Consider the following 437,145-nt stretch of genomic DNA (forward strand, 5'->3'; position numbering starts at 1 on the left):
ACCGATACCGCAATGCTGCTTGCCGTCGACGCCGACGACATCGTTCTCGGGGCAACGCGCGCTGCCAGGAAGGCCTTTGGGCTTGGTGCAAGCGGCCCTCTGAAGCCCCTGCCCGCTTCCGATCTGCTTGGCCGCGAGGATGGCCCCAGCGGCTTTGAGAAGGCAGAAAGGGCTGCCGTCATTCGTGCACTGGCGCGGGCCGGCGGCAACGTTTCCGAAGCCGCGCGCGCGCTCGGCATCGGCCGGGCAACCCTTTACCGGCGAATGAAACGGCTGAACATAGACTGATATCCCGGCTGACCTGTCTCAGAACTGAGACACATGCCGGACACAGGCATCTGCCCCCTCCTACCACTGCGCAAGTTCCTCCGGCACAGTCCACCCATTCCCGGTGGAGGACCGGGACCTTCGGCCCGTCGCAGCTTCGGTTGCCTGACCGCCGATCTTGTGGAGGAACCCAGATGAATCAGATGCCCAGTTTTTCCGTCGACACGACGTCTCCGTTCAAGTCCCGCTATGACAACTATATCGGCGGCAAATTCGTTGCGCCTGTGAACGGACGGTATTTCAACAACATCACGCCGATTTCCGGCGCCACCGTTTGCGAAGTCGCCCGTTCCGATGCCGCTGACGTTGACCTGGCGCTTGATGCGGCCCATGCGGCCAAGGAAGCCTGGGGCCGGACCCCGGCAGCAGAGCGTGCCAATATTCTGCTGAAAATCGCCGATGTCATGGAGCAGAATCTCGACATTCTGGCCAAGGCAGAAACCTGGGACAACGGCAAGCCGATCCGAGAAACCACGGCAGCCGATATTCCGCTTTCCGTCGACCACTTCCGCTATTTCGCAGGCGTTCTGCGCGGCCAGGAAGGCTCCATGTCGGAGATCGATGCCGACACCATTGCTTACCACTTCCATGAGCCGCTCGGCGTTGTCGGGCAGATCATTCCCTGGAACTTCTCCATCCTGATGGCTGCCTGGAAACTGGCTCCGGCGCTCGCCGCCGGCAACTGCGTCGTTCTGAAACCGGCCGAGCAGACCCCGGCGGCAATCATGGTGCTGGCGGAGCTCATCGGCGGCCTGTTGCCGGATGGCGTTCTCAACATCGTCAATGGCTTTGGTGCAGAGGTTGGCGCCCCGCTCGCCAAGTCAAATCGCATCGCCAAGATCGCCTTTACCGGGTCGACCGAAACCGGCCGGATGATCATGCAGTACGCAACCGAGAACCTCATTCCGGTGACGCTGGAACTGGGCGGCAAGTCGCCGAACATCTTCTTTTCCGACGTCATGAGCGAAGACGATGCGTTCCTCGACAAGGCCATCGAGGGCTTTGTTTTGTTCGCCTTCAACCAGGGTGAAGTCTGCACCTGTCCGAGCCGGGCCCTGATCCAGGAAGACATCTACGAAGCCTTCATCGAACGGGCGATCGCCCGTGTGAAAGCCATCAAGCAGGGTGACCCGCGCGCCATCGAGACCATGGTCGGTGCCCAGGCCAGCCGCGAGCAGCAGGACAAGATCCTGTCCTATCTGACCATCGGGGTCGAGGAAGGTGCACAAGTGCTGTGCGGCGGCGCGGAAGCGAAGTTCGACGGCGACCTTTCCGGCGGCTTCTACGTTCAGCCGACCATCCTGAAAGGCCACAACAAGATGCGGGTCTTCCAGGAGGAAATCTTCGGCCCGGTGGTGTCCGTCACCACGTTCAAGACCGAAGAAGAAGCCCTGGCGATTGCAAACGACACCATGTACGGCCTCGGCGCCGGCGTGTGGTCGCGTGATGCCAACCGCTGCTACCGGTTCGGCCGCGCCATCGAGGCAGGCCGCGTATGGGTGAACAACTATCACGCCTACCCGGCCCATGCGGCCTTTGGTGGCTACAAGCAGTCCGGCATCGGCCGTGAGACCCACAAGATGATGCTGGATCACTATCAGCAGACCAAGAACATGCTGGTCAGCTACAACCCGAACAAACTCGGGTTCTTCTAAAGACTGCCGGCGTTACCCGATCTTGTCCTGGCAGTGATGCGGGGCAGTCTTCGAAAGAAGGCTGCCCCGTTTTCCGTTGAAGCTCCGGGAACGGCAGCCTGTTCATCGTCAAAGTTCTTCTGCAATCTCTTCCAGCAGATCCGCAAGCGCCTCAGGCTCGCTCACCATGGCATCGTGGCCTGTCGCGATCCGTGAGACCGGCCATCCCTTGGCCTGTGCCCGGGCCAGTGCGACTTTTGCCGGCGGATATGGCGGGTCAGTGCATTCGATGTAATGGGCTGGAAGACCGTTTCCGACCGGGTGCTTCAGGTCCAGTGCCGTGGTGAAGGTTCGGAACGGGTGCGGTGTCAGGCGCGGTTTCAAAAAGGCAACGTCGTCCGGCTTCGTGATGCCAAAACTTTCCGGCGGGGCTGGCGGCAGCGACAGGCCGCCGCTGCTGATTTCCGCCAGCTTCCTGCGGTCTTCGGCAAGATCTTGCGGCAGAAGATCGAACCAGGTCTCTCCGCTTTCCAGCATGATCGCGTCGAGATAGATCAGACCGGCAATCCGCTCCGGCACGAGGTCTGCAACCCCGGTGATCGGAATGCCGCCAAAGCTGTGGCCGACTAGAACGACGTCCGCCAGGTCCTCGAACTGAAGATGGCGCACGATATCTTCCACGAACGTCCGGATCGTGATGTCCGGTGAAAGCAGATGCGAGCGCTCGCCAAGGCCCGTCTGCGTTGGTGCGGTCACGCGATGCCCACGTGCCCGCAGGATGTTTGCCAGACGCGACCAGCACCAGCCGCCATGCCAGACACCATGGACGCAAACGAAAGTCTGCTGTTTCAAGAGCCCCTCCCCGCTTCACCACCTATTCGGCGGCTTCGGCCGCCATCTGGAAATCGCGCCGCACCTTCAACTTGTGCCCGACTTCGACAATGGCTTCCAGTGCCGGAATCAGATCCTGACCCAGATCCGTCAGCTCGTATTCAACGGAAGGTGGCGAGGTCGGGCGGACATGGCGCAACAGCACGCCGCGGCCTTCCAACTCTGAAAGGCGCTGTGACAGTACCTTGCCGGACACAGGGGGAATATCCGCCTTCAGCTCGTTGAAGCGGCGGGGACCTGCCCGCAGGCTCCAGATGACGTTGGGTGCCCAGGCTCCGGAAATCACCTGCATGCACTGGGTCAGACTGCAAGGAGTCGGCGGTTTCGGGCTCAGATTCTTGCGCATTTTCAAGGCCATGGGCACCACACGATCTTCAAGGGTCCAAGGTCACGCGGGAACCATCAGGTTTCTGCCCGGTAACTCGATAATGCAAGTTACCAATAGAAACCTACTTGTCAATGGTGACTTCAAAAGACACCTTCCGGGCATCGATACGAACCAAGGAGCCAATCGATGAAACTGTTCTACAAACCCGGTGCCTGTTCCATGGCTGCTCATCTCCTGCTCAACGAAGCCGGTGCCACCTACAGTCTCGAAAAAGTCGATACGACCGCGGGTCTGACGGAGACCGGCGCAGCATACGCGCAGACCAATCCGCGCGGCTACGTGCCGGCACTTCGGTTTGAGAACGGTGACGTTCTGACGGAAAACGTTGCCATCCTGCATTGGCTTGGCGAGCAGTACCCGGACTTTGCGACGGATACAGCAGGCAAGCCGCTCGACCGGTTCCGCGTGCTGGAATTGCTCAGCTTCCTGTCCTCAGAGCTTCACAAGGGGTTCAGCCCGTTCTTTTCCGGCAAGGAATTTTCTGAAGCAGAAGCAGCTGAAAACCAGACAAAGCTGAATACCAAGCTCGGCCAGTTCGACGCCTTGCTGGCAAAGGGCGGCGACTATCTTTTGGGAGATACCTTCTCCGTTGCCGACGCCTATGCCTTTGTCATCTTGAACTGGACAAACTTCATCGGCGTGTCTCTTGGCCACTGGCCGAAGACGGCAGCCTATGTCGAGCGCATCCGCACTCGCCCGGCTACCCTGAAGACCCTTCAGGAAGAAGGCCTGGCGGCATGAGCAGTGCCTTGGCTGCGCTGGAAAAGGTCATATCCGACTATTTCGACGCGCTTTATCACTGCGATACCGACCTGCTGCAGCAGGTGTTTCACGAGAAGGCAATCTACGCCACGGCGGACGAGACGCCCCTGCTCTATCGCACGATGGCCGAATATGTACCGGTCGTCGCCGCCCGCCAGTCGCCGGCGTCCCGGGGTGAGGAGCGCCGCGATGTCATCGACGAGATCCAGTTCGCCGGTGAGAACACGGCCTTTGCCAGAGTTCGCTGTTCGATCGGCAACAACGATTTCACCGATTTCCTGACCTTCGTGCGGGACGAAGGCCGCTGGCAAATCATGGCGAAGATCTTCGAAATTCGACCACGCAACGAAGGAGTGGCCTGACATGCCTTACGTGAATATCCAGGTGACCCGTGAAGGGGTGACGGCGGAGCAGAAAGCCAGGCTTATCAAAGGCGCGACGGACCTACTGGTTGACGTTCTCGACAAGAACCCGGCAACCACCTTCGTGGTGATCGAGGAAGTGGACCTTGAGAACTGGGGCGTCGGCGGCCTGCCGGTGGAAGAATACCGGGCAAGGCAGCTGGAAAAACAGAGCTGAACGGTCAAATGGAAGCCGGGGAAATCCCGGCTTCTTTCTTTGCCGCGTTGCGCTTCCCTCTTTCAGTTCCTCTCCACAGTCCGGGAAACCCAGGATTCGTTCGTCCCAAACATTCGTCATCGCAGGGCTCAACCCTGCAATCCATGCCGTGACCGCGCCTCAGCCAGAAGCCTCAATTGGCGGATGGGGAACGGCATGGATGCCATGGCCAGGCCATGGCATGACGGAGGAAGTGGAGAGGGATGATGGGAAGGCTGAATGGTGCTCCTCTGGAGGTCACCAAACAAGTGCAAAGAGTTTTTGCTGTTGTCCAATCAACGCGAGAATGGTCTGTCTGAGAAGACACTTCGACATCAAAGCAGATCTCACATGCCCCGCACGCTTTATCAAACCATCCTCGGCCCCGAGTTCGACAAGGTACCGGCAGAAATCCGGCGGATGCACAGCTTCGCGCGGGTGGCGCGGGGCACCGCGGATGTCAGCCGGGGAAGCTCGTGGGGCGCAAAGCTGATTTGCCGGCTGGCGAAGTTGCCGGAAGCACGGATGGGTGTTCCGGTCGAGACCAGCTTTGAACCTATCGTGGGTGGAGAGCGCTGGACCCGGCGGTTTGACGGGCAGCCGTTCCAGACCGACATGATGGCCGGTACTGGCGAAGCGTATCCCTGCATGCTCGAGCGCCTTGGACCTTTCCTGTTCAAGATGCGGGTAACGGCAAGTGACAAGGGCATCGACATCACCCCGGCAGAGGTTTCGCTTGGACCGCTTCCGCTGTCGCTGCGCCTTGCTCCGAGAGCGGTCGGGCGCGAGCGTGTTGTCGATGGAAGGTACAGTTTCACCGTAGAGGTGACCTTCCCGCTGATCGGGAAGGTCTTCGGCTACAACGGCCGGCTGGAGCCGGCCGTTCTGATCGATGATGCAAAAGCCATCTGACCGGCCTCACTCGAAGCCGACCAGGGCCTTGCGGCGTTTGCCGACAGAAATCGACAAACGGTCGTTGGCCTGAAGATCGCCTGTGGCAATGCGGCGGCGCGCGTCGTCGACGATCTGGTTGTTGAGGCGAACGCCTCCACCTTCCACGAGCCGCCGTGCTTCGCCGTTGGATGCTGCGAAGCCAACCGCGACCACAAGCTCCAGAAGGCCGAGACCGTCTGCCAGAATTTTCAGCGGCAGACTGTGGGTCGGTTCCAGGATCTCGCCTTCGCCCGAAAACAGGGCATCGCCTTGCTGCAAGGCGCCGCGCGCTTCTTCCGGGCCATGAACGATTGCCGTCACCTGGGTTGCCAGGATCTTCTTGGCTTCGTTCAGCTCCGCCCCTTCCAGCGCCGCAAGTCGTTCGATTTCGCTCATCGGCAGCTCGGTAAAAAGGCGCAGGCACTTGGCGACATCTGCATCGGCGGTGTTGCGCCAGAACTGCCAGAAGCCGAAGGGCGACAGGTGTTCGGGGTGCAGCCACACGGCACCAGCGGCCGTCTTGCCCATCTTCGCACCGCTGGCGGTGGTCAGCAGGGGAACAGTGAGGCCGTGCAACTTGCGGCCATCACGGCGGCCGAGTTCCACACCATTGACGATGTTGCCCCATTGATCGGATCCACCGACCTGAAGCGCACAGTCATGACGCTTTGCCAACTCCAGAAAATCAACGGCCTGCAGCATCATGTAGCAGAACTCCAGAACCGTCAGCGGCATCTGAGCATCGAGGCGCGACTTGACGCTGTCGAAGGTCATCATGCGGTTGACGGTGAACTGGGAGCCATAGTCGCGGAGGAATTCCAGGAAGCGGAATTCATTGAGCCATTCCGCATTGTCGACCAGCAAAGCCCCATCTTCGCCGTTCATATCCACGAGACGCTCAACGGATCGTCGTATGCTCGCGATGTTGGCTGCGATCTGGCGTTCCTCCAGCATCGGCCGGGCATCCTTGCGGAAACTCGGATCGCCGATCTGACTTGTGCCACCGCCAAGCACGACGATGGGACGATGGCCGAGCTTCTGCAGCCAACGCATGGTCATCAACGGCATCAGGTGGCCGACATGAAGACTTGCCGCCGTGGCATCGAACCCGGCGTATGCGGTGATCGGCCCTTGTGACAGCGTCTGGTCGAGCGCCTCGATATCCGTGCATTGGTGCACAAGACCACGTTCCAGAAGCACGGCAAGTGCCTCCGATTTGAGTTTTGTCGCCGGTTTGCCGGCTTCGATCATATGTCTGGTCATTTTTCGCTTCCTGGTTCCCCCGCCAGGAAGCTCGGGTCTCTAGAAACCAAAAAGCCGCCTGACGCGGCGGCTTTTGAGGTGTCTATGGGGTGAACAAGATCCTACGCAGCCGCCGGTATGTCGGTGACGTAATAAAAATACACGAAGGATGCGCTCATCTTGGTCATGCCAGCTTAAATGCGTTAGGGCGGGAAAAGAGTCAAGCCTGTTGTGTTCGTGACGTTCCAGACCCCGGCAAGTGTAACCGGAATGCCTCAAGGCTGCGCGCGGTCAAGAAATCCCACCTAACCCAGGGCGACAGGCGTGCGCTTCCGCACATCTGGCCGCGTTACGACAACCCGAGTTTCCGTTCGCCGCGATCCAGGATAACCGGAACGATCAGGTCTTCCTCGTCATCCAGATGGCGCATCAGGCCGGAGATCAGGGTGTCGCTGACACCGGCGAAACTGTCGGCCGCGCGGCGGATGGCATCGCGGTCTTTCGTCTGCAATTGCCCGAACAGCTTGTTGGCGCTCTTGATCACCGCCTCAATGCGATGGTGGATCAGTTCGTGGTCGCCCTCCAGTAGCTCAAAGCCATCCACCAGGCGCTTTTCGGCTTCCATGAATACAGGGAAATAGTGCTCATCCTCGATCATGTGGTGGTGATGCAGCTCACTGAGAAACTGTTGCAGACGCGGGGCAAAGAGGTTGCCGAAACGGTTTACCGGGAGCCGTTGTTCGCGGAAGTCGGTCAGGATCGTATCCAGGTCAGCACCGAGCTGACGGAAGCCGTTATGCCGTGCGAGCCAGAATTCGGTCAGTGGGCCGAGGTTCTGGTGACCCGGCCAGTCTTCGCGCGGATGTTCTTTCAGAAGGAACAGCCACTCCTGCGGAAGTCCGGTCCGTTCATCCAGATTGGTGGTGTTGGTCATGGGTTTCAGGTCCGGTCAGAGAGAAGGTCTGCCGACCTTATACGCATGTTTTGGCCTGTCATGCGGAAACAGTGTGTTCACTCCCCGGGAACAGACGTCACTGCACCAGTTTGCCCAGCACCTTCCAGAGCGCTTCGGTGTCCCCCGGCTCCAGATGCCTTGTGAATTCGGTTTCCACCGCTGCCCGGTAACACGGCCACATGGCCTTCAAGAGCGTCTCCCCTTCCTGGGTCAGACGCACCGAGACACCTCTGCCGTCTTCCGGGCTCTTCAGCTTTTCGATGTAGCCCGCAGCGGCCAGCCGGTCGAGCAGGCGCGAAACATTGTACTGGGCCAGCAGCATCCGCTTTTCGATTTCGACCGGTCGCAAAGTTTTGTCCTCTGCCCGGCTTAATTCCAGCAGCACATCGTACCAACCAAGAGGTGGGAATCCGGCCGCCTTCAGGCGTGCCTCGACCCGTGCCAGCACGTTGCCGCTTGCACGCTGCAGACGGGCCCAGGCGTCGATGGCCTGGGGGACGGTTTCGGCGGAATTGCTCATGGCCAAGAAATAGAAAATTTATGCAATTGCATCAATCTTGATTTTTCATGCATATGCATCCATCTTAATGCAGATGCATGAAAAGGAGTTTCCAGATGCCCGACACACTCACGCTGATCAGCCATGCGCTTTGCCCTTACGTGCAGCGCTCGGCGATCGTCCTTCATGAAAAGAATGTTCCGTTTGACCGGGTTACCATCGACCTTGCCGACAAACCGGACTGGTTCCGCGCGGCCTCACCACTCGGCAAGGTGCCGCTGCTGAAACTGGGTGGTGATCGCTATCTCTTCGAATCCGCCCCGATCGTCGAATTCCTGGACGAGACAGAAGGGAGCCGGCTGCACCCGGAAGACCCTTCCGAACGCGCGCGGCACCGGGCCTATATCGAATTCGCCTCGCAGATCCTGAACGGCATCGGCGCGCTCTACAACGCCAGGGACGACACCGGGTTTTATGCTGCGGGTGAAGCACTTCGTGCAAAGTTCCGTCATCTGGAAGGTGAACTTGATCCGGACGGTCCCTTCTTCGCCGGAAGAACCTTTTCGCTCGTCGATGCGGCTTTCGCCCCGGTGTTCCGATATTTCGATGTCTTTGAGACGTTCTTGACGCTTGAAATGTTTGACGACCTCGACCGGGTTCTTGCGTGGCGTAGCAAGCTTGCGGCCCGCACATCGGTTCAAGAAGCAGTTACTGCGGACTATCCAGCGCTTTTGACCGCCTTTCTGCAAAACCGAAATAGCTGGATCTCCCAACTTCTCGACTTGCGCAGCCGGGAGCGATCACTCCTGGTCGCACACTGAGGCCTTCAAGCGCAGCCGGACATGGCGCCGACTGCGCCCGTTTCAGGCGAAGGCTGCGCCGAGTTTGCCCAACTCGCCTTTGAGGTCCGTCCATCTGTCCGGCGTCGTGGTTAGTGTCGCCGGATCCCTGATTTCGACGTCATACCCCCGGTTCAACGCCCCCTTTGCGGTCAGCTGAACGCAGTGACAGGCATCAAGACCAACCAGGACCAGCCGCCCGATCCGCTTTTCCTCAAGCCAGGCTTCAAATTGCGGACTGGAGAAACTGTCACCGATCGATTTCTCAAAGACCGGAGCATTGCCGACAGCAAGTGTTCGGTCGAGCTTCAAACCGTCTCGCCCCGGTGTACCGATACCGCCCGCCGACATCTTCATGGCCGCGATCACCGGCCAGTCGCGGAAGACATTCTTGACGAAAGCGACCTGGTGGCCTGCTATCCGATGCGCTTCCACCTGACGCCCTATTTCGGCAAGCACAGCGTCTCTCTGGCCTGGGTCAAAAGCGTGTTTGCCGGTGTTCCTGGTGAAGTCCTCCTGCACGTCGATCACCACCAGAGCTGTGCCCGGCCGCATTGACCTGTCGATACTTGCGCCCTTTGTCGGCGTTCCCAGCCGCCGCAGGCAATAAACGATATAGGCGACAACGCCTGCGGCACAGAGCCCGGCCGCAATCCAGATACCGGTCATGTGACCTCTCCTGTTCGTGAAATTATTCCAGTGCCTTGGGCCGATCCGGGTCGTCCTCGAACGCGGCAAAGTGATCAAGCATGGTGCAGAGCACCCGCTGCGTGGAACGCAGGTCGTCGTCCGAGAAGAGCTCGCAGACTGTCTCGATTTCGTCAGTCTCCCGTGCCCGGATTTCACCGAACCGGTCTTGCCCCGCTTCGTTCAAGGCAAACAGCGGTGATCGCTTGTGCGCCGGATTCGCCCGTCGCTCGACCAGTCCCTGCTCTTCCAGAGCGTTCATCAGGAGCTGAATCTGCTGGCGGGCAAGAAACAGCGCCCGGCCGATCTCGGGTACCGCCATCGGCCCGGCCTCCTCCAGCACTTCCATGACCGCTCGCATACCGACGGTCACGCCGGTTCCCTCCAGCTTGGCCTCCACCGCCCGCGCAAGCCGGCGGTGCACGGGGCGTATCAGGCGAATGATTTCATAAAGCTCGACAGACTTCTTCATGGGCACCTCAGTTGACAACTTATATGTCATTTTGACATTTATATTGTCAATAATATTTTTGAACACCCCTGTGTGTCATCACCCTGGAACCGAAGGCCCCAAGTCAGAAGGTTCGATCCCGGTGAAAACCAGGTTCCGTGCCTCGGCGAGGGTTTGGAGCTATACTGCCGGTCCCGTTCGTAGTCTGGAGCGAACCATGAGCAATCAGGAAGGCGTCCCCCGAAACTGAACATTCGCCGAGCGATACGACAGTGTCATGGTGCCGGTGATCTTTCAGCCTTGGGCACAAGAGCTGCTCCAACGGCAACCACCCCAACAGGGAGACCGGGTCCTGGACCTTGCGTGCGGCACCGGTGCGGTAATCCGTGAAGTCGCGAGCCTTGGGAACGGATTTGCGAGGCTGACCGGCGTGGACATGAGTGCGGGAATGCTGGCCGTTGCGGCCGAAAAGGCCAGCGTAAACGGGATAGACGCAGAATGGTTCGAGGCAACCGCAGGCGATCTGCCATTCCCTGATGGCGGCTTTGACCTGGCGTAATGTCAGCAGGCTTTGCAGTTCTTCCCCGATCGTGTCGGAGCCTTGCGCGAACTTCACCGCGTTCTGGCAAGCGGGGGCCGCGTCGCCTTCTGCGTTTCCCGCGGTCTGTCAGAAAATCCTCTGCTGATGGCGCAGGCAACCGCATTGGAAAAACACGTCGGCGCAGAGGCGGGGGCAGCCGTTCGTGCGATCTGCCAACTCTCCGACCCTGAAGAAATACGATCGAACTTTGAAGAAGCCGGGTTTCAGGATATCCAACTGGAGACAGTTTCACTGACGCTTCATCACCCGGATGGCCGTGCGTATGCCGCCGGAGCCATGGGCGGCATGCATACCGGAGACAAGCTCTCCCGGCTATCCGAAGACGACAGGAACGCCTGCTTCAATGATTTCCTGAAAGAACTGGGCTCCTGTTTTGACGGCAAGGCAATCCGGTTTCCTCACGTCTCCAACGTGGTGACAGCGCACACCTGAGCGACAGGAAACAAAAAACCCCGGCCGAAGCCGGGGTTTTCATCCTTGAAAATTCGTCCACGTGTTACTCGGCAGCAGCCGGGGTCACTTCGGCCGGAGCCGGCTCGGTCCATTTCAGGACCGGCTTGCGAGCTGCACCCGTTTCGTCCAGACGGCGTCGCGGGGCAAGATACGGTGCACCGGAGAAGCGTTCCGTTTCGCCGCGCTTTGCGCTCATCACGAGATCGCGCATGGTGGCGACAAAAAGATCGAGCGCAGCCCGGCTTTCCGATTCCGTCGGCTCGATCAGCATCGCGCCATGGACAACCAGCGGGAAGTACATGGTCATCGGATGATAGCCTTCGTCGATCATCGCCTTGGCGAAGTCGAGCGTGGTCACGCCGGTGTCCTTCAGGAAGCTGTCGTCGAACAGCACTTCGTGCATGCACGGACGCTCGCCAAAGGGCAGGCTCATCAGGTCCTGCAGGCCGACGCGAATATAGTTCGCATTCAGCACCGCATCTTCAGACGCCTGCCGCAGACCGTCGGAGCCGTGGCTCATCATGTAGGACAGAGCCCGCACGTACATGCCCATCTGGCCGTGGAACGCGGTCATGCGGCCGAATGGCTGCTCGCCGTCCTTGGTGGCAGCTTCGGTTTCGACCAGTTCGACACCTTTTTCCGTCTTGCGAATGAACGGCAGCGGCGCGAAAGGCGCCAGTCTCTGGGACAGGACGACCGGACCGGAACCCGGGCCACCGCCGCCGTGAGGCGTCGAGAAGGTCTTGTGCAGGTTGATATGCATGGCGTCGACGCCAAGATCCCCCGGGCGAGCCTTGCCGACGATGGCGTTGAAGTTGGCGCCATCGCAGTAGAAATAGGCATCCGCCTTGTGAATCAGATCGGCGATCTGCTTCACTTCCCGTTCGAACAGCCCACAGGTGTTCGGGTTGGTCAGCATGATGCCGGCAATATTGCCCTCGTGTTCGGCAATGGTCTTCTTCAGGGCCTCCAGATCGACGGTGCCGTCATCCTTGGCATCGATATTGACCACCTTGTAGCCCAGGAGCGCTGCCGTTGCCGGGTTGGTGCCATGGGCACTTTCCGGCACCAGCACGATCTTCGGATCGCGGCCGGCTGCCGTGTGGGCCGCCTTGATCGCCATCATGCCGCAGAGTTCGCCGTGGGCACCGGCTTTCGGGCTCATCGCGACAGCGGAGGTGTTGGTGGACACCATCAGCCAGTGGGCAAGCGCATCGATCAGTTCCAGTGCGCCGGGCACCGAGGAGACCGGCTGAAGCGGATGGATGTCCGCGAAGCCCGGCAGGCGGGCCATCTTCTCGTTGAGGCGCGGATTGTGCTTCATGGTGCACGAGCCAAGCGGATAAAGGCCGCTGTCGATGGCGTAGTTGTTCCGCGACAGACGCACGTAGTGGCGCATGGCTTCCGGTTCGGCGAGACCCGGCAGACCGATCTCGGCAGTGCGCTTGAAGCTGCCAAGCTCGAACTCGGCGCTTTCGTCCTCGTCGAGATCGACACCGGTTGTTTCCAGCGAGCCGAATTCGAAAATCAGCGGCTCTTCCATATCGAGACCACGGTTGCCGGTGAAGGTCTTCGGGCGGAAAGCATCCCCGGCATCACCTGCTGCGGTCGGGCGGCCTTGCGTGTTCATGCTCATGCCAGCACCTCCTTCAGCGCGTCCGCAAAGGCCGCGCGGTCTTCATCCGTATTGACTTCGGTCGACGCGACGACCAACAGGTTCGCGAGATCCTTGTTGCCCGGCTCCAGGCGTGAGACCGGCAGGCCTGCGAGAACGCCCCGTTCGGCCAGTTGCTCGACCACGTCCTCGGCCACCTTCGGCAGCGCAATCGTGAACTCGTTGAAATAGGCCGAGTTCAGAACCTCGACACCAGGCACGCCGGCAAGAAGCTTCTTCAGCTTCACCGCATTGCCATGGTTGATGCGGGCGAGTTTGGTCAACCCGGCCTGCCCCAGCAGCGACATGTGAATGGTGAAGGCAAGGCAGCAGAGACCGGAGTTGGTGCAGATGTTCGACGTTGCCTTGTCGCGGCGGATATGCTGCTCGCGGGTCGACAGCGTCAGCACGAAACCGCGCTTGCCTTCCGCGTCCACCGTCTCACCGCAGAGCCGGCCCGGCATCTGGCGGACATATTGCTGGCGGGTGGCGAAGAGACCGACATAAGGACCACCGAAATTGAGGCCGTTGCCGATGGACTGGCCTTCACCGACCACGATATCCGCGCCTTGTGTTCCCGGCGGTTCGATCAGGCCGAGCGACACCACTTCGGTGAAGACCGCGATCAGCAGTGCCTTGTGCTGGTGCGCCTTTTCGGCAATCGGCTTCAGGTCGATCAGCTGGCCGTAGAACGACGGCGACTGGACGACAACGCAAGACGTCTCGTCATCGATCTGTGACAGGATGTCTTCGGTGCCCGTCGGGTCTGCCGGCAGGCTGACGACCCGATCGCCGGCCATGTTGGACAGGCCTTCGACGACTTCCCGGTACTGCGGATGCAGCCCGCCGGAAAGCACGGCCTTGTTGCGCTTGGTCACCCGGTGCGCCATCAGCACGGCTTCACCGGTGCCGGTGGAGCCGTCATACATGGACGCGTTGGCGACATCCATTGCGGTAAGGCGCGCTACCTGGGTCTGGAACTCGAACAGGTACTGAAGCGTACCTTGCGTGATTTCCGGCTGATAGGGCGTATAGGAGGTCAGGAACTCCGACCGCTGGATCAGATGGTCGACCGTTGCCGGCACATGGTGCTTGTAGGCACCTGCACCGACGAAGAACGGTACGGAGCCGGCCGCAGTGTTCTTCGATGCCATGGCCGAGAGCTTGCGCTCCACTTCCATTTCGCTGGCTCGTTTGGGAAGGTCGAGCAGACCCTTCATGCGAACGTCTTCAGGGATATCCGCAAAGAGTTCATCGACGGATTTGACGCCGACCCGCGCGAGCATGTCGCTGCGGTCGGTATCGTTCAAAGGCAGGTAGCGCATCAGGCAGCTCCCAAGGGTTTGATCAAAAATCGGACCGGCGAAAACCACGCTCTCGCTTCATCAGCCCGGACCCGGAAAACTGACAAGCTTCCGGATACGGGCTCCCCGTTTCCTGCTCGGCGCGGTGGCGCCGTGCAGACGCACAGAGAAGAGAACTGGTCACCATCCAGAACAGGGAACCGGCTGCGACTTCGTGCGGCCGGTTCCGGAAAGTCACGGTGCGACGAGGCGGAGCGGTTCGGGCTCCACAACGATCTCGCACTTCACGGAGTTGGCTATGAAACAGACGTCATGCGCCTTTTCATGCAGATCGGTCAGCCAGGTCGGATCCGGGTCCTCGGCCGCAACCAGCGTGATAACCGGCCGCAACACCACTTTCGTGATTGCCATCTTGCCCCGCGCCACCCGGCTCATTTCGCCCTGGGCACGGTCGCTGTAACTGGCGACAACGAAATTCGCCCGCCGGGCAAGATCCAGGAAGGACATCATGTGGCAGGACGAGATAGCGGCGACGAAAGCCTCTTCCGGATCGACGGCGGCCTCAATGGAATATGGCAGGGGTACCACCGTGGGCGAAGCGCTTGCCGGGATCTCCAGACCACCGTCAAAACGCCAGATGTGCCCTCTGGAATAGGCGTTTGCGGCATAGTCGCCGTCGCATGCCCATTCCACCTGTGCCGTGTAGTAGTGCCCTGCCATGAATTACAACGTCTCCACGTACGCCTTGTAGGCTGCCGCGTCCATCAGGTCGGACAGCTGATCCGCATTGCCGACGGTCATCTTGATGAACCATGCAGCGCCTTCGGGATCTTCGTTCACCTTGGCCGGCTCGTCCACCAGCGCATCGTTGGCTTCAACGACTTCACCGTCGATCGGAGCGTAGACTTCACTGGCAGCCTTGACGGATTCAACGACGGCGGCTTCATCGCCCTGTGACAGTGCCTTGCCGGCTTCCGGCAGTTCGACGTAAACGACGTCGCCGAGCTGCTCCTGCGCGTAAGTCGTGATGCCGATGGTGGCTTTGTCGCCATCTACGGCGATCCACTCGTGGTCCTTGGAGTAATAGGTGGTCATATTGTGCGTCCGTTATCTGGAAAGATTTATGCTTTGGGTTTGCGGTAATACCGGTTCGGAACAAACGGCATGTCCGCGACGGTAGCGGGCAAGCGCTTGCCTCTGACGATCAATTCAAGTGGCGTGCCAGTTTCGGAGTGCTCCACCGGGACATAGCCCATTGCGATCGGGGCACCCACGGTCGGTGCGAAACCGCCGGATGTCACGGTGCCGATCACCGGCCCGTCGGGCAGTGCGATCTCGGCCCCTTCCCGCGCAGGTGCCTTGCCATCGAGGCGCAGGCCGACGCGGACGCGGCCCGGTCCCTTTTCGAGTTCGCCCTGAATGCGTTCGGCGCCCGGAAAGCCGCCTTCTTCTCGGCGGCGCTTCTGCATGCAGAAGGTGATGGCGCCTTCGACGGGAGACGTCATCTCGTCAATGTCGTGTCCGTAGAGGCACAGCCCTGCCTCAAGACGCAGGCTGTCGCGGGCCCCGAGCCCAATCGGTTCGACCCTGTCGTCGGCGAGCAGTGCACGGGCAATCGCTTCAGCAGCACCGGCAGGCACGGACATCTCCACGCCGTCCTCGCCGGTATAGCCGGCACGGGCAACGTGGCAGTCAATACCGTCAAACTCCATCGGTGCGGCGGCCATGAAGCCAAGTTCGGCTGCCTTTGGCGCATGTGCTGCGACCGCAGCCACGGCTTCCGGCCCCTGAACCGCGATCAGCGCACGATCGTCGATCACTTCAAGGGTCACGTTTTCAGGCAGTCTGTCGCGGAAATGGGCGTAGTCGACATCCTTGCGGGAGGCATTGACCACCAGCATCAGCTTGCCGTCTTCTGCTTCGGACAGCGGCCGGGTGACCATCAGATCGTCGATAATGCCGCCTTCGTCGTTGAGCAGCACCGTGTAGCGCTGACGGCCGTGGCCAAGTTCGACGAAATTGGACGGGGTCAGCGCTTCCAGAGCCCGGGCCGTCGTTTCGTGATCGGGACCGATCAACAGGGCTTGCCCCATGTGGGAGACGTCGAAAAGGCCGGCTTTCGTGCGGGTCTGCTGGTGCTCGGCCATGATGCCGGCCTTGTACTGCACGGGCATGGAATAGCCGGCAAACGGCACCATGCGTGCACCCAGTTCCACATGAAGGTCGTGAAGAGGCGTTTGTTTCAGATCTTCGTCTGCAACGGTTTCCGCCATGAACGGTCCTCGTATTCGGGGTTGCGCAGTCCCGAACCGGCCCGCATGGGTCCTGATCCGTCTGCACCCCCTCTGTCCGAGTACCTGAGAGATTTCCCGACCGGCGCCGATGACGCCTTTCGGTTACTCCTTCGGTGAGCAGTCCGCAAACCCACTTGCGGAGCACTGCTTTCCAGAGCGTTGCAGTTCATGCGGTCCTTCTGCCTGAGAGTTTCCGGGGCGGTTGCTCCTTCGGCGCCAGGATCCTTTCACCCGGCCTCTCCCGCATAAACATTGACGTGTTTCCACGCCAACCGGGGGACGACCCCGATTGGGGCCGGATTGTGCGAGGCAGACATAGTCTTGTCAATATGCGACATGCAGCCCCCGCAATTTTGCCGGTGCACAATTTTAGGCATCGTCTTGCAGAGTGTGCACGATCAATGGCCGGCCGGTTTCCATCTTCCCGGCCAGGCCTCAAATCCAGTCGAACCTGATGTGCTACGTGCGTGGCCGGGCCCTAGCGGCGACGGCCTTCGTCAAAGCCGAAGACAACCTTGGCGTCCGCACCTGCCGGGATCGTGAATTTCTCTTCGATCAGCGTCCAGGTTTCGCTTGGCGAGTTCGCTCCAAGCGTGACCGGAATTTTCACGATCTCGGAGCTGAGCGGCTTGGCACCGCTGCCACCGGGCACAATGGCGACGCGCATAGGCAGAACCACTTCGCCGCCCTTCCAGGCAGGACCGGAGGTGACATCGCCGGACAGGCCCAGCTTCATGCGGCGGCTACCGTCCGGTTGCTGCGTGCAGGTGTTGGCCCAATCCTTGACGGTGGCCTGGTAAAGCAGACCCTGCGGGTCATCGTCCTTGCCGCGCACATACTTGCGGATCAGGAAGGTGTTGGACTGAAGCTGCAGCGCAGGACAGGGAACCGGCGGGGCGAAGGTTTCGGGAGAAATCTCGATCGGCTGCTGGCCACCGGAAATAACCTTGCCCGCAACACCGTCAGCGGCACTCATACACCCCGCAAGAGCCGCGGCGGAAAGGCCCACGGCCATAATTGTCTTCAGGGTCTTGCCGGAGACGGCGGGAATCGCACTGATCATCTTCATTCCATAAAAATGCAACAATTGTCGGCGGAGCTTCATAGCAGGTGAAGAATTGCTTGGCGAGGCTTGTCAAACGCAAACCTTCAAGCAGCTCATTGTGGCTGAATTGGTTCAGCTTGCCGCACATCCCTTGACACAGCGTGGCTGCGAGCCCTTATTGCGCGCAGAAACGTTCCTCGAAAGAGCATGATGACCGAGAGCAAACAGGAAAAAACACCGCTTGCCATTCACCTTTGCGCGCCCCGCGGGTTCTGCGCCGGTGTCGATCGCGCGATCCAGATCGTGGAACTCGCCCTGGAAAAATACGGCAGTCCGGTCTACGTCCGTCACGAGATCGTGCACAACAAGTTCGTGGTGGACGGGCTGAAGGCCAAGGGTGCTGTGTTCGTGGAAGAGCTGGAAGAAATACCGGCCGGGCACACCGACAGACCGGTGATCTTCTCTGCGCACGGCGTACCGAAATCCGTGCCGGAAGACGCCCAGAGCCGCAAGATGTTCTATCTCGACGCCACCTGTCCTCTGGTCTCGAAGGTCCACAAGGAAGCGGAAATCCATTTTCGCCGGGACCGCGAGATTCTGCTGATCGGTCATGCGGGGCATCCTGAAGTGATCGGCACCATGGGCCAGTTGCCCGACGGCACCGTCAGCCTGATCGAGACTGAAGACGACGCGCGCGCCTTCACGCCGAAGACCGACCGCCCCCTCGCCTATATTACCCAGACCACCTTGTCCGTGGACGACACGGCCGGGATCGTGGCTGTGCTGCAGGACCGGTTCCCGCAGATTGTCGCTCCGCACAAGGAGGACATCTGCTACGCAACCACCAACCGTCAGGAAGCGGTCAAGCATGTGGCGCCAAAGGTCGACGCAATGATCGTTGTCGGCGCCCCGAACTCCTCCAACTCGCAACGCCTGCGTGAAGTTGCTGAACGGGCCGGGTGCAGGACTGCAGTGCTGATCCAGCGCGCAAGCGACATCGACTGGCACGATTTCGAAGGTATCACGTCGTTGGGTCTGACAGCAGGTGCATCGGCCCCCGAGACCCTGGTAGAGGAAATCATCGCGGCATTTGCCGACCGGTTCGACGTCAACGTCGAGACGGTGCGTACTGCCGAAGAAACGATTTCCTTCAACCTGCCGCGGGAGCTGCGCGAGATGATCGCCTCCTCCCAGGCCGCTGCCGGATAACCCCATGGCTGTTTATACCGAAGTAACCGATGAGGAACTGAACGACTTCATCGGCAGCTACGATGTCGGACGTCTGTTGTCATTCAAGGGCATTGCCGAAGGTGTCGAGAACAGCAACTTCCTGGTCCACACGGACAAGGCGTCCTACATCCTGACGCTGTACGAAAAGCGCGTGAACCCGGAAGATCTGCCTTATTTTCTGAACCTACTGCAGCATCTGGCCGCAAAGGGCCTTTCCTGTCCGACGCCGGTCCCTTCGAGGGACGGCGAACTTCTGGGCACACTCGCCGGCCGACCGGCCGCGCTGGTCACCTTTCTGGACGGCATGTGGGTCAAGCGGCCCAAAGTGGATCATTGCGCCGAGCTGGGCCGGGCCATGGCAGAGTTGCACCTCGACGGCGCCGATTACGACGGGTTCCGCAAGAACGCGCTCGACGTCAGCGGCTGGCGGCCCCTGTTCGATCAATGCGGGGAGCGCAGCGATACGGTTCATCCCGGTCTCGGTGCAGAGATCGCCAGCGAGCTGGACCACGTGGAAAAGGTCTGGCCCAGGGACCTTCCGGGCGGGGTGATTCATGCGGATCTGTTTCCCGACAACGTGTTCTTTCTGGGCAACGAGCTTTCCGGGCTGATCGATTTCTATTTCGCCTGCAACGATGCCTTTGCCTATGACATTGCCATCTGTCTCAACGCATGGTGCTTCGAGCAGGACATGTCGTTCAACGTGACCAAGGCAAAGGCCCTGCTCAAGGGCTATGCCGCCGTGCGACCGTTGAGCGAGGCTGAATACAATGCCTTGCCGACCCTTTGCCGGGGCGCGGCCCTGCGTTTCCTGCTGACACGGCTCTATGACTGGCTAAGCGTGCCGGAAGGTGCGCTGGTTACGCCGAAGGATCCGCTGGAATATCTGAAGAAGCTCCGCTTCCATCAGAGCATTTCCTCCACGCAGGCCTACGGGTTGGAGCGATGACGGAGAACAACAACCGGGTCACGATCTATACGGACGGCGCTTGTTCCGGCAATCCTGGCCCGGGCGGCTGGGGTGTCATCCTGCGGTTCGGGGAGCATGAGAAAGAGCTTTCCGGCGGCGAGTCGGAAACCACCAACAACCGTATGGAGCTGATGGCCGCCATTGAGGCGCTGAATGCCCTCAAGCGCCCTTGTGCGGTCGACCTTTATACCGACAGCACATACGTGCGCAGCGGCATCAAGGAATGGATGTACGGCTGGAAGCGCAAGAATTGGCGCACGGCCGCCAACAAGCCGGTAAAGAATGCCGATCTCTGGCAAGCTCTTGACGCCGCAAGGGAACGTCATGACGTTACCTGGCACTGGGTCAAGGGACATGCCGGCCATCCGGACAATGAACGCGCAGACGAACTGGCGCGCGGCGGAATGGCCCCGTATAAGAGCGGCGAAAAAACGAATCCTGTCTGATGAGCAGAGGATTTTGAGTGAGACTTTTCTGGTGGTCCGGCGCAGCAGCAGTGCGCACAATGGTTCCGGATATGGCCGGAAAGGTTCTGATCGTGGCCAACCCGACCTCGGGTGGCTATAGCGCCGAATTTCTGGATGACGTGCGCAATCGCCTGGAAGATCTCGGATGCAAGACCGAGATCCGGTTGACGAGACGTGCAGGCGAGATCGGCGACATCTGCGCGGATCCCTCGCTGCCTGTGCAGACGCTGGTGGTCGCCGGCGGAGACGGCTCCGTCAACGAGGCCCTGACCGGATTTCAGAACCACCCTGCCCCGCCGCAACTGGGCATCATTCCCTTCGGCACCGCCAATGTGCTTGCCCTTGAACTTGGCCTCCCGCGCAATGCAAAGGCAATTGCCGAGCTGATCCGACGCGGCAAGACCAGGCAGTTGCACTATGGCCTTGCCAACGGCAGGCCTTTTGTACTGATGGCCTCCGCCGGGTTCGATGCCGAAGTCGTTCACGCCGTGCCGCTTTCCCTGAAGCGGCGCCTTGGCAAGCTCGCCTATGTCATCACGGCGCTGCGGACCGGTTTCAAACGCAAGAGCGCCTCGCTGAAAGTTATCCTGGACGGTGAAGAGCTGACCGGCAAACTCGCGGTAGCCAGCAACGCCCGCCACTATGGCGGCCCCTTTGTCATTTGCCCCGGCGGGGCGACCGATCCCGGCTTGCATATGCTGGTTCTGGAAAGGGACGACCCCTGGTCGTCCTTCTGCTACGGCGTCGCGCTCTTGATGGGCCGCATCCACAAGGCCAAGGGCGCTTTGGTGCGCCCGTTCAAAACGGCTTCCATTCTGGCAACAGGTGCCGTGGCTGCACAGGTGGACGGCGATCCCTTCGGTGCAACGCCGCTGGAAATCCGGCAAACCGACAAGACCGTGCCCATCCTGGCACCTTGACGCGGAAACGGCGCGGCATCGCCTCCTCGCCTTCCAGCCCCAACTACATCTACTCCCTTTGCCATTGCAAGGCTTGCCCCTGCAATCCAATTCCTGATCTCAGCGAACCCTAAGCCCTTGCGGCTGGATAGCGCACGGCGTGGATGCCATGGTCGAGCCATGGCATGACGGAGTGTGTGGGAAACTGCTGTCAGAGCCCCTGACGCAAGATCAGCCGGCACGATAGATGCCGGCCAATGTCAGGCCGTTTCGGCTTCCGCCGGCATCTTGCGCAGGATCTTGGTGGCTTCCGCTGCCGTAACGGCCTCGCCGAAGTAGAAGCCTTGAGCGTATTCGCAGCCGAGCTGGTAGAGCTCCAGCGCATCGTTCTCGCTCTCCGCTCCTTCGGCAACGACAGACATGCCAAGGTCATGCCCCATGGCGACGATTGTCCTGAGCAGGACCGGCCGGGCGGAAGACCCGTTGGGTTTGACGAAGGACTGGTCGATCTTGATCGTGTCGAACGGAAACCGCTGAAGATAGGACAACGATGAATGGCCGGTGCCGAAGTCGTCGAGGGACAGGCCTGCCCCCAGCCCGCGAAGGCGCTCGAGCACCTTGGCGGAATATTCCGGGTTGGACATGACGAGTGATTCCGTCAGTTCCAGCTTCAAGGTTCCCGGTGCCAGCGATGTTCTCGACAGAACGGCCTTCACATCGTTGATCAGGTCCTGTTTCAACAGCTGACGCGACGAGAGATTCACCGAAGCGAACAGAGGCTGCTGCATCGGGAACTCGCGTTGCCAGAACGCCAGCTGCTGTGCGCCCTTGTCGAGCATATAGATGCCCAGTTCGTTGATGAGACCGGACTGCTCTGCGACGGGAATGAATTCCGAAGGTGAAATCTTGCCGCGCTTGGCGTGGTTCCAGCGTGCCAGCACTTCGAAGCCGGCAACCGCCTGGTCTTCCAACCGGATGATCGGCTGGAAGTAGACACCCAGCGTTTCTTTCTTGATCGCTTCGCGCAGGTCGGCTTCCAGGTCGACGATGTTCTTGTCGAGCGGACGCAAGATCGGACGGAACACTTCCTGGCGATCGCCGCCCAGGCGCTTGGCGTGATTGAGGGCGATCTCCGCATTGGTGACCATGTCCTCGACCGCCTGTTTGCCCCCTTCGAAGAAGGCAATGCCGACGGAACAGGTCAGAAAGATCTCCCGGTCGCCGAAGGTGATCGGTGCGCGGACCGCCTTGCGCAGCGAATCCGCCAGCGCAACAATCCGGTCCGGCTCCTGCTCGGACAGGAGAACAAGGCCATACTGGTCGCCGGAAAGACGTCCCAGCGTATCCTGCTGGCCGATCAGTCGGCCGAGACGACGCGCCACCGTCAAGAGAATGCTGTCGCCGGCAGACAGGCCAATGCTGTCGTTGACCTGCTTGAAGCGATCAAGATTGAGCACGAGCAAGGTCGGCTTGGAGGTTTCTTCCGCACGCGACCGGATGACGCTGGTGCGCAAGCGGTCGACGAAGAGTTCGCGGTTCGGCAGACCGGTCAGATTGTCGTGGACGGCATCGTGCAGAAGGCGTTCTTCCGCCGTGCGTTCCTCGGTCACGTCCAGAAGCGTGCCCACGCAGCGGATCACCTCGCCGTCCGATCCGATGATCGGCCGGGCCCGCAGGCGGAACCAGCGGAAGTGACCGTCTTCTGAGCGCAGACGGAAGGTTTGGGTTACCTTGCCGCGACGCTGATCGATGACCGCGTCGAGCGTCGCCCGGAACCGGTCACGGTCCTGGGGATGCAGGATGTCCAGCCAGTCGCGCGCAGGCCCTTCCAGGGTGCCACGCTTCAGGTTGAGCAGATCTTCAACCTCGTTGCCCGTGTAGATGCGGTCGCGGTCGATGTCCCAGTCCCAGATGATGTCACCGGCGCCGGTCAGGGCGAGTGCCTTGCGTTCGACATCGGAGATAAGCCCCTGCGCGATCGCGCCGCCGGCAAAAGCGTGCTGCATCACCGTGAAGCCGATCAGCAGCACGATGAGAACCAGACCACCACCGAGCGCGGGCTGGACGATGTCGTTGGACAGATATCCGGTTACGGTCATCGCCGCCCCGACCAGCCAGGCCATCAGCAGGCACCAGGTCGGGATCAGCAGGATGGCGCGGTCATAGTGCTGGAAGGCCAGCACCGCGATGGTGACGAACCCGAGCAAGCCAATGATGGCCAGCGCAAGACGGGCGATGCCGGCTGCAATCGAAGGATCCCAAACGGCAACACCAAGCAGACCCAGGATCAGGATCAGCGTCGTGAGCGCCAGATGGGAATAATGAATGTTCCAGCGGTTGAGGTTCAGGTAGGCGTACAGGAAGATGATCAAGCTGGCCGCGAGCATGACCTCGGCGCAGGCGCGCGCAAGCTGGCTGCCGCCGCCCTCCAGATTGAACACCATGCCCCAGAAGCCGAAATCGATGCACAGATAGGCCAGCACCGACCAGGCAAGTGCCGCGGTGGCCGGAAACATGACCGTGCCCTTGACCACGAACAAGATGGTGAGGAACAGGGCCAGCAGGCCGGAAATGCCCAGAATGATGCCACGGTAGAGCGTGTAGGCGTTGACGGTTTCCTCGTAGACGTCCGGTTCCCAGATCCGGATTTCCGGCAGGTTCGGCGTCGTCATTTCCGCGACGAAGGTGACGATCGACCCCGGGTCGAGCGTGACCAGGAAGACGTCTGCCTCAAGGCTTTTCTGACGTTCGGGAGCGATGCCCTGGCTCGGTGTGATCGCCAGAATGCGCGAGGAACCGAGATCCGGCCAGAAGAGGTCGGAGCCGACCAGCTTGTAATTTGGTGCAACGATCAGGCGGTCGATCTGTTCATCGCTGGTGTTGGCCAGCGCAAACACCGCCCAGTTGGTGTTGGTACCATCGCGGGAGGGAACCTCGATACGGCGCACGATGCCGTCCGCACCCGGTGCGGTCGACACCTGCAGCCGGGTGCCGGCTTCGCGATGCAAGTCGACGGAATTGGTGATGTCCAGTGCTTCGACGTCGATCGGAACAGGGATCGGCTCCAGCGCCCGCGCAGGCAGGGTGGCAAGCAACGTTGCAAACAACGTCAGAGCAATGACAAGGTTTCTGATCACGCTTGTTTTCGGATCCGGTATCACAATCGACATGGGGCGAAGAAGTACCGGGTTGTGGCGCATGTCACAAGAATTCTTTCAAGATTCCCTCGACGCTCGGTGCCACCTTTTCAGGTCGCGACGCATGGTCTTCCGCCAAACAGGCAAACAGAAGATGATCCTGCCAGGTCCCGTTAATTAACAGATAGTTGCGTGCGTAGCCTTCCCGGTGGAACCCGGCATTTTCGAGCAGACGGATGGACGGCATGTTCGTTGGCAGACATGCCGCTTCAATACGATGAAGGTTCAACACGTCGAAACAAAACGGCAAGATCATGGCGACAGCCGAGGACATATGTCCTTTTCCGGCGTGCCGCTCGCCCATCCAGTAGCCAAGTGTCGCAGTCTGGCTGACACCCCTGCGGATATTACTGAGTGTCAGTCCGCCGAGGATCTCGTTGCTGCGCGCGCGAAACAGAAGGAACGACAGGCTGCGCCCTTCCTTGCGGTCCTTCGAATAGCGGCGCAAGCGGCGGCGAAAGCCGGTTCGGGTGAGGTCATCGGACGGCCAGAGCGGTTCCCAGGGTTTCAGGAAGGCCCGGCTTTCGCCGCGAAGTTCCACCCAGGGCTTGAAGTCGTACATGATCGGCGGGCGAAGATAATAACCGCCGGCCTCGATCAGGAGTTCGGCGTCAGGTGTTGCTCCCGGCCGTAACAGCGCCATGCCCCACTCTCCGCCTTGTTCTGTCCGACTTACATGGATGCGGCCCGCAGGACCGGGCTTTGCTGAAGCCGTCCTGCGAGTTCGTCCGCAGTCATGATACCGTCAACCGGCCCGATCGCAGTCAGGGTCGGCACCGTGCCCACGAAAGTCTCGTGCGCGACCCTGCGGATGTCGGCAGCCGTCACCGCTTCGATCTTCGAGGAAATCTCGTCCGGATCGAGCACGCGGTTGTGCACGAGGATCTGACGGGCAATCTGTCCGGCGCGGGCTGCCGGGCTTTCCAGCGCCATCATCAGTCCCGCGCGGATCTGCGCCCTGGAGCGGGCGACTTCCTCGTCGGTGATCGTCTGGGTGGCGGCGATCAGCTCGTCCACGATCATCGGCATCAGGGCCGCCAGGTCTTCCTGGCTGGTGGCCGCATGCAGGCCGAACAGTCCGGTATCGGAAAACGCCCAGTGGAAGCTGTAGATGGCGTAGCAAAGGCCGTGCTTCTCGCGGATTTCCTGGAACAGGCGCGAGGACATGCCACCGCCCAGGACCGATGCCAGGATCTGGATGGCGTAATAGTCCTTGGACTTGTAGGGCCGGCCTTCGAAACCGATCAGAACCTGTGCTTCCATCAGTTCCTTCGGCCGAAGGGTTTCGCCGCCGCGGTAGCGTGCTTCGGATTCGGGAGCTGCAGGCTCGGAGTTGAAACCACCGAACTTCTCGCGGGCAAGAGCGACAAGCTCTTCATGATCAACCGCGCCGGCAGCGGCCAGCACCATGTCGGGTGCCCGGTAGCGATCGGCGAGATAGGCGTTGAGCGCGTCGCGGTTGAACCCCTGCACCGTTTCCGGCGTTCCGAGGATCGGCCGTCCGATGGCCTGGTCCGGCCAGGCGGTTTCCTGGAACAGATCGAAAGCCTGATCGTCAGGGGAGTCGTTTGCCGCGCCTATTTCCTGAAGGATCACATGTTGTTCGCGCGTCAGCTCCTGGGCATCGAATGTGGAATTCTGCAGGATGTCAGCGAGAATATCGACCGCAAGCGGCGTGTCCTCAGCCAGGATACGCGCGTAGTAATTGGTGTGTTCGATGCTTGTGGAAGCGTTCAGCTCACCACCGACGGCCTCGATCTCTTCTGCGATGCCACGCGCCGTGCGGGTCTTGGTGCCCTTGAAGGCCATATGCTCCAGAAGATGGGTTATCCCGTTCTGATGCACATTCTCCGCGCGGGATCCGGTTCGCACCCACACGCCAAGAGCCGCCGTTTTCAGATGAGGCATCTGGTCGGTGACGACCGTCATCCCGTTATCGAGGATTGTTGTTTGTACTTTCATATGCTCACACCCCAGCAGTAACGGCCCGGGCGTGATCTTCGATGTATCGCTCCACCACGCCCTGATCCGCCGCCAGAACCTGCTGGCGCTCCTCCGCAGTCATCATATCCTTCAGGTTTTCCGGCAGCTCCGGCCGGTTTCCTGAAGCCCTTTCCACCGCATCCGGGAATTTGGCCGGATGCGCCGTGCCCAACACCACCATCGGTGTCTCGCCGTTATCATGGTCTTTCGCCACATGGACACCGATTGCCGTGTGCGGGTCCAGCAAATAGCCTGCCTCGTTCCACAGTTCGGCAATGGTCGATGCCGTTTCGTCCTCGTTGCAACGGCCTGCGCCGAAGACCGCGCGCATGGCGCGGAGCGGACCTTCCTCGATCTCGAAACTGCCGGACTGGCTCAACTGGTTCATCATGCGCCGGACTGCCGCGCCATCGCGTCCGCAGACCTCCGCCAGAAGCCGCTCGAAATTGGAGGACACCTGGATGTCCATGGACGGAGAAATGGTCGGCGTCACGCCGCGCTTTTCATAACGCCCGGTCTTGAGTGTCCGCGCCAGGATGTCATTGACATTGGTCGCCACCACCAGCTTCTCGACGGGAAGCCCCATCTGCATGGCGGCATAGCCGGCGAAAATATCACCGAAGTTGCCGGTCGGCACCGTGAAGGAGATCTTGCGATGCGGCGCGCCAAGGGCAGCGCCTGCGACGAAATAATAGACGATCTGCGCCAGGATCCGCGCCCAGTTGATCGAATTGACGCCGGAAAGGGCAACCCTGTCGCGGAAGGAGAAATGGTTGAACATGCCTTTGACGATGGCCTGGCAATCATCAAAGTCGCCGTTTAGTGCCAGGGCATGAGCGTTCTTTTCCGCCGGGGTCGTCATCTGGCGGCGCTGCACGCTGGAAACGCGTCCGTCGGGAAACAGGATGAAGATATCGGTGCGCTCGCGCCCGCGGAAGGCCTCGATGGCTGCGCCGCCTGTGTCTCCGGATGTTGCGCCGACAATGGTCGCGCGCAAGCCGCGCTCGGTCAGGACATAGTCCATCATCCGGCCAAGCAGCTGCATCGCGACGTCCTTGAACGCCAGCGTCGGGCCGTGGAAGAGTTCAAGGATGAAAGTGTTCGGTCCGGTCTGGACAAGCGGCGTCACGGCCGGGTGGCGGAAGCCATCATAGGCTTCTGCAATCATGGACTTCAGATCGTCTTCGGGAATGGCGCCGGCCACGAAGGGCGAAATAACCTCGAAGGCAACATCCTGATAGGGCTTACCGGCGAAAGACGCGATGGTGTCGGCATCAAATTGCGGCCAGGTTTCGGGTAAATAAAGTCCGCCGTCGCGTGCGAGCCCCTGTAGCAGGACATCGGAAAATTCCAGAACTGGTGCTTCACCACGCGTACTGATGTATTTCACCGCGCAACGTTCCTCTTGCTTTGTTTGTCGCGGGACGCCCGCGTCCCCTGCCTGTTTGCCAGACCTCTGATGCGAGAAGGATCAGCCTACTTGAATTCCGGCAGATTTGAAACAAACCATGCCATTGATGCGACTTACGCGCCATAACATTCAAGCGCAAGTCGCTTTTGGCTAAAATGATGACCGTGGAGAGACAAGTTTTGCGAAACCGGCCGTGACGTCAGCGCCGTCAGGCGTGCCCCGCATCGGCATAAAGCATGGCGGGGTCGATACCCATGCTGGCGAGCGCGCGATGCCATTTCTTGTCGGAGGCCTGATCGAACAGGATGTCCGGATCGGCCGGAGCCGTCAGCCACCCATTGGCCTGGATTTCGTTTTCAAGCTGCCCCGGAGCCCAGCCCGCATACCCGAGGGCCAGCATGGCCTGGGTGGGGCCGGTCCCTTGCGCAAGCGCCCGCAGGATCTCCAGTGTTGCCGTCAGGCAGATGCCGTTATCAATGGCAAGGGTCGACTGGTTCAGCATGAAATCGTCGCTATGCAGCACGAAGCCGCGTTCGACCTCTACCGGGCCACCCTTGTGGACGCTCATGTCGCGGACTTTCGACGGCAGGCGGATGGCACCATCGTCGTTGACGATATCGAGTTGAATCAGAAGCTCTTCCAGTGACAGATGGCGGGCCACCTGGTTCACCACGAGGCCCATTGCGCCCTGGTCCGAATGAGAGCACAGATAAATCACGGAATGTTCGAACCGGCTGTCTGACATGCCCGGCATCGCAATCAGAAACTGACCTTCAAGGGAATCTGTTGCTGCGGATCCGGCCATGCGTACCTCGTTTTCTGTTGACGCTCTCTGCCCAAGGGAAAGCATAGCCCCTTTGCCGGGCTTTGTTAATGTCTGTTTGTGCTCGCCGAATGGCAACCGGCTCACTTCAGCGTCACAAGGATATGACCTGGATTGCCCAGTCTGGCCGATGACGCTTGCCTGAAACTCGTGTAGCAAAGAAGGCATGAAACGCTCTGTCCTTGCCCTTGCGCTCACCCTTTTTGTTTTTGCTTCACCCGCCCATGCCGCCATGACCGGCTGGACGGAAGTTCAGGGAGGCGCCGTCAGGCTGATCGCCTCAGGCCCCATGAAGGACGGCCATTATGAAGCCGGTCTGGAGTTCCTTCTGGAACCGGGCTGGCACACCTATTGGCGCTATCCTGGCGAAGCCGGAATTCCGCCCCAGATCGATACGACCGGAAGCGCAAACATCAAGACCACCGAGGTGCTCTATCCTGCGCCGGAGCGCTATGACGACGGCTTTTCTGAATCAATCGTCTATCACAATGGCATTGTTCTGCCTCTGCGGGTCGAACCTGAAAATCCCGGTCAAGCCGTGACGCTTTCCCTGGATGTTTTCTTTGGTATCTGCAACGAGATCTGCGTTCCCGGAGAGGCCTCCCTGACGCTTGATCTGACCCCGGATGACCAGACCGACAGCCTTGCCCAGACACTGATCCTACGAGACCTCGAGGCCGTGCCTGCCAAGCAGCCGTCCGCGGATCTGAAGATAAGTGCGATAGCCCTGTCGGCATCGGGCGATGCAGTGGAGATCGAGGTCCAGGCGCCTGAAGACACCACGCCGGATCTTTTTGCAGCAGCTCCCGAAGGCTCCTATATCGGCCTGCCTAAACCTGCCGACCAAGGCGGTGAAAAGACGCTCTGGCGCTTGCCACTCAAAGGCATGAACACAACTGAGACCGACGCCGATCTGCGCCTTGTGCTGACTGCGGGCGGTCGGGCGGTCGAGCAGCTGTTTCCCATTGATCCGGCCTGGGTGAAATAGAAACTGCCTCCTGCCGGTCTGTCTATCGAACCGCTTTTGCCTCAACTTCCCTCGACGGATGGCCAACAAAGCCCTATCTGTGTCGCGGGGCTGCCGTTTCGCCGCAGCCGGTCAATCAAGGGATATTCACTATGACACTTTCTGTTGGGGATCGTCTTCCTGAGGCAACATTCAACACCATGACCGCGGACGGCCCCGGCGAAATATCGACCGGCGAGCTGACATCCGGCAAAACCGTTGTGCTGTTCGGCGTGCCCGGTGCCTTCACCCCGACCTGCCACATGAACCACCTGCCGGGCTTCATCGAGCATGCGGAAACGCTGAAGAACAAGGGTGTCGACACCATTGCTGTCCTGTCCGTGAACGACGTCTTCGTCATGGACGCCTGGAAGAAAGCCTCCAGCGCCGGCGACAGCATCACATTCCTGTCCGACACGGCTGCCGGATTTGTCGAAGCCGCAGGCCTCGGCCTCGGGCCGGCACCGATCTTCGGTCACCTGCGCTCACAGCGTTTCGCGCTGATTGCCAAGGATGGCGTGATCACCTTCCTGGCGATTGAAGACGCTCCGGGCGAAGCCGTAAAGTCCGGTGCCGCCGCAATTCTGGAAGCACTCGGCTAAGCTGTTTGCAAGCTTGCAAGAGAATTGAAGAAGGGCCCTGCGGGGCCCTTTTTTGATCGCCCCCTCTCAGCAGATTGTCCCGGACGCAGCAACGCGGAGATCGGTGACTGGAGAGCCGAGGGCTTTTCAACCAACCTGCCGACAAAAGTGAAGCAGTGGCTTCCCGATCGCGGCTCGCGCTTCGCTTGGCCGCGACGACGACCGAGAGCCTGGGTTCTCCTGCCCCTCCGGGGCCACGTTCCTTCGTGTCACGAGGCCACAAGCACTACCTACTTGGTCGACCTTTCACCCGCCTGCCGGTTGCGCGGCCAAAGGATACTTGCCGCGTAAGTCAGGTAGACACCGATCAGCGTTGCCGCCAGACCGAACCAGGTCAGCGCATAGCCGAGGTGGTCGTTCTTGAAATGTACGATGGTCTCCCCCGCCTGCGGCAGACCGGACGGCGGCGTGAAGGAAGCGTCAAGATCTATGCTGAAGGGAGCCAGCCTGGCGGGATCGAGACCCAGTTCTGCTGCCATGGCATCCGTATCACGTGCGAACCAGATACGATCATCCCGACCGGGTTCCGGCGTTGTCCAGTTCGGTTTTTCACTCAGCCGCAAAAGTCCGGTCAGCTCCCAGGCACCATCAGGCGGCATGATTGCCTTGTCGCGCGAAGCCTTGTCGAGCCCTTGTGGCAGGAAGCCGCGGTTGACCAGAACGACCCACTGCTGATCCGTTTCGAAAGGTGCATAAACCATCACCCCAGGCCCACTTACTGGCCCGACCGGATCAGTCAGCGCGGTGTAATAGAAGACCGCCCCTTCCAGGAAACGTCCGGTGAGCCTGACATGGCTATAATCGTCGGAAGGTCCAAGGTCGCCCCAGGCTGCTAGTTCGGGTGCTGTTTCCGGCGGGGTCGAAACACCGGCTTCCACCTGTTCGATGAGGTTTTCTTTCCAGGCCAGGCGGTCGAGTTGCCAGAAACCGAGATTGAGCAGAACCACCAGAGCCGCGATGGCGGCGAGTGTCGGAATAACGAGTTTACGCATGGGATTGTCTTCCCGGGACCCGCCCGGTCAATTGTCGTCCTTGCCGGTGTCCAGTTGGCCTTCGGCGGCCTTGTGCCGGAACTGAAGTGCGATCATGAGGCCTTTCAGCGGTCGAAGCACTCCACCGGCCAGCAGGATCGTCAGCGGTAGCCAGAGGACCAGGTGTACCCAGATCGGCGGCTGGTAGGAGAGTTCGACGAAGAGCACCAGACCGACCACGATAAACCCGACGATCATGATGACAAAGACCGCCGGGCCGTCACCACTGTCGGCGAAAGAGTAGTCGAGCCCGCAGGCCATGCAGGATTTCTTGACGCTCAGGAAACCGTCGAAGAGCTTCCCCTGGCCGCAACGCGGACACTTGCCCGACAGGCCTGCGGAAACCGGATTGACCGGTGGAAAATGCGCCTTGTCTTCCATGATGTGCCTCAAGCCTCAGCTGAAATGAAAACGCCCGATCCGGTGGCCGGATCGGGCGTTGCTCGTGCCGGTTTGGCGCGATCCTAGTGAGCTGCCGGTGTGCCTGCGCCCCAAATGTAGATGGAGACGAACAGGAACAGCCAGACGACGTCAACGAAGTGCCAGTACCATGCGGCGGCTTCGAAACCGAAGTGCTTCTCGACGGTGAACTGACCAGCCAGTGCCCGGAACAGACAGACGGCCAGGAAGATGGTGCCGACGATAACGTGGAAACCGTGGAAACCGGTCGCCATGAAGAAGGTCGCGCCGTAGATGTTGCCGCCGAAATCGAACGCAGCGTGCATGTATTCGTAGACCTGGCAGACGGTGAAGAGAACACCCAGCAGAACCGTAAGGGTCAGGCCCCACTTCAGGCCATCGCGGTCATTATGCAGCAGCGCATGGTGTGCCCAGGTGACCGTGGTGCCGGAGCACAGCAGGATCAGGGTGTTGAGCAGCGGCAGGTGCCAGGGATCGAATGTTTCGATGCCGGCAGGCGGCCAGTGACCGCCAGTTGCCTCGACACGGGCAAACTGAATGGCTTCGCTGGTGAACAGCGATGCATCGAAGTAGGCCCAGAACCATGCAACGAAGAACATCACTTCAGAAGCGATGAACAGCAGCATGCCGTAGCGAAGATGCAGCGAGACCACCCGGGTGTGGTGACCCTGAGCAGATTCGCGAACGGTGTCGCGCCACCAGCCGAACATCACATAAAGGACGATCAGCAGCCCGATAGCGAACAGGCCCCAGCCGGTGAGATCCAGGCCAAGCAGCACGAACTCCGTGCCCTGTGCATATTTCATGAAGCCGATGGCACCCAGTGCCATGACGAATGCACCGACGGATGCGATGAACGGCCACGGACTCGGATCGACCAAGTGGTAATCGTGGTTTTTGGTATGTGCCTCAGCCATCGGCAAGCTCCCCAAAGACAGTCATTTCAAGCGCGGATGCGCCAATCACTCGAATTTTGTTTCAGCTGCGGCCTTCTCGGCCTTTGCTGCAACAGGACGTTCCGGTTCTTCTACCGGGAAGAAGGTGTAGGACAAAGTGATTTCCTTCACGTGTTTCAGCTCAGGATCCTTGTCCATTTCCGGGTCGACGAAGAAAACGACCGGCATCTGAACAGTCTCGCCGCTTTCCAGCGCCTGCTCGGTAAAGCAGAAGCATTGCAGCTTGTTGAAATAGGCTCCGGCCGTCGGCGGCGACACGTTGAAAGTCGACGTGCCGACGGTCCTGCCGGAACCTGTGTTGGTTGCCACATATTCCAGTTGAGCGGTTTCGCCCATCTGGAGAGTGACCGAACGCTGCACCGGTTTGAATTTCCAGGGCAGCTCGTGATTGACGTTGCCGTCGAAGCGCACGGTGATCTTGCGGTCGATGATCACGTCGCTTTCAGCCGTGGCAACCTGCGTGGTGCCACCAAACCCGGTGACACGGCAGAAAAGATTGTAGAGCGGCACGGCGGCATAGGCCGCCCCGACCATGAACATGAACACGCCAGCGCAAACCACCGCGACCTTGCGGTTGCTGCGTGACAGGTTTGAAGTGTCTTGTCCGTTGCTCACACGATCTCCCTCAAAGCGCCCGGTCCAGGATACCGGGGCCCAGTTTGACGATGGTCACGACATAGAACAGCACGACGAGGCCGCCGAGCACGCAGGCGATTGCAATCGACCGCGACCGGCGCTTCTTCTTCTGCTCTTCGGTGAGCGCAATGCCCTGCTCTTCCTTGGCCATCACGTCACACTCCTGCAATCAGGCTCTCGCCCAGAAGCAGGGCAAACAGCATGAACAGGTAAAAGATTGAAAACTTGAACAGACGCCAGCACGCGGCCTTCGCCGGATCGCCCTCGCGCTTGCGCCAGACGTCAAAGGAAAGGCCGACGAAGATGGCACTCAGAAGAGCGGATGCAATGCCGTAGACGGGGCTTGCAAAGCCAAGCAGATAAGGCGCGACACCGATAGGTGCGAGCAGGATGGCGTAGGCAAGAATATGATGCCGTGTCACGGTCTCGCCGGCGACAACTGGCAGCATCGGTATCTTGGCGGCCTGATAGTCGCCGTTCTTGACCAGTGCCAGCGCCCAGAAGTGCGGCGGTGTCCACATGAAGATGATCAGGAAGAGCACGAAGCTTTCCAGGCTTACACTTCCGGTAACGGCTGCCCAGCCGATCATCGGAGGAAATGCCCCGGCTGCGCCGCCGATAACGATGTTCTGCGGCGTCGAACGCTTCAGCCACATCGTATAGACGATCACGTAAAAGAAGATGGTGAAGGCCAGGAACGCACCGGCAAACCAGTTGACCAGAAGGCCGAGTAGCACAACCGAACCGATGGACAGCGTCACACCGAAGGCAAGCGCTTCCTCACGCGTGACCTTGCCGGCCGGGATCGGCCGCTTGCGGGTGCGCGTCATGACTTCGTCGATGTCGGCGTCGTACCACATGTTGAGCGCGCCGGAAGCGCCCGCTCCGATGGCAATGCACAGGATCGCGACAACGCCCAGCACTGGATGCACGGAGCCTGGTGCCAGCATCAGGCCGACAAAAGCGGTGAAGATGACCAGAGACATCACACGCGGCTTCAGGAGCGCCACATAGTCGCTCACCGATCCCATGCCACCGTCCCAGACAGCGGTTTCCTGGCTCATCATATCCTGGCGCTCAACGAGCGACATAGGCGCGTCCTTTGAATTCTTGTTTTCTTCCGCGATCCAGGGATCGCGCATCCGGGTGCACATGGCCCGGCAGTTTTCTTGAAAGGGAGCACCGCGCCGGCAACCGGCGCGGTGCTGATCTTGACCGGGAGGCGAACCTCCCTCCGCGAATTACTTGATGCGCGGCAGGGTCTCGAACTGGTGGAACGGCGGAGGAGAAGACAGGGTCCACTCCAGGGTCGTTGCGCCTTCGCCCCACGGGTTGTTGCCGACGACGCGCTTCTTGGAGAACGCTTCGACGATGCCGAAGAGGAACACCAGAACCGCAAAGGCCGAGATGTAGGAGCCGATGGAGGAAACGAAGTTCCAGCCGGCAAACGCATCCGGATAGTCGACATAGCGGCGCGGCATGCCGTTCAGACCCAGGAAGTGCTGCGGGAAGAACACCAGGTTCACGCCCACGAAGGTGATCCAGAAATGGGCCTTGCCGATCGTCTCGTTGTACATGTAGCCGAACATTTTCGGGAACCAGTAGTACCAGGCCGCGAAGATTGCGAACACGGCACCCAGCGACAGCACGTAGTGGAAGTGAGCAACCACGTAGTAGGTGTCGTGGAACGAACGGTCAAGACCGGCGTTGGCGAGCTGCACACCCGTCACACCACCAACGGTGAACAGGAAGATGAAGCCGATTGCCCAGACCATTGGCGTGCGGAACTCGATGGAGCCGCCCCACATGGTGGCGATCCAGGAGAAGATCTTCACGCCAGTGGGAACCGCGATCACCATGGTGGCAGCCACGAAGTAGGCCTGCGTCTCGGAAGACATGCCGACAGTGTACATGTGGTGCGCCCACACGATGAAGCCGACGACGCCGATGGCGACCATGGCGTAGGCCATGCCCAGGTAACCGAAGATCGGCTTGCGCGAGAAAGTGGAAATGATGTGGCTGATGATGCCGAAGCCCGGCAGGATCAGGATGTACACTTCCGGATGACCGAAGAACCAGAACAGGTGCTGGAACAGGATCGGGTCACCGCCACCGGCAGGCGCAAAGAACGTGGTGCCGAAGTTACGGTCGGTCAGCAGCATGGTGATGGCACCAGCCAGAACCGGCAGGGACAGCAGCAGCAGGAACGCGGTGATCAGCACGGACCAGGCAAACAGCGGCATCTTGTGCAGGGTCATGCCCGGCGCGCGCATGTTGAAGATGGTCGTGATGAAGTTGATGGCACCGAGGATCGAGGATGCACCTGCGATGTGCAGGGCCAGGATCGCCAGATCCATCGCCGGTCCGGGCTGACCGGAAGTGGACAGCGGCGGATAGATGGTCCAGCCACCACCGACACCGTTGGAGCCCGGAGGACCTTCAACGAAGAGGGAGAGAAGCAGCAGCAGGAAGGCCGGCGGAAGCAGCCAAAAGGAAATGTTGTTCATCCGCGGGAACGCCATGTCCGGCGCACCGATCATGATCGGCACGAAGTAGTTGGCGTAGCCGCCGATCATGGCCGGCATCACCATGAAGAAGATCATGATCAGGCCGTGAGCGGTGGTGAACACGTTGAACAGGTGCGGATCGCCGAAGAACTGCATCCCCGGTTCCTGAAGTTCCATCCGCATGCCGACGCTGAGCGCGCCGCCAACGATACCTGCCATGATAGCGAACATCAGGTACATGATACCGATGTCCTTGTGGTTGGTCGAATAGACCCAGCGGCGCCATCCGGTCGGATGGCCATGTGCCGCATGTGCTTCGGTCGCAGCCATTTTGGGCTCCCTCTTTCAGACTTTCTCAGCGGCGCTGCATGACATCGCGCGCATCGCCAAACAGGATCGCCGCCGCATTATTTCGCGGCGACAGAGATCTCTTCAAGCTTGCCTGCGGCAGCCAGCTTCTTGGTATCGGCGATCGAAGCCAGGAGCTGCTGGTTTGCAGTGTCCAGATCGTCCTGAGCGGCAGTCGACCAGGTCTGGAACTGATCCTTGGAAACCACACGGATAGCGATCGGCATGAAAGCGTGATCCTTGCCGCACAGTTCGGAACACTGACCGTAGTAGACGCCTTCCTCGCGAGCGTGGAACCAGGTCTCGTTCAGGCGGCCCGGAATGGCATCGACCTTGACGCCGAAGGACGGCATCGCGAAGGAGTGAATCACGTCTTCGGAAGTCACCTGGACGCGAACCGTCGTGTCGACCGGAATGACGAGGTCGTAGTCAACGGACAGAAGGCGCGGAACTTCGTTCAGCGTCACGCCGCGAGCGTCTGCAACAGCCTGGCGCTCGTCGTCCTTGACCATGATGGAGTCGAAGGAGAGCTCACCCATGTTCTCATCGGTGTACTCATAGCCCCAGTACCACTGGTACCCGGTCGCCTTGACGGTCATCTCGTATTCGGGAATGTCCAGCTGCTTGTAGAGCAGGCGGAAAGACGGGATCGCGATCACGACCAGAATCAGGATCGGAGCAACCGTCCAGACCACTTCGATCATGGTGTTGTGCGAGGTTCTGGACGGAACCGGGTTCGACTTCGCGCTGAAGCGGGTCATGCAGACGATCAGCAGCGCCAGCACGAACAGGGTGATCACGGTAATGATCACCAGGGTGAACCCGTTGAACCAGGTAATGTCGTCCATCACATCGGTGACAGAGGCCTGAAAGCCCAACTGCCATTCCTTGATGCCGGATTCCGCTGCCAGGGCCGCTGTCGACACTCCAGCAAAAGTTGCCGCCGCACCGGCCATAGTCATGAGACGCTTGAAGACTGCCTTCACGTCCGCGCTCCCTTCCCTCATCCGCCTGAAATGGCGGAAAATGCTAAATTTCCGGACTCAGATCCGGTCCAATCCGGTGCGGCAGTAGCGGGCTTGGCGGCGCTGCGCAAGCCAAATCTGCTGCGTCCTGGAGTTGGACAAGGTCATGAGTTTGACCGGACTATAACCACAAACTCATATAAAGGGCGATGGCTACCATCGGGCATAGCGGCGATGTGCCGCATCATTCCACCGACACCTTTGAGCCGCACAAAAACCACAAGAAACGCCGGGCTGCAACGGAATTTCCAACTTTTCACAGCCACCTGAAGCTCTCTGCCATTTGACACGGGTCAAGGACATGCGAATTTTCGACAAGAATTGCGGCTAATCCTTCGGTTCCTGAACCGCCGGACTGGAAACGTGCGCCGTCATGCGGCAATGTCTGGCCTAGAATTACACCTTGATTCGCCAAGCAGGCCGCATCTTTTTATGCCGGGCCGACCAAAAGCGAACCGGACAACGATTGACTGGAGGATTTCTTGTCAACCCAATTGCCGCAGTCACTGGCTGCCCGCCCTAACGGACGTTCCAGACTGTCTTTTTCCAAACTCGCGGCCGTTGCCGGGATCGTCTTCAGTTCGTTGACTTACGGAAATCTGCCCGCCGCGGCACAAGGCGAGGTCCGCTCGACTCACGGCGACTGGCAAATGCGCTGCGACACGCCTCCCGGTTCCACCGGTGACCAGTGCGCTCTGATCCAGAACGTCACTGCGGCCGACCGGGAAAACGTCGGGCTTTCCGTGATCATTCTGAAAACCGCCGACAAGCAGGCCCGCATTCTCAGGGTTCTCGCACCGCTCGGCGTGTTGCTGCCGTCTGGTCTTGGCCTCAGGGTCGACAACGCCGATATCGGCCGGGCCGGTTTTGTCCGCTGCCTTCCGAACGGCTGCATTGCCGAGGTCATTCTCGAAGAAGATCTGCTGAGCAAATTGCAGGCCGGCTCTCAGGCGACCTTCATCATCTTCCAGACCCCGGAAGAAGGGATCGGCATCCCGATTTCGCTGAACGGGTTCTCCGCAGGCTTCGACGCCCTGCCCTGACACGGAAACGAAAGCAACCAAACGAAAGGCGCCCAATAGGCGCCTTTTTTGTTTCCGAAATCCTGGTGATGAGCCTTGCCGTCTATTCCGCGGCTGGTGCGTCAGGAGCGTTCACCTCCATCGACCGGCGCGGCGTTACCTTGTGCAGCTTGTCGGCGCCGGCAAACATGCCCTCACGCAGTTGCTGGGCAAGCCGCTCCTCGTCCCGGTCGCGGACGTCTTCCTCGATCTGGTCGATCCGGTCGAGGGGAGTTCCCAGTGCCTCGAGTGCCGCTCGGCCGAAGACGACGCTTGATTCGAAGGTTTCACGAATCTGGAAATCGACGCCCCGTTTGGTGAGATCCAGCATATGCGCGCGGTCCGTCGCCCGGCAGAAGATCAGCGCCTCGGGGAAGCCTTCTCGAACGAGGTCGATGGCCTTACCCATCACCTTGTCGTTCTCGATACACATGGCAACCAATGTTGCCTTGCCTGCCCCAGCCGCCGCCAAAACGTCTGCCCGCGTCGCATCGCCGTAATAGACCTTGTAGCCCTGCTTGCGGGCGTAGGCGATACGGTCCGGCCGGTTGTCGATGGCGGTGATCTCAAGACCTTCGGATGTCAGGAACTGGGCCACCACCATGCCGAAGCGGCCGAAGCCGATCACCAGCACGGTCGGAGTTGCCTCCTCGAATGTTTCGATCGACGGGTTTTCAACACCCCGTGCCTTGACCCTGGCCGCCAGCCGGTCCAGCCCGAGGCAGGCAACCGGCGTCAGCAACATGGTCAAGACCACAATCGCGTTCAGCTGGTTGACGGCCTGATAGCTCAACAGGCGTTCGCCGACAGCGGCGGTGAACAGGACAAAGGCGAATTCACCACCTTGAGGCAGCGTGACGGCAATGCGCAATGCATCGGAATTCGGCGAGCCGGTGCCCCGTGACAGAGCCCAAAGGAATATGCCCTTCACGCCCATCACACAGATGACGCCGATTGCGAGGATTTCCCAGTGGGTCATCACCAGGTAGACATCCAGCGACATGCCGACGGCGACAAAGAACAGGCCCATGAGCAAAGACCGGAAGGGCTCGATGTCGGCTTCAAGCGTATGGCGGAAACTCGATTCGGCCAGCAGAACACCTGCCAGGAACGCCCCGAGCGCCATCGACAGGCCGACCGCATGCATGATGCCGGCACTGCCAAGAGCGACGAGGAGAGCAGCTGTCAGCATGACCTCGCGCGCGCGGCTTGCCGCCAGCAACAGGAAAATCGGCGACACCAGATATCGGCCAGTCAGGATAACGGCAGCCACCGCCGCCAGAACGATCAGGATCTCGCTCGCGATCTGGGTATAGGTGGACGGCCCTTCCCCCGGCGCCAGAATGGCGACCATCGCAAGCAGTGGCACGATGGCGATATCCTGAAGCAACAGGATGCCGAACGCGCGCTGGCCGTAGGCTGAGGAAAGTTGTCCGCGTTCCTGCAGGATCTGCAGCGCGAACGCGGTGGAAGAAAGCGCCAGGCCGAAGCCAGCAACCAGAGAGGTGGTGAAGGAATAACCGAACAGCCGCCCTATGGCGTAGAAGGTCACACCGGTCAGCAGCACCTGGGCCGTTCCAAGGCCGAAGATGTCACGCTTCATCCGCCAGAGTTTTCGCGGGTCCAGCTCCAGACCGATGACAAACAGCAGCAGGACGACGCCAAGTTCGGCGACATGAAGCACGTCCTCGCCCGAGCCGAGAAGCTTTAGGCCGTGCGGGCCTATAACGGCTCCGGCAGCGAGATATCCGACCACCGATCCAAGCCCCAGCCTTTTGGCGATCGGTACGGCGACGACCGTCGCGGCCAGAAACACGATCGATTCGGCAAAAAACGGAGGGGCTCCTTCTGCTGCCATTCCTTCTCCTTAACCGCATGGTCCCGACACGTCGCCTTCTTGTTTCAGGCGACTTCGGCTCACTTCAACGATATCAGAGAATACGCCCTATCCTTTAATCAAATCCAGCGACTGCAGCAAAAAAGTGCTTTATTTTCAATCAAAGGACAGCCCACGCGCCGAGAACCGCACATGCTGATTGCACGTTGGATATTTGCTGCGTAGCGTTGCAGATGTCCGGTGAAAAAGTCTGGCAGGCAACGTCCAGTCCAAAGGCTGGCTATCTATCCCTGTACTCCAAGACGGAGCTCTTGCACCGCATGTCCGATCTGTTTGCCTCAATCGATGCCGCACGCCTTGCCTGCGGGTTTCTGCCGCTGTCTCAGATGATGGAAATCCTGGACGGAAATCATGTTCTGGATCCCTTTTCCACGCTGGTTTCCGAAGGCGTATCGGCGGGCAGGAACAACATCTTTTATCCGGGCGTCACGCTGAAGGCCTCATCCGGAGCAAAGATCCGGCTGGGCGACGACAACATTGTGCACTCCGGCAGCCATTTCGAAGCGTCGAACGGCAATATTCTGATTGGTAGCAAGAACCAGTTCGGCGAAGGCGGATTTACCGCCAAGGCCAACAGGCCCGGCGCGGAAATCCGGATAGGAAGCCATGGCCGGTTCCTCAACAACCCGGCCCTGTTCGGCAAATGCATGCTGGGAGACGGCAGTCAGATCCTCGGCAATATCACGGTCGACAGCTGCATACTGTCGGACGGAGGCTCCTTTCAGGAAGATGATCCGGACATGAGAGGCGGTCTGCTGAAAGGAAGCGGCGTTGCCAGGAACCTGAGCGTGGCACGCGGCATGGTGATAGCCGGAAACGGGAGTTTCAGTTCGGAAGACCTGCTGCCTCAAAGGCACTTTCACCCAAAGCCCTGACTGAAACACCCTGATCGCGCAAACCTGCGTTCCGGATCAGATCAGCCGACAAGCCCTCAGGAACGTTTCCAGGCCATCCACAGTCACGTAGTGATGGCCCTTAAGCCCGACGCTCTGTGCCCCTTCTATGTTTTCCGCGCGATCATCGACAAACGCACTTTCCTCGGGACCGTAGCCGTAGCGGCCGCAGATGCGCTCAAAGACCAGCGGATCAGGCTTGCGGGCTCCAAACTCAGCCGAGACATGGGCTTTCTCACCGAAAATTTCGACCGTTTCCGGCGCGCAGACGGGCAAGGCATCCTTCAAGAGCATGCCGTTGTTGGTCAGCAGCGCAATGTCTGCGGTCGTCTTCAGGCGGCGGACAAGCGACAAGACATTCCGGCGCGGGCGCATCATCTGCCGGCGCACATCCGCCCAGGTTTCGAAATCGATCGGAAACTCGAGCAGCCTTGCAAATTGCTCCAGATAGGCATCCGCCGTTGCAGGATCTCCCGCCTCGGCTGCATTCTCGTGAGGACCGCCCCAGACCGAGCGATCAATATCGGCCGCAGGCCTTCCTGTCAGCTCTTCAAGCAGCTTCAAGCGGATCTGGTGGTCATAGTCGTAGAGCACCAGATCCATATCGAAGATGACGAATTTTATGTCCGGCATAGGTCCTTCCAGGCGGCTTTGTCAGACCGCCGTCCCGCCTATGGTCATGGCATTGATGCGCATGGACGGTTGGCCGACACCAACAGGCACGCCCTGCCCCTGCTTGCCGCAGGTCCCCATGCCGGGATCGAGCTTCATGTCGTTCCCGATCATGGAAACGCGGGTCAACGCGTCCGGTCCGTTACCGATCAGCATTGCCCCTTTCAGCGGCGCGCCAACCTTGCCGTTCTCCACGCGGTAGGCTTCGGTGCAGGAGAACACGAATTTGCCGGAGGTGATGTCGACCTGGCCACCACCGAAAGACACGGCGTAAATGCCGTCCTTGACCGATGCCAGGATCTCGTCCGGGTCCTTGTCACCGGCCATCATTACCGTGTTGGTCATGCGCGGCATCGGGATGTGGGCGTAGGACTGCCGGCGGCCATTACCTGTCGGCTCCATGCCCATCAGGCGTGCGTTCTGGCGGTCCTGCATGTAGCCCTTCAGGATACCGTCCTCAATCAGTACCGTTCGGCTGGAAGGCGTGCCTTCGTCGTCCACAGTCAGCGAGCCCCGACGATCGGCAATCGTTCCGTCGTCAACGATGGTCACGCCAGGCGAAGCGACGCGCTGGCCCATGAGACCGGCGAACGCGGACGTTTTCTTGCGGTTGAAGTCGCCTTCCAGTCCGTGGCCGACGGCTTCATGCAGAAGAATGCCCGGCCAGCCCGGCCCCAGCACGACATCGAAGGTGCCAGCCGGTGCCGGAACCGCTTCCAGATTGACCAGAGCCTGACGCAGCGCCTCGTCGACACCACCCTGCCAGTTTTCCGTGGTGATGAATCGCTCGAAGCCTTCCCGGCCACCGCAACCGAAAGAGCCGCTTTCCTGGCGTTCGTCATTGCCGGCGACGACGGAAATGCTGAGCCGCACCATCGGACGCACATCGCGCACCAGATGACCGTCCGCACGCAGGATCTCGACCACCTGCCAGGACCCCGCCAGAGACGCGGACACCTGCCGCACGCGTGGATCCTTTGCCCGCGCGTAGGCATCGATTTCCTGCAGCAGCTTGACCTTGTCCTCGAAGCTCGGCCCGCCAAGCGGGTTTGCATCGGTATAAAGCGTCTGGTTGGTGCGCGCAAGTGCTGCCGCGTAGCTACCCGAATACCCCTTCTTGACGGCGCTGACCGCATCGGCCGCCCGTTTCAATGCACCTTCGGAGATATCTCCGGCATGGGCGTAACCGGCAGCTTCACCGGCAACGGCTCTCAGGCCGAAACCTTGTGCGGTGTCATAGTTGGCCCCTTTCAGGCGCCCATTGTCGAAGACAAGGCCCTCGCTTTGTCGGTATTCGACAAAAAGCTCGCCATCATCCGCTCCATCAAGTGCGTCCTGAGTGATCCGCCTTGCCGTTTCGAGGCCCAGGCCTGAAGATTCGATAAGATCGGTGGTGGAAAGGGTCATCTGTCTGTCCTGATTTCGCCCGGAGTGTCTGCCGATGCAGGTTGCATTGCCAGACCGGGCAATTTGGTTGTTTCTCTCAACATAGGCGTTTTGGCGCGCAAATCATCCCATAAGCGGAGAATTTCACTTGCCAGTCATGCGGTACCGCGCGCCGGAATGCAGTCGGGGCCGGGTTACCCTGCGCGGTTTTGAAGCCGATTGTCCCGCAACGGGGAAAAGGCCCGCTGGCAAAGCTTTGACTTGCCCTCTCCTGCCAGTCTGCCATAAATGCTATCAAGACTTCCCGATAGACCGACAGCTAAACTGCAGATCATGAACCGCTACGAAAATCCGCGCATCCCCAATGAAGCCCGCGTTCGCTACCTGGACGGCGACTATCAGGTGGAAACGCCGGGGACATTCGTGCGCTGTGCGGTCACCGGCACGGCGATCCCGCTGGACGAGCTGAAATACTGGTCTGTCGAACGGCAGGAAGCCTATGTCGATGCCAATGCGTCCATGAAGCGGTATCTGGAAACGCGCTGAGCCGCATCAGGCGAACTCAAGCAGCCTCATTTTCCGAACTGACGCCGACGCAGCCGCTCCTTGATGAGTGACGCCAGCCTGTCTTCGTCGTCGATCTCCATTCGCACTTCCAGGACGGCCGCACTGGATGCGATCCAGTGGAACAGTTCTCCCGTCGACGTTTCCAGCCTGGCCATGTCCTTGGACGTCGTCACCAGCTTGAACCCGGCTTCCTCGGCTTCGGTCAGCAGCGTACGCACGTCGGTTTGCGTGTATTGATGGTGATCGGGGAATTCCCGCGTTTTCTTCACGTCGTAGCCAAGCGATTTCAGCGTATCGAAGAATTTCTGCGGTCTGCCGATGCCCGCAAATGCAAAGAGCCTGCTTCCCGCCAGTTCATCGTTCGGCTGTGGCCGCACATGCGCGTGAAGGATCGGCAGCCCCTTGCGTCCAGCCAGATGCACAGCTTCCTCTGCCGCATCCCCCTCCCCTACCAGGACCAGGCAATCGGCCTTCACGATCTGCTTGGCCGCAGGTGCCCGCAAGGGGCCGGCAGGCAGACACTTGCCATTACCGAACCCCACGCTGCAATCAACCAGCACCAGGCTGAGATCCTTGGCCAGCGCCGGGTTCTGAAACCCGTCATCCATCAAAAGGACATCAATGGGTTGCTGTTCGGCAAGCCGTGCCCCCGACGGCCTGTCGGCCGCAATCACGGTTGGACCGTACCGGGCCAGCAACAATGCCTCGTCACCGACAACATCGGCGTCGTGCATGCTGGCATCGACGAGGAGCGGCCCTTTGGCCTTGCCGCCGTAACCGCGCAGCAGGAAACCGGGCCGCAAGCCTTCTTCCTGCAATCTGTAGGACAGTTCGATGGCAAAGGGTGTCTTTCCGGTTCCGCCGACGACGAAATTGCCGACGCAGATTACAGGCAACCGGCTTTTCGCCTTCGGCTTCTTCAACATGCGGCGGCCAGAGACCAGTCCGTAAATCCAGCCTGCCGGCGACAGCAGCCAACTTGCCAGTGTCTGTCCCGGCTTCCACCAGAAGTCGGGCGCCGACTTCATGCGCGGCCCCGCGGCAGCGGATCGTCAGTCGCCGGCCCTGCTTTTCCCAACATGGGTTGCAACACTTTCAGGGTTTCAGCCAAGGCACCGCGCCCGGCTTCGACCAGGGCTCTTGCTCTTTCCGCCTGCGCCCGGGCAGCGTCAGCATCGCGCAAAAGACTGCCGACACAATCTGCCAGGTTCTCCGGCAACTCCGCTTTCAGCGAAGCCCGCCGGCTCCAGAAGTCCTTGTAGACGGCGCGGGCGTTCGCAACACGCGGGCCAGTGACCAGCGCGGAGCCCGACAATGCAGCTTCCACCGGGTTATGACCGCCCGCATCGTTGAATGAACCACCCAAAAACGTCACCGGTGCCAATCTGTAAAAAAGTCCCATCTCGCCCAGTGTATCACCGAGATAGACATCTGTGTCCGTTTCAATTGCCTGATCCAGACTTCGACGCACCGCACGCAGGCCACAGCTATCGATCATGGCCGCAATATCATCTGTCCGGACGGGATGTCGCGGCACCAGGACCAGCAGGAGACCGGGAAATTCCTCGGTGAGACGGCCAAAGGCCTCGAGCACGATCTCGTCCTCGCCCGGATGCGTCAGGGCGGCCAGCCAGACAGGACGCGCTCCTGTCTGCGCCAACAGGGCGGTTGCCTGGCCTTCGTCCACGGCCGGGTCCGGTGCATCGAATTTCAGATTGCCGGGCGTTGAAACATTGCGGCAGCCCAACAGGCGGAACCGCTCGCCATCGGCGGCGCTTTGCGCCAGAACCATATCCAGACACCGAAACAGATATCGGGAAATACGCGGAAAGCGCGCCCAGCTTCGATAGGATCGGTCCGACAGGCGGCCGTTGAGAAGCACGAAGGGCGTTTGCCGTGAACGCATTTCATCGAAAAGGCACGGCCAGATTTCGGATTCGACCACCATCGCCAGGTCCGGGGACCAGTGGTCGAGAAATCGGCAGATCGGCCCGGGTGCATCGAATGGCATGAACTGGTGGATCGCCCCTTCCGGCAAGCGGCCCTGTGCCAGCTGTGCCGCCGTCACGGTGACTGTGGTCAGGAGCACCTTGTTGCCGGCCCCCGTCAGTTCATCAACCAGCGGCAGCACGGATACGGTTTCACCGACACTGGCCGCGTGGATCCAGACAAGTTTGCCTGCAGGCCGGCTTGTCGCACTCCGTCCGAAACGCTCCCCCTTGCGGGCCGGCAATTCCTTGCCGGAGCGGCTGCGCAGCCAGAAAAGCAGATTGAACAGAGGCGTCAGGGCCCGTGCAAGGCCCCTGTAGAGACTGAAGACAAGGGGTCGCCGGTCAGCCATCCGCCCTTCCGACCAGCTCGTAAGCACGTTTCGTTGCGGCGGTGAGCCCCTCTTCCACCTTGAGGCGGTATTCCTCAAGCGTGTCGTCGTCCGCATCGGCGGGAACCCAGATGAGATCACTCACCGCGATGCTGCCCCGGCCGAACGGCAGGTTGACGCTGGCCTTGTCCCAACTGTTCAGCTCGATGCTGCGGCTGGTTGCCACCGCCACAGGCAGGACGGGACGGCCCGAATGCTTGGCAAGCTGAACGATGCCAACGCCAGACTTGCGGGCCGGACCTTTGGGCACATCCGCCGTCATGGCGATGGAATAGCCTTCCTTGAGCGCACGAAGCGCCTCGATGAAACCACGCATGCCGCCGCGCTTTTTTATCTGGCGTGCGTTCTTGCCGCCGGAGGCACGGATCAGGCCGAGGCCGAGCTTGCGGGCCGCGATCGCGTTGACCTCGCCATCGGCAGACCGGGAAATCATCACCTTGGCGGGCCAGTGAGCCGGCTTGGCGAAGGGCACCATGAAGTGCTGGCCGTGCCACATGGCCACGATAACCGGGAGATCCTGTTCGGAACGTTCGTGCACGCCCTCCGGATCGATCACGAACCGGTTGGTACGGTAGACCAGTTTCAGGTAAACGGCCATCAAAGTGCCGATGCTGGCCAGAACCCAGGGCTGACGGCCGAGGCGTTTTATCATTTGGTGTTGTCGCCTGAGAGAGCTGCGCTGCCTTAAGAAGCCGTTTCCGGATCGAGCAAGCGGTGCATGTGGACGATGAAGTAACGCATATGAGCGTTGTCGACCGTCGCCTGTGCCTTGGATTTCCAGGCTTTGTAGGCTTCGGCATAATTCGGGTAGATTCCGACGATATCCAGTTCGTCCAGATCGCGGAACGTCAGCCCTTCCGGTGATTCCAGCTCGCCGCCGAACACAAGATGAAGGAGCTGCTTCGGAGTATCGGTATTACTCATCAATATCCTCGCTTTCGTCGCTGCAACCGGTCTGTTACCTGATCAGGTCGTCGAGCGCGTCGCGCACAGGCCCGATCAGCGCAACAGGAGCTGCGATCAGGGCCGGGTGGCCGGTCTTGGCGCGGTTGTAGATCAGGTTCCGACCCGACAGGTCGGTCAATACACCGCCCGCTTCCTGCACCAAAAGATCCGCCGCCGCAAGATCCCAATCGCTCGGCCCGCCTCGTGCGGCCCCGACATCGACCCGTCCTGCTGCAACGATCGCCAGCCGATAAGCCAGGGAGCGCAGGATTTCCGTGCCGACAAAACCTGCAGCGACAACGTCCTGATTGGCAACAATGGAATGAGGCCCGGTCAAGGTTGCGCCGGAAAGGCCGGTGCGATCTGACACCGCCAGTCGTGCTCCATTGAGCCAGGCTCCGCCGCCTGTACGGGCCAGAAACATCTCGTCCCGGCGCGGGCAAAAGACCGAAGCTGCAACGGGCCGACCGGCCTCGACCACGGCAATCGCCACCGTCCATTCGTCCCCACCCGCCAGAAAGGCCCGCGTGCCGTCAATCGGATCGACAATAAAGACACGCTCGTGGTTGAGACGGCTGCGGTCGTCGGCGGTTTCCTCCGAAAGCCAGCCGTAGTCCGGCCGCGCGGACCGCAGGTAGTCCGCGAGAAAACGGTCTACCGCGAGATCTGCCTCGGAAACCGGCGACATGCCCGCCTTGCCCTTGTACCAGGTCTCCGGATCCTGACCGAAGAAACCCAGCGCAATATCGCCCGCCTGGCGCGCAGCCAACTCGAGCAGGCGCAGGTCCGCGTCCCTTCCGGCTTCATCCAGCCCGATTTCGCTTCGTCCGGTGTCGTTCAGGCCCTTGTCAGCTTCCGGCAAGGGCCATTCCTTCAATCATGACCGAGGGAGTGGCTGCCGAATAACGATTGTCGAGGTCGCTGCCAGGCACGAGCCGTGCAAACATGTCCTTCAGATTGCCTGCAATGGTGATTTCACTGACGGCTTCTACGATCTGGCCGTTTTCGAACCAGAACCCGGCTGCCCCGCGCGAATAGTCACCGGTAAGGCCGTTTACGCCGTGACCGATCAGGTCGGTCACCAGCAGGCCCTGCCCGGCTTCCGCCATCAATTCTTCCAGCGATTTTTCGCCAGGCATCAATGTGACGTTCGTTGCGCCAGGCGACGTGCCGCTGCCACTGCGGTGCGCCCGGCCATTGGGCGTCAGGCCCAGTTCGCGTGCGGAAGCACCGTCCAGAAACCAGTGTCGCAGGACACCGTCTTCAATGACATCGAGACGTTCCGCCCGGGTCCCTTCCCCGTCGAAGGGGCGTGTTGCGGCACCCCGGCGTTTGAACGGGTCGTCAACCACCTGGATGCCAGGTGCGAACACGGCCTCGCCCATCCGGTCTTTCAGGAAGCTGGTCTTGCGCGCAATTGCGGCCCCGTTGATCGCCCCGACAAGGTGCCCCAGAATGCTGCGGGCAGCGCGCGATTCATAAATGACGTTCGCGGTACGGGTCGAAAGCTTGTTCGGGTTGAGACGGCGCACAGCTCTTTCACCGGCCCTGCGTCCGATCTCCGCCGGTGCTTCCAGGTCTTCATAATAGGTACGACTGTCGAAATCGTAATCCCGCTCCATGCCGGTCCCTTCCCCTGCGACGGCTGTCATGGACATGCCATAGCGGGACGACATATAGGACCCCTGGAACCCATGGCTGGTCGCCAGAACGACACCGGCAAGACGCCAGGAGGCTCCCGCACCGCCGGATTTGGTGACGCCTTCGACTTCCAGACCGGCAGCTTCCGCTTCCAGCGCAATCTGCGTCAGATCCTCGGCAGTCATTTCCTTTGTGTCCAGAAGCTCGAGTTCCGGAAACTCCTTCACGAGAAGATCCTGATCGGCAAGACCGGCATAGGGATCTTCCGGCGCGACCTTGGCCATGGCGACGGCCCGTTCAGCCAGGCTTGCCGGATCATCGAGACGGTTGGCTGAGACAGCAGCAGTACGCTTGCCGACAAACACCCTCAAGGTGACATCGTCGCCTTCGGCGCGCTCGGTTTCTTCCACCTTGCCTTCGCGAACATCGACCGAAAGCGAGACACCGGTAACCGCAATCGCGTCGCAGGCGTCAGCTCCGGCCTTGCGGGCTGCTTCCACCAGACGGGCTGCCCGAGATTGCAATTCGCTTTGATCAATCAGTTCCGACATCGTGTCCGCTCTTTCGTCTTCTGGTTCGGCAGTTGTTTACGCCCCGCACGGCTGCGCTGCAACTGTCGGGGCCTTTTGCGGGCAATCCGGTCGTGCCGGGCGCCTTCCAGAGCCATGGTTTTCCCCTGATAGGTGGGAAATGGGATTTTGAGCCGGCTCCGGCAAGAGGTTGCAATGCCGCAGCGCCTCATCCGATTTTCGTAATGATGACCGCAAGATAGGCGGGATCGGGACAGGGCGGAAAATTCATTCAAAGGTTGTATCAAGTCGAATCTGCCACATGACTGAACAAGGTGTTACCTGTCTGATTACATTCCAGTAACCCTCTTATAAATCAGACTTTTTTAACTCTGTATCTTAAGTGGTTCACGACTTTTCTTCAGTAGATTGAATGCATCGAGAGACCAAAAATGGTCCGACCTAAAGGTCCGGTGGAGAGTCATTTGAGACGTCAAACAGAAATACAGGAAATGGTAGCAACCGGGGTCGGCGCCCAAACGATGCCGCATCCCGGTTGCCTGCCGGCCCACTTCGAGCAACGCCTTGAAAACCGGCCGGGTACCCCTTCCCTGCCAGCCGAAATTTTCCTGGATCGTGACAGGGCGGTCATCAAGCGGCGGGTTGCCGGTGTTCCGGTGACGGTGGTGGTGCCCGCTCAAGGTTTCGATGGTGTCATGGTCCGGATCGTTCCGGGCGCGGTGCCGGGCGAAATCGTGGCGGCACTGATCCTGAAACATCCCGATAGCGCGCTGTCGATCACCCTGGCCGAAACCGAGAAATCCGACGACCTCGCGGTCCTGTGGAGCCGGTGGGCCCAGGTGTTCAACCTGCCTATGCTGGTGTGTGACCTCGGCGGCAAGGTAAAGCCGATCGAAGCCTACAGCGCCGTTCCGGCTTCAAAACCTGCGCCCCGGCGCAAGCTGCGCCTATTGACCGGCCGCCGTCCGCGCTTCCTGAACCGCCGTCTTCCCGGCCGGCAGGAACCTTCGGCAACCGTCCACGCCAATGAGCGTGAGATTATTGCCCGCACCTGAGCGTGCACACGAAGGTCTTCAAAAAAAAGCCCCGCTGAACGGGGCTTTTTTCGTTAGAGCGCACCGATAAGGGCATCGGCGAAGAAACCGAAGAACAGGATCCAGCCATAGGTCCCGTTGGATCGGAACAGTTGCAGGCACTGATCGCCGTCATCGATATCCAGAACGACGATCTGCCACCCCAGGTGAATGACGCCAGCCAGGATACCGATAAAAGCGGCCGGACCGGCATCGGCAAAGATCGCAGCCAGAAAGAACAGCGCGGTTGCGCAGCTGTAGAGCAGGATGAGAGCCGGCTTGGTGTGCTCATCGAAGAGGCGGGCCGTCGACTTCACACCGACAAGCGCATCGTCCTCCTTGTCCTGATGGGCATAGATCGTGTCGTAACCGATCGTCCAGCAGATGCCACCGATATAGAGAAACACCGGTGACCAGGACAGGGACCCAAAGGCGGCCGCCCAGCCCATGAGCGCCCCCCAGGAAAAGGCAAACCCCAGAAACAGCTGCGGCCAGTTGGTGATGCGCTTCATGAACGGGTAGACCGCAACCGGCAGCAGCGAGGCGATGCCCAGCCAGATCGTGTAGGTGTTGAACTGAAGCAGCACCGCAAGGCCGATGAGGGCCTGGACCACCAGAAAGACCTTTGCCTGAAGTCTGGACACCTGCCCCGCCGGGATGGGCCGGGAGCGGGTCCGCTCGACCTTGGAATCGATGTCGACGTCGACAAGGTCGTTGTAGGTGCAGCCGGCACCGCGCATGGCAACCGCACCGATGAAAAACAGAACCATGTGCCAGGGGTCCGGCCAGGCCTTGCCACCGGCGACCGCCGCCAATGCCGCCGACCAGAAACAGGGCCACAGCAACAGCCACCAACCGATCGGACGTTCCCAGCGGGCAAGGCGGGCATAGGGGCGCAGGCCAGCCGGCAGCCGCGTGTCCACCCAGTGCTGCTTGACCGCATCTGCAACCGGCCCCGTGTCGTTCGTGGAAAACACTTTCGATCCGTCCATTTCTCGATTATCCGGCGGAAACGCTCCTGCTTTCCGCCCTTCTCAGGTTCTTTTAGCGATTTTCAGCAGGAAATTCATCCCGCAAGAGGTCACAGGGGCGCTATCGTGAAACTCAGAGTTGGGCAAGGTCCCATGGTCTGACGACCCAGCCCCGGTCAGCCCTCGGTTTCCTCTTCGCGCTTGCCACACCTGGCTGACAAGCGTTCCGGCCTTTTCCTGGTCGCGGAAACCACCTCTCCCACCGCCTCACAAGTTGGGCGGTGACCGGCAGAAATGCGCCGTTGCATGCGCCGCCAATTGCGGTATGCCGCCCTCCGTGTTAGGGGACGGCCCTCTTGCTTCAACCTTCACGAAGAGACTGCCCGTTTATGAAACTTCTCCTGATCGGATCCGGCGGCCGCGAACACGCGCTCGCCTGGGCGCTGGCAAAATCTCCCAAGCTGACCAAGCTCTATGCGGCGCCCGGCAATGCCGGGATTGCCGAAGTGGCCGAGCTTTGCAATCTGGACACCGCGGATCATCAGGCAGTCATCGGCTTCTGTCGCGAACATGCCATCGATCTTGTGGTCGTCGGCCCCGAGGCACCGCTTGTGGCGGGCCTTGTCGATGATCTGGAAGCGGCCGGGATCAAGGCTTTCGGTCCGTCCAGGGCAGCGGCAAAACTGGAGGGCTCCAAGGCCTTCACCAAGGGCGTGTGCGACGAAGCAGATATTCCGACCGCCGGATACGGCCGCTTTGATACGGCAGATGCCGCACTCGCCTATGTCCGGGAAAAAGGTGCACCGATTGTCGTCAAAGCCGACGGGCTTGCAGCTGGCAAGGGTGTCGTCGTCGCGATGACCCTGAAAGACGCCGAAGAGGCGGTAACGGCCTGTTTCGAAGGCTCGTTCGGGGCTGCAGGTGCGGAAGTCGTCATCGAGGAATTCCTGGAAGGCGAGGAAGCGAGCTTCTTCGTGTTGTCCGACGGCACCAACGCACTGCCGCTTGCCACCGCCCAGGACCACAAACGCGCCTATGATGGTGACGAGGGCCCGAATACCGGCGGCATGGGCGCTTACTCGCCCGCTCCCGTCCTGACAGATGCACTGATTGCCGAGGTGATGCGTACCATCATCGAGCCGACCATCGCGACACTGGCCAAACGTGGCACCCCTTTCAAGGGTGTTCTCTATGCGGGTCTGATGATCGGCAAGAACGGCCCGAAGCTGATCGAATACAATACCCGCTTCGGTGATCCGGAATGCCAGGTCCTGATGATGCGCCTCAAGAGCGACCTGCTGGAGCTGCTGCTTGCAAGCGTCGAGGGCCGGCTGGACCAGACAACGGCGGACTGGCGCGACGAAGCCGCACTGACGGTTGTCATGGCCGCCAAGGGTTACCCGGGCAGCTACGACAAGGGCACGGAAATCCGTGGTCTCGATACACCAGCAACGGATGACGTTGCCGTCTTTCACGCAGGCACCAAACGCGATGGCATGCAGATCGTGGCAAATGGCGGACGCGTTTTGAACGTGACGGCGGTCGGCACCACCGTTCGCGAAGCACAGCAACGGGCCTACGAGCGGATCCGCGACATCGACTGGCCGGAAGGCTTCTGCCGAACCGACATCGGCTGGCGGGCTATCGCCCGGGAAAGCTAAGGCCGAGCCAAGCGAAAAACCGGCAATCGTGGCATTTCCGGTTTCCGGGACTTGGCAGGCGCTTGAAAGCAAAGGTAATCTTCTTCCCGGTGCGGGCTGGGGAGACAGACGTGAAAAACGACCTGCCGGATCTGTTTCCGGGGTTTGACAGCATCACAGTGGAAGCCAACGATGTTCGGCTGTTCTGCCGGACCGGCGGGTCCGGCCCACCGTTGCTTTTGCTGCACGGCTACCCGCAATCTCATGTCTGCTGGCACAAGGTGGCCCCGCAGCTTGCGGAACACTTCACGCTCGTCCTGCCCGACCTGCCGGGGTATGGCCGTTCGTCCGTGCCGCCACTATCAGACGATCACGCGGCCTATTCCAAACGAAGCATGGCCTCGGCCATGGTCGAGCTCATGAAGGTGCTCGGCCACTCGACGTTCTTTCTGGCTGGCCATGACCGTGGCGGCCGGGTGGCTTACCGCCTTGCCCTCGATCACCCGCAAGCCCTTCTGAAGGTCGCCGTTCTCGACATCCTTCCGACATGTGACTACTGGGACCGGATGGACAGACTGTTCGGCCTCAAGATCTATCACTGGATGTTTCTGGCCCAGGCTGCGCCTTTCCCGGAAAAAACTATTTCTGCCGCACCGATACGATTTCTCGATCACACGCTGGCCAGCTGGACTGCGGCCAAGACCCTGTCGTGCTTTTCCAAGGAAGCCATGGCGCATAACCGTGACTGGTTTTGCGAACCAGACCGGGTATCGGCAACCTGCGAGGACTACCGCGCAGGTGCAACGATCGACTACGATCACGACCGGGCGGATCTGGATGCGGGAAGAAAGATCCTTGTTCCCCTTCTTGCACTTTGGGGAAGTAAAGGTATCGCCACCAGCGTGGACGATCCGCTTGAAGTCTGGCGGGGCTGGTCAAGGACCGCTGTCGGCGCCGCGCTTCCCGGCGGGCACTTCCTGCCTGAAGAAGCCCCGGAAGAGACAGTCACTGCCCTCCTCGAGTTCTTCGCAAGCGCGTCAGGCAGTTGAGGGTACCGCGCCATACGACTTGCTTGCCAAGTTGAGGCTGGCTCGCGTCAATCGGCTGGGTCGAACACAGACGCTTGGGCGGCGACATCACCTCAACTGGTGACGCTCAAAGGTGATCGTCTGATTTAGATCAAACTATTTTACTGCATCGCCAATCATCAGGCCCAGCGCAAATACATTTGATCTTGAGACTGAAAGATTTCCTCTCGGATGAATTCTATTCTTAATAAGCCTTAAGGAACACATTCAATACAATTTAACCAATACAGCCTATTGAGAAAATTGGCAGTGATGGTTTGCATAACTTCGCCGTGCCCGGTGACAATAACAAAAAGCGGACTGTCCTTGCCGATCAAAGAGGAGCTACGGCTGCTCGGGGGAACGGGTGCAACGCGTGGGCAAGCAAGAGTTTTGGCAAGACAAGGACTTGCGCGACGAGAAATCGCGCACAGTTGCGCGCGCGCGAAGTCCGAGTGCCATTCTTGACCAGATCCTGGCGCGGTGGTGCAAGGACGAAACCCGTTTCGAAAAACCCCTTCGCGTCGTTTTTCTGTCATTTCTCTGCCTGACAGTTGCCGTTCTGACGCTCCAGAACGTGGTGACGGAATATCGCACGCTGAGCGAGCCGCAGGACCTGATCGTCAGGACGACTGAACGTCTTTTGATGCATCAAAGGGCGTTGGGCGAACAAACACTCGATCAGGCAGTCAGTGTCGTCAGCGCCGACACCGATCTGCAGACAGCCATCCGCAAGAAAGACACTGCCAACATCAAGGCCGTTGCCGACAGGGTCTTTGCCGGAAAAGCTGCCGATCTCAATATTGCGGAATTGACCATCTATTCCGCCGACCAGCAGATCGTCTATCGCGCGCAAAGCAATGCCACCCCGGCACAGGATTCCGCCAGCTTCGAGACCGAACTGAATTCCAACCGTTTTCGCGAAGTCGATGCTATCGAACTCGGCCGCAACAACGAGTTCATCGTCAGCGTGCTGAAACCCTGGCTCGTTGAGGGAACCCGGATCGGGTATCTGAAACTCGCGATCAATATTGAACAATCGCTCGCGCTGGCCAGTTCCGCGGTCAATGCCCAGATCGTCAAGGCCTGCGAAGTCGCCGAAGCAGGTGATTCCAGCACGGTTCACTACAAGGTTCTGGGCAATCTGACGCCGACCGGCTTCGACTTCAGCAAGATCGCCTCCAACGGCCACTTCGCCGGCTTCAACAGCTTCTTCCTTCAGAACAGCAAGGTATTCATGGTTCGCGATCTGCCAATTATGGTCGTAACCCCGAACAACGACGTGAAGCTTCTGCTGGTAAAGGACATCACGGACAACATCTGGGACTTTGCCAAGGGGACATTGCTCTCTCTGATGGCAGGCATCGGTCTGGCGCTGCTCGCCTGGACGGTGGTCTTCCGTCTCCTGTCCCGCCTTCAGTCCTCCGTGCAGCTGACGCGTTCGCGCCTCGAGGCAGAAGTTCTGGACAATACCCTGAAGCTGGAAAGCAGCACGCTTCAACTTATCGAAGCCCAGCGGATTGCGCATGTGGGCAGCTGGGAACGCGATATCGCTTCAAACGAAATCCTGGGCTCGGAAGAATACTACCGTGTCATGAAGATCCCGCCGAACCTTCCGGCAAACGAGATCCAGGCCTATCTCTTTGATCGTATTCCCGGTGACGACCGGAAGAAAACCCTGGACGCGGTCAATGCAGCAGTGAAATCCTGCGGTGAATTCGACACCGAACACCCGCTGGTGCATGACGACGGCACCATCCAATACCTGCACGTTCGCGGGTATGTGCTTGCCGGTCGGGACGGCAAGGCATCCAAGGTGATCGGGACCGTTCACGACATCACCGACCGGTGCCTGGCAGAACGCAGGAACCATCTGCTGGCCAATATTCTGGAGTCCTCGCTCAACGAGATCTACATCCTCGACGCGGAAACCTTCCAGATCGAATATGCCAACCGCTGTGCCCTGGCCAATCTCGGCTACACGATCGAAGAGCTGAAATCCCAGAAAATCGGCGATATCGATCCCGTTTACGACCCGAACACGGTCCGGCGCCACGTCGCGCCCCTCCTGAAAGGACATCGGGACAACCTGTCGGTCGAAAGCGTTCACCGGCGCAAGGACGGCACGGAATATCCTGTCGATCTCAGGGTACAGCTTCTCCGCGATCAGGACCGCGACCTGTTCGTGGCCATTGCCAATGACGTTTCCGAACGGGTGCAGCGGGAAAACGAAACCCGCGAAGCCAAGGTCCGGGCAGAGCGCCTGGCCTATTTCGACCCCCTGACCAAACTGTCAAACCGCGCTGGCTGCCAGCGCGATGCCAAGGAGCGTTTCGCCCGGAGCGAGAAGCCGGCGTTCCTGGTTCACGTCGACATGGACGGTTTCAAGCGGGTCAACGATACGCTCGGCCATCTTGCCGGCGATCATTGCCTGGAAGAGACGGGCCGCCGGCTGCGCGAAGTCTGCCGTGGGCTGGGCACGGCCTATCGCTGGGGAGGCGATGAGTTCGTCATTCTGGCGGAAAGCGGAACGTCGGATCCCAACGAGTTGTGCGAACGGGCACGCCGGATCATGCGGATGCCGATGGAGTTCAACGGCAACAGGTTCTGGCCGACCGTCAGCATGGGACTGGCACTGTGCCCGGAGGACAGTGACAACTTCGACACGCTTCTGGTCAATGCCGATCTCGCGCTTTACCAGTCCAAGGAAAACGGCAAGGACCGGTATACCTTCTTCCGCCCGGATATGCGCACAGACAGCGAAACGGAAGCACAGATCGAGCTGGAACTGAAGGACGCGGTCAAGAACGACCAGTTCTTCCTCGTGTTCCAGCCGCAGGTCAACCTGCGCACTCAGGCCGTCACCGGCATCGAAGCGCTGGTACGCTGGCGACACCCCGAACGCGGCACGGTCTCGCCCGGAGACTTTCTGCCGGTCGTCGAAAAATCCGGTCTGGCGCCGATCCTGGGTGAGATTGTCATCGACAAGGCTTTTGCCGCTGCCCGGCACTGGATCGACCAGGGCCTCGATTTTGGCCGCATCTCCGTGAACATCTCGCCATCGCACCTGTCGTCCGGGTTGCTGCTCGAGCACTTCAAGGCCGCGATGGAAAAGCACAATGTCGGGCCGGAGCGGATCACCGCCGAAGTTCTGGAATCGGTGTTCCTGAACGACAACCGGTCAGGTCACCTGGCTGCGCTACGGCAACTCTTCGAACTCGGCGTTCATATCGAGCTGGATGATTTCGGCACCGGCTATGCGTCCCTCTCCCATGTCTCGGACTTGCCGATAAACGGGCTGAAGATCGACCGCTCCTTCACGCGCCAGATGCTTCAGGACCCGAAAAAGGAAGTGATCGTCAACCAGCTCATCCACCTGGCCCGGTCGCTCAACATCGGCATCGTCTGCGAAGGCGTTGAAACCGAAGAGCAATACGACCGGCTTCGGATGATGGGCGATTTCTCGATCCAGGGTTACCTGATTGCCCGGCCGATGCCGTTTGATCATGCAACGGACTGGATGTCGGAAGCCGCGGACGATCTATACTTCGTGATCTGAGTTTTTCCGGCACTGAGAGGGTTTTCCTGTTCGCAACTGCCGTTGCAGGCAGTTGCAAGGTTGGCAAGGCGCGCGCCAGCCCCCATGTGCAGGGAGTAACGCTTTCAATGCCGGACCCGCGCCATGCCCTCTACCTCCTCCCCCAGAATCGGTCTTGCCCTTGGCGGCGGTGGTGCGCGCGGCCTCGCCCACATCCCCGTTCTGGAAGCGCTGGATGACCTTGGCATAAAACCTGTCCGGATCAACGGCACGTCCATCGGTGCCCTGATGGGGGCGGCCTATGCCAGTGGTCGCAGTGGCCAGGAAATCCGCGACATTGCGCTGGAGACTTTTGCTGATCGCAACAGTGTGTTGTCGCGCCTGTGGCAGTTGAGACCACGCAAGTTCGCAGATGTGTTCCGGGGCGGCCCGGTGCAGTTCGATCCGCTTCGCGTGCTGGAAGTGTTTGTCTCGGACTATCTGTCCGACACATTCGAGGAGCTGGACATCCCGCTGCGTATGCTGGCGACGGACTTCTATCGCTGCGAGGAGGTAGATTTTGAAAGTGGCCCCTTGCTGCCTGCACTGGCCGCCTCGATAGCGATTCCCGCGGTTTTCAGACCCGTGCGCTATGGCGATCGGTTTCTGATTGACGGCGGCGTCGTCAATCCACTGCCTTTCGACGGGCTCAGGGCGAGTTGCGATATCGTCATTGCCGTTGATGTCGTTGGCGCGCCGGTGCCGCGTGACAACAAGGATGACATCAGCATGCTGGATTCCCTGTTCGGCTCTTCCCAGATCCTGATGCAGACCATCACAAAGCAAAAACTGAAATCAGATCAACCGGATATCCTGGTCAGCCCACCCCATGACTCCATCCGGGTTCTGGACTTCATGAAAGCCGAGAGCATACTGGATAAGGCGGAGTCCTTGCGTACAGTTACCAGGGAAAAACTGGAGGAACTGATAAAAGAAACAATGGAAGTTACTTGATGGCAACATCAGCAGATTTATCCGTATAATTCCTTTTTATTGGACCCGACTTTGCGTTTAACAAATCATTAATCTTACTCCTAAATACTTTTCTCAATCTATTAGGAGAAGGTCAATGCGGCCATCGGGATCAACAGATTTGGAAGCCTGTCCGGTATCGGACGATTTGCTGAAACGGTTGCTGGATGCAACGTTGAACGCGGTTAGTGACGTCGGATGCCAGTTGCCGGAACAGCAGCGCGCGGCACTTGCCGTCTACTGCTATCGCCGTGCGCATTTCCGCCGTCTGGGCCTGTCGCTGGCCTCGCTTTGCAGCCAGCAGGCGCTGGTCATGGAGGCCGGGCACGCGGGCGATCTTATCTACCGCCAGGCAAGCAGCGCCGGTTTCATGAGCGAAGGCGATGCAGCCAACCGGACGGCAAAGTCCGGGAAACCGCCGGTCAGTCTTTACGTGGTCTGAAAGTCAATTCCGGGGCTGGTTCTTCCTCCCACCCGCCCCCACCTCAGGCAACCGCCTTTGCAGCTACAAGCGCAGGCCGGTTGCCTTTTCTTTTGGCATCCCCTTCCAAAACGTCTCAAGTTTCAGGCAAACGGGCAGCGCACACCTCCACATGCCTTGCCGTTGGCGGTCTGCCCCCTAGTATTTTGCTCAGGTGTGGTTTTCGGGATGGACTGACATGGCGATGTGCTTTTTCCCAATTCACGGACGGCGACAGAAGGCCGGCGGATTGTTCCGGCTGGTTCCGGTGCTGCTCAGCCTTCTGGTTACAGCTGTTGTTGCAGGACCCGCATTCGCGGTCTGTCAACTGGTTGCAGACACCCCCTACCGAGCGCCCGGGCCGGACGAAATGCGCATCTGGCGGGCGTCTCTTCAGGCAAATGAAGTCCAGATCCGCTACATCGGCCATTCCACCTTTGAACTTGAAACGCCCAAGGGCGTGCGGATCGCAACCGACTACAACGACAGTGTCCGCCCGCTTCTGCCGCCGGATGTAGCCACGATGAACGGGGCTCACAGCACGCATTACTCCATCAGCCCGGATCCGAACATCGAACATCTTCTGTACGGCTGGAACCCGAAGGGCGGGCCGCTGGACCATGACATCACTGTTGATGATGTCCGCATCCGCAATATCCAGACCAACATCCGCGGCTGGGACGGGGAAGAACGCCGGCTCGGCAATTCGATCTTCATCTTCGAGGTCGCCGACATGTGCATTGCGCATCTCGGCCACCTGCATCACCGGCTTACGCAGGAAGATCTCGTCCGCCTTGGTCAGATCGACGTCGTATTTGCGGCCATAGACAATTCCTCGACGCTTCGGCTGGACAGCCTGATGGACGTTCTGGAAAGCATCGGCCCTGCGATGGTCGTGCCGATGCACTTCCATTTTTCCGGAGCACTTCAGGCCTTTGTCGGGCGAGCACAGGAGGCAGGGTATGACATCGTGCGGGCGCAAACGCCGGCCCTGATCGTCAGCCGTTCCAGCCTGCCAACGCGGAAAACCGCCTACATCATGATGCCGGGCGGCGCCTGACGGACGAAGGAAATCCCATAGCGAGACGAGAGGGTTGATGGCGTGCCGAAAGAGACTTCAGCCACCATATCGCAGGAACACGACCTGGCTATCGCCTGCCTGGCGGCGGTCGAGCTCCTCGAAGCCTGCGGGAACATCGATGTGAGCTGAAGATCTCTCTTCAAGCACGCACAAGGCGCCCTGTTTCAGCCAGTCTCCGCCCGCTGCCGAAGCAAGGGCCTTTTCACCCAGCTTCTTGTCATAGGGAGGGTCGGCAAACACCAGATCGAAAGGCTCGATGGTGCCTGCACTGCCAAGGCGGGTGGCATCGCGCCGGAAGATCTTGGCAGCGCCATTGAGGCCCAGGGCCTCCATGTTCCGGCGAATGATGCCGCGCGCTTCCGTCCCTTCTTCGATGAAAGTGCAATGGCGGGCGCCCCGGCTGATCGCCTCGAAGCCCAGCGCGCCCGTGCCGGCAAAAAGATCCAGGACCCTTGCATCTTCAAGATCAACATCCAGGCCATGAGCCAGGATGTTGAAAATGGTTTCACGCAATCGGTCGCTGGTCGGCCGTGTGTCGTGCGATTTCGGCGCGGCCAGAGCCGCACCCTTGAAACGCCCGGCGACTATTCTCACGAACGATCCCCGCGACGCGGCGGACGTCCACCTTTCGGAGGCCCGCGCCGGTCGTCCTTGTCACGGCTGGAGCGGCGTTCCTGCTGCTTGTCTTCGACAACGCCTTCCTCGCCCCAGATGCGGCGCGGCGGCGGTGTGAAACGCTCTTCACCGAAATCCTTGCGCGGTTTCGGTTCGGACGTCAGGCGGAAACGGGAGCGCGGCGAGACTTTTACTTTTTCCTGGCGCGGCCCGGCATTCTTGCGCGGCCCCTGGCCGGATGCCTTCTTGCGATCTTCACGCTTTTCGTTGCGTTCAGTCTTGGCTGCGCGCTTGCGATCGGTCTCACTACGGCCTTCGCGCGCGGTCATCCAGCGACCCTGGCTGGCTTCACGCTTGCCGCCATCCCTGCCGCTACTTTCCCGGCCGCCACCTTCCCGGCCACCGCCACGCTTGGCGCCTGCGGACTTCTTTTCCGCTTCCGGCTTGGGGGCATGAAAGATCGGAGCGTCAAAATCCGCACCGGCTTCCTCGGCCAGCGTATCGCCCAACTGGTCACGCAAAACGCGGCCCCGGATTTCACGAACGTCGCCTTCCGGCAGATCCATCAGCTGGAACGGGCCGTAGGACAGGCGGATCAGGCGGTTCACGGCAAGGCCGAGATGTTCCAGAACCCGCTTGACCTCACGGTTCTTGCCTTCGCGCAGGCCGACCGTCATCCAGACGTTGTTGCCCTGCTCCTTGTCGAGCGTCGCCTCAATCGCGCCGTAGAGCACGCCATCGATCGCGATACCGTCCTTCAATGTGTCGAGATCCGCTTGGGTCACCTTGCCGAAGGCGCGCACGCGGTAGCGGCGCAACCAGCCGGTGGCCGGCAATTCCAGAACGCGCGCCAGGCCGCCATCATTGGTCAGGAGCAGCAAGCCTTCAGTGTTGATGTCGAGCCGGCCCACGGTCAGGACGCGCGGGAGATCATCGGGCAAGCGCTGGAACACCGTCGGACGGCCTTCCGGATCCTTGTTGGTCGTCACCAGACCCCGTGGCTTGTGGTAGAGCCAGAGCCGGGTGCGCTCGCGCATCGGCAACGGTTCCCCGTCCACCAGCACCTTGTCGTCTGCTGTCACTGTTACCGCAGGCGTGGTCAACAGCTTGCCGTTGAGCTCAACCCTGCCGTTTTCGATCCACACTTCCGCCTCTCGGCGAGAACACAGGCCGACGCGCGCCATGACCTTGGCAATGCGTTCGCCACGATCATTGGCTTCGTCTGCCAGCGGTGCAGTCGCCGGTCTCGGCGCCCGTTTTTCGAAGTCGCCCTTTTTGGGGCCGGCTTTCGATTTGTCGTTCGGTGCGGACCGGCGCTTTTCCGGTGCACGTTTATCGCGTCCCCGGCCTTTTGCGGGACCCGGGCGCTCGGAAGAGAATTTTCTTGTCGTCATGCGCGCGTCATAGCAGAGCTTGAGCCTTTCGGGAATCGCTTGTTTTCTGCATAAACCGCAGAGGCGCCGTGCTCCGGATGCATGGCAGCGGCCTGACGCCTCCGCTAAGCCCCTGTCCGGGGCTGACGACCGGCATAATAACGGGTAAACAGAACAAAGCCGACAGCCTCGCAAATCGAGGCTGAACCCTACACTTACGCTCCGACTCACCCTGCTCGATGCTTACCACTTCCGCCAATCAGACATCGTTCATGGATCTCGCGCTCGAAGAGGCCGAGAAAGCGGCGGCACGCGGTGAAGTGCCGGTCGGTGCGGTGCTCGTTCGCGATGGTGAAGTGATCGCTCGAGACGGGAACCGGACGCTGGAGCTCAGCGATCCGACAGCTCACGCAGAAATTCTCGTGATCCGCTCCGCATGCGAACGGGCAGCTTCGCAACGCCTTCCGGACTGCGATCTCTACGTGACGCTCGAACCGTGCCCCATGTGTGCGGGAGCGATCTCCTTCGCGCGGGTTCGCCGGCTTTACTATGGCGCGGGAGATGAAAAGGGCGGCGCGGTCGATCATGGCACCCGCTTTTTCTGCCAGCCGACGTGTCATCACGCACCGGATGTCTATTCCGGCATAGGCGCGACACGCGCGGCGGGGTTGCTCAGATCGTTCTTTCAGGCAAAGCGCTAAACGGTTTTCAAGTTAAATTGACCGGATTGCCCGTTGCTCAAAAGCAACAACATCAACCAATCGCTCATATCTGCTGATTTCACCTCTCCGAGAGGCTGAAACTGACATCTACGAACGGCATAATGTGCGTGGGGGTATTTCCGCACTTCATCGGAGTATCAAATGACTCGTAATGTTGTTCTCGGGGCAATTGCCGGTTTCTTCGCGGCCGCAAGTCCGGCGCTTTCGGCCGACCTGCCAATGGCTCCGGAACCTGTCGACTATGTCCGGATCTGTGACGCCTACGGCGCGCGCTTCTATTACATTCCCGGCACCGAAACCTGCCTGCGCGTAGGCGGCCGTGTCCGGACCGAATTCCGCGTCCGCAACTTCGGCGAGGCCGAAAACGCCTGGGGCGACCGGGACACCGATGGTTACCAGTGGCGTTCGCGCGGGTATCTCTACCTCGATGCGCGTACCGCGACCGAATTCGGAACACTGCGTGCCTTTATCGAATCCTACATCACGCTGACCAACGCCTCGACTTCGACCACGCTGGACAAGGCCTATATCCAGTGGGGCGGCCTGCTGGCCGGTCACAACGGTTCGAACTTCGACTTCTTCACCGGATATGCCTTCAACGCGCAGATCGAAAGCTATTCCGATCGCAAGCTGAATCAGGTCGCCTATACGATGGCCTTCGGCAACGGCTTCAATGCGACTGTCGCGCTGGAAGACCGTTCGGGCCGCGAAGAGAATATCGCGTTCAACGGCACCAACCAGAGCTTTGGCGGCACCCGCGCTCCGGACTTCGTCGCGGCACTGGGCGTCAACCAGGGCTGGGGCCAGGCCCAGATAATGGGTGCCCTGCACCAGGTCTATCCGAGCGCTGCCTACAACGGTCTTGCAGGCCGGACGGAAGACGAACTCGGCTGGGCAGCTGGTGCCGGTGTAACCGTGAACTTCGGTGGCTTTGCCAAGGGCGGTGCGGTCTCCCTGCAGGCCGTCTATACCGATGGCGCAAGCGGATACGGGTCCACGGGCTGGAACAGCCGCATCACCGATGCGGTCTGGAATGGCAGCAGCACCGAGACCACCAAGACGCTGAACATCTTCGGCGGCGTGACGCTCGGCGTAACCGACACCGTTCAGGTGAATGTCGAAGGCGGCTACCATGATGTCGATGGCGGCACCAGCGCCTATAACTTCACCCAGTGGGACGCGACCGCAAACGTGGTCTGGGAACCGGTCTCCGGCTTCCTGATGGGCCCGGAATTCCAGTATCGTGATGTCGACTACAGCCACTCCTCCGGCCTGAACGACACCTACGAGCTCTACGGGACCTTCCGCCTGCAGCGCACATTCTGATGCCGTAACCCCGGCAAAGGAAAACCCCGGGCACGTCGCCCAGGGTTTTCTGTTTCAGACGTAACACGGCAGATGGTTCAAGAGCCTTCGTGCCATTTCACCCAGGCGGCGAGAACGAAGTCCCACATCCCGTTTGACCACAGATTGCTGTGACCGCCACCTTCGACGATCACAAGCTGCCTGGGGTCTCTCGCAAATTCATAAAGTCGCCTGCCGTGTTCCACCGGGATGACCCGGTCTTCCGTCCCGTGCACGATCAGGACCGGCGCGGCAATCTTGCCGACGCGATCCCGTGTCGCCATCGGGTCGCTCATCATGAGGCCCACCGGCAACCAGGGATACCTGTCCCAGGCCATGTCGATCAGCGCGGTATAGGGCGCTTCCAGCACCACAAGGTCCGTTTGCGAACGCTCTGCCGCCACTGCGGCAGCAACACCCGAGCCAAGACTTTCTCCATGGACGATGACCGGCGTGCCCGAAGCTGCCATCCGGTCGAAATGTTCAAGGCCGTCCGAAATCAACGCCTCTTCCGACGGGCTCCCCTCACTTCCGGCATATCCCCGGTAGCTGGGCGCATAGAGACCGAAACCGCTGTCCAGGATCTGCTTGAACCGCTTCCAGCGGGAGGAGACATTGGCTGAATTGCCGTGAAAATAGAGTACCGTGGGAGCGCCTTCAGCAGCAGGTGGCACGTGCCAGACGGTCACCTTTGTACCGTCAGCCATCGCCGCTGTTTCAACGGTGACACCTGAGAGCCCCTTTTCATCCGGCGTACTCAACTCTCCGGTTGGAACGAAGATGAAGCTGCGCTGGTTGAAATACATGTAACCGGCCGCCATGGCGTAGGCGATGCCGGCAATGACAGCCACACGCGAGACGGCCTTCCAAAGCGTGCGCCCAGGTCTGCCGGTCTTGTTCAATGCCTGTTCCGCGCTGCCGGAGCCGGTTTGTGTCATCTGACTGTCTCCCATTGCTCCGACGTCTACGATCCGCATCGGGAGGTCGATCAGATTGCCGGGTTATTTGCGGCCGAACAGCTTCTCGATATCGCCGAGTTTCAGCTCCACCCAGGTTGGCCGGCCGTGATTGCACTGTCCGGAAAGCGGCGTGGCTTCCATGTCGCGCAAGAGCGCATCCATTTCCTCGGGACGCATGCGCCTGCCTGCACGCACCGAACCGTGGCAGGCCATCGTGGCGGCAACATGGTCCAGCTTTTCCTTGAGACCTTCGGCAGTGTCCCATTCGGCAAGCTCGTCGGCCAGGTTCCGGACCATGCCCTGGATATCCATGTCGCCGAGGATAGCGGGGGTCTCCCTGACGGCGATGGCACCCGGGCCGAAGGCTTCCAGGGACAGGCCGACTTTTTCGAGATCCTCCGCGCGATCAGCCAGCCGGATTGCATCTTCTTCCGGCAACTCGACGATCTCGGGGATGAGCAGCATCTGGCGGGCGACATCCTTCTTGGCCAGCGCTTCCTTCAGACGTTCGTAGACAAGGCGCTCGTGGGCAGCGTGCTGGTCAACGATGACGACACCGTCCTCGGTCTGGGCGATGATATAGGTTTCGTGCACCTGCGCACGGGCGGCCCCCAGCGGAAGGCGGGTCTTTTCGGTTTCAACCGGGACGTCATTCGCGCGGGCATCCGCCGACGGTCTGGCAAAGTCGGCAAAACCGTTCTGCCGTTCGAAGGCCGGCTGTGCTGCTTCGGCAAAGCCTGTTGCGTGCGCTTCCTCCATCTGGAGCGGGCGAAACGCTTCCGGCGCCCAATGGGGCGCAGCAGACGTGCGGGTGTAGGAACCACCGCCATATCCCCCGGAACCTGTTGGAGAAGACGGTGTGTGACCCGGTTGAGAGAACCCCGCCGACTGTGCCCTGATGGCGTCCAGGGCAACGGCCGCGTTCGAGGTCGATGACCGGTGTCCGGACTGAACCAGTGCATGCTTGATGGCACCCACCAGAAGCCCACGCACAAGCTGGCTGTCCCGGAAGCGCACATCGGCCTTGGCCGGGTGCACGTTGACATCGACCAGTGTCGGGTCGAGATCGATGAACAGAACCACAACCGGATGCCGGTCACGGGCCAGCACATCGGCATAGGCTCCGCGCAACCCGGATAGCAACAGCTTGTCCTTCACCGGGCGGCCGTTGACGAAGAAGAACTGGTTCTGCGCATTGCCACGGTGGTGTGTCGGCAAGCCTGCAAAACCGGTGAGACGCACGCCTTCCCGGGCAGCGTCAATTTCCATGGCGTTGTCGACAAAATCCTGGCCGAGAATCTGCGCGATCCGAGCAAGATGCGGTTCACTGCCGCGTGCTGCTGGCCAGCTCTGGGACTGCCGGTCGGCGCCGCCGAGGGAAAAGCCGATCTCCGGATAGGCGAGCGCGATCCGCTTTACGATTTCGGTGATGGCGGCCGCTTCCGCACGATCCGATTTCAGGAATTTCAGCCGGGCAGGTGTCGCGAAGAAAAGGTCACGCACTTCAACCTGGGTGCCTTTTGTACGGGCTGCGGGCACAAGCGGCTGCTCCCTGCCGCCCTCGACGGCGATGGCCCAGGCGTGGTCCTCGTCCTTGTGACGGGTCTGGATCGCCAGCCGGGCGACGGAGCCGATGGACGGCAGCGCTTCACCGCGAAACCCGAGCGTGCGGATGTCGAACAGGTCGTCGTCGGAAATCTTGGAGGTGCAGTGCCGGCGGATTGCCAGTTGCAGATCCTCCTGGCGCATGCCCTCGCCGTCGTCGGCAACGCGCATGAGCGTCTTGCCACCGGCGGCGGTAACGATCTCGACCTGTTTTGCCCCGGCGTCGACGGCGTTTTCCACCAACTCCTTGATCACGCTGGCGGGTCTTTCGATGACCTCGCCGGCCGCAATCTGGTTGATCACCTGTTCGCCAAGTTGCCTGACCTTCATGAAACTCCCTCTACTCGGTTTCGCACCGCGCCATGTTCCTATATGGTCCGCGCCGAGTTTGCGTCGATTCTTCAGCAAAGCTTATCAGACCTACCCAGATCCGAGTGACCCGCCATGACAGTTTCTGCACCGCTTCTTGTTGAGGGGCTCCGCACCCTCGCCCCGTCCTACAAGGGCATCCTGTGTGACGTGTGGGGCGTGCTGCACAACGGTGTATCGGCTTTTGAAGGCGCGCACAAAGCCCTCAAGGCCTTTCGCGAGGAAGCCGGTGGCAAGGTGGTCCTCATCACCAATGCCCCGCGCCCTGCAAAGCAGGTTGGCGAAATGCTGGCCGCTCTTGGTGTGCCGGAGGGAACCTACGACGACATCGTCACCTCCGGCGACGTGACCCGCGAGGTCCTTGTGGCTCAGGGCAAAAAGACGCTCCTGCACATCGGTCCGCACCGGGACCAGCCGCTGTATCACGGCCTCGAAGCCACTTTCACCACCAATGACGAGGAAGCGGAAGGCATCAGCTGCACCGGGCTGGAAGACGACGAGGTCGAAACGCCCGACGATTACCGCGACCGGCTGCAGAAGCTGGCCGAACGCGGCCTGCCGATGATCTGCGCCAACCCCGACATCGTGGTGGAGCGCGGCGAGCGCCTGATCTGGTGCGCCGGCGCCCTTGCCCGTCTTTATGAAGATCTCGGCGGCGAAGTGGCCATTCTCGGCAAACCGCATGCCCCCATCTACGATGCGGCAATGAAGCGCCTCGCGACGCTGGCGGGCGAAGACGTCGCCAAGGAAGACGTCCTGGCCATCGGCGACGGTCTGCCGACCGATATCCGCGGTGCGGTGTCTCAGGATCTCGACGTTCTGTTCATCACCGCTGGCATCCATGCCTCCGACTTCGGCCCGAGCGACGCGCCGGACGAACATCTGATCCGCCGCCGTCTGGCCGAAGAAGGCCTGCGCGCACGTGCTGCCCTGCCGCGTCTTTGGTGGTAAGCGCGCGCAGTATTGCTAGCGGGCTCATTTAACGTCCCGTATCGGGGCCATGCCCCTGCAAATAGGTCTGGACGTAATTTTCCACGTCCAGGCCTTCGTGGCCTGTCCCCAGGCCCATCTCCTTCATGAAGCCCATGACGGCCAGCGGCGCGATGAGCGCAACGGCGAAGCTGACCGGATCGCCCGGCTTGAGCCGCCCGCTGCTCTGATGCTTTGCCAGTGCGCGGGCAACGCCCTGCAGGTTTTTCAGCAGAAAAGGTGTCACCGCTCGCAGTTCGGGATGCTGGGGCACCTGCGCAAACAGGGTCAGGGCAAGCCCGCTGTGCTTGCGATAGGTCTCCAGATAATTGCGCACGATTTCCAGAAGATCGGCCTTTACGTCTTCCCCCGGCAACATCTTGCCGAACGAGACGTCGGATAGCGTGTCGCCGATGGCGGCCTCGATCAAACCTGCCTTCGACCCGAAACGGCGAAACAGCGTGACTTCGTTCACCCCTGCCCTGTCCGCTATTTCCTTGGTCGTGGTTCCGCTGAACCCGCGCTCGCAAAACAGTGCGACTGTTGCGGAATAGATTTCTGAAACATCTACATTTCTAGGCACTTGGCCGCCAAACGCGCCGGGCGCGCCCTCAATTTTCCGGAAGACATTCCGTCGCACCTAATGCCAAACAGGATGCAAATGCAAGCAATCGCTTGCAATAAAATTGGATCATCACTATTTGCAAGTTCGGACTTGCATTAAAAGAATTGTGGTCGGCGGAGGTCTGCAGCCCGCCGAGCGAACTTTGCCAGGAGAGCCGCCGTGTCGCTGTTGCGAAAAGCCCTGATCCTTCCCCCCGTGATCGCCGGTGCGGCAGTGCTGGTTTATGCGGTGAGCGGGCGCGAAGCACCCAAGCGCACCGACATCGGGGAAACGACGACGCTCGTGCGTGTCGTCACGGTCGAGCCTCAGGACTTCGTGCCGCGCGTAACCGGGTACGGCACGGTTGATCCGGCCCATACACTTGATGCCATCGCGCAGGTGTCCGGCCGGGTCACCTACATCAATCCGGATTTCAAACGCGGTGAATTCATCCCGGAAGGCAAGATTCTGGTGACACTGGCACCGGAAGACTACGAGCTGGAGATTGCCGAGGCGCAGAGCGATATCGCCAGTGCCGAGGTGGATATTGAAGAGCTGGCCGTTACCCTGGATACACAGAAACAATCCCTGGCGATTGCCAAATCGGTCCTCGACCTGGAACAGCGTGAGCTGGCCCGGCTGAAAACGCTTCAGGAGCGCAAGGTCGCGTCCGATCAGCTGGTCGAAAACCAGGAAGGCACGGTGCTTCAGCAAAAGTCGCGGGTTCAGGACCTTGAGAACGAGATTGCGCTCAACCCGGTGAAGCGCAAGGCACTGGAGCAGGTAAAGGCCAAGAACGAGGTTCGTCTGGAAACCGCGAAGCTGAACCTTGCCCGCACCACGATCCGTGTTCCCTTCGATGCCAGGGTTTCGAAGGTCAATGTAGAGATCGACCAGTATGTCGGTGCCGGCAGCTCCATCGGTGAACTTGACGGCATCGACGCAGCCGACATCGACGTTCAGATCAGCCCTGGCAACATGGCCGGATTTGCCAATTTGGCCTTTCCCGGACAATTGGAAACGGAAGAAGGTGTCATCCGGGCACGGCATTCGCTTGACCGGCTGAAGGCCAAGGTAAGGGTCGGATCCGTCGGAGAGACCGCCGTCTGGGATGCGCACGTCAAGCGGGTCAGCGACACGGTGGATCCGGACACCCGCTCCATCGGACTGATCGTAAGCGTGGACAAGCCCTATGACACCATCCGGCCGGGTATAAAGCCGCCATTGGTCAAAGGCATGTTTACCGAGGTTGAGCTGTCCGCACCGCCCGTGGCCGATCAGATCGTGTTGCCGCGCAACGCGGTCCACAGTGGCAGGATCATGACTGTCTCGCCCGACAGCCGACTGGTTACGGTGCCGGTCGAAATCGCCTTCCGCTTCGATGATATCGTCGTTCTGGGAACGGATCTGCCAGCTGGAAGCAAGGTCATCGTCAGCGATGTGTCCCCGGTGATCGAAGGCATGTTGCTGAAGCCGGTCGAAGACGAAGCCGTAAAGGCAGGTTTGAAGCGAATGGCGAGCACGGATGCCTTCAACGGTGAGGACCAGCCATGATCCGCTACTTCGCCCAGCACCCAACCGCCGCCAATCTGTTGATGGCCGGTTTCATCATTCTCGGACTGCTCAACCTTCCGGGTCTTCTGCTGGAAACCTTTCCGCAGATCCCGATAAAACGGATTACCGTGACAGTCGCCTATCCCGGAGCAACCTCAGCCGATGTCGAACGCACCGTTTGCCGGCGCATCGAGGACGCGCTCGACGGGATCGAGAACATCGACGAACTCAAATGCGATTCCCGGGAAAACCTCGCACTTGCGACCGTCAAGATCATGGAAGGCAAGGACATCGACCAGCTGATGCTGGATATCGACCGCGAGATCAACGCGATCGATGATTTTCCCGAGGGTGTTGAAGACCCGATCATCGAAGAGGCGGGCCGACTGAGCGAGGCGACCTCCGTCGTCATCACCGGAATTGACGATAAGCCGCAGCTGAAGAACTACGCCGAAGCGGTGAAGGACCGCATGCTGAAGTTCGGCGGCATACCCCAGGTCGAGATTTCCGGCTTCTCTGACCGGCAGTTCCGCATCGAGGTGCGCGACGCCGCCGCGCGTGAAGTTGGGCTAACCCTCTCGGAAATCGCAAATGCCCTCACCAGGCAGAATATCAGCGCTCCCTCCGGAGAGATCACGACTGTAGGCGGCTCGATCCTGCTGCGTTTCGCCGACGAGCGCCTTGCGGCGGATGCCTATGCGTCGGTGATTGTCGCCTCTTCCCCGCAAGGCGGCCAGATCAAGCTGGGCGACATTGCCACGATCAGTGATCTCTTCGAGGACGAAGAGGTCGAAACCCGGCTGAACGGCAGGTTGGCCGCTGTTCTCGACATTTCCATGACCCGCAGTGACGACCTGATCAAGGTGGTGGAGCGGGTGCAGGAATTCGTCGACGAGGAACAGGCCCGTACTGCCCCAGGCATCACCCTGACCATCATCAACGACGGCTCGATCATCCTGAAGGATCGCCTGTGGATGCTGGTCAACAATTCTCTCCAGGGGCTGGCGCTTGTCGTTGCGGCCATGTGGATCTTCTTCGGCGGGCGGGAGGCATTCTGGATCGGCATGGGCCTGCCGGTATCCTTTCTGGGCGCGCTCGCCGCAATGTCCATTCTGGGGCTGACGATCAACATGCTGTCGATGGTGGCCATGCTGATCGTGGTCGGCATCATGATGGACGACGCCATCGTGATTTCAGAAAACATCGCGACACGGCGCCAGAAAGGGCTCGGTCCGCTGGAGGCCGCCGTGCAGGGAACGCGGCAGGTCGCCCCGGGTGTGCTGTCTTCGTTTGTCACGACCACCGCCATTTTCGGTGCACTTGCCTTTATCGAGGGCGACCTTGGCGACCTGTTGCGCGTGATCCCGATGGTCATGTTGCTGGTTCTGGCCGTGTCGCTGGTCGAAGCCTTTCTGATCCTGCCCAACCACCTGTCCCATGGCGCTACGCGCGACACCCCGAACTGGGTAACCCGCAAGGCGGAAAGCGGTGTCGGGTGGGCGCGGGAGCATGTGATCGGTCCTTGTGCCACTTGGTCTGTGCGGAACCGCTATTTCGTCATCGGTGCCTGCTTCATGCTTTTCCTGGCTTCGGTCTCGCTGCTGGCCGGCGGCGTCGTGAAATTCCAGGCGTTTCCGAACGTGGAAGGCGACCAGATCGAAGCGCGGATCGAACTGCCGGCAAGTGCGACGCTCGCCGACACACGCAAGGTCGTGACAGAGGCAATCAGTGCGCTGGAACGCACGGATGCGTCGCTGTCGCCGCGCAATCCGGATGGAACATCCCTCCTCAAGAACATACTGGTGCGGTTCAACGAAAACAGCGATGCCGGCACCAGCGGAGCACATCTGGCGACCATCGACATTGATTTGCTGGACGGGCCCCTTCGTGACGCAGGCAACCAGGAGATCCTGAAAGTCTGGCGCCAGGAACTGCCTGAAACGCTCGACGTCCGGAGCATCATTCTCACCGAATCCAGCATCGGTCCGGCGGGACGCGCCATCGAATTGCGCCTGGCCCACAATGACCTGCAATTGCTCGACCAGGCTTCTGAAGAGCTTCAGGCCTGGCTCAAGGGCTATGACGGCGTCTACAACATTTCCGACGATCTCAGCCTCGGAAAACCGGAACTGGCCCTGTCTCTCAAGGACGGAGCCGGGGCGGTCGGCCTTGATGCCAAGGCGATCGCCGACCAGCTGAGAGGGGCCTACAACGGCATTACCGCCGATGAGGTGCAAGTCGGTTCGGAAAGCTTCGAGGTCGATGTCCGCCTTGCCGGCAGCGACCGCAACAGCCTTGGCGATTTCGAACTCTTCACCGTGGAGACCCCTTCTGGTCACCGGGTGCCGCTCGGCTCCGTCGCCGACATCCGATCCGACCGCAGCTTCACGCGGATCAATCGTATTGACCGGGTACCGACCGTGACGGTCACCGGCGACGTTCTTCTCGGTGTTGCCAATGCCAACGAAGTTGTCAAGGACACGGAAACGAGATACCTGCCGCAACTCCTGGAAAAATACCCCGGATTGAGCACTTCGACCGAGGGGCAGAATGCGGAAGGCGCCAAGACGCAGGCGTCCATGGTCAAGGCCCTCGGCACCGGCCTGATCTTCGTGTTCATCCTGCTGAGTTTCCAGTTCCGCAGCTACAGCGAACCGGTCGTGGTGATGACGCTCATCCCCATGGCGTTGATTGGCGCGGTCTGGGGGCACTTCCTGATGGGCATCGACTTTGCGATGCCAAGCATGCTGGGCTTCATTTCGCTAGCCGGGATCGTGGTCAACGATTCCATCCTGCTGGTCCAGTTCATCAAGGACGAGCATGACCCATCGCTGGAAAGCGTTGCAGAGATCGCTCCACTGGGTGCCAAGGCCAGGTTCCGTGCGATCCTGCTGACGTCGGTGACCACAATCGTCGGCCTGCTGCCGCTGCTGTTCGAAACAAGCCCTCAGGCACAGGTATTGATCCCGCTGGTGACTTCGATCTCCTTCGGACTGATCGGCACGACACTCATGATCGTCTTCGTGGTTCCGGCGTTCTATACCATCCTCGACGATTTCGACCTGACCTCGCTCGCCCGGGAACGCAAGGCGCATCGGGAGAAGCTGGTGGCCGCCGAATAGATGCACCTCTCCGACTTCGTCGCTGCAGGGCTTGCCCTGCAGTCCAAGCCGTTGCCTTGTCCCGAACAAGGCCAATCCGACTGGAGACCAAACGGCATGGATCCCATGGTCAAGCCATGGGATGACGAAGGAGAGAAAGTTCAGAACCAAAAAGGGCCCTCCAATGGAGAGCCCTTCGAAATTGTTTTTTTCAGTCCGGATCAGTCGAACAGCTTGTCGATATCCGCCTGTGCGCCGCCCAGAAGGGCATCGATATCGTCCTGCGAAACACCTTCGCCTGAATGCTGCGGACCATGGAGGATCAGCTCGCGCTTGCGGCGCTCCGACTCTGTCTCGACGAGCGTCGCATCGAGATCTTCCGGAATACGCAGTTGTTCGATGAAGGACGTCACACGCTCGTCGATGTAACGCAGTGTTGCGACCACCTTGGAAATTCTCTGGCCGGTAATGTCCTGGAAGGTGCAAGCCTCGAAGATGCTGATCATCTTGTTGCTGACCAGCTCCTGATAGGCTTCCTGGTCGCTGGCGTCGGCGCCCATGATCTCTTCGGCCGCTTCCATGATGGTGTTGGTGGCTTCTTCCGTCGCCTCAACGATGGCGTCCAGTTCTCGTCCGGCGTCCGGGATCTTGCTGCCAGTCATGTCATTGGCGCGCAGTTGGGAGATTTCCTCCTTCATGCGCCTGATTTCCTTGGCGATGACGGTCAGTTCTTCCGTTACGGCCGGTTGTACGGTCGACAGAAAGTCGTGCATCGAACCCGACATGACTTCTGCAAGATGCATCACGTCGGTCAGGGAAACTTCACCTTGCCTGTTCTTGTTTTCCTGCAGGAAGTCTATGACTCGGGCAATGTTTTCCTGTTTCATACTGGCCACCAGGTCGAGCCTTTCCATTTTGAAAGCATCCTCCGAAGCGCGGATCCGGAATTCTCAGGAACCGCTATAACTTTTCGGATGCAGCAAAGCTGACCCGGCCTGCCTGCCCAGCAAGACCGCGCCGATCCTGTACATCCGTCTGGCACTGGCGGAGGTGCGCCCCAACGCAGCTCCCCGCCAAGTGCAAGAAATCAATCGGAGAAGACCGCCTCGATCTTGCCTTTCAGCGTCTGAGCATTGAAAGGCTTCACGATGTAGTTGTTCACGCCGGCTTTCTTGGCGGCGATGACGTTTTCCGTCTTGGATTCAGCAGTCACCATGATGAAAGGCGTCTTGCTGAGGCTGCCGTCGGCACGAACCTGCTTCAGCAGCTCGTATCCGGTCATCGGCTCCATGTTCCAGTCGGAAATCACCAGGCCATAACGGCGCTGTTTCATTTTTTCCAAAGCTTCGGTGCCGTCCGCAGCATCGTCGATGTCTTCGAAACCGAGTTGCTTGAGCAGGTTCCGAATGATGCGAATCATCGTTTTGTAGTCATCGACCACGAGGACCGGCATCTGAAGATCAAGGGCCATTGTCTACTCCATACTGTCAATTTGCGCGGCCCCTGGCCGTGGGCCGGTGGAAACGCGTTATGACTTCGAAGGAGAGCGACACATTATTGTGTCCTCACCTCCCCACACTCAACGCAATCTACCCGCCGCCCCTGAAAAGACCGTTAATAACAGGCGCTTTTTTCTTCGCCCAAAGCACAATTGCCAGAAAACCTTGCACCGCCTAGCGTCCGCCTACTTCAAATCAAGACAAATCAGGGCGGAAACCGTAATGTTGGAACTGCAAAAACTCTGCTTCGAAGATCTTTCCGTGGGTATGAGCGAAGTACTCGTGAAGCATGTAAGTTCTTCCGACGTGGTCGGCTTTGCGGAAGTATCCGGCGACCGGAACCCGATTCATCTGTCCGAACATTTTGCCGCCCGCACGCCCTTCAAGACGAGAATCGCCCATGGCCTCTATACGGCCAGCCTGATCTCGGCCGTGCTCGGCACCCGCCTTCCCGGCCCCGGCGCGATCTATCTGTCGCAGACGCTCAATTTCAAGGCACCGGTCAGGATCGGCGATGACGTCAAGGTGACTGTCACCGTCGAGGAACTGATGGAGCGCGGCAACCGTGCCCGCCTTTCCTGTATCTGCAGTGTCGACGACACCGTGGTTCTGGAAGGCGAGGCACTGGTGAAGGTTCCCGGCCGGGACGAAGATCAATCAGGTCTTTGACGGGCAGCGACCGCAAAGGCAAGTCTTCGGCACATCCCCATCTTGACCTTTGCTTTGCTTGACGGCAGGTTCCACGCCAAAGTCGGCAGGGCTGCTCCACCCGGAGCGCCTTGTTCGACGTGTTCCTGCAGGACGGGCCGGCACACCGGACCGTTGTGACGTATCGTTGCGCGAAGGTTTGCCGCATGAGCTCCACTGATCCCTCCAGCTTTCCGATCATCGAAAGCCTGGATGCCTTTCCGGCGGACCTGAAAGGCGGCATCGTTGCCATCGGCAACTTCGACGGCGTTCACAGGGGCCACCGTGCCGTGCTCGACGCCGCGCTCGGTCTTGGCCACGGCACGCATCATCCCGTCTATGCCATGAGCTTCGAGCCGCATCCGCGCACGGTCTTCAACCCGTCCAAACCCGTTTTCCGTCTGACCCCGCCACAGCAGAAACTCGACCTGCTGCGCCTGTGCGGTCTCGACGGCGCGCTCATCCTTCCCTTCACCCGGGAGTTTGCCGGCATCGAAGCGAATGCCTTCGTTCAGGACATTCTCATCGACACGCTCGGCATCTCCCACGCAGTCACCGGTTATGACTTCCACTTCGGCCGGGCCAGACAGGGCACGCCAGACTATTTGCGTTCCGCCGGCGCCGACCACGGCTTCGGCGTGACCATCGTCCAGCGCGAGGAAGACGAAGGCGCCGAAGTCATTTCTTCCACCCGCATCCGCGACAGCCTCTCACGGGGGGAAATCGCCCAGGCAAACGGTCTCCTTGGCTACCGCTGGTTCTTCGAGGCGGACGTGCGCCACGGAGACAAGCGCGGCCGCGACCTCGGCTATCCGACCGCCAACATGAGCCTTACCGAGGATTGCCCGCTGAAGCAGGGCATCTATGCGGTCAAGGTCCGTGTCGACGGGGCCTGGCATGACGGCGTCGCCAGCTATGGTCGCCGCCCGACCTTCGACAATGGCGCCGCACTGTTTGAAGTGTTCCTGTTCGACTTTGCTGGCGATCTCTACGGCAAGACGCTGCGCGTGCACCTGGTGTCCTATCTGCGCGGCGAGGAAAAGTTCGACTCGGTCGAGGCACTGATTGCCCAGATGGACCGGGACAGCGAAGAAGCCCGCGCCGCGCTCGGCTCGCTACAGCCGCTTTCCGAACTCGACATGAAACTGCTCGATCTTTCCGCCTGAGCAGCCTTCAAAATATTTTCTCTTTTCTGACGAACTTGGCGTTTGCCGGCTTGCTCCGGGAGACGTTCAACTTCAAAAGGAATATGGATCGGCAATCCTGCTGCGGTCAGCGACCGCAGAGATTTTTGCCCGGCCCTTTCCTTGTTGCCGGTCCTTCTCCCAAGCGATTGCCCATCGCCGGAAAGCCGGCGAAATCCCTGTTCGCGTGTGGTTTTCAGTGATGAAGACGCCCCGGAGGTTGCAGCACGATGAAGCGTCAATCCATTTCCTCGCGTTCCGGGGATGTCGAGCAGAACCCGCTCATGGCGATTTTCCTGATGACGTCGGCCATGCTGCTGCTGCCGGTGATGGATATCACCGCAAAATATCTCTCCGCGGAGCTGCCGACGCTTGAAGTTACATTCGGCCGCTTTTTCTTTCAGCTTCTGATCAGCCTTGCCATTGCATTGGTTACCGGCCGCCTCATGCACCTGAGGGGCAAGCAACCGGTCGTGAACTACCTGCGCGGCATTCTTCTGGGCACGGCATCACTCTGTTTCTTCACTGCTGTGAAGTACATGTCGGTGGCGACCGCGATCTCGATCTTCTTTGTTGAACCCATGGTCCTTACCATCCTGGCGGCGGTGCTTTTGAAGGAACAGGTCGGCCCGCGGCGGATCGGCGCCATTCTCGTTGGCCTGCTGGGGGCCATAATCGTGCTGCGGCCGACGCTGGCGGAGATTGGCCTCGTCAGCCTGCTGCCGGTCGCAACTGCCGTTCTGTTTTCCTTCTACCTGCTGCTCAACAGGCTCTACCCCGTTCGCGACGATCTTCTGACCATCCAGTTCAGCGCGGGCCTGTCCGGTTCACTGTTGCTCGGGACAGGTCTCGTGATCGGATATCTGACCGGGATCCATGGCATGGAATTCGTCATGCCGGACGCACCCCAGTCCGGCTTGCTGGCCTTGATCGGGCTGATTTCCTTCGCCGGCCACGGTCTTGTCGTTTCCGCGTTTCAACGCGGCAGCGCCAGTATGCTGGCACCGCTGCAATATATCGAAATCGTCAGCGCCACCCTGTTCGGGTATCTGGTCTTTTCCAATTTTCCGGACGGACCGACCTGGCTGGGGATTGCCCTGATCATCTCGAGCGGGCTCTACATCACCCACCGCGAGCGCAAGCTGCGGCAGGCGGCCTCAAACTGATCCGGCAACCGCGCCGTCGAGGCGCTCTCGTTCCGGATTTGCGGCGTGTAACTGCAGTCTGCGCAGCCCCAGCCAGACGAGCATCACCGGCAGGACGGGTGCGATCGGCATGCCGAGCCAGATCGCAAACGGGCTGGTGGATGCAGACAGGCCGATGATGATGAAGAGCGCTATTTTCTCGTAAGGCAAGAAGCCGTTTCTGAGGCCCTCGCGGATCAGGAAGGCGCAAGGGATGATGATCAGCGTCAGGTCGTAGGAAAGGGCAAAGGGTGTGACCAGCAAGGTGCCGCCGACCAGGACCGGAGCCCGTACCGACATGGCGTCCGTCCGCCGCCAGACACGCCACACGCAAACGGCAGCGGCAAGGGCAAAGACCGCCTGCACCATCATCGCCGGCAGATGACCGAGCCCCAGCACCCTGCCTGCACCGTAAACCGAAATCATTTTGACCCATTCAACGCCGCCCAGCTCCATCATGGCGGAGGCAACCGGCGCCTGAATCCAGAAGGCCTGCCAGGTGCCAAAGCCGAGTATCGCAACGCCGAGCGCAGCGAACACCAGCGTCGAGACGGATGCACTCAGGAAGGTCCGCCAATTGAAGCTGGCAACAAGGGCCAGCGGAACCAGGATGCCCAACTGCGGCTTGATGGTCAGAAGCCCCAGAGCGATGCCCGCCCACACCATCTGCCGCCGTTCGATCCCGACAAGAAAGAAACCGTAGAGCGCTGCGGTCAACGCTGCATTCTGGCCATGGAAGGCGTTGTTCGCGCAGGCTGGAACGAGGATCAGACAGGCGGCCAGCAGCCAGTTGCCCGCAATCAGGCGGCAGGCCAGACACAACAGACCCGTGGTGATCCCGATAAAGACGGCAAACGCAATCTTGTAGGGCAGAAGCGCAAACGGCATCTGCAACATCTGGAAAGTGGGAGGATAGAAGAAACCGAAGACGGTGTCTGATCCGGTGTACTGCTGTTGGAGGGCGGAAAACGCAGCGGGACTGTATGCCACTTCCGGCGTTCCGTTGAGAGCCTGGCCCCCTGCCATCCAGAAGCTGAGGTAATCCATCAGCAACGTGCCGTTGGGCGCGCCATAAGTGTTGGGCACCACCAGCATCCACAACAGGCCCAGCGTGAAACCGATCGCCGAGCACAGACATGCAAAGCCGATCCGGTCCCAGCTCAGCCATTCGCCTGTCACGACACCGCGAGACCAGAGACTTGCCTTGTCTACGCCCGCCTGCGACCCATTTGCCGCCTGTTTCACCTGATTGGCCATTTTCTGCCGGTCTGTCCGTCGCTCACCCGTCTCAATCCGGGCCTATCCATGACCGAAAGACATTCATATTCGGTTACCCGAAGCCGATTTTCGGAAGTTGTACGTTTGCCGGACAGACAAACAACACAGGATTTGCCGGAACATCTTTATTCATCGCCGAAGTGCTGCTATGTCCCTTGCCATGCAACACAAGGCTCTCATAGTCGTCGCCAGACCGACGATCGCGATTACGCGAATTACTTGCCCGGCCTTCGGCTGACGCGGCAATGCGGCGCCAGGGACCGGGACTTCCTGATTTCATGTTGCTGCCCGAAACGGGCCGGCAATCATCCTGACATATGACGCGGGCCCAGGGCCCGAACGACCGGATCGACGTGACGATGACCGAGACAGATAAACGCGACTATTCCGAAACGCTGAACCTGCCGCAGACCGAATTCCCGATGCGCGCCGGCCTTCCCAAGAAAGAGCCGGAAATCCTCGCTCGCTGGGAGCAGATGAACGTCTACAAAAAGCTGCGCGAACAGGGCAAGGGCCGCAACAAGTTCGTGCTGCATGACGGACCTCCCTATGCCAACGGCAACATCCATATCGGCCATGCCCTGAACAAGACACTGAAAGACATCGTCACGCGCTCCATGCAGATGACGGGCTTCGAGAGCAACTACGTTCCGGGCTGGGACTGCCACGGCCTGCCGATCGAATGGAAGATCGAGGAGCAGTACCGCGCCAAGGGCAAGAACAAGGACGAGGTGCCGATCAACGAATTCCGCCGCGAGTGCCGCGAATTCGCCGAGCACTGGATCGACGTCCAGCGCAAGGAGTTCAAGCGCCTCGGCATCGAGGGCGACTGGGACAACCCTTACCTGACGATGCGCTTCGAGAGCGAAGCCGTGATTGCCCGGGAACTGATGAAGTTCGCAACCTCCGGCCAGCTTTACCGCGGTTCCAAGCCGGTGATGTGGTCGGTGGTCGAAAAGACCGCGCTTGCCGAAGCCGAGATCGAGTATCAGGACTACCAGTCCGACATGATCTGGGTGAAGTTCCCGGTCGAAAGTGCCGGCGGACGTGATGAAGCGGCTGTCGAGGAATTGCTGGACGCTTCGGTCGTGATCTGGACGACCACGCCCTGGACCATCCCGGGCAACCGCGCCATCAGCTATTCCTCGCGCATCGACTACAGCCTCTACGAGGTTACGCAGGACGGACTGCCGGACGACAACTGGGTGCAGAAGGGCGACAAGCTGATCCTGGCGGATGCCCTTGCCGACGAAGTGTTCAAGAACGCCCGTATCACCGATTTTGCGCGTGTCCGGTCCGTCAGCAACGACGAGCTGGAAACACTGACCTGTGCTCATCCGCTGGCAGGGCTCGATCTCGGCGGTTACGAATTCGACGTGCCGCTGCTGGACGGTGACCATGTCACCGACGATGCCGGTACCGGCTTCGTGCACACGGCACCCGGCCACGGCACGGACGACTTTGAAATCTGGATGACCAAACGGTCCGATCTGGAAGCACGCGGTATCAACACCGCGATCCCCTTCACTGTTGCCGATGACGGCTTCTACACCAAGGATGCCCCTGGCTTCGAAGGTTGCGAAGTCATCACGCACAAGGGCGAGAAGGGCAAGGCCAACAAGGCCGTGATCGAAAAGCTGAAGGAAAGCGGCAACCTGATCGGCCTCGGCCGGTTGAAGCATTCCTATCCGCATTCCTGGCGTTCCAAGAAGCCGGTGATCTTCCGCAACACGCCGCAGTGGTTCGTCTACATGGACAAGCAGCTGTCCGGCGAAGGCGACACGCTGCGCGCGCGGGCACTGAACGCCATTGACGAGACACGCTTCGTGCCGGGTGCCGGCCAGAACCGTCTGCGCTCCATGATCGAGAACCGGCCGGACTGGGTTCTGTCGCGCCAGCGCGCCTGGGGTGTGCCGATCACCGTGTTCATCCACAAGGAAACCTCTGAAGTCCTGAAGGACGAAAACGTCAACAAGCGCATCTTCGATGCCTTCGTGGCGGAGGGGGCCGACGCCTGGTTTGCGGACGGCGCCAAGGAGCGTTTCCTGGGCAACGACTACAAGGCAGACGAGTGGGACATGGTCCGTGACATCCTGGATGTCTGGTTCGACAGTGGGTCCACCCATGCCTTCGTTCTGGAACAGCGCGAAGATCTCGCCCCCAAGCGCAAGACCGACGGCGGCAAGGACTATGTCCTTTACCTTGAAGGCTCCGACCAGCATCGCGGCTGGTTCCATTCCTCGCTGCTGGAAAGCTGCGGTACACGCGGTCATGCACCTTACGACGCCGTTCTGACCCATGGCTTCACCATGGCAGAAGACGGCCGCAAGATGTCGAAGTCTCTCGGCAACCAGGTATTCCCGCAGGACGTCATCAAGCAGTATGGCGCCGACATCCTGCGCCTGTGGGTGGCCTCCACCGACTATTGGGAAGACCAGCGCCTCGGGCCGGAGATCATCAAGACCAGCGTCGACAGCTACCGCAAGCTGCGCAACACGCTGCGCTGGATGCTGGGCTCGCTTGGCCATGCCACCGGCGAAGAAGTAGCGCTGGCCGACATGCCTGAGCTGGAGCGGCTGATGCTGCACAGGCTGGTCGAACTCGACAAGATGATCCGTGAAGCCTACTGGGAGTTCGACTACAAGAAGGTCTTCCACCAGCTGTTCACTTTCATGACGGTGGAACTGTCGGCCTTCTATTTCGACATCCGCAAGGACGCGCTTTATTGCGATGCGGCTTCGTCCGTGCGCCGCAAGGCGTCGCTTTTCGTGATCGAGAAGCTGTTCGATTGCCTGGTGACCTGGCTCGCACCGATGATGCCGTTCACCATGGACGAAACCTGGACCTCCCGTTACGGCGAGGATGCCTGCGTTCACCTGGAGCAGTTCCCGACCGTTCCGGCCGAATGGCGTGACGATGCACTGGCCGCCAAGTGGGCGAAGATCAAGACGGTTCGCCGCGTGATCACCGGCGCGCTGGAAATCGAGCGTCGTGAAAAGCGGATCGGTTCCTCGCTGGAAGCTCACCCGGTCGTGCATGTCACCGATGCGGAACTGATGGACGCGCTCAAGGGCAAGGACATGGCGGACATCGCCATCACCAGCCAGTTGACGCTCAGCAGCGAACCGGCACCGGAAGGCGCGTTCACGCTCGGCGACACCAAGGGTGTGGCTGTCGTGCCCGGCCTTGCCGAGGGTACCAAATGCGCCCGTTCCTGGAAGATCCTGCCGGAAGTAGGCTCCGATCCGGATTATCCGGATGTGACCCTGCGCGATGCTGCCGCCCTGCGTGAATGGGACGCTGCCCATGCCGCAGCCTGAGCGGCAGGGTTTCCGGACACGATGACGCAACAGGATACATCTTCCAACAATACGAAACGGCCCCTTCTCTGGGGCCGTTTCAGCACCTTTGTGCTTCTGATCGCGCTTGTCGGTGTTGCCATCGACCAGGGCAGCAAGCTCTGGCTGGTTTACGGCTTTGATCTTGCCCGCAACGGGCCGGTTGACCTTTTGCCGGTTCTCGAGATCGTTCTGGTCTGGAACCGGGGTATTTCCTATGGCCTGTTCCAGCAGAACAGCGACCTGGGCCGCTGGCTTCTGGCCGGTGTGACGATTACAGTCACGATTGGCCTGTGGGTCTGGTCGGCGCGATGCCAGTCACGCCTGGTGGCCCTTGCCCTGGCGCTGGTCATTGGCGGGGCGATCGGAAACGGGATCGACAGACTGACCTATGGCGCCGTCGTCGACTTCGTCCATTTCCACGTCGGCACGTTCTCCTGGTACGTGTTCAACCTGGCAGATGTGTGGATCGTTGCGGGCGTCGTCGGTCTCCTGTATGACAGTTTCCGAGATGGTCCTAATTCAGCCGCAAAATAATGGTTTAGGCTGGACAACGACTGATCGCGGGCGGAGTGCTGCCGGCTGTTTTTTATGAGAAATCGAGGGGTCTGCGCAGTGCGGACGTTAGTTGGGTTTGTAAAGAATTCTGCAGTGCTGGTGCTTCTGGCCGGTTTGGCCGCATGCCAGGCAGCGGATGGCACGAGCCAGGCACCGGATGTCGCCCTTGTCGACACCGTGATGAAAGGCCTTGGCGCCGTCGATCCGAATGAAAAGCAGATCGAGTACAAACCTCGCGGACCGCTGGCCATGCCCGCAGAGCCGACGAACCTTCCCGAACCGGAAACCAATGTTGCCGGTGTGAACGATCAGAACTGGCCGAAGCAGCGTGAAAACGAACAGCTGACCGAGCTGAAGCAGCTTTATGCCAGCTCCGGCAAGACCGGCAGCATGAACAGCGAAGCGCTGACCCCGGAGCAGATGCGCGGCTTCAAGATTACCGGTGTTACCGGTCAGAATCGCGATCTCGACGCAGAGCGCCGCTTCAACGAGATCACCGAAGGCGGCAAGCTGACACGTGAAGAGCAGCGGGCCGAATGGGAGCGCCTGCAGCAGTTGCGGTCCCAGCAGGCAGGTATCGAGCAGAACGGCCTGTCCGCACGCCGCTACCTGACCGATCCGCCCACCGGCTACAGCACGCCTTCTCCGGATGCACCGATGCCGGAAGTGGTGAAGAAAAAGCGCAAGCCGACGAATTACGACGAGTACGACTCCAAGCCGCTCGATCCGCGCTGCCTGGAAGGCGACCAGAACTTCTGTAACTGATCTCTTCAGTGACCGGACTTCAGGGTCCGAAAGACAGATGACAAAATTGTAACGGGACCTCCGGACCGCACCTCCTATATGGAGGATAGGTCCGGAGGTCTTTTTTGTTGGCCACCATGAAATTGCCCGGCTTTGCGCTTTTCCCGCAACTGGTTGAAGCGCATGCTGTTCGAACGACAAAGAACGGGAGTTGCACGTGAACCCATCGTCCTCGAAGCACGACAAGACGTCCCCCGTGCGGCGGTTGAAGCGCTCCATCGGCCTTGTGCTGATGCCTGCGCTCCTGCTGGGCGGCGGCATGGCCCTTGTGCCGGGCAGTGCCTTTTCCGCGCCGGCAACGGCAGGAAACCTGATGATTGCCCCGAACCTTGAAAGCTTCACGCTGGATAACGGTTTGCAGGTCGTGGTCATCCCGGACCGCCGGGCACCGGTTGTCACCCACATGATCTGGTACAAGGTCGGTTCCGCCGATGAACCGGAAGGTCAGTCTGGTGTTGCGCATTTTCTCGAACATTTGATGTTCAAGGGTACTCACGACCATCCCAACGGAGAATTCTCCAAGATGGTTGCCGATCGTGGTGGCCAGGAGAACGCCTTCACCAGCACCGACTACACTGCCTATTTCCAGAAGGTCGCCAAGCAGCATCTGCCGCTCATGATGAAGCTGGAAGCCGACCGGATGGAGAACCTGGTTCTGAGCGACGAAGTCGTGACGCCGGAACGGGACGTGGTTCTGGAAGAGCGGCGCATGCGGGTCGACAGTGAACCCGGTTCCCGGCTGCAGGAGGCGCTGAATTCCATCACCTTCGTCAACCACCCCTACGGCTCACCCGTCATCGGCTGGCAGAGCGAAATCGAAGCGCTCAACAAGGAAGCTGCGATCGCCTTCTACGACCGGTTCTACACGCCCAACAACGCGGTGGTGGTAATTGCCGGTGATGTGGACGTTGATGCGGTTCGCAAGCTTGCGCAGGAAACCTACGGCAAGGTTGCCCGGCGCGCAGAGCCTGGAGAACGCCTCCGGCCGGCCGAGCCGCCGCTTGCGGGTGAAAGACGCATTGCCGTTTCCGATCCGCGGGTGCGCCAGGAGTCCCTGTCGCAAATATGGATCGTGCCGAGCCAGACCACCGGCGAAGGTCGCACGCCCGAGGCGCTGGACATACTGTCGTATATTCTGGGCGAAGGGCCCTCCAGCCGCCTGCACAAGGCACTGGTTCTCGACCAGGAAGCCGCCCTCAGCGCCGGCGCCTATTATCAGGGCAGCGCCCTTGATAACGGCCGCTTCGGTCTCTACGCCGTGCCGCGCCCCGGCTACACGCTGGAAGACATGGAACGGCTGATAGCGACCGAACTTCAGAAACTGCTCGAGACCGGCGTCACGGAAGAAGAAGTCGAACGCGCCCGAAACAGCATGGTCGCCAGCGCGATCTACGCCCAGGACAGCCAATCCGGCCTGGCACGCCTTTTCGGCGGTGCCCTGACCACTGGGCAAACGATCGAAAACGTCCAGACCTGGCCTTCGCAGGTGCAGGCTGTCACCCCTGAAGATGTCCTGGATGCGGCCCGCACCTATCTCGCCGGTCTCCCCGTGGTCGGAGAGTTGCGCATGGAACCGCCCGTGGTACCCGATGCCGCCCAATCCGATGCGCCCCAGACGAAGGACAAGTCCTGATCATGGCACACACCCTCTTCTCCCTGCGCGGTCCGGTCTCCGCCCTCGCTTTGTCGCTTGTCACCCTGCTTGGCCTGATGAGGCTGGCGCAGGCCGTCGAGATCCAGGAAGTCACCAGCCCCAAAGGCATCACAGCCTGGCTGGTAGAAGACCATACCGTGCCTATCATTGCGCTCGATTTTTCCTTCGACGGCGGCTCCGCGCAGGACCCTGTCGGAAAGGAAGGCCTGACGCGCCTGCTCGCCGCAACGCTGGACGAAGGCGCGGGTGAAATGGATTCCGAGACCTTCCAGGCCAAGCTGGAAGAACTTGCCATCAGCATCAACTTCAGCACCGGCAAGGACCGGTTCTACGGCAGCTTGCGGACCCTGACGCCAACCCTTGACGAGGCCAGTGACCTTCTGGCCCTCGCCGTGAACGAGCCGCGCTTCGACGAAGCCCCGGTGGAGCGGATGAAGGCCCAGCTGTCGCAAAGGGCGAGACGCAACGAAAGCGATCCGGATGCGATTGCCGGAAGAGCCCTTGCCGAAGCTATGTTCGGTGATCACCCCTACGCCCGGCCAACGCTTGGCACTGCCGAAACACTGGCCGGCCTGAACGCGGATGACCTTGCAAACCAGAAGGGCAAGCTTCTCGCCCGCAAGGGGCTGATCATCGGTGTCGTCGGTGCGATCGATGCTGAAACCCTCGCCGGAATTCTCGACAAGGTCTTCGCACCTCTGCAGGAGGAAGGTCAGCTGGTGCAGATTGCCGATTTCGAACCGGAATTCGGAACCGGAGTAAACCAGCAGCTGGCGGTACCGCAAACCACGATCCTGCTCGGTCTTCCCGGACTGACACGTGACGATCCCGACTATCAGGCCGCCTTTGTGATGAACCACATTCTGGGTGGCGGCACCTTCACCTCCTGGATGTATGAAGAAGTGCGGGAAAAGCGCGGGCTTTCCTACGGCGCCGGCACATCTCTTTCTCCTTACGCACACACGGGTCTTCTGATCGCCAACGCCGCGACCAAGGCGGACCGGGCGGACGAGACGGTAAAGATCATGTTGGAACAGATCAGTCGCATGGCCGAGACCGGACCGAGCGAAGACGAATTGCAGTCTGCCAAACAGTATCTGACCGGCTCTTACCCTCTGCGCTTCGACAGTTCCGGCAAGATTGCCCGGCAGTTGGTCGCTCTGCAGAATGCGGAACTGGGGATCGACTATTTCGACCGCCGCAACAGCGAGATCGAGGCTATTTCACTGGACGACGTCAAACGGGTGGCCAAGCGCCTGCTGGCCGACAAGGCTCCGACAGTGGTGACCGTCGGCCCGAAGCAGGGGTAAACCCCAAACCACCAACAACGCTGCCTCAATGACAAACGCCCCGGCTCAAACCGGGGCGTTTTTGATTTTGCCTGCCAGACTGAAGTGCGACCTATCACTGCTCGAGCCTGGGACCAGCCTTCAAGGCAGAAAACGTGCATTCGAGACAGGCATTGCGATCCGCCTGTCCGAGGTGACACAGGAGGATCCAGGTCGGCACTTGAAAAAGGCCGAGTGGAAAAGCCCTCAAGCCGCCTGCTTTTGCCATATGGCGGCAGACCACTGTCATGGGCTGCTCCGCCGGCTCACGGCGGCTGAAATGTCGAAGCAGGTTATCGTTTCGGAAACGCGGAAGCGCCTTGTGCGGATCAACCGGCGGCAGACCGTCTCGGGCCGGGAGCAGGTGCGCCCTGCAGCACTTCCGCACGCACCGGGCGCGGCGGCGAGAACAGGTTGCCCTGAGCGAGCTTGACGTCGTAGTCGAGCAACTCCAGCACCTGGGATTCCGTTTCCACATGGTCAGTGATCAACTGCATGCCATAGCGATGAAGCAGGTCGCCGAAATCGGACGGATGGATGTGGCCGTGTTTGGCTTCGCGGCGCCCGATGAGATAATCGGCGTGCAGCTTGCCGTATTTGAAACCCCTGCCCGCCAGGGAGTTGAAGTCCATCTTCATGTCCGCGATCTGGTCGACGGAGAAGCGGAACCCGGCTTCGAACAGCGAACTCAGGCTTTCCAGCTCCATCCCGCCCATCTGGGCGACATCGTCCTGGGAGAATTCGAACACAAGCACATCGGCCAGATCCTGGTTCGCCTTCACGAATTCCAGGAAGCCGGGGAAGAAGGTTTCGTCAACCAGCGACTGCGACGAGATATTGCAGAACAGGATGGCATTGCGATTACGCGAGGTCAGGCGGCGCACGACCTGGATGGAGCGGAACAGCAGCAGATTGTCGATCCGGGCTATCTGGCCCGAGAGAACCGCTTCCGGAATGAAGGCCGATGCTTCGATCAGGTTGCCACCGTTATCACGCAGGCGGGTGAAGGCTTCATAGTACTTCACCTGGCGCTGCGGCAGTGTCACGATCGGCTGCAGGTGGAGCTCCACCCTGTTGGCATTCAGTGCCGACGTGATCAGTTCGCGCATGGCCATGTTCGGCTTCGGCTTTTCGGCCGGCATCGCGGTACGTGCGGCAAGGCGCTGGTCGGGTTCATCCGGCAGTTCGAATGCGTAATCCTGCTGCTGGTGGTTCGGCTGTTCCTTGACCGGAACATGACCCAGCTTATCCTCCAGACGCGGCGCGTGCACACCATAGCGTCGATCGAAATCGTTCATGTCCCGGCGCGGTGCAGCCGCTGGCGCATAGGGCTCCTGCATGGCGTTGTCCGTTTCATGAGAAAAGGACGCCGGGGCGTGCTGCTGGCGCTGCGGGGCCTGCGCAGGCTGCTGAACCGGAGGCCAGTTCTGCGGTGCCTGATAGGTGGACCGGCGTTCTTCCTGGTAGGTCTCCTGCGGCTGCTGATAACGTGGCAGGCTTGGCATCTGCGGTGGCGGTGCGATGGCCTGCTGGTCCTCGACCCTCGCTTCAAGGTCGGACATGGCCTCGGCCATCTGCTTGACCAAGGTGCCCAGTACTTCAACTTCAGCAAACAGAGGGTCGATTTCGGCGCGAGTACGGCGCGGCATGGTGTGTTCCATGCCCGTGAGCCTGCCTTCGAGATTGCCGACATCCTCGTCCAGATCCGCCATGCGCTCTTCAAGACGGTCGACCGCCTCGCTCACCGCGCCGCGGTCGCGTGCACGACCGATCAGCAGGTGGATCAGGATCATGGTGCACATGAGCGCAAGCGACAGGGAAACAGCTTCGCCGAACGGCCGTCCGAACTGGAAGACCAGAACTGTCGCAGACGACAGCGCGATCACGGCCATGCAAATTGCTACGAATATGGTCCCTGTCCGCCCCATGGTATTCGAAAGTTCCAACGCGAATCAAAAGTTACTGGTTAATCATGCCTTAAGAACCATGCGTGGCCGAATCTACAACCGCCTTGCGGTATGGAATCCGTGACTTGTCCCCGACTATGGTTGATGCGTCACGGTATTTCGGCGTTTTTCGCTCCTCACGCAGCGTTCACAGTGTCTCAAACAGCTCACAACCACAAGTCTCCCACTCACCCGCTGGACGCACCGGGCAATGACGTCCCCATGACTTTTTGACCGTTGCATTCGGTAGTACTTCGTCTAAATTTACGTAAGGGAAGCTACTTCACGACGGATCAGTCAACAGGTCTAGCAGGGGGCTGATATGCATGCAGCCGAACAAACGACATATCGGACACCGCGCGACAATGCGCCGGATGCGAAGATAGACCAGCCTGCCAAGGACCGCCCCGCACCCGAGGCCTCAACTTCTCTCAAGTCAGGTGAAGCGGCGGCCCCGAACACCGTGCAGGAGCAACTTCCCTGCGAGGAGCAGATCAAGGCCGCGCTCATCAACACCCTGAAAAGCTCCGAATTCCAGTCCGCGCCCCAGCTGCGCGCCTTCCTGGGGTTTGTCGTGCATGCCACGTTGAACAGACAACAGGAAAAGATCAAAGGCTATACGATCGCGGTCGAAGCGCTCGGGCGGCCGGAAGACTTCAATCCGGTGACGGACCCTATCGTACGTGTCGAGGCCGCCCGGCTGCGGCGCAGGTTAGAGAAGTACTATGCCGGGTCCGGTGCAAACGACCCGGTGCGCATCACCATTCCCAAAGGCAGCTACGCGCCGGAGTTTCAACCGGCGCACGCCGGGTCGTTTCCGGATTGTGCAACAGACCTTGCCACCAAAGATGCACCAGACGGGGACTCGGCCGGTAAACACGTCGCGCCGGAAACGAAGGCTCATCCGCACCTTGAAACAGGTGGGGTGTCGGGAACCGTGGACGAGCATGATGCCTTCCGGCCGCCTGCACGCGCCTTGCGCACCGGAACCAACGCACCGGGTAAAACCGGCCTTCAGGAAGTCTTCCGAAAGCTGCAACGCGCATTGGCACATCCCATTGACCTTTGGCTGGTGTTCGCCCTCTGCCTTGCCAGTTTCCTGGCAGGATACCTGTCGGCCGGCCTTTGATTTCTCAGGTCTGACCGGTCTTCGACATATCCACCACACACCGCCTGAGCTGGAATATTTTGCTCACTTCGGCCCTTTTCTGTGCCGAAAGCGAAGATCGCCTGCAATTTGCGTCATCTGACAACGCTTTGTTTACCCTGTTCGGAGAATTATCAAATTGACGAATCTTTCGATATTCGAATGACCCGTATCCAGCGATGGGAGTTACCCAGCAATGGGGAGTAATGAGGGCAAAGAGCTGCCTGTTATAGTACGCGTACTTGACGCAACGGCCTCCGAGGCTGCCCGCACCTCTGCGGTCTGCGCCAAGCTGTCTCATGCCTGTACGGACCCCATCCTGTACACGGAATCCTCGTCCTGCCTGCAGGACCTTGCAGACAAGACCACCGACATTCTGATCATTGATCTGGAAACCATCGGTGGCGACGAAGCCCTGGAAGCCTATGCGGTCCGCTGTCCCAAGGCAGTCATCATCGCGGTATCGGCCAAGGGGTCTGTCTCGCGAGCCGTCAGCGCGATGCGCGCCGGAGCCCATGATTTCCTGACCAAGCCCTTCTCGCTCGATGCGCTTGCGTCCAAGATTTCCTTCCAGCTGAAACAAAGAAGGCCCGTTCAACCGGCTGTTCCCGCAGCACCGCAGAATGTCCAGCCTGTCGTTTCAATGCCGGAGCTATCAGCTCCTCCGCTTCGCGCGGCACACATCAGAACCGAAAGCTCCGGAACGAACCGCCTGGTGGGCACCTCCGCCCAGATGCGCGACATCCACGACCAGATCGGTCGCATGGCGCCGTCGCAGGCTCCGGTCTTCATTACCGGAGAGTCCGGAACGGGCAAGGAACTGTGCGCTGCTGCGGTTCACGAATTATCCGAGCGCCGGTCCAACCGTTTCGTCACCTTGAACTGCGCTGCCATTCCGCGAGATCTCATTGAAAGCGAGATCTTCGGATATGTGCGCGGCGCCTTTACCGGAGCTGCAGACAACCGTGCGGGCGCGGCCGAACAGGCCGATGGCGGCACGCTGTTCCTGGACGAGATCGGCGAGATGGACCTTCTCCTGCAAAGCAAGCTGTTGCGCTTCCTGCAGACGGGCACGTTCCAGCGCCTCGGCGACACACATACCCGCAAAGTGGACGCGCGCATCATCTGCGCCACAAACCGGAACCCGGTTCAGGAAATATCCGCCGGCCGCTTCCGCGAAGACCTTTACTACCGGCTGCACGTGCTGCCGATCCACATGCCGCCTCTCAGAGAGCGCCGCGACGATATCCTGCCGCTCGCCGAAACCTTCCTTGATCGCTATTCGGCGGAAGAACGGCGCGGTTTCAGAGGATTTGATGCGGACGCGGAAGCGCGGATCATTTCCTATCCCTGGCCGGGCAACGTCCGCCAGCTTGAGAACACCATCCGGCAGATCGTTGTCATGAATGACGGTGCCGCGGTCACCTACGACATGCTGCCGCTGATCATTCGTGACCAGAGCAGCCGGCCGGGCACCTTGATCGACCTGTCCCGCGAGCGATCGCGCGTGGCGCCGCCAAGCCGGCCGTTCGGAACCATCGAGCCGCTTTGGGCCCAGGAGCGGCGTATCATCGAAGACGCTCTTGATGCCTTTGACGGCAACATCGCCATGGCGGCAGCAGCTCTTGAGATCAGCCCTTCCACTATCTACCGAAAGCGCCAGTCCTGGACAGCCCGCAGCATGTAAATGCCCGGACCGGCGACACGTTAACCGCAATCGGGTTTTCTACTTTCGCGGATAACGAACAGAGTACAGCTAAATCCGGCGTTTACCGCGCCGCACACATTGCCTTGTTTAATCGGACAAGTCGGTTTATATCGGCAAAATCGCTGAAAACGACAAGATTTAAAGGCGTGCGGGGATATAGATGATGCTGGTGGGAAAATATGCTTTTCGGCAGACGCTGTCTGCTGTTCTGATTGCAACCGGACTGTCTGCTGGACAGCTGTCCGCGCAGGCCCAATCCCCCGCCAGTCCTCCAGAAGCTTTCCAGAACGCACTTGCCGCCTATGATCAGGCATGGGCGGCTGCCGGTCTTTCGTTCACGGCCGCAACCTTCGCTTCCAGCCCGAGCACCGGATATGGCGAGTATACGCCGCGCGCTGATGCAACGTTTGCCGATGGTGAAGCGCTGTCTGTCTACGCGGAACCGGTCGGTTACGGCTTTCAGGAAACCGAAGGCGGTTATGCCTATGAGCTGACCGCGGACTACAAATTGCTGACCAAATCCGGCCAGGTTCTGGCCGAACAGGAGAACTTCGCGACCTTTTCCGGCAGCGGCCGGTCCAAGCAGCGTGAACTTTCCGCGGCCCTCACGTTTCAGTTCAGCGGCCTGCCGGCCGGCGACTACCAGCTGGAAACGAGCTTCACCGACGAAATCGGTGGCAAAACGAGCGCCTTTACACTGCCATTCAGCGTTTCCGGCGCGAATTGAGCCGGGCTCGCTGACGCAGCAGCAGCGACGCCATAATTCCGCCTCCCCGGTCTGTTGACTACCCCATAGGTGCAACGCGACCGATTGCGATTAAATTCTCGTCACAAAGCATTGACAAGCTGAGCACAGCTACATAAATCCATGGCGCTGTTAGCACTCGCTGTTAAGGAGTGCTAATTGGTGGCGGGAGGCAATTTCCTTCCGTGCAACGCAACCCAATGTTCATGTCTCGCGCGCTGCCTATTGCGTGGGGCGCGCTCATGAGAGGAAACAGTGTTATGGCATTTCGTCCACTGCACGACCGTGTCGTCGTTCGCCGCGTAGATTCTGAAGCAAAGACTGCTGGCGGCATCATCATTCCGGACACCGCTAAGGAAAAGCCGCAGGAAGGCGAAATTATCGCCATCGGCACCGGCGCCCGCAAGGACAACGGCGAGATCGTTCCGCTCGACGTCAAGGCTGGTGACCGCGTTCTGTTCGGCAAGTGGTCCGGCACCGAAGTCAAGATCGACGGTGAAGACCTCCTGATCATGAAGGAATCCGACATCATGGGCGTGATCGCGTAACCAGCCGCGAACCGCTTCTGATTTCAACCTGTTCCAAAAGAGTGAGACGATCACATGTCTGCTAAAGAAGTAAAATTCTCCTCCGACGCACGTGAGCGCATGCTGCGTGGTGTCGACACCCTCGCAAACGCCGTCAAGGTGACCCTCGGCCCGAAAGGCCGTAACGTCGTTCTCGACAAGGCTTTCGGCGCACCGCGCATCACCAAGGACGGTGTGTCTGTTGCCAAGGAAATCGAACTGGAAGACAAGTTCGAAAACATGGGCGCCCAGATGGTGCGCGAAGTGGCTTCCAAGACCAACGACATCGCTGGCGACGGCACCACCACCGCGACCGTTCTGGCTCAGGCCATCGTCAAGGAAGGCGCTAAGGCTGTTGCAGCCGGCATGAACCCGATGGACCTGAAGCGCGGCGTTGATCTTGCTGCTGCTGAAGCCGTCAAGGCTCTGACCGCTGCTTCCAAGACCATCACCACCTCTGGTGAAGTTGCACAGGTCGGCACGATCTCCGCTAACGGCGACGAGCAGGTCGGCAAGGACATTGCCGAAGCCATGCAGAAAGTCGGCAACGAAGGCGTGATCACCGTCGAGGAAGCAAAGTCCCTCGAAACCGAACTCGAAGTCGTTGAAGGCATGCAGTTCGACCGCGGCTACCTGTCTCCTTACTTCGTCACCAATGCTGACAAGATGATGGCTGACCTGGAAAAGCCGTACATCCTGCTGCACGAGAAGAAGCTTTCCAACCTGCAGGCCATGCTGCCGATCCTGGAAGCTGTTGTTCAGTCTTCCCGTCCGCTGCTGATCATTGCTGAAGACGTTGAAGGCGAAGCACTTGCTACCCTCGTCGTCAACAAGCTGCGTGGCGGCCTGAAGATTGCTGCTGTCAAGGCTCCGGGCTTCGGCGACCGCCGCAAGGCCATGCTGGAAGACATCGCGATCCTGACCGGCGGCACCGTTATCTCCGAAGATCTCGGCATCAAGCTGGAAAACGTGACCCTCGACATGCTCGGCACCGCCGAGAAGGTGTCCATCACCAAGGAAAACACCACCATCGTTGACGGTGCTGGCTCCAAGGACGACATCAACGGCCGCGTTTCCCAGATCAAGGCTCAGATCGAAGAAACCACTTCCGATTACGACCGTGAGAAGCTCCAGGAGCGTCTTGCAAAGCTCGCAGGCGGCGTTGCCGTTATCCGCGTTGGCGGTGCGACCGAAATCGAAGTGAAAGAGAAAAAAGACCGCGTCGACGACGCTCTGAACGCAACCCGCGCTGCCGTTGAAGAAGGCATCGTCCCGGGTGGCGGTACCGCTCTGCTGCGCGCCAAGAAGGCAGTCGAAGGCTTGGCCTCCGACAACGCCGACATCGCAGCTGGTATCAAGATCGTCCTGCGCGCTCTGGAAGCTCCGATCCGTCAGATCGCTGAAAACGCTGGTGTCGAAGGCTCCATCGTTGTTGGCAAGATCCAGGAAAACGACGATCCGTCCTTCGGCTTCAACGCTCAGACCGAACAGTTCGTCAACATGATCGAAGCTGGCATCATCGACCCGACCAAGGTTGTCCGTACTGCTCTGCAGGACGCAGCTTCCGTCGCTGGTCTGCTGATCACCACCGAAGCCATGGTTGCTGAACTGCCGAAGAAAGACGCTCCGGCAATGCCGGGCGGCGACATGGGCGGCATGGGCGGCATGGGCGGCATGGGCTTCTAAGAAGCCCAAAGCTCACAAGCTTTACAGAAAGGGCGGTCTTCGGACCGCCCTTTTTTCTTGGCCGCCCATCATCTCATGCTTGTGCCGCCTCGCGGCACGGGCTTCCAAGAAGCCCAAAGCTCACAAGCTTTACAGAAAGGGCGGTCTTCGGACCGCCCTTTTTCTTGGCCACCCATCATCTCGCGCTTGTGCCACCTTGCGGCACGGGAGGCGGCAGTGGTTTTCAGAAAACTGAACAGCAGCTCAACCAAGCGGCGCACTTGCCCTTCTTGCTACCTCTGTGTTTTCATATCGGTCCAAGATAACCCTGCTCTTCGCGCATCCTTCAAATGTCCAGCCCAGCCAATGTCTTTCGAGAACTGCACGAGACCGGGTGCTTTATCGTGCCCAATCCGTGGGATGCCGTATCCGCCAGGCTGTTGGCGCACTGCGGCTTCAAGGCTCTGGCCACCACGTCGTCGGGATATGCCTTCACGACAGGCCGGCGCGATAGTTCCCGGCAAATTTCCAGGCAGGAAGCGATCGACCACGCATCGGCATTGTCCCGTACGACTGGCCTTCCCGTAACGCTGGACGGCGAAGACTGTTTTGCAGACACACCGGAAGGTGTCGCGGAGACGGTCGCACGTGCCGCGAAAGCCGGGCTTGCCGGCATCTCGATAGAAGATCGCGACACGTCCAACCCTGGTCGTATAAGACCATATTCCGAAGCTCTCGAGCGCGTTGACGCCGCTGTCTTGGAGGCCCGGAAATCCGGGATCGTCCTGACGGCTCGCGCCGATGGTCTCGGCAAGGGAGCCTATGACCTCGATGAGGTTCTTCGCCGTCTGTCCGCTTTTGCCGAAGCAGGGGCAGACGTCGTCTACGCCCCGGGCCTACCTGATCTTGAAGCCATACGGACGGTCTGCGCGTCGGTACCTGTTCCGGTCAACCATGTCATCGGGCAAGGTGCATCGGGCCTGTCCTTCGACCAACTCGCAGACGCTGGCGTTCGGCGGATCAGTCTTGGCGGATCATTTACCCGCGCGGCTCTGAGTGCGATCAATACACTGGGTCAAACCATCGCCGCGGGAGATTTTACCAGCCTTGATGCTGCTCCCACCTGGTCAAGGCTTTGTTAGATGCCAAAGCCCAACACCCGCCTCGCCCGGCGACAGATCAGGGCCGCAAGATTGACAACATACCAACTGGTCGGTATCTTTTGATTGCCTGGTGGCCGATCGGCAAGACCACTGGCTATGGCCACAGGCAAATCAGCCACGGCTGCACCTGAAATCGGCCTGAACACACCGCTGTTTCCAACTTCCGGTCAATAGAGGAACCACTATGCCACTGTCCCCGGGACTTCGTTTTCTGTCTGTACTTTGCGGTGTCGCAGCGGTGCTGTTGCCATCACTTGCTGCAAATGCAGGTGACGCCGCGACGGCTCTACCGGCAGGCAGTTACAAGATCGACAAATTCCATTCGACGCTCATATTCCGGGCAAATCACCTCGGCTTTTCGTACTACAGCGCGTCCTTTGCTGACTTTGACGCCGCGCTGGAACTCGATCCCGCTGATCCGGCTAACGCCAACCTGAGCGTCGACATAAACGTCGCATCCCTGCATCTGACCGCAACGCCACCCGATGGCTTTCGCGACATGCTGCTTGGCCCGGACTGGCTGAATGCAGGAGATCACCCGAAGATCACCTATCGCTCGACCAGCATTGAACTGACTGGCGCTGAAACTGCCGTCGTGACAGGCGACCTGTCATTCAGGGGAGAAACGCGGCCAGTTGAGCTCGACGTGCGTTTCAACGGCGGTTATCCGGGCCTGGCGGTTTACGACCCACAGGCTCGGATCGGATTTTCCGCAACAGGTACGCTGAGAAGGTCCGATTTCGGCATGTCCTACGGACTTCCGCCAGAAGGCTCCAACCTCGGGGTGGGGGATGATGTTGAGTTCGTGATCGAAACGGAGTTCAGCGGCCCACCACTGAAAGAGGCTGAAGCGCAATAATCCGGTCAGCATCCGTTCCTCATGCGTGACCGTCTTACACGGTTTTCGGAACCTTAGCCGCCTCTGACGGTTTTCTTCCTAGAATTGAACCATGGAGAGACCGATGGCACAGAGTATGCGACAGACTGCGTCAGACCAGTATGAGAATGCCGATCAACTCAACAGGACGATCGCTCAGGATGCCCAGACCGATCAGGAACTGGAATCCCAGGTTCCCCCGGTTTCCAGATATGGCACCATCTGGCGGGTCGCAGCGGTGATCATCCTGCTGCTGGCATTGCTGACTTCGGTCGTCTTCTTGGCCTGATCGACACCGTTTCACCTTAGTCGCGCGAGGGAATGTTGACCGCCTTCTGGCTTGCCGGGCGGTTCATGCAGGTGTCGACCCAGCGAACCACATTGGTGTGGGACGCGAAGTCGGTCACCTCGCCGGCCTCGTAGAAGCCGTTGAGATTTCGCGCCCAGGGCCAGCAGGCCATGTCTGCAACGGTATAGTCGCTCCCCATGATGAAATCGCGCCCATCCAGCTGCCGGTCTAGAACGCCAAGCAGGCGTTTCGTCTCGTCCCGGTATCGCTCGAAAGGCCGACGGTCTTCATATTCCCGGCCTGCGAACTTGTGGAAGAAGCCCAACTGACCCGCCATCGGGCCAAAGCCACCCATCTGCCACATCAGCCACTGCAGCGTTTCGGCGCGCCTTGCCGGCTCCTGCGGCAGGAACTTGCCCGACTTTTCCGCCAGATAAATCAGGATCGCGCCGGATTCCCACAAGGGCAAAGGCTCGCCGCCTGGTCCGTGCGGGTCGATGATTGCCGGGATCTTGTTGTTCGGATTGAGCGACAGGAATTCCGGGCTCAACTGGTCATTGCTGCCGAAATCGACCACATGCGGCTCATATGGCAGGCCCGTTTCTTCCAGCATTGCCGAAACCTTGATGCCGTTGGGCGTCGGCAGCGAATAGAGCTGAATACGGTCGGCGTGTTTGGCAGGCCATTTGCGGGAGATCTCGAAGTCAGACAGAACGGTCATGGAGCCCTCATTAGGGATTGCAGGTCCCGACCCCTGTCAGGATTACGCATAGATATAGCGCAGCATCGCTCGGCGCAAACTCACAGTCCGCTGACAATGAGAGTTGGTGTTTCGCCGCCGCCGCAATATACCTGCCTCGACAGACATCGGGCGGCGGGTGCCGAAAGAAGCCACATTGCCCCAGGACGACGCAGGAGACACCCATGGCGGACGACAAAGAAGCCCGAATCGAGAAGCTCGAGATCGATCTCGCTCATGCGCTCAACACCATTGATGAACTGAATACGGTCGTCTTCAATCAGGGACGCCAGCTGGACAGGCTCAACCGGCTCGTCACCAACATGACGGACCAGGTCACGGAACTGATGGAGAACGTTCTGCCCGGCCACCAGATTGAAAAGCCGCCGCATTACTGAAATTCGACGAGGGCGTTACCTGATCGCGCTCTTGAGGCACACGTCCGACCAGCCCTTGCGCACAGGCATCCTCATTTGATCCAGGCCATGGCGTTCCTCGCTCGAAACGTTATTGTGGCGGCAGATCCGGCAAGGGTGTGCCATGCGCTTTTTGAAACTTTTGATATTTGTTCTGCTGATCGCGGGAGCTATCGCGGGCTCACTTTGGTGGTTCAAGAAACCGCCGGAAGTGCAGACCGTGATGCCGACGACCGGGCGGGCGGCGGAAGTGGTCTATGCCACCGCAGTCGTTGAACCCGTCCGATGGGCGAAGGTTACCAGCATCATCCGCGAGCGGATCGTCTCGCTGTGCGGCTGCGAGGGTGACCAGGTCCAGAAAGGCGACCAGCTGGCGGAACTGGACAGCGGCGATGCCCGTGCGACGCTTGCCGAACTGGAAGCCCGCCAGGAGCTGGCGCAATCCGACAAGGAACGTGCGTTGCAACTGCTGGAACGCCGTGTCGTCAGCCAGCAGGTTTACGACAAGGCCCAGAACGAACTGATCCGCATCAACGCCATTACGGCGGCCCAGAAGGAACGGCTGCGCGACTATGTCATCGTGGCCCCCATGGACGGCATGGTTCTGAGGGCGGACGGGTCGGTGGGGGAAGTTGCCGAACCCGGTGAAATTCTCTTCTGGATCGGTCAGCCTTCTCCCCTTCAACTGGTGGCGGAAGTCAACGAGGAGGATATTCCCAAGGTCGCCAAGGGTCACAAGGCCCTGATCCGTGCAGATGCCTTTCCAGGCAAGGAACTGACAGCGGAAGTTGCCAGCATCACTCCGAAAGGCGATCCGGTGCTGAAGAACTACCGGGTCTATCTCGATCTCCCGGAAGACACCCCGCTGCGCATCGGCATGACAGCCGAGATCAATATCGTCACCTCGGAGAAGGACGACGCGCTGCTTCTGCCGACCGCTGCCTTCGACGGCTCGAAGCTGCTGACGCTGGATGGGGATAACAAAATCGTTCCGCTGGAGGTCGAAACCGGGATCAAGGGCACCCGCGCAACGGAAGTGCTGAAGGGGATCACCGGAGATAACCGGGTCGTCTTTCCCTATAACCCGGATCTGGCAGAAGGACAGAAGGTCAGGCCGGTTCCCGGAGACGGCAAATAATGCTTCTCCTGCGCATCGCATCCACCCACATTCGCAACCGCTTGCGCCAGACCATTGTCTCAACACTTGGCGTCGCACTTGGTGTCGGATTTTCGGTGGCGATGGCGAGCCTCATGGAAGGGTCTCAGCGGGATTTTACCGCAACACTGATCGACGCCATTCCCCATGTGGAGATCCTGGACGAGCAACGCGCACCGGCGGAACAACCGGCCAGTGCAGTCTATGACGCTGTCACCTATCATGGTCTCAGGCCGAAGGAAGACCTTCGCGGTATCCGAAATCCGACCGAAGCGCTTGCCTCGCTGCGCGACTGGGTGAACGGATCGATGGCGCAGCGCCTGAGCGGCCAGGCGGTGCTGCGCTATGCCGGACAGGACATCGGCATGACCCTGGTCGGTGTGGAACCAAAGCGCGAACTGACCGTCTCCATGATCGGCGAGGATATGCGCCAGGGCTCCTTCGAGGACCTGGATACGACGTCGAATGGCCTCGTTATCGGCGACAAGGCCGCGGAGCGACTGGGGGCGGACCTGGGCGATACCGTGACCCTGACATCCGCAAACGGTGTCGCCAAGCGCTTCAAGATCGTCGGCCTGTTCCACAGTGGCATCACCACCAGCGACGAAGGGCTTGCCTATGCGCCGCTGAAGGCCGTGCAGATCCTCCTGGAAAAACCGGACGTCATCAATTCGATCGCGATCCACCTCAATTCCATCGCCGAAGCCAACGCGGTTGCCGCACGGGCCGAGCGGCAGCTCGGCTACAAGTCGGTTTCCTGGGAAGAGGCCAACGAGGGGCTGATGGAAGCCTTCTTCGTGCGCAACGTGATCATGTACACGGTTGTCGGGGCCATTCTGGTGGTAGCCGGCTTCGGCATCTTCAACATCGTCTCGACGATCGTGCACGAAAAGGCGCGTGATATCGCGATCCTGAAGTCACTGGGATTTCCGGAAGTCGATATTCAGCAGATCTTCGTGCTTGAAGGGCTAGTGATCGGTATCCTTGGCGCTCTTGCAGGTTCGGCGCTCGGCTTCGGACTGTCGAGCTATCTCGCGTCTGTCAAATTCGAATTTACCCAGGACGTGGAGATGACCCACCTGCCGATCTATTTTTCCGCCCTGCACTACATCATTGCCTGCCTGTTGGCGCTGTTTTCATCCGGGATCGCCGGCTACATTCCCGCCAGGAAAGCCGCACGGCTCAATCCTGTCGACATTATCCGAGGGGCGACATGACCCCTTCCCCGGAAAAACAGACGGCTCCCGGCCACGTACTGCTGGAAGCGAGCAACCTCACCCGCATCTTGCCGGCCATCGTGCCGGTGACACTGGTACAGGATGTCAGCTTTCAGGTTGGCGAGGCGGAGTTCGTTGCCATTACCGGTCCGTCCGGTTCCGGGAAATCGTCGCTTCTGTATCTGCTTGGCCTTCTCGACAGGCCGACGTCCGGCGAGGTCCGGATAGACGGCCTTCCCACTCATGCGCTGACATCTGCCGAAATGGCGCATCTTCGCCTGGAAAAACTCGGCTTCGTTTTTCAGTTTCATTTCCTGCTGCCGGAATTTACCGCTTTGGAAAACGTGATGATCCCGATGCAGCGGCTCGGCAAACGCAGCCCCAAGGCCCAACTCGACCATGCGACGGAGCTTCTGGCGGCGCTGGGACTGGAAGAGTTTCTTCACCGCCGCCCGGAGCAATTGTCCGGCGGGCAGCGACAGCGCGTCGCTGTCGCCCGGGCACTTGCCAATTCACCGCAGCTGATCCTTGCTGATGAGCCGACCGGCAGTCTCGACAGTGTATCGACGGAACAGGTGTTTGAAAGTCTTCAGGCCATTGTGAAGACCGAAAGGACCACCGTCGTCGCCGTTACCCATGATATCGATCTCGCCGACAGGATGGACCGGCGTATCCATCTGGTCGACGGCCGCATCGATTACGACCGGCACCACCAAAGGGAAGAAGCACCCGGCTTGGGCGCATAATTTGCGACCTGAGTAGCTGGCACCGGTTTCAGGCGACTTGAGGCTCATGCACCGGCTGGACTATCGCCAGCAGCATCAAAAGCGCAACAGGTATCGCAAGCGCCCAGAACCCCATGACGGTCATCAGGAAACTCGCCAGAAGACCTCCGGCCGCGAAAGCCAGCAGGACGAAGGCCTGGTGACGGATCCGGGAGCGGCTGTCGGGCCGCGTTTCGGGATGCGTGAAATAGTCGGCGATGCCGAGCACAAGCTTCAGCGTATTGCCGGTCATGATGGTCGTGGGAACATGCCTGTTGAGCAGGGTCAGCATGATGACGTTCTGCAACGACATGGCCACGGTCGAAAACCCGACAGCCGTCAGAGTGACGGCAGACAACGGTCCTCCGGCTGACGGATCTCCAAGACCGGCGACGAACATGAAGCCCGCCACCAGCAAAGCTTCGAGCGCGAACAGATGCCGGACGGCAATCCTGTTTTTGCGCACCAGTGCAGTGACCGAAACGAACCAGAAGAGAGTCGAACCGAAGAAAACCGCGAGCACGAAAACCTTCAGAGCCGCGTTTTGCCCCTGGTGAAACACCTCCGTGCACAAGACGACAAGCGTTCCGGTAATGAATGCCGTGAAGGTGTGAAACAGGCCGAGAATGCAGACCACATCGATGAAGCAGGCACAAAAGGCGAGCAGGATCGGCACCAACGGCCGACTGTGATGCAACATGGATCGGTCCAATTGTGGAGCTCCCGAGCTAGTCCTTTGAGGAAGATGTGCCATGCACTGGTGGACTTGCCAAGCCGGATTGGACATGGCATAAGCGCGCCATCATCAAGAGAAGGGCTGGCGCCCTCGCCAACCTGCCATTCCGGGCAAGGTGGTTTCCGCAACAGGGATGCGGCTGGTCAGACCCTCAACCGAGGCTTTCCGGCAACTAAGCGGTTAATTTGCATGCGCCAGTCCTCCTCGGGCAACCGATGGAGGATTTTTTGTCTCAGGACCCTTTTGCCGGACGTGCGGCAGATCTGATCGAGAACCATGTGGCTGCGAGCTCCAAGCTTGCCGGAACGGATATCTGGTGCCAGGCTGCTGAAGACTGCGTGCTGGCGCGGATCAAATCCCTGCGCATCCTGGGTGGCCTACCGCGGCACAAGGCGCCGCTGAGCCAGACCGCCCGCACCGAGCGTTTGAAAACACTGCTTCAACTGTGGGCGAACGGCTGCACCTGCGCTGTCGATGAAGACCTCTTTGCCGATATTCTCAACCGGCACGGACCCGTCAGGCACTGACGGGGGTGCCCCGTGTGTGCACAACGTCTGCACTCTGCCAATTTCTTTGATACAGGCGTGCTGCAACAACTCGCCTCATCCTGAGGAAGGCCGAAGGCCTGTCTCGAAGGATGAGTTTTTTGGGGAACCAAGCCGGATGAGATCGCGGCGCTCAGTCCCTCTTGGGGACCGGGCGCGGCTTGCCGCCGTCATCGACGGCCACCATGGTGAAGACCGCTTCGGTCACCTTTTCACGATGGCCGTAGCGATGGCGCAGGGCCCAGGATTCAAGCTTGATTTCCATCGACGAGTTGCCGACACGAAGGACTTCGGCATAAACGCACAGCACGTCGCCCACATGGACAGGCCGGATGAATTTCATCTTGTCGACCGCGATGGTCACGACACGTCCCTCGGCCCGTTGACCGGCTGCGATACCGCCTGCCAGGTCCATCTGCGACAACACCCAGCCCCCGAAAATATCTCCCGAGGCATTGGTGTCGGCAGGCATTGCCATGGTGCGCAATGTCAGATCGCCTGTCGGCTTTTCGTCGTACACGCCTGAGCCCCTCCGCTGATTCTCGCAAGAAGACTAGGTCATCACCTGCAAGAATAGAAGTGGTTGATCGGAGGGCCTCAGAAGGAACTGCGGATCAAGTCCACCGTCAAAGGACAAACATCAGGATTGCCATGATCCACAACGGCATGGGGGCAGCGACCCAGATCAGCAGGATCGGCAGGCCGCGAAGCAGAAGGTTGGAGGTATTCATTTCGGTTGCTTTCTAGCTGAAGGCCTGGATTTCAAGGACTGTCATCGCCGAAAGGGCGACGATGCCGGTGATGAAGGCCAGTTTCGCGCTGCCGATGAGTGTGCGGCCAGCGACATCCAGTTTCGGCAGCGGCATGCCGCGCGAATCCAGATACATGGACAGAAGCATCAGCGAAAAGACGGTGAACCAGACGAACACCAGCACTTCCGCTATCAGGACAATCGTTACCAGCATGATCCGCTCCATTCAGAGGGTTGCGATGTCAGTTCGGCAGGCGGATTGGCTCCAGGGGTTCCGAAGGTGGCCAGCCACAGGCTCTGCGCGATGCGTTCGGCAATGGCCACAATCTCGTCTGCGAGGTCCGGCACGAACAATTCACGGATCACGGGCCGGAAGACACCGAGCCATTCGCCATAATCCGTGCTTACCAGCTCCTTCTGCTTCAGGTGAGCCGGCACGGGCTTGCCCTTGTAGGCGCCGTTCTTCATCAGGACGGATTGCCAGAAGGCTTCCATTTTCGGCAGGTGCTCTTCCCACCGGCCAGCCAGACGGCGTTCGAAGATGCCTCCGAGCCGAGGATGCTGGCGAATGCATCCATAGAAGGTATGCACCATCACATGGATCGCCTGTTCATCGACCTTCTCGTAACGACGGAGCCGGTCGCCCTGGTCCGGCGTTTCGCGTCTCTTCAGCTTGTATCTGTTGGTACTGGAGTTAGGGGCTTCCATAGCCGCCTCCATAACATTCATTTAAGATGCATCTTTTAAATGGCACAACAACCCGCTAAAATCAACATATAAGATGAATGTTTAAAGAGACCCAGCCATGCGCCTCAGTCAGGCCAGCGATTTTGCCTTGAGAATTCTGATGGCGACCGGCCAATCCGACGTCCCGCAGACCGTCGACAAGCTTTCGCGGCAGCTTGGCCTTGCCAAATCACATGTCATGAAAATTGTCGCTCATCTCGCCAAGGGTGGCTATCTGGAGACGACGCGCGGGCGTGGCGGCGGGATACGGCTGGCGAAAACACCGGACATGATCCGCCTGGGGGATGTCGTGCGGCTGATCGAGCCGGACCTTGGCGTCGTCGCCTGCCTGAAGCCCGAGCCCACAGTCTGCGCCTTCCTGCCCCGGTGTGCGCTGAAGGGCGCAATGGCGCGAGCCTCGGAAGCCTTTCTGGAAAGCCTCAATACCGAAACGCTGGCATCCATTCTGGCCGGAACACAGGTGGCACTGCCAGTCGAAACCAGCGCCTGAGGCAACCCCGGCTGCAACAAGGCAGACGGGGACCATCCGTTTCGAGCCTGGTTTTCCTAGAGCGTCGAAGCCTTTTCCAGGAAGTCCATCTGCTCCAGGCAGTAGTAGCCGGAAATCCGGCTGATGGTGCCTGCCCTCTTCCAGTCGTTGAGGACACGGCTGACGTTTTCGCGCGCGGCACCTGCCATGTTGGCGATATCTGCCTGGCTGAGTTTGTAGTGGATCAGCAACCGGCCATCGTCGAGCGGCTTGCCGAAGGTTTCCGCCAACTGCAGCAGGGTCTGGGCGACCCTTCCCGGCAAGGGCAGGAACGAGCGTGCCGCCAGCACATCATTGGCATGGCGCAGCCGCTTGCCGACGATCGACAGCATATGCCGGTAGACGGCCGGGTTCTCGTCGGCAAACCGCTGGAAGGCGGCCTTGTCGATGAAGGCAAGCTGGGCTTCCTTCAGGGAGATGACCGTTGCCGACCGCGGACGGCCATCAAGCAGGGCCAGTTCGCCGACAAGATCGCCAGGGCCGAGCACTGCAAGCAGCTGCTCGTCGCCTTCAACGGACAAAAGCGATACCTTGAGCGAGCCCTCCAGAACCGCGTAACAGCCGTTTCCGGGATCGCCATTTTCGAAGAGAATGGTGCCAGCCGATATTTTCATCGGCCTTGCAAGGCGCGACAGGCCGACAGCCAGTTCCGGGTCAAGCCCTTCAAGCGAAAAGCTATTTTTTAAAAAATCCTTGATTTCAGCCACACCTTACCCCTGCCAAAAGCGCTGCTGCCCGCGAAATTACAAGATCAAACGCCATCTTGTGATGCCCATCACGTGCATTCCAGCAAAATAACCCTATATCTAAGGACATGGAAGCGGGGCCGCCCCTCCCCTCTTCCGGACCTCCACGAAAAACGGCCCTGTACCCCGCAGGGCCGTTTTTTCGTTTCACCGTTTCGTCATACCCACTGGTCGATCCGAATTCGCAAGTCCGAAACAAACCTCACAAAAGCCTGACTGCCAGCACCTTAAGCGAAAGTTCGGTGTCAGTTCAGAAAAACGTCCTTCTTCTCCAGCGTCTGAAAGAACCTCTGGCTGGAAAGAACCTCAAACTGGCATTCGCGTATCGCAATCTTCCGGCGCGGTTCGTCCCGCCGCAGGCGATCATCCGAACGGCCGGGAATAGCAGCCACGAAACTGAGATCGCTCATGCCGTCAAAATGGTTATGCAAAAGAGCGTGCAGCGCTTCCTGATCCTCGGTCTCCGGCAAGGGATCCGCCTTGGGAAGCAGCTTCAGGCCGTGCGCCTTGGCAAGCCGTGCCAGACGGACAGCCTTGAGACCTGATTGCACCGGCGAAATCAGCAGTGGCGGTTCGGGATAATCGGCATGCTCGATCGCCTTCAGAACGATCCGCGCAAGGGACGTGCGCTCCAACAGACCTTCACGCACCGCCACGAAATCCGGCTGACGTTTCATCAACACGCTGTAACGGGCAAGCTGAGCCTGGGCTTCCTCCTGCAGAAGCTGGTCCGGCAGTAGCCGCAGCAAGGCACGGCGCTGCAGTTGTTCGCGCGTGAACATCCGGTCGCCATAGATTTCCTGCATGCGGGCGCTGACAGGCGAAACACGATCACCGCTGAAGGCCAAGGTCACCCCGAAGAGTGCCCGTTTGCCGACCTTCTCCGCGGTTTCCTGCAACGGACGGAATTCGCGTGGCCACAGCTCGGTGGCAACCATGGCTCCAAGAGCGCTCAGGCGCCCCCGCTCCACAAGTTCACGCAATGCGCGATCGACCCCGAAGGCAAGGCCGTAGTCCAACGCTCCAAGTGTAATTCGCTTCATGAAATTCCGCAGGCGGACCGGACAATGTGAATATTAAGCCACATCCCTGCGTCATTCAGCCAAGCAAATCAAGTCGGATGTTGGGTGGAGCCGACATCTCCTGCCGGTTCAATTTGGGTCAACCGGCTCGAACACCGGGCCGATACGCCCCTCAACCTTGTAGACGACAAGCTTTTCCAGCGGCACATCTTTAACCTTGCGAGTCAGCTCGGCAACTTCCTCGACGTTGGCAAAGGACTGCCGCAGGTCGCCTTCCCGGTTCCGGCGCTTTTCAGCAACATAGAGCCCCGGCCCGTCGAACAGCGACATGTCAGGCGCAGGCTGCATGACATAGCGGATACGCTCGGTCAGCTGGAACACCGGCAAGTCGTCTTTCATCAGGAAATCGAGCTGGCCGTTGAGGCCGTAGCTGGTCGTTGCCACGAAGCCGGCCCCCTCCCTTTCTGCCAGTTCCTTCACTTCCTGTCCGATCTCCGGCCAACCGCGTAACTGGAAGGTCGGGTCCTTGCGGGCAAAGGTACCCGTCAGCGGCCAGACTGCGTGCAGTTGCACCACGACGGCAACTGCAAGACCAAGGACGACACCGGCTTGTGCCAGACGCTGCCACAGGGCTGGGCTGGCAGGCCGGCTGGTGACAAAGACCGCCGCCATCATGGCAAAAGCGGGAAAAAGCGGTGCCGGCCAGTTGGCCTGCACGCGCGAATGCAAGGAGTGATACCCGAGATAGAGCAGGAACGGCAAAACGGTCAGGAGAAGGAGAGAGGCCGCGTTTTCCCGCGCCCGAAGCCCCTTGAAGAGCCTGGCGGCACCAGCAAACGCCAAAACAGCGATCAGCGGGTTCATCAGCCCGACCAGCGCGCCCAGGAACTCTGGAATATATCTTGCCGTGTAACCGCCGGTGCCAGCCCGGCCGAACTGCTTGTAGAAGCTGACCCATTCGTGGACGTGGTTCCAGTAAAGCACCGGCGAAAAGCAGAGCAGCGCGATCAGTCCACCGGCCCAGAGTTGCCAGCAGCGCCACCAGCGGCGAGCATCCGGCACCCAGATCAGCCACAGGACAATGCCCGCGCCCAGAAACAGGACCGAATATTTGGCAAGCAGGCCGCAACCGGCCATCAGTCCGACCACAAACCACCAGTTGGCGTTTCTGGACGTTGACAGTTCTGTCAGCGCCCACAGGCTCAGGCCCCAGAACAGCACTGACGGTGCGTCGGGTGTTGCCAGAATGCCGCCGATGCCCACCAGCAGGCTGGCGTTGAGGAACAGGACGGACCAGGCCGCGGCAGTGCGTCCGAACAAAAGGGTGGCTGTGCGCCACAGCGCCAGGGAACCGATCACGCCTGAGGCGATGACAAGGGCGCGAACCGCGAAGACCGTGTCACCGAACAGTGCCTGACCGATACCGATCCACCAGCCGATCATAGGCGGATGGTCGTAATAGCTGAGCGCCGGCGAAAGCCCCCAGAGGCGGTAATAGGCTTCGTCCTCGACAAAATGCGAGTGGCTGGCGGCAAAGATTTTCAACGCCGTCAACAGGCCGACAATCAGGATCAGGCCTGCGGGCCGCAGGTAGAAAGGCAAGGATCCGGTCTGAGCTTCAGCGGTCACAACGGGCCTTTACGACTTGCGCCAGGTCAGGGCGGAGCTGGCCGCATAGTTCCAGACAGCCCCCATGATCGCCCCCGCCGTACCGGCGAACCACCAGTAGGATGGATCGGCGTAGATCAGGTTGGCGACACCGACGTTGGCCAGCACGCCGACCGAACAGACCGCGTAGAAGGTCAGGAGGCCGACCAGCGCCCTCATGCCGTTCAAGCGGCGGTCGCGATAGGTCAGCTGGTTGTTGAGAAAGAAGTTCGAAGTCATTGCGACGAAGGACGCCGCCGTCTGGGCGAGGTTGAATTCCATGTCGCTCAGCAGGAACACGCGCAGCGCCGCCAGATGGACGAAGAGGCCGCTTGCCCCCACGAGGCCGAACATCAGGAAACGGACCGAAACGATGTTGCCGAAATATTTCGCGAGCAGCAAACCGAAATAGTCGAGCGTGACCAGCGTATCCAGCTTGCTTTCGCCGTGCTGGCGCTCGCGGAAGGTGAACGGCAGTTCCTTGATCTTCAAGGTACCACCCGCACTGGAGACCAGGTCGAGCAGGATCTTGAAGCCCTGGGGCGAGAGTTTCGGTGCGAGAGCCTCAGCCTTGTCCCGGCGGATCATGAAGAACCCGCTCATCGGATCCTTGAGGGTGACGTTCAGCAGCTTCTGAGCGAGGCCGTTGGCGAGGTTGGAGCCCCAGGCGCGAAAGGACGACAGGCCTTCGCCAATGGTGCCGCCATCGACCTTGCGGCTGGCGACGACCAGGTCCGTCTCGTCTGCCTTCAGGGCGGCCAGCATCTTCGGCAACATGGTCTCGTCGTGCTGCAGGTCCGCATCCATGACGGCGACAAAGGGGGCGGAGGACGCCAGGATGCCCTCTATACAGGCCCCCGACAGGCCCCGACGGCCAATGCGGCGGATGACCCGGACGCGCGCATCGGTCCGGGCAATCTCGCGGGCAACCTCGGTGGTTCCATCGGGCGAATTGTCGTCAACGACGATCGCTTCCCAGGCGATCCCGGCGAGCGCCTCGTCCAGGAGGCCGATCAGGATTGGAATGTTCGCAGCTTCGTTGAAACTCGGCAGGATAACACTGAGTTCAGCGGCCTTCGGCCCTTTCAGAGCCTCGGCCCCAACTTCGCCGGCATTCCCGTCCGCCATGCGCACCGCACTGTCCATACTGAGCCCTGTCCGCCGGTCCCGTGCCTTCCTTGCAGCACCGGGACGGCCCTTTTCACCCGATCCGCGCGGACCATAGCCCGGCAGAGATTAAATACAAGAAAAGACAATGGATGCCCGCACTGCCCGGCCGATTTACCGGCCCAATGTGCTTCACCTGTCTTTCGCAGCTGCACTTCCACTGTTCCTGAAGCGCCCTTTTACCGCGAACTGTGATGCAAACAAGGCACGGACTGCAGAATTGCTTCCCTGTCGCTGGTCCCGCACGACATTCATTGGTTCGCGGCCTGAACCACCGGCTTTCCTCCAGCTGCGATCGAACGAACCGGCAGGATGCTGCACCGCCTTGCCCTTGCGCCTTGTTTCGTCTACGACAGCCGCAATATCAGACAGCCGGATGCGAGAGGTTTCCTTGGGCGCGTCCGGCCGGGAACTCGCCAGGATTCAAGACCTTTATGGCCAAAAAACCGAACAAGCTGAAAGCCCGCCTGCCGCGCGGCTTCGTTGACCGCTCTGCCGAGGACATCCGCGCCACCGACGAGATGCTGGCGAAGATCCGCGCTGTCTATGAGCGTTACGGTTTCGATCCCGTCGAAACCCCTGCCTTTGAATATACCGATTGCCTCGGCAAGTTCCTGCCGGACACCGATCGGCCCAATGCCGGCGTCTTTTCCGTGCAGGACGAAGACGAGCAGTGGATGAGCCTGCGCTACGACCTGACCGCACCGCTGGCCCGCCATGTTTCGGAAAACATCAACGAGATCCAGCTGCCCTATCGCACCTACCGTGCCGGCTGGGTGTTCCGGAACGAAAAGCCCGGGCCGGGCCGCTTCCGCCAGTTCATGCAGTTTGACGCCGACACCGTCGGCGCACCCGGTGTCCAGGCGGATGCCGAAATGTGCATGATGATGTCCGACACGATGGAAGCGCTCGGCATCGCGCGCGGGCAGTATGTGATCCGCGTCAACAACCGAAAGGTCCTGGACGGCGTGCTGGAAAGCATCGGCCTTGGCGGTGAAGAGCACGAAGAACGCCGGCTGACGGTTCTGCGAGCGATCGACAAGCTCGACAAGTTCGGGATTGAAGGCGTTCGTCTGCTGCTGGGCGACGGACGCAAGGACGAGAGCGGCGACTTCACCAAGGGTGCGGAACTAGACCCGGCTGCCATCGACAGCATCGTTGCCTTCGTCTCGGGAACGGGCACGCTTGAGAACGAAGGCATCACCGAGCTCAACACCATGGCGGAAATCTTCTCGGCCTGTGGTTATGGCGAAGACCGGATCAAGATTGATCCGTCCGTCGTGCGCGGTCTGGAATATTACACCGGTACGGTGTTCGAAGCCGAACTCCTGTTCGACGTGACCAACGAGAAGGGCGAAGTCGTCCAGTTCGGGTCTGTCGGCGGTGGTGGCCGTTATGACGGGCTGGTCAAGCGCTTCACCGGACGTGACGTGCCCGCGACGGGCTTTTCCATCGGCGTTTCCCGCCTGATGACAGCGCTGAAGAACCTCGGCAAGCTCGGCACGTCCGACGTTGTCGCGCCGGTGCTGGTCACCGTGATGGACGGCAACGTTGCCGCGCTCGGACGCTACCAGAAGATGGTACAGGACCTGCGCGAGGCCGGTATTCGCGCAGAGATGTACCAGGGCAACTGGAAGAAGTTCGGCAACCAACTGAAATATGCCGACCGGCGCAACTGCCCGATCGCCATCATCCAGGGTTCTGACGAGCGGGAAGCCGGTGAAATCCAGGTCAAGGACCTGATCGAGGGCAAGCGGCTTTCCGAAGAGATAACCGACAACATTACCTGGCGTGAAAGCCGTCCGGCGCAGGTCACCGTCAAGGAGACGGAACTCCTTGCGACCGTGCGCGGCATCCTGGACGGGCAGGCGGAAGACCGCCAGCGCCAGAACGAGGGCTGATCATGAGTGGGGCGGCACAGGTGACCGGACTGGCTCCGGAGAAGATCGAGACGGTTCTTGGCCTCTTCAAGGCCGCGGGCCATGACGAGGTCAGCCCGCCGATCCTGCAACCGGCGGACGTCTTTCTGGATCTCACCGGCGAGGACATCCGACGCCGGCTCTATCTGACCAGCGGTACCGACGGGCTTGATCTGTGCCTGCGCCCCGACTTCACCATTCCTGTTTGCCGTCATCACCTGGCGCAGGACGCCGTCAAGCTTCCGGCCGCCTATTGCTACAACGGCCCGGTGTTCCGCCAGCGGCCGGACGGCCTGGGCGAAATCCCGCAGCTCGGCGCGGAAAGCCTCGGCCGTACGGACACGGCCGAAGCGGATGCGGACCTGCTTGCGCTTTCCGTCAAGGCCCTGGAGGAATTCGGCCTGTCGGACATCGTCATTCGAATTGGCGACGAGACCCTGTTTGCCGCCGTGCTGGAAGGGCTTGACCTGCCGACCGTCTGGCGCCGCCGGCTGCGTGATCTCTTTGGCGAGACCGACCGACTGACCGCCGCGATCACCCGCATGGCCGGAGCCTCCTCCTCCGACGATGACAGCCGCGACGTCCGCCTCGGTTTCCTGTCTGCGCTGGAAGGGGCTGATCCGGAGGCTGCCCATGCGGTCGTCGAGGATCTTCTGTCGATTGCCGGAATTTCCGCCGTCGGCGGACGCACGCCCAGCGAAATCGCAGACAGATTTCTGGAACAGGCCGCCCTTGCCAGCGGTGCCCGCGGCCATGACAAGGCGGCGGAAACACTTTCCGCCTATCTGGCCCTGAAGGCGGATGGCGCCAGCGCCGCCGGAATGCTGCGCGATTTCTCCCGCGATTTCGGCCTTGGCCTGGATACGCCCATCGCCGCCTTCGAACAGCGCCTTGCGGCCCTTGAAGCCAAGGGCATCGATCCCGCCCGGCTGACATTCGCAGCCGAGTTCGGCCGGCGTCTTGATTATTATTCCGGCTTTGTCTTCGAGATCCATGCAGTCAATCCACCCGTGGAAGGCCCGCTGGTCGGCGGCGGGCGCTACGACAAGCTGGTGACCCTTCTTGGGGCCGAAGACGACGTACCGGCCATCGGCTTTTCCATGTGGCTCGACCGGATTGCAGCGAGTGTTAGGTCATGAGCAAACTGATTATCGCCATTCCCTCCAAGGGCCGTCTGCAGGAAAATACGCACGAGTTCTTCGGCCGAGCAGGCTTGAAGGTGGTGCAACCCGGCGGCGCGCGGAACTATCGCGGCGCCATCAAGGGTCTGCCGAACGTCGAGATCGCGTTCCTGTCGGCTTCCGAAATCGCGCGGGAACTTTCCGACGGCACGGTCCATTTCGGGATTACGGGTCTGGATCTGGTGCATGAAAACATCGCCAACCCGGAAAGCACCGTTCACATCGTCACGCCGCTTGGCTTTGGCCCGGCGGATGTGGTGGTTGCCGTGCCGAAAGCCTGGATCGACGTTGAAACGATGGCGGATCTTTCCGATGTCGCTTCCGATTTCCGCAATCGCCATGGCCGCCGTCTGCGTGTTGCGACCAAATACGTCAATCTCACGCGCTCGTTCTTCGCCGGTCACGGCATTGCCGACTACCGCATCGTGGAAAGCGCGGGGGCAACTGAGGGCGCGCCGGCAGCCGGATCCGCGGAACTCATCGTGGACATCACCACGACCGGCTCGACGCTGCAGGCCAACAACCTGAAAATCCTTTCAGATGGTGTGATGCTGAAAAGCCAGGCCAATCTGGTAGCCTCCCTCAACGCCGACTGGTCCGCCACCGCCCTTGGCGCTGCCCGGGCGATCCTCGACCGCGTGGCCGCGGAAGAAGCAGCCCGCAACGTCAAGCTGGTCAAGGCCGTGGTTGCCGACCGCACACAGGCCCTTCGATCTGTCAGCAAGGTTGGCGCTCTTCAGCGTTTTTCCGAAGTCGATGACCTGCACCACGTCAGCGTCTTGTGCCCCAGGGACGCGGTTGCCGACTGCGCCCAGCTGTTGATCGAAGAAGGCGCGGAAACGGTTACCGTCGAAACGCTCGACTATGTGTTTTCCAAGGAAAACCGACTGTTTTCGCCGCTGAAGGCGAAGGTGAACGGGTAAGCACACAGCAGCGTTTCCGAGCCGCGTGATATGATTTCGGACGTTGTTTTTTCGGCTTCGCCGAATACCCCCTTCCCTAACCCTTCCCCACAAGGGGGAAGGGAATCCAGCCGAGTAACTCGTCAGGCCCCAGTCACCTTCAGCGCCTCACAGGACGCTTGAATGCCTTGCGTGCGGCTTCAACGCTTTCCCGGCAGCAGCAGCCTTCCAGGTGGTCGTTGACCATGCCCATGGATTGCATGAAGGCATAGACGGTCGTCGGGCCGACAAAGCTCCAGCCGCGTTTCTTGAGATCCTTGGAGAGTTCGGTGCTTTCGACCGTCTTGCCCAGGATCTTTGCCGTGGCGAAGTCCAGCTTCTCAGGCCGGTTTTCCGGTTTCGGCTCAAATGACCAGAAGTATGCGGCAAGCGTGCCGAACTCCTGCCTCAACTCCAGTGCCCGCCGGGCGTTGTTGATGGTGGATTCGATCTTGCGTCGGTGACGGACAATGCCGCTGTCCTGCAGACAGCGTTCGACATCCGCCTCGGTAAATTCTGCCACCCGTTCAAATTCGAAATTGGCGAAAGCTGCCCGGAAGGCGTCGCGCTTGCGCAGGATGGTCAGCCAGGACAGGCCCGACTGGAACCCTTCCAGGCAGATTTTCTCAAAAAGCCGCCTGTCCTCGTCAACCGGCCAGCCCCACTCCGTATCGTGATAGCGCTGGTAGTCCTCCAGACCGCCATGCCACCAGCAGCGGTTCCTGTCGTCCTCGCCCAGCAGCAGACCTGTTACCGGATCGCGTTCCGCTTTTGCCGTTTCCGCCGGTTTCTGCTCTGCCATACGCCACCTTGATATTCACTGTTTGTTCCCATCTTGGTACCCTCCCCGATACCTTGAAGCAACCCGAAATGCGAGCCCGGCTTCAAAAACAAAAAACCCGGCCAAGCCGGCCGGGTTTCGAATTTTAAAGGCTAGAGACCCTTCTCAGGCAAACAGAGCGTCGATATCGTCCTGGGTCGCCACATCGATGTCGCTTTCCAGCGCGGGACCATTGAGAAGGGCAGCGTCGCCCTCCTTCAGTTCGCGCTGTTCGACTTCGATATCCTTGAAGGTTTCGATGCCACCCCAGATATCCATCATCTGCATGATGCGGTCTTCGACGAACCGCAGCGTCGAGACCACCTTGGTGATGCGCTGGCCGGTCAGATCCTGGAAGTTACAGGCTTCGAAGATCTGGATGACCTTGTCCTGGATGTCGTTTGCAAGTTCGGCGTCTTCCTTGCCAAGTCGCGCGGACAGCGTGTTGGCGGTCTCGTCGATGAACTCGGCAGACGCCAGGATCGTTTCGGTCGCCCCTTCCGTTCCGATCACCACGGCGTCAAGCTCGTTGGTGACCCGGGTCATCTCCTCGCCCTTGGAACCAGTGGTGTGATGCAGCGTCGCGATCTCGCGCTTTGTCTGGGCGATTGCCTCGTAGATGGCGTCGAGTTCAACCTTCAGCTTGGCGGCCTCGGACAGTTCCTTGCGGAATTCGGCCATGAACTTTGCGCTCATGGCTTCCGGATCAAGCGGTGCCTGTTGGTCCGGTCCGCTTTTCAGCATGGATTTGAGGCTGGCGATCTCTGCCAGGACTTCCTGGTGACGACGTTCTTCGGCATAGGCGGGGTTCTCGTTTGCCCCGGAATTCATGCGTATCAAGCTTTCCGCTCGAAAGGATCTTTTCACCGCGGCCATGCCTACTCCCGTTCCCCGCCCCTGCAGGCTTTCTTAAATCGCAATACCGACCCTTATAGCGCGGGAAGTTTAAAGAATTGTTTTTTCAATGCTTGGCGCGCCTTACGGCATAATTTGGTGTTTGGTAACGGTTTCTTGGCTTTCCTCGCGGCGGCGCTTTGGTTATCCTCGCGCAGATTGACAACGAACTGCTGCGCGCATGATCAGGCATGACCCTCAGGCCAATGTGGCTGCAAACGGTGCTTTGACCTAGATGAATTTCCTGCGCATCCTTTTGACCTGCCTGCTCTTTCTTACGGCCTCGATCACGCTGAGTTCCCCTTCGGGCGCAAACGATTCCTTTTCAACGGAAGAGCTGTTGGAAGGATTCGAGAAGACCGTATTCGGGCTGGAGTACCGCAGCTGGAGCTGGCGTCCCTATCTGGTCAAGAAGTTCACCACCCCGGTCCTGTTCTACGTCCATAACCTGTCCGCGCGCGACAGGACACAGACGGTCCATCGCTTCATAAAGGAAATCGACAACCGCATTGGCGGATTGACGACCGGCGTCACGAACGATCCGGCCAAGGCGAATTTCGAGATCTATGTGGTCGACCGGGCTCAGTACGAACCGGTGGTGAAGAAGGACATCTACAAGAACGAACATGCCCGGGTTCCAGGCAGATGCCTTGTTCGTGTCGTTTCCGGCCGCAAGGGCATCAAGCGCTCGGCGGCAGTCATCGTTTCCGACGAAGGCGAATTTCTTTTCAAGCGTTGTCTTGTCGAGGAACTTCTGCAGGGGCTGGGGCCGATGAACGACGACGAGCAGCTCACCCATTCGGTGTTTAACGATTCCTCGCGCCACAGCCGCTTTACGGTGTTCGACCAGATCATTTTGAACATGCTTTACGATCCGCGTATCAAACCGGGCATGTCGATGCAGCAGACCCGGCCGATCCTGCCCTTGGTGGCGCGCGATGCCAGAAGGCGTGTGCGTTAACCAAGGAATCGCGGAAAGCTTTGTCTTTTCAAACCACCTTCAAAGGTTAATCCGGCGACGACCGAAGCGCCTAGGATTTCATTAAGCCTGTTCCTCAACCAACAACTAACCATAAGAAAAGATTACCTGATTTCCGTGCGCCGGATTCATCTTTGCAACAGCCTGAGCTGCTTATCATCCTTGCCAATCCGTTAACCGGCGGCTGTAAAAGGCCGCTGAACGTGGTCGATGACAAGTTGATGAGTACTGCCATGTTGCTGCTGCGAAATATGTTTCCCAAGGCTATCGCGTTTGCCGGTGTCCTGGTTCTTTCCACCGGCCTTTCCGGCACTCCGGCAACCGCGGGCCAGGTCTCGCCACCGCCGCTCGTGCTCAGCCCGAACCTGACAGAGCCCTGGATGCTGCAACTGCAGCCCCAGGTCCAGCGGCGCTCTACGGCGCAGCGCTACCAGTTCAAGCAGCAACGTGTGCAACGGCCACGTGTCCAGCAGCAACAGCCGCAGGTGCGCCGCGCCAACTGGTGGTCTCCCCGCCAGCAGCCGGTCCGTCAGCAGCCGCAACGCCAGGCACGAGCCCCGCAGTCGCGGCAGATTGCACCGCAGTTCCTGCCGACCATCGTGAACTATGACGGCCCGCACAAGGCCGGTACGATCGTGATCGATACCAACGAACGCTTCCTCTATCTGGTTCAGAGCGACGGCACCGCGCGGCGCTATGGTGTCGGCGTCGGCAAGCCCGGTTTCGAATGGGCCGGCACTCACAAGGTCACCCGCAAGGCGGAGTGGCCGGACTGGCGCCCGCCAGCGGAAATGCGCAAGCGTCGTCCCGACCTGCCGACCTTCATGGCCGGCGGACCGGACAACCCGCTCGGCGCACGTGCCATGTATCTCGGGTCCACCCTTTACCGCATCCACGGCTCCAACCAGCCCTGGACCATCGGCCACGCGGTCTCCTCCGGCTGCATCCGCATGCGCAACGAAGACGTCATGGATCTCTACGAACGGGTCAAGGTCGGCACCACGGTGCACGTGATCTGACGAAGTTTTCCGCTTTCCGGCAAACGGAACACAGACGCGCGGCTCTGCCGCGCGTTTTTGTTGCCGGCACCTGCTTTTCTTTGCAGTCTGACGTCACGACAGGTCGAATCGCCGGCCTAGAGCAGTCTCCCTAAAGTCTCTTTCAGGACCGCGGCATGAAAGCCCCCCACATCTCCTTTTCGGTTCGATCGGATGCCGCCTATTTTCTCAAGGCGACGCTGGTCGGCATTCTGGTTGGCGGTCTGGCAACCGGATTTCACACCGGTCTCGATTTCCTATTCTCCCGTTATGCGGCACTGCGGCTGGCTCTTGGCCCGGGATACATGCCTTATGTCGTATCCATGGCCATTTCGGCAGCCTGCGTCACGGGAGCCTTTCTGCTCATCAGGCGGGTTGCCCCGGAAGCGGCAGGCAGCGGGATCCAGGAAATCGAAGGGGCCATGGAAGACAAACGGCCGCTGCATTGGCCGCGCGTCCTGTTCGCCAAGTTTTTCGGCGGTCTGCTGGCGCTTGGGTCAGGGCTTGTGCTCGGCCGGGAAGGTCCCACCATCCACATGGGTGCGATGACCGCCGAGGCCCTGTCGCGGTCGCAGGACCTTTCGCCCGATGATCACAAGGGTCTGCTGGCGGCCGGCGCAGCCGCGGGACTGGCCGCCGCGTTCAATGCCCCCCTGGCCGCGATCCTGTTCATTGTCGAGGAAACCCGCCGACAGTTTCCCTTCGGCTATCGCACCTACATGGCCGTCATCATCGCATCGATCCTGAGTGCGGCCATCACCGAACAGCTGACCCATATCGGCCCGCCCCTGCAGGTGGATGTCGGCTATGTTCCGGTCTGGAGCTTCGCGCTGCTGGCGGTTCTGGGGGTTTTCCTCGGCGCGCTTGGCGTTTTCTTCAACCGGGCGCTGATCACGGTCATGGATCTCTTCCTGAAGATCCCCTCCGGCTTGCGCTGGGTCCCGGCGCTTGTCATCGGTGCGGTAACAGGCCTGCTGCTCAACGCCCTTCCCGCGGCGACCGGCGGCGGCGAAGAACTGGTCCACAACCTCATTCTGTCGAACTATGGCGTGATCACGTTGCTGGTGCTGACGCTCCTGCGTTTCGGCGGGGTGCTGTTTTCCTACGCGTCCGGTGTTCCCGGCGGCATCTTTGCGCCGATGCTGTCCATCGCGACCTGTGCCGGCCTCGCCTTCGGTGTCGCGTCGGCCGAATTCCTGCCGGTGGAAGACGATTTCCGCAGCGCCTGTGCCGTTGCCGCCATGGGCGGCTTCTTCGCAGCGTCTGTGCGCGCACCACTTGTCGGTGTTGTGCTGGTCATGGAACTGACCGGCGCCTATTCGCTGATCATGCCGGTATTGATCACCTGTACGACGGCATCACTGACGGCACACCACATGGGTGGTCGCCCCATCTACGAGGAATTGCTGGAACGCACGTTGCGGCTGGCCGGACAGCCTGTGGACGGCCCTCCGGACGGAGACAAGACACCGGTTCAGCTGGGCACACGGGAGAGCTGACGGGCTGCAAACAAGCCCGCGAGCCACTTGTCACGCTGTCCGGCTATTCCGCTGCCTGGCGCTGCTGAAGTACCGGCGTCAAGCTGTCGGGCTGAGGGCCGCCATAGACCCAGTCGAGCAGTTCCGCCGTGTGCAGGATCGGAATTTCCGTACCAAGACCGATCTGCGTCATGCAACCGATGTTGCCGGTCGCGATCACGTCCGGCCGGGTCTTTTCGATATTGGCAACCTTGCGGTCGCGCAGGCGGCGCGCAATCTCCGGCTGGAGAATGTTGTAGGTGCCGGCAGAGCCGCAGCAAAGGTGGCCTTCGGGAACGTCCTTGACGGCAAAGCCTGCAGCCTTCAGGAGATCCTTCGGCTGCCGGGTGATCTTCTGGCCGTGCTGCATGGAACAGGCGGAATGATAGGCAACCGTCAGGCCGGGCTTCATCGGCGGCTCACCGAGATCGACACCTGTCAGGAACTCGGTCACGTCCTTTGCAAGGGCTGACACCCGGGCCGCCTTTTCGGCATAGGCCGGATCGTCCTTCAGCATGAAGCCGTAGTCCTTGATTGTGGTGCCGCAACCGGATGCCGTGATCAGGACAGCATCCAGCCCTTCGCCCTCGGCTTCCTTCATCCAGACATCGACGTTGCGACGGGCGTTTTCCAGCGACGCCTCTTCCTTGCCCATGTGATGAACAAGCGCGCCGCAGCAGACTTCCCCCTTCGGCATTACGATCTCGTACCCGGCCCTGCGCAAGAGCCGGATGGTCGCATCGTTGATGCCGGGGTTGAGCACAGGCTGGGCGCAGCCGCTGAGGAGTGCAACACGCCCCTTGCGTTTGGGGCTTTCGGCCGCAAAGACCCCCGGTCCTTCCAGCTGGCCGCGGCCCGGCGCCTTTGCCGGGGCCAGTTCCAGCATGGCGCCCATTCGGGCAAGCGGGCCGCCCATCATCTTCAGCAGCCCGGCGAAGGGCCGGCCGAAATAGGCGCCGATCAGCGCCAGCCGGAACCGTTTCGGATAGGGCAAGACAAACGCAAGGACCGAGCGCATCAGGCGGTCGGCAAACGGTCGCTTGTAGGTCTTCTCGATGTGGATGCGTGCGTGATCGACCAGATGCATGTAGTGCACGCCGGACGGACAGGTGGTCATGCAGGCAAGGCAGGACAGGCATCTGTCGATATGCTTGACGATGGTTTTGTCTGCTGGACGGTCGTTTTCCAGCATGTCCTTGATCAGGTAAATCCGGCCTCGAGGGCTGTCGAGCTCATCTCCAAGCAGTGTGAAGGTCGGGCACGTGGCCGTACAGAAACCGCAGTGCACGCATTTGCGCAGGATCTTCTCCGACGCTGCAACGTGACTGTCCTTGAGCTGCTCTGCGGTGAAATTTGTCTGCATTGCTCCCCGTATCCCTCAATGACCCGTCGTTGCGGGTTTCTCCTTCCGAGCGAGGCGGATCGTACGGTCAGAAGGAAAGCGGCACAAGGCACCTTTGTGGCACAACGGTTTTGCCGACACGGACTTTCTGCCTCACCACCTCCCCCTTCCCTGAACGGACAGATGGAACATGAACCCGGGATAAACAGTGCACTCAGAACCGGTTCAACCGGGTCTGCCCAAGTTCCGAAGCGTGGGCGAAAGAAATGCCAACCAAGGAATTGATTTGATGATTAAGACGATTTCAAAAACTGCCGTTCTGACCGCTGTTCTCGCCAGTGTCGCAACCGGAGCCATGGCCAAGGACTGGATCGAGAAAGTGGAAGTCAAGCGCGACGGCATCGACGTCATTCCCGTCGAGGTGAAGGCCAACGCCTACAATTACACCAAGATCAAGTCCGGCAATCACCGGTTCCTGCTGCGCCTGTCGGCAAAGGCGACGAATGGCGAGCGGATTGTTGCCATGAAGGTCGGGTCCTTCAAGAACGTGCTTTACTTCGAAGGGGACGGCAACCTTTGGAGCAAGAGCTTCCAGAACCGCGACGTCGGCGCGGGTACGAAGCGCTCGGTTTCCATTTCCTACACGCCGGTTATCCCGATGGCGAAGGTCAAGTGGCAGGGCTGGGATCCGGTTCAGGCCTGCTCGCTCAACCTGGACAAGGTTCTTAAAAGCGGCATGAAGAAGTCGGTCGCGCTCAGCAAGACCTGGACGGTGTCCGCCAAGGCCTATTTCGAGCTGGACGCTGTGGCCGCGAAGAAGAACAAGGCCGAAAAGAACAAGTGGTCGTTCAAGAACACCACGCATCAGCGCGATGGTTATGGTTACGACGTGACGGTGAAGTGCCTGCCGGCGCAATGACGTTCGCCGCACCGGCAGCCTGGTAAAGGTTCATGGCCCGTGCCGCGCCTTGCGGACGGGCCTTGCCCTCTTGTCAGAACATCCAGGTTTCCGGGTTGGGCACAGGCTCGTTACGGCCTGCGAGCTGAAGCCCCTTGATGCAGCGGACGATCATCCAGATCAGCACGGCAATCAGCATCAGGAAGCCGATCAGGATCAGGGTCAAAAGACCACTGACGATGCCGAACAGCAGCCCGATCCAGAAAGTGCGGATCTGATAGGTGTAGTGACTATCAACCCAGGCCGAGCCCTTGCCCCGATTGAGATAGGCAAAGATGACACCGACAATGGCGGTGAACGGCACGATGATATTTGCCAGATAAAGAATATAGATGAGCGTGGCGTTCTTGCCGCCTGGCTCCATGTAGCCTGAAACGTCGGACTGTTGATCCATGAAGGCACTCCGTTGGAAATGCGTGTGACAATTATGGCCTCACACTACACACCACTGACCATTTTTCCAGGATTTAGAATGCCTTTCGGGTCGAACTGTTCCTTCAGGCGGCGAGACAGTGCCGCGAGCGGAGCAGGCTGCGGGTGAAACACCGGCACATTGGACCGCTGGGACGCATCGGCCCGCACAAGTGTTGCGTGACCGCCGCCGACGGCATCGACCGCAGCCCTGATTTCCGCCTCATGCAGGCTGCCATCCAGACACGAGAGCCAGACAAGGCCGCCGCTCCAGTCATAATAGGCCTGAAGCTCGAACGCCTCCCTCAGGCTGGCAACCAGTTGCGGCCCTGCGGTCGGGGCAACGGAAAGCCGCCAGACCGGGGTTTCACCACCCGCGTAGGGTTTGACATCCCGGATCGTCTGCCAGAGAGCGCCTGTTTCCGATGCCTCCAGTCGCGACGGCGTGCCATAGGTGCCAAGCAAGGCCTGCAGGGTCTTGAAGCGGTAATCCACCGAGGTCGAGAATCCTTCCAGGCGCAATACGGTTGAGCTGCTGCCGCCGTTCACCCCCGCAGGCAAATGGGCCGCGCCAGACACTTCCGCCGACGATCCCATGGCCTTGCACAATGCCTTGATGCCATCGTCGTCATCGAGCCCGGAAAGCACGAACGTTGCAGAGGTCTCCGGCTTGGGATTGACCTTCAGCGTCACGGTCGTTGCAACGGCAAGCGTGCCATATGCGCCGCACAGAGCCCGCGGCAGGTCATATCCGGTGACGTTCTTGACCACCTTGCCGCCGGAATTGAAGATCTCGCCGCGCCCGGACACCGCCTCCATGCCCAGCACATGATCGCGAGCAGCCCCGGCCTTGATCCGGCGGGGGCCTGAAAGATTGGCTGCAAGCACGCCGCCGATTGTCCCCTGTGCCGGCGTGACGCCAAGGAGCGGGCCGAAGTCCATCGGCTCGAACGAAAGCTCCTGACCGTTGTCGTCGACCAGCTTTTCCACTTCGGCAATTGGCGTACCCGCCTTGACCGTCAGCACCAGTTCCGCAGGTTCATAGCTCTCGACCCCGGTCAAACCCGACAGGTCCAGCACATGAGCGGCCTGCACAGGGCGTCCGAGCGTTCGTTTCGAGCCCTGACCGATGATTTCCAGCGGCTGGTCTTCGGCAGCGGCCCAGGCCACCACCTTTTCCACGTCGCTGGTGTTTCGCGGTTTCATTGTCGCGTCCATGCCCCTACCCTCAGAACCGCGGAATATCTGGAAAGGGCAACTGGCCCTTGTGTACATGCATCTTGCCAAGCTCGGCGCAGCGGTGCAGCACCGGAAAAACCTTGCCCGGATTGAGAAGATGCTTCTGGTCGAAAGCGCATTTGACCCGTTGCTGCTGCTTCAGGTCCGCTTCGGAGAACATGTCTGTCATCAGATCGCGTTTTTCGATGCCGACACCGTGTTCGCCGGTCAGAACGCCGCCAACCTCAACGCAAAGCCGAAGAATATCGGCTCCAAAGGCCTCCGCCGCATCGAGTTCACCCGGCTTGTTGGCGTCGTAAAGGATGAGCGGGTGCAGGTTGCCATCACCGGCGTGAAAGACATTGGCAACGCCCAACCCGTGCTTTTCGGCCAGCTCCCGCATGCGGGCCAGCACCTTCGGCAGTTCGCGGCGCGGGATGGTGCCGTCCATGCACAGGTAGTCCGGGGAAATGCGGCCCACCGCCGGGAACGCGGCCTTGCGGCCGGCCCAGAAGGTCATACGCTCTTCCTCGCTTTCGGAAATGCGCACGTGGCTGGCCTGGTTGGCCCTGGCGATTTCCTCGACACGGCCGATCAGGTAATCGACCTCGCGCTCCGGCCCATCCAGTTCCACGATCAGCAAGGCCTCGACATCACGCGGATAACCTGCGTTGACGAAATCCTCCGCCGCGTGGATGGCGGGCTTGTCCATCATCTCCATTCCGCCTGGAATGATGCCGGCGGCGATAATATCGGCCACACAGCGCCCCCCGTCCTCGCTGGTCGGAAAGCCGATCAGGAGCGCCCGCGCCGTTTCAGGCTTTTGCAGGATCCGCACGGTGACTTCGGTGACGACGCCGAGCAGGCCTTCCGAACCGGTCATCAGCGCCAGCAGGTCATAGCCCTCGCTGTCCAGATGCTTGCCGCCGAGGCGAATGACCTCGCCTGTGACAAGCACCATTTCAAGGCCGAGAACGTTGTTGGTGGTCAGGCCGTATTTCAGGCAGTGCACACCACCGGAGTTCTCCGCGATGTTGCCACCGATGGAACAGGCGATTTGCGACGAGGGATCCGGCGCGTAGTAGAAGCCCTCGTGCTCGACCGCACGTGTAATGCCCAGATTGGTGACACCCGGCTGAACGACAACGGCCCGGTTGTCATAGTCGATATCGAGCACGCGGTTGAACTTCATCATCGACAGCAGAACGCCGTCTTCCAGAGGCAGCGCGCCGCCGGAAAGCGAGGTGCCCGCCCCGCGTGGCACGACCTTCACGTCATTGTCATGACAGTATTTCAGAACCTTCGATACCTGCTCGACCGTCTCCGGCAGGACGACGATCAGTGGCAGCTGGCGATAAGCCGTCAGCGCATCGGTCTCATAGGCGCGCATCTCGCGTTCGTCATGGATTACCCCTTCTCCGGGCACAATCGCCTGAAGCGCGCTCAGGATTTCCTGGCGGCGGGCCAATACGGCCTGATCTGGCGCGGGCATCGCAATGGCGGTCACGAAATGAACTCCTTCTACTTTTTAATACGTTGATCCAGTTGAATTGGTCCTACGTAACATGAGATGGCAGTGAATTACCCTTGCTTAAGTGTGGCAAGGTTCGCGCCCGAGGAAAACGACCGGCAAATACTAATTGTCTTTCTGAGAGATTGAAAATGAGCAATCTGACCGACATGGAGATTTTCGCAAGGGTGGTAAGCGCCGGCAGCATGTCGGCAGCCGGCCGCGAAATGAGCCTGTCGCCCGCAGTCGTCTCCAAACGCATCCGGCGTCTGGAAGAAAAACTCGGTACCAGACTGCTGCAACGGACCACTCGCCAGATCGCCATGACGGAGGCCGGACAGGGCTTTTACGAGCGCGTTGTGGCCATTCTTGCCTCCGTGGAAGAAGCCGAATCATTTGTCTCGCGCGGCTCGGCCAAGGCACGCGGCAACCTGAAGGTGGCCGTTCCGACGTCCTTCGGCCGGCTTCACATTGCTCCTCACCTTGGCAAGTTCCTGGCAGAAAACACCGATCTTTCAGTCAATCTCGATCTTTCCGACGATTTTGTCGATATCGTCGGTGACGGCTATGACCTTGCCATCCGCATTGCGGAGCTCTCTGATTCCAGTCTTGTCGCCCGGCGACTTGCACCGGTCCACCGCGTCCTTTGCGCAAGCCCGACCTATCTCGAAAAATACGGCACTCCGCAAAGCATCGAGGATCTTGTCGCAAACCATGTGACCATTGCCGCAACCAACCAGGACCCTTGGCGGCTCGCCGGTCCGGACGGGATCGAGACCGTCCGCACGCAGGCGCCGGTCAAGACCAACTCAAACGAGGTCGTGCGCGAATGCCTGTTGGCCGGCGTCGGCGTTGCGCTTCGATCGACCTGGGACGTCGGTCCGGAGTTGCGTGAAGGCAAACTGCAAATTCTTCTGCCCGAGTACCGGGCCTCCAAGGATGTCGGGCTTTATGCCGTTTACCCCAGCCGCCAGTTTTTGCCGGCCAAGGTGCGTGTCTTTATCGACTTCCTTGCCGGGCTCTATGGCTCGTCGCCCTATTGGGACCATGGGCTTGAGGACTGGTTACGCCTGCCGAGCAACGCCCGCGCGGGCTGACATTCCATCCGAACGCCAAACGATCCCAGTTGGCGATCGCAGCTTGGCATGCGGGATGCGACGGTCCGTCACTTGCATCAAGGCCTGACATCCTGTTCTGTTGACGGGGGTTTTGAACACCCAAACCGAGGGAGATATACATGCAGCGACTGCTGATGATCGCCGGAACCGCGCTTCTGGCCCTGACCGTTCAGGCAAGCGCCGAAGGCGACCCTGCCAAGGGTGAGAAAGTATTCAAGAAATGCGCCGCTTGCCATGCGGTTGGACCCGAAGCCAAAAACAAGGTCGGTCCGGAACTGAACGGCATTGTCGGCCGGGCATGGGGCGCGGTTGACGGCTACAAGTATTCCGCCAACCTGCTCGAATTGTCCGATGGCAAGGTGTGGGACGAGGAGACGCTTGACGTTTACCTGACCAAGCCGAAGGATCTGATTCCGAAAGGCAAGATGGCTTTTGCCGGCCTGAAGAAGGAAGACGACCGCGCCAACGTGATCGCCTATTTGAACCAGTACAACGAAGACGGTTCGAGCAAGTAAGCACTGCTCGCCGACTGACGACAAAAGGCCGGGTTTACCCGGCCTTTTTTTCTCTGGTGAAGCCTCTCGTCAGTCATCCCGGACGCAGCGAAGCGCGCTGCCATTTACGTCTTCAATGCTCTCCGTGTTGCTGACGGATGCGCTTGACGGTCCACCAGATCACCAGCACGACCAGCGGCACGGATATGCCGGTCATCAGGTTGGAGTCAGGCAGAGGCAAGCCGGTTTCCTTGGCGGCTTTCGCCAGATAGGAAATCAGACCGACGACGTAGTAGCTCACCGCGGCAACGGACAGGCCTTCGACGGTCTGCTGCAGGCGGAGTTGCAGATGGGCACGCCGGTTCATGGATTCCAGCAGCGAACGGTTCTGCTCTTCCAGTTCGACGTCGACCCGCGTGCGCAGGAGCGTGGTTGCCCGCGCCAGTTTGCGCGAGAGCATCGCCTGACGGTCTTCGATCGCCTGGCAGGTGCGCATGGCCGGGGCAAGCCGGCGGACGAGGAAGGACGCCATTGAAAGTTCGCCGGGGGCAGCCTCTTCACGCAAGGTTTCCAGCCGTGCCCGGACGATCTGGTCATATGCGCGGCTCGCGCCGAACCGAAACGTGCTGGCGGTTGCCCCCGCTTCCAGAGCAGCGGCAAGGCCGCTCAGTTTGTCCAGAAGCTCCTGGTTGGCGCCGAGCGCGGAGGTCTCCTGCATCTGGCCGGTCAGTTCTGCAAGCTCGATCTCGAAACGCCTGATATCCGGCTGAAGTCTGGTTGCCTCGAACAGGCCCAGCATGGCCAGCGTTCGATAGGTCTCGACCTCGAGAAGCCGCTGGACAACGGCGCCGGACTGAACGTCGCTCAAGGTCCGGTTGCAGACCAGGAGCCGCGTGAGCCCATCGCCATCCTGCCGGAAGTCGGTCGCCACCATGGCAGCGCCGTCTTCAAGATTGGAAACCGTCAGGCTGGCTTCATCGAACTGGCTTCGCCATTCCTTGCCTTCATCACCACCGCGCAATTCCAGCCGGACGGCTACCAGCAGATCGCCGGGCGCCCGAAACGCAGCGCCAAAGGGGTGCTTGATCGGCACCTGCCCGAAAATCGTTTGTTCGTGGGCGCTACCATCCCAGGTGTAGGTGGTGAATTCCGCGTGCTGTTCCCAGCTCAAGGTGCCGCCGCCGAAATTGACGGTGTGATGACGGGCTCCGGGCGCAGGGCCGTGGCCACCGCGGGAAATGCAGAACTCTGACAGCCAGGCATGATCTCTGGCGGCTTCCTCAGCATCTGTCAGGAAAGCGTAGTGGAGCACTGTCCGCGGACAGGGCAGCGGACGAAACGGCCGCGCATGAACCTCCCCCAACACCTTTTCCCGCAAGGGAGATGTGCGAAAGGCAGGAAAGGTGGACCCGTTTTCTGATCCCTGATCCAAGGAGCAACCCCGACTTTGGAAATGTTCTGTCAATTCTACATTCCGCTAAGGCAATGCCGAAACCAATCCGCATTTTTGCCGCAGCAGACAATTGGGTTTCCGGAGCGACATTTCAGCAACAAATAATTGGACAAAAAAATTGACCAATTTTGAAAGCGGCGCTATTTTCCGCGGCAACAATTGGAGCGGGAGCGGCATGTTTCAGCCGGTCGATCATCAGAAAACGGCAAATGCCGTGGTGGAGCAGATCGAAGATCTGATCCTGAAGGGCGTGCTGCAGTCCGGCGACAGGCTGCCAGCCGAGCGCGACCTTGCCGACCAGATGAATGTCTCCCGTCCTGTGCTTCGCGATGCCTTGAAGACGCTTGAGGACCGCGAGCTGATTTCGTCGCGCCGGGGTGGCGGCACCTATGTTGCCGAGCTGATCGGCCCGATCTTTTCCGAAGCAGTGGTGCAGCTGATTGCCCGGCACCCTGGCGCGGTAAACGACTATTTCGAATTCCGGCGGGGCATCGAGAGCCAGGCGGCAGCCCTTGCAGCCGCACGGGCCGCCCCATCCGACCTTGCCCGGCTGCAGGACATTGTTCGCCAGATGCAGGAAGCGCATGACAACGAGGACCTGCCTGCCGAAAGCCGGCTGGACGTTGCCTTTCATCACGCGGTCGGTGAAGCGGCCCACAATGTGGTGATGCTGCACACTCTCAGGTCCTGTTACCGGCTTCTGGAAAACGGCGTCTTCTACAATCGCGGGCGCCTGTACCACCACCCGTCGGCACGGATCGAGCTGCTGCAGCAGCACAAGGCCATTGCCGACGCCATTCAGACCGGGGATGCCGACCGCGCGAGGCAGGCCTCGGAAAACCATATCGACTATGTGCGCGGCACCCTTGCCGAAACGAAGGATCTGGACCGGCGCGAGCAGCTGGCCGGCCTGAGACGGACCCGAAAACCGGCTCGCGCGTGAGCCTCAGGAGGAATTCGATGACTGTTGTGACCGATGTTGCCGACATGCAGGCCCTGGCCCGGCGCCGGGTACCGAAGATGTTTTACGACTATGCGGATACCGGTTCCTGGACGCAGAGCACCTACCGGGAGAACGAAGCGGCGCTGCAGCGCCAGAAGCTGCGCCAGCGCGTGGCCTGCAACATAGACAACCGCTCGGTCAAGACCACCATGATCGGCCAGGACGTAACGATGCCGGTTGCCCTTGCCCCTGTCGGCCTGACCGGGATGCAGCGCGCCGACGGTGAAATTCTCGCGGCCCAGGCCGCAGAAGAATTCGGTGTCCCTTTCACCCTGTCCACCATGAGCGTCTGCTCGATCGAGGATGTCGCCGAGAACACCAAGAACCCGTTCTGGTTCCAGCTCTACGTCATGCGCGACAGGGGCTTTTCGGAAAACCTGATGCAGCGTGCAACGGCTGCCGGCTGTTCGGCACTCGTGCTCACGCTTGATCTTCAGGTTCTGGGCCAGCGGCACAAGGATTTGAAAAACGGCCTGTCCACGCCGCCGAAACCCAAACCGCACGTTCTGCTGGATCTTGCCTTCAAGCCGCGCTGGTGCTGGCACATGCTGCAGACCAAGCGCCGCCAGTTCGGCAACATCCATGGCCACGTGTCCGGTGTTGGCGACATGACCTCGCTTGCCGAATGGACCAACAGCCAGTTCGACCCGACCCTCGACTGGTCCTCGGTGGAATGGGTGAAGTCCCACTGGAAGCGCAAACTCATTCTCAAGGGCATCAACGATGTGGAGGATGCGAAGATCGCGGCGGACGTCGGGGCCGACGCAATTGTCGTCTCCAACCATGGCGGCCGTCAGCTTGACGGAGCTCTTGCGTCCTATGAGGTGCTTCAGGACATCGTCGATGCGGTCGGCGACAAGATCGAAGTGCATTTCGACAGCGGCATCCGGTCCGGCCAGGATGTCTTCAAGGCCGTGGCAATGGGAGCCAAGAGCACCTACATCGGCCGCGCCTTCATCTATGGTCTCGGCGCCATGGGCAAGGAAGGGGTCTCGAAGGTGCTGCAAATGATGCACAAGGAACTGGACGTCACCATGGGCCTTTGCGGCGAAACCGACATCAAAAAGGTCGGCCGCCACAACCTGGTGCTCTGACGGGTCACCGCTCCGGGCGCGCGAACTTGGAGGGACTGACCCCGAGGCGCGTCCGGAAACTCGCCGTCATGTGGCTTTGCGAGGAAAAGCCCGACCTGAGAGCGATTTCCGAAAGCGGCTTGCCGGTGGAAACGATGAGCGCCCGGGCGCGCTGCAGCCGCCGGCTGACGATATAGTCGTAGGGCGACTGCCCACAGTAAGCCGAGAAGGCACGGCTCAGGAAACTGGCCGAAACGCCGATTTCCTGCGCCAGAACGGCAACGGACAGATTTGACCCGAGATCGGCCTCGATCCTGTCCGCCACTTTCCGAAACCGATTGCCTGTCATCCATCTGGCAGCCTTTCCAGGGCGCTGCGGCTTCAGCCCCGCCTCTGCAAGTGCGTTGATGCATGCTTCGGTTTCCAGATTATCCGGAGGCGTATCCGACAACAGCCACTTGCGCAGTCTGCCTGCGGCCATGGAAGCAGATTTCGACCGGATGTTGGTGCGGTAACACCCTTCCGTCAGACGGATTTCGCCACCGCTGACCAGAAGATATTCACCGCCCATTTCTGACCGGGAGCGGATGTCGCAGCCGCTGGGTGTCAAAGCCAGCGTGTTGGGCAAGCGAACGAAATCTTCTCGCTTGTCCGAAGCGATGGCATGGCTGCCCGATTGACAGTCAAACGCAAAGCCGATGGAGCCCGTCTCTGCCACGAAACCGACATCGTAACCGGCGGCCGGCAAAAGGCGGAGCCCATATCCGGCCATCTCCCGGTGGATGGGCACAGATCCAGGCTGGGTATGAACAGTGTCCGTTTGCATGGCGCGCAAACCTGACGCAGGAACAGGGGCCGCGCAAGTCCGAATAGGTTCAGGATCCTGAAAGACAGTGCGGACCACGCGGATATACTCGCGGCCGACCCACACCAAAAACCGGACCTGACCACGCCCATGACCGCTCTCTTCACCCTGGACGACCTTGAAGCCGCTTTTCCGATCGTGCGCCAGCTTGTGCCGGAAACGCCAAGCTATGCCTGGCCACTGCTGAAGGAGCGATTCGGCCTGGAAATCGCGGTCAAACACGAGAACCACACCCCGATCGGCGCCTTCAAGGCGCGCAGCTCTATCGTCTACATCCAGAAACATATCGAAGAACACGGCCGCCCCAGCGGCGTCGTAACGGCCACCCGCGGAAACCACGGCCAGTCCATGGCGCTGGCCGCCCGAACACTCGGCCTGCCCGCCACCATCGTGGTGCCGGAAGGAAATGCGGAGGGCAAGAACCGGGCGATGAAGGCCTTTGGTGCTGATCTCGTGATCGACGGTCGCGACTTCGACATTTCCCGGCGCACTGCCGAGCGACTGGCCCATGAAAGCGGTTTCCTGATGGTGCCGAGCTTTCACAGGAACATCGTCCTTGGCGTTGCGACCTACGCGCTGGAATTTTTCAGGGCGCATGACGATCTCGACGTGGTCTATGTCCCCGTTGGCATGGGTTCCGGCGCCTGTGGACTGATCACGGTGCGCGACCTTCTGGGGCTGAAAACCGAGATCGTTCCTGTCGTTACGGAAAACGCCCCCGCCTACCGGCTGTCCGTCGAAGCGGGAAAAATCGTGACCACGGAAACCGCAGCCACTTTCGCCGACGGCATGGCCTGCCGGGAGCCGGTACAGGCGGCGCTTGATATCCTGCAGACCGGTTCCAACCGGATCGCAACGGTTACGGATGACGAAATCGCTGCCGCCATCCGCGTCCTGTTTGCAGATACGCATAATCTTGCCGAAGGTGCCGGTGCTGCCGCCCTCGCCGCATTGATGCAGGATACGCCGAAGCTTCAAGGCAAGAAGGCCGGTATCATCCTGTCAGGAGGCAACCTGGACGAAACGGCAATGCAGACAGTTCTGACCGGCGGAACGCCGGTGGTCTGAATACCGGTATGACAATATCCCGGGACACAAACCCGGAACCAGAAGTGCGATAAGTCTCAAAGCAACGACAGCCAGGCCTTTGCAATTGCGGCTCCGGTCTCGTCGGCCTTTGCTGCATGGCGGGACGCTTCGGTGTCGAAACGACTGTGCCAGTCCGGCGTATGCGCACGAATGTCCTCACTGAAGGCTTCGCTCCAGTTACGTACTTCCGGAAGGCCGGTTTCGAAATGGAACTGGATTGCGTAGGTCAAATCGCCCATGCGGAAGGCCTGGACCGGTGTCATGGCGCTGCTCGCCAGAAGCACCGCCCCGTCCGGCAGCGTTACGGTGTCTGAATGCCAGTGGAACTGAGGAGCACCGGCCCCGAGCTTGCCGACCACAGGATCTTCCAGCCCTGCGTCGGTCGGTGTCACGTCGCGCCAGCCGAATTCAACCGGCAAGCCCAGAAGGTTCTCTCCACCAAAGGCGCGGGCGATCAGCTGCGAGCCCAGACAAATGCCGAGGACGGGCTTGCCGGCATCGTCAAAGACACGGATCAGGTCGCAGACCTTCGGCAGATGCGGATAGGCTTCGTCCGCCAGCGCATCCTGGGCTCCGCCCAACACGACCAAGCCGGCAAACGCATCGGTGGCTTGAGGAAGTGGCTCGCCTTCAAATGCCTTGACGGTGTGCCAGCTGTGACCTTCCTGCGTAGCGACACGACCGAGAATGCCAAGTTCCGTATGCTGATAGTTCTCAACGACGAGAAAATGCATGTTGTCCTCTAACCTGCTCACGAGCCTTACCGCTTCAATTCCGGCAGGACTTTATCCATGCGCAACCTTGATGAAAACATCAAAAACAATCATTTGCATTGAAGTGTCCTGACCGCCAATCTTAGGAACAACCTCCCCATAAAGATCGGTTCATTCATGAGCGTTGCATCCCCCAGCCTCCGGCCCGGCTCTGCCGGTTTCAGTGCAACCGACTATGGTCTTTACGCGGCGACGGTTCTTGCCTGGGGCTTCAGCTGGATTGCGATGAAGGGCCAGGTGGCAACGGTCGCGCCTGAAGTGTCTGTGTTCTGGCGCTTTGTGCTGGCAGCGTCGATCATGATGGCGTGGGCACGCGTTCGCGGACACCATCTTGCCTTCGGCCTTCAGGATCACCTGCGGTTTGCCGGACTTGGCGTGTTTCTGTTTTCCACCAACTTCACGCTGTTCTACTACGGCGCGGCCATTTTGCCGTCCGGTTTGCTGGCGGTGATCTTCTCGACCGCCTCGATCTTCAACCTGTTTCTGGGACTGATCCTGTTCGGCCAACGACCAAGCCCGATTGCTCTCGGTGCCGGGCTGCTCGGCTTTCTGGGTATCGGCCTGATGTTCTGGCCGAAGCTGGCCGGGGCAGAGTTCAACGACGAAGCTGCCATTGGCCTCGCCATGTGTGTCGGCGGCACGTTGTCCTTCTGCCTTGGCAACATGCTGTCGGCTGACACCCAGCGACGCGGCATCGGCGTTACACCGGCCACTGCCTGGGGCATGGTCTACGGCATGCTTTTCCTGGGGGTTTTCTCGGCCCTGCGCGGCCAGAGTTTTTCCGTCGAATGGTCCGTGAACTATTTCGGAAGCCTGATCTATCTGGCTGTTGTCGCCTCGGTCATCGCCTTTGCTTCCTACCTGACCCTGCTCGGCCGCATCGGCTCGGCGCGGGCAGGCTATGCCACCGTGATGTTCCCGGTGGTCGCTCTCACTCTGTCGACCATTTTCGAAGGCTATCAGTGGACGCCAGTGGCCGCCGCCGGTCTGGCCTGTGTCATCGGTGGCAACCTGATGATGCTGCGCGCCCGGTAGGTCCATCCCTGACACGAGAAGAAACCGGACGGCGGAGGTTTATTCCGCCGCCAGTTGCGTTGTGCCGCTGCCAACGTTGCCGATGGCCGCCACCAAGTGGTTGCACAACGTATCGTGCATGGTTTCGCGTGCCGTATCCGAGCGCAGCAGGGCGATGTCGCAATAGGGCAGCGTCGGAAAGCCGTCCTTCTCGTCCAGAATACGCATGCCGTCTCGAATTGCGCTTTCAGGAAACACCGTCACGGCGAGTCCGGCCTGAACCGCACCGACGAGAGCCGCCGCGCTGGAGCTTGTGTAGGAGACCCGGTAGGGGCGTCCCGCCCGGTCGAGCGCATCCATCGAAATCCGGCGCCAACCACAGGTCACCGGTCCGAGTGCCAACCGGACAACGTCCTGTGTGTGGGCGCAATGTTGGTTCGACGTAACCCAGTAGAGCGGCTCACGGCGAATGATTTCACCGCGCAGGTCCATCGTGTCCTGGGAGGTCGTGATGGCGACGTCGAGCGTTCCTTCCCGGATCGCATCCGTCAGCCGGGCACTGGACAGGCATTCCACCTGCACTTCAATGGAAGGATTGAGCCGGTTGAAGGCCGCCAACACCTGCGGCAGCAGCCGGTCGGCATAATCGTCCGGCACGCCGAGCTTCACATGGCCGACTTCCTTCTGGCCATTGAAGGCAGACAGGGTCTCGTCGTTCAACATGATCATCCGGCGGGCGAACTCGACCAGCCGCAGGCCGTTTTCCGTCAGCCGGGACTGGCGCCCGTCCTTGATGAAGATCGGCTGACCAACACGCTCTTCCAGCCGCCGCATCTGCATGGAGACTGCCGACTGCGTCTTGTGCACAGCCTCACCAGCCTTGGTAAAGCTTCCCAACTCCGCGATCGCCAAAAACGTTCGAAGTTGGTCGATGTCCAGTGCGTGATGCATGCAAGGACCCTATGAAATGAGCCACAAACCGGTGGTGAAATTTGAGATTCGAATTGATTTACTAAAGATACATCACAACTTCTTACACTTCAATCGATATTTGGCCAGCAGGACAAATCAATACTCTAGGTAAGATTTTGAAATCGTTCCGGGAATTCCGTTCGCCTGCAACTATTCGGCCGCGAGCGGAACCGAAAGGTTGTCGAGCGATGAAACAATGTGCTCGACCAGGGCATCCGTGACCCGGGAATTGTTATGCCAGGACCGCATGATACCGATTTCGCAATCGGGCAATTTCGGGAAACCCTCGGCTTCCGTCAGGACCCGCATGCCGGACCGAAGCGCAGATTCCGGCAGAACGGAAATGGCAAGCCCGGCCAGGACGGCGGCGCCGACTGCCGTAGAGTTCCAGCTTGAATAAAGCAGGCGATGTTCGCGCATCTGATCGCTGAGCGCATTGATCGCAGCCCGGCGCCAGTCGCAGGTAGCGCGCCCCAGCGCCAGAGGCAGAGGCGACTCGTTTTCCACCGCGTGGCGGGCCGAAACAACCCAGAGCAAAGGTTCGCGCCGTACCAGATCAACGTTCTTGCGACCACGCTTCTGTACGTGGGTGATGATCGCGACATCCAGCTCACCCTCGGCGATCATGTCGGCCAGATTGGGTGTCGGCGCGCAGACGACGCTGACCTCCGCCTTGGGGTTGGACCTGGAAAAGCGCGCCAGAATTTCCGGCAGGAACCGATCTGCGTAGTCGTCCGGTGTGCCCAGACGCACGAGCCCGGCAAGTTCCGTGTCATCGAAAGCGGCAAGCGTCTCGTCGTTCAATTGCACGAGCCGGCGCGCGTAGTGAAGCAGACGCTCGCCATGTTCGGTCAGGCGGGACTGCCGGCCAACACGGACAAAGAGCGGTTTGCCGATCCGCTCCTCCAGACGGCGCATCTGCATCGACACCGCCGACTGTGTCTTGTGCACATTGTCCGCCGCCTTGGTGAAGCTGCCGCTTTCGGCAATGGCCACAAAGGTCCGGAGCTGATCCAGGTCGAGCATGAGCGCCTCACTGATAAAGGATGCTCATATTTAACATGGCATCCATTTAAAGGGGAAATGATTTCGCGAAGCGGCCGCCTTGCTTGAATCGAAGCGCTTTGGGGATTTTGACTTCACAGAAAGTGATAATTTCAATCACAAACATTCGTTGGATTAATAGCAGCAAACAGTCCACATAGGGGATGTTCCACAACAAGCGACGCCAAATCAGGCTCGGAACAGGCAGTCGGAATCCCTCCGTCCGCCAACAGGAGAATTTTGCCATGACACATACAGCAAGCACCCCGTTCTTCGCTCTCTTCGGGCAGATGGTTGCCCGTGTATGGCGTGTGTCCAAAAACCGTCGTCAGTTCGCGGAACTGAATGACTGGTCCGACGAGCAGTTGAAGGACATCGGCCTGACGCGGAGCGACGTTCGACGCGCATTGGCCCAACCGTTCTATACCGATCCGACATCCCTGGTGAACGGATCATCAGCGCTCCGCGAGACCATCGGCTATAGCGCCGCCAATTCGGCGCAGGACAAGCCGATGATGACACTCGTGACCGAAAGCAAGACCCGCCAGCTGGCGGCCTGACCTTTCGGCTGACCTCCCCTCATTTGCAGCCCCTGTCGGCAAGCCTTGCTGACGAACCTGACCCGCCTCACCGGCGGGTCTTTTTTTTGAAAAAAAGCGTTAAGGGCGGCCCAAACCTGAAGACGTCTCAAACGTCGCGGAAATCCTTGGCGGCCTTTTCGAAGAAACTGTCGAAAGCCTTGAACTGGTTGGACTGGAAATCACGGCCGGCGGACATCCAGCTCGACACCATTTCCTCAAATTCGGACGCATTGCCCTCAGGGCCTTCCGGCTCGTCGTCCGGGGGCAATTCTTCTTCCTGCGGCTCGGGCTCAGGCTCTGGCTCTGGCGAGGCGGATTTCGTAACGATGCTGGCCGGTTGCAGGAACGCGCCCCAGAAGGATTGCATCGCCTCGGCATAGCCTTGCAGGTAGTCGACCGGGGTCGGCTGCGGTTTCGGCCGGCCTCTGGCAAAGCCGCGCAGATAGGCGTCAAGCAGGTTACGAGCTTCACCGTGGACGAAAGGCCTGGCGATCTGCCCCATGGCAAGCGTCGCCGCCACGGGCATCATTTCCTGGATAGCATCGCGCTGAAGGCCTGTGAGGCCGGAAATCTGGCTGGCAAGCGCCTTTTGAACAGCTTCAGGCCCGAAAAAGGGTGTCAGGGCCGCATCGGACGGGCTCTGGAACAGACCTGCGTAGCCGGCAAAGGGGTTTTGCGCGACTGTGCCAAGCGGCGACGTCTGCCCGAGGAACTCCGAAAAGCCCGGAACCGTGCTGCCGAAGTAGCGGAAACCGTTGAGCGCGGCGGGCAGGAGCTGCTCCATCACCCGGCTAAGGTCTTCATTCGACCAGCCGAAGCGGTTGCGCACATCTTCCGACAAGGAAAAGATGTCGAAGGGAGGAGCTCCCGTCTCGCTGCCAGTCATTTGCGTCGCTCCGCTCACGCTGTTGCAAGGCCTTGAGAAAAAAGACCGATCACAGACAGAGTGACGCTTCGCGGGCCTCAGGTCAATTCAGGCCTTTTGCGGACAGCGCCGGTCGCCCACAACTTGATGCTGCGGGCGGAGCTTGTTCAGTAGGCGTAGTCGCGGAAGACCTGGCTGATATCGCCCTTCCAGGAACCGTTATAGCGCTGCAGCAGAACGTCTGCCGGGCACATGCCGGAGGCGAGGCCTTCCTCGATGGGAGCCAGATGCACGCGCTCGTCAAGATCGCCATCGCTCAGGCGATTGCGACGCTTGAGACCTTCCTGGGACAGGGCAAGCACCTGTTTGGCGACATCCAGAACGGTGCCTGAGCGGAAAGGTGTCTGCAGGGCGGTTTTGGGAACGCCCGCACGAAGAGCCGCGCGTTCTTCCTGGGTCCAGTCCTTGACCAGTTCCCAGGCCTGATCGAGCACGCCCTTGTCGTAAAGCAGGCCGACCCAGAGTGCCGGCAGAGCGCAGATGCGCCGCCACGGGCCACCGTCGGCGCCGCGCATCTCGATGTATTTCTTCAACCGGACATCCGGGAAAAGCGTGGACAGGTGGTTGTTCCAGTCACCGATATTTGGCGTTGCGTCCGGAACCTTGCCTTCCAGCGCGCCGTTCATGAACTGGCGGAAAGTGGTGCCCGTAACGTCGTAGTAGGTCGAGCCGCGCTTGACGAAATACATCGGCACATCAACTGCCCATTCGACATAACGCTCGAAGCCGAAGCCTTCCTCGAAAGCGAAGGGCATGTCGCCGGTGCGGTCGTGGTCGGTGTCGGTCCAGATCTGGGCGCGGAAGGATTTGAAGCCGTTCGGCTTGCCTTCCGTGAAGGGCGAATTGGCGAAAATGGCGGTCGCGATCGGCTGCAGAGCCAGGCCGACGCGCATCTTGAGGGCCATATCGGCTTCGGACGAGAAATCGAGGTTCACCTGGATGGTGGAGGTCCGGTACATCATGTCGAGACCAAGCGAGCCGACCTTCGGCATGTAGTTGGTCATGATGTCATAGCGGGATTTGGGCATACGCGGCATGTCGGCACGCGACCATGTCGGGGTCATGCCGATGCCGAGGAAGCCGATGCCGAGCGGTTCGGCCACGCGGCGCACATCGGCAAGGTGCTGGTTGGCTTCGCGGCAGGTCAGATGCAGGTTGTCGAGCGGCGCGCCAGAAAGTTCGAACTGACCGCCCGGCTCGATGGAAATCGCGCCGCCGCCGCGGTCGTCTGCCAGACCGATGATCTTGCCGGCGTCCTCGATCCGCTCCCAGTTGATCAGCTTTTCCATGCCGGTCAGGATGGCCTCGACGCCCTTTTCACCTCCATAGGGAATTGGCGTCAGTTCGTTCAGGCAGAAGCCGAATTTTTCGTGCTCGGTGCCGATGAGAAACTTCTCTTCCGGCTTACAGCCCTCCTCGAGCGTCGCGGCAAGATCCGCAACCGTTTCAATCGGGGTGGAGTCGACCGTATCGCGGGCCATGAAAGCGTCCTAAAAACTGCGCGGCCCGTCAGGCTGCCCCCTACAAACCGCAGTGATCCGGCGCGTTCCGGGAGGAACGCTTTTGAGCCTCGGTGATTTAGGTTTCTTGAAACAAGAATGCAAGCAAGGAAACGACACCGAAGTGTGCGTGGTGATCATGCCGGTCCGTTTCAGGAACGCAAGCCGTTCGTCGGGGAATGTGCAACCGGCTTCTGCAACGGTGCCGATCCCAGCATTGCCCTGACCTCGCAGAGGAGCGATACCAGATCAAGCAAGGTCCCTTCCCCCAACGCTTTCACGTGATCCTGAAAATGAATAACGGTTCCGTGCAGCCGGACAGCCGGACAGCCGCCTACCTCCAGTCACCCACCGTTGCCTGCAGAACCGCCAGGGCCGCGACAGCGGCCGTGTCGGCACGCAGGATACGTGGGCCCAGGGGAATTGGCGTGACAAAATCGAGACTGCGCAGAAGAGACCGCTCCTCATCGGAAAAACCGCCTTCCGGCCCGATCAGTATGGCGAGCGGCTTCGGGCCGCTTTCCTTCATCTGGGCCAGGGTCAAAAGCGGATTGTTTGTCCCTTCCGCTTCATCGCAGAACAGCAACCTGCGGCCGGGCTGTGCTTCGTTCCAGACCGCAAGCACATCCGCCAGCGGCTGGGGCGCAAGAACTTCCGGCACGGCCAGCACACCGCATTGCTCGGCCGCTTCGATCACGTTTGCTTCCATCCGCTCAAGATTGATTCGGCTGGCCTGGGTATGCTGGGTCAGCACCGGCTTCAGGCTGCCAGCTCCCATCTCCACGGCCTTTTGCACCATATAGTCCAGCCGGGCGTGCTTGAGCGGCGCGAACATGTACATCAGGTCATTTGCCGAGGTTTGCTCGCGAGTGCGTTCCATCAGCTGCAAAGTGCAGTCGCGCCGGCCATTGCTGACGATCTTGGCCAGCCATTCGCCATCATTGCCGTTGAAGACAAGCACGTAGTCGCCATCCTTGAGGCGCAGAACGTTCAGCAGATAGTTCGCCTGGCTGCGGTCCGCATCTATGCGCGCGCCATCGGCAAGGATATGTCGCAGGAACAGTCGTTGCATATTGAACTCGTATTTGGCCATGGTGCTTAGGTATGCGCTCGATTGTGAGGGTTTCAAGGCGGTTCGGATGGCTGTGGAAGCTTCCACAGCCTATTCGATTCTTACGCGCCTGCTTAAGCCGTATCTTCTTTTCCCAAGCCTTGGGCAAAGGCGGTCCGCACGGTCCTTGACCCTGCCTCCCCGAACGGCCACTTTCGGGGCAGAAGAGGAATCACCTGCGTGAGCGAAACCCAGTCCAACGTCGCCGAATTCTCCGTCTCCGAAATTTCCTTCTCCATCAAACGTACGATGGAGGATGCTTTCGGTTACGTGCGTGTGCGCGGTGAGCTGGGCCGGATCTCCCGGCCGGGGTCCGGTCACATCTATCTGGACCTGAAAGACGACCGCTCGGTCCTGTCCGGTGTTATCTGGCGCGGGGCAGCCTCCAAGCTGAAGATCCAGCCTGAACAGGGGTTGGAGGTGATTGCCACCGGCAAGATCACCACGTTCCCGGGCCAGTCGAAATACCAGATGGTGATCGACTCCCTTGAACCGGCAGGAGCTGGCGCCCTGATGGCGCTTCTGGAAGAGCGCAAGAAGAAACTTGCCGCGGAAGGCCTCTTCGCCGAGGAGCGGAAGCGTCCGCTGCCGCCCTTGCCGAGTGTCATCGGCGTGGTCACTTCCCCGACCGGTGCCGTCATCCGCGATATCCTGCACCGGATCGCCGACCGCTTTCCGCTGCATGTGCTGGTCTGGCCGGTCCGCGTCCAGGGCGAGACCTCGGGTGCGGAAGTCGCCAACGGCATTCGCGGCTTCAACGCCCTGCAACCCGGCGGACCGATCCCGCGACCGGACGTCCTGATCGTAGCCCGCGGAGGCGGCAGCATCGAGGACCTGTGGGGCTTCAACGAGGAAGCGGTCGTCCGTGCAGCCGCAGACAGCCAGATCCCGCTGATCTCGGCCGTCGGCCATGAAACGGACTGGACGCTGATCGACCTTGCCGCCGACCTGCGAGCCCCGACGCCAACAGGCGCAGCCGAATTTGCCGTGCCGGTGAAGGCCGAGCTTATGGCCATGGTCGACGACCGTTCCCGCAGGCTCAATTCGGGCCTGGTGCGGTTCGTGACCACTCGGCGCACAGAACTGCGTGCCGCCAGCGCCGCCCTGCCCGCGCCGCAAGACCTTCTCGCCCTGCCGCGCCAGAAATTCGACACGCTGGCCAGCAGCCTGGAACGCGCACTGATCGTGAGCACCAGAACGCACCGGACCCATTACCAGAATTTTGCCGGGCGCCTGTCACCGTTGCTCCTGTCCCGCCTGAGCACGAAAGCCCGTCAGGATCTTGTCCAGGCGAGCGAGCGGAAGCAGCGCGCGCTGCAGGTCGCGGTCTCGCAAAAGCGGCATGCCTTCGAGGCCCTGGCCGTGCGGCTGACACCGGCCCGGCTCGCCCAGCAGACGACGCTCGGAACCGAGCGCCTGTCCGGTCTGGGGGACCGGCTTGACCGGGCCTATCTTGCCCGCCTGTCGCAGGAAAAGGCGCGCCTTGACGGTTTGCAGAAACTCCTGAAGTCGCTTTCCTACAAGGATGTGCTTGCACGCGGGTATGCCGTGGTGCGCGACGACAGCGGCCAGCCGGTGCGCTCGGCGGCAGCGATCGCGTCTGGTGCAGTCCTTTCCATAGAACTGGCGGACGGTACGGTTGACGCCGTCGCGCTCAGCGACAGCGCCGGCCCGAAGCCTGCCAAAGTGAAAAAACCGGCGACCGGCAAGGGACCGGCAACCAGCCAGGGCAGCCTGTTCTGAACGGGTAGAAAACCCTCCGCAATTTCACCAAGATTTAACCACGTCCCTTACGTCAATCTTAAGCTGGCTCGCGTAAGGTTACCTTCGTTCTGACAAGTAATTTTCGGACGGGGGATACTCATGCCTGTGCAGCGCAAGCAATTTGGAAAACGTGGACTGGACCCGCAAGGTCAGGGCCAGTGGGGCCCGAGCCAGAACGGCTATTCGGGCAACAATGCCTATGCTTCGAGCGCCGGCGGGTATGCGCGCGCCGGAGGCGCCGCCGTTCAGGTTGCCGGCGACAGCAGTCTTTCCATCATCGATGCGGTGATGCAGTTCCTCGGTTTCTTTTTCAGCTTCAACGGCCGCATCGGCAGGCTCGGTTACTGGGGCATCGGCACATTCAACCTGATCATGATGGTCGCGGTCATCTTTGCCTATTTCACCGCGATCGAGAACGAGATTCAATACTACGCAAACGCGGACGAACTACTGGCAAGCGGAAGTGGACTGACCATGTGGTTGCTGATCCTGCCGTTCTCCATTTCGAACCTCTCCGTTCAGGTTCGCCGGTTCCACGACAGGGATGTGTCGGGCTATTGGCTGCTCGTCTGGTTCATCCCGATTGTCGGCAGTCTCTTCGCCCTCTGTCAGGGGTTCGCCAACATGTTCTTCTCCGGCACACAGGGACCCAACCGGTTCGATACGCCGCAGAGCCAGGCTCACATCTTCGATTAACCCGAACCCGGGGCAATTCCCCGGCCAGCAACAAAAAACGCCGCCGGAAAAACCTTCCGGCGGCGTTTTGTTTTCTTCATCTCGGCTTTCCCGTCAGGCCATCAGCTCGGGCAGGATGGTGATGATCGAAGGGAATGCCAAAAGGCCTGCGATGGTCAGGACGTCTGCAACGAAGAACGGTACGCAGCCGCGGAAGACTTCCTGCACCGGAATATCCGGCCGCACTCCCGAGACAACGAAACAGTTCAACCCGATCGGTGGTGTGATCAGACAGAGTTCCGCCATCTTCACCACCAGAATGCCGAACCAGATCGAGCAGGCCTCACCCGACATGCCGAACGCACTGTCGGCAGCTGACACGCCTTCACCGCCGTTCAGCGCCATCACCGCAGGATAGACCACCGGCAGCGTGAGGATGAGCATGCCGATCGCATCCATGAACATGCCGAGAACGGCGTAAGCCAGGAGGATGCAGACCATCACCACCCAGGGCGAATAATCCAGGGCGACGATGAAGTCCTTGAAGGCGTCCGGCAGGCCGGCAAAACCCAGGAACCGCACGTAGACAAGCACGCCCCAGATCAGGGTGAAGATCATCACCGTCAGTTTCGCGGTCTCGTGCAAGGCCTGGCCGAGCTGCTTGGTGCGCATGCCTTTCATGAACGCAACGACCAGCACCACGAAGGCTCCGAGCGAACCGGCTTCGGTCGGGGTGGCCAGACCGAAGAAGAACGAACAGAAGATGATCGCGACGACGGCGATGATCGGCAGAGTTCCGGGCACGCTTTCGAAGCGCTCTTTCCACGTAAAGCCGCCGACCGGTGGTGCATCGCCACGCCAGGCGGCAACGGCCACGATGATGCCGACGTAGATCAATGCCGAGAACACGCCCGGCAGGAAACCGGCGATCAAGAGCTTGCCGACCGACTGTTCCACCAGAATGGCGTAGATCACCAGGATTGCGGACGGCGGGATGAGCGAGGCCAGCGTGCCACCGGCGGCAACGACGGCAGCCGACAGTCGTTTGGAATAACCGGCGGCCAGCATTTCGGGAATGGCGACACGCGCAAAGACCGCGGCTGTTGCCACCGATGCGCCTGATACAGCTGCGAAACCGGCAGTGGAGAACACCGTGCCTACGGCCATGCCGCCCGGCAGCCAGCCCAGCCAGCGCTTTGCCGCTTCGAAAAGCTGCTTGGTAAACCCGGCGTAGAAAGCCAGGAAGCCGATCAGAATGAATGTCGGCAGCACCGACAGGGCATAGGTGACCGACTTGGAATGCGGGATCGTGCCGGCCATCTGCAAGGCCACGAAGAAGCCTTTCGAGAACCCCATTTTCAGGGAGAACAGCACGATAAGGCCGACCAGTCCCGTAAAGGCCGCGGCAAAAGCCACACGCACACCCAGGACGACGAGGACCAGCAGGACGCCGGTCATCAGGAGGCCAACTTCAAACGGCGTCATCGCGCGCCTCCTTCTTCCACGTCATCGCCAAAGGCTTCTTCGATCTCGTGTTTGGCGTGTTCCTCGACACCCTCGATCATCGGCACGCAATAGGCTTCACGAGACGGGTTCACGACCAGACGGGCGTACCCGTAGATCTGCATGCACAGGCGCAGGAACAGGAGACTGAGCGCGACCGGAACCATCAGCTTGGACGGCCAGGTCGGCAGGCGAATATCCATGGTGCTGTCGCCGATCGTCCAGGACCGGTCGAAATGGTACCAGGAGCCCCAGATCAGGAGCGCGACCGTGAAGGCGATCAGGATGACACCCAGCATTTCGCAGATGTAAAGCGTCCGGCCGCTGAGCCGGCCGAGCACAATCTCCATGCGGATATGGCCCCCGACGCGTTGGCAATAGGCAATACCGGCGAAGGCGAAGATGGCCATTGCCTGTTCGGTGATGTCGATGAAACCGGGTACCGGGGTGTTGAAGCCCAGGCGGCCGACAACCTGAAGGACGGCCAGCAGCATCAAGGCCAGGATGGCTCCTGCGGCAAACAGGTTGAAGGCATTCTCGACGTGAGCGAGCCAGCCGTCGAAGCGGATATAGGTGACCGGGCGCTCCGAAACGGAACGTCCTCCGGGATCGATTGTGTTCATGAGTTAAGCCCCGAGCATTGGCTTCCCGGCGCAGGTCGCGCCGGGAAGAGTGTGAAACAGTCCAGGCTTGCCGGGCTTATTCCGCGAGGGTCGACTTGACCATGTCCAGGATGTCCTGCGCCGGCAGACCGTTGGCGGACTGCTCTTCCACCCAGGCGGCCTGGATCGGACCGGCCTTTTCGGCAAATGCAGCCAGTTCGGCATCGGAGAACTCGACCTGCGTCACACCACGGCTTTCCAGTTCCGGCCACCACTTTTCGTAGACCTTGTCATAGGTCTCCAGGTAATGCGCCAGGGCCGGCTCAACCGAGCTTTCGAGAGCTGCCTTGAAGTCGTCCGGAAGAGCGTTGTAAGCGTCGACATTCACGATCACCGGGCACTGCACGGTTCCCGGGTTCAGGTTCTTGGTCCACCAGTTGGCGACTTCAACCACCTTGAACGACAGATGCGCATGCGGTGCGAAGCTGGCAGCCGCCACCGTGCCGGAATCAATCGCCTGATAGGTTTCCGAAGCGGTCACGGAGGTCGGCACCGCGCCGACAGATTCCATCAACTGGCCGATGCCGCCAAGGGCACGCACGCGCATGCCGTCAAAGTCGGAAATCGAGCTCGGCACATCGCCCTTGCCAGCAAAGTTGTACTGCGGCATCGGCGAAGGCATCAGAGCCTGAGCGTTCCAGCGGCCAAGGTCTTCCTTCACAGCGGGATGTTCATAGAGCTTCATCGATACCTTGATTTCCTGGTCAAGGTCCTTCACGCCCAGGAACGGCAGTTCCAGAACCGTCAAGCTCGGGTTCTTGTCCGGGTGATAGGAGGCGCAGATCTGCGCCATTTCGAACGCACCGAAGGAAATGCCGTCGAGATTCTCGCGAGACTTCGACAGAGCTTCACCGTACTGCAGTTTGATTTCGAACTTGCCGTCGGTCTTTGCGGCCACTTCTTCGGCCAGCTTTTCGACATGCTCGGTAAACGCACGGCGCTTGCCCCATAGCGACACGTTCCAGGTTACGTCGGCGGCGAAGGTTTCGGTGGCGAATACCAGAGACAGCGCAGCCGCGGATACAGCGGTTGCGGATTTCAGTGAAAAGAGCATGCAATCCTCCCAAGACGTTTGCTCATTTCCTTGACAGCTCGGCCTGAACACCTCCGCGCACAAGCCCGTGCCAAGTCGATGAGCCTGTAGCATGACCCGTGCCAGTTCTTGCTGGCAACACTTTCCGGCAGGAAATCGATGCTTCTTTCCGCCCCACCCGCGAATTGCTGCAGTGCAGCTCGGCAAGATCTTGCCGATAGCCCGATACCCTCGGCGGATTTCCGCCGGTTCGGGATGATGTGGGGAACTTGTCTGCCAGCTTCGAACCGCCGTCGCATTTCCCGATTACCTCCATCCTGAGGCGGACCATCAGGTCCGTCTCCTAGGATGCGCGGCACACTCGGGAGCCAGCGGCCCGTCCTTCGAGACAGCGCTCACGCGCTTCCGCAGGATGAGGCTGGATGTTGGGGCATCGTTCGGGTGAATGCTCTGAGGAATGCCTATCCCTCGACAATCTCGGCATTCGCCTGATCGCGGCTGAGGCCGAGGCGGGTCATTTTTTCGTTGAGCGTTCGCCGCGGCAGGTTGAGTTCCTGCATCACGTCGGCCATCCGCCCACCGTGACGACGCAAGGCACCTTCGATCAGGTTGCGCTCATAGGCGTCCATTAGCTCCTTCAGGCCACCTCCAACGGGAACCGGTCCCGTTTCCCGCTGGCCGGTCACCAGTTCTTCCAGCGGCTGCGGCGTGACCGGTGCGTTGAGCACGAAGCGCTCGGCGGCATTGCGCAGCTCCCGGACGTTTCCCGGCCAGCCATAGGTTTGAAGGAAAGCCTCGTCGCGGGCGCTTGTGGCCGGGGCATCCAGACCATACTGGGCGGCGAAGCGGTTCAGGAACGTGTCGAACAGCAGGAGCGCATCACGGCCTCGCTCGCGCAGTGGCGGTACCCGCAGTTCAATCGTATTCAACCGGAAGAGCAGGTCCTCGCGCAGCCGTCCGCTGCGCACTGCTTCCCTGGGGTCGACATTGGCGGCGCTGACCAGACGGATATCGACATCGACGGGTCTTGTGCCGCCGATACGGTCTACCTTTTTCTCCTGCAGCACGCGCAACAGCTTCGGCTGCAACGCCAGCGGCATGGAGACGATCTCGTCCAGGAACAGAACGCCGCCACTTGCCGCCTCGATCCTTCCTGTCCTTTGCTTGTCTGCACCGGTGAAAGCGCCGGCCTCATGGCCGAACAGCTCCGCTTCCACCATGGCCTCCGGCAGGGCTGCCGCGTTGATCGCCATGAACGGCCCCGCCTTGCGCGGGCTGAAATCATGCAATGCCTGGGCAATCACTTCCTTGCCTGTGCCGGTTTCACCGGTAATGAGAACCGCAGCATCCGTTGCAGCGAAATGCAGGATCTGCTGGCGCAGGGCATGCATGGCGGGGCTATTGCCGATCAGGCGGCTTTCCAGCCCCGCGCTATCGAGCAGTTGCGTGCGCAGCGAACGGTTCTCCAGAACAAGTGCACGCCTGTCGCATGCCCGGCGAACCACGTCGGCAATCAAATCTGGATCGAACGGCTTTTCGACAAAGTCATAAGCCCCGGCCCGCATCGCCTCGACCGCCATCGGCACATCGCCGTGACCGGTAATTAGCACCACCGGTAGATCCGCGTCGAGCGCCCCGATCTTGCGCAGAAGCGAGACGCCGTCTTCCCCGTCCAGCATCACATCCGAAACGACGCAACCCCGGAATTCGGCGGACAATCTGGCAAGCGCCTGACCTGCCGTTGCAACTTCATGGGTTTCAAAACCTGCAAGTCTTATCCATTGGCGCAGGGCCGCGCGCATGGACGGATCGTCGTCGACGATGAGAACTGGAGTCTTCTGGGAAAGGTCGGTCATTCTGCGGCTTCTGGTTCCCGTTCGGTCCTGGTGCCGGAGGCCCTGTCACCGGCGCTGTTACTGGCTCTTTCACTGGCTTTCTCGCCGGACAAGGCAGGCAGACGCAATTCGAACACAGCACCCTTGGGGGTGTTTGCGCGCACCGACAAGCTGCCGCCAAGGTCCTCCGCCAGCCGCATCGATATGGCAAGGCCGAGCCCCATGCCCCCGCTGCTGGTCTTGGTGGAAAAGAACGGGTCGAAGATCCGTTCTTTCAGGTCCTCCGGGATGCCGGGGCCGTTATCGGAAATTGCCAGCACCAGCTCTGTCCCTTGCCGTTCCGCGTGCAGTTTGACTTCACCGGCCTCTTCGCCCGCCGTTGCATCGGCACCATTGCGCAAGAGATTGACCAGGATCTGCTCGATCCTGAGCGGTGCGGTTTCCGCCTCCAGCGGATCGGATGGAAGGTCCAGTTTCAAAAGGCAGCCGGTCTCTTCAAACCGGGGCCGCACGATCTTTTCGGCGGTCCGGACACTTTCTGTCAGGTCAATCTTCTCGATACGGCTTTCACCGGGCCGCGCAAAGCGCTTCAGTTCCTGCGTGAGGCTGGCCATGCGCATCTGCAGGGAATCGATTTCGTCAAGGTTTTCCGAGGCGGTTTCCGTGTCGCCCTTTTCCAGGAACTTGCGTGTTCCGGCAACGAACATGCGCAAGGCTGCCAGCGGCTGGCTGAGTTCGTGGACCACTGCCGCGGACATCTCGCCCACAGCCGCCAGACGGCTCGAACGGGCAAGGCCGCGCTGTGCTTCCAGAAGCTCTTTCTCAACACGCCGCCGCTCCTGAATCTCCTCCACCAGACGAGTGTTCAGCTCTTTCAGTCCGGCCGATTCCTGACGCAGCAACGCAGAGGCCTTGCGCAGGCGCCGACCGCGCAGCACGAGGACGATGACCGCATACACAAGGCAGAGCGAAATGGTTGCCGCCCAGATCGGCAGCACGCTCTTGCGGGTCTCCTCCACCGGGACCAGGAAATGCAAGGTCCAGCCAAGCAGGCCGACATCCGCCGAATTGTGCCGGTAGTTCTTGCCGTCGATGACGAGCTGCTGTCTTTCCTGATCCAGACTATCGCTGACCGGGGACAATTCCCGACCGGCATACTGGCGCGTTGCCTCAATCATCTGGCGCACCTCCTGCGGCAGCGCCGTCAGCGTCCGGTAGCGCCAATCGGGCTGGCTCGACAGGAAAATCACGCCGTTGGCGTCAGAGGCAAAGACGGTCTCACCACCTTCGGCCCAGGCTTCTTCCAGGGGGCCCATGTCCACCTTGACCACAGCCACACCAACCGGCTTGCCGCTGACCGGCGTCGGCCGTGCCAGGAACAAGCCCGGCTCGTCCGAGGTCGCGCCGATTGCAAAGAACCGGCCTTCCTCGCCTTCAATGGCGGCTGAAAAATAAGGCCGGAAACCGTAGTTACGGCCGACCAGCGACAAGTCTTCCTGCCAGTTGCTGGACGCCAGGGTCGTGCCTTCGGCATTCATGACATAGAGCAGATCCACGCCTGAATTTTCGGCCATTTCCTGCAGGAACCGATTGGCGCTTTCCGATGGCTGGCCAAAGCCCAGCGCTGACGTTGCGCGGGGATCCCGTGCAATCATGTAAGGCAGATAGCGGTACTTCTGGTATTCGCCCAAAATCGTCTGGCGATAAAGCGTCAGCCGCTCGGCGGCCTTCCTGTCAACGCTGTCCTCATCCAGCTCCATGAAGAGCTGAACCAGCATGAAGGCGACAGCCACGAGCAGGAACGGTGGCAGGGCCAGATAGAGCCAGCGGTTTGACATGGCTCCATATTGCGCATTTTTTTCATTCCCGCCACCCGACCGGCTATCAGAACAAGATGGTGACATTGATGCGCGTCAAGGACTCACCACATTCAGACCTATAGATTTTTAACGAGGCTGGTTCGACGACATGATACCGGCCGCAGGAGGGATATATGCCTATCAAAGATATTTTGACCGTTCTGGATCTCGCAGGTGACCAGCCGGCCGCCAAATACGCCCTGGAATTCGGCCGAAACTACGATGCCCATGTCACCGGACTGGCGGTGTCGTTCGAGCCGGTCGTTCCCGCATTCGCGGCCGCGCCGATGCCGGTCGACTATTTGCAGGCAGCGCACGAACAGGCGGTTGCCGCGGCCACCGAGGCCAAGAAGGAATTCGACGAGCTGGCCCGTCTGGCAGGTGTGAAGAGCGAAAGCAGGCTCGCGGAAATCCTCACCGGCGGCCCACTGGAAAACGTGCTGGTTCATTGCCGCCCGACAGACCTGGTGGTCATCGGTCAGGCCAATCCGGATAAGCCGGAGCCGATGCGTGAACTCTTGATCGAGACCGTCCTGTTTGAAAGCGGCGTACCGGTTCTGCTTGTGCCCTATATCGGCAGCAAATCCTTCCAGCCGAAGAATGTGCTGGTTGGCTGGGACGGCAGCTCCACCGCGACACGGGCCATCCATGCGGCTCTGCCCGTTCTGGAAAAGGCGGAGAAGATCACGGTCCTGGTTGTCGAGAAGAAAGCCACCAAAGCAACCGGCCAACCGGGTGCCGACGTCGCCAACTATCTGGCGCGCCACAACATGGATGTCACCGTCGAGGTTGTCACCAACCCGCAAGCCGGCATTGCCGACACGGTGCTCAACCATGTCTCCGACAATAGCAACGATCTGGTCGTGATGGGCGGTTACGGCCACAGCCGCATGCGTGAATTCCTGTTCGGCGGGGCAACCCGGGAAATCCTGGAAGCCATGACCGTACCGGTTCTGATGGCCCATTAAGCCATCGGCGCACACTCGATCGCCGAGATTTTGCGATGCATGAAGCCCGCGAACCTGACACACTCCGGTCCGCGGGCTTTTTTTGACCGGAAAACATGATGAAACTGCAGGCTCGAAACACCGGCAAGGCCGGACGCTCGTCTGCAACCACCCTGTTGTTTTTCGCTTCTTGTTCGTGAATTTTGTGACGCGCGACCTAGGTTCGTTTCAGACGCCTCGTTCCTTGCGGAGCTTTTCAAAGGATCGATCTCATGACCATTCGCAACCTCGACGGTTTCTTTGCGCCAGGATCGATAGCCATTATCGGCCCTTGCAGGCATCCGGGCGTCCTGACCAGCAAGTTGATTTCCTGCCTGCAGGATATCGAGGCCGGCCATCCGGTAACGCTCGTCGGGATCGATGAGGATGTCCCTTTCAAGGGACGAAAGGTCGCTCGGCTGGCCGATCTGGAGAAAATGCCGGATCTGGCAATTTATCTCGCCAAAGCGGAAGCGCTGCCGGAAAAGATCCGGATCCTTGCTGCTGGTGGGACGAAGGCCGTGCTTATCCCTTCGCCCGGCTTTGAAACCTGGCCTGAAGAGTTGCTTCAGGAGTGCCGCGAAGCCGCGCAGGCGACCAACTTGCGACTTATCGGACCAGGCACGCTTGGCCTTGCCGTTCCCGCCAGGGGACTTAACGCACTCCTCAGCGCGGAGCGCCCCGAAAAGGGGGAAGTCGCGTTTTTCGCTCGTTCCGGTGCCGTGCTCAATGCAACGCTTTCCTGGGCGAAGACCCACAATACCGGATTTTCCGCTGTCGTTTCTCTCGGCGCGCGGATGGATGTCGATATCAGCGACCTGATCGACTATTTCGCGCAGGACTATCATACCCGTGCGATCGTGCTTCACCTGGAAGGCATCGCGGTCCCGCGAAAATTCATTTCCGCCGCGAGGGCAGCTGCCCGCAGCAAGCCGGTAATCGTGATCCGCTCCGGCAAGAGCCGGGATACAGGCGGCTCGGGCAGAACCCACGCCGGGCGTCTCGCGCGGACTGACAGGGTTTATGAGACCGTGTTTCGCCGCACCGGCCTTTTGCGGGTGCATGATCTTGACGAGATGTTCGAGGCACTGGAAACCCTCTCCCACATTCGCGTTCCCCGCTGCGACAAGCTTGCCGTCATTGCGAACGGTCGCAGTCTTGCCAGTCTTGCCGTCGACAGGCTGATGGATCTGGGTGGATCCTTCGCCGAGCTTGGCACCGAAACTCGTACAGCTCTTGAAGACACCAGCCGGAGCCATGCCGGCCTGTCGGTGACACCCGCTGCCGATGGTTCGGTAATCCTGAAGGAGAACGTGACACCGGAACAGATCACCGAGGCAATCGTCACGGTGTTGAAAGACCCGAATGTGGATGGTGCCGTCGTGCTTCAGGCTGCCAGTGCCTTCCAGCCCTTGTCGGCCATCGCAAAGGCAATTGCCGATGCGGCGGCGCTGGACAGGCGACGCACCGGGCGGCGCAAGGCCCTTGTCGCCGGTCTTATCGGTGGTGATGGGGCAACGCGTGCAGCCCTTTCCGAAGCGCGCATCCCGAACTATGCCAGCCCGGCAGAGGCTGCCCGCAGCCTGATGCATCTGGCGCATGATGCGCAGGCGCGCGAATTCCTTATGGCGGCCCCGGCCAGCCTGCCCAGCACGTTTTCACCCGATGTTGCGCGGGCACGCGGCATTGTCACAGCGGCGCTACAGGAAGACCGCACCTGGCTCAGCCCGCCGGAAGTGGTCTCCGTTCTGGAAGCATATGATCTGCCGATCATGGCAACCGCCATGGCGACAACGCCAGAGGAAGCCGGCAAACTGTCGGAGCCTTTCTTCAAGACCGCGGCTCATTGCGTTGCCAAGCTGATTTCGCCGGATCTGCCGTTCAAGTCGCGCATCGATGGTGTGCGGCTGGGGCTGGAAAGCCCTGAAGCCGTCCGTCACGCGGCAGAAGAACTGATCGAAAAGACCAGACGGGACTACCCGGACGCCCGGATCGCCGGGCTCTCCATTCATCCGATGCTGGAAGACCGGCACGGGCTGGAACTTTATATGGGTGTTGCCGAAACACAGGACTTCGGTCCGGTCCTGGTGTTCGGCCATGGTGGTACCGCAATCGAGGAAAGCGAAGACGTCGCGCTGGAATTGCCGCCGCTGGATCTCAATCTGGCAGAAGCACTGATTTCCCGCACACGAATTGCCCGGCTTCTGGATGGCGGACCGGCGCGCCCGGCCCTCGACAAGGCAGCCCTTGCCCAGGCGCTGGTAAAACTCTCCCAGATAACCATCGATATTCCCGAGATACAGGAACTCGACATCAATCCGCTGGTTGCCCTGCCGAGCGGGCTTATCGGGCTCGATGCCCGCATGACGTTATGCCATCCGGAAAAGCGACCGGGACGTGCCGGCAGTTCCCGCCTGGCCATCGCCCCCTATCCCCAGGAATGGGAACAGACACTTGAGTTGAAGGATGGGCACGAGATCTTCATCCGGCCCGTGCGCCCGGAGGACGAGGACCTGTTCAAGACGTTTTTCGAACAAGTGACGCCCGAAGACCTGCGCCTAAGGTTCTTTGCACCTGTGCGCGATTTCAGCCACAGGTTCCTGTCCCGGCTGACGCAGCTCGACTATGCCCGCGCAATCGCCTTTGCTGCCATCGAGCCCAAAGACGGAAGCTTGCTCGGCGTCGTCCGCCTGCACGCGGATCCCGACCATCAAACCGGCGAATACGCGATCATGGTCCGCTCCGACCTGAAGGGACAGGGCCTCGGCTGGACCTTGATGAAACTGCTCATTCGCTACGCCAGGGAAGACGGCATCGAGGTCATCAAGGGCGAGGTTCTGAAAGAAAACACCTCGATGATCTCCATGTGCCAGTCGCTCGGCTTTTCCGTCGGCACTTCTCCGGACGATCCCGGCATAGCCCTCGTGACGCTGCCTGTGGCGGAAGTGCCGGAACAGATCTGAACGCGTTGTGCAGTCCGCAACGCATCTGATTTCCGTTTGCCTGTCAGCACGCCCACATGGACGTTGCCCCAAACAAAAACGCTCCCCGCGAGGAGGAGCGTCCCGGGTGGATCATCTGTAGATGCTCAGTGCGTTGCGGCCATACCGAAAGACAGCTGTCCACGGGCGTTCTTGTACCATTCGATGATCTTCTTGCGCTCGTCTTTTTCCATGAAGGAGACGTTGGCGGGCGGCATGGCGTTGGTAACGCCTGCCTGGAGGTAGATCTGTTTTGCGGCGCGCACGACGTCTGCCTTGGTTTCCAGATGCAGGCCCTTGGGTGCCCAGTGGATGCCTTCATAGAAGGGTTCGCGGGCGTGGCACATGCCGCAGCGGCCGGGAATGATGTTCATGACATCATCGATGCCTTCCGCATTGGCGAATACCTGTTCGGTCTGCGTCAACGGACGGGCATCCGAAGCTTCCCAGGTATCCTGCTGGAGCGGTGCCATGGACAGCTGGATGATGGCGACGAACAGGATCGCCGTTGCCAGCCAGGTCCAGGTCGGTGCCGGAGCACCCGTGTGCTTGGTGTTGAAGTAATGCCGGATGGTGACACCCATCAGGAAGACAAGAGCAGCAATCAGCCAGTTGTATTCCGAGGCAAAAGCGAGCGGATAGTGGTTGCTCAGCATGAGGAACACGACCGGCAGGGTCAGGTAGTTGTTGTGGGTGGAGCGCAGCTTGGCGATCTTGCCGTATTTTGCATCCGGGGTACGCCCTGCCTTCAGGTCCGCCACCACGATCTTCTGGTTCGGAATGATGATGAAGAACACGTTCGCGGTCATGATCGTCGCGGTGAAGGCACCGAGATGCAGCATGGTGGCACGGCCGGTGAAGATCTCGTTGTACCCGTATCCCATGGCCACCAGCAGCGCGAACAGCAGCAGCATCAGCAGTGTCGGGCTTTCGCCGAGCTTTGACTTGCACAGCCGGTCATAGACCAGCCAGCCGATGGTCAGAGACCCGGCGGAAATCAGGATGCCCTGCCAAAGGGCAAGATCGGCCTTTGCCGGATCGATCAGGTAAAGCTCGCCGCCGACCCAGTAGACGACCATCAGGAGAGCCGCGCCGGACAGCCACGTGGAATAGCTTTCCCATTTGAACCAGACCAGGTGTTCCGGCATGTTTTCCGGGGCCACAAGGAACTTGCGGATGTGATAGAAGCCGCCGCCGTGGACTTGCCATTCCTCTCCATGAGCCCCCTTGGGCAGATCCGGAGCTTTCTTCAGGCCAAGGTCCAGCGCGACGAAATAGAACGACGAGCCGATCCAGGCCATCGCCGTAATCACGTGCAGCCAGCGAACCGCAAAGGCGATCCAGTCCCAAATGATGGCAATGTCCAGCATTGCTTCCCCTCCAAATTCGTTTGACCCAAGCTAGCTCATGCAAGAATTTTCTGGTATCTCGGGATAATTCCGAGCAGTTTCAAAAAAATCGGAACAATAAACCGGCCCGGTTGGACATCCTCATGGCGTATCTGGAAAACATCCGAACCTTTCTGCGCGTTTACGAGCTGGGCAACATGTCCGCCGCCGCACGCGATCTGCGGATTTCCTCCGCCGTCGCGTCGTCGCGGGTGTCCCAACTGGAAGAGCACCTGAACGTCCGCCTGTTCCAGCGAACCACCCGAGCCCTCAGCCCGACAGAGCATGGCAACTTGTTCTATCGCGGTGCAACAAAAATAATCGAGGCGGTGGAAGAAGCAGAAGCGGAGATCAGCAATGTCACCCGTTCACCGCGCGGCACGCTGTTTGTTGCCGCCCCCATCGGCATGGGCCAGCGGCTGATCGCCCCGGCGATCCCGAAATTCAAGGAAGCCAATCCGCTGATCGACATTCGCCTGCGCCTGTCCGACCGCAAGGTCGACCTGACGGGCGAAGGTCTCGATGCCGCGTTCTTCCTTGGCCTGCCGGAAGATTCCAATCTCAAGATCCGCAAGATCGCCGATTGCGACCGGCTGCTTTGCGCCTCTCCGGAGTATCTCGCCCGCAAGGGCAACCCGAAAACAAGCGACGAGCTTGCCGCCGGCCGCCATGACTGCCTCAACATGCGTTATCCCGGTGCACCGGAATTCCAGTGGCCGCTGCAGACGGAAAATGGCGTCAAGCGCGTCGCAGTGTCCGGCCCGTTCGAATCCGACCATGGCGATGTCCTGACCGGCTGGGCGCTGGAAGGCCACGGCATCGTGCTGAAACCGGCGTTTGAAGTTGCCGACTATCTGGCTTCGGGCAAACTGGTGCCGGTGCTCAAAAACGAACCGCCGATCCCGGTGCAGATGGCCTGCCTTTACACGCACCGCCGCCGCCAGGACCCGAAAGTACGCCTCTTCCTGGATTTCATGGTGGCGCATATCCAGAAGTCACTTGCGGAGTTGGCGAACGCCCACTGAGGTTAGCGGTCTCACCTCTTCACCAAGACCTCAAGGAAGATCGCGGAGACCGGCAGCTCTCTCCACGAGTGTCTTGATCTCGGCACGCAAAACCTCAGCAAAGCTTTCCACCAGAAGGGAAAGCGGCCGGTTGGCCGGAGTAAGCAGCGACATGTTGAGAAAGCACTCCGGCTTGAAAGGCCGAAAGACCAGGCTGTTCTGGTCGCCGAAACTTTCCTGGTGGCTGATCGCCGACAGTCCCTCGCAGATCGTGTAGCACAGACCTTCGGAAACCAGCTGCAGCGCGGGCAGGAACGTCCTGAGCTCGAAGCGCTTGTTGAGCCTTGCTCCGGCTTCATTAAAGGCCTTGCGGGTCTGTTCGCTGATCGAGTGATCGTCAAACAGCATTGCCATCGGCTTGCCATCAAGATCAGCGGGTCTGATGACTTTCTTGCGGGCAAGCGGATCGTCCTTAGGCACAGCGCAGACCCCCGGCAAGGCAAAGACTTCCGAGATAATGGTCCGCCGCGGCTCCGGTGTTTCGGCAAAGCCGATATCGTATTGCTGGGAGGCGATCCAATCGGTGACGACGGGCGATGAGCGCATCATCAGCGAGGCTTCGATGTCGGGCTTGTCTCGCAGGAAGTTGGCCAGAACCCGGGGCATGAAGAAACTGGAGGCAGCCGGATTGCAGGCAATACGCAGCTTGCCCTTTTCCAGGTTGCCGATGTCCTGCAGCGTGCGGGTGGAACGTGTCAGCCGTTCCAGCAGAAACTCCGCTTCCTCCAGAAAATAATGCGCTTCGGGCTTGGGCACGAGGCGGCCGCGTTCGCGCTCGAACAGCTGGAAGCCGACCTCCCGTTCCAGCCCTGCGATCATGGCGCTGACGGCAGGCTGCGTTCGCCCCAGCGCACGCCCTGCTTCGGAGACAGATCCGGTGCGCATTACCTGCACGAAAGTCTGCAATTGGCGGAAGGAGAGGTTCATAACCAAACTATAAAGTCACTCTATCAAAGTAGCAATATTTCGAATTTGCCTTTATGGATTAGCCAACTCCATACTCCCCTTCCAGACAGAGGGTGTTCGAGCGCCAAAAAAGGGCGCCAACAATACGGGGGTGGTTTTGGAACGGTTCACGCAGTGCCTTTTGACGGCTCTGATCCTGATCGTTGCGCTTGGCCAGTTTGTTCAGGTCGTCACGCGCTACGTGCTTCAGGTCCCGGTGATGGGGCTGGAAGAAACGATCATGTATCCGACGCTGTGGCTCTATATTTTCGGCGCAGTCAACGCCTCGCGGGAAAACAGCCACATCCGCGCCAACGTCCTTGAAATCTTTCTCAAGACAGAGCGCCAGCACACCATACTGGCCATCGTCGGCGAGTTGATCAGCCTCGTTGTCGGCATCTGGCTGCTGACCTGGGCGTGGGACTACACCCGCTATGCCTGGCGGGTCTGGCGCGAGAGCCCGACCCTTTACATCCCGACCTTCTATGCAGACGTCGCGCTGGTCGTCGGGCTGGTGCTGATGATGGCCTACACCGTCACCTATCTGCTGGTGCATGTCCGCAGCCTGCGGACGGCGGAAGGAGGCGCGCAATGATCGAGATCGCGCTTCTGGCCATTCTGGTTCTGGTCATCACGCTGACCCTGGGGGTGCCGCTACCCTGGTGCTTCGGCGCCGCACTGATGGTCATGTATTTCATCGGCGACGTTACCATGAAAGGCATGGTGCTCTGGGGCTTCCAGCAGCTCGGCAACCCCGCGCTGCTTGCCATTCCTCTGTTCGTTCTGGCCGGCACCATCATGTCGGAAAGCGGAATAGCAGCGGCCTTGCTGCGGTTCGTCAATTCCTTCGTCGGTCATGTCCGTGGCGGTCTGGGCGTCGTTGCGGCGGTCAGCTGCGCCATAATCGGTGCGATTTCCGGTTCGGGCCTCACCGGTATTTCCGCCATTGGGCCTCTGCTCATTCCCGAAATGGAAAAGCGCGGTTATCCAAGGGAATACGCCACCGCGCTGATCGCAAACTCGTCGATCCTCGGCCTGTTGATCCCGCCGTCCCTCTCCATGATCCTGTTCGGCTGGGTAACGGACACGTCGATTGCAGCCTGTTTCCTGGCAACGCTCGGCCCAGGCCTCTTGATCATGTTCAACTTCTCGGCCGTGAACCTCTGGATGGCGCGCAAGTTCAACCTGGTTCTGGACGAAAAGCCGACTGCGCGGGAGTTCACCGCCGATATCACGAAACGCGGCATCTATGCCTTTCCGGCCCTCCTGATGCCGGTGATGATCCTTGGCGGCATCTACGGCGGCATCATGACACCGACCGAATCCGCCGCTCTTGCGGTCATCTACGCAATCCCGGTCGGCTTCCTGATCTACAAGGGCCTGCGTCTCGACAACTTCCTCTTTGCCGGCAAGGAAGCGGCGACGGCAGTTGGCGCGATCATGCTGATGATCCTGTTTTCCATGATCCTGGGACAGATGTTCGTCTATGAGGGCGTGCCGCAGAAACTGGTCAGCGTCATCTTCGGCATCACCGAGAACAAGATCGTTCTGCTGATCCTGATCAACATCCTGCTGTTCCTGATCGGCATGGTCGTCAACGATGCCACCGCCATCATCCTGGTGGCGCCGCTTCTGCTGCCGCTGATGCAGGCGCTCGATATCAGCCCGGTCCAGTTCGCCGCGATCATGGGTGTCAACACCGCCATGGGCGGGGTCACCCCGCCCTATGCGTCGATCCTCTATCTCGGCGCACGCATCGGCAAGGTGAAGGTCACCAAGGTCATTCCGCCGGCGATGTTCCTTGTGCTGACAGGATATGTGCCGGTGGTCTTCCTGACCTCTTTCTGGCCGGATCTTTCACTCTACCTGCCGCGTCTCTTTGGCTACTGAGCCGGCTCATAAACACAGAATCGAACCGACTTTCTTGGGAGGACAAACATGAAAACCACGGGGAACACCAACATGAAGAAATTTCTGACCGCGACTGCCGTCGCAACACTGATCGGACTTTCCGGAGCTGCCCAGGCGGCCGATTTCAAGATGAGCCACGTCCGCCCACAGGGCGCGACCATCGACGTTGAACTGAAGGCCTATGCCGAAGCCGTGAAGGAAGCCACCGGCGGCGACGTCAACATCGAGATCTACGCCGCTTCGGCCTTGGGCGACTACACCACCGTCCAGGAACGTGTGTCCGTCGGCGCCATCGAAATGGCAACCCAGCCGGCGGCAACCGGCACGGACAGGCGCATGCAGATCGCGTCCGTGCCGTTCCTTGCCTCCAACTGGGAAGACGCCCGCAAGATCTACGGTCCCGGCGGTGTGCTGCACGAAACCATGGCCGAACTGTTCTCAAAGCAGGACATCACCATGCTCGCGGCCTACCCGGTCTATTTCGGCGGTATTTCGCTCAACCGCGACGCTGTCACACCGGGCACCACCGAGCCAAAGGGCATCAAGGTTCGTGTTCCAGGCATCAAGAGCTTCCAGCTCACCGGTGAGGCGCTCGGCTATATTCCGGCACCGATCCCCTTCTCCGAAGCCTTCACGGCCATTCAGGTCGGTGTGGTCGACGGTGTCATCGGCTCCGGCGCGGAAGGCTACTACGCGTCGTTCCGGGACGTGACCAAGTCCTACATTCCAGCGAACACTCATTTCGAGGTCTGGTTCATGATCATCTCCAACGAGGCTCTTTCCGGTCTCGATGAAGACGACCAGGCGGCCATGAAGAAGGCTGCTGAAGACTTCGAGGCTGCACGCTGGGTTGTTGCCGAGGAAGACCAGGGCAAATGGGAACAGCGTCTTGCCGACGAACTCGACGCGAATGTGGTTGAACTCACCGACGAACAGCTTGCAGGCATGGCTGCCAAGGTTCGCGAAACGGTCTGGCCGGAGCTTCTCAACGATGTCGGTCAGGAGTGGGGCCAGTCGATCCTCGACAAGGCCCTGAACTGAGGGGCCCTTAACTGAGGGGCCCTTAACTGACAGCAGTGAACCGCCGGGCGGCGACCGCCGCCCGGACATTGACATTATTCGGGAAACATCATGGAATCGGACTACGCCATCATTGGTGGAGGCGTCGTGGGGCTTTCCGTTGCCTGGGGTCTGCTCCAGCGCGGCAGGTCGGTCACCGTTCTTGACGGGGACGACGGCAGTTTCCGCGCCAGCCGGGGCAACTTTGGCCTCGTCTGGGTGCAATCCAAGGGCATGAAACAGCCTGCCTATGCCCGCTGGTCGCAGCGCTCCGCCGCCGCGTGGGCTGATTTCGCAGCCAGCTTGCGCGAAGCCACCGGATTCGACGCGGCGCTGGAGCAGAAGGGCGGCTACGATCTCCATTTCTCGGACGAGACACTCGCCGAGACCGTTGCCCAGTATGAGATTCTAAAGGCAAAGCTTGGCGGTGATTATCCTTATGAAATCCTGGGCCACAACGAACTGCGCCGGGAAGAGCCGGAAGTCGGCCCGAAGGTTGCCGGGGCCATTCTTCATCATCAGGACGGCCACGCCAATCCGTTGAAGTTGCTGCGAGGCCTTGCTGCCGGTGTACGCGGCAACGGCGGAACCGTGCTGAACGGCAAGACGGTCGACACGGTCACGCGTGACAGCTCTTTCAGGATCAACTGCAGCGATGGCACCGTGGTCGAAGCGAACAAGCTGGTGCTGGCTGCCGGTCTCGGTTCGGCTGCACTCGGCCCGAAACTCGGCTTCAAGGCGACTATCCGGCCGCAGCGCGGCCAGGTTCTGATTACGGAAAAACTGCCCAGAATCCTCAACCGGCCATCCCTGATTGCACGCCAGGTCGATGAAGGTGGCATACAGATCGGCGCGACCAACGAAGAAGTCGGCTTCAACGACAAGGTCACCGCCAAGGGGCTTGCCGGTCTCGCGGCGGAAGCGATCGCCGCCTATCCCATTCTGGCCAAGGCTCAACTGGTGCGCAGCTGGGGTGCCTTGCGCGTTCTCTCGCCTGACGGCCTGCCGATTTATCAGGAAAGTCCGGAGATGCCGGGCGCGTTCCTCGTGACCTGTCATAGCGGCATCACGCTAGCCGCCGCCCATGCCTCTTTCCTGCCCGACTGGCTGGAAAAGACAAACACGGCGCCAGACCTGGAGGTGTTCAGTGAAGACCGCTTCGCCCTTTCGTGAGCTGGAACAAGGTACCGGGCGGGTCCGCGTTCGCTTCGCCGGCAAGGACCTGATGCTGCGCGACGGTGGTAATCTGGCAGCCGAACTTCTGGCTGCCGGTGTCCGTTCCTTCCGGCAGACGCCCGTTTCAGGCGCAGAGCGTGGGCCGTTCTGCATGATGGGCGCCTGTTTCGACTGCCTGGTTGAAATAGACGGCGTTACCCGGCAGGCCTGCATGTGCGAGGTCAGCGCCGGCATGAATATTGGCATGCCGGGCACCGGAGGAGATGGTGATGCTTGAAGCTGATCTCCTTGTCCTCGGCGCCGGTCCGGCGGGAATGGCGGCTGCCAGAACGGCTGCGGATGCCGGGCTTTCCGTTCTGCTTCTGGACGAGCAGGCCCGGCCTGGCGGACAGATCTATCGCAGCGTCGGAAACGCGCCGGAAGGCCGGGCGCAGATCCTTGGCAGCGATTACACCAAGGGAAAGGCTCTCACCGAGGAGCTGGATCATCCGATGATCCGGCATCTGAGCGGCGCAACCGCGTGGCAAATCGAAAAAGGGCCACGCGTCTCCTTCACACGAGACGGTGCTGCCTCCGCCGCAAAAGCCAGACGCCTGCTGATAGCCACCGGCGCGCTGGAACGGCCGATGCCAGTCCCGGGCTGGACCCTGCCGGGCGTGATGACCGCAGGTGCGGCGCAGATCCTGTTGAAGCAATCCGGCCTCATGTGCGAAAGGGCGGTTCTGGCCGGAAGCGGTCCACTGCTTTATCTGGTCGCCGCCCAGATGTGCCGGGCAGGTACACCGCCGCTGGCTCTGGTGGAAACACAGACATTCGCCGACAGGCAGGCAGCGCTTCGGCATTTGTTCGGTGCGTTGCGCGGCTGGCGGCTGCTTGCCAAGGGGTTGGGTCTGCTTGCCGAAATCCGCAAGGCAGGCGTTCCCCGCTACACCGGCGCATCGGCAATTGCCATTCAAGGCAAGACGCAGGCCGAAACGATAAGCTTCACATCGGGAGGCAAACGGCACAGCCTGGATTGTGCAACGGTGCTGCTGCATCATGGTGTGGTACCCAACCCCCAGGCAGCACGTTCCATCGATGTGCCGCATCACTGGAACGAAGATCAGCACTGCTTCGTGCCGGAAAAGGATGGCTGGGGCCGCACGCAGCTTCCGGACGTCTTCGTTGCGGGCGATGGCGCGGGTATTGGCGGCGCAACAGCTGCGCAGCTTCAAGGCAGGCTGGCCGCTCTGGAAATCTCGTGCGATCTCGGCAACATCACGCCGGCAGATCGTGACCGGAACGCCGCCCCGTTAAATCGGCAACTGGAAACCGAAATGGCCGCCCGGCCCTTTATCGACAGGGCCTATCCGCCTTTCCGCGAAGCCTTGCTGCCTGCAGACGACACCATCGTCTGCCGTTGTGAGGAAGTCACAGCAGGCGATATTCGCCGATATGCCGGTCTGGGCTGCCTTGGACCCAACCAGACCAAAGCTTTCGGACGGCCCGGCATGGGCCCGTGCCAGGGCCGCTATTGCGGCCTGACGGTCACGAACCTTCTTGCGGACGAAAGCGGCCGTTCACAGGACGACACCGGCTATTACCGCATCCGGCCACCACTGAAACCGGTCACACTCGGTGAACTGGCGGCCATGACAGACCTAGAAACCGACGAACAGGAACCCGTCACATGATAGAACGCATCGAAACCGGCCCCCGCATGAGCAAAATCGTCAAGCACAACGGTGTTGCCTATCTGTGTGGACAGGTGGGCGATGGCACGAGCGTCACCGACCAGACCCGGGATTGCCTGTCGCGCATCGACGCTTTGCTGGAAAAGGCAGGGTCCTCACGCAAGAACATTCTGCAAGCCATCGTTTGGCTGTCGGACATGAGCGACTTCGCCGACATGAACTCCGTCTGGGACGCCTGGGTACCCGAAGGACATGCCCCCGCACGTGCCTGCGGCGAATCCAAACTTGCCCGGGCGGAGCTGAAGGTCGAAATCATTATCACCGCCGCCTGCGACTGATGGTGGTCTGACAGTCGTCGCTTGGCGTAACTTGAGTGCTTGCCAGCAAGACCTCAGACGCAAACATACGCCGGTGCTAATCCCTTGAAGTCCCTCCGGGCGAGCAACGCGAGACCCGGGGTCTGCTCATTTCCAGAATTCAGGCGTGGTTCTGAATGCGCCCGCTTCAGCGAGCTGCCTCTGCGAGTAGGCCCCGGATTTGCGCTGCGCTTGTCCGGGGTGACGGCCTTGGGGCGGGGATTGAACGAAAACGGCACTGCCGGCTATGGCAAACGAAACGTCTGCGCGGTTGGCAAGGTATCCCAAAGCCTGTCCGGCAACAGGGACGATCTTCCAGCCCCCAGCCCCCAGCCTCCAGCCCCCTCATCCTGAGGAAGCGCGCAGCGCTGTCTCGAAGGATGGGCCGCTTGCTCCGGATTTACCGCCAATAGTTCGAGGCATCGGCCAACCGCGGGATGAGCGACCCTCTCTGGCAAATTCACGGACAGAGTGTTGCCCGCCGGACACCCCTTGATCAAAATCCGTCGCAAGTTCAAGCCAATGTCCGGTGCAATCCCCTCGCTTTGCTTCAGCTATCTTGCACCTGTCACCGATCCTTGAAATGAACACCCCATGATCGGCTACTCGTCCTACATCCTGTGCACCTCCCCCCGTAGCGGCAGCACGCTGCTCTGCAAGCTTCTGGCGGCGACGGGTGTTTCCGGGCATCCGGGCTCCTATTTTCACGAGCCGTCCCAAGAGGATTGGCTTGAGGACCTGAATGTCGATGTTGTGCCGGGGGAAAACGAGCAGGCAACGCTGCGCCGCATCTTTGCGGCAGCTATCGAAAAGGGCACGCGGGGCAAAGGTCTTTTTGGTCTGCGGCTGCAGCGGCACAGCTTCGATTTCTTCATGAAACAACTTGCCATCCTGCACCCGGCCCATGAAAGCGATCTTGCACGTCTTGAAGCAGCCTTCGGCAAGACGCTGTTCATTCACCTGACCCGTGCTGACAAGGTCGACCAGGCGGTTTCCTTCGTTCGCGCCGAGCAATCCGGCCTCTGGCACAGGGCTCCGGACGGCACCGAGCTCGAGCGATTGTCGGAACCGCGCGAATTGCAATATGACGCCGCTGAAATCCGCGCCTGTCACGATCGCTTCACCCGGTTTGACCGCGACTGGCAAGCCTGGTTCGAAATCCAGGGCATTTCCCCACTTCGGATTACCTATGACGCGCTTTCGGCAGACCCGCAGGCCACGCTGAGACTGGTTCTTCAACGGCTCGGCCTGGATGCGTCAGCAGCGGAGGGTGTCGTGCCCGGCGTTGCCAAACTGGCAGATGCCACCAATGCCGACTGGGTGTCCCGTTTCCGCGCTGAGCTGGAGATCGACAGCGCCAGCTAAAGCCGCCTGTGTGAACCACCTGCACGGCCGCGCCGTATCCTTCTCGAAGAAGCACGCGTTTTGCAGCCGCCTTGGCCGCGGGCCAGGAATGCTGTTAAGCTGTTGATGCTTCGACGGGAAACAGACGGACGGGTGGTTTGATGAACCTCGAAAGTTTCGTTGCCGAACTTCAATCCTGGGCCACGCTGGCTCTCAGCTACCTGACGGCGCCCTGGTTTGCCTATCAGCTCGCCATCATCGTAGTTCTGTTCGGCCTGGCCAAGCTGCTGAGCCTTCGCGTCGAGCCGAGGCTTGAAGCCCGTGCACGGGAAATCAGAGGCCATCCGGGCCTGCTTCGTGTGGTGGTGGCCCTGCTCCGGCGGATCGAGTGGATCTTCTTCAGCCTGTTCCTGTTCATTGCGCTTACGGTGATGCGCAGCGTCACCTGGCCGAGCCGGAGCCATTTCATCGCGATCGCCCTGTCGCTGTCGCTCGCCTGGCTGTTTGTCTCGGTTCTGTCGAGGGTTATCCGCAACCGGCTGGTGGCAAGAACGCTCAGCTGGCTCGCCTGGATCTATGTTGCGCTGGTCATTCTGGGCTTTGATGACGAGGCCGGCACCTTCCTCGACAGTCTGGCGTTGCCACTCGGCGAGATGCGGTTGTCCTTGCTGCTGATCCTGAAGGCGGTTCTCTTGCTGTTTGCAACCGTCTGGGTCGCGGTGGTCCTCGGGCGCTATTTCGATGAGCAGGTTCAAAAGTCGGATGAGCTGACCCCGTCGATCCGCGTGTTGATCGGCAAGGTCGCCAAGTTCGGGCTGATCCTGGTGGCCGGAACGATTGCGCTTTCATCCGTCGGTATCGATCTCTCCGCCTTCACCGTCTTTACCGGGGCGGTCGGCCTCGGTCTCGGGTTCGGCCTGCAGAAGGTCATTTCCAACTTCATTTCCGGCATCATCATCCTGCTCGACAAGTCGATCAAACCGGGCGACACCATCTCGCTCGAAGGCACCTTCGGCTGGATCCGCGAGTTGCGCGCCCGCTTCGTTTCCGTCGTAACGCGGGACGGACGCGAATATCTGATCCCGAACGAGGACTTCATCACCCACCGTGTGATCAACTGGTCCTTCAGCGACGAACTTGTCCGCCTTGACGTCAATTTCGGCGTTTCCTACGACGCCGACCCGCATGAAGTTTCGAAGCTTGCCATCGAAGCGGCGATGACGGTCGGCCGGGTGGAAGGCTCCCGCCGTCCGGTCTGCTGGCTTACGGGCTTCGGCGACAGTTCGCTCGACTTCGTCCTGCGTTTCTGGATCCGCGATCCGCAGCAGGGACTTACCAACGTACGCGGCAAGGTGTTGCTGGCGCTTTGGGACACCTTCAAGGAAAACAACGTCGGCATCCCGTATCCGCATCGGGAGATAATTTTAAAGAAGGAGACGGGCAATGGATTGCCTGCCGAGGCGTTCCAAGAGGTCCGCGGAAAGCAGAATGAAATCGATTAGCCGGTAGCGATCCAACCTTGTCCGGACGGGTGTTCACCGATCGAAGCTGTCGATACCCCGGCTCAGCAAAAAACCTCATCCTGAGGAGGACCTTAGGTCCGTCTCGAAGGATGGGCCGCTTGTTTGGAGCAAGGGTCCCATCCTTCGAGACGCGAGCAGGCTCGCTCCTCAGGATGAGGCTGAAACTTTGGAAAGACACTCGAAACAGCGACTTTCCTCAACTCCCCCGGTAAGTCGAATAGCTGAACGGCGAGACCAGAAGCGGCACGTGGTAGTGGGCTTCTTCCGACATGCCGAACCGCAGCGGCACCGTGTCGAGAAACTTCGGGTCGGGCAAAGCGATTCCTGCGGCGTCGAAATAGGCACCGACATGGAACACCAGCTCGTAGGTTCCGGTCTTGAATTCGTCTTTCGGCAGGATCGGGCTGTTGGTGCGGCCGTCGTCGTTGGTTTCCAGGCTGCGGACGTAGGTCCTGTTGTCACCATCAATTGCATAAAGATCGATCTTGATGCCTTTTCCAGGGCAACCCTGGGCGGTGTCGAGCACGTGAGTCGTCAGGTAACCGGCCATATTGGCCTCCTCCAAATGTCAGTTTGCGCGCATGATGCTGTGGGCCTCAATCGAAGGGCACCCGTGGTTCACAGGAAGCACTTTCTAAAAAGACGAGAAAGTCATGTCCATTATTCTGTTTTATAAGAAGACAACATGCCAGCCCTTGAATGAGGCATAGTCTTTGCTTGGTTCAAAACACGTTGGTATCACGAGGAGGTCCGTCTTGAATCGCTATTCCCGGAACATGCGTGGCTATGGTCAGAACCCGCCGGATCCAAAGTGGCCAGGCGGGGCCAGGGTCGCTGTCCAGTTCGTGTTGAATTACGAGGAAGGCGGCGAGAATTGCGTGCTGCATGGCGATGCGGCGTCCGAGGCGTTCCTGTCCGATATTCCGGGTGCCGCCCAGTGGCAGGGCAAACGCCACTGGAACATGGAATCCATCTATGAATACGGCGCCCGCGCCGGTTTCTGGCGCCTGCACCGGCTGTTCACGCGGGCTGATATTCCGCTGACCATCTATGGTGTCGCTTCCGCTTTGGCCCGCAGCCCGGAACAGGTGCAGGCCATGAAGGACGCCGGTTGGGAAATCGCCAGCCATGGCCTGAAGTGGGTCGAACACAAGGATATGCCCGAGGCCGAGGAACGTGCGGCCATTGCCGAGGCGGTCCGCCTGCACACGGAAGTGGTCGGCAGTCGCCCGCTCGGCTGGTACACGGGCCGCTGCTCGGAAAACACCGTTCGCCTCGTCGCCGAGGAAGGCGGTTTTGCCTATATTTCAGACACCTATGATGATGATCTGCCCTATTGGCTGGATTCCGATGGCCGTGATCAGCTGATCATTCCCTATACGTTGGAAGCCAACGACATGCGCTTCGCGACGGCACCGGGATGGACGGATGGAGAGGATTTCTTCCTCTATCTGAAGAACGCCTTCGACATGCTCTATGAAGAAGGCACGACAGACACGCCGAAGATGATGTCCATCGGCCTGCATTGCCGCCTCGTCGGCCGTCCGGGCAAGATCATGGCGCTGAAGAAATTCATCGATCATATCCAGGCTCATGAAGGCGTCTGGTGTCCGCGCCGCATCGAGATCGCGGACCATTGGGCCAAGACACACCCGCCGCAGAAAGGTCTTCGCCCCAGCCGTATGGAAAAAGCCGAGTTCGTCAAAACCTTCGGCGGCATCTTCGAGCACTCCCCCTGGATCGCCGAACGTGCCTTCGAGCTGGAACTCGGCCCGGCTCATGACTGTGCCGCCGGTGTTCACAACGCGCTGTGCCGCATGTTCCGTTCCGCAAGCGAGGAAGAGCGCCTCGGCGTTCTGACTGCCCACCCGGATCTTGCCGGAAAGCTGGCACAGGCAGGCCGCCTGACGGCGGAAAGCACCAACGAGCAGGCCAGCGCCGGTCTCGACATGCTGACCGACGAGGAACGCGAGACCTTTACCCGGCTGAACAATACCTACGTCGAAAAACACGGCTTCCCGTTCATCATCGCAGTGCGCGATCATGACAAGGCCTCGGTCATGGCTGCCTTTCAGCGCCGGATCGACAACGACCGGGCGACCGAATTCGAGGAAGCCTGCCGCCAGGTGGAACGGATTGCCCAGTTCCGGCTCAAGGACCTGCTGCCGTGAGCCGTCTCATTGCCCCATCGATCCTGACCGCAGAGGCCTTCGCCCCCTATGGCGATGTTCTCGAGGTGGCGGGCGCACCCGACAAAATCATAAATCAGGGCATGTGCGGCCGTCATCATGACCGGGCGAAGCTCGACTTCGGCGAAGGCCGGGCAGGCATTAGCCTGTTCGATGCCAAGGCGCGGTCGTTTCCCTATGTCGTCGACATGGTCGAGCGACACCCGGAAGGCAGTCAGGCCTTCATACCGCTGGACGGTGTGCCGATGCTGGTTGTCGTCGCTGACGACGAGAACGGCCAGCCGGTCGACCTGAAGGCATTCATCAGCCAGCCCGGACAGGCGATCAACCTGTATCGCGGCACCTGGCACGGTGTTTTGGCCCCGCTCTGGCAAGCGGGCCGCTACGCGGTCGTGGACCGCATCGGGGAAGGAACCAACCTGGAGGAACACTGGTTTCCCGACCCTTGGACAGTGGAGGCCGACAACAAGGAATAAGCCTCCCTTTCAGAACGATCCCTGCCCGCTCAACGAGGCGGAGACGTTCACACGACCTTCAGAGGAGCAGAAATGTCTAATTCATCGATCGGATCTCCGGAGCAGCTCCGGGATCCCAATTACACGCCACCGCTTTACAAGGCGATCCCGCTCGGCATCCAGCATGTCCTGGCCATGTTCGTCTCCAACGTCACACCTGCCATCATCGTGGCCGGTGCAGCCGGGTTCGGCTTCGGGTCCAATTCTCCCGACTTTCCCGAACTGCTTTATCTCATCCAGATGTCGATGGTCTTTGCCGGGGTCGCGACCCTGTTGCAGACGATCACCCTCGGCCCGGTCGGTGCGGCATTGCCGATCGTTCAGGGCACATCCTTTGCCTTCCTGCCGATCATGATCCCGCTTGTTGCCGGCAAGGGGGTCGACGGTCTCGCGGCTCTGTTCGGGGGCGTGATCATCGGCGGTTTCTTCCATGCGTGCCTTGGCCTCGTCATCGGCAAGATCCGCTTCGCCCTGCCTCCCCTGGTGACAGGACTTGTGGTGACGATGATCGGTCTCGCGCTGGTTCAGGTGGGCATCCAGTATGCCGCCGGCGGTGTCCCCGCCATCGGCACGCCGGAATACGGCTCGCTGCTCAACTGGGCGGCCGCTCTGGTGGTGATCGTGGTGACACTCGGGCTGAAGTTCTTCGGCAGGGGCATGATGTCGGTCTCCGCGGTTCTGCTCGGACTGATCGCCGGTTACATCTTCGCCCTTGCCACCGGCATGCTGACCTTTGAAGCCGTCTCCACGTCCTGGGACCGTGCGGCCGTCTTTGCCCTGCCGCAGCCGTTCAAATACGGCTTCGAATTCTCGTTCGCGGCCGTGCTCGGCTTCTGCCTGATGGCCTTCGTTTCCGCGGTGGAAACCGTGGGCGATGTATCCGGCATCACCAAGGGCGGCGCCGGCCGGGAAGCGACCGACAAGGAAATCGCCGGTGCGACATTTGCAGACGGTCTCGGCACGGCTGTCGCCGGTTTCTTCGGCGGTTTCCCGAACACCTCCTTCAGCCAGAACGTCGGCCTCATCGCCATGACCGGCGTCATGAGCCGCCATGTGGTGACCATCGGCGCGATTTTCCTGATCGTCTGCGGCCTGATCCCGAAGGTCGGCGCGGTCATCCGCACCGTTCCGATCGAGGTTCTCGGCGGGGGTGTCATCGTGATGTTCGGCATGGTTGTAGCCGCCGGTATCTCGATGCTGTCGGATGTGAACTGGAACCGGCGCAACATGGTGATCTTCGCCATTTCGCTTTCCATCGGTCTCGGTCTGCAACTGGAACCGGGCGCCCTGCAGCACATGCCGGACACCGCACGTATCCTTCTGACCAGCGGCCTGCTGCCGGCAGCCCTGATCGCCATCGTCCTCAACCTGGTGCTGCCGGAAGAACTCTCCGACGAATCCACCGAAGAGGTCTCCGGCGGTCTCTCCGGCCACGGACGCGGCTCCCTGCCGAAGGAAGAAACCGCGTAAGGACAAGCCACACCTGTATGAGAAAGGGCCGCGTGAGCGGCCCTTTTTTTGTGATCTGTCACCCGTCCTCCTGGACGCGAACATTCCTGACCGGGTGCCGAGGCTATTCGATATGCATCGTAAAAGACCCCGGTCCTGTGGGGCCCCGATCCCGGCTCGCACTTCGTTTGGCCGGGATGACGATGGAGGGGGTCTGCAGGGAAGAATTTCAGGCGTTTCAGCAGTTGGAAATTTCCCCTTCCGTCATTCTAGACAAGGGAGACGCAGCCGGACGCAGATCCGGACTCTATGCATATTTCGCACTGAAAATGCGTCTCTATTTTTGAGAGGTGTTCGCTTCGCTCACGCTGATGCGCTGGGTTCCGGATCTGCGTGCAACCAAGCTGCACTTGTCCGCAATGACGATGGAGGAGAAATTGTGTGCCTACCGCCCCGCCATCAGCCGTGCCATGTCGATCATGCGGGCGGAAAAACCCCATTCGTTGTCGTACCAGCCGAAAATACGCACCTGGTAGTCATTGGCCTCGAGCGTTTCAGGCAGATGGATGACCAGGGATTCAGGCCGCGCACGCATGTCCGTGGAAACCACATGGTCCTGCACGAAGCCGATTACCGGATTGCCGGAAAAGATCTCGAGCAGCCTGGTGTTGAAGGGGGCCTTCACGGGCTGCGCGAGCGTCACGGTCAGGTCGACCGCGGAAACGCTGATCGCTGGCACCCGGACCGCAGCGCCGCTGATTTTGCCCTCAAGCTGCGGCAGAACCTTGCCGACAAGCTTGGTGGCGCTGGTGGTGGTGGGCACCATGGAGACGCCGCCGGCACGACTGCGCTCCAGCGGCCCCCTCGGGGCGTCCACCATCGGCTGACTGCCGGTGTAGCAATGGATGGTGGTCATGTGCCCGCTCTTGATGCCGATGGCATCATCAAGACCGCGTAGCAGCGGAGCGAGGGCATTGGTGGTGCAGGAACCGTTGGAGACGATGCGGTGGTCGCCGAGCTGGTCTTCGTTGGCGCCAAGCACCAGGGTGATGTCGGCGGCCTGGGAGGGGCCTGAAATCAACACGTTGGTTGCGCCGGCTTTCAGGCCACGTTCCGCGATCTCGCGCGTGTCAGCCTTGCCGGTGCATTCCAGCACCACGTCCACCTGGGAAAGATCAAGGAGAGACAGATCGGGTTCGGCGGAGAAGACGATCTCGCGTCCGTCCACCGTCAAGGTGCCCTCGCCCGCTGTTACTTCGCCCGGCCACGGGCCGAAGACGCTGTCATACTTGAAGAGATAGGCACAGGTCTCAAGCGGTGCGATATCGTTGATCCGCACCACCTCGATGCGTTCCGTTTCCGGAAGCTTCAGCACTTGACGCAAGAGGGTCCGGCCGATCCGGCCGAACCCGTTGATCACAATCCGCATTTTCCACGGTCCGTCTAGAAATCCACTTCGATCGCGACGCCCTTCTGGATTGCCAGATCGACCGCGGCGGATGCCACGGCAAGATCCTGAAGGCCGACGCCGGTACCGTCGAAGAGGGTGATATCGCTCTGCGACGTCCTGCCTGGATGATTACCATTAATGACCGCACCGATCTCAATTATATTGTCCTCAGAGACAATTCCGCTGGCCACCGCATGCTGGCATTCACCGATCGTCGCTGACTGAGCGACTTCATCCGTGAAGAGCTTTGCCTTGGCAACAAGCGCAACATCGACTTCCTGTTTGCCCTTGGTATCGGTGCCCATGCACGCGATATGCGTGCCCGGTGAAACATGCTCATCCATCAGGATCGGATCGAAGCTGGAGGTGATCGAGATGATCACGTCGGCTTCCGCACCCAGCCTGGCCAGATCGACAGATTCGTAAGGCAGACCGAGTTCGTTCGCCGTTTCCTCCAGACGCACCAGCATCTCCGGATGAAGGTTCCAGCCGAGGACCTTCTCGAAATCGCGCTGTTCGGCGGCGGCCCGCATCTGGAATGCGGACTGGTGGCCGGCTCCGATCATGCCAAGCACCTTCGCGTCCTTGCGTGCCAGATGCTTGATGGAAACCGCAGATGCTGCCGCTGTTCTGAGGGCGGTCAGCAGGTTGCCGCCGACGACGGCCTTCGCCTTGCCGGTATCGGCATCGAACAGGAACACGGTCGACTGGTGGTTGGTCAGGCCCTTTGCCATGTTGCCCGGCCAGTATCCGCCGGATTTCAGGCCGAGTGCCAGCGAGGACCGGTCGAAGCCGGACTTGAACCCGTATAGCGCATCGGCATGACCGATTGCCTCGCGAATAACCGGAAAATTATAGGCCGCCCCGCCCGCCATGGCGGCAAAGACGCTTTCGACAGCGTCAAAGGATTCCTGGCGGCCGATCAGGCCGGCGATTTCCTTTTCAGGAACGATGATCATGTGTGTCTCCAGCAAAACATCGTCTTCCCCCCGACCTCATCCTGAGGAGGTGCGAAGCGCCGTCTCGAAGGATGGGCGGCTCGCTCGGAATTCTTGGCCCATCCTTCGGGACGGACCTTTGGTCCTCCTCAGGATGAGGTGTTGGTGTTCGTTTGCGCACTTAATGCCAAACCCTCCATCGTCATCTCGGACGCAGCGTAGCGGAGATCCGGGATCGGTGAGCCGGGGCGTATCGGTTTAAACCCGAAGACCAGGCGGCTCTCCGGTCCCGGCTCGCGCTGCGCTTGGCCGGGATGACGAAGGGGAGGCCTTAAGTCGTAACTTCAGTAAGCCTTGCCGCGGGCCGAGACCGGCCAGACCGTCTCGACCTTGCCGCCCCGCACGCCGACATACCAGTCGTGGACGTTGGCGGTCGGGTCGCAGTGGCCGGGCACCAGCTTCAGCTTGTCGCCCACCTGCAGAACACCCTTCGGGTCGGCAATGACCCCGTGCTCGTCCGAGCACTTGATATATTCGACATCGTTACGGCCGTAGATGAACGGCAGACCGCTGTCGACGGACTGGGCCTTGAGGCCCGCATCACAGATCGCCTTGTCGGCTTTCGCGTGGCTCATCACCTGGGTCAGGATGAAGAAGGCGTTTTCCCATTCCCCCTGGTCGATGCGCTTGCCGTCCTTATCGAGAATGCGGCCGTAGTCTGCATCCATGAAGGCATAGGAACCGCATTGCAGCTCGTTGTAGACGCCCGAATTGGATTCAAAATAGTAGGAGCCCGTGCCGCCACCTGAAACGAGTTCCGGCTCCAGGCCTTCCTTCTTCAACGCCTCGACGGCGTCCTTGACCATCGCAATGGCAATGTCGAGCTTGTCCTTGCGGGCTTCATAGCTGTCGATGTGCTGCATGGCGCCCTGGTAGGCCTGGATGCCGCTGAACTTCAGGTTCCTTGCCGCGTCCACTGCCTTGGCGATTTCGACAACCGCCTCGCTCGTGGTAACGCCGCAGCGACCGGCACCGCAATCGATCTCGATGAAGACTTCCAGCGTGGTGCCGTGCTTGGCAGCGGCTTCAGACAGATCGGCAACATTGGAAAGATCATCGACACAGACGATGGTGCGGCAGCCAAATTTAGGCAGCCGGGCCAGACGATCGATCTTGGCCTTGTCGCGAACCTGGTTCGACACCAGGATGTCCTTGATACCGCCACGGGCAAAGACCTCGGCTTCCGAAACCTTCTGGCAGCAGACCCCGACAGCACCGCCGAGCCGTTCCTGCAGCTTTGCGACATCGACCGACTTGTGCATCTTGCCATGCACCCGGTGACGCATGCCGTGGGCCTTGGCGTAGTCGCCCATCTTCTTGATGTTGCGCTCCAGTGCATCGAGATCGAGCACCAGGCAAGGCGTCTGGATATCGGCCTCGTCCATGCCCGGAAGGGCCGGAATGTCGAAGCCGACTTCGAGTTTTTCAAATCCGGTTTGTGCGTTCATTTTTCTTCTCCAAATGGCTCAGGCTTTCCAGATCAACCAGCTTTCGGAATTCATCCGAAAGCTGAAAAGTTGATCGTTTTTAGAGCGATGGAGCATCTTAGCTGCGGTCCTCGGAACGCAGGATGCTCCAGGGCAGCTTGCCGAGATCGACATTGCCGCCGGTGATGATGATGCCGACACGTTTGCCGGCAAAGACGTCCCTGTTCTTCAGGATGGTTGCCAGTGGCACGGCGGAAGACGGTTCCATGACGATCTTCATCCGCGCCCAGATCAGGCGCATAGCGTCGACGATTTCCTGTTCCGACGCGGTCAGGATGTCGGTGACGTGGTTCGAGACGAAGTGCCAGGTCAGCTCCTTGAGCGGCACCTTCAGCCCGTCGGCAACAGTTTCCGGAGCGTCGTCGGCAATGATGTGACCCGCCTTGAAACTGCGGGCAGCATCATCCGCCTGCTCCGGTTCGGCAGCAAAGATCTTCACTTCGGGCGCCAGGTTCGACAGGGTCAGGCAGGTACCTGACACCATGCCGCCACCGCCGATCGGTGCGACCACCGCATCAAGACCATCTGTCTGCTCCATCAATTCCTTGGAACAGGTGCCCTGACCGGCGATGACACGCGGGTCATTGTAGGGATGAACGAATTCCGCTCCGGTCCGGGCCTCGACCTCGGCAAAGACCGCTTCGCGGCTGGAGGTGGACGGTTCACACTCGGTGATGATGCCGCCGTACCCACGAACGGCATCCTTCTTGGCCTGTGGCGCCGTTCTCGGCATGACTACGTGGCACGGAATGCCCCGCCGGCCTGCCGCATAGGACAGGCTGAGCGCGTGGTTGCCGGAGGAATGGGTCGCCACACCGGCCTTGGCGGTTTCCTCGTCCAGACCGAAGACGGCGTTGGATGCACCGCGCGCCTTGAAGGCACCTGCCTTCTGGAAGTTCTCGCATTTGAAGAACAGTTCCGCACCGGTCAGCTCGTTCAGGAACGAGGAGGTCAGAACCGGCGTCCGGTGGATATGCGGCTTGATGCGCTCATGAGCGACGAGCATGTCCTCGAGAGTCGGGATGTACTGGGTCAAGGCGTCGGTTTTCATGCGGCTTCCTTCGAGGCAATGGCGCTGTCACTGCGATAGACTTCCTGGGCGGCCGCAACACCGGAGCCCAGTTGGATGTCGAGGCCGAGATCGGCCATGACCATTTCGGCAGTCGCCAGCCCCGACAGCATCATGACGTCGGTCAGGCTGCCCAGGTGGCCGATACGGAACACCTTGCCTGCGACCTCTCCGAGGCCGACACCGAAGGCGACGCCGTATTTCGCGGCGGCGTGGGTAACGATGCCGGTGGCGTTGAAACCTTCAGGCGTACGGATCGCGCTGACCGAATCCGAATAGACGTCCGGTGACTGCGCGCAAAGCTCCAGGCCCCATGCATGGACCGCGGCACGCACGCCCTCTGCAATGCGGCGGTGCCGGGCAAAGACATTGTCGAGGCCCTCTGCCAGCAGCATGTCGCAGCTCTGCTTCAACCCGTTCATCAGGCCGACGGCCGGCGTGTAGGGATAGGCGTTGTTGGCGTAGGCTTTCATCATGTCGCGAACATCGAAGAAGGTGCGTGGCATCCGTGCGCTTTCAACGGCGGCCTGTGCCTTTGGCGACAGGGCGATGATGGCGAGCCCCGGTGGCAACATGAAGCCTTTCTGGGAGCCCGTGACCGCGGCATCGACACCCCATTCGTCCATGCGGAAATCCATCGAGGCAATCGAGCTGACGCCATCGACAAAGAGCAGCGCCGGGTGCTTCGCGGCATTCAGCGCTCGGCGCACCGCGGCAATGTCGGATTTGACACCGGTCGCGGTTTCGTTGTGGGTTGCCAGCACCGCCTTGATCTCGTGGTTGGTGTCCGCGGCGAGTATTTCCTCGTACCGGTCTGCCGGCAGTCCCGTGCCCCAGGCTGCCTCGACCACCTCAACCTTCAGGCCGTGGCGCTGGCACATGTCGATCCAGCGATGGCTGAACATGCCGTTGCGGGCAGCCAGGATCTTGTCGCCGGGGCTCAAGCAGTTGGTGATCGCGGTTTCCCAGCCGCCGGTGCCGGTCGACGGAAACAGGAACACCTCGGCGGCTTCCGTCTTCAGCACCTTTTTGACGCCGGCAAGCGCGGGCTGCAGGATCTCACCGAACAGCGGTGAGCGATGGTCCAGGGTCGGCATGTCGCACGCTCTGCGGAGCGCTTCCGGCATGTTGGTGGGGCCGGGAATGAAAACAGGATTTTGGAAGCTCATGGCCGTTTCCTCTTATGAATTTTGAGAAACGGTACCGTGCAGGGGCGAAGCTCCGCAATTTTTTTAAAATATTTTTTCAAAAATAGATTTTGTAGAAATTGCCAATCTTGTCAGTATGTTATATTTTTCATATGGTGAATTGATTTTTCAAAATTCGAAAAAATGAGCTAATGACAGATCTTAAATCCGATAGTTCCGCCACCAGACGCGCTCGTGGGCGACCGCGTGCCTGGGACGACAAGACCGAACAGAACACCATCAAGTCGCTCGACCGGGCCATGGCCGTGTTCGAGCATCTGAGCACCCAGTCCGGCGTCTCTCTTTCAGCCCTGTCGGATCAGCTTGGAGAATCCACGGCAACGCTCTACCGCATCCTGTTCACACTGGAGACACGTGGCCTGGTGGAATTCGATCAGGCGCAGCAGCTCTGGCACATAGGTCCGGGCGCCTTCATCATCGGCGCACGATTTTTAAGGCGCACCAGTCTGGTGGAACGGGCGCGTCCTGTCCTGCGCTCCCTGATGGAGCAGACAGGGGAAACGGCCAATCTTGGTGTGGCACAGGCAGACCAGGTGCTGTTTGTCAGCCAGGTCGAAACCCACGAAAGCATTCGCGCCTTTTTCCCACCCGGCACCTTGTCGCCGCTGCATGCCTCCGGCATCGGCAAGGCGCTTCTGGCTTTCATGGACGAGGATCAATGCAAGCGTATCCTGAAGCAGACCGACCGGGAGCGCTTCACCGAGCACACATTGTGTGATGCGGGCCTGCTGGCCGCGGACCTGGAAGCGATCCGTGCACGCGGTTTCTCGATCGACGGGGAAGAAAAGAATCTCGGAATGCGCTGCATCGCGGCACCCGTATTCAATCACTATGGCGAGGCTGTCGCCGGGCTGTCTGTCTCGGGCCCGACCAGCCGGGTCAGCCCGGACAGAATCGGCCCTTTCGCAGAAGCAGTGAAGGCGGCGGCCGCTGCACTGACCGCCGCCCTCGGCGGCGAAATCACTCCGCCGCAAACGAAGACCGTAGAATGAGGACGCTTGCTTCACTCCCGACCCGATCCAGAGGAGTTCGTTACACCCACACCCTGAAGCGGCCAATCCCACCCTCTCCCTCATCCTGAGGAGGACCCTCAGGATGAGGGTGCAAGGAGGAAGGGGCTTTTCTCTTTACTCCGCGGCGCTGCGGAAGCTCTGCCGGGTACCGGCCTCGAAACGGCCTGCCACCTGCAGCTTCATGTGGCGGTTGACGTCCTTGTAGAGGAGGTAGCGGAACGGGCCCGGGCCACCGGCATAACAGGCCTGCGGGCAGAACGCGCGCAGCCACATATAGTCGCCGGCTTCCACCTCGACCCAGTCCTGGTTGAGGCGATAGACCGCCTTGCCTTCCAGGACATAAAGCCCGTGTTCCATCACATGGGTTTCCGCAAACGGGATGACGGCACCCGGCTGGAAGGTGACGATGTTGACGTGCATGTCGTGGCGCACGTCTTCCGGGTCGACAAACCGGGTCGTCGCCCATTTGCCGTCCGTGCCGGGCATTGCCCGCGGCTCGATATCGTTTTCGTGGGTGACGAAAAGTGTCGGTCGCTCCAGGCCTTCAACAGGCTCGAACGCCTTGCGGACCCAATGAAACCGCACGGGCTCACTGCCAGTATTCTTCAGGCTCCAGTCGGTTTGCGGCGGCAGGAAGGCGTAGCTTCCGGGCCTCAGGTCGTATCGCTGTCCTTCAGCTGTCAGAACAGCTTCGCCTTCGACAACGAACAGCACGCCTTCGGCGGAAGGGTCTGTCTCCGGCCGGTCAGAGCCGCCACCCGGCGACACCTCAACGATATATTGCGAGAAGGTTTCGGCAAAACCTGACAATGGGCGCGACAGCACCCACAGGCGGGTCTTGTCCCAGAACGGCAGATAGCTGGTGACGATGTCACGCATGGTGCCTTTCGGGATGACCGCATAGGCATCGGTAAAGACAGCCCGGTCTGTCAGGAGTGTTTCCTGACCGGGATGACCGCCGGTCGGCGCGTAATAGGATCTTGGGGGCATGGACTGGGACACGGCCAACCTTCTTCTTCAACAAAACCAGTTACCGGGAACTATGACCTGCCTTTCGAGGCCGGACCACGGGGCATGTCCGAAGAGCTCCTTTCGGAAAAACAAGATAATCGTCCCTTGATTTTCTTATTCTTCCGATCAATTGAACCCGCGCCTCAAGCCCGCGCGATGGCGATGTTGAGCAGAACTTGCCGCTTTTCCTCCGTCGCCACCTTGATGGCACGTTCCAGCGCTGCCGGCAGCGCGTCGCCTTCCGTCACCGTTTCGGTGTAGGCGCGGCTGGCCTCCGCGGTTCTGGTGAAATCCGGGCTTGGCCGAAGGGACGTCAGCGGCACATCGTTGGCCTTGCTGGCAAGACCATCCTTGTAAGTGCCCACCACCGAGTGACGCACCGCGCCCCACTCCTCGTTGTTCAGCACAAGCGTGATCACCGGCAACTCATGCGCCTCGGCAACCATGTGGCAGGCCGTCGGGTTGGCAAACATGTAGCTGCCGTCGCCGATGGTTGCGAAGACCAGCCGGTCGCGGTCGGCAAGCTGTGCGCCAAGCGCCGCCGCGAGACCCCATCCAAGCCCCCCGGAATGCGGTTCCTGGAAGTAGCTGTTCGGTTGCTCCAGGTCGAGCGGCTCGAGTGGACAACCAAGCTCATGGAAGATTGTGGCCTTCCGCCCCTTGATGGCGCGGCCAAGGCAAAGACTGACCCAGTCCTTGCTCATCGGGCCGGCATTGCCGCGCTTGGCCCGGGCGACAACCTCCGCACGATTGGCGGACGACAGTTCGGCAATACGATGTCTGCGGGCGTTCAAAACGGCTTCGTCACGCGGACGGCTCTGCATTTCCGCAATCAGCGCCAGCAGCGTTTGCGCGGTTTCTCCTGCCAGGGTCACATCCGCCTGGAAGTTACGGATCGGCGTGCGGGTGAACAGGGGATCCGGCCCGAGCTGGATCACGGTGACATCATCGCGAAGGGCGACCTTGTCCGGCCACCAGGGTGCCAGAGAGTTCATCACCAGCACCACGTCCGCCTCGGCAAGCAGGGCTTCCGGCGACGCACCGACCTGCATCGGATGCGACAGGGGCACGGAAAGCTGGTTTGCCCAATAATGCGACAGCGGCAGGGCCCAGTCCGTCAGGAACCGTCCGAGGGCTGCAAAGGCTTCTTCCGATCCGGCTCCTCGCTGACTGATGATCAGCGGGCTTTTGGCCTGCGCCAGCAGGTCTGCTGCCCGTTTCAGGGACGAGGGATCCGGCGCTGCGATGACCGGTGCCTGTTTCGACGGGGTATCAAGGCCGTCCGGCGGAGTTTGCTCGCACAGAACTTCACGCGGCAGGCTGAGATAGACGGGGCCCTTGGGCGTCGAATTGGCAATCGCCCAGCCCCGGTCGAAGAGATCCGCGATCTGCTCGGGAAAACGCAGCTCGTAGTCCCATTTGGTGACTTCGCGGATCAGCGCGGTCTGGTCGAACATTTCCTGTCCCCAGCCGATCGGCACCGTGCGCGCGCCAAAGCGGCCGGCTTCCATCACCGGCGTGCGACCGGACATCATCAGTACGGGGATCTGATCGCACCAGGCGTTGATGGCGCCGGTAATGCCGTTGGAGAGCCCCACGTTGGTGTGCAGCATGACCGACTGGATCCTGCCTGAAATCTGGTAAAAGCCGTGTGCCATACCGACGGCAACATGTTCGTGCGGCACCGTGATCGGCACCGGAAGGTCGAGCCCGTTCTGTGTTGCCTCGATCAGTCCCTCGATGATCGGTGGAAAATCTGTGCCGGAATTTGCGAAGACATAGTCGACACCGAGCGCCTTCAACTTGCCGAACACCGCTCCACCCGCGGTAATCGTGGTGCTGTCCATCCTGTCGGCCATGCCGTCCTCCCATGTTCCTTTTGGATGCAGAATGCAGAAATTGCGAGGCAATTCAGGCTCTTGCGGGAGAGGAGCCCCTCCGCGAACCGCCGCCTTCGCATCTGCTTTGACGCGCACCCTAGACGATAAAAAACGGCTATGGGAACAAGGAATTTTCTTTCCAAAATTGGAAAGTATAATGGCTATTATCTCATTTTACATTACCAAACTAATTAGTGAAGATGATCGCGGAGCTACGTTCCCTGCTGGCTGCAAATCTGCAAGAGGTGCGCCTGAAAGGTCTTCCGACTTCGTTGAAGGGCGTTCCACGATCGCACACATTGAAGGTTGGCCAGCAAGTTATAGACCGGGAGTCGACAAGAGCTTCCGATGGGAGGAGACAACATGAGCATTCTCAAGAACGCGTTTCTGGCCGCTGCCATGATCGCCGCCGGCGCATCGTCCGCAAGCGCTGCCGATTACGAATTCAAGCTGCACCACTTCCTGGGCGAGAAAGCCCCTGCGCACACGCAGATGCTGGTGCCGTGGGCCAAGCAGGTGGAAGAAAATTCCGGTGGCAAGGTCCATATCGAAATCTATCCGGCCATGACGCTTGGCGGCCGTCCGCCCGAACTGATCAACCAGGTGCGTGACGGCGTGGTCGATCTGGTCTGGACCGTGAACGGCTATACGCCTGGCCTCTTCCCGCGCACCGAGGTGTTCGAACTTCCCGGCATTCACACCAACGATCCGGCGGCCACAAACCAGGCGCTGATGGATCTGTACGAAACGGACCTGAAGGACGAGTACAAGGGCGTTGAAGTAATGTTCCTGCATGTGCATGCCGGCCAGGCCATTCACATGCGCGACACGGAAGTTCACTCCCCGGCAGACCTCGCCGGCAAGAAGATCCGCATCCCGACCCGTACCGGTGCCTGGGTGATCGAGGCACTCGGCGCTTCGCCGGTCGCCATGCCGGTTCCGGAACTGCCGCCTGCGCTGCAGAAGGGTGTTATCGACGGCGCGTTCATTCCGTGGGAAATCATTCCGCCGCTGAAGATCCAGGAGCAGACAGAATACCAGATCGAAGGCGTCGACAAGGAGCGTTTCGGCACCACCACCTTCCAGGTTTCCATGAACCAGGAACGCTGGAATGGTCTGCCGGAAGACATTCAGAAGGCCTTTCGTGATGCTTCCGGTCCCGAGTGGATCGTGAAGGTTGGCGAAATCTGGGCTGCATCGGATGATTTCGGGATCGGTCTGGCCACCAAGGCGGGCAACACGCACATCACCTTGACCGAGGAAGAGACCGAAGCTTTCCGTCAGGCGCTAGCCCCCGTTGCCGACCGCTGGGTCGAGGAAGTCTCCGCAAAGGGTATCGACGGTGCCGCGCTGGTTGAAAAGGCCCGCGCAGCGGTGGCCAGCCACTCGGCCAACTGATGTCGAACACTCTCAAAGCCAGCAGCTCCGGGTTCACCGGGGCTGCCAGCCGCCTGATAACGCTCTGGGCCCTCCTTGGCGGCGGCGTGCTGTTACTGGTCGTCGCTGTCAACATGCTGTCGATCATCGGCTCGGTTTTCGGCACACCGTTTCCGGGCGATTTCGAACTGACCGAAATGGGCGTGGCCATCGCGGTCTTCGCGTTCCTGCCCTATTGCCAGTTGGTCGGTGCAAACGTCTCGGCAGACATCTTCACCGCCGGCGCGTCCAGACGGGTGATTGCCTTCTTCACCCTGCTCGGGTCACTGGTTGCCCTTGTGTTCGCGCTGCTGCTGATCTGGCGCATGTATTACGGCATGCTGGACCAGAAGGACTACGACTACACAACCACCATCCTGCAGATCCCGCACTGGATGGCCTTCGTGCCGATCCTGATATCGCTTGCGCTGCTGGCACTGGCCGCGCTGGTCACGCTGCTGCAGGACATGACCGCGCTGTCGAGAGGACACCACTAGAATGACGGACGCACTTGTCCTCGGGCTTGGCGCTCTCGTGGTGCTGATCGCCCTGATCGCGATCCGCATGCCCATTGCCTATGCGATGATCCTTGTAGGCGGTGTCGGCACCATGATGCTGAACGGCCCCGCCCTCGTCCTCAGCCAGCTGAAGACCCTCGCCTACGGCCAGTTCTCCATCTACGACCTTTCCGTCGTGCCGATGTTCGTCCTGATGGGGGCGATCGCCTCGAAGACCGGCCTGAGCCAGGCTTTGTTCCGGGGGGCGAATGCCTGGCTCGGCTGGCTGCGCGGCGGCACGGCCATGGCGGCCATCGCCGGCTGCGCCGGGTTCGGTGCGGTCTGTGGCTCGTCGCTTGCAACCGCCTCCACCATGGGCAAGGTCGCCCTGCCGGAACTCAAGCGCTACAATTATTCCGGTGCGTTGGCGACGGGAACGCTCGCCGCGGGCGGCGTGCTCGGCATCCTGATCCCGCCCTCGGTCGTCCTGATCATCTATGCCATCATCGTGGAAGCAAACATCGTCACCATGTTCATGGCGGCGTTCCTGCCAGGCCTGCTGGCAGTGGTTCTCTTCCTTCTGACCATCGCCCTCTATGTCACCATCAAGCCGGAAGCCGGGCCCAAGGGAGGTGTTGCCGACCGCAAGGAATTCCTGGAGGCGACTGCCGGCATGATCCCGGTGCTGATCATCTTCGGGCTGGTCATCGGCGGCATCTATTTCGGGTTCTTCAACCCGACACCGGCAGCCGCCGTCGGCGTTTTTCTGGTCCTGCTGTTCGGGCTGTTGCAGCGCAAGCTGTCCGGGCACGACTTCATTCAGGCGCTCAAGGAAACCGCGTCCACTTCAGGCATGATCTATCTGATCATCCTTGGAGCGGAACTCCTCAAGATCTTCATGTCCCGCGTTGGCCTGCCTCAGGAAACCGCTTCCTGGATCGCCAATTCCGGGCTCGAACCGATGACGGTGCTGATCCTGCTGCTGATCGCGCTCATCCTGCTCGGCTGCCTGATGGACAGCCTGTCGATGATCCTGCTGGTGATCCCGTTCTTCTGGCCGGTTCTGGTCGAGATCAACGGTGGCATCTACCAGGGAGCGGAAGGGGCTGGCTTCGGCATGAGCACGGAGGACCTGAAGATCTGGTTCGGCGTACTCGCCCTGATCGTGGTCGAACTCGGCCTGATCACCCCACCGGTTGGCATGAATGTCTTCGTCATCTCCTCGCTCGATCGGGAAACGCCGATGATCGAGACTTTCAAGGGCGTTGCGCCGTTCTTCTGTGCCGAGATCCTGCGCGTAATCCTGCTGGTCTGTTTTCCGATCATCACCCTGTGGCTGCCGCAGGTGCTGAGGTAGGCATCGAAAGCCCCTATAAATGAAAAAGCACGCCCGGGTAACGGGCGTGCTTTTTTCGTTCAAGGCTGGGCTGTTACTTTCCCTGCGCCGCCGCGCGGATCTGGCTGAGGCTGGCGGCCGGGGTGATGGCTTCCGGGTCCAGCTTCAGATGCAGGATTGCGGGTGTGCCGGCGGCACGGGCACGTTCGTATGCAGGACCGAAAGCGTCTGTCGTCTCGACCGTCTCACCGAAGGCACCATAGCTGCGGGCAAGCGCTGCGAAATCCGGATTGACCAGCTTGGTTGCCGACGGGCGACCGGGATAGGTGCGTTCCTGATGCATGCGGATGGTGCCGTACATGCCGTTGTCGATCACAAGCACGATGATGTTGGCGCCGTCCTGACAGGCGGTGCCAAACTCCTGCATGGTCATCTGCAGGCAGCCATCGCCTGCAAAACAGACGACTTCGCGCTCCGGAAAGGCAAGCTTGGCGGAAACGGCTGCAGGCAGGCCATACCCCATGGAGCCGCTCGTCGGAGCTGCCTGGGTGGCGTAGCGACGGAACCGGTGGAAGCGGTGCAGCCAGGTGGCGTAGTTGCCGGCCCCATTGGTGCAGACCGCATCTTCCGGCAGGTTGGCTTCCAGCCATTCCATGACACCGGCCATCTGGAGGTTGCCGGGAACCTGTGGCCGGGCACCAGACCAGTCCAGATAATCCTGGTGGGCCTTGGCCGCTTCGCCTGCGCCTTTCAGTTCGGACGGCGGCTGAAGGCCTTCGGCCGCCTTGCAGAAGGCAGTCGGGCTGGCATGAATAGCCTGCGCCGGCCGGTAGACCCGGCCGAGTTCCTCGGCGTCCGGATGGACATGAACCAGTTGCTGCGTGGGCGAGGGAATGTCGAGCAGCGAATAGGACTGGCTCGGCATTTCCGACAAGCGGCCACCGACAAGCAGGATCAGATCGGAGGACTTGACCCGTGCCAGCAGCTTCGGATTGATGCCGATGCCGACATCGCCGGCATAGTTCGTATGCAGGTTGTCGAACAGCATCTGGCGGCGGAACGAGCAGGCAACCGGCAGGTCGAAACGCTCGGCAAAGCGGGTAAAGCCGGCGACGGCCTCTTCCGACCAGCGGCTTCCGCCCAGAATGGCGATCGGCCGCTCGGCCGCCCAAAGGCGCTTCTGCAGGTCCGCCATCTGGGTGAGGCCAGGATGCGTTTCGACCTGGGTCCACGCAGGCGGCTGCGGGGCATCCGCCTTTTCGACCAGCATATCTTCCGGAAGCGCCAGAACCACCGGTCCCGGACGGCCGGACGTGGCAACATGGTAGGCGCGCGAAATGAACTCCGGTACGCGATCCGCGTGATCGATCTCCGCAACCCATTTGGCGATGCCACCGAACATTTGGCGGTAGTCGATTTCCTGGAACGCTTCACGCTCGCGCATGCCACGCTCGATCTGTCCGATGAACAGGATCATCGGCGTGGAATCCTGCGCCGCCACGTGGACACCGGCAGAAGCGTTGGTGGCCCCGGGACCGCGGGTCACCATGCAGATGCCCGGCTTGCCGGTGAGCTTGCCCCAGGCATCGGCCATCATTGCAGCCCCGCCTTCCTGGCGGCAGACCGTGACCGGGATCGACGCATCGTAAAGAGCATCGAGCACGGCAAGGTAACTTTCGCCGGGCACACAGAACACACGCTCCGCCCCGTGGCGCTCCAGCGCCTCCACCAACAATTCACCGCCGGTCTTCTGGTCCATGTTCCGGGTCCTTACGAGAAAGATGATCTGTTCATTCTATAGCGTATGAAAATCCCGCCTGTTAGAGGCGAAAATCAGATTAATTGGCAATGGGGTCATTCCGGTTTAGAATAATATATCTCCGACAACGGACTTGTAGCCCATCCTTCGAGGCGCGCACAAACGCGCTCCTCAGGATGAGGTTGAATGTGTTGTAAGGCCGCCTGATTGTGCAACACACAGTCCTCATCCTGAGGAAGCGCCAAGTGCTGTCTCGAAGGAAGGGCCTCATGTCATGGTAGGCCTTGCCGGTAAGCATCGGCGCTGCAAACAAAAAGGGGCACCGGTTTCCCGGCACCCCTGCCCCCATTCGTTGTTATGTCTTGTTATGGGAAGCTGATCTCAGATCGACTGAACCGTCACCACCTGGAAGGTGTGCATCTCGCCATCCTCGTCCTTGATGGAGACGTATTCACCCGGGTTAAAGGCATGAGCGCCGAAACGGTAGCCCGCCTCGTCGTCGTCCTCGCCGTCGATATCGTAATGGAAAGCCCAGGAGCCACCCGGACGGTGGATGAGGTGGCCGACTTCCTCTTCCTCGGCGCCCCAGAATCGCCGCACACGGCAATGGTCGCGCTGCTTCTTCCAAAGACCGGCGTCGATATGGCCGGTTTCGTCTAGCGGAGCGGTGAATTCATAACCGTGGTTCGCTGAACCTTGCGGAAAATCCTTGGTTCTGGCCAGGTTCAACCTGATCTTCTTCAAAGCCGGATAGTCGCTCATGGGGCCCTCCTTTACTGACAATCCGGTTTATTTGTGCCACATCCGGGGCACCTCACATTGAGAAGGATCAAACCGGGTGGTTTGCATGTGAGGCATGTATTGCCATGTGTCAGCAAAAGGGACGGAAGATGGATCAGGCCGAAACCCAGAACCAGGCGCTCGAGTTCCTCGGCAGCCTTCCGTCCGACGATCCGGCGCGGCCCGAGGTGAAGCGGATCGACACCCATGCCAATATCGTCTTTCTGGTGGGCAGCAAGGCCTACAAGGTCAAACGGTCGGTCAAGTTTCCCTTTCTCGACTATTCGACGTTGCCCTTGCGCGAAGAAGCCTGCAAGGCGGAAATAACCTACAACCAGCCGAACGCACCTCAGATCTACCGGCAGGCCTTGCCTGTGACGCGGGAGGCAGATGGCACGCTGGATCTTGGCGGCACTGGAGAGCCCATCGAATGGGCAGTTGAAATGAACCGGTTCGAGCGACAGCACGAACTGGACTCCGTCGCTGGAACCAGCCCGCTTCCGGACACCCTGACGGACAGTCTGGCGGACATGATGGTGACTGCTCATGACGCCGCGCCACTGCGGCAGGGCAACGGCTTCTACGCGGAGCTTGCAAGCTATGTGGAGCAGAACGACGCCGCCTTTCGCGAGCACCCCGATCTGTTCGAAGCCGAGGCGGTCCGGCATCTGACCGAGACTTCCCGCACTGTCTTGTCGGCTCTGCACGAGCTGATCTTGCGCCGGGGCGAACAGGGTCTTGTCCGTCGTTGCCACGGCGACGCCCACCTTCGCAACATCGTCATGGTTGATGACACCCCGGTCCTGTTCGATGCGGTTGAATTTTCAGATGCGATTGCTACCGGCGACGTTCTTTACGATCTCGCCTTCCTGCTGATGGACCTGTGGGACCGGGGTCAACAGCGTGCGGCCAACCGGGTGTTCAACCGCTACATGGACAAGAGCCGCCTGGACACGCATTCGGAGGGCCTGGCAGCCCTGCCCTTCTACCTGATGATGCGCGCGGCGATCCGCTCCAAGATCGCGGCCAGCTCCGCTCTCAACCAATCGGACCCGAACCAGAAACAACGTGAGCGCGACCAGGCCCAGGCCTATTTCCGCCACGCAGTGGACTTTCTGGATCCCTCACGCCCGCAACTGGTTGCCATCGGAGGACTTTCCGGCACCGGCAAGACCACGCTTGCTTACGAAATTGCCCCCGGCATCGGCCGGGCACCCGGCGCGCGCGTGCTGCGCACGGACGTGATGCGAAAGCGCCTGCTGGGCATTGAAGAAACGGAAAAGGCGCCGGCGGAAGCCTATACGCTGGAGGCGTCCCAGAAGGTCTACCACGCGCTGGACGACACCATTCAGACCGTCCTCGCAGCGGGTCACTCGGCAATCTTCGATGCGGTTTTTGCCGCCGAGAGCGAACGGGACCGTATCGAGGCCATCGCGAATAATGTTGAATGCGGTTTCTGCGGCCTGTGGCTGACTGCGCCGGCAAACATCCTGAAAGCCCGGGTCTCCGCGCGCGGGGACGATGCCTCGGACGCAAACGCTGACGTTGTCGATACCCAGCTTGGCTACGACATCGGCCAGATGAACTGGGTGGAAATCGACGCGGGCAGCAATGTCGACGAAACCGCCGGACAGGTTCGGAAAATCCTGAACCGCCAGTAGCCTACAGTCCGGCAGCCCTGAGGGCTGCCGCGGCTCCGGCTGCACAGAAGACGGCGACATATTCCTTGCGCAGGGTCACCTGCGCCGCTGCAGCAACGACAAGGCACAGCGCCACGGCCAGCCCGCCCTTCAACACGATAGGCAGAATGGTGGAAACGATGATCGCGCCCGGCAAGGCCTCCAGCCCCCGCCGCACCCGCGGCGTGATGGGCAGCCGGCCCATGACCCAGTATCCACCCGCCCTCAGGGCATAGGTGACCGCCGTCATGCCAAGCACGGCCAGGACGAAGATCGGGTCGGCGGTGAATGCTCCCTCAGTCATCGAGATAGGCCCCCGCGAAAGCACCGGCGATGGCACCGGTGAAAATGCTCCAGTAGCCACCGACCAGATACCAGGTCAGCGCGGCGATACCGCCGGCGAACAGCCAGCTGACTGTCTGGCGCTTGCCCTTCCAGAGCGGCACGAGCAGTGCAGCGAAGAAAGCCGGCAGAACCACATCGAGGCCATAGACCTTCGGGTCCGACACGAGACTGCCTGCGAAATAGCCCGGAACGACGGAAAGCGACCAGACCGACCAGGTGAAAAGACCGCTGCCGAGATAGATCCCCCAGTCGCGCGTGCCCTTGTCGTATTCCGACAAGGCCAGCAACCAGTTGAGGTCCGTCAGCAGAAACAGGGAAGGATAGGTCTGCCAGGCCGGCACCTGGCCAAGCCAGGGCCGCAGGCTCGCGCCGATCAGCAGCATGCGCATGTTGACGGCAGCGGTAACCCCGATCATCGCCACAACGAGAGCATAATTGAGCGGATCGCTGTAGACTTCCATCGCGACAAACTGGCTGGCGCCGGCGAAGACCAGCGAGTTGATCATGATCGTTTCGAGGAAGGTCAGCCCCTTTTGCGCGGCGACCGTTCCGAAGACCAGTCCAAGCGCGATGATGCCCGGTGAAACCGGAATGCACATCGTGGCGCCCCGCACGCAGCCTTGCAGGCTGAGGGTCACATTTTTGTTCAACATGTCTGTCCAAGAGTGTCAGGCGGCGGGCAGCCCCCGCAAAGAAAGGTCAGTATTGCTGATAAATCGCCTCAGAACCAATGAAACCTTTTGATTTACCCATCAGCGATCCTGTAGCCGGGACCAGGCCACGGGTCAGAACACGACGCCGTAGATCATGCGCAGGCCGGTAAAACCGAGGAACAGCGCGAACACGAGCTTCAGCTTCGACGGATCGATGGCATGGGCGATTTTCGCGCCCCAAGGTGCAGCAAGGGTGCTGGCCGGAATGATCAGGAAGAAGCCGATCAGGTTGACATACCCGAGCGAGAACGGCGGGCGCCCCTCCTCGCCCCAGCCGAAGAAGATCGACAGCAGGGTGCCCGGAACGGCAATGATGAGGCCGATGGCCGCCGCGGTGCCAACCGCCTTGCGGATCGGATAATTGAAAAGGGTCAATGTCGGAACGCCGAGCGTTCCACCGCCAATGCCCATCATCACCGAGATGCCGCCAATCAGGAAACCCAGCGTTTCCTTGATCGGAGACCCGGGAAGCTTGTCGGCCAGATGGGAGCCATCCTTGCGGAACATCATGTTGGCCGACACGGCCAGAGCGACAATCCCGAAGACCAGCGTCAGTGCGCCACCCGAAATGTTCCCCGCGAGCGTTCCCCCGGCGATGACGCCAAGAGCGATCGCCCACCACCAGCGTTTCAGGAGATCCATGTCGACGCTGCCCCGATTGTAGTGGGCGCGCGCCGACGACGTGCCGGTCGCCAGAATGGTTGCGAGCGACGTTCCCACGGCCACATGCATCAGAACGGACGGGTCGATCTTCAGGGCGGTGAACATGTAATAGAGCACCGGCACGATGACGATGCCGCCACCGACACCGAGCAGGCCTGCAATGATCCCGGCCACAAGCCCGGTTGCCAGCAGCGCAACAGCCAGAAGGCCAAGGGAGAAAAGGCTGAGATCTTCCACGCGATTATCCTCGTTGCCGGTGCCGGGCTCATGCCGGCCACCAAAGTCTTCTTCCAGCGCTTAGACCAGCTGCGCGAATTTTTCCAGCCGCATGCGTGGACTATCTGTTTTGCGACGCTTGCAACCTCTTGCGACACGGGTGAATTGCAGCCAGTCTCTGCCGGGTGTCATTCAGCGGCGAGGAAGCATGAACGGTCACTGGCTTGCGCTCTATACATTCGGCCAATTCCGTACGCGGGCGGACCACCCGGTTGTGGAACCCTTTCACCAGGCCGAGCCGCTTGTGTGGGCTGCGATGGAGCGAGCCGAGGGTTTCGTCGCCCGCTCCGGCTACGAAGACGAACCGGGACCGGACAGCTGGGGCGAGCAGGTTTTTCCCAGGTACTGGCAGGACAATGGCGACGGCTGGGCACCCTCCACCATCTCGCTTTGGCAAGACCTGGAATCAGCGCTTGCCGCCGTCTACCGAGGGCCGCACGCCGAGATCCTGAAAAAGGGCCCGGACTTCATGCGGGAAGACCACGCTTACCCCGCCTATGCCCTGTGGTGGGTGCCGGAAGGCCATCAACCGGACTGGGTGGAAGCGGTCGACCGCTTCGAGCGCCTGGGCGACGCGGGCTCCACGCCTGCGGCCTTCACATTCAAGTCCGCTTTCGATCCTTCCGGAAAGCCCACAACAGTGAACGGCGGCGTATCGAAACAGATCGCCGAACGAAACCGGACCCGGACCGAAGCTCCCAAGGCCGTTCAATAGGGAATTGTTCAAAAATCGATGACTAATTGTCCAAATTTGGCAGAATTGTAAAACAATCCCCCAATGGCAATCTTAGGTCCAACAGCGCACGGACATTCCCGTGCCAGAGATTGGGAAAGGATTGAACCATGAACCAGATACTCCGTCCTTCGGATGCTCGCGGCGATGCCGATTTCGGCTGGTTGAAGAGCAAGCACACGTTCTCCTTCGGGTCCTATTTTGACCCGAACCACATCGGTTTCGGTGCCCTGCGGGTGATTAACGAGGACCGTGTCGCCCCCAGCGCCGGCTTCCCGACCCACCCGCACCAGAACATGGAGATTATCTCCTATGTCGTTTCCGGTGGTCTGGAACACAAGGATTCGCTCGGTACGGGCTCAGTCATCCGGCCGGGAGAACTGCAGCGCATGAGCGCCGGCACCGGTGTCCGTCACAGCGAATACAATCACTCGGACACGGATCCGGTCCACTTCCTGCAGATCTGGATCGTTCCGGAAGCTGACGGAATCTCGCCAAGCTACGAGCAGAAGGCCTTTCCGGAAGACGGCCGCCGCGATGCGCTGCGCCTGATCGGATCGCGCGACGGGCGGGACGGATCCGTTACCATTCATCAGGATGTCGATCTCTACGCGTCGCTTCTGTCCGCGGATCGCAGCCTGGCCTTCGACATCCGCCCTGGCAGGAAGGTCTGGCTGCAACTGGTGAAAGGCAAGATCAGCGTCAACGACCAGCCGCTTTCCGCAGGCGACGGTCTCGGCCTGCTTCAGACAGGCGCAATCTCGCTGACAGCCAGTGAGAATGCCGAATTCCTGCTGTTCGACCTGGCAGCCTGACACGAATTGGGGCGGGATTGTTCCCGCCCCATCCCCATGTACTTCCCTGGAAACGAACAGACAGATTGAACACAGGATCAGAGCAATTGCTTTCATCCACTTCAGGAGACCGACAATGGTAGAGACAACTTCCCCCGACATCACCCTGGAACAGGATGGCAGCAAAGGCCGCTATGTGGCGATGGTAGAAGGGATCACCGAGCCGGCCGAACTGACCTTCTCCATTGTCAACGAACACCTGATCATTGCCGATCACACCGGTGTGCCGGACAGCATGCGTGGCATGGGGGTTGGCAAGGCACTGGTGGAAAGGCTTGTTGATGACGCCCGTCGCAAGCAGGTGAAGATCGTGCCGCTGTGTCCTTATGTGAATGCGCAGCGGCGCAAGCACCCTGAATGGGCGGATGTGTTTCAGGCCTAGGCGAAAAGAAACATGCTCAGCTCGAAGGCTCGCTGTCCTCTACCGCCGTCTCGCACCCCCGCAAGGTGTAGAGCGCACCGGTCAGCATGTCGCCGGCCTGTTCGAAAGCGGTGTCGGTGATTTCCGGACCGGCAGCGCTCAGACCAACGGCCGCCAGCCTGATGTCGGCAAGGTTCCGATTGAGTTCCTTCAGTTGCTGCGCCACTTCCCAATGATCCCTTAGGTCGGGATCAGAGAGTTGCGCAGCAAGCGTGGTGATCTTGCCGTCGAGCGCTTCGATCCGGGACTTGAATTCGCCCGGAGAGACCTGCAACCGGGCGAGCGCGGCTTCTGTCACATTGCCGGCGATACGTTCGCCCGCTGTATCGACCCTGTTCAACACAAGGAGCGACAGCACGCAGGCTGCAATGACAAGCAGCGCCGTCGCATTCACGAGCGCCAGAAGCAACTGGCCGGGCAAACGGACCAGACGGCGGCCAAGGCCGGGGGCATCGTGATAGGACATTGCATGCTCCTTAGAGATCAGGTGCTCTCATTCAGACAGAGTCCCGCATGACACACAACGGCCCCCCGGGCCGTGAACCGTCAGAAAGACCTGATTTCTTGGGAGAACCAACCGACCATCCGTTCACCGTATCAGCGCCCTGGTATCTTCTGCCTGTAGCCCAGCCTACACTTTATCCGAGAAACGACACTTACCTTTAACGGAAAAAGGGTTACTCCGTTCCCATTCAAAACACCGATAGGGCACGGATGAACTACGGCCGCCTGATCACAGCAATACTGTTCCTCTGGATGACGTCCGCCCTCTTCAAGTACGGCAACCAGAATTACGAGGCGCTCAAGGCGGACTTTGGCCTGCTGGCTCCATTGATGTGTTTCATCGCCGGCGTCCTTCTCGGCTGCAGCGCCATTGTCCTGCTCATCAAGTCTTTCAGGAAGACATGATCGCGCTTCGGCAGCTATCAACCTGCTGCCGGGTACCATCAAAGTTCAAGACGGCTCGCCAAGCACGGAGCAGGTGTCTATTTCGCGTCGTGGAAGATGATCCCTGCGGTGTGTCTCGTGCCGGAGCGCACGCGGCTCACGCCGTGGCGCAGGTTCACGCGGTAATTACCTCTCGTTCCCTGGACAGGCCGGTTGTGAACGGCAAAGGCCACGGCATCCCCCTGGCGCAGGCTGACAACCTCAACGCGGCTCTGCATGCGCGGGCGTTGTTCGGTCATGCAGAACTCGCCTCCCGAGAAATCCTTGCCCGGTTCCGATAGCAGAATCGCGACCTGAATCGGAAACACCAGATCGCCGTACAGATCCTGGTGAAGGCAGTTGAAGTCGCCTGCGCCATACTGCAGCAACAAAGGGGTCGGCCGGACCTGGCCCGCCTTGTGGCATTGCTCCAAATACGCGTCATGGGTGACCGGAAATCGTTGATCGAAGCCCATGGCCTCGTTCCACGTGTTGGCAAGACCGGCGAAGCGGGGATAAAGGGCGGTCCGCAATCCAGCCAGAATATCCGGCAGCGGATATTTGAAATAGCTGTATTCCCCCTTGCCGAAGCCGTGCCGCGCCATGACGACATGGCTTCGGAAATGTTCTTCCTCGGCATAAAGTGACGAAAGGGCACGACATTCCCCGGGCGACAAGAGCTGAGGCAGCGTGGCACAGCCGAAACCGTTCAGCTCTTCGTGGATCGCAGCCCAATCATAACCGGCAACCCGAGCCTCTAAAGAGGTCGCCAAAGCATCCGGACGATCCTCGTTGGCGATAAGCTTTCTCATGCCCGTTTCTCCCTCTCGATGAGATCGCGCTTGCGCTCCACACCCCATGCGTAGCCGGAAAGTGCACCGCTGGTTCGAACCACACGGTGGCAGGGAATTGCAACTGCGAGCTTGTTGGCAGCACAAGCCCGGGCAACAGCCCGTGATGCCTTGGGTGCCTTGATACGCCGGGCAATCTCGGCATAGGAGACCGTTTCTCCGGCAGGGATTTCCTGAAGAGCTTGCCATACCCGTTGTTGAAAGACGGTTCCGCGGACATCCAAAGGCAGGTCCAGACCGATCTTTGGACATTCGACGAAGCCCACCACCCGGGCCACCAGACCTTCATAGTCGCGATCCGCCCCAAGCAGTGTTGCCTTGGGAAACCGGTCCTGCAGATCCCGGACCAAGTCCCCCGGGTCACTTCCGAGAAGAATCGACACAACGCCTTTCTTGCCGGACGCGACCAGAATGGCACCAAGCGTCGTCTGGCCAACCGCGAACCTGATCTCCTCGTCGGCTCCGCCGGCACGGTATTGCGTGGGTGTCATACCCAGCATCCCGGTGGATTTTTCATAGAACCGTCCGCTGGAATTGAAGCCTGCGTCATAGATTGCCTCGGTCACCGTTATGCCGGAACCAAGTCCATCACGGACCCTGTTGGCCCGATGCGCTGACGCATAGTCTTTTGGCGTAAGCCCGGTCGCCGCCTTGAACACCCGGTGAAAGTAGCTGGGGCTACGACCGACGGAGCGAGCAAGATCATCCAGTGACGGCTCTTCTTCGCTGCCTTCAATGATGCGGCAGGCCTTTGCGACAATTGCTGCATTCTCCGCACCGGCAGGCAAGCCTTCCGGCTTGCAGCGCTTGCACGCCCTGAAACCGGTCGCCCGGGCACTTTCGAGCGTGGTGTGAAGCTGTACGTTTTTCGGATTGGCCAGGCGCGAAGGGCACGACGGGCGACAATAGACACCGGTCGTCGACACCGAATACCAGAACTGGCCGTCTGCGGTCTTGTCACGGGCTGCTATGCGCGCCCATCGAGGGTCCTCTGCCAGGGGCAGCTTGGTCTGATTGTCGTTCAAGGCTTCCATTGGTGCGTCTTCCCGAAATTGTTGTCGTCAACTTCGCCAATCCTGTCACCGGCTTCACGACCGTGCACTCCGGTCCTTACCTTCAAATCGGGATCTTCAGCGACCCGTTTTCCGAGCTGCTGGCATATTTGAATTTCAAGGCAAGGGACGGAGCGGAGGCTCCGTTCAAGTCTGTTGCAAAGGCGCTGTTGCCTGAAACAGGCGGTCCGGGATTTGCCACAAGGCGGCGCTCCGCCTTGTGGCAAAGCGTCCGGTCAGGTCAGCCGAATGGACATGCCGCCATCGACAATCGTCGGACTGCCCGTCATGAAACTTGCGCGGTCGGACAGCAGGAAAAGCGCTGCCTGTGCGATCTCCCTTGCGTCGGCCATGCGTTTCATGGGGTGCAAACCTGCAATGAACGCCAAGACGTCCGGATTTCCTTCGCCGCCGGCCGGTGTAATTGTGCCACCCGGCATCAAGGCATGAGCCCGAATACCCTCAGCGGCGTGGTCGGAGGCAAGTGATTGCACCAAGCCGTTGAGACCGGCCTTGGAAGCCGCGTAAGCGCCCATGCCAGGCATGCCCGCGTTGCTGAAACCAACAAATGACGATGTGAAGACGATCGAGCCACCGCCGGTTTCCTTCATGACCGGTATCTGCGCTTTTGCGGCCAGAAACGCCGCCGTCAGGTTGACAGTCAGGACCTCGTTCCAGTTGCCGATACCCATGTCCGGGACTGGCTCCATGGCACCGACAATGCCTGCATTGTTGAAGGCACCGTCCAATCGCCCGAACTCCTTCAACGCGAGGTCGACCAGTGCCGCGGCATAACCTTCGTCCTTGACGTCCCCCTCCAGGAAAACGGCGGTGCCGCCGGCTTCACGGATTTTGGACGCAACAGCCTCAAGTTCCGCGGAACGCCTGGCACCGAGGATGACGTTCGCTCCTTCGGCCGCAAAAAGGCTCGCTGCTGCAGCCCCGATCCCGCTGCTTGCCCCGGTGATGATGATCGACTTGTTTTCGAGTTCCATGACGTTTTCTCCTGTCTGTCATTGGACCCGGCAAAAGCCAGGGTCCGAGCGACAGGTGTCATGATCGGGCCGAGCCGAACTATCCGTTTCTTGTTGTCAAATCCGAGAACCCGTCCCTGTAGGTCAAGGACAGCCTGTGTGCTCCATTGGAGATCGGCTTGCAGACAACAGAGATTGCTGCCCGGTTACAGTCTACCTACCGGCGGTTCTGAATTTGATGGTGAAGGATTATGTCTCAACAGCTTCGGACAATCCGGCTGCGGCATACCCAATACAGAAAATCATGTCGCCGGCCGCAAGGGAGCCCTGCGCGGGACCAAATTCTGTTTCAAAACGAATGAAGAGGGAAATGGTACAGACGAGTGGATTCGAACCACCGACCTTCGGAGCCACAATCCGACGCTCTAACCAACTGAGCTACGTCTGCTTAAAGGCGTGAGGTGACGCGGACCATACTGACCCGTGCCGCCATTTGCAAGGGCGTCTTCTAAACTCGTTTTTTCCAACCCGCAAGCGGGAATTTGCGGAAATTTTCGAGCTGTTGAAAAGCAAATGCCCGGAGCGTTGCCCCGGGCATAACAACCGTTTGCCGATGTCATCGGCATGGCCCTGCCGAACCGCAATCAGGTGACTGCGGACGGCAGGATGCCGGATTAGTTGACCTTGATGTCCTTGAAGGACTTCTCGAACGCTTCCTTGACCGGTGCGGAAACGTCGGTACCGAGCTTGGTAGCCAGTTCGTGCATTTCCTTGGACTGGGCGCTCAGAGCGTCAAACTGCTGGCGAGCAAACGTGGACTGCAGCTCGATAGCTTCAGCCAGGCTCTTCGCAGACATGATGTCCTTCACGAAAGTGAAAGTTGCGTCGGCGTTGGCTTTGGCAGCATCAACGGCCTTGTGGTTGAATTCGACAACGCCCTGGCGGGAAGTCTCGAAAGTGTCTTCCATCAGGTCGGTTGCGTCTTCAGCAGCGTTTTTCACTTTTGCATAGGCTTCGCGAGCGTTCTCGATGCCTTTTTCGGTTGCTTCACGGAACATGGCCGGAACTTCCATTTTCGGCATAGCAAAAGCCTCGAAGTCAGGGAAAGCTACACCAGCAGCAGCGGTTTTGGCTTTGGTGGTGCGAGCTTTCGGCGCCGGCTTTGCCGGAGCAGTGGTTGTGGTGTCAGTCATGATCTCATCTCCTTGAGTCCGGATGCGATCATTGGTGCAAGTTCATTCCGCCGATACGTGTGCCGGCGGACCCTGTCGTCATCCGCAAACACTACATAGTGCATGCCGTGCTGCATTGCAACATTTTTTTGCACTGCACAACAAACTTGCCGTCGGGGATTTCTGGTGTTTCGTCGGTTCCGTTCTGCAAAAAGCGGAGCGGACTGCAGCCCTTTGTCGGTAAGCCATTGGCTGGACAAGGGAAGACGAAAACAGGCAATCAGGACCGGAAAAACATTACAACCAAAGCAGGAAATATTCAATGAAACACTTGTGACACCTTGCGCGGGGCTCTGGCGCCCTGCGCAAGGAAAAATGCCGGCCGGATTATTTTTTCTGGGTGGCCTTGGCCGCGTCCTGAACGGCCTTCGTCGCCGAGTTGGAAAACTCGCGCGCCTGTTCGCCGAGGGATTCCATCTGCCGGCGCAGATAGTCCTGCTGCAGCTTCATCATGTCCTCGACATTTTGCGCCTTGACCAGTTCCTGCGCAAACTTGAAAGCCGCATCGACATGCTCTTCGGCATAGTTCAGCGCCTTCTTGTTCACATCCGCAGCACCGGCCTGAACCGCATTCGCGCTGTCTTCCGCATTGCTGACAGCCTTGTGGGTCGCGCCCATGAAGTCGTCAAAGGCCTTGCGGGCCTGGTCGACGCTCTTTTCCGCGAAATCGCGCATCTGGTCGGGAATTTCAAAACCGGTCTTGTCTGTGCTCATGTCGGCGCTCCTCAGGTCGACGAAAGATGTCAGGCAGGTATCCTGAAATCCTTCCATGCCAAAAATTCGTAACACGACGATGGCATTCCGGCAAACTTGTCCGGTCGGATTAACCACGCCTTCATGTAACCCCTTTAGCAACCTTGCTTTACGTGGACTGTGTTGGAGATTGCTTGTATTAACGGAGTGTTTACCACTTTGGGCAAATCCGGCCGCCACGCACCCGTCAACCGGTGTTGCAGACCAGTTTGGAGCAGAGCCATGGACGAACAAACCCTATCATTCCTGGAACTGACTGCCATGGATGATCTGGTTCAGCTTGTCGCCGACAAAAGGGCAGCCTGGCTCTGGTCGGCCGACGGGGCGCGTATTCTATGGGCGAACGCTGCCGGTGCTTCCTTTTTTTCCGCACAGTCCGTAGCCGACCTGGCCAACCTGACGTCGCTCGAGCGCTCACCCGCCCGTCCGCATATCGCCCGCATTGCCGAATCCGGCCCTACAGACAAGTTCAGCATCGACCGGCTGCGGTTTTACCGGGGTCTCAGGGTCATGCTGCTGACCTGTCAGTGCATGCGTATCGAGCTGGACAACGGTGAAGCCGCGGCCCTGATTGTGTGCGGTGACAAGGGTCTGTCCATGACGAAAGACCCGGTGCCGGCTTTTGCACAGATGTTGCGTGCCGATGATGCCACCGTGTTCGTGACGGATGCCGGTTCGGTGGAAGGCTGTTTTGGCGAACTGAAGGGAACACCGGAAGACCTCGACCTACCGGACGGACAGACGGCGCTTTTCGGTCCTCTGGAACTCGATGGTGACTTTCATGAGGGCGTTGTTCTGAAGGTGACGGACCGCCAGAAGCTGGTGGTCCTGGAAAACCTGCCTCTGGCTGATCCCGACACTGAAGCCGGGGAAGACAGCTCTGAAAGCGCGCAAGAAGCGGACGCCTCAGCAATTGAAGCTGGGCTGCTGGCCGCAGGCGTTGCCGCCGGAGCTGCAGTAGCCGCTGACACTTCGCCCGCGGACGAGGAAACAGTTTCCCAGACCGGTGAGGACGACGCCGGTTGGGTACGGGCCGACGAAGACGAGTTTGAACCCGCTGACGACATGGCCGCAACGCAGGCCGCCCCTGCCCCACCCGTTGAAGAACCTGTTGAGGAAGACCTCGACGACCTGGCTGCCAGTGAGCAATCCATTGCCGCCGGTGTTGTCACCTCAGACGACATCTCCCCGATGGATGCCGGAGAGGCAGACCTTGAAGCCGCGTTGTCCGACCTGGAAGAGATTGAAGAGGACGACGGCCTCGAAGAACTCGACCTCGAGGAAAGTGTCCTTGAGGAGACGACCGCCAAAGTCGTGGCCGAAGACACCTCTGATGACGCTGCGACGGAAGGTGGGGACGGCTTTGTCTTTCAGCCACGGCGCAGACCTGTGCGCTTTGCCTGGAAGATGGACATCGACCAGCGCTTCACCTTTCTGTCCGACGAGTTTGCCGAAGTTCTTGGCCCTTCCTCAACCGACATTATCGGTCTGACCTGGAAGGAAGTGTCCGACGCTTTCGATCTCGATCCCCGTGGCCATATTGCGCGGGCACTCGACCGACGCGACACCTGGAGCGGAAAGACAATCGACTGGCCGGTTTCCGCTGCGGACTTGCGCGTACCTGTCGACATGGCCGCCCTGCCCGCCTTCGACCGGAACCGTAAATTCGAAGGCTATCGCGGCTTCGGAGTTTGCCGGACCGCGGATGCCGTGCCGGAGCATGGAAGCCAGCCCTCCGGCCCGACGCTGGCCGTTGTCGGGGCATCCGACACTGACATTGACACTGACAGGGACGAAACCGGACGCGACACACTTGCGGAAGATGGAGCCAGCCACGCCGCTGCAACGCTGCAGGAAGGCGCGCCCGGTGCCGAAGCTGCCGACGTGACCGTGGCGCCAGAGGTGGAAGACGACATTGCCACCGTGGGCTATGACAACGGACCTGAAAACGTCCGCTCTGAAACAGGTGATGAAACAACAGATACATCGACTGGTGAGGCTGGTACCGACGAAGCTGGTTCACCAGAGGCAGCAGAGCAGCAGGCAACCGCGGAGGCGGCAGCCAAGCTTGCGGAATTGAAACCGGCAAAACCGGATTCTTTCGCGGGCAAGACCTTTCTTGGCGCAAGTGCGGCTGCTCTCGTCGGGTCCCTGGCAAAGTTCACCGGCAAGGCTCCGCAGCGCCCGGCAGACCCGCCGGTAAAGGCAGATGAACCCGCCAAGGCGGATACCCGACACCTTGAAACCGACACGTCTCCAGAGGACGTTGCCCCGGATGCCGACAAGGATTTCGACGATCTGCCCGGCGCAGCTCTCGACAGCAAGTTCAAGGCCCTGGAATCCGGTCTGCAAGATGCACCGGAAGACGAAGCTCTTCCCGAGGAAAGCGACGTTCCGGAGACTGGCGAAGACCAGCCCGTCTCCGGCAGCGATGAAACCGTTCCTGAGGACAATGCAAGCGCTGAGGACACCGGAACTGCAATCGACGAAACGGACGATGCGCCGGAAACAGTCGTCGATGACGCCGATGTAGTAGCTGATGATGAAGACCCTGAAGACGAGGTCAGCGACACAGCAAGCGAAGACACCGCCATCGATGATGACGACACTGAACTGGCAGACGAAGACGAAAACGAAGCGAACGCCGACCGCGAAACCGATGCTGCGAGCGACGAGCTGACCGGTGAAGAGACAGGGGACACCACTACAGCTGTTGCAGTGCCCACTCCAGCGAGTGCCGAACCAACCGGTATCTCCGGGCCAGCGGCGCTGAAACCGGCTGAAATCGAAAGCGCGGTCAAGTCGCTCGCCAAGGCTTACAAAGAGGCGGAAAAGAAGTCTCGCGACCTCTTTGAGGAAGAAGAAGACCCCACGGCCCCGGAAGACGACGACATGTCGTCCACAGCCGTCGCAACTGCCGAAAGTGACGAGGACCAGCAAACGGGAACCGATGAGGCTTCGGCTGGCGACGAAGATCTGTTCGAGCCCGAGCCTGCCTTTGAAGACACCCATTTCGATCTCGTTGAGGAGGAAGACCGCGAGATCGAAGCCGTGGCTCCGTCATTGGAAACGGACGATGCGGCTGAAGAGCGCGAGTTCTTCGAAGAAACCGCTGCCTTCGAGAGCGAGGACAAGGCTGCCGAAACCGCCGACGCCGATGAGCCGGCCGAACCGAAACCGACAGGCCAGGTCATCCCGCTGGCAACGGTGAAACCGCGCGTTGTTCCGGTGGATACCTCCGGTCTTTCCCGGCCCGAACGTCAGGCCTTCCGCAAGATCGCCGAAGCCCTTGGAGCACGGCTGGAGGGCGACCTTGAAGATTTCGATGCGCCCGATCCGGTGGAACCGGTCGAAGAGCTGCCGCCCGAAGTTCCGGAAGCCGGCCCTATCGACCCGAGCCTCCTGGACCGCCTGCCCATCGGCATCGCCATTGCCCATGACCGGGAAGTTCTCTACGCCAACAAGGCGCTGCTGAGCATGCTTGGCTACAAGTCGATCACCGCGCTCTCCGAGGCTGGCGGGTTGGAAGCCCTTTTCATCGACGATGCGGAAGAGCTGCCGGACGCCGAAGGCATGGATGGTGAAGTCGACGAGACCATGAAGATGCGCCTGTCGGATGGCGGTGTCCTCAACGTCGACGCTCATATGCATTCCGTTCCGTGGAACGGCACGCGCGGTCTGATGATTTCCATCACCGAACGCAAGGCCAAGCCGGCACCTGCGACCGCTGCTCCGTCTTCGCCGAACTTCTTTGCGGAAGTCCGCTCGGAACTTGATAGCGCGCGCAACCAGATCGCCGAGATGGACACCATTCTGGAAACGGCGACCGACGGCGTTCTCGTGCTTGATCAGAACGGCACGATCCTGAAAGTGAACGGCTCCGCGGAGGCGCTCTTCAGCGCCAACCGGTCCGACATGATCGGAGCGCCCTTCACGGATTTCCTGGCACCCGAAAGCCACCGGGCGGCGGCCGACTATCTGGACGGATTGTCGCGCAACGGCGTTGCCTCGATCCTGAACGATGGCCGCGAAGTGCTCGGCAAGGTTCCGACCGGCGGGCTCATCCCGCTGTTCATGACCATCGGCCGGATCAGCGGCAACAAGGACGACGTCAAATACTGTGCGGTGCTGCGCGACATCACCCAATGGAAGACGGCAGAAGAAGAGCTGACCCAGGCCAAGCGCCAGGCTGAAAACGCCAGCTCTCAGAAGTCCGATTTCCTGGCCAAGATCAGCCATGAAATCCGCACCCCCCTGAACGCGATCATCGGCTTTTCGGAAGTCATGATGGAAGAGCGCTTCGGCCCGATCGGCAATGACCGCTACAAGGATTATCTCAAGGATATCCGCACATCCGGCTCGCACATCATGAGCCTGATCAACGATCTCCTGGACCTGTCCAAGATCGAGGCGGGCAAGCTGGATCTGAAGTTCTCCGCAGTCTCGACCAACGACGTCATCAACGAATGCGTTGCCCTGATGCAGCCGCAGGCCAACCGAGAGCGTGTCATCATCCGTGCCAGCCTGCCGGAATCCGTGCCCGATGTCGTGGCTGACCCGCGGTCTCTGCGCCAGATCGTGCTGAACCTTCTGTCCAACGCGATCAAATACAACAAGTCCGGTGGGCAGGTGATCCTGTCGACGGCGCTGGAAAGCAACGGCGAAGTCGCGCTGCGGGTTCGCGATACCGGCACCGGCATGACAGCCAAGCAACTGGCTGCGGCGCTTGAACCGTTCCGGCAGCTGCATACCTCCAGCCGCGGCGGTGGAACCGGGCTTGGCCTGCCGCTGACCAAGGCACTGGTGGAAGCCAACCGGGCCAGCTTCCATATCGATTCCACGCCGGATCAGGGCACCCTGGTGGAAATCATCTTCCCGACACAGCGGGTGCTTTCGGAGTAATGCCGGGCTCCTGACGGGAGAGCGCCTTGGTTGAAGTCGACAGCAATATCTGGATCCTTGAAGGGGACACTGTCTCCTTCTACGGATTTTGTTACCCGACCCGCTGTGTGATCATTCGCCTGCCGTCCGGCAAGCTGTGGGTCTGGTCACCCATCGCCTTGACGCCGGCGGTCCGGCAGCAGATCGATGCCCTGGGAACCCCGACACATCTCGTCAGTCCCAACAAGATCCACCATCTCTTTCTGCAGGACTGGAAGGCGGCCTGGCCGGAGGCCAGGCTCTGGGGACCTCAGAGCACCATTGCCAAGCGTACGGACCTCGCCTTCGAACCGGCGCTGGACGAGGCGGTGCCAGATGCATTCGAAGGCGTCATCGACATGGTGCGCTTTTCCGGTTCTCCGGTGATGGACGAGTTGGTGTTTCTGCACCGGCCCTCGGCAACCGTCATCCTGGCAGATCTCAGCGAGCATTTCTCGGAAGGTTTTTTGCACCGGCACTGGAAACCCTGGCAGCGCTGGATTGCCGGTCTATGGGGTATTGTCGAAGGCAAGGGCTATGCGCCTCTGGAATGGCGGCTGAGCTTTTTCGACCGCCGAAAGGCTCGAAGCTGCCGGGACAAGATACTTGCCTGGTCACCGGAAAGGGTGATCATGGCGCACGGCGTCTGGCAGCCAGGCAATGGCACAGCCTTCCTGCGGCAGGCGCTTGCCTGGGTGTGACAGTTTTTCACGCCAGCCGATAACGCGTTCGTGATCAGTCTTTCAAAGCAAGCTTCAATGACCATCAGACCTAAAGTCGAGTCTTAAACTCCTGTATTCTCACCGGTTTTCGGCAAAATAGTGGAATGCAATCCTCCAGTTAGTTTTGAATCATTCTAAAGTATTGATTTTGCTAGATTTATTGACTTGAAGCCCTGCTAACGACATATTCCCGGCAAGCTTCGGACCCCGCGTCCGAGCAACAAGAACCATATCAACGGGAGAGTTACATGAATTCCACTTTCCGCATCCTGGCAGGCGCTGCCCTGCTGTCTTCGGCAACCCTTACCGCTGTACCCGCATTTGCCGACGGGGAAGTGAACATCTACTCCTATCGTCAGCCTTACCTCATCGAGCCGCTGCTCGACGCATTCACCAAGGAAACCGGCATCAAGACCAACGTGGTCTTTGCGGCTGAAGGCCTGGGCGAGCGTATTGCGGCTGAAGGCGCCAACTCTCCGGCCGACGTTCTCTTGACCGTCGACATCGGGCGCCTGGACGGTGCCAAGCAGCTCGGCATTTCACAGCCGGTTGTTTCTGAAATCGTCAATGCAAACGTTCCGGCAGAATTCCGCGACCCGGAAGGCCACTGGATCGGCCTGACCAACCGTGCCCGCGTGATCTACGCTTCCAAGGAACGCGTCGACCAGGACAGCATCACCTATGAGGAACTTGCCGATCCGAAGTGGAAGGGCCGCCTGTGCACCCGCTCCGGTCAGCATGTGTACACCGTCGGACTGGTTGCCTCGATGGTCGCCCACCATGGTGCGGAAGAAACCGAAAAGTGGCTTGAAGGCGTTCGCGACAACCTTGCCCGCAAGCCTGCCGGCAACGACCGCGCCCAGGTCAAGGCCATCTTCGCCGGCGAATGCGACATCGCACTCGGCAACACCTATTACATGGGCTTGATGCAGACCAACGAGAAGGAACCGGAACAGCAGACCTGGGCCGACAGCGTCCGCATCCTGTTCCCGAACACCGAAGACCGTGGCAGCCACGTGAACGTTGCCGGCGTCATCCTGACGAAGAACGCACCGAACCAGGACAATGCGGTCAAGCTGATCGAGTTCCTGTCCTCCGATGAAGCGCAGCAGATCTACGCCGAAACCAACCATGAATATCCGGTCAAGCCGGGCGTAGCGGTTTCCGAGCGCGTTGCAAGCTGGGGCGAGTTCAAGAAAGACACCCTGTCACTTGCCGACATTGCCAAGAACCGCAAGACCGCCAGCGAGCTGATCGACGAAGTCGGCTTTGATGACGGTCCGGCCTCCTGAGGCCATATCAACAAAAAAGACGGGCGCCGCATTTTGCGGCGCTTTTCTGTTGAGAGCAAGGAAGGCGGACTTTCAAACTATTCTGGGGCCCGTCATTGCCGGACTTGATCCGGCAATCCATGCCGTTCCCTGTCGACAAAATTCAGAGGTGACGTCGATCCGATCCTCAACGGCATGGATGCCATGGCCGAGCCATGGCATGACGGAAAAAAAGCCACCGCAAAAATTCAGGTCACGCCTCGGGGTCTCTTGGCTTTTGCATTTTCCGGGTTTTGCCTATAGAGCTTCCTGCGAACCATTCTCAAAGAAATGACTGGCCTTGCTGCGCACGCCCACCCTCACTTTTGCTGACCGTTTCTGGCAAATTGCATCGCTGGCGATTGCCACGCTGGTGCTGTTGCCATTGGCGGCGATCGTGTGGATCGCGCTGACGCCGACGGGCGAAGTCTGGGGCCACCTTCTGACAACGGTTCTGCCTGGCTCCCTGCAGACGACGGTTTTGCTGATGCTCGGGGTCGGCCTGACCACAGGCATCACCGGCGTTGCCACGGCCTGGCTGGTGACGATGTGCAATTTCCCGGGAAGAAAGGTCCTCGACTGGGCTCTTCTGGTGCCCCTTGCGGTGCCGACCTATATTGTCGCCTTCGCCTATGTCGAAGTGCTCGATTATACCGGGCCGGTCCAGAGCCTGATCCGCACGCTTTTCGGTTTCAAGACGTCTAGAGACTACTGGTTTCCCGAAATTCGCTCATTGGGCGGCGCCATATTCGTCATGGGGGCGGTGCTTTACCCTTATGTCTATCTGACGACCCGGGCGAGCTTTCTGATCCAGTCCGCCTCGACGCTGGATGTCTCGCGTACCCTTGGCGCTTCGCCTTACGGGCTGTTCTTTCGTGTCGCTCTGCCATTGGCACGTCCCGCCATCGTCATCGGCATTTCGCTTGCCTTGATGGAGTGCCTCAACGATATCGGCGCGGTGACATTCTTCGGCGTGAAGACCCTGACCTTTTCCGTCTATGACACCTGGCTGCACCGTTCCAGCCTCGGTGGCGCAGCCCAGCTCGCGCTGGCCATGCTGGTGATGGTGTTCCTGCTATTGTGGCTGGAACGGTTCGGGCGGCGCAAACAGCGCTTCGACAGCGGCGGTGGCTCCAAGCACCGGCCACCGACACGCTTCGAACTTGGACGCTGGCAGGCTGCGCTTGCGTTGCTGTTATGCCTGACGCCGGTCTTTGTCGGCTTTGTGGTTCCTGGCCTGCTGCTTGCAGACCTGGCCAGCCGGCGCCTGGAAGGTTTTTGGGACAGCGGTTTTCTGGATGCTGTCTGGAACAGCCTCAGCCTCGCTGCCATTGCAGCGCTGATCACCGTGCTCATTTCCATTGCCCTGGCCTATGCCCTGCGTCTCAACCCCAGGGGTCCATTGAAGTTTGCCGTCCGGCTTGCCTCGATCGGATACGCCATTCCGGGCACCGTTCTCGCCATCGGCATTCTGGTGCCGTTGGCCGGCTTCGACAATTTCCTGGATGCCCGCATGGAAGCCTGGTTCGGTATCAACACCGGCCTGCTACTGCTGGGGAGCGGCACCGGCCTGGTGTTTGCCTATGTGGTTCGCTTCCTTGCAGTTTCTTACGGCCAGGTCGAAGGTGGCTTCGGCCGGATCACACCTCATCTCGACATGGCGGCGCGCACGCTTGGCCGCAACAGCGGTCAGACCCTGACGCAGATCCACCTGCCGATCCTGAAGCCGGTGCTGTTGTCCGCAGCCCTGCTCAGCTTCGTCGATTGCATGAAAGAGCTGCCGGCAACGGTTCTCCTGCGTCCGTTCAATTTCGAAACCCTGGCAACGACCGTGTTCGAGGCCGCCTCGCGCGAAGCCTTTGGCGAAGCGGCCCTGCCCTCGCTTGCCATCGTTCTGGTCGGCCTCATCCCGGTCATCTACCTCGCCCGTTCCAGCGCCTCGTCCTTCCGCACGCAAACGTCCAAGCGGCAACTCGAGCCGGTCGTCTGAACCAGGGCAGCCATGCCACCTCGTGCCTTGACAGCCTCCGGGCGAACCGCGTCAATGGCGGCATAGTTCAGACGATTGCCGGGACAGTTTCACGATGGAAAAGAAACACCAGATAAACCTTTGGTACGCCTTCATTGCCATGATGCTGGTGCTGATGTTCCAAAGCTGGTGGACCACCTACAAGACCGTCGAGCAGATCCCCTACAGCCAGTTCGAGCAGTACCTCAAGGACGGAAAGATCGAGGAGATCGCCGTCAAGGAGAACTTCATCGAAGGCAAGTTCAAGGCGGAACTGAAGGACGGCAAGCAGTATTTCGTCACTACGCGCGTCGAGGTTCCGCTCGCCGACGAACTCAGCAAGTACGATGTCAAATACACCGGCGTCGTCCAGAACACCTTCATTCGCGACATCCTCTCCTGGGTGCTGCCGGTCCTGCTGCTGTTCGGCCTCTGGATGTTCTTCATCCGCCGGTTTGCCGAAAAACAGGGGCTTGGCGGCATGATGACGGTCGGCAAGTCAAAGGCGAAGGTATTTGTCGAAAAGGACGTGAAAGTCACTTTTCAAAATGTCGCCGGAGTGGATGAAGCCAAGCGGGAACTGAAGGAGATTGTCGATTTTCTGAAGGAACCAGCTTCCTATGGCCGTCTGGGGGCACATGTGCCCAAGGGCATCCTGCTGGTTGGCCCTCCGGGCACAGGCAAGACGCTTCTGGCGCGCGCCGTGGCCGGTGAAGCCGGTGTGCCGTTCTTCTCGATCTCCGGCTCCGAATTCGTGGAGATGTTCGTCGGCGTCGGCGCCGCACGAGTTCGCGACCTCTTCGAGCAGGCCCGAAAGGCCGCCCCTGCCATCATCTTCATCGACGAGCTGGACGCACTGGGCCGGGCGCGTGCAGCCGGCCCGATGGGCACCAACGACGAGAAGGAACAGACGCTCAACCAGCTTTTGACCGAGCTCGACGGGTTTGATCCGTCCAGCGGCATCATCCTGCTGGCGGCGACGAACCGGCCGGAGATCCTCGATCCAGCCCTCCTGCGCGCCGGGCGCTTCGACCGGCAGGTGCTGGTCGACCGGCCGGACAAGATCGGCCGGCGCGCGATCCTCGATGTCCACGTGAAGAAGATCAAGCTGGCCGCAGATATCGATCTCGATCAGGTGGCTCAGCTGACAGCAGGGTTCTCCGGCGCCGACCTTGCGACGCTGGTCAACGAGGCGGCCCTCCTGGCAACACGTCGGCAGGCGGATGCCGTTACCCTGCTGGACTTCAACGAGGCAGTGGAGAGGGTGATTGCGGGACTGGAAAAGCGCAGCCGGATCCTGTCGGACAAGGAACGAAAAACCGTCGCTTTCCACGAAATGGGCCATGCCCTGGTTGCCGCCAACCTGGAAGGCTGTGATCCGGTGCACAAGATCTCGATCATCCCGCGCGGCATCGGCGCGCTCGGCTACACGATGCAGCGGCCAACCGAGGATCGTTTCCTGTTGTCCTCTCTCGACCTGGAAAACCGCATGGCTGTCCTGATGGGCGGCCGGGCGGCTGAGGAGATTGTCTTCAACGAGATCTCTACCGGCGCTTCCGACGACCTGCAGAAAGTGACCGAAGTCGCCCGCGACATGGTCATGCGATACGGCATGGATCCCGACCTTGGCAATCGCGCCTATTCCACCCAGCGCCAGAACTTTCTCGGCCAGCCTGCCGGAGACGTTGCCGAGGTTTCAGAACAGACCCAGCGGGAGATCGACCTTGCCATCAAGCAAAGGGTGGAAGCTGCCTTCCAGCGCGCCAAGGCGCTCCTGAACAGCCATCGCGGCGAACTGGACGAAGGGGCTTCATTGCTGCTTGCAAAGGAAACGCTGACCGATCAGGACTTTCCCGCAATCCGCCCCCTTGCCGAACGCCGGAAGACCGAGGCGGCGGAGTGAGGCCGGTTCGTGTCAACGTCCAATTGCCTTACGCGGCGAACGTGCTGCCATCTTTCGGCTGTGCTCCGGCGGCCAGGCGCGGATGGTTGCCATCCATCAGAAATGCCTTCGACCAGGCTTCGAAATGTTCTGCCGGCATCGGCCGCGCGAACAGGAAGCCTTGCGCAGTCGTGCAGCCGTTCTCAGCCAGGAAAACGTGTTGTTCTTCCGTTTCGACGCCTTCGGCGACAACCTCGTAACTGAGGCTTTTCGCCATTGCCAGAATGGTCTGAACGATCGAGCGGCTGTGATGGTCATCGGCGAGACCACTGATGAAGCTTCGGTCGATCTTGAAGGTGTTGAACGGCAGACGCTGAAGATGCGCCAGACTTGAATAGCCGGTGCCGAAATCGTCTATCGCAAAGGTAATGCCGGCTTCCAGAAGCGGCTTTGCCGCCTCCGAGATTCGCTCCGGATCCCCCATGGCAACGGTCTCCGTCACCTCTAGCTGCAGCAGCTCGGCCGGAAAGCCCGTGATTTCCAGAATGTCGAGGACGCGGGCGGTGAAGCCCGGCTTTTCAAGCTGGCGAATGGAAACATTCACGGCCAGCGGCAGACGTTGGCCATGATCGAGCCAGACCCGCCCCTGTCGGCAGGCCAGTTCCAGCACCCTGTCACCCAGGCGCGTGATCAGATCGCTTTCTTCGGCAACATCGATGAAACATCCCGGTGCCAACAGGCCACGTTCGGGATGGTCCCACCTGGCCAGCACTTCGGCACCAACAACCCTCAACGTGGCGCAATCGATCTTGGGCTGAAAGGCGATAGTGATCTCGTCCGCCAGAAGGGCCCGTTTCAGTTCCGCTTCCAGACGGATGCGTTCGTGAGAGCGGGAATCGCGTTCGATCTCGTTGAAGAAGCATGCACGGTTGCCGCCGGTTCGCTTGGCCGCATACATGGCAATGTCCGCGTTCTTCAGGATAGCGGTGTAGTCCTCGCCGTCATCCGGATAGGTCGAGACGCCGATACTGGCCCCAACGGCCATTGTCAGACCGTTGATTTCCAGCGGTTGCTCGACGCATTGCACCAGTTGATCCGCGAGTGTGTAGACGTTGGACATGGGTTTTTCTGCCGGCAGGACGACGGCAAACTCATCGCCGCCAAGCCTGGCGACAAGTGGTGAAAAAGCCGTCTTGCCTGCCGCAACCTTGTCCGAGGAGTTCAGCAAGCGCTGCAGCCGCGCCGCCACTTCCTTCAACAGTGCGTCGCCATGATCGTGTCCGTAGCTGTCATTCACCCGCTTGAAGCGATCAAGGTCAATAAACAGAACGGCCATCCGGACCGGCGTGCCGTCCGCAAGCTGCATGTTTGAATTGAAGTGCTGACGGAAGCTCTCCCGGTTCGGCAGCCGCGTGACCGGGTCCACGTAGGCTAGCTCGTGAATGCGGGCCATGTTGTTCCGAATGGTTCCGACCATGTCGCGATAGGCGCGGGCGAGAACACCGATCTCATCAGTTCGTTCAACCGGGAAAGGCGCGTCGAAATTGCCGGCACTGACTGTGTGGGCGGTCTGGGTCAGCGCCTTGATCGGCCGGACGAAATTTTCCGCAAAATGAAACGTCACCGGAATACAGAATATCAGGAGCACCAGCGTGATAACGATGTTCCGTCCCCAGATGGCAAACAGCATGCCGTTGGCCTGAAGCCGTTTGACCGACACCAGCGCGACCCCGAGAACCGGACTGTCTGCCGTCTCGCGCACCGGCAAGGCTATTTCGATCCTGTCTCCGGTCTGGCGGATCTGATCGAGCCCGGTTTGCAGCGACAGCGTGATCAGCGGATGCTGGTCCATTTCGTCGAAGTAGCTTGTGTCCGGATCGCTGTCGATAGTGACCGCACGCGCAGGATCGTGAACCTGCGCCAGTTCGACCACGCCGCTGCCGGCAATGCTTTCCAGTTCCTGTTCAAGGATCAGATAGTGATGGTTGGTCAGATGCGGCACGGCCAGTCGGCTGACGGTCGCCCCGATGGCTCGCGCGTCCGAAACCACCCTTTGCTCCTCGTCCCGCAGGTCCAGGTAGCTCGCCACCATGATCATCACGACCGAGAGCGCCAGAAACAGGCCGGCCACCAGCAAGACAAAGCGGGTGCGCAGGCTGGGCAGCCAGGTCGACAGGACTTTTATCAGCTTTGAGACAGCCCCATGCGTTCCAGGCACGCCAAACACCCCTTGCGAATACCTGAACACCATACAGAACAAGTCTTGAAGGTGGATTGAAGAAGGTAAATGCCGACGACCAGATCGCGTAAACACTGATCTGTTCTTTAGCCGGGAAATTGTCTTTCGCGGCTTTTAAAGGATAACGGATTATCTATGCTTGATTTATGCGGATTAATCGCAAATCGATCTATTAACGAATTTGGAAATTTCCTCGGCAATTCTACGAATTGGTTCCAATTCGGGACAAATTGCGCCTTCGACACGTTCAAACAGTCTGTTTTTATTGAAAAAATCGACGAGCTGGCTGAAGCAGCCACGAAAAAAGGTGCCTGCGGGACCGCAGGCACCTTGATTTAAAACGACGCCGAAGCGCGCATCCTGTCTTATGACTGAAGCGTTGCCTGGGTCTTTTCCTTGACCTCATCCAGCGTTACGCCGTCAGCGAGTTCAACCACTTTCAGGCCGCCTTCGACAACATCGAAGACACCGAAATTGGTGATCACGCGATCAACGCATTTCACGCCGGTAAGCGGTAGCGAGCATTCTTTCAGAAGCTTGGGATCGCCAGCCTTCGAGGTGTGATCCATGATCACCACCACGCGCTTGACGCCCGCGACGAGATCCATCGCACCGCCCATGCCCTTGACCATCTTGCCAGGGATCATCCAGTTGGCAAGATCGCCGCCCTCGGACACTTCCATAGCACCCAGGATCGACAGGTCGATATGACCGCCGCGGATCATGCCGAAGCTGTCGGCAGACGAGAAGTAGCTGGTCTGCGGCAATTCGGTGATGGTCTGCTTGCCGGCATTGATGAGGTCTGCATCAACCTCGTCGTCAGTCGGGAACGGGCCCATGCCGAGCATGCCGTTTTCCGACTGGAGGGTCACATGGACACCTTCCGGAATGTAGTTGGATACCAGCGTCGGAATGCCGATGCCCAGGTTCACATAGAAGCCGTCTTCCAGTTCCTGCGCGGCACGCTTTGCCATGTCATCACGAGTCCAGGCCATGATGTTTTCTCCCTCAGGCTGCGCGCGTGGTGCGCTTTTCGATACGTTTTTCGTGGCTGCCGACGATGATACGGTCGACGAAGATGCCGGCGGTGTGGATGTTGTCCGGATCGAGTTCACCGATCTCGACAATCTCCTCGACTTCCACGACACAGGTCTTGCCGGCAGTTGCCATCATCGGATTGAAGTTACGCGCGGTCTTGCGGTAGATTAGGTTGCCTTCCTTGTCGGCCTTCCAGGCCTTGACCAGCGACACATCGGCCACGAGGCCGGTTTCCATGATGTATGTCTCGCCGTTGAAGTCCTTGTGCTCCTTGCCTTCGGCAATCAGCGTACCGACGCCGGTCTTGGTATAGAAGCCCGGAATGCCCGCGCCACCAGCGCGAATGCGTTCGGCCAGCGTGCCCTGAGGGTTGAATTCAAGCTCAAGCTCGCCGTTCAGGTACTGCTTTTCAAAGGTCGCGTTTTCACCCACGTAGGACGAAACCATCTTCTTGATCTGGCGGGTCTGCAGCAGAAGACCGAGGCCAAAGTCATCGACACCGGCATTGTTGGAAATGGCCGTAATGTCCTTGGCTCCGGAATCCCGGAGCGCCACGATCAGATTTTCCGGAATGCCGCAGAGGCCGAACCCGCCGGCCATCACCGTCATGCCGTCAAAGGTCAGCCCCTCGAGGGCGGCCTTTGCGTCCGGATAAATTTTGTTCATGTTTCACTCCCGTTTAAGACCGCTACATGCGTGAGGCGCACATTCGCCGCTTGGTTCGACCGGGTCAAGAGCTCTTTCCCGCGTTGCAGCGAAAAACATGAATGGCCCGTCACTTAATCGATTTGCGTCACTTTGCCCGGCGCCAAACTGCCGTTGCAGCGCGGGTTTGGGCGGTTTCCGGCAAGTTGTTTATGGTTTGTAAATCCTTAACAGCAAGAATTGGGCACCGTTCGCGGAGCGTTACCGCCACTCTCCAGCGCACCGGATACCTTGAGCCTACTGAGAGACACTACGCACCGTGTTCCCGTTTCTGTCGACATTCTTCAAGATCGCGGTCATCTCGCTGCTCGTCGGCGCGGGTCTTTCCTTCGTGAACATCACCGCGCAGGACATTCTGGGCTCCGTCGGCATGAGCCCTCTGGAGCTCTGGATCTATCTGCTGGAGTTTCGGGACTGGGCCATTCCCAACATGATCCTGGGCGCCTTCATCGTCGTGCCGATCTGGCTGGTCATCTACCTGATCCGGCCACCGCGAGCGGGATGACATTTCCCGATCAGGCTGTCTGAGCGGTTTTCCGATGTTTCCAGCGATCAACGGTTTCCTGGAAACTCCGTTTTGCCTTCAGGGCAGTGATCGCCGCGTGACCTTTCACCGTAACCGGCAAAAGCAGGCGTCGTGTCGGCTGTTCCGTGGCGCCGAACCTGCTTTTGTAACCCTGGTGACCCGTACCGAAACCATAGACCCGAATGTTATTGTCCCGCGCCCAGTATATCGATTGAACCAGTGCCACCATGCCAGGTGAAAACCGGTGCCATTGCTCTGCCCCGATCGAAATCAGAATAAGGGTGGCGTAGCCATTTTCCACCAACATCGCTACCACGGCGATGGCGTCGTGACCGGACCTCAACGCCAGAACTTTCAGGGGATTTTCCAGCCCCGCTTGGGCCGCCAGGGCGCGATAGAAGTTTTCCCGGTTGTCCTGTTTCATGGAATTGGCGCGGCCGAGTGCTTTGAAACGCTCCTCCTTGGAGACGATCAGAGCTTCGAGAATTTTCACACGCTCTTCAGGGGTCGTTGCTTCGACCAACTGAACGTCTTCGCTTTGAAGCTTGCGAAAGTTGACCCTTGCCTTCTTGTAGATACTTATCCCGGACTTGGCCCCGGCGGCGAGCAGGGCGTCAGTTTCCAGAAAGAGGCTGCTGCTTTCCGGGCTAGCATTTGGATGCACAAAGAAGGGATTATCAGCTCGGCCTATCGATACGTGCAGTTTCTTGATGTCCACCACATCGGCACCTGGGATGGCTTCGATCATGGCGGACATGACCGCCTGCACCGTTTCATCGCCTTCGCTTGCGAGCGCCTTGCTCAATACCGGGCCGTTCTGGTCTGCCACGCCGAGGTCGGGAGTGGATGCGATGCGAACCGGACCTTTCCTGAAACGGATCAACGGCAGCAATGCAAGCGGGTCCTGCAAACCGGCGCGATAAGCGGCAAGCACTCCGAAAGTGTCGCACGCAGCAGGTGCCATTTCCTGAAAAAAGCACTCGACGAACCGCGGTGCCTGAAACGCCGAACATATGGCTCCGCCGGGTAGTGAAGCCCAAAGCGAGCGCAAAAGGTCCGCGCCGGGCTTCTCATGCCAGACAACATGAAGCTTCTGCCCAGCCACCTGCCCGCGGAAGGTCTCCTGTCCTGCCACGTCCGACATCTCCGTCACGTATCCACCCCATTCCTGCGCAACGCGATCTGAAGCATATCCTGAGCGGCACGATGCGCTTCACGGGCACCGACAAAGAGCCGTCCGCGCGTGCTAAGTGGCATAAGAAGACGTCGGGAAGGTTGCTCAACCCCACCGAACCGTTGCTTGTATTCCTGTTGTCCTGTGCCGAAGCTGAACCAGCGAACACCGGTTTGCGCAGCATGCTGTATCGCCTGGGCAAACAACACCATGCCCGGCGAAAAGGCGTGCCACCGCGGATCCCCGATGGACACCAGCACGGCGGTCGCCTGGGAACCAGACATCATCAACACCATGGCCGCAACGGTCTCTTCTCCGCACTTCAGCGCGATGGCCCTGAAAGGCGAGGATGAAGCTTCCATCTGCGCAAGGCGGATGTAGAAGTCAGCACGGTCTTCACGTTCCAGACTGTCTTTCCGCCCGAGCTGTCGGAACCTGTCGCTGCGCTGCGCCGCAAGTGTCTTGAACAATTCAGTTCGCTCTTCAGGCGTTTCAGCCTCAACCAGGCTGACACCTTCCTTCACGAGCCTGCGAAATTTGGATCTGGTCTTCTTGTAGATGGACTTCCCGCACCAATTGTCCGATCCCTCTCCATCGCGAAGGTCGAGGAGAAGGGAACTGTTCTGGGAAATGGTTTCCGGCATGAAGTTCAATGGGTTTTCCCGGGCGTCGATCCGGCCATGCAGTTTATGTATGTCGACGATATCCGCATCGTGGAGACGCTCAAAAAATGCCCGGATCATTGCAACCTGGCACTCTCTGGAGGCCGGGCATCCTGCACCAAGAACCGGTGCATTCTGATCGGCGAGACCAAAATCCGGCATGCCTATGACCCGGATTGGGCCACGCTGGAACCGCACCAGCGGCAACAGCATACACGGAGAGGCTTCCTCGCCTTGCTCCGCGAAAACGCCCACTGAAAATCGGTAATCACCTGTCTTCAGTTTGGTTTCCTGCAAAGCTGCAAGAAACTCCGGTGTCTGAAACGGCGTCGATACGACGCCGCCCTTCAACGAAGACCAAAGACCGCTCATATCCGAAAGCGTTGGAGCTTCGAGTTCACGAACCTTTATCCGGGAAATAGCGCTGCTTTCCAGAGCCAGTAGATGCTCTGTTTCCCGCAATGCCATCACTCGCAATACCCCAATAAAAACCATCGGCCCGGACACACCAATGAAGTGTACCGCCCGGCCGTAAAATAGGCATGGTTTTGTTAAAATTCAGTATTGCCTACACAATATCACCGACTTCTGGAAGCTTCGGAAATCATCACCCTTCCGCGCCAAAGGCCGCCCTTTCGTCTCGTTCTTTTTGCGCCTGTTGCCGCTTGGTAGCAATGGAGGCGGCAATCACGCCCATGGTGACCAGAGCAACGAGAATGGTACAGACCGCGTTGATCTCCGGTGTCACGCCAAGGCGCACTTGTGAGTAGATCTTCATTGGCAGCGTGGTGGCGCCTGGTCCCGTGGTGAAGCTGGCGATCACCAGATCGTCCAGAGACAAGGTGAAGGCCAGCATCCAGCCGGCAATGACCCCTGGCAGGATGATCGGCAAGGTGATCAGGAAGAAGGTTTTCACCGGCGGGCAGCCGAGATCTTCTGCGGCTTCCTCGATCGACTTGTCGAAGCCGACCAGACGCGACTGGACGACAACGGCCACATAACAGCTGGCAAAGGTGGTATGCGCCAGCATCACGGTCCAGAAACCACGCGTATAGTCCATGGCCACGAACAGCAGCAGCAGCGACAGGCCGAGGATCACTTCCGGCATCACAAGCGGCGCGAAGATCATGCCGGAAAACAGAGACCGGCCGACGAAGCGTCCAGACCGCACCAGCACAAGTGCAGCAATGGTGCCGATGATCGTTGCCAGTGTGGCCGACGCAAAGGCAACCCGCAGGGTCACCCAGGCCGCATCGAGCAACTGATCATTCTGCAGCAGCGACGCGTACCACTTGGTGGAGAACCCGCCCCAGACCGTCACCAGACGGCTCTCGTTGAAGGAGTAGATCACCAGCAGCACGATGGGCAGGTAAAGGAACGAAAAGCCTACCACCAGCGAGGTGATGTTGAACCAGGTCGGGCCGCGCGTCATCCGTCTCTCTCCGACATTTTCTGCTGCTGGTTCTGGAAGAGCACGATCGGAACCACCAGGATCATCAGAAGGATCACGGCAACCGCAGAAGACACCGGCCAGTCGCGGTTGTTGAAGAACTCGACCCAGAGCGTCTTGCCGATCATCAGGGTGTTGGACCCGCCAAGAAGATCCGGGATGACGAATTCACCGACGGCGGGAATGAACACCAGGAAACACCCCGCGATAACACCGGGCAGCGACAACGGCACGGTGATTTTCCAGAAGGCCTTCCAGGGTGGGCATCCAAGGTCTTCGGCGGCTTCCAAAAGGCTGCCGTCCAGCCGCTCCAGGCTGGCATAAAGCGGCAGAACCAGGAACGGCAGGTAGGAATAGACGATGCCGATAAAGACCGCGATGTTGGTATTCATGATCACCAGCGGTTCGTCGATGATGCCGAGCATCAGGAGAAGCTGGTTGAGCAGGCCTTCGTTTTTCAGGATGCCGATCCAGGCGTAGACGCGGATCAGGAAGCTGGTCCAGAACGGCAGGATCACCAGCATCAGCAGCGTCGGACGCAAGGATTGCGGACTGCGTGCCATGCCATAGGCGATCGGGTAGCCAATGATGAGCGTCAGAAGCGTTGAAATAGCCGCGATAACAACCGACGACAGATAGGATTTCCAGTAAAGGTCGTCTTCTGTCAGCCAGACATAATTCTCGAAGGAGAATTCCGAGACGCTTTCCCAGATACCGTTCCAGCCTTCTGCCAGATCGAAGGTCGGCACATAGGGCGGAATGGCGACGGCCACCTGCGAAAGGGAAATCTTGAAGACGATCAGGAACGGCGCCAGAAAAAAGATCAGCAGCCAGATGTATGGCACCGAAATCAGCAGCCAGCCGCCGAGCGTCCGTTTGGGTTGAGCGGGAACGTGTACTTCGGACATCGTTTCCTCCTACCCTTTTAGAATGACGCCGGCGTCCCGGTCGAAGGACATGACGACCTCGTCATCCCAGGTGATCGGGTTTTCGACCATGCGCGAGACATTGGCGAAGGTCGCGCGCAACGTATCGCCGTCGTCGTCGCCGACTTTCGAATGGATGATCGACATGTCCCCCAGGTAGGCGATGTCCCAGACAACGCCGTCGATCCTGTTGGGGACGCCCTTTTCGCGGCGCCCCTGGGCAATGCGGACCTTTTCCGGACGAATGGCATACCAGACCCGATCGCCGACGGCGGCATCGGTCACCTGATCACTTTCGATGGAGAAGTTGTCCGCGACCGAACGCAGCTTCGTACCGGCGTCCGATTTCTCGACGACGTTGGCTTCGATCAGGTTGATGTCGCCGATGAAGTCGGCAACGAACTTGGAATTGGGCGCTTCGTAGATTTCGGCCGGGGTCGCAACCTGCACAAGTTCGCCCTTGTCCATGACGGCAATACGATCGGCCACTGTCATGGCTTCTTCCTGGTCGTGGGTCACGATCAGGAAGGTCATTTTCAGTTCTTCCTGAATGTTCATCAGCTCGAACTGGGTTTCCTCACGCAGCTTGCGGTCAAGCGCGCCGAGCGGTTCATCCAGCAGCAGCACCTTGGGGCGCTTGGCGAGCGAGCGAGCCAGCGCGACGCGCTGGCGCTGACCGCCGGAAAGCTGGTGCGGACGACGTTTGGCGAATTGTTCCAGCTTGGTCAGCCGCAGCATTTCGGACACGCGCGCTTCAACTTCCGAGGCCGGCAACTTGTCCTGCTTCAGACCGAAGGCAATGTTCTTCTCGACGCTCATGTGCGGAAACAGCGCGTAGGACTGGAACATCATGTTGGAGGGACGCTTGAAGGGCGGAATTCCGGCCAGGTCCTGGCCATCCAGAAAGATCTGCCCTGAAGTCGGCGTCTCGAAACCCGCCAGCATGCGCATCAAGGTGGTCTTGCCACAGCCCGAGCCACCAAGCAGCGCGAAAAACTCGCGCTCGTAGATTTTCAGGGACAGGTCTTTGACCGCGGTGAAATCACCGAACTTCTTTGTGACATTCCGGAATTCGATAAACGGTGTCTTGTCCGGATCGTCCCACGGGCTGTAGGCCCGACGCACCGGTCCAATCGATTTCTTCGCCAAAACAATCTCCCACCCCTAAGAGACCTTCCCAAGACTAAATCGCCGGACCCTTGGAAAGGGCCCGGCGGTGTTCGTGTTCGCTTACTGGCCGCTCTTGACCGAGGTCCAGGTGCGGGTCACGACCCGGTTCACCTTCGGAGGATAGGGGGTGACGGTGTAGAGGTTCTTCACCGCTTCCTCGGTCGGGTAGATCGCCGGATCCCCGATCACGTCCTCGTTGAGGAATTCCTGCGACGCCTTGTTGCCGTTGGCGTAGTAGACGACGTTGGAAGCCTTCGCCATCACTTCAGGACGCATGATGTAGTTCAGGAACTCGTGCGCCTCTTCCTTGTGCGGAGCATCGGCCGGGATCGCCATCTGGTCGAACCACATCAGCGCGCCCTCTTTCGGGATCGAATATTCGACGGTCACGCCGTTGTCGGCTTCCGCCGCACGGTCGCGCGCCTGCAGAACGTCACCGGACCAGCCGACCGCCAGGCAGATATCGCCATTGGCAAGAGCGTTGATGTATTCGGAAGAATGGAACTTCTGGATGTACGGGCGAACCGACATCAGGAGCTCACCGGCCTTTTCGATTTCCGCCGGGTCCTTGCTGTCCGGATCGAGACCCAGATAGTTGAGGGCAGCCGGGATCAGCTCGGTCGGAGCGTCCAGGATGAACACGCCGCAATCCTTCAGCTTCTCGATGTTTTCCTTCTTGAACAGGAGATCCCAGCTGTCCACCGGCGGGTTGTCGCCGAGCGCGGCCTTCACCTTGTCGACATTGTAGCCGAAACCGGTGGTGCCCCACATGTAGTTGATCGAGTGCTTGTTGCCCGGATCATACTTGTCGACGCGTGCCTCGATGTCCTTCCACATGTTGGACAGGTTGGTCAGCTTGGACTTGTCGAGTTCAGAGAAAACACCGGCCTGAATCTGGCGGGCCAGGAAGGTTCCGGTCGGCACGACGACATCGTAGCCGGTACCGCCTGCCAGCAGCTTGGTTTCCAGCACTTCGTTGCTGTCGAACACGTCGTAGACAACCTTGATGCCGGTTTCCTTGGTGAAGTCTTCCAGGATGGTCTCGTCGATGTAGTCGGACCAGTTGTAGACATTCACGACCTTGTCCTGGGCGAATGCAGCACCGCTCATCAGGCTGAGAACGGCGACCCCGGTCAACATGGATTTAAACGTCATTTGAGAACTCCCCTCAGAGTTTTGTCAGTGGCCCTTTGATGGCCTAGTGCCTGAATGCAAATGGACATTTGCGCTGTTTGCGTCTTGTCTGTCCCGCAGATTGGCTATGGCGCCGGTTTTTGTCCAGCGTCGATTTTGGGCAGCAGCCGATCACAAATACGTCTGTCGCTCAAGCGATGAGATCTCCCGCCCAAATTCGTTCAGTTCCTCCCGTTTGATCTCGGTAAGTACCTTGTGCATTTCCTTTCCGACCGCCTGTTTCATCAGCTTGGAGGCTTCAAAAGCATCAATGGCTTCGTCCATCCAGGGGGTCAGTCGCTTCTTGCGTTTCTCATACGCATTGCCGGTCACTGGCGCAGGCGGATCCTTTTTCAGCCTGAGGCCTTCCATCATGCCGGCGAGAATGCCCGTCAGCACAAGATAGGGGTTGGCGTCGGCGCCTGCGATCCGGTGTTCGACACGGGCAGCTTCCGGTGTCGAGGCAGGAACCCGCAACGCCACGGAGCGGTTGTCGTAGCCCCAGCAGATGGAGGCCGGGGCATAGGAGCCCGGCTGCATCCGGCGGAAACCGTTGAAGGTGGAAATGAAAAGCAACAGAGCTTCCGGCATGGTCTTCAAAAGACCGTTGATGGCATATCCGAGCCGGTCTGCGCCGGTTTCCGGATCCGCGAACAAATTGCCGTTATCGTCTTCCATGGACACGTGCACATGCATGCCGTTGCCGGGCCATTCCACGAAAGGCTTGGCCATGAAGGACGCCTTGAGTTCGTGCTTGCGGGCGACACCTGCCACCAGGCGGCGCAGCATGACAACGTCATCGGCAGCCAGGAGCGGGTTGCGGCGATGGTGCAGGTTGAGTTCGAACTGGCCGGGCGCGGCTTCGGAAACTGCAGCGTCCGCCGGAATGCCCTGAACCTCGCAGGCCTTCCGCAGATCGTCGACCACCGGCAGCAAGGCCTCCAGGTCGGACAGCGCGTACATGTTCTGGCGGGCAGGGCCGAGATGGGTGGAGAACAGCGGCTTGGGCTGCTCCGTCCAGTCACCGTCACTTTCCTCGAACAGATAGAATTCCAACTCGAAGGCACAGGTGGCGGTCACGCCGAATTCGTCCTTCAGCCGGTCGACCATGTTTTCCAGAACGTGACGCGGGTCTGCCAGGAACGGATCGCCGTCCCGATCGTACATGGACAAAAGCACCTGGGCGGTCTTGCGGTCGGTCCAGGGAACAAGCTTCAGCGTTTCGGGGATCGGCCAGCAGACACCGTCCTTGTCACCCGTTTCCAGATGCATGCCGGTGGCCTCGACCTCACGCCCCCAGACATCAAGCCCGTAAAGCGAATAGGGAAAGGCCACGCCGCCCTCGAATACCTTTTCGAGCGCCTTGCCCGGCAACCACTTGCCGCGCAGCACGCCGTTGGTATCGGGCAGAATGACCTCGAGCGTATCAAGATCGGGATGGGCGGCCATGAAGGCCTCGAAGTCCGTCTTCCAGCCGGGCAGCGCCGGATGCTCGAGGATCTGGTGGGGAAGCTCGTTCATTTAGAGTTTTTACGCCCCTGCGTCTTGCTGGACTAAGCCGTCCGCACTCCTGCGGCAGCCGGCAGCTTTTGTTTGCGTCCTTTTCAAAAATGTGATCACTTTCGGAAAACCCTGTCAAGCGGGATCGCATAAATTGACCGTTTGACTTTTTCGGGAGGACGTCTTTGGCCCTTCGGCAATCCGCTTTGCAATCCGGCCCCGTGAAGGAGGCCAGCGGCCCTTCCACGTCCCGTGGTGCAACCCGTGGGCAGGTCGACAATGCCGTCCGGTCCGGGCTGCTTACAGGCCGGTTCATACCTGGAAAAGCCGTGACAATCCGGGGGCTTGCCGCGGAACTTGGCGTCAGCCCGATGCCAGTGCGCGAAGTGTTGCAACGGCTTGCGGCAGAAAACGCTCTCGAGGTGAAACCGAACGGCCGGGTACAGATACCGGACATGACCCCGGCCCGCTTCGACGAGGTGCTGAAAGCAAGACTTCTTCTGGAACCGGAACTGGCCGAATTGGCCCTGCCGCACCTGACATCCAAGGATGCAAAGGACCTTCAATCGATCGATGACGACATCGACGAGCGGCTCACAAGTGGCGATGCAGAAGCCTACATGCGGCTCAACCACGCCTTTCACTTCCGCATTTACAGGGCGTCCGGATCCAAGGTTCTGCTGCCGCTGATCGACAGTCTCTGGCTGCAGTTCGCGCCATTCATGCGTACGGTTTACGGACGGGTCGGCACTGCCAGTCTTGAGGACCGTCACAAGGAAGCCATCCGCGCGATCGAAGATCAGGACGGCCCTGCACTGCGGGCTGCGATCGCGGCCGATATTGCCGACGGCATGGGGCTTCTCGGCAAGGAAATCCTGTCAAATGCATCAGGCGGTTGATCCTTTTTGAAAGCCATGTCATTTTGTGATCACAAAATGATTTCTCCGACCCGGGACAGCCCCATGCAGACAGGCACTTGATAACGCCCCTGTTTGCCGTCCAAATGGCCTTCCCTGCCCCGGCCAAAGTGCCAAAACCATTGGAGCTTCTTGTGACTGCTGAAACGCCTGCCAGCGAAAGCGAAAATCCGATCGACAGCCTGCGCGGTGTTCCCGATGTCGATGCGGCCCGTGACTGGCTCAACGCGCGCAACATCCAGGATATCGAATGCATCGTTCCAGACCTTGCCGGTGTTGCCCGCGGCAAGATGATGCCGACTGGCAAGTTTTTCTCCGGCCCGGTGATGACGATGCCTGCTTCGATCTTCGCGCAGACGATCTCGGGCGATTATCCGGACGACGACGACTGGTTTCAGCACAACCCCATCGACGGCGATCTCTATTTCAAGCCCGACTACAGCACCCTTACCACCGTGCCCTGGGAAAGCGACCCGACCGCGCAGCTGATCCACGATGCCGTCACCCGGCAGGGTGCACCGGTCGAGACCGCGCCGCGCAATGTCTTGAAGCGTGTTCTCAAACTCTACGAGGACAAGGGCTGGGAGCCTGTCGTGGCGCCGGAAATCGAGTTTTACCTCGTCCGTCCGAACACGGATCCTGACTATCCGCTTGAGCCGCCGCGGGGTCGGTCCGGCCGTCCGGAAGTCGGCCGGCAGTCCTATTCGATTTCCGCGCTGAACGAATTCGACGACCTGATCGACGACATCTACGACCTGTCGGAACAGCAGGGCCTCGAGATCGACACGATGATCCACGAGGAAGGCGCAGCGCAGATGGAAATCAACCTGCGCCATGGCCAACCGCTGGCCCTGGCCGACCAGGTGTTCCTGTTCAAGCGCACCATCCGAGAGGCCGCGCTTCGTCACGAAATGTATGCCACCTTCATGTCGAAGCCGATGTCGAACCAGCCCGGTTCGGCGATGCATATTCACCAGTCGGTGGTCGACAAGGAAACCGGCCTCAACATCTTCGCGGATGAAAACGGCGAGGAAACACAGGCGTTCCTTTCGTTTATCGCCGGTCACCAGCGGTTCCTTCCGCGGGTCACCTGCATCATGGCGCCTTTCGTCAATTCCTATCGCCGGTTCTCCAAGACCTCGACTGCACCGGTGAATGTCTACTGGGGCTATGACAACCGCACGGTGGGTTTGCGTGTGCCTTATTCCAACGCCCAGGCACGTCGTCTGGAAAACCGGGTACCGGGGTCCGACGTCAATCCGTATCTCGCGATCGCCGCAAGCCTTGCCTGCGGGTACCTGGGGATGGTCCACGGGCTCAAGCCGGATTCCCCGAAATCCGACGACTGCTCGGAACGGTCCAAGTCCCTGCCGCGAGGTCTGCCAGAGGCGCTGGCAAAGTTCGAAAAATCCGACGAGATGATCGAGGTATTCGGCGAACAGTTCGTCGCCACCTATCGGGCGATCAAATACGAGGAATTTGAAACCTTCATGTCCGTGATCAGCCCCTGGGAGCGGGAATACCTGCTGCTCAACGTCTGATCCCGTCTGTCACTATCCGGAGCGTTCGCCAATGACGGCCCATTCCAACATCTATCCGACCAAGGCCCTTCAGGAGCTCGATGCCGCCCATCACTGGCATCCTTTTTCCGACATGAAGTCGCTGAACCAGGAAGGCAGCCGGGTGATCACCCATGCCGACGGTATCTGGCTGACGGATTCGGAAGGCAACCGGATCCTCGACGGCATGGCCGGTCTGTGGTGCGTGCAGGTTGGCCATGGCCGCAAGGAGATTGCGGATGCGGTCTACAAGCAGATGAACGAGCTGTCCTATTACAACACGTTCTTCAAGACGACCCATCCGCCCGCGATTGCATTGTCTGAAAAGCTGGCGAAACTGGCACCCGATCACATCAACAGGGTGTTCTACTGCTCGTCCGGGTCCGAGGCCAACGACACCGTGTTCCGCATGGTCCGCACCTATTGGGACAAGATGGGCAAGCCGGACAAGAAGGTGATCATCGGCCGCTGGAACGGCTATCATGGCTCGACGCTCGCCGGCACCAGCCTCGGCGGCATGAAGGGCATGCACCAGCAGGGCGGCTTGCCGGTTCCGGGCGTGCATCACATCGACCAGCCCTACTGGTTCGGTGAAGGTCATGACATGAGCCCGGAAGAGTTCGGCGTCTTTGCCGCGCGCAAACTGGAAGAAGCCATTGACGAGATCGGCGAGGACAAGGTTGCGGCCTTCATCGCCGAACCGATCCAGGGCGCCGGTGGTGTCATCATTCCGCCGGAGACCTATTGGCCGGAAATCCGCCGTATCCTCGACGAACGGGATATCCTCTTCGTTTCAGACGAGGTCATCTGCGGCTTCGGCCGTCTCGGCGAATGGTTCGGTTCGACCCACTACGGCATGAAGCCGGACCTGATGCCCATCGCCAAGGGCCTGACGTCCGGCTATCTGCCGATGGGCGGTGTCATGGTGTCCGATCGCGTGGCCGAAGGTCTGATGCTTTCGGGTGAAGAGTTCTACCACGGCTACACCTATTCCGGTCACCCGGCCTGCGCCGCGGCTGCACTCGCCAACCTGGAAATCATCGAGCGCGAAGGCCTGGTCGAGCGCGTCAAGACCGATATCGGTCCCTATCTCAAGGAACGCTGGCTGAAGCTGGGCGATCACCCTCTGATCGGCGAAGCCCGCATGACCGGCCTTGTCGGTGCACTGGAACTGGTGCCGGACAAGAAAAATCCGCATCGACCGTTCAAGGACGTCGGCACGGCCGGCACCATTTGCCGCGACATTTCCTTCGGCAACGGCATGGTCATGCGCGCGGTGCGCGACAGCCTGATCATTTCGCCGCCGCTGGTCCTGACCCACGAGGAGGCGGATATTCTGGTGAAGACCGCCGAGAAAACCCTCGACGAGACCTATCAGGTCCTGAAGCGTGACGGCTGGATAGGCTGACACCGACAGCCGAACCGATTGCGGGGACGATGAAACATGCGTCATCTTGGCATCGGTTCGGCTTCTCTTAATTTGCTAACATCCGAATATAACCTGATCGGTGATCGAACCGGCTCGGGGCCGGCGTGCTGCCTACCTGAAGGCGGTCCACCTGTAAAATGGTAATCCTGGGTGAGAGGCATTGATGTTCGGACGTGTTTTAAGACTGGGAAAGCGGGATTTCTCATCCCTTTCCGAACAGGAAATCCTGGCGCTTGCGATTTCCTCCGAGGAGGACGATGCCCGCATCTACAAGGCTTATGCCGATGGTCTGCGTGACCAGTATCCGCAATCGGCCAAGGTCTTCGACGACATGGCCGCAGAGGAAAACCAGCACCGGCGGAGACTGATCGAACAGCACCGGGCGCGATTCGGCGAAACGATCCCTCTCATACGCCGGGAACATGTGCGCGGCTATTACGACCGCAAGCCCGACTGGCTGGTGCGCCCCCTCGGACTTGAGAAGGTCCGTGCCATGGCCGAGGAAATGGAGGCGCAGGCCTATCGCTTCTACACCGAAGCTGCCAAGCGCACCTCGGACGCAGGAACCCGCAAGCTTCTGGGCGATCTTGCGATTGCCGAGAAAGGCCACGAGAGTCTCGCCCAGCGCCTTGGAGCCAAACACACGCCCGACGACGTGCAGGAACAGGAGCGCCAGACCGAACGTCGGCAATTCATCCTGACCTACGTCCAGCCGGGCCTCGCCGGTTTGATGGACGGCTCGGTATCAACGCTGGCTCCGATCTTTGCCGCCGCCTTCGCGACGCAGGATACCTGGCAGACCTTCCTGGTCGGCCTGTCGGCCTCCGTCGGGGCGGGCATATCCATGGGCTTTACGGAAGCGGCCCATGACGACGGCGTGCTCTCGGGACGCGGATCACCGCTGAAGCGCGGCCTCGCCTCGGGCATCATGACCGCCCTCGGCGGCCTTGGTCACGCCCTGCCCTATCTCATTCCCGAATTCTGGACAGCGACAACTGTCGCCGCATTCATCGTTTTCATCGAATTGTGGGCGATTGCCTGGATCCAGAACCGCTACATGGAAACACCGTTTCTGCGAGCGGCCTTCCAGGTTGTCCTCGGTGGTTCGCTGGTCTTTGCGGCAGGCGTTCTCATCGGCAACGCCTAGAAGATCACACGGATCGGAGTTGCCCGGCTTAACGGCCGGCAACTCTCCCTTTCGGCCAAGCCATGCCCTGATCGCAGGCAAGTTTTCACTTTTTTTCGGTCGGCTGTCGGATAAGCTCGCGCCTGCACGTTCCTTGGGTATCAATCCAAGCAACCGGAGGGACCCACATGCTTTTTTCCGTTTTGATTTACGCCAGCGAAGATTTCATTGATGCTCTGCCACCGGAAGAGCTTGCCACCGTTTATCAGAAACACGGCGCCTTTCACGAACACACCAAGACAAACAACTCCTTCGCCGTTGCAACCAAGTTGATGTCGACGGGAACGTCGGTCACGATCAACAAGGACAAGGACGACTTTATTGTCACCGACGGGCCTTTTGCCGAAACGAAAGAGCAGTTCATGGGCTTTTACGTGATCGACTGCCCGACACTGGACGACGCCATCGAGGCGGTGAAGATCCTGCCGCTGGATCATGGCCGCATAGAAATTCGTCCGGTGGAATTCTTCGAGGGAGCCGATTTCAAGAATGCCGAGCGCCTGGTTATCAGCGCATCTTAGGGCTGCCCGCCCGCGCGTCCTGGCAGCGCTCAACCGCGTCTTCGGCGACATTGACCTTGCCGAGGATGCTTTTCAGGACGCCTCGTTGAAAGCGCTCAAGGCGTGGTCACCCGACCGGATGCCGGCGGATCCGGTTGCCTGGCTGATCATAGCCGGACGCAATGCCGGCATCGATACGCTGCGGAAACGCAAAAAGGAAACCCTCACCGCACCGGATGATCTCGAGCCTCTTCCCGAAGGCCCGCACCCGGAAGACGAGCTGACCCAATCGCTGGATCATGCCGTCTACCGGGACGACATCCTGCGCCTTCTGTTTACCTGTTGCCACCCGGTGCTGCGCCGGGACCAGCAGATTGCCCTTTCCCTGAAAATTGTCGCTGGTCTTGCTGTGGAGGAGATTGCCCGTGCATTCCTGGTACAGGCCAAGACCATGGAACAGCGCATCACGCGCGCCAAGAAACGGCTGCAGGCGGCCAAACTGAGCTATGAGGAGCCGGACAGAACCGCCCGTGCCGAGCGACTTTCCGCCGTAGCCAATGCCATCTATCTGATCTTCAACGAAGGCTATGCGGCTTCACAGGGTGAAGAACTGATCCGCGAGCCCCTGTGTGAGGAAGCGATCCGCCTGGCCCGCCTGATCGTTCGGCTGTTTCCCGAAGAACCGGAACTGCGCGGCTTGCTGGCCCTTTGCCTGATCCAGCATTCCCGCCGCAAGGCCCGGCTGAGCCGGAGCGGCGCTGCCGTAACGCTGGAAGACCAAGACCGTTCGCTTTGGGACCGGAAACTGATCGCCGAAGGCAACTTTCTGCTTGAGGCCGCCTTGCGCAAGGCGCGGCCCGGCCCCTTTCAGATCGAGGCAGCCATTGCCTCGACCCACACCCAGGCTGTGACCTACGCAACCACCGACTGGGTCGAGATCGACCGGCTCTACCGTGCCCTGGAACATATCCGGCCTTCACCGGTTGTGGCGCTCAACCGCGCCGTGGTCCAGGCAAAGCTGAACGGGGCACAGGCCGGCTTGTGCCGCCTGGAGCAACTGGCTGGCTCTCTGGAGCGCTACCCGAACTTTCATGTTGTCCGCGCTACCTTTCTGGAAGAACTGGGCCTGGCTGAAGAGGCTCAGGCCGCTTACCGCAAAGCGCTGGAATTTGCGGGAACCGATGTCGATCGCGACCATATCCGTCGGAAAATGAAGGTTTCTGACGGACAATAAGCCTGTTTCGAACCTCGTCTTGCTCAGATCCTGCCAGACCAAAATATTTTTGGTCCCCCTGTCGGTTCTGCCTGTCGCCTGCCGTCCTCTGATCACCTGGCACTGCCAGGCAATTGTTTTCAACACAGAGGATGAAAGACATGAGCACTCCGTCGCAAACACATGGCGCGTTCAGCTGGATGGAACTTCATTGCGCTGACGGTGCCAAGGCGCAGGCCTTCTATTCCAACCTACTCGGCTGGGGCACAAAAACCGTGGATGTGGGCGTAGGCCCCTACACCATGATCATGAACAATGAAAACATGATCGGCGGCTTCCCATCCATGGAAACTGAAAGTCCCCGTTGGCTGCCCTATGTGACTGTCGACAGTGTCGATGCGCGTGTCGAAAAGGCCCGTGCGCTTGGCGCGACGATTGCGATGGAACCGATGAGCATTCCAAACGTCGGCCGCATGGCAACGATTGTCGACCCGCTCGGAGGCGTGATCGCGATGATCACATACGAAGAGCCGACAGACGCGTGATTGCGCCTACCGCTTGAACCTTCAGCAGCCCCGGCCTTGTGCCGGGGCACGCCTGGTGAAATGCGGCCCGCGATAACCTTTCAAAAATTCTGGCTGACGGAGCCACTGATGCAACCGATGACCGTTCTGGCGCTGGTGCGCTGCGTGGTTTTACCGGGAAAGGTGCCGGCACAGTTTTTCAGCGTCAGAGCAGCTTTCCGTGCAGACCGCCGATCAGAACTTGTACCAGAGAAACAGACCTCCGTGGCCGTTGAGCGCCTCTCCCCGGTCTTCAACGATCGGGCTATCAGCCATGCCGCCGAGAAGCACCGACCCGCCGACGAGGCCACCGACGCCCCAGTTTTCGGTTACGGCAAATCTTGACGAAACATCCACGCTCACATCCCTGAAGCCTGCGTCGGCCTTGTATTCCTTGAGACCGCTTGCGGCCGCGCCTTTTGCGGTCACGGAATAGTAGGCGTCAGCATAGGTGCCGTCGACAAAGGTCGTGGAGACATCGAGGCCGAAAGCCAGACGCTGGGTCGCGTTGATTTCGTAACCCAGGCTGAATGTGGCCGTTGTGCCGCTATCGCCGATGACGTCATGGGCAATCTCGACACTGGCACCAAGTGAATCGCGATCAAGCAGCAAACCGGCGTAGCCACCGCCTGCCGTGGCACCAACCCAGAGCTCCTCGTCAACATCGGGAAGCTTGTCGACAACATTGTCGGACACATCCTTGCGGCCCGTGCCGTAGCCAATAAGCGGCCCGGCGTAAAAGCTGTCGAAAGGCAGCACGTTGGCGGTCGCCGTCAATCCGTTGAACTTGACGAAATAAGGCCCCTTTTGCACAGACGCGATGATGCCGGGAACGAAACCGTAGTCCTTGGAGCCCAGATATTCCGGACCGAAGAAGGGACCAGCGCCAACCAGTACGCTCCAGTCCTTCTGTTCCTCCCCCATGGCAGGACATGCGACAAGCGCGAGACTTGCAAGGACGGTAGCCCGCACATAACACTTAGACGACATAAGACAACCCTTCTGCATTGCGACCCCAGCAATGTTGTCACTGTCTATATGCGGAATTTTCAGCCGTCAACGAAAATGTTGACAGTGTCTACTTATGGAGGAAACAGGCCTGAGCGACCTGAAATATCACCACGGCAATCTGAAAGAGGCCCTGATCCAGGCAGGGCTGGACATTCTGCGCGAAGATGGACTTGAAGCCCTGTCGCTGCGGGCGTGCGCCGCCCGTGCCGGCGTTTCCCATGGAGCGCCGAAGAACCACTTTGCCAATCTTGCCGTCCTGCAGGCAGCCATCGCGACGGAAGGCTTCCGGCAGTTTGCGGGCACGATGCGCCGGCATATGGCGGATGCGTCCAACGACGCCCGTGAACAGATACTCGCAAGCGCCCGCGGTTACATCGCCTTCGTTGAAGAGAACCCGCATCTGTTCCGGCTGATGTTCTCCATGGAACGACAGATCGACATCTATCCGGAGCTTCAGCCGGCCAGCCGCGAAGCCTATGCGGTTCTAAGGGAGGTCTCCGAAGGACTTTCACCGGAGAATTGCGAGAACCCCGTTCACCGGACTTCCGTTGAAACCATGCTGTGGGCGTTCATTCACGGGTATGCCAATCTGAAGGCAAATCGGCAGTTTTATACGGCCAATGCGGAAACCGGACGTGACCCGGCGCTGGAAGAAATCTTCCCGCAATTGCTTTACCTGACCAGAAGCAAGGAAGTCTGACGGCCGCCTGTCCGAAAACCCTATGCCGCTCCGCAGTGCTCCACGCGGTTCCGGCCGCGTTCCTTCGCCTGGTAGCAAAGCCGGTCTGCTTCGGCCAACAGGGTATCAAGACAGGCTGCATTGTCGTGTTTGACAGCGACGACGCCGAGGCTTGCCGTCACACGAACCAGTTTTCCGTCTCCTGCGGCAACCGGCTCACAGCAGACGCTTTGCCGAATTTTCTCGGCTTCCGCCACTGCGTCCATGATCTGGCTGTTCGGAATCATGATGGCGAATTCCTCGCCGCCCATACGACCCAGAAGACTGCCTGGCCGCAACGTGCCTTGCACACGCCGCACGAAGCTGACCAGTACGGTATCACCGGCGGCGTGTCCGTAGGTGTCGTTGACCGACTTGAAATGATCGAGGTCGACCATCAGCAGGGCAAAGCCGTTCATGCCAAGGGAGAGACTGCGGGAGACCTCCTCGCGGAAAGCGTTGCGGTTGAGCACGTCGGTCAGTTGGTCGTGCGTGGCAAGGTATTGCAGACGGACCAGCAACGCATTCCGGCTCTGCGTGACGCAGGACAACATGATAGGCGCCAGAGCAACAAGGGAAATGCCGAGCCGGATGGAAATGAGCGTCATCACGTCGAGTTGCAGGGAGCTGCTGTCGCCAAGCCCGTTTGACAGGATGACGAGACCCCACACGCCAATGCACAGCGTCAGTATCGCTGTCGGAAAGACCGGATAGACGACACCACACCACAAGAGCGCCGGAACCGGAAACGCAATGGCGCCAGGTCCTCCGACGACTGCTCCAGCAATACAGGAGATCAGCAGCAGGATCAGCGGTGCGCGTTTTACCTGCCTCAACCGGGCCAGCAGACCGGAAAAGTCCGGCAACGTTCCTTCCAGCTTCGGTGCCGACAGGATAACCGGCAGAAAGGAGATGTAGTTGACCAGCTCGGTCGTCGACCAGAATATCCAGCCGGGAATGACACCCCCGCCGAAGAGGATCGGATTTGCGATGCCCCCGACAACCCCTGCCAGGGAAGCGGCGATAGCCGAAGCCACCGCAAGATGGAGAAGGGCCAAGGGTTGTTGCAGCCGAACGGAGGAAGCAGGCAAGTACTTATAGACCTGATACCCGGCAGCCACCCCAACCATGTTGGCCGCATTCAGCAGCACGGCCTTTTCGAGTGTCGCTCCTGTCAGAAAATCCGCTGCCAGATAGCCTATGGCAGCAGCAACCCAGCTCTGCCAACAAGCCGACTTCGGCACACGGACCAGCAGTCCGAGGAGAATTGCGTTGGCCGGCCAGACTGCTGCCAGGAACCCGGTCGGCCGGGTAAGAATGCCGAAGATGCAAGCCAGGAACACCACCAGACCCAGCAAGAACGGTACGCGCATTTCAGGCCTTGCGACCCGGTCCAGGACACCACCCTTTCCGTATAAATTTGCGACCAATTTTCTCTCCATCTGCGACAGCTCGAATTAAGATAATTCAGGCATTCGCCGTCGGACGTTCCGCAATTTCCCGAAGTGCGCCCCTGGTTTCGGAAGGTTTCGGCAACCGAATCCGTTGATCCCTCTGAGGCATGGTGAGGGTGTTTATCTAACGAACCAATAAAAACACAAGCACAAAGTATGCATTAACTTCCGGAGCACGGATGTTTTGCATTAAGTTCACGTGGAGCGTTGACTTGGATTAGGCTGAACGACGTGCGGCATCACGAAAAGACCACGACGCCGAACCAGCCACCGGCTTAGAGAACCGTGTGCCGCAGACCGCCGTTGACTTGCAGGATCTCACCCGTCATTCCGCCGGAAAGATCACTGAGCAAATAGGCAGCAGCTCCGGCAACTTCCTCTGCAGTGACACCGCGGCGCAGGAACGACTGCCGCGAGAGAACTTCATGAACCTTGCGGAAGTCGGGAAGGACGCGCGATGACGTGGTCGGGACCGCACCCGCGGAAACACCGTTCACACGGACATTCTCATGGCCAAGTTCCGCCGCAAGCGCCCGCACGGAGTGTTCCAGGGCAGCCTTTGCGACACCCAGGACCTCGTAGCCGGGCACCACGCGCTCACCGCCCAGGAAGGTCAGGGCAACAACGGATCTGAGGTTCGGGTTGCGCCGCTGCACCTCCCGCACCAGGGCTATGAAGGCATAACAGCTGGTGCTGATCGTCTTCAGAAAATTCTCTTCGCTCGTCCCCAGCAGACCGTTCTGTCCGGCTTCGCCGATGTCGGTCTTGGCCAGGCAGAACACCATGCCGGTCAGGTCGGTCAGATCGTCAATCGCGTCGATGGACTGCGGATAATCCAGGAAGCGGATGTCGTGATGTGGCGTTTTGGCAGACAACTTTTCCGGCCGGCGCGACGTCAGCACGGTTTCCCAACCGTTCTGATACATGTGCTCGCCGATTGCCAGGCCGAGCGATCGCTTTGAACTGACCCCGACCACAAGCACCTTGTTGGTCTTTACTGCGGGCTTCCTCAGATCGAAGAGCGTTTCGAGGGTGCGAGTGACGGCCATTGAGCGACATTCCTGCTGAGGACCGGAACCGGCCTGCGGTATTGGATTTCGGGAAACAATTGGCAATGCCCCGGTATCCCCGTTTCGACGCCACATTGCCTCGTGCGCCAGTGCCGGTTCGCCGGCAAATCACTTTGCCGCCAGACCATATGACGTATAATAAGTCAGTCTTGTGACAATGCGATTCACAGCCTGTAACCGGATGTTTCAATCCACTGACGAACTGCATTCCGGTTGCTGACACAAACTGGACGGGCAAAACACTTGCCGTGGTTCGGTTTCACCTTTTCCTTCGACAGCAAATGACCTTGGGCGAGCACCTGTAGTCTTCGGCGATGCCGACGGCCTCTTGCAAGGATCGCCGCTCGCAAACAAATAGGGACCCCGCCTTGCGGGGTCCCCTGAAACGCTCGTTCGAATTTTGTGCCGCCCGTCCTATGACCATTGTCGCTAGACGGGCAGGCCTGTTCGGCTTACTCCGCGGCGACCGCCAGATCCCGGTGGGAGCGGCGCGCCCACGGGCGTGTTCCTTCCGGGATTTCATCAACCGTGCCGACCGGCTGCAGATATTTGGTCACTTCGGGCCATTCACCGGCCTTCAGGGCTTTCAGCACTTCCGGCTTGGAAATCTCGAACGTCGACACACCGCAGCGGCGTGCCAGCGGCACCTGGTCGAGAATGTATTTCCCGAGCGCGCGGATATCACCCTTGTAGCCGATCTGCTCACGCAGGATGCGGGCTGCGGAAAAGCCGCGGCCATCGGAAAAGCTCGGAAAGTCGACGGCAACCAGTGCCAGCCGGTCGAGATAATTTTCGATCAGCTCGACATCGTCACCAGCCTCGACGATGACCGCGGTTTTGCCCTCACGTGCCAGATATGCATCCGGGTCGATGAGAAACACGGTCATCGGTACAAGCGCATCGCCTTCGACAGCAGTGCCGGTTTCGGCATCTGTCCGCGCCCAGCTTTCCTCGACGAAATCGCCGTCCTTGAAAATCGTTGCCATTCTTTGCGTCCTCAAAATCCTCTATCGGCAGCGGTCAGATACCGCTGCCGTCAACTTCCTTGCCATGGGTCGGCCAGTGAATGCCGCATTCCGTCTTGTCCTGGCCACGCCAACGTCCAGCCCGGGGGTCCTCGCCGGGGGCAACCTTGCTGGTGCAGGGCAGGCAGCCGATGGAGGGGTAGCCTTGCGCCACCAGCGGATGCGGCGGCAGATCATGGGTCTTGGCATAATCCAGAATTTCTGCAGCCGTCCAGTCCGCCAGCGGATTGACCTTCACCCGGCCTTCGTCGATTTCGAAGAACTCCAGGCTGGAGCGACTTGCGCTCTGGAACCGCTTGCGGCCGGAAATCCAGGCCTCGAAACCGTTCAAGGCCTCGGCCAGCGGCACCACCTTGCGGATATGGCAGCAGGCGTCGGTATCGCTCATCCAGAGCATGCCCGCGGGATCTTCCCTGGAGAGATCGTCCTTGTTCGGCTTCTGGGTGCGGACATCGGTCAGGCCGAGCTTCTCGATCAACTCATCACGATAGAGCAGCGTGGCCGGAAACAGTTTGACCGTATCGACGAAAACGACCGGCGTCGACGGGTCGATCTGGGCAACCATATGCAGGAGCACTGCTGAATCGGCCCCGAAGCTGGAGACCATGGCAATGCCACCGGCGAACTGGTGGCGGATGGCCGCCCTCAGGACGTCGTCTGCGGTTGCATCCTCGAACTGGGCGTTGAGTGCGGCGACTTCCGCCTGCAAGCCCAGCTCCGGATCAACACCTAGGCTGAATGTCTCATGCAGCGCCATAAAGGGCCTCCTTGAAGGGATCCTCCCCAACCCGGCGATAGGCTTCCAGGAAGGTCTCTTCTTTGCCGTTCCGCAGGCCGAGATAGGTATCGACCAGCTTCTCGATGGCATCGACCACTTCTTCAGACGAGAAGCCGCGGCCGACGATTTCACCAATGGACGCGTTTTCGTTGGCGGAGCCGCCAAGCGTCACCTGATAGAATTCCTCGCCCTTCTTCTCCAGGCCGAGAATGCCGATGTGGCCGACATGGTGGTGACCACAGGCGTTGATGCAGCCGGAGATCTTGATCTTCAGCTCACCGATCTCGGCCTGCCGTTCCGCAGCACCGAAGCGTTCGGAGATCCGCTGCGCAACCGGAATGGAGCGGGCGGTTGCCAGGGCGCAATAGTCCATGCCCGGGCAGGCGATGATATCGGTGATCAGACCGGCATTTCCTTCCGCGATACGCGCGGCCACCAACTCGTCGAACAGCGCCGGCAGGTCGTCCAGCTTCACATGCGGCAGGATCACGTTCTGCTCGTGACTGATGCGGATCTCGTCATGACCGTATTTCTCGGCAAGGTTCGCGATCACGTCCATCTGCTCATCCGACGCATCGCCCGGGATGCCGCCGATCGGCTTCATGGACAATGTGACGGAGGTATAGCCAGGCACCCGGTGCGGGTTGAGGTTATGCGCCGTGAACTGGGCAAAGGCTGCATCCGCCGCCTTGCGTGTTTCAACGGCAGCCGATGTCGCATTGCCCACTTCCAGCGGAGGCGGAGCGAAATAGGCCTCGATACGGCGCACCTCCTCATCCGGCAGGCGCAGGACCCCGAAGCGGATCTTTTCGAATTCGGCCTCGATATCCGCCTTCAGTTCGTCCAGCCCGGTTTCATGAACCAGGATCTTGATGCGGGCCTTGTACTTGTTGTCGCGGCGGCCGTAGCGGTTATAGACGCGCAGGATCGCTTCCGAGTAGGCAAGCAGATCTTCCTCGGGAAGGAAGTCGCGCACCTTGCGGCCGATCATCGGCGTACGGCCAAGTCCGCCGCCGACGAAGACCACGAACCCGATCTCACCGGCATCGTTGCGTGCGAGCTGCAGACCGATATCGTGAACCTGGACGGCAGCACGGTCGTTCGGTGCGCCTGTGATGGCGATCTTGAACTTGCGCGGCAGGAACGAGAACTCCGGATGCAGCGATGACCACTGACGCAGGATTTCCGCATAGGGGCGCGGGTCGGCGATCTCGTCGGCGGCAGCACCGGCGAAGTGATCCGCGGTCACGTTTCGAATGCAGTTGCCCGACGTCTGGATGGCATGCATCTCGACTTCTGCCAGCTCTTCCAGGATCTTCGGCGTATCTTCCAGTTTCGGCCAGTTGAACTGGATGTTCTGGCGCGTGGTGAAGTGGCCGTAGCTCTGGTCGTACGTGCGGGCGATATGGGCAAGCTTGCGCATCTGCCGGCCATTGAGCGTGCCATAGGGAATGGCAACGCGCAGCATGTAGGCATGGAGCTGCAGGTAGAGACCGTTCATCAGGCGCAGCGGCTTGAACTCGTCCTCGGAAAGCTCGCCAGCCAGACGGCGGCGGACCTGGTCCTTGAACTGCTCGGTACGCTGGTTCACGAAGCTCGCGTCAAATTCGTCGTAACGGTACATGTCTCAATCTCTCCTCAGCGGGCGCTGCCATGGAAGGCGCTGCCCTGCCCTTCATTGTTGTTTCAGGCGGAAACCGCCTGGGCCTGCTTGCCCAGTTCCGGGTGGGTGGTCGGGCCGGTTGCCCGGATCTTTTCGCGCAGGCGCACCGGTACGATGACGCCCTCTTCCACGGTCACGTCCATCTCGTAGACACCAACGACTTTCTGGTTCTTCTCGGCCTCAAGACCTTCGGCCAGGGCTGCCGCGACCGCTTCCTTGCCGTCATAAACCTTAGCCAGCGTAATGCGCTCGACCCAGGAACCGTTTTCCGCGAGCCAGACAACATCGCCGTTCAAAAGGCGGTTGGCGGTGATGACTTTCATGTGCGTCCACTCTCTTCAAGTTCAGGCGGCTACAACCCGGGCGGCGAGCTGCGGCGCCAGGGGTTCGGCCTTGTCCATTGCGGCATGGCCCACGGCCTCGCCGATCACGATCAGAACCGGTCCGTCGATCTCAGCGCGGTTCGACAGCACCGCGAGTTCGGACAGGGTTCCGGCAAATTGGCGTTCGTCCGGGTGTGCCGCATTCTCGATAACGGCAACCGGTGTTTCAGGTTTCAGGCCCGCGCCGATCATCTTCTCGGCAACCGCAGCCGCCACGGTTCGGCCCATGTAGACAGCCACCGTCGCGCCCTTGAGTGCCAGCCCAGCCCAATCCGGCAGGGTTTCGGACTTGGCATTGTGGCCGGTAGCGAAAACCAGGTTGGAGGCGACACCGCGCAACGTGAGCGGGATCTGGGCTGACGCTGCCGCGGCGAAGGCTGCCGTGACGCCTGGAACAATTTCAAAGCCGATACCACCTTCGCGAAGCGCTTCCATTTCTTCTGCCGCACGGCCAAAGATCATCGGATCTCCAGCTTTCAGACGCACGACTTTCAAGCCCTTGCGGCCAAGCTCGACCAGGAGCTCGGAAATTTCGGACTGCGGCACGGAATGAGCGCCCTTGCGCTTGCCCACTGAAATGCGCTCCGCATCGCGGCGGCCCATGGCAACGACATTTGCCGGCACCAGCGCATCGTGAACGATGACGTCGGCTTCCTGCAGCAGGCGCTGCGCGCGCAGGGTCAACAGGTCTTCCGCGCCCGGCCCGGCACCGACAAGCCAGACAAAACCGGGCTCGTCCGCCATCGAATTCAACAACCGCTGTGCCTCTGAACGGGCGACATCAGCCTTGCCTGCATAGAGATTGGTTGCGACCGAACCGGAGAAGAAGCGCGCCCAGAAACTGCGGCGCAGCCCACCGTCGCGGATCACCTTGGTTGCGGCATCGCGGAAACTTTCGGCAAGACGCGCCAGCTCGCCGGTCGAACGCGGCAGCATGGCTTCAATGCGCGCGCGGATGTGGCGCGACAGGACAGGACCGACACCGGTCGAGGTTATCGCAACGGCGATCGGTGCGCGATTGACCAGGGCTCCGGTGTAGAAGTCGCACAGTTCCGGCTTGTCGACCGCATTGACCGGAACGCCCTGCGCCCGTGCCGCATCGACAACAGCCTTGTCGAGGTCCCAGTCTTCGCGCGCGGAAAAGACCAGAGCGGCGTCCTTCAGATGACCAGGCTGGAAATCCTCGGCAAGATGCTCGGTCTCGAAGAGGTCAATAGCCTCCTGCAGATCCGGTTCGACAATTTTGGATACGACGACGATCCGGGCGTTGGTTTCCCCCAGGAGACGAACCTTTGCAGCAGCTTCACCGCCGTGCCCGACAACGAGCACACGCCGGCCGGCAACCTTCATGAAGGCCGGAAACACGTCGAGCCGGTCTTCCGGCTTTTTCAGTGTTTTCAGAGTGTCGCCACCACGGCTAGTCATCGTCAGGGTCTCCAGTCCCAGTTTGATGGGTCTAATGTAATCGGCAGCCCATGCCTGCGCCGGGCACCGGATTTCAAAGCTGGAAACAGAAGCGGAATAGTTTTTTGCAATCCTCTGATTTGGCCAATTTCAATTCCCGGCGGCCGGTCAGAGTGATTTTTGCGAGGAAAAACTTCCAACGGGCCCGGTCCGATTGAAAGAGTTTTTCTCCTGTTCCAACGGGCAGTGAACACCCCGTTCAGCCGTCGTTTGCGACGGCATTCAAGCTTCCGGGCAAGCGTGCGTCATTCTTGATGCCGCAAAGGAAATCACTTAGCCTTTCCAGACGGCTGGGACACGGCCGCAGTGGCATCTGAGGGGGTATGATGCGTCTTGTTTATTCATTGGTTGCCGCCGGGGTTTCCGCAGGTCTTTTGCTCTTCGGTAGCTTCGGAACTAGCCATGCAGCCGTTGTTGAAAACTTCCAAAGCGGCGGCTGGAACGGCAGTGCCTTCACTGATGATCAGACCGGCGCATTTTCGACCTGTGTCGCGTCCGTGAGCTACCACAGCGGCATCACGCTATATGTCCAGCTCGACACCAACTACAACTGGGCCATCGGCTTTTCGGCGCTTCAGTGGAACATGAAGGTCGGCGCGGATATTGCGCTTCAGTATCGCATCGACCGGGGCGCCTGGCAGAGCGGCGTTGCCAAGGCGACGTCGAAGAATCTGGCGCGCATGCAAATGCCCAGAGGCGGCTACATCATCACCCGATTTCGCCGCGGACGGACACTTTACGTTCGAGATGGCACCTACAATTACGAATTCCGCCTCACAGGCACCTCTCGCCTGATGGCACGTCTTGCCAAATGCGTGGAGCAGAACATCGCACGGTACGGTGCGGCACCCGTTGCCGGCGCTGCAGGCGCCAGCTCTCAAGGTGGCCTCGGACATTCCGCCCCGACCAAGGACGAAGCGGCGGCGTCCAGTTCGGCGACCGACCCGCAACTTGCCATCGAAGCGACCCAGGCCCTGTTCAACCTGATGGGCAGCGCTGGCCTGTCCGGGCTAAAGCTTGTTCCCGACGGACAGCGCGAAGAAGATCTGAACGGCCTTCATGCCGTTGCCACCAACGACGCACGCACGATTGTGGCGCACATTTTTCCGGCGGGTAGCTACCAGTCGGAAGAAGAACTGATGTCGCTTATTGTTGCCGACAGCCAGAAGAAATGCGCGGAAGGCAAATTCACCTCAGGTTCCGAACGGATCAACGAGAACGGCAAACCGATCTATACAAGTTACGCCAACTGCGAAACGGGCGACTTCCAGTTGATCGAGCGGGTCGCCATCGCAAAGCGCAAGGCGGGCGGGGTCTTCATTTACGGCGTGGCGGATACTTACGTCGGCGAAGGCGGTGGCGCACCGGTTTCTCCGCCTGAACTGACGGATCCGGATCTCTACTCGGCAATCGCAAACGCTGCGGAGTAAGGCAAAACGAGCAGCCCAGATCACTGACCACAAGTCGGCTGTTCACCTGAGGCGCAGGTCGGCGTTTTTCCGTTCGCCGCCTCATCGTCACTTGGAGGATTGTCAAAACCGGGAAACAAAAAAGCCGGCGGAAACCGCCGGCTTTTCGGAGCTGGTCTCGGTTGACATCAGGCCGCAAAGGACTTGATGAAGTCCTCGATCTGGTGGGTCAGCGTCTGAGTGCGTTCTGCAACCAGGTTGACCGCCTGGCGGACTTCACCTGCCGCATCCTTGGAGCGGACCGCGTTTTCCTTCATGCCGGACACGCTATCGCTTGCCGTCTGGGTGCTGGTGGAGGCCTCGTTGACGCCACGGGCAATTTCGCCAGTCGCTGCGCTCTGCTCGGTAACCGCCGATGCGATTGCCGTTGTTTCCGCCGTTACATTGCCCATGATGTCGGTGATCTGCTGGATCGAGTGGGCTGCATCGGTGGTCGCTTCCTGAATGGCGATGATCTGCTGGGTGATGCTTTCCGTGGCTTTCGCTGTCTGATTGGCCAACTCCTTGACTTCCGCAGCAACGACAGCAAAGCCCTTGCCGGCTTCACCAGCACGAGCAGCCTCGATAGTTGCGTTGAGAGCCAGAAGATTGGTCTGTTCGGCGATGGTCTGGATCAGCTGGACGACTTCACCGATTTCCTGGGCCGCAGACGAAAGGGTCGCGACCTTTTCATTGGTCAGGCTGGTGGTTTCGGCAGCTTCCGAGACAACCGCGGAGGTGGAAGCCACACGCTGGTTGATTTCCTCGATGGAAACCGAAAGCTCTTCTGCGGCGGAAGCGACGGCCTCGACATTACCCAGAGCCGAATTGGATGAATAGGCCGCTCCTTCAGCGTGTGTCGTGGTGTCATCTGCAACACCGATCAGCACAGTTGCTGTGTCTTCCAGCTGCGACATGGTGCCGGTCACATCCACGATGAGGGACGATACGCTGCTGCGGAAGGAAGCAGTCAGCTCTTCGCGCTGCCGCATGCGCCGAATGCGCGCCTCGTCTTCCGCCTTTTGCGCCTTGACCAGCTCCTCGCGCTCCGAAGCGCCGTCGCGCAGGACATTGATCGCATTTGCGAGCTGTCCGATTTCGTCGGCCCGTTCGCATTCGGCAAGGTGAATGCCATAGTCGCCCTTCGAAAGCCGGGCGACTGCCTCGGCAAAGGACCCGAGCGGCAGAATGACCGCACGCATGATGAAGAAACCGGCCATTGCCAGGGCAAGGACGACGAGCCCGAGGTTAGCGTAGGTCATGACGTCAGCGTTCCGGGCCGCACTCTGATAGCTCGCCACCTCAACGGCCAGCTCGGCGCGTTCCGTTTCCAGATGCTGGTGATGAAGATCAAGGGCTGCTTCCAGCGCCGTCGTCAGGCTTTCAGCTTCGCCGTCGAATGCCCCCATGAGCTTGTTGCCCTGCTCCGGTCCACCGGCAACATAGGCCTCCGCCATGGCTTTTCCGGTGTCGTAGTATGACGGGAATTTCGCCTGAACGTTCCTGATCTTTTCAACAAGATCCGCATAACCGAGCTTTTCGGCGAGATCGATTGCCGCGGTGCTCTCGCTCTTGAAATTGTCGGAGAAGGAAACCGCAAGATCAAAACCGTCGTTCAGGCCATCAAGACCTCTTGTTGCGGAAATGTCTGTCAGCCATTGCTGCACCTGAACGATGTCGAACTGCATTTTCTGCAGTGAAATGGCCAGGTTCACGCCGTCGGTGGCAAAGGTTTCCGCCCCTTCGCGGAGATGCCCCGCGTTTTCTTCGAGCACGCCAAGATTGCGTATCGTGCCAAGGCTCAGCGCTGTCGCGACAACGAACAGTACAGCCAGCATGGCGATCATTTTGGATTTCAGACTTTGAAAGACGGACATGGTTAACCCAGCTTATGTCGCACCTGCCCCCTGCCGATGCGTTACTCTGGGCAACAATCTGATTTCATAAGATTTTTAAAAAATTAATTTAGGTGAACACTTAGGAACTTTTCACTAGTATGTATTTAGACAAAAACTACTTTTATCTTCAACAAAAACGAAAAGAGGACGATTTCTCGTCCTCCTTTAAATCTTACTTAAAGGCAGTTAATGCCGATTACTTCATCGCCTGCATCACGGACACGAAGTTGGCCACCGCGGCACCACCCATGTTGAAGATGCCGCCGATCTCGGCGTTCTTCACCTGGATTTCACCCGCAGTGCCTGTCAGTTGCATGGCGGTGAGCACGTGCATGGAAACACCGGTGGCGCCAATCGGATGGCCTTTGGCCTTCAGGCCGCCAGACGGGTTCACCGGAAGTTTGCCGCCCATTTCCGTCCAGCCTTCCAACACGGCGCGGGCACCTTCGCCTTCCTTGGTAAGGCCCATGGCTTCATATTCGATCAGCTCGGCAATGGTGAAACAGTCGTGGGTCTCGACGAAGGAGAGGTCGTCCAGCGCCAGATTGGCATCGCCGAGTGCCTGACCCCAGGCCTTGGAACAACCCTCAAACTTCAGGATGTCGCGCTTCGACATCGGCAGGAAATCCTGCACATGGGCAAGCGCGCGGAAGGCAACCGCCTTCTTCATGCCGAGCGCCGTTGCAGGATCGGTCAGGACGAGTGCGGCGGCACCGTCGGACACCAGCGAACAGTCGGTGCGCTTCAGCGGACCGGCGACAAACGGATTCTTTTCCGATTCCGCGCGGCAGAAGTCGAAACCGAGGTCTTTGCGCATCTGGGCGTAGGGGTTGCCGACACCATTCTTGTGGTTCTTCGACGCAATCTTGGCCAGGGCATCGGACTGGTCGCCGTACTTCTGGAAGTAGGCGTCGGCGATCTTGCCGAAGACACCAGCGAAGCCTGCCGGGATATCGCCTTCTTCCTTCAAATAGGAGGCCTTGAGCAGGTTCTTGCCGATTTCCGGACCGGGCGTCGTGGTCATCTGCTCGACACCGACGACCAGCACGAAGCGGGCGTCGCCCGAAGCAATGGCGCGCACACCCTGATGCACGGCGGCAGAGCCGGTGGCGCAGGCGTTTTCGACACGGGTTGCCGGTTTGAACCGCAGCGCCGGATCGGCCTGCAGCACCAGCGAAGCGGTGAAATCCTGTGCCGAGAAACCGGCATTGAAATGACCGAGCAGGATCTCGTCGACATCTCCCGGCTCGATACCTGCGTCCTTGATGGCATCGACCGCCACCTTGACGATCATGCTTTCAACCGTCTCTTCCGAATGCTTGCCGAAGGGCATGTGTGCCCAACCCACCATGGCTGCCGTCATGACACTTCCTCCAGGTTTTTTGCCCGCAAGATGAAACCCGATTTCCGCCGGATCTCTTGTCCGTGCGGGGGGCTCCATCTTACGTAAGTTCTGTGTGCGGGGACAGTTCCAGCTTCCATGTTGCTTTGCAAGAAGAAACTGACCTAAACGTCATAACAATATTTTTCCATGTTTTATTTCAATTACTTAAATAAGATAGTCCAAAGAGATAACACGCGTTGGCCACGCAGGCGCAGCATGTCGGGGGCTTCCGTCTTCGGCGAGGTCCGCGGCAGGCAAACCGATTGAGATGGTCACACCCCTGTCACTTAAGCCATGTAGGAAATGCGCGTTCCGGACAAAATCGTGTTTCGTTCCTTTTCAGTAGCTCCACCGGTCCTGCCTCGCAGGGCCGGTTTTTGCATGTGCTCATCCTCCCCGTTCCACATGTGCGACGCAATTCACACATCGCTTACCGAAAGCAATTGCCGAACGACTTTTTCAACACTGTTCACTTGACCTGACAAGGCGCTGGATATAGCCATTCAAAGCGCTTTGAAACCCATGAAGACCGCCTCAGAAGCGGAACGGAGACAACCGGCAATGTTCGAAGAAGCCGAAACGGGCCTGGAGGCTGATGTGCCGTCAGACATGAAGAATGACCCGGATTGGTGGCGTGGAGCGGTGATCTACCAGATCTATCCGCGCTCCTTCAACGACACCAATGGTGATGGCATAGGCGACCTCAACGGCGTCAGCGAACGCATGGACTACATTGCCTCGCTGGGCGTCGATGCCATCTGGCTGTCGCCCTTCTTCACCTCGCCGATGGATGATTTCGGTTACGATGTCTCCGACTATGAAGATGTCGACCCGATGTTCGGCACGCTTGCCGATTTCGACCGCATGCTGGCTGCCGCTCATGCGCGCGGCCTGAAGGTGATCATCGACCTGGTGATTTCGCACACCTCCGACCAACATCCATGGTTTGTCGAAAGCCGTTCGTCACGCGACAATGCCAAGGCCGACTGGTTCGTTTGGGCCGACGCCAAGCCGGACGGCACGGTGCCGACCAACTGGCTTTCGATCTTCGGCGGCCCGGCCTGGGAATGGGACAGCCGCCGGCGCCAGTATTACATGCACAATTTCCTGACCAGCCAGCCGGATCTGAACTTCCATAACCCGGAGGTTCAGGACGCGGTTCTCGGTGCCGCCAGGTTCTGGCTCGACCGCGGTGTCGACGGGTTCCGTCTCGACACGGTGAACTTCTATTTCCACGACAAGCAACTCCGGGACAACCCACCCCTGAGCGCGACTGAAATGCCGTCCACCGTGGATCCAACCAACCCCTACGGCTATCAGGATCACCTTTACGACAAGACCCAACCGGAAAACCTGTTGTTTCTTGAGAAGCTGCGCGCGCTCCTGGACAAATATCCGGGCACAACGTCCGTCGGTGAAATCGGTGCGGACGGACAGGCCGTGGAACTGACGGCGTCCTATACGGAAGCCGGCAAGCGCATTCACATGGCCTACAGCTTCGACCTGCTGACGCCTCAACATTCGGCGCCCTACATCCGAAAGATCGTGGAAGAGATGAACGCCGGCATCGGCTCCGGCTGGGCTTCCTGGGCGTTGTCGAACCACGACGTGAAGCGGGTCACCAGCCGCTGGGGCGAGGATCTGGACATTGCCCGGTTCGCACCGCTTGAAACCGCCCTCTGCGCCTCGCTGCGCGGCACCCCCTGCCTTTACCAGGGCGAGGAACTCGGCCTGCCGCAGGCTGAAGTTCCTTTTGAAAAGCTGCAGGATCCCTACGGCATTCGCTTCTGGCCGGAATACAAGGGCCGCGACGGCTGCCGGACACCAATGCCGTGGGTGAAAGACAACAGCAACGCCGGTTTCTCCGAAGCCGAGCCCTGGCTTCCGGTCGCGCAGGATCATCTGGCGCTAGCCGCCTTCGAACAGGACAAGGACGAAAGCTCCATCCTGAACCGGAACCGGGCCTTCTATGCCTGGCGGCAGGCCCAGGAGCCTTTGAAGAAGGGCGACATGGTGTTTCTGGACAGCCAGGACAACACGCTGGTCTTCACCCGCAGCCATCAGGGGGAGACCGTGCTGTGCGCTTTCAACCTCGGCACCGAGCCGGCCACCGTCACCTTGAACGGACTTGAGCTGGAAAACCTCAATGCGCCCGGCTTCAACGGCACGCTGGAGGGCGCCACGATTGTCCTCCAAGGTCTCGACGCGCTGTTTGCTCGCGTGAAATCCTGATTTCGCGCCTTCAATTCGGGCTCCGGCACGGCTAAATAGTCGCGCCGGAGCATTTCCGGCCTAGCAAACCAACGCCGGACCTTTCATGACCGACCGCCTGCCTCTTTCCGTTTTCATCATCGCCCGTGACGAGGCCGACCGGATCGCCCGACCGATCGAAAGTGTCATCGGCTGGGTGGACGAGGTCATCGTCATCGACAGCGGATCAACGGACGAAACTGTCGCCGTGGCCGAACAACTTGGCGCGCGGGTCATCCGCAACGACTGGCCTGGCTACGGTCCGCAAAAGCGTTTCGGCGAAGACCAGTGCCGCAATGACTGGCTGCTCAATCTGGATGCCGACGAAGAGGTGACGCCGGGCCTCGCCGCGGAAATCAAAGCCAAATTCGCAGACGGCAGTTACGCGGACGCCGATGGCTGGCGCATCATGATCCGCGATCTTTATGCCCATGAAACCGCCCCTGCCCCCTGGGCCTACGGATATCACCAGATCCGCCTCTATGACCGGCGCAAGGGCCGGTTCTCTGCCTCGACAGTTCATGACACGGTCCGGCCCGAGGAAGGTGCGCGCATCTCGAACCTCTCCGGCATCATGGCGCACCGGTCCATCCGGTCACTGGATTTTCAGGTCGGCAAATACAATCGCTATTCCGGTATGCAGGTGGAAGACATGCGCGCCCGCGGCCGCAAGCTGCCGAAAAGCCGCCTCCTGACCGAATTCCCGGTGAGCTTCTTCAAGGCCTATTTCGTGCGCAAGTACCGCAAATACGGCTGGTGGGGCTTTATCCTGGCCATGAACTACGCCCACGCCCGCTTCCTGCGCGTCGCCAAGGCCTATGAGGCCGAGTTGCTGGACAGGACCAAAACGGACTGAGGCAAGAGCTGCGCATTACTGTTGTCGCAGCCCCCTCACCGGACCTGCATCGGTTTTGCTGAGCCATTCCATACTAGGCCGCAAAAATGGCAACCGGTTTACCGACGCCGCGCAGGGCATGTTCGCCCATGGCATTGAGACCGGTCTGGAGGTCGCCGGAAAGAGCAGCGCGTACCGGCTCTGTCAGGAGCAAGGCGCGGCCGAGAGGTTTGCACAGGGATTCTACCCGGCTGGTCTCATTGACGGCGCGTCCGATCACCGTGAAGTCGAGCCGTTCCTCACCACCGACATTGCCGAAGAAGACTTCACCCCGGTGAAGGCCGATACCGATCTTCAGGGGGTGCCAGTGGATCGGGTCGGGAAGATCCTCGGGCGGATTGCGGTTCAGCTCGTCAATGGCCTCCAGTGCAGCCTTGGCGGCCTTCACCGCCGCATTCGCCGCCGCTGTTTCACCAAATGTCTTCTGATCGAACACGGCCAGAATGCCGTCGCCCATGAACTTCAGGATATCGCCGCCGTGGTTGAGCACGGCGTCCGAGATCCTGTCGAAATAGGCGTTGAGGATAGCCGTCACTTCCGGTCCGCTCAGCCTGTCGGCGAGTTGAGTGAAGCCGCGCATGTCGGCCATGAAGACCACCGCCTTGATGGCCTCGCCATCACCGCGCTTGATCTCGCCGTCCAGCACGCGCTGTCCGGCGATCGGCCCGAGATAGGTGTCGGCAACGTTGCGGGCAATCCGCTGAACGATGTGGCGCTCGATGTGCAGCGCCAAAAGGTCGATCAGATTGCGGATCAGGTCTTTTTCCGCCGGAGGGAACCCACCGGGTTTGCGGGTTGCCAAGGTCATGGCATTCCGCTTTTCGTGCGAGGAACTGAGCGGCAGGGCGACATAGGTCGTGTATCCCTGATCGGCAAGTTCGCGCATCAGCGGAGCGGAATTGGCGCCTTCCTCGCTTTCCAGATCGACCTTGATGGTCTGGCCTTCGTTGATGACGTGGAAAAGCGGATTGCGGGTAAAGGCTTCCGATTTGGTGGCGTTGGCATCTGCGGCAACCTCGTCGCAGAAATAGTCCTGACTGTTCCAGACCCAGGAAAAACCGATGACGCGCGGATGCAGGGTACCGATATGCAGCGTTGCCCGGTCGATGGCGAGGCCGGCAGCCTTGCAGCGCCACATGAACTCCTCGAACATCAGCATGACATCATCGATCCGCGTCGCTTCATGCAAGAGCCACGAATTCAGCTGGTCGATACTGAGTGACTCCGGCGCACAGGAAGGGCCTCTGCTGGAACGGGCAAGCAGATAGACATGAGGCGCGTATGTGCGCGGGGCTGGGTCAAGAAAGGCTTTGTTCATCGGGGCTCCGTGAAACGCTCTCGCTAATATCTCGGGCGCCGGAGATCAAACTTCAATCGGCAAAAAACCGAATGCTAGGAAATGCCCTAAATTGGCCCAAGGAAACTATCGAACCAAGGGCAACTGGGCATCGAGGACAACCGGCCCCACCCTCGAGACGCCGCTTGCGCGGCATCTCAAGATAAAGACGCATGGAGTGACAGGCAGCTTGCACGTACCACGCACGCCAGCCCTGCCCTGAAGAAGCAGGAAACACCGCCTCGAAGGTTGGTCAACCTGTTCTAGGTGGAACGAGATGCAGCGCCTTAAAACGCCGCCTCTACACCGCCCATTTCCACATAAACGCTTTTGGTCTGGCTATAATACTCGATCGCGGCATGGCCGTTCTCGCGGCCGATGCCCGACTTCTTGTAGCCGCCGAAAGGCATTTCGATCGGGGTCAGATTGTAGGTGTTGATCCAGCAGGTGCCTGCCTGCAACTGGTCGATCACCCGGTGCGCCCGCTGAATGTCCCTTGTGAAAACGCCCGCGGCAAGGCCGAAGTCGGTGTCGTTGGCGCGGGCGATGACGTCGTCCTCATCGGTGAAGTCGAGCACGCTCAGCACCGGGCCGAAGATTTCCTCGCGGGCAATGCGCATGTCGTCCTTCACGTCGGCAAAGACGGTCGGCTGCACGAAATAGCCGTCCGGGAAGCTGGCGACAGAGGCTGAACCACCGCCGCACACCAGCCGGGCGCCCTCATCCTGACCGATCTGCATGTAGTGGAGCACCTTGTCGAGCTGCTGTTTGGACACAAGCGGACCAATATTGGTTGCCTCGTCCAGCGGATCGCCCAGAACCGCCTTGGCGGTGCGTTCAGCCAGCCGTGCCACAAAGGCTTCCTTGATCGCTTCATGAACGAACACACGCGTCCCGTTGGAGCAAATCTGCCCGGTGGAATAGAAGTTGGCATTGATCGCGGCGGACACCGCGTTTTCAATGTCAGCGTCCTCGAACACGATCAGCGGGGACTTGCCGCCAAGTTCCAGCGTTGTCTTCTTCAGATGCTCACCCGCAAGGGCTGCCACTTTGGCGCCGGTCGGGACAGAGCCGGTCAGCGAAACCTTGGCAATGGCCGGATGAGCGACCAGCTTTGCACCGACATCACCAAAGCCCTGAAGCACGTTGAAGACACCAGCGGGCAGACCGGCCTCGGTAAAGGCCTCCGCCAGTTTCAAGGCGCTCAGCGGGGTGACTTCCGAGGGTTTGAAGATCATGGCATTGCCGCAAACGAGTGCGGGAGCAGACTTCCAGCAGGCGATCTGGATCGGATAGTTCCAGGCGCCGATGCCGAAACAGATGCCGAGCGGTTCGCGCTTGGTGTAGGCGAAGGAGCCGCCCAGATCGATATGTTCGCCGGTAAGCGTTGCGGCCAGACCACCGAAGTATTCCAGGCAGTCGGCGCCGGACGCAGCATCGGCAATCAGGGTTTCCTGCAAGGGCTTGCCGGTGTCGAGCGTTTCCAGAATGGAGAGTTCCCGGTTCTTTTCACGCAGGATCTCGGCTGCCCGGCGCAGCACGCGGCCGCGTTCGGCTGCTGGTGTTGCCGCCCAGACCTTCTGGCCTTCCTGGGCAGAGCGGATTGCCGCCTCGATCACGGCATCGTCGGCCGCGCGGATCTGCGCGATGACTTCACCGGTTGCGGGATACAGCGAGTCAAAGGGAGTGCCGCTCTGGCTCTCGACATATGAGCCGCCGACATAATGGGACGCTTGCGGTTGGGCGCGCATGGGTTGGCTCCTTGGTCTGTGTGTCTGCCGTTGGACTGCCGGGGATCATCGCTGGCTGGATTGCCAGTCCGGGTGGATCCACGGTTCCTGGTTGGCCGCGGGCAGCGGGGTCTTGCCGAGAATATGGTCCGATGCCTTCTCCCCGACCATAATCGAGGGGGCATTCAGATTGCCATTGGTGATTTGCGGAAAGATGGAACTGTCGGCAACACGAAGCCCGTCAACGCCGATTACCCGGCATTCAGGGTCGACCACGGCCATGGCATCATCCTTCGCCCCCATCCGGCAAGTGCCGCATGGGTGATAGGCGCTTTCCACGTGTTCGCGGATGAAGCCGTTCAGGTCCTCGTCGCTCTGCACACTGTCTCCCGGCTGGATCTCCTTGCCACGATAGGGGGCAAACGCCTCCTGGCCGAAGATCTCGCGGGTCAGGCGGATACAGGTGCGGAAGTCTTCCCAGTCGTCTTCGTGGGACATGTAGTTGAACAGGATCGACGGCTTGGCCTTCGGATCGCTGGAGGTCAGCTTGATACGGCCGCGCGATTTGGAGCGCATCGGTCCGACATGGGCCTGGAAGCCATGACCTTCGGCTGCTGCCTGTCCGTCGTAGCGCACGGCGAAGGGCAGGAAGTGATACTGGATATCAGGATATTTCACGCCCGCCTTGGAGCGAATGAAAGCGCAGCTTTCGAACTGGTTCGATGCACCAAGACCCTGCTTCAGGAACAGCCACTGGGCCCCGATCACCGCCTTGGAGAACAGGTTCCAGTGCTTGTAGAGCGTGATCGGCTGGGTGCAGGCCTGCTGAAGATAAAGCTCCAGATGATCCTGCAGGTTGGCACCGACACCCGGCCGGTCGGCCACGACGTCAATTCCCATTTCGGCAAGATGCGCCGCCGGGCCGATGCCGGACTGCATCAGGATCTTCGGCGAATTGATGGAAGACGCCGACAGGATCACTTCGCGGGCAGCTTTTGCCTCGCGGACCTCGCCGCCGGTTTCGAATTCCACACCGACCGCGCGCTTGTCCTCGATCAGGATCCGGCGCACGAGAGCCCCCTTGATCAGGGTCAGGTTACCGCGCTTCAGTGCCGGCTTCAGGTAGGCGTTTGCGGCAGACCAGCGACGGCCCCGATGGACCGTCATTTCCATGTCGCCGAAGCCTTCCTGACGCTCGCCATTGTAGTCGGCGGTCACGCCATAGCCCGCCTGCTCGCCGGCTGTCTTGAAGGCGTCGAACAGCGGGTTCCACTTCGTTCCGCGCTGGACATGCAGCGGGCCGTTGGTGCCGCGCCAGCCGTCCTGGCCGCCATGGCTATGCTCCTGGCGCTTGTAGTACGGCAGCACATGGCGATATCCCCAGCCGCTCGCACCCATCTCTTCCCAGGTGTCGAAATCACAGGCATGGCCACGCACATAAACCATGCCGTTGATGGAGGATGATCCACCGATCACCTTGCCACGCGGTGTGGCCAGGCGCCGGCCCTCCAGATGCGGTTCCGGTTCGCTGGTGTACCCCCAGTCATACAGCGGCATGTTCATCGGGTAGGACAGGGCAGCCGGCATCTGGATCAGCGGACCGACATCGGTGCCGCCGAATTCCAGCACAAGCACCCTGTTGCTCGGGTCTTCCGACAGGCGGTAGGCCATCGCACAGCCGGCGGATCCGGCTCCGACGATGATGAAGTCGAACTGGTCGCTCATGTTGATCCTAGCTGCTCAATTCTTGGTGTTGCGCGCCAGGTGGACGGCAATCTGGGTTTCCACATAGTCCTCGACCAGCTCGATCGCGGCCGGCCGGTCGGTCTTGCCGTCGCGCAGGGCTTGCCGGATCCAGACGCCGTCAATCATCGACGCCGTGCCTTCTGCAATCCGGCGTGCTTCGTCCTGAGGCATGAAGGCCCTCAGATTGTGGGTCAGGTTCGAGGCGAGCCTTGCCGAATAGATATTTAGAAGACGATTGTTGCTGTCGGTGGTACGCGACTGAACGTAGAAGGCGAGCCAGGCCGCGATCACGGCGGGCTGAAACTGGTCGACTGCAAAGTTGCCGGCAATGATTGCCGAAATACGCTCGCGCGGGGTCTCCGCCTTTTCCAGGCTCTCGCGGATCGCCCGGCCGAGTTCGGTCAGGAGATGGCGCATCGTTGCGGCAAGCAATTGGTCCTTGGAGCCGAAATAGTGATGCACAAGACCGCCGGAAACGCCAGCGCGCTTTGCGATCTGCGCCATGGTCACGTCGCTGTAGCCGCGTTCGTGTATGGCATCGACCGTCGCGTCAATCAGACTGCGCCGCCGTTCCGCTTCCATTCCGACCTTGGGCATTTCAACCTCCGACACAGGGCGAGAGAAGAATTCGGCTCAGCGTTTCTGGCGATGACCAGACGGCGGCACATCCGGACAAGAACAAGTCCGGTTACCAATCGTCACGATCATGGTGCAGCAGCGTCAAGGAGAAGGAAAAGCCTTCCCAAGAGCCTCTGAATGCGCCTTGCCGCGTTCGTCTCACATCCAAGTTTTATTTTTAATTGATCAGTCAATCAATGAAAACTTGCAATTTTTTCCCGTGGATGTTTGGATCTAGGTTAGGCAGGCTGTGGGCAGAGGAAACTGAGGGCGTTAGAACCACACTGACACCCCATGCCCTGCAGAAAAACAAGAAAACAGACTTTCCATAGGAGGTATACATATGAAAGTAGCAGCGAAACTCGCTGGAGGCCTGGCGCTCGGGCTGATGCTCACGGGAACCGCCCTGGCAAACGATCCGGAAAGCTGCCAGACGGTTCGCTTCTCCGACGTCGGCTGGACTGACATCACGGCAACCACCGCCGCAACCTCGGTCGTCCTGGAAGCGCTCGGCTACAAGCCGGAAGTCAAAATCCTGTCCGTTCCGGTGACCTATGCGTCGCTGAAGAACAAGGACATCGACATCTTCCTCGGCAACTGGATGCCGACCATGGAAGGTGACATCAAGGCCTATCGCGAAGACGGCTCCGTGGAAACGGTCCGGGCCAACCTGGAAGGCGCGAAGTACACGCTTGCCGTTCCGGAATACACCTACGAAAAAGGCCTGAAGAGCTTCCAGGACATCGCCAAGTTCAAGGACGATCTCGACGGCAAGATCTACGGCATCGAGCCGGGCAATGACGGCAACCGCCTGATCATCGGCATGATCGATGAAAACCTCTTCGAACTGGAAGGTTTCGAAGTGGTGGAATCCTCCGAGCAGGGCATGCTTGCGCAGGTCGCCCGTGCAAACCGCCGCGAGGCGGATATCGTCTTCCTCGGCTGGGAACCGCACCCGATGAACGCCAATTTCAAGATGAAGTATCTTGAAGGCGGCGACGACATTTTCGGCCCGAACTATGGCGGAGCCACCGTCTACACCAACGTGCGTGCCGGCTATGTCAAGGAATGCCCGAACGTCGGCAAGCTGCTTGAAAACCTGGAATTCTCGCTGCCCATGGAAAACGAGATCATGGGTGCCATCCTGATCGAGGGTGAGGATCCCAACAAGGCGGCAGCCGCCTGGTTGAAGGAGCATCCGGCAACCTTCGAAAACTGGCTCGTCGGCGTGAAGACTTTTGATGGCGGCGACAGTTTCGCGGCCGTCAAAGGGGCTCTCGGTCTCTGATCGCTGACCAAAATCTGGCGCCGGTGCGGGTCTCCTGCCCGGCGCCACTGGTTTTCCAAGAACAATAATACCGGAGCAGTGGCGTGGACTGGCTCACAGAACACAAGCTGCCGATCGGGCCGTGGGCGCGCACCTTGGTCGATTGGCTCACCGACAACGCCTATTGGGTGTTTGACGGAATCTCGGCAATTCTCGAAACGCTGATAGACGGAATCCTCTGGTTGCTGCAGACGCCGCATCCATTGGTCATCGTTGTTGTCGCTGTCGCCATCGGCTACCTGGTCCACAGGACCATATCCTTTGCGGCTTTCGTGGCAATTTCCCTGCTGCTGATTATCAACCAGGGCTACTGGGAAGAAACAACCGAAACCCTGGCGCTGGTGGTTGCCGCGTCCGTGGTCTGTATGGTGGTCGGCGTGCCTGTCGGCGTGCTGGCCGCGCATCGCCCCCGGTTCTACGCCGCACTTCGTCCCGTGCTGGACCTGATGCAAACCATCCCGACCTTCGTTTACCTGATCCCGGCACTGATCCTATTCGGTCTCGGCATGGTGCCCGGTCTCATCGCGACGGTCATCTTTGCCATTCCCGCTCCGATCCGTTTGACGCAGCTCGGCGTCTCCTCGACGCCGACCGCGCTGATCGAAGCCGGAAAGGCCTTTGGAGCAACCAAATCGCAGCTGCTCTGGAAAATCGAGCTGCCCTACGCCCTGCCGCAGATCATGGCTGGCCTGACGCAGACGATCATGCTGTCGCTGTCGATGGTCGTGATTGCCGCTCTTGTCGGTGCGGACGGCCTCGGCGTGCCGACGTTGCGCGCCCTGAACACTGTGAATATCGCCCAAGGTTTCGAAGTTGGTGTCTGTATCGTCCTGATCGCCATCGTGCTTGACCGCTTCTTCCGCGCCGAAGAGGGAGGCAAACGATGAGCGACACCAACAAATCGGCCGTCGTTTCCTTCAAGGACGTCGACATCGTTTTCGGCGAAAAGCCTCACACGGCTCTGCCGCTGATCGATGCCGGCAAGACCAGGCAGGAAATCCAGGCAGAAACCGGCCAGATCCTCGGCGTTGCCGGTGCGACCTTCGACATCTACGAAGGCGAGGTCATCGTGCTGATGGGGCTGTCCGGCTCCGGCAAGTCGACGCTGCTCCGGGCCGTCAACGGTCTTAACCCGGTCATCCGGGGTGAGGTGCAGGTTCATGACGGCAAGCGTTACGTCAATCCGGAAACCTGCTCTGAAAACGATCTGAGGGAATTGCGCCGGCACCGGATCGGCATGGTGTTCCAGCAGTTCGGTCTTCTGCCCTGGCGCACGGTGGCCGAAAACGTCGGCTTTGGCCTGGAGCTTGCCGGCATGCCCGCAAAGGAGCGAGCCGCAAAGGTAGAGGCGCAGCTCAAGCTGGTTGGCCTGAACGGCTGGGGCGAAAAGCACGTACACGAGCTATCGGGCGGCATGCAGCAGCGCGTTGGCCTCGCTCGCGCCTTTGCGACCGACGCGCCGCTACTGCTGATGGACGAACCGTTCTCGGCTCTCGACCCGCTCATCCGCGACAAGCTGCAGGACGAGTTGCTCGACCTGCAGAAGGAACTCAACCGGACCATCATCTTCGTCAGCCACGATCTCGATGAAGCGGCCAAGATCGGCTCGCGCATCGCAATCATGGAAGGGGGACGGGTGATCCAGCTGGGCACGTCGCAGGAAATCGTCAAGTCGCCGGCAACCGACTATGTGGCCGAATTCGTCAGCCACATGAACCCGCTGAACGTGCTGCGCGCGCGCGACATCATGGTGCCTCCCGGCAGCTTGCCGGGCTCGCTCGCCAGCGCCCTGACCTGCGATGCCGACGCTTCGGTGCGTGAAGTCGCCCAGCTGAAAAAGTCCAGCAAGGATCCGGTCGTCGTGAAAGCAAGCGGCTCCATCGTCGGTGTCATTGGCGAGAAGGAACTGCTGGACTGCATGGCGTAAGGCGTGCGGTGATTTGGAGTTTTTCCGCACATTGAGCCTCATCCTGAAGAGGACCGCCAGGTCCGTCTCGAAGGATGGGCCACTTGTTCAGGAGGTTGCCGCCCATCCCTCGAGACAGCGCTCTTGCGCTTCCTCAGGATGAGGATGAACAAATCGGCCGCGCTGAGTGGGTGAAGATACGAGGCTTGGTTTCATCCTCAAAAACAAACAAAAAACGGGACCAGAAGGTCCCGTTTTTCGTTGTTCAATCCGCGCCAGCCGTCCCCGGACGGAGGCTGCAGCCTGAAACCTTAGAGCAGCTCGAGCTGAGCTGCCTGCTTGCCGCGGCCACGACGGTCGTCTTCAGCAACGAAGGAGATCTTCGCGCCTTCGACGGGCGTTCCGATACCGGCCTGCTCGAATGCGGTGATGTGGACGAAAACGTCCTTGGAACCGTTTTCCGGAGTGATGAAGCCGAAGCCACGGTCATGGTTGAAGAATTTAATGGTGCCGTTCTCGCGCATGGAGAAACCTTTCCGCTGGTTGGATGCGCCATCCCGTTTCCGGCAGGCGCGGATAAACGAGAAGTCAACAAGAAACGGAAAGCTTGGAAATTCAGAGCAGCGCTTGATGGAGCCCTGCCGAAGTCAGTCTCACCGGGTCTTTCGTCAGTCCCGTACGGCACAACGCGTACCGATGGAGAATAATGTAGGTCCAGGTGGCGCTTACGGCAAGCGAAAGATTTTTGCAGTGGTCAAACCGAGGCCACAAAGCCGATAAATCCTGTTTCGGTGACAAAGTGACAGCTTGTGACACCAGTCACAGAGCCCGACCGGGGGGCGGGTTAGTTTCGTCTCATGAGTTGAGGCGGACAGCAGGGCCTCACGACACTGGAAGGGACACCGTCATGTTCAAGAAGTTTGCAGTTACCGCCTCTGCGCTGGCTCTTGTTGCCGGCGTCACACTGACCTCTCAGGCCACACCCGCACATGCCGCCAAGGGCTGGCAAGTCGGCGTCGGCGTCGCCAGCGGCCTTGCCGCCGGCGCGATCCTCGGGTCAGCACTTTCCCAGCCGCGTTATGTCGCTCCGCCCCCGGCTTACTATCCGGCCCCGCCAGCCTACTATCCGGCACCGGCTCCGGCCCCGGTTATCTACCGTCCGGCTCCGTGGAGCCCGGCCTGGTACAATTACTGCAGCCGCAAGTATCGTTCGTTCAATCCGAACACCGGCTACTTCCTGTCCTATTCCGGACAGTACCGCTTCTGCCAGTAAGGCAGTTTCCAACTTCGCCGGGCCATAACCGGCCTGAAAAGGCCACCGGCCACTCCCTGCAAGGGTTTCCTCCCCTCCTTGCAGGGAGTTTTTTGTTGGAACACCGATGTCGCCAGGAAGGATTTATGTGTCTGCCCCTAGGGGGATATACGTTTCGCCGCGCGCATGATGGTCTCAAGCTGGTTGAGAAAGCGCGATCTGTCGGCCTTGGTGAAGCCAGGCCCGCTTTCGCGGATCTCGCCGATTTCACGCAGATGCGTGTTGAGATCCCGCATGGCAAGGCGCATGCCGATGGCATCCTCGCGAAACGGCTTGCCTGTCGGACCGATGACTAGAGCGCCCGCCTTCACACAGCGTGCCGCAAGCGGCACATCGGCCGTCACGACCACATCACCGGCCACAGCACGTTCCGCGATCCAGTTGTCGGCTTCGTCCGGCCCTTCAGGAACGACAACCCGCTCGATCAGATCGCCTTCGGGAAGCCGCATCCAGCTGTTGGAAACGAACTTGATCTCAACATTGTGGCGCTCGCCCACGCGAACGGCTTCGTCCTTGACCGGACAGGCATCGGCGTCGATGTAGAGCACGGTCATGTTGTTTGCTCTCCTTTCGAGCTTTGGAGAAAGGCCGCAATGCCGTTTGCTGCCCGGGCACCTGTCGCAAAACACGCCTGCAGCAGGTAACCGCCTGTCGGCGCTTCCCAGTCCAGCATTTCACCCGCGGCAAAGATGCCCGGCATCTTCTTGAGCATCATGCCTTCGTCGAGTTCGTCCAGCGCGATCCCTCCGGCGGAAGAGATCGCCCGGTCGATGGAATAGGGCGCGTCCAGAACAACGGGAACGGCCTTGATGCAGCGCGCGAGGTTTTCCGGATCGGAAGGGACATCACCGGCTTCGCGCAGCAGCGCCATTTCAACGGGGCTCAGCCGAAGGGCCTTCTTGAGAAACGTGGCTGCAGACTGCTTGCCTCGGGGTCTTGAGAGTTTCGCTGCCAGCTCGTCAACTCCGTCCTGCGGCCGCAGATCGATGTGCAGTGTCGCCGAACCGGTTTCGTTTATTGTTTCGCGCAGTTCGGCGGACAAGGCGTAGACGGCACCACCTTCAAGGCCCTGAGCCGTCAAGACCGCCTCCCCCTGCATCCTTTTCCCGCCATGGGACAGGGCGATACGTTTGAGCGGCGTACCGGCAAACCGCTCTTTCAGGAAATCGCTCCAGCCGGTCTGAAAGCCGCAATTTGCCGGCTGGAACCGGTTGATGCGAACACCGCGTTCTTCCAGCATCGGCACCCACGCGGCGTTGGAACCGAGCTTCGGCCAGCTTGCACCACCCATGGTCAGAAGGCAGGCACGTGCAGTGAGGGATTGCAGGGCGCCTTCACCTTCAGTGTCTTCGGCGGCAGTTTCATCCCATGTCCTGAGTTGAAGCGGTCCGTCTCCTTCAATGGCACAAAGTGCGTGCCGGGTCAGCAGGCGGACTCCATTGGCATCCAGCCGGCGCAGCCAGGCGCGCAGCAAAGGGGAGGCCTTCATGGATTTCGGGAAGACACGTCCGCTACTGCCGACAAAGGTTTCTTCGCCAAGGTCTTCGCACCAGCGCCGCAGCGTTTCGGGCGGAAATTCCTGGATCAAGGGCGCCAAAAAGGGTTGGGCCTGCCGGTAGCGCGCGAGGAACGCAGTCAGGTCTTCGCTGTGGGTCAGGTTCAGGCCGCCGCGGCCAGCCATCAGGAACTTGCGCGCGGGCGAGGGCATGCGGTCGATAACCACAACGCTATACCCGTTTTCGGACAGGCGCTCCGCAGCAAAGAGACCGGCCGGACCGGCACCGGCAATCAGGACGTCGAACATGCGGCCTTATAGTTCAAGGCGGGCTGCAAAGACCACCATCGATTTTCATCAGAGCCGGTGTTGGTATGTCGAGAATTATTGCAAGTATTTGTTATCAGTCTCATGAGAATATCATCCAGGGGGTGTACCTGCGGAAGTTTTCCCGGCGGGCCTGCTTCCTGTGAAAGGAGCCGTGAATGGAAAAAGGCACGGACCTGGTAGTCGTTGCCGATCCGGACAAGGACGTTCAGGCAGGCTTTGAACGCCTGTTCGGCAGTCACATGAGGGTTGCCTGCTTTTCCGAAACGGAAGCTGCATTGCAGTTTCTGAAGCAGAACCATGGCACAGCCGTCATTTTTTCCTGTTTCAATCTGCCGGGCCGTGGCGGAACGGCCTTTCTGCGAGCAGCGGAGACCATTGCGCCTCAAGCCGCGCGGGTCATGCTGACCCGGGAAACCTCGGCAGATGCGATCAAGAAGACGCTCAATGAGGCCCATGCCTTCATGTATCTGGAAAAGCCCTGTCAATCGACAGATCTGGCCAGCGCCATGGAAACAGCTCTTTCCCATCATTTTCAGCTCGCCAAGGACCGCGCGCTGCTGGAGCGGACACTTGCCGGATCCGTCAAGTTGCTGATCGACATGCTGGCGCTCTTCCACCCGGAAGCATTCCGGCGCACGAGCACGGTTCGCAAACAGGCCCTGCGGCTGGCCAAACGCCTGGGCATGAAGAAAACCTGGGAACTGGAAATGTCGGTGATGTTGTCACCGCTTGGCGAGGCGTTGCTGCCGAAACAGATCCTTGCCCGCTACCGTGCCGCACGCGGCCTGACCGAGCAGGAGCGGAATATCCTGGATCGGGCACCGGACCAGACCCGAGATCTTTTGAAGAACATACCGCAACTGGAGAAAGTCTCCGAATACCTGTTTCTATCCGGCCGCGGTTTCGACGGCTCGGGTTTCCCCAAGGACGGGCCGACGGGCAAGGAAATCCCGATGATTGCCCGCATCCTCAAGCTCTTGACGGATCTGTGGTACGCAAGCCCGGAAAGCGGACCGGATGCAGCGGCCTTCGAGGCGCTTACCATCAACAAGCGCAAATACGATCCGATGCTGCTGGAGCTGGCCAAGGAAACGCTGATGGACGACGTGCCGGAGGAGCGCAAAAGACTTGTTGCCGAATGCTACATCCGCTCTCTCCGGCCGGGTGATGTGCTGATCGACGACGCCTTGACCGAAACCGGTCACGAACTGGTTCTGTCCCGCGGCCATATGCTGACGCCCACCACCATCCGGCGGCTGGAACATTTCCACCAGGCCGCAGGCGTGCGCCAACCCATCCGCGTCGAACGCCATTCGGCACCCGAAGAAGCTCTGATCGATACGGCTTGAAGGTGGAGAAAGAAAGGCTGTAGTGAGAGCCCGGACATATCGCAGTCTATAGAGAGGGCGCTCCCTCTGCCGCACCCCTTCCCCGCAAAAGGGAAGGGATGTCAGCCCGGCAATATCATTTCGTCAGGATCAGCTTGCCCTGTTTGGTGATCGACAGACGGTAGGTTTCGTCGTTGTGGCGGATCTGGATCTGGCGCTGGCCGCTGAACAGGTCGCGCGTGTCGAGCTCCGATTTATGCTCACGCGGCGGTGTTGCCGCAAAGGCGCGCGTAGCGCGGCTGCTGGAACCCAGGGAGAGGCGGTGCTTCTGGCTGTTGGCGGTCGGTGTCATTGCGCGCAATCGGTCCTTGGCCTTTGTGTTGCTCCTGAAACTGTTCAAAAAATCAGTTTCTTAGCGGAGCGGTGGGACATCGGAATCAAAAGATGAGTTTCAAACTCAACTTTATACTTGACACTCATACTCAAGTTTTCCTATCAAGGCAATGCCTGATCGAAACGGAACCGGAAATCGCGTCCTCTGGTTTCGGATTAGACAGGACCTCCGGGCAACCGGAGTGACAAATGCCAGGCCAGCCAACCGCCCTCTCCTCTCCCTCAGCGGCAAGCCAGCCCGGCCTTTTCTTTGAGAGCGCCCGCGCAAGACGCGTGGCATGCCTTTCCTTTTCCCGACCAATCGTCACATTTCGAGACATACGAAACGAAAAAGGCGCCGACCGGATGGTGGCGCCTTCGAAACTTTTTACGTCGATAAAACCTTACGCGTTGGCCGCGATCGGAGCCTTGGTCATTTCGATCTTCAGGAGATCGCGCATGCCGAAGCGGTCTTCCGAAAGGTCGGCAATCGACTTGCCGTCCAGAACTTCCATGAATGCTTCCAGCGCTTCATGCAGCAGGCCATTGAAGCCGCAGGACATGATCAGCGGGCAATCCTTGCGGCCACTGTCGAAACATTCGGCAAGAAGGAAGCTTTCCTCGGCGGCGCGGACAACTTCGCCAACCGAAATATTCTCTGCCGGACGAGCCAGCATGACCCCGCCGTTCCGGCCACGAATGGTCTTGATCAGATTTGCATCGACCAGAACCTTCATGATCTTGAACAGGTGGGTTTCGGACATGTCGAAGCTGGCCGCGATATCAGCGACCTTGCTTGGTTTGTCCGGGTTGACGGCGCAGTACATCAGCGCGCGTACGGCGTAGTTTGTCTGTTGTGTCAAACGCATGCCATAGATATGAGGTGCGCGATCTGAAAGGTCAATTCAAAATTTGAGTGTGAGAGGCGACTTTTTGGCAGGAATGCCGGAAAGACGCCCCGTTGCCGGGATCAGACAGGTCGTTCGGCGGTGTCTGATGGCTCCAGATCCCCGGGCAGATTGTCCTTCAGGAACACATCGATGCCGATACGCTCCTGCCCTTCGATGATCGGCACACCATCACAAAGCGCTTTCAGGACGCGGATGGCGCTGCGGATCTCGTGACCCGGGTCCTGCGCGATCACCGCATCCAGCACGTCGTCCTGAAGCGCTTCGCGCGTGTAGGGCGTCAGTTCGTGTCCGACAAAGACGATGCCCTGGCTGCGGCCGCTTTCCTTCAGGGCCGCTATCGTGCCGCGGTTGCCCGCGCCGATATTGTAGAGCCCGGCAAGATCGGGATGTTCCGCAAGAAGCTTTCGCATCAGGTCCGCATTGCGGGCGTTGTCGTCCCTCCCCTCACGCACCTTCAGCAATTCCAGATGGGGATAGTCCTGCTCGATGACCGCCCGGCAGCCCTGATAGCGCTCTGCATGGTCGCGAAGGCCGAGCGACCCGGCAATGATGGCGACTTTGGCCGGGGATCTGGGAAGGAAGCGACCGAGCAACCGTCCGGCGGTGCGCCCGGCGGCGACGTTGTCGATGCCGACAAAATGCTGGCGGCTGGAGGAAGGATGATCGGAGACCAGCGTCACGACGGGCACCCCCCTGTCCTGCAGCCGGTCGATGGCTGCCTGAACCTCCGGGAACGCGGGCGCGACCACCGCGACACCATCGCACTGCGAGCGGTCGAGGATCGCAAGCGTACCGGCCACCCTGTGCCCGTCGAAGGCGTCGATGGGCTCGACATGCACATGCATGCGGTCACCGCTCATGGTTTCAGCGTGGGACAGCGCTTCGCGGGTCAGGTCTTCCATAAAGGCGTTGGGGCCATTTGGAATGAGGAAGTGCAGGCGGTAGACCCGTTTCTTGGCAAGGCCGGCGGCAAAGACATCCGGTTTGTAGTTGAGCGCCTCGACGGCCTGCTTGACCTTTTCGATTGTGACCTTCCGGACACCCGGCCGCCCGTTGAGGACACGATCAACCGTTGCCAGGCTGACTCCCGCTGTTTCGGCCACATCGTGGATCGTTACGCGCTTCATTCATCCCCCCGGACGTCAGCCATTTGCCGTTACTTCGCACCGGCACAGACCTTTTCCGCGGGAAGAGGACACTCAAGGCATCGGTGAAAGGGCGGCTTGGTTCCAAGCCTTCTTTCAAGCCACTATAACCAGCTTTGAGGGGCGATCATCAAAAAATGCTGCGCCGCGCAAAGTCTTCTACCAATTGATGATTACGAAACTCAGGCCACCTGCCCGGCGGCATGACCGGACGCCCAGGCCCACTGGAAATTGAAGCCGCCGAGATGGCCGGTGACATCGACCACCTCACCGATGAAATAGAGGCCCGGCACCTTCGTGCTTTCCATGGTCTTGGAAGAGAGTTCCTTCGTGTCCACGCCACCAAGCGTGACTTCCGCCGTGCGGTAGCCTTCGGTGCCGACCGGCGTCAGCTGCCAGCGGTTCAACTGTTCTGCCGCCCGGCGCAGGACCTTGTCCGACTGGTCGGCCAGACGGCCTTTCAGGGCAAACGCCTGCGAAAGTTCGTCAGCCAGCCTGTTGGGCAGCAGTCCCCCCAGCGCGGTCTTCAGGTCCTGTTTCGGGTTCTCCTGCCGGGCTTGCCGCAGGGCTTCGAAGACGTCGGCCTCGGGAGACAGGTTCACCGAGATGGGCTTGCCTTCCTGCCAGTAGGACGAAATCTGCAGCACCGACGGCCCGGACAGACCCCGATGCGTGAAGAGCAGGCCTTCGCGAAACGACGTCTTCTGGAACGAAACGACCGCATCCACCGAAACACCGGCAAGCCGGCCGCACAGTTCCTTGTTGGTATCGGAAAAGGTCAGCGGCACCAGCGCCGCGCGCGGGGCAATTACGTTGTGGCCGAAGCGCTTGGCCAGATCATAGCCGAAGCCGGTCGCGCCCATCTTGGGGATCGAAGGCCCGCCTGTCGCCACAACAAGCGATGCCGCCCGCAACGGCCCCTTGGACGTTGACACGGAAAACCGGTCGTCGGGTTTTTCAATCGCCTTGATGTCCGTTTCCAGCTGCAACGTGCCTCCGGCCGCTTCCAGCTCGGCCAGCAGCATCCGGATGATGTCCTTGGCGCTGTTGTCGCAAAAGAGCTGGCCGAGTGTCTTCTCGTGCCAGGAAATGCGGTGTTTTTCGACCAGTTTCAGGAAGTCCTGCTGGGTATAGCGCTTCAGCGCCGAGACACAGAACCTCGGGTTCTGGGAGAGGAAATTAGCCGGCGAACAATGAATATTCGTGAAGTTGCAGCGCCCCCCGCCGGAAATGCGAATTTTCTCCGCCGGGTTTCTGGCATGGTCGATCGCGAGCACCTTGCGCCCGCGCTTTGCCGCCTCAATCGCACACATCAGCCCCGCGGCACCGCCACCAAGCACAAGAACATCCAGATCACGCATGGCGGGGTGTATAGCGGGAATTTCGGGAGGGGGTAAGGGAGATGTGAGCTTGTTTTCTCTGCCCCTCCGTCTTTCCGGACAAGCGCAGCCAATGCTGCGCGCCGATCCGGAACCCAGTGCGTAAGCGTGAACATGAGCGAACACTTATTTGACAGAAAAGGAAGCCGCCGCGCGTGCGCGCGAAATAAGTCTGGTTTCCGGATCTGCGTTCGGCTTTGCCTCACTTGTCCGGAATGACGGGGAATCGAAGCGATGGAAACAGAAAAACCGGCGGCCCTTTCAGGTCGCCGGTCTCTTAAAAACGCTTCTTGCGAAGTCGCTTATTTCATTTCGGTCAGGACTTCGAAGCCATTCGCACCGACTTCCCAAAGGGCGTAGGTGCCCGGAACGTCGCCCTTTTCATCGAAGTTGTGGTCGCCGGCTGCGCCCTTGTAGTCGATGGCCGTGCCGGCTGCGATCAGCTCCTTGGCCTTCTTCCACTCGCCCGGACGGATCGCTTCACCTTCGCCGTTGGAGACTTCGGCCATTGCCGCTGCAACGTCTTCCTTCTTGCCGCCGGCCTTTTCGACCGCCAGTGCCAGCAGGAACGCCGCGTCATAGGACGTGGTGGCAAAGATCGCATCCGGATCGCCGCCGATGCCCTTGAAGGCTTCGTTGAAGATGTCGAGGGATTCGGACTGTTCGCCAACCGGCGAGGACGAAACGAACGTGGCCAGGTTTTCGGCACCCAGCTCGTTGATCACTGCTTCGGACTTCATGCCGTCGCCGCCGACGAACTTGTCGAAGAAGCCGTTTTCGAGAGCCTGACGCAGGATGGTGAGGCCGGTGCCGTCGCCGTAGTCGAAGATCACCAGCGTGTCCGCGCCGCCCTTGGCGAGTTCGGCAAGGTTGGAACGGTAGGAGGCCTTGCCTTCCTCATGCGCCGCGAACTGGGTGATTTCACCGCTGAGTTCATCGACGAATTCCGCCTTGAACGCGTTGGCAAGACCGGTGCCGTAGTCGTTGTTGAGGTAAGCGACGGCGACCTTCTCGTAGCCCTGCTCCTTCAGGGTACGTGCCAGTGCACGGCCCTGATAGTCGTCGGACGGCACGGTGCGGAACACGGTGCCCTTGTCGTCGAGGGTGGAGATTTCCGGCGAGGTGCCGGACGGCGTGATCATGGTGATACCAGCCGGAATGGTGACGGAACCGGCAGCAGCCAGAACCGCGCCCGAGCAATGCGGACCGACGACGCCGATGACGCCTTCGATGTTCACGGCCTTGGTTGCGGCGTCAGTGCCGTTCTGCGGGTTGCAGGCGCTGTCGCCGACAACACCGACCAGCTTTTCGCCGTCGCCGATGCCGCCCTGCTCGTTGACCTGCTGAAAGGCCAGCTGCGCGGCGTCGATCATGGCCGGAGCCATGGCTGCGATCGGGCCGGAGATGCCACCGAGCAAGCCGATCTTGACATCGGCCTTTGCCGGCACGGATGCCAGCGCGGTTGCGGTCATCAGACCGGCTGCAAGCGCGAGAATCTTGGTTTTCATCAAAGTACCTCCTCATTATTCCGGTCTTCGCCGGGACTTTGGATTTTCGAGGCTCCGCCTCCCGATACCGGGAAGCTAGCCTGAGGAACGGATCTAAGTGTGATCCGCACCGGATCTTGTTGCACGCCGGTCGCCTCTCAGCGGTTCCGGCAGCAGGCCTTCCGGCCGGAAGCGCAGCACCAGCTGCAGCATCAGGCCGATCAGGAACAGGCGAATATATTTGGCCTGGATGGCATATTCCGTCGGCAGGCGGTCAGTTGCGATTTCCGACATCGACCAGATGATCCAGACCACCGCAGCTCCCAGAATGGCGCCGCGGTTGTTGCCGGAACCTCCAAGGATCAGCATGATCCAGACCAGGAAGGTCGCGACCATCGGGTCGATGGCTTCCGGGGTGATCGAGCGGTTGAAATGCGCGAACAGCGCGCCGCCCAGCCCCATCAGGGCCGAGCCGAAAATGAAGGCCTGCAGGCGGCGGAACTCGACATCCTTGCCCATGGCCTTGGCGGCGCCTTCATTGTCGCGGATGGCGCGCATCATGCGGCCCCAGGGCGCGTTGAACTGACGCTCGACCAGCAGGTAAGCCGCAATCAGAACGACGATGACAATGGCAAGATAGGCAGCCTGAGACGCCATGTAGGCGCTTTCCTGCGCCAGTGACGGAAACTCCGCCGCCGGGCGCGGAATACCGGAAATGCCGCGGGCGCCATTGGTCAGCACCGGTTCGGACTTGACCACAAGTCGAATGATTTCCGCAATCCCGATGGAGGCAATCGCCAGATAGTCGGACCGGAACCGCAGACAGATCTTGCCGATAGGCCAGGCCACCAGAGCTGCGGCAAGCATCGCTCCGATCCAGCCGACGAAGAACGGCATGTCAAAGCCGCCGATACGGCCGTCGGCATGTTCTGTCGTCAGAATCGCGGAGGTATAAGCGCCAACTGCGAAGAACCCGGCGATGCCGGCGTTGAACAGACCGGCAAAGCCCCACTGAATGTTGAGCCCCAGCGCCAGCAGCGCGTAGATGCCGATGAAGATCGCCATGAAGAGGGCGTAGTTGAGAAGACCGAGATATTCCATTTTCTCTCCCTCCCCTTATAGCACTTTGCCCTTGAGCAGCCCGGTCGGGCGCACAAGCAGCATGAACAACAGGATGGCGAAGGCCATTGCGGCCTTGTATTCGCTCGGGATCACCAGAACCGACAACTCCTCGGCAATGCCGACGATCAACCCGCCAAGCACGGCCCCCTCGATCCGGCCGACCCCGCCCAGGATGGCGGCAGCGAACATCGGCAGCAGCATCTGCCAGCCCATCAGCGACTTCAGTTCCGTGTTGAGGCCGAGGAAGACACCGGAGGCAGCACACAGACCACCGGCGATCACCCAGGTCAGCATCACGACCTTCTTGTTGTCGATGCCAGAGAGCAAAGCCAGATTGGGGTTGTCCGACATGGCGCGCATGGCTTTGCCCCACTTGGAGCGGGTCAGGAACAGCTGCAGTCCGCCGACAAGCGCGAGCATGGCGATGACCGTCAGGATTTCGCGGTCACGGATGCGCAGGCCGAAATAATTTTCCGGACGGACGATACCGCGGGAATAGGTTTCCGTATCGACACCCCAGACCACCTGCACCACGGCGCGGATCATCAGCGCTATGCCGAGCGAGGCCATCACGGTGACGATCTTCGGTCGCTCGCGCAGATGTTCATAGAACACCTTGTCGATGCCGACGGCAACGGCGGCGGTCGCGATGATGGCGATCGGCAGGGCCAGCAGTGGCGAGACGCCAAGACCGGTGACAACCGCCAGCGCAATGAAGGCACCAAGCGTCGCCAGATCACCATGCGCCAGATGGGCATAGCGCAGGATGGCGAAGATCAGCGTGATGCCAACGGCGCCAAGTGCATAGATCGAGCCGAGCACGATGCCCGGAATGACGTAGAAATTGATGAGCTCAAGAAAATCCATACCGCTCAGCCCCCCAGGAACATTTCAGCGACTTCACGGTCGGCCAAGAGGTCGGCACCGCTGCCTTCGTGGCGGTTCTTGCCGGCGGCCAGGACATAGCCCCGGTCGGCAAAGGCAAGCGCCTGCTTGGCGTGCTGCTCCACCAGGAGAATGGCGACACCGGTGTCGCGCACGTCCCGGCAGATCTGGAAGATCTGTTCCATGTATTTGGGCGAAAGCCCGGCGGTCGGTTCGTCGAGAAGCAGAAGCTTCGGATCGAGCATCAGCGCCCGGCCCATCGCCACCATCTGCCGCTGCCCGCCCGACAGGGACCCTGCAAGCGTCTTGCGGCGTTCCTTCAGGTCCGGAAACAGGGTGTAGACCCGGTCATAGGCAGCGCTGAGGTCACCCTTCTTCAGGAAGCCGCCCATTTCCAGATTCTCGTGGATCGACATCTCGCGGAAAATGTTGTCGACCTGCGGGACATAGCAGATGCCGCGCTGGACGATGCGGTTGGGAGCCCAACTGGTGATGTCGTCGCCGTCGAACAGCATGCGGCCGCCACGGATGGTCAGGAGGCCGAAAACGGATTTCATGGCCGTGGACTTGCCGGCACCATTCGGGCCAACGATGACGACGATCTCGTCCGCATCCACATGCATGGAGACGTCCTGAAGGATGTCGGCGTCACCGTAGCCTCCGGTGATGCCGTCCATGGAAAGAAGCGCAGTCATGCGGCATCTCCCGTGGTTTCGCCCAGATAGGCTTCCAGCACCTGAGGATTGGACCGCACGGTCTGGAAATCGCCCTGGATCAACACCCTGCCCTCGGCCATGCACACGACGGGATCGCAGAGTTTCTCGATCATTTCCATGTCATGTTCGATCAGGATGAACGTGTAGCCGCGCTCCTTGTTCAGGATCTCGATCTTGGTCTCGAGCTTGCGCAGCAGGGTGCGATTGACGCCTGCCGCCGGTTCGTCGAGCAGCACAAGCTTGGCATCGGTCATCATGGTGCGGCCCAGTTCCAGAAGCTTCTTCTGGCCACCGGAAAGGTTGCCGGCCGGCTCGTGCGCCACGTGGGTCAGCTCCAGGAATGCCAGGGTCTCATAGGCCTTTTTCTCGACCTCGACCTCGGCAGCCTTCACCCGCCCCCAGGCGAGCCAATTGGAAAACAGGCTTTCGCCCGGCTGAGACGGCGGCACCATCATCAGGTTTTCCAGCGCCGTCAGCTTGTGAAATTCATGCGGGATCTGGAAAGTCCGCACCAGTCCCTTGTGAAACAGCTCATGGCTGGCCAGGCTGGTGACGTCCTCGCCCAGAAACCGGATGCGTCCGCTTGTCGGTTGCAGTGCCCCTGCGATCAGGTTGAAAAGCGTCGTCTTGCCAGCCCCGTTCGGGCCGATCAATCCGGTGATACTGCCTTCCTCGACGCGGAATGAGCAGCCATTTACCGCCCGGAATCCGCTGAAATCCATAACGAGCTGATCAAGCTCCAGCATTCACGCTCCTTGCCGCTCCCAACGGTCAGTCTTTTTCTTATTCCGGCCGCGCTTTCCCGTTTCCCGGAATTAGCGGAGCGGGCGCAAAATGGCCCGAACCGGCGCGGCGTCCAGCCCTTCTAACTTCATTGGCAGCGCAATCAACTCATAATCACCGGGTTCCACCGCAGAAAGAGCAAGATTTTCCAGAATCAGCATGTCACGGGAACGGGCGATCCCGTGACTGGGCAGGGTTTCGGAAGGATCCGGGTCGACGGAGGGCACATCCACGCCGATCAACTTGACACCGGTGTCCGCCAGCAGGCTCATGGTTTCCGGTGCCAGAGCCCTGTAGCCTGCCGGCCAGACCGTAACGTCTCGTTCTTCGGCAAGCCGCACAAGCACTCGGGACGGGCAGCCTTCAAGGAACGCTTCCAGCTCTTCGGGCTGGCAAAGCAGACCGGAACCGCGTGCATCGATCAGCCGGGCCGGTCCGACGAAATCATGCAGATCAAGCTGATCGATCGTCAGACCGTCCGGGTCGTAGTGCAGGGGTGCATCGGCATGGGCACCGCAATGGCTCGACATGGAAAACTCGCCGACATTCACCGGGCAGTCCTCTGAGATCGTCGCCGTCCAGGAGCTGCGATAAGGCGCATCGCCGGGATAGACCGCTATACCCGGCCGCACGGGCGGCGTGATGTCGAACAGATCCGTCATCTTGAAACATCCTGCTGAAGGGCAATTGCCGCGTTTCAGACAGTTTGAAACAACCATGGCTGGCAAGTGTTGTAAAGCTGAGCAGACACGCCGGCGACAGGCAGTCAGCTGGCGCAAAACCAGCGCGATACGGCCTTTTGCAATCGGGGAAAGCTCAAATCCGGCATCCAAGGTGTCGCACAACAATCTGTTGGCGTTTGATGCAAGTTTTATCTATCGGCACTATTCTAAATTCAGAAACTGAAAGTATCACCAGATCTCGTTAAGTTTGTCAGCGGTTTTCCCGATTTTAAATTGAATGATATATTCACGTTCCTTACACTTCTGCAAAGTTGCAAATTTGCGTTGCCAGACACGAATTGGCGGCTTTGCCCGTCATGATTTTTGATTTCGAATGCGTTCATCCCGGAGAACGACCCTGTCACACATGTCCGATCTTTCCCAGACGCAGCGGGCAACCGAAAAAAGGAAAGCGTCCCTGCCTTTTACACTCGATGACGGCAGGGTGGATCAGGAGCTGATCTTTTCGATTTACGATCGTCTCGACACCGGTATCTGGATTTTCGATTTCGACAACAAATGCATTGTGTGGGCCAATCGCAAGGCGCTCGAGTTTACCGCGGCCGATTCGCTGGAAGAGTTGCGGGCACGCGACATGGGCTCGGACATGTCCCATTCGGTTGAACAGCGTCTGCGGCAGTACCAGCAGGATTTCACCAAACACGACGTGAGCTTTTCGGAGATCTGGACACTTTATCCGAAAGGCAAGGCCGAGGTCCTGCAGGTTGTCATGAGCGGCATCCGGCTGAATGATGGCCGCATGGCGCTGCTGTGCGAAGGCCGTCCGCATCACGAGCAACAGCCGGAAACGCTCCGAAGCGCCGAAGCGCTGATGCACACCACGGTGATGATCTCGCTGTTCTCCGAAGACGGGCAGCCTCTTTACCGCAACACGGCCGCGAGGGCAGCTTGCACCGATCTCGCGTGCACCTTGTGGGATCATTTCATCGATCAGGTGCTCGCCAAGAACGTGATGGGCGTCCTCACGGAAAAAGCCACGACCAAGTTCGTGGCGGAGGTCCGGACGAGCGACGGCCTGCGCTGGCACGAAATCACCATACGCCGCTGCCATGACGCCGTTACAGGAAAGCCTGCCTTTCTGCTGAGCGAGATCGATGTCACGGAGCTTCACCAGACCAAGGAACGCGCCCAGTATCTTGCGAGCCATGATGCGCTGACAGGGCTCTCGAACCGGACCTATCTGAAGGAACGCCTGTCGCATGTGAGGCAGACTGCGAAGGACAACAACCTGATCGCAACGCTGTATCTCGTGGATTTGGACGACTTCAAGATGGTCAACGATACGCTTGGCCATGCTGCAGGCGACCATCTCCTGCAGCTTGTTGCATCCAAGCTGAAGGATCTGGCCGGAAACAACGACATCGTCGCGCGTCTTGGCGGCGACGAATTTCTGATCTGCCACCTGTCCTCGCCCGAAAGCCCGCGACCGGACTGGTTCGGACAGGCGCTGCTGCAGGCCTTTGCCAGTCCGCATCTGATTGAGGGCAAGCCTCGTCATGTCGGGCTGAGCATCGGCTATGCCCATTATCCGGCCGACGGTACGGACATCGACCAGCTCATGCGTCATGCGGACCTTGCGCTCTACCAGGCCAAGTCGGAGCGGAAGAACAAATGCGTCCGCTACAAGGAATTCATGCGCAAACTCCGGGACAAGCACATGTCCCTGAAGAAGGATCTCGAACGAGCAATCCGCGAGAATGAATTCCTGCTGTATTACCAGCCGATTGCCTGCACCCGCACCCAGCGTGTTGTCGGCGCCGAGGCCCTGTTGCGCTGGCAGCACCCCGAAAAAGGCCTGGTCAGTCCCGATGACTTCGTGCCGGTTGCCGAGGAAACGGGCCTCATCAACGAGATCGGCACCTGGGTCAGCCGGAATGTTGCCTACATGCAGTCCGGGCTCAAGCTGCTGAACGTTTCCGTACCGCTGTCGATGAACGTCTCACCCAAGCAGCTTTCGGACCCCACCTTTGTTGCACGCATGCAGAGCCTGCCGAAGGAAACCGGCTGCAATGCGAACGACATCTCGCTGGAAATCACCGAAAGCGTTCTGCTTGGCGATATTCCGCATGCCTACGAATCCCTGACGAAGCTGAAAGCCGCCGGCTACCGGATCGTTATCGACGATTTCGGCACCGGCTATTCCAACCTGGCCTATCTGCACAACTATCCGATCGACGGTATCAAGATCGACCGGATGTTCATGAACGACATTGCCACCGGCGGCGCCATCGTGAAGCTGATCCTGTCGCTGGCATCAGCGCTTGATGCCAGCGTTGTCGCCGAAGGGGTGGAAACCGTTGAACAGCGGGCCTGGCTGTCTGAAAACGGCTGCAACCGTTTCCAGGGCTTCCTCTATTCCAAACCGGTGCCCGAACAGCAGTTTATCGACATGCTGCAGGCCCAGGTTCGCGTCGCGGCTATGTGACCTTTGCGCGGGTCTTGAACTCCGGCCGGTTCCAGCTTTCCGTATCCAGAATATCCTTCAGGATCTCAACCGCGTCGACAATGTCCTGATGCGACAGGTACAGCGGCGTGAAGCCGAAGCGCATCACGTCGGGCGCCCGGAAATCACCGATCACGCCTCGGTCGATCAGCGCCTGCATGACGGCATAACCTTCCTTGAACCGGAACGAGACCTGGCTGCCGCGGGCATTCGGATCCCGCGGGCTGGCCAGTTCCAGTTGCGGGCACTTGGCCTCGACTTCAGCGATGAACAACTCGCTGAGTGAAACGGACTTGCGGCGGATGTCCGCCATGTCGACGTCCTCGAAGACGTCAAGGGCCGCATGAAGGCTCGAAAGCGCAAGAATGGCGGGCGTTCCGACCGTCATCCGGCTGATGCCGGAAACCGGCCTGTAGTCGAGATCGAACGCGAAGGGGGCCTCATGCCCCATCCAGCCGGTCAGCGGCGAGGTGACCTTGTCCTGGTGCTCGGGGGCGACATAGAGAAATGCCGGAGCACCCGGGCCTCCATTCAGATACTTGTATCCGCAACCAACGGCAAAATCCGCTCCAGCCCCGTGAAGATCGACCGGGATCGCACCGGCGGAGTGGGCAAGGTCCCACATCGCCAGGGCACCTGCGTCATGGGCCGCGCGGGTGATATCCGCCATGTCATGAACCCGGCCGGTGCGGTAGTCGACCTGCGTCAGCATCACCACCGCCACGTCTTCACCAATGGCATCCTTCACCGCTTCCGGATCGACAACCTTCAGTTCATGTCCCTTGTCGAGCAATTGCTTCAGGCCGGAGGCGACATATAGATCGGTCGGGAAATTGCCGTTGTCGGATAGGATGACCTTGCGCTTCGGCTGCAGCGCCAGGGCTGCGGAAAGGACCTTGAACACATTGACAGAGGTGCTGTCGCAGGCGACGACCGTCCCGGCCGGCGCGCCGATCAACTTGCCGATGCGGTCACCTGTGCGGGCGGGAAGGTCGATCCAGCTGTGGGTGTTCCAGGCCCGGATCAGGCTGTTGCCCCATTCCTCGTTGATTACCTGCGCAATGCGGGCAGGCACGTGTTTCGGCAGCACACCAAGCGAATTGCCATCCAGATAGATGACCCCGTCGGGGATTTGAAACGCCTGTTTTTTGGAAGCCAGAACATCTGCCGTGTCGGCCGGGTGCTGCGAGGTCATGAGTAGCTCTTGTGTCGGATAGTTGCATTTGAAAGGAAGCGGCACGCTATCAAAGGGGCATTTCGCAAACAACTGTTTCCGCGAACCGTTTGATCCGGTTCTAACCCGCACGGGAAAACGTCTGTTTCAGCCGCATGTCGCAAATAACACAAAAATGCCCGTTTGAATGGAGGACATCCGGGCGCTATCTGTTAGCGTGACCTCAAAGCGCCGGCAGGGTCGGTGCATCTGACATATGCGGTTCAAGAGATGTTCATCAGCGTCTTCGACATTTTCAAAATCGGCATCGGGCCGTCCAGTTCTCACACGGTGGGCCCGATGGTTGCCGTTCACCGTTACCTTGACCGGGTGCGGGGCCTGTCCGGCGCGGAAAACCGTGCGACACGGCTGACCGTCACCCTGCATGGCTCGCTTGCCTTCACCGGCAAGGGCCACGCCACGGACAAGGCCGTGTGTCTCGGCCTGCTGGGAGCCAGGCCCGATTCCATCGATCCGGACAAGGTCGACCCGATGCTGGAAGAGCTGGAGCAGACCAGGAAGCTGAAAATAGACGGCCTGCCGGAGCTGCATTTCGAACCGTCCCGGGATGTTATCTTCGACTATGGCCCTCCACTGGCGCTCCACGCCAATGGCATGACCTTCCATCTGCTGGATGCTGCCGGCGCCGTCATCGACACCTTTGTCTATTATTCCATCGGCGGCGGTTTCGTGGTCAGCGAATCCGAATTGCGCAAGACCAGCAACGAACCGGTCAACGAGCTTGCCAAGCAGGATGTGCCATTTCCCTTTGCCAACGCCAAACAGATGCTGGAGATGGGCCGAGAAGCCGAGCTTTCCATTGCCGAGATGAAGCTGCGCAACGAATGCAGCGACAAGCCTCAGGCTGAAGTGGAAGAAGGCATCGACCGTCTTTGGTCGGCAATGGATTCGTGCATCAACCGCGGCATTTCCCAGACCGGCATTCTGCCCGGCGGCCTGAAAGTGAAACGCCGCGCCGCAGATATCTACCAAAAGCTCATTCGCGAAGGCCGCACGAACCCGCCTTTCGAGCACAACGTGGTCGACTGGCTCGGCGTTTACGCCATGGCCGTCAACGAGGAAAACGCTGCCGGAGGCCGTGTCGTGACGGCCCCGACCAATGGTGCTGCCGGGGTCATTCCGGCGGTGACCCGCTATTACCTCGATCATTGCCCCGGCGCGGACCAGGCCGGCATCAGGACCTTCCTGCTGACGGCCGCAGCCGTCGGCGGCATCATTAAGGCAAACGCCTCGATCTCAGGTGCCGAAGTTGGCTGTCAGGGCGAAGTCGGCTCGGCCTCTGCCATGGCGGCTGCCGGTTTGTGCGCAGCGCTTGGCGGCACTAACGAGCAAATCGAGAATGCGGCGGAAATCGCCCTGGAACACCATCTCGGCATGACCTGCGATCCGATTGCAGGCCTGGTGCAGGTCCCTTGCATCGAGCGTAATGCCCTTGGTGCGGTCAAGGCTGTTACTGCTGCCTCTCTGGCGCTTCGTGGTGATGGTTCGCATTTCGTGCCGCTGGACGGCTGCATCGAGACCATGCGCCAGACCGGCATGGACATGATGGAGCAGTACAAGGAAACCTCGAAGGGCGGGCTGGCCGTCAATATCGTGGAATGCTGATCCGCCTTTGCCCGCCCGGCGTAAGCTGATCATCCCCGGCGGCCAGAACCTGCGCCGCCGGCTCTCTCTTTCAAGGGGCCGACATGGCGCTCTACATCACCCCGCTTTTCGCGGGCCTGCTGACGCTGCTTTACATTTTCCTGAGTGTTCGGGTGATCGGCGTGCGCAAGAGCGAACGCATCGGCCTCGGCGATGGCGGCCATGGCGGTTTGCAAAGACGCATGCGCGCCCACGGCAACTTTGCAGAATATACCCCGCTGGGGCTGATACTCATGCTGCTTCTGGAGCTGACGGGCGCCACGCCCTGGCTGCTCTGGGCTCTGGGTGTGGGTCTTTTCACCGGCAGGGCCCTACACGCCTACAGCGTCAGCCAGGAACCGGAGCCGCTCAGGTTCCGGATTGCAGGCATGGCTCTCACATTCACCGTTCTGGTTGTCGCGGCACTGATGTTGTTAACGCGCTCGGCAAACGGTCTGCTGACCGGCTGATCAGATCTGCTGCAGCCTAGTTTTGTGTGCGTGCGCAATGTGAAGCCGGGCAGCAGCTTCTGCTGCGGCACAATCGCCCCGTGAAATCGCGTCAACGATTGCGGCATGTTCCTCGACCGCCGTTTCGCGCCGTTCCGGCGTATCCAGCGTCGTGCCCGCCATCAGGATGAGCGACAGGCGCAGGTGGTCGATCTGGTCGACCAGATAGCGATTGTGCGAGGCCAGGCACAGGCGGCGGTGAAACTCCCGGTTCGAGCGCACCAGGCTGTCCTTGTCCGCAATGCGCTTGCGATCGGCGCTGACCAGATCCTGCAGGATCTCCACTTCCGGCTTTGACGCATGCTTGGCGGCAAGTCCGGCGGCCGTTCCTTCCAGAACTTCCCGCATGAAGTAGACTTCGTTGATCTGGCCATGATCAAGGGTCGGCACCACCATGCCACGGTTGGGCTCGTGCACGGCGAGGCCCTGGGCCTCAAGCCGTTTCAGGCCTTCGCGGATCGGCGTTCTGGAGACGCCGAATTCTTCCGCCAGGTCTGCCTCGCGCAATCGGTCGCCGGGTTTCAAGACCCGCTCTTCAATGAGGCCGATCAGCCGGTGGTAGATTTCAGATCCGTTCATGATGTCTGGTTAGCGGCAAGCTGGGGTTCGCGCAAGCAATTGCAGCTTTCGGGTCGCTTGACCTTCCGAAACACTGTCTTCCGGAAGAGAAGCGTTTTTGCGATTACCGGGAGCCGCGCCTGTCTACGCACGCTCAGGTGCCGGGCGTAAACAGTTTGCCGCCGACAACCGGCTTGCTGACACCGGTCGTGCCTGGAAAGGTGGTTGGCAGACCGGCCTTCAAACGCGCGCCCAGGAAAGCCATTGCCTGGGCTTCCAGGGCATCGCCGTCGATCCGGTAGTCGTCAGCCGACACGACATCTCCCGCAAGAAGCTTCGCCAAGGCTTTCATCAGAACCGGATTGTGCCGTCCGCCGCCACAGACCAGCCAAAGCCGAGGAACCCGCGGCAAAAGCTTTTCCGCGCTGGCAATGGCGGCTGCCGTGAAAGCGAGCAAGGTAGCAGCGCCATCCTCCAGGCCAAGACCTTCAGCAAATTCGCCGGAGAAACTGTAGCGGTCGAGGGACTTCGGACCCGGCTCGGCCAGGAACGGATGGGTGAGCGCTGCCTGAAGACGACCTTCATCGACCGTGCCCTTTGCCGCGATCGCCCCGCCCGCGTCATAGTCGCCGCCACCGTGCTTGCGGACCCAATCGTCCAGGAAAGCATTGCCCGGTCCGATATCGAACGCCAGCAGCTTGTCGCCTTCAATATAGGTAAGATTGGAAACCCCACCGATATTGAGGAAACACAAGGGCTCCTTGTCTTCGCCAACCAGTGTCTTGGCGAGCGCCTGATGATAGACAGGGACCAAAGGGGCTCCCTGCCCGCCTGCCACCATATCTGCCAGGCGAACGTCGCCGATCACCGGAACATTGAGATCCGTTGCAAGAGACTGCGGATCACCCAGCTGAACCGTTTCGCCCTTGGCCGGATCGTGCCAGACCGTTTGGCCGTGAAAAACCACGGCATCCGGCGCGAGACCGTGCGTTGCCAGAAACCCCAGGATCGCCTCGGCATGGTCGCGCGTTACCGCAGCGGCGATTTCCGGCCAGTCGTCGCGTCCGGTTCCCTTGCGCGCAGCAGCTTCCAGCACCCGGCGCTTTGTCTCTGGCCGGTAGCTTGCCGTTTCCGCAGGGCCGAACCGGGCAACCGTCCGGCCGTCGGTTTCGATCCACGCCAGATCGATACCGTCGGCCGAAGTGCCCGAGATTGTTCCAAGGATGGAGTAGTGATCGCTCACAGGCTTTCCTGAACTGCCTTGAGACCGGCTTCTGCGATGTCGAACAACTCGTTCACCTGGGCTTCGGTAATGATCAGTGGCGGACAGAAGGCCATGGCGTCCAGCATGTTGCGCGAAATCAGGCCCTTGTCGTGGAACATTGCATTGGTTTTCGCGCCGAGTGCGCCAGGCGTTGCCGCAAGCGCCTCATGAGACAGTTCCGCGGCACCGATCAGCCCGATGCCGCGCGTCTCGATTACCAGCGGATTTTCCGCAAGACCGGCAAGCCGTTTCTGGAAGGTCGGTGCGATGGCTCTGACATGACCAACCAGATCGCGCTCCTCGATAATCTTCAGGTTTTCAAGCGCAACAGCTGCTGCAACCGGGTGCCCGCTACCGGTGTAACCATGACCAAGCACGCCGATCTTGTGGCTTTCGTCCGCGATCGGCTGATAGACCGTGTCGTTGATCAGCAGCGCGGAGATCGGCTGGTAGGAGGACGACAAAGCCTTGGAGAGGGTCATCATGTCCGGCTGCAGATTGTAGGTTTCCGTGCCGAACATGTTGCCGGTCCGGCCAAATCCACAGATCACCTCATCGGCGACGAAGAGAATGTCATATTTCTTCAGAACCGGCTGAACTGCTTGCCAGTATCCGTCCGGCGGCACGACCACGCCGCCGGCGCCCATCACCGGCTCGGCAAAGAAGGCCGCGATCGTTTCCGGGCCTTCAGCCAGGATCAGGTCTTCCAGATCCTGCGCACAACGCTTTGCGAAATCCGCCTCGCTTTCACCGTCCTTTTTCATGGTCCGGTAGTGCGGGCAGGTGGTGTGCAGGATCTGCGGCAGCGGCAGGTCGAACGAGCGGTGGTTGTTGGGCAGGCCCGTGAGACTGGCCGAGGCGATGGTGACACCGTGGTAGCCGCGCACGCGCGAAATGATCTTCTTGCGCTCCGGCTGGCCAAGCGCATTCGACCGGTACCAGATCAGCTTGATTGCGGTGTCGTTGGCCTCAGACCCGGAGTTGGTGAAATAGGCCTTCGACATCGGCACGGGAGCCATCTCGACCAGCTTTTCCGCCAGCTCGATCGACGGTCCATGGCTCTTGTAGGTGAAGGTGTGGTAGTAGGGCAGCTTCTCCATCTGCCGGGCGGCCGCATCGACCAGGCGCTTTTCACCGAAGCCGACGGCAACGCTCCAGAGACCGGCCATACCTTCGATGTAACGCTTGCCGTTGATATCCTCCACATAGATGCCCTCGCCCTTCTCGATCACCAATGCGCCTGTCTCTTCCTGACGGCGGGCGTCGGCGTAGGAATGGAGCTGGAATGCCGTGTCGCGGGCTTCAAGGGAATTCGGCAGCTGTGCCATGAAGGGTCTCGTCTCAAATGCGGTTGGAAAGATCCGGCCGCAGGCGACTCAAAGGTTCCTGCGCGGTGGGGCACACGGTAGGCCATAGCCTGACAAAATTGAAGAGATTGCTTGGGACGATTTTTCCTGCAAACGAACCTCGAAAGGCCGGAGCCACGTGCGTGTCATCGCAAGTCGCGATCTTTGGCTGCAGACCGTTTTGCCTGTGAGGGCCGTCACATGTCTCCGGGGGCCAGACGGGCTACTTACATCTTGTCCGCAAAAACGGACACACCACTGGCAGGAGCAACCCTCAAGCAGATGGCCGGTGGAGCAAACGGGCGGAGGCAGAAAGCTTCCGCCCGTCCGCTTTTCGGCCAACCCGGGATCGCCTAGCACACATTCAGTTTGTCGCAGAAAGCGCGCGCTGCTCCGGCATGGCTTCGTCCGCTGTCCAGAGCGCAACTTCGAGCTCCTGCACGCGCCCCCTGATTGCGACGGCTTCCCTGCGTGGCGGCATTCCCAACATCTCACCACCAACCTCGGCGGCTTTCGTCAGGGCGGTGGAAAGGACGATCGAAGCGCCACGTGACTTGCCGACTTCCATCAACCTGCTGGCCACATTCACGCAGTCGCCGGTTGCCGCGATCTGCTGCTGGTTCTCATGCCCCAGACGCGACAGCACCACCGGACCGAAATGGCCGCCAAGGCGTACGTCTCGAATTTCGGCGTCGAGCCCGGAGGCAAGGATCCACCCACGCACGGCAACGACGAGATCAAAGGCACAGCGACAGGCGTCAGCGGCATCCTTTGGTCCGGCGTCCGGAATGCCGAATCCGATCATCGCCCCGTCTCCCATGAAATCCAGTACCAGCCCCTTGTTGCGCGCGGCCTCATTGACGACCAGCGTATGAAAAGCCTTCAGAACATCCCGGGTTCGCGCAGGACCCAGTTTTTCCGAAAGGGCGGTGTATCCGGCCAGATCAATGAACAGGATCGCAACCGGCTGCTCCCGCGGGACCAGCAGAAAGCCGGGATCATCGGCAATGCGCCGGGCAAGATCCGGCGCCTGAAACCGACTGAGAGCCTCCCGGGCAGCCACCAGCCGGCGCACCCTGAACCACTCGAAACCTTCCCTCAGCACAGCAAGCGCAACAACAGGCGGCACGCTTGCCGCAATCGGCAATGCCGCGTTGAGCCAGATGCCCTGGTTGAAACAGATGACGACGACGGTCAGCCAGCCCAGCAATAGCAGCAGATAAACGATGGTTGCGCTGGCCAGCGGCAGAAACACGACAACGGCCATGCCCAGTAGCGTAATGGAAACGGCAGCGAGTGCATCGAAACTGCGGACCCGGCTGTCGCGTAGCAGAACCGATCCGTCCAGCAGGTTGGCAATCCCCGTCGACAGGACTTCCACCCCAGGCAGGATAGGGTCGAACGGAGATGAAAACCGGTCACCAACAGCCGAAGCGGTGACACCAAGAAGCACCAGACGACCACCAAGAGCTGCCTTGGCGGCTGCGGTATCCTGAAGAAGCGATTGCGCGCTGACGGTTCTGATGGAGCCGCCCTTGCCATAATAGTTCAGCGGTTGCTGCCACTGCAGATCCAGCGACTGCACTCGGCCGGAAATCCGGATACCTTCCGCGGTCACCGATGGGGGTGCCCCCAGGAACCCGGCAACAGCCAGCATGCCAAACGAGGGAGCCAGTCCCTGGTCGGTCTTGAAAATAAGAGGGATATGGCGCGGTGTGCCGCCGGCATCGGTCGAGACATTGACGAGGCCGACGCTGGCTGCTTCCGCAAAGGCTTCAAACGGTCGCAACTCGGTTTCGGGAGCCGGCACCAGTACCGCCGCAGCCCTTTCAAGCGGGAACTGGCCACCGGCCGCAATCACCGTAGGCAGAGAAGCAAGCGCCGTCGCAAGGCCGGTGTCTGCTGCCTCGTTCGATTTCCCCATCAGCAGAATATCGATGGCCAGGGCCTTGGCGCCTGCGTCCCGGATCCGGTCAACCAGCTCGGTCAGAAACACCCTGTCGACCGGATAGTGACCGGCTGCGGCCACCGTCTGATCGTCAATGGCCACGATCACCACATCCTGCGGCGCTTCGCGCGGTCCCTTGATATGGATACGAAGATCGAGAAGCACCGTTTCCAGCCGGTCAAGCACGCTTGCCCGCCCGGCAACATGGCCCAACGCCAGGGAGCCTGCCCAAACGGCCCCGACGATCATCGCCAGGACCACGAGACAGACGTAGAGCTTCAGTTTCATTGACCGAAACGGGACATAAGCCCTGCGGCCCTTTCCGCTGACCATGTGGCCGGTGCGAAGGGAAGGCCCGGGGCGACGTCCGCTCCTTCACCGGCTGCGAGCAGCACCGTGTCGCTGCCATCCGGCCGGGACACCGACACGTGACCGCGCAAAACGAAGACTGACGTGCGCTCCGGCCCGACATCCACTGCGTAGATCGTGCCGCGAACGGCGGCAATGGCGTGAGGTGTTCGCACCTGGAACGGGCCACTGCCCGGCTCGACCTCGATCAGCATCGCATCGGTTTCGAGATCGACGTCTTCCGGGCGCGTGGCGCCTGCGGCGGTGTCGATGTTGAAAGCACTGGCTGCTTCTGCTTCGATCACGAGACCGTTCGCGCACTGAAACACAGTCCTGGGCGGATCCTGGACCTGTGTGCGTTCGCAGCCGTTCACATTTTGCGCCATGGCCGTGGAGGACGCTGCGAGCATCAACCCGATCAGGGTTCCGGCCAATTTCAATCGTCTTGTTGACATTGCAATCCCGATAGGCTTGTCAATTTTAGGTAAGGCATCGCCGTGAGATACCACCATGGTATGACACAACAACCGTTGTAACCACCGTTGTACTGGTGCTCGCATCACACGAGAAAGAGAGAATATGGCTACCGAAGAGAGTTTGAATAAGGAAAAGCTCCTGGGACAGAGCTTTATTTTCGAAGCGCTGGATGACGAGAGTCGCAAGGATCTGGCCGCTTTCGCGCATGTCAAACGCTACACCGCAGGCGATATCATTTTCGACATGGGAACGCCGGGGCAAAGCATGATGGCAATAGCGGAAGGCTCGGTGCGCGTCAGCATGCCGACGCCCAGCGCCCGCGATGTTACCTTGTCCGAACTGCATCCCGGCGACATCTTCGGCGAAATTGCCCTGCTCGATGGCGGCGAGAGGTCAGCAAACGTGCGCGCCTTGACCAACTGCAAGCTGGTCGTGGTCGAACGGAGGTCTCTGCTTGAAGTGCTCAATCGCGATCCGGCTCTTTCGATCCGGCTGATCGAGCTTCTTTGCCAGCGCGTTCGCCGGTCGGACGAACGGATGATGGAAATCGGTTTTCTCGGTCTGCCGGAACGTCTCGCCCGCCTGCTGCTCCGCATCACCGTGACCGCTCCCGGCACTGAAGAAAAGCCGCTGACCAAACTGTCGCTCTCCCAGTCGGAAATCGCAGAGATGATCGGCAATACGCGAGAGACAGTGAACCGGTGCCTGCGCAAGTTCCAGAAAGCAGACCTGATCGACCTCAAGGAAGGCTGGCTGATCATCCGGAACCGGGAAGGCCTGGAGGACGTCGCGGACTTCGTGTGAGGAACACGAGAGCCGTTTTGGCCAGAACTCGGGACGTGCTGGCTGTCATCAGACAGCCGATGTCGGGGCAGTGTCGCGCGTCACAGGCCCCGGCGAATGATCTCTCCTAGGTAAGAGGGACAGGCGAACACCATTTCGCCTTCACCAAGCCAAAGGAAGATCCAGATGTTCAGGAAAACCATCTTCACCGCCGTTGCCGCCGCAGCCCTGGCAACCACGACCTTCGCCCCTGCCGCCTTTGCCGGGGGCTATGGAAAAAGCAGCCACAAGGGCTATCAGCACCAATGGGCTTTTGGCGCTCGCGATGCGGTTGTGACACGGCATATCGACTGGTGCTTTGGCCGCTACAACTCCTATCGTGTTTCCGACAACACGTTCCAGTCCGGGCAAGGCTCGCGCCTGCAGTGCTCTTCTCCGTTCATTAGCCGCTGACCATTCGCCTGACAGGAGACATTTGCCGGCAAAGCGGGCAGAGCACGGAGATCATATCCCGGCTCTGCCCCGCCGGAATGCGCCTCCGGCAAGAGCCAAAATCAGATGCCGTTCTCTTCAAGAAATCGATGGATGGCACCAAGGCACACCTGCCAGGCAGGTTCCTGATCGACCAGAATGTGATTTCGGCTTTCCAGCGCCACGAATTGCGCCCCCGGGATGCCTGCCGCAACAGCCTGGCCGAGTTCCAGCGGAATGCGCTGATCGTATCTGGAGTGCAAAACGATTGTCGGCGCCTTTACCTGCCCGAGGCGATGCCGGACATCGATACGGCCGAAGGCTTCCTGAAACCGCGCCGCGTTTTTCGGCGAGGTTGTCTGACGCTGAAAATCATCGAACCAGTCCAGGGTTTCCGCGCTGGCATCCGGCATGAAGGTTTGTGTGAAAATATGCCGGTAGGCCGGATTATCAGTTCCCCAGCCAAGTTCCGTCAGCGTGATCACCGCTTCGCGCCGGGCCTGTTCCTCCGGTGAGGCGAGATATCGCCAGCCGGCAGCATACCCGCTGATCAGGATCAGTCCGGAAACGCGCTCGGGATGACGCACGGCGTATTCAACCGACACGGCACAGCCCTGAGAAATACCCACCAGCGGAAACCGCTCCAGCCCCAGGGTATCGGCAACGACCTCAAGATCCTCGACAAAGGCGTCGAACCCGAGATCGTCCACGTCCCAATCTGACAGACCGCAGCCTCTCTCGTCGTAGCGGATCAACGTGCGGCCGCGGGAAAGCTCTGCAAAGCTTCTGCCCCAGATCGGGCTCGACCAGTCGAACTCCAGGTGGTTCAGCCAATTGGCCGCCTTCAGAATAGGTGGGCCGGACCCGATGCTCGCATAGGCGATCCTGGTGCCGTCTGCCACGTCGCAAAATCCGATATTCTGCGCTCTGAGCGCATGGGCACGGGCCTTGCGAACCCTGTCTGCGGGGTCGGCCGAACTCGTCTCGGCAAGCACGACGTGGTCAGACAAAAGACCTGGGGGTGATGTGATCCGCTGAAGGCCTGCCGGCGACGTATCACTTCGCATCCGCTGGTGCGCCTCTGCGCCTTCCGGGTCGGCTTCCAGCCACAGTCGCTGCCACTTCCGACTGGCAGCCGGGCCAATATCCCTGTGGGTCGCCAGACGCCTGTAAACTTCCACCTGCGCCAGATGGACGTCTTCGCGTTCAGCCGTCAGCCAGGCATCGAAAGCCTCGTCCCCGGCACCGTCCAGGCCGTCCAGCAACATGTTCCCGAGCCGCGTGGCCATGTCCTCAAGCTCGATGACACCAAGCATCCCTGCCTGGTTCCGAAGCCTTGCGTGAATATCGAGAATGTCGATACCGATGCCTTCAGCATCGAACTGGACGCGTTCGCGGTCGGCGATGATGCGCAACCGGTCCGGCGTATCCACCGCCCGCCGCAGCTTGCTGAGTGCCCAGCGCAGCGCCGCTTTCGGATCGTCCGGAAGGTCCCAGAACAGCTCACACAATCGCTCACGCCGATGCGGCCGCCCCGTCGCAACCAGAAACGCCAGAAGCGCCCGTGCCTTCTTGGAGGCCGGCAGAACAATTTCCTGCCCCATGGCCCTGACGCGCAGTTCCCCAAGGAGCGAAATTTCCAGCGCCTGGGACATGTATGTCTCTGAACTCACTTTGGAAAAACACTTCGCGTCTTTGTAGCACCTAAAAGAAGGCTGGTAAAACAAACCTGTCAGAACTACCGCCTGCGCCTTCGCTAATTGCCAGGTTCTACGTCCATTAACCGGAATTCCGTTATTACCCCTGGGCCTGCATCCAGCCGATATGACCCATCACCCGCCAAAACGATCCTGAAATCGGATCAAAACGAATTATTATTGCTAAGTTTCATCGCCGCAAAAATTCTTTTCAAAGAAACAGGAAATGCGCCTTGTTTTGGACACGGTTTCAACTTAGGTAACGGGCATCGATATTGTTTGTCGAACTTTGTGACTGCGCGGTTTTCCGTGTTCTGAACGATCTTCCCATCAACGTCGACCTAACCGCGCCGCCCCGCATACCGTGAGGCGCGCAAACTACCATGACCGATTGAAAGGAAATCGTTATGCCAGTAGGTACCGTAAAATTCTTCAACACCACCAAAGGCTTTGGCTTCATTCAGCCGGAAGATGGCGCTGCCGACGTGTTCGTGCACATCTCCGCTGTAGAGCGCGCAGGCATGCGCAGCCTGGTCGAAGGCCAGAAGGTCAGCTTTGAAGTTGTCCAGGACCGCCGCTCCGGCAAGTCCGCTGCTGACAACCTTCAGGAAGTCTAATTCTGCATCCAACTCTGCTCGGTGACCACGGATGTACTGGCACCGGGCAGCAGGATGAATGGAAAAGGCCGGGGTAACTCCCGGCCTTTTTTGCAACTACCACCAGTGAACGGTTGGAGACGTGCAGATGACTTCGTCCAAGGATAATGAAAGCCCGCTTCGCACACGACGGGAAACTGCGGAAAGCAAGGCGGAAACAACGCGTCGGGTCGCGCGTGAAATCAATGAGGCCGAGACATCTGCCCGCGACGCCAAGACGGCCCGGCTGAAAGCTGCAAGACTGGCGAGCCAGGACAAGCAGGCAGCCGCCGCCACGAATACCGCCAAGGGCAAGTCAGCCCCGGCAAAACCCCGCAAACCCATTGTGCCCAAGACCTGACGCCAGGTTTCATTCCTCTTTTTCCAGGGGCTTCTTAAGGGCACTTTCGGCAAGGCGAGCGAAACGGGCATTCAAAATGGATCGCCCCGATTGCCGTTCGGCGTTCGCTTCCGCTTCTCCGGCCAAAGCCCCGGAACCATGGCCCACCGTCAGGCGGTCGCCAGTTCCATGACCTGCGCCGGCTCCCTGCAACCGGGAAAGAGCTCGTATTCTACGTGTTCCACAACTGCAAATCCCAAAGATCCGTAAAAGGCGATCGCGCCTGTGCTGGCGCATAGCACCGTGACCTGAAGCCGCCTTGCGCTCGAACCTTCACGCTGAACATGCCGGATCAATCTGCGTCCGGTCCCCGATCTCTGGAACGCCTGGCTGATGTAACAGCCCCAGACATAGACAATTGCCCCGCGAGCTGCGTAGACGCAGCTTCCGACGATCCGGTCGTCATGAAACGCGAGGACCACCCGTTCATCCGTCGCAGGCAGAATGCCGCCCAGATCTTCTCCGGCAAGGGATTCGACCATCGCAGTGGCAGTGTCGCTACCCAATTGTTCCTGGTAGGTTTCGCGCCAACAAGTCGAAAGAAACGCCCTGAGACGGGATCTGGGCAGCCCGTCTGACAGATCGCCATCAGACGCAAATTCGACAAGCTCCACCACGTTTCCTGTTCCTGGCTCATCAGGCACTGACAGATGAGGAACACCTCTTCTCGCCGATGGGCGGAACAGGTTCTCCAGCAGCCTAACGGTGGCTTGAACCGAATGTTTTTTCAAGCAGCGTCGAATTGGAACCAGAAGCAGCTTCACCAACCGCTTCAAGTTGATCCTGCGTGGTCATGCGCTCGTACGCTTCCCCATCGGACTGTATGCGATACTGCGGCATGCCATCGCGAGCAGGCAACCTGCCTGTCACACGATACGTCAGGCCGGACATGCCCTTGCCACCGAACACGTTTTTCAGGCGCACGGCCTGCCCTATCCTGAAACTGTGGTCTGAAGAGCCACCCGAGGCTCTGCCGTGGCTGGTATTTGTGACCGTTTTCCTGGTCATCATGATTGGGTATCCTTTGATTTGAAGTATTCGCCGGCCGAGATCCGCCAAGTGACGCCACGCTATCGACAGATACGTGTATCGGCCCGTTCAACCGGCATACGGTGGCCGCTTCCGTAAATTGTCCTTGATCCGACGAGGCCAAATGCGTGACGGCAAGCGGTAAACATCTGCGCCGCCAAACGTGTCATGACCGATTTCGCGGGCACACTTGTCCAGGGAGGGCGCAGGCCTAAGCAGCACCCTGACAAGGAAAAAATACACTTATGTACTTTGAGTTTTTATGACAAAACAGGCGGTAAGATTGATTTATATTTTGTGCCGCGCTTATTTTCCTAATTTTCAGCATACACATTTTACAATAATAATCAAACATCAAAATATTTTGAGATTTTTATTTCTTCCAATTCTTATGAAATGACCCCAAACGGCTCCTAGTAATAGGGACCATCCAAGCCGAGCGACCGTAATCACCCGCCCAAGAACATGCGGCGCATGTCATCGGAACCAAGATCCGATTTCCCGGATCAGGCATGTTGGGATTCGGCAAATCACCCGCTGACAACCTGGCCTTCAAACGACATTAGCCCCCGAGAACCTGTCCGATCCATCGCATGGAAAGCAGGAACCCAAAGCACGAATGTAGCTATTGCAGAGACGGCAAATGCTGAAGTTGCTTCCTGGAAGCTGTCCAGAAAGGCCGACAACGCTTCAGCGCAATGCACACAGGTGCAAGCAGATCAAATATTGATGGTGCAGGAAAAGTGGCGCACCGGGGAGGATTCGAACCCCCGACCCCCAGATTCGTAGTCTGGTGCTCTATCCAGCTGAGCTACCGGTGCGTATTTGCGAAGATCTTGTCATCTCGGTTGAACCTGCCGATGACCGGTCTTGGCGCTGCGGGGCGTGTCGTGTGCCCCGGACAGGGCGCTTACCTACTGCGGTCCGATGGGGATTGCAAGAACCTTTTTGAACTTTTTTTCAAAGAACTGTCACACAGTTCGGAAAGCCGCAGAACTCCTCGAGACTTAGCGGTGAATAAGATCGCCCTTCCCGCTCATGGCTTGCGGTCGGGAACCTCGAAACAGAAACATGTGCCGGTCCGGTTGTCTTCCAGCCGCACCGATCCGCCATGCGCCTTGAGCAGTTCGGCGACAATCGCCAGCCCGAGACCGACACCGCCGTTTTTCGAACCGCTGTGAAAAGCCCTGAACAGTGCCTTGCGGATATTGTCCGGAATGCCCGGCCCCGTGTCGGAAACCCGAACTCGGACACATGTGCCCTCACGCTCGGCCTCGATGGTGATCCGGCGGACCAGCGTTTCGTCCTTTTCCGCCTCCAGCGCCTGAAAGGCATTGCGGACGAGATTGAGCATCACACGGAAGATCTGTTCCGGATCGGCGTCGATCTCGATTTCCACCGGAACCTTGTTGTCGAAACGCACCGTGGCATGATCCACGAGACCCAGCACGTCCGCCACGTCGTCACCGACACGCTTCAGCGCCAACAGACGGCGTTGTGGTGCCCGTTCCTGGGCCTTGCCGTAGGACATCACCGCCTGCGTGTAGCCGACCGCCCTGTCGAGCGTTGCCAGGATCTTGGGGGCAAGGCGCTTGACCGTCGGGTCCGGCACATGCTCCAGGCGCTCCAGAAACAGCTGCGCAGAGGCCAGCAGGTTGCGGAGGTCGTGATTGATCTTGGAAACGGCCAGACCGAGGTCAGCAAGCCTCTGCTTTTGATGAAGCGCCCTTGAAAGAGCCTCCTCCATGCCCGCCAGACGGATTTCGGCGTCGCCGAGCTCGTCGCGGCGGCCGGAAATCGACATGATTCGCGAGGTATCTTCCGGGCTTTCGGCAAACCGTTCCATGGAGCGCGTCAGGCGGCGCAGCGGCCGGATGAACAATGCCCTGAGGGTGATGTAGACAAGGCTGGCGGTGATGATCGAAATCACCAGCGACAGTGCAAGAATGCGGCCGGAGAAGGCCAGCATGTCCTGTTGCAGAAGGCGCACGGGCAGGACGACATCGACATGCTCGGTATGGCCCATCTGACCGGCACCGATGATACGCATGGCGCCGTCGCCGCGATAGGTGAGGATCTCGAAACTGTGCAGGATGGCCGACCAGGGGGTGACTTCGGCCATGTCGACAACGAAGTCCATCTCGCCCGGCACATTGCTCATGGCGATCAGGCTGCGCCGCGAGCCTTCGTCGAGGGAAATCGCGAGAGCACCGGTTGTGCGCAGCAGTTCTTCCTGAAGACGCGGGGCGATGGTGTTGGTTTCCGCAAGCACAGAGGCCGCGACACCTGCCGTGGTCAGCCGGTCCGTGAGCCAGGTGTTTCGAAAATTGGCGATCGAGGGCACATAGATGAGGATTTCCGCGAGCATCACGAAAAGCACCGTCATCAACAGCAGTTTGCCCGACAGGCCGCCAAATCGATAATGCCCGAAGCCATCGCCGGGAGAAGCGGGCGTGGCGGCGGGTTCTTGCGGGACAGCCGATCCTTGCGGCGCGCCCTCATGTTTCATGTCACGTCTTTCCAAATCCCAAGGCCCCGGCCCCGCATCAGCGATGGTACCACAGCTTCTCTAAAACAGACGGCACCAGCGGTCACCCGAACAGACGCAGGAAACCGATCGCTTTGCGCAGCCAAGCATTTTTGGGCGCTTCCGCATAGTAAGAAATTGCCGCACGGCGCACGAGTTCACCCAGTGTCGGATAGGGCGCGATGAACCCGGCAAGGTCCTTCATGGTCATCTTCTTCGACAAGGCGAGCGACAGAAGATTGATGACCTCCCCGGCCTGGGCACCTGCGATATCCGCGCCAAGCAGCCTGCCGCGCGGCCCGGCAATCAGCTTCAGGCGGCCCTTCGAGAGGCCTTCTGCCTGCGCCCTGTCATTGCCGGCATAGTCCGCCGTCAGCACCTTGACCTTGTGGCCATAGCGCGAGCGGGCCTCGGCTTCGCTCAGGCCGACATGACCAAGTTCCGGCGATGTGTAGGTAACCCAGGGCACAATGTCGCTGGTCATGGAGACCGGCAGCCGGAACAGGATGGAGCGAATCGCAAGACCTGCCTGATAGCCGGCGACATGCGTAAACTGCAGACCGCCGGCAACGTCGCCAATGGCATAGACGCGCCGGTTGCTTGTTCGCAAACCCTTGTCGACCGCAATGCCTTTCCGATCATGATCGATGCCGGCTTCTTCCAGGCCGAGACCGTCGACGTTGGGCGCACGGCCGGTCGCCACCAGCAGATGAGAGGCCTCCACCGTCACCGACTTTCCATCCGCCCCCTTCGCACTGATCACAAGCCCCGCACCGGAACGCCCGACCTTTTCGACCGCCGTTTCTTCCAGAATGTCGATGCCTTCGGCACGCAGGGTATCCAGCACCAACGCCGCCAGTTCCGGATCGTCCTTGCCAAGAGCCTTCTGGGCTTCGAACACGGTGACTTTCGAACCGAGACGCCGGTGGGCCTGCGCCATTTCAAGACCGATTGGTCCGCCGCCGATAATTGCCAGATGCTCCGGTCGATCGCGCAACTGGAACAGGGTTTCGTTGGTGAGAAAGGGAACGTCCTCGAGCCCCGGAATAGGCGGAACGAAAGCGGAGGAACCCGTTGCGATGACAAAACGCCGGGCCTTGATACGGACTGCACCGGCCAACACCTCATCGGATCCGGTGAACCTTGCCGTCTCGCGCAGGACGGTGACGCCGAGGCCTTCGAAGCGTTTCTGGGAATCATGCGGCTCGATGGCGGCGATGACCTTGCGGACATGATCGTTTGCTTCGGCAAAATCGACTTTCGGCTTGTCGCCATGCACTCCGAACCGGCTCGCCGCTTCCTGCGTATGCGCGGCCTTGGCGGCAGCCAGAAGCGCCTTGGAGGGCACACAGCCGTAGTTGAGGCAATCGCCGCCCATGAGCCCCTTTTCGATCAGCACCACCTCGACGCCAAAGGCCGCCGCGGCCGCGGCAACGGACAGGCCGGCAGAGCCTGCGCCAATCACGCAAATGTCCGGGGTCAGCAAATTGGCCATGACGGGCTCCGATTCGGCAGGAAACTGGCGGAAAGTTTAACGATTGCGGACTTTTTTCAAGATCACCGGAATGAGGCTGGCGATTCCGAGTGCAAAAAACGCCGCCAGCAGCTGTGGTGTTACCAAGGCAGCAACGTCGATCTGACAGGTTCCGGACGCCGCGCAGCCGGGGTTGGCAGCTTCCTGTGCCGCGATGACACTGTCGAGGCCGGAACCGATGAAGGTGAAGGCAAAGGTGCCCGGAATGATGCCGACAAACGTTGCAAGCGTGTAGGAGGGCAACGGCATCTTGAAGATTGCCGGGGCGATGTTGACCAGCCAGAAAGGGAATACCGGTGTCAGCCGCAGGAACAGGAGGTAGTGAAACGCATCCTTGCGAAACCCTTCGGCCAGACGGGCAAGGAAGGGGCCGGCCCGATTGGTGAGCACCTCACCGAAGGAGGATCTTGCAACAAGAAAGACGGCGCAGGCGCCGATCGTCGCGCCCAGAACCGTTGCGACACCGCCAATTACCCAGCCAAACAGAAAACCGCCCGCGATGGTCAGCAAGGATGCCCCGGGAAACGACAGAGCGACCGCCACGGTATAGATGGCCACATAGGCGAGAATGGCGAGCACCAGGTTCTGCTCGACATAACCGGCAAGGTCCTGCCGCTGCATGATGAGGTTCGACAAGGTCAGCTGCTTGTGCAGGCCAAGCGCGAATCCGAGCACCATCAGTCCTGCGAGAACCGCCAGTGGCAGCCACTTTCTGAGCCTTTCGGCTGCCGTGCGTTCCTGCGTCTTTCCGCCGGTCTGCCCCGTGTCCTTCGGCGGCGTCATCCTGTTGGCCTCGTCACCCAGCATCCACTCTTCCATCAGCTCGCTTCTTGTCGCAGGGGCGCCCTGCTTTTTTGTTCTGATAGGCAGATGTACCTTAAACCTCGTAAAAAGAACTGTGCTTCACTGATAAGTGACGCTTGCCCGTTTCAGGTTCACCTGTGCGTGATCGAAAGGAAAACGCAGAATCTTAGGCGTGCAAAGTTGACTTGAGGCGGCATGGCCCTTATAAGCGCGCTCGACCGGGACATGCATTCGGACCCAAGGCTGGAAAAGCCGCGCTCTTCATGGCGCTTCGGGTGCTTCCTCCAAAGAATTTAAAAAATGAACAAGGGCCGCGCTCTTAGCCGCGCGGGGAAGAACAATGAAGCGTACGTATCAACCGAGCCGTCTTGTCCGCAAGCGTCGCCACGGCTTCCGCGCACGTATGGCCACCAAGAATGGCCGTCAGGTGCTTGCTCGTCGCCGCGCGAAGGGTCGCAAGAGCCTCAGCGCCTAATCGGCGACCAGCCCGCAGTGCGCCGGGTTGGCGGCGACTGCCAACACCAATCCGCCGCTATGGACACTTTGAAAAAGCGCTCCGAATTCCTGGCGGTCGCCAAAGGCGGCCGGCTGGGCCGGCGCGCTTTTGTCGTTCAGGGCTTGAACCGCGACAGCGACGACGCGTCGCGGGTTGGCTACACGGTTACCAAGAAAACCGGCAATTCGGTTATGCGCAGCCGCATAAAGCGGAGGCTTCGAGCCGCCGTGGCCGAACTTGCGCCCGAAGATATCCCGCAAAAGGCGGATTTCGTGCTTGTCGCTCGCGACAGCGCACTCACTCTTCCCTTTGAAAAAATCGTTGCAGACCTTAAGTCTGGCCTGAGCCAGGTGCTGGATCCGCAAACGCCGCGCGGACGGGGAAAACCGCGCCGGCAGGGCTCGCAGCCCAATCGAAACAGCGCAGGAAACAGGGGTAAATCCAGTTGATTTCTGAAAACCGCAACACGATTCTCGCGATCGTTCTGTCCCTGATTGTTCTGCTCGGCTGGCAATATTTCGTTGCCGCGCCTCAGTTGGAACGCCAGCAGGCCGAACTTCAGGCCCAGCAGGAGGCCGCTCAAAAGGCCGCGACCGGCACAACAAACCCGGATGCACCGCAACCGACCGGTTCGCAGGGCGCCAACACCGCGGCACCGGCGGCCGGGCAACAGGCCGCCTTCGCCAACCGGGATACTGCGCTTGCCGCTTCCCAGCGCGTGACCATCGATACGCCCAGCCTTGAAGGGTCGCTCAATCTGACAGGCGGCCGCCTCGACGATATCCGGCTGAAGGACTATCACGAGACCGTCGACAAGAGCAGCCCGACCATCGTGCTGTTCTCACCGTCCGGCAGCCCCAAGCCCTACTACGCTGATTACGGCTGGGTCGGCGATCCGGGTTCGAACATCGCCCTGCCCGGCCCGGATACCATCTGGTCCATCGACGGCGAGACGACACTGACCCCGTCGACCCCCGTGACACTGTCCTGGGACAATGGTGCGGGCCTCACTTTCAAGCGCACCTTCTCTGTCGACGACAACTACATGTTCACCGTCAATCAGGCGGTCGAAAACACTGGCGCCGACGCGGTAACGCTCTATCCCTACGGCCTGATCGCTCGAAAGGGCATGCCGGAAACCAAGGGTATCTACATTCTCCATGAAGGTCTGCTCGGCGTCTTCGGCGCGGAAGGCCTCAAGGAAGTCGATTACGACGATCTGATGGAAGAAAGCTCCATCCGGCCGGCCAAGGTCGACCAGGGCTGGCTCGGCATCACCGACAAGTACTGGGCCGCGACGCTCATCCCGACCCCGGGTCAGGAATTCCAGCCGGGCTTCAGCCACTCCGCCACCACCGACGTCTTCCAGGCCGACTATCTCGGCAACGGTGTGACCATTGCAGGCGGTTCGACCGGCGAAAGCAGCTCGTATCTGTTTGCCGGCGCCAAGGAAACCAAGGTTCTCGACGGTTACGAGGAAGCGCTCGGCATCGAACGGTTCGAACTTCTCATCGACTGGGGCTGGTTCTACTTCCTCACCAAACCGATGTTCTTCGCGATCGACTGGTTCTTCCACCTGTTCGGCAACTTCGGTGTCGCCATCCTGGTTGTCACCGTTATCGTCAAGCTGATCTTCTTCCCGCTGGCCAACAAGTCCTACGTCTCCATGAGCAAGATGAAGCTCGTGCAGCCGCAAATGACGGAAATTCGGGAGAAATATTCCGACGACCGGCAGAAGCAGCAACAGGCGTTGATGGAGCTCTACAAGAAAGAGAAGATCAACCCGCTGGCCGGCTGTCTGCCGATCCTGGTGCAGATCCCGGTGTTCTTCGCACTCTACAAGGTGCTGTACGTCACCATCGAAATGCGCCACGCACCGTTCTTCGGCTGGATCCAGGATCTTTCGGCACCGGACCCGACCACCATCTTCAACCTGTTCGGCCTGATCCCCTGGGATCCGCCGCAGATGCTGATGCTGGGCGTCTGGCCGCTGATCATGGGGATCACCATGTTCATCCAGATGAAGATGAACCCGGCTCCGCCCGATCCGACCCAGCAGATGATCTTCACCTGGATGCCCGTGATCTTCACCTTCATGCTGGCCTCTTTCCCGGCCGGTCTGGTGATCTACTGGGCATGGAACAACACCCTGTCCGTGACGCAGCAGTATGTGATCATGCGCCGTCAGGGAGCCAAGGTGGAGCTCTGGGACAATCTGGGGGCGCTCTTCAAACGCAAGAAGCCAGCTCCCGACGACAAGAGTTAGTCCTCTGGCAGTTGCCTGAAAACGATAAGCCCCGCCAACCGGCGGGGCTTATTCATTGAGAGGCCGGTCATCGAACCTTTTGATGTTCTTATGACGCCCCCTGGCTTCCGTCAGCAGGACATTGCCGACTTTGTCCCGCTCCGCCTGTCGAGTGAATGTTCGGTATGGAAATGACCGGCAAGAGTTCGCCATTTCTCGACAAGACCCAGCGTTGACCACTTCAAGGCCCATGCGAGCGCAGTGACGGGCGTCACTGGCCATTTGGCCCTTCTTCCATCAAATTGTCTGCCAGAGACGCAACAGCTTGTGCGGCCGGGTGCTCGCAGCCGAAAGCGCCTGCTCAATACCCGGTGACACAAGCAAGCCAGCCAACACCTGAAACAGAAACCGGCACACAGCAAAGCGTGCGCCTGATCCCTTTTGTGCGGCCGCAAGCATGGCCACATCGTGGAGAACGTGAACATGTACGCAGACTACGACGCCTTCAAAGCAGCGGTTGAACCTCACTGGCAGCGTTACTGGGACGACAACGCGTGGGTTCAAAACTGGTCCAACTGGCAGGACCGGGACAAAATGGACCAGTTTTGCCAGGCTGCTTACAATCTGTACAGGGCTGCCGCAAATAACCGAATGCCATATACCTTGCTTGGCGGCACCGGTATCCGGATGTGCAAAAACCTGATCGCAAACTTCGGTGTGACGGCTGCCAGCGGCATCCAGGAAGACGTAACCAGGAAGCATGTCCGGACGGAACAAAGAGCCCGCAACGATGGCAAAGGCACGCACACGGACGCGGACAACAATATCATCCCTCCCGTGCCCGTCACAGGAGGCGCCATCCTGAGTGAAAAGAAGTGGACGCCTCTTCTCAACGATGCACTCATCATCGGTGCGATCACTGCCCACAAGACCTTCAGTCTGACGCTGGAAACCGCTGAGGCCGGCCTTTTTCGCCAATGCGGCGAGGATTTGCTGGACGAAGAGGTCCCGAAACTGCAGAAGATTCTGCCGCATGTGACCAACCGGAGAAATGCAGAGCACCTTGTGAAGGGAACCGTGGACTATCAAAAGAACCACTGGAAGGAGTTCATGAACCGGAACGCCGGCATGTTCTGGACCTTCGGACAGTACACGGACAGACAAACCAACAGGAAAGCATCATTCCAGAACCCGCGTGTGCTGGCGCGCGAACTGCTTGGCCTGGCGTTTTTCGGCTATCAGCCTGCGTTCGGACAAGGTGAGCTCTATTTCAAGCCACCGCAGGACAACGCCCCGGACCCGACATTCCAAGCCTATGTGAGAGGGCTTAATGATATCGGATTTCACGAAGGCAACAGACACACACGTATCAGGTTGATGTCGAGAATCTCCGAATTCCTGTTCAACGACCCGAGGGCAGTCCAAATGCCGCAGGACAGGGCTTATGGTGAAAGGCGTGTCGACGCCCGGGTTCGCATTCCCACCTGAACACGACTCCAGAAACCGGCACCACCTGTCCGGTCCACTTTCGACGGGGTTCTTGACCGACCCGAAGAACCCCACTCACGCAGGTTTTTTCGAGTCGTCGCCTACCACACACCCCCGCAGCCCTCGATGTGAAAAACGCAGGCAAGTGCCGTCTTTAGGCCTCGTTTCCATCATGACAGTACCCGCTTTGCCCGACACGGTTCGAGATATATTTCCGGAGGTGTCCCTTGCGCGTGCTCAAAATCCTTTCCGCCCTCGTCCTGCTTCTGACTGCCGCCGCCTTTGTTTACGGATTTGCCGGTTATCTCGATGCCCGAGCCGATGCCTTTCGCCTGTCCGCGCGCGCCGACAGGCTGATTGCCGGCGGCCGAGGCGGTGTCGATCTTGGGCCAAGGCAACTTGCGAAATTGCTGCAGGTCGAGGATCCCGGCTTTGTGGACCATTCCGGTGTTGATCTATCCAGTGCCGGAGGCGGTCTCACCACAATTACCCAATCGCTTGCCAAACGCGTCGGTTTCGAAACATTCCAGCCCGGTATCGCCAAGATCCGGCAGACCGGTTACGCAATCGGGCTGGAAGGCTGCAGGGACAAATAGACAAGCCCTAAAAGGTTCCACCTTGACCGGCGCCGGAACCTCGTGTTTTTATCCGGCACCTTGACGCGAGGCTCTCGCGTCTTTCAACCGATCCCGTTTGGAGTGCCTGGACCAATGATCCGATAAAGCAAGACCTGATCCGCAAGGCGAAGCCGCTCACCGGCAGGTCAACCGCGTCCAACACGCGTTTTCCAGTTTCCCTTGTTTTCTTGCTTTTAAGGAGGCCCCATGCACGGCCCGTCCCCCGACACGCTCTATCCCTTCAACGGCGAACCGCACACGGTTTACCTGAAAAACGTGATCACCCGCCCTACCATCGAAGTGGGCGACTTCACCTATTACAACGATGAAAACCACGCGGCCGAGTTTGAAAGCCGCAATGTGCGCTATCACTTCGACTTTGTCGGCGACCGGCTGAAGATCGGGAAGTTCTGTGCGCTGGCGCAGGGAACAACGTTCATCATGAGTGGTGCCAACCATGCCATGACGGGTTTTTCGACCTACCCTTTCAACATCTTCCAAAACGGTTGGGAACAGGGCTTCGATCCTGCGACCATTTTCGACCACCTGAAGGGAGATACCATTGTCGGTCATGATGTCTGGTTCGGAACCAATGCAACGGTGATGCCTGGCGTCACCATCTGCTCCGGGGCAATCATCGGCGCGCACGCGGTGGTCGCGTCCGACGTCCCGCCCTATGCGGTGGTGGTCGGCAATCCTGCCCGGGTGGTAAAACTCCGGTTTGATGAAGCCACTATCGAACGGCTGCTTGAAATTGCCTGGTGGGATTGGCCGGCCGAGACGATCTCCCGGAACCTCGATGCGATCCGCGGCGCGGATATCGAGGCCCTGGAGGCCGCAGCGACAGGGTTGGGCGGTGAGTGTGATGCCAAACGAAACAGCGCCTGATCCGAACGGTCCGGCCGTGCGGACCAAAAGACCTGCAAGGCGTCCCTTTCAAGAGGGTGCGCCTTGCGGGGTTGCAGGCTTGAAACGGCACGCCAAAACTAGTGACGGTTGCTTTCAGGCAGGGTAGAAGGCGCTTATGAGCGAAGAACAAAAATATTCCGATGAAGACCTCGAAGCCGGCCGGCTGATGTTCTGCCGTCCGTGGGATTTTCTCACCAGCGTTACCGACATGGCCAACCTGCCGGAAGCGGCCGGAGCGGAGATCGCCTTTGCGGGGCGGTCGAACGTCGGCAAGTCCAGCCTGATCAACGCGCTGACCGGGCGCAAGGACCTTGCCCGGACTTCGGCAACCCCGGGCCGGACGCAGATGCTGAACTTCTTCATTGCTCCCGAGACGCCGCTGACGATCGTCGACATGCCGGGATACGGCTATGCGCAGGCGCCCAAGGAACTGGTGGAAGCCTGGACCCAGCTGGTGTTTTCCTATCTGCGCGGTCGGCCGAACCTGCGCCGCGTGATCCTTCTGATCGACAGCCGCCACGGCATCAAGAAGAACGATCTCGAAGCGATGGAACTGCTCGACAAGGCAGCCGTCGTCTATCAGGTCGTGCTGACCAAAGCCGACAAGATCAAACCGCCGCAACTCGTTCGCCTCATCGAGGACACGAAGGCAATCCTGCGCAAACGGGTCGCCGCCCATCCGGAGATTCTGGCCACGTCCTCGGAAAAGAACCGCGGTGTCGACGAACTGCGGGCGGAGCTGTTTCTTCTGGCCACCCAGTGACCCGTCACTCCTGCGCCGATTGTGAAGCCACTTCAAACCGGCTATAGCAGGGGACTTTCGCGAGACGTTTTCCCAGCCACGGTGAGTATTTCCGTTCCATGACCACGCCTGACACCGCCACACGCGCCAACATCATTGCCCATGCCCTGCCTTACATGCAGCGCTACGACAACAAGACCGTTGTCGTGAAATACGGTGGCCATGCCATGGGCGATCCGGAACTCGGCCAGGCCTTTGCGCGCGACATCACGCTGCTGCGCCAGTCCGGGGTCAATCCGGTGGTGGTTCATGGCGGCGGGCCGCAGATCGGCAAGATGCTGCAGCGGCTGAACATCGTCAGCGAGTTCAAGGGCGGTCTGCGCGTCACCGACAGGGCCACCGTCGAAGTGGTCGAGATGGTTCTTGCCGGTTCGATCAACAAGGAAATCGTCCAGCTGATCAATGCCGAAGGCGGCCGCGCGGTCGGACTGTGCGGCAAGGACGGCAACCTGGTGACCGCCCGCAAGCTGACCCGGACCGTTGTGGATCCGGACAGCAACATCGAAAGCGTTCTCGATCTCGGCTTCGTCGGCGAACCGGACAAGGTCGACCCGACCGTTTTGAAGCTGGTGCTCAAGGAAGACATCATTCCGGTTGTCGCCCCGGTCGCCCCGGGCGAAGACGGCGAGACCTACAACATCAACGCCGACACCGCTGCCGGCGCCATTGCAGGCTCGCTCAACGCCAAACGGCTGCTGTTCCTGACGGACGTGCCCGGCGTTCTGGACAAGGACGGCAACCTGATCAAGCAGCTCACCGTTGCCAAGGCGCATGAGCTGATTGCCGACGGCACCATTTCCGGCGGCATGATCCCCAAGGTCGAAACCTGTATCGAAGCTTTGGACCGCGGCGTTGAAGGCGTTGTCATCCTGAACGGCAAGGTACCGCACGCGGTGCTGCTGGAACTGTTCACCGACGGCGGCGCAGGGACGTTGATCCGCCCGTGACAGGAAAACGCCCCCTGCCCCACGAGGGCCCGCAGGCTCATCGCCGCGACCTGAGGATTTTCAAAGGCGTCGAAGCCTGGGTCTTCGATCTGGACAATACGCTCTACCCTCACGAGAGCGACCTGTTCCCGCAGATCAACGAGCAGATCTCGCGCTATGTGCAGAAGATCCTGAACCTGCCGCCCGATGAGGCAATGGCGCATCAGAAGGAACTCTATCACGAGTTCGGCACGACCCTGCGCGGGCTGATGACCAACCACGCCATCGACCCGGACGACTACCTGCGTTTCGTCCATGATATCGACTACTCGACCCTGAAACCCGATCCGGACCTTGCAGCCGCGATCGAGGCCTTGCCGGGCCGGAAGTTCATCTTCACCAACGGCGACCGCCCACATGCGGAACGCACGGCGGCTGCGCTCGGCATCGCGGATCATTTCGAGGATATCTTCGACATCGTCTCGGCGGATCTTGTGCCCAAGCCCAACAAGGTCACCTACGAACGTTTCCTGGCACATACCGGCGTCGCGCCGGCACGTGCTGCCATGTTTGAAGACCTGGCCAAGAACCTGAGCGTGCCGCATGCGCTTGGCATGTGCACGACGTTGATCCTGCCGACCGGCACGCGGGACGTGTTCCAGGAAACCTGGGACATGGAAGGCGAACCCTATCCGCATGTGGATTTCGTCACCGATGAACTGACCGGGTTCCTGAAGGCCGTTCTTGGCGCCATCAGCTAGCGCCCGACCGCAGGTCAGCCCGCAATATTGCAGAAAACTGTGAAGGCACTGCACAGTTCCTGCACATCGCCAGATGCATAGAAGACCTGCCGGCCGCTTGCGGACCGGCCGGTATCTTCAGCTGAGGCGTTACATGTTACCCACCGGGATCGTCCAACCTCTACAAGCCCCCTCCCGTCCAGGCTCCGGAACGGAAAGGCTCATCAATCACCTCCTGCACAGGCTGCGTCCGGTATTCGGCAAGGGCCTGTTCGGTCTGGCGGCGACGGAGTTTCTCGCCTTCGGCCTGAAGCAGGCCTATGCCTGCATCTTCGGCGGACTGTTGCTCGTAATCATCCTTCTGACGCGGTTCGTCTATCCGGAAGACGCCGCACTCAGTCGCTACGACTTCCTGTTTCTCGCGGCCCTCGGTCTTCAGATAGCAATGCTGGCCACGCGTCTGGAAACGCTGGACGAAGCCAGGATCATCCTGATCTTTCACGTGGTCGGCACGGTCATGGAGATTTTCAAGACCTCCGCCGGGTCATGGGTCTATCCGGAGGAAAGCCTGTTCCGCATCGGTGACGTGCCCCTGTTCACCGGGTTCATGTATGCCTCCGTCGGCAGCTATCTCGCCCGCGTTTCCCGGATCTTCCACTTCGCCTATAGCGGTTATCCGCCGTTGTGGACCACATGGCTGTTCGCGCTCGCGATCTACGTGAATTTCTTCAGCCACCATTTCATCATCGACCTGCGGCTTGGCCTTTTCGTCTTCTTGTTTTTGCTCTTTGGACGAACCTGGGTCCATTATTCGGTGTTCCGCTACAGGCACAAGATGCCGCTGGTGCTGGGCTTTTTTCTGGTCGCCCTGTTCATCTGGATTGCGGAGAATATCGGCACTTTCGCCCGCGCCTGGCAGTATCCGGACCAGGCCGATGCATGGACACTGGTTTCAATCGCAAAGTTGAATGCATGGGTGCTTCTGATGATCATTTCCTTTGTACTGGTCACGCTTGTGAACAGGCCGAAAAGGGAAAGTTCCGCCGAATATGCCTGACCGATCTCGACAGGGTCTCCGGGGTTCATTATTGAAGAATATTCAACTTTCCGGAGATCGACCATGGCGTCCCTGCGTGCGCTACATGCCTTTTCCCTGCTGGCCCGCCACGGGCGTGCGTCGCTTGCGGCCGAAAAGCTCGGGGTTTCACCTTCGGCGCTGTCCCACCTGATGCGCAAGCTGGAAAACGAGCTTGGTGCGACGCTGGTCAACCGGGATGGTCGCGGGCTCACCCTGACAGAAGAAGGACAGCGCCTGGCCCTGAGCATGGGCGATGCCTTCGACCGCATAGAAGAGGCTGTCGACAGCTTCCGTCGGCGCGGCCGGACGGAGCTGAGGATCAGCACCGTCTCGACCTTTGCCACCCGCTGGCTGATCCCCCGCTTGCCGGATTTCCAGGCGAGCCAGCCGGATGTGGAACTGCTGTTGTCCGCCTCCACTCGCATGGTTGATCTCGATCGCGAAAACTACGATTGCGCCATACGGCTGGGGACCGGCAACTGGCCGAGTGTCGAGAGCCACCTCTTGTGGAAGGAACACCTGGCGGTGGCCCTGGCACCCGGTCTGCTGCGTGGCAAGGATGCCACCGACACATCCGTTCTGAGCGGCCTCAGGCTTCTGCACAGCGCCTCGCGGCGTGGCGACTGGGTGCGCTGGCTGGAGGAGGCCGGGCTCAGCCATTCCGACACGAAATCGGGAACCGTGCTTCAGAGCCGGGATCTCGCCATCCAGGCTGCCATAGCAGGCATGGGCGCGATCGTGATCGACAGACGCTTCGTCTCCCAGGAACTGGAGGCGGGACACCTGATCATGCCGGACTGGAAACTGGTTGAACTGGAGACTGGATACTGGTTTGTGCGCTCGCCCGCCCGCACATTGACCCGCCCCGTGGCCGCCTTTCGCGACTGGCTGCAAACCACTGTCTGAACACTGCAATTGGCAACGCCTGCTTGCCATCTTCTTCAAAAAGGCCCCATTATTTGCGCGAGCTGCCGGATATCCATTCAGCACAATGGTCCGACGCAGCTTTTCATGGGGATACTTTGGGGGAAGTATTATGCGTAAGGGGCTTTTGAGCGCCGTCTTGTTGGCGTTCTCATTTGTTTATTTTGCCGCCGCTGCGTTGCCGGCATCAGCGGAAACACTGCACTGGCGGTTCGAAAGCAAACATCCGAACATTGTCGATGTGGAACTCTATTCCGATACCCGCCGCGGACACGTCTGGCCGGGCAACAAGAAGATCTACGTGCTCGACGACTTTTCGACGAAGACGATCAACATATCCTGCCAGCGCGGCGAAAAGGTCTGCTATGGCGCCTGGGTGCGAAATCGCAACAATCTCTACTGGGGCGTGGGCTACAAGAACCGCAATCGCTGTTCCAACTGCTGCTACACCTGCAATGGCGGTCAGACCAAGGTGATCGTCCTCAATCCTTGAGGAGCAGATAGCGAAACGGCCAGGCGTGATGCCCGGCCGTTCCACCTGACAATTGCCGACCGACGATCAGACGCTTTCAAGCGCGATCGCGATACCCTGGCCGACACCGATGCACATGGTTGCAAGGGCGCGCTTTTCGCCGCGCTGCTGCAGCTCCAGAGCGGCCGTGCCGGCAATACGTGCGCCCGACATGCCGAGCGGGTGCCCGAGTGCGATGGCACCGCCGTTCGGATTGACGTGGGGTGCATCCTCGGCGATTCCGAGCTGGCGCAGGACGGCAATGCCCTGGCTTGCGAAGGCTTCGTTGAGTTCGACAACATCGAAATCAGTCGGCTTGATGCCAAGCCGTTCGCACAGCTTTTTGGTTGCCGGTGCCGGGCCGATACCCATGATGCGCGGTTCGACGCCTGCCGTCGCACCGCCGGAAATGCGGGCGATCGGCGTCAGACCGTACTTGCGGACCGCTGCCTCGGACGCAACGATCAGGGCTGCCGCACCGTCATTGACGCCGGACGCGTTGCCCGCGGTGACGCTGCCGCCTTCGCGGAAGGGTGCCCGCAGTTTGGCCAGAGCTTCCAGCGAGGTTGCGCGCGGATGTTCGTCCCTGTCGACGACAATCGGATCGCCCTTGCGCTGGGGGATGGTCACCGGCGTGATTTCCCGTGCCAGACGTCCGTTTTCCTGTGCTTCCGCCGCCTTTTCTTGCGAGCGCAGGGCAAAGACGTCCTGGTCTTCGCGGGAGACGGCATAGTCTTCGGCAACATTCTCGCCGGTTTCGGGCATGGAATCGATGCCGTATTGCTTCTTCATCAGCGGATTGACGAAACGCCAGCCGATGGTGGTGTCGAAAATCTCGTTCTGGCGTGAAAACGCTGTTTCCGCCTTGGGCATGACGAAGGGAGCGCGGGACATGGATTCCACGCCGCCGGCAATCGCCAGCTCCATTTCACCCGCCTTGATGGCCCGAGCCGCACTGATGACCGCATCCATGCCCGAACCGCACAGGCGGTTCAACGTGGTGCCGGGCACGGTTTCCGGTAGCCCGGCAAGCAGCAGGCTCATGCGCGCCACGTTGCGGTTGTCTTCACCAGCCTGGTTGGCGCAGCCGAAAAAGACTTCCTCGACCGCCGCCCAGTCCATGTCCTGATTACGCTCCATCAGCGCTTTCAGCGGAATGGCGCCAAGGTCATCGGCGCGGACGGAGGACAGCGCCCCGCCGAAGCGGCCGATGGGCGTACGGATATAGTCGCAGATAAAGGCTTCAGCCATTTCACACCTCGGGAACAACAAGATCGGCGACAGCGCCGGGAACAAGAAGCTCAGCACCGGTCACCGCCTGAAGATCTTCAAGCGACAGGCCGGGCAGTTTTTCACGCAACACGAAGCGGCCGTTCTCGATATCGATCACCGCAAGGCTGGTATAGACACGAGTCACGCAGCCGACACCGGTGAGCGGCAGCGAACAGCGCTTGACCAGTTTCGGCTGGCCGTTCTTGGTGACGTGGTCGGTAATGACGGCAACCCGCTTGGCACCATGCACGAGATCCATCGCCCCGCCGACTGCAGGCACACCCTTGGGGCCGGTCGACCAGTTGGCGAGGTCGCCATTTTCGGCAATTTCATAAGCGCCCAGAATGGCCACATCCAGATGACCGCCGCGCACCATCGCGAAGCTGTCGGCATGGTGGAAAAAGGCCGCACCTGGCTTCAGCGTGACGGCTTTCTTGCCGGCGTTGATCAGGTCCCAGTCCTCCGAACCCGGCTCCGGGGCCTGGCCGAAGCCGAGAAGTCCGTTCTCGGTGTGAAAGATCGCCTCGCGTCCCTCTGGCTGAAACTGGGCGACCTTTTCCGGGAAGCCGATGCCGAGGTTCACATAGGCGCCGTCGGCAATATCCTGTGCCGCGCGCCAGGCAATCTGGTTGTTTGAAAGCTTTTCCATCTCAGGCCTCCAGCGGATAGGCGGCATTGGCGCGGTTGAGGTCTTCTTCCTGCAGCGGATTTGCCACCTCAACGATCTTTTGAACGAAGATACCCGGCGTGACGACGACCTCGGGGTCGATCCCGCCCGCTTCCACGATCCGGCTTGCCTGTACGATGGCCTCCGCCGCGGCCATGCACATAAGCGGATTGAAGTTACGGGCTGCCATGCGGTAGGTCAGGTTGCCGAAGGTATCTGCTGTTTCGGCCTTCACCAGCGCAACATCGGCCTTCAGCCAGCGTTCCTGCACATACATGCGGCCGTCGAATTCGCCGACGGGCTTATCCTTTGCCAGATCCGTTCCGTAGGACGACGGCGTGTAGAAGGCGGGAATACCCGCACCGCCCGCGCGGATCCGCTCCGCGAGCGTGCCCTGGGGCACCAGCTCCAGCTCGATGCCGCCTGCAAGGTACATCTCGGTAAAGACCACAGGATCGGCAGAGCGCGGGAAAGAGCAGATCAATTTGCGGACCATGCCCGCCTCGATGAGCGCAGCCAGGCCGACATGGCCGTTACCGGCATTGTTGTTGATGATGACGAGGTTCTTCGGATGCCCCGTTTCGCGATAGCGGTCGATCAGCGCATGGATCAGCTCGATGGGAGATCCGGAACCGCCGAAGCCGCCGATCATCACCGTCATGCCGTCCTCGATCCCCGCCACGGCGGTGGCAAGGTCGGAAACCGTCTTGTCCATCTTTGTCTCCTTTTCGGGCAATGCCCGGAGCTTCCTGCGTGCGCCATGAGTGCACAAGGTTTCAACACCTCAAGGCCGATCAGAATTCGCCCCTTGTCGTGTCCATGGAGATAGCGACGGCAAGTGTCTTTCGTCCAATTGATTTGTGCGATATGCTTCATTTGTTTACATATCGCACAAATCAATATCAGCAAGAGACCGACGAATGATTGCGGAGCGAGACATCATGGGGGGCCTGGCCAAGGGCCTGCAGGTTATCGAAACCTTCACCGCAGACCGTCCTCGCCAGTCGATCTCCGAAGTCTCGAACGCGTCCGGTCTCGACCGGGCAACCTCCCGCCGGTGCCTTCTGACATTGGCCCATCTCGGGTATGCAAACTGGGACGGCAAGTATTTCACCCTGACGCCGCAGGTGTTGCGGCTGGGAACTGCCTGCCTTGCCACCATGCCCTTGCCACGTGTTGTGCAACCCCTGCTCGACCGCCTGTCGGAACAGATCGGGGAAAGTTCGTCGGTGTCGATCCTCGACGGTGACGAGATCGTCTATGTGGCACGGGCCGCCCGAACGAAAGTCATGTCGATCGCGCTGATGCCGGGCTCGCGGTTGCCGGCTCATTGCTCCTCCATGGGCCGCGTCATGCTGGCCGCCCTGCCGGAGAGCGAGGCGCGGGCAAGGCTGGAAGCCATGACCCTGACAGCACTGACGCCAAAGACCCTCACCCGGGTGGACGCCATTCTGGCCGAACTTGCCAGTATCCGCAGCCAGGGGTTCGCGACGATCGATCAGGAGGTCGAACCAGGACTGTGTTCCATCGCGGTTCCGGTGCTGAATTCCCACGGCCAAACGATTGCTGCGCTCAATGTCGGCTACGGCAGCACGTCCGCCACGCCGGAAACGGCAACAACGGAGTTCCTGCCCGCCCTCTTGAAGGTCCAGTCGGAATTGCGTCCGCTTCTGACGTGAATTGTATTTGAACGAGGGGCAAATGGGTGTGCTTGCGAAACGCCTCCCTCTCGGTTGCACTTCGCCTGCAGGTTCGCACTCAACCTTCTCCCTCGCCCTCTCCTTCGTCATCCCGGACGCAGCGCAGCGAAGATCCGGGACCGGAGAGCCGAGGTTTTCCAATAGAGGACAATACAGCACTGCCTGTGGCTCTCCGATCCCGGCTCGCGCTTCGCTTGGCCGGGATGACGATGGACAGGAGATCGTGAGTCGGGGCAGCCGGTGTCAGCCGGCTGCCCCTTTTTGATCGCAGATCATGATCTTTTGATCTCGTCCCATCCGCCTATGCCAATGACCGGGCTTCTTGTTCCTCAGTCCGAACCAAGCCTGCCCTTGCACCCGTGATCTTCTGCAGCATCGGGGCAAGTTCCGGGTGGCGAAACCTGAAACCTGCGGCGACCAGTTTCGCCGGCACCACACGCTGGCCAGCCAGCATCGTCTCCCGGCCCATGTCGCCGAGCGCCGTCGACAATAACCAGGCAGGCAGGCGCAAGAATGCGGGGCGGTGAAGCGCTTTGGCCAGAGCCCTCGTGAATTCCGCATTTCGAACCGGCACGGGTGCCGTGGCGTTGATGGGGCCGGACAGGGTTTCATCTGCCACCGCGCGGGCAATGATGCGGATGAGATCGTCCCGTTCGATCCAGGACATCCACTGGCGGCCAGAGCCCATCGCCCCGCCACCACCGAATTCAAACGGCGTCAGCAGCTTTGCCAGAATGCCGCCTTCGACACCGAGGACCAGACCGATCCGCAAGAGCACGACACGCACTCCGTCCCGCTCCAGCTTTTGGGCCGCCTGTTCCCAGCGCTCGCAAACTTCGTGGACGAAGGCAGGTTCGAAGTTTGCGTCTTCGGTCAGGGTTTCATCACCGCGCAGACCGTACCAGCCGATGGCAGACCCGTTGATCAGGCAGGCTGGTTTCGTGTCGAGGCGCTCGATCAGCGCCCGCAATGCTTCGGTCATTTCAACACGGGAGCCGATGATCCGGTCGCGTTTGCGGCTCGTCCACAAGCCACTCGCGATCGGGTCTCCTGCCAGGTTGACGATGGCATCGAAGCGCTCGGCATTGTGGATCCGGTCAAGACTTGTGATCACACGGACAGGGTGTTCCAGCTCATCCGCCTTGCGCAGGTCTCGCGTGAGGACCGTGACGAAATGACCGCCTCTCACCAGCGCTTCCACCAGTCGCCGACCTATGAACCCGGTACCGCCCGTCACAAGGATATGCCGGCGCGGTGGCAGGGCTGCAACCAGTCCCGCCGGATCTGGACCACCAAGCCTGTCGCTGCGCGCGGCCGCAAGCAGATCCCGCGCGCTGAAGAGCCCGACACCAAGTGCCGAAACCGTGGACAGCACACTCCACCAGCCGTAGCTGACGGGCACCAGCGCGCTGGGGAGAAACGACCATTGCCACAGAACCGGTGCGGCCAGGACCAGGATCGCACCATAGTTCAAGGCCAGCAGCGTGTGGTTGATCCTCTCGGTCCATGGCAGCTTTCGGGTCATGTCTTCCTCGACAAAATCCCAAAGCGTGATCAGCACCTCGGCGACAAGGATTGCCGTCAACAGCATGGTGAAGACCCCATGCGGTTCCAGCCAGCCGAAGCAGAGGAAGATCACCGCGTAGAAGAAATTGCGCACACCGTGCAGCCGCAGTTCGGTTTTCTGCGACGGACGCCAAGCCAGGCGCTCGCTGCCTTCATGGTGCACGAGCGTATCGAATGCGCCCATGAATATCTGGATGGAGATCAACGTCCAGAGAACGGGATTATCCATGATCAAGTCTCCATGTCATGAAAGAGTGCATCCTGGTGAACCAGTTCACCGAAGACGCGGCTCTTGAGGGAAAGGGTGAACAGGAAACGGTCCTTGCCGAGATCCCGGTGTGTGATCGTCAAAGCTCCGGGCCGGAGCCAGGCGGGCAGCCGCAACCGCCACTGTCCGGCCTGCAGAAAATAGTGGTCGCTTTCGAAACTGAGACCGTCAGTCAGCGCATTCACCCGCAGTGCCATGCCAATCCCCGCACCGATATATTCCTCAATGCCGGTTGGGCCTTCGAACCGCTTGGAACTGTGGATCACCTGCGGAAAGCCAGAGCTACGCCCGTATTGGCGGATCCAGAACTGGCCATCGCTCGCGATATCTTCTGTGACGGTGACGACGGCAGGCTGGTTGAAAGAGGATCTGTCAAAGGGGAGTGGACCGCCGACAAGCCGCGCGAGCTGCGCCAGAATGCTTCCGGCAAGGTTCATCCGCATGGTCACGACCAGGCCTTGATAGACGACACTTGCCCCGCCGCTCAGGCGTTTGCCGAACCGGCGGCGGACGGCCGCTGGCAGGCCATGCCAGGCGGCTTCTCCCAGAAGATCGCGAAAACGGCGGTCGCCAGCTTCGGGCCGCTCCAGAGTGGCGCTTGCGTTTCGCATTTCCAATCCCTCCTGTTATGTCGGTTATTTCTGTATAAAGAGAAATTACTTGGCAAAAAATTTTGAGCCTGAAATCAGGTGGCAAGCCTACTGGCCTCTCACCCGCTCTTGTCTCGCTGTCCGGCACTTCCATGGGAGCTGCCTGGTAAGGCGAAAACCTGACTCGCCCCAGCTGTCAGCCCTTCTTGCCGCCGATCTTGAGCAGCGAGAGAACCTTGTCGCCCATCTTCATCAAGCTGGCGAGTTTCGACTTCGGCACGCTCAGCATCTGCTCCGACCAGCGATCGGCAGTGGTCAGAAACTGATGCATCTCCTGCATCCGCTCCAGAGCAACGGGATCAAGCGTCTTTTCCTTTTCCGCCTGGCGCACACAGACATCGATGGCGCGGATCGCCGGATCGATCTCCCGTTCCTTGCGGCCCTTCGCAATCAGCAGCGCCATTTCCCAGACGTCGGTCTCGGCCACGAAATGCTCCCGGCGATCCCCCGCGACAGGCACTCTCTGGATCAGCCGCCATCCGACAAGTTCCTTCAGGGAGTTGGAGACATTGGACCGGGCAATGCCCAGTTCCTCGGAAATCTGCTCCGCATTCATCGGCACCGGGCTCAGGAACAGCAATGCATGGATCTGCGCTACCGAACGGTTGACGCTCCACTGGCTGCCCATGTCCCCCCAATAGAGGATGAACTTCTCTTTTGCCGAAGGATCGGCTTTGTCGGTAATTTCTGTCATGACAGAAATCTGTGACGAAAATCGATTGATGTCAATGGCGAAGTTCGCCAGGGGATGCGGCGCGTGTCAAAAACTCAGCAAGACCGCCCGTCAGCGCCCGCTTGCGTGAGGCGCCAGGTCGGCAAGGCCCCTGCCGGGCGTGCCAGAACCCCGGCCTGGAACAGGGGCATTCATCCCAGATCCGGCGCCATCTTTCTCATCCGCACTCACCGAGAGAGCTTCTTCCAGCACGGCCAAGCGGCCGAGAATGGCTTCGCGTTTCGCTTCAAGATCGGCGCTGAGCCGGTCGATGTGCTCAAGCTTTCTCAGAAGCTGCGGAATACCGCCTTCGCAAGGCCCGGATCCTTCGTCCGACAGACAGGCGGCCATCGCACGAACTTCGCGCGTCGAAAAACCCGTGGCAATGAAATCGCGGATCCGGGCGGCGCGGCGCAAGTCTGCGGCACTATAGCTGCGATAGCCGTTTTCCGAACGGCGAGCTTCCATCAGGCCCGACTTTTCATAGTGGCGCAGCATCCGTTCCGTAATGCCAAGCCGTTCGGCTGCTTCCTTGATCTGCATGTCGCCCCCTTTCAACACCGGACTAGGGTGTGGACCCTAGCACCTTGACACTAGTGTCAGGGTCAAGCCCTGTTTTCCCGGAAGTGCTCGCTTCAGGCCTTCAAGTGGCGAGGGGCCCCCTCCCCATCAAGGGGAGGATGCCCATATTTGCCCTTGGTCGCAAATGCTCAGCCTGCCTAGCTCCGAAGCGACCAGCCACCGTCAATCGTGATCACCTGTGCGGTGAGCCACTCGTTGGCGGAACTGCCGAGCTGCAAGATCCACGGCACAAGATCGGAGGTCAGTCCGCGCCGTCCCATCGGAACCTGAGCTGCTTCTGTTTCCTCGATGGTTTGCGCGACTTCCGGCGGCAGGCCCATCATGCCCGTGAGAGCGCCGCTCTTGACGGGACCGGGAGAGACGGCGTTCACCCGTACTCCGTCGCCTGCAAGCTCGATGGCCCAGGACCGCGTCAGATGCTCAAGCGCCGCCTTTGTGGCCGCATAGTGCGCCAGGCCCGGCGCCGCATTCTGGGAAACAGCCGTACCGATGTTGACGACAGCCCCCTTGCTGTCCCGCAAGGCCGACTGGGCCTCCTTCAACAGAAGGGATGGCGCAACGATATTCACCGCACAGATTTCCGAAAGCGTTTCGGCATCATAGGACTCGATGGGCAGCGGTTTGCCCGCGCCCGCATTGTTGACGACAAGATCCAGGCGGCCCCATCGCCCCAGTGCTGCCTCGACAGCGCGCCGGCTGCCTGCCGGGTCGGCACTGTCGGCTTGCACGGCCTCGATTGCCTCGCTCTTGCCGGCAACACCGGCAAGCTTTGACGCATCACGTCCGGTGATGACAACATTCGCCCCCTGCCCGGTCAATGCCAGCGCGGTGGCCTCTCCAATTCCGGAGCTTCCGCCTGTTACGATGGCAACCTTGCCCTGCCAGTTTGTCCGTTCATTCATCTTGGCTTGCTTTCCTGAATTAACACCTGCGCATTGCGCGCCAAGCCGGTGTTAGCCGGTTGACGTTAGTGTCAGGGTCAAGCCCGATTTATTGAAAAAATACCCGCGTCAGGCTGGGTGCTGCTGGACGCTGAGGCCGCCATCGACAGTCAGGCAGGCGGCGTTCATGAAGGGGCATTCGTCGGAAATCATGAAGACAGCCGCCCTGGCGATTTCTTCCGGCGTGGCGATACGCCCGCCCGGATGCAGTCGCAAGGTCTCCTGCCGGGCCGCCTCGGGATCGGGAAAACTGTTCCAGTAATCGACCACCTTCTGGGTTTGGACATAGCCCGGCGCCAGGGCATTCACCCGGACATTCTGTGCGGCATATTCCAGCGCAAGGGACTTGGTAAGCCCCAGCAGGGCGTGTTTGGCCAGCGGGTAGGGAAAGGTGTGCGGGATGATGGTGAAAGCATGCGTGGAGGCGATATTGAGAATGACCCCGCCACCCTGTTCAAGCAGACCCGGCAACACGGCACGGGCGCAGTTCCACGCCCCCTTCAGGTTGACGTCGAAGCAGCGGTTCCAGTCTTCGTCGCTCAGGGACAAAGGCTCGTCGAAGACATTTATCCCGGCATTGTTGATGAGCGCGTTCAACGGACCGATGGTCTCCTGCGCGCGAGCGACCACAGCGGCAACGTCATCCGTGTTCGTGATGTCCCCGGCAAGAGCCGTCAGATACTCTCCTTCCCCGCCCAGATCCGCGACACTGCGGGCAAGAAGTGCTGCGTCCCGGTCCATCAGAACCACGGCAGCGCCTTCGCCGAGACAGGCTCGGACGATGGCAAGACCAATGCCCTGTGCGGCGCCAGTGATCAGGATACGCTTTCCTGAAAGCCGATCAGCCATCGTTTTTCTCCCCGGTCTCCGACACATGCAGAAATGTCATCTTTATCGTTCCCGCCAGTTCCTCCCCCGGCTCCAGAACGCTCAACCCACCGAGATCCGGCAAATTGTGACCGTTCGGCAGATGGCTCATGGGTTCCAGACAGACAAAGTCTGCAGGTGCCTGCGGGGCAAAGATCATCATCACGTCGAACACCGGATCGCAGCTGAGATCAAGAGCGAGCTCAATATCCGGCCAGTGTAGCCGGGCCCTGCCGGAAAAACCGCCGAAGGCATTGTTGATCCAGCGCGGCGGTACGATACGCGGCATCGAAAAATCGAGTTCGGAAGGAATGTGCTGCAGACCGTCCGGAAGATGTCCCTCGCCTTCCCGCCACATGTTTTGCACCTTCGTCTGCAGGGTCATGTCGGGCGTTCGGCGGAAAAACGGATGAAACCCGATGCCGAACGGCAAGGCCTTTTTGCCAAGGTTCGTCACGCGAAGGCTCAAGGACAGGCAGCCTTCATCCAGATGAACCTTCTGGTGCGCCTTGAAGGCGTAGGGACTATGGGAGAGGTGCTCCCTGACCAGGTCCAGCTCAAGCGAATTGCCGGTCTTTTCCGTCAGGTTCCAGGTATCCAGCCAGCCGTCGCCATGCAGAACAAGCGGTTCGTCAGTGTTGGGCTGAAGTGTGAAACTCTCCCTCCGGAAGGTGAAGCGATTGCCGGCGATCCGATTTCCGAAGGGCACCAGGGGAAAACAGGCTGCCTTCCCCTTCGGTCCACCGGCAGCTTGCAGGATCGGCGTGCCTCGCCACGCGGCCTGGACAATTGAACCTCCCTCAGGGCTGGCGGTGACCACCAGATCCCCTTGCGCGAGCGTCCAGTCCTGCCCGGCCTCCACGGACATCAGCGGCTTGCTGTGGAGCGCAGGTTGTCGAGAAGAACCGCGATGAGCAGGATCAGGCCACGCACGACATACTGGTAGAAGGCCTGAATGTTCAGGAGGTTCATGACATTTTCGGCAATGCCCATGATCATGACGCCGACAATGACACCCGTCATGGCGGCGCGGCCACCGGCCAGGGAGACTCCGCCGAGGACACAGGCGGAAATCACCGAGAGTTCAAGGCCGGTGGCTGCATTCGGTTGGCCGGATGTGATGCGGGAGGCAAGCATGATGCCTGCAACAGCGCAGATCAGGCCCTGCAAGGCAAAGATCCAGATCCGCATGGACACCACATTCACCCCGGCAAGACGGGCCGCTTCCGGATTGCCGCCAATCGCCAGCGTGTTCTTGCCGAAGACCGTGCGGTTCAGCAGAAAACCGAAAGCGATGAAAAGCGCACCCATGACCCAGATCGGCGTGGGGATGCCGAGGAAGCGGGACAGGGCGAGCTGGTAGAACCCGGGGTCGTTGATGCCGACGGCCCGGCCGTCGGACACAATCAGCGCCAGTCCCCGGACGATCTGCATGGTGGCCAGGGTCGTGATCAGCGCATTGATGCGGAAACAGGCGATGACGAAGCCATTGACCGCACCCACCAACGCACCGCTAAGCAAAGCTATGATGAGCCCCATAACGATGGAACCGGTCATGTTGGAAGCAATGACGGCGATCATGCCGGTGAATGCGACCGTCGATCCGACCGAAAGGTCGAAATCGCGCGAAGCGAGGCAGAACATCATCGTGCAGGCGACAATGCCGATTGTCACCACCGACTGCAGCAGGCCGAGGATGTTGCGCTCGGTGAGAAAGTTGGGAACGGTCAGGGAAACGATTGCGAAGGCCACCGCGAAGATGACGACCAGGCCCTGGTCTCCGAGCAAAATTTTCTTGAGAGAATTCATCTGAAACGGCCCCGTTCACACCGTGTGGGCAGCATTTCTGTCCGGCAAGGCCAGGGTCAGAATGTTGCGCTCTTCAAAGGTTTCCCGCGCGAATTGGCCGACCATGCGGCCTTCGCACATGACGATGATGCGGTCGGAAATACCCATCACTTCGGGCAGCTCGCTGGAAACGACCACGATGGCCATACCGCCTTCCGCAAGCTCGTAGAGGATGTCGTAGATCTCCGACTTGGCGCCGACGTCGATGCCGCGTGTCGGCTCGTCGACAATCAGCACCTTCACACCCTGTTCCGACAGCCAGCGGCCCAGAATGACCTTCTGCTGATTGCCGCCGGAGAGATTGACGATGTCCTGCTTCCGCGATGGCGTGCGCACCTTGAGCCGGGCGATGAAGCGATCCGCAAGAGCTGCTTCCTTGCCAAGCTGGAGAATGCCGAAGGAGGACATGTGCCTGCGTGAGGAAATGGCTATGTTTTCCTCGATCGACCGCCCCTGGATAATGCCGTCGTGTTTCCGGTCTTCCGGACACAACACGAGCCCTGCATTGATGGCACCGCGCGGATTGTCCGCAGGCACTTCCTTGCCGTCGATGGAGACCGTGCCGCCGCGCCGCGTGTCCGCACCATAGACAAGGCGCATCAACTCGCTGCGTCCGGCGCCAATCAGGCCGAAGAAGCCCAGGATTTCGCCCTGCCGAACCGAGAATTCGGCCGGTCCGGGAAGCTTTTCGCCGCATATGCCGGACACTTCCAGCCGCACCGGCCCGAACGACCGCTCACGCCAGCCCCAGATGTTGCCGATTTCACGCCCGACCATCTCGGCGATGATCTGGTCGCGGGTCACATTGGCAATGTCGGGGTGATGGGCTGCAAGACGGCCATCCCGCAAAACCGTCAGGCTGTCGCAGAGGTGGAAGATTTCCTCCAGCCGGTGAGACACATAGAGGATCACCGTGCCCTTGGCCTTCAACCGGGCGATCAGCTTGAACAGGATCTCGCTTTCCCTGGAGGACAGGGATGACGTCGGCTCGTCCAGTGCGATGACCCGGGCCTCCATCATCACGGCCTTGGCGATTTCCACCATCTGGCGCGCACCGATGGACAGCGAAGCGACCTTGGCATTGGGATCGACATCGACGCCGATCTCCTCAAGCCGGTTGCGCACGGTCTCGACCAATCGCCGGCCTTCGAGGACGCCACCCCGGTTGGGAAACCGGCCCAGCCAGAGATTTTCCGCCACCGTCAGCTCCGGCACCAGCTGAAGTTCCTGGTGGATCACGATCACTCCGGCCTCGAAGGCATCGCGCACAGACCCGTAGTTCTGCTCGATCCCGTCGATGGAGATGGATCCGCTGTCCGCGGACTGGTCGCCGGAAAGCACCCGGATCAGGGTGGACTTGCCGGCACCGTTCTCGCCCATCAACCCATGTACGGCTCCCTTCTCCACCGAGAAGGAGATGTCCGACAGGGCCTGAACGCCCGGGTAGCTCTTGGATATGTTTTGTACTGACAGATAAGACATGACGCTCGCGCAACAGTTCCCCGGCGACCGCAAGACCGGTCGCCGGATCAGGTGTCAGTCGGGACGGATCACTCGATGCCCAGGTCCTTGCGCACGTCCACATAAGTGTCGCGCAGGGCCAGCGAGCCGGACGTCAGGATGAGCGGCTCCGGTGCCTTGTTGTTGGCAATCCACTCGTACATGTTGAGTGCGGTTTCATAACCGTGGCGCTTCGGCGAGATAATGACCGTACCGTAGAAACCGGTCGCGCTCGGTTTCTTGAACTCGTTGATGGCCGATTCAGCACCGCCGATGCCAACGCCAATGACGTTCTCAGCCGGAATGCCGACCGATTCCGTGGCCCGGACGGCGCCGAGAACGGCTTCGTCGTTCAGACCGAAGGCAATCCACTTCTTCACGTCCGCGTGCTGGTTGAGCACGGTGGTGGCAGCGTTCAGGGCCGCTTCGGTATCGGTCTTGGCCTGGGGCGCGTCATAGATGTTTTCCGCGGGGAAGCCGGCAGCCGTCAGAGCTGCGATAGCGCCTTCGACCCGATCGACGGCCGTCGGAAGCTGGTCGTAGGAAACGCGGATCGCGCCCACTTCGGACATGTTCCAGCCGCGCGCCTCGATCTCGGCCGCAATGGACTGGCCGACGGTCTCGCCGATCTTTATCGCGGAAATGCCCATGTGCGGCACGCTTTCGATGGGTCCGCCATCAGCGCCGACAAGTCGGTCATCCACAGTCATCAGCTTCAGGTCGTTGGCGGCTGCCTTGGCCACGATTCCCGGTCCGAGCTTCACATCCGGCACGCAGATGATGAAGCCCTGCGCGCCTTGCGCACCCAGGTTATCGATTGCTGCCTGAACCTTCTCTCCATCCGGTGCACCGATTTCAACAAGGGTGAACCCTTTTTCCTCGGCAGCCTTCTGGGCGAACTTCCACTCGTCCTGGAACCAGGGCTCCTCCGGCTGCTTGACGACGAAACCGATTTTCACGTCAGCGGCATGGGCAGAACCGACGAGGGCAAGGGCCATCACTCCGGTCAGAACGGCTTTCTTCAACACACGCATTGCAGAACCTCCCAATTCATTTCGAGGCGCCCAGCCTCCCGGGGCGCTTCAACAGACCTACTGTGAATCATCATACCAGTCAATTGCCTTTGTATGATGTATCAGATAAGGTTGCCCGACATTCGAAGACGGACGGTGAAACGCGCAGTTCGCGCAGAGCAAAAAATCCGCTAAAAATGCGGGATCTCATTCCGCCACAAACAGGGAGCAGGCCATTGGAAACGTTGAGGGAGGAGACAGCGACCGCTGATCAGAACAGTGGCAAGCGCCCTCGCGTGCGAAAGAATGTGACGGCTGCTCTGGCGGAAGACATCTGCTCTGAAAAATATCCGGTCGGCGCTCAGCTCCCGCGAGAAAACGACCTGTGCGAAATCTATGGCGTCAGCCGCACGGTCATTCGCGAATCCATCAAGGTTCTGGAATCCAAAGGCATGCTGCGGGTGAAGCCTCGCGTGGGAACCGTGGTGACCGACCGGGAGGACTGGAACATACTGGATGGGGAAGTGCTCGATTGGATCGGCCCCTTCATCCATGAGTTCGACCTGCTTGGATGCATCCTGGAAGCCCGGCGCACGATTGAGCCGGCAGCAGCGGAATTTGCGGCCAAACGTGCCACCTTGCAGGAAATTGCGGCGCTGGAAGCGGCCTGGTTGCGGATGCGCGACTCAAATTCCGACCCTGAGGCCTTCACCGAGGCCGACGTCGATTTCCATAGCGTGCTTATGGCCGCCAGCCACAATCAGGTGTTTCGGCGTCTTTCCAGTGCCATTCATACGGCCCTGCATTATACGCTGCATGCGTCCAACACCGCGGTGGAGAGCCGGGACCTTGCCATCGAACTGCATGGCGAACTTGTGGATGCCCTGCGTCTGCGCGATGCGCCGCGAGCCCGGGAAGCCTCGAACCGGATGCTTGACCTGGCCGAGCATGACCTGACTGCGGCCCAGGCTGCTGCCGGGCGTGTCGATCGCTGACCACCCCTTCGCCTGCCGCCCGATGACGCCGCCTTTGCCGGAAACTTAAAGAATGAAGATCACCAAACTCACGACCTATATCGTGCCGCCGCGCTGGCTTTTCCTGAAGATCGAAACCGATGAAGGCGTCACCGGCTGGGGCGAACCCGTGGTGGAAGGCCGTGCCCTGACCACGGAAGCGGCTGTCCATGAACTTTCCGACTATCTCATCGGCAAGGATCCCTTCTTGATCGAGGACCATTGGACGGTGCTTTATCGAGGCGGATTTTACCGGGGCGGCGCGATACACATGAGCGCCCTTGCGGGCATCGACCAGGCCTTGTGGGACATCAAGGGGAAGGCTCTCGGCCAGCCGGTTCACTCGCTGCTTGGCGGCCAGGTGCGGGACAGGATCAAGGTCTATTCCTGGATCGGTGGCGACAGGCCTTCGGAGCTGGCGGACAACGCCAGGCAGGTGGTCGAGCGCGGCTTCAAGGCGCTGAAAATGAACGGCTGCGCCGAGCTCCAGATCGTCGACAGCAACTCACGGCTGGACAAGGCTGTGGAGGCGATCGCGAGCGTGCGCGAAGCCGTTGGTCCGGACATCGGCATCGCAGTAGACTTCCACGGGCGGGTGCACAAGCCCATGGCCAAGGTCCTGGCGCGGGAACTTGATCCCTACAAGCTGATGTTCATTGAAGAACCGGTGCTTTCCGAAAACAAGGAAGCCCTGCGCGATATCGTCAATCACACCTCGACGCCGATTGCCCTTGGCGAAAGGCTTTATTCCCGCTGGGACTTCAAGTCGGTTTTGTCCGACGGCTATGTGGACATCATACAGCCGGATCTGTCACACGCGGGCGGGATCACGGAATGCCGGAAGATCGCTGCGATGGCCGAGGCTTACGATGTTGCGCTCGCGCCTCATTGCCCGCTTGGCCCCATCGCCCTTGCCGCCTGCCTCCAGGTCGATGCGGTGTCCTACAATGCTTTCATTCAGGAACAGAGCCTCGGCATCCATTACAACAAGTCCAACGATCTGCTGGACTACATCACCAACGCCGATGTCTTCGCCTATGCGGACGGCTTTGCTGCCATCCCGCAGGGACCAGGCCTCGGCATCGAGGTGAACGAGGATTATGTCGTCGAGCGCGCCAAGGAAGGTCACCGCTGGCGCAATCCCATTTGGCGTCATGAAGACGGAAGTCTCGCCGAGTGGTGACTTGAACGGATGTGAATAAACCTGACGGGGCGTCTCAGGACGCCTCGCGCCAGCGCTCCTCGCGAACGAATTCGATCAGCCTGTCCGAGGGCATCGCCGGTGCAAAGGCATAACCCTGCAGGGCATCGCAGCCAAGGTCGCGCAGGATCCTGGCATGTTCCATGGTTTCCACGCCTTCGGCGACAACCTTGATGCCGAGCGACTGCCCGATTTCGATGATCGATGCCACCAGGCGGCGCTGGCCTTCCGAATGGGTGATCGGGATGACCAGCTGACGATCGATCTTCAGCCGTTTCGGACGCAGGTGAATGAGGCTGACGATGGAGGCATAGCCCGTGCCGAAATCATCGATCTCGATGTCGATGCCCATGTCCCGCAGGTGTTCGAAATTGGCGGCGATAAGATCGTTCTTGTCGTCCAGGAAGATGGATTCCAGAAGTTCGAAGGACAGTGACCCGGGTTCGAAGGCAAGACCGTCGAGGCTCTGCATCAGGTTGGCGTCGTTGAGCCTGCCAGCCGACACGTTGACCGACATTTTCGGAATATGGATTCCGGCTGCCTTCCAGCGCGCGGACTGCCACAGGGTCTGTTCCAGAATAATCCGGTCGATCAGCGGCACCACATTAAGCTCGTCGGCCGTTTTCAGGAACACGTCCGGTGTGAGGATGCCTTCGGTGGGATGGTTCCAGCGCGCCAGTGCCTCGACACCGGTGATCGCCAGCGTTCTCGCATCGAACTGCGGCTGGAAGTACGGCAGGAATTCCTGACGCTCCAATGCACACAGGATGTCGTCGGCAACCTGCTTGTTGCGGACGATTTCCGACTTCAGCGTATCGGAGAAGAATTCGAACCGGTTGCGGCCGTTGCTCTTGGCCCGGTAGAGGGCGATGTCGGCATCGACCAGCAGGTGCCGGCCGTAGTCGCTCAAGGTCGTGTCGGCCATGGCAATGCCGATGGACACGCCGAAGCGGCACTGATGATTTTCGAAAGTCACCGGCTGACGCATCTGCTCGATGATCTTTTCAGCAAGGGCGGCCAGGCTTTTCTCGTCGGTCGGCTCGGTGATGGCAATGACGAACTCGTCACCGCCGATGCGGGCGACGAACTCGCTGGAACTGACGTTTTCCATCAGCACCGACGCGGCATGGGTAAGCATCGAGTCGCCGGCAGCGTGGCCAAGTGTGTCGTTGATATGCTTGAAGCGATCGAGATCGATATGCAGCAGCGCCGTCGGCTTGTGCGGGGCCTGCTCGTCCAATAGCTGCCGGTCCAGGAAACGGCGGTTCGGGAGACCGGTCAGACTGTCATGCAGCGAATGGTGCTCCATCAGCGCACGGGCATCCTCCAGTTCGCGGTTCCGGTCTTCGGCGTTCTGCTTGGCGTTGAGCAAACGGGTCTTGAGCTGGAAATCCCGGGAAACGTCCCAGTTGACGCCCAGAATGTAACGTTGGCCGCGAGTGTTGGTGTGAACAGCACCGATGGCCCGGATCCAGCGGGTGGAGCCGTCCTGAAGGATCACACGGAAGTCGGAATGATAAGTTCCGCCGGTGTCGATCGCATCCCAATATTCCTTTTCGGCACGCTTCAGATCCTCCGGGTGCAGGCACTCGGACCAGACATCGTATTGCGACGTGTCGCGCCACTCCGGGATATCGTAAAGCTCCCGCATCCGGCTATCCCAGGTCAGCACGCCGGTATCCAGGTTCAGTTCCCAGATGCCTATCTTGGAGGTATCGAGGGCCAGCTTCAGGCGCTGAGACAGACCTTCCATCTGCACCTGGCGGCGCCTCAGTTCGCGGATATGCCCGCGCCGCTGATCGTACAGCTGTCCGGCGATGAAGATCGGCAACAGGACCAGCAGTCCCCCGGCCAGCATCAGCAAGCGGACTTTCCAGGCGTTGTCCGGCATTGCCGACCAACCACCACGCGGGATCGCCGCAATCCGCCAACGCCCGGTCGGCAGAACCACCTCGGACAACACAGGGTTCTGGGACAGAATGTTCTCGTCCCCGAAGAAAACCGACTTGTCCGCCATGGTCGCATCGCGGCCCATGATCGCGATTTCCACGGGAAGCGCGGCGTCCAGCAAGCCGCTGTCCGCATAAAGCCTGTCGGCGTCGACGACAGCAGCAACCAGCCCCCAAAGGCGCCTTGTGCCATCATCATTTTCGGTAAAGACAGGGAAGCGTCCGACGAACCCCTTGCCCCCCTGCAAAAGATCGACGGGACCGGCGAGCACCATCTCGCCCGAATTCACCGCCCGAAGGGCCGCATCACGCTGCTGCTCGTTTTTCCGGTAATCGAGCCCGATGGCCTTTTCGTTGCCGGTCATGGGATACATCAGCCTGACGACAAGATCCGGTGCGCCGGCGACATTGCGAAGCTGCGAGTGATTGCCGATGAGACCACTGGAAATCCGGCCGAACTGGTCCTGATCAATATCCGGCTGTGTCGCAATAAGTGCAACAAGCCCCCGGACAAGCTGCAGGTTGCTGTTGATGTTGCCTTCCAGCCGGGCACGGACAATGCCGAGTTGCTCGGCGACATTCGCGCGCGCACTCTGCAGATGCACGGACCGGTTCTGAACTTCCGCGAATATTCCGGCAGCAATTGTCACGGCAAGGGCAATGCCGATCGCCGCAACGCTGGCCAGGCTGGGCCGTGTCAGAATATGACTGGCTCCAATTCGGGAAAAAAATGTCTTCGGCATCTCATCTCGTTAGGTCGAGAAATCTCCAATGGCCAACGATCAGGACACCGCAGTCTTGGAGCTTATCTCAGAATAACCTTAAAAACGAAACAAATGCCTAAAGGTCACTTTACAGTTTGACTGAAGGGATTGAGCGATATTGCTTCAGAGCTTTTGGGCTGTTCTAACGCAGCAGGATAACCCCCACGACCGCCGCAACGATGAGCATGCAGCCGAAAATCTCGGACCGGGCGATCGCTTCCTTGAACACCAGCCATGACACCAGAAAGGTGAACACGAGTTCGACCTGGGCAAGTGCGCGCACATAGGCAACGTTTTGCAGCGTCATTGCCGTGAACCAGCCGACAGACCCGGCCACGCCGGAAGCGCCAACCCAGACGGCTGCTCGCCAGGCGCGAAGACTGGCACGCAACTGGTCGGGTTCACGCAGCACCATCCAGCTTGCCATGACGATTGTCTGGAAAGCCGTTGCATAAACCAGCGCGTAGGCGGCCTGCATCGGCACCCCGGTGCCTTCCAGCGACAGTGAAGCCGTGCGGTAGGCGACGGCGGACGCTCCGAAAAAGGCAGCCGAGGCAAGGCCGATCAATGCCGGACGTCCGACCAGTGAGGTGCGGATGGCAGTCAGTGTCAACGGAACCCGTGCCAGGGAAATGACCACCACACCGATGACGCCGACCAGAATGCACAGTCCAGCCGCCAGGGAAATGTGTTCGCCGAGAACGACGAAGCTGAAGAGCGCCGCCTGGATCGGTTCTGTCTTGGAATAGGCGGTCCCGACGGCAAAGTTGCGGAAGGAGAACAGGTGGATCAGCAGAAACGTGCCGAGAATCTGCGCCAGACCGCCCAGCGCCCCGGCAATCAAAAGCATCGGTGTCGGTTCAGGCAGCGGGAACTTGAACACGACGTGCAGCACGGCAGCATAGGCGATCGCAAAAGGCACGCCGTAGCCGAACCGCACAAATGTTGCCCCGGTGGTGCCAAGCTGACCTTTCAGGTGTTTCTGGAGGGCCGTGCGCAGGTTCTGGCAGAACGCTGCTGCAATGGTGATCGGGATCCATAATTCCACGGAACGTACTCTTGTCGATTTTGTTGAATTGATTTCACCCTAGCGATTTAGTCACCGCTTTAAACTGCCGTGATCGCAACCAACATTTTATTTTTTCTCAACTCATCGACCTGGACGGCAGGTGTAATCCAGCCAGCATTCCCCCGAGAATGGCGGCTTGTTTGACGGCTACAGGACATCTGCCGACCCTCCCGTGCTTGACAGCACCTTGCCGGGCAGCTTAGGTCCGCGCCAGAAATGTTAACGCCCGGAGACCATCTGCCTGATGACCCACGATCTCGCTTCCCTGTCCAAGATCATCGACGCCGCTTTCGAAGACCGTGCAGCCATCGACACCACGACCACCGGTGAAGTCCGGGACGCGGTCGAGGAAACTTTGAACCTGCTCGACCGTGGCAAGCTGCGCGTTGCGGAGAAGAAGGATGGCGACTGGGCGGTCAACCAGTGGGCCAAGAAGGCTGTTCTGCTGTCGTTCCGCCTGAACCCGATGGACATCATCAAGGGCGGCCCCGGCGACGCCACCTGGTGGGACAAGGTGCCGTCCAAGTTCGACGGCTGGCGCGGCATGGATTTTGAAAACGCCGGTTTCCGCGCCGTGCCGAACTGCATCGTTCGCCGCTCTGCCTTTATCGGCAAGGGCGTGGTCCTGATGCCGTCCTTCGTCAATCTCGGTGCTTTTGTTGACGAAGGCACAATGGTCGACACATGGGCGACCGTCGGCTCCTGCGCCCAGATCGGCAAGAACGTCCACCTGTCCGGCGGCGTCGGCATCGGCGGCGTTCTGGAACCGCTCCAGGCCGGTCCGGTGATCATCGAAGACAATTGCTTTATCGGCGCACGCTCCGAAGTGGTCGAAGGCTGTATCGTGCGCGAAGGTTCCGTGCTCGGCATGGGTGTCTTCATTGGCCAGTCCACCCGCATCGTCAACCGCATGACCGGCGAGATCACCTACGGCGAAGTACCGCCCTACTCCGTGGTTGTCGCAGGTTCCATGCCGACGTCCAGCGTGATGGGCAACGGCGAAGCCGCTCCGAACCTTTACTGCGCCGTAATCGTGAAGACGGTTGACGAAAAGACCCGTTCCAAGACCGGCATCAACGAACTTCTGCGCGACTGACGCAGACCAGGGAGCGCCGCGAGCGCTCCGACATCTGGAAATCCGGAAAGCCCCGCCCTAACCCGGCGGGGTTTTTCATGCGCCCCACAAAAGCCCGACCACCTGGGAAATCACGAGCGTGAGCAACACATCCAGGACGACGACGCCGATGGTCAGGCTCACGGTTGTCTGAAGCGCGATGCGGGCGACCTGGTAGCGATACCAGATCACGACAAAGAGGCAGGTCAGCGACAACAAGACAACGATGCCAGGCGAGATAACGTCCAGAAGAAACAGGATGTAGGTAAAGAGATACGGCACCGACGCGAGCAGGCTTGTCCAGTTGCGTACGACAATGAAAGACACGTAGCGGTTCGAAATGCCTATCGGCGCTGCCAGCAACGCCAGCAACAACGGTAGTGCCAGCCAGTCGACGCCCATTCCCAGGAACTGGGCAAACCAGTAGCTACCGTTCGGAAAGGCGTCGGGATGGTAGAGGTTCTCGGCGAAAAAGAGCCGCTTTTCCGCAAGGCAACTGACCACGTAAACCGGCACCAGCAGAAAGATGACGGAGAACGAACGCCAGAACCCCTGAATGGACTGGTCGAAAAACGCCATTCCTTCCGGACGGTTGCGCAGAAGCAACCAGGACCCGTCCAATGCCGCGCGAATTTCGACCTTGCTGATCAATTCCCGTCTGCTCCGGAAAAATAGCTGAAGAGGAATTTTTTGTAGATTGCTGCCAGCCGGTCAAGGTCCTCAACCGCGACACATTCGTCCACCTTGTGCATCGTCTGGCCGACAAGGCCAAATTCCACGACGGGACAGTAGTTCTTTATGAAGCGGGCGTCTGATGTTCCTCCGCCCGTTGAAAGCTCCGGAACCCGGCCGGTTTCCGCTTCCACAGCCTTGCTCAGGGCTTCGATCAGGACTTCGTCCCGCGTCAGGAAGGATTCGCTGGCATCGCGCTTGAACTCCAGCCCAAGCGCTAGGTTTCCAAGGTCTACCGCTTCAAGCGTCCCGGTGATGCGGGCCTTGAGACTCTCCAGCGTCCATTCGTCATTGTAGCGAATGTTGAAACGGGCCTCTGCCCGCGCCGGGATGACGTTGAAGGCCGGATTCCCCACATCAGCGGAGACAATCTCCAGATTGGACGGCTGAAAGCGTTCGTTGCCCTTGTCCAGCTCCAGCGCATCAAGCGCGGCCAGAAGGCGAACCAGGCCCGGGATCGGGTTGTCAGCCAGATGCGGGTAGGCGGCATGGCCCTGGACACCCCGGACCGTGATGGTGCCGGACAGCGATCCGCGCCGCCCGACCTTGATGGCATCGCCGAGCACATCCGGATTGGTCGGCTCGCCGACGATGCAGGCATCGAACACATGCCCTTGTTCCCTGGCCCACTGAAGCAGCTTGACGGTGCCGTTGACTGCCGGGCCTTCCTCGTCGCCGGTGATGAGAAAGGAAATCGTGCCGCCAAAATCCGGGCCCTTTTCGGCAACGTAATCAAGCGCTGCTGCTGCAAAGGCCGCGATGCCGCCTTTCATGTCGACTGCGCCTCGGCCAAACAGCATGCCGTTGTCGATGGTCCCCTCAAACGGGCCGTGCCGCCAGTCGCTCTCGGCACCGGCCGGAACCACATCCGTGTGGCCTGCAAAGACGAAATGCGGTGCACCGCTGCCGATGGAGGCAAAAAGGTTCTCCACGTCCGGCGTGTCCTCGTCCTGGAACGTGACGCGCGACACGGCAAACCCGGCCTTGCCGAGCAACGCTTCCAGCGATGCCAGCGCGCCGCCTTCGGCAGGGGTCACGGACGGGCAACGGATCAGGTCCTGTGCGATTGCGACGGCGGAAGTGGGCATGAAACAGTCTCTTTGGTTAGTCGTATGCAAGGTTCACGCGCGTTCAGCGCTTGCGCCAGTAGCTGTTTGGCATCGGGCCATGGCGGTTCGGCTGGCCCTGGCTCGGCACAACGCCGAGAAAGATCAGCATGATCACATTCAGGATCGGAACGAAGATCAAAAGTGCGAGGAACCCGCTCTGACCGATGTCCTGCAACCGCTTGACGACCAGTGCCAGTTCCACCCACTGCAGAACGAAAAACAGAACCGGAAACAGCGGATTCGTGCCGATGTAGTCACCGGAAATCATGGATTCAGGCGTCGGCGTTTCAGCGGAGGAAAGCCACCATATCCGCAGCGCAATGCCGAAGATGATCCAGCTGACAAGGAAACACAGCCAATAGGGTTCCCGGCCCATACGACCGATAGGGCTCAAAAGGGCCCAGATCGGCCCCGGGGCAGTATTCGCGCTCTGTGGGGGCGTTGTCATTCCATCCAGCTCAGGTTCGATTGATCTGGCAAGGAGGTAGACGCATACGCGGGCCGGATCAAGGTCTGTTACACAGTCGCACCGGCCTTGGCCAGTGCGTAATCATGCGAATTGTGCCAGTCGTATAGTTTGCACCCCTATTACCTTGGGTAATTTTAATGGATTTTGCACGTTCGGCGTGCCAATCCTAATTTTGAAGGTTCACTGCCGACGAGGGGGCTCGCTGATGACCGGTGCCTGGAAGACTAGACTAACTGCCTGTGCATTCTCAGTATTTCTGGCGTTCTTGTCCACTATGGCACTGCCGGCCAACGCACAGGACACCGGAAAAAACCTTCCGTCGCAGCTTCAGCCCGAAGCCATGGAAAAGCTTGTCTCCGATCTCGATCCGGAACAGGTGAAGGCGCTGACCGACCTGATGACCCTGCTGCAGCAAGGTGCCGCAGCCAAGGGCGCGCAGACCCCGCCTCCGTCAGAAGAAGTCGAACTGATCGAGAAGGTGCAGACTGCAGCCGATCAGTTCGGCGCGCTGATTGCCAACAGTTTCCGAACAGTGCCGGAGCTCTTCAGCAGCCTTTTCTCCAGTATCGGCGCGCTGATTGCGGGAACGGTCGCAGGACCCGTGCATATCTTCATCGGTGCGATTGCACTTATCCTGGCCGCCGGGTTTGCCGCCGAGTTCCTGGTCAACCGGCTATTCGCCTCCCGCCGGGAGAAAATCCAGAGCCATGCGCCCCACAGCCTCTTTGAAACTGTCAAACTGGTCTCCACACGTGCAGCGCTTGATCTTGGCGGGCTGATTGTTTTTGCAATCGTCGCCTTCGCTGTCGGCAAGATCGCGATTTTCGATCCTGTCGCCAGAGCCTTTGCCTTTCAGGCGGTATACTGGATCGTTTTCCTGCCACGCATCGTCGCAGCCCTGCTGCGTTTTGCCCTGGCGCCGCATCGCAGCGAGCTGCGCCTCGTCACCGCGGACGACACCACCGCCAAGTCACTTTACCGCAGCTTCACGAGCCTCTTCGCCTTCGTTGGAGTCACGTTCTTCCTGCGTAACATCATGATCGAGGCCGGCGACGGAGATGTTGCCGAAACCTTCCGCTTCTTCATCGGCTTTGGCGTCAATCTCTGGATCGCCATGGTCATCTGGAACGCCCGTCATGGCCTGACGAGCATCATTCTGGGTGATGAGCACCAGCCAACCAGCGGCTTGGAACGCATGGCCCGGTTCTGGCCCTACTTCTCGATTGCCTTCATCGCCTTCAACTGGCTGCTGGTTCAGATAACAACCAGCATGGGCATCGAGGCGCTGACCGCGGGACGCTCTCTCGCCGTGATCGCGTTGGTCGTGTTCGCGCCGTTTCTCGACACGATGGTACGCGGCATCGTCTCCCACATCGTTCCGCCCATGCGCGGGGAAGGTCCGGTTGCGGAAGCTGCCCATATGCAGACCCGGCACAGCTACGTGCGCATTGCCCGCGTGGCCCTGCTTGCCTTCCTGGTGCTGATGGTCGGCAGGATCTATGGTCTCAATCTGCTCGCGCTCGGCGCGGAAGACGGGTCCTCGGTCGCCCGGCATACGGTTATCTTCCTGCTTATTCTGGCCGCCGGTTACCTTGCCTGGGAAATCACCAATCTCTGGGTTGCCCACCAGCTCGCCAAGGACTCGCCGCCGCCTTCCAACGAAGATGAAGACGCGGAGATGGGCGGGGCCGGCAAGTCGCGCCTGGCAACGATCCTGCCGCTGATCCGCGTCGTCGTGCAGATCACGATCCTGACCCTGACCACGCTGCTCGCCCTCAGCCAGCTGGGCATCAACATCACGCCGCTTCTGGCCGGTGCCGGTGTCGTTGGCCTGGCAGTCGGCTTCGGGGCGCAGACCCTGGTGCGCGACGTGGTCTCAGGCATCTTCTTCCTGATGGACGATGCCTTCCGTCTGGGTGAATTCATCGATGCGGGCGGTACACAGGGCACTATCGAGAAAATCTCGATAAGGTCCCTGCAGCTGCGCGGCACGCGTGGTGCCGTTCATATCGTCCCCTATGGCGAAATTCCGAAGCTCACCAACCTGTCCCGTGACTGGGTGATCATGAAGCTGAAGTTCACCGTTCCTTTCGACACGGATGTCGAGAAGGTTCGCAAGCTCTTCAAGCGGATCGGCCAGGAAATCATGGAGATGGAAGAGTTCAAGGACGACATTCTGGCCCCGTTCAAGGGACAGGGCGTTGCCGATGTTGACGACGTCGGCATCGTGGTGCGCGGCAAGTACACCACCAAACCCGGCAAGCAGTTCGGCATCCGCAAGGAAATCTACAAGCGCGTTCAACAAGCGTTCGAGGACAACGGCATCCAGTTCGCGCGCAAGGAGGTGCGGGTCAACATTCCCGACACCGCGAAGCTGGACGACAAGCAAAAGGAAGCCGTCACAGCAGCTGCGGCTGCCGCAGCCGCCGACATGGACAAGAAGCCGGCTACCGAGTGAGGCTCTGCCTTGCTTCGCCTGCAACATAACGGCCTGCCGCTTCGCCTGTGAGAGCGGTGGGCACAGCGTTTGTGGCCCATCCTTCGAGACGCCGCTATCGCGGCTCCTCAGGATGAGGCGATACGGGGAAAAAAGGCTTCAGCAAACCGCAGCCTCATCCTTAGGAGGCCACCAGGCCGTCTCGAAGGATGGGCCCAAAGCCCTGCTCCCCATTTTCACGACTGGATAACATGGCACGCAGGTCTGCCCGCGCTTCACGTCGGATTTAACCGGCGCATAAGCCCTTCTCCCGATTGAGCCGGACACCGTTCCGTGCCTAAGATTGCCTGTCCGCGGGAGGCGGGCGGGCAATATGCTTTTGGGAGGAAGCCGCCTGATGAGTGACAACACGTCAACCCCGCACGGTAGCGGGGCATCCGCAACAACTGGATTGCGGCCCATGCCAAAGGTCAACAAGATTACCGTCAACGACGTGATCGACGCGTTCGCTGCGGGTCTGGCCGATTTCCGCAGGGCGCCGGTCTACGGCCTGGCGATCGGCGCGTTTTTCGCTCTTGGGGGCCTGTTTGTCGTCTTGAGCGCGGCCGCCCTCAACATGAGTTACCTGTCCTATCCGGCAGCGGCCGGTTTCGTCTTGATCGGGCCGTTCGCTGCGGTTGGTCTCTACGAGGTCAGCCGGCGTCTCCAAAATGGTGAGGAGCTTTCCTGGTCACGCATCTTCGGCACCATGTGGGCCCAAAAGGGGCGGGAACTTTCCTGGATGGCCTTCGTGGTTCTGTTCATCCAGATCATGTGGATGTATCAGGTGCGCCTGCTGCTCGCGCTGTTCCTCGGCTTCCGGTCGTTTGCCTCGTTCGACGAGTTTCTGACCCAGGTCATCTCCACCCCGGAAGGCCTGATGTTCCTGGCCGTTGGCCACGTGGTGGGTGCAATCTTGTCGCTGATCCTGTTCTCGTTGACCGTGGTGTCTTTCCCGTTGCTGATGGAGGAGGACCGGGACTTCATCACAGCCATGATCACCAGCGTGCGCGCTGTATTCACATCGCCCGTCCCGATGATCGGCTGGGCCTTTGTCGTAACCGCGGTTCTGATCGTGTCGATGGCACCGGCGTTCCTGGGTTTGGTCGTGTCCCTGCCGATCCTCGGTCATACGACCTGGCATCTCTACAAGAAATGCGTGGAGATACCCGAGGAGACGTTGTGACGGGCTAACGGGGATCCTCTCACGCGTCGCCGTCTTCTTCGCCTTCTCCGGCAGCCAACACGGCCTTGCGGGACTGCCAGTCCTTCTTGAGTTCGATGTCCATTTCCGCCGAGCGGTAGTCGACACGGGTCAGGTAAAGCCCGTCTGCCGGCGCCACCGGGCCGCAGGCGTTCCGGTCGCGGGCTTGCAGGGCCCTGGTGACATCACCCGGCCCCCATTTGCCCTCACCGACCAGGCGCAGGGAGCCGACCATCGAGCGCACCTGATTGTGGAGGAAGGACCGTGACGCGCATTCGGCAATGACGAACTCGCCCTCGCGGTAGACCCGGAATTCCTCCAGCGTCTTTTCCGGGCTTTTTGCCTGGCAGCGCGTGTGACGGAAGGTGGTGAAGTCGTGATGACCGACGAATTCCTGCGCAGCCGCGTGCATGGCGTCCGCATCGAGATGCACCTTCACATGCCAGGCAAGACCAAGCTGGTGGGTGAGCGGCGGCAGCCGGTTTTGAATGCGATAGCGGTAGGAGCGGCGGATCGCGGAAAAGCGCGCGTCGAAGCCCTCGTGCATTTCCGCAGCATCCAGAATCACCACCGGATGGGGCTGGCAATGGAAATTCAGCGCCCCCATGACCGTTCTTGCGTCCCAGTCCTTCGAAAGATCCACATGGCAGACCTGCCCGGTGGCGTGGACGCCGGTGTCTGTGCGACCGGCGCCGCCGATGGTCACCTCCTCACCGGAGAATGCCTTGACGGCACGTTCGATCACCGCCTGGACGGACGGCGCGTTCGCCTGGCGCTGCCAGCCGCTGAACGGCCTGCCGTCATATTCCACCGTCAGTTTGTAGCGGGGCATTACTCGAATTCTTCAAAGGGTGTGGCGAAGGCCACCTCGATTGGCAGGTCCCGCGATCCGGCTTCCGTCAGCGCAAGCGCCATGAAGGCATCGCCCGCATAAGGTCCCTGCACCTTGCGTGCCAGCACGGGATCGAAACCGAAGCGCGGATAATAGGACGGCGGGCCGAGCACCAGAACAAGGTCCTCTCCCAGATCCTTCAGGCTTTCCAGAGAGGCCTTGATCAGCGCCGAACCGATGCCGGTCTTCTGCAGGTCCGGCCAGACAGAAACAGGCGCAAGGCAAACAACCTGCATGCCCTGCCCCGGACCGATGGCAGCCGGGGTGACACGGCTATAGGCGATATGTCCGACGATCCGGCCGCCGGCATCGACCGCGACCTGTTCCAGCACCAGAGCGCCGCAATGACGCAGCGTGTGCACGAGGCGGGCTTCCATGTCGGACGGAAAGGCAGCGGTGACCAGCTCTCTGACGGAAGCTTCATCGTCAGAAGTCACGTTTCTGATGGCAAGGCCGGCAGCTTCGGCAGCTTGGGTCATGTCGGTCTCCTCGAACCTCAGATTAGTCCAGAACCGTGCCGTCAGAAAGCGATGCTCCGCGCAGGAATTCCGCGCCGCTCATCGGCTTCTTGCCGGCCCGCTGAACCTGTTCCAGACGTACGGCACCCGCACCGCAGGAAATCACTGGCACATCCCCACCGGTCTGGACGGATCCCGGCGTGCCGGAGCCTTCGCCAAGCGTGCTGCGCAGGACCTTGACCCGTTCCATCTTGCCGCCGAGCGGCATTTCGCACCAGGCACCGGGAAAGGGTGACAGGCCGCGAATGTGGTTGTGAACCTCCGCAGCCGGTTTCGACCAGTCGATCCGGGTTTCCTGCTTGGAGAGCTTGGCCGCGTAGGTGACACCGTCCTCTGCCTGGGTCTGGTCGCCAAGCGCCCCGCGCGACAAGGCCGCCAGCGCCCGAACCATCAGATCCCCGCCGAGCGAAGACAGCTTGTCGTGAAGGTCTCCGGCCGTCATGTTCTCGCCGATGGCAACGGTTTCCGACATGCAGACGGGGCCGGTATCGAGCCCCTCTTCCATGCGCATCACCTGAACGGCTGTTTCTTTGTCACCGGCCATGATCGCCCTGTTGATGGGCGCTGCGCCGCGCCAGCGCGGCAACATGGAAGCATGAAGGTTGAGACAACCGTATTCCGGCGCTTCCAGGATCGGTTTCGGCAGGAGAAGGCCGTAGGCAACCACCACCGCGACGTCTGCATCCAAGGCCGCAAAGGCCTCCTGCTCTTCTGCCCCTTTGAGGCTCTGCGGCGTGAACACCGGAATACCGAACGATTCAGCGGCCTCATGAACCGGCGATTTCTTCAGGTCCATGCCCCGGCCTGCAGGACGCGGCGGCTGCGAATAGCAGGCGACCACGTCGTGGCCCTGGCCGACGATTTCCATGAGGGTCGGCACCGAGAAATCCGGGGTGCCCATGAAGATGACGCGTAAGGACATGAGGCTCCTGAGGGGTTTTGAAGATCTGCGCCCTTATTGCGTCTCGCGGCGGGTGTTGCAAGGGGGCAGCGTGCGTTGTTGGCGCCCCTGCACCCAGGGCTACTCCTTCCCGGAAGTGCGAAATCGATCAGGCCTGCCGCGTGGCGTCAGCTCGCTTCAAGCCAGGCCTGGCAGCAGGACCTTTAGGCTTCCGACCATCATTTCCATCGCAATGGCCGCCAGGATCATCCCCATCAGGCGGCTCATGACGCTGGTTGCGGTCTGGCCGAGGAACTTCGACAGGAACGGGGCGGCGAAGAATGTGCCTACGAGAACGGCGATGGAGGCAGCAATGGCAGCGATATACGAAATTTCGTGGGAAAGATCCGTGACCTGGCCACGGTAGATAATCATGGTCGAGATCGTTCCCGGCCCGAGCAGGATCGGTACGGTCAGCGGATAGATTGCAGGATTGTCCTGTTCGGAATGATGTTCCTGTTCCTCGTCCGTCCCATGATGCGCCTTGCTCTTCTCACCTGAGATGAGGTTGAGCGCGATCAGGAGAATGAGGAAACCACCGGCAAGCCGAAACGCATCCAGGCTGATGCCGAAGACCTTGAGAATGGCGTCGCCCGTGAGGCCGATGAATGCGGAGCCAAGGGCAAGGCCAATCAGCACCGTCAGGGCAACCTTGCGCTCAAACCCCGGCCCTTTGTCGGCGGTGAGCGACAAGAACACCGGCAGGTTTGCAATCGGGTTCATGATTGCAAAAAGCGCAGCGAAGAGTTTCAGGAACAGGACCTGATCCATTTATGCCGCCCCGCGGTTTCAGCCAGGCAGCAGCGGATCAGAGTTTTCCGGCCAGCTTTGCCTGCTTGGTGAATTTCTTGACAACGCGTTCGCGCTTCAGCTTCGACAGGTAGTCAATGAACAGCTTCCCGTTGAGATGGTCAAGCTCGTGCTGAATACAGGTTGCCAGAAGCCCGTCGGCCTTGATCTCCTGTTCGGCGCCTTCCCGGTTGAGAAACTGGACCGTTACTTCGGCAGGCCGCTCGACCTCCTCGTAGTAATCGGGGATCGACAGGCAACCTTCCTGATAGACGGACAGGTCCTCGCTCGACCAGACGATCTTCGGATTGATGAACACCATCGGCTCTTTCGGCGCGTCTTCCTTGGCGACGTCCAGCACGAAGATGCGTTGCAGCAGCCCGATCTGGCTGGCGGCAAGTCCGATACCGGGGGCATCGTACATGGTTTCCAGCATATCGTCGGCCAGTTTGCGGACGTCGTCGTCGACGGTCACGATAGGTGCACACACCTCGCGCAGGACCGGATCGGGAATGGTGATGATCGGGCGTATTGTCATGCGCCTGACATAAGAAATCGGAGCGCTCCGGTCAACGCGGAAATAGCGCGGCAGCCTCCCGTTTTCAACGCCTTCGACCGGACCGGCTACCTGGTAGAAGTCTACAGCTCTCTCCTGCCGCGCGGATGGGCCTTCGCCCCGAATCGTTCTATGTTTGTTTCATGAATGAGATCCTGTTCGATTTGAGTGGCCGTCCGGTGACGGTTCTGGAAGCTGCCATCGCCGGCGGCCTGTTTCTTCTGGCGCTGATTGTCTGGCTAGTCCTGAAGACCATGCGGGAGATCCGTTTGCGTGCCGAATCGGACGCAGTGGCCGGCGAGCGCATTCACGAGCTGGAAAGCCATCTCTCGCAACTTCTGAAATCTCAGGGGGAAATGACCGGCCGCATGCAGACCATGGCGGAAGTGTTCGGCTCGCGGCAGTCCGACATGATGCGCGCCGTCAACGAGCGCCTGGACGGCATGGGTCACAAGCTGAACCTTTCGATGGCCGATACCAGCAAGCGCACGCAGGACGGCCTCAGGCACCTGCACGAGCGGCTGGCGGTGATCGACCGGGCGCAGCGCACGATTACCGATCTCTCCGGCCAGGTTGGCCAGTTGCAGGCTATCCTGTCCAACAAGCAGACCCGCGGCGCCTTCGGCCAGGGCCGGATGGAAGCGATTGTCCAGGACCAGATGGCGCCCAGCACCTATTCCTTCCAGGCAACGCTGTCGAACAACAGCCGCCCGGACTGCCTGATTCACATGCCGAACGGTGCGCCGCCCCTGGCCATCGACGCCAAGTTTCCGCTGGAAGCCTTCAACCTGCTGCGCAATGCGGAAACCGACGACCAGCTGAAGTATGCCCAGGCCCAGTTCCGCCGCGACTTCACCAAACACATTCAGGACATCGGCGAGAAATACCTTCTGCCCGGCGAAACGCAGGATACCGCGTTCCTGTTCGTGCCATCGGAAAGCGTGTTTGCAGAACTCAACGAGAGCTTCGAGGATCTGATCCAGAAAGCGCACCGCACCCGGGTGGTGATCGTCTCGCCGTCGCTGCTGATGTTGTCGATCCAGGTGATCCAGTCGGTGCTGCGCGATGCAAAGATGCGCGAGCAGGCCCATCTGATCCAGGCCGAAGTCGGCCACCTGGTCGCCGATGTCAGTCGGTTGAACGATCGCGTCGGCAAGCTTCAGGCCCATTTCGCACAGGCGAACAAGGATATCGACCAGATCCTGATTTCCTCCGACAAGATCTCCAAGCGCAGCCGCCGGATCGAGGATCTCGAGCTGGGAGAACTCGAAAGCGTTGCAAAGGACGCTTCCAGTGCCGAACCCCAGCTGGCGATGACACCGAAGGGGTGACGCAGCAAATCTGTTGCTGCTGTTCTACCCCGGGTCTACAGTCCGGCCGGCTCGATCCGAGTCGATTTGGAGGCAGGTATGTCGTTCCGGAATTTCCTTTTTTCCAAGACACTTAACATCGCGATCACCGGCGTGTTGCTTGGGGGGCTAGCGCTCCCGCTGAGCCAGAATGCAGCGGCGGAAGAGTGCTCGCAGTCCGTCGAAGCGGTCTGGCTGGACACCTATTCGGTTGAAGCCGATGCACAGGGCGAATGCGGGTCTGCGGAAGTCTCGCTCGCGGTCTTCAATCAGTCCGGTGGCATTGAATATCAGGCTACCTTTGATCAGAACGACCTGTTCGGTTTTTACGGCATCGAAACCCTCAACGACATGCAGGCAGCCCTGCTGGACTGGATCAGCGGCTATGTCGATGTCGCAACATCCGCCAAGCTGCCGGTTTGGCCGGAAGGCGCTGAAGGCCCGCAGGCCGGCGAATTTCCGTTTTATGCAGAAGAAGGCGTGACACGGGAGACCTATGAGCGGGCCCGCCAGGAAGAGCGTCCCATGGTCTGCTTCATTCAGGGAACTGAAAGCCAGCTTTGCCTGGTCAAGAACCCGAAGTCCGGCGCACTCGAATCCATTGGCGTCCAGACGTTCCCCGGCTGAGGTAATCTCGTAGATTAGACAAACGCAAAATCACAGCCGACAAGACCCCGGGCGAGCACTTGAATGCCCGGGGCACAGCCACCTTTCGTCCATTTACAACTCTGGCAGGCGCCGCGCCTTCGTGATCGCGCCCCATTCCGTTGCCGCGATGCGATCAATTGCCTTGTCCAGTGGCTCATAGGCGACGGTCATCGTGAAGCCGTTGGCGTGCAAAAGGCGGTTCTCGCCCGCGATGATGCCGACATGGCCTTTCCAGAACAGCAGATCACCACGTTTCAATGCGGCTGGATCGTCGTGCGGAACGGCTTCGCCGGCTTCCGCTTCCTGCATGTCACTGTCGCGCGGCAGGCCGTGTCCGCCTGTCTGCGCCGCAAGTTGCACCAACGCTGAGCAATCGAGACCCAGGCTCGAGCGTCCACCCCAGCGGTAGGGCGTGCCGATCAGCTCTTCGGCGACAGCCACCCAGTCATTCTCAACGGCGTCCAGCGGCACAAGGTGTTTGGCAACAACCGCCGAACCATCGCTGAGGAGCGCATAGGCCAGCCCACGCGTTTCGGTTTCACCGATAACCGTGACCAGTGAGCCAATGGACAGGAGCCCGAGTGGCGGAAACTTGAGGTCGGCAACCGGGTAACGGTAGGTCCGAAGAGCGCGCACCCGGTGGGTTGCCGGCTTCACAGGCCCAAGGTCGTCGGAGGAGAACCAGCCGACGTAGCCGTCCGTGTCGAGCTGTCCCCAGGCCCAGCCTTCCGGTGTTTGCTCGTAAACCGTCACCCACTCGCCGCTGAGGGCTTCGGTGTCGATCGGCCGGTCCGGGCGCGGTTCAGGCCGGATCGGCAGCTGGTCGGCAATGACCTGAAACACCTCGCCCTCGGCGAAACGGCTAGCGGCTGCCCGGCCTTCATAGTCGATGGCGGCAAGGTCGGCACGGACCGGGTGGCGGCGGCGGTCGAAGGTCTCGGTCATGGTCGATAGTCGATCCCGAAATGGATTGGACTGTCAGCGCGGCAGTTCCCGGGCCTTTTCCACCACGAGATCGCCAAGCTGCTCCAGATAAAGTGCGCCTTCCACCGTGCGAGTGATGATCACATTGCGTTTGTCGGCTTCGTCGCGCTTGCGCGACAAAAGCCGCATACCGCCCAGAGTGTCAAGCGCCCGGGTGATGGCAGGTTTGGTGACATTCAACTTGGCAGCCAACCCGCGCACCGTATGCGGCGGCGGCTCCAGATAGACTGTCATCAGGATCGTCAACTGGCGCGCGGAAAGATCCTGTTCGCTATCGCGAACAAGCGCCAGATTGACCTCGTGCATCAGTTTCAGCGCCTGCGAGGCGCGCAATTCGACGGCCATGAGTTACAGGGTCCCATCCTTTTCCCCCATCCATCTCCATGACCATCGAAGCACGAAAACGTTTCGGAGCCGTTATTGTGCGCCCGGAAAACGCTCCGAAAGGACATCGAACAGGCCACGAATGCCCTGGGCTTCCCCACCCATCGGTTTTCCGGGCTTTTCCATCGGGGTCCAACCGAAAATATCGAAGTGAACCCAGCTGTCGGTGTTCTCGACAAAGCGGGACAGGAACAGCGCTGCCGTGATCGACCCAGCGAATCCGGCACCGGATGTATTGATGTGATTGATATCGGCAACCTTGCTGTCGAGATATTTCAGATAGGGCTGCCACAGCGGCATGCGCCACAGCGGGTCGGCCGCAGCCTCGGCCATGACCGCGATGTCCTCGGCAAGTTCCTCGTCGTCCGTGTAGTAAGGCGGCAGATCCGGCCCCAGAGCAACGCGGGCAGCACCGGTGAGCGTTGCCATATCGATCAGGATTTCCGGGCTCTCCTCGTCTGCAAGCGCCAGGGCGTCGGCGAGGATCAACCGGCCTTCGGCATCGGTGTTGCCGATTTCGACGGTCAGCCCCTTGCGGCTCGGCAGGATGTCTCCTGGCCGGAAGGCATTTCCGGCAACAGCGTTTTCGACACAGGGAACGATGACGCGCAGGCGAACAGGAAGCTTTGACGCCATGATCATGGACGCAAGGCCCAGCACATTGGCCGCCCCACCCATGTCCTTTTTCATCAGCGCCATGGAGGAGCCCGGTTTCAGGTTGAGACCGCCGGTATCGAAGATGACGCCCTTGCCCACCAAAGTGACCTTGGGCGCGGCTTCGTCACCCCAGGTGAAGTCTGCCAGGCGCGGCGCCCGGCTGCTGGCCTTGCCGACTGCGTGCACCATCGGGAAGTTTTCTTCCAGAAGGTCTTCCCCGATGACGATACGCCCGGTGCCGCCATGCTGCTTGAACAGGGCGACAACGGCCTGGGATAGTTCCCCCGGTCCAAGATCGTTCGCGGGCGTATTGATGAGATCACGCGCCAGCTGGACCCCGTCGAGAATCGTTCCGAGTCGATCCAGGTCGACGGTCTCATCAACGGCAAGACGGCGGGTCTTGCCTTCGTTTTTCAGGTAGCGGGTAAAGGAATAGGTGGAGAGGGCAAAGCCGAGCGCTGCCTGTTCGGGATCCGGAAACCCCTCGGCAAGATGGTAATCGCCTTCCGGCAGTCCGGCGACCAGGCTGCCTAGTGCCAGCGGATGCGACAGACCGCCATCCTCTACGCCGAACAGCACCGCGGCACCGTCTGCTCCCGGGACAAGCAGGGATGTTGCAGGCTTGCCTGCAAAATCGTTGACCTTGCACCAGTTCAATGCTGCTGATCCGAGCCCGTCCAGAACTTGGGGCAGGCTTGCCTCGGTGACGGCGTGTATGGGCGTGGAGCTGGATACATCGCTCTTGCGGACTAGGCTTTCGCGCACGGGAGGACCTCCGTTGGAGATTGGATTCGATCTTCAAGACCTAGGATGCCCGGCGTTCGGACGCAATATGGTGCGCGTCGATGCGCACCGCTTCTCGCATTTCGCAACGGTGCTTAACCAAGCATTAGGGTTAATTATCTATTTCTCATAAGGAAACCTGAAAGCCGCCGACAACAAGGATGTTGGAAATGCAATCGCCCAGAACCGGTTCCGTTCGCCGTCGCACTCGTCTCGCTACGACGCTGCTGGCCATGTCGGCGCTTGTCGTTGTCACTGGCTGCGCTTCCAACCGCGCCAACACCGGCACCCACTCCCCTGCCTCCGGCTACACTTCGCCAGGTTCTTCACAGGCGCTGGCACAGGTGTCCAAGTGGTCCAAGGCCTATGAGCGCGACCGCAAGGACCGCAGCGCCATTCTTGGCTATTCAAGCGCTCTCAGCCAGAACGGGCAAATACCGCAGGCCATGGCCGTTCTTCGGTCCGGTGTGATCGCACATCCCAAGGACCGGGAAATCTCTTCCGCCTATGGCAAGGTTCTGGCGATGAACGGCCGTTTCGACGAAGCGCTGAACGTCATTCGTGGTGCTCAGAGGCCGGACACGCCGGACTGGAGGCTGATGTCCGCTGAAGCGGCGATTTACGATCAGACCGGCAACCACGACAAAGCCCGCAGCCTCTACAAGCAGGCACTGATCATCGCGCCAAACGATCCCAGTCTCCTGAACAACCTGGGCCTGTCATATCTGCTGTCCAATGATCTGCCCGACGCGGAATATACCCTGCGCAAGGCAGCCACCCTGCCCGGCGCAGACAGCCGCGTTCGCCAGAACCTGGCTCTGGTGCTTGGCATCCAGGGCAAGTTTGACGAAGCCATCCAGGTGGCCCAGTCCGAGATCGATCCGCAGCAGGCCCAGGCCAACATCGCCTATCTGCGCACAATGATGCAGAAACGCCAGCAGGGCTGAGGCAACAGCGCGGTTTCAATAAGTTCCGCTTTTCTCAATGACTGTACGGCCTTGAACTGCCGGCGTCGGGCCAGAATTAAATCCAGAAAATTCGGAAAAACGACCAAAGGAGTGCTGCTCAACATCGGCACTCCTTTTGCGCGTTTGACGCATCCGGTTTCCGGTTGTCGCCGAGTAAACCCAGGGCCTCCGGCGATAAACGCGCCGGAGAGCGAACCTGCTGCCTATTGGAAGGTGTTGATCACCTGAATCACTGCCGGCCCCATGATGATGAAGAACAGCACAGGCAGGAAGAACATGATCATCGGCACCGTCAGCTTCGGCGGCAGGGATGCAGCCTTCTGTTCGGCCATTTGCATGCGCTGCTCGCGGGTGTCGTCCGCCATCGTGCGCAAGGCCGTGCCGACAGGCGTACCGTAACGCTCGGCCTGGATAAGCGCCATCATGACGTTCTTCACACCTTCGACACCAGTGCGTTTCGCCAGGTTTTCATACGCGATACGGCGGTCGCTCAGGTAAGACAGTTCGGCCGTCGTGAGCGATAATTCTTCTGCCAGCTCAACCGACTGCACACCGACTTCTTCCGCAACGCGCTTGAAGCCTTCTTCGATGGACATGCCCGATTCCACGCAGATCAGCATGAGATCCAGCGCATCCGGCCAGGCCCGCTGGATGGTCAGCTTGCGCTTGTCGATCTTGTTCTTCAGGTAGATGTTCGGCATGAAAGCGCCGAGGCCGGCAAGACCCAGACAGAAGCAGAGCTTCGACAATGCCGGGAAGTCGTCGGGCAACACGAGAAATGCGTAGGCCACCGTGAAGGCGAAGATACCGACAGGTAACGCTATGCGCGCAACCAGGAAGTAGTAAAGCGGTGCGGAGCCGCGGTAGCCGGCCATTCTGAGATTTTCGACCGTGCTTTCATCGGAAAGCGCTTCCTTGAGATTCAGCCGGTCGACAAGGCTTTTCATCTGCGCCTTGGGCTGGTTTCGCAGGGAAGCCTTTGCGTCTGCCTGGGCTGCCTGAAGACGGGCCCTCTCCTTGGCGCGCAGCTTGTTGCGCTCGATCGCGACCGATTTCATCCGCGATTTCAACGTGTCGCGAGACAGAAGTGGCATCACCAGGGAAAAGATGGTTCCCGTGACCGCCACCATGGCCAGAACAGCTGCCAGAAACTGACTGGATGCGATGGTATCGATATCCATGTCGTCTCCTAGAAGTCGAAGTTGATCATCGCGCGCATCACCATGATGCCGCAGAACATCCAGAACAGGCAGCCAGCGATGATGATGTTTCCGGCTGTGGTCTCGAACAGGACCAGAATGTAGTTCGGCGAAATGAGGTACATGATCCCGCCGACGAAAAACGGCAGTGAACCGATGATCCCGGCGGAGGATTTCGCTTCGGCGCTGAGTGCCTTGATCTTGCGCTTCATGGCCTTGCGGCCGCGCAGCACCTTGGACAGGTTGTTCAATGCCTCGGCCAGGCCACCACCAGCCTTCTGCTGAATGGCAACCACGATGGCAAAGAAGTTGGCTTCTGCCAGCGGAACTCGTTCGGGCAACTTGCCGACCGCTTCGGCAAGCGAAATCCCCATGATCTGGGTTTCGGTGATCTTGCGGAACTCGGTCGCGACAGGTTCGCGGGCTTCGCGGGCAACCACCTTGATGCAGTCGCTGAGCGGCAGACCGGCCTTGACGCCGCGCACGATGATGTCGACGCCGTTCGGCAACTCGTCGAGAAACGCGTTGAAGCGGCGCTTGCGCTTGCTGGAAACGTACCAGCGGGGGAAACCCAGCGTGCCGGCGAAACCGAAGGCTGCCGCAATGAGCAGATTTCCGCTGAAAATCAATCCAAGGATCAGGAAGACCAGACCGGCAACGATACTGAAGATCACGAAATGATGGGTCTCCCAGGCCAGGCCGGCCTGCTCGATCTTGACCTTCAGCGAGACCTTCTGCTGCTTGTCCTGCTTGGCCTTTTGCCGAACCTCGAATTCCTTCAGCTGATCCTGGATCGACCGTTTGCGCCGGTCGACATCACGAAGGGCCTTGCGCTGATTTTCGCTCTGGGGCCGCGCTGCGACCGCGTTCACGCGCTGATCGCGCCGCTTGGAGCCGGACAGAGCAGGCTGAAACAGGCTGTAGATGATGCCGCCAACGGCAAGCATCACCAGGGCGGCGACGGCCAGGCCGGTGATTTCAGGCGTGAGAAACTCTTCAAGTCCGGACATGGGGTCCTCAATCAGCTACATATTCAGGCATCTCGGCAGCATCCAGTGCCTGTGCCAGACGGGCTTCTTCGCCAAAGTATCTTGCCCGCTCCCAGAATTTCGGACGACCGATTCCGGTGGAGCGGTGGCGGCCGATGATCTTGCCGTTCGGGTCTTCGCCGACAATGTCGTAGAGGAAGACATCCTGGGTGGTGATGATGTCGCCTTCCATGCCCATTACTTCCGTCACATGGGTGATGCGGCGGGAACCGTCGCGAAGACGCGCCGCCTGGACCACCACATCGATGGACGAGACGATCATCTCGCGCAGGGTTCTGGACGGAAGCGAGAAACCGCCCATGGTGATCATGGATTCCAGACGGGACAGGGCTTCACGCGGGGAGTTGGCGTGCAGGGTTCCCATGGAGCCGTCGTGACCGGTGTTCATGGCCTGCAGGAGATCGAATGCCTCCGGGCCACGCACTTCGCCCACGATGATCCGCTCAGGACGCATACGCAGGCAGTTCTTGACGAGATCGCGCATGGTGATCTCGCCTTCCCCTTCCAGGTTGGGCGGACGCGTCTCAAGGCGCACCACATGCGGCTGCTGCAGCTGCAATTCGGCCGAATCTTCGCAGGTAATGATGCGTTCGGTGCTCTCGATATAGGCAGTCAGACAGTTGAGCAGCGTCGTCTTGCCCGAACCGGTACCGCCGGAAATCAGCACGTTACAGCGTGAACGGCCGATGATCTGCAGGATCGTCGCCCCTTCCGGCGTGATCGAACCGAACTTGGTCAACTGGTCAAGTGTCAGCTTGTCGCGTTTGAACTTACGAATGGTGAGGGCCGGGCCGTCGATGGCGAGCGGTGGCGCGATAACGTTGACACGGGAGCCGTCAGGAAGACGGGCGTCACAGATCGGGCTGCTGTCATCAACGCGGCGGCCGACCTGGCTCACGATGCGCTGGCAGATGTTCATCAACTGCGCGTTGTCGCGGAACGTCACACCGGTCTGCTCAACCTTGCCGGAGGTTTCGATATAGACCGTGTGCGCGCCATTGACCATGATGTCGGCGATGTCGTCGCGAGCCAGCAGAGGCTCCAGCGGACCATAACCAAGTACGTCGTTGCAGATGTCTTCCAGCAGATCTTCCTGCTCTGAAATGGACATCACCACGTTCTTAAGCGCGATGATGTCATTCACGACATCGCGGATCTCATCGCGAGCATCTTCGGCATCGAGACGAGCCAGCTGCGACAGGTCGATCGCCTCGACCAGCGCATTGAAGATCTGGGCCTTGGTCTCGTAATATTCGCTGTTCTTCTTCCGAGCTGCCGGGGCAGCCGGCTGAGGTTCGGGCGGCGGAGGCGGTGGCGGAGGTGTCGGCGCGGCCGCCGGCTGGGAAGGCTCGGTCTGGATCTTCTGCGGCGCCGGTTGTTCCGGCTGTTTAGCCTGTTCCGCCGGCGCAGGCGTGTCCTGCAACCCGGGTATGCCACCTGGCCGAAGGGTCTGGGGTCCAGACGATGAGCTGCCACGTCTACCAAACATAACGAACTATCTGCTCCGCTCTCAGGCCGGCCTAGCCGGCCTTCCGCTTCAGTTTCGAAAGCAAACCACCGAGGCTCGACCTGGACGCCCTGACGGGCTGGGCCTTGCCGGAAATGGTGTGTGCCAGGTCGTCAAACACACGCGCAATCGCGTGTTTGCCGTCAATCTCACCAATCATCTGACCGTTGTTGGCGGCGGTTCCAAACAGCTGCGGTTCGAACGGGATTATCGCGTGAACCGACAGGCCGAGTGCTCCGGCAAATTCTTCCGGCTTGATCTCTGGGCGTTTGGGAACGTTGACCTTGTTCATGATGAGATGCGGCGGGCGGTCGTTCGGCCGCAGCTGCTTCAACATGTCGACAACGTTCTTGGCATTGCGAAGGTTGGCAAGGTCTGGCTCTGCGACAAGCACGATCTCGTCGACGCCAAGCAGTGTGTTCTTGACCCAGGCATTCCAGGAATGCGGCACGTCCAGCACGACGCTCGGCACCCCGGCGCGCATTGTCTCGACCAGCAGGTCGAAGGACTTCTCGCTGTAGTCGTAGGTGCGTTCAAGCGTTGCCGGTGCGGCCAGCAGGCTCAGGTGCTCATTGCATTTGGACAGGATGCGATCGAGATACGTTTCGTCCAGGCGCTCCGGAGAAGACACGGCCTCGAAAACGCCCTGGAGAGGATCCTGATTGTAATCCAGCCCGGCCGTGCCGAATGGCAGATCCAGATCTGCCACCACGACCTCGCTTTGGAACACGCGGCCAAGTGCCCAGGCTCCGTTGTGAGCGATTGTCGAAGCACCGCAGCCTCCCTTTACGCCGAAGAACGCGATGGTGCGGCCAAGCGGCTCAGCCTCGGGATCGGCATAAAGGTTGGCAATTGAGCCGATCAGCTGGAACACGCTGACAGGCGTGATCAAATACTCGCTGACGCCGCGGGAAATCAGATCGCGATACAGCATGACATCGTTGACATCGCCGATGACGATCACCTTTGTACCGGCGTCGCAGTATTCCGCCAGATGATCGAGGCTCGACAGAAGGTCTTCCCGCCTGCCGGACGTCTCAACGATGATCAGGTTCGGTGTCGGAGCCTGTTCGAAGGTTTCGATCGCCGCCGGAATACCGCCCATATCCAGCTTCAGGTGCGCCTTTGCCATGCGCCGGTCTTCCATGGCTGCCTCCGCCACCCGCATGGTGGCGTCGGTCAGGCAGAAGCCGTGCACCGTGATGCGCGGGATGGAGCCGATATGGAGACCATCGTCGCTGCCCGCATAGTTGTTATCCGCAGGCTCGGAAATGGGATCCATGTAGCCGGACATATCTTTCAAGTCTGGGTTGGCACTCATAGCTATCCCCTAGTCCTCGGCAACTTCGGCGCCGACACCTTCGTTGAAGTCACCCGCGGTGACTTCGCCCTTCCGGTATTTTTCTATGACCACAGCACGCCGGCCCTGATCAGAAGGATCGGATGCTCTCGGCGTGATCAGGTCGGACGGATTGTCGACCATTGCCGCCAGGTTCGCCTGGCTGGCACATCCGAAGTTCTCGTAGTTGATGTTTTCGCCGAAGCCGCCGCCGATGTTTTTCGGCCACGCCCCACACTCGCCCGCAGTTGCCTGCATGCGCGCATAGGACAAGCGGATCGGTGCATCCGCGCCGGGATCACCCACCGAGTAGGTTCTGGTGCTGATCCTGTTCCTTGAAACGCCCCCGCGCTGCAATGCCTGACGGATCTTCGGCGTGATGGAATGAACCGCTGCCTCGTTGGCCCCACCAGACGGCACCAGGATCTCGACGGATCCATCGCCCTTTTGCCGGGACTGCTGGCCAAAGGCGGCAATGGTGCTTTCGATCGGCCCGTTGATGTTACGCGTGTTGCGTCCAACAGGGAGATCCAGCGTTTCCGGCTCTTCGGTGATCACGATCGGGTGCATCAGCCTGTAGTCGTGAGACGCCAGAAGCTGGCTCTGCGACTGGTTCTGGCAGCCGGCTGCGATCAGGCACCCAAAGACCACAAGTGCGGTTTGCGAGAGCGTCTTGCTGCGGACCGTGTTTGACATGTTCATCCGTCCGTTCTCACTTGTAGATAAAGCCAACCTGACCGTGATAGATGCCTTCGGCGGCGGCTCCGGTCGGGTTGTAGATCTTGTTCAGCCGGTTCAGGAAAATCGTCTCGGCATCCGACGGCGCCATCAGGTTCTTGTCCGGGCGCTGCAGCTTGCTGACCGCAACCGGCTGAACCACATAGGGCGTCACGAAGACCGCCAGTTCCGTCTGCTCACGCAGGAAGTCGCGGCTCTTGAACAACGCGCCCAGGATCGGGATCTGCATCAGACCCGGGACACCTTCGATCGCCTGCTGATAGGATTCCTGCAGAAGGCCGGCCATCACCAGCGTGCCGCCGGACGGCAGTTCCATGGTTGATTCCGCACGGCGCACCTTCAGGGCGGAAATTGTGATCCCACCTGCGGAGACCGCGCCATCGTTGCTCAGTTCGCTGACCTCGGTCTTCACGCGCAGACTGATCCGACCTTCGGACAGAACCACGGGGGTAAAGTCGAGACCGACACCGAACTTCTTGAACTCGACGCTGATCTCGCCGTCCTGCTGGGAAATCGGGATCGGGAATTCGCCACCTGCGAGGAAACTTGCGTTTTCGCCGGAAATCGCGGTCAGGGTCGGCTCAGCCAGCGTGCGGATGACGCCCTCACGCTGCAGAGCTTCCACCTGTGCGGTGATGCTCGTCGCTCCCGCAGACAGCTGCGTACCGCCAACTGCCTGGTTCACGATGGAAGGGTTCACGGTAAAGTTCGGCAGGCTGGACATGAAGGGCGTGAAATTGCCAACGCCGATCGTGCCCTGGAACTGGACTCCGAGCTGCTTGATGATCGAGCGCTCGACTTCCGCGACCGTGACCTTCAGGTGAACCTGATCCTTGCCGGCGACGGAAATCAGGTTGATGACTTCGCTTGCGCCCTTGGCACCTTGAAACTTCGCCGCGATATCCGCTGCCTGCTGGGCTTCCAGCGTGCTTTTGGTCGTTCCGCTGAGCACAACACTGCCGTTGATCGATTCTGCGGAAATGTTGGAACCGGGAATAAGCTTCCGGATGATCCGGGTAATATCGGACGTATCCTTTTCGACACGGACGTCGAAGCTGGCCAGCTCCCGACCGCTGCGACTGAACAGAACCAGTCGAGACTGACCCGCGGTGTTGCCGATCACGAAGATGCGGCGCGGTGTTCTGAGGACGGCATCCGCGATTTCCGGGTTGGACACCAGCACATCGGCTGCGTCTTCCGCGAGATTGACCACCACCGACCGGCCGACGCCGACGTTCAGGATGCGGCCCGTAGCCCTTTCGCCAGCGGCGATATGGACCTGGCTCGGGAAGTTGCCTTCCGCCTGTGCTGCCGGAGCCGACACTCCCATCAGTCCTCCGAGCAAAACAGCCGTGGCAGCCAGCTTGTGAAGATAGTTTTTCATCGCGCCCCTCTTGCTGGACGTTCTGTTTTCAACCGGGCTCATTGCGCACCTGCCTGGCTTGTCACGCCATATTTCACGTAGCTGACACCTCGGCGGCGACCGCCCTCATCGTCCGCGTCATCGGCGGAATCCTGGGCACTGCGCAAGGCAAGCGCGATCGTGCCGATCTGCTGCGACTGAGCGACCACCTCGGACTGAGGCAGGGTCAGTTCCAGCGTGGCCGTGCGCTTTGGTGACAGGTTCTTCTGGTCCTGCTCGCCTGCGGTCGTGCTGTCGATTGCCAGGACGCGGATGTTTTCCAGGATCGTTTCGCTGAGAGCGCCCGTATCCGACTTGCGGGTCAGGATCAGGTCGACCTTGTCGCCCGGCAGAATGAAACCGCCTGCCGTTGTTTCCGCTTCCACACTGACGGCGATGGCGCGTTTGCCTTTGGGCAGGATCGCCGCCATGAAGCCCTTGTCGGTATTAATAAGACGCTCGGGGCGAACGGGCTCACCGGCAAAAATCGGTGCCCGGGCGATTCGGCCTTCATATTCCTCGTTGGCCAGAGGCGAGGCCTCTTTCGTCACGGCTCCGAAGGGAACGGCATCTTCAGGCCATTTCGCCCAGCTCATGTCGTCCGCCGTGAGTTTGGCACCGAGCGGAATATCCCTTTGGGCAACCAAAACCTGCGTTTTGGTCTGCTCGGCGGCAGGTGCCTGTACGATCTGAGGCTCTGCTGGCTTGTTGCCCGACATCATGACCATGCGGAAAGCGATGATGCCTGCCGCTACAGCAATTGCCAGGACGAAAATTCGCGCGATTTTCATGACCAAAACCCAATATTCCAATGCGCACATGCGCTGTTCCCGACTAGGATGAGGGGTAATTGGTCAAAACATGGTTAATCAGATATGGATGTTTTCGGTTAATATTCGTTAACTTTACTGAACACTTTCTTAAATTGATGCATTCTGCAACGAATACTGGGCCACAACACCGTCTCACAGCTTCAAAGACCGTGTTTTTGCTTGTCTGAAACACCTGCAGACAAATTGGATTGCTGCGGCCTGAAGCAGAAAAATCCGTTCGCCGGCTAGCATTTGCCAACCAGGGGCAAATGGCTCACTTCAAAGTGATGACCCATAACGGTAGTCGAGCGCCAACAGGTCTTCGGCCAGGCGCGATTCGACCCGGCAGCCAAAGCCCATCAGGACAAGACCTCAACGAATGAGGTCGAACCAATAAGTAGAGGAATAGACCTGAAGACCGGCAATCGCGATTGCGATGCCATAGGGAATGCCGCTTTTGCTGTCATGCAGACGAGCGAACCATTCCTGCCGATAAAGCACGGACGGCACCACCGCATTCTGCCGTAAGGCCAAAAGCCCCAGCGTCAGGAACATGCCGTAGACAGCAACAAAGAGAACGAACATCAGCAGTTCGTGCGAAAAGCCAATCCAGAGCGCAATGGCACTGATGAACTTGACGTCGCCTCCGCCCATCCATCCGAAGGCGAAGAACAGGAAACACGGGGCAAAGACGACCGCAAAGGCGAGAGCATGCATTCCCCAGGCTTGCAACGGCAAACCTGTCGCGACCGCCAGAATGGCAAACCCAGCGATCAGCAGCAAGGAAACCCGGTTCTGGATAGTCATTGTCAGCAGATCGGATGCGCCGCCAAAGGCGACCAGCATCGGAAAAATGACGAGAATTGCGGCCTGAACCATGGAACATTCGTCTCGTTGAAAACCTGATGCCTCAAGGCTAGGGGGCAGAGGTTAACATTTCGCGGAAATACGGCCCGGCAGAACAAAAAACGGGCGGAAAAACCGCCCGTTCTTGTTCAACCTGTTTGGCAGCTTGAGCCGCCAGACGACGCTTAGGAAGCGATGTCGGTAGCTGCAACGCCGAGCTGCGTCTGAATGCGGGTGAAGATCGCGCTCAGGGACGTACCGGTTGCTGCCAGTGCGCCGATGATGACGATGGACAGCAGGCCAGCGATGAGGCCGTATTCGATTGCAGTTGCGCCAGATTCGTCTTTTACGAAACGGTTGATAAGAGATTTCATGTGTTTTGCTCCAAGTACCACTGAATTGACAGCTTCAAGTCCGTCGGATCTTTTGTGTCCGATTGGACATAGGCTCACCCTAGGACAGAGAGCTTTCCAAGCAGTTAAATTTACCATCCCAGCCAAAAAGAATGCTGGCAATTATTACTATAGTTAACAAGACGTATAGATAAAATTTCGTTAATACGATCAAAAAACTTTAATATAAACGCGTATAATTCAATCTCATACAGAATTATCTACATGCTCGCGCGATTTGTCCAGTTTGTTTCTTAGATTTTATTTTGGGCTTGATCGGCGTTATACGCTAATTCCCCGAACTTCTATTTTTCTTCCCGCCTCTGAAATTTTACCGAGGGAGAAGAATATCCACGCACCCACGAATAAAGGCAAAACAAACGTAGAATTGTCCCTGAAAAAGCAAAAGAACATCCATTTACACTTCCTTCGCCGGGTCGTTAGCAGATCGTTCACCACGTTTGACGCATGATCTTCTATGGAAATGCACAATTGGAGTATCCATAGGCATGTTTGCGCAGCTAATCAGATGGACAAGCCTTTTCGCCGTTGCCTTAGGCGCGACCGTTGCGGTCGCACAGGACGGCCCTGTGCTTGTTACGGTCGATCGCGCCAAGGTCTTTCGGATCGAGGACGGCGCCGCAGCGGTTATTGTCGGTAACCCCTTTATCGCGGATGTCGCGATGTTCGATCAGAACACCGTCGTCATTACCGGCAAGAGCTACGGCACAACAAACCTCGTGATCCTTGATGGTGACAACAAGCCGATCGTCGACGAAGTCATTACGGTGAAGGCGTCGGATGATGACGTCGTCTCCGTATACAGGAAGGCCTCGCGGGAATCGCTGTCCTGCAATCCGGCATGCGAACCGGTCTTGCGCCTTGGGGACTCGATTGAAGCCTTCAAGGAAACCGCAGATCAGGCAAGCGCACGCAATGATTTGGCGACCAAGGCAGCCGGCGGGCAGCAGTAACGGGTCCCCTAACGGAGTAGTCACCGAATGCGCTTGTTGAAACGGCTCCTCGTCTCGAGACGGAAAAGAGGGCGTGCGTCCTTCGGCAAGAACGACAGTGGCGCTACAGCCGTCGAATTCGCACTGATCGCCCTGCCCTTCTTTACAGTCGTTTTCGGGATCATCGAGGTGGGCCTGTCCCATTTCGTAAACCGGATGGTCGACAATGCCGTGATCAATGCGTCCCGCGAAATCCGCACCGGCCAGGCACATGATGGCGGTTACGATGCTGCCACCTTCAAGACCCGGATTTGCGGTAACCTGCCGGACTTTCTCTGTTCACTGGATCGCCTGGTGGTCGACGTCGACAAGGTCGATGCTTTTGCCTTGGCCAAATCCGCCGGCGAAAGTCTTTACGATGAAGACGGCAACCTGAAGGAAGAGTCCAACTACGAAGACGCCGGTGCGGGCGAGATCGTCGTGGTCAACGTCATCTACAGGTGGCCGATGATCACGTCGCTTCTGTCGCTCAACCTCGCCGATCATGGCAGCGAACGCTATCTCACCTCTACATTGGTGTTTCGAAATGAACCCTGGAACTAAGATGCCTCGTCATTTCGGCCACTTCCGGCGCCGGCTTGCCGGACTGAGGAGCTTCCACGCCGATAAGCGCGCCGTGTCCGCAATCGAGTTTTCGATGATCCTGCCTTTTCTGCTGATCCTGTTGATCGGCATGGAAGAGGTCACCGGCACCTTGAACTATGACCGCAAGGTCAGCCGCATAGCCAACTCGGTCGCCGACCTTGTGGCCCAGGCGCAAACCATTACCCCTGCCGACCTGAGCGCCATGATGGCTCTGGGTGGCAAGATCCTGGATCCTTATCCGGATACCAATCTGGAAACGATTGTCGCCAGTGTAACCTTCGACGAGGACGGTGATCCCGCTGTCGACTGGAGCTATTCGTCCAAAGGCGGCAGCCCGTGGGCGGAAGGGTCGACACCGCCAATCGAACTGCCCGCCACAGTGGCCGCAGCGAACACTTCCATCGTCGTGACGCAGGCCAACCTGAACTATGTGCCGACGTTCTCCGGTCTTTTTACCGAGTATTTTTCCCGGGCGTCCTCGATCGACCTGAGCGATACCTATTATCTGCGCCCGCGATTGACCGATACCGTCAAGTGTCCGGCCTGCTGAAGATAAACCCGCAACGTCTTGGAAACGGGAACTGCGGCGCCAGAACGTGTCTGTTTCACGTTACCTGATCCCGTTTCAATCGGCCGGCCACGCGCCTACGCTAACTCCCGTATTTGTAACGTCGCACATTCCGGCTAATCTGCTCCGGAATGCTGCGTCGCAATATGCACTTTTAAGTATGGGATTTTTTGAACCGATGGCGACAAACAAGACTTACGATCAGATCAAGGTCGGCGATACCGCAGAAATCGTCCGCGAATGCTCCTCCAACGACCTTCTGGTTTTCGCGCACGCTTCCGGCAATCACAATCCGATACATCTTCCCGACACGGACTGGACCGGCGATGGCCTGGTCGACAAACCGGTAGCACCGGCCATGTGGGTCGGGGGGCTTGCCTCCGCGGTGCTCGGCAACATCCTTCCCGGCCCCGGCACGATCTACAAGGCGCAGTCGTTCCGCTTTCTGAGCGGAGCTGCGGTCGGCGACAAACTGCATGTCAGGGTCACGGCAACCGAAAAACGTCCGGACAACATTGTCCTGTTTGACATGTCGGTAACACGGGGAGACGGTACCCGCCTTGTTGAAGGCGTTGCCGAAGTCGCCGCGCCGACAGAGCTTATCGAATTCGATTCCAGCGACATTCCGGCGATCCTGGTGCAGCGTCATCGGCACTTCAACCGGATGATCGAACTGGCAAAGACCCTGCCTGCCTTGCCGACCGCGGTGGCTGCACCGGACGATCCCAACTCGCTGGAAGGTGCCTTGATGGCCGCCCGCGAGGGGTTGATCATGCCGATTCTGATTGGCGCGAAGAGCCGGATTGAAGCTGCAGCCAAAGAACTCGACGAAGATCTCGGTCCGTATGAGCTGATCGATATCGAAGATGAAATGGAAGCGGCCGGCCGTGCCGTTGCGCTGGTCCATGAAGGCCGGGTCAAGGCCGTGATGAAGGGCCACCTTCACACCGACCATCTTCTGCACCACGTGGTCAAACGAGATGGCGGGCTCAGAACCAAGCGGCGTATCAGCCATGTCTTCGTGATGGACATCCCGGGTCGCAAGACCCCGGTCCTGATTTCGGATGCTGCAATCAACATCACGCCCGACCTCAACACCAAGGTCGACATCACCCAGAACGCAATTGACGCCGCCCTGTCTCTCGGCCTGGAAATGCCGCGTGTCGGGGTCCTGTCCGCCATCGAAACCGTAAACCCGGCAATCCCGTCCAGTCTCGATGCGGCGGTTCTTTCCAAGATGGCCGAACGTGGACAGATCACCGGTGCGATCGTCGACGGTCCCCTGGCAATGGACAATGCGGTCGATGTGCAGGCAGCCCGGACCAAGGGCATCACCTCGCTGGTTGCCGGACATGCAGAGGTCCTGATCGTACCAAACCTGGAATCGGGCAACATGCTCGCGAAGGAATTGACCTTTATCGCCCACGCGGAAGCGGCCGGGCTGGTGATCGGAGCGAAGGTCCCCATCATGCTGACGAGCAGAGCCGACGACAGCCGCGCCCGCCTCGCCTCCTGTGCCCTCGCCCTGCTCTACATGCACTGGCAGGCAACCGGCAATCCGGCAGGTATCCTCGACCGGGACGGCGAGTAACCATGGACCCGGTCATTCTTGTCCTCAATTCGGGCTCATCCTCGATCAAGTTCACCCTCTATTCGGGTGACACCGTTCAACTCAAGGGGCAGATTTCCGGACTGGGTGCCCAGCCGCATATCTCCCTTGCCTCACGGGTTTCCGACACTAAGGTGGACCGGCAACTGTCCGCGGACGAAGGCAGAAGCCACGGCGCTTCGCTCGCAGCGCTCCTGCCGGTTCTGGAACAGGAACTTGGTGGACGCAGTGTCGATGCAGTAGGTCATCGGGTCGTCCACGGCGGTGTCACTCACACCGAACCGGTTCGCTTGACGGCTGAGATCCTTGAGGACCTAAAGGCGCTCGAACCGCTTGCGCCCCTGCATCAGCCGCATAATCTGGCAGGGATCACTGCAGCCAGGGAAGCCTTTCCAGAGGCCATGCAGGTCGCCTGTTTCGATACCGCCTTCCATCGCAGCCACCCTTGGGTCAACGATACCTTTGCCCTGCCCCGGCCTCTCTATGACGAAGGTGTACGCCGCTACGGCTTTCACGGCCTGTCCTACGAGTACATATGCTCCTATCTGAAGCAGGCTCATCCTGAAATCTATAAAGGCCGGTTAGTCGTCGCCCACCTCGGCAACGGCGCCTCCATGTGCGCTATTCGAGAAGGCCAGAGCATCGGCTCGACCATGGGCTTTACAGCGCTCGACGGCTTGCCGATGGGCACGCGCTGCGGGCAGCTTGATCCCGGTGTGGTGCTGTACCTGCTGACGACAAAGGGCATGAGCCCCGATGCGGTCTCCGATCTGCTGTACAAGCAGTCCGGGCTCAAGGGGCTTTCCGGCATCAGCCAGGACATGCGCACCTTGACGCAGAGCGACGATCCGAAAGCCGCCGAAGCCATCGATTATTTCGTCTTCCGCATCCGGCGGGAACTCGGAGGCATGGCCGCCGTTCTGAGCGGTCTCGACACCGTGGTCTTTACCGGTGGGATCGGCGAGAACGCTGCCCTGGTCCGTGAGAAGGTCTGTGCCGGTCAGGAATGGCTCGGTCTTGAAATCGACCCGGTCAGGAACGAGGCTGGAGCGGAGATGATCTCCACCGACACCTCCAGCATCAATGTACTGGTCATCCCGACCGACGAAGAAGCAATGATCCGGCGCCACACCGAACGGCTTCTGGGCAGCGCCGCCGCTGGTGCCTGACGATCGTTCAAACGCTGCAGGGTTCCTTCAGCGGCCTGCTGGATCCAGCAGCGTGGCGTAATCGTCCTCGTAAGTGCGCAGCACCGGCCGGTAGTCGGCATGCACCACAGGCTCGAAACCGCCCGGCAGGTCTGGTTCGATAGCCAGATAGGCGTCGGGTGCTTCCCGGCGCATGTCCATCAACCCGGCCCTGAGACGCCGTTTCAACGCGTCAGGCAAATCCTTGCGCACACTGTGAGCGGAATAGGGGATCGGCGGCGAGCGCCAGACGATTTCCAGATCCTTGAAACCGCGTTCTCCCGAAACATAAAAATCATTGAGTGTTCCGGCCGTATAGCCATTCTTTGCCTCCCCCGCCAATGACGACCAGCCAAGGGTCGCATCGACCCGGCCGTCCAGAACGGCGCGGAGGCCCTCAACAGGGTCCTTCACCTCAACAAGAGTGCTGAAATGCGCGCGCGCGTCGACACCGTCAGCCGCCAGATTGGCGAGCGGAACACGATAACCGGTCACGGAGTCGGTACCACCGACAGCAAGGCGCTTCCCCTTGAGGTCTGCCAGGGTTCCCTGCTCTGCGCCGCGCTTCGCGATCAGAAGGGCATAAAAGCGCGCTGGAAAATCATCCGGAGCGGCGGTGACCAACGGCTCAACGCAACTGCAGAGCTGATGCACGGCAGCATAAGCGGATGGTGAAAGGCGAGCATAGTCGATCTTTCCGGAAGCAAGCGCCTCAACAGCATCGGCCATGGTTTCCATCAGAAAGAGGTCAACCGGCAGGTCGGCAATTTCCTCAAGCGCGAGGCGGAAAGGCTCCACCCGGTCGCGGGCCCCTTCATCCGCCGCCACGACAACACCGAGGCGCAGCCGATCGGGCATGGTCTCCGGATCCTGTGCACTGGCAGTGGCAGCGCTGAGAAAGACTGCCGCGAGAATGGGGGCCAGCCAGCGGAACAGGTGATTTACAAGTGCCATATTGCCGACATAACCTTCTGATGAAACTTGCAAAATTTTATCTCGCCTTTTGAACAACTTCCGCCAGAAAACCGGATCGACCACATGAACGATGCTATCACGACCGTCGTCTTCGATATAGGGAATGTCCTGATCGAATGGAATCCCGAATATCTCTATCGCGAGCTCATTCCCGATGACGATGCACGCGAAGACTTCCTGACGACGGTCTGCACAATGGAGTGGAACCTGCAGCAGGATCTTGGCCGACCCTGGGCGGAAGCCGTTGATGTTCTGTCCCGCCAGCATCCGGACAAGGCCGAGCTTATTGCCGCCTACAGCGAACGTTGGCACGACATGGTGCCCGGCGAAATTCCCGGTACGCCTGACATGCTTGCAGAGCTCAAGGCTCAGGGGACGCCCCTTTATGCAATTACCAATTTTTCAGAAGACAAGTTTGTCCAGGCCCAGGAACGGTTTCCGTTTCTGAAGACCAGCTTCCGCGACATCGTCGTCTCCGGCGCTGAAAAGGAGATCAAGCCCGGCCTGCGCATCTACGAAATCCTGCTGGAGCGAAACGGACTGACTGCCGCGCAATGCCTCTTCATCGATGACAGCGAGCGCAATGTCGAGGCTGCCAGAGAAGCCGGCATGTCAGCCCATCACTTCAAGGGGGCTGAGGGTCTGCGCGCGGAACTGAAACAGCTTGGTCTGCTGAACGGGTAATTGCCACGAGGAAGCGACCAATATCAGGGAGGCGGCAAGGCCGCCTCTCAGGATCCGTCGCACTCAAGTCCCGGCGACGAGGTCTTATCCCTCGAAGCCTTCAAGCACATTGACGCAATTGGTCCCCAGTGCGTCGACCGCATAGCCGCCTTCCATCAGGAAGATGGTCGGAACGCCGACCTTGGCGAGCCTCTGGCCAAGCCGGATGTAGTCTTCACTCTTGAACTTGAAGCCGGAGATCGGATCGTTCTCGTAGCAATCCATGCCAAGCGAGACGATCAACGCTTCTGGCTTGTACACCAGCAGCCAACGGCAGGCTTCCTCGAGTGCCGGTGTGTAGCTGTCCCAATCGGTGCCGAGCGGCAAAGGCCAGTTACGGGTGAACCCGGTACCGGCATGTTCACCGGTCTCGTCGGCAAACCCAAGAAAATAGGGATATTCGTGTTTAGGGTCGGCATGGATCGACAGGAACAGGATGTCCGGCCGGTCATAGAACAGCGCCTGGGTACCATTGCCATGATGGTAGTCGACATCCAGGATTGCGATGCGATGCAGTCCGTAGTCCCGAAGATACTGCGCCGCGACAGCAGCGTTGTTGAAAAAGCAGTATCCACCGAAGAAGTCAAAGCCCGCGTGGTGTCCCGGTGGCCGGCAAAGCGCGAAAGCCGATTTCTCGCCATCGAGAAGCAGGCGGGCCGCAGTCAGGGCCGTGTCGGCTGACGCCCGCGCCGCCTTGTAGGTGTTTTCGCCGAGCGGCGTCCCGGCATCCATCGAGTACCGTCCGAGCAGGCCGTCGATATGTTCGACCTGAACATCCTGACGCAGGCTGCGGATGGGCCAGACAAAGGGAAAAGCTTCGCGCGACCGCCCTGCGGCTGTCCATTTTTCCCAGAAGCTTTCCAGAAACGAAACATATTCGGGGGCGTGCACCCGGTGCAGCGGACGGACGGGGAATTCCTCCGGCGCAACGATTTCACCGACATTGCGCTCCCGCACGGTCTTGAGCACGATTTCGGCGCGGCTCGGGATCTCGACAGCAGGCTTCAGTTCGCCGTCTGATATTTCCTGCGCCGGTGCATGCGCGAGCTGGGTGTTTGAAAAAACCGTCTTCACGAGTTGCCCCCAAGTCCCCTGTTGTCTCACACAGCAGCGCTAATGTAACCCATTTCAGGAAAAACGGAATTCCGTAACATGAGTATAAGTCTCTGAGGGCTGTAACAAAACCGGTGTGAACCCGTCGTGATTGACGCTGTCCGGCCATCGCTGCGCTTCAAGGCACAGCCCGGCATGGGCCCCATAGTGCCTGCCGTCCAGCCCGGGAACCGTCACCGAGATCCGCTGCGCATCATAAAGCTGCAGGCCGGGTTCGCTCGTCCAGACTTCCATGCGGCGATTGCCGGAACCGTCTTCGAGGGCAGCAGCGAATTCCACGCCCTCGCGTGGTGCATCCGCAAGGCAGAAGTTGTGATCGAAGACCACGTTCTCCTCACCCGCCTTGCGCCGCAATTTGCGCCCGTCGCGGAAGTCGTATGGCGTCCAGGCCACGTTGCGGATCTCGCCGGTCGGGATCAGCGCCTCGTCCACGGGCAGATAGGTCTCCGCTGCGATTTCCAGCGTATGGTCCAGAATATTGCTGCTGCCATCCAGATTGAAATAGGCGTGCTGGGTCAAATTGACCGGCGTCGTCTTGTCGGTGGTTGCGGTGATTTTCAGACGCAGCGCACCGGTGCCGGTCAACGTATAGCGGGCAAGCACTTCCACCCGGCCCGGATACCCCATATCGCCGTCTTCGGAGACAAGCTTCAGCAGGACACTGGCCTTGTCGTGCTGCTCTACCTGCCAGACCCTGCTGGAGAAGCCAAGCGAGCCACCGTGAAGGTGGTTGATACCCCGTTCGTTCTGGTCGAGTTGATAGGTGACCCCGTCTATCGTCATCCGGCCACCGCCGATCCGGTTGGCGCAGCGCCCGGCAATCACGCCGAAATAGGGCGAATGATCCAGATAGCTCTGGAGATCGTCAAAGCCCAGCACCACCGTCTCACCATCGACCTTAAGGTCGCGGATGATGCCTCCCAGGGTGAGGATGGAGGCAGCCAGAGACCCTTTTGCCAGCGTAATTTCCTGGACAACGGTCCCGTCTGGCAGAACCCCAAATTCCTTGATCATGAAAGTCTCCGGCGAGAAGGCGGCAGGATGCGCAAAAGGCGGCGGAACTATCCGCCGCCTTTCGTCAATCGGTCAAGTGGTCAGAGCGTCTGGTTGTAGTCGCCCACTTCCGAGTTTTCGCGCAAAACGCCGTCGATAGCCTTGAACATGGCGTGGAGCCGGTCTTCCGAAACCGGGCTCTCGACCACGACCACCAGCTCCGGCTTGTTGGAGGAGGCACGCACAAGACCCCAGGTTCCGTCTTCACTGACGACGCGAACGCCGTTGACGGTGATCAGGTCGGTGATCGACTGTCCGGCAACCGTTTCGCCCTTGGCTTTCATATCCTGGAAACGGGCGACAACCCGGTCGACGACGTCGTACTTGATTTCGTCGTCGCACTTGGGAGCCATGGTTGGCGACCCCCAGGTCTTGGGAAGATCCCGGCGCAGGTCTGCCATCGTCTTGTCCGGGTTACGGTCAAGCATGTCGAGGATGGCAATGGCCGAAACGAGCCCGTCATCATAACCGCGGCCAATCGGCTTGTTGAAGAAATAGTGGCCGGATTTCTCGAACCCGACCATGGCATTCAGTTCGGTGACGCGGCGCTTGATATAGGAGTGACCGGTCTTGAAATAGTCGGTCTTGGCGCCGTTGGCCTTCAGCACCGGATCCGTGTGGAACAGGCCGGTGGATTTCACATCGACCACGAACTGGGCACCGGGATGGAGCGCGGAGATATCGCGCGCAAGCATCACGCCAACCTTGTCGGCGAAGATTTCCTCGCCTTCATTGTCGACGACACCGCAGCGATCGCCGTCACCATCGAAACCAAGTCCGACGTCCGCACCGACTTCCAGAACCTTGTCACGAAGCGCGTGGAGCATCTTCATGTCTTCCGGGTTCGGGTTATAGCGCGGGAAGGTGTGATCCAGCTCGGCATCAAGCGGGATGACTTCGGCGCCGATCGCCTCCAGGATCTTCGGCGCGAAGGCACCGGCAGTGCCGTTGCCGCATGCCGCGACCACCTTGATCGGGCGCTTCAGCTTGGCCCGGTCGGTGAGATCCTTGAAATAGACATCCGGGAAACCGTCGACGAAGCGGTAGCTGCCGCCGCCCTTCAGGTCGAAGGCCGCTTCCAGAACGATGTCCTTCAGCCGGCCCATTTCATCGGGACCAAAGGTCAGCGGGCGGTCGATGCCCATCTTGACGCCGGTCCAGCCGTTGTCGTTGTGCGACGCCGTGATCATGGCGACCGCCGGAACATCGAGCGCGAACTGTGCGAAATAGGCCATCGGCGACAAGGCCAGGCCAATGTCGTGCACGTTGATGCCGGCTGCCAGAAGGCCGTTGATCACCGCCATCTTGATGGAGGAGGAATAACCCCGGAAATCATGCCCCACCACGATGTCCGGGCGCACGCCACGTTCGTGAATGAGCGTGCCGATGCCCATACCGAGCGCCTGCATGCCCATCAGATTGATTTCCTTTTCGAAAAGCCAACGCGCATCGTATTCGCGGAAACCCGTGGGCTTCACCATTGGAAAGGATTCATATTCAAAAGTGTTCGGAACCAATTTCGGACGCGGTTTCGGAAACATCAATGCCTCTCAAAGCAAGGAAGAAGAACGGAACTGGGTAATTACCTAAACACGGTATGACAATTCACTGCACCAGTACAAGCGTGCCATCGGAGATGTCAAACCGCTTCATTTGGTTGAGAACGGACATGCCGAGCAGGGGTTCCCCGAGGCTTTGATCTTTCAACACAAGTGTGTCGACATTGCGTAGCCGGATCTTTCCAATGCGCAAATTGTCAATGGTCGCCCTGGCGCCACGAACTGTGCCGTTTGCCGTCTGGATTGCGTATTTGTAGTCGGCCGAATTCAGGAAGATTCCGATGCTCTCGGCAAGCGATTCCGGCAAAACGGTGACGGTTGCACCGGTGTCGACCAGCATGTCCACCGCACGGCCGTTCAGATAGGCATCCGCCACGAAATGCCCCTGCCTGTTGGCCGATATTCGGTGGCTTCGCTCGCCGGCCTCGTCCACGTCCTGATCTTCGGCAACCGGGTCGCTGCTCACCAGCACCTCAAGCCTGTTTTCCAGCAGATACGCCGCAAGCGGAACGATTGCCATGCAGGCCAGAAAGATGATGACAAAGCGCGACATGCAGGGTCTCGACGTTGCGTGAACCCCCTGATTATCACGGTTTCCTTAGCGGCCTGTAAAACAGCATCAGGCAATCGTGTCGGCCAGCCGGGCAATGTCCTCCAGATGCGGTGCACTGGACTGGGCCCCTGTCACGGTGCAGGCAAGCGCACCGGCGGCGGCACCTTCCTTCAAGGCACGTTCGAAGGACGTCTTGCGATCGAGAGCGGCAGCCAGGGCGCCGCAAAAGGCATCGCCCGCACCGGTCGTATCCACCGCGTTGACGGCGGGAGAAGCGAAGCGATAGCGCGCGGTTGGCGTGCGGGCGAGAACACCGTCCGCACCAAGGGTGACGATGACGTTCCGGCCACCTTCCGCCAGCTTCAGCGCGAATGTTTCCGTGTCACCGGCAATGCCGAGACGACCTCCGATCTCTGCCGCCTCGCTCACATTGACCACAACCGTACCGGCAACATCCAGACAGGCACTCAGGTCACCCTCAGGCACAGGAGCCGGGTTCCAGATGACCGTGCCTGCCGCATCCCGGGCAAGCCTGGCACCTTCGATCACCTCAACCAGAGGCACCTCTCCCTGAACGAGCAGTGTCTGACCAGGCCCAAAACCGCCTTCCAACCAGGAGGCTTCGACACGCGCATTGGTGCCGCTGGCGACGATGATCTGATTTTCCCCTGCCGGATCGATGCCGATCAGGGCAAGGCCAGTCGACCCGGTCATGGTGCGAACGCCTGAAAGATCGACGCCGGCTTCGCGCAGATTAAGCAGCGCGAGTTCGGCAAAGCTGTCCTGTCCGACCGCGCCGATGAAACGAACGTCGGCCCCTGCCCGCCTGGCAGCCAGCGCCTGGTTGGCGCCTTTCCCACCTGGAAATGTCTGGTGATCGCGACCGCTCACCGTTTCGCCGGCAGTCGGCAAGCGGGGCACGGCAACGACCAGATCCAGATTGATGGAACCAAAGACCGTAATCATGTCGCCTCCCCTTTTTTTTACAAAAGGTTAGACACCGCACGCCCAAGCGCAACAAAAAAGCGCGGAAGTTTACCTCCGCGCTTTCAGCCGTCTGTTCTGTCGGCCGGTTACTTCGTGCCGTACATACGGTCGCCGGCGTCGCCAAGGCCCGGAACGATATAGCCCTTCTCGTTCAGCTTCTCGTCGATGGAAGCGGTGTAGACCGGCACGTCCGGGTGGTTCTCGGTGAAATTCTTGACGCCCTCAGGTGCCGCGAGCAGGCAGAGGAAGCGGATGTTGTTGGCTCCGCGCTCCTTGAGCTTCTGAACCGCTGCAATCGCCGAGTTGGCGGTGGCCAGCATCGGATCGACCACGATCACCAGACGCTCGTTCAGGTCTTCCGGAGCCTTGAAGTAATACTCCACCGGCTGAAGCGTCTGCGGATCGCGGTAAAGGCCGATGTGCGCCACGCGCGCCGACGGAACCAGATCCAGCATGCCTTCCAGAAGTCCGTTGCCCGCACGCAGAACGGAAGCGAATACCAGCTTCTTGCCGGCCAGGGTCGGCGCCTGCATTTCGGCAAGCGGCGTCTCGATGGTCTGGTAGACGAGCGGCAGGTCGCGGGTGACCTCATAGCAGAGCAGCGTGGAGATTTCCCGCAGCAGGCGCCGGAACCCCTGGGTGGACGTTCCCTTGTCGCGCATGATGCTCAGTTTGTGCTGAACCAGCGGGTGGCTGATGACGGTGGCTCCGGACATATCTGCCTCTCTTCTCAATGGGGCCATAACACCGGCCCGGTCTCATGATTTTTTATGTTCGGGACCTATGCCCCGAACGGCAACCAAAAAACAGACCCCGGGTTCATGAAGTGCCCGAGTTTTTTCGCTTCCTGCGGGTGTCCTTGCAAATAAATGCCGCCAGCCCGGCTGGTTCCGCCTTCCAGGATGCAGGTGAGCGGCAACTGATCCTGATGAACCTTGAGCTCGTGCCGCAGCAGTTCGGCCAGCCTGTCGGTGAGTGCAAGCGCCACAGCGCGGATTTCGACCATCCGGTCGCGTTGGGCCTCTGCTGACAGTGCCGTGTCCGGTTCGACAATTTTCAGGACGCCGGTGTCGAGGAACAGGGCCGCGTGGGCAGGATCGGCAGGCGGCGTCAGTGCCTCCAGTCCGGAGACTTCAAACCCGGCCCAGGCAAGAGGTTCGATCAGTGAATAGACCATCTCCTGGGCAGCCTGATGGAACGGCACAACAATTCTCTCGGAAACCGCACCCCGCTGGTAATGTTCGAAGCTGTCGCCATAGACCATGTTGCCGTCGCCAGCGCCGCCTTCCCACAGCGGACAAAGCGATTCCAGCACGCGGTCGAGCAGATCCCTTGCCGAAACCACGCCATCGCTTTCCTTTGCCATCCGAACTGCAAGACGGCCTGGACGGGTTTCGTCCCCTTCCCCGAAAAGATCCGGCCGCAGGGCAAGCGCTTCACCGAAGCGTTTCAGACGGCGCTGCATCGCCTCGAGCAGGTCGTCATCTTCCCTTGCGTCCCACTGCAGGCCTTCTGCGAGTTCCATCCGGTCCATCTGCACGAGCGTCTGCGCATCGACGCGGTAGGGATCGGTCATTTCACCGGAAAAGGAACCTGCCGCGAACATGTGAAAGGCGGCCAGTGCCGAAGCCTCCTGACCGGTCGCTTCGGTCTCAGTCATCCTGTCCTCGAAAACCCAGCCCTCGGGGTGGCGGGTTTTCATGTAGGTACCCAGGATGGCAAGGTCGGCTGCAGCGGCAAGCATTTCTTCGGCGGTTTCAAACCCGCGCGCATTTGCCAGCGCACCCCAGCGGTCGATGCCGCCGGCCTCGTAATTCCGCCAGATGCCGTAGGGTGGAATGTGAAAATCCGGATAATTTTCCCGAGTTGTTTCAAGCACCTTGGCCAAGGCTGTTTCGAGCCGGTCTGGAACCGCTTCGACATGGGCGAGTTTGCCATCTGTGGCGAACTTCAAAAGCTCATAGGCCTTTTCCCGAACATGCTGCGGCCGGAACAAGGACAAGGCTGGTTGGGTATCGGTCATGGAAATCGCCGGATCTGGAAAGGATTGTGTGAAAAGACGCTGCCTTCGCCTATCTGCCCACCATAACCTTGTCAAACCGGTTCGTCATTGGTCATCATCTGTGTGATTTGAACCCAAGCCTTTCAACCATCCCACACCGGAAGTTTCATGTCTGCCGTTGTCTCAATCGCCGCCCTTCTCGTCGGATCCGGACTGCTTTTGCTCGCCGGCGGCCTTCACGGCCTCCTGTTGCCGCTCGCCGGTCTCGCCAACGGCTTTTCCGATGCCTCGCTCGGTCTGCTCGGCACCGGCTGGGCAGTCGGCTATGTCAGCGGCTGTCTGGCCGTGCCGGTCATCGTGAAGCGTGTGGGCCATGTGCGGGCCTTCGGGGCGCTTGCCTCGCTGGCGGGCATCTCGGTTCTCCTGAACCTCCTGTTCATGGATGCCGCTGTCTGGATCGTGCTGCGGGCGATCACAGGCTTCTGCTTTTCCGGCGCTGCCATGATCGTGGAAAGCTGGCTAAACGAACGTTCGACCAGCGAAACGCGCGGGCGGATCTTCGGCATCTATACGATGATCAACCTGGGGGCGACGACCGCCGGACAGATGTTGCTGACGCTTGGCGATCCGACCGGCTTCTTCTTCTTCGTTCTCGGTTCGATCATCTACTCGCTGTCGCTGCTGCCGACAGCGCTGTCCACCGCCGCATCGCCCCAGCCCCTGACACAGGCGCGGCTGGATCCGAAAAAACTCTGGCGCAATTCACCGATCGCAGTGGTCGCGGTTTTCATGGTCGGCATTTCAAACGGGTCCTTCGGCACCTTGGGTGCGGTATATGGACTTCGCATCGGGTTGGACGTACCGGAGATTGCCATCATGATGAGTTTGGCGCTTTTGGCCGGCGCAGTGGTGCAGATCCCGGTCGGCATGCTGTCCGACAGGCTTGACCGGCGCCTCGTGCTGGTCGGTCTCGCCGTAACCGCCATGAGTTTCGGGTCCAGCCTGTCGTTCTTCGGCGGCACCGATCCGACCCTCACGGTTCTTCTGATCGCAGGTTTCGGCGGCGTGGTCTATTCCATGTATCCGGTGATCGTCGCCCACGCGAGCGACCACGCAGAGCCGGGTGACTTTCTCAGGATCAGCGGCGGTCTTCTGCTTATCTTCGGGGCGGGTACAATGCTTGGACCGTTGCTCGCTTCGGGCTTGATGACCTTCACTTATCCGGGCGCACTCTTCCAGGTGACGGCGGCAGCGCATCTTTCCATGATGCTCTTTGCCCTCTGGCGCATGCGTCAGCGTGCTTCGCTTCCGCAGGAAGACAAGTCCGATTTCGTGATGGCGGTCTCGACCGCGCAGATTACGACCCCGGAAACGGTAAGCCTCGATCCGCGCACGGAAGTGGACGAAACCGGCGGGGAAATCTGAGGGGGCTTGAAGCCATTACCTTCGGCATTCATCGCCCTTCTCCCCTCATTCTGAGGAGCCGCTTCAGCGGCGTCTTAGGATGAGGTTTTGGGGATGAGAGGGCGAAAGGCGAGAAAGCTCACTAGAATTCTCGCTGAACCAAGCCAATGCAAAGCAGCCGCGCCTATGGCCGACGTCATTCCGGACAAGTGCAGCAAAGCTGTACGCCGGTCCGGAAACCAGACATCAGCGTGAGCGAAGCGACCTCGCCTGAAACAAATCTGGCATGCACTCAGCGTGCAGCGCATCCGGCATGTTGCAGAAGACCTGCCTCAACCCGTCGGCGCCTGCTTTGCGCTTTCCAGTCGTACAAGGAGCCTTTTGCGTGAGGGCTCATCACAGAAGGCGGCTTCGATGGCCGTGCGGGTGACTTCCATCTGATCATCGAAACTCCATCCGAAGGTTTCGGTGACCGATGAATATTCCTTGCCGAGCGTGGTGCCGAAAAAAGGCGGGTCGTCGGAGTTGAGCGTGATCTTCACGCCCTCCTTGCGCAGCATGTTGACCGGGTGGAAGCGCAGGTGAGTGTAGACGCCCAGAGCGATGTTCGACCCGGGGCAGACCTCCAGCACGATCTCCTCGTCGACAAGGCGCTTGACCAGATCCTTGTCCTCGATTGCCCGCACACCATGGCCGAGACGTTTCACACGCAGGAATTCGAGTGCCGCGGTCACACTGTCCGGACCGCCGAACTCGCCCGCATGTGCCGTCGTGCCCAGTCCGGCATCCGCTGCCATGCGGAAGGCCTTCGCGAAATTGGCCGGGTGGCCGGAGCGTTCATCCCCGGCCAGGCCGAAGCCCGTGACCAGAGGATGCGGATTGCCGATCACTTCCTTGATGACCCGTTCGACGGAGGCCGAACCGAAATGGCGGACGCCGATCGCGATCATCCGGCCTTCGATGGCAGTGTCTGTCTTGGCGCGCTCGATCCCGGCGGCCAGTCCCTCGACATAGGAGCGGTAGGACAGGCCGGCGGCCTGAGCGTGGTCTGGTGAGATGAAAATCTCGCCGTAAATTGCCCCTTCCGCCGCCAGCATGCGGAAATAGGTTTCTGCAAGCAGGGCGTAGTCCGCCGGTGTCCGGAACACCGAACTTGCGACATCATAGGCTTTCAGGAAGGTGGTGAAGTCGGACCAGATGTATTTGCCGTTACCGTCGAGGACGGCCGAAACATCCTCGCCGCGCTTGTCGGCAAGGCGCTTGACCAGGGTCGGTGGCGCGGCGCCTTCGATATGACAATGCAATTCCGCCTTCGGTACCGTGATGGCGTCGCTCATGTCCCGCGGGTCCTCATTCGAGTGTGTGGCGGGCCGGTTTTCCGTCTTTCCGCAGAAAGGACGGACGAGTGGCCCGCGGTTATTGTGCCCGATTCACCGGATTGCCGGAATGCGGATGCGGTTACAGAAAACTCGTGCCGTTCGGACCGACCGCAATGCCCAGATGATCGGCGATACTTTCACCGATATCGGCATAGGTCTTGCGACCACCGACACTTCTGCCTTCGAGACCCGGACCGGTTGCGATCACCGGGACATGTTCGCGGGTGTGATCCGTGCCACGCCAGGTCGGATCGCAGCCGTGATCGGCCGTGAGGATCAGGAGATCACCGTCCGTCATCCTGGCAATCATTTCCGGCAAGCGGCGGTCGAAATGCTCAAGCGCGGCTGCATATCCCGGAACATCCCGGCGGTGACCGTAGAGGGAGTCGAAATCGATGAAATTGGCGAAGATCAGGTCGCCATCGGCAGCCTGGTCCATGGCTTCCAGCGTCTTGTCGAACAGCTGGTCATTGCCTGCGCCCTTCAGCACCCTGGCAACGCCCTGATGGGCGAAGATATCGGATATCTTGCCGACGCCATAGACCGTGCGCCCTGCCTCGGTCAGACGGTCGAGCAAGGTCGGCTCCGGCGGCAGTACCGAATAGTCACGCCGGTTGGCGGTGCGCTGGAAAGTGTCCGAAGTTTCGCCGACGAAGGGCCGCGCGATCACCCGGCCAATGTTGTAGGGATCGGCAAATTCACGCGCGATCTCGCAAAGTTCGTACAGTTTCTCCAAACCATAGTGTTCTTCGTGGGCGGCGATCTGGATGACGGAATCCGCCGACGTATAGAAAATCGGCTTGCCCGTGCGAATGTGCTCTTCGCCAAGTTCGGCAATGATCACTGTGCCGGAGGCGTGTTTGTCACCCAGGATGCCGTTGAGGCCTGCCTTCTCGCTGATCTTTGCAATCAGCTCTTCCGGGAAGGTCGGGATCGTTTCCGGAAAATAGCCCCAGTCGAAGCGCACAGGCACACCGGCGATTTCCCAATGGCCGGACGGCGTGTCCTTGCCATTGGAAACTTCAGCAGCATAGCCCCACAGGCCTTCCGGCTCGCGATCGAAATCCAGGCCCGGCACGTCCTTGCCGGTGGACAGACGCCCTGCCGCGCCCAGGCCGAGCCGGTCCATGTTGGGAACGTTCAAGGGGCCGGAGCGCAGACCGTCCTTGTCGCCCTCACCGGCTGCACAACGCGCCGCGATGTGGCCCAAAGTGTCGGCCCCGGCATCACCAAAGGCTTCCGCATCCGCGGCACCGCCGATACCGAAACTGTCCAGAACGCACAGAATTGCACGAGGCATGGACATCTCCTCAAATTTATCATTGCCGGCCGGTTCGGCCGGAGAGGTTCCGGGCGACCATTCGCCCGGCACGCATTTTCCCGGTCAGGGCGCGATGCGCTCGACGACGCTTGGCCTGTCGATGACATCGGCTGCGGAGCCGATGGTGTAGGCTTTGCGCACCGCGACGGCTGCTTCTTCGGCCTCTGCCTCGGTTCTGGCATGGACAATCGCCAAGGGCGCATCCGCGTCCACCGTGTTGCCGACACCGGCAAGGCTGGTCAGGCCGACGGACGGATCGATCACGTCTGCCGCCGCCCGGCGTCCACCGCCAAGCGCGACGACCGCAACGCCCACTGCCCGGGCATCCACACCCGTAACGACGCCGTCATGTTCGGCATAGACCGGCGCTTCCACCGGCGCCTTGGCGAGATAAAGTTCCGCCTTTTCCATGAAGTCGGCAGGTCCGCCAAGCGCATGAACCATCTGGGCGAACTTCTCAGCCGCCTTACCGCTCTGAAACGCTTCACGCATCATGCCGGCACCGGCCTCTGCATCAGCGGCAATGCCACCCGAGGCAAGCAGTTCGCCGCCTTGTGCCACGGTGACATCCCAAAGGCGGTTGTCGATTGCCGTGCCTTTCAGGAAGTCGACGGCGTTCTGCATTTCAACCGCGTTACCGGCGGCAGACGCCAGCGGCTCGTTCATGTCGGTCAGGAGAGCCGTCGTTTTCAAACCCGCCCCGTTCGCGACCAGCACCAGGCTTTCGGCAAGCGCACGAGCATCTTCAAGTGTTGCCATGAAAGCGCCCGTGCCCCACTTCACGTCCAGCACCAGTCCCTGCAGACCGGCTGCCAGCTTCTTGGACAGGATCGACGCGGTGATCAGGTCGATGCTCTCCACCGTGCCGGTCACATCGCGGATGGCATAAAAGCGCTTGTCGGCCGGAGCAAGGTTGCCGGTCTGGCCGATGACGGCACACCCGATCTCCTTGACCACCTTCTTGAACAGCAGATTGTCCGGTTGCGTCTGATAGCCCGGGATGCTGTCGAACTTGTCGAGCGTGCCGCCCGTGTGACCCAGGCCACGACCGGAGATCATCGGTACTGCAGCGCCACAGGCGGCAAGCGCCGGCGCCAGCATCAAGGAGACGTTGTCGCCGACGCCGCCGGTGGAATGCTTGTCCAGGATCGGGGCGTCGATGCCCGACCAGTCCATGACATCGCCACTGTCGCGCATGGCGAGCGTCAGAGCCACACGTTCGTCGACGGTCAGCCCCTTGAAGAAGACAGCCATGGCGAGCGCAGCCACCTGGCCTTCCGTGACCGAGCCGTCTGCCAGGCCCTTGACGAAGAACTGGATCTCCGCCGCGTCCAGCGTTCCACCGTCGCGCTTCTTTCTGATGAGTTCTTGCGGCAGCATTTGTTGTCCTTCTTGAAGCCGTCTCAATAGCCGTGGTGGGAGTGGTCCACGATTTCCTGGCCCTCGATCGTCGAGATCAGGGCATCCAGAAGGCCACTGGCACCAAAGCGGAACGTGTGTGCCGATACCCAGTTCTGTCCCATGATCTTGTCGGCAAGCGCCAGGTAGGCAGCCGCGTCCTCGGCGGTGCGGATACCACCGGCCGGCTTGAATCCGATCACACGCTCGGCATTGTCGCGCCGGGCCTCCTCGATCGCGGTCAGCATGATTTCGGCTGCTTCCAGCGTTGCATTGACGGCAACCTTGCCGGTCGAAGTCTTGATGAAGTCCGCACCTGCCCCAATGGCAATGTTGGAGGCTGCGTGGATCAGCAACGGATCCTTGATTTCACCCGTTTCCAGGATGACCTTGAGCAGTGCCGGTTCCGGAATGGCAGCCTTCACGCGGATGATCTGCTCTTCCGCAAAGCCCTTGCGGCCAGCGCAGAAAGCCTTGTAGGGCATCACCAGATCGATCTCGTCGGCTCCATCGGCAAGTGCCTGCCTCGTCTCGGCCAGGACAGCTTCCGTATCTTCGCCACCTTCAGGGAAGTTGACGACGGTCGCCACCTTCACGCCCGTGCCGGTCAGTTCCTGCGCGGCCTGTGCCACGAACCGCGGCCAGACACAGACAGCCGCAACCGACCCGTGATCCGTCACGGTCCGTCCGGTCAGCTTGGAAATATCCGCCGCCGTGCAGTCGTCGTTGAGGTTGGTCAGGTCAACGAGCCCGAGGGCCCGTTTGGCGTGTTCGATCATGTCAGTCATTGGCCGATCTCCTTCACGAATGCCCGCACCAGCTGTTTCATGCGTTCCATACCCTGCAAGGCGACGGACTTGGTTTCGTCGTGAGACAGCGCGTGCGTCTGCATGCCTGCGCCGTAATTGGTGATAATCGACATGGCCGCGACGCGCATACCCAGGAACCTGGCCATGATGACTTCCGGCACGGTCGACATGCCAACCGCATCCGCACCCAGTGTCTTGGCCATGCGGATTTCGGCAGGCGTCTCGAAAGACGGGCCGGAGAACCACATGTAAACGCCCTCGGCAACCGGATCGCCGGTTTCCTCGGCAACCTTCTTCATCGCCGCACGCAAGTCCGCATCGTAGGCGGTGCTCATGTCGAGGAAGCGCTTTTCGTCCTCTTCACCGATCAGCGGGTTCATGCCCGACCAGTTGATGTGGTCGGAAATCAGCATGGGCGAGCCGGGAGCAACTTCCTGGCGCAGGGAACCGGCCGCATTGGTTGCCAGCAGGATCTCGCAGCCGAGCTCCTTCAGCGTTTCCACCGGCGTGCGCATGACCGTCGGATCACCGCCCTCGTAATAATGGGCCCGGCCCGACAGGATCACCACCGGCACCCCGGACAGCGTGCCGGCAACCAGCTCGCTGGAATGGGACGTAACGGTGGAGACCGGAAATTCGGTCAGGTGCGAATAGGGAATGCGAACAGCGTCCTCGACTTCCTCGGCGAGCGCGCCGAGGCCGGAGCCGAGGATCATGCCAATCTTGTACGAGCCCTCCCGGGCTGCGCGGACGATCTCCGCGCATTCACGGCCGAAACCACTCATTGTGGGTCAGTCCTTCTTATTTTGACGTGTATTCCAGTTCGAAGGCGGCAGGCAGCAGCTCATCCATCGTAAAGCTGCGCCGGATACCGTCGAGATCCGCGACATGGACGACCAGATCGTCCGTGCCGAATTCCTTCAGACGCTGGCGGCACATGCCGCAGGGCGTGCACAGGGCCGCATCGCCAATGACGACGGCTTCCGCAATTTCGCGGTAACCGGCGGCAATCATGGCGCTGATCGCCCCACCTTCTGCACAAACGCTCACCGGGTAGGAAGCGTTCTCCACATTGCAGCCGATGAAAACAGTGCCGTCCGGTGCACGCAAGGCCGCGCCGACCAGGAAGTTTGAATAGGGTGCATATGCGTTTTCACGAACCGCTTTTGCGGCCTCGAACAACGCGTCCAGATCGCTCATGAACGCTCCTTGAGGTACGGAATGCCAGCCGCCTTCGGCGGGATTGCCTTGCCGATGAAACCTGCAAGCAGGATCACGGTCAGAATATAGGGCAGTGCCTGGAAGAACTGCACCGGAATTTCGCCGATACCGGGTAATTTCTGACCCTGCATCCGGATGGCGACAGCATCGAGGAAGCCGAACAACAGGCAGGCCAACATGGCGTTGGCCGGTTTCCACTTGGCGAAAATCAGGGCCGCCAGCGCGATGAAGCCCTTGCCCGCCGTCATGTCCTTGATGAAGCCGGAGGACTGGGCGATGGAAAGATATGCTCCGGCAACACCGCACAGGGCACCGCAGGCGATGACCGCCCGGTAGCGCAGCCAGGTGACGGAGATGCCGGCCGTGTCAACGGCCGCCGGGTTTTCCCCGACCGCACGCAGGCGCAGCCCGAAACGGGTGCGGAACAGCACCCACCAGGTCAGCGGCACGGCCACGAAAGCCGCATAGACCAGGATGTTGTGACCTGACAGCAGTTCGCTGTAGATGCCACCAATGATCGGAACATCGCGCAGTTCTTCCGCGTAGGGCCAGACGATGTCCCTAAACCGTCCGCCTTCCGGCAGTGAGGGTGTACGACCACCCTGGCGGAACCATGTCTGCCCGAGCAGCGCGGTCAGGCCCGCTGCCAGGAAGTTGATGGCGACGCCGGAAACGATCTGGTTGCCGCGGTTGGTAATGGAGGCAAAGCCGTGGATCAGCGCCAGGCCGATCGAAACCGCCATGCCCGCCAGAAGGCCGATCCAGGCGTTTCCGGTCATGTAGGCGACCGCACCCGCCCCAAAGGCTGCGCCGAGCATCTTTCCTTCCAGGCCGATATCGACCACGCCGGAGCGTTCAGAGTAAAGCCCCGCCAGACAGGCCAGCAGAAGCGGTGTCGACAGGCGGACTGTGGAATCAAGTGTCAGGATCACGATCTCGAACATGATCACGCCTCCTTCGCGGCAAGAGCCCGGGAGGGCGTGAACAGCTTGATGATGGTCGGGCGGAACATGTGCTCAAGCGCACCGGCAAACAGGATCACAAGGCCCTGGATGACGATGATCATGTCTCGCGTGATGTTGGGCATTTCGAACGAAAGTTCCGCGCCGCCCTGATAGAGCATGCCGAACAGGATCGACGCCAGAACGATGCCGACCGGATGCGCCCGCCCCATGAGGGCAACCGCGATACCGACGAAGCCGTAGCCGGTCACGAAATCGATCAGCAGACGGTGCTGTGACCCCATGATTTCGTTGATTGCCATCATGCCTGCAAGACCACCGGATATGAGCATGGTGATGACGATGGTGCGCACCGGCGAGATGCCGGCATAGACCGCGGCTGTGGCGTTGGCACCGAAGGACCGGATCTCGAAACCTAGCTTTGTGCGCCAGATCAGGACCCAGACCAGAACACAAGCCGCCAGCGCCACGAAGAGCGACAGGTTGACCGGCGCATAGCCGAAGCCGAAGGACGGGAATATGTCGTTCAGGAACGGCAGACGGCCGCCGTCCTCGAAGGTTCGCGTTTCCGGCTGCATCGAGCCTGGCTTCTTCAACGCGTTGTTGAGCAGATAGACCATCAGCGACGAGGCGATGAAGTTGAACATGATGGTGGTGATCACCACGTGGCTGCCGCGGGTGGCCTGCAGCCAGGCCGGAATGAACGCCCAGGCGGCCCCCATCAGCGCCGAGCCGATGATGGCAAACGGCAAGGTGATGTACCACGGCACGATGTGGTCCAGCGCCAGACAGGCTATGGCGACCCCGAGACCACCGATATAGGCCTGGCCCTCACCGCCGATGTTGAACAACCCGGCATGAAAGGCAACGGCCACGGCCAGGCCGGTGAAGATGAAGTTGGTGGCATAGAACAGCGTGAAGCCGATGCCTTCGCCATAGCCAATGGAGCCCCAGACCAGGAGCTGCACCGCGTCCAGCGGGTTTTCCCCGATCAGGACAACGACGAGGCCGGACACCAGGAAGGCGGCGGCCAGGTTCAGGAACGGGATCAGGCCGTAATCGACCCAGCGCGGGAGCTGACCGGCACTCATCGGGCGCCTCCTTCAACAGCCATCTTGTTGTTATCTTCCACACCGGCCATCAGCAGGCCAAGTTCGCCTTCTTCCGCATCGCCGCCGCGTTCACCGACGATCTTGCCGTCGAACATCACCAGCACCCGGTCGGACAACGCCCGGATTTCGTCGAGTTCCACCGACACCAGCAAAATGCCCTTGCCGGCATCGCGCATTTCCACGATCCGGCGGTGGATGAACTCGATGGCGCCGATATCGACGCCGCGCGTCGGCTGACCGACCAGAAGCACTTCCGGATCGCGCTCGATCTCGCGCGCCAGCACGATCTTCTGCTGGTTGCCGCCCGAGAAATTGGCGGTCTTCAGCATCGGGTTCGGCGGGCGGATGTCGTATTTCTCGATTTCGGCCACGGCGTTTTTCTTGATGGCGGCAAGATCCATCAGAAGGCCCCGGGAGTAGGCCGGGTCGCGGTGGTAGCCGAGGATGGAATTCTCGTATTCGGAGAAGGAATTGATCAGGCCCATCCGGTGCCGGTCTTCCGGCACGTGGCCCATGTTCTTGGCGCGCATGTCGGCAGCGTCAAGCGTGCTCGTTCCCAGATCGATCGTCTCGCCGTTGATCTTCAGCGTACCTCTGGTGGCACGGCGAATGCCTGCAAGCGTTTCCAGCAGTTCCGACTGGCCGTTGCCGGAGACACCGGCGATGCCGACAATCTCTCCCGCACGCACATTGAAGGAAACGTCCTTGACCACCTGCACGCCGCGGCTGTCGGTAACCGTGAGGTTCTCGACCTCCATCACCGGAGCCTTGGGTTGCGCCGGTTTCTTGTCGACACGCAGCAGCACACTGCGACCGACCATAAGCTCGGCGAGTTCTTCCATCGAGGTGTTCGCGGTTTCTCGCGTCGCCACCATCTCGCCGCGGCGCATCACGGAAACAGTATCGGTCGCGGCCATGATCTCGCGCAGCTTGTGCGTGATCAGGAGAACCGTCTTGCCTTCGTTCTTCAGAACTTCGAGGATCTTGAACAGGTGATCGGCTTCGGCCGGCGTCAGAACACCGGTCGGCTCGTCAAGGATCAGAACCTCCGCGCTGCGGTAGAGCGCCTTCAGGATCTCCACCCGCTGCTGCAGACCGACCGGCAGATCCTGGATCAGGGCGTCCGGATCGACCCGCAGTTCGTATTCTTCTTCCAGCCGCTTGAGTTCTGTCTTGGCGCGATTGATGCCGCCGGAAAGGAGCGCGCTGTCCTCGGCCCCCAGAACCACGTTTTCCAGGACCGAGAAATTGTCGACCAGCATGAAATGCTGATGCACCATGCCGATGCCCATGCCGATGGCGGTTTTCGAGTCCGAAATCGTGACCTTCTTGCCGTCCACCAGGATGTCGCCGTCATCGGCCTGGTAGAAACCGTAGAGAATGGACATGAGCGTCGACTTTCCCGCCCCGTTCTCTCCGATGATACCGTGGATGGATCCCTTCTTCACCACAAGGTCAATGTCCTTGTTGGCGTGAACCGGGCCAAAGCGCTTGTTGATCTTGCGCAGTTCGATTGCCGGCGTATCGCTCATGCGTTCCCCCAGGCCTGACTGTTTTTCTTTGTCATTGTTATTGCCCCTCGCCGCTGTCTCGCGGTGTCCCGATCAGAAAGGACATGCTCCGTCGGTGACGACGTCATGAACCTTGACGGTGCCGTCGGAGATGGCCGCAACGGCGGCATCCGCCGCCGCTTTCATGTCCGGCGTGATCAGGTCCTTGTTGTTTTCGTCCAGCACCCAGTCCATGCCGCCATCCGCGACGCCCAGCACCTTGATGCCGGGTTCGAAGGTGCCGTCCTTCGCCGCCTGAAAGCTGTCGTAGACGGCGTTGTCCACGCGCTTGCGGATGGACGTCAGGACCTTGCCCGGATGCAGGCCGTTCTGGTTGCTGTCGGTGCCCATGCCGAGAACGCCCTTGTCGGCAGCTGCCTGCAGCACACCAATGCCGGTTCCGCCCGCTGCCTGAATGATCACATCGGCGCCCTGATTGATCTGGCCGATGGCAAGTTCGCCGCCGCGAACAGGATCCGCGAAAGCGGCCGGCGTATCGCCCGTCATGTTGGACAGAACCCTGATATCCGCCCTTGCGGCCTGGCCACCCTGCTTGTAGCCGCACAGAAACCGCTGGATGATCGGGATATCCATGCCGCCGACAAAACCGATGGTGCCGCTCTTGGAGGCCATGCCGGCCAGCAGACCGCCGATATAGGCACCCTCATGTTCCTTGAACACATAGGAGCGCACGTTCGGCTGATCGACCACCATGTCGACGATGGCAAAATCCGTCTTTGGAAAATTGGGAGCCACCTGGCCAAGCGCGTTGGCCTGGTTGAAACCGATTGCGACAACGGGGGACGCGCCCCGGCTGGCAAAGTTCCGCAGTGCCTGCAGGCTTTGCGCATCACGCTCCAACTCGAATTCCCTGACGTCGCCGCCCTGGTCCTGAAACCGTTTCACGCCGGCAAAGGCGCTTTCGTTGAAAGACCCGTCGAACTTGCCGCCGACGGAATAAACGATGGCCGGTTCGGCCAGAGTTGCGGTTGTTGTCATGAAGACAGCGCAGGCCGCAGCAATGACGCCTGATGTGAGACGGAGCATCCTGTCCTCCGAAAAAACGGGTTGGGCACGCTAGAAATACAGGTGGACCTCCGCACGGTATCGCGCGGAGGTCCAAAACGACTGCCTTACATCGGGCAGGACTGATCGGCCATGTAGTCGTGAACTTCGATCTCGCCGGAGATGATCTTCTGGGTCGCTTCTTCGACCTTTGCTTTCATCTCGTCGTTGACGAGTTCGGCGTTGTTGTCGTCCAGCGCCCAGTCGACGCCACCTTCCTTGAGGCCGAGGACTTCGAAGCCGGAAGACCAGCTGTCGTTGGCCGCATCTTCGAATGCCTGGTAGACGGCAATGTCGACGCGCTTCAGCATGGAGGTCAGGACAGAACCCGGATGCAGGTTGTTCTGGTTGCTGTCGACGCCGATGCCGAGCTTGCCTGCATCAGCAGCGGCCTGCAGAACACCGATGCCGGTGCCGCCGGCAGCGTGATAGACAACGTCAGCGCCACGGTCGAACTGGGACTTGGCGAGTTCGCCGCCCTTGACCGGATCGTTCCAGGCCGCACCGGTGGTGCCGGTCATGTTCTCGAAGACTTCCGCCTTCGGGTTTGCAGCCATTACGCCCTGCTTGTAACCACAGGAGAACTTGCGGATAAGCGGAATGTCCATGCCGCCGACAAAGCCGACCTTGCCGGTTTCGGACGCCATCGCAGCCAGCATGCCGACGATGTAGGAGCCTTCCTGCTCCTTGAACAGGATGGAGCGCACGTTCGGCAGGTCGACGACCATGTCAACGATCGCGAACTGCGTGTCCGGGAATTCCTTGGCAACCTTTTCCACGGCGTTGGCCTGGGAGAAGCCGATAGCGACGATCGGGTTCATGCCGCGCTTGGCAAAGTTGCGCAGAGCCTGCTCGCGCTGGCTGTCGTTCTGGATTTCGAAATCGCGATATTCGACGCCGGTGTCTTCCTTGAACTTTTCAGCACCGTTGTATGCGCCTTCGTTGAACGACTTGTCGAAACGGCCGCCCAGATCGTAAAGCACTGCCGGCTTGATATCGGCTGCCAATGCGCCCACGGCGGTAAAGGCCAGGCCGGCAAGCGCGGTGCCGATGGTAAGAAGCTTTTTCACTTATATGTCCTCCGACATGCGGGGGCCTGCCTTTTGGCCGGCCCGTTTCCCCTCGTGACCCAGCCGCATCATGCGGACTGTGCCAGCTGCAATCCGGCCCGTGCCGTCAGAGCCCTCGCAAGGGTCTCGTCTGCCACAAGGTCGGTAATGACACCGGTACGCAGGGCCGCGAGCGTGGCATCCACCTTGCTCTCCCCACCTACCAGCGCAATCACGCGGCGCCCGCGCACTTCGTCGAAATGCAGACCCACGGCACAATCGCCGAGCGGATCCGGGGCCAATTTTCCCTCGATCGTCAGAAAGCGCCCCATCAAATCACAGACGGCGCCGCCCGACAGCAAATCTTCCTGTTCTTTTTTGGAAATCATGCCGCGCTGGACAAGATGGCCCTCGTTCTCGACCGAACCGATGCCGATGAGAAAGGCATCCGACTGGCGCGCGCGATCCATCAGGTCCTGCACGCTGCGCTGGGTCAGGAACATCGCCTTTTCGTCCTGGTTTTCGGCAAAATAGGGAACCGGCAGATAATAGCCGATGCCGCCTGTGCGTTCCTGCATCTTCTGGACGATGTCATAGGGGTTGGCAGCAAGCGTGCGCGTCAGCGATCCGCAGATCGACATGATTTCGAGATCGGTTCTTGCCACTTTCGGCAACGCTTCGACGGCCGCGGTCAGCGTGCGGCCCATGCCAACGCCCAGACGCGTGACGTTGGACCCACCAAGCATCCCGGACAGGAACTGTGCCGCGGACACGGCGACGGCCCTGAGGGCGCTGTCGTCGTCGCCGCCACCAAGATCGGGAGCAATGATGCAGTTCGTCAGGCCGAAATGCTCCGTCAGCTCCTTTTCAAGCTGGAGGCATTCCATCGGGCGACCATCGACCTGGAATTTGACGAAACCGGCTTTCTGCGCATGAGCGATCAGGCGATGCACCTTGGCAGGCGAAACGCCGAGCTGCGAGGCGATTTCACCCTGCGTACGGCCTCCAACAAAGGACAGCCAGGCCGCCCGGATGGCCATATATGATGTCCAGTCGTCGTCGCGTGTCTGCATTCCGCGTCGAAACCTTCCCCTCCAGAGCCCTTGCGCACGCCTTCCGGCGGACAGGATACTCAACCACTCTCAAAACGCCCGGCTTGATGGAATTGCATCCCGCAAGATGAAACACCCGCCTGTCCAGCCATGCGAAGCGGTTGACCGCAACGGTCCGGCTATGCCCTGCTCTCTTCGGAGCTTTTGTTTTCCGGGGCCGCGAAGGCCGACCGAAAAATTCTTCACCAAGTGAGAATTTCTTCAGATCATGACCAGCCTTGCCTTTGCCGTCAACTAAAAAAACTGCCAATTTTCTGGCTGATTGCTGCATTTCTGGGCAGCAATGAGGGCCGAGTACCACTTCTGAACGGCGGCAAATTCTGCCCAAAGCCGCAGATTTTCAGAAACAACCCGGCAAAATTTGCCTAGCTGCACGGCAATAATTGCCGGTGGATTTGTCCCCCACTTTGAAAACCTGCGTCTTTCCGACCGAAAAACAGCTAATCGGAACGCGCATGTCAGGCGCTTCAGAAGTTGCTGAAACGTCGGCTGTTTTGGGTCTCAACAGGTTCTCTCGCCCGAGTTTCTCACAGTTTCGCGCAAAAATGTGACCGACAAGGCGGATTGAAAAAACTCAAGAAATCACCACCTTACCTAAACGTAAAGCTCAACGCGTATCCACGGATGAAAAATTTGCCTAGCAAATCCGGAAGATATCCCGCGCCTGTGGATAGAACATGCACTCCGTGCACATTACTTTTGCCAGCCAAGGAATATTACGCTACGTTTGGCATGTAGCTTGCTAAGTAAATTTCCAAGCTCATCCAAGGCATTCAGCCAATGCCTTGTTAGGAATCACGAGAAACGGAAAGATAAGGAATTCAACGACAAAATAAACAGGGGAGACGTGGCCACCCAGCCGCAAGGCTGAAGTAAGGAGAAAAACCATGCGTCTCGACATAACCAAAACAGACTGTGCACTGACGGTTACAAGTTTACTGTCACTTATTTGTGCGGCACTTCTTTTCGCCGCCCCAGCCGCAGCCCGAGACTACCGTCCGGCTCTGATGGCTTCTTCACAATACAGCTATGATCCGGCCAACGAAGTGGACGTCGAACTTGTCCTGGCCGTCGACATCTCCCAATCCATGGATACAGAAGAACAGGAAGTGCAGCGCGCCGGGTATGTCGCCGCTCTCACCTCCAGGGAATTTCTTGACGCCATTCAGGTCGGTCCGATCGGCCGCGTTGCCGTGACCTACATGGAATGGGGCGGGGTCGATGAGCATTTCATCGTCGCCGACTGGACGGTGATCCAGGATGCAAGCTCGGCAGCACACTTCGCTTCCAAGATTGCCGAGGCCCCGCTTCGGCAGGTCCAGCGCACCTCCATCGCCTCGGCGCTCGAAAAGTCGGTCTTTCTGGTTCAGAACAACCAGTATGAAGGCCTGCGCCGCGTAATCGACATTTCCGGTGACGGCCCGAACAACCAGGGCGGCTCCGTAACTGCCATGCGTGATCGCATGGTTGCCTCTGGCGTGACCATCAACGGCTTGCCTCTGATGATGAAGTCGAACAAGAACACCTGGCAGGCGATGCTCAACCTCGACCACTATTACGAGGATTGTGTGATCGGCGGCCCGGGCTCCTTCGCCATCCCCGTTCGCAGTCAGGAAGGCTTTGCAGACGCGATCCGGATGAAGCTGGTGATGGAGATCGCCGGGCTGCATCTGCCGGAACCCGATCCCTACTTCCAGCGCGTTGCCGGCCGCGAACCGATCCGCTGCAATCTGTTCGACTGATCGCCACGTCTCCATTCTCCTTATTGCCTGCCGCGTTCCGGGCCGGGACGCGGCATTTTCTTTTGCTCCCTGCCAATGATCTGCCCACGGCGAACAGGTTCTGCGCCCGCCCGTTCATCTTCCTTTGCCTAAAGCGCTTTGAACGGCTAAACACTTCCCCGCCGCTGTCGCTTCCTGCCAGGGTGCCTTTTCGTCCGGTTTCCTCCGGGGACGAACTGGTCTCCCGGGACTTTGGTTTCGATCAGCTTTCGGCTATTCAATCGATCCGGATTGCATAGACCCCAGAGGACCGCTGATGCCTGCCACGCCCACTCTTGCGCTTGTCGCGCATGACGCCAAAAAAGACGCCATGGTCGAGTTCGCCAGACGGCACCAGGACAAACTCGCGGTTTTCGAACTTGTCAGCACAGGCACCACGGGCGGCCGCATTCTGGAAGCCTGTCCGGATCTCAAGGTCACAAGGCTGAAAAGCGGCCCGCTTGGCGGCGACCAGCAGATCGGCGCGATGATTGCCGAAGGCAAGCTCCAGGGCCTGTTCTTCTTCGTCGATCCGCTGTCGCCCATGCCGCATGATGTTGATGTGAAAGCCCTGATGCGCCTTGCAGTGGTCTATGACATGCCGATGGCGCTCAATCCGTCGACCGCGGATATCCTGCTGCGCTCCGCCCGCCTGCAGGGCCTCAAGACCACATCCGCGACACCTGAAGTTGGCTCCTTGTCCTCATGAGTTTTTCCAAGAACACCAAATCCTTTGCCTATCCGGTTCTGGTTGCCGATATCGGCGGCACCAACGCCCGTTTCGCTCTGGTTGACGACGCTGAGGCGCCCACCCGCATGTGCGGCAAGACGGCGACCGCGGATCATCCCGACATTTCTTCCGCGATCCGCGAAGTGGTGCTGCCGGAAACCGATCCGAAACCACGCACGGCAATCATCGCGGTTGCCGGTCCCGTCACCGGTGACAGGATCCCCCTCACCAACGCGGCCTGGGTGATCGAGCCGCTGAAAATGATCGCCGACCTCGGTCTGGACGAAGTTATCGTGCTCAACGATTTCGAAGCGCAGGCCCTGGCCTTGCCAGGATATAGCGGCAGCGATATCGAACAGGTCGGCTCCGGCACGATCCGCGAAGAGAGCGCCAAGTTCGTCCTCGGTCCGGGCACGGGCCTCGGCGCCGCCGCGATGATCTATGCCGCCCAGACCTGGGTTCCCGTTCCGGGCGAAGGTGGCCATGTGGAACTCGGGCCGGTAACCCCGGAAGACGTTGCCATCTGGCCGCATATCGAACTCGTCGGTGGACGGCTTGGCGCCGAACAGATCCTTAGCGGCACCGGCCTTCCCCGCCTTGCCCGCGGTGTTGCCGCCTATATGGGCGCGGACCGCGACTTCACAACGGCGGCAAGCATCACAACGGCCGCAGAGGAAAACGATCCGGTAGCGGTGAAGACGCTGGAGGTCTTTGCCAGGGCCCTTGGCCGTGTGGCTGGTGATTTTGCCCTCGCGGTTCTGGCACGGGGCGGCGTCTATCTGACTGGCGGTGTCACGTCGCGGATCACACGCTTCCTCACGGACGGCGGCTTCCGCGCCGCCTTTGAGGCCAAGGCGCCCCACGAGGCCCTGATGGCCAAGATACCGACCTTCATCGTCCGGCATCCCGATCCGGCCCTGGAAGGCCTTGCCTCCTTCGCACGCGCGCCGGAAGCCTTTGCCGTCGACATGCAAGGACGGCAATGGACCGCAGGCGCCGCATCGGGCGCGAGCTGACCCGGGCCCGTCATGTCCTCTGCCCCAGCCTTCGCGGCACCACTGCCGATCGACGGTATCCTGCCGGAGCTTCTGGCAACGCTTGATACAGGGCTGAACGCGGTTCTTGTTGCCGAACCGGGCGCGGGCAAGACGACCCGCGTGCCGCTGGCTCTTTTGAACGCGACCTGGCGCGGCGACGGCAAGATCCTGGTGCTGGAACCGAGGCGTCTAGCTGCCCGTGCCGCTGCACGCCGGATGGCAGCCGAACTTGGCGAAAAGCCAGGCGAGACCGTTGGCTACCGAGTGCGCATGGAGACGAAGGTCAGCGCCCGTACACGGATCGAGGTCATCACCGAGGGCGTTTTCACACGGCTCATTCTGGACGATCCGGAGCTGACGGACGTTGCCGCCATTCTCTTCGACGAATTTCACGAACGCTCTCTGGATGGCGATCTCGGGTTGGCGCTGGCGCTGGATGTGCAGTCGGCTCTGCGCGACGACCTGCGACTGCTGCCCATGTCCGCAACGCTCGATGCTGCCGGGATATCACGCCTGCTTGGCAATGCACCGGTGATCGAAAGCACGGGCCGGAGCTTCCCGGTCGAGACACGTTATCTGGGACGGACCCCGAACGAGCGCATCGAACCACAGATTGTGCGGGCGATCCGGCAGGCACTCGCGGAAGAAACCGGGTCTGTTCTCGTCTTTCTGCCCGGTCAGGGCGAAATCCGCCGCACCGCCGGGATGCTGGACGGCAAACTGACCGCCAACTGCCAGGTGGCTCCGCTTTACGGCGGGCTGGATGCCAAGGCGCAGGATGCGGCCATTCGGCCGGCCGATGCCGGCATCCGCAAGATCGTGCTGGCCAGTGCCATCGCCCAGACTTCGCTGACCATCGAAGGCGTGCGCGTCGTCATCGACAGTGGTCAGGCGCGCGTGCCGAAGTATGAGCCGCAGACCGGGCTGACCCGGCTGGAAACCGTCCGTGTCTCACGCGCTTCAGCCGACCAGCGCCGCGGCCGCGCCGGGCGTACCGAGCCCGGTGTCTGCTACCGGCTCTGGGATGAAGCGCAGACAACGGCCCTGCCACAGGCCGAGGCGCCTGAAATCCTGGAAGCGGATCTCACCGGCCTGGTGCTGGACCTGGCGGCCTGGGGGACGCTCGATCCGGCAGCCCTCGCTTTTGCCGACCAGCCCCCACATGCAGCCTGGAGCGAAGCAAAGGTTCTGCTACAGGATCTGCACGCGCTGGATGACCACGGACGCCTGACCAGCGACGGCAAGGCCCTTGCCAAGCTCCCGCTGCATCCGCGCCTCGCACATATGGTGATCGAAGGCGTTGCCCGAGATCTCGGCTTTACCGCCGCGATGATCGCGCTGGTGCTGTCCGAACCGGGTCTTGGCGGCCGAGATCCGGACCTGCGGACGCGTTTGCAATCCCTGCGTCACGACAAGAGCCAGCGTGTCAAGGACGGCCGCCAGCTGGCCGAACGCTGGCTGAAACAGGCGGGCGGGTCGGGCAGGGAAATCGACCCGGAGAGCGCCGGACTTCTGCTCGCCCTTGCCTATCCCGACCGGGTTGCCCAGCAACGCGGACAGACCGGCCGCTTCCGTCTTGCGAACGGCAGGGGCGCTGAACTGGAGGCGGACCACGCCCTTTCCCGGGAAGCCTTCCTTACTGTTGCCGATATTCAGGGCAAGGCGGCAAGCGGGCGTATCCAGCTCTGCGCGCCAGTTTCCAAATCCGATATCGAAGACCTGTTTGCTGCCGACATCGTCGAGCAAGATGAAGTCCAACTGACCGGTGACGGCACGCTGAAGGCGCGGCGTGTCACCCGCTACAAGGCGGTCGAACTGAAGTCCGTCCAGATCCAGTCCGCCGATCCGGAAGCTGTCGAACGGGCCCTGATTGCCGAAATCCGCCGGCGCGGCGTCTCCCGCCTGCCCTGGAGCAAGGAACAGGAACGGCTGAAGAAACGTGTCGCCTATGCCCGGGAGAACGGGGCGCAGGATCTGCCGGACCTTTCCGATGGCACCTTGACGGAAACCCTGGAAACCTGGCTGCAGCCCTATCTTGCCGGCTGCACGAGCCTGGGGGCAATCGACACCGCGCTTCTCGGCAATGCGCTTGCAGTGCTCCTGCCCTATGATGCGGCTGCGCGGCTGGACAGCCTTGCCCCCTCGCACTTCACCGCCCCGACAGGCAGCAAGGTGCCCATCGACTATGGTGCGGCCGCAGGTCCGACGCTGTCCATTCGCGTGCAGGAACTCTTCGGCCTCAAGGAGCACCCAAGCGTCTGCGACGGCAGATTGCCGCTGATCCTGGAACTTCTCTCCCCGGCACAACGGCCGATCCAGATCACGAAGGATCTCCCCAGCTTCTGGCAGGGTTCCTGGGCGGATGTGAAAGCCGACATGAAAGGCCGCTACCCAAGGCACCCGTGGCCGGACGACCCGATCGAAGCGGAGGCGACGAGAAGGGCAAAACCGCGAGGGAGCTGATTCTCCCGTAAATCACATTCGAATTCAGATAAGCTCTTGACTTGAGCCTGCCATATGCGTTTCCAAGAAGGGCTTAAACACGAAATTTAAAAGAAATCCGATGAAACTGATCTTTCTCTTTTTTGTTTTTATTTTTAGCCATGTCTGCGCCGCCAGTAGTTCTACTCCACTGAGCGACAAAGACGCCGAAAGAATCACTTCCGAAATGATGTTGCAACTTGAGCAACTTCATGAACGCTTGATGGAGATTCTCGAACTGCAAGATCCAACAGAGCGTCAACCAGAGTTGGAGAGGATCAGAGAAGAACTCGAAGAAATTCAAGTTCCGTATCAGACAGCACTGCAGAGTATCGAAACTCAACCACAGGAAAGCTCATCTTTTACGAGAAGGTCGCATCTGAAAGACCTCTGGAAGTGTCAGAAAGCCGTCGCGGTACTAGTTACTTTCTCGGACATTGTCGTCCAACCTGAAGTTCGTTTTCGTTCCCCTACCCGGGTTCAGAAAACCTACTTCGATTTCTTGAGCAAAAGTGAAGACTGTCGCTATCAGCTCGGCAAAGAACCATCTGCAGAGCTCGACACACCTGCGAAAGTATTTCAGGCTTATCTGCGAGTTATGGAGCGTACTCTTCGCGAGATGAAAGATCTGGACGACCCTGGCTTTCTAGCGGAAACAAGAGGGGATCAGTACGAATGGTTCAGGTTCAAGGAAAAGATTTATTGGCGTCTTTACTCGGAAAATAGTTGGGAGCTTTATAGGCTATACGCCATCACATCTGGGTTAAGCTTGCGTTCGGAAGAATACCGGAACGAGGTGCGCGCGTTTGGCGCGTGCCGAACAATGCAGGGATCATTTATGCAACTTGTTGATAAATATTCCTTTTTTTTGGCACGCGACATTCCCGGCCTCCTACACGACAGGTCATTGAACCGCTTGGTCACGAAGTTCGCGGAATGCGAAGCGGCATTGTCCGATAAGTAAAACGAACTCTTGTATATCAATCTCCGGAAATGGCTCCCTTCAAACGCGAGGCGGTAAGGGAGCCATCTCTCAGACCACGAGCTGGCTAATCAATCGTCCGATGCAGCCACCAGGCTTGCGTTGCCACCGGCGGCCGCGGTGTTGATGGACACCACCTGTTCCAGGGCGAACCGGTAGAGGTAAGCCGGGCCACCGGCCTTGGGGCCGGTGCCGGACAGGCCGGAGCCGCCGAAGGGCTGGGTGCCGACGACTGCACCGATGGTGTTGCGGTTGACGTAGACGTTGCCGACAGAGAGCCGGTCAACCACCTTCTTCACCGTTGCATCAATACGGCTGTGAACACCGAGTGTCAGACCGTAGCCGGTACCGGCAATCTGGTTCAGCACCTTGTCCAGGTCGCCTGCCTTGTAGCGGACCACATGCAGGACCGGGCCGAAGACTTCCCGTGTCAGGGCCTCGGCCTTGTCCAGTTCGATGATGTGCGGGGCGACCCAGGAACCGTTGGCCAGCTTGCCGTGTGGCGTCTTGCCGGCGTAGCGCAGTTTCTGGCTCTCCTTCATGTCGTCGACATGGGAGAGAATGTTGTCGCGTGCTTCCTCATCAATCACCGGACCGATGTCTGTCGACGGCAGCCGCGGGTCGCCCAGGCTGAGTTCCTTCGCTGCGCCTTCCAGCATGTCCAGCAGATGATCGGCGACGTCCTCCTGCACATAAAGCAGACGCAGTGCCGAGCAGCGCTGACCGGCGGAGCGGAAGGCGGACATCATGACGTCATCGCAGACCTGTTCAGGCAGAGCCGTCGCGTCGACGATCATCGCGTTGATCCCGCCCGTTTCGGCAACGAGCGGAACGATCGGGCCGCGTTTTGCCGCAAGCGTGCCGTTGATCAGCCATGCGGTTTCGGTCGATCCGGTAAAGGCCACCCCGGCAACGGCTGGATGGGAGGTCAGCGCCGCACCTACATCACCTTCTCCCGGGAGCAGGTAAAAGACATCTTCGGGGATACCGGCCTGATACATCAGCTTGGCTGTTTCATAAGCGATCAGCGGTGTCTGTTCCGCGGGCTTGGCGACGACGGCGTTGCCCGCCATCAAAGCTGCGCTGACCTGACCGAGGAAGATCGCCAGCGGGAAGTTCCAGGGAGAAATGCAGACGAAGACGCCGCGGCCACGATAGCGGTAGCGGTTTTCCTCGCCTGTCGGTCCGGGCATCAGCTTGCCTTCACCGAAAAGGTTTCTGGCTTCGGCCGCGTAGTATCGGCAGAAGTCGACTGCCTCGCGGATTTCGGCAATGCCATCGGTCAGGCACTTGCCGGCTTCCAATGAGAGGATCGTCATCAGACGGTCCCGGTTGGCCTCCAGCAGGTCGCCAACCTTGTCGATGGCAGCTGCCCGCTCTTCAACCGGTCTGCGCGACCATTTCTCGAACCCCTTCTGGGCATTTTCGACAGCAAGGCGGGCCGTTTCGCTGTCCGCGAAGCGCACCGTGCCGACCTTGGTCGAGCCGTCCATCGGGGCAAACACCGGATTGGCGTCGCCCGACGGTTTCAGCCCCGCTCCAAGCGGGGCGGCCTCGGTGAACGGTGCTGTGGTTTTCGCCATGCCGGACGTCAGCAGGTTGCGTTCTGCCGCACAGCCGAATTCCACGCCGTCGGAATTTTGCCGGCTGTCGCCGTAAAGGTCCTTTGGCAGCGGGATCGAACGGTTGATGGAATGGTGGCCGTCATCCAGCAGTTCCTTCGGCCGCTTGAGCATCTTTTCAACCGGCACGGAGGCATCGCCCACGATGGTGACGAAGGAGGAGTTGGCACCGTTTTCCAGAAGGCGGCGGACGAGATAGGCCAAGAGGTCCTTGTGACCACCGACCGGGGCATAGATCCGGCACGGGAAGCCGTCGCGTTCGACAACGGATTTGTAAAGGCTTTCGCCCATGCCATGCAGGCGCTGGAACTCGTACCCTTCCGCCTTGCCACCGGAGAGTTCGATGATCTGGGCAACTGTCAGTGCGTTGTGGGTGGCGAACTGCGGGTAGAGCACATCCCGTGCCGCCAGCATCCGCTTGGCGCAGCACAGATAGGACAGATCCGTCGCCGCCTTGCGCGAGAACACCGGATAGCCTTCCGCGCCGCCTTCCTGAGCGTGCTTGATTTCCGTATCCCAATAGGCGCCCTTTACGAGACGCACCATCAGTTTGCGGTTGGTCTTGCGGGCTGCGTTGACCAGCCAGTCGATCACGTGAATGCCGCGCTTCTGATAGGCCTGAACCGCCAGTCCAAAGCCATCCCAGCCCTCGGTGACTGGATCGGTCAGCATGGCCGCGATGATATCCAGAGAGATCTCCAGCCGGTCGGCTTCTTCAGCGTCGACGGTGAAGTTGAGGTTGTGGTCCTTGGCCAGCTGCGCCAGTTCGCGCAACTTCGGCAGGAGTTCGTCGCGCACGCGCTCGCCGTTAACGGCCTGATAGCGCGGATGCAGCGCGGAAAGCTTCACCGAAATACCCGGACGGTCCGGCAGCTGCTTGTCACCGGCAGCCTTGCCAATGGCGGCAATCGCCTTGGCATAGGACTGGAAGTAACGCTCTGCATCCTTCTGGGTGCGCGATCCCTCGCCCAGCATGTCATAGGAATAGCGATAGCCCTTCGCTTCCTGGGTCCTGGCGCGTTCCAGAGCCTTCTGGATGGTTTCACCAAGCACGAACTGATGACCGAGCAGGCGCATTGCCTTGCGGGTTGCCATGCGCACGGTCGGCATGCCCATGCGCTTGACGAGGCTCGACAGGATCGACTGGGGCGTGTCGCCCGGATGCAGCAGACGAGAGGTGACGCCCAGCGCCCAGGAAGAGGCGGAGACAAGCCATGTGTCGGATTTCGGGCCTGAGGGATCATCGAAGCGGGCTGCCGCCAGCTTGTCTTCGATCAGCTTGTCCGCGGTCTTTGCGTCCGGAACGCGCAGCAGAGCTTCCGCCAGCACCATCATGGCCAGACCTTCACGGGTGGTCAGACCAAATTCGCGCATGAAGTCTTCCACGCCGCCGAGACCGACCTGGACCGAGCGCATGTCCTGAATATAACCGCGGGCGCGCTGGTCGATCAGTTTCTCCACCACGGGGTCGGTGTTGGCTTCCTTCAGAAGCGCTTCGACAAGCGTCTTGTCATCGGGGGCGTACGCCGGGCGAAACGGCTCGAGTTCGGTCGAATTGATTGTCTTCATGGCTGCAACAGTTGCGGTCATGAGAGCCTCCCAAAGGGGCCCCGCGGGGCCAGGTCACTAGATGCCTCCAAAATATCTTGAATCGAAGTCCGCTTTTCGCTGTTTTTGAAGCCAATCTCCGTGTATTTCTCTGCAAATTTCTTTTTTCTAGGGAAATTCGCCATGCTTGATGCAACAGACCGGAGGATTCTGAAGGTTCTCCAACAGGACGGCCGCATTACCAATACGGACCTTGCCGAACGGGTGCATCTTTCGGCAACCGCGACCGCCGAACGCATGAAGCGGCTGGTACGCGAAGGGTACATCGAGCACTTCTCCGCCAGCCTCAATCCGAAGATGGTGGACCGGGGCTTGCTGGTCTTCGTCGAAATCCGGCTTGACCGCACCTCACCGGAAATTTTCGACGCCTTCAAGATTGCCGTCGAACGCTCGACCGACATCATGGAATGTCACATGGTGGCAGGCGGCTTCGACTACCTCATGAAAAGCCGCGTCAAGGACATGGAAGCCTATCGGGCCTTCCTGTCTGATGTGGTTTTGGCGCTGCCGGGCGTGCGTGAAACACATACTTACGCCGTCATGGAAGAGATCAAGGACACCCATATCTTGCCGGTCTGATTTGCGCTGGAACCTAACGGACACGAACACTCATCGTTCACAAAGCCTTGTCTTGACCGTGCCATGCGCCTTGCGCGAGGGAACGAGGACCGGACACGATCCGCAACAGGGGAAATTCTGATGAAACGCATGCTTGCCGCAACGCTTGGTCTTCTCGGATCACTGATGGCACCGGTGGCTGCTTCTGCACAGGAAGCGGCCAATGATCCGGCGTGGCAGGCAGTGCTGGATGAGGCCAGAGGCGAGACCGTTTATTTCCACGCCTGGGGCGGCGAGCCGCGCATCAACGCCTATATCGCCTGGGCTGCCCGGGAAGTGGCAAATGAATTTGACGTTCGCGTCCTTCAGGTGAAGGTCAGTGACACCGCATCTGTGGTCTCACAGGTGCTTGCCGAAAAATCGGTTGGCAAGGTCTCTGGCGGCGCGGTCGATCTCGTCTGGATCAACGGCGAAAATTTCGCGGCCATGAAGGAACAGGGCCTGCTGGCAGCACGTGGATGGGCGCAGACGTTGCCGAACTGGGATTACGTCGACGTGGAAAACAAGCCGACTGTCGTCCAGGATTTCACCGTGCCTACGGATGGCCAGGAAAGCCCGTGGGGGATGGCCAAGCTCGTGTTCATGTATGACAGTGCCCGCCTGGACACCCCACCCGCGACACTCGATGCGCTGCTGAGCTACGCCAAGGCGAACCCGGGCCGATTTGCCTATCCGCAACCGCCCAATTTCTATGGCACGACCTTTCTGAAACAGGTTCTCGTCAGCACGGTTCCGGACAAGGCCGCTCTGACGAAACCGGTGGATGAAGCCCGCTTCGAAGAAATGACCGCACCGTTGTTTGCCTATCTGGACGCATTGAACGGCTCGCTCTGGCGCCAGGGCCGCGCTTTCCCGAAGGATGCAGCGCATATGCGCCAGCTGCTTGCCGACGGAGAACTGGATATTGCATTTTCCTTCAATCCGTCCGATGCCTCGAGCGCAATTGCCAACGGCGAACTGCCGCCCAGCGTGCGCACCTTCGTTCTGGATAGCGGCACCATCGGCAACACCCACTTCGTTGCAATTCCGTTCAACAGTTCCAGCCAGGCAGGCGCCAAGGTCTTCGCCAACTTCCTGTTGTCACCCGCGGCACAGGCTCGCAAGCAGGATCCCGGTATCTGGGGCGACCCGACGGTTCTGAACGTTGCCGGACTGCCTGAAACCGAAAAGGTTCTCTTCGATACGCTCGACCTTGGGCCTGCGACCTTGACGCCCGAACAGCTCGGCCCGGTCCTGCCAGAACCGCATCCGAGCTGGGTCAGTGCGCTTGAAGAGGCCTGGACCACCCGCTACGGCGCCGAGTGAGCCGGAGTACGTGGCAACCCAGCCGAAAGCCGTCCCGGCCATACCGATCATCCTTGTGTCGGTTCTTCTGGCCGGGCCGGTTCTCGCCGGCCTGGCGGGTACGATCCTGCCTGCCTTCGGTTACCTGCCCGCGCTGGGCCACAACAGCTTCACCCTTGAACCTGTCCGGTACCTGTTCCAACAACCCGGTCTGCTGACTTCCGTTTGGCTCAGTATTGCCACCGGCCTGACGGCCTCCGTCGCGTCGCTGGCGATCGTGCTCCTGTTCGTGGCAGGCTGGTCCGGAACGGCGGCGTTCCGGCGCCTGACCCGGTTTCTGTCGCCACTGCTTTCGGTACCACACGCGGCGGCGGCCATCGGTCTTGCTTTTCTGATTGCGCCATCGGGCTTTCTGGTTCGCCTCGTTTCGCCCTGGGCGACTGGCTGGACCAGGCCACCCGACGTTCTGATCCTCAACGATCCGTTCGGCATTGCCATGACCATGGGCCTTGTCGCCAAGGAAGTGCCTTTTCTGTTCCTGATGACGCTCGCCGCGCTAAACCGCCCTCACGTTCAGGAGTATTTCAAGGCAGGTGCCAGCCTTGGCTATGGCCGTGTCGCAACCTTCTTCAAGATCGTTCTGCCGCAGATCTACCCGCTCATCCGCCTGCCGGTGCTGGCAGTGGTCGCCTATGCCACATCCGTCGTTGATGTCGCCGCCATCCTTGGGCCAACGACACCGGCTCCGCTCGCCCCGCGTCTCGTCAGCTGGATGAACGACCCGGATCTGACCAAACGTCTGATGGCATCTGCCGGGGCATTGCTGCAACTTGCCGTCAGCACGACTGCTCTTGCCACCTATCTGGCAGGCGAACGGCTGGTCGCCTCTGCCTCCAGGCGCCGTCTCGTCACCGGGCATCGTCACTTGCGCGAGCGTGCGGCAAGATATGGCGGACTTCTGGTGATGGTACTCATCATCGTGGCCATGATCCTCTCGTTGCTTCTGCTCGGGATCTGGTCTGCCGCCCGCTCGTGGTGGTTTCCCTCTGTTTTGCCGCAGGCCTGGAATGTCATGCAAATGACCGACACCCTCGGCATGAGCCTCGGGCTTCTCGGTACGACCGTCGCTCTGGCCTGTGCCTCCGCGTTTGTTGCAACAGCCCTGACACTTTGGGTTCTGGAAGCGCGCGATCACCGCAAGTCGACCTCTTCGCGCCGCCTCAAGACACTCGTCTTCCTGCCGCTGCTGCTGCCGCAGATCAGCTTTCTGTTCGGTCTGCAGCTGCTTTTCCTGTCAGCGGATTTCAGCGGCACATTCTCCGCTGTTTTGCTGGCCCACCTGGTTTTCGTCCTGCCCTACGCCTTCCTGGCCTTGAGCGATCCCTGGGCCCGGCTCGATCCGCGCTTTGCCAAGGCTGCAGCCTCCATCGGCGCGTCGCCTGCCCGCATCTTCTGGCAGATCCGTTTGCCATTGTTGCTGCGGCCAGTTCTGGTAACGCTTGCCGTGGCAGCCGCGGTTTCCGTCGGCCAGTATCTGCCGACCTTGATGATCGGTGCTGGACGGATCGCCACGGTCACGACCGAGAGTGTCGCCCTGGCCAGCGGAGGCAGCCGGCAGGCAACTGCGCTGTTGGCCCTGCTGCAACTTGGCATACCACTGGCCGGATTTACGCTGGCCGCACTGTTACCGGCGTTGCTTCATCGCAACCGGGCCGCCATGCGGCTGGAAAGGTGAGGCAAGCAATGCAAATCCCAAACGAGCCATTGGGCCTGGTTCTTCAGGACGTCACCCTCCACCTGGACGGAGCGCCCCTGCTTGGGATCGACTGCCGGATAGAACCGGGAACAGTACTCACCGTGATGGGCGAAAGCGGCAGCGGCAAATCCAGCCTGCTCGACTTCATTGCCGGTTTCCTCCGGCCGGATTTCAAGGCGAGTGGCAAGGTGATGCTTGATGGCAAGGATCTCACACCTCTGCCTGCACAGGAGCGGCATATCGGCCTGATGTTCCAGACGCCGCTGTTGTTCCCGCATATGTCCGTGCTGCAGAACCTGATGTTCGCCATTCCCGCTGCAATCCGCAAAAGATCCCTCCGGCGGGACATGGCTCAACAGGCCCTCGCCGATGTCGGGCTTTCCGGTTTCGGCAGCCGGGACCCTGCGACGCTGTCCGGTGGTCAGCAGACCCGCGTCGCCTTGATGCGAACGCTTCTTGCCGAGCCGCATGCGCTGCTGCTGGACGAACCTTTCTCAAGTCTCGACAAGGCCCGGCGAGCTGACATCCGGGCATTGGTCTTCGACGCAGCCAGACAAAAGGGCTTGCCCGTCCTGCTTGTGACGCACGACGAGGAAGACGCTGACGCAGCCGGTGGCAAGGTACATTTTCTTGATGAAAGCGGATCAGGCAACGGCTGCGCCTGAGAAGGAGGTAACATAGGTGCAATTGTCGGCGAACAGGACGTACGGCCAAAACGCGCGGAAGAACTGAGCCGCCTAAATAGTCTTCTGATGGCAGACAGAAGATGTCTGCCGTTGCCGGGTTGGCTCCGACGACGGCAGACGGAAATCAGGTTTGTGAACCCTGGTGCTTATTCGGCGGTGTCCGCAGACTTGGCCTGCAGCAGGGAATAGTTGTCGATGCCGATCCGTTCGATCAGTTCGAGCTGCGTTTCGAGGAAATCGATGTGGCTTTCCTCGTCGCTCAGAAGCTGTTCAAACAGCGCCATGGAAACATAGTCGCCGAGCTCGCGGCAGACTTCGCGGGCTTCGTGGTAAAGGGCCCGCGCGACGTATTCCGCTGCAAGGTCGCCTTCCAGGCATTCCTTGACCGACTGGCCGATCCGCAACGGGTCCAGGGTCTGAAGATTGGGCAGACCTTCCAGGAAGATGATCCGGTCCATCAGATCCTGTGCGTGCTGACGCTCTTCTTCAGCTTCCGCCAGTTCCTTGTCGGCCAGCTTGCCGAAGCCCCAGTCGGCCAGCAGCCGGGCATGGACCCAATATTGGTTCACTGCCGTCAACTCGTGCCGCAGGGCCTTGTTGAGATACTCGATTACGCGCGCTTCGCCCTTCATGACCCTCTCCCTGCGAGATCTCCCCGGGGTGCTCTGTCACTTGGACATGTGCCCGGATGTTGATCGAAATCCATGTTCCGGACCAAGCCATTTCTCTGGCAGGGGCCGGTAAGTCCTAGCGGTTTGAAGCCTGCTTCAATTCTGCAGGCGACTCTTCCGACTTTGGTTGCTCTTCAGAACTTTTTTCGTGAATGATGTCAATGACCGACGGAAAACAGCTTCCGCAACGCGGCCTGCACCCCAGATGACGGAACACCGCTCCGGGCGTTGGCACCTTGCCATTCGGGTCTGCACGCATTTCTTCCGCGGCTTCGCGAAGTTGCTTGTCAGACAGTACGTTACAGGAGCAAATGATCATTGTAGGATCCGGCGCGCGTCCTCATATGCGAACATATTGGCATTGACGAATTCCAGCGCAATAACGAAACTCGACTGCAAGAGTCAACTTTTTCCACGACTTTTGCACGCCAGCAGGGAAATAACATGACCGGCCAGGGTATCCCCGACGAGCGTCCGACACTCGTGCTGACAGGCGCGAGCCGCGGCATCGGACATGCCACCGTCAAGCGGTTTTCCGCGGAAGGCTGGCGGGTGATCACCTGCTCCCGGCAGGCGTTTTCGGACAAGTGTCCCTGGCCGATGGGGCCTGAGGACCATATCCAGGTGGATCTTTCCGATCCGGAAAACCTCGGGTTTGCCACCCAGGAAATCCGCAAGCGTCTGGAGCCCAACGGTTCGCGCCTTCATGCGCTGGTCAACAATGCGGGGATCAGCCCCAAGGGCCCTGACGGAGAACGTCTGGATTCGCTGACAACGGCCATGCACGAATGGCGCACCGTTTTTCAGGTCAACTTCTTTGCCCCCATCCTTCTTGGCCGGGGCCTTTTCAAGGAACTGAAGAATGCCAAGGGTTCGGTCGTCAACGTGACGTCGATCGCCGGCATGAAGGTGCACCCCTTCGCCGGTACCGCCTATTCCACCTCGAAGGCGGCCCTCGCATCGCTTACGCGGGAGATGGCGGCCGACTTCGGTCCGCATGGCATTCGCGTCAATGCAATCGCACCGGGCGAAATCGATACATCCATCCTGTCACCTGGCACCGAAAAGATGATCGAAGACATTCCGCTCCGCCGCCTTGGCCTGCCGAATGAAGTTGCCGACACGATCTATTACTTGTGCTCCGAGAAGTCTTCCTACGTCAGTGGAGCAGAAATTCACATCAACGGCGGTCAGCATGTATAAATCAATTATACAACCCGAACTTCTTCTAGCTTGCCGATATATTTGCGACACCTAAACCTGACTTTCAAAATGACGCATTTCTTCTTCAGCTAAATATTACCTGAAGCTAAAAATGCGTGATTTACCTAATGTTCATTGCGCTCCGCAATACTGACAGAACGACAATGCAGTTGTTCCGGCTGTGCGGGGATAAAATGAAACGAATATTGAAAGTTCTGACCGACTTGAAATTTGGCTTCAAGGTCGGCGGCGGTTTTCTGGCTGTCTTGCTGCTGACGGCAGTCGTAGGTGGCGTGGGATTTCTGGCCATCCATGGTCTGTCCGCGCGGTTCGTCGTTGCCGATCAGGCGGCCAAGGTTGCCGGACAGGTCCAGGCAACGTCCCTGCTTCGTGAAGACTATCTCAACAATCCTTCGGCAGACCTTCGCAATTCCGTGCTTGAAGGCGTGGCGACGCTGCAAGGCGAACTGGACCTCCTGACCAACGAGATTGCGGGCGACACCGCCTCTGAAGCTCAGGTTGCGGGGGCCAAGGACGCGGTCTCCAGTTTCTCGACCACTTTCGATCAGGTCGCCGAGCAGACGGTGCAGCAGGCCGAGCGTATCGCGACACTTCAGAAAAGCACCAATGATCTGGAAGCACTGGCGACCAACATCAGTGACGCCGTTCTGACGGAAGAAAAACGCATCAGCGCCGAAGCTTTCGCGGCGAACAGCCAGCTGGACGATGCCAACCAGCTTCAGAGAACCGTGTTCGAACTAAAAGACGAAGTCGTCAAGGTTCACATGCTTTACCTGAAGGGCAGCGGCAACATTGACGGTGAAGATCTTACCTCAGCCATCGACACCGCACGCAACCTCGTCTCTTCCACGAAGCAGATGAAGTACAAGCAGATCGACGGTATCGACCGCAAGACCGTGAGCAAGCTGGCCTCGCAGGCGAACAAGCTCAACGCGGCTCTGGAGAACCTCACCAAGGATCTCGGCTTTTCCGAAGCCTATGAAGCACGCCAGGCCGTCGGCAATGCAATCGACGGGATGAACGGCTTTACAGAAGAAATTCTCGGGCAAGTTCACCCGGTCGTTTCCAAGGCAAAGACCGACGCGCTGACCGCCTCCACCCGCCTTGCAACGGTACGCTCCATTGCCGAGAAAGCTACCAGCCTGAATGAGATGGCACTGGCCGCCCGCGCGGAAACACTCTACCTCTTCGGCGCCTTTGGTGTCAGCGACCAGTCGGCCGTGGAAGAACAGATCGCCAATCTGCAGGGCCTGGAAAAGGACATGGTCAAATACGCCATGATCCTTCCCTCCGCCGCAGACGCAATCAACGCGATCCCTGAATCCGTTGCAACGCTCGACAAGTCTTTCCGCGAGATGCTTGTCACCAAGGCAGATCTGGCGGCCAAACGAGTGGAACTTGACGACCTGACCCGCAAGGTCAGCGCCGACATCACGTCCATCTCCGCTGCACAGTCGCAAGCCGCCAATTCCGCCGCCACGGCTGCAAAGGTCCAGATTGCCGTTACGATCCTGCTCGCCATCCTGGGCGGCATCGGTCTTGCCTTCATTCTCAACCTGGCCATCACGCGCCCGATCCGCACGATCACCGGCGTCATGGACCGCCTGGCAAACGGCAACAATGAAGTTGTGATCCCGGGCATCGATCGTGGCGACGAGATCGGCGACATGAGCCGCACAGTGCAGGTGTTCCGCGACAACGCTGTCGAACGCGCTCAGCTGCAGGAGCAGAATGCCCGCGAGGAAGCCTCCCGCCAGGAACGCCAGGCCCGTATCGACAGTCTGATCCATTCTTTCCGCACCAAGGCGGAAGAAGCGCTCGGCTCCGTGGAAACCACCGCGGGCGGCCTCGACAACACCGCACAGGCCCTGACGGAAATCGCCCGGGACAGCGCCGGTTACGCCAGCGAAACCCAGGCATCGTCCAACGAGACCACCAACAACGTTCAGACCGTGGCAAGCGCCGCCGAAGAACTGGCGGCTTCGATCGGCGAGATCTCCCGCCAGGTTGCCCAGACGACAGAAATCGTCGACCGAGCCACCACCGGAACACGGATCACCAACCAGAAGGTCGAAGGGCTGGCGGAAGCCGCCACAAAGATCGGCGAAGTGGTGACCCTCATCCAGGCGATTGCCGAACAGACCAACCTTCTGGCCCTCAACGCCACCATCGAAGCGGCACGCGCCGGAGAAGCCGGAAGAGGTTTCGCGGTTGTTGCTGCCGAGGTGAAGGAGCTGGCCACCCAGACCTCCAAGGCAACAGAGGAGATCTCCAGCCAGATCACCGAGATCCAGAACGCGACCAAGGAATCCGTCGTTGCCATTGGCGAGATCGCGGAGACCATGACCGAGGTGAACACCTATACCACGGCCATCGCATCGGCTGTCGAACAGCAGGGCGCCGCCACTGCGGAAATTTCGCAGAACGTGCAGCGCGCGGCGGAAGGAACCGGTGCCGTGTCCTCTTCCATGTCGCAGCTTTCGCAGGCCGTTGACCAGACCTCCTCGTCTGCGGACATGGTGCTGTCGGCTTCCGGAGAACTGACCCAGAAGACCCACGAACTGAAGCGTGAAGTCGAGCAGTTCCTCTCCGAGGTTGCCGCGGCTTGATCGCACACATCTGACCAAAGAGGGCGGGTGAGCTTCGGCTCCCCGCCCTTTTCTTTTGCGCTCGACAGGATCGCCGACGGCAGCGGGAAATTGCCTTTGCGGTGCTGCTGTAGCCGTCCACGAAACCTTTGGACCGGACGGGTTCAAAAGCCGGCCAGGAAACCTTTTCGACCACACAGGAACGTCTAATCTACTTTCAAAAGAAGGCAGGATGTTCTATGGCGGAACAACTTCAAACCTGACAGAAAACGAGTGAGACCCGTGGCGGATCAGACCAGTGCCTCCACCTATGCCCCGTCCGGCGAGCCTGCACACCAGAGCTGGCCGGTGATCCTGGAAACCAAGGGCTGGAAGGACTATCGGCTTCTGGACATGGGCCAGGGCGAGAAGCTGGAGCGTTATGGCCGTTTCACCATCGTGCGTCCGGAACCGCAGGCCATGGGGGCCCGGCGGCAGAAGGAAAGTGTCTGGAACCGTGCCGATGCCGTCTTTTCCGGCGACACGGAAGAAGAAGGCCCGGGCCGCTGGAAGTTTTCCGGAAGCGTGCCGGAAACCTGGCCGATGTCATATGGGCCTGTTCGCTACAACGGTCGCTTCATGTCGTTCCGCCACGTCGGCGTCTTCCCCGAACAGGCCGCCCATTGGGACTGGGTCAACGGCAAGATCCGCGCTGAACGCGAGCGCGCACCGGAAAAGCCGCTGAAGATCCTGAACCTTTTCGGCTACACCGGCCTTGCCTCGTTGCTGCCGGCGACGGAAGGGGCGCAGGTGACCCATGTGGACGCCTCCAAGAAGGCGATCGGTTATGCCCGCGAGAACCAGGAGATGTCAGGTCTCGAAGATCTGCCGATCCGATGGATCTGCGAGGACGCTTCGAAATTTGTTGCCCGCGAAGTGCGGCGCGGCAACACTTATGACGGCATCATTCTCGACCCACCGAAATACGGCCGCGGCCCGAAGGGCGAGGTCTGGGACATCTATACCAGCCTGCCTGGCATGCTCGCGGACCTTAAGCAGCTTCTGGACAAGGACGCATTGTTCATGATCCTGACCGCCTATGCGATCCGCTCCAGTTTCGTGTCCATTCATGAACTCATGGCCGAAACCCTGGACACCGAAGGCGGCCTGCTGGAATCCGGCGAACTGGTCATCCGCGAGGAGGACGGCAAGCGCGCACTGTCCACGTCGCTCTTTTCGCGCTGGAGCAGCAGATGATCGAAAAACGCCAGGGGGCGGTGAAACAGATCACCAGCCATTCCAACCCGATCGTCAAGGAAATCAAGGGGCTCGTCGCGCAGCGCAAGCACCGCAGCCAGTCGGGCCTGTTCGTGGCCGAAGGCCTGAAGCTGGCCACCGATGCGCTGGAAGCCGGCTGGGGCGTGCGTTATCTCGCGCTCGGGCCTGAAGCGCGGGACAATCCTGTCGCGCAGAAGGCTGCTGCTGCCGCGAAGGCGCGCGGCGCCCTGATCCTGGAAGCATCGACCGCCGTCATGTCCGCCATGACGCGCAAGGACAATCCGCAGATGGTTGTCGGTGTTTACGAGCAGAAGCTTCTGGGAGCCCGCGACATTGATCCCACCGGTACCACGCTCTGGGTCGCTCTCGACCGGGTGCGCGATCCGGGCAACCTTGGCACGATCATCCGCACGGTCGATGCGGTCGGTGGCGCAGGTGTCATGCTGGTCGGCGATTGCACGGATCCCTTCGCGGTTGAAGCTGTTCGCGCCACCATGGGCTCGCTGTTTCATGTGCCGCTGGCCAAACTCGGCAAGGACGAATTCAAGTCACTGGCCGAAAAGTGGCCCGGCACCGTCGCGGCCACCCACCTGAAGGGATCGGTCGACTATCGCACGCCCGACTATGCCGAGCCGGTTCTGCTGGTCATGGGCAACGAGCAGAAGGGCCTGGAAGACGACATGGCAGCTGCCTGCCGTACCTTGATCCGCATTCCGCAGGTCGGACAGGCCGACAGCCTGAACCTGGCCGTTGCCACGGGCGTTGCGCTTTATGAAATCCGCCGCAAGCATCTGGAGCTTTAGAACCTATGCGTCTGTTTATCTTTGGCACCGGGTTTTCCTCCAAAGCGTTCGTGGAAGAAGTGCGTGACCAGTTCGACTGGATCGGCGGCACAACGCGTTCTTCGGACAAGATGGAGGCGCTCCGGACACTGGGTGTCGAACCGTTTCTCTTCGACGGTAGTTCCCAAGGCGACGGCGTTGCCGAGGCACTGAAGCAAGCGACGCATATACTGGTCTCGATTGCTCCGAATGAAGCCGGCGACCCGGTGCTGAACCAGTACGCCAATGAGATTGCCGGCGCGAAACCGCGCTGGATAGGATACCTCTCCACAGTCGGTGTCTACGGCAATCACGACGGTGCCTGGGTCGATGAGGACACTCCGCTCAACCCCGTTTCCAAACGCTCCGTCCAGCGTGTCGCGGCAGAAGAGGCCTGGTTGGCATTTGCCGAACAGAATGACCTGCCGGTGCAGATTTTCCGCCTTTCGGGCATTTATGGCCCGGGCCGGAATGCATTCGAGAATTTCAGGAAGGGCACGGCGCGGCGGCTGGTGAAGCCGGGTCAGGTCTTCAACCGCATTCACGTTGCCGATATTGCGGGCGCATTGAAGGCTGCCATGGCAAAGCCGTCGACGCGGGTTTTCAACGTCACGGACGATGAACCGGCCCCTCCGCAAGATGTGGTGGCCTTTGCCGCGGAGCTGCTCGGCGTCGAAGCCCCGCCCGAGATCCCGTTCGAAACCGCGGATCTCACACCGATGGCCAGGTCCTTCTACGGCGAAAACAAGCGGGTTTCCAACCAGCGCCTCAAGGACGAGCTTGGGTTTACATTCCGCTATCCGGACTACCGTGTTGCCCTGAAGGCCTTGTTGGAGACGGTGTGATCCCGTCGCAGGTCCCTGCCCTGACCAGACCCTGACACGGCGGCGCCTTTTTTCATGCGCCGCCAGCCGTTTCATCCATTCATTTCAGCCGTTATTTGGGCTGCGGCACGACACGCAGATAAGGCTTCAGGGTCTTCCAGCCTTCAGGGAATTTCTCCTTCGCCTCTTCATCGCTCACCGCCGGGACGATGATGACATCCTCACCGGACACCCAGTTGGCCGGGGTGGCGACCTTGTGGGCGGAGGTGAGCTGCAGACTGTCGATCACGCGGATGACTTCATCGAAGTTCCTGCCCGTGGAGGCCGGGTATTCGATCTTGAGCTTGATCTTCTTGTCCGGGCCGATAACGAACAGCGACCGCACGGTCAGCGTGTCGTTGGCATTGGGATGGATCATGCCGTATGCGGTGGCCACCTTACGATCCGGATCGGCAATCAGCGGGAAGTTCAGGGCAACGCCTTGCGTATCGGCGATGTCACCAACCCAGGCATGGTGATCCTCGATGGGATCGACCGAAACGCCGAAAACCTTGACGCCACGGGCTGCGAACTTGTCCTTGAGCTTGGCGGTCATTCCCAGTTCGGTGGTGCAGACCGGCGTGAAATCCTTGGGGTGGGAAAACAGAACCGCCCAGGACCCTTCGATCGCCTCATGAAAACGGATCGGACCATCCGTGCTGTCGGCTTCGAAATCCGGTGCCTCGTCTCCGAGCAAAAGTGCAGACATGAATGAGCTCCTTAAAATTACGGACCGCAATCTCAGTTTTGCGGCGGTTTACCCTTCAGTTTTTGCGCAGGCTTGTCGAGTCTCCCGGCCCTTTCCACCAAGGGGCAAATGAACGCAGGGGTTGACGTTGCCTGGTTCAGCCCCCAGTTTCGGGTCACAACAAGGCGGGGATTTTCGCCACATAATTCAAAAGCTTGCATGGGAGAACCTTATGACCACCTGGCGCGTCTACTTATCCGGCGAAATCCATACCGACTGGCGTGACAGGATCATGGAAGGCACATCCGCACTCAAGCTGCCGGTGGAATTTTCTTCTCCCGTAACGGATCACGATGCCAGCGACGATTGCGGCGCGACCATCCTGGGTGGTGAGGACAACAAGTTCTGGTACGACCACAAGGGCGCAAAGGTGAACGCGATCCGCACACGGACGCTGCTGGAAAAAGCCGACATCGTCGTGGTCCGCTTCGGCGATAAATACAAGCAATGGAACGCAGCCTTCGATGCCGGCTATGCCGCTGCGCTCGGCAAGTCACTGATTGTCGTTCACGACCCGTCGCTGACCCACCCGCTCAAGGAAGTTGACGCAGCTGCTCTTGCGGTCGCCGAGACCTCCGAACAAGTCGTCGATACCCTCAAATATGTTATACTTGGGAAGCTCGATCGGTGAGCAGGTCTTGAAATTAACAATTTCATTACCATACTAATAGACACTATGGAAAAGCCCGGGTGTTTTTACCGGGCAACCAGACCTCCGCCAAATGGAACGGCTTCTTGAAGTGAGGCAGTCGCAAAATGACTGCGCACGTCGATGTCCAGTTCCGAGCAGGGTCTGAAAAGTACTTTAGTATTATCATCAACACTGTCATCAAGGCGTTGAAAAAGGCAGCTATGGAAGCCGTCGTATGCCAAGATGCCAAGAATTGGAAAGAAGACTCCATGCTACATGGAAACGTGAAATGGTTTGATCAGCGCCGAGGTATCGGCACGATCGAACCGCAGGACGGCGAGGACATCCTTGTCGACATCTCGGCCCTGCGCCGGTCCGGTATTGACACTCTGAAGGAAGGCCAGCTTGTGGCATTCGATCTGGAGTGGCGCCGCGGTCAAATGGTGGCTGAAGACCTGAAAGTCCTGTAAGGTCACTTACAGGTCATTACCGGGTACAAGGGCGGTTCGACCGCCCTTTTTTATTGGATTTTTTCAGATGCAAATTGACGAGAGATTACAACAGGGCATCTCCGCCCACCGCAGCGGCAATCTGGAAGCCGCCCTCAGCGCCTACAAGGATGTGCTATCGGAAGATCCCGACCATGCGGACGGCCTGCATTTCCTGGGGTTGCTCCATTTCGATGCCGGCAAGGCGGACAATGCGGTTGCGCTTATCCATGCTTCCCTGGAAAGGAACCCGGGCAATTTCTCCGCCTGGAACAACCTCGGCAACATCCTGAAGCTTTCAGGCGACAAGGACGAAGCCTTGAAGGCCTATTTGCGCGCAGTAGAAATTGAAGTCCGCCACGAGGAAGCCTGGAAGAACATCTCGATGATGCTGCAGGAAGCCAGCAACAACGACGAGCTTCTGCCCATGCTGCGAGAAGTCGTGCGCCTCGACCCGAACAATCACAGCGGCTGGCACAACTTCGGCATATCGCTGATGCTTGCCGGCAAAAGAGAGGAAGCGGCGGACGCTTTCGAACGGTGTCTGCAGTTCCCGCCAGACGTCTGGAGCGACAAGGGCTGGCATCCGCGCGTACTGTGCGCGCTTGGACGGGCCGAAGTCGCCACACGGCATATGGAGATGCTTGTCGCAACCTTCCCGGACGACCCGGTCATCCGCTATCAGTTTGCTGCGATCCGTGGAGAAGACCTGTCGCTTGCCCCCGCGGACTATGTCCGGGATCATTTCGACAGCTTTTCGGAAAGCTTTGACGACGTCCTGAACGGGCTCGGCTACCAGGCGCCGAAGCTTGTTGCCGAGGAAGTCGCGGAGCTGGCCAGGGAGCGCGACTTGCCGTTTGCCCATGTGGTCGACCTTGGCTGCGGGACCGGCCTTTGTGGACCACTGATCCGCGACCACTGTGCCCGGCTCACCGGCATCGACCTGTCACCGGGCATGCTGCGCAAGGCCGCGGCACTGAAGGTCTACGACTTCCTGGTCGAGGGTGAGCTCGTTGGATTTCTGTCCTCCGACCTGCCGGCGCACTTCGATCTGGCAGTCTGTGTCGACACGCTGTGTTATCTCGGCGATCTGGAGCCTTTCATGCAGGCGCTTGCAGGAGCCCTAGCCCCGGATGGCATGCTCGTCGCGAGCGTCGAGCATCTCGATACGTCGGACGGGCCGGACTACCGCGTGGATGCTACGGGGCGCTACGCCCACCGGCCAGAATATCTAAAGCGCTGCGCAGAGGCCGCGGGCCTTCTCTATGCGCGGGAGAAACGGGATATTCTGCGCAAGGAACTCGGCAAGGATGTGAATGGACTCGTTTTTCACATCCGCAAGCCAGGCGCCAGCCAGACGTGACAGTCTGTCCGCGCGGACGGCAAGTGAATTCGTGCAAGGACATTCAAAGCGGTTGTGCCGGGGCGTAAAGTTGTTACGGTGTCGCCGTTGGGAACGAGTGTCCGTTTGGAGGGACCGTTAATGTCGGAATGCAATGTTCTGCTGGTGTATCCGCGCTTCAATGCCGGGTCATTCTGGAACTATGGTGCGACCTGCGAAATGGTCGGCGCCAAATATCCCGCTCCTCCTCTCGGCCTGATCACAGTTGCGGCAATGCTGCCGGAGAACTGGAATGTCCGCCTGATCGACCGCAACACCGGCGCCCTGACGAACGACGATCTCGCCTGGGCCGACATGGTGATGACCGGCGGCATGCTGCCCCAGCAGGCCGATTGCCTCGCCGTCATCCGCCGTTCGCAGGAAAAGAACGTTCCCGTCGTGGTCGGCGGTCCGGACGCAACCTCTTCTCCGGAAGTTTATGAAGCGGCCGACTTCCTGGTCCTTGGGGAAGCCGAAGGCATTCTCACCACCTTTGTCGACGCCTGGAAGGAAGGGGTCCGCAACGGCCGTTTTTCGGCCGAGAAATTCAAGGCAGACGTTTCCTCCAGTCCCGTACCGCGCTTTGACCTTCTGAGATTCGACGATTATGTCCAGATCGGCGTGCAATATTCGCGCGGCTGCCCGTTTACTTGCGAATTCTGCGACATCATCGAGCTGTATGGCCGCGTGCCGCGCACCAAGACCAACGACCAGATGCTGGCCGAACTCGACCGGCTGTACGAACTTGGCTACCGGGGTCACGTCGACTTCGTCGATGACAACCTCATCGGCAACAAGAAGGCCGTGAAGGGCTTCCTGCCCGAACTGGCGAAATGGCAGAAGGAACGCAGCTACCCGTTCGAAATGTCGACCGAGGCTTCCCTCAACCTGGCGGACGACGAAGCCTTGTTGAAGATGATGCAGCAGGCCGGATATTTCTCGGTCTTCATCGGCATCGAAAGCCCGGACCCGGACGTTCTGGTCGCGACACGCAAGAAACAGAACACACGCCGCGACATCGCCAAGAGCGTGCACAAGATCTACGATGCCGGCATCTTCGTGCTGGCCGGCTTCATTGTCGGCTTCGACGAGGAAAGCGACAAGGTGGCGGACGAGATCTCGGCACTGATCGAGGAAGCCGCGATCCCTGTCGCGATGACCGGGCTGCTCTATGCCCTGCCGAACACTCAGCTGACGCGCCGGCTCGCCAAGGAAGGCCGTCTGCATGCGGATTTCGCCACCGATGATCCGGATACGGAACATGGCGATCAGTGCACCGCCGGCCTCAACTTCACCACAGTGCGCCCGCGCGCGCAGATCCTGGAAGACTTCAAGCAGGTCATCGACCGGGTCTATGGTCCGGAAGCCTACTTCGGCCGCGTTCAGAAGGTGGCTTCCATGCTCGACATGAGCGGCGCAAACGGCTCGATCTTCGGCGCCGGGTTCTTCCACGATATCAAGCTGTTCGGCCGTCTTATCCTGGCAATGACCTTCAAGGAAACCACCTATCGCGGGCCCTTCTGGAAAACCCTGATCAAGACCGCCTTCACCAATTTCAGGGCGATCAAGCCGGTCATGATGATGCTTGCGCTCTATGTGCACCTGGGGCCGTTCTCCCGGTTCGTGGTTGCCCAGATCGACAAGCAGATTGCCGATATCGAAAAGGGCAACTGGGAACAGCCGGCGCTGGTGGCCGCCGAGTAATCGGGTAAGGTCTCCTTCCTTCAGCTGACGGGATTGGCGGGAAAAGAGTTGCGGTCCGGTATCTCCAAACGCAGCGCGCTGGGGTTCATCCTGGTCACGCTGGTTCTCAATTCCATGGGCATCGGCCTGATGATGCCGGTCATGCCCTCGCTCCTGACCGAACTCACCTCGCTGCCTGTGAGCGAAGCCGCCCGCTGGGGCGGTGCACTGAGCGTCGTCTACGCCTTGATGCAGTTCGCCTTCGGTCCGACGCTCGGCAATCTGTCCGACCGCTTTGGCCGCCGTCCGGTGCTGCTGGTGTCCATGTTCGCCATGGCTGTCGACTACCTGATCATGGCCTTCTCCTGGCATCTGGCCGTGCTGTTCATCGGCAGAACCCTGTCGGGTGTCGCCGGAGCAACCTTCTCGGCCGCATCAGCCTTCATTGCCGACGTGTCGTCCAAGGAAGACAGGGCCAAGAACTTCGGCCTTGTCGGGGCCGGATTTGGTGTCGGCTTCGTACTCGGGCCGATGATCGGTGGTTACCTCGGCGAATACGGACCGCGTGCGCCCTTTTATGCCGCCGCAGGCCTTTCCTTCGTCAATTTCCTTTTCGGCTATTTCATGCTGCCGGAAACGCTGAAGGACGAAAACAGAAGAGATTTTGACTGGAAACGGGCCAACCCATTCGGGGCCTTCAAGCAGATCGCCGCCTATCCGGCGGTGCGCACGCTGCTTCTGGCTATCTTCCTGTTCGACATCGCCCATTACGTCTACCCGTCCGTCTGGAGCTACTATGCGGAGGAGGTCTTCGCCTGGAGCCCAGGAGACATCGGTCTGTCACTTGCGGCCGTCGGTGTCGGGTTTGCCTTCGTTCAGGGATACCTGATCCGTGTCCTGGAACCAAAGCTCGGGCCCGGCCGGACACTCTTCATCGGGCTGGCCGCCAATCTCGTGGCCTTTGCCGGTCTCGCCGTCGCCGATACTGGCTGGATGGCCTATCTGCTGATCTCGTTCGCGGCGCTTGGTGCGATGGCAACGCCTGCCTTCACCGGTCTGATGTCGGTCCGTGTCCCGGACAATGCGCAGGGCGAATTGCAGGGCCTGATTGCCAGTGCCGCCGGCCTTTCCATGGTGGTGAGCCCGCTGGTGATGACCCAGGTCTTTGCCACGTTTTCAGGTCCTGAGGCGGCGATTTCCTTTCCCGGCGCGCCGTTTGCCCTGGCAGGCGTGCTGATCCTCGCCGCCATGCTGATCGCCCTTCCCTTCATGCGTCTTCAGGAAAGACTGCCGTCACCTTCCGAGGCGGCAGACCGGAAGACACCAGCCGAATAATCAGGTTTCCCCAAAAGTGACAGGCACCTTTCCTCCCCTTCTCGACGGTCCACGTCTTGCACCGGCCTCCGGCAAACCCGCTCGTCAGCTGGTTGTGATCCTGCATGGCTACGGCGCGGATGGTCTTGACCTGATCGACCTCGGGCGCGCCTGGCAGGGACAGCTTCCCGATGCGGCTTTCGTTGCGCCGAACGCTCCTGAACCCCTTCCCTTTGAAGCGCTCGGCGGACGGCAATGGTTTGCGCTCCAGGAGCGCGATCCCAATGAATACCGCCTCGGCGCGCAGGCCGCCCAACCGGTGCTCGACCGATTTCTGGACGACGAACTGGCCCGCCATTCGCTGGAGGGCAGCGTGTTGGCATTGGTCGGCTTCAGCCAGGGAGCCATGATGACCTTTCAATGCGGCCTGCGCCGCCCGTCTCCGCCAGCGGCCCTGATCGGTTTTTCCGGACTGTTGCCGGGAGCCAGCCAGCTGGGCCCGGTCAACACACAGAGCCCGGTGCTGATTGTCCATGGCGAGGAAGACGATGTCGTTGCCAGCTATCATGCCCAGGCAGCACAAAAGGCGCTTGACGATGCTGGGGTTTCCTCAAGCCTGCACCTTTTGGCCGGCCTCGGCCATTCAATTGACGAGCGCGGCATGGTGCTGGGCGGTCGGTTTCTGGAAAAGGCATTTGGCCCGGCAAAACCGGTCTGAAGACGGCCATGCATTGGTTAATAGCCTGTTAACGGTTTTGCAGGATGCTTTCTGCAACTGTGCCGGACCAGAAAGGGCCGGACAAGCCGGGATCCGAAGCCATGCAGATTTCCATCGAAACCACCACGCAAAGCGCGAGCCTTTTTACGGCTTCCTTTTCGAATGGCGGCGCTGAAGGCCAGAAGAACGATCCCAAGGGCAACGCCTACGGCCACGAGATCGGCCAGCGGAATGGCCACGACAAGTCCCCCGCCGTCAATGCTCTGGAAGCAGCCAGCAAACAGGCCGAGGAAGACGCGGTCGTGATCGCCGCCCTTCAGGATGCGGTCGAAAAAGGCAAAGGCAAGGACGACGACAAGGAAAAGGACGGCTCGCTGGCGACCGTTGAGGACTATCAGAAGACTGCCGGCAAACTGAAGGTGGCTCTTGGTGAAGAGGAAAGCGGCTCTTCGGCGAATGTCGCCTATGAAAGCGCGACGATTTCAACGACCACCATTGAAGCCGAAATCGGTGGTGAAACCGTTTCCGCGCAGTTCGTATCCTTCGAGCGGGTGTCCTACGACAGTGAAACCGGGCTGTCCGTCCGCTCCGCAAACGCCTCTTCCATCGAAGGCAACTTCGACAACGGCTCCTTCAGCTACCAGAGCGCTGCCGTCAGCGAGCTTTATGCAGGCACCGGCGACCAGGTTTCGAACCTCCTCGGCCTGGTAGCCTGAGCAGGCAGCCCTTCCGCGTACGCTCCGGTTGGGACGTGGGCTGGACCGGACTGCCGGATCAAGTCCGGCAATGAAGCAGGTAGAAAAAGCCAGATCTGACACCTGACTTAAAAAGGGGAGCCGAAGCTCCCCTTTTCCATGCCTTACGCCTTTTTCAGGTAGGCGACGATGATGTCCAGAGCCGCCTGAAGGTCACCCTTGTCGATCATTTCAGTGACCGTGTGGATGTAGCGGGTGCCGACGACGATGCCGATTGCCTTGGCACCGGCAGCCGCCTGCTGGGCAGCCGCGCCGTCCTGGCCACCAGCCGCCAGCATGGTGCGCTGGAACGGGATCTTTTCCTTGACCGCAATGGCTTCGATTTCCTTCACCAGATCGCGGTCCGCGATGAAGCTGGAATCCTTGACGTGCAGACCGAAGCCTTCGCCCTGCACCGTGGTGCGGTCCTGCTCGGGAACGCCCGGCGTGTCGCAGGCAAGCGTGGTATCGATGCCAAGCCCGATGTCCGGCGCAATGGCGAAGGACGCGGTGCGCGCGCCGCGCAGGCCGACTTCTTCCTGGCAGGTGAAGGCGACGTGAATTTCGCAATCATGCTTGGCCTTGCCCAGACCTCTGATCGCCTCGATGCCGAGCCAGCAGGCGATACGGTTGTCGAGCGCCTTGGAGACGACCTTGTCACCGATCTCGATCAGCGGCTCGTCCATGGTCACCATGTCGCCGACCTTGACGATCTCCTTGGTCTTTTCGCCAAGGCCCATGTCGATGACGAATTCCTTGGGCTCCGGCACCTTCTTGCGCTCTTCCGGAGAAGAGATATGTATCGGCTTGCCGCCCGGGTTCATCACACCCTTGAAGTCGCCTTCATCGGTAGACACCAGCACGCGGCGGGAGAACAGGTTGCGGGCATCGAAGCCACCAACCGGCTGCACGTGAACGAAGCCCTTGTCCGTGACATGTGAGACCAGAAAGCCGATCTCATCCATGTGGCACAGAAGCATGACCTTCTTCGGGGTTCCCTTCTTGGAAGCCTTGCGGCTGTCGCGGCGGCAAAGCAGCGAACCCATCGGGTCGACGGTAACCTCGTCGAACAAGCCCTTGATTTCCGCCTGAATCAGGTCGCGGACCCGGTGTTCGTGACCCGGTACACCCGGCGTTTCGCAAAGTCGGCGAAGCAGATCGATATTCATGGAACTTCCTGTGAAGGTTGGAAAATCGGCACGATCCTAGTCCGAAAGACCGCGCGGGATAAAGAGCCAAGACAGATTAGTTCGAAAAGAGAGGCTTGTTGCAGGTGCATGGCCTGCGATAAGCCTCGGCAGGAAACCGCATCCCCCATGCGAATCCTGACAGACCGTTCCGCCGTTTCCCGGCACAGCCCTTCAATGCGAATGGAAAGGTTTTCTTCTTTGACCACTCTTTTGTCCGGCACCGTCCATGTCGAAACGCGCGCCGTCACGGTCGGCAACTCCACCGTTCACGTTCGCTGCTGGACGCCTGAAGATCGTTTGCCCGGCAAGGTGCCGGTGCTCCTTTTTCACGATTCTCTTGGCTGTATCGCCCTCTGGCGTGATTTTCCCGAACGCCTTGCCGTGGCCAGCGGACGGGTCGTGATTGCCTATGACAGGCCCGGCTTCGGCCAGTCGTCGGTGCGCGAAGACATCCTGCCCGCAAGCTTCATTGCGGATGAAGGCAGCACGGTTGTGCCTGCGCTGTGCGAGCAGCTGGACCTCACGCGATTTGTTGCCTGTGGGCACAGCGTCGGTGGCGGCATGGCGGTGCATACGGCCGCACAGCATCCCGAGAAGGTCACGGCCCTGGTCACGATTGCCGCTCAGGCGCTTATCGAGGACCGCACCCTGGAAGGTGTGCGCGAAGCACGCACCGCGTTTGCCGATCCCGGCGCGTTCGACAGACTTGCGCTCTATCACGGCGACAAGGCGCGCTGGGTGCTGGATGCCTGGACGGAATCATGGCTTTCGCCCGCCTTCGCCCATTGGTCCCTTGACGATGCGCTTGCCGGTGTCCGCTGCACCACCCTTGCGATCCACGGCGCACTGGACGAATACGGATCAACCCGCCACCCGGAACACATCGCCAATAGCACCGGCGGACAGAAGGTCATCCTGGAAGGAAGAGGGCACACGCCTCACAGGGAATGCCCGGACCTGCTGGTTGAAACCATCTCCAGTTTCCTGGTGAATATTTCGTGATCCAGCACCCGGGCAGGCTGCTGGCCGTCGCAAGAAAAGGAAAACTGCGGTCGGTCTTCGCAGATTAGCGAAGTCGGTTTAACTTCTTGCTCGCCAATTTCGAAAAATCGTCCGCCTGTTTTTCGCTTTGCCATTGCAGTGTCGCAATTGATGACAACATTCTAAAGGTAAGCAAAAAGCGTCTCCCGTCTTCTCGGAGAGATGTAGCGCCTTCCATTGCGACGATCCCGGGGAATCCCATGACCCAGAAAAAACGTTTTATTCTTTCCATTGACGGCGGCGGCATTCGTGGCCTCATTCCGCTTCGGCTGCTTGAGACACTTGAAAGCCGATTGAGCCAGCGCGGCGTTAGCGAGCCGCTGCACCAGGTTTTCGATCTGATGGCCGGTTCTTCTACCGGCGGCCTGATTGCTGCAGGCCTATCCGCACCACGCCCAGGCGGCACCGCCGGCGCACCTGCCGCGACCATTGATGAGCTGCGCAGCTTCTTCGAACGCGACGCGCGGGAAATCTTCAAATCATCAATCTCGGCCCGACTGGCCAGAACCGTCACCAGTTCGCTTGGCCTGTTCGATGAAACCTACGATCCGCGGCCGCTGGAAAAGCTGCTGAAGGAACGCTTCGGCTGGACCTCCATGGCCAGTGGCCTGACCCATCTTGTCCTGACCGCCTACGATCTGGAACAGCGCAAACCCGTATTCCTGACAAACGGCCTTGAAGCAAGCAGCGGCCGGCCGGACGACTACTACTTCTGGCAGGCTGTGCGTGCGACCACCGCCACCCCCTCGTATTTCGAACCGGCACGCGTTGAAAATCTCAGCCGCCGGCGTGAGGAAGCCCTGATCGATGGAACGGTCTTCATGAAAGACCCGACAGTGGCAGCGTATCTGGAAGCCCGCAATCTTGGCTGGGGCGACGATGAGATCGTCATCCTGTCGCTTGGCACCGGCAGGGCACCGGCACGGTCGTTCCTTTACAAGGACGCCGTTGGCTGGGGTGCCCTCGGCTGGCTGCAGCCCTCCAAGGGCGCGCCGCTGATGTCGATCCTGGCCGATGCGCAAAGCCAGACAACCTCCGATCAGGCACGGCAGCTCTTTGCAGAACTGCCGAACGTGACCTATCACAGGCTCGACGCCGATCTTCCACCGGAAGCCGAAGACATCGACAACGCCCGTCCCGGCAACATCATCACGCTGAATGGTGCTGCAGACAGGGTGATCCGCGACAACACGGTTTTCCTCGACGCGTTCGCCGACATGATCGCAGCGCATGTGGATAATAGCGAATCGGATGCGGAAGCACCCGATTTGGTGCATGCTGCCTGACGAGTGAGGTGATCGTCGCGGCGGGAGCAACGACGGCGGAACACCCAGACTGGCGCACGAGGTTTCGACGTGAGAACGGGGAAAACAGGCAAGCGAAATCGCTGGGCACCTTCGGTGTCCGGCTTCATGGCATTTGCAGCCGCGTTCCAGGTATCCTGTCTCGTTGCGTCAGCCGCGCCGGTACCGACAGCCAAACCGGCCGATCCCGTCTCCGAGGACTATTCGCCGACCGTCGAACTGGTGGCCGGTGTGCCTGTCCCGGTAAAGAAACGCGATGTTCCGGAAGGCTATGTCGCGAACAAGCCCAAGCTGGTGCTTTATGGGGACCAGCCAGCACGAGACTATTTCGGCGCCGCCACTGGACCTGCTCAACTGAAAGCCCGCTCGATCGGATCCTACGCCAAGGGTTGCCTTGCAGGCGGAGCTGAATTGCCGACGGATGGCCCGACCTGGCAGGCAATGCGTCTGTCGCGCAATCGCAATTGGGGCCACCCTGTCCTGATCGACTATCTCAAGGATCTGGCCAGCGATGCCCCCAAGGTCGGCTGGAACGGTTTGCTTGTCGGCGATATCGCGCAGCCGCGCGGCGGGCCGATGACATCCGGCCATGCCAGCCATCAGATTGGCCTCGATGCCGATATCTGGCTGACGGAAATGCCGAACCGGCGCCTGACCGCTCAGGAACGCGAAGACATCTCCGCTATTTCGATGCTGATCGGTCCGATGGACGTCAAGGGTGCAGACCGGCGTGTCGACCCCAGGAAATGGTCAGATGACCATGCTCGGCTGATCCGGCGCGCCGCATCCGACCAGCGTGTTGCACGCATCTTCGTCAGCCCGACGATCAAGAAGGCTCTGTGCGATTTCGAGAAAGGCGGCAACCGCGCCTGGTTGCGCAAGGTACGACCGTGGTGGGGACATCACTATCACTTCCACGTACGCCTTTCCTGCCCTGCAGGCAGTGCCGGCTGCAAGAACCAGAACCCGCCGCCCCCGGGCGATGGCTGTGGCGCGGACCTTGCCTATTGGCTGTCCGACGAACCCTGGGTTCCCAAAAATCCCCCCAAGCCCGGAGAACCTCCGAAAGTGGTCAAGAAACGGCCCATGGCCCTGGCAGCCCTGCCGAATGACTGCCGGTCGGTGCTGACGGCCAATTGAGACCGGCTGGGTGACGCCTAGGCGTTCGGCGATTGCATCGGCCCCAGAACCCTGGCAACGAAGACCAGATCCAGCCAGCGGCCGAACTTGGTGCCGGCTTCCGGCAGACGGCCGGCAACATGAAAACCAAGTTTCTCGTGAAGGGCGATGGAGGCAGAATTGTCCCCGTCGATGACGCCGACCAGCACATGTAATTTCATGTCGGCGGCAATTTCGACCAACCGCTCCAGAAGCGCCTTCCCAATGCCGCGCCGCTGTGCCGCCGGGTCGACATAGACGGAATGTTCCGCCGTCAGACGGTACCCTTCGCGAGGCCGGAACGGCCCGAAGCTGGCGAACCCGAGAACAGTATCTGCATCGTCCACGGCCACCAGAACCGGCAGCCCCTGCTTCACCCGGCCTTCGTACCAGGTCAGCCTGTCGTCCAGCGTTTCCTCACGATTTGTCCAGGCAGCCGTCGTCTCGCGCACAGCCTGGTTATAAAGCGCCAGGATCGACGGGACATCCTTCGGTTCTGCATTACGGATCAACATCATGCTCTCTTGTCAGGCTGCTGGACACATCAGTGCCGATACAATCTAGATCACACTTTGAGGTTGATTTGCCACGACAAATGTCACCTGCGGGCTACGTCATTTGCCGGAGGCGCCATATCCCTGCCGGAGCGGCGAAACCCGGCATTCGCCCGAGGGTGCAAAAAAGCACCGGAATTCAACGCCCGAAGGCTTCAATCTACTAGGCGAAATCGAATTGCAATGGTAAAGGGGCGGCCATGACGACGAAGAAGCTTTCCAACATCCGCAACTTTTCCATCGTGGCTCATATCGATCACGGCAAGTCGACGCTGGCCGACCGCCTGATCCAGATGACCGGCACGCTGACCGACCGCGAAATGACCGAGCAGGTGCTCGATTCGATGGACATCGAACGCGAGCGCGGCATCACGATCAAGGCGCAAACAGTGCGACTGATCTACAATGCCAAGGACGGCGAACAATATACGCTGAACCTGATCGACACGCCGGGCCACGTGGACTTTGCCTATGAAGTGTCCCGCTCGCTGGCGGCCTGTGAAGGCTCGCTGCTGGTGGTCGACGCCTCTCAGGGTGTGGAAGCCCAGACGCTCGCCAACGTCTATCAGGCCATCGACAACGATCATGAGATCGTCACCGTCCTCAACAAGATCGACCTGCCTGCGGCCGAACCGGACCGCATCAAGGAACAGATCGAGGACGTGATCGGCATTGATGCGTCAGAAGCCTGCATGATCTCCGCCAAGACCGGTCTTGGTGTCGACGACGTGCTGGAAGCGATCGTTTCCAAGCTGCCGCCTCCGGAAGGAGACCCGGAAGCGACACTGAAGGCGATGCTGGTCGACAGCTGGTACGACACCTATCTCGGCGTGATGGTGCTCGTCCGTGTCATCGACGGCTCCCTGAAGAGAGGCCAGAAGATCAAGATGATGGGTACGGGCGCTGCCTATGATGTCGACCGCGTCGGCGTCATGACCCCGAAATTCCTGCAAGTGGACGAGCTGAAGGCCGGCGAGATCGGCGTCATCACCGGGTCCATCAAGGAAGTGGCCGACACCCGTGTCGGTGATACCATCACCCTGGAAAAGAAACCCTGCACGGAAGCCCTTCCGGGCTTCAAGCCGGCTCAGCCGGTCGTGTTCTGCGGTCTCTTCCCGGTCGACGCGAACGACTTCGAGGATCTGCGCGCTGCCATGGGCAAGCTGCGCCTCAACGATGCCTCGTTCTCGTTTGAAATGGAAACATCCGCAGCTCTCGGCTTCGGCTTCCGCTGCGGCTTCCTCGGTCTGCTGCACCTGGAAATCATCCAGGAACGGCTCTACCGCGAATTCGACCTCGACCTGATCGCGACCGCGCCGTCGGTGGTCTACCAGATGTCCCTGACGGACGGTGCGGAGGTCGAACTTCACAACCCGGCCGACATGCCGGATGTGGTGAAGATTTCCGAAATCCGCGAGCCCTGGATCCGCGCAACCATCATGACGCCGGACGAATATCTGGGCGGTATCCTGAAACTGTGCCAGGAACGGCGCGGTCTTCAGATCGACCTGTCCTATGTCGGCTCCCGCGCGATGGTGACCTACGACCTGCCGCTCAACGAAGTCGTGTTCGACTTCTACGATCGCCTGAAGTCGATCTCCAAGGGCTACGCATCGTTCGACTATCAGATTTCGGACTACCGGGCCGGCGATCTGGTCAGGATGTCGATCCTGGTCAACGAAGAGCCGGTGGATGCGCTTTCCGTGCTCGTGCACCGCAGCCAGGCGGAACGCCGTGGCCGCGCCATGTGCGAAAAGCTGAAAGAGCTGATCCCGCGGCACATGTTCAAGATACCGATCCAGGCAGCCATCGGCGGCCGCGTGATCGCCCGCGAGACCATCTCCGCCCTGCGCAAGGACGTGACTGCCAAGTGTTATGGCGGCGACGCCACCCGTAAGCGCAAGCTGCTTGAGAAGCAGAAGGCCGGCAAGAAGAAGATGCGTCAGTTCGGCAAGGTCGAGATCCCGCAGGAAGCCTTTATCCAGGCCCTGAAGATGGACGAGTGAGAAACCGATTGGCGCGCCGCGCCAATCCCAGCAAGGCCTTGCCATGAGTATTGAACAGACCCTTTCCGACCGCGCCGGCAACGTTTGCGAGTTCTGCGGCGCTACCGAAGCGCTGCGGCCGCTGGATGTCGGCCCCGATACGGATGGCACGGCCGAAATGGCGGTTCTGGCTTGCACCACATGTGCCGACCAGATTTCAGGTGCCGCCGATATCGACCCGAAGCATTGGCTCTGCCTCAACGAAGCCGCCTGGAGCCAGGTTCCCCCGGTTCAGGTTGTCGCCTACCGCATGCTTTCCAGAATGCGCGACGAGAGCTGGGCGCGTGATCTTCTGGACATGCTGTATCTGGACGACGAAACGCTTGCCTGGGCCAAGGCCGGCCTTGGCGGCAGCGCGGGCGAAGGTGACGACGGCGTGGTCCACAAGGATACGCACGGCGCCGTTCTTGCCGCTGGCGACACGGTGACATTGATCAAGGATCTCAAGGTCAAGGGCGCCAACTTCACCGCCAAGCGCGGCACCGCCGTGCGCAACATCTCCCTTGTTGCGGACAATGCCTCCCAGATCGAAGGCCGCGTGAACGATCAGCGGATCGTCATCCTGACGGAGTTCGTGAAGAAGGCCTGATCAGCTCGTTTCTGAGCTGATCAACACGCCCTGGGAGAGCGCTTACGCCGCCTCCCGGAAGACCTGAAGGATAGCCGAAACAATTGTCGGGTCTTCCCGGCAGAAGAGCGTCATCCTTGTTTTCGGCAATTCTGGCAGCCGATAGAGTTCCCCGACTTCGCGACATCCCTCCGGAATATTTCGCCGGTCGAGACAGGCAATGCCGAGCCCTGCGCTGACCGCCCCCTGTATGGCACCGACACCGGTGCCGGTGAAGGCGTCTTCAAAAACGATCCCCGCATCCTTGAGCGTGCCAGTTGCCAGGCGCCGGAGGGCGCAGGTTTCCGAAAGCGCCACCAAGGGGAACGGGGTACCGGTTTCCCAGGTGAAATCCCTGGCGGCTGTCCAGACGAGATTTTCTTCGAACGCCACATGACCCGTGCCCTCGACGTCCTCGGAGCGCACCATGATCGCGCTGAACAGACCTGCCTTGAAGTCGTTGTACAGCGTATCCGAATAACCGACCGCAACATGGAGACGATGTTCCGGCAAGGCCTTGCTGAGGGATGCGATAATCTCCGGGAGGCGGCCTCCCGCGGCGTGATCGCTGATACCGCACCGAAGCCGCTTTTGAACGGAAGGACCTGAAACGCGGGCCGTTACCCTGTCATGCAGGTCGATCAGACTGCGGGCGTCACTTAAAAAACGAGCACCGAAGCTCGTCAATCGGACGGACCGGGGCGATCGGCTGAGCAAGGAGCTGCCGAGACGGTCTTCCAGTTTCTTGATCTTGACGCTGACAGCAGACTGGCTTGCCCCCGTCATCTGCCCTGCCCGGGTAAAGCTGCCTGTTTCGGCAACACGAACAAAAGCGCGCAAGAGATCCATGTCGAGATCGGTCATGCAATCATTCTAATTTATGATTTTTGAAATATCAAAGATTTGTTTCTGTTATCTTTGATGCCGCAATAAGGTTGGCAGCATCACCGAATGACGGAGGACAAGATGCCGCTTACCAATGTTTCCCTGCTGAAAGGCTCCAGGACCGCTGCGCAGAAATCAGCAATCCTGGACGAGATCTATCAGGCAATGCGCGAGACCTTCGGCGTGCCGCAGGACGACAAGTTCATGATGATCACCGAACATCCACGCGAAGATTTCCTGTTCGGCCGCCACTTCATGAATATCGACCGGTCGGATGATCTGATCATCATCCAACTGACCGTCAGCGATACGCGCAGCGTCGACCAGAAGAAAGCGCTGTTTGCCCGGATCGCAAAGGGCCTGGCCCGCGAAGTCGGCATCCGTTCCGAAGACATTTTCATCAACCTGGTCGAGACAAGGCTTGAGAACTGGTCGTTCGGCCATGGCGTCGCGCAATATGCCGACAGGCAACCGGTCGCCGTTTGATCCGAACCGGACAGGAAGCCGGTCGACCTGATCACCAGGCAAGATAGCGAACGCACTAAAATGCGGTATTGCCTCCCAAAGACAGAAACGGCGCCGGGCTTGCCGCCCAGGCGCCGTTTTCTGGTTTGGAAGTCTTGTCCAACCGGCCTGTCCTTGCGGTGGGTCGATCGGAAGGTTTGGGGACCGGCCTTTCAGCCGGTCTTCAGCCTTAGCGCCGGTTGAGCGGAAGGTCGGCCAGTTCACGCTGGGACATGCGCACGATTGCCGGATGGGACATCGGGTCGGTGCGGTCATATGCGGAAGCCGGACGAGCCGTCAGGTGTCGGCGCATAAACAGTTTCATCATGAGTTTCATTCTCCTTATTATTGTTTTTTGCATGGCCAAATTCCTTCTTTGAATTTAGCTATGCTCCTTATATAGACGCCACTACTCGCTAAAAAAATCGACTTATTCTGATTTTCAGTTTAGCTTTTCTAAAATGAAAAACCTCAATCGCATTCACCTCTCCGGTCTTCGCGCCGTGGAAGCCGTCGCCCGGTTGGGCTCTGTCAAGGCGGCCGCGGACGAACTCGGCGTAACCGTGGGCGCCGTCAGCCAGCAGGTTCACAAGACCGAGGCCCAGCTTGGCGTGCAGCTGTTCGACCGGCAGAACCGTATGCTGTTGCCAACCGCTCATGTGCTTGCAATGCAGCCACATCTGACCAGCGCCATGTCCTCTCTTTCGACCGCGATCGCCACCACCCAGCGCGGACGGGAAGATGCGCTGACGATTTCGGTTGCCCCGGTCTTCGCCGGAAAATGGCTGGTTTGGCATCTCAAGAACTTCAACAAGATGCATCCGGGGATCCGGGTTCGGGTGGAAGCGACGGTGGACCTGGTCGATCCGGACATGAGCGATGTCGATCTGTGTATCCGTGTCGGCAAGGGACCCTATCCGGGCGTCAAGGCAGAGCAGTTGCTGCACCAGCGGGTGTTTCCCGTCTGCAGCCCGGCGCTAGCCAGACAGATCAAGGAGCCGAAGGACATCGGCAAGCTGCCGATCATCCGTGACCCCGGACAAATGTTTACCTGGAAAACCTGGCTTGATCTCTTCGGCCTCGATGAGAGCATCCTGCAGGATGGCCCGACCTTTTCAGACGGTTCGCTGTGCCTGGATGCGGCAATCGCCGGCCACGGGGTGTTTCTGGCCTGGGAAACGCTTGCGGTTTATGCAGTGAAGTCCGGCCAGGTGATTGCCCCCTTCCCCGAGCGCCCCGCCACGGGCAGCGCCTACTGGCTGGTCAGCGGTAAAAACGCCCCTCAGACAAAGGCCAAGAAGGCTTTCGGCGACTGGTTGCGGGAGGAGCTGCAAGGCTCCATCGGCAGACCGAAAGGAGCCGATATGGTGGAGGCGTAAGCGTTTTTCGCTCATCGCGCACCTCTACTCAGCACTTGCAATGGATTTGCCCAGTATGTCGGCCTTCACGGCGCCGCGTGTGCCCATTGGCCGGTCCGGACCGACGGTGCTGTCGCGGCGGGTCTGCGCTTCCATCTCGCCATTCAACTCGGCCCCGAGCAAGATGATATACGCCGAAATCCAGAGCCACATCAGCAGGATGATGACGCCGGCAAGGCTGCCGAACGTTTTATTGTAGCTGGCAAAGTTCGCCACATAGACCGAGAACCCGTAGGACGCGGCAAGCCACAGGAGGCAGGCGATGACCGCGCCGGGCGTGATCCATTTCCATTTGGCATCGGTTCGAGACGGCCCGAACCTGTAAACGAAGGAAAGACCGGTGACGGTCAGAAATCCCAGGATGATCCAGCGGGCCGATGACAGGACCTTCTCCAACCAGTCCGGCAAGGCGAGATAACTGAAGACAACCGGCAGGAGAAGGGCGGACACCAACCCCAAGACCAGAGCGAAAACAAGCAGGATCGTCATCACGAAGGTTCGGGCTTTCAGCGCAATGAAGCCCCGCTTCTCAACCTCGTCATAGGCGATGTTAAGCCCTTCCATGAGGCTGGCCATGCCCTTGGAGGTGGAATAGAGCGCGATGCCCAGGCCGATGACGAAGGCGAAGCCGAGCCCCGCATTCTCGCTGCCTGCTACATCTGCGGCCTGCGCCAGAATGATTTGCGACGCCTCCTTCGGCAGAAAGTTCTCGATCATTTCAAGCTGACGGCTGACCTCGACAGGTTCAACCACAAGCCCTGACAGCGCCGTGAACGCAGTTATGGTCGGGAAGATCGCAAGAAGACCGTAGAAGGCAACGCCGGCGGCAATCAGGTCGATGTGGTCGCGCTGGACCGCGTTCCACACCCGGTAGCTGATATCCAGCCAGCCCATTGGCGGGATCTTTTCCGGACTGCCCGCATCTCTTCCACGTGCCATGTTACCCCCTCAGTTGCCTGCCCACGCCCTTCTGTCCACGGACGTTGGCAAACAGCAGGGAGTTCAAAGGTAAACGCCCGGGAGGGGATTGAGTTCCGGTGCCTGGGGCTCGCCGCTACGCATTGGCCAGATTGAGGCGCAAGGCTGCCTCTCCTTTTCCGCTTGCCAACGCCTCGCCTTTCGCTACATTGACGCCCCATGAGCGACCTTACCGCACATATCCGCCGTTCCGGCCTTTGCAGTGGCTCTCAGCCTCTTTCCGGGATCGACGTGCGCCTCATCGAGCTGCAGGGCCCCGCCTGCGGTCGATTTACGCGCTAACGCGCTTTAATTCCGGCGCTTTTCTTCTCTTCGGGAACTCACGCAATAATGCGCATGAGGCCGTGGCAATCACCGCCATTATTCGCTAAAAGACCCCGACTTTCTGTTTCGACACCTCCGCGCGCACCGCGCGAACCGACGACCGAGTACGCATGTCCAACCTCGACACACTTGAATCCGATCTTCTGGCCGCCATCGAAGGCGCCGGGACCGAAGCCGCCCTGGAAGACATCCGCGTTGCCGCCCTTGGCAAGAAGGGCTCAATTTCCGAGCAGATGAAAACGCTCGGCAAGATGACGCCTGAAGAGCGCCAGGTGATGGGCCCTGCCCTCAACGGCCTCAAGGCGAAGGTCACCGACGCCATCGCCGCCCGCAAGGATGTGCTGGCGGAAGCGGCCCTGGAAGCACGGCTGGCTAGCGAGAAGGTGGATATCACCCTGCCGCTGCGCGCAACACCGGCGGAGACCGGCCGTATTCACCCAGTCAGCCAGGTCATCGACGAACTGACGGCGATCTTCGCCGACATGGGCTTTTCCATTGCGGAAGGTCCGGACATCGAGACCGACGAGCTGAACTTCACCGCGCTGAACTTTCCAGAAGGCCACCCGGCGCGCGAGATGCACGACACGTTCTTCTTCAATCCGAAGGAAGACGGCGAACGGCTGCTGCTGCGCACGCACACCTCGCCGGTGCAGATCCGCACCATGCGCAATCAGGAACCACCGATCCGCGTCATCATTCCGGGCCGGACCTATCGCTGCGACAGTGACCAGACCCACACGCCGATGTTCCACCAGGTGGAAGGCCTCGTGATCGACAAGGACAGCCATTTCGGTCATCTGAAATGGGTGCTGCGGGAATTCTGCAAGGCCTTCTTCGAAGTCGACGACATCAAGATGCGCTTCCGCCCGAGCTTCTTCCCGTTCACCGAACCGTCCATGGAAGTCGACATCCAGTGTGACCGGTCCGGAGGCGAAGTGAAGATCGGCCAGGGCGAAGACTGGCTGGAAATTCTCGGCTGCGGCATGGTTCATCCGAACGTCATCCGCAACTGCGGCCTCGACCCGGATGTCTACCAGGGTTTTGCCTGGGGCATGGGGATCGATCGCATCGCGATGCTGAAATACGGCATGCCGGACCTGCGCGCCTTCTTCGACGCCGACGTCCGCTGGATCCAGCATTACGGCTTCCGCCCACTCGACCTGCCGACACTGTTCGGCGGTCTGTCCAGTTAACCGCCTGAATTTGGGGGCGCCATCATGTCATTGCTGATCCGCATCGTTCTTGCCGCCATGCTGACCGTTGCCGCCCTGTTGCCGGCAGCCGCGCAGACCAGCGACCAGGAAACACGCGTCGCGACACCGACCTCGTTCCTCGAGGCCTGCGCGGACAAGATCGAGAACCGGGGCCGGCTGCGGTTCTGCGACACCTACTTCCGGGAGAAGCTGGGCACCGAAGCCGATGCGCTGCTTTATCTCCGTGACCGGATCACGCGTCTGCGTGCCGGCCACGAGGCAAGCTCGGCCGAGAAGTACCAGAGCTTCCTGCAGGCAATCTATATCGTGGCGTTCCTGACCATTGCTTCGATCGTTCTGATCGCCAGCGACCGGCGGATCGGCGGTACCGCCAAGTGGGCCGGCTTGACCAGCACCGCGGCCCTTCTGGTGATGGTGTTGATTGTCGCCATGGGCTGGCTCGGCAAGTACCGGGCCGAATATGCGGCCCAGGTCGAACTCGGCATCCTGCGGGACCGGATCGAGACGGAAGCTGCCCAGGCGATTGCCACCAAACAGCAGATCACGCCGGAGATCGTGCGCGGCTGGACCCGCGACTTTTCCGACATCGGCCGCCGCTTTGCCGAAAACTACGGCGCTGCGACCATCATTCCCGAAGTGGACCGGCTCGGCAACTGAGGCCTCCACGTCCCGTTTCGCGGTCCTGAGACCGCACCAAGTTTGAAGAGATCGAAAGATGAAATTCACCCTTTCCTGGCTCAAGGAGCATCTGGAAACCGACGCCAGCCTGGAAGAGATCGTTGAACGTCTCACCCTGATCGGACTGGAAGTCGAGGAAGTCACCAACCGCGCCGACCGCCTGAAGCCGTTCCGAATCGCAAAGGTTCTGGAAGCCGAACAGCACCCGAATGCCGACCGGCTGCGCGTCCTGAAGGTTGACACCGGCGAAGGCGACCCGGTGCAGGTTGTGTGCGGTGCGCCGAATGCCCGCGCCGGCCTTGTCGGCGTGCTCGGCAAGCCGGGCGACTATGTTCCCGGCCTTGATGTCACGCTTTCCGTGGGCAAGATCCGCGACGTGGAAAGCTTCGGCATGATGTGCTCGGAGCGCGAGCTGGAACTTTCCAACGAACATGACGGCATCATCGATCTGCCGGCGGATGCGCCGGTTGGCATGGCCTATGCCGAATGGGCCGGCCTGGATGAGCCGGTCATCGAAATCGGCCTGACGCCGAACCGTCCGGACTGCACCGGCGTATACGGCATTGCCCGTGATCTTGCCGCAGCCGGCCTCGGCAAGCTGAAGGAACGCAGCAACGAACAGGTTCGCGGCAGCTTCCCCTGCCCGGTCGACGTGACGCTCGATTTCGGCGACACCAAGCCGATGTGCAAGGCCTTCGGCCTGCGCCTAGTCAAGGGCGTGAAGAACGGCCCGTCGCCGAAATGGCTGCAGGACCGCCTGACCGCCATCGGCTTGCGTCCGATCAACGCCCTCGTCGACATGACCAACTACATCACCTTCGATCAGGGCCGGCCGCTGCACGTGTTCGACGCCGACAAGGTTCACGGCAATCTGGTTGTCCGCCGCGGCAAGCAGGGCGAGAAGATCGACGGCCTCAACGGCAAGAGCTACGAGCTCGATGACACGATCTGCGTCATTTCCGACGACAACGGCGTTGAAAGTCTCGGCGGCATCCTGGGCGGCGAGCCTTCCGGCTGCACGGAAGAGACTGTCAACGTGCTGATCGAATCCGCCCTTTGGGACGAGGACGACATTGCCGCCACCGGGCGCAAGCTCGGCGTCAATACGGACGCACGCTATCGTTTCGAACGTGGTGTCGATCCCAACTACATGATGCCGGGTCTGGAATATGCCACGCGCATGGTCGTGGACCTGTGCGGCGGCGAGGCGTCCGAAACGGTGCAGGCCGGCTCCGTGCCGGATACCAGCAACATCATCGATTTCCCCTATTCGGAAATCAGGCGCCTGTCCGGCGTCGATGTTCTGCCTGCTGAAGCAAACGTCACCCTGAAGTCGCTCGGTTTCTGGATCTCCGGCGCTGGTGACACGGTCAAGGTGGCCGCGCCAAGCTGGCGGCCGGACATCGAAGGCAAGGCCGACCTCGTGGAAGAGGTGGTGCGCATCATCGGTCTGGAGCGTGTTCCGTTCACACCACTGCCGCGCACCGGTACCGTCGGCCAGAAGGTGCTGACCACCGGACAGATCCGCCGCAACAAGGCGCGCCGCGCACTGGCCGCCCGTGGCTTCAATGAAGCGGTTACCTGGTCGTTCATTGCCAAGGATCACGCTGAACTCTTCGGTGGCGGCAGCGCTGCGCTTGCGCTGGCCAATCCGATTTCCAGCGAGATGTCCGACATGCGCCCGAGCCTGCTTCCGGGCCTTTTGTTGGCGGCACAGCGCAATGCCGACCGGGGCTATGGCAACGTCGCCCTGTTCGAAGTCGGTCAGGTGTTCGAGAACGATACTCCGGAAGGCCAGAAGATGGTCGCAACCGGCGTGCGCCGCGGGTCTGCCAAGCTTCAGGGTTCCGGCCGGCACTGGTCGGGTGTTTCCCAGGCCGTTGACGTGTTCGACGCCAAGGCGGACGCCGAAGCAGCGTTGGCGGCCATCGGCGCACCGGTAGACAAACTGATGGTGTCTGCAGATGCCCCGGCAACGTTCCACCCGGGCCGGTCCGGCTGTCTCAAGCTTGGCCCGAAAAACGTTCTGGCGGTGTTCGGTGAAGTTCACCCGCGCACGCTGCAGCTGCTCGACATCGAAGGACCGCTGGTCGCATTCGAGATCTTCCTTGATGCGCTGCCTGAACCCAAGGGCAAGGGTGGCCGTTCCAAGGGCGCCCTCAATGTCAGTGGCCTCATGCCGGTTCAACGCGACTTCGCGTTCCTTGTCGGCAAGGACATTTCGGCCGAGGCATTGCTCAAAGCGGCTCGTGGCGCGGAAAAGACGCTGATCAGCGATGTCACGCTATTCGACATTTACGAAGGTCAGGGTGTGCCGGAAGGCCAGAAGTCAGTCGCCATCGACGTGACACTGCAGCCGCGTCAGAAGACCCTTACGGACGAGGAAATCGACGCCGTGGCAAAGAAGATCATTGCCAATGTCGAGAAAGCAACCGGTGGCACGCTGAGAGGCTGAACCGGCGTTTCACAAGACTGGAAAAAGGGGCTGCGCGAACACCATCGCGCGGCCTTTTTACTGGCGGGCCTGCCCCATCTCTGCACAGACAAGGACGGAACATTTCGGGTTGTCCTTGGTCGGCACGAATGTCGGCCGCACCGTCTGGCCCGAGAAACACTGGTTCCGGCCGACGACAAACCGGTCGAACTTGTAAGGGCCTGATTTCAGATTGATGCCCCCGAATCTCTTGATCAGGTCCTGCGTCTGGTCACAAGTCAGTTGCGTGGTATCGGGCTGACGCCTGGTTTGCGCTTCCGCCTGCAGCACAGGGACAAGAGCCGCACACATAAACAGGCCTGCCTGAAGTGCGGACTTCGCAATTAACAGTTGTTTTCTTGTATTATTCTCGTTCATCGCAAGGCCTTTCCTGAGTATTCAGGCGAAGTCATGTATTAAATGGCTATGATTTCCAGCAGTAGGTAATCCGTATTTCATATTTGTGAAACGGTTTCCAAATGCAACACAGCGCTGCCCCGTCCGCGCATGAAATAGCAAGAAAAGCCTGCAAGGCGGTTAAGACTTGTGCCTCTTTATCCTGTTTTTGCAGAAGGATCCCGTTTACCGCTGCGTCCGGTTCTGGAAACACCTGTAGCCGACGGAGCACTGCGGATTGTCTCGCGTGGGAGCAAATTTCGCACGGACCTGCCCCGTTTGCGGCCGGCAATAGCTGCCGTTTGCAACGAAGCGGTCAAAGGTCGACTGGCCGGTCGTCAGGACGATGCTGCCGCTTTTCCTGACCAGTTCCTGAGCCTGGGCACATGTCATCGAACGCGTGTCCGGGCGCCCGGCCTGGGCCATGGCCGGTTCTACGGCGGCAGTGACCCCGAGCCAGGTAAACGCCAGGAAGCCGAAACATGCGTTTCTGGAAAGTCGGTTCACATGACGTCTCCTGTTGAAGTCCGGGAGGGCAACCGCCCTGGATACGGCTCAGTCATACCGCCAGGGTTGGGGATTGATACAGCGAAGCACGTAGCATTTCGCATTGTCCCTCGTTGGAATGTAGTCCCGGCGCGTGACCTCGCCATGCTGGCAGTAGCTCCGGTTGGCCACATACCGGTCGAACGTATAGCGCCCGGTGCTGAGCACGACGGCCCCACGCTGATTGATCATGGACTGAACCTGTCCGCAGGACATTGCGGTGGAATTCGGCCGTCCGGATTGGGCCGCGGATGGCAAAGCGGTGACAAGCACCGCCCCGCAAGCGGCCAGTGCGGCTATCATTTGTGTGCGTGGCAAGAGGTACATCGGCAATTCCTGAAAAGACCAAACGTCTCCGAAGGAGATGGCGCCTACCTGCTTCATGTCAAGTCGGTGCCCCTCATCCGGTAGCGCGCGTATCTGCGGAGGACACATTCGCGTGCATGATCCCCATCATGCACGGCGCGCGATACGTTGAGAATCGGATAGGTTGCCCCTTCGCGAAAAGAGGATCCGGAAATGACCGCCGATTTGCAGATGGATGTACGCGACGCAAGGCTGGGCGATCCCTATGCCGCCAGTGAGGAGACGCGGCTGGCAGGTCTTGAGCAGATCCTCAGGACCGTGCCTCATGTAATGGAAATCCTGACCACCGTCCGCAACCTTGCCCTTCCTGATGCCTGGCTGGTGTCGGGCGGTATCTACCAGACTGTCTGGAACGTCCTCACCAACCGCCCCCTGCTGCACGGCATCAAGGATTTCGACATCATCTATTTCGACGGAACCGATTTATCCTACGAGGCTGAGGACGCTGTTATCGGCAAGGTCAACCAGGCCTTGCCCGACTTGGCGAGCCTTCTGGAAGTGAGAAATCAGGCTCGTGTCCACCTGTGGTACGAGAGCCGTTTCGGCAGGCCATACCGCCCTCTCGACTGTGCCATGGATTCGCTGACGACCTATGCCTCGCGCACCCATTCGGTGGCGGCACGGCTCGAAGAGGACGGGCGCATGGTGTTGCATGCGCCTTTCGGCCTTGCCAACCTGTTCGGCATGCGGCTGGTGCCCAATTACACACAGCCGAACCCGGAAACCTATGCGGAAAAGGCGGCACGGATGAAGGCCCTCTGGCCGGAGCTGACAGTCATTCCCTGGGACAATGCCTGAGATGTCAGCGCTGCTCTGTTAGCGTACCGGTTATCACCCTGCCTTGCGGGTGGCTTCATTGTGTTGTCCGGCTTCCATGTGCCACGAACCACTCGCTTGTTCCGAAAGCAGGCGAGCGCGTATCAGACCGCGCACGGAATTGCCGACGTAGACTTCCTCGGCCTCCTGCAGATCCTGAAGCGTAAGGTCTGCCTCGCTTGCCAGACCACGTTCCAGAAGCCCCGCCCGGAAGGTGCCGGGGAGAAGCCCGTGACGAAACGCAGGCGTCTGCAAGCTGCCGTTCCGCTTCAAGAAAAGAGTGGTGTAGCTGCCCTCGGTGAGATAGCCGTTCTCGTTCAGGAACAGCACCTCCTGGCAACCGGTTTCCGCCTGATACCGCTGGCGCGTGTCATCGTAGAAGGCCCGGTTGGTGGTCTTGTGGAACAGGAACCTGTCTGTTGACCAAGTGGTTTCTTGCGCAATCACCAGATTGAAAACGGCCTCCTGACCGGCCGGCGGAAGATCCGTCGACGTGACCGAAATGCCGCCATCCGCCGACAGCAACAGCCGCACACGCCTGGAACCGGCAAAGGTGCGAACATGCTGCAGAAGCTCTTCACGCACGTCTTCTTCGCGGTAAGGAAAGTCGAAATAGGCCGCTGAGGCCTGCAGGCGCTGCATGTGCCGTTCCAGAAGCAAATAGCCGTCGCCCGGGTGATAAGCCAGCGTCTCGATCAGATCGAAGCCGGGCGTGTCCTCGCTCATGAACCTCAGTTTCAGGGTACATTCGTCGTATTCGGGAGACGCGCCACTGTCGAAGATCACACCGGACCCGCTTCCCGCTTCTCCGCTGCCGTCGTTTCGCAGCACCAGCGTCCGGATGGCGACATTCAGCCGGAAATCGCCTCCAGGCGCGAGATAGCCGATCGAACCGGTGTAGACGCCACGCGGGCCGGTTTCCAGATCCTGGGCAATCTGCATGGCGCTGAGTTTCGGCGCTCCCGTGATCGAACCGCAGGGGAAGAGATGTTCGGCGATGCGTGCAAAGCCGACGTGATCAGGAACTTCAGCTTCGACCGTCGAGGTCATCTGGTGAAGGCTTTGGTAGCGCTCCACCTCGCACAACTTGGTCACCTTGACCGTGCCGGTGTCGGCGATGCGCGACAGGTCATTGCGCATCAGATCGACGATCATGGTGTTTTCGGACCGCTGCTTGGGATCACTTGAGAGCGTGCGCGCAATCGTGGCGTCCTCGGAAGCGTAACGCCCTCGGGGCGCGGTGCCCTTCATGGGTTTGGTCCGCAGGCAGGTGCCCCGGCGCTCCAGGAAGAGTTCCGGCGAGAGAGACAGGATCGTCCGGTCTTCAAGACGCAGGAAAGCGGCAAATTCCACCGGCTGGCGACGCAGAAGGGTCTGGAAGATCCGTTCAGGAGCCCCCTGGTGCCGGAACCGCGCGCGCATGGTCAGGTTGACCTGATAGATGTCGCCCTTCGCCAGATGGTCGCGGACGCGGGCAAAGGCCGTATCGTAAGCGGCCCTGTCCATATCGAACTCCGGCTTGCCGATGGCAGCCTCGCCGTCGCCAGCCACGCTTTCCAGCATAGCTTTGGCTTCGTTCAGACCCAGTTCCGCCGGCGCACCATACAGCCCGAACCAGAGCAACGGCTCTTCTGTTTGATGAAACCGTTGCCGCAGCTTTTCCTCGAAGGCAAAACCCAGTTCATAGGCAAGGTAGCCTGCCGCATGGCGCCCGTCCGTCTGGGCGGCCTCAAGCTGTTCGAGGCAGCCCTGAACCTCCTCGAGCCGGGAGCAAGTGATCACCTCATCCGGCGCCTGAAACAACAGCGCAGACCGCTGCTTCAACAGGTCCAGCAGCAGGACCGTTCCGGGCGCGAAGGAGGATGCAGGCATCGTTTGGCGTCAGTGTCCGCAAGGGTGAAGAATGCTGCCAGCGTGGCACGTTTTCATTCGCTACGCTGGTTCGTTAGGGGCGGCTCATGGCATTCAAGCGACATCAGGTCAAGCATGCAGGACAGGAGAGCACCCCAAGAACGAAAAAACCGGCGGACTGGCCGCCGGTTTCAGAAGATCACGATCTGTTGCGGCCGTACTCTCAGGCCGCGACATCCTTCAGGAAGGCGGTGATTGCCCGGCGCATGTCCTGGGTCTCCAGATCGAGGGTTTCGGCCGCCTCGACCATGGAACCGACCGAGTGGCTGGTGCGTTCGACAGATTCTCGCACACCGTCGATGTTGTTTGCAACCCGTCCTGTGCCGTCCGCGGCTTCCGCCACATTGCGCGAGATTTCCTGGGTCGCCGCGCCTTGTTCACCGACGGCGGCAGCAATGGCGGCCGTATAGCTGTTGACCTCGTCCATCGTCGTCGCAATCACTCCGATGGATTCCACCGCGTCCTTGGTTTCCGCCTGGATCGCCGCGATCTGGGCGCCGATTTCTTCCGTTGCCTTGGACGTCTGTGTCGCCAGTTCCTTCACTTCGGCAGCAACAACCGCAAAGCCCCTGCCAGCTTCGCCCGCGCGGGCCGCCTCTATGGTGGCGTTGAGAGCCAGAAGGTTGGTCTGTTCGGCAATCGCCTGGATCAGCGTGACGACCTCGCCGATCCGATTGGCCGCATTCGCAAGGCCCGCGACCTTGCTGTTGCTGGTTTGCGCATTTTCCGTCGCCCGGTTGACGATGCCGGTGGTCTGTTCGACCTGGCGCGAAATCTCCGCGATCGAGGACGACAGCTCTTCTGCGGCGGAAGCAACCATCTGCACGTTTGAGGACGCCGTTTCGGACGCATCCGATACGGAGCCTGCACGCGACGAGGTGTTTTCGGCAACGGTTCCCAGCTCGGTTGCGGCATCCCGCATTTCGCGCACCTTCAGGCCGACACCGTCCAGTTTGGCAGCGATATCACTTTCAAACGCCATGATGCGTTCGTTGATGACCTTCTGCTTGGCGCGCTCCATCTCGTCATTTTCAGCGGTCCGGTGCTGCAGCACCATTGCCTGGGCGCGAGCGGCCTCGGCCTCCTCGCGTGCCTTGTCGGAAGCGGCAAACGCTCGTGCAAGACTGTCGGTCATCCACCAGAGTGCACCGACTTCCGCAACCACGACAAGCGCATGAAAGACCACGCGGCTGAAATCCGCCCCACCGGGGAAAACGGCCCAGGACATGGCGAAATTCAGGACAAGGTGGTGCACGGCGACGACGGCTGCATAGGCAACCAGCGCCCGCCAGTCGACCCAGCTGGCCAGGATCGCCAGAACGGCGAAGAAATACATATGCGCGTCGAGCTGATAGGTGATCTGGCCATCCGGCGTCGCCAGAGCGGCCACGAACAGGGCAACCAGCCCGGCAAGGGACATGGAGGTGGCAAGACGCGTTTCGACGCCGGCTCCGAACTTGATCCATGTACCGGTGGCCGCAACACCCAGGAGCAAGGCTGCTCCGCAAACCGCCACGAGCGAAACATAGCCTACCCACCAGGCCGTTCCCATGACCAGGAAGACATTCACCCAGATAAAATGGATCAGCATCCGCGCAAACTTCTGCCGGAACTGGTCCAGACCGGAAAGCTGAACCGACATCTGATCCGCTTGAGACATTTCCACACCGTTCATTTCAACTGCTCCAGGGAGACACCGCTCAATCGCGCACAGGCTTGCGCGATGAAGGAAGACGCCACAAACCCGGCGCCTGACCGGTAAAGATTTGCGATGGACTGTTGTTCACCGGCTTCGGTGAGCGCCACCCAGCTTCTGTCCCCGACGAACAGTACCGGGCCACCCGATCTGGCGATGACACTGACCGCGCTTTCACCCCAGGGCCATGCGAATACCGCGACCGGCCCTTCGCGCGCTGGCATCAACGAGCCGACGAGCATCAACAGGCAGCTGGCCAGGAAGTATCCGGTTGCAAAAATTTTTGCCGAACGGCTCACGAAGTCGATCCTTAAACGCCCATGCGTCAGGTCAATCCTCGCAGCGCAAATTTAAGAAAGCCTGAAACTTCCCTAGAGTACTGAAGGATATAAGCTATCTACGAAATTGTACTTATGTAGATCCTGACTTTCTTGACCCGCGACAGCTGGCTTTCAATATGGGCGATCCTGGCAAGGAAACGACTGAGACACTGCCGGCCTCAAGAGCCGGAGAATTCAAAAAGACGGGGCAGCGCCGTCACTGGCACTGCCCCGTCTTGAACTCAACTGGAACCAAGCTAGCGATCGGACAGCCTTCAGGCGGTCTGGCCCAGCCCGACCGGGCACGAGATGCCCGTGCCGCCGATCCCGCAATAGCCGGCCGGGTTCTTGGCCAGATACTGCTGATGGTAATCCTCGGCGAAATAGAAGGTATCCAGCTCCCGGATTTCCGTCGTGATGGTGCTTGCCACGCCGCCGGCCTTCAGGGCGGCCTGATAGGCTTGCCTCGACTGTTCGGCACCGGCAAGGTCGTCGCCTTCGCTCACGTAGACGGCCGAGCGATACTGGGTACCGGTATCATTGCCCTGGCGCATGCCCTGGGTCGGGTCGTGATTTTCCCAGAAGACCTTCAGAAGATCTCCGAGGGAAATCTCCGCCGGGTCATAAACGACCAGGACCACTTCCGTGTGGCCCGTGCGCCCGGTGCAGGTTTCATGGTAGGTCGGGTTGGGCGTATATCCACCCGCGTAGCCGACCGCGGTGACATAGACACCGGGCAGTTGCCAGAACAGGCGTTCAGCGCCCCAGAAGCAGCCCATTCCGACCACAAGGGTTTTCATGTTGTCCGGATAGGGGCCTGCGAGCGGTCGCCCGTTGACGAAATGCGGCTCAGCCGGCCGGATCGCCTCGGAACGCCCCGGAAGGGCCTCGTCCTTGGCCGGCAGCGAAAATTTCTTGGTCAGCATCGTCATGAACGACATGGCTATCTCCCGCACACGCCGAGAAAGCCTCTCGAGGATGCCCCGGGAAGCAGTCGGCTTATTTCAGGAGCTAATGTGGCGCAGCTGCGCCCGCTTTCCAAGAGGCCCGTCACGCAACGGTGTTCGCGTGTGAGCGGAAACTGCCGTTTTGCGACACCTCGTCTGGTGCTGCAAGAAACCGCGTCAGGCGTAAAGCGCACGCTGTCTGCGGCGCTTGGCTCCCAGCCAAAGCAGCGCCAGGCCGATCGGAGCGAAGACCGCCCAGACCGGCCAGGTCAGGACAGTCTCTTTCAAGGTCTGCCAGACCGTCGGGTCAAAAGACGCCACGATGTGGGCTTCCGCCATTTCGAGAGAGGCAGGCGACAGGTTCTGCCAGACCTGGCCAAGTTGGGCCAGACGGATTTCGGACAGGGCAATGGAAGAACTGGCATCAGAAATGCCGGCAATAATCGCGACGGCGACAAAGCCGTAGCCGAGGATGCGGAATAAAAACTTCAAAACACTGATCATTGCTTTGCTTTCAGCTTTGCCAAAATATTAAACGGAGCGCTCGCTCCAGTCAGGCCTTCAAATATTAGCCGCCGGATGTTGAGCATTCCTTTAGGGTAATATCACCCCGCGCAGGAACAAGATTTGATATTCAACACATTCTTGTGACTTTGGTTCCCGGCTTTCGCAAGTGCTTTCGTTTCAAATGCTTCGAAATAAATTCAGGCAGCGCGGTAGTTGCAGTGCAGCATTTCCCCAATACGCAAGCACAAAGCCGCCTGCTCAGACTTGTGTCACACCGTGGCCGCCTCGTCTCCCCGGCCTATCGCAACGCCGAACCCCAAGCGAGGCTATCTTCCCGCACAGAGACTAAGCCGTGCCATGATCTTGCCGGCGAGACGTCTCTCGACCCTCGAAAACACCAGACGCTGATTCTGCGCGGCCATACATGCGCCCGGCCAGCCTCCAGCCCCAGACAAACCGCCTTGGTACTGCCACGACAGGAAAGATTTTTTCGGTCCAGGCATTGCCGGCTGCATGGCACGTTACAGCCGTTTTTTGCAGCTCGTCCGAGCCCCGCAACCCCTCGACAATCCACAGCGGCGAGGCACCGAAAAAAAAACTTGTTCAAGTGCTTGCACTTGATCGCGCCATGGGTATATTGCGCCCCACTCAAGCGGGTGACGCTTGCGACGGACAGGTGGCCGAGTGGTTGAAGGCGCACGCCTGGAACGCGTGTATACGGGCAACCGTATCGAGGGTTCGAATCCCTCTCTGTCCGCCATTTCTCTTTCCAAGACATTGAAATTTTTTGTTTTTAAGGTTGGCCATCGCTCAACCCATCATTCTGGCCGTGGCAGGCCCGGTCTTCCCACAATCAGTCCAAATTATGCTCATGCCGCGCTATTTCCGCTGCAACCTGAAGCATCGCTGCTTATCGCTTGAGGCGTAGGTGGCAACCAAGACGCACGCAGCGTGCCGGAGACCGAGGCCCGCATTATGTGTCAGCGCCTGGCGAGCGAAGAAGGCATCTTCGCCGGAACATCGACTGGAATAAACGTGCTGGCAGCAATCGAACTCGCCAAAGAACTCGGACCGACCGCCACCGTCGTTACAGTCGCTTGTGACAGCGGCCTCAAATACACGAACGGAGTGTTGTTCAACAGTTCGCGGTCAATCACTTCTTAAGTGGCTTACCTCTTAAAAGACATCGAATGTTAGCTGCTGGAACTCAAATCAATTCCCGACAAGAGTTGCGCTGCCTATGTCTGCTTCAGGGAAACCTGCATACGGAACTAAACGACCTATGTGGGGCCGCGAAGCCGCCATTGAACCAATCTTAGGTGAATGTCCGGAATCGGCCGTTTGTGTCGACCAGCACCACGAGGTAGCGATAGGCGCGTCACGACGGCGAAAGGCTGCCTGGAGCCCGAAATGACCGATGCTGCACTTTTTGACAATGTCTGATTTTTTCGCAACTGCACACCCGTCAAGAACCAGTTGCTCTGAGGTGTGGGGATGCGGTGTTCCGAAACACATTGCTTCAACGTGGCGACCGGCAATGGTACCCTCACTTGTAGCGGAATCGAGGAATACCAAATGACCGGACATAGCCGAGTAATCATGCCACATGTCCACATCATGAGATCGTTCGACGATGAGGCCGGTAAAAGGACCGTGGTTTCGGGTGTTCTTCTGCCGCACTTGATTGAGAACTTAATTCTTTCAGGTGCTCTCGAAATTCTAATTACTGATGGATGGCGTTACTCTAATAAATTCCACAATGAGCTTGAGAATTTGCCGCAATCTTCCAGACGATATATTAAGGTTGTAGATGCAAGAGAACGTACGCAGTTGATTTCTGACGAATTCTTTGAGCCAGTGCTGGATGAGTTTGGAGTAAAACTGTTTTCTTCCTCTGGCTACGCAAACAGGCGAGAATCAAGTTCGGAAGAAGAAGAAGTGGCTCGCAGAGCTGCAATTAACGCCCACGCGCAGATGCCGAGATTTCTGGAAGCGCTCTTCTATGAAGCCCACTTTCATTTTGATATCAAAGTCTTCTTGCATCGCTTGAAGACGGTTAGGCAGCAGAGCAGAGATGCCGAAACCCGAATAAAGTTATCTGGCCTAGAAGCTATTTTGTCGACCTATCAGCCATTTGATTTGTCTGCTGCATTAGTGGTCCCTAAAGCCTCAAAGGCACACGCAGATCGGCTTATGGAAATCGTGCTTTCCAGCGAATACAGCGCTCTTTCAGCGGAGCACTCAGCATTGGGTAGGCTAACCAATATTCCTCATGTTGTGTCCCAAATTGATTTGCGCGTTAGAAAGCTCCTCGACAAGACCGGCGCAAAAGGGCTTTTGGGCTATACTTCTAAAGCTGCAACTGCGGCAAGTGGTGTCCCAGTCCCTACAACGGATTTAGCTGAGTCTCTGTTAAAGGATGCGTTTTTACCACCAACCCTGGATATGTCCGAAATCGTTTCAAGAGCAAAGCAAGAACTAGCGGCAAGTGACGGAGAGATCGCCAAACTGTACTTTATTGGTTAATGAGAGTATGGATCTGTCTGCCCTGCTTTGTTATTGCTCAATAACTGTACTCGGAAAGCAGACATACGGCGACGCTCCGCAAGCGTCCGCTTTGTCCTCTAAGCGGGCCTTGGCAGTGAGGTAGACAACGCAGCAGTGGATGGGTGGTATGGCGGGCCGGCGCGCAGCATGCAGTTCCACCGATGAACGGCAGCGGACCGTCGGCTAATGGCCGCAGCGACTAGCGAAGCGGACATTGGTGCGCCACGCAGCCAAGGTCCGGGACGTGTTTGAGAGTAGGTTGACGGGAATTGTGCACCTTCTCGCTGCAACTGAGATGACCCCAGACAACGGAAAGTCAATTCAGTCCGCTCAAATAACCTGACGCAGAACCGCTTCCGGACATGGAGAAAAAGACGCCGTTTTCACGCTCAGCGCTGTTTGGCTTCTGCCGACCCCTGTTCCTCAGGGCTTCCGCTGTAATGGATACCCCAACCTCAAGATTTGAATGGTGTTCACCAAGGCTCGGATCAATGAGGCCGTGCTGGTACCGGTCGACAAGCGCTTCAGGGAGATCAACCAGCCAGAAGTTTTCGTCAGAATGGAAGGACAGAAGAATCGTATAAGGGGCAATCCCATGTTCTTTGATCATCGCCTCAATCAGAAGCATGCCGCCATCAAGCGATAGGCCCACCTCCTCGCGAATGGCCTGGGGTGCTTCTGTGTATCTGTAGGCGGGTGGTGCCCTGCGCGGCATTCGAAAAAACAATGGTGGCTTTTCAAGCAGGCTGGGGCAGAAAGCGCCAATTTTTTCGATGAAGACCTTTCCTATGCCGAACTCATCGCCATGAAAGGCAATCATGTGTTCAACCGACTTGTAGGCAATGTGTTCGTGCCCAACGAATTCGGCTGAATTCGCATCACCAACCAAAACGTCGTTCTGGTAATCGACATCCAAAAGTGTGAATTCACATCCGGTGATCCCAATACTGAAATTCCATTGGTGCTCAAAAAGACGATTTACGTCTCCGGGATTGCGCACCAGGATCTTGATCCCAATGACACCAAATGGCGCTTCGCGTGAGATCATCTTTTGAACGGCACCGTCTTGAATATCAAAGACTGTGGAGGTGTTCCGCAAGTCGATGAGATGAGACTGAAATTCAGCGCCTATCCTGTCAATCAGTCTTTCAACGCGGCCCTTACTTGGTGACACATCAGTCTCCGGTCTCTTTTTGGTCACTCATGCTTCAGACCAATATATGTGATCCGCGCATTGTCGGTAACTCCCTGCCTTTGAAAATAGCGCACCTGGTAAGGTTTAGAAGGTCCTACCCATAGCACCTTCACCCGACGCGAAATGAACGGTCAATCCGTATGCGATGAATGATGGCTTTTGGGAGCAAACGGAAAGCCGACGAACGACCGAAATGGGGACGCATTCCGGACCACCAGCTTCCGAAAATACCGACACCGCGGTTCTGGGCGGTTCTGGGCGATTCTGGGCGATTCTGGGCGGTGCTGTGATCCGGAGAGCGCTCAAAGGGGTTTCGGACCCGGTCCAAACGTCGGCTGTTAACAAGAGGCTTGCAGCATCCTGAGATAGTCGTCGGCGGTTGCGTCAATGGGGTTGGTCTTGTGGCTGTGGTCGGCCAAGGCACCCTGAATGATGCGGTCGAAGAGATCTTCCGAAACACCCAGCTCCGACAGGCTGACGGGCAACCCAATGGCCGCCGTCATCTCCTTGATGGCCGCGCCGATATCCGTTCCGGTAGCCAGACCCATGGCATCGGCCATCCGGGCATACTTGTTCTCGCTGACTGATGTCGGGGCCGCCTTGTTGAATTCCAGAACCGCAGGCATGAACACCGTGTTCAAGGTGCCGTGGTGCAGCTTCGGATTGAGCCCGCCGAGCGCATGACTGAGGCTGTGCACACAGCCCAGCCCTTTTTGGAAGGCCATCGCACCCATGGTTGCGGCGATTGCCATGTTGGCGCGGGCGTCCTTGTCATCCGGTGTTTCCGTCGCCTTGCGGATATTCGCCCAGGCGCGGCGCAGTCCCTCAAGTGCGATGCCGTCTGCCGGCGGATTGAAGGAAGGGGCAAGATATGTCTCGATGCAGTGCGAGATAGCGTCCATTCCGGTGGCTGCGGTCAAAACGGGCGGCAGCGTCATGGTCAATTCCGGATCGACAATCGCGGCTTTCGGGACAAGGAATGGAGACAACAAACCGACTTTCCGGCCATCATCCAGTATCACAATCGCCCCGCGTCCGACTTCGCTACCCGTGCCTGACGTTGTCGGAATAGCGATGGTCGGCCAGGTCTTGGCCGTGATTTTTTGCAGGCCACCCTCGATGACCGCATATGTCTTCAGGGCGCCACCATGTGCGGCGAGGATGGCAACTGCCTTTGCAAGATCGATCGCCGATCCGCCACCAATGGCGATAATTCCGTCGGCTTCAACCTCTTTGAACAAGTCCGTCGCGACACGGACTGCCGCCTCATTCGGGTTGCCGGGGGTTTCGTCGTAAACGCCTGCCAGCTCCTTGCCGAGGACGGCTTCAATCTTGTCGAGAAATCCGAGCCCGCGCACGCCCTTGTCCGTCACTACGAGCGGGCGCGAAATTCCGGCGAGCGCCAGTTCCTCCTTCAACGTGGCAAGCTCGCCAAAACCGAACTGGACCCGGGTTACGTAATTGATCAGAGGCATGCCGCTCCCTTTACTGATATGCCCAATGGAAACTGATCCGGATTGAAGGCTAGCCATTTGGGCGAATATTTTTGGTTCGCCGCAAGATAAACTCTAAATGTGACCTGTAAATCCACTCTCTTTCAATTTGGGTATAACGAGAAGAGAATTGACGCTTGCCGCAATGCCGTTCCTCTCGAGAGAGAGACTTGGTTTGCTCTCTGTCATTTCGGCGATCGAAGATAACGGATAACTGGCAACGGTTCGTCCGCCCAGGGTCAGCAGCGAACTGGCGCCTTACGTGCTTCGATCGGGTTTAGCAGCGCTAACAAGCGCTCTCCATTCCACCGACCTTCATCTGCCTGTCTTCTGACGAAGTGTTCTGAAAGGTACCTCAGGTCGGCACGTCTGCGGCCTGCGGGCTCGCTTGGCAGGCGCTGAAATGGTCTGTGTCCCGGCATCGCCGGTGATCCGCTTAAATTCTGAACTAAAAATTCAACTTTTTTAATCCCGACCGGTTCCCTCACCCGCTGCTTTCGGTGTAAAGATCGATTAGCCAGGGCAGCGACGGTCTTGATGACGATCGCGCAGACCGCCTCAGCCTACAAAAATCTCCAGCAGTTCTGAAAGCCACTCGTGCGTTTCGTGCGTCCCGACGGGACAGCCCTTTTCGCGGATTGATACCCCCATGCGGCTTCGCCCATGCCACCCCCGCGCTGCCCTGGAGACAAGTCTTTAACTCGAATGACGCGCGGTCGAAGTTCTTATCCGGAACCAGGCCGCGAGCCGCTACGGGAGAGCGAAGGGATGAAGAGATCTTTGGTTTCGGCGCCGGTTCGGGCGGTTGCGCTTGCCTTGATGCTGAGCAGTCAGTTTGCTGCCGCAGCCAACGCGCAATCGGCGTCTCAGGCAGCGTCCCAAACCGCCTCCAAGACAAGCGAAGCGATCTCCGTCCAGTTGAACGATGCGGAGACGGTCAACGGGTCCTGCCGGTTGACCTTCGTCATCCGCAACACCTTGCCAACTCCCGTAAACGCCCTTGGCCTCGACCTGGTGATGTTCGACACGTCTGACGGCGTTTCCGGCTATGCGGCGATCGACTTCGGCGATCTTCCCACCGGCAAGACGCGTGTCCGGCAATATGACGTTGCCAAGGGAGACTGTACCGGCATCTCTCGCGTCCTTGTGAACGAGGTGCGCGCCTGTGACCTTAAGGACACCGCCCAACAGGACTGCCTGCCGCTGCTGCGGATCGACTCGCGGTCGGAAATCGACCTGATCCTCTGATGAAAACCCAAGCGTGATCAAAATGCCTGATGTCCCTACCGCGGCCCTGCCGCACTTCCTGTCTCCGTTGACCGGCCTCGTCGATCAGGGCGGCCCGGTGGTGTTGTTCCTGCTTGCCCTTTCCCTGGTGGCGGCAGCGCTGATTGCCGCCAAGCTGCTGCAGTTCCTGTATCTGGGTGTCGGCCGTTTCGGTACTGCCCGCAAGGCGCTGGACCTTTGGCTGGACGGCCGGCCTCAGGAAGCGAAAACGATAGCAGCCAGCGGAAAATCCGTGGTTGCCGACATCATGCTGAAGCTCGTGCAGGGCAGCGCTCGCAGCGAAACCAGGACCGAGCTTCTGAAAGAGGACGTCGAGCGGATCTGCATTCAGCGGATCAACACGCTGAGGGCATACCTTCGCCCGCTCGACATGATCGCGCAGACAGCACCGCTGATCGGCCTTCTGGGGACCGTACTCGGCATGATCGAGGCCTTTCAGGCCATGCAGGGCGCCGGCGCGGCGGTGGACCCTTCCGTTCTCGCCGGCGGTATTTGGGTAGCCTTGCTGACAACCGCCGTCGGCCTTTCGGTCGCGATACCCGTGTCGGCCATTGTCGGCTGGTTCGACAGCCGTATCGAGGCGGAGCAATCCGAGATGGAAGCGCTGGTCACGGCGTTCTTCACCGGGGCGATCGCCGAACGCGGTGCGGCCCGGATCGTGGCCCTGGAGGCTTCGGAGACGAGGCATGCAGTTTAAAGCAAGAGTGCGGCGCAAGCCCGTCGGCCTGACCTCGCTGATCGACGTCATCTTCCTGCTGCTGCTGTTCTTCATGCTGGCGTCCAGCTTCACACGGTACCAGTCGCTGGACATTTCCAGCGGTGCTGAAGGTGGCGGCGCGGCGGAAAGGCCCGCCTACCTGCGTATTCACACGTCGGAAAAGCTGGACCTGAATGGACGCCCCCTGATGAAGGCGGACATGGCGGAACTGTTTTCCGCGCTCAAGGAAAACAGTGTCGTCGCGATCTGGTCCGGCCCGGATGCAAACGTCCAGGACGTGGTTGATGTCATGTCCGAGGTTCGCAGAAGCGGGCTGAAGAGCGTTCTGGTGACGGGACAATAGGTGACCTCATGCGCATGAAATCCCCACAGCGCCGCGAACCGCCGGAAAACACCATTCCGCTGATCAACGTCGTTTTCCTGATGCTGATCTTCTTCCTGTTTGCAGGGTCGGTTGCCCGGGACGATGCCAGGAAAATCGAACCGCCGCTGAACATACTGGAAGACGAGACCATCCGGTCCACCGGCGCACTCATTGTTGACCCGCAAGGCCGCACCTTTGCCGGAGAGGCTGAAGTCGACGTTGCCGACTGGCTTGCGCAGCAGGAAGAGCCAGGCGGCACTGACGGCCCGATCAAGGTGGCTGCGGACGGCACGCTGAAGGCGGACGCCCTGGAAAAGGTGTTGCGCGAGCTGAAGGATGCCGGACGCACCGACATCGTGCTCATAACAAGAAGAGGCTCGAAGTGAGTTTCGCGCGTTTCCTGGCTGCCGGGGCCATCCTTTCTCTGGTGCTCCACGGCACCGGCGCCGCCTTTTTCGCGAAAGATCCGAATGAGATCTCCATTGCAGCTTCTGAAGGCGGCGGCGTTTCGGTGATCGGGTCCATCGAGGATCTTGTAGCCGGAGCACAAGTGGATGCCGTAGCCGATCCTCAGCCTGTCGAGGACGTGAAGCCGGACGTAGAGCCTATCGAAGAAGTGCAGGTGAACACCGCAAAGCCCGAGGTGCGGTCCGGCACACCGGTAAAACCGGTAGAGGTCCAGCCAAGCCCGGCCGTTGCCGAGGCAGTGCCTGACACGCCAGCTTCAGAACCTGTTCCGTCCGTTCCGATGGTCGCAGGCGTTACTTCATTGGATCCGGTGAAAGCGCCGGCGACAACGCCGGAGGTGGCGACGGTGTCCGAAACGTTGCAGGGCAGTGTCACACCGGAACCGGTCAAGCCGGTCGACCCAGTCGAGCCGGCACCGGAGCAAAAACCTGTCGAAGTTGCACGGGTGGAGCCAGCCGCACCGGTTGAAACAGTTCAGCCGGTGGACACGCAAACCGAAGTGCAACAGCCAGTTGCCGATCCGCTGGCCGAGGTCACGCAGACACCGAACCGCAAGCCCAAGCCGCCAGTGCGAAATGCGGAAGCTCCCAAGGTCGAAGAGCAGGAAAAACCCAAGAAGGTTGTGAAAGCGCAGAGGAAGGGTGCGGAAACCAGCGCCCGAAAGGGTGGTGAACGCGTCACCAGCCAGAGCGCGAAATCCAACACCAATGGCCGGGCGGATGCCCGTACCAAGGATGGCGGCACCAAAGCAACGTCCAATTATCAGGGCAAGGTGGTGGCCAAACTGCGCCGCGCAAAACGTTATCCCCGTGAAGCGAAACGTCAGAGACTGGAGGGAACGGTGAGTGTCGGCTTCACGATTTCATCCAACGGCGCTGTTTCCGGCATTCGCGTGACCCGGTCTTCCGGGCACCCGGTGCTGGACCAGGCCGCGCTCGACATGGTGCGCAGGGCTTCGCCCATGCCAAAGTTTCCGGGTGATATTCGCGTTGCGCGCATGAACATGCAGGTGCCAGTCCGCTTCGACCGCTAACACGCCGAACCAAAACGAGGGCAAGGCGAGCACCGTCAAGCAGCAGGGGTCTGCCGGTAGCTCTGCTCCAGTTCGATCAGGCGTTGCTTGCGCCAGAGCCCCCCACCATACCCGGTGAGGGAACCGTCCGCCCCGATGACTCGGTGGCACGGCACGACGAGAGCCAGTTGGTTGGCGCCATTGGCCCGGGCAACCGCCCGCACAGCTTCCGGCCTCCCCAGCGCCCTTGCCAGTTCGGAATAGCTGCGTGTCTCGCCAGGCGGAATGGTCAGCAGTTCGCGCCAGACATCCCGCGTGAAGGCAGAACCGTGTAGAGCAAGCCTTGTCTGGAATTGGCCGCCGGTTCCGGCAAAGAAACGATCGAGTTCTCCCTGGATCTGGTCGGTGACCTCCGTTCGCCCAAAGCCGATCTCACCCTTGGCGTAGGTCTGCAGCTTCCTGAACTCTGTCGGAAAGGCCTTTCGGTCGAGAAATTCCAACAGATGCAGCTGGGTCCTGTCGGTGACGGCAATCAGCGGACCGAGCGGCGATGCCACCCAGTCGGCGAAAAGCAGGGGCTTGGCGGAAAAGACCCCGGGAGACTGGCCGAGAATCCTGGCGAAAGCTTCGCGAAACGCGCTCGGCGAGTCGAACCCGGCGGTGATCTGCGCATCGATCACCTTGCCGCCGTCGGCAAGTGTCGAGAACCCTTCCTGCAGGCGCCGCTGGCGCGCCATTTCCAGAAAGGTCATGCCGAAATGCCGTTTGAAGGCCCGGCGCACCGTTGAGGGGTCGAACCCCATGCGCACGAGATCCGGTTCGCCCCAGCGGTAGGATGGACGCTTTTCCAGTGCCTCGATCAACGGCTTCACCACCGGGTCGGCAGTGGCCTCCGGCGTGGTTGGACGGCAGCGCTTGCAAGGGCGGAAGCCGGCGTCAAAACATTCGGACACGGTGTCATGGAAGGTGCAGTTCTCCCGCTTCGGCTTGCGCGCCGGACAGGTTAGCCGGCAGAAAATTCCAGTAGAAGCTACACAGACAAAAACATGTCCGTCGTAGGACGGATCACGGTTCAGAAGCGCTTTATAGAGCGTGTCGAAACTGGGTCGGGTCATAAGCATGACCCGACCTTACGCCCGGCGAGAATTCATTGCAGCCGGAAATCGGGCGTTAATTTCATTCCATCGGATAGTGCCGGGAAACAAACCTTTCCTTCGTCATCCCGGCCAAGCGCAGCGCGAGCCAGGATCGGAGAGCCACCGGCGGTCGGTGTGGGCACGCGTTCAAAAGGCAAGGCACAGGCGCCCCGATCCCGGATCTCCGTTTCACTGCGTCCGGGATGACCAACCGAGTGGTGAGAAATCACGCGGCCAGATATTTCGTGACACACCATGGCGAACCCTACCCATCGTCATCCCGGCCAAGCATCAGCGCGAGCCGGGATCGGAGAGCCACCGGCGCACGGCGTGGGCACGCGCTCAAAAGGCAAGGCACAGGCGCCCCGATCCCGGATCTCCGTTTCACTGCGTCCGGGATGACCAACCGAGTGGTGAGACA

At 60.0% G+C, this 437,145-nt stretch carries 405 protein-coding genes, 3 tRNA genes, 1 pseudogene and 2 riboswitches (1 of these 411 only partly in view); of the genes and pseudogenes, 189 read left to right on the top strand and 220 right to left on the bottom strand.

The window, feature by feature from the left end; all coding sequences use genetic code 11:
- Positions 1–288, top strand: partial view of a GAF domain-containing protein gene (locus ACYQ6M_RS19265; RefSeq protein ID WP_460075051.1) — the end only. Its footprint begins 657 nt before the window's first position; only the last 288 of its 945 coding nucleotides appear in the window; the start codon falls outside the window, past its left edge; its stop codon occupies positions 286–288.
- A 173-nt stretch (positions 289–461) separates the two neighbouring features.
- Positions 462–1,982, top strand: coding sequence for an aldehyde dehydrogenase (gene adh, locus ACYQ6M_RS19270; RefSeq protein ID WP_023001986.1), 1,521 nt, complete (start codon positions 462–464; stop codon positions 1,980–1,982).
- Positions 1,983–2,090: 108 nt separating this feature from the next.
- On the opposite strand, the gene ACYQ6M_RS19275 is transcribed toward adh, so the two are convergent.
- Positions 2,091–2,813: an alpha/beta fold hydrolase gene (locus ACYQ6M_RS19275; protein WP_152504570.1), complete on the bottom strand. Its 723-nt coding sequence runs from the start codon at positions 2,811–2,813 to the stop codon at positions 2,091–2,093.
- 22 nt (positions 2,814–2,835) lie between these two features.
- Positions 2,836–3,144 (bottom strand): winged helix-turn-helix transcriptional regulator, encoded by a 309-nt coding sequence (locus ACYQ6M_RS19280; RefSeq protein WP_023001988.1) that lies wholly within the window; start codon positions 3,142–3,144, stop codon positions 2,836–2,838.
- A 222-nt stretch (positions 3,145–3,366) separates the two neighbouring features.
- On the opposite strand from ACYQ6M_RS19280, the gene ACYQ6M_RS19285 reads away from it, so the two are divergent.
- The 4 genes from ACYQ6M_RS19285 (at position 3,367) to ACYQ6M_RS19300 (ending at position 5,511) form a co-directional block, all read left to right on the top strand.
- Positions 3,367–3,981 (top strand): glutathione binding-like protein, encoded by a 615-nt coding sequence (locus ACYQ6M_RS19285; protein WP_460075053.1) that lies wholly within the window; start codon positions 3,367–3,369, stop codon positions 3,979–3,981.
- On the top strand, positions 3,978–4,364 hold the full coding sequence (locus ACYQ6M_RS19290) for a nuclear transport factor 2 family protein (protein WP_055657861.1): 387 nt from the start codon (positions 3,978–3,980) through the stop codon (positions 4,362–4,364). The genes ACYQ6M_RS19285 and ACYQ6M_RS19290 overlap by 4 nt, the downstream gene beginning before the upstream one ends.
- 1 nt (position 4,365) lies before the next feature.
- Positions 4,366–4,581: a tautomerase family protein gene (locus ACYQ6M_RS19295; RefSeq protein ID WP_075282280.1), complete on the top strand. Its 216-nt coding sequence runs from the start codon at positions 4,366–4,368 to the stop codon at positions 4,579–4,581.
- Positions 4,582–4,950: 369 nt separating this feature from the next.
- Positions 4,951–5,511, top strand: coding sequence for a DUF4166 domain-containing protein (locus ACYQ6M_RS19300; protein WP_460075055.1), 561 nt, complete (start codon positions 4,951–4,953; stop codon positions 5,509–5,511).
- Between the two features lie 6 nt (positions 5,512–5,517).
- Here ACYQ6M_RS19300 and tyrS read toward each other — a convergent pair whose 3' ends face one another.
- The 3 genes from tyrS to ACYQ6M_RS19315 form a co-directional block, all read right to left on the bottom strand.
- The gene (tyrS, locus tag ACYQ6M_RS19305) at positions 5,518–6,795 is read right to left on the bottom strand and encodes a tyrosine--tRNA ligase (protein ID WP_023001993.1); all 1,278 of its coding nucleotides are present in this window, start codon (positions 6,793–6,795) and stop codon (positions 5,518–5,520) included.
- A gap of 328 nt (positions 6,796–7,123) precedes the next feature.
- Complete coding sequence (locus ACYQ6M_RS19310) at positions 7,124–7,708, bottom strand: hemerythrin domain-containing protein (RefSeq protein WP_062490238.1); 585 nt, start codon at positions 7,706–7,708, stop codon at positions 7,124–7,126.
- 97 nt (positions 7,709–7,805) lie between these two features.
- The gene (locus tag ACYQ6M_RS19315; protein WP_062490240.1) at positions 7,806–8,249 is read right to left on the bottom strand and encodes a MarR family winged helix-turn-helix transcriptional regulator; all 444 of its coding nucleotides are present in this window, start codon (positions 8,247–8,249) and stop codon (positions 7,806–7,808) included.
- Positions 8,250–8,344: 95 nt separating this feature from the next.
- Here ACYQ6M_RS19315 and ACYQ6M_RS19320 point away from each other — a divergent pair, with 95 nt between their 5' ends.
- Entirely contained in the window at positions 8,345–9,049 is a 705-nt protein-coding gene (locus tag ACYQ6M_RS19320) for a glutathione S-transferase family protein (protein ID WP_460075058.1), read from the top strand.
- A gap of 42 nt (positions 9,050–9,091) precedes the next feature.
- Here ACYQ6M_RS19320 and ACYQ6M_RS19325 read toward each other — a convergent pair whose 3' ends face one another.
- Together ACYQ6M_RS19325 and ACYQ6M_RS19330 are read right to left on the bottom strand one after the other, a co-directional pair.
- Complete coding sequence (locus ACYQ6M_RS19325) at positions 9,092–9,736, bottom strand: cysteine hydrolase family protein (protein ID WP_228869684.1); 645 nt, start codon at positions 9,734–9,736, stop codon at positions 9,092–9,094.
- Between the two features lie 22 nt (positions 9,737–9,758).
- A complete protein-coding gene (locus ACYQ6M_RS19330) occupies positions 9,759–10,226 on the bottom strand; it encodes a MarR family winged helix-turn-helix transcriptional regulator (protein WP_460075060.1) in 468 nt (155 codons plus the stop codon).
- A 256-nt stretch (positions 10,227–10,482) separates the two neighbouring features.
- Here ACYQ6M_RS19330 and ACYQ6M_RS19335 point away from each other — a divergent pair, with 256 nt between their 5' ends.
- Positions 10,483–10,764 carry a class I SAM-dependent methyltransferase gene (locus ACYQ6M_RS19335; RefSeq protein ID WP_460075061.1) on the top strand — a complete coding sequence of 94 codons (282 nt, stop codon included), beginning with the start codon at positions 10,483–10,485 and terminating at the stop codon, positions 10,762–10,764.
- Between the two features lie 42 nt (positions 10,765–10,806).
- Positions 10,807–11,238: a hypothetical protein gene (locus ACYQ6M_RS19340; RefSeq protein ID WP_460075063.1), complete on the top strand. Its 432-nt coding sequence runs from the start codon at positions 10,807–10,809 to the stop codon at positions 11,236–11,238.
- 64 nt (positions 11,239–11,302) lie between these two features.
- Here ACYQ6M_RS19340 and gcvPB read toward each other — a convergent pair whose 3' ends face one another.
- From gcvPB to ACYQ6M_RS19370, 6 genes are all read right to left on the bottom strand, one after another.
- Complete coding sequence (gene gcvPB / locus ACYQ6M_RS19345) at positions 11,303–12,895, bottom strand: aminomethyl-transferring glycine dehydrogenase subunit GcvPB (protein WP_152508324.1); 1,593 nt, start codon at positions 12,893–12,895, stop codon at positions 11,303–11,305.
- Positions 12,892–14,238 (bottom strand): aminomethyl-transferring glycine dehydrogenase subunit GcvPA, encoded by a 1,347-nt coding sequence (gene gcvPA / locus ACYQ6M_RS19350; RefSeq protein ID WP_055657839.1) that lies wholly within the window; start codon positions 14,236–14,238, stop codon positions 12,892–12,894. Before gcvPA ends, gcvPB begins: the two co-directional genes overlap by 4 nt.
- Before the next feature lie 213 nt (positions 14,239–14,451).
- Positions 14,452–14,937 carry an OsmC family protein gene (locus tag ACYQ6M_RS19355; RefSeq protein ID WP_023002002.1) on the bottom strand — a complete coding sequence of 162 codons (486 nt, stop codon included), beginning with the start codon at positions 14,935–14,937 and terminating at the stop codon, positions 14,452–14,454.
- Positions 14,938–14,940: 3 nt separating this feature from the next.
- On the bottom strand, positions 14,941–15,312 hold the full coding sequence (gcvH, locus tag ACYQ6M_RS19360; RefSeq protein ID WP_023002003.1) for a glycine cleavage system protein GcvH: 372 nt from the start codon (positions 15,310–15,312) through the stop codon (positions 14,941–14,943).
- 26 nt (positions 15,313–15,338) lie between these two features.
- Positions 15,339–16,490 (bottom strand): glycine cleavage system aminomethyltransferase GcvT, encoded by a 1,152-nt coding sequence (gcvT, locus tag ACYQ6M_RS19365; RefSeq protein WP_023002004.1) that lies wholly within the window; start codon positions 16,488–16,490, stop codon positions 15,339–15,341.
- A gap of 182 nt (positions 16,491–16,672) precedes the next feature.
- Positions 16,673–16,765, bottom strand: a riboswitch (glycine riboswitch).
- A gap of 224 nt (positions 16,766–16,989) precedes the next feature.
- Entirely contained in the window at positions 16,990–17,574 is a 585-nt protein-coding gene (locus tag ACYQ6M_RS19370) for a hypothetical protein (RefSeq protein WP_031269728.1), read from the bottom strand.
- A gap of 189 nt (positions 17,575–17,763) precedes the next feature.
- Here ACYQ6M_RS19370 and ispH point away from each other — a divergent pair, with 189 nt between their 5' ends.
- From ispH to ACYQ6M_RS19390, 4 genes are read left to right on the top strand one after another with little or no spacing between them, the layout of a single operon-like run.
- On the top strand, positions 17,764–18,765 hold the full coding sequence (gene ispH / locus ACYQ6M_RS19375) for a 4-hydroxy-3-methylbut-2-enyl diphosphate reductase (RefSeq protein WP_460075067.1): 1,002 nt from the start codon (positions 17,764–17,766) through the stop codon (positions 18,763–18,765).
- 4 nt (positions 18,766–18,769) lie between these two features.
- Complete coding sequence (gene thrB / locus ACYQ6M_RS19380; protein WP_460075069.1) at positions 18,770–19,735, top strand: homoserine kinase; 966 nt, start codon at positions 18,770–18,772, stop codon at positions 19,733–19,735.
- Entirely contained in the window at positions 19,732–20,202 is a 471-nt protein-coding gene (rnhA, locus tag ACYQ6M_RS19385) for a ribonuclease HI (RefSeq protein WP_055657829.1), read from the top strand. Before thrB ends, rnhA begins: the two co-directional genes overlap by 4 nt.
- A gap of 17 nt (positions 20,203–20,219) precedes the next feature.
- The gene (locus ACYQ6M_RS19390; RefSeq protein WP_208984429.1) at positions 20,220–21,143 is read left to right on the top strand and encodes a diacylglycerol/lipid kinase family protein; all 924 of its coding nucleotides are present in this window, start codon (positions 20,220–20,222) and stop codon (positions 21,141–21,143) included.
- A 239-nt stretch (positions 21,144–21,382) separates the two neighbouring features.
- On the opposite strand, the gene ACYQ6M_RS19395 is transcribed toward ACYQ6M_RS19390, so the two are convergent.
- From ACYQ6M_RS19395 to ACYQ6M_RS19415, 5 genes are all read right to left on the bottom strand, one after another.
- The gene (locus tag ACYQ6M_RS19395; protein WP_023002010.1) at positions 21,383–24,292 is read right to left on the bottom strand and encodes an EAL domain-containing protein; all 2,910 of its coding nucleotides are present in this window, start codon (positions 24,290–24,292) and stop codon (positions 21,383–21,385) included.
- Positions 24,293–24,323: 31 nt separating this feature from the next.
- Positions 24,324–24,962 carry a GNAT family N-acetyltransferase gene (locus ACYQ6M_RS19400; RefSeq protein ID WP_460075071.1) on the bottom strand — a complete coding sequence of 213 codons (639 nt, stop codon included), beginning with the start codon at positions 24,960–24,962 and terminating at the stop codon, positions 24,324–24,326.
- Positions 24,963–24,991: 29 nt separating this feature from the next.
- The gene (locus tag ACYQ6M_RS19405; protein ID WP_031269731.1) at positions 24,992–26,281 is read right to left on the bottom strand and encodes a M16 family metallopeptidase; all 1,290 of its coding nucleotides are present in this window, start codon (positions 26,279–26,281) and stop codon (positions 24,992–24,994) included.
- A 4-nt stretch (positions 26,282–26,285) separates the two neighbouring features.
- Complete coding sequence (gene thrC / locus ACYQ6M_RS19410; protein WP_460075073.1) at positions 26,286–27,692, bottom strand: threonine synthase; 1,407 nt, start codon at positions 27,690–27,692, stop codon at positions 26,286–26,288.
- Positions 27,693–27,921: 229 nt separating this feature from the next.
- On the bottom strand, positions 27,922–28,518 hold the full coding sequence (locus ACYQ6M_RS19415; RefSeq protein ID WP_023002014.1) for a YqgE/AlgH family protein: 597 nt from the start codon (positions 28,516–28,518) through the stop codon (positions 27,922–27,924).
- Positions 28,519–28,702: 184 nt separating this feature from the next.
- On the opposite strand from ACYQ6M_RS19415, the gene ACYQ6M_RS19420 reads away from it, so the two are divergent.
- Positions 28,703–29,524 (top strand): protein-disulfide reductase DsbD domain-containing protein, encoded by an 822-nt coding sequence (locus tag ACYQ6M_RS19420; protein ID WP_460075075.1) that lies wholly within the window; start codon positions 28,703–28,705, stop codon positions 29,522–29,524.
- A 131-nt stretch (positions 29,525–29,655) separates the two neighbouring features.
- Positions 29,656–30,144 (top strand): peroxiredoxin, encoded by a 489-nt coding sequence (locus ACYQ6M_RS19425; protein WP_055657820.1) that lies wholly within the window; start codon positions 29,656–29,658, stop codon positions 30,142–30,144.
- Between the two features lie 269 nt (positions 30,145–30,413).
- On the opposite strand, the gene ACYQ6M_RS19430 is transcribed toward ACYQ6M_RS19425, so the two are convergent.
- From ACYQ6M_RS19430 to coxB, 8 genes are all read right to left on the bottom strand, one after another.
- Positions 30,414–31,175: an SURF1 family protein gene (locus ACYQ6M_RS19430; RefSeq protein WP_460075077.1), complete on the bottom strand. Its 762-nt coding sequence runs from the start codon at positions 31,173–31,175 to the stop codon at positions 30,414–30,416.
- 27 nt (positions 31,176–31,202) lie between these two features.
- A complete protein-coding gene (locus ACYQ6M_RS19435) occupies positions 31,203–31,598 on the bottom strand; it encodes a DUF983 domain-containing protein (protein WP_031269732.1) in 396 nt (131 codons plus the stop codon).
- A gap of 80 nt (positions 31,599–31,678) precedes the next feature.
- The gene (locus tag ACYQ6M_RS19440) at positions 31,679–32,551 is read right to left on the bottom strand and encodes a cytochrome c oxidase subunit 3 (RefSeq protein WP_023002019.1); all 873 of its coding nucleotides are present in this window, start codon (positions 32,549–32,551) and stop codon (positions 31,679–31,681) included.
- Positions 32,552–32,596: 45 nt separating this feature from the next.
- Complete coding sequence (locus ACYQ6M_RS19445) at positions 32,597–33,205, bottom strand: cytochrome c oxidase assembly protein (RefSeq protein ID WP_023002020.1); 609 nt, start codon at positions 33,203–33,205, stop codon at positions 32,597–32,599.
- Positions 33,206–33,215: 10 nt separating this feature from the next.
- Complete coding sequence (locus ACYQ6M_RS19450) at positions 33,216–33,377, bottom strand: hypothetical protein (RefSeq protein ID WP_023002021.1); 162 nt, start codon at positions 33,375–33,377, stop codon at positions 33,216–33,218.
- A gap of 4 nt (positions 33,378–33,381) precedes the next feature.
- Complete coding sequence (locus tag ACYQ6M_RS19455) at positions 33,382–34,317, bottom strand: heme o synthase (protein ID WP_031269734.1); 936 nt, start codon at positions 34,315–34,317, stop codon at positions 33,382–33,384.
- Between the two features lie 150 nt (positions 34,318–34,467).
- Positions 34,468–36,063: a cytochrome c oxidase subunit I gene (gene ctaD / locus ACYQ6M_RS19460; RefSeq protein ID WP_023002023.1), complete on the bottom strand. Its 1,596-nt coding sequence runs from the start codon at positions 36,061–36,063 to the stop codon at positions 34,468–34,470.
- Between the two features lie 77 nt (positions 36,064–36,140).
- Complete coding sequence (gene coxB, locus ACYQ6M_RS19465) at positions 36,141–37,088, bottom strand: cytochrome c oxidase subunit II (protein WP_023002024.1); 948 nt, start codon at positions 37,086–37,088, stop codon at positions 36,141–36,143.
- Positions 37,089–37,675: 587 nt separating this feature from the next.
- Here coxB and ACYQ6M_RS19470 point away from each other — a divergent pair.
- Entirely contained in the window at positions 37,676–38,149 is a 474-nt protein-coding gene (locus tag ACYQ6M_RS19470) for an invasion associated locus B family protein (protein ID WP_051990219.1), read from the top strand.
- 82 nt (positions 38,150–38,231) lie between these two features.
- Here the strand turns inward: ACYQ6M_RS19470 and ACYQ6M_RS19475 are convergent, their stop codons facing one another.
- On the bottom strand, positions 38,232–40,025 hold the full coding sequence (locus tag ACYQ6M_RS19475) for a monovalent cation:proton antiporter-2 (CPA2) family protein (protein WP_460075081.1): 1,794 nt from the start codon (positions 40,023–40,025) through the stop codon (positions 38,232–38,234).
- Positions 40,026–40,324: 299 nt separating this feature from the next.
- Here ACYQ6M_RS19475 and ACYQ6M_RS19480 point away from each other — a divergent pair, with 299 nt between their 5' ends.
- Complete coding sequence (locus ACYQ6M_RS19480) at positions 40,325–40,939, top strand: AraC family transcriptional regulator (protein WP_460075083.1); 615 nt, start codon at positions 40,325–40,327, stop codon at positions 40,937–40,939.
- A 36-nt stretch (positions 40,940–40,975) separates the two neighbouring features.
- Here ACYQ6M_RS19480 and ACYQ6M_RS19485 read toward each other — a convergent pair whose 3' ends face one another.
- Together ACYQ6M_RS19485 and tldD are read right to left on the bottom strand one after the other, a co-directional pair.
- Entirely contained in the window at positions 40,976–41,590 is a 615-nt protein-coding gene (locus ACYQ6M_RS19485; RefSeq protein ID WP_023002029.1) for an HAD-IA family hydrolase, read from the bottom strand.
- A gap of 21 nt (positions 41,591–41,611) precedes the next feature.
- The gene (tldD, locus tag ACYQ6M_RS19490; protein WP_460075085.1) at positions 41,612–43,036 is read right to left on the bottom strand and encodes a metalloprotease TldD; all 1,425 of its coding nucleotides are present in this window, start codon (positions 43,034–43,036) and stop codon (positions 41,612–41,614) included.
- A 312-nt stretch (positions 43,037–43,348) separates the two neighbouring features.
- Here tldD and ACYQ6M_RS19495 point away from each other — a divergent pair, with 312 nt between their 5' ends.
- Complete coding sequence (locus ACYQ6M_RS19495) at positions 43,349–43,561, top strand: DUF2093 domain-containing protein (RefSeq protein WP_023002031.1); 213 nt, start codon at positions 43,349–43,351, stop codon at positions 43,559–43,561.
- 26 nt (positions 43,562–43,587) lie between these two features.
- Here the strand turns inward: ACYQ6M_RS19495 and lpxK are convergent, their stop codons facing one another.
- The 6 genes from lpxK to ACYQ6M_RS19525 are packed head-to-tail and all read right to left on the bottom strand — an operon-like array spanning position 43,588 to position 49,099.
- The gene (lpxK, locus tag ACYQ6M_RS19500; protein WP_460075087.1) at positions 43,588–44,610 is read right to left on the bottom strand and encodes a tetraacyldisaccharide 4'-kinase; all 1,023 of its coding nucleotides are present in this window, start codon (positions 44,608–44,610) and stop codon (positions 43,588–43,590) included.
- On the bottom strand, positions 44,607–45,923 hold the full coding sequence (locus ACYQ6M_RS19505; protein WP_460075089.1) for a 3-deoxy-D-manno-octulosonic acid transferase: 1,317 nt from the start codon (positions 45,921–45,923) through the stop codon (positions 44,607–44,609). The genes lpxK and ACYQ6M_RS19505 overlap by 4 nt, the downstream gene beginning before the upstream one ends.
- Entirely contained in the window at positions 45,916–46,614 is a 699-nt protein-coding gene (locus ACYQ6M_RS19510; RefSeq protein ID WP_460075090.1) for a lysophospholipid acyltransferase family protein, read from the bottom strand. The genes ACYQ6M_RS19505 and ACYQ6M_RS19510 overlap by 8 nt, the downstream gene beginning before the upstream one ends.
- 32 nt (positions 46,615–46,646) lie before the next feature.
- Positions 46,647–46,886, bottom strand: coding sequence for a DUF4170 domain-containing protein (locus tag ACYQ6M_RS19515; RefSeq protein WP_023002035.1), 240 nt, complete (start codon positions 46,884–46,886; stop codon positions 46,647–46,649).
- A gap of 34 nt (positions 46,887–46,920) precedes the next feature.
- The gene (locus tag ACYQ6M_RS19520; protein ID WP_197923128.1) at positions 46,921–47,769 is read right to left on the bottom strand and encodes a 3'(2'),5'-bisphosphate nucleotidase CysQ; all 849 of its coding nucleotides are present in this window, start codon (positions 47,767–47,769) and stop codon (positions 46,921–46,923) included.
- Positions 47,756–49,099, bottom strand: coding sequence for a TldD/PmbA family protein (locus tag ACYQ6M_RS19525; RefSeq protein WP_023002037.1), 1,344 nt, complete (start codon positions 49,097–49,099; stop codon positions 47,756–47,758). Before ACYQ6M_RS19525 ends, ACYQ6M_RS19520 begins: the two co-directional genes overlap by 14 nt.
- Before the next feature lie 443 nt (positions 49,100–49,542).
- Between ACYQ6M_RS19525 and ACYQ6M_RS19530 the strand changes: the two genes are divergently transcribed.
- The gene (locus tag ACYQ6M_RS19530) at positions 49,543–50,133 is read left to right on the top strand and encodes a DUF6101 family protein (protein WP_208984425.1); all 591 of its coding nucleotides are present in this window, start codon (positions 49,543–49,545) and stop codon (positions 50,131–50,133) included.
- 53 nt (positions 50,134–50,186) lie between these two features.
- Here ACYQ6M_RS19530 and ubiA read toward each other — a convergent pair whose 3' ends face one another.
- Positions 50,187–51,143, bottom strand: a complete 957-nt coding sequence (gene ubiA, locus ACYQ6M_RS19535) for a 4-hydroxybenzoate octaprenyltransferase (protein WP_460075092.1) — start codon at positions 51,141–51,143, stop codon at positions 50,187–50,189.
- Between the two features lie 368 nt (positions 51,144–51,511).
- Between ubiA and purD the strand changes: the two genes are divergently transcribed.
- From purD to ACYQ6M_RS19565, 6 genes are all read left to right on the top strand, one after another.
- Positions 51,512–52,783, top strand: coding sequence for a phosphoribosylamine--glycine ligase (purD, locus tag ACYQ6M_RS19540; protein ID WP_460075094.1), 1,272 nt, complete (start codon positions 51,512–51,514; stop codon positions 52,781–52,783).
- Positions 52,784–52,893: 110 nt separating this feature from the next.
- Entirely contained in the window at positions 52,894–53,811 is a 918-nt protein-coding gene (locus ACYQ6M_RS19545; RefSeq protein ID WP_460075096.1) for an alpha/beta fold hydrolase, read from the top strand.
- A 427-nt stretch (positions 53,812–54,238) separates the two neighbouring features.
- Positions 54,239–57,388 carry a bifunctional diguanylate cyclase/phosphodiesterase gene (locus tag ACYQ6M_RS19550; protein WP_460075098.1) on the top strand — a complete coding sequence of 1,050 codons (3,150 nt, stop codon included), beginning with the start codon at positions 54,239–54,241 and terminating at the stop codon, positions 57,386–57,388.
- Positions 57,389–57,511: 123 nt separating this feature from the next.
- A complete protein-coding gene (locus tag ACYQ6M_RS19555; RefSeq protein WP_460075099.1) occupies positions 57,512–58,360 on the top strand; it encodes a patatin-like phospholipase family protein in 849 nt (282 codons plus the stop codon).
- 115 nt (positions 58,361–58,475) lie between these two features.
- Entirely contained in the window at positions 58,476–58,820 is a 345-nt protein-coding gene (locus ACYQ6M_RS19560) for a hypothetical protein (RefSeq protein WP_297840401.1), read from the top strand.
- A 268-nt stretch (positions 58,821–59,088) separates the two neighbouring features.
- Positions 59,089–59,898, top strand: a complete 810-nt coding sequence (locus tag ACYQ6M_RS19565) for an MBL fold metallo-hydrolase (protein ID WP_460075101.1) — start codon at positions 59,089–59,091, stop codon at positions 59,896–59,898.
- 57 nt (positions 59,899–59,955) lie between these two features.
- On the opposite strand, the gene rsmD is transcribed toward ACYQ6M_RS19565, so the two are convergent.
- Both rsmD and ACYQ6M_RS19575 read right to left on the bottom strand, forming a co-directional pair.
- The gene (rsmD, locus tag ACYQ6M_RS19570) at positions 59,956–60,513 is read right to left on the bottom strand and encodes a 16S rRNA (guanine(966)-N(2))-methyltransferase RsmD (protein ID WP_168686218.1); all 558 of its coding nucleotides are present in this window, start codon (positions 60,511–60,513) and stop codon (positions 59,956–59,958) included.
- The gene (locus tag ACYQ6M_RS19575; protein ID WP_208997775.1) at positions 60,510–61,928 is read right to left on the bottom strand and encodes a pseudouridine synthase; all 1,419 of its coding nucleotides are present in this window, start codon (positions 61,926–61,928) and stop codon (positions 60,510–60,512) included. Before ACYQ6M_RS19575 ends, rsmD begins: the two co-directional genes overlap by 4 nt.
- 218 nt (positions 61,929–62,146) lie before the next feature.
- Between ACYQ6M_RS19575 and ACYQ6M_RS19580 the strand changes: the two genes are divergently transcribed.
- Positions 62,147–62,608 carry a nucleoside deaminase gene (locus ACYQ6M_RS19580; protein WP_267480523.1) on the top strand — a complete coding sequence of 154 codons (462 nt, stop codon included), beginning with the start codon at positions 62,147–62,149 and terminating at the stop codon, positions 62,606–62,608.
- A gap of 162 nt (positions 62,609–62,770) precedes the next feature.
- Positions 62,771–63,955 (top strand): porin, encoded by a 1,185-nt coding sequence (locus ACYQ6M_RS19585; protein WP_460075104.1) that lies wholly within the window; start codon positions 62,771–62,773, stop codon positions 63,953–63,955.
- A gap of 77 nt (positions 63,956–64,032) precedes the next feature.
- Here ACYQ6M_RS19585 and ACYQ6M_RS19590 read toward each other — a convergent pair whose 3' ends face one another.
- On the bottom strand, positions 64,033–64,911 hold the full coding sequence (locus ACYQ6M_RS19590; RefSeq protein ID WP_460075106.1) for an alpha/beta hydrolase: 879 nt from the start codon (positions 64,909–64,911) through the stop codon (positions 64,033–64,035).
- A gap of 63 nt (positions 64,912–64,974) precedes the next feature.
- Positions 64,975–66,867 (bottom strand): DNA mismatch repair endonuclease MutL, encoded by a 1,893-nt coding sequence (gene mutL, locus ACYQ6M_RS19595; RefSeq protein WP_055657788.1) that lies wholly within the window; start codon positions 66,865–66,867, stop codon positions 64,975–64,977.
- A gap of 114 nt (positions 66,868–66,981) precedes the next feature.
- Here mutL and ACYQ6M_RS19600 point away from each other — a divergent pair, with 114 nt between their 5' ends.
- Positions 66,982–67,857, top strand: coding sequence for a TIGR01459 family HAD-type hydrolase (locus ACYQ6M_RS19600; protein ID WP_055657786.1), 876 nt, complete (start codon positions 66,982–66,984; stop codon positions 67,855–67,857).
- A 28-nt stretch (positions 67,858–67,885) separates the two neighbouring features.
- On the opposite strand, the gene ACYQ6M_RS19605 is transcribed toward ACYQ6M_RS19600, so the two are convergent.
- Positions 67,886–68,458 (bottom strand): TetR/AcrR family transcriptional regulator, encoded by a 573-nt coding sequence (locus ACYQ6M_RS19605; RefSeq protein ID WP_055657784.1) that lies wholly within the window; start codon positions 68,456–68,458, stop codon positions 67,886–67,888.
- A 201-nt stretch (positions 68,459–68,659) separates the two neighbouring features.
- Between ACYQ6M_RS19605 and ACYQ6M_RS19610 the strand changes: the two genes are divergently transcribed.
- Both ACYQ6M_RS19610 and ACYQ6M_RS19615 read left to right on the top strand, forming a co-directional pair.
- Positions 68,660–70,033: an efflux RND transporter periplasmic adaptor subunit gene (locus ACYQ6M_RS19610; protein WP_055657781.1), complete on the top strand. Its 1,374-nt coding sequence runs from the start codon at positions 68,660–68,662 to the stop codon at positions 70,031–70,033.
- Positions 70,030–73,155: an efflux RND transporter permease subunit gene (locus tag ACYQ6M_RS19615; protein WP_460075109.1), complete on the top strand. Its 3,126-nt coding sequence runs from the start codon at positions 70,030–70,032 to the stop codon at positions 73,153–73,155. The genes ACYQ6M_RS19610 and ACYQ6M_RS19615 overlap by 4 nt, the downstream gene beginning before the upstream one ends.
- A 200-nt stretch (positions 73,156–73,355) precedes the next feature.
- Here the strand turns inward: ACYQ6M_RS19615 and ACYQ6M_RS19620 are convergent, their stop codons facing one another.
- Both ACYQ6M_RS19620 and ACYQ6M_RS19625 read right to left on the bottom strand, forming a co-directional pair.
- Positions 73,356–74,048: a protein phosphatase CheZ gene (locus ACYQ6M_RS19620; RefSeq protein ID WP_023002056.1), complete on the bottom strand. Its 693-nt coding sequence runs from the start codon at positions 74,046–74,048 to the stop codon at positions 73,356–73,358.
- A 173-nt stretch (positions 74,049–74,221) separates the two neighbouring features.
- A complete protein-coding gene (locus ACYQ6M_RS19625; protein ID WP_006935666.1) occupies positions 74,222–74,605 on the bottom strand; it encodes a response regulator in 384 nt (127 codons plus the stop codon).
- A 250-nt stretch (positions 74,606–74,855) separates the two neighbouring features.
- Between ACYQ6M_RS19625 and ACYQ6M_RS19630 the strand changes: the two genes are divergently transcribed.
- From ACYQ6M_RS19630 to ACYQ6M_RS19640, 3 genes are all read left to right on the top strand, one after another.
- Complete coding sequence (locus ACYQ6M_RS19630; protein WP_023002057.1) at positions 74,856–75,302, top strand: MaoC family dehydratase; 447 nt, start codon at positions 74,856–74,858, stop codon at positions 75,300–75,302.
- A 185-nt stretch (positions 75,303–75,487) separates the two neighbouring features.
- Positions 75,488–76,486, top strand: a complete 999-nt coding sequence (locus tag ACYQ6M_RS19635) for a bifunctional riboflavin kinase/FAD synthetase (RefSeq protein WP_055657777.1) — start codon at positions 75,488–75,490, stop codon at positions 76,484–76,486.
- A gap of 248 nt (positions 76,487–76,734) precedes the next feature.
- Positions 76,735–77,670: a DMT family transporter gene (locus ACYQ6M_RS19640; protein ID WP_460075113.1), complete on the top strand. Its 936-nt coding sequence runs from the start codon at positions 76,735–76,737 to the stop codon at positions 77,668–77,670.
- Here the strand turns inward: ACYQ6M_RS19640 and ACYQ6M_RS19645 are convergent.
- Positions 77,662–78,945, bottom strand: a complete 1,284-nt coding sequence (locus ACYQ6M_RS19645) for a glycosyltransferase family 87 protein (protein ID WP_460075115.1) — start codon at positions 78,943–78,945, stop codon at positions 77,662–77,664. The two genes, ACYQ6M_RS19640 and ACYQ6M_RS19645, sit on opposite strands and share 9 nt — an antisense overlap.
- Positions 78,946–79,325: 380 nt before the next feature.
- On the opposite strand from ACYQ6M_RS19645, the gene ileS reads away from it, so the two are divergent.
- The 5 genes from ileS (at position 79,326) to ACYQ6M_RS19670 (ending at position 86,630) form a co-directional block, all read left to right on the top strand.
- Positions 79,326–82,286, top strand: coding sequence for an isoleucine--tRNA ligase (gene ileS, locus ACYQ6M_RS19650; RefSeq protein WP_460075117.1), 2,961 nt, complete (start codon positions 79,326–79,328; stop codon positions 82,284–82,286).
- A 21-nt stretch (positions 82,287–82,307) separates the two neighbouring features.
- The gene (gene lspA, locus ACYQ6M_RS19655; protein ID WP_205838470.1) at positions 82,308–82,841 is read left to right on the top strand and encodes a signal peptidase II; all 534 of its coding nucleotides are present in this window, start codon (positions 82,308–82,310) and stop codon (positions 82,839–82,841) included.
- Positions 82,842–82,919: 78 nt separating this feature from the next.
- Complete coding sequence (locus tag ACYQ6M_RS19660; RefSeq protein WP_161633267.1) at positions 82,920–83,627, top strand: hypothetical protein; 708 nt, start codon at positions 82,920–82,922, stop codon at positions 83,625–83,627.
- Positions 83,628–83,898: 271 nt separating this feature from the next.
- Positions 83,899–85,299 carry a M16 family metallopeptidase gene (locus tag ACYQ6M_RS19665; protein ID WP_075284474.1) on the top strand — a complete coding sequence of 467 codons (1,401 nt, stop codon included), beginning with the start codon at positions 83,899–83,901 and terminating at the stop codon, positions 85,297–85,299.
- A gap of 2 nt (positions 85,300–85,301) precedes the next feature.
- Positions 85,302–86,630 (top strand): M16 family metallopeptidase, encoded by a 1,329-nt coding sequence (locus tag ACYQ6M_RS19670; RefSeq protein ID WP_168686236.1) that lies wholly within the window; start codon positions 85,302–85,304, stop codon positions 86,628–86,630.
- A gap of 347 nt (positions 86,631–86,977) precedes the next feature.
- Here ACYQ6M_RS19670 and ACYQ6M_RS19675 read toward each other — a convergent pair whose 3' ends face one another.
- The gene (locus ACYQ6M_RS19675) at positions 86,978–88,540 is read right to left on the bottom strand and encodes an EAL domain-containing protein (protein WP_460075119.1); all 1,563 of its coding nucleotides are present in this window, start codon (positions 88,538–88,540) and stop codon (positions 86,978–86,980) included.
- 376 nt (positions 88,541–88,916) lie between these two features.
- Here ACYQ6M_RS19675 and ACYQ6M_RS19680 point away from each other — a divergent pair, with 376 nt between their 5' ends.
- The 8 genes from ACYQ6M_RS19680 to ACYQ6M_RS19715 all read left to right on the top strand — a co-directional run bounded on the left by ACYQ6M_RS19680 (position 88,917) and on the right by ACYQ6M_RS19715 (position 96,754).
- Positions 88,917–89,723, top strand: a complete 807-nt coding sequence (locus tag ACYQ6M_RS19680; protein WP_460075121.1) for a hypothetical protein — start codon at positions 88,917–88,919, stop codon at positions 89,721–89,723.
- Between the two features lie 214 nt (positions 89,724–89,937).
- Complete coding sequence (locus ACYQ6M_RS19685; protein WP_460075122.1) at positions 89,938–91,428, top strand: sigma-54-dependent transcriptional regulator; 1,491 nt, start codon at positions 89,938–89,940, stop codon at positions 91,426–91,428.
- Positions 91,429–91,609: 181 nt separating this feature from the next.
- Positions 91,610–92,176, top strand: coding sequence for a hypothetical protein (locus ACYQ6M_RS19690; RefSeq protein ID WP_460075124.1), 567 nt, complete (start codon positions 91,610–91,612; stop codon positions 92,174–92,176).
- 278 nt (positions 92,177–92,454) lie between these two features.
- Positions 92,455–92,742, top strand: a complete 288-nt coding sequence (gene groES / locus ACYQ6M_RS19695; protein WP_006935644.1) for a co-chaperone GroES — start codon at positions 92,455–92,457, stop codon at positions 92,740–92,742.
- Positions 92,743–92,796: 54 nt separating this feature from the next.
- Complete coding sequence (groL, locus tag ACYQ6M_RS19700; RefSeq protein WP_460075126.1) at positions 92,797–94,446, top strand: chaperonin GroEL; 1,650 nt, start codon at positions 92,797–92,799, stop codon at positions 94,444–94,446.
- Between the two features lie 329 nt (positions 94,447–94,775).
- Positions 94,776–95,567, top strand: a complete 792-nt coding sequence (locus ACYQ6M_RS19705) for an isocitrate lyase/PEP mutase family protein (RefSeq protein ID WP_152504601.1) — start codon at positions 94,776–94,778, stop codon at positions 95,565–95,567.
- Between the two features lie 205 nt (positions 95,568–95,772).
- Entirely contained in the window at positions 95,773–96,447 is a 675-nt protein-coding gene (locus tag ACYQ6M_RS19710; RefSeq protein ID WP_460075128.1) for a YceI family protein, read from the top strand.
- 103 nt (positions 96,448–96,550) lie between these two features.
- Complete coding sequence (locus tag ACYQ6M_RS19715) at positions 96,551–96,754, top strand: hypothetical protein (RefSeq protein WP_023002073.1); 204 nt, start codon at positions 96,551–96,553, stop codon at positions 96,752–96,754.
- 16 nt (positions 96,755–96,770) lie between these two features.
- On the opposite strand, the gene ACYQ6M_RS19720 is transcribed toward ACYQ6M_RS19715, so the two are convergent.
- Complete coding sequence (locus ACYQ6M_RS19720; protein WP_460075129.1) at positions 96,771–97,475, bottom strand: glutathione S-transferase N-terminal domain-containing protein; 705 nt, start codon at positions 97,473–97,475, stop codon at positions 96,771–96,773.
- Positions 97,476–97,678: 203 nt separating this feature from the next.
- Between ACYQ6M_RS19720 and ACYQ6M_RS19725 the strand changes: the two genes are divergently transcribed.
- From ACYQ6M_RS19725 to ACYQ6M_RS19740, 4 genes are all read left to right on the top strand, one after another.
- Positions 97,679–97,891 (top strand): SlyX family protein, encoded by a 213-nt coding sequence (locus tag ACYQ6M_RS19725; protein ID WP_460075131.1) that lies wholly within the window; start codon positions 97,679–97,681, stop codon positions 97,889–97,891.
- 142 nt (positions 97,892–98,033) lie between these two features.
- Complete coding sequence (locus tag ACYQ6M_RS19730) at positions 98,034–99,047, top strand: efflux RND transporter periplasmic adaptor subunit (RefSeq protein ID WP_460075133.1); 1,014 nt, start codon at positions 98,034–98,036, stop codon at positions 99,045–99,047.
- Positions 99,044–100,282 (top strand): ABC transporter permease, encoded by a 1,239-nt coding sequence (locus ACYQ6M_RS19735; RefSeq protein ID WP_460075725.1) that lies wholly within the window; start codon positions 99,044–99,046, stop codon positions 100,280–100,282. Before ACYQ6M_RS19730 ends, ACYQ6M_RS19735 begins: the two co-directional genes overlap by 4 nt.
- A complete protein-coding gene (locus tag ACYQ6M_RS19740) occupies positions 100,279–101,028 on the top strand; it encodes an ABC transporter ATP-binding protein (RefSeq protein WP_055657743.1) in 750 nt (249 codons plus the stop codon). Before ACYQ6M_RS19735 ends, ACYQ6M_RS19740 begins: the two co-directional genes overlap by 4 nt.
- A gap of 28 nt (positions 101,029–101,056) precedes the next feature.
- Here the strand turns inward: ACYQ6M_RS19740 and ACYQ6M_RS19745 are convergent, their stop codons facing one another.
- A complete protein-coding gene (locus tag ACYQ6M_RS19745; RefSeq protein ID WP_460075135.1) occupies positions 101,057–101,746 on the bottom strand; it encodes a YoaK family protein in 690 nt (229 codons plus the stop codon).
- A gap of 97 nt (positions 101,747–101,843) precedes the next feature.
- Positions 101,844–101,968: riboswitch (SAM-I-IV-variant riboswitch) on the top strand.
- A 41-nt stretch (positions 101,969–102,009) separates the two neighbouring features.
- Here ACYQ6M_RS19745 and ACYQ6M_RS19750 point away from each other — a divergent pair.
- A complete protein-coding gene (locus ACYQ6M_RS19750) occupies positions 102,010–102,309 on the top strand; it encodes a hypothetical protein (RefSeq protein WP_139314296.1) in 300 nt (99 codons plus the stop codon).
- 151 nt (positions 102,310–102,460) lie between these two features.
- Here ACYQ6M_RS19750 and ACYQ6M_RS19755 read toward each other — a convergent pair whose 3' ends face one another.
- From ACYQ6M_RS19755 to ACYQ6M_RS19765, 3 genes are all read right to left on the bottom strand, one after another.
- A complete protein-coding gene (locus tag ACYQ6M_RS19755) occupies positions 102,461–102,805 on the bottom strand; it encodes an acyl-CoA thioesterase (protein WP_051990218.1) in 345 nt (114 codons plus the stop codon).
- 265 nt (positions 102,806–103,070) lie between these two features.
- On the bottom strand, positions 103,071–103,292 hold the full coding sequence (locus ACYQ6M_RS19760) for a hypothetical protein (protein WP_031269763.1): 222 nt from the start codon (positions 103,290–103,292) through the stop codon (positions 103,071–103,073).
- A complete protein-coding gene (locus tag ACYQ6M_RS19765) occupies positions 103,283–103,786 on the bottom strand; it encodes a group III truncated hemoglobin (protein WP_208984417.1) in 504 nt (167 codons plus the stop codon). Before ACYQ6M_RS19765 ends, ACYQ6M_RS19760 begins: the two co-directional genes overlap by 10 nt.
- A gap of 97 nt (positions 103,787–103,883) precedes the next feature.
- On the opposite strand from ACYQ6M_RS19765, the gene ACYQ6M_RS19770 reads away from it, so the two are divergent.
- On the top strand, positions 103,884–104,315 hold the full coding sequence (locus ACYQ6M_RS19770; protein WP_460075138.1) for an RrF2 family transcriptional regulator: 432 nt from the start codon (positions 103,884–103,886) through the stop codon (positions 104,313–104,315).
- 56 nt (positions 104,316–104,371) lie between these two features.
- Here the strand turns inward: ACYQ6M_RS19770 and ACYQ6M_RS19775 are convergent, their stop codons facing one another.
- The 4 genes from ACYQ6M_RS19775 to ACYQ6M_RS19790 form a co-directional block, all read right to left on the bottom strand.
- Positions 104,372–105,061 (bottom strand): Crp/Fnr family transcriptional regulator, encoded by a 690-nt coding sequence (locus ACYQ6M_RS19775; RefSeq protein WP_023002086.1) that lies wholly within the window; start codon positions 105,059–105,061, stop codon positions 104,372–104,374.
- Positions 105,062–105,345: 284 nt separating this feature from the next.
- On the bottom strand, positions 105,346–106,143 hold the full coding sequence (locus ACYQ6M_RS19780) for a ChbG/HpnK family deacetylase (protein ID WP_055657736.1): 798 nt from the start codon (positions 106,141–106,143) through the stop codon (positions 105,346–105,348).
- A 108-nt stretch (positions 106,144–106,251) separates the two neighbouring features.
- Positions 106,252–107,751, bottom strand: a complete 1,500-nt coding sequence (locus ACYQ6M_RS19785; protein ID WP_460075140.1) for a glycosyltransferase family 39 protein — start codon at positions 107,749–107,751, stop codon at positions 106,252–106,254.
- A 9-nt stretch (positions 107,752–107,760) separates the two neighbouring features.
- Complete coding sequence (locus tag ACYQ6M_RS19790) at positions 107,761–108,915, bottom strand: glycosyltransferase family 2 protein (RefSeq protein ID WP_023002089.1); 1,155 nt, start codon at positions 108,913–108,915, stop codon at positions 107,761–107,763.
- A gap of 455 nt (positions 108,916–109,370) precedes the next feature.
- Between ACYQ6M_RS19790 and hisS the strand changes: the two genes are divergently transcribed.
- From hisS to hisG, 3 genes are read left to right on the top strand one after another with little or no spacing between them, the layout of a single operon-like run.
- A complete protein-coding gene (gene hisS, locus ACYQ6M_RS19795; RefSeq protein ID WP_460075143.1) occupies positions 109,371–110,837 on the top strand; it encodes a histidine--tRNA ligase in 1,467 nt (488 codons plus the stop codon).
- 2 nt (positions 110,838–110,839) lie between these two features.
- A complete protein-coding gene (locus ACYQ6M_RS19800) occupies positions 110,840–111,994 on the top strand; it encodes an ATP phosphoribosyltransferase regulatory subunit (protein WP_228866137.1) in 1,155 nt (384 codons plus the stop codon).
- Positions 111,991–112,959, top strand: a complete 969-nt coding sequence (hisG, locus tag ACYQ6M_RS19805; protein ID WP_055657728.1) for an ATP phosphoribosyltransferase — start codon at positions 111,991–111,993, stop codon at positions 112,957–112,959. Before ACYQ6M_RS19800 ends, hisG begins: the two co-directional genes overlap by 4 nt.
- 139 nt (positions 112,960–113,098) lie before the next feature.
- On the opposite strand, the gene ACYQ6M_RS19810 is transcribed toward hisG, so the two are convergent.
- Together ACYQ6M_RS19810 and ACYQ6M_RS19815 are read right to left on the bottom strand one after the other, a co-directional pair.
- Positions 113,099–113,779: a DNA-3-methyladenine glycosylase I gene (locus tag ACYQ6M_RS19810; protein ID WP_460075145.1), complete on the bottom strand. Its 681-nt coding sequence runs from the start codon at positions 113,777–113,779 to the stop codon at positions 113,099–113,101.
- A 144-nt stretch (positions 113,780–113,923) separates the two neighbouring features.
- Complete coding sequence (locus ACYQ6M_RS19815) at positions 113,924–114,628, bottom strand: protein phosphatase CheZ (RefSeq protein ID WP_208993393.1); 705 nt, start codon at positions 114,626–114,628, stop codon at positions 113,924–113,926.
- Positions 114,629–115,031: 403 nt separating this feature from the next.
- Between ACYQ6M_RS19815 and ACYQ6M_RS19820 the strand changes: the two genes are divergently transcribed.
- The 3 genes from ACYQ6M_RS19820 to clcA all read left to right on the top strand — a co-directional run bounded on the left by ACYQ6M_RS19820 (position 115,032) and on the right by clcA (position 118,206).
- Positions 115,032–115,652, top strand: coding sequence for a DUF2927 domain-containing protein (locus tag ACYQ6M_RS19820; RefSeq protein WP_460075148.1), 621 nt, complete (start codon positions 115,032–115,034; stop codon positions 115,650–115,652).
- 239 nt (positions 115,653–115,891) lie between these two features.
- Positions 115,892–116,689: a L,D-transpeptidase gene (locus ACYQ6M_RS19825; RefSeq protein WP_286185318.1), complete on the top strand. Its 798-nt coding sequence runs from the start codon at positions 115,892–115,894 to the stop codon at positions 116,687–116,689.
- 155 nt (positions 116,690–116,844) lie between these two features.
- Entirely contained in the window at positions 116,845–118,206 is a 1,362-nt protein-coding gene (gene clcA, locus ACYQ6M_RS19830; protein ID WP_023002097.1) for a H(+)/Cl(-) exchange transporter ClcA, read from the top strand.
- 43 nt (positions 118,207–118,249) lie between these two features.
- Here clcA and glcF read toward each other — a convergent pair whose 3' ends face one another.
- Complete coding sequence (gene glcF / locus ACYQ6M_RS19835) at positions 118,250–119,587, bottom strand: glycolate oxidase subunit GlcF (protein ID WP_023002098.1); 1,338 nt, start codon at positions 119,585–119,587, stop codon at positions 118,250–118,252.
- A 268-nt stretch (positions 119,588–119,855) separates the two neighbouring features.
- Here glcF and ACYQ6M_RS19840 point away from each other — a divergent pair, with 268 nt between their 5' ends.
- Positions 119,856–120,485: a hypothetical protein gene (locus ACYQ6M_RS19840; protein ID WP_023002099.1), complete on the top strand. Its 630-nt coding sequence runs from the start codon at positions 119,856–119,858 to the stop codon at positions 120,483–120,485.
- Between the two features lie 73 nt (positions 120,486–120,558).
- Here the strand turns inward: ACYQ6M_RS19840 and ACYQ6M_RS19845 are convergent, their stop codons facing one another.
- The 3 genes from ACYQ6M_RS19845 to ACYQ6M_RS19855 are packed head-to-tail and all read right to left on the bottom strand — an operon-like array spanning position 120,559 to position 123,645.
- Positions 120,559–120,918 (bottom strand): DUF4870 family protein, encoded by a 360-nt coding sequence (locus ACYQ6M_RS19845; RefSeq protein ID WP_023002100.1) that lies wholly within the window; start codon positions 120,916–120,918, stop codon positions 120,559–120,561.
- 44 nt (positions 120,919–120,962) lie between these two features.
- Entirely contained in the window at positions 120,963–122,141 is a 1,179-nt protein-coding gene (glcE, locus tag ACYQ6M_RS19850) for a glycolate oxidase subunit GlcE (RefSeq protein WP_460075151.1), read from the bottom strand.
- Between the two features lie 22 nt (positions 122,142–122,163).
- Positions 122,164–123,645 carry an FAD-linked oxidase C-terminal domain-containing protein gene (locus ACYQ6M_RS19855; protein ID WP_023002102.1) on the bottom strand — a complete coding sequence of 494 codons (1,482 nt, stop codon included), beginning with the start codon at positions 123,643–123,645 and terminating at the stop codon, positions 122,164–122,166.
- Between the two features lie 170 nt (positions 123,646–123,815).
- Here ACYQ6M_RS19855 and ACYQ6M_RS19860 point away from each other — a divergent pair, with 170 nt between their 5' ends.
- Together ACYQ6M_RS19860 and ACYQ6M_RS19865 are read left to right on the top strand one after the other, a co-directional pair.
- On the top strand, positions 123,816–124,760 hold the full coding sequence (locus tag ACYQ6M_RS19860; RefSeq protein WP_077290764.1) for a LysR family transcriptional regulator: 945 nt from the start codon (positions 123,816–123,818) through the stop codon (positions 124,758–124,760).
- Positions 124,761–124,900: 140 nt separating this feature from the next.
- Positions 124,901–125,296: a c-type cytochrome gene (locus ACYQ6M_RS19865; protein ID WP_460075153.1), complete on the top strand. Its 396-nt coding sequence runs from the start codon at positions 124,901–124,903 to the stop codon at positions 125,294–125,296.
- 112 nt (positions 125,297–125,408) lie between these two features.
- Here the strand turns inward: ACYQ6M_RS19865 and ACYQ6M_RS19870 are convergent, their stop codons facing one another.
- Positions 125,409–126,740: a DUF3422 family protein gene (locus tag ACYQ6M_RS19870; protein WP_353612647.1), complete on the bottom strand. Its 1,332-nt coding sequence runs from the start codon at positions 126,738–126,740 to the stop codon at positions 125,409–125,411.
- 163 nt (positions 126,741–126,903) lie between these two features.
- Between ACYQ6M_RS19870 and ACYQ6M_RS19875 the strand changes: the two genes are divergently transcribed.
- Both ACYQ6M_RS19875 and ACYQ6M_RS19880 read left to right on the top strand, forming a co-directional pair.
- A complete protein-coding gene (locus tag ACYQ6M_RS19875; protein ID WP_460075155.1) occupies positions 126,904–127,671 on the top strand; it encodes a FadR/GntR family transcriptional regulator in 768 nt (255 codons plus the stop codon).
- A gap of 17 nt (positions 127,672–127,688) precedes the next feature.
- Positions 127,689–128,825, top strand: a complete 1,137-nt coding sequence (locus tag ACYQ6M_RS19880) for an alpha-hydroxy acid oxidase (protein WP_023002107.1) — start codon at positions 127,689–127,691, stop codon at positions 128,823–128,825.
- A 4-nt stretch (positions 128,826–128,829) separates the two neighbouring features.
- Here the strand turns inward: ACYQ6M_RS19880 and ACYQ6M_RS19885 are convergent, their stop codons facing one another.
- Positions 128,830–129,630 (bottom strand): helix-turn-helix transcriptional regulator, encoded by an 801-nt coding sequence (locus ACYQ6M_RS19885; RefSeq protein WP_460075157.1) that lies wholly within the window; start codon positions 129,628–129,630, stop codon positions 128,830–128,832.
- Positions 129,631–129,759: 129 nt separating this feature from the next.
- Between ACYQ6M_RS19885 and ACYQ6M_RS19890 the strand changes: the two genes are divergently transcribed.
- Positions 129,760–130,737: a threonine dehydratase gene (locus ACYQ6M_RS19890; protein ID WP_460075159.1), complete on the top strand. Its 978-nt coding sequence runs from the start codon at positions 129,760–129,762 to the stop codon at positions 130,735–130,737.
- A 56-nt stretch (positions 130,738–130,793) separates the two neighbouring features.
- Here ACYQ6M_RS19890 and ACYQ6M_RS19895 read toward each other — a convergent pair whose 3' ends face one another.
- Positions 130,794–131,492: a type 1 glutamine amidotransferase gene (locus ACYQ6M_RS19895; protein WP_460075161.1), complete on the bottom strand. Its 699-nt coding sequence runs from the start codon at positions 131,490–131,492 to the stop codon at positions 130,794–130,796.
- A gap of 156 nt (positions 131,493–131,648) precedes the next feature.
- On the opposite strand from ACYQ6M_RS19895, the gene ACYQ6M_RS19900 reads away from it, so the two are divergent.
- Entirely contained in the window at positions 131,649–132,566 is a 918-nt protein-coding gene (locus ACYQ6M_RS19900) for a DMT family transporter (protein ID WP_460075163.1), read from the top strand.
- A 39-nt stretch (positions 132,567–132,605) separates the two neighbouring features.
- Here ACYQ6M_RS19900 and ACYQ6M_RS19905 read toward each other — a convergent pair whose 3' ends face one another.
- Positions 132,606–133,496 (bottom strand): LysR substrate-binding domain-containing protein, encoded by an 891-nt coding sequence (locus ACYQ6M_RS19905; protein WP_055657693.1) that lies wholly within the window; start codon positions 133,494–133,496, stop codon positions 132,606–132,608.
- 171 nt (positions 133,497–133,667) lie between these two features.
- Positions 133,668–134,543: a LysR substrate-binding domain-containing protein gene (locus ACYQ6M_RS19910; RefSeq protein ID WP_006935582.1), complete on the bottom strand. Its 876-nt coding sequence runs from the start codon at positions 134,541–134,543 to the stop codon at positions 133,668–133,670.
- A gap of 263 nt (positions 134,544–134,806) precedes the next feature.
- Between ACYQ6M_RS19910 and ACYQ6M_RS19915 the strand changes: the two genes are divergently transcribed.
- On the top strand, positions 134,807–135,121 hold the full coding sequence (locus ACYQ6M_RS19915) for a DUF1127 domain-containing protein (RefSeq protein ID WP_023002113.1): 315 nt from the start codon (positions 134,807–134,809) through the stop codon (positions 135,119–135,121).
- A 127-nt stretch (positions 135,122–135,248) separates the two neighbouring features.
- On the opposite strand, the gene ACYQ6M_RS19920 is transcribed toward ACYQ6M_RS19915, so the two are convergent.
- The 3 genes from ACYQ6M_RS19920 to ACYQ6M_RS19930 form a co-directional block, all read right to left on the bottom strand.
- On the bottom strand, positions 135,249–136,028 hold the full coding sequence (locus ACYQ6M_RS19920) for a DUF937 domain-containing protein (RefSeq protein WP_460075166.1): 780 nt from the start codon (positions 136,026–136,028) through the stop codon (positions 135,249–135,251).
- A 146-nt stretch (positions 136,029–136,174) separates the two neighbouring features.
- A complete protein-coding gene (locus ACYQ6M_RS19925) occupies positions 136,175–137,548 on the bottom strand; it encodes a glutamate--cysteine ligase (protein ID WP_460075168.1) in 1,374 nt (457 codons plus the stop codon).
- Between the two features lie 352 nt (positions 137,549–137,900).
- The gene (locus ACYQ6M_RS19930; RefSeq protein ID WP_023002116.1) at positions 137,901–138,659 is read right to left on the bottom strand and encodes a 16S rRNA (uracil(1498)-N(3))-methyltransferase; all 759 of its coding nucleotides are present in this window, start codon (positions 138,657–138,659) and stop codon (positions 137,901–137,903) included.
- A 198-nt stretch (positions 138,660–138,857) separates the two neighbouring features.
- On the opposite strand from ACYQ6M_RS19930, the gene xseA reads away from it, so the two are divergent.
- Together xseA and ACYQ6M_RS19940 are read left to right on the top strand one after the other, a co-directional pair.
- Positions 138,858–140,420 (top strand): exodeoxyribonuclease VII large subunit, encoded by a 1,563-nt coding sequence (xseA, locus tag ACYQ6M_RS19935; RefSeq protein WP_460075170.1) that lies wholly within the window; start codon positions 138,858–138,860, stop codon positions 140,418–140,420.
- Between the two features lie 120 nt (positions 140,421–140,540).
- A complete protein-coding gene (locus ACYQ6M_RS19940) occupies positions 140,541–141,137 on the top strand; it encodes a DUF805 domain-containing protein (protein ID WP_023002119.1) in 597 nt (198 codons plus the stop codon).
- Between the two features lie 93 nt (positions 141,138–141,230).
- On the opposite strand, the gene ACYQ6M_RS19945 is transcribed toward ACYQ6M_RS19940, so the two are convergent.
- The 5 genes from ACYQ6M_RS19945 to ACYQ6M_RS19965 form a co-directional block, all read right to left on the bottom strand.
- The gene (locus ACYQ6M_RS19945) at positions 141,231–142,601 is read right to left on the bottom strand and encodes a TRAP transporter large permease (RefSeq protein ID WP_023002120.1); all 1,371 of its coding nucleotides are present in this window, start codon (positions 142,599–142,601) and stop codon (positions 141,231–141,233) included.
- Positions 142,598–143,242, bottom strand: coding sequence for a TRAP transporter small permease subunit (locus ACYQ6M_RS19950; protein ID WP_023002121.1), 645 nt, complete (start codon positions 143,240–143,242; stop codon positions 142,598–142,600). Before ACYQ6M_RS19950 ends, ACYQ6M_RS19945 begins: the two co-directional genes overlap by 4 nt.
- 76 nt (positions 143,243–143,318) lie before the next feature.
- Positions 143,319–144,335, bottom strand: a complete 1,017-nt coding sequence (locus tag ACYQ6M_RS19955; protein ID WP_460075173.1) for a C4-dicarboxylate TRAP transporter substrate-binding protein — start codon at positions 144,333–144,335, stop codon at positions 143,319–143,321.
- Between the two features lie 440 nt (positions 144,336–144,775).
- On the bottom strand, positions 144,776–146,170 hold the full coding sequence (locus tag ACYQ6M_RS19960) for a sigma-54-dependent transcriptional regulator (protein WP_460075175.1): 1,395 nt from the start codon (positions 146,168–146,170) through the stop codon (positions 144,776–144,778).
- On the bottom strand, positions 146,167–147,987 hold the full coding sequence (locus tag ACYQ6M_RS19965; protein ID WP_460075177.1) for a sensor histidine kinase: 1,821 nt from the start codon (positions 147,985–147,987) through the stop codon (positions 146,167–146,169). Before ACYQ6M_RS19965 ends, ACYQ6M_RS19960 begins: the two co-directional genes overlap by 4 nt.
- 155 nt (positions 147,988–148,142) lie before the next feature.
- Here ACYQ6M_RS19965 and ACYQ6M_RS19970 point away from each other — a divergent pair, with 155 nt between their 5' ends.
- Positions 148,143–148,976, top strand: coding sequence for a universal stress protein (locus ACYQ6M_RS19970; RefSeq protein ID WP_055657672.1), 834 nt, complete (start codon positions 148,143–148,145; stop codon positions 148,974–148,976).
- 251 nt (positions 148,977–149,227) lie between these two features.
- A complete protein-coding gene (locus ACYQ6M_RS19975) occupies positions 149,228–151,957 on the top strand; it encodes a bifunctional acetate--CoA ligase family protein/GNAT family N-acetyltransferase (RefSeq protein WP_152504626.1) in 2,730 nt (909 codons plus the stop codon).
- Between the two features lie 125 nt (positions 151,958–152,082).
- On the opposite strand, the gene ACYQ6M_RS19980 is transcribed toward ACYQ6M_RS19975, so the two are convergent.
- Positions 152,083–153,345, bottom strand: a complete 1,263-nt coding sequence (locus ACYQ6M_RS19980) for a urate hydroxylase PuuD (RefSeq protein ID WP_460075180.1) — start codon at positions 153,343–153,345, stop codon at positions 152,083–152,085.
- 122 nt (positions 153,346–153,467) lie between these two features.
- On the opposite strand from ACYQ6M_RS19980, the gene ACYQ6M_RS19985 reads away from it, so the two are divergent.
- Positions 153,468–154,388: a LysR family transcriptional regulator gene (locus tag ACYQ6M_RS19985; protein ID WP_460075182.1), complete on the top strand. Its 921-nt coding sequence runs from the start codon at positions 153,468–153,470 to the stop codon at positions 154,386–154,388.
- A 30-nt stretch (positions 154,389–154,418) separates the two neighbouring features.
- On the opposite strand, the gene ACYQ6M_RS19990 is transcribed toward ACYQ6M_RS19985, so the two are convergent.
- Positions 154,419–155,354: a LysR substrate-binding domain-containing protein gene (locus ACYQ6M_RS19990; protein ID WP_460075184.1), complete on the bottom strand. Its 936-nt coding sequence runs from the start codon at positions 155,352–155,354 to the stop codon at positions 154,419–154,421.
- A 136-nt stretch (positions 155,355–155,490) separates the two neighbouring features.
- Here ACYQ6M_RS19990 and ACYQ6M_RS19995 point away from each other — a divergent pair, with 136 nt between their 5' ends.
- The 9 genes from ACYQ6M_RS19995 (at position 155,491) to ACYQ6M_RS20035 (ending at position 164,393) form a co-directional block, all read left to right on the top strand.
- Positions 155,491–155,967, top strand: a complete 477-nt coding sequence (locus ACYQ6M_RS19995; protein WP_031269776.1) for a TRAP transporter small permease — start codon at positions 155,491–155,493, stop codon at positions 155,965–155,967.
- Entirely contained in the window at positions 155,964–157,262 is a 1,299-nt protein-coding gene (locus ACYQ6M_RS20000) for a TRAP transporter large permease (RefSeq protein ID WP_023002131.1), read from the top strand. The genes ACYQ6M_RS19995 and ACYQ6M_RS20000 overlap by 4 nt, the downstream gene beginning before the upstream one ends.
- Before the next feature lie 48 nt (positions 157,263–157,310).
- Positions 157,311–158,324 carry a TRAP transporter substrate-binding protein DctP gene (dctP, locus tag ACYQ6M_RS20005; RefSeq protein ID WP_209014434.1) on the top strand — a complete coding sequence of 338 codons (1,014 nt, stop codon included), beginning with the start codon at positions 157,311–157,313 and terminating at the stop codon, positions 158,322–158,324.
- A gap of 90 nt (positions 158,325–158,414) precedes the next feature.
- Positions 158,415–159,515 (top strand): NAD(P)/FAD-dependent oxidoreductase, encoded by a 1,101-nt coding sequence (locus ACYQ6M_RS20010; protein ID WP_460075187.1) that lies wholly within the window; start codon positions 158,415–158,417, stop codon positions 159,513–159,515.
- Positions 159,490–159,795: a (2Fe-2S)-binding protein gene (locus ACYQ6M_RS20015; protein ID WP_228148067.1), complete on the top strand. Its 306-nt coding sequence runs from the start codon at positions 159,490–159,492 to the stop codon at positions 159,793–159,795. The genes ACYQ6M_RS20010 and ACYQ6M_RS20015 overlap by 26 nt, the downstream gene beginning before the upstream one ends.
- Entirely contained in the window at positions 159,788–161,191 is a 1,404-nt protein-coding gene (locus tag ACYQ6M_RS20020) for an FAD/NAD(P)-dependent oxidoreductase (RefSeq protein ID WP_460075189.1), read from the top strand. Before ACYQ6M_RS20015 ends, ACYQ6M_RS20020 begins: the two co-directional genes overlap by 8 nt.
- Positions 161,188–161,529 carry a RidA family protein gene (locus ACYQ6M_RS20025; RefSeq protein WP_228869800.1) on the top strand — a complete coding sequence of 114 codons (342 nt, stop codon included), beginning with the start codon at positions 161,188–161,190 and terminating at the stop codon, positions 161,527–161,529. Before ACYQ6M_RS20020 ends, ACYQ6M_RS20025 begins: the two co-directional genes overlap by 4 nt.
- Positions 161,530–162,141: 612 nt before the next feature.
- On the top strand, positions 162,142–162,912 hold the full coding sequence (locus ACYQ6M_RS20030; RefSeq protein ID WP_460075191.1) for a Stf0 family sulfotransferase: 771 nt from the start codon (positions 162,142–162,144) through the stop codon (positions 162,910–162,912).
- 140 nt (positions 162,913–163,052) lie between these two features.
- The gene (locus ACYQ6M_RS20035) at positions 163,053–164,393 is read left to right on the top strand and encodes a mechanosensitive ion channel family protein (protein ID WP_460075193.1); all 1,341 of its coding nucleotides are present in this window, start codon (positions 163,053–163,055) and stop codon (positions 164,391–164,393) included.
- A 217-nt stretch (positions 164,394–164,610) separates the two neighbouring features.
- On the opposite strand, the gene uraH is transcribed toward ACYQ6M_RS20035, so the two are convergent.
- Entirely contained in the window at positions 164,611–164,964 is a 354-nt protein-coding gene (uraH, locus tag ACYQ6M_RS20040) for a hydroxyisourate hydrolase (protein WP_062490355.1), read from the bottom strand.
- 226 nt (positions 164,965–165,190) lie between these two features.
- Between uraH and puuE the strand changes: the two genes are divergently transcribed.
- The 3 genes from puuE to ACYQ6M_RS20055 all read left to right on the top strand — a co-directional run bounded on the left by puuE (position 165,191) and on the right by ACYQ6M_RS20055 (position 168,588).
- The gene (gene puuE / locus ACYQ6M_RS20045; RefSeq protein ID WP_460075728.1) at positions 165,191–166,585 is read left to right on the top strand and encodes an allantoinase PuuE; all 1,395 of its coding nucleotides are present in this window, start codon (positions 165,191–165,193) and stop codon (positions 166,583–166,585) included.
- Positions 166,582–167,079 carry an ureidoglycolate lyase gene (locus ACYQ6M_RS20050; RefSeq protein ID WP_460075195.1) on the top strand — a complete coding sequence of 166 codons (498 nt, stop codon included), beginning with the start codon at positions 166,582–166,584 and terminating at the stop codon, positions 167,077–167,079. The genes puuE and ACYQ6M_RS20050 overlap by 4 nt, the downstream gene beginning before the upstream one ends.
- 72 nt (positions 167,080–167,151) lie before the next feature.
- Complete coding sequence (locus ACYQ6M_RS20055; RefSeq protein ID WP_023002143.1) at positions 167,152–168,588, top strand: uracil-xanthine permease family protein; 1,437 nt, start codon at positions 167,152–167,154, stop codon at positions 168,586–168,588.
- A 424-nt stretch (positions 168,589–169,012) separates the two neighbouring features.
- Here ACYQ6M_RS20055 and ACYQ6M_RS20060 read toward each other — a convergent pair whose 3' ends face one another.
- The 5 genes from ACYQ6M_RS20060 to bhcA form a co-directional block, all read right to left on the bottom strand.
- On the bottom strand, positions 169,013–169,996 hold the full coding sequence (locus ACYQ6M_RS20060) for a type I glyceraldehyde-3-phosphate dehydrogenase (RefSeq protein WP_055657646.1): 984 nt from the start codon (positions 169,994–169,996) through the stop codon (positions 169,013–169,015).
- Positions 169,997–170,010: 14 nt separating this feature from the next.
- Positions 170,011–170,976 (bottom strand): iminosuccinate reductase BhcD, encoded by a 966-nt coding sequence (gene bhcD / locus ACYQ6M_RS20065; RefSeq protein ID WP_209170604.1) that lies wholly within the window; start codon positions 170,974–170,976, stop codon positions 170,011–170,013.
- Positions 170,977–171,299: 323 nt separating this feature from the next.
- Positions 171,300–172,463 carry a 3-hydroxy-D-aspartate aldolase BhcC gene (gene bhcC / locus ACYQ6M_RS20070; RefSeq protein WP_460075198.1) on the bottom strand — a complete coding sequence of 388 codons (1,164 nt, stop codon included), beginning with the start codon at positions 172,461–172,463 and terminating at the stop codon, positions 171,300–171,302.
- Between the two features lie 97 nt (positions 172,464–172,560).
- On the bottom strand, positions 172,561–173,553 hold the full coding sequence (gene bhcB, locus ACYQ6M_RS20075; RefSeq protein ID WP_460075199.1) for a beta-hydroxyaspartate dehydratase BhcB: 993 nt from the start codon (positions 173,551–173,553) through the stop codon (positions 172,561–172,563).
- The gene (gene bhcA / locus ACYQ6M_RS20080; protein ID WP_460075201.1) at positions 173,550–174,740 is read right to left on the bottom strand and encodes an L-aspartate--glyoxylate aminotransferase BhcA; all 1,191 of its coding nucleotides are present in this window, start codon (positions 174,738–174,740) and stop codon (positions 173,550–173,552) included. Before bhcA ends, bhcB begins: the two co-directional genes overlap by 4 nt.
- 170 nt (positions 174,741–174,910) lie before the next feature.
- On the opposite strand from bhcA, the gene bhcR reads away from it, so the two are divergent.
- Positions 174,911–175,771 carry an HTH-type transcriptional regulator BhcR gene (bhcR, locus tag ACYQ6M_RS20085; protein ID WP_460075203.1) on the top strand — a complete coding sequence of 287 codons (861 nt, stop codon included), beginning with the start codon at positions 174,911–174,913 and terminating at the stop codon, positions 175,769–175,771.
- A gap of 135 nt (positions 175,772–175,906) precedes the next feature.
- On the opposite strand, the gene ACYQ6M_RS20090 is transcribed toward bhcR, so the two are convergent.
- Positions 175,907–176,782: a bifunctional allantoicase/(S)-ureidoglycine aminohydrolase gene (locus ACYQ6M_RS20090; RefSeq protein WP_460075730.1), complete on the bottom strand. Its 876-nt coding sequence runs from the start codon at positions 176,780–176,782 to the stop codon at positions 175,907–175,909.
- A gap of 164 nt (positions 176,783–176,946) precedes the next feature.
- On the bottom strand, positions 176,947–178,662 hold the full coding sequence (locus tag ACYQ6M_RS20095) for a thiamine pyrophosphate-requiring protein (RefSeq protein WP_289807318.1): 1,716 nt from the start codon (positions 178,660–178,662) through the stop codon (positions 176,947–176,949).
- 384 nt (positions 178,663–179,046) lie between these two features.
- Between ACYQ6M_RS20095 and ACYQ6M_RS20100 the strand changes: the two genes are divergently transcribed.
- From ACYQ6M_RS20100 to ACYQ6M_RS20110, 3 genes are read left to right on the top strand one after another with little or no spacing between them, the layout of a single operon-like run.
- A complete protein-coding gene (locus ACYQ6M_RS20100) occupies positions 179,047–180,081 on the top strand; it encodes a TRAP transporter substrate-binding protein (RefSeq protein WP_168691351.1) in 1,035 nt (344 codons plus the stop codon).
- Positions 180,081–180,596, top strand: coding sequence for a TRAP transporter small permease (locus ACYQ6M_RS20105; protein ID WP_023002154.1), 516 nt, complete (start codon positions 180,081–180,083; stop codon positions 180,594–180,596). Before ACYQ6M_RS20100 ends, ACYQ6M_RS20105 begins: the two co-directional genes overlap by 1 nt.
- A 1-nt stretch (position 180,597) precedes the next feature.
- Positions 180,598–181,953: a TRAP transporter large permease gene (locus tag ACYQ6M_RS20110; protein WP_023002155.1), complete on the top strand. Its 1,356-nt coding sequence runs from the start codon at positions 180,598–180,600 to the stop codon at positions 181,951–181,953.
- 73 nt (positions 181,954–182,026) lie between these two features.
- On the opposite strand, the gene ACYQ6M_RS20115 is transcribed toward ACYQ6M_RS20110, so the two are convergent.
- Both ACYQ6M_RS20115 and ACYQ6M_RS20120 read right to left on the bottom strand, forming a co-directional pair.
- Complete coding sequence (locus tag ACYQ6M_RS20115) at positions 182,027–183,691, bottom strand: thiamine pyrophosphate-binding protein (protein ID WP_460075208.1); 1,665 nt, start codon at positions 183,689–183,691, stop codon at positions 182,027–182,029.
- 381 nt (positions 183,692–184,072) lie between these two features.
- Positions 184,073–184,453, bottom strand: coding sequence for a hypothetical protein (locus ACYQ6M_RS20120; RefSeq protein WP_055657628.1), 381 nt, complete (start codon positions 184,451–184,453; stop codon positions 184,073–184,075).
- A gap of 128 nt (positions 184,454–184,581) precedes the next feature.
- Between ACYQ6M_RS20120 and ACYQ6M_RS20125 the strand changes: the two genes are divergently transcribed.
- Positions 184,582–186,132 carry a bifunctional aminoglycoside phosphotransferase/ATP-binding protein gene (locus ACYQ6M_RS20125; RefSeq protein WP_460075210.1) on the top strand — a complete coding sequence of 517 codons (1,551 nt, stop codon included), beginning with the start codon at positions 184,582–184,584 and terminating at the stop codon, positions 186,130–186,132.
- Position 186,133: 1 nt separating this feature from the next.
- Here ACYQ6M_RS20125 and ACYQ6M_RS20130 read toward each other — a convergent pair whose 3' ends face one another.
- From ACYQ6M_RS20130 to ACYQ6M_RS20140, 3 genes are all read right to left on the bottom strand, one after another.
- Positions 186,134–186,454 (bottom strand): AzlD family protein, encoded by a 321-nt coding sequence (locus ACYQ6M_RS20130; RefSeq protein ID WP_023002159.1) that lies wholly within the window; start codon positions 186,452–186,454, stop codon positions 186,134–186,136.
- Positions 186,447–187,148, bottom strand: a complete 702-nt coding sequence (locus ACYQ6M_RS20135) for an AzlC family ABC transporter permease (protein ID WP_023002160.1) — start codon at positions 187,146–187,148, stop codon at positions 186,447–186,449. Before ACYQ6M_RS20135 ends, ACYQ6M_RS20130 begins: the two co-directional genes overlap by 8 nt.
- Positions 187,149–187,280: 132 nt before the next feature.
- Positions 187,281–188,108, bottom strand: a complete 828-nt coding sequence (locus ACYQ6M_RS20140) for a sulfite exporter TauE/SafE family protein (protein ID WP_023002161.1) — start codon at positions 188,106–188,108, stop codon at positions 187,281–187,283.
- A 187-nt stretch (positions 188,109–188,295) separates the two neighbouring features.
- On the opposite strand from ACYQ6M_RS20140, the gene ACYQ6M_RS20145 reads away from it, so the two are divergent.
- The 3 genes from ACYQ6M_RS20145 to ACYQ6M_RS20155 all read left to right on the top strand — a co-directional run bounded on the left by ACYQ6M_RS20145 (position 188,296) and on the right by ACYQ6M_RS20155 (position 190,116).
- A complete protein-coding gene (locus tag ACYQ6M_RS20145) occupies positions 188,296–188,862 on the top strand; it encodes a DUF3291 domain-containing protein (RefSeq protein ID WP_460075213.1) in 567 nt (188 codons plus the stop codon).
- Between the two features lie 128 nt (positions 188,863–188,990).
- On the top strand, positions 188,991–189,695 hold the full coding sequence (locus ACYQ6M_RS20150; RefSeq protein ID WP_023002163.1) for a pirin family protein: 705 nt from the start codon (positions 188,991–188,993) through the stop codon (positions 189,693–189,695).
- 115 nt (positions 189,696–189,810) lie between these two features.
- On the top strand, positions 189,811–190,116 hold the full coding sequence (locus tag ACYQ6M_RS20155; protein WP_062490378.1) for a GNAT family N-acetyltransferase: 306 nt from the start codon (positions 189,811–189,813) through the stop codon (positions 190,114–190,116).
- 16 nt (positions 190,117–190,132) lie between these two features.
- On the opposite strand, the gene ACYQ6M_RS20160 is transcribed toward ACYQ6M_RS20155, so the two are convergent.
- Positions 190,133–190,621 carry a hypothetical protein gene (locus tag ACYQ6M_RS20160; protein ID WP_077290796.1) on the bottom strand — a complete coding sequence of 163 codons (489 nt, stop codon included), beginning with the start codon at positions 190,619–190,621 and terminating at the stop codon, positions 190,133–190,135.
- Positions 190,622–190,869: 248 nt separating this feature from the next.
- Here ACYQ6M_RS20160 and ACYQ6M_RS20165 point away from each other — a divergent pair, with 248 nt between their 5' ends.
- Positions 190,870–191,064, top strand: coding sequence for a hypothetical protein (locus ACYQ6M_RS20165; RefSeq protein ID WP_023002166.1), 195 nt, complete (start codon positions 190,870–190,872; stop codon positions 191,062–191,064).
- Positions 191,065–191,141: 77 nt separating this feature from the next.
- Here ACYQ6M_RS20165 and ACYQ6M_RS20170 read toward each other — a convergent pair whose 3' ends face one another.
- From ACYQ6M_RS20170 to ACYQ6M_RS20195, 6 genes are all read right to left on the bottom strand, one after another.
- Entirely contained in the window at positions 191,142–191,894 is a 753-nt protein-coding gene (locus ACYQ6M_RS20170; protein ID WP_460075216.1) for a 2OG-Fe(II) oxygenase, read from the bottom strand.
- Positions 191,891–192,967, bottom strand: coding sequence for a bifunctional DNA-binding transcriptional regulator/O6-methylguanine-DNA methyltransferase Ada (ada, locus tag ACYQ6M_RS20175; protein WP_460075218.1), 1,077 nt, complete (start codon positions 192,965–192,967; stop codon positions 191,891–191,893). Before ada ends, ACYQ6M_RS20170 begins: the two co-directional genes overlap by 4 nt.
- A 254-nt stretch (positions 192,968–193,221) precedes the next feature.
- A complete protein-coding gene (locus tag ACYQ6M_RS20180) occupies positions 193,222–193,980 on the bottom strand; it encodes an SDR family oxidoreductase (RefSeq protein ID WP_460075220.1) in 759 nt (252 codons plus the stop codon).
- A gap of 350 nt (positions 193,981–194,330) precedes the next feature.
- Positions 194,331–194,407: transfer RNA gene (locus ACYQ6M_RS20185), tRNA-His, on the bottom strand.
- A gap of 226 nt (positions 194,408–194,633) precedes the next feature.
- Positions 194,634–195,152, bottom strand: a complete 519-nt coding sequence (locus tag ACYQ6M_RS20190; RefSeq protein WP_023002171.1) for a phasin — start codon at positions 195,150–195,152, stop codon at positions 194,634–194,636.
- Positions 195,153–195,518: 366 nt separating this feature from the next.
- A complete protein-coding gene (locus tag ACYQ6M_RS20195) occupies positions 195,519–195,905 on the bottom strand; it encodes a phasin (protein WP_031269792.1) in 387 nt (128 codons plus the stop codon).
- A gap of 261 nt (positions 195,906–196,166) precedes the next feature.
- Here ACYQ6M_RS20195 and ACYQ6M_RS20200 point away from each other — a divergent pair, with 261 nt between their 5' ends.
- The 5 genes from ACYQ6M_RS20200 to ftsH all read left to right on the top strand — a co-directional run bounded on the left by ACYQ6M_RS20200 (position 196,167) and on the right by ftsH (position 206,807).
- The gene (locus ACYQ6M_RS20200) at positions 196,167–200,846 is read left to right on the top strand and encodes a PAS domain-containing sensor histidine kinase (RefSeq protein WP_460075223.1); all 4,680 of its coding nucleotides are present in this window, start codon (positions 196,167–196,169) and stop codon (positions 200,844–200,846) included.
- 26 nt (positions 200,847–200,872) lie between these two features.
- Complete coding sequence (locus ACYQ6M_RS20205) at positions 200,873–201,565, top strand: DUF4336 domain-containing protein (protein ID WP_460075225.1); 693 nt, start codon at positions 200,873–200,875, stop codon at positions 201,563–201,565.
- A gap of 269 nt (positions 201,566–201,834) precedes the next feature.
- The gene (locus ACYQ6M_RS20210) at positions 201,835–202,878 is read left to right on the top strand and encodes a Fe(3+) ABC transporter substrate-binding protein (RefSeq protein ID WP_228869823.1); all 1,044 of its coding nucleotides are present in this window, start codon (positions 201,835–201,837) and stop codon (positions 202,876–202,878) included.
- A gap of 319 nt (positions 202,879–203,197) precedes the next feature.
- Positions 203,198–204,886: an ABC transporter permease gene (locus ACYQ6M_RS20215; RefSeq protein ID WP_460075227.1), complete on the top strand. Its 1,689-nt coding sequence runs from the start codon at positions 203,198–203,200 to the stop codon at positions 204,884–204,886.
- A 94-nt stretch (positions 204,887–204,980) separates the two neighbouring features.
- Positions 204,981–206,807, top strand: a complete 1,827-nt coding sequence (gene ftsH, locus ACYQ6M_RS20220) for an ATP-dependent zinc metalloprotease FtsH (protein WP_460075229.1) — start codon at positions 204,981–204,983, stop codon at positions 206,805–206,807.
- A 28-nt stretch (positions 206,808–206,835) separates the two neighbouring features.
- Here the strand turns inward: ftsH and ACYQ6M_RS20225 are convergent, their stop codons facing one another.
- From ACYQ6M_RS20225 to ACYQ6M_RS20235, 3 genes are all read right to left on the bottom strand, one after another.
- A complete protein-coding gene (locus ACYQ6M_RS20225; protein WP_460075231.1) occupies positions 206,836–209,004 on the bottom strand; it encodes a putative bifunctional diguanylate cyclase/phosphodiesterase in 2,169 nt (722 codons plus the stop codon).
- Between the two features lie 386 nt (positions 209,005–209,390).
- Positions 209,391–210,020: a CoA transferase subunit B gene (locus tag ACYQ6M_RS20230; RefSeq protein WP_023002181.1), complete on the bottom strand. Its 630-nt coding sequence runs from the start codon at positions 210,018–210,020 to the stop codon at positions 209,391–209,393.
- Between the two features lie 13 nt (positions 210,021–210,033).
- A complete protein-coding gene (locus ACYQ6M_RS20235; RefSeq protein ID WP_023002182.1) occupies positions 210,034–210,729 on the bottom strand; it encodes a CoA transferase subunit A in 696 nt (231 codons plus the stop codon).
- Positions 210,730–211,027: 298 nt separating this feature from the next.
- Between ACYQ6M_RS20235 and ACYQ6M_RS20240 the strand changes: the two genes are divergently transcribed.
- The gene (locus tag ACYQ6M_RS20240; RefSeq protein ID WP_006940008.1) at positions 211,028–211,273 is read left to right on the top strand and encodes a DUF6460 domain-containing protein; all 246 of its coding nucleotides are present in this window, start codon (positions 211,028–211,030) and stop codon (positions 211,271–211,273) included.
- 10 nt (positions 211,274–211,283) lie between these two features.
- Here the strand turns inward: ACYQ6M_RS20240 and ACYQ6M_RS20245 are convergent, their stop codons facing one another.
- The 7 genes from ACYQ6M_RS20245 to ACYQ6M_RS20275 all read right to left on the bottom strand — a co-directional run bounded on the left by ACYQ6M_RS20245 (position 211,284) and on the right by ACYQ6M_RS20275 (position 219,370).
- Complete coding sequence (locus ACYQ6M_RS20245; protein WP_460075233.1) at positions 211,284–212,438, bottom strand: GNAT family N-acetyltransferase; 1,155 nt, start codon at positions 212,436–212,438, stop codon at positions 211,284–211,286.
- A 5-nt stretch (positions 212,439–212,443) separates the two neighbouring features.
- On the bottom strand, positions 212,444–213,598 hold the full coding sequence (locus tag ACYQ6M_RS20250; protein ID WP_460075235.1) for a GNAT family N-acetyltransferase: 1,155 nt from the start codon (positions 213,596–213,598) through the stop codon (positions 212,444–212,446).
- Between the two features lie 139 nt (positions 213,599–213,737).
- Positions 213,738–214,562, bottom strand: a complete 825-nt coding sequence (locus tag ACYQ6M_RS20255) for an ABC transporter permease (RefSeq protein ID WP_023002185.1) — start codon at positions 214,560–214,562, stop codon at positions 213,738–213,740.
- A complete protein-coding gene (locus ACYQ6M_RS20260; RefSeq protein WP_209170588.1) occupies positions 214,559–215,488 on the bottom strand; it encodes an ABC transporter permease subunit in 930 nt (309 codons plus the stop codon). Before ACYQ6M_RS20260 ends, ACYQ6M_RS20255 begins: the two co-directional genes overlap by 4 nt.
- Positions 215,489–215,497: 9 nt before the next feature.
- Entirely contained in the window at positions 215,498–216,655 is a 1,158-nt protein-coding gene (locus ACYQ6M_RS20265; protein WP_062490395.1) for an ABC transporter ATP-binding protein, read from the bottom strand.
- Positions 216,656–216,736: 81 nt separating this feature from the next.
- Positions 216,737–217,831, bottom strand: coding sequence for a polyamine ABC transporter substrate-binding protein (locus ACYQ6M_RS20270; protein WP_031269801.1), 1,095 nt, complete (start codon positions 217,829–217,831; stop codon positions 216,737–216,739).
- 150 nt (positions 217,832–217,981) lie between these two features.
- A complete protein-coding gene (locus ACYQ6M_RS20275) occupies positions 217,982–219,370 on the bottom strand; it encodes a glutamine synthetase family protein (protein WP_023002189.1) in 1,389 nt (462 codons plus the stop codon).
- Positions 219,371–219,570: 200 nt separating this feature from the next.
- Here ACYQ6M_RS20275 and ACYQ6M_RS20280 point away from each other — a divergent pair, with 200 nt between their 5' ends.
- The 7 genes from ACYQ6M_RS20280 (at position 219,571) to ACYQ6M_RS20310 (ending at position 226,698) form a co-directional block, all read left to right on the top strand.
- Positions 219,571–220,248 (top strand): GntR family transcriptional regulator, encoded by a 678-nt coding sequence (locus tag ACYQ6M_RS20280; RefSeq protein WP_023002190.1) that lies wholly within the window; start codon positions 219,571–219,573, stop codon positions 220,246–220,248.
- 104 nt (positions 220,249–220,352) lie between these two features.
- A complete protein-coding gene (locus ACYQ6M_RS20285) occupies positions 220,353–221,807 on the top strand; it encodes a glutamine synthetase family protein (RefSeq protein WP_023002191.1) in 1,455 nt (484 codons plus the stop codon).
- A 31-nt stretch (positions 221,808–221,838) separates the two neighbouring features.
- The gene (locus ACYQ6M_RS20290; protein WP_460075239.1) at positions 221,839–223,233 is read left to right on the top strand and encodes an aspartate aminotransferase family protein; all 1,395 of its coding nucleotides are present in this window, start codon (positions 221,839–221,841) and stop codon (positions 223,231–223,233) included.
- A 184-nt stretch (positions 223,234–223,417) separates the two neighbouring features.
- A complete protein-coding gene (mbfA, locus tag ACYQ6M_RS20295; RefSeq protein WP_460075241.1) occupies positions 223,418–224,401 on the top strand; it encodes an iron exporter MbfA in 984 nt (327 codons plus the stop codon).
- Between the two features lie 167 nt (positions 224,402–224,568).
- On the top strand, positions 224,569–224,961 hold the full coding sequence (locus ACYQ6M_RS20300; protein ID WP_460075243.1) for a YciI family protein: 393 nt from the start codon (positions 224,569–224,571) through the stop codon (positions 224,959–224,961).
- The gene (locus ACYQ6M_RS20305; protein WP_460075245.1) at positions 224,930–226,174 is read left to right on the top strand and encodes an RNA polymerase sigma factor; all 1,245 of its coding nucleotides are present in this window, start codon (positions 224,930–224,932) and stop codon (positions 226,172–226,174) included. The genes ACYQ6M_RS20300 and ACYQ6M_RS20305 overlap by 32 nt, the downstream gene beginning before the upstream one ends.
- Positions 226,175–226,314: 140 nt before the next feature.
- The gene (locus ACYQ6M_RS20310) at positions 226,315–226,698 is read left to right on the top strand and encodes a VOC family protein (protein WP_460075247.1); all 384 of its coding nucleotides are present in this window, start codon (positions 226,315–226,317) and stop codon (positions 226,696–226,698) included.
- A gap of 213 nt (positions 226,699–226,911) precedes the next feature.
- Here the strand turns inward: ACYQ6M_RS20310 and ACYQ6M_RS20315 are convergent, their stop codons facing one another.
- Positions 226,912–227,706, bottom strand: coding sequence for a MipA/OmpV family protein (locus tag ACYQ6M_RS20315; RefSeq protein ID WP_189640205.1), 795 nt, complete (start codon positions 227,704–227,706; stop codon positions 226,912–226,914).
- A 94-nt stretch (positions 227,707–227,800) separates the two neighbouring features.
- Here ACYQ6M_RS20315 and ACYQ6M_RS20320 point away from each other — a divergent pair, with 94 nt between their 5' ends.
- Positions 227,801–228,427 carry a TetR/AcrR family transcriptional regulator gene (locus ACYQ6M_RS20320; protein WP_460075249.1) on the top strand — a complete coding sequence of 209 codons (627 nt, stop codon included), beginning with the start codon at positions 227,801–227,803 and terminating at the stop codon, positions 228,425–228,427.
- Positions 228,428–228,447: 20 nt separating this feature from the next.
- On the opposite strand, the gene ACYQ6M_RS20325 is transcribed toward ACYQ6M_RS20320, so the two are convergent.
- The 7 genes from ACYQ6M_RS20325 to cysG all read right to left on the bottom strand — a co-directional run bounded on the left by ACYQ6M_RS20325 (position 228,448) and on the right by cysG (position 236,243).
- A complete protein-coding gene (locus ACYQ6M_RS20325; RefSeq protein WP_460075251.1) occupies positions 228,448–229,875 on the bottom strand; it encodes a GGDEF domain-containing protein in 1,428 nt (475 codons plus the stop codon).
- A gap of 299 nt (positions 229,876–230,174) precedes the next feature.
- On the bottom strand, positions 230,175–230,948 hold the full coding sequence (locus tag ACYQ6M_RS20330; protein ID WP_023002200.1) for an enoyl-ACP reductase FabI: 774 nt from the start codon (positions 230,946–230,948) through the stop codon (positions 230,175–230,177).
- A 473-nt stretch (positions 230,949–231,421) separates the two neighbouring features.
- Complete coding sequence (locus ACYQ6M_RS20335; protein ID WP_077290814.1) at positions 231,422–231,955, bottom strand: DUF934 domain-containing protein; 534 nt, start codon at positions 231,953–231,955, stop codon at positions 231,422–231,424.
- Positions 231,956–231,989: 34 nt separating this feature from the next.
- On the bottom strand, positions 231,990–232,751 hold the full coding sequence (locus tag ACYQ6M_RS20340; protein WP_023002202.1) for a phosphoadenylyl-sulfate reductase: 762 nt from the start codon (positions 232,749–232,751) through the stop codon (positions 231,990–231,992).
- The gene (locus ACYQ6M_RS20345) at positions 232,738–234,396 is read right to left on the bottom strand and encodes a nitrite/sulfite reductase (protein ID WP_023002203.1); all 1,659 of its coding nucleotides are present in this window, start codon (positions 234,394–234,396) and stop codon (positions 232,738–232,740) included. The genes ACYQ6M_RS20340 and ACYQ6M_RS20345 overlap by 14 nt, the downstream gene beginning before the upstream one ends.
- Positions 234,397–234,458: 62 nt before the next feature.
- Positions 234,459–234,758, bottom strand: coding sequence for a DUF2849 domain-containing protein (locus tag ACYQ6M_RS20350; protein ID WP_023002204.1), 300 nt, complete (start codon positions 234,756–234,758; stop codon positions 234,459–234,461).
- 21 nt (positions 234,759–234,779) lie between these two features.
- Positions 234,780–236,243: a siroheme synthase CysG gene (cysG, locus tag ACYQ6M_RS20355; RefSeq protein ID WP_152504670.1), complete on the bottom strand. Its 1,464-nt coding sequence runs from the start codon at positions 236,241–236,243 to the stop codon at positions 234,780–234,782.
- 362 nt (positions 236,244–236,605) lie between these two features.
- Between cysG and ACYQ6M_RS20360 the strand changes: the two genes are divergently transcribed.
- Entirely contained in the window at positions 236,606–237,712 is a 1,107-nt protein-coding gene (locus ACYQ6M_RS20360; RefSeq protein ID WP_152504671.1) for a hypothetical protein, read from the top strand.
- Between the two features lie 167 nt (positions 237,713–237,879).
- On the opposite strand, the gene ACYQ6M_RS20365 is transcribed toward ACYQ6M_RS20360, so the two are convergent.
- Together ACYQ6M_RS20365 and ACYQ6M_RS20370 are read right to left on the bottom strand one after the other, a co-directional pair.
- On the bottom strand, positions 237,880–239,607 hold the full coding sequence (locus ACYQ6M_RS20365) for a methyl-accepting chemotaxis protein (RefSeq protein WP_081713387.1): 1,728 nt from the start codon (positions 239,605–239,607) through the stop codon (positions 237,880–237,882).
- A 217-nt stretch (positions 239,608–239,824) separates the two neighbouring features.
- A complete protein-coding gene (locus ACYQ6M_RS20370; RefSeq protein WP_023002209.1) occupies positions 239,825–240,991 on the bottom strand; it encodes an acetyl-CoA acetyltransferase in 1,167 nt (388 codons plus the stop codon).
- Positions 240,992–241,573: 582 nt separating this feature from the next.
- On the opposite strand from ACYQ6M_RS20370, the gene ACYQ6M_RS20375 reads away from it, so the two are divergent.
- Together ACYQ6M_RS20375 and ACYQ6M_RS20380 are read left to right on the top strand one after the other, a co-directional pair.
- Complete coding sequence (locus tag ACYQ6M_RS20375) at positions 241,574–243,244, top strand: alpha-glucosidase family protein (protein WP_460075254.1); 1,671 nt, start codon at positions 241,574–241,576, stop codon at positions 243,242–243,244.
- Positions 243,245–243,329: 85 nt separating this feature from the next.
- Positions 243,330–244,118 carry a glycosyltransferase family 2 protein gene (locus ACYQ6M_RS20380; protein ID WP_460075256.1) on the top strand — a complete coding sequence of 263 codons (789 nt, stop codon included), beginning with the start codon at positions 243,330–243,332 and terminating at the stop codon, positions 244,116–244,118.
- A 73-nt stretch (positions 244,119–244,191) separates the two neighbouring features.
- Here ACYQ6M_RS20380 and ACYQ6M_RS20385 read toward each other — a convergent pair whose 3' ends face one another.
- The 4 genes from ACYQ6M_RS20385 to betI all read right to left on the bottom strand — a co-directional run bounded on the left by ACYQ6M_RS20385 (position 244,192) and on the right by betI (position 249,566).
- Entirely contained in the window at positions 244,192–245,475 is a 1,284-nt protein-coding gene (locus ACYQ6M_RS20385) for an adenylate/guanylate cyclase domain-containing protein (protein WP_152504675.1), read from the bottom strand.
- 305 nt (positions 245,476–245,780) lie between these two features.
- A complete protein-coding gene (betB, locus tag ACYQ6M_RS20390) occupies positions 245,781–247,244 on the bottom strand; it encodes a betaine-aldehyde dehydrogenase (RefSeq protein ID WP_023002213.1) in 1,464 nt (487 codons plus the stop codon).
- Between the two features lie 45 nt (positions 247,245–247,289).
- Positions 247,290–248,948 (bottom strand): choline dehydrogenase, encoded by a 1,659-nt coding sequence (gene betA, locus ACYQ6M_RS20395; protein ID WP_023002214.1) that lies wholly within the window; start codon positions 248,946–248,948, stop codon positions 247,290–247,292.
- Between the two features lie 15 nt (positions 248,949–248,963).
- A complete protein-coding gene (gene betI, locus ACYQ6M_RS20400) occupies positions 248,964–249,566 on the bottom strand; it encodes a transcriptional regulator BetI (protein WP_023002215.1) in 603 nt (200 codons plus the stop codon).
- Between the two features lie 364 nt (positions 249,567–249,930).
- On the opposite strand from betI, the gene ACYQ6M_RS20405 reads away from it, so the two are divergent.
- The 3 genes from ACYQ6M_RS20405 (at position 249,931) to choV (ending at position 252,841) form a co-directional block, all read left to right on the top strand.
- Positions 249,931–250,875, top strand: coding sequence for a choline ABC transporter substrate-binding protein (locus ACYQ6M_RS20405; RefSeq protein ID WP_023002216.1), 945 nt, complete (start codon positions 249,931–249,933; stop codon positions 250,873–250,875).
- Positions 250,876–250,958: 83 nt separating this feature from the next.
- Complete coding sequence (gene choW, locus ACYQ6M_RS20410; RefSeq protein ID WP_055657561.1) at positions 250,959–251,801, top strand: choline ABC transporter permease subunit; 843 nt, start codon at positions 250,959–250,961, stop codon at positions 251,799–251,801.
- Complete coding sequence (gene choV / locus ACYQ6M_RS20415; RefSeq protein WP_460075260.1) at positions 251,798–252,841, top strand: choline ABC transporter ATP-binding protein; 1,044 nt, start codon at positions 251,798–251,800, stop codon at positions 252,839–252,841. The genes choW and choV overlap by 4 nt, the downstream gene beginning before the upstream one ends.
- A 290-nt stretch (positions 252,842–253,131) precedes the next feature.
- On the opposite strand, the gene ACYQ6M_RS20420 is transcribed toward choV, so the two are convergent.
- Positions 253,132–253,344 carry a cold-shock protein gene (locus ACYQ6M_RS20420; RefSeq protein ID WP_006934329.1) on the bottom strand — a complete coding sequence of 71 codons (213 nt, stop codon included), beginning with the start codon at positions 253,342–253,344 and terminating at the stop codon, positions 253,132–253,134.
- Between the two features lie 383 nt (positions 253,345–253,727).
- On the opposite strand from ACYQ6M_RS20420, the gene ACYQ6M_RS20425 reads away from it, so the two are divergent.
- Positions 253,728–254,093 carry a BA14K family protein gene (locus tag ACYQ6M_RS20425; RefSeq protein ID WP_023002219.1) on the top strand — a complete coding sequence of 122 codons (366 nt, stop codon included), beginning with the start codon at positions 253,728–253,730 and terminating at the stop codon, positions 254,091–254,093.
- A 137-nt stretch (positions 254,094–254,230) separates the two neighbouring features.
- Here the strand turns inward: ACYQ6M_RS20425 and ACYQ6M_RS20430 are convergent, their stop codons facing one another.
- Together ACYQ6M_RS20430 and ACYQ6M_RS20435 are read right to left on the bottom strand one after the other, a co-directional pair.
- The gene (locus ACYQ6M_RS20430; protein WP_075283570.1) at positions 254,231–254,686 is read right to left on the bottom strand and encodes a YaiI/YqxD family protein; all 456 of its coding nucleotides are present in this window, start codon (positions 254,684–254,686) and stop codon (positions 254,231–254,233) included.
- The gene (locus tag ACYQ6M_RS20435) at positions 254,683–255,936 is read right to left on the bottom strand and encodes a BaiN/RdsA family NAD(P)/FAD-dependent oxidoreductase (RefSeq protein ID WP_460075263.1); all 1,254 of its coding nucleotides are present in this window, start codon (positions 255,934–255,936) and stop codon (positions 254,683–254,685) included. The genes ACYQ6M_RS20430 and ACYQ6M_RS20435 overlap by 4 nt, the downstream gene beginning before the upstream one ends.
- A gap of 176 nt (positions 255,937–256,112) precedes the next feature.
- On the opposite strand from ACYQ6M_RS20435, the gene ACYQ6M_RS20440 reads away from it, so the two are divergent.
- Positions 256,113–257,306 (top strand): HD domain-containing phosphohydrolase, encoded by a 1,194-nt coding sequence (locus tag ACYQ6M_RS20440; protein WP_075283568.1) that lies wholly within the window; start codon positions 256,113–256,115, stop codon positions 257,304–257,306.
- A gap of 115 nt (positions 257,307–257,421) precedes the next feature.
- Here the strand turns inward: ACYQ6M_RS20440 and hemP are convergent, their stop codons facing one another.
- From hemP to kynB, 10 genes are all read right to left on the bottom strand, one after another.
- On the bottom strand, positions 257,422–257,637 hold the full coding sequence (gene hemP / locus ACYQ6M_RS20445) for a hemin uptake protein HemP (RefSeq protein WP_031269825.1): 216 nt from the start codon (positions 257,635–257,637) through the stop codon (positions 257,422–257,424).
- A 424-nt stretch (positions 257,638–258,061) separates the two neighbouring features.
- The gene (locus ACYQ6M_RS20450) at positions 258,062–258,526 is read right to left on the bottom strand and encodes an Rrf2 family transcriptional regulator (protein WP_075283567.1); all 465 of its coding nucleotides are present in this window, start codon (positions 258,524–258,526) and stop codon (positions 258,062–258,064) included.
- 101 nt (positions 258,527–258,627) lie between these two features.
- Positions 258,628–259,695, bottom strand: a complete 1,068-nt coding sequence (locus ACYQ6M_RS20455) for a LacI family DNA-binding transcriptional regulator (protein WP_055657552.1) — start codon at positions 259,693–259,695, stop codon at positions 258,628–258,630.
- A gap of 200 nt (positions 259,696–259,895) precedes the next feature.
- The gene (locus ACYQ6M_RS20460) at positions 259,896–261,074 is read right to left on the bottom strand and encodes a BaiN/RdsA family NAD(P)/FAD-dependent oxidoreductase (protein ID WP_460075266.1); all 1,179 of its coding nucleotides are present in this window, start codon (positions 261,072–261,074) and stop codon (positions 259,896–259,898) included.
- 320 nt (positions 261,075–261,394) lie between these two features.
- A complete protein-coding gene (locus ACYQ6M_RS20465; protein WP_055657548.1) occupies positions 261,395–262,600 on the bottom strand; it encodes an ABC transporter substrate-binding protein in 1,206 nt (401 codons plus the stop codon).
- A 93-nt stretch (positions 262,601–262,693) separates the two neighbouring features.
- The gene (locus tag ACYQ6M_RS20470; protein ID WP_023002229.1) at positions 262,694–263,680 is read right to left on the bottom strand and encodes a branched-chain amino acid ABC transporter permease; all 987 of its coding nucleotides are present in this window, start codon (positions 263,678–263,680) and stop codon (positions 262,694–262,696) included.
- A gap of 15 nt (positions 263,681–263,695) precedes the next feature.
- Positions 263,696–264,568, bottom strand: coding sequence for a branched-chain amino acid ABC transporter permease (locus ACYQ6M_RS20475; protein WP_023002230.1), 873 nt, complete (start codon positions 264,566–264,568; stop codon positions 263,696–263,698).
- Between the two features lie 5 nt (positions 264,569–264,573).
- Positions 264,574–265,281 (bottom strand): ABC transporter ATP-binding protein, encoded by a 708-nt coding sequence (locus ACYQ6M_RS20480; RefSeq protein ID WP_023002231.1) that lies wholly within the window; start codon positions 265,279–265,281, stop codon positions 264,574–264,576.
- Positions 265,278–266,048, bottom strand: a complete 771-nt coding sequence (locus ACYQ6M_RS20485; RefSeq protein WP_229005684.1) for an ABC transporter ATP-binding protein — start codon at positions 266,046–266,048, stop codon at positions 265,278–265,280. Before ACYQ6M_RS20485 ends, ACYQ6M_RS20480 begins: the two co-directional genes overlap by 4 nt.
- 69 nt (positions 266,049–266,117) lie before the next feature.
- Complete coding sequence (gene kynB / locus ACYQ6M_RS20490) at positions 266,118–266,747, bottom strand: arylformamidase (protein ID WP_460075270.1); 630 nt, start codon at positions 266,745–266,747, stop codon at positions 266,118–266,120.
- A gap of 427 nt (positions 266,748–267,174) precedes the next feature.
- On the opposite strand from kynB, the gene ACYQ6M_RS20495 reads away from it, so the two are divergent.
- Positions 267,175–269,253: a putative bifunctional diguanylate cyclase/phosphodiesterase gene (locus ACYQ6M_RS20495; RefSeq protein WP_460075272.1), complete on the top strand. Its 2,079-nt coding sequence runs from the start codon at positions 267,175–267,177 to the stop codon at positions 269,251–269,253.
- Here the strand turns inward: ACYQ6M_RS20495 and kynU are convergent.
- The gene (kynU, locus tag ACYQ6M_RS20500) at positions 269,246–270,466 is read right to left on the bottom strand and encodes a kynureninase (RefSeq protein ID WP_460075273.1); all 1,221 of its coding nucleotides are present in this window, start codon (positions 270,464–270,466) and stop codon (positions 269,246–269,248) included. The genes ACYQ6M_RS20495 and kynU overlap by 8 nt on opposite strands.
- Positions 270,467–270,715: 249 nt before the next feature.
- On the opposite strand from kynU, the gene ACYQ6M_RS20505 reads away from it, so the two are divergent.
- Together ACYQ6M_RS20505 and ACYQ6M_RS20510 are read left to right on the top strand one after the other, a co-directional pair.
- A complete protein-coding gene (locus tag ACYQ6M_RS20505) occupies positions 270,716–272,110 on the top strand; it encodes an L-serine ammonia-lyase (protein ID WP_031269831.1) in 1,395 nt (464 codons plus the stop codon).
- A gap of 83 nt (positions 272,111–272,193) precedes the next feature.
- Positions 272,194–272,598: an MAPEG family protein gene (locus tag ACYQ6M_RS20510; RefSeq protein ID WP_023002237.1), complete on the top strand. Its 405-nt coding sequence runs from the start codon at positions 272,194–272,196 to the stop codon at positions 272,596–272,598.
- Here ACYQ6M_RS20510 and ACYQ6M_RS20515 read toward each other — a convergent pair whose 3' ends face one another.
- The 5 genes from ACYQ6M_RS20515 to ACYQ6M_RS20535 form a co-directional block, all read right to left on the bottom strand.
- Entirely contained in the window at positions 272,599–273,216 is a 618-nt protein-coding gene (locus ACYQ6M_RS20515; RefSeq protein WP_023002238.1) for a GntR family transcriptional regulator, read from the bottom strand.
- Between the two features lie 133 nt (positions 273,217–273,349).
- Positions 273,350–274,438: an anhydro-N-acetylmuramic acid kinase gene (locus ACYQ6M_RS20520; protein WP_460075276.1), complete on the bottom strand. Its 1,089-nt coding sequence runs from the start codon at positions 274,436–274,438 to the stop codon at positions 273,350–273,352.
- On the bottom strand, positions 274,435–275,787 hold the full coding sequence (locus ACYQ6M_RS20525; protein ID WP_077290837.1) for an aspartate aminotransferase family protein: 1,353 nt from the start codon (positions 275,785–275,787) through the stop codon (positions 274,435–274,437). Before ACYQ6M_RS20525 ends, ACYQ6M_RS20520 begins: the two co-directional genes overlap by 4 nt.
- Before the next feature lie 382 nt (positions 275,788–276,169).
- The gene (locus ACYQ6M_RS20530; RefSeq protein WP_460075277.1) at positions 276,170–278,041 is read right to left on the bottom strand and encodes a CHASE2 domain-containing protein; all 1,872 of its coding nucleotides are present in this window, start codon (positions 278,039–278,041) and stop codon (positions 276,170–276,172) included.
- Positions 278,038–278,556, bottom strand: coding sequence for a FecR family protein (locus ACYQ6M_RS20535; protein WP_075284314.1), 519 nt, complete (start codon positions 278,554–278,556; stop codon positions 278,038–278,040). The genes ACYQ6M_RS20530 and ACYQ6M_RS20535 overlap by 4 nt, the downstream gene beginning before the upstream one ends.
- Before the next feature lie 124 nt (positions 278,557–278,680).
- Between ACYQ6M_RS20535 and ACYQ6M_RS20540 the strand changes: the two genes are divergently transcribed.
- Positions 278,681–279,382 (top strand): Crp/Fnr family transcriptional regulator, encoded by a 702-nt coding sequence (locus ACYQ6M_RS20540; RefSeq protein WP_023002243.1) that lies wholly within the window; start codon positions 278,681–278,683, stop codon positions 279,380–279,382.
- A 165-nt stretch (positions 279,383–279,547) separates the two neighbouring features.
- Entirely contained in the window at positions 279,548–279,814 is a 267-nt protein-coding gene (locus tag ACYQ6M_RS20545) for a BA14K family protein (RefSeq protein WP_075284313.1), read from the top strand.
- 101 nt (positions 279,815–279,915) lie between these two features.
- Here the strand turns inward: ACYQ6M_RS20545 and ACYQ6M_RS20550 are convergent, their stop codons facing one another.
- Positions 279,916–281,487: a bifunctional AfsR/SARP family transcriptional regulator/alpha/beta hydrolase gene (locus ACYQ6M_RS20550; RefSeq protein WP_206904146.1), complete on the bottom strand. Its 1,572-nt coding sequence runs from the start codon at positions 281,485–281,487 to the stop codon at positions 279,916–279,918.
- A 449-nt stretch (positions 281,488–281,936) separates the two neighbouring features.
- Between ACYQ6M_RS20550 and ACYQ6M_RS20555 the strand changes: the two genes are divergently transcribed.
- Together ACYQ6M_RS20555 and ACYQ6M_RS20560 are read left to right on the top strand one after the other, a co-directional pair.
- On the top strand, positions 281,937–282,146 hold the full coding sequence (locus ACYQ6M_RS20555; RefSeq protein ID WP_023002246.1) for a cold-shock protein: 210 nt from the start codon (positions 281,937–281,939) through the stop codon (positions 282,144–282,146).
- A 127-nt stretch (positions 282,147–282,273) separates the two neighbouring features.
- Positions 282,274–282,525, top strand: a complete 252-nt coding sequence (locus ACYQ6M_RS20560) for a hypothetical protein (RefSeq protein WP_370197632.1) — start codon at positions 282,274–282,276, stop codon at positions 282,523–282,525.
- Positions 282,526–282,674: 149 nt separating this feature from the next.
- On the opposite strand, the gene ACYQ6M_RS20565 is transcribed toward ACYQ6M_RS20560, so the two are convergent.
- The 6 genes from ACYQ6M_RS20565 to ACYQ6M_RS20590 all read right to left on the bottom strand — a co-directional run bounded on the left by ACYQ6M_RS20565 (position 282,675) and on the right by ACYQ6M_RS20590 (position 288,473).
- Positions 282,675–283,181, bottom strand: coding sequence for a GNAT family N-acetyltransferase (locus tag ACYQ6M_RS20565; protein ID WP_460075281.1), 507 nt, complete (start codon positions 283,179–283,181; stop codon positions 282,675–282,677).
- 82 nt (positions 283,182–283,263) lie between these two features.
- Positions 283,264–283,575, bottom strand: coding sequence for a hypothetical protein (locus ACYQ6M_RS20570; protein WP_297840030.1), 312 nt, complete (start codon positions 283,573–283,575; stop codon positions 283,264–283,266).
- 762 nt (positions 283,576–284,337) lie between these two features.
- Positions 284,338–284,414: transfer RNA gene (locus ACYQ6M_RS20575), tRNA-Arg, on the bottom strand.
- A gap of 215 nt (positions 284,415–284,629) precedes the next feature.
- A complete protein-coding gene (locus tag ACYQ6M_RS20580; RefSeq protein WP_460075283.1) occupies positions 284,630–286,102 on the bottom strand; it encodes a sensor histidine kinase in 1,473 nt (490 codons plus the stop codon).
- A gap of 82 nt (positions 286,103–286,184) precedes the next feature.
- On the bottom strand, positions 286,185–287,615 hold the full coding sequence (locus tag ACYQ6M_RS20585) for a dihydrolipoyl dehydrogenase family protein (protein WP_460075285.1): 1,431 nt from the start codon (positions 287,613–287,615) through the stop codon (positions 286,185–286,187).
- Positions 287,616–287,651: 36 nt separating this feature from the next.
- On the bottom strand, positions 287,652–288,473 hold the full coding sequence (locus ACYQ6M_RS20590) for a TVP38/TMEM64 family protein (RefSeq protein ID WP_023002253.1): 822 nt from the start codon (positions 288,471–288,473) through the stop codon (positions 287,652–287,654).
- A gap of 325 nt (positions 288,474–288,798) precedes the next feature.
- Between ACYQ6M_RS20590 and rpmH the strand changes: the two genes are divergently transcribed.
- From rpmH to ACYQ6M_RS20650, 12 genes are all read left to right on the top strand, one after another.
- On the top strand, positions 288,799–288,933 hold the full coding sequence (rpmH, locus tag ACYQ6M_RS20595; RefSeq protein ID WP_006934271.1) for a 50S ribosomal protein L34: 135 nt from the start codon (positions 288,799–288,801) through the stop codon (positions 288,931–288,933).
- A gap of 59 nt (positions 288,934–288,992) precedes the next feature.
- Positions 288,993–289,403, top strand: coding sequence for a ribonuclease P protein component (gene rnpA, locus ACYQ6M_RS20600; RefSeq protein WP_023002254.1), 411 nt, complete (start codon positions 288,993–288,995; stop codon positions 289,401–289,403).
- Entirely contained in the window at positions 289,400–291,220 is a 1,821-nt protein-coding gene (gene yidC / locus ACYQ6M_RS20605; protein ID WP_460075288.1) for a membrane protein insertase YidC, read from the top strand. The genes rnpA and yidC overlap by 4 nt, the downstream gene beginning before the upstream one ends.
- A 462-nt stretch (positions 291,221–291,682) precedes the next feature.
- The gene (locus ACYQ6M_RS20610; RefSeq protein ID WP_145903654.1) at positions 291,683–292,687 is read left to right on the top strand and encodes a hypothetical protein; all 1,005 of its coding nucleotides are present in this window, start codon (positions 291,683–291,685) and stop codon (positions 292,685–292,687) included.
- Between the two features lie 227 nt (positions 292,688–292,914).
- Complete coding sequence (locus ACYQ6M_RS20615; protein ID WP_460075290.1) at positions 292,915–293,283, top strand: hypothetical protein; 369 nt, start codon at positions 292,915–292,917, stop codon at positions 293,281–293,283.
- Between the two features lie 228 nt (positions 293,284–293,511).
- A complete protein-coding gene (locus ACYQ6M_RS20620) occupies positions 293,512–294,192 on the top strand; it encodes a CatB-related O-acetyltransferase (protein WP_460075292.1) in 681 nt (226 codons plus the stop codon).
- A 136-nt stretch (positions 294,193–294,328) separates the two neighbouring features.
- Positions 294,329–294,976: a ribosome biogenesis GTP-binding protein YihA/YsxC gene (gene yihA, locus ACYQ6M_RS20625; protein ID WP_023002260.1), complete on the top strand. Its 648-nt coding sequence runs from the start codon at positions 294,329–294,331 to the stop codon at positions 294,974–294,976.
- 98 nt (positions 294,977–295,074) lie between these two features.
- Positions 295,075–295,962 carry an acetylglutamate kinase gene (gene argB / locus ACYQ6M_RS20630; protein ID WP_023002261.1) on the top strand — a complete coding sequence of 296 codons (888 nt, stop codon included), beginning with the start codon at positions 295,075–295,077 and terminating at the stop codon, positions 295,960–295,962.
- Positions 295,959–296,702, top strand: coding sequence for a pyrimidine 5'-nucleotidase (locus tag ACYQ6M_RS20635; RefSeq protein ID WP_023002262.1), 744 nt, complete (start codon positions 295,959–295,961; stop codon positions 296,700–296,702). Before argB ends, ACYQ6M_RS20635 begins: the two co-directional genes overlap by 4 nt.
- Positions 296,703–296,835: 133 nt before the next feature.
- Positions 296,836–297,738 (top strand): DUF817 domain-containing protein, encoded by a 903-nt coding sequence (locus ACYQ6M_RS20640; protein ID WP_460075295.1) that lies wholly within the window; start codon positions 296,836–296,838, stop codon positions 297,736–297,738.
- Between the two features lie 63 nt (positions 297,739–297,801).
- Positions 297,802–298,665: a LysR substrate-binding domain-containing protein gene (locus ACYQ6M_RS20645; protein WP_023002264.1), complete on the top strand. Its 864-nt coding sequence runs from the start codon at positions 297,802–297,804 to the stop codon at positions 298,663–298,665.
- 130 nt (positions 298,666–298,795) lie between these two features.
- On the top strand, positions 298,796–299,176 hold the full coding sequence (locus ACYQ6M_RS20650) for a hypothetical protein (RefSeq protein ID WP_208997781.1): 381 nt from the start codon (positions 298,796–298,798) through the stop codon (positions 299,174–299,176).
- Between the two features lie 66 nt (positions 299,177–299,242).
- Here the strand turns inward: ACYQ6M_RS20650 and pcaF are convergent, their stop codons facing one another.
- From pcaF to ACYQ6M_RS20665, 3 genes are read right to left on the bottom strand one after another with little or no spacing between them, the layout of a single operon-like run.
- The gene (gene pcaF, locus ACYQ6M_RS20655) at positions 299,243–300,445 is read right to left on the bottom strand and encodes a 3-oxoadipyl-CoA thiolase (protein ID WP_460075297.1); all 1,203 of its coding nucleotides are present in this window, start codon (positions 300,443–300,445) and stop codon (positions 299,243–299,245) included.
- 1 nt (position 300,446) lies between these two features.
- The gene (locus tag ACYQ6M_RS20660; protein WP_023002267.1) at positions 300,447–301,115 is read right to left on the bottom strand and encodes a 3-oxoacid CoA-transferase subunit B; all 669 of its coding nucleotides are present in this window, start codon (positions 301,113–301,115) and stop codon (positions 300,447–300,449) included.
- A 1-nt stretch (position 301,116) separates the two neighbouring features.
- Complete coding sequence (locus ACYQ6M_RS20665; protein WP_075284319.1) at positions 301,117–301,848, bottom strand: 3-oxoacid CoA-transferase subunit A; 732 nt, start codon at positions 301,846–301,848, stop codon at positions 301,117–301,119.
- Between the two features lie 205 nt (positions 301,849–302,053).
- Between ACYQ6M_RS20665 and ACYQ6M_RS20670 the strand changes: the two genes are divergently transcribed.
- A complete protein-coding gene (locus ACYQ6M_RS20670) occupies positions 302,054–302,812 on the top strand; it encodes an IclR family transcriptional regulator domain-containing protein (protein WP_460075299.1) in 759 nt (252 codons plus the stop codon).
- A 322-nt stretch (positions 302,813–303,134) separates the two neighbouring features.
- Here the strand turns inward: ACYQ6M_RS20670 and ACYQ6M_RS20675 are convergent, their stop codons facing one another.
- The 10 genes from ACYQ6M_RS20675 to ACYQ6M_RS20720 all read right to left on the bottom strand — a co-directional run bounded on the left by ACYQ6M_RS20675 (position 303,135) and on the right by ACYQ6M_RS20720 (position 312,801).
- On the bottom strand, positions 303,135–304,628 hold the full coding sequence (locus ACYQ6M_RS20675; protein ID WP_460075301.1) for a TIGR01777 family oxidoreductase: 1,494 nt from the start codon (positions 304,626–304,628) through the stop codon (positions 303,135–303,137).
- Positions 304,629–304,630: 2 nt separating this feature from the next.
- A complete protein-coding gene (locus tag ACYQ6M_RS20680; RefSeq protein ID WP_460075302.1) occupies positions 304,631–305,278 on the bottom strand; it encodes a DUF4166 domain-containing protein in 648 nt (215 codons plus the stop codon).
- Positions 305,279–305,453: 175 nt separating this feature from the next.
- On the bottom strand, positions 305,454–306,011 hold the full coding sequence (locus tag ACYQ6M_RS20685) for a GbsR/MarR family transcriptional regulator (protein WP_022999787.1): 558 nt from the start codon (positions 306,009–306,011) through the stop codon (positions 305,454–305,456).
- Between the two features lie 90 nt (positions 306,012–306,101).
- Positions 306,102–306,572 carry a MerR family transcriptional regulator gene (locus tag ACYQ6M_RS20690; RefSeq protein ID WP_460075305.1) on the bottom strand — a complete coding sequence of 157 codons (471 nt, stop codon included), beginning with the start codon at positions 306,570–306,572 and terminating at the stop codon, positions 306,102–306,104.
- A gap of 176 nt (positions 306,573–306,748) precedes the next feature.
- Entirely contained in the window at positions 306,749–307,513 is a 765-nt protein-coding gene (locus tag ACYQ6M_RS20695) for an SDR family NAD(P)-dependent oxidoreductase (protein WP_460075307.1), read from the bottom strand.
- Positions 307,514–307,621: 108 nt separating this feature from the next.
- Positions 307,622–308,401 carry an SDR family oxidoreductase gene (locus tag ACYQ6M_RS20700; protein ID WP_460075309.1) on the bottom strand — a complete coding sequence of 260 codons (780 nt, stop codon included), beginning with the start codon at positions 308,399–308,401 and terminating at the stop codon, positions 307,622–307,624.
- Positions 308,394–309,287 carry an aldose 1-epimerase gene (locus ACYQ6M_RS20705; RefSeq protein ID WP_460075311.1) on the bottom strand — a complete coding sequence of 298 codons (894 nt, stop codon included), beginning with the start codon at positions 309,285–309,287 and terminating at the stop codon, positions 308,394–308,396. Before ACYQ6M_RS20705 ends, ACYQ6M_RS20700 begins: the two co-directional genes overlap by 8 nt.
- Entirely contained in the window at positions 309,287–310,228 is a 942-nt protein-coding gene (gene araH / locus ACYQ6M_RS20710; RefSeq protein WP_022999782.1) for an L-arabinose ABC transporter permease AraH, read from the bottom strand. Before araH ends, ACYQ6M_RS20705 begins: the two co-directional genes overlap by 1 nt.
- Positions 310,229–310,243: 15 nt before the next feature.
- Positions 310,244–311,749 (bottom strand): L-arabinose ABC transporter ATP-binding protein AraG, encoded by a 1,506-nt coding sequence (araG, locus tag ACYQ6M_RS20715; protein ID WP_460075313.1) that lies wholly within the window; start codon positions 311,747–311,749, stop codon positions 310,244–310,246.
- A gap of 68 nt (positions 311,750–311,817) precedes the next feature.
- Positions 311,818–312,801 carry an arabinose ABC transporter substrate-binding protein gene (locus tag ACYQ6M_RS20720; RefSeq protein WP_460075315.1) on the bottom strand — a complete coding sequence of 328 codons (984 nt, stop codon included), beginning with the start codon at positions 312,799–312,801 and terminating at the stop codon, positions 311,818–311,820.
- Positions 312,802–313,025: 224 nt separating this feature from the next.
- On the opposite strand from ACYQ6M_RS20720, the gene ACYQ6M_RS20725 reads away from it, so the two are divergent.
- Entirely contained in the window at positions 313,026–313,775 is a 750-nt protein-coding gene (locus ACYQ6M_RS20725; protein WP_145903774.1) for a FadR/GntR family transcriptional regulator, read from the top strand.
- A gap of 52 nt (positions 313,776–313,827) precedes the next feature.
- Entirely contained in the window at positions 313,828–314,976 is a 1,149-nt protein-coding gene (gene dgoD / locus ACYQ6M_RS20730) for a galactonate dehydratase (RefSeq protein ID WP_022999778.1), read from the top strand.
- Positions 314,977–315,010: 34 nt separating this feature from the next.
- Here the strand turns inward: dgoD and ACYQ6M_RS20735 are convergent, their stop codons facing one another.
- Together ACYQ6M_RS20735 and ACYQ6M_RS20740 are read right to left on the bottom strand one after the other, a co-directional pair.
- Positions 315,011–317,686: a bifunctional diguanylate cyclase/phosphodiesterase gene (locus ACYQ6M_RS20735; protein ID WP_075283123.1), complete on the bottom strand. Its 2,676-nt coding sequence runs from the start codon at positions 317,684–317,686 to the stop codon at positions 315,011–315,013.
- A 163-nt stretch (positions 317,687–317,849) separates the two neighbouring features.
- Positions 317,850–318,755: an EamA family transporter gene (locus tag ACYQ6M_RS20740; RefSeq protein WP_460075318.1), complete on the bottom strand. Its 906-nt coding sequence runs from the start codon at positions 318,753–318,755 to the stop codon at positions 317,850–317,852.
- Positions 318,756–319,017: 262 nt separating this feature from the next.
- On the opposite strand from ACYQ6M_RS20740, the gene dapD reads away from it, so the two are divergent.
- Positions 319,018–319,872 carry a 2,3,4,5-tetrahydropyridine-2,6-dicarboxylate N-succinyltransferase gene (gene dapD / locus ACYQ6M_RS20745; protein ID WP_088665171.1) on the top strand — a complete coding sequence of 285 codons (855 nt, stop codon included), beginning with the start codon at positions 319,018–319,020 and terminating at the stop codon, positions 319,870–319,872.
- 75 nt (positions 319,873–319,947) lie between these two features.
- Here dapD and ACYQ6M_RS20750 read toward each other — a convergent pair whose 3' ends face one another.
- The 3 genes from ACYQ6M_RS20750 to ACYQ6M_RS20760 are packed head-to-tail and all read right to left on the bottom strand — an operon-like array spanning position 319,948 to position 322,179.
- Positions 319,948–320,541 carry a hypothetical protein gene (locus ACYQ6M_RS20750; protein ID WP_022999774.1) on the bottom strand — a complete coding sequence of 198 codons (594 nt, stop codon included), beginning with the start codon at positions 320,539–320,541 and terminating at the stop codon, positions 319,948–319,950.
- Positions 320,538–321,710, bottom strand: a complete 1,173-nt coding sequence (gene dapE / locus ACYQ6M_RS20755; RefSeq protein ID WP_460075320.1) for a succinyl-diaminopimelate desuccinylase — start codon at positions 321,708–321,710, stop codon at positions 320,538–320,540. Before dapE ends, ACYQ6M_RS20750 begins: the two co-directional genes overlap by 4 nt.
- 43 nt (positions 321,711–321,753) lie before the next feature.
- Positions 321,754–322,179 carry a DUF805 domain-containing protein gene (locus tag ACYQ6M_RS20760; RefSeq protein WP_031268909.1) on the bottom strand — a complete coding sequence of 142 codons (426 nt, stop codon included), beginning with the start codon at positions 322,177–322,179 and terminating at the stop codon, positions 321,754–321,756.
- Between the two features lie 295 nt (positions 322,180–322,474).
- Here ACYQ6M_RS20760 and ACYQ6M_RS20765 point away from each other — a divergent pair, with 295 nt between their 5' ends.
- Together ACYQ6M_RS20765 and ACYQ6M_RS20770 are read left to right on the top strand one after the other, a co-directional pair.
- The gene (locus ACYQ6M_RS20765) at positions 322,475–324,658 is read left to right on the top strand and encodes a mechanosensitive ion channel domain-containing protein (RefSeq protein ID WP_460075322.1); all 2,184 of its coding nucleotides are present in this window, start codon (positions 322,475–322,477) and stop codon (positions 324,656–324,658) included.
- 376 nt (positions 324,659–325,034) lie between these two features.
- Positions 325,035–325,862 carry a DUF2189 domain-containing protein gene (locus ACYQ6M_RS20770; protein WP_031268907.1) on the top strand — a complete coding sequence of 276 codons (828 nt, stop codon included), beginning with the start codon at positions 325,035–325,037 and terminating at the stop codon, positions 325,860–325,862.
- 19 nt (positions 325,863–325,881) lie between these two features.
- On the opposite strand, the gene truA is transcribed toward ACYQ6M_RS20770, so the two are convergent.
- The 5 genes from truA to def form a co-directional block, all read right to left on the bottom strand.
- On the bottom strand, positions 325,882–326,712 hold the full coding sequence (gene truA / locus ACYQ6M_RS20775; protein WP_077290864.1) for a tRNA pseudouridine(38-40) synthase TruA: 831 nt from the start codon (positions 326,710–326,712) through the stop codon (positions 325,882–325,884).
- Positions 326,712–327,251 (bottom strand): GNAT family N-acetyltransferase, encoded by a 540-nt coding sequence (locus ACYQ6M_RS20780; RefSeq protein ID WP_077290865.1) that lies wholly within the window; start codon positions 327,249–327,251, stop codon positions 326,712–326,714. The genes truA and ACYQ6M_RS20780 overlap by 1 nt, the downstream gene beginning before the upstream one ends.
- Positions 327,252–327,273: 22 nt before the next feature.
- Positions 327,274–328,212 carry a methionyl-tRNA formyltransferase gene (gene fmt, locus ACYQ6M_RS20785; RefSeq protein WP_460075325.1) on the bottom strand — a complete coding sequence of 313 codons (939 nt, stop codon included), beginning with the start codon at positions 328,210–328,212 and terminating at the stop codon, positions 327,274–327,276.
- Between the two features lie 156 nt (positions 328,213–328,368).
- Positions 328,369–329,001 (bottom strand): MarC family protein, encoded by a 633-nt coding sequence (locus ACYQ6M_RS20790; protein ID WP_460075326.1) that lies wholly within the window; start codon positions 328,999–329,001, stop codon positions 328,369–328,371.
- 37 nt (positions 329,002–329,038) lie between these two features.
- Positions 329,039–329,557 (bottom strand): peptide deformylase, encoded by a 519-nt coding sequence (def, locus tag ACYQ6M_RS20795; RefSeq protein WP_031268905.1) that lies wholly within the window; start codon positions 329,555–329,557, stop codon positions 329,039–329,041.
- Between the two features lie 161 nt (positions 329,558–329,718).
- Between def and ACYQ6M_RS20800 the strand changes: the two genes are divergently transcribed.
- Positions 329,719–330,906, top strand: coding sequence for a DNA recombination protein RmuC (locus ACYQ6M_RS20800; RefSeq protein ID WP_460075328.1), 1,188 nt, complete (start codon positions 329,719–329,721; stop codon positions 330,904–330,906).
- Positions 330,907–330,984: 78 nt separating this feature from the next.
- Positions 330,985–331,551, top strand: coding sequence for a hypothetical protein (locus ACYQ6M_RS20805; protein ID WP_055657470.1), 567 nt, complete (start codon positions 330,985–330,987; stop codon positions 331,549–331,551).
- 93 nt (positions 331,552–331,644) lie between these two features.
- Here ACYQ6M_RS20805 and ACYQ6M_RS20810 read toward each other — a convergent pair whose 3' ends face one another.
- The 3 genes from ACYQ6M_RS20810 to ACYQ6M_RS20820 form a co-directional block, all read right to left on the bottom strand.
- Complete coding sequence (locus tag ACYQ6M_RS20810; protein WP_460075330.1) at positions 331,645–332,517, bottom strand: C40 family peptidase; 873 nt, start codon at positions 332,515–332,517, stop codon at positions 331,645–331,647.
- A 33-nt stretch (positions 332,518–332,550) separates the two neighbouring features.
- The gene (locus ACYQ6M_RS20815) at positions 332,551–332,901 is read right to left on the bottom strand and encodes a MarR family transcriptional regulator (RefSeq protein WP_006934185.1); all 351 of its coding nucleotides are present in this window, start codon (positions 332,899–332,901) and stop codon (positions 332,551–332,553) included.
- A gap of 72 nt (positions 332,902–332,973) precedes the next feature.
- Positions 332,974–334,362, bottom strand: coding sequence for a leucyl aminopeptidase family protein (locus ACYQ6M_RS20820; RefSeq protein WP_460075333.1), 1,389 nt, complete (start codon positions 334,360–334,362; stop codon positions 332,974–332,976).
- A gap of 188 nt (positions 334,363–334,550) precedes the next feature.
- Here ACYQ6M_RS20820 and ACYQ6M_RS20825 point away from each other — a divergent pair, with 188 nt between their 5' ends.
- Positions 334,551–335,327, top strand: coding sequence for a tetratricopeptide repeat protein (locus ACYQ6M_RS20825; RefSeq protein WP_051990112.1), 777 nt, complete (start codon positions 334,551–334,553; stop codon positions 335,325–335,327).
- A 224-nt stretch (positions 335,328–335,551) separates the two neighbouring features.
- Here the strand turns inward: ACYQ6M_RS20825 and ACYQ6M_RS20830 are convergent, their stop codons facing one another.
- The 9 genes from ACYQ6M_RS20830 to ACYQ6M_RS20870 form a co-directional block, all read right to left on the bottom strand.
- Positions 335,552–336,529, bottom strand: coding sequence for a type II secretion system F family protein (locus ACYQ6M_RS20830; RefSeq protein ID WP_022999759.1), 978 nt, complete (start codon positions 336,527–336,529; stop codon positions 335,552–335,554).
- A gap of 8 nt (positions 336,530–336,537) precedes the next feature.
- Complete coding sequence (locus ACYQ6M_RS20835; protein WP_022999758.1) at positions 336,538–337,557, bottom strand: type II secretion system F family protein; 1,020 nt, start codon at positions 337,555–337,557, stop codon at positions 336,538–336,540.
- A 7-nt stretch (positions 337,558–337,564) separates the two neighbouring features.
- Entirely contained in the window at positions 337,565–339,085 is a 1,521-nt protein-coding gene (locus ACYQ6M_RS20840; RefSeq protein WP_055657464.1) for a CpaF family protein, read from the bottom strand.
- Between the two features lie 31 nt (positions 339,086–339,116).
- The gene (locus tag ACYQ6M_RS20845) at positions 339,117–340,424 is read right to left on the bottom strand and encodes an AAA family ATPase (RefSeq protein WP_022999756.1); all 1,308 of its coding nucleotides are present in this window, start codon (positions 340,422–340,424) and stop codon (positions 339,117–339,119) included.
- Positions 340,425–340,433: 9 nt separating this feature from the next.
- Complete coding sequence (locus ACYQ6M_RS20850) at positions 340,434–341,138, bottom strand: CpaD family pilus assembly protein (protein WP_208984400.1); 705 nt, start codon at positions 341,136–341,138, stop codon at positions 340,434–340,436.
- 16 nt (positions 341,139–341,154) lie between these two features.
- Positions 341,155–342,564 (bottom strand): type II and III secretion system protein family protein, encoded by a 1,410-nt coding sequence (locus ACYQ6M_RS20855; RefSeq protein WP_077290872.1) that lies wholly within the window; start codon positions 342,562–342,564, stop codon positions 341,155–341,157.
- A 38-nt stretch (positions 342,565–342,602) separates the two neighbouring features.
- Positions 342,603–343,373, bottom strand: a complete 771-nt coding sequence (cpaB, locus tag ACYQ6M_RS20860; RefSeq protein ID WP_031268903.1) for a Flp pilus assembly protein CpaB — start codon at positions 343,371–343,373, stop codon at positions 342,603–342,605.
- Positions 343,374–343,766: 393 nt separating this feature from the next.
- Positions 343,767–344,273, bottom strand: coding sequence for an A24 family peptidase (locus ACYQ6M_RS20865; protein ID WP_022999752.1), 507 nt, complete (start codon positions 344,271–344,273; stop codon positions 343,767–343,769).
- 152 nt (positions 344,274–344,425) lie between these two features.
- Positions 344,426–344,614 (bottom strand): Flp family type IVb pilin, encoded by a 189-nt coding sequence (locus ACYQ6M_RS20870; protein ID WP_022999751.1) that lies wholly within the window; start codon positions 344,612–344,614, stop codon positions 344,426–344,428.
- Positions 344,615–345,141: 527 nt separating this feature from the next.
- On the opposite strand from ACYQ6M_RS20870, the gene ACYQ6M_RS20875 reads away from it, so the two are divergent.
- The 5 genes from ACYQ6M_RS20875 (at position 345,142) to ACYQ6M_RS20895 (ending at position 349,576) form a co-directional block, all read left to right on the top strand.
- Positions 345,142–345,606 (top strand): pilus assembly protein N-terminal domain-containing protein, encoded by a 465-nt coding sequence (locus ACYQ6M_RS20875; RefSeq protein WP_460075339.1) that lies wholly within the window; start codon positions 345,142–345,144, stop codon positions 345,604–345,606.
- A 27-nt stretch (positions 345,607–345,633) separates the two neighbouring features.
- Entirely contained in the window at positions 345,634–346,188 is a 555-nt protein-coding gene (locus ACYQ6M_RS20880; protein ID WP_031268901.1) for a TadE/TadG family type IV pilus assembly protein, read from the top strand.
- A 1-nt stretch (position 346,189) separates the two neighbouring features.
- Positions 346,190–346,780: a hypothetical protein gene (locus tag ACYQ6M_RS20885; protein WP_208993400.1), complete on the top strand. Its 591-nt coding sequence runs from the start codon at positions 346,190–346,192 to the stop codon at positions 346,778–346,780.
- Between the two features lie 196 nt (positions 346,781–346,976).
- Positions 346,977–348,389 (top strand): bifunctional enoyl-CoA hydratase/phosphate acetyltransferase, encoded by a 1,413-nt coding sequence (locus ACYQ6M_RS20890; RefSeq protein ID WP_022999747.1) that lies wholly within the window; start codon positions 346,977–346,979, stop codon positions 348,387–348,389.
- Between the two features lie 2 nt (positions 348,390–348,391).
- Entirely contained in the window at positions 348,392–349,576 is a 1,185-nt protein-coding gene (locus ACYQ6M_RS20895; protein ID WP_460075342.1) for an acetate/propionate family kinase, read from the top strand.
- Positions 349,577–349,603: 27 nt separating this feature from the next.
- On the opposite strand, the gene phnD is transcribed toward ACYQ6M_RS20895, so the two are convergent.
- Complete coding sequence (phnD, locus tag ACYQ6M_RS20900) at positions 349,604–350,548, bottom strand: phosphate/phosphite/phosphonate ABC transporter substrate-binding protein (protein ID WP_367020184.1); 945 nt, start codon at positions 350,546–350,548, stop codon at positions 349,604–349,606.
- An 84-nt stretch (positions 350,549–350,632) separates the two neighbouring features.
- Here phnD and ACYQ6M_RS20905 point away from each other — a divergent pair, with 84 nt between their 5' ends.
- A complete protein-coding gene (locus ACYQ6M_RS20905) occupies positions 350,633–351,253 on the top strand; it encodes an HAD family hydrolase (protein ID WP_055657455.1) in 621 nt (206 codons plus the stop codon).
- 84 nt (positions 351,254–351,337) lie between these two features.
- Here ACYQ6M_RS20905 and ACYQ6M_RS20910 read toward each other — a convergent pair whose 3' ends face one another.
- The 7 genes from ACYQ6M_RS20910 to ACYQ6M_RS20940 form a co-directional block, all read right to left on the bottom strand.
- Complete coding sequence (locus ACYQ6M_RS20910; protein WP_460075345.1) at positions 351,338–352,366, bottom strand: histone deacetylase family protein; 1,029 nt, start codon at positions 352,364–352,366, stop codon at positions 351,338–351,340.
- Between the two features lie 54 nt (positions 352,367–352,420).
- Entirely contained in the window at positions 352,421–353,419 is a 999-nt protein-coding gene (locus tag ACYQ6M_RS20915) for an aldose epimerase family protein (protein ID WP_055657453.1), read from the bottom strand.
- 80 nt (positions 353,420–353,499) lie between these two features.
- Positions 353,500–354,999, bottom strand: a complete 1,500-nt coding sequence (locus tag ACYQ6M_RS20920) for a phosphomannomutase/phosphoglucomutase (protein WP_460075347.1) — start codon at positions 354,997–354,999, stop codon at positions 353,500–353,502.
- A gap of 64 nt (positions 355,000–355,063) precedes the next feature.
- The gene (locus ACYQ6M_RS20925) at positions 355,064–355,570 is read right to left on the bottom strand and encodes a retropepsin-like aspartic protease family protein (RefSeq protein ID WP_077290880.1); all 507 of its coding nucleotides are present in this window, start codon (positions 355,568–355,570) and stop codon (positions 355,064–355,066) included.
- Positions 355,571–355,636: 66 nt separating this feature from the next.
- Positions 355,637–356,536 carry a ribokinase gene (locus ACYQ6M_RS20930; protein ID WP_077290881.1) on the bottom strand — a complete coding sequence of 300 codons (900 nt, stop codon included), beginning with the start codon at positions 356,534–356,536 and terminating at the stop codon, positions 355,637–355,639.
- A gap of 107 nt (positions 356,537–356,643) precedes the next feature.
- Complete coding sequence (upp, locus tag ACYQ6M_RS20935; RefSeq protein WP_022999737.1) at positions 356,644–357,273, bottom strand: uracil phosphoribosyltransferase; 630 nt, start codon at positions 357,271–357,273, stop codon at positions 356,644–356,646.
- Positions 357,274–357,338: 65 nt separating this feature from the next.
- Entirely contained in the window at positions 357,339–358,580 is a 1,242-nt protein-coding gene (locus tag ACYQ6M_RS20940) for a DUF1688 family protein (RefSeq protein ID WP_460075350.1), read from the bottom strand.
- Between the two features lie 147 nt (positions 358,581–358,727).
- On the opposite strand from ACYQ6M_RS20940, the gene ACYQ6M_RS20945 reads away from it, so the two are divergent.
- A complete protein-coding gene (locus ACYQ6M_RS20945) occupies positions 358,728–359,984 on the top strand; it encodes an MFS transporter (RefSeq protein ID WP_022999735.1) in 1,257 nt (418 codons plus the stop codon).
- Positions 359,985–360,295: 311 nt separating this feature from the next.
- On the opposite strand, the gene ACYQ6M_RS20950 is transcribed toward ACYQ6M_RS20945, so the two are convergent.
- From ACYQ6M_RS20950 to ACYQ6M_RS21005, 12 genes are all read right to left on the bottom strand, one after another.
- Positions 360,296–361,300, bottom strand: coding sequence for an adenosine deaminase (locus tag ACYQ6M_RS20950; protein ID WP_460075352.1), 1,005 nt, complete (start codon positions 361,298–361,300; stop codon positions 360,296–360,298).
- Between the two features lie 121 nt (positions 361,301–361,421).
- The gene (locus ACYQ6M_RS20955; protein WP_460075354.1) at positions 361,422–362,642 is read right to left on the bottom strand and encodes a phosphopentomutase; all 1,221 of its coding nucleotides are present in this window, start codon (positions 362,640–362,642) and stop codon (positions 361,422–361,424) included.
- Between the two features lie 84 nt (positions 362,643–362,726).
- Positions 362,727–364,043, bottom strand: a complete 1,317-nt coding sequence (deoA, locus tag ACYQ6M_RS20960) for a thymidine phosphorylase (protein WP_022999732.1) — start codon at positions 364,041–364,043, stop codon at positions 362,727–362,729.
- Between the two features lie 23 nt (positions 364,044–364,066).
- The gene (deoC, locus tag ACYQ6M_RS20965) at positions 364,067–364,849 is read right to left on the bottom strand and encodes a deoxyribose-phosphate aldolase (RefSeq protein WP_139314173.1); all 783 of its coding nucleotides are present in this window, start codon (positions 364,847–364,849) and stop codon (positions 364,067–364,069) included.
- Positions 364,846–365,655, bottom strand: a complete 810-nt coding sequence (locus tag ACYQ6M_RS20970; RefSeq protein ID WP_022999730.1) for a purine-nucleoside phosphorylase — start codon at positions 365,653–365,655, stop codon at positions 364,846–364,848. The genes deoC and ACYQ6M_RS20970 overlap by 4 nt, the downstream gene beginning before the upstream one ends.
- 16 nt (positions 365,656–365,671) lie before the next feature.
- The gene (gene cdd, locus ACYQ6M_RS20975) at positions 365,672–366,070 is read right to left on the bottom strand and encodes a cytidine deaminase (protein ID WP_460075357.1); all 399 of its coding nucleotides are present in this window, start codon (positions 366,068–366,070) and stop codon (positions 365,672–365,674) included.
- Entirely contained in the window at positions 366,067–367,035 is a 969-nt protein-coding gene (locus ACYQ6M_RS20980; protein WP_031268896.1) for an ABC transporter permease, read from the bottom strand. The genes cdd and ACYQ6M_RS20980 overlap by 4 nt, the downstream gene beginning before the upstream one ends.
- Before the next feature lie 2 nt (positions 367,036–367,037).
- Positions 367,038–368,144 carry an ABC transporter permease gene (locus ACYQ6M_RS20985; protein ID WP_460075359.1) on the bottom strand — a complete coding sequence of 369 codons (1,107 nt, stop codon included), beginning with the start codon at positions 368,142–368,144 and terminating at the stop codon, positions 367,038–367,040.
- Complete coding sequence (locus tag ACYQ6M_RS20990; protein ID WP_055657442.1) at positions 368,141–369,697, bottom strand: ABC transporter ATP-binding protein; 1,557 nt, start codon at positions 369,695–369,697, stop codon at positions 368,141–368,143. The genes ACYQ6M_RS20985 and ACYQ6M_RS20990 overlap by 4 nt, the downstream gene beginning before the upstream one ends.
- A gap of 72 nt (positions 369,698–369,769) precedes the next feature.
- The gene (locus ACYQ6M_RS20995) at positions 369,770–370,762 is read right to left on the bottom strand and encodes a BMP family lipoprotein (RefSeq protein WP_022999725.1); all 993 of its coding nucleotides are present in this window, start codon (positions 370,760–370,762) and stop codon (positions 369,770–369,772) included.
- A gap of 86 nt (positions 370,763–370,848) precedes the next feature.
- Positions 370,849–371,850, bottom strand: coding sequence for a BMP family lipoprotein (locus ACYQ6M_RS21000; RefSeq protein WP_022999724.1), 1,002 nt, complete (start codon positions 371,848–371,850; stop codon positions 370,849–370,851).
- 68 nt (positions 371,851–371,918) lie between these two features.
- Complete coding sequence (locus ACYQ6M_RS21005) at positions 371,919–372,902, bottom strand: sugar-binding transcriptional regulator (protein ID WP_022999723.1); 984 nt, start codon at positions 372,900–372,902, stop codon at positions 371,919–371,921.
- Positions 372,903–373,948: 1,046 nt separating this feature from the next.
- Here ACYQ6M_RS21005 and ACYQ6M_RS21010 point away from each other — a divergent pair.
- The 5 genes from ACYQ6M_RS21010 (at position 373,949) to ACYQ6M_RS21030 (ending at position 379,913) form a co-directional block, all read left to right on the top strand.
- The gene (locus ACYQ6M_RS21010; RefSeq protein ID WP_022999721.1) at positions 373,949–374,683 is read left to right on the top strand and encodes a DUF1194 domain-containing protein; all 735 of its coding nucleotides are present in this window, start codon (positions 373,949–373,951) and stop codon (positions 374,681–374,683) included.
- 295 nt (positions 374,684–374,978) lie between these two features.
- Positions 374,979–375,410, top strand: coding sequence for a methylglyoxal synthase (locus ACYQ6M_RS21015; protein WP_022999719.1), 432 nt, complete (start codon positions 374,979–374,981; stop codon positions 375,408–375,410).
- Positions 375,407–376,447, top strand: coding sequence for an ROK family protein (locus ACYQ6M_RS21020; RefSeq protein ID WP_152504732.1), 1,041 nt, complete (start codon positions 375,407–375,409; stop codon positions 376,445–376,447). The genes ACYQ6M_RS21015 and ACYQ6M_RS21020 overlap by 4 nt, the downstream gene beginning before the upstream one ends.
- 12 nt (positions 376,448–376,459) lie before the next feature.
- Positions 376,460–378,931 carry an ATP-dependent helicase HrpB gene (gene hrpB / locus ACYQ6M_RS21025; RefSeq protein WP_460075364.1) on the top strand — a complete coding sequence of 824 codons (2,472 nt, stop codon included), beginning with the start codon at positions 376,460–376,462 and terminating at the stop codon, positions 378,929–378,931.
- 100 nt (positions 378,932–379,031) lie between these two features.
- A complete protein-coding gene (locus ACYQ6M_RS21030; RefSeq protein WP_148585495.1) occupies positions 379,032–379,913 on the top strand; it encodes a hypothetical protein in 882 nt (293 codons plus the stop codon).
- 89 nt (positions 379,914–380,002) lie between these two features.
- Here the strand turns inward: ACYQ6M_RS21030 and putA are convergent, their stop codons facing one another.
- The gene (gene putA / locus ACYQ6M_RS21035; protein WP_460075366.1) at positions 380,003–383,143 is read right to left on the bottom strand and encodes a bifunctional proline dehydrogenase/L-glutamate gamma-semialdehyde dehydrogenase PutA; all 3,141 of its coding nucleotides are present in this window, start codon (positions 383,141–383,143) and stop codon (positions 380,003–380,005) included.
- A gap of 141 nt (positions 383,144–383,284) precedes the next feature.
- Between putA and ACYQ6M_RS21040 the strand changes: the two genes are divergently transcribed.
- The 4 genes from ACYQ6M_RS21040 (at position 383,285) to ACYQ6M_RS21055 (ending at position 387,484) form a co-directional block, all read left to right on the top strand.
- Positions 383,285–383,740 carry a winged helix-turn-helix transcriptional regulator gene (locus tag ACYQ6M_RS21040; protein ID WP_022999714.1) on the top strand — a complete coding sequence of 152 codons (456 nt, stop codon included), beginning with the start codon at positions 383,285–383,287 and terminating at the stop codon, positions 383,738–383,740.
- Positions 383,741–383,860: 120 nt separating this feature from the next.
- Positions 383,861–385,084, top strand: coding sequence for an ABC transporter substrate-binding protein (locus ACYQ6M_RS21045; protein ID WP_460075368.1), 1,224 nt, complete (start codon positions 383,861–383,863; stop codon positions 385,082–385,084).
- 10 nt (positions 385,085–385,094) lie between these two features.
- A complete protein-coding gene (locus ACYQ6M_RS21050) occupies positions 385,095–386,798 on the top strand; it encodes an ABC transporter permease (protein WP_460075371.1) in 1,704 nt (567 codons plus the stop codon).
- A gap of 8 nt (positions 386,799–386,806) precedes the next feature.
- Complete coding sequence (locus ACYQ6M_RS21055; protein ID WP_460075373.1) at positions 386,807–387,484, top strand: ATP-binding cassette domain-containing protein; 678 nt, start codon at positions 386,807–386,809, stop codon at positions 387,482–387,484.
- A 167-nt stretch (positions 387,485–387,651) separates the two neighbouring features.
- Here ACYQ6M_RS21055 and bfr read toward each other — a convergent pair whose 3' ends face one another.
- Positions 387,652–388,137, bottom strand: a complete 486-nt coding sequence (bfr, locus tag ACYQ6M_RS21060; protein WP_022999710.1) for a bacterioferritin — start codon at positions 388,135–388,137, stop codon at positions 387,652–387,654.
- A gap of 115 nt (positions 388,138–388,252) precedes the next feature.
- Complete coding sequence (locus ACYQ6M_RS21065) at positions 388,253–388,495, bottom strand: (2Fe-2S)-binding protein (RefSeq protein ID WP_062490562.1); 243 nt, start codon at positions 388,493–388,495, stop codon at positions 388,253–388,255.
- A 125-nt stretch (positions 388,496–388,620) separates the two neighbouring features.
- Between ACYQ6M_RS21065 and ACYQ6M_RS21070 the strand changes: the two genes are divergently transcribed.
- The 5 genes from ACYQ6M_RS21070 to ACYQ6M_RS21090 all read left to right on the top strand — a co-directional run bounded on the left by ACYQ6M_RS21070 (position 388,621) and on the right by ACYQ6M_RS21090 (position 394,911).
- Entirely contained in the window at positions 388,621–389,379 is a 759-nt protein-coding gene (locus ACYQ6M_RS21070; protein ID WP_022999708.1) for an SDR family NAD(P)-dependent oxidoreductase, read from the top strand.
- Positions 389,380–389,573: 194 nt separating this feature from the next.
- Complete coding sequence (locus tag ACYQ6M_RS21075) at positions 389,574–392,009, top strand: methyl-accepting chemotaxis protein (RefSeq protein ID WP_208984398.1); 2,436 nt, start codon at positions 389,574–389,576, stop codon at positions 392,007–392,009.
- Between the two features lie 261 nt (positions 392,010–392,270).
- Positions 392,271–393,224, top strand: a complete 954-nt coding sequence (locus tag ACYQ6M_RS21080) for a class I SAM-dependent methyltransferase (RefSeq protein ID WP_022999706.1) — start codon at positions 392,271–392,273, stop codon at positions 393,222–393,224.
- Entirely contained in the window at positions 393,221–394,048 is an 828-nt protein-coding gene (locus ACYQ6M_RS21085) for a TrmH family RNA methyltransferase (RefSeq protein ID WP_460075377.1), read from the top strand. The genes ACYQ6M_RS21080 and ACYQ6M_RS21085 overlap by 4 nt, the downstream gene beginning before the upstream one ends.
- A gap of 5 nt (positions 394,049–394,053) precedes the next feature.
- Positions 394,054–394,911, top strand: coding sequence for an SDR family oxidoreductase (locus ACYQ6M_RS21090; protein ID WP_460075379.1), 858 nt, complete (start codon positions 394,054–394,056; stop codon positions 394,909–394,911).
- A 91-nt stretch (positions 394,912–395,002) separates the two neighbouring features.
- Here ACYQ6M_RS21090 and ACYQ6M_RS21095 read toward each other — a convergent pair whose 3' ends face one another.
- The gene (locus ACYQ6M_RS21095; protein WP_022999703.1) at positions 395,003–395,638 is read right to left on the bottom strand and encodes a peroxiredoxin; all 636 of its coding nucleotides are present in this window, start codon (positions 395,636–395,638) and stop codon (positions 395,003–395,005) included.
- 211 nt (positions 395,639–395,849) lie between these two features.
- Between ACYQ6M_RS21095 and ACYQ6M_RS21100 the strand changes: the two genes are divergently transcribed.
- The 7 genes from ACYQ6M_RS21100 to ACYQ6M_RS21130 all read left to right on the top strand — a co-directional run bounded on the left by ACYQ6M_RS21100 (position 395,850) and on the right by ACYQ6M_RS21130 (position 402,608).
- Entirely contained in the window at positions 395,850–396,308 is a 459-nt protein-coding gene (locus ACYQ6M_RS21100) for a YtoQ family protein (protein WP_460075381.1), read from the top strand.
- Positions 396,309–396,433: 125 nt separating this feature from the next.
- The gene (locus ACYQ6M_RS21105) at positions 396,434–396,778 is read left to right on the top strand and encodes a cold-shock protein (protein WP_460075383.1); all 345 of its coding nucleotides are present in this window, start codon (positions 396,434–396,436) and stop codon (positions 396,776–396,778) included.
- A gap of 67 nt (positions 396,779–396,845) precedes the next feature.
- Positions 396,846–398,159, top strand: a complete 1,314-nt coding sequence (locus ACYQ6M_RS21110) for a tetratricopeptide repeat protein (protein ID WP_145903649.1) — start codon at positions 396,846–396,848, stop codon at positions 398,157–398,159.
- A 120-nt stretch (positions 398,160–398,279) separates the two neighbouring features.
- Positions 398,280–399,881, top strand: coding sequence for a B12-binding domain-containing radical SAM protein (locus tag ACYQ6M_RS21115; protein ID WP_055657417.1), 1,602 nt, complete (start codon positions 398,280–398,282; stop codon positions 399,879–399,881).
- A 48-nt stretch (positions 399,882–399,929) separates the two neighbouring features.
- Positions 399,930–401,195, top strand: a complete 1,266-nt coding sequence (locus ACYQ6M_RS21120) for a TCR/Tet family MFS transporter (protein WP_206904013.1) — start codon at positions 399,930–399,932, stop codon at positions 401,193–401,195.
- Positions 401,196–401,211: 16 nt separating this feature from the next.
- Positions 401,212–401,892 (top strand): alpha/beta hydrolase, encoded by a 681-nt coding sequence (locus ACYQ6M_RS21125; protein WP_460075385.1) that lies wholly within the window; start codon positions 401,212–401,214, stop codon positions 401,890–401,892.
- A 44-nt stretch (positions 401,893–401,936) separates the two neighbouring features.
- The gene (locus ACYQ6M_RS21130) at positions 401,937–402,608 is read left to right on the top strand and encodes a hypothetical protein (protein WP_460075387.1); all 672 of its coding nucleotides are present in this window, start codon (positions 401,937–401,939) and stop codon (positions 402,606–402,608) included.
- Positions 402,609–402,751: 143 nt separating this feature from the next.
- Here ACYQ6M_RS21130 and ACYQ6M_RS21135 read toward each other — a convergent pair whose 3' ends face one another.
- Entirely contained in the window at positions 402,752–403,795 is a 1,044-nt protein-coding gene (locus ACYQ6M_RS21135) for a M42 family metallopeptidase (RefSeq protein WP_022999695.1), read from the bottom strand.
- A gap of 219 nt (positions 403,796–404,014) precedes the next feature.
- Between ACYQ6M_RS21135 and ACYQ6M_RS21140 the strand changes: the two genes are divergently transcribed.
- The 3 genes from ACYQ6M_RS21140 to mepA all read left to right on the top strand — a co-directional run bounded on the left by ACYQ6M_RS21140 (position 404,015) and on the right by mepA (position 407,301).
- Complete coding sequence (locus ACYQ6M_RS21140) at positions 404,015–404,818, top strand: alpha/beta fold hydrolase (protein ID WP_460075389.1); 804 nt, start codon at positions 404,015–404,017, stop codon at positions 404,816–404,818.
- A 239-nt stretch (positions 404,819–405,057) separates the two neighbouring features.
- Entirely contained in the window at positions 405,058–406,143 is a 1,086-nt protein-coding gene (locus tag ACYQ6M_RS21145) for a patatin-like phospholipase family protein (RefSeq protein ID WP_022999692.1), read from the top strand.
- 126 nt (positions 406,144–406,269) lie between these two features.
- Positions 406,270–407,301 (top strand): penicillin-insensitive murein endopeptidase, encoded by a 1,032-nt coding sequence (gene mepA / locus ACYQ6M_RS21150; RefSeq protein WP_022999691.1) that lies wholly within the window; start codon positions 406,270–406,272, stop codon positions 407,299–407,301.
- A 17-nt stretch (positions 407,302–407,318) separates the two neighbouring features.
- Here the strand turns inward: mepA and ACYQ6M_RS21155 are convergent, their stop codons facing one another.
- The gene (locus tag ACYQ6M_RS21155; RefSeq protein WP_031268885.1) at positions 407,319–407,834 is read right to left on the bottom strand and encodes a GNAT family N-acetyltransferase; all 516 of its coding nucleotides are present in this window, start codon (positions 407,832–407,834) and stop codon (positions 407,319–407,321) included.
- Between the two features lie 239 nt (positions 407,835–408,073).
- Between ACYQ6M_RS21155 and lepA the strand changes: the two genes are divergently transcribed.
- Complete coding sequence (gene lepA / locus ACYQ6M_RS21160) at positions 408,074–409,879, top strand: translation elongation factor 4 (RefSeq protein WP_022999689.1); 1,806 nt, start codon at positions 408,074–408,076, stop codon at positions 409,877–409,879.
- 43 nt (positions 409,880–409,922) lie between these two features.
- Positions 409,923–410,507, top strand: a complete 585-nt coding sequence (locus ACYQ6M_RS21165; RefSeq protein ID WP_460075393.1) for a PhnA domain-containing protein — start codon at positions 409,923–409,925, stop codon at positions 410,505–410,507.
- A gap of 42 nt (positions 410,508–410,549) precedes the next feature.
- Here the strand turns inward: ACYQ6M_RS21165 and ACYQ6M_RS21170 are convergent, their stop codons facing one another.
- A complete protein-coding gene (locus ACYQ6M_RS21170; RefSeq protein ID WP_460075394.1) occupies positions 410,550–411,389 on the bottom strand; it encodes a LysR family transcriptional regulator in 840 nt (279 codons plus the stop codon).
- Positions 411,390–411,491: 102 nt separating this feature from the next.
- On the opposite strand from ACYQ6M_RS21170, the gene ACYQ6M_RS21175 reads away from it, so the two are divergent.
- Positions 411,492–411,896 carry a tautomerase family protein gene (locus tag ACYQ6M_RS21175; RefSeq protein ID WP_031268883.1) on the top strand — a complete coding sequence of 135 codons (405 nt, stop codon included), beginning with the start codon at positions 411,492–411,494 and terminating at the stop codon, positions 411,894–411,896.
- 208 nt (positions 411,897–412,104) lie between these two features.
- Here the strand turns inward: ACYQ6M_RS21175 and ACYQ6M_RS21180 are convergent, their stop codons facing one another.
- Positions 412,105–412,242, bottom strand: coding sequence for a hypothetical protein (locus ACYQ6M_RS21180; protein WP_167579506.1), 138 nt, complete (start codon positions 412,240–412,242; stop codon positions 412,105–412,107).
- A 133-nt stretch (positions 412,243–412,375) separates the two neighbouring features.
- Here ACYQ6M_RS21180 and ACYQ6M_RS21185 point away from each other — a divergent pair, with 133 nt between their 5' ends.
- The gene (locus ACYQ6M_RS21185; protein WP_460075396.1) at positions 412,376–413,293 is read left to right on the top strand and encodes a LysR substrate-binding domain-containing protein; all 918 of its coding nucleotides are present in this window, start codon (positions 412,376–412,378) and stop codon (positions 413,291–413,293) included.
- A gap of 24 nt (positions 413,294–413,317) precedes the next feature.
- Here ACYQ6M_RS21185 and ACYQ6M_RS21190 read toward each other — a convergent pair whose 3' ends face one another.
- Positions 413,318–414,271 (bottom strand): YihY/virulence factor BrkB family protein, encoded by a 954-nt coding sequence (locus ACYQ6M_RS21190; protein WP_055657403.1) that lies wholly within the window; start codon positions 414,269–414,271, stop codon positions 413,318–413,320.
- A 473-nt stretch (positions 414,272–414,744) separates the two neighbouring features.
- Between ACYQ6M_RS21190 and pheS the strand changes: the two genes are divergently transcribed.
- The 3 genes from pheS to pheT are packed head-to-tail and all read left to right on the top strand — an operon-like array spanning position 414,745 to position 418,981.
- Positions 414,745–415,827 (top strand): phenylalanine--tRNA ligase subunit alpha, encoded by a 1,083-nt coding sequence (pheS, locus tag ACYQ6M_RS21195; RefSeq protein ID WP_168686433.1) that lies wholly within the window; start codon positions 414,745–414,747, stop codon positions 415,825–415,827.
- Positions 415,828–415,851: 24 nt separating this feature from the next.
- Complete coding sequence (locus ACYQ6M_RS21200) at positions 415,852–416,505, top strand: hypothetical protein (RefSeq protein ID WP_022999681.1); 654 nt, start codon at positions 415,852–415,854, stop codon at positions 416,503–416,505.
- 58 nt (positions 416,506–416,563) lie between these two features.
- Positions 416,564–418,981: a phenylalanine--tRNA ligase subunit beta gene (gene pheT, locus ACYQ6M_RS21205; protein ID WP_460075398.1), complete on the top strand. Its 2,418-nt coding sequence runs from the start codon at positions 416,564–416,566 to the stop codon at positions 418,979–418,981.
- A gap of 57 nt (positions 418,982–419,038) precedes the next feature.
- Here pheT and ACYQ6M_RS21210 read toward each other — a convergent pair whose 3' ends face one another.
- The 3 genes from ACYQ6M_RS21210 to ACYQ6M_RS21220 form a co-directional block, all read right to left on the bottom strand.
- Entirely contained in the window at positions 419,039–419,377 is a 339-nt protein-coding gene (locus tag ACYQ6M_RS21210; protein ID WP_145915833.1) for a hypothetical protein, read from the bottom strand.
- 204 nt (positions 419,378–419,581) lie between these two features.
- Entirely contained in the window at positions 419,582–419,902 is a 321-nt protein-coding gene (locus ACYQ6M_RS21215; protein ID WP_460075400.1) for a hypothetical protein, read from the bottom strand.
- Between the two features lie 48 nt (positions 419,903–419,950).
- Positions 419,951–420,325 carry a hypothetical protein gene (locus ACYQ6M_RS21220; RefSeq protein ID WP_201030427.1) on the bottom strand — a complete coding sequence of 125 codons (375 nt, stop codon included), beginning with the start codon at positions 420,323–420,325 and terminating at the stop codon, positions 419,951–419,953.
- Positions 420,326–420,460: 135 nt separating this feature from the next.
- Here ACYQ6M_RS21220 and ACYQ6M_RS21225 point away from each other — a divergent pair, with 135 nt between their 5' ends.
- On the top strand, positions 420,461–421,105 hold the full coding sequence (locus ACYQ6M_RS21225) for a nucleotidyltransferase family protein (protein WP_168686434.1): 645 nt from the start codon (positions 420,461–420,463) through the stop codon (positions 421,103–421,105).
- 33 nt (positions 421,106–421,138) lie between these two features.
- On the opposite strand, the gene pabB is transcribed toward ACYQ6M_RS21225, so the two are convergent.
- From pabB to ACYQ6M_RS21250, 5 genes are all read right to left on the bottom strand, one after another.
- Positions 421,139–422,995 carry an aminodeoxychorismate synthase component I gene (gene pabB / locus ACYQ6M_RS21230; RefSeq protein WP_460075402.1) on the bottom strand — a complete coding sequence of 619 codons (1,857 nt, stop codon included), beginning with the start codon at positions 422,993–422,995 and terminating at the stop codon, positions 421,139–421,141.
- A 202-nt stretch (positions 422,996–423,197) separates the two neighbouring features.
- Positions 423,198–424,709: a methyl-accepting chemotaxis protein gene (locus ACYQ6M_RS21235; protein WP_460075405.1), complete on the bottom strand. Its 1,512-nt coding sequence runs from the start codon at positions 424,707–424,709 to the stop codon at positions 423,198–423,200.
- Positions 424,706–425,029 (bottom strand): hypothetical protein, encoded by a 324-nt coding sequence (locus tag ACYQ6M_RS21240; RefSeq protein ID WP_022999673.1) that lies wholly within the window; start codon positions 425,027–425,029, stop codon positions 424,706–424,708. The genes ACYQ6M_RS21235 and ACYQ6M_RS21240 overlap by 4 nt, the downstream gene beginning before the upstream one ends.
- Positions 425,030–425,325: 296 nt before the next feature.
- Positions 425,326–425,991: a peptide-methionine (S)-S-oxide reductase MsrA gene (gene msrA, locus ACYQ6M_RS21245; protein ID WP_162493105.1), complete on the bottom strand. Its 666-nt coding sequence runs from the start codon at positions 425,989–425,991 to the stop codon at positions 425,326–425,328.
- A 183-nt stretch (positions 425,992–426,174) separates the two neighbouring features.
- Positions 426,175–426,501 (bottom strand): hypothetical protein, encoded by a 327-nt coding sequence (locus ACYQ6M_RS21250; protein WP_370197652.1) that lies wholly within the window; start codon positions 426,499–426,501, stop codon positions 426,175–426,177.
- A 673-nt stretch (positions 426,502–427,174) separates the two neighbouring features.
- Between ACYQ6M_RS21250 and ACYQ6M_RS21255 the strand changes: the two genes are divergently transcribed.
- The 3 genes and pseudogenes from ACYQ6M_RS21255 (at position 427,175) to ACYQ6M_RS21265 (ending at position 429,030) form a co-directional block, all read left to right on the top strand.
- A tRNA-Ser gene (locus tag ACYQ6M_RS21255) sits at positions 427,175–427,264 on the top strand.
- A gap of 188 nt (positions 427,265–427,452) precedes the next feature.
- Positions 427,453–427,668, top strand: a pseudogene (locus tag ACYQ6M_RS21260) (pyridoxal-phosphate dependent enzyme); the annotation flags it as partial.
- Between the two features lie 411 nt (positions 427,669–428,079).
- Positions 428,080–429,030 (top strand): hypothetical protein, encoded by a 951-nt coding sequence (locus ACYQ6M_RS21265; protein WP_460075408.1) that lies wholly within the window; start codon positions 428,080–428,082, stop codon positions 429,028–429,030.
- Positions 429,031–429,367: 337 nt separating this feature from the next.
- Here ACYQ6M_RS21265 and ACYQ6M_RS21270 read toward each other — a convergent pair whose 3' ends face one another.
- Entirely contained in the window at positions 429,368–430,252 is an 885-nt protein-coding gene (locus ACYQ6M_RS21270; RefSeq protein ID WP_460075410.1) for a hypothetical protein, read from the bottom strand.
- 332 nt (positions 430,253–430,584) lie between these two features.
- The gene (locus ACYQ6M_RS21275; protein ID WP_460075411.1) at positions 430,585–431,721 is read right to left on the bottom strand and encodes an iron-containing alcohol dehydrogenase; all 1,137 of its coding nucleotides are present in this window, start codon (positions 431,719–431,721) and stop codon (positions 430,585–430,587) included.
- 786 nt (positions 431,722–432,507) lie between these two features.
- On the opposite strand from ACYQ6M_RS21275, the gene ACYQ6M_RS21280 reads away from it, so the two are divergent.
- From ACYQ6M_RS21280 to ACYQ6M_RS21300, 5 genes are read left to right on the top strand one after another with little or no spacing between them, the layout of a single operon-like run.
- Positions 432,508–432,987 (top strand): hypothetical protein, encoded by a 480-nt coding sequence (locus ACYQ6M_RS21280; protein ID WP_460075413.1) that lies wholly within the window; start codon positions 432,508–432,510, stop codon positions 432,985–432,987.
- A gap of 22 nt (positions 432,988–433,009) precedes the next feature.
- Positions 433,010–433,723, top strand: a complete 714-nt coding sequence (locus ACYQ6M_RS21285) for a MotA/TolQ/ExbB proton channel family protein (RefSeq protein ID WP_209009837.1) — start codon at positions 433,010–433,012, stop codon at positions 433,721–433,723.
- Positions 433,713–434,087 carry an ExbD/TolR family protein gene (locus tag ACYQ6M_RS21290; RefSeq protein WP_055657393.1) on the top strand — a complete coding sequence of 125 codons (375 nt, stop codon included), beginning with the start codon at positions 433,713–433,715 and terminating at the stop codon, positions 434,085–434,087. The genes ACYQ6M_RS21285 and ACYQ6M_RS21290 overlap by 11 nt, the downstream gene beginning before the upstream one ends.
- A gap of 8 nt (positions 434,088–434,095) precedes the next feature.
- On the top strand, positions 434,096–434,494 hold the full coding sequence (locus tag ACYQ6M_RS21295; protein WP_460075415.1) for an ExbD/TolR family protein: 399 nt from the start codon (positions 434,096–434,098) through the stop codon (positions 434,492–434,494).
- Complete coding sequence (locus tag ACYQ6M_RS21300) at positions 434,491–435,609, top strand: TonB family protein (RefSeq protein WP_460075416.1); 1,119 nt, start codon at positions 434,491–434,493, stop codon at positions 435,607–435,609. Before ACYQ6M_RS21295 ends, ACYQ6M_RS21300 begins: the two co-directional genes overlap by 4 nt.
- Before the next feature lie 35 nt (positions 435,610–435,644).
- Here the strand turns inward: ACYQ6M_RS21300 and ACYQ6M_RS21305 are convergent, their stop codons facing one another.
- Positions 435,645–436,709, bottom strand: coding sequence for a bifunctional transcriptional activator/DNA repair enzyme AdaA (locus ACYQ6M_RS21305; RefSeq protein WP_460075418.1), 1,065 nt, complete (start codon positions 436,707–436,709; stop codon positions 435,645–435,647).
- Positions 436,710–437,145: the final 436 nt, after the last annotated feature.

Source organism: Roseibium sp. ROS1, assembly GCF_054658215.1.

Excerpts from the sequence above, each read along its gene's own strand:
- adh (WP_023001986.1), top strand. The coding sequence starts at position 462 with ATGAATCAGATGCCCAGTTTTTCCGTCGACACGACGTCTCCGTTCAAG.
- ACYQ6M_RS19280 (WP_023001988.1), bottom strand. The coding sequence starts at position 3,144 with ATGCAGGTGATTTCCGGAGCCTGGGCACCCAACGTCATCTGGAGCCTG.
- ACYQ6M_RS19285 (WP_460075053.1), top strand. The coding sequence starts at position 3,367 with ATGAAACTGTTCTACAAACCCGGTGCCTGTTCCATGGCTGCTCATCTC.
- ACYQ6M_RS19290 (WP_055657861.1), top strand. The coding sequence starts at position 3,978 with ATGAGCAGTGCCTTGGCTGCGCTGGAAAAGGTCATATCCGACTATTTC.
- ACYQ6M_RS19295 (WP_075282280.1), top strand. The coding sequence starts at position 4,366 with ATGCCTTACGTGAATATCCAGGTGACCCGTGAAGGGGTGACGGCGGAG.
- ACYQ6M_RS19300 (WP_460075055.1), top strand. The coding sequence starts at position 4,951 with ATGCCCCGCACGCTTTATCAAACCATCCTCGGCCCCGAGTTCGACAAG.
- tyrS (WP_023001993.1), bottom strand. The coding sequence starts at position 6,795 with ATGACCAGACATATGATCGAAGCCGGCAAACCGGCGACAAAACTCAAA.
- ACYQ6M_RS19310 (WP_062490238.1), bottom strand. The coding sequence starts at position 7,708 with ATGACCAACACCACCAATCTGGATGAACGGACCGGACTTCCGCAGGAG.
- ACYQ6M_RS19315 (WP_062490240.1), bottom strand. The coding sequence starts at position 8,249 with ATGAGCAATTCCGCCGAAACCGTCCCCCAGGCCATCGACGCCTGGGCC.
- ACYQ6M_RS19320 (WP_460075058.1), top strand. The coding sequence starts at position 8,345 with ATGCCCGACACACTCACGCTGATCAGCCATGCGCTTTGCCCTTACGTG.
- ACYQ6M_RS19325 (WP_228869684.1), bottom strand. The coding sequence starts at position 9,736 with ATGACCGGTATCTGGATTGCGGCCGGGCTCTGTGCCGCAGGCGTTGTC.
- ACYQ6M_RS19330 (WP_460075060.1), bottom strand. The coding sequence starts at position 10,226 with ATGAAGAAGTCTGTCGAGCTTTATGAAATCATTCGCCTGATACGCCCC.
- ACYQ6M_RS19335 (WP_460075061.1), top strand. The coding sequence starts at position 10,483 with ATGGTGCCGGTGATCTTTCAGCCTTGGGCACAAGAGCTGCTCCAACGG.
- gcvPB (WP_152508324.1), bottom strand. The coding sequence starts at position 12,895 with ATGAGCATGAACACGCAAGGCCGCCCGACCGCAGCAGGTGATGCCGGG.
- gcvPA (WP_055657839.1), bottom strand. The coding sequence starts at position 14,238 with ATGCGCTACCTGCCTTTGAACGATACCGACCGCAGCGACATGCTCGCG.
- ACYQ6M_RS19355 (WP_023002002.1), bottom strand. The coding sequence starts at position 14,937 with ATGGCAGGGCACTACTACACGGCACAGGTGGAATGGGCATGCGACGGC.
- gcvH (WP_023002003.1), bottom strand. The coding sequence starts at position 15,312 with ATGACCACCTATTACTCCAAGGACCACGAGTGGATCGCCGTAGATGGC.
- gcvT (WP_023002004.1), bottom strand. The coding sequence starts at position 16,490 with ATGGCGGAAACCGTTGCAGACGAAGATCTGAAACAAACGCCTCTTCAC.
- ACYQ6M_RS19370 (WP_031269728.1), bottom strand. The coding sequence starts at position 17,574 with ATGATCAGTGCGATTCCCGCCGTCTCCGGCAAGACCCTGAAGACAATT.
- ispH (WP_460075067.1), top strand. The coding sequence starts at position 17,764 with ATGATGACCGAGAGCAAACAGGAAAAAACACCGCTTGCCATTCACCTT.
- thrB (WP_460075069.1), top strand. The coding sequence starts at position 18,770 with ATGGCTGTTTATACCGAAGTAACCGATGAGGAACTGAACGACTTCATC.
- rnhA (WP_055657829.1), top strand. The coding sequence starts at position 19,732 with ATGACGGAGAACAACAACCGGGTCACGATCTATACGGACGGCGCTTGT.
- ACYQ6M_RS19395 (WP_023002010.1), bottom strand. The coding sequence starts at position 24,292 with ATGTCGATTGTGATACCGGATCCGAAAACAAGCGTGATCAGAAACCTT.
- ACYQ6M_RS19400 (WP_460075071.1), bottom strand. The coding sequence starts at position 24,962 with ATGGCGCTGTTACGGCCGGGAGCAACACCTGACGCCGAACTCCTGATC.
- ACYQ6M_RS19405 (WP_031269731.1), bottom strand. The coding sequence starts at position 26,281 with ATGAAAGTACAAACAACAATCCTCGATAACGGGATGACGGTCGTCACC.
- ACYQ6M_RS19415 (WP_023002014.1), bottom strand. The coding sequence starts at position 28,518 with ATGGCCGGATCCGCAGCAACAGATTCCCTTGAAGGTCAGTTTCTGATT.
- ACYQ6M_RS19420 (WP_460075075.1), top strand. The coding sequence starts at position 28,703 with ATGAAACGCTCTGTCCTTGCCCTTGCGCTCACCCTTTTTGTTTTTGCT.
- ACYQ6M_RS19425 (WP_055657820.1), top strand. The coding sequence starts at position 29,656 with ATGACACTTTCTGTTGGGGATCGTCTTCCTGAGGCAACATTCAACACC.
- ACYQ6M_RS19430 (WP_460075077.1), bottom strand. The coding sequence starts at position 31,175 with ATGCGTAAACTCGTTATTCCGACACTCGCCGCCATCGCGGCTCTGGTG.
- ACYQ6M_RS19440 (WP_023002019.1), bottom strand. The coding sequence starts at position 32,551 with ATGGCTGAGGCACATACCAAAAACCACGATTACCACTTGGTCGATCCG.
- ACYQ6M_RS19450 (WP_023002021.1), bottom strand. The coding sequence starts at position 33,377 with ATGGCCAAGGAAGAGCAGGGCATTGCGCTCACCGAAGAGCAGAAGAAG.
- ACYQ6M_RS19455 (WP_031269734.1), bottom strand. The coding sequence starts at position 34,317 with ATGTCGCTCGTTGAGCGCCAGGATATGATGAGCCAGGAAACCGCTGTC.
- ctaD (WP_023002023.1), bottom strand. The coding sequence starts at position 36,063 with ATGGCTGCGACCGAAGCACATGCGGCACATGGCCATCCGACCGGATGG.
- coxB (WP_023002024.1), bottom strand. The coding sequence starts at position 37,088 with ATGAGGGAAGGGAGCGCGGACGTGAAGGCAGTCTTCAAGCGTCTCATG.
- ACYQ6M_RS19475 (WP_460075081.1), bottom strand. The coding sequence starts at position 40,025 with ATGGCAGCAGAAGGAGCCCCTCCGTTTTTTGCCGAATCGATCGTGTTT.
- ACYQ6M_RS19480 (WP_460075083.1), top strand. The coding sequence starts at position 40,325 with ATGTCCGATCTGTTTGCCTCAATCGATGCCGCACGCCTTGCCTGCGGG.
- ACYQ6M_RS19485 (WP_023002029.1), bottom strand. The coding sequence starts at position 41,590 with ATGCCGGACATAAAATTCGTCATCTTCGATATGGATCTGGTGCTCTAC.
- tldD (WP_460075085.1), bottom strand. The coding sequence starts at position 43,036 with ATGACCCTTTCCACCACCGATCTTATCGAATCTTCAGGCCTGGGCCTC.
- ACYQ6M_RS19495 (WP_023002031.1), top strand. The coding sequence starts at position 43,349 with ATGAACCGCTACGAAAATCCGCGCATCCCCAATGAAGCCCGCGTTCGC.
- lpxK (WP_460075087.1), bottom strand. The coding sequence starts at position 44,610 with ATGAAGTCGGCGCCCGACTTCTGGTGGAAGCCGGGACAGACACTGGCA.
- ACYQ6M_RS19505 (WP_460075089.1), bottom strand. The coding sequence starts at position 45,923 with ATGGCTGACCGGCGACCCCTTGTCTTCAGTCTCTACAGGGGCCTTGCA.
- ACYQ6M_RS19510 (WP_460075090.1), bottom strand. The coding sequence starts at position 46,614 with ATGATAAAACGCCTCGGCCGTCAGCCCTGGGTTCTGGCCAGCATCGGC.
- ACYQ6M_RS19515 (WP_023002035.1), bottom strand. The coding sequence starts at position 46,886 with ATGAGTAATACCGATACTCCGAAGCAGCTCCTTCATCTTGTGTTCGGC.
- ACYQ6M_RS19525 (WP_023002037.1), bottom strand. The coding sequence starts at position 49,099 with ATGTCGGAACTGATTGATCAAAGCGAATTGCAATCTCGGGCAGCCCGT.
- ubiA (WP_460075092.1), bottom strand. The coding sequence starts at position 51,143 with ATGGACGGATCGAAAGTGTTTTCCACGAACGACACGGGGCCGGTTGCA.
- purD (WP_460075094.1), top strand. The coding sequence starts at position 51,512 with ATGAAACTTCTCCTGATCGGATCCGGCGGCCGCGAACACGCGCTCGCC.
- ACYQ6M_RS19555 (WP_460075099.1), top strand. The coding sequence starts at position 57,512 with ATGCCCTCTACCTCCTCCCCCAGAATCGGTCTTGCCCTTGGCGGCGGT.
- ACYQ6M_RS19560 (WP_297840401.1), top strand. The coding sequence starts at position 58,476 with ATGCGGCCATCGGGATCAACAGATTTGGAAGCCTGTCCGGTATCGGAC.
- ACYQ6M_RS19575 (WP_208997775.1), bottom strand. The coding sequence starts at position 61,928 with ATGACGACAAGAAAATTCTCTTCCGAGCGCCCGGGTCCCGCAAAAGGC.
- ACYQ6M_RS19580 (WP_267480523.1), top strand. The coding sequence starts at position 62,147 with ATGCTTACCACTTCCGCCAATCAGACATCGTTCATGGATCTCGCGCTC.
- ACYQ6M_RS19585 (WP_460075104.1), top strand. The coding sequence starts at position 62,771 with ATGACTCGTAATGTTGTTCTCGGGGCAATTGCCGGTTTCTTCGCGGCC.
- ACYQ6M_RS19590 (WP_460075106.1), bottom strand. The coding sequence starts at position 64,911 with ATGACACAAACCGGCTCCGGCAGCGCGGAACAGGCATTGAACAAGACC.
- mutL (WP_055657788.1), bottom strand. The coding sequence starts at position 66,867 with ATGAAGGTCAGGCAACTTGGCGAACAGGTGATCAACCAGATTGCGGCC.
- ACYQ6M_RS19600 (WP_055657786.1), top strand. The coding sequence starts at position 66,982 with ATGACAGTTTCTGCACCGCTTCTTGTTGAGGGGCTCCGCACCCTCGCC.
- ACYQ6M_RS19615 (WP_460075109.1), top strand. The coding sequence starts at position 70,030 with ATGATCCGCTACTTCGCCCAGCACCCAACCGCCGCCAATCTGTTGATG.
- ACYQ6M_RS19620 (WP_023002056.1), bottom strand. The coding sequence starts at position 74,048 with ATGGAAAGGCTCGACCTGGTGGCCAGTATGAAACAGGAAAACATTGCC.
- ACYQ6M_RS19625 (WP_006935666.1), bottom strand. The coding sequence starts at position 74,605 with ATGGCCCTTGATCTTCAGATGCCGGTCCTCGTGGTCGATGACTACAAA.
- ACYQ6M_RS19630 (WP_023002057.1), top strand. The coding sequence starts at position 74,856 with ATGTTGGAACTGCAAAAACTCTGCTTCGAAGATCTTTCCGTGGGTATG.
- ACYQ6M_RS19635 (WP_055657777.1), top strand. The coding sequence starts at position 75,488 with ATGAGCTCCACTGATCCCTCCAGCTTTCCGATCATCGAAAGCCTGGAT.
- ACYQ6M_RS19640 (WP_460075113.1), top strand. The coding sequence starts at position 76,735 with ATGAAGCGTCAATCCATTTCCTCGCGTTCCGGGGATGTCGAGCAGAAC.
- ACYQ6M_RS19645 (WP_460075115.1), bottom strand. The coding sequence starts at position 78,945 with ATGGCCAATCAGGTGAAACAGGCGGCAAATGGGTCGCAGGCGGGCGTA.
- ileS (WP_460075117.1), top strand. The coding sequence starts at position 79,326 with ATGACCGAGACAGATAAACGCGACTATTCCGAAACGCTGAACCTGCCG.
- lspA (WP_205838470.1), top strand. The coding sequence starts at position 82,308 with ATGACGCAACAGGATACATCTTCCAACAATACGAAACGGCCCCTTCTC.
- ACYQ6M_RS19665 (WP_075284474.1), top strand. The coding sequence starts at position 83,899 with ATGCCTGCGCTCCTGCTGGGCGGCGGCATGGCCCTTGTGCCGGGCAGT.
- ACYQ6M_RS19670 (WP_168686236.1), top strand. The coding sequence starts at position 85,302 with ATGGCACACACCCTCTTCTCCCTGCGCGGTCCGGTCTCCGCCCTCGCT.
- ACYQ6M_RS19675 (WP_460075119.1), bottom strand. The coding sequence starts at position 88,540 with ATGGCCGTGATCGCGCTGTCGTCTGCGACAGTTCTGGTCTTCCAGTTC.
- ACYQ6M_RS19680 (WP_460075121.1), top strand. The coding sequence starts at position 88,917 with ATGCATGCAGCCGAACAAACGACATATCGGACACCGCGCGACAATGCG.
- ACYQ6M_RS19685 (WP_460075122.1), top strand. The coding sequence starts at position 89,938 with ATGGGGAGTAATGAGGGCAAAGAGCTGCCTGTTATAGTACGCGTACTT.
- ACYQ6M_RS19690 (WP_460075124.1), top strand. The coding sequence starts at position 91,610 with ATGATGCTGGTGGGAAAATATGCTTTTCGGCAGACGCTGTCTGCTGTT.
- groES (WP_006935644.1), top strand. The coding sequence starts at position 92,455 with ATGGCATTTCGTCCACTGCACGACCGTGTCGTCGTTCGCCGCGTAGAT.
- groL (WP_460075126.1), top strand. The coding sequence starts at position 92,797 with ATGTCTGCTAAAGAAGTAAAATTCTCCTCCGACGCACGTGAGCGCATG.
- ACYQ6M_RS19705 (WP_152504601.1), top strand. The coding sequence starts at position 94,776 with ATGTCCAGCCCAGCCAATGTCTTTCGAGAACTGCACGAGACCGGGTGC.
- ACYQ6M_RS19710 (WP_460075128.1), top strand. The coding sequence starts at position 95,773 with ATGCCACTGTCCCCGGGACTTCGTTTTCTGTCTGTACTTTGCGGTGTC.
- ACYQ6M_RS19715 (WP_023002073.1), top strand. The coding sequence starts at position 96,551 with ATGGCACAGAGTATGCGACAGACTGCGTCAGACCAGTATGAGAATGCC.
- ACYQ6M_RS19720 (WP_460075129.1), bottom strand. The coding sequence starts at position 97,475 with ATGACCGTTCTGTCTGACTTCGAGATCTCCCGCAAATGGCCTGCCAAA.
- ACYQ6M_RS19725 (WP_460075131.1), top strand. The coding sequence starts at position 97,679 with ATGGCGGACGACAAAGAAGCCCGAATCGAGAAGCTCGAGATCGATCTC.
- ACYQ6M_RS19730 (WP_460075133.1), top strand. The coding sequence starts at position 98,034 with ATGCGCTTTTTGAAACTTTTGATATTTGTTCTGCTGATCGCGGGAGCT.
- ACYQ6M_RS19740 (WP_055657743.1), top strand. The coding sequence starts at position 100,279 with ATGACCCCTTCCCCGGAAAAACAGACGGCTCCCGGCCACGTACTGCTG.
- ACYQ6M_RS19745 (WP_460075135.1), bottom strand. The coding sequence starts at position 101,746 with ATGTTGCATCACAGTCGGCCGTTGGTGCCGATCCTGCTCGCCTTTTGT.
- ACYQ6M_RS19755 (WP_051990218.1), bottom strand. The coding sequence starts at position 102,805 with ATGGCAATGCCTGCCGACACCAATGCCTCGGGAGATATTTTCGGGGGC.
- ACYQ6M_RS19760 (WP_031269763.1), bottom strand. The coding sequence starts at position 103,292 with ATGCTGGTAACGATTGTCCTGATAGCGGAAGTGCTGGTGTTCGTCTGG.
- ACYQ6M_RS19765 (WP_208984417.1), bottom strand. The coding sequence starts at position 103,786 with ATGGAAGCCCCTAACTCCAGTACCAACAGATACAAGCTGAAGAGACGC.
- ACYQ6M_RS19770 (WP_460075138.1), top strand. The coding sequence starts at position 103,884 with ATGCGCCTCAGTCAGGCCAGCGATTTTGCCTTGAGAATTCTGATGGCG.
- ACYQ6M_RS19780 (WP_055657736.1), bottom strand. The coding sequence starts at position 106,143 with ATGAAGCGAATTACACTTGGAGCGTTGGACTACGGCCTTGCCTTCGGG.
- ACYQ6M_RS19790 (WP_023002089.1), bottom strand. The coding sequence starts at position 108,915 with ATGGACAGTGCGGTGCGCATGGCGGACGGGAATGCCGGCGAAGTTGGG.
- hisS (WP_460075143.1), top strand. The coding sequence starts at position 109,371 with ATGGCCAAAAAACCGAACAAGCTGAAAGCCCGCCTGCCGCGCGGCTTC.
- ACYQ6M_RS19800 (WP_228866137.1), top strand. The coding sequence starts at position 110,840 with ATGAGTGGGGCGGCACAGGTGACCGGACTGGCTCCGGAGAAGATCGAG.
- hisG (WP_055657728.1), top strand. The coding sequence starts at position 111,991 with ATGAGCAAACTGATTATCGCCATTCCCTCCAAGGGCCGTCTGCAGGAA.
- ACYQ6M_RS19810 (WP_460075145.1), bottom strand. The coding sequence starts at position 113,779 with ATGGCAGAGCAGAAACCGGCGGAAACGGCAAAAGCGGAACGCGATCCG.
- ACYQ6M_RS19815 (WP_208993393.1), bottom strand. The coding sequence starts at position 114,628 with ATGAATTCCGGGGCAAACGAGAACCCCGCCTATGCCGAAGAACGTCGT.
- ACYQ6M_RS19825 (WP_286185318.1), top strand. The coding sequence starts at position 115,892 with ATGAGTACTGCCATGTTGCTGCTGCGAAATATGTTTCCCAAGGCTATC.
- clcA (WP_023002097.1), top strand. The coding sequence starts at position 116,845 with ATGAAAGCCCCCCACATCTCCTTTTCGGTTCGATCGGATGCCGCCTAT.
- glcF (WP_023002098.1), bottom strand. The coding sequence starts at position 119,587 with ATGCAGACAAATTTCACCGCAGAGCAGCTCAAGGACAGTCACGTTGCA.
- ACYQ6M_RS19840 (WP_023002099.1), top strand. The coding sequence starts at position 119,856 with ATGATTAAGACGATTTCAAAAACTGCCGTTCTGACCGCTGTTCTCGCC.
- ACYQ6M_RS19845 (WP_023002100.1), bottom strand. The coding sequence starts at position 120,918 with ATGGATCAACAGTCCGACGTTTCAGGCTACATGGAGCCAGGCGGCAAG.
- glcE (WP_460075151.1), bottom strand. The coding sequence starts at position 122,141 with ATGAAACCGCGAAACACCAGCGACGTGGAAAAGGTGGTGGCCTGGGCC.
- ACYQ6M_RS19855 (WP_023002102.1), bottom strand. The coding sequence starts at position 123,645 with ATGCCCGCGCCAGATCAGGCCGTATTGGCCCGCCGCCAGGAAATCCTG.
- ACYQ6M_RS19860 (WP_077290764.1), top strand. The coding sequence starts at position 123,816 with ATGAGCAATCTGACCGACATGGAGATTTTCGCAAGGGTGGTAAGCGCC.
- ACYQ6M_RS19865 (WP_460075153.1), top strand. The coding sequence starts at position 124,901 with ATGCAGCGACTGCTGATGATCGCCGGAACCGCGCTTCTGGCCCTGACC.
- ACYQ6M_RS19875 (WP_460075155.1), top strand. The coding sequence starts at position 126,904 with ATGTTTCAGCCGGTCGATCATCAGAAAACGGCAAATGCCGTGGTGGAG.
- ACYQ6M_RS19880 (WP_023002107.1), top strand. The coding sequence starts at position 127,689 with ATGACTGTTGTGACCGATGTTGCCGACATGCAGGCCCTGGCCCGGCGC.
- ACYQ6M_RS19885 (WP_460075157.1), bottom strand. The coding sequence starts at position 129,630 with ATGCAAACGGACACTGTTCATACCCAGCCTGGATCTGTGCCCATCCAC.
- ACYQ6M_RS19890 (WP_460075159.1), top strand. The coding sequence starts at position 129,760 with ATGACCGCTCTCTTCACCCTGGACGACCTTGAAGCCGCTTTTCCGATC.
- ACYQ6M_RS19895 (WP_460075161.1), bottom strand. The coding sequence starts at position 131,492 with ATGCATTTTCTCGTCGTTGAGAACTATCAGCATACGGAACTTGGCATT.
- ACYQ6M_RS19900 (WP_460075163.1), top strand. The coding sequence starts at position 131,649 with ATGAGCGTTGCATCCCCCAGCCTCCGGCCCGGCTCTGCCGGTTTCAGT.
- ACYQ6M_RS19905 (WP_055657693.1), bottom strand. The coding sequence starts at position 133,496 with ATGCATCACGCACTGGACATCGACCAACTTCGAACGTTTTTGGCGATC.
- ACYQ6M_RS19910 (WP_006935582.1), bottom strand. The coding sequence starts at position 134,543 with ATGCTCGACCTGGATCAGCTCCGGACCTTTGTGGCCATTGCCGAAAGC.
- ACYQ6M_RS19915 (WP_023002113.1), top strand. The coding sequence starts at position 134,807 with ATGACACATACAGCAAGCACCCCGTTCTTCGCTCTCTTCGGGCAGATG.
- ACYQ6M_RS19920 (WP_460075166.1), bottom strand. The coding sequence starts at position 136,028 with ATGACTGGCAGCGAGACGGGAGCTCCTCCCTTCGACATCTTTTCCTTG.
- ACYQ6M_RS19925 (WP_460075168.1), bottom strand. The coding sequence starts at position 137,548 with ATGGCCCGCGATACGGTCGACTCCACCCCGATTGAAACGGTTGCGGAT.
- ACYQ6M_RS19930 (WP_023002116.1), bottom strand. The coding sequence starts at position 138,659 with ATGGCCAAATACGAGTTCAATATGCAACGACTGTTCCTGCGACATATC.
- ACYQ6M_RS19940 (WP_023002119.1), top strand. The coding sequence starts at position 140,541 with ATGCCTGTGCAGCGCAAGCAATTTGGAAAACGTGGACTGGACCCGCAA.
- ACYQ6M_RS19945 (WP_023002120.1), bottom strand. The coding sequence starts at position 142,601 with ATGACGCCGTTTGAAGTTGGCCTCCTGATGACCGGCGTCCTGCTGGTC.
- ACYQ6M_RS19950 (WP_023002121.1), bottom strand. The coding sequence starts at position 143,242 with ATGAACACAATCGATCCCGGAGGACGTTCCGTTTCGGAGCGCCCGGTC.
- ACYQ6M_RS19955 (WP_460075173.1), bottom strand. The coding sequence starts at position 144,335 with ATGCTCTTTTCACTGAAATCCGCAACCGCTGTATCCGCGGCTGCGCTG.
- ACYQ6M_RS19960 (WP_460075175.1), bottom strand. The coding sequence starts at position 146,170 with ATGACCGACCTTTCCCAGAAGACTCCAGTTCTCATCGTCGACGACGAT.
- ACYQ6M_RS19965 (WP_460075177.1), bottom strand. The coding sequence starts at position 147,987 with ATGTCAAACCGCTGGCTCTATCTGGCCCTGCCACCGTTCCTGCTCGTG.
- ACYQ6M_RS19970 (WP_055657672.1), top strand. The coding sequence starts at position 148,143 with ATGCCTATCAAAGATATTTTGACCGTTCTGGATCTCGCAGGTGACCAG.
- ACYQ6M_RS19975 (WP_152504626.1), top strand. The coding sequence starts at position 149,228 with ATGACCATTCGCAACCTCGACGGTTTCTTTGCGCCAGGATCGATAGCC.
- ACYQ6M_RS19980 (WP_460075180.1), bottom strand. The coding sequence starts at position 153,345 with ATGCTGGACATTGCCATCATTTGGGACTGGATCGCCTTTGCGGTTCGC.
- ACYQ6M_RS19985 (WP_460075182.1), top strand. The coding sequence starts at position 153,468 with ATGGCGTATCTGGAAAACATCCGAACCTTTCTGCGCGTTTACGAGCTG.
- ACYQ6M_RS19990 (WP_460075184.1), bottom strand. The coding sequence starts at position 155,354 with ATGAACCTCTCCTTCCGCCAATTGCAGACTTTCGTGCAGGTAATGCGC.
- ACYQ6M_RS20000 (WP_023002131.1), top strand. The coding sequence starts at position 155,964 with ATGATCGAGATCGCGCTTCTGGCCATTCTGGTTCTGGTCATCACGCTG.
- dctP (WP_209014434.1), top strand. The coding sequence starts at position 157,311 with ATGAAAACCACGGGGAACACCAACATGAAGAAATTTCTGACCGCGACT.
- ACYQ6M_RS20010 (WP_460075187.1), top strand. The coding sequence starts at position 158,415 with ATGGAATCGGACTACGCCATCATTGGTGGAGGCGTCGTGGGGCTTTCC.
- ACYQ6M_RS20020 (WP_460075189.1), top strand. The coding sequence starts at position 159,788 with ATGCTTGAAGCTGATCTCCTTGTCCTCGGCGCCGGTCCGGCGGGAATG.
- ACYQ6M_RS20025 (WP_228869800.1), top strand. The coding sequence starts at position 161,188 with ATGATAGAACGCATCGAAACCGGCCCCCGCATGAGCAAAATCGTCAAG.
- ACYQ6M_RS20030 (WP_460075191.1), top strand. The coding sequence starts at position 162,142 with ATGATCGGCTACTCGTCCTACATCCTGTGCACCTCCCCCCGTAGCGGC.
- ACYQ6M_RS20035 (WP_460075193.1), top strand. The coding sequence starts at position 163,053 with ATGAACCTCGAAAGTTTCGTTGCCGAACTTCAATCCTGGGCCACGCTG.
- uraH (WP_062490355.1), bottom strand. The coding sequence starts at position 164,964 with ATGGCCGGTTACCTGACGACTCACGTGCTCGACACCGCCCAGGGTTGC.
- puuE (WP_460075728.1), top strand. The coding sequence starts at position 165,191 with ATGCGTGGCTATGGTCAGAACCCGCCGGATCCAAAGTGGCCAGGCGGG.
- ACYQ6M_RS20055 (WP_023002143.1), top strand. The coding sequence starts at position 167,152 with ATGTCTAATTCATCGATCGGATCTCCGGAGCAGCTCCGGGATCCCAAT.
- ACYQ6M_RS20060 (WP_055657646.1), bottom strand. The coding sequence starts at position 169,996 with ATGCGGATTGTGATCAACGGGTTCGGCCGGATCGGCCGGACCCTCTTG.
- bhcD (WP_209170604.1), bottom strand. The coding sequence starts at position 170,976 with ATGATCATCGTTCCTGAAAAGGAAATCGCCGGCCTGATCGGCCGCCAG.
- bhcC (WP_460075198.1), bottom strand. The coding sequence starts at position 172,463 with ATGAACGCACAAACCGGATTTGAAAAACTCGAAGTCGGCTTCGACATT.
- bhcB (WP_460075199.1), bottom strand. The coding sequence starts at position 173,553 with ATGAAAACCGACGCCTTGACCCAGTACATCCCGACTCTCGAGGACATG.
- bhcA (WP_460075201.1), bottom strand. The coding sequence starts at position 174,740 with ATGAGCTTCCAAAATCCTGTTTTCATTCCCGGCCCCACCAACATGCCG.
- bhcR (WP_460075203.1), top strand. The coding sequence starts at position 174,911 with ATGACAGATCTTAAATCCGATAGTTCCGCCACCAGACGCGCTCGTGGG.
- ACYQ6M_RS20090 (WP_460075730.1), bottom strand. The coding sequence starts at position 176,782 with ATGCCCCCAAGATCCTATTACGCGCCGACCGGCGGTCATCCCGGTCAG.
- ACYQ6M_RS20095 (WP_289807318.1), bottom strand. The coding sequence starts at position 178,662 with ATGGCCGACAGGATGGACAGCACCACGATTACCGCGGGTGGAGCGGTG.
- ACYQ6M_RS20100 (WP_168691351.1), top strand. The coding sequence starts at position 179,047 with ATGAGCATTCTCAAGAACGCGTTTCTGGCCGCTGCCATGATCGCCGCC.
- ACYQ6M_RS20105 (WP_023002154.1), top strand. The coding sequence starts at position 180,081 with ATGTCGAACACTCTCAAAGCCAGCAGCTCCGGGTTCACCGGGGCTGCC.
- ACYQ6M_RS20110 (WP_023002155.1), top strand. The coding sequence starts at position 180,598 with ATGACGGACGCACTTGTCCTCGGGCTTGGCGCTCTCGTGGTGCTGATC.
- ACYQ6M_RS20115 (WP_460075208.1), bottom strand. The coding sequence starts at position 183,691 with ATGGACCAGAAGACCGGCGGTGAATTGTTGGTGGAGGCGCTGGAGCGC.
- ACYQ6M_RS20120 (WP_055657628.1), bottom strand. The coding sequence starts at position 184,453 with ATGAGCGACTATCCGGCTTTGAAGAAGATCAGGTTGAACCTGGCCAGA.
- ACYQ6M_RS20125 (WP_460075210.1), top strand. The coding sequence starts at position 184,582 with ATGGATCAGGCCGAAACCCAGAACCAGGCGCTCGAGTTCCTCGGCAGC.
- ACYQ6M_RS20130 (WP_023002159.1), bottom strand. The coding sequence starts at position 186,454 with ATGACTGAGGGAGCATTCACCGCCGACCCGATCTTCGTCCTGGCCGTG.
- ACYQ6M_RS20135 (WP_023002160.1), bottom strand. The coding sequence starts at position 187,148 with ATGTTGAACAAAAATGTGACCCTCAGCCTGCAAGGCTGCGTGCGGGGC.
- ACYQ6M_RS20145 (WP_460075213.1), top strand. The coding sequence starts at position 188,296 with ATGAACGGTCACTGGCTTGCGCTCTATACATTCGGCCAATTCCGTACG.
- ACYQ6M_RS20150 (WP_023002163.1), top strand. The coding sequence starts at position 188,991 with ATGAACCAGATACTCCGTCCTTCGGATGCTCGCGGCGATGCCGATTTC.
- ACYQ6M_RS20155 (WP_062490378.1), top strand. The coding sequence starts at position 189,811 with ATGGTAGAGACAACTTCCCCCGACATCACCCTGGAACAGGATGGCAGC.
- ACYQ6M_RS20160 (WP_077290796.1), bottom strand. The coding sequence starts at position 190,621 with ATGTCCTATCACGATGCCCCCGGCCTTGGCCGCCGTCTGGTCCGTTTG.
- ACYQ6M_RS20165 (WP_023002166.1), top strand. The coding sequence starts at position 190,870 with ATGAACTACGGCCGCCTGATCACAGCAATACTGTTCCTCTGGATGACG.
- ACYQ6M_RS20170 (WP_460075216.1), bottom strand. The coding sequence starts at position 191,894 with ATGAGAAAGCTTATCGCCAACGAGGATCGTCCGGATGCTTTGGCGACC.
- ada (WP_460075218.1), bottom strand. The coding sequence starts at position 192,967 with ATGGAAGCCTTGAACGACAATCAGACCAAGCTGCCCCTGGCAGAGGAC.
- ACYQ6M_RS20180 (WP_460075220.1), bottom strand. The coding sequence starts at position 193,980 with ATGGAACTCGAAAACAAGTCGATCATCATCACCGGGGCAAGCAGCGGG.
- ACYQ6M_RS20190 (WP_023002171.1), bottom strand. The coding sequence starts at position 195,152 with ATGACTGACACCACAACCACTGCTCCGGCAAAGCCGGCGCCGAAAGCT.
- ACYQ6M_RS20195 (WP_031269792.1), bottom strand. The coding sequence starts at position 195,905 with ATGAGCACAGACAAGACCGGTTTTGAAATTCCCGACCAGATGCGCGAT.
- ACYQ6M_RS20200 (WP_460075223.1), top strand. The coding sequence starts at position 196,167 with ATGGACGAACAAACCCTATCATTCCTGGAACTGACTGCCATGGATGAT.
- ACYQ6M_RS20210 (WP_228869823.1), top strand. The coding sequence starts at position 201,835 with ATGAATTCCACTTTCCGCATCCTGGCAGGCGCTGCCCTGCTGTCTTCG.
- ftsH (WP_460075229.1), top strand. The coding sequence starts at position 204,981 with ATGGAAAAGAAACACCAGATAAACCTTTGGTACGCCTTCATTGCCATG.
- ACYQ6M_RS20230 (WP_023002181.1), bottom strand. The coding sequence starts at position 210,020 with ATGGCCTGGACTCGTGATGACATGGCAAAGCGTGCCGCGCAGGAACTG.
- ACYQ6M_RS20235 (WP_023002182.1), bottom strand. The coding sequence starts at position 210,729 with ATGAACAAAATTTATCCGGACGCAAAGGCCGCCCTCGAGGGGCTGACC.
- ACYQ6M_RS20245 (WP_460075233.1), bottom strand. The coding sequence starts at position 212,438 with ATGTCGGACGTGGCAGGACAGGAGACCTTCCGCGGGCAGGTGGCTGGG.
- ACYQ6M_RS20250 (WP_460075235.1), bottom strand. The coding sequence starts at position 213,598 with ATGGCATTGCGGGAAACAGAGCATCTACTGGCTCTGGAAAGCAGCGCT.
- ACYQ6M_RS20255 (WP_023002185.1), bottom strand. The coding sequence starts at position 214,562 with ATGACGCGCGGCCCGACCTGGTTCAACATCACCTCGCTGGTGGTAGGC.
- ACYQ6M_RS20260 (WP_209170588.1), bottom strand. The coding sequence starts at position 215,488 with ATGTCCGAAGTACACGTTCCCGCTCAACCCAAACGGACGCTCGGCGGC.
- ACYQ6M_RS20270 (WP_031269801.1), bottom strand. The coding sequence starts at position 217,831 with ATGACGTTTAAATCCATGTTGACCGGGGTCGCCGTTCTCAGCCTGATG.
- ACYQ6M_RS20275 (WP_023002189.1), bottom strand. The coding sequence starts at position 219,370 with ATGAACGAGCTTCCCCACCAGATCCTCGAGCATCCGGCGCTGCCCGGC.
- ACYQ6M_RS20285 (WP_023002191.1), top strand. The coding sequence starts at position 220,353 with ATGGCCTTCCCTGCCCCGGCCAAAGTGCCAAAACCATTGGAGCTTCTT.
- ACYQ6M_RS20290 (WP_460075239.1), top strand. The coding sequence starts at position 221,839 with ATGACGGCCCATTCCAACATCTATCCGACCAAGGCCCTTCAGGAGCTC.
- mbfA (WP_460075241.1), top strand. The coding sequence starts at position 223,418 with ATGTTCGGACGTGTTTTAAGACTGGGAAAGCGGGATTTCTCATCCCTT.
- ACYQ6M_RS20300 (WP_460075243.1), top strand. The coding sequence starts at position 224,569 with ATGCTTTTTTCCGTTTTGATTTACGCCAGCGAAGATTTCATTGATGCT.
- ACYQ6M_RS20305 (WP_460075245.1), top strand. The coding sequence starts at position 224,930 with ATGCCGAGCGCCTGGTTATCAGCGCATCTTAGGGCTGCCCGCCCGCGC.
- ACYQ6M_RS20310 (WP_460075247.1), top strand. The coding sequence starts at position 226,315 with ATGAGCACTCCGTCGCAAACACATGGCGCGTTCAGCTGGATGGAACTT.
- ACYQ6M_RS20315 (WP_189640205.1), bottom strand. The coding sequence starts at position 227,706 with ATGTCGTCTAAGTGTTATGTGCGGGCTACCGTCCTTGCAAGTCTCGCG.
- ACYQ6M_RS20320 (WP_460075249.1), top strand. The coding sequence starts at position 227,801 with ATGGAGGAAACAGGCCTGAGCGACCTGAAATATCACCACGGCAATCTG.
- ACYQ6M_RS20330 (WP_023002200.1), bottom strand. The coding sequence starts at position 230,948 with ATGGCCGTCACTCGCACCCTCGAAACGCTCTTCGATCTGAGGAAGCCC.
- ACYQ6M_RS20335 (WP_077290814.1), bottom strand. The coding sequence starts at position 231,955 with ATGGCAACGATTTTCAAGGACGGCGATTTCGTCGAGGAAAGCTGGGCG.
- ACYQ6M_RS20340 (WP_023002202.1), bottom strand. The coding sequence starts at position 232,751 with ATGGCGCTGCATGAGACATTCAGCCTAGGTGTTGATCCGGAGCTGGGC.
- ACYQ6M_RS20345 (WP_023002203.1), bottom strand. The coding sequence starts at position 234,396 with ATGTACCGTTACGACGAATTTGACGCGAGCTTCGTGAACCAGCGTACC.
- ACYQ6M_RS20350 (WP_023002204.1), bottom strand. The coding sequence starts at position 234,758 with ATGAAAGTCATCACCGCCAACCGCCTTTTGAACGGCGATGTTGTCTGG.
- cysG (WP_152504670.1), bottom strand. The coding sequence starts at position 236,243 with ATGACTAGCCGTGGTGGCGACACTCTGAAAACACTGAAAAAGCCGGAA.
- ACYQ6M_RS20360 (WP_152504671.1), top strand. The coding sequence starts at position 236,606 with ATGATGCGTCTTGTTTATTCATTGGTTGCCGCCGGGGTTTCCGCAGGT.
- ACYQ6M_RS20365 (WP_081713387.1), bottom strand. The coding sequence starts at position 239,607 with ATGTCCGTCTTTCAAAGTCTGAAATCCAAAATGATCGCCATGCTGGCT.
- ACYQ6M_RS20370 (WP_023002209.1), bottom strand. The coding sequence starts at position 240,991 with ATGACGGCAGCCATGGTGGGTTGGGCACACATGCCCTTCGGCAAGCAT.
- ACYQ6M_RS20375 (WP_460075254.1), top strand. The coding sequence starts at position 241,574 with ATGTTCGAAGAAGCCGAAACGGGCCTGGAGGCTGATGTGCCGTCAGAC.
- ACYQ6M_RS20380 (WP_460075256.1), top strand. The coding sequence starts at position 243,330 with ATGACCGACCGCCTGCCTCTTTCCGTTTTCATCATCGCCCGTGACGAG.
- ACYQ6M_RS20385 (WP_152504675.1), bottom strand. The coding sequence starts at position 245,475 with ATGAACAAAGCCTTTCTTGACCCAGCCCCGCGCACATACGCGCCTCAT.
- betB (WP_023002213.1), bottom strand. The coding sequence starts at position 247,244 with ATGCGCGCCCAACCGCAAGCGTCCCATTATGTCGGCGGCTCATATGTC.
- betA (WP_023002214.1), bottom strand. The coding sequence starts at position 248,948 with ATGAGCGACCAGTTCGACTTCATCATCGTCGGAGCCGGATCCGCCGGC.
- betI (WP_023002215.1), bottom strand. The coding sequence starts at position 249,566 with ATGCCCAAGGTCGGAATGGAAGCGGAACGGCGGCGCAGTCTGATTGAC.
- ACYQ6M_RS20405 (WP_023002216.1), top strand. The coding sequence starts at position 249,931 with ATGAAAGTAGCAGCGAAACTCGCTGGAGGCCTGGCGCTCGGGCTGATG.
- choV (WP_460075260.1), top strand. The coding sequence starts at position 251,798 with ATGAGCGACACCAACAAATCGGCCGTCGTTTCCTTCAAGGACGTCGAC.
- ACYQ6M_RS20420 (WP_006934329.1), bottom strand. The coding sequence starts at position 253,344 with ATGCGCGAGAACGGCACCATTAAATTCTTCAACCATGACCGTGGCTTC.
- ACYQ6M_RS20425 (WP_023002219.1), top strand. The coding sequence starts at position 253,728 with ATGTTCAAGAAGTTTGCAGTTACCGCCTCTGCGCTGGCTCTTGTTGCC.
- ACYQ6M_RS20430 (WP_075283570.1), bottom strand. The coding sequence starts at position 254,686 with ATGACCGTGCTCTACATCGACGCCGATGCCTGTCCGGTCAAGGACGAA.
- ACYQ6M_RS20435 (WP_460075263.1), bottom strand. The coding sequence starts at position 255,936 with ATGTTCGACGTCCTGATTGCCGGTGCCGGTCCGGCCGGTCTCTTTGCT.
- ACYQ6M_RS20440 (WP_075283568.1), top strand. The coding sequence starts at position 256,113 with ATGGAAAAAGGCACGGACCTGGTAGTCGTTGCCGATCCGGACAAGGAC.
- hemP (WP_031269825.1), bottom strand. The coding sequence starts at position 257,637 with ATGACACCGACCGCCAACAGCCAGAAGCACCGCCTCTCCCTGGGTTCC.
- ACYQ6M_RS20450 (WP_075283567.1), bottom strand. The coding sequence starts at position 258,526 with ATGCGTTTGACACAACAGACAAACTACGCCGTACGCGCGCTGATGTAC.
- ACYQ6M_RS20455 (WP_055657552.1), bottom strand. The coding sequence starts at position 259,695 with ATGAAGCGCGTAACGATCCACGATGTGGCCGAAACAGCGGGAGTCAGC.
- ACYQ6M_RS20460 (WP_460075266.1), bottom strand. The coding sequence starts at position 261,074 with ATGCGTGATCTGGATGTTCTTGTGCTTGGTGGCGGTGCCGCGGGGCTG.
- ACYQ6M_RS20465 (WP_055657548.1), bottom strand. The coding sequence starts at position 262,600 with ATGAAAACCAAGATTCTCGCGCTTGCAGCCGGTCTGATGACCGCAACC.
- ACYQ6M_RS20470 (WP_023002229.1), bottom strand. The coding sequence starts at position 263,680 with ATGGAATATCTCGGTCTTCTCAACTACGCCCTCTTCATGGCGATCTTC.
- ACYQ6M_RS20475 (WP_023002230.1), bottom strand. The coding sequence starts at position 264,568 with ATGGATTTTCTTGAGCTCATCAATTTCTACGTCATTCCGGGCATCGTG.
- ACYQ6M_RS20480 (WP_023002231.1), bottom strand. The coding sequence starts at position 265,281 with ATGACTGCGCTTCTTTCCATGGACGGCATCACCGGAGGCTACGGTGAC.
- ACYQ6M_RS20485 (WP_229005684.1), bottom strand. The coding sequence starts at position 266,048 with ATGCTGGAGCTTGATCAGCTCGTTATGGATTTCAGCGGATTCCGGGCG.
- kynB (WP_460075270.1), bottom strand. The coding sequence starts at position 266,747 with ATGACGGATCTGTTCGACATCACGCCGCCCGTGCGGCCGGGTATAGCG.
- ACYQ6M_RS20495 (WP_460075272.1), top strand. The coding sequence starts at position 267,175 with ATGTCCGATCTTTCCCAGACGCAGCGGGCAACCGAAAAAAGGAAAGCG.
- kynU (WP_460075273.1), bottom strand. The coding sequence starts at position 270,466 with ATGACCTCGCAGCACCCGGCCGACACGGCAGATGTTCTGGCTTCCAAA.
- ACYQ6M_RS20505 (WP_031269831.1), top strand. The coding sequence starts at position 270,716 with ATGTTCATCAGCGTCTTCGACATTTTCAAAATCGGCATCGGGCCGTCC.
- ACYQ6M_RS20510 (WP_023002237.1), top strand. The coding sequence starts at position 272,194 with ATGGCGCTCTACATCACCCCGCTTTTCGCGGGCCTGCTGACGCTGCTT.
- ACYQ6M_RS20515 (WP_023002238.1), bottom strand. The coding sequence starts at position 273,216 with ATGAACGGATCTGAAATCTACCACCGGCTGATCGGCCTCATTGAAGAG.
- ACYQ6M_RS20525 (WP_077290837.1), bottom strand. The coding sequence starts at position 275,787 with ATGGCACAGCTGCCGAATTCCCTTGAAGCCCGCGACACGGCATTCCAG.
- ACYQ6M_RS20530 (WP_460075277.1), bottom strand. The coding sequence starts at position 278,041 with ATGAAACTGAAGCTCTACGTCTGTCTCGTGGTCCTGGCGATGATCGTC.
- ACYQ6M_RS20535 (WP_075284314.1), bottom strand. The coding sequence starts at position 278,556 with ATGTCAACAAGACGATTGAAATTGGCCGGAACCCTGATCGGGTTGATG.
- ACYQ6M_RS20540 (WP_023002243.1), top strand. The coding sequence starts at position 278,681 with ATGGCTACCGAAGAGAGTTTGAATAAGGAAAAGCTCCTGGGACAGAGC.
- ACYQ6M_RS20545 (WP_075284313.1), top strand. The coding sequence starts at position 279,548 with ATGTTCAGGAAAACCATCTTCACCGCCGTTGCCGCCGCAGCCCTGGCA.
- ACYQ6M_RS20550 (WP_206904146.1), bottom strand. The coding sequence starts at position 281,487 with ATGTCCCAGGCGCTGGAAATTTCGCTCCTTGGGGAACTGCGCGTCAGG.
- ACYQ6M_RS20555 (WP_023002246.1), top strand. The coding sequence starts at position 281,937 with ATGCCAGTAGGTACCGTAAAATTCTTCAACACCACCAAAGGCTTTGGC.
- ACYQ6M_RS20560 (WP_370197632.1), top strand. The coding sequence starts at position 282,274 with ATGACTTCGTCCAAGGATAATGAAAGCCCGCTTCGCACACGACGGGAA.
- ACYQ6M_RS20570 (WP_297840030.1), bottom strand. The coding sequence starts at position 283,575 with ATGATGACCAGGAAAACGGTCACAAATACCAGCCACGGCAGAGCCTCG.
- ACYQ6M_RS20580 (WP_460075283.1), bottom strand. The coding sequence starts at position 286,102 with ATGAAACATGAGGGCGCGCCGCAAGGATCGGCTGTCCCGCAAGAACCC.
- ACYQ6M_RS20585 (WP_460075285.1), bottom strand. The coding sequence starts at position 287,615 with ATGGCCAATTTGCTGACCCCGGACATTTGCGTGATTGGCGCAGGCTCT.
- ACYQ6M_RS20590 (WP_023002253.1), bottom strand. The coding sequence starts at position 288,473 with ATGGAAGAGTGGATGCTGGGTGACGAGGCCAACAGGATGACGCCGCCG.
- rpmH (WP_006934271.1), top strand. The coding sequence starts at position 288,799 with ATGAAGCGTACGTATCAACCGAGCCGTCTTGTCCGCAAGCGTCGCCAC.
- rnpA (WP_023002254.1), top strand. The coding sequence starts at position 288,993 with ATGGACACTTTGAAAAAGCGCTCCGAATTCCTGGCGGTCGCCAAAGGC.
- ACYQ6M_RS20610 (WP_145903654.1), top strand. The coding sequence starts at position 291,683 with ATGTACGCAGACTACGACGCCTTCAAAGCAGCGGTTGAACCTCACTGG.
- ACYQ6M_RS20620 (WP_460075292.1), top strand. The coding sequence starts at position 293,512 with ATGCACGGCCCGTCCCCCGACACGCTCTATCCCTTCAACGGCGAACCG.
- yihA (WP_023002260.1), top strand. The coding sequence starts at position 294,329 with ATGAGCGAAGAACAAAAATATTCCGATGAAGACCTCGAAGCCGGCCGG.
- argB (WP_023002261.1), top strand. The coding sequence starts at position 295,075 with ATGACCACGCCTGACACCGCCACACGCGCCAACATCATTGCCCATGCC.
- ACYQ6M_RS20640 (WP_460075295.1), top strand. The coding sequence starts at position 296,836 with ATGTTACCCACCGGGATCGTCCAACCTCTACAAGCCCCCTCCCGTCCA.
- ACYQ6M_RS20645 (WP_023002264.1), top strand. The coding sequence starts at position 297,802 with ATGGCGTCCCTGCGTGCGCTACATGCCTTTTCCCTGCTGGCCCGCCAC.
- ACYQ6M_RS20650 (WP_208997781.1), top strand. The coding sequence starts at position 298,796 with ATGCGTAAGGGGCTTTTGAGCGCCGTCTTGTTGGCGTTCTCATTTGTT.
- pcaF (WP_460075297.1), bottom strand. The coding sequence starts at position 300,445 with ATGGCTGAAGCCTTTATCTGCGACTATATCCGTACGCCCATCGGCCGC.
- ACYQ6M_RS20660 (WP_023002267.1), bottom strand. The coding sequence starts at position 301,115 with ATGGAAAAGCTTTCAAACAACCAGATTGCCTGGCGCGCGGCACAGGAT.
- ACYQ6M_RS20665 (WP_075284319.1), bottom strand. The coding sequence starts at position 301,848 with ATGGACAAGACGGTTTCCGACCTTGCCACCGCCGTGGCGGGGATCGAG.
- ACYQ6M_RS20670 (WP_460075299.1), top strand. The coding sequence starts at position 302,054 with ATGATTGCGGAGCGAGACATCATGGGGGGCCTGGCCAAGGGCCTGCAG.
- ACYQ6M_RS20675 (WP_460075301.1), bottom strand. The coding sequence starts at position 304,628 with ATGGATAATCCCGTTCTCTGGACGTTGATCTCCATCCAGATATTCATG.
- ACYQ6M_RS20680 (WP_460075302.1), bottom strand. The coding sequence starts at position 305,278 with ATGCGAAACGCAAGCGCCACTCTGGAGCGGCCCGAAGCTGGCGACCGC.
- ACYQ6M_RS20685 (WP_022999787.1), bottom strand. The coding sequence starts at position 306,011 with ATGACAGAAATTACCGACAAAGCCGATCCTTCGGCAAAAGAGAAGTTC.
- ACYQ6M_RS20690 (WP_460075305.1), bottom strand. The coding sequence starts at position 306,572 with ATGCAGATCAAGGAAGCAGCCGAACGGCTTGGCATTACGGAACGGATG.
- ACYQ6M_RS20695 (WP_460075307.1), bottom strand. The coding sequence starts at position 307,513 with ATGAATGAACGGACAAACTGGCAGGGCAAGGTTGCCATCGTAACAGGC.
- ACYQ6M_RS20700 (WP_460075309.1), bottom strand. The coding sequence starts at position 308,401 with ATGGCTGATCGGCTTTCAGGAAAGCGTATCCTGATCACTGGCGCCGCA.
- ACYQ6M_RS20705 (WP_460075311.1), bottom strand. The coding sequence starts at position 309,287 with ATGTCCGTGGAGGCCGGGCAGGACTGGACGCTCGCGCAAGGGGATCTG.
- araH (WP_022999782.1), bottom strand. The coding sequence starts at position 310,228 with ATGAATTCTCTCAAGAAAATTTTGCTCGGAGACCAGGGCCTGGTCGTC.
- araG (WP_460075313.1), bottom strand. The coding sequence starts at position 311,749 with ATGTCTTATCTGTCAGTACAAAACATATCCAAGAGCTACCCGGGCGTT.
- ACYQ6M_RS20720 (WP_460075315.1), bottom strand. The coding sequence starts at position 312,801 with ATGCGTGTGTTGAAGAAAGCCGTTCTGACCGGAGTGATGGCCCTTGCC.
- dgoD (WP_022999778.1), top strand. The coding sequence starts at position 313,828 with ATGAAGATCACCAAACTCACGACCTATATCGTGCCGCCGCGCTGGCTT.
- ACYQ6M_RS20735 (WP_075283123.1), bottom strand. The coding sequence starts at position 317,686 with ATGCCGAAGACATTTTTTTCCCGAATTGGAGCCAGTCATATTCTGACA.
- dapE (WP_460075320.1), bottom strand. The coding sequence starts at position 321,710 with ATGCCCACTTCCGCCGTCGCAATCGCACAGGACCTGATCCGTTGCCCG.
- ACYQ6M_RS20760 (WP_031268909.1), bottom strand. The coding sequence starts at position 322,179 with ATGACAACGCCCCCACAGAGCGCGAATACTGCCCCGGGGCCGATCTGG.
- ACYQ6M_RS20765 (WP_460075322.1), top strand. The coding sequence starts at position 322,475 with ATGGCACTGCCGGCCAACGCACAGGACACCGGAAAAAACCTTCCGTCG.
- ACYQ6M_RS20770 (WP_031268907.1), top strand. The coding sequence starts at position 325,035 with ATGAGTGACAACACGTCAACCCCGCACGGTAGCGGGGCATCCGCAACA.
- truA (WP_077290864.1), bottom strand. The coding sequence starts at position 326,712 with ATGCCCCGCTACAAACTGACGGTGGAATATGACGGCAGGCCGTTCAGC.
- ACYQ6M_RS20780 (WP_077290865.1), bottom strand. The coding sequence starts at position 327,251 with ATGACCCAAGCTGCCGAAGCTGCCGGCCTTGCCATCAGAAACGTGACT.
- fmt (WP_460075325.1), bottom strand. The coding sequence starts at position 328,212 with ATGTCCTTACGCGTCATCTTCATGGGCACCCCGGATTTCTCGGTGCCG.
- ACYQ6M_RS20790 (WP_460075326.1), bottom strand. The coding sequence starts at position 329,001 with ATGGATCAGGTCCTGTTCCTGAAACTCTTCGCTGCGCTTTTTGCAATC.
- def (WP_031268905.1), bottom strand. The coding sequence starts at position 329,557 with ATGACAATACGCCCGATCATCACCATTCCCGATCCGGTCCTGCGCGAG.
- ACYQ6M_RS20800 (WP_460075328.1), top strand. The coding sequence starts at position 329,719 with ATGAATGAGATCCTGTTCGATTTGAGTGGCCGTCCGGTGACGGTTCTG.
- ACYQ6M_RS20805 (WP_055657470.1), top strand. The coding sequence starts at position 330,985 with ATGTCGTTCCGGAATTTCCTTTTTTCCAAGACACTTAACATCGCGATC.
- ACYQ6M_RS20810 (WP_460075330.1), bottom strand. The coding sequence starts at position 332,517 with ATGACCGAGACCTTCGACCGCCGCCGCCACCCGGTCCGTGCCGACCTT.
- ACYQ6M_RS20815 (WP_006934185.1), bottom strand. The coding sequence starts at position 332,901 with ATGGCCGTCGAATTGCGCGCCTCGCAGGCGCTGAAACTGATGCACGAG.
- ACYQ6M_RS20825 (WP_051990112.1), top strand. The coding sequence starts at position 334,551 with ATGCAATCGCCCAGAACCGGTTCCGTTCGCCGTCGCACTCGTCTCGCT.
- ACYQ6M_RS20830 (WP_022999759.1), bottom strand. The coding sequence starts at position 336,529 with ATGGATATCGATACCATCGCATCCAGTCAGTTTCTGGCAGCTGTTCTG.
- ACYQ6M_RS20835 (WP_022999758.1), bottom strand. The coding sequence starts at position 337,557 with ATGTCCGGACTTGAAGAGTTTCTCACGCCTGAAATCACCGGCCTGGCC.
- ACYQ6M_RS20840 (WP_055657464.1), bottom strand. The coding sequence starts at position 339,085 with ATGTTTGGTAGACGTGGCAGCTCATCGTCTGGACCCCAGACCCTTCGG.
- ACYQ6M_RS20845 (WP_022999756.1), bottom strand. The coding sequence starts at position 340,424 with ATGAGTGCCAACCCAGACTTGAAAGATATGTCCGGCTACATGGATCCC.
- ACYQ6M_RS20850 (WP_208984400.1), bottom strand. The coding sequence starts at position 341,138 with ATGTCAAACACGGTCCGCAGCAAGACGCTCTCGCAAACCGCACTTGTG.
- ACYQ6M_RS20855 (WP_077290872.1), bottom strand. The coding sequence starts at position 342,564 with ATGAAAAACTATCTTCACAAGCTGGCTGCCACGGCTGTTTTGCTCGGA.
- cpaB (WP_031268903.1), bottom strand. The coding sequence starts at position 343,373 with ATGAAAATCGCGCGAATTTTCGTCCTGGCAATTGCTGTAGCGGCAGGC.
- ACYQ6M_RS20865 (WP_022999752.1), bottom strand. The coding sequence starts at position 344,273 with ATGGTTCAGGCCGCAATTCTCGTCATTTTTCCGATGCTGGTCGCCTTT.
- ACYQ6M_RS20870 (WP_022999751.1), bottom strand. The coding sequence starts at position 344,614 with ATGAAATCTCTTATCAACCGTTTCGTAAAAGACGAATCTGGCGCAACT.
- ACYQ6M_RS20875 (WP_460075339.1), top strand. The coding sequence starts at position 345,142 with ATGTTTGCGCAGCTAATCAGATGGACAAGCCTTTTCGCCGTTGCCTTA.
- ACYQ6M_RS20880 (WP_031268901.1), top strand. The coding sequence starts at position 345,634 with ATGCGCTTGTTGAAACGGCTCCTCGTCTCGAGACGGAAAAGAGGGCGT.
- ACYQ6M_RS20885 (WP_208993400.1), top strand. The coding sequence starts at position 346,190 with ATGCCTCGTCATTTCGGCCACTTCCGGCGCCGGCTTGCCGGACTGAGG.
- ACYQ6M_RS20890 (WP_022999747.1), top strand. The coding sequence starts at position 346,977 with ATGGCGACAAACAAGACTTACGATCAGATCAAGGTCGGCGATACCGCA.
- ACYQ6M_RS20895 (WP_460075342.1), top strand. The coding sequence starts at position 348,392 with ATGGACCCGGTCATTCTTGTCCTCAATTCGGGCTCATCCTCGATCAAG.
- phnD (WP_367020184.1), bottom strand. The coding sequence starts at position 350,548 with ATGGCACTTGTAAATCACCTGTTCCGCTGGCTGGCCCCCATTCTCGCG.
- ACYQ6M_RS20905 (WP_055657455.1), top strand. The coding sequence starts at position 350,633 with ATGAACGATGCTATCACGACCGTCGTCTTCGATATAGGGAATGTCCTG.
- ACYQ6M_RS20915 (WP_055657453.1), bottom strand. The coding sequence starts at position 353,419 with ATGATCAAGGAATTTGGGGTTCTGCCAGACGGGACCGTTGTCCAGGAA.
- ACYQ6M_RS20920 (WP_460075347.1), bottom strand. The coding sequence starts at position 354,999 with ATGTTTCCGAAACCGCGTCCGAAATTGGTTCCGAACACTTTTGAATAT.
- ACYQ6M_RS20925 (WP_077290880.1), bottom strand. The coding sequence starts at position 355,570 with ATGTCGCGCTTTGTCATCATCTTTCTGGCCTGCATGGCAATCGTTCCG.
- ACYQ6M_RS20930 (WP_077290881.1), bottom strand. The coding sequence starts at position 356,536 with ATGATTACGGTCTTTGGTTCCATCAATCTGGATCTGGTCGTTGCCGTG.
- upp (WP_022999737.1), bottom strand. The coding sequence starts at position 357,273 with ATGTCCGGAGCCACCGTCATCAGCCACCCGCTGGTTCAGCACAAACTG.
- ACYQ6M_RS20940 (WP_460075350.1), bottom strand. The coding sequence starts at position 358,580 with ATGACCGATACCCAACCAGCCTTGTCCTTGTTCCGGCCGCAGCATGTT.
- ACYQ6M_RS20945 (WP_022999735.1), top strand. The coding sequence starts at position 358,728 with ATGTCTGCCGTTGTCTCAATCGCCGCCCTTCTCGTCGGATCCGGACTG.
- ACYQ6M_RS20950 (WP_460075352.1), bottom strand. The coding sequence starts at position 361,300 with ATGAGCGACGCCATCACGGTACCGAAGGCGGAATTGCATTGTCATATC.
- ACYQ6M_RS20955 (WP_460075354.1), bottom strand. The coding sequence starts at position 362,642 with ATGCCTCGTGCAATTCTGTGCGTTCTGGACAGTTTCGGTATCGGCGGT.
- deoA (WP_022999732.1), bottom strand. The coding sequence starts at position 364,043 with ATGCTGCCGCAAGAACTCATCAGAAAGAAGCGCGACGGTGGAACGCTG.
- deoC (WP_139314173.1), bottom strand. The coding sequence starts at position 364,849 with ATGACTGACATGATCGAACACGCCAAACGGGCCCTCGGGCTCGTTGAC.
- ACYQ6M_RS20970 (WP_022999730.1), bottom strand. The coding sequence starts at position 365,655 with ATGAGTGGTTTCGGCCGTGAATGCGCGGAGATCGTCCGCGCAGCCCGG.
- cdd (WP_460075357.1), bottom strand. The coding sequence starts at position 366,070 with ATGAGCGATCTGGACGCGTTGTTCGAGGCCGCAAAAGCGGTTCGTGAA.
- ACYQ6M_RS20980 (WP_031268896.1), bottom strand. The coding sequence starts at position 367,035 with ATGTTCGAGATCGTGATCCTGACACTTGATTCCACAGTCCGCCTGTCG.
- ACYQ6M_RS20985 (WP_460075359.1), bottom strand. The coding sequence starts at position 368,144 with ATGAGTGCCGGTCAGCTCCCGCGCTGGGTCGATTACGGCCTGATCCCG.
- ACYQ6M_RS20990 (WP_055657442.1), bottom strand. The coding sequence starts at position 369,697 with ATGAGCGATACGCCGGCAATCGAACTGCGCAAGATCAACAAGCGCTTT.
- ACYQ6M_RS20995 (WP_022999725.1), bottom strand. The coding sequence starts at position 370,762 with ATGCTCCGTCTCACATCAGGCGTCATTGCTGCGGCCTGCGCTGTCTTC.
- ACYQ6M_RS21005 (WP_022999723.1), bottom strand. The coding sequence starts at position 372,902 with ATGCAGACACGCGACGACGACTGGACATCATATATGGCCATCCGGGCG.
- ACYQ6M_RS21010 (WP_022999721.1), top strand. The coding sequence starts at position 373,949 with ATGGCTTCTTCACAATACAGCTATGATCCGGCCAACGAAGTGGACGTC.
- ACYQ6M_RS21015 (WP_022999719.1), top strand. The coding sequence starts at position 374,979 with ATGCCTGCCACGCCCACTCTTGCGCTTGTCGCGCATGACGCCAAAAAA.
- ACYQ6M_RS21020 (WP_152504732.1), top strand. The coding sequence starts at position 375,407 with ATGAGTTTTTCCAAGAACACCAAATCCTTTGCCTATCCGGTTCTGGTT.
- hrpB (WP_460075364.1), top strand. The coding sequence starts at position 376,460 with ATGTCCTCTGCCCCAGCCTTCGCGGCACCACTGCCGATCGACGGTATC.
- ACYQ6M_RS21030 (WP_148585495.1), top strand. The coding sequence starts at position 379,032 with ATGAAACTGATCTTTCTCTTTTTTGTTTTTATTTTTAGCCATGTCTGC.
- putA (WP_460075366.1), bottom strand. The coding sequence starts at position 383,143 with ATGACCGCAACTGTTGCAGCCATGAAGACAATCAATTCGACCGAACTC.
- ACYQ6M_RS21040 (WP_022999714.1), top strand. The coding sequence starts at position 383,285 with ATGCTTGATGCAACAGACCGGAGGATTCTGAAGGTTCTCCAACAGGAC.
- ACYQ6M_RS21045 (WP_460075368.1), top strand. The coding sequence starts at position 383,861 with ATGAAACGCATGCTTGCCGCAACGCTTGGTCTTCTCGGATCACTGATG.
- ACYQ6M_RS21055 (WP_460075373.1), top strand. The coding sequence starts at position 386,807 with ATGCAAATCCCAAACGAGCCATTGGGCCTGGTTCTTCAGGACGTCACC.
- bfr (WP_022999710.1), bottom strand. The coding sequence starts at position 388,137 with ATGAAGGGCGAAGCGCGCGTAATCGAGTATCTCAACAAGGCCCTGCGG.
- ACYQ6M_RS21065 (WP_062490562.1), bottom strand. The coding sequence starts at position 388,495 with ATGATCATTTGCTCCTGTAACGTACTGTCTGACAAGCAACTTCGCGAA.
- ACYQ6M_RS21070 (WP_022999708.1), top strand. The coding sequence starts at position 388,621 with ATGACCGGCCAGGGTATCCCCGACGAGCGTCCGACACTCGTGCTGACA.
- ACYQ6M_RS21075 (WP_208984398.1), top strand. The coding sequence starts at position 389,574 with ATGAAACGAATATTGAAAGTTCTGACCGACTTGAAATTTGGCTTCAAG.
- ACYQ6M_RS21085 (WP_460075377.1), top strand. The coding sequence starts at position 393,221 with ATGATCGAAAAACGCCAGGGGGCGGTGAAACAGATCACCAGCCATTCC.
- ACYQ6M_RS21090 (WP_460075379.1), top strand. The coding sequence starts at position 394,054 with ATGCGTCTGTTTATCTTTGGCACCGGGTTTTCCTCCAAAGCGTTCGTG.
- ACYQ6M_RS21095 (WP_022999703.1), bottom strand. The coding sequence starts at position 395,638 with ATGTCTGCACTTTTGCTCGGAGACGAGGCACCGGATTTCGAAGCCGAC.
- ACYQ6M_RS21100 (WP_460075381.1), top strand. The coding sequence starts at position 395,850 with ATGACCACCTGGCGCGTCTACTTATCCGGCGAAATCCATACCGACTGG.
- ACYQ6M_RS21105 (WP_460075383.1), top strand. The coding sequence starts at position 396,434 with ATGACTGCGCACGTCGATGTCCAGTTCCGAGCAGGGTCTGAAAAGTAC.
- ACYQ6M_RS21110 (WP_145903649.1), top strand. The coding sequence starts at position 396,846 with ATGCAAATTGACGAGAGATTACAACAGGGCATCTCCGCCCACCGCAGC.
- ACYQ6M_RS21115 (WP_055657417.1), top strand. The coding sequence starts at position 398,280 with ATGTCGGAATGCAATGTTCTGCTGGTGTATCCGCGCTTCAATGCCGGG.
- ACYQ6M_RS21130 (WP_460075387.1), top strand. The coding sequence starts at position 401,937 with ATGCTTTCTGCAACTGTGCCGGACCAGAAAGGGCCGGACAAGCCGGGA.
- ACYQ6M_RS21135 (WP_022999695.1), bottom strand. The coding sequence starts at position 403,795 with ATGAATATCGATCTGCTTCGCCGACTTTGCGAAACGCCGGGTGTACCG.
- ACYQ6M_RS21145 (WP_022999692.1), top strand. The coding sequence starts at position 405,058 with ATGACCCAGAAAAAACGTTTTATTCTTTCCATTGACGGCGGCGGCATT.
- mepA (WP_022999691.1), top strand. The coding sequence starts at position 406,270 with ATGGCATTTGCAGCCGCGTTCCAGGTATCCTGTCTCGTTGCGTCAGCC.
- ACYQ6M_RS21155 (WP_031268885.1), bottom strand. The coding sequence starts at position 407,834 with ATGTTGATCCGTAATGCAGAACCGAAGGATGTCCCGTCGATCCTGGCG.
- lepA (WP_022999689.1), top strand. The coding sequence starts at position 408,074 with ATGACGACGAAGAAGCTTTCCAACATCCGCAACTTTTCCATCGTGGCT.
- ACYQ6M_RS21165 (WP_460075393.1), top strand. The coding sequence starts at position 409,923 with ATGAGTATTGAACAGACCCTTTCCGACCGCGCCGGCAACGTTTGCGAG.
- ACYQ6M_RS21170 (WP_460075394.1), bottom strand. The coding sequence starts at position 411,389 with ATGACCGATCTCGACATGGATCTCTTGCGCGCTTTTGTTCGTGTTGCC.
- ACYQ6M_RS21175 (WP_031268883.1), top strand. The coding sequence starts at position 411,492 with ATGCCGCTTACCAATGTTTCCCTGCTGAAAGGCTCCAGGACCGCTGCG.
- ACYQ6M_RS21180 (WP_167579506.1), bottom strand. The coding sequence starts at position 412,242 with ATGATGAAACTGTTTATGCGCCGACACCTGACGGCTCGTCCGGCTTCC.
- ACYQ6M_RS21185 (WP_460075396.1), top strand. The coding sequence starts at position 412,376 with ATGAAAAACCTCAATCGCATTCACCTCTCCGGTCTTCGCGCCGTGGAA.
- ACYQ6M_RS21190 (WP_055657403.1), bottom strand. The coding sequence starts at position 414,271 with ATGGCACGTGGAAGAGATGCGGGCAGTCCGGAAAAGATCCCGCCAATG.
- pheS (WP_168686433.1), top strand. The coding sequence starts at position 414,745 with ATGTCCAACCTCGACACACTTGAATCCGATCTTCTGGCCGCCATCGAA.
- ACYQ6M_RS21200 (WP_022999681.1), top strand. The coding sequence starts at position 415,852 with ATGTCATTGCTGATCCGCATCGTTCTTGCCGCCATGCTGACCGTTGCC.
- pheT (WP_460075398.1), top strand. The coding sequence starts at position 416,564 with ATGAAATTCACCCTTTCCTGGCTCAAGGAGCATCTGGAAACCGACGCC.
- ACYQ6M_RS21210 (WP_145915833.1), bottom strand. The coding sequence starts at position 419,377 with ATGAACGAGAATAATACAAGAAAACAACTGTTAATTGCGAAGTCCGCA.
- ACYQ6M_RS21220 (WP_201030427.1), bottom strand. The coding sequence starts at position 420,325 with ATGAAGCAGGTAGGCGCCATCTCCTTCGGAGACGTTTGGTCTTTTCAG.
- ACYQ6M_RS21225 (WP_168686434.1), top strand. The coding sequence starts at position 420,461 with ATGACCGCCGATTTGCAGATGGATGTACGCGACGCAAGGCTGGGCGAT.
- pabB (WP_460075402.1), bottom strand. The coding sequence starts at position 422,995 with ATGCCTGCATCCTCCTTCGCGCCCGGAACGGTCCTGCTGCTGGACCTG.
- ACYQ6M_RS21235 (WP_460075405.1), bottom strand. The coding sequence starts at position 424,709 with ATGAACGGTGTGGAAATGTCTCAAGCGGATCAGATGTCGGTTCAGCTT.
- msrA (WP_162493105.1), bottom strand. The coding sequence starts at position 425,991 with ATGTCGTTCATGACGATGCTGACCAAGAAATTTTCGCTGCCGGCCAAG.
- ACYQ6M_RS21250 (WP_370197652.1), bottom strand. The coding sequence starts at position 426,501 with ATGATCAGTGTTTTGAAGTTTTTATTCCGCATCCTCGGCTACGGCTTT.
- ACYQ6M_RS21265 (WP_460075408.1), top strand. The coding sequence starts at position 428,080 with ATGACCGGACATAGCCGAGTAATCATGCCACATGTCCACATCATGAGA.
- ACYQ6M_RS21275 (WP_460075411.1), bottom strand. The coding sequence starts at position 431,721 with ATGCCTCTGATCAATTACGTAACCCGGGTCCAGTTCGGTTTTGGCGAG.
- ACYQ6M_RS21280 (WP_460075413.1), top strand. The coding sequence starts at position 432,508 with ATGAAGAGATCTTTGGTTTCGGCGCCGGTTCGGGCGGTTGCGCTTGCC.
- ACYQ6M_RS21285 (WP_209009837.1), top strand. The coding sequence starts at position 433,010 with ATGCCTGATGTCCCTACCGCGGCCCTGCCGCACTTCCTGTCTCCGTTG.
- ACYQ6M_RS21290 (WP_055657393.1), top strand. The coding sequence starts at position 433,713 with ATGCAGTTTAAAGCAAGAGTGCGGCGCAAGCCCGTCGGCCTGACCTCG.
- ACYQ6M_RS21295 (WP_460075415.1), top strand. The coding sequence starts at position 434,096 with ATGCGCATGAAATCCCCACAGCGCCGCGAACCGCCGGAAAACACCATT.
- ACYQ6M_RS21305 (WP_460075418.1), bottom strand. The coding sequence starts at position 436,709 with ATGCTTATGACCCGACCCAGTTTCGACACGCTCTATAAAGCGCTTCTG.